The sequence below is a fragment of the Enterococcus sp. LX10 genome (genome assembly GCF_023539285.1).
GTDB lineage: Bacteria > Bacillota > Bacilli > Lactobacillales > Enterococcaceae > Enterococcus > Enterococcus faecalis.
In genome coordinates this window covers 1,379,216-1,840,588 of the sequence record NZ_CP092784.1, presented here as the reverse complement: position 1 = coordinate 1,840,588, position 461,373 = coordinate 1,379,216, and the positions used below count along the sequence as shown (strand labels likewise).

Genomic DNA, 461,373 nt, shown 5'->3' with positions numbered 1-461,373 from the left:
TCGCATTTAGGCGTGTATCGTCGGAGTATTCTAGAAGAAATTGGCGGCTTTCGAAAAGGTTACGAAGGTTCTCAAGACTACGATTTAGTCTTAAGATTTACTGAAAAAACGACAAAAGAACGCATCAAACATATTCCAAAAGTTCTTTACTATTGGCGGATGCTACCGACCTCAACAGCAGTGGACCAGGGTTCCAAAGGTTATGCTTTTGAAGCGGGACTAAGAGCCGTGCAAGATGCGCTTGTTCGTCGAAGAATTAATGGCCATGCAACGCATGGGGCGGCGAATGGCTTATATGATGTTTATTATGACATTGAATCTGAAAAGTTAGTCTCAATTATTATTCCAACTAAAAATGGCTATAAAGACGTACAACGTTGTGTTTCATCGATTATTGAAAAAACAACCTACCAAAATTACGAGATTATTATGGCTGACAATGGAAGTACAGATCCAAAAATGCACGAATTATATGCAGAATTTGAAAAACAATTGCCTGACCGCTTTTTCGTTGAATCAATCGATATTCCATTCAATTTCTCAACTATTAACAATCGTGCAGCGAAAAAAGCGCACGGAGAGTATTTGTTATTTTTAAATAATGATACCGAAGTGATTACAGAGAATTGGTTAACTTTGATGGTTTCATTTGCTCAGCAAGAACGGATTGGCTGTGTAGGTGCGAAATTATTGTATCCAAATAATACGGTTCAACATGCAGGTGTTATTTTAGGATTAGGTGGCGTCGCTGGGCATGGCCATTATGGGTATCCCCATGGTGACTTAGGCTATTTTGGCCGGTTAGCTATTAATGTCAATTATTCAGCAGTAACTGCCGCATGCTTACTTATGAAAAAAGCAGATTTTGATGCAGTTGGTGGTTTTGAAGAAGCGTTTACCGTAGCTTTCAATGATGTTGATTTATGCCTGAAAGTCCAAGCTTTAGGACGTGACAATGTTTGGCTTCATGAAGCAGAGCTTTATCATTTTGAATCTCAAACTCGTGGATATGATGATAAAGGCAAAAAGAAAAAACGTTTTGAACAAGAAAAAGTGATGATGGAAGAAAAATGGGGACCTTTAATTGAAAATGATCCATTTTATAATCCTAATCTGACAAGGGATATTCCCAACTTTTCATTACGAATTGACTAGATGCAATTGCGGATGACGAAATGGAGCGAAAAGATGGAACAACAACTAACTACAAGAAAAGAAAAACAACCATTAAGCAACCAAGCTGAGCAGAGCGCTCGCTTGGTTGATCATTTGTTACGCTGGCGCTATCTGCTAGCGGCAGTCATTTTTATTTTACTGGTCGCCTTTAAAGTCCATGGTAGTTCATTAAACATGTGGGATGCGTATGTTTCTGAATATGCGGATGGCCAAAAAAGTTCATTAATTGCTGGTGAACCAAGAGGTGTTCGTTCGGATGAATGGCTCGTTCAAACCCCATTTAGTCTGTCGCAAACACAAACGGGTTTGAAAACACATAATGATGTGATTACGTTAAATGGTCAAGACATGGTGGTAGGCTATAATTCGCCAGCGTGGAATTTGGCCACGTTAGCGAAACCTTTTACGTGGGGCTACGTGCTACTAGGTAAAGAATATGGCTTATCTTGGTATTGGAATCTTAAATTAATTGGTTTGATTTTATTCTCTTTTGAAATTGGTTTGATCGTCACACGGCGGAATAAATATTTAGCTTTGTTAGCAAGTGTTTGGATTCCGTTTTCTTCGGCCCTTCAATGGTGGTTTGTCTCGCCAGTTGGAGATTTAGTATTTTTTGGCTTAGGTTTTTTAGTAGGAATTTATAATTATTTCTATTATCATAGTAGTGTTCGACGTCGTGTCATTTGTGCGATAACGGCTGTTATTATGGCCTCAGGATTTGTTTTAGTTATTTATCCTGCGTTACAAGTACCACTTGGTTATTTGATTTTATTATTTTTAATTTTATTCTTTTTAGAATTTCGTAAAAAAATTAAGTTGGATAAGTGGGATGGAGTCCTGATAGGTGGGGCACTCTTGATGACGGCGATTATTGTTGGCGGATCGCTATATGGCTCATTGGATTCCTTAAAAGCAGTAATGGATACCGCTTATCCAGGAAAACGGGTAAGTTTAGGTGGCGATATGCCTAAACGCGACATTTTGTTATTTTTAACAAATTGGAAAATGCCGTTTCAAGATGTTCCATATTCAAATAATTCGGAAATCAGTAGTTTTTATCAATTATTTTTTGTTATTTTGCCACTCTCACCATTTATTTTTTATAAAAAAATCAAAGAAAACATTTACGGTTTTGTCTTATTCGTGTATTGTTTATTTAACTTAGTTTGGATGAGCGTTCAATTTCCAACAATTTTTGCTAAGTTGACACTGTGGTCTTATGTGCCAGAACAACGGGCGATGTTATCCTTTGGGTTTGCCGCTGTGTTGTTGAGTTTATGGTTCATCGATTATTTATGGAATCGTCAAGCAAAAATTCCAATGATGGCCTGGTTAGGGGCGCTAGGATTAAATGTTGTTCTGTATTTCTTTGTTTTATATACGGGCAATTTACGGTTATATGTTACACGAATGGACATCATTGGTGTCTTGGTTGTCGCTACCGTTTTAATTGTTGCTTTATTTAAACGTTGGCGCACGTTATTTGTCCTTGTCTTATTAGGAATCATTATGGTTTCTGGAGCCTTTGTTAATCCAATTTCTCGAGGCGTTTCTGCTGTCTATGGAAAAAAATTAGCGGTAGAAGTGGAAGAAATTAACAAAAAAGACCCCAACCAATTGTGGGTGGGCGAACGCTTGATGTATGGCTATTTGCCAATGTTAGGTGTGCATACCTTTAACGGTGTCGCTTTTACACCTGACTTAGAGGCTTGGAAACCATTAGATCCAAAAGGAAAAGACACATTTATTTATAATCGCTATGCGCACATCAATGTTGAAGTAGGAAATCAGACTCCTGTTTTAGAGTTGATGCAAAAAGATGCGATTATTGCTCGTTTATCTCCAGAAAAATTAAAAGAATATGGGATTAAATATGCGGTCGTTTATAAACCATTAGAACCGTTAGACACACCAACGATTCATTTTGAAAAATTATATGGACCTGATCAGAACGGGGCATATATTTATCGAATAAACGACTAGTGATTCATTCATGGAATGAGGTTTGAATATGGGAAAAGTATTGAATAGAATCGGTCGACTTATTTTATTAGTTACAATGATCGGCTCGTATACGATGTGGGTCGTAGGAATTGATGCGCCAGTCACAAAATATATGTATGCCAATAGTTCAATTTTATTATTAACAGCAGTAATACTTGTATTGCTATTAAATTGTACGAAATTAAAATTTATTGACTGGCTGACCGTAGCGTTGGCACTAGCCACCTGGCTCTTGTTTCACTTTACGGAATCAATCCGTCATAGCACAATGCAAACAGATACAATGATTCCTTTAATTATTTTGTTGGTCCTTTGTTTTAAAGTTTGTGTCTTTGATCGTTTGGATCAAACACTTTTATTAATTGTCTCTTTAGTTGCTTTGAGTGCGACTTTGTATCGGATGTCCGTGGAGTTGCCTCAGTTGATTCCAGCAGACGAAATTTTTAAAGAATCAAATAAACTAGAAAGTATTTGGATTAATACCAATACGATTGGTGCCACGTTGATGTTTTCAACAATGATGGCCAGTAGTTTGATCAAAGCATATAGAAATAAGGTTTTTAACCTGCTGCTTTTACCTGTATACATTGGTGGTGTTTTAGGTACATGGGTCAGTCAATCAAAAACCTCGTTTGCCATTTTAGTTGGTTTTATTCTGGTGGATAATCTTTTACCCAAACGTTTCTTGCAACGTTCGAAAGTTTGGCTGTTTGGTTTTGTCGGAGTAGCTACATTGGGACCGTCGTTATTTTACTTATGTGCGGAAACAGATACTGTTGATTTATTTACAGGAAGAGAACGAATTTGGCATGAGTTTTTTGCTAAATGGTTATCTGATCCTCAACATATTAAAGTCGGTATGGAGCCTTTTGTGGCCTCATGGAAACCGCTGGGGACACATAATGCTTTTCTATTTACGTTAAGTAATTTTGGTGTCATCGGCTATCTGATTTTATTTGGTTTTTTAGTCAGTATGATTTTATTGATTGGTTTCCGCAAAAAAACATTGGATCGTTTGCAAGTTAGTTTACTTTTAGGCTTCCTTTTAATCTGGATTCATTCATTTATGGAAGATATTTTATTAGCGCCTCATTGGATGCCGATTGTTTATAGTTTCCTTGGGCTAGCCTTCTACTTCCGGCCAGAGAAAAAACGAGGAAGACATGAAAGACCAACGACGCCTAAAAGAAGAAAACGAATGAAACAAACAAGTCCTGTTAGCAATGAAGAGCGCCCGATAGCACCTGTTGACGAAGAGGGCTGGGACCAACCGGAAGAATTAAGTCGTGTCCAAAGACATCGCAGATAATTTTCATCCTATAGAACTTTCTTGTCCGCTGACATTATGGTAATATAGGGGTTGCATGTTATTACAAATAATGTAATTACTGGAAGTGAAGAGAGGAAGTTTTTAATGACATCAAAAAGTGAATGGAGTAATGCAAGACGGATTGTAATTATTTTAGCAGACGTTTTGCTCTATAATTTATCAATCATCTTAGGGTTTATGGTGAAATTTGGCCGAGAAATTCCTTCATTTAACTTTGTGGCTTATGAAAAATCAGCAATTTACATTTCAATCTTTTTTATCTTTTTGAATTTGTTGTTAGGTGCGTATATTTTTTATAATCGCAAAATTAGTGACATCATTTTTGTCACGGTGATTGGTCAAATTTTAATGACTTTAACGATTATGATTGTGACATTTGCCGGACGTTGGTTTACGTTCCCGCGTTCTGTTTTAGGATATTCCTTTATAATCGGAATTATTGTTCTAAGTCTTTGGCGAATTCTTGTTTATTATCTTTACTTAAAGGTCAGCAATGAGCGAAAAGTTGTTTTACTAGGTAAAGAAAATCAAGTTATGCGGTCAATTCAAAACTTTATGTCTGATAAAAATAACAAGCATAAAGTAACGAGCGTTGTTGTCAGCAATTACTATGAAAACTTAAAAAAAATTATCGATGAAATCGATATTGTTTATATTTCAAGTAATGTTGATGAGAACGAAAAAGTAAAATTGTATCAATTAATTGTCAAACACAAGAAAAAAATCTTTTTAGATACAAGTTTTGAAAATCTAATTATGTTAAAACCGAACATGATGAACTTTGAAGATGAAAGTATTATCGAAGTCTCAAATTTTGAAATCCAACCAGAAGAGAATTTTATTAAACGTTTATTCGATATTTTAGTCTCTGTTTGCCTATTTGTGATTACCTCCCCCTTAATGCTTATTGCAGCAATTTTAGTCAAAGCAACCTCACCGGGACCAGTGATTTACAAACAAACACGGATTACATTAGATCAACGTGAGTTCTCGATTTTAAAATTTAGAACGATGTCGGCAACAGCGGAAGCAAAATCAGGTCCAGTCTTATCTACAAGTAACGACAGTCGCGTCACTACAGTTGGTAAATACTTGCGCGCTTTACGTATTGATGAGTTGCCACAACTAATCAACGTTATTCGCGGAGATATGTCTATTGTCGGACCACGTCCTGAACGACCATTCTTTGTTAATCAATTTAATCAGGAAAACCCGAATTACTATTTACGTCACAATGTACGTGCGGGGATTACCGGCTATGCCCAAGTTTATGGGAAATATGCTTCTGACTACAATAGTAAATTGAACTTTGATTTACTGTACATCAAGAATTATTCATTACTATTGGATATGAAAATTCTGCTTCAAACCATCAAAATTCTCTTTGATAAAGTATCATCAAGAGGATTGGATGAGTCTGAAGAACGTGAAACGATTACTTGCTCTTATTTAAAAGAACGAAATATAAAGTTATTGAAATGAGGATTTTATTGTGGAGACTGTGCCTATAAGTATTCTAATGTCAATTTACAAAAATGAAAAACCAGAGTATTTAATTGACACAATGGAGAGTATTTTAAGACAAACTATTCAACCTGAAGAAATTTTTTTAGTAAAAGATGGCCCTTTAACGTTAGAACTAGATGAAGTTATTGATGAATATAAACGAAAATTAGGCAATCAACTAAGTCTTTATTCGTTATCAGAAAATAAAGGATTAGGTATAGCGTTGGCAGAGGGAGTTTTAAATTGCCGAAATGAGTTAATTGCAAGAATGGACACAGACGATATTATGGTAGAGGACAGATTGGAAGTTCAGTATAAACTATTTAAAGAAAACCCAAGTTTAGCGATTGTTGGTGGTAATATTATAGAATTTGAGGGGAATGTTACCAATATTTTGGGAAGACGTATAGTACCAGAAAGTAACGAGGAAATTCGCCGCTTTTCGAAAAGAAGAAATCCATTTAATCATATGACAGTTATGTATAAAAAAGAGGATATTATTCAGGTTGGTAACTATAAACCTTTGAAGGGGTTTGAAGATTATTATCTTTGGATAAGGCTGTTGAAACAAGATAAAAAAGCGGCAAATATAAATAAGATTTTGGTTTATGCTAGAGGTGGAAAAGATATGTATTCTAGGCGTGGCGGGATTAAATACCTAGTTCCAGGATTAAAAGCGCGTAAAGTAATATATCAGGAAGGATTAGGATCTTTTTCTGATTTTATATTTGTTTCTGCAGTACATTTAATTATTAGTTTACTTCCTAATGGTATACGTGGAGTGATTTATCAAAAAAAGTTGAGAAATAAATAATATTCAAGGAGAGAATAATGAAAAAAATTTTATTACTGTTGTTACTTCCTATTTGTTTTTGGAGCCAAACGGTTTTTGCTTCAGATAAGCTTCAGGATTCATTACCTACAGAAAATCATAAAATGGGAGATTTTATTTATTCAACGTCAAGTTTATCTAATCAAATTTTATTTAGAGCAATGAACCAATTATCGCCAGTTGATGTAAATGCTGGCGATAAAAACACTCCAGGTCAAGATTTTATTGATGTTTCATACTGGAATGGATACATATCTACTACTCAATACTCTATGATGAAAAACCAATATGGTATTAAAGGTGTTGTAGTGAAGTTAACAGAAGGCACGTACTATATAAATCCATATGCAGAAAGTCAAATTAGAAATGCCCAAAGTGCAGGCCTAGTAGTTTCTGTGTATCATTTTAGTAGATATACGACTTCTGAGGAAGCAATTCAAGAAGCAAATTATTTCGTAAATTATATGAAAAAATTGAAACTTAACTCAAGTACTATTGCAGTTAACGATGCTGAAGCAACGGAATTATTGCAGGGGAATGTAACTGAAAATAGTAAATCTTTTATAAATCAAGTTAAAGCACATGGATACAATTATTCACTTTTATATACAGGAAAAAATTGGTTAAATAGTGGTTATATTGATCCTAACCAATTTGGATATAAAAATATTTGGGTTGCTCAGTATCCCTTCTATCCCGCTGCAGATTCAATTTGGAATCAAGAATATGGATCTTGGCAATGGAGTTCTCAGTTTTATTTTCCAGGTATTGCTCATCCTTTTGATATTTCTATGAGCTTTACTGACTATTTTGTGAAATCGCTGAGCGGTTATGATATCATTACAGAAGAGAAATCATTAAATAAGGACGGAAATATTTTATCTACTCCTTTTGATGAATATGGTAATAAACCATGGGGAACAGAAGGTTATCAAAAATTAGGAGCTGTAACTCAGTTTTTAAACAAAGACATAAAAGTTAAAAAAGAAGTGGTAACGACATCTAACAATAAGTATTATCAGTTTGAAGCTGATGGAAATAATTATTGGACTGACTACAGAAATATCAAATTATTTGATCAAGTCGTTTCAGAAAAGCCAATAGACGCAGATGGGACTATCCAATATTTCGAGTATTCAGAGTATGGAAGCGTCCCATGGGGAACACGAGGTTATAAGCGAGTAGGTCTCCTAAAAGAATATGAAGGTCAGACAGTGAAAATAACCAAAGAAGTGACAACTTCAGGGAACAATACGTACTATGAATTTGAATTGAACGGTCAGAAGTATTATGGAGATGTTCGCAACTTTAAGTTGAAACAGTACGATCAAGTCGTTTCAGAAAAGCCAATAGACGCAGATGGGACTATCCAATATTTCGAGTATTCAGAGTATGGAAGCGTCCCATGGGGAACACGAGGTTATAAGCGAGTGGGTCTTTTAAAAGAATATGAAGGTCAGACAGTGAAAATAACCAAAGAAGTGACAACTTCAGGGAACAATACGTACTATGAATTTGAATTGAACGGTCAGAAGTATTATGGAGATGTTCGCAACTTTAAGTTGAAACAGTACGATCAAGTCGTTTCAGAAAAGCCAATAGACGCAGATGGGACTATCCAATATTTCGAGTATTCAGAGTATGGAAGCGTCCCATGGGGAACACGAGGTTATAAGCGAGTGGGTCTTTTAAAAGAATATGAAGGTCAGACAGTGAAAATAACCAAAGAAGTGACAACTTCAGGGAACAATACGTACTATGAATTTGAATTGAACGGTCAGAAGTATTATGGAGATGTTCGCAACTTTAAGTTGAAACAGTACGATCAAGTCGTTTCAGAAAAGCCAATAGACGCAGATGGGACTATCCAATATTTCGAGTATTCAGAGTATGGAAGCGTCCCATGGGGAACACGAGGTTATAAGCGAGTGGGTCTTTTAAAAGAATATGAAGGTCAGACAGTGAAAATAACCAAAGAAGTGACAACTTCAGGGAACAATACGTACTATGAATTTGAATTGAACGGTCAGAAGTATTATGGAGATGTTCGCAACTTTAAGTTGAAACAGTACGATCAAGTCGTTTCAGAAAAGCCAATAGACGCAGATGGGACTATCCAATATTTCGAGTATTCAGAGTATGGAAGCGTCCCATGGGGAACACGAGGTTATAAGCGAGTGGGTCTTTTAAAAGAATATGAAGGTCAGACAGTGAAAATAACCAAAGAAGTGACAACTTCAGGGAACAATACGTACTATGAATTTGAATTGAACGGTCAGAAGTATTATGGAGATGTTCGCAACTTTAAGTTGAAACAGTACGATCAAGTCGTTTCAGAAAAGCCAATAGACGTAGATGGGACTATCCAATATTTCGAGTATTCAGAGTATGGAAGCGTCCCATGGGGAACACGAGGTTATAAGCGAGTAGGTCTTCTAAAAGAATATGAAGGTCAGACAGTGAAAATAACCAAAGAAGTGACAACTTCAGGGAACAATACGTACTATGAATTTGAATTGAACGGTCAGAAGTATTATGGAGATGTTCGCAACTTTAAGTTGAAACAGTACGATCAAGTCGTTTCAGAAAAGCCAATAGACGCAGATGGGACTATCCAATATTTCGAGTATTCAGAGTATGGAAGCGTCCCATGGGGAACACGAGGTTATAAGCGAGTGGGTCTTTTAAAAGAATATGAAGGTCAGACAGTGAAAATAACCAAAGAAGTGACAACTTCAGGGAACAATACGTACTATGAATTTGAATTGAACGGTCAGAAGTATTATGGAGATGTTCGCAACTTTAAGTTGAAACAGTACGATCAAGTCGTTTCAGAAAAGCCAATGGACGCAGATGGGACTATCCAATATTTCGAGTATTCAGAGTATGGAAGCGTCCCATGGGGAACCCGAGGTTATAAGCGAGTGGGTCTTTTAAAAGAATATGAAGGTCAGACAGTGAAAATAACCAAAGAAGTGACAACTTCAGGGAACAATACGTACTATGAATTTGAATTGAACGGTCAGAAGTATTATGGAGATGTTCGCAACTTTAAGTTGAAACAATAGTAAAAAAGGTGTACGTAAAAGTTTATGTACACCTTTTTAATTAAAATCGTTATTTTTTTGACTTTCTAGCATAGAAAAGTGTATTATAAAATGTATTAGTTTAAAAGAAATGAGTTAGGAGATAAGATGAAATTAGTCAGTGTAGTCATACCCGTATACAATGTAGAAAAATATGTAGAAAAATGTTTAGACTCAGTTATTAATCAAACCTATCAAAATTTAGAAATTATCATTGTTAATGATGGTTCTACCGATAATTCTTTAAGTATTTGTCAAAAAAAGAAACTATCAGATTCCAGAATAAAATTAATTAACAAGGAGAATGGAGGACTCTCTTCTGCTAGAAACGCTGGGATTGAATATGCACAAGGTGAATTTATCTGTTTTATCGATAGTGATGACTGGATTGAGCTGGATTATATTGAAGTGTTATTGAACGGCATGGAAAATACGAATGTGGATATATCGGTTATTCAGATTATTAAAGTAAAGAATTTTAATAAAATTGCCTTTCAAAGTGAAAGCCAAACTAAGTGGGACATATTCGAACGAGAAACTGCAATGAGAGAACTATTCTCGAGTAATTTAATTGGTTATTCGGCAAATAATAAGTTATATAGAATTAGTTTGTTTAAAAGCATAAGATACCCAGAAGGGATGTTAATGGAAGATAAAGGAACTACGTATCGTTTAATTGATAGTTCAACCAAAGTTGCTGTTAATGGTTCTACTAAGTATCACTACTATTTACGAGATAATAGTATTTTAAGAACAGATTTTAATCAAAAAAATTTTGATTCTTTTATTATCCATGAAGAAATTTTAAATTTTATGGATGAACATTATCCTAGTATAAGTCCTAAAGTAAAGTCTAGATATGTCTATGAAGCAATTAGAATGATGATGAGAATGATTGAAAGTAATTATACCTCAAAATTAGATTATACTAAATGTATGGATATTGTAGAAAAATATCAAAGTGAAGTACTAAATGATAATAAGATATCTGTTAAGCTTAAATTAATCACAAAACTATTAGTTAAGTTTCCTAGTTTACCAAGTCGCATCTCTAAGAATAAATTAATCGCTAAAATATTTAAAAAAATGGAAGGAATTAACCGATGATAATAAAGATAAAAAAATTTCTTTCACGCTATATTTATCCTGTGTTTTTTTTAATGTTGCCTATTCAAAATAAAAAAATATTTTTTTCTAGTTTTGGTGGGAGAAACTATTCAGGTAATCCGCGAAGAATATCTGAAGAGCTTTATAAATTGAATCCTAAACTAAAGTATATATGGTGCATTAATAAAGATGTTTCTGTTCAAAACCTGCCACCATATATAAAACGTGTTGACAATAATTCGCTTTTGGCTACTTTTCATCTATATACAAGTAAAGTTTGGATTGATGACTCAAGAAAAACAATTTTTTTTAAAAAACGTAAAAATCAGATTTACTTTCAAACATGGCATGGAACTCCCTTGAAAAAAATAGAGTTTGATGCCGTGGATAAACTCCCAAATAGTTATTTAAACTATGCTCTAAAAGATTCAGAAAGCTTAGACTATCTACTTTCTGGTAATAAGTATAGTAGTGATATCTATGCTTCTGCTTTTAGAATAGATGAAAATAAAATTGCTAATGTTGGAACGCCGAGAAATGATCAATTATGCCTAAAAATTGATAAAGAAGTTTCGTTGTTTGAAAAAGAAACTATTAAGTTGCTATTTGCACCAACTTTTAGAAATAATAAAGCTGATAATGGTCAAAAGCAACTAGATATTTTAGGTATTCCGTACCTAGTTAAATATTTTGAATCACTCAATAAAAAAGTAGAAGTTTATTTGAAATTTCATCCTAATGTAAATCAAAGCCTAATTAAGCAGGTAGAAATACGAGATTTGATAAAAAAATATTCAGTTCACTTAATCGATAATAATGTAAGTTCAGAAGATACGTTTCTTGATATGGATTTACTGATTACCGACTACTCGTCTATTTTCTTTGATTTTGCATTATTAAATAAGCCAATTATTCTTTTAAACTATGATGAAGATGAGTATAAGAAGGAAAGAGGATTTTATATTGATTTAGATTATTTACCTTTGCCGAAAGCAAAAAGTTACCAAGAAATTTTGGCTATTTTCGAACATGATAGAGAAACGTTGATAGAAGGTCCTAAAATGTTACTGAAAAAAATAGGTAATTTTGAAACTGGAAAAGCAACAAATTTTGTCACTGAAAAAATATTAGAAAATATTGAGAGATGATAGAAAAATATGAAAAAATTCATTAGTGATGTTTTGTTTAATGCAACTTACCAAGTATTATTAATTATACTGCCAATTATAACAATGCCTATACTTAGTCGTCGGCTGGGAACAGAAGGATTAGGGATATACAGTTATGTATTCTCTATAGCCCAGTTTTTAATGATCTTGATATCAGTTGGGATGAATCCCCTTAGAATTAGAAGAATAGCACAAAATAAATTTAATAAAGATGACTTAAATAAAGAATTTTGGAATCTTTTTATCATGCAAGCATTAATTGGATTAGTGATCACAACTATATATTTTTTCGCAATTTTTTTATTTAAAATTGAGTATAAAGAATTATATTATATACAATTAATTTTTTTAATAGGTACAACCTTTGATATTGCTTGGTTTTTTCAAGGTATTGAACAATTTGCTCAGGTAGTTATTAGAAACGTGATCATAAAATTGTTATCAGTATTGTTGATTATCTTGTTAGTGAAAAACGATAAAGATTTACCTTTGTATGTTTTAATTACATCTGCATCTACTGTAGTTGGAAGTTTAATTTTTTGGCTGAGTCTAAAAAATAAAATTTCTAAACCTAACTTTTCTATGCCTATTTTTAAATCTTTATGGAAACCTAGTTTGATTATCCTTTTGCCACAAGTGTTTATGCAAGTTTATACGACTTTGGATAAAACGGTAGTGGGATCTTTAACTACCAATACAGAGCTTTCTTACTATGATCAGTCTCAAAAAATTGCAAGAATTCTACTAACATTACTCTCATCTTTAACTATTGTTATGTTACCTAAAATGACTGGAGCTATCAAAAATGGGGATAATGATAAGGTATATATGTATACTAAAAAGGCATTTAATTATACGTTGACTTTTTCATTAATTTTGTTTTCTATTATTTTTGCTAATACGAAAGAGTTTGTTGTATGGTTTTTTGGACCTAAATTTGTTCCTATGACCGCAAATATGATGATTGTCTCATTTATTATTATATTAAATCCGATTGGAGGGATTTTCTCTAATCAGTTTGCTTTGGCTATGGAAAAAGACAAAGAATATGGAATCCCATTAATAATTGGTTCAATTGTTAGTTTACTTGGTAATTATATTCTTGTTCCAATTTATAATGCATTAGGTGCGACTATTGTACTAGTTTTTGTAGAACTCATCGTTTGCATATTAAGAATAGTATTGATTAAAGATTTTATTAATTTACAATTTTTAATTACCAAACAGATACTTATTGAATTGGGCTTAACAATAGCAATTACAATTACTGGGCTTCTATTACCTTCAATTTTTGCTAATTCTTTTTTTAACATTGCATATAAATCAATGGTCATGTTATTATTGTTTGGTATCATATTATTTACGACTAAAAGTGAAGTTGTGTTAGATGTAAAAAAAATACTAAAAGGAACTAAAAATTAATGAAAAAACATGTTTACTTAATCATGGCGCATGATAATTTCGATATGTTAAGCTTATTGTTAAAAGAGTTAGATGATATTAGAAATGATATTGTAATTCATATTGATAAAAAATCTAGTAATGTTAATATAGCTGATTTAAAAAAACATTGTCAGTATTCGGAAGTTTCTTTTATTGAAAGTATTTCTGTAACATGGGGGGCTTATTCACAAATTGAATGTGAACTGGCATTACTTAAAGCTGCTGTGAAAAGAAATTATAATTATTATCATTTGATTTCTGGGCTTGATTTTCCTCTTAAAAGTCAAGATTATATTCATGAATTTTTTGATAAAAATGATGGAAAAGAATATATACAATTTCAGCAGCCAAAAATTAAACAAAGAAATTTAGAGCGTGTTATGTATTACTACCCATTTCAAGAAAAAGTTGGTAAGAAAAAAAATTTTTTATGGTTTTTAGGTAAACTGTATAAAATTATTCAAAAATTTTTAAATAGTAATAGAATAAAATCAGATGAATATACATTTCAAATGGGGGCAAATTGGTTTAGCATAACTAACGATTTGGCCAAATATGTGTTAGAGCAGGAAAAGTTTATTAATGATTATTTTAAAGATACGATTAACGGAGATGAATTATTTCTACAAACGATTGTTTATAACTCTAAATTTTTAGAAAAAGTAAATACACCCAATTTTGATAATTCTTGTCATTCAAATATGCGTTATGTAGTATGGGAAAATGATACACCAAAATATTTTTGTGACAGCGATTATGATATGCTGATTAACAGAGAAGAATTATTTGCTAGAAAATTTAATGTATCATGTTCTGGTCAGTTAGTAAATAAATTAAAAAATGCGAAAGAGAGGAGATATAAATGAGAAAGATAATAACATATGGTACCTTCGATTTGTTACATTATGGACATATTAATCTTTTAAGAAGAGCGAAAGAAAGAGGAGACTATTTAATCGTTGGACTATCTACAGATGAATTCAATTGGGATGAAAAAGGAAAGAAAACCTATTTTTCTTTTGATAAGAGGAAAAAATTATTAGAAGCTATCAGATATGTAGATTTAGTTATTCCGGAAAATAGCTGGCAACAAAAGATTCAAGATATTAAAGAATTTCATGTCGCTGAATTTGTGATAGGTGATGATTGGTCAGGGAAATTTGACTTTATCGCTAATGAAACGAATGCGGAGGTTATTTATTTACCAAGAACACCTGAAATATCAACAACTCAGATAAAAAAAGATTTAGAAAATAAAACATTTTAAGTTTTTAGGTATCATAATATTTGTATTTAAAGCGTAAATTTGTATGAGGAAGTGGATAACTAGATGCTAAAACCAAATAGCACACTGAAGAATATAAAAGGAATATATATCTTATATTTTGAGCTGATATTAATTTTTCGTACAATCGGTCCATTAATATTAATGCCCAACTTGTTGGATAAACTATTCTTTGTATCATCTGGTCTTATAGGATTAACAATTATTTTTATTGATGCAATTGATTCTATTAAAAAGAGTAATCAAAAAAAATTTGACATATGGCTCATATTATTTATTGCTATTATGTTGATATCTAGTTTAGTCAATATAAAGTATGGATTGGCTGGTAATTTAAAATTAATTATGTGGCAAGCTATATACTTTTTTGTAATATTTCAATATGGCAAAGATTATGGTAAAAAAGATAAGATTTTTGATTATTTTTTTGTTATATTAATAATCTTCTGGTTCTTTTCTGCTATTATTTCTTTATGGATGTTTTTTACGCAATTTGGCGTTAAAATTCCTATGGATAACCGTTATTATCCATTACGTATGGGATTTCTAGGAAATAGACTTTTCGGAGTGTTTCCAGACCCCAATTTTGGAGCTACTATATCCGTTGTTGTAATTTTACTTTCTGTTTATTATATTAAAACAAATTCTAATAGAACGTTTACTTTATTTAATAGCCTTAATATTTTGTTACAGTTAATGTTTATATCGCTATCAGGGTCTAGAACTGCATTAATTGTGTTATTAACAGTAACTGCTGTAGGTATGTTTTTTGTTAGCTATCATAGCAAAAAGATAGATTCTCAGAAATTATTTTTACGTTGGATTCTATCTATAATTAGTTCGCTCCTCACTATTGCGGTCTTGTACTTGATAATTGATGCTCTTAAAACAGGTTTATCATATATTCCAAGCCTTTTGCAAATGAAAGAAGCCTCGCTTCCTACGATTGATACTAAGAATAATTTGAATAAAGTAAACTTAGACAGACCAGATGTTTCTAATGGCGGTGATATATCTAATTTACGATTTTCTCTTTGGAGTAGTGCTGTTGAGATATTTAAATCAAGTTGGTTAGTAGGAGCTTCAGCTGCTAATTATATTCCATATGCACATGATGTTTTACCAGATTCATTTATAGGGCAAAATACATTAACAACACATAATTTTGTGTTCTTAATCATGGCTTCTACAGGAGCTTCTGGATTATTAGTTTTCTTTATATTCTTTGTAAATAAAATATACATTTCTTTAAAATATTTATTTGGTAAAAGTAGTTTGATGCAAGATATGAATTTTTACGTAATACTTAGTGTTTTAGCTATTACAATATCAGCATTGTTTATTACCGAGCTAGTGTTAGTGAGTACAATTGGTGCTGTTGTGATTTGGTTCTTTTTAGGTAAAATTACATCTTTAGAAAATAAAAAATAAAGATTTTTTGTCAAAATAATGTTGGCAAAGAGAAATTATAGAATAGAGTCACGCCCAGAGAAGAAATTTTTCTGGGCTTTTTTCATTTGATTCGTATTGCGTGTGTGTACTTGATAGACGACAATTGGCAATTTGAAATTATAAAAGTTACAAAACATAGGAATTTTATTTAAACTGTTGCTTCCTCAATTGCAGATATGTTTTGAATTTTGTGACTTCATTAAGAAACAATCGAGTGTTGCTCGTAGTCCCATAGCGAATGATAATTAAATGATTTGTGCAATGTTAAAGTAAGTAGAGTATGTTGATTTTCCTATATAAATTGTGCATTTAGTTTACAAGTAAAAAAAATAAATATTTACTTATATTAATTTTTCAACAAAACTATTAAAAAGTAGATATGCCTAGTTATTTATGAATTTCCTTTGCGAACAATAATTACTAGAAAGCATCAGGATATTAAATTTTAACTTATTAATATAAATTTTCGATTTATTAATGGAAATATATCAAGTTTTAAAACTTGATGTTTCATGATAATCTTGTATTGCAAACAATAAGTGTTTAGGTTATCATTTGTTATGTTAATATAGAGTTAATAACTATTTAAGGGGTTAATTAAATGAAATCATTTCTAATCACAGGCGGCGCCGGATTTATCGGCTCGACCTTAGCAAATTATTATAGTAAAGACAATCAAGTTGTGGTCATTGATGATTTATCAATGGGCCAAACTGAAAATTTAAACGCATCTGAAAACATCACGTTCATTGAAGGTAGCGTGACTGATCAACAATTAATGGAAAAAGTACTGCGAGAGTATCAGTTCGATTACATTTTTCACTTAGCCGCGATTGCTAGCGTAGCAGATTCAGTAGCGCGTCCAGTGGAAACACACCAAGTGAATTTTGAGAGTGTGTTACAATTACTGGAATTAATTCGGAAATACCAGAAAGATTTAAAACGTTTGGTGTTTGCTTCTTCTGCAGCGGTTTATGGTGATGAACCAACTTTACCAAAACAGGAAGAATCAGTAATTCGTCCATTAACACCTTATGCGGTGGATAAATTTGCTTCTGAAAAATATGTGTTAAACTATTGTCATTTATATGATGTTCCAACAAGCGCTGTTCGCTTCTTTAACGTTTATGGGCCAAACCAAAATCCTAATTCACCTTATTCTGGCGTTATTTCGATTGTGATGGACTCCTACAAACGCTTATTAGCCAATCAAGAAGTGACATTCAATATCTTTGGTGATGGAAAGCAATCTCGTGATTTTGTCTTTGTTGAGGACGTGGTTCAAGCGTTGAATCTTGTCGCTCATTCTGACCAATCACTTGGGGAAGTATATAATGTCGGAACAGGGAAAGCAACCGATTTAAATGAGTTAATTTCTTCTCTAAATGATATTATGAAAGTCACTTTACCAGTTGAATACAAAGAAGCGCGAGCAGGTGACATCAAAGATTCCTTAGCGGATATATCTAAATTACGTGCCATTGGTTATGAACCAAAATATAGTATCCAATCTGGTTTAGATAAATATGTTAAGTATGAATTAAAAGAGTAAATATCCACCCGCATAGCGGGTGGCTTTTTAATAGCCCTAGAAGGGCTCGCTACCTGCCGCTCCCTTTCTTTAAGGGAGCTTTTTTAATAGACCGCCAACCGCTACCTTTCTATTCTTAACTAGTTGTTACTTACTAAATGGATCTCTATACTCTCTTTTGTTTATACTATCCCTTACTCGATCTTCTGCTTCTTGTTCTCGTATATACTTAGCTATCGTTTTTTGGTTCAGACCTACAGTGCTCACATAATAGCCTTTTGACCAAAATGATCGATTCCCATAATTATATTTTAAATTCGCATGACGTTCATGAATGATTACTGCACTTCTTCCTTTTAAGAAACCCATGAATCCTGATACACTCAACTTCGGCGGGATTCTTACCAACATATGGATATGGTCAGGCATTACATGAGCTTCAATGATTTCGACTTCTTTCATTTCACACAATTTTCTCAGTATTTTTCCAATATCCTGCCTTAACTGACCATAGATTACTTTTCTTCTATATTTTGGTGTAAATACAAGATGGTACTTACAATTCCAACGAGTATGTGCTAAACTTTTATCGTCGTTCGACATACAAAAACTCCTTTCGATTAGATAACGGTTGGTAGCCTTTATCTATTATATCGAAAGGAGTTTTTATCGCTAAAGCTCTGAGCTCCACGCGCAGTACGCGTGGTTTTTTTGTCGAAATCTCTTTAGAGATTTCAACTGACTAAAGTCATTAATAAATAAAACTTCTTGAGAGCTGATAGTTCTCAAGAAGTTTTCAGGTAATTTATACGAAGTAGTCATAGATAAAAAAAGTTTAATGTGGTATGCTAAAATTTGTATGCAAGTATTAAATTTGGGGGATTTAACCTGTGAAAAAGAAAATTTTAATTTCTATACCCGCGTATAATGAAGCAAATAATATACGTCCTCTATATAAAAAATTAAATGAAACTTTAGAAGAAAAAAGAGATGAAGTTGATTTTGAAATATTATTTATTAATGATGGAAGCAAAGATAACACTGTGAGTGAAGTTTTATCATTAATTGAACAAACGGATAATGTTTCTTTAATTGATTTGTCTAGAAATTATGGAAAAGAGATAGCAATGAGTGCGGGATTTGATTATTCTACACATGATGCTGTTATTACAATGGATGCTGATTTGCAACATCCGCCAGTTACAATTATTGATATGATTGATCTTTGGCAGCAAGGCTATGAAGATGTCTATGCTAAAAGAAACCAACGCAAAGGGGAGTCATGGTTTAAAAAAACATCCTCTAAATGGTTTTATAAAGTATTAGGAAAACTAGCCAACACGCCTGTTTTACCAGATGCAGGAGATTACCGGTTACTTGATCGTAAGGTAGTAGAGGCGCTGAAGCAAATGAGAGAATCCCAACGTTATACGAAGGGGTTATATAATTGGGTAGGCTTCAAAAAGGTTGCGATTGAATTTGATGCGGATGAGAGACTACACGGTGAAACAAAATGGAGTTTTGGCGCATTATTGAAATTGGCAATTGAAGGAATTACTTCTTATACAACGGCTCCTTTAAAGATTTCAATGTATTTTGGCTTTTTAGTTTCTTTTGTTGCGTTTATTTACATGATATATGTATTAATTAAAACATTGATATTTGGGGCGGATACTTCAGGCTTCCCATCGCTGATGATTATGATGTTGTTTTTGGGTGGATGTCAATTGATTTCTGTAGGTATTTTAGGAGAGTATGTAGGACGTATTTTTTTGGAAACAAAAGACCGTCCATTATATTTTGTAGAAGATACACATTGTTCAAAAAATAGAAATAAGAATGGGGAAAATAGATGAAAATATTTAATAATAAAAAGACATTTTGGTGTTTAATTCTATTGGTCTATATAAGTTTTGTAATATTGAATTTTCTTACTCCCTTATTGGCAGATGACTTTAATTATATTTTCAAAACGGGGAATATATTTACTGTCTTTCATGACGAATATCTTCATTATTTGAGTACTAATGGACGTTCAGTTGCACATTTAATTGTAAGAACTTTGTTATTAATGCCAAAGTTTATTTTTAATATTGTAAATCCTATAGTTTTTCTTATAGTAAGTGGAATTATTTATAAGCTAACTAATTTTTCAAAACAGAAATTTAACACTATTCGTCTACTATTTATAGTGATGTTGATTGTTTTGTTTGTACCAAGATTCGGTGAAACAATTCTTTGGGAAACTGGTAGTATAAATTATTTGTGGACTTTTGGTATTATGCTAACATTTATTAGTATTTATCACTGGAAAATTATAAAAAATGTTTCACCTGTTATGAAATATGCTTCTTTTTTTATGTTTATATTTGGTCTTATAGCAGGCTGGTGTAATGAGAATACATCGGGTGGATTAATACTTTTGACTATTTCATATATTTTTATAGAGTGGAAAATAAATAATAAAAAAGTGTTAAATTGGATGAAATTTGGTTTATTAGGTGAATTTATTGGATTTCTTATTATGTTATCTTCTCCAGGGAATAAAATGCGCAGTACATTTTTTGAACGTTCTTCTTGGCCCGTTTTAAAAAAAGTTCTTGTGGGAATAGGAGATGTCTCGAATGCTCTGGTAGAACATTCGCTGATTTTATTTGTTCTAACAATTATTATGATTACTATTTGTATTACATTTTATAAAAATAGATATAATTATTTACTAGCTCTTGTTTATTTATTTGTTGGTACTGCAACTTGTTATTCATTAGCGTTGTCTCCTGCGGGGTTTGTTTGGGGAAGATCTTATTTTGGTGGAATTATGTATATCATAATAGCCTTGAACATGGTTATTCCAGACTTTAACTTAACAGGGATTGATAAAAAAATAGTAGACGCTACTTATTCAATTATATATTTATATGTAATGTTACTTACGGTATGGGCATTCTTGCCTGCTATTCCAGATATTTATCATTCCTATACAGAACAGAATAAAAGATATAGTTTTATCATATCTGAGAGAGAGAAAGGTAACAAAAATCCTGAAGTCCCATCGTTTGATATAAAAACAAGCACTTCTTATCCTGCTTATTCAACTAGGTTGTCTCATATGGGTGAAGATACTAATGCAAATCACCCCGTAGCAGATTATTTTCATGTGAATACAGTTAAAGCTATTCCCATGAAAGAATGGGAAGAAAAATATGGTAAATGGTAAGTATGTAAGTATTTAAAAGAAAAGCTTGAGACTTGGAACCGACCCAAGCAACTGAAAAAATAAAAAAGAACCACTTATTGAATTCAAAATCAAATGAATCCAATAGGTGGTTCTTTTTAACGGAAAAGCACGAATTTTATCCGATTGATATTAAAAAACGAGTATATGGATTAAAAAAGAGAACACTCCTGTAAAAATGATTACGAAAGAATTAGGTGTTAAAATTAAAACACAAAACGAAACGTGATGGCGTTGGTATCGTAATGGTCAGAATCATTAGTTATTAAGTCAACAAGTTAGGAAATAGCATGCTTATGAAAAGGTTCAGGAAATAAATCTGAAGAACAATAGCTTAAAATGAAAATAAATACCTAAAAACGCATATGGAAATGCTAAAAAGATACAAAGCGTTGGAAAGGATGTAGAACCAGAAATATTTGTAGAATTAGTTAATATAATGAAAGTGAAATTAACCATTACTGCACGGATTAATCAAGAATACCAAGTGAATAAAAACACTATACAAAAAAATATGCAGAAATATTATTGAAGTTCACGTGTGAAAATGAATAAATGCAGTAAAGCGAAATAAACTTAGGTGGTTGTCGAAAACAAGTTAAACAGATAATTTCGTTAGATGACCTTTAAAGAAATTGATAACGGATATTGCTTATCCGTCTTTTGGTCAAAAATAATTGAATTTATCTTCTATTATGGATTTGTACAATGGTTAAATTATTGCTTATACAACTGGGGATAAGCAAGGTGCTTTATTTGTTCTAGATGCAATTAATCAACTGTTTCAAACAACAGACTGCCTGTTGCATAGTGGTTAAGAGTTTGTTTATACTATTTTCGACTACAAATCACAGATAAACTATTAAAATTCAGCAGTCTAGGAAAGTGCTTTTTTTGTTATTCAGATCTTTATACCAGTTCATTTTTTCCTAGGCTCTTTTTCTCTGTTTTTCCTATATTTGAACCCACCTCACTCCAATGGTACAATAAACAAGATTGGAGTGAGAGCATGACAGATATTATTGCACATCGAGGAAGTAAAGGCACCCATCCTGAAAATACGTGTATTGCTTTCAGAGAGGCTGTTCGTATTGGTGCTGAAGGAATTGAATTAGACGTTCACCTATCTAAAGATGGTTATTTAATCGTTATGCATGATGAAACGGTGGATCGTACGACAGATGGTCATGGTGAAATCCAACAGTTAACATTAAACGAATTAAAACAACTAGACGCTGGAAGCTGGTTTCAGAAAAATCCTTCTGTTCAATGTGTTCCAACATTGGAAGATGTTTTAAATTGTCTTGTAGAAGAACAATTCAATGTTTTTTTGAATATTGAACTTAAAACGGATATTATCCATTATGAAGGAATTGAGAAAAAAGTCGTCCAACAAATGAATCAAAAAAACTGGCCGTTTCGTTATTTATATTCCAGTTTTTATTTTCCAAGTTTAGTTAAATTAAAAAAAGCTGATCCTAAGACAGAAATTGCCTTTATTTATGAATCTGCAGAGGATTTAAGTCAAGCGGGACCGGCATTCGCGCTTGTCGATAGTTTACATCCAAAAATGTCTTGGGTGTTGGCTCATGAAAAAGAACTTATCACAATTGGCAAACCGCTGCGGCCGTGGACTGTTAATCGGATGGAAGAAATGGAAAATTGTTTTCAGCTAAAATTGGCAGGTGTTCATACAGATTTTCCTGAAGAAGCAAAATTTGCTCGTCAAAATTGGCAAGAAGAAGGAGAAACATAATTGGAGAAAGTATTAGTTATTGTAGGACCCACCGCGGTGGGGAAAACAGCATTAAGTATTGCTTTAGCAAAAAATTTTAATGGTGAAATTATTAGCGGTGACTCCATGCAAGTTTATCGCTCGTTAGACATTGGCACCGCTAAAGTCACAGAAACAGAAAAAGAAGGGATTCCTCACTATTTAATTGATTGCCGTGAAGTCAGCGAGACTTATTCTGCTGCTGATTTTCAGAGAGAGGGTCGTCAAAAAATCAAAGAAATTACTGAAAAAGGGAAACTGCCAATTATCGTTGGAGGAACAGGTTTGTATATTCAATCACTTCTTTATGATTTTCAACTAGGAAGTCGTGAGATAGATGACTCGCCTGAAATTAGAGAAACGTACAATTTATTTGCGGAAGAAAAAGGGAATCAAGCCTTATGGCAGTTATTAAAACAAAAGGATCCTCTAGCGGCTAACAGCATCCATTTTAATAATCGCAAAAAAGTGATTCGTGCGTTAGAGGTCTTTGATAAAACCGGTTATAGTATTTTGACCCCGAAGGAAAAACCAGCTCGTCTCTATGATTATTATTTATTAGGTTTGGAAACAGATCGCGCTTTATTGTATGAGCGTATTAATCAGCGGGTGGATCAAATGATGACAAAAGGACTGTTGGAAGAAGCAAAACAGATGTTTCAGCAACCACATGCACAAGCAGCTCAAGGCATTGGCTATAAAGAATTTTTTCCGTATTTTTCCGGTGAACAATCATTAGAGATGGCGGTTGAAACAGTCAAACAGCAATCACGGCGATATGCCAAACGTCAATTGACTTGGTTTAGAAATCGAATGGCTGCGCATTGGTGGGATTTGGTTCAACAGCCAACAGATTTGCCCAAGTTGGAAAAAGAAGTAGCGGAATGGCTACAACAGAAGGAGAGTGAGTAGGCGATGACCACTCATGAAAAAGTTATTTTAGTAGGAGTTGAGACGGAAAAAAATTATCAGACATTTTCTGCATCAATGGAGGAACTGGCGAATTTAACGGAAACTGCTAATGGAGAAGTGGTGTTTGTTTTAACGCAAAAACGACCACAAGTTGATCGACAAACCGTAATCGGTAAAGGGAAATTGGAAGAATTAATTCAATTAACAGATGCCTATGAAACGGATCTTGTGATTTTTAATCACGAGCTCACACCGCGTCAAAATCAACTGTTATCTGAAGCGTTAGCTGTACGAGTAATTGATCGTGTACAATTAATTTTGGATATCTTTGCTTTGCGTGCGCGCTCCAAAGAAGGAAAGTTACAAGTTGAATTAGCACAATTGGATTATTTATTGCCTCGCTTGGCTGGTCAAGGAAAACAGTTGTCCCGACTTGGAGGAGGTATTGGGACACGCGGGCCTGGTGAAACAAAATTAGAGTCGGACCGCCGACACATTCGGAATAAAATCTTAGGCATCCGTCGTGAGTTAAAAGAAGTCACTGCTCATCGTGAACGAAGCCGCAAAAAAAGACAAAATTCAGAACTATTTCAAATTGGCTTGATTGGTTATACCAATGCTGGCAAATCAACCATTCTCAACATGTTGACAACAGCAGGAACTTATTCAGAGGATCAATTGTTTGCAACGTTAGATCCTTTAACCAAAAAATGGCAATTGCCTCAAGGCATGGAAGTTACTCTGACAGATACGGTCGGCTTCATTCAAGATTTACCAACACAACTGATTGAAGCCTTTCAGTCGACATTGGAGGAAAGTCGGACGATGGATTTACTGCTCCATGTAGTGGATGCAAGTGCGCCAGATCGGTTACAACATGAACGCACAGTTCAAACATTGATGAAAGAATTAGCGTTGGAAAATATTCCGTGCTTGACGGTTTATAATAAAAGAGATCAAGTGGACAGTAAAGAATTTGTCCCAACCTTATTTCCCAATGTATTGATCTCAACTAAAATTTCTGAAGATAAAGAACGACTGGTTCAAGCTATCCGTGCCCAAATGATGGAATTACTCGAGCCTTATCAATTAGAAATTAGCCCAACTGATGGACAACTATTAAGTGAACTTCGCCGGATGACACTAATGGTTTCAGAAGAATATGCTGAAAATGAAAATCGGTATATCGTGAAAGGATTTGCGAAAAAAGAGTCTAAATGGTTGGCTGAATCCGAAAAAGAATAAAAAATGGTAAGTTGATTAGAAATGATTTGTAAAAACAAATCATTTCTATTTTTTTGATTAGTAGTAGAAAATCAGCCGTGAAAAGATGGAAAAGTCCATATTTATCAGGTTTTTTGTTTTATGTTAGAAAATCTAACATAAGTTCTTGACAATTTGTCATTCTATTGTTATTCTAAGAAATAACTAAGAGAGGAGGATGGAGATGAGAGAAAAAGAGTTACGCCGTTCCATGTCAGTTTTTCCAATTGGTACAGTTATGAAACTAACGGATTTGACCGCTCGACAAATTCGCTACTATGAAGAACAGGGATTGATTCATCCAGAACGTAGTGAGGGCAACCGACGCATGTATTCTTTAAATGATATTGATGTTTTGTTAGAAATTAAAGATTATTTATCTGATGGATTGAACATGGCAGGGATTAAGCGTGTGTATGAAATGAAATTAGAGGAACAAAAAAACACCGCCGAGGCAACTCGTCCATTAACCGATGCAGATGTTCGTCAGATTTTATACGACGAAATTCTTTCGCAAGGAGGACTTACTCAGCAAAATCCGTTCCAATCGAATGTACCAAGGCTTTAACGTTTCAGCAGCCAATAAAAATGAAGGATGGGGATCAGACCGATGACAAGAAAAGCCAAAACGGCAGAAGAGATTAAACATATTGCAGAAGAAGAAAACGTACGTTTTTTACGACTAATGTTTACCGACATTATGGGAACAATTAAAAATGTTGAAGTTCCTGTGAGTCAGCTAGATAAAGTATTAGATAATAAAATGATGTTTGATGGGTCATCCATTGAAGGATTCGTTCGTATCGAAGAAAGTGACATGTATTTATACCCTGATCTATCTACATGGATGATTTTTCCGTGGGAAAGCGACCATGGAAAAGTTGCGCGCTTAATTTGCGATATTTACAATCCTGATGGTACCCCTTTTGCTGGAGATCCCCGCGGTAATTTAAAACGCGCCTTAGCAGATATGAAAGAATTAGGCTTTACTTCTTTTAACTTAGGACCAGAACCAGAATTTTTCCTATTTAAATTAGATGAGAATGGTGAAATTACCACTGATTTGAATGATAAAGGTGGCTATTTTGATTTTGCGCCAACCGATTTAGGTGAAAATTGTCGCCGTGATATTGTTTTAGAGTTAGAAAGTTTAGGCTTTGAAGTGGAAGCTTCGCATCATGAAGTAGCACCTGGTCAACATGAAATTGACTTTAAATATGCGGATGTAGTTGATGCTTGCGACAATATTCAAACGTTCAAATTAGTTGTGAAAACTATTGCGCGCAAACATGGCTTGCATGCAACATTTATGCCAAAACCTTTGTTTGGAATTAATGGTTCTGGTATGCACTGCAATATGTCATTATTTAATGAAGAAGGTAATGTTTTTTATGACGAGTCAGGAGAGATGGGCTTAAGCCAAACTGCGTATCATTTCTTAGGTGGTTTATTAAAACATGCCCGTGCCTATACTGCGGTATGTAACCCAACAGTGAACTCTTATAAACGCTTGGTACCAGGTTATGAAGCACCTGTTTATGTAGCTTGGAGCGGCAGAAATCGTTCGCCACTCATTCGAGTTCCTGAATCTCGTGGTTTATCGACTCGTTTAGAGTTACGTTCTGTCGATCCTTCAGCGAATCCGTATTTAACAATGGCAGTCTTATTACAAGCAGGTTTGGATGGTATTCGTAATGAACTTACGCCACCGCCAGCAGTTGATCGTAACATTTATGTGATGAATGAGGAAGAACGTCAACATGCACAAATTGAAGATTTGCCATCAACCTTACACAATGCCATCAAAGAATTACGTAAAGATCAAGTAATGATTGATGCATTAGGTCGTCACATTTTTGCCAATTTTGTAGAAGCGAAACGAATGGAATGGGCAGCCTTCCGTCAAACCGTTTCTGAATGGGAAAGAGAACAATATTTGGAGTTGTACTAAAAGCCGTTACTTTTAATAATCTTAATGTTTAGAAAGAGGGAGATAAGTCGAAACGCTTATCTCCCTCTTTCATTCTTTAGTTTGTGAACGAATAGATAATTTCTATTTCACAAAATAAAGTAATTTTAATTCAGTGAAATAGTTTGTTTATAGGGGATAAAGTGGTTTTTTCTCAATTTCTCTTTTATTTTTAAGCAAAAAAATTGACAAAATCTTTCATAATTTGTGAAATTCCGCTATAATAAACAAGAATATGCGTGCAACTATTCTATTTTTTAGATATAAAGGATGAGAAAAACATGCGGAAAATGAAAACAATGGATGGGAATGCTGCAGCAGCTTATATTTCCTACGCCTTTACAGAATTAGCAGCCATTTATCCAATAACACCAAGTTCAACAATGGCTGAGCTTGTTGATCAGTGGTCGGCCGAAGGTAAGAAAAATATCTTTGGTCAACCTGTGAAAGTAGTCGAAATGCAATCGGAAGCTGGTGCTGCCGGGGTGGTCCATGGCTCTTTAAAAACAGGCGCGCTTACCACGACCTATACGGCTTCACAAGGGTTACTTTTAATGATTCCTAATATGTACAAAATAGCTGGAGAACTATTACCATCTGTTTTTCATGTGGCGAGCCGAGCTTTAACTACGAATGCTTTAAATATTTTTGGTGATCAAGGAGACGTAATGGCCGCACGCCAAACAGGCTTTGCTATGTTGTCAGAAAGCAGTGTACAAGAAGTGATGGATTTGGCACCAGTGGCTCACTTGGCTTCGATTGAAGCGAGTGTTCCATTTATGAACTTTTTTGATGGCTTTAGAACAAGTCATGAAATTCAAAAAGTGGCAGTTCTTGACTATGAAGAATTAGCACCCTTAGTAAATCAAGAGAAATTAGCCGAATTTCGTCGTCGAAGCATGAACCCGAATCACCCTTCCGTTAGTGGAATGAACCAAAATCCAGATATTCACTTTCAACAACGAGAAACAATAAATCCTTATTATGAAAAATTACCTGGTATTGTTCAAAAATATATGACAGAAATAAACCGGTTACGGGGAACCAATTATGATTTGGTGACGTATTATGGCGCAGAAGATGCAGAAGAAGTGATCGTTACAATGGGTTCAGTTGCGCAAACAATTGAACAGACTGTTGATTATTTACAAGAAAAGGGAAGAAAAGTTGGCTTCCTTAATGTCCATCTTTATCGACCATTTCCAGTTGAAACATTTCTCGAAAAAATACCACAATCAGTTAAAGCAATTGCTGTTTTGGATCGGACGAAAGAGCCCGGTTCTGGTGGCGAACCGTTATTATTGGATGTCCAAAGTGCGATGTATGAAGCGGACATTCGCCCAACAATTATTGGTGGGCGCTATGGTTTAGGTTCTAAAGATGTACTGCCAAATCAAATTGTTGCGGTTTTTGATGAATTAATGAAAGAACGTTCTGCCATGAAGAAGCGTTTTACAATTGGGATTGATGATGATTTAACTTATACTTCATTAGAAGTTGGCAAACCACTTGATTTGACGAATCCGAAAACCTATCAAGCTAAATTTTGGGGCTTTGGTTCTGATGGCACAGTAGGGGCGAACAAGTCAGCAATTAAGATTATCGGTGATCATACAGACAAGTTTGCGCAAGGCTTTTTCTATTATGATTCAAAAAAATCAGGCGGGTTGACCGTTTCTCATTTACGTTTTGGCGAGACGCCTATTCGTTCAACGTACCTCATTGAACATTCTGATTTTGTAGCCTGTCATACAGCCGCTTATTTGCATACCTATGATTTAGTAAAAGGGTTAAAAAAAGGCGGTACTTTCCTCTTAAATACCATTTGGAATGATGAACAACTAGCACGATTTTTACCAAATCAATTAAAACGGTATCTAGCTGAAAATGAGATTCAGTTTTATACAATCAATGCAGTAAAATTAGCTAGTGAAGTCGGACTAGGCGGGCGAATTAATACCGCAATGGAAACAGCTTTCTTCAAATTAGCGGAAATCATGCCTTTTGAGCAAGTGTTACCAATTTTAAAAGAAGAAGCACTGAAAAGTTATGGTCATAAGTCCATGAAAGTTGTCGAAAAAAATATTCAAGCAATCGATAAGACCGTTGAATTGTTGCATCAGGTACCTGTTCCAGAAGAGTGGAGAACGCTTGAAGTTCAACCGCGAAAACGTTCAGAAAATGTTAGTGATTTTGTTCATGAAATTGTTGAACCGATTAATCGTCAAGAAGGCAATGCGTTATCTGTTGCGACACTAGCGAAAAATGGGATGACAGATGGGCGGATGCCTTTGGGAACTGCGGCAGTTGAAAAACGTGGGGTGGCATTAGAAGTACCTGAATGGATTAGCGATCGGTGTACCATGTGTAATGAGTGTGCCTTTGTATGTCCCCATGCGGCGATACGACCATTCTTAGCCGATGAAGAAGAAATGACTGAAGCTCCAGAAGGATTCATTGTGCGTGATCTACGTGGTGCCGACGGCTTGAAGTATCGTATCCAAGTCTCAGTCAAAGATTGTACTGGCTGTGGTCTTTGTGTTGAAGCCTGTCCAGCTAAAGGCAAAGCTTTAGTAATGAAACCTTATGAAGAAGAAAAAGAGCAGGCTATGAACTGGGCGTTTGCTATGACGTTACGTCAAAAGGAAAACCCAGCAAAACCGAATACTGTTTTAGGTTCACAATTTAATAAACCTTTATTAGAGTTTTCTGGTGCTTGTTCTGGTTGCGGCGAAACGCCTTATGTTAAATTATTGACGCAAATGTTTGGTGACCGAATGCTGATTGCTAATGCCACAGGTTGCTCATCGATTTGGGGTGCTGCAGCGGGTGTGACACCTTACACTACGAATGAACAAGGACAAGGTCCAGCCTGGTCAAATTCTCTTTTAGAGGATAATGCCGAGTTTGGTTACGGCATGTTGTTAGCAACGCAAGCGCGTCGCGAACGTTTAGCTAGTAAAATGACCAAAGCTTTTTCTGTAGCCAGTGACTCATTGCGTCTATTGATGGAAGATTGGATAGCACATCTGTCCGAAAGTGAAGGTACGCAACAACGTGCAGCTAAATTACGTGCAGCTTTGCTTGAAGAAAAAACGAATCAACCTTTATTGGAAGCAATTTATGACGATCAAGATCTTTTTGTCAAACCAAGTCAGTGGATGATTGGTGGGGACGGCTGGGCCTACGATATTGGCTACGGCGGGATTGACCACGTGTTAGCCAGTGGCGCGGATGTAAATATGTTAGTTCTAGATAATGAAGTCTATTCCAACACAGGTGGCCAAACTTCCAAAGCAACTCCTGCATCAGCGATTGCGAAATTTGCTGCCAGTGGGAAATATGCTTCTAAAAAAGATTTAGGGATGATGGCAATGACTTATGAAAATGTCTATGTCGCTCAAATTGCCTCAGGTGCAAACCAAATGCAGACGATTAAAGCTTTTGAAGAAGCAGAAAAATTCCCTGGACCATCGATTATTATTGCTTATACACCATGTATTACACATGGTTTAGCAGGTGGGATGAGTCAAACGTTGAAAGAAGCGAAAGATGCAGTTCATTCAGGTTACTGGTCTTTATATCGCTATAATCCATTATTGCGAGAAAAGGGCAAAGAACCAATGACATTGGATTTCAAAAAACCAGATTTTTCATTAATGAAAGAGTTTATGCGCCAACAAGTTCGCTTTGCATCCTTAGAATCTAGTCAACCAGATACAGCGGAATTGTTATTTAATAAAACAATTAATGATGCTAAGAGACGGTTCTATAATTATGCTCGTTTAGCTGGTCAAGAAGAAAAAATTCGAGCAAAACTTGAAAAACAAAGTGAACCAGAAATAACTGCGCCAGAGAACGAGAAGCCACGAGTGAAAAAGGAACGCGTAGTTGATCCGGAAGCGGAAGCAAGAAGGGCTGCCCGCCGCGCAGAACGAGCAGCCAAGAGAAAACAACGTGAGCAAGATTAAATAGAAATCAAAAAAACGTGTCTGAGCTTTTTGCTTGGACACGTTTTTTAGTTAGAAATGCGATTTTTTGATGAAAAATTTCAAGTTATTTGAAAAAGTTCCTAAATTTTTTTGATGTTTCCGCTTGCGTTCTGTGATGAAAGAAAATAATGTGGTATACTTGTTAGGAAATCTTGAGAGAGAAGTGAGGGGTATGATGTCGTTTCAATTGAATCAATTATTAGATTTGAATTATTGGCAGCAAGTCATCTCAACGGATTTCTTATCTAAGGATTTTGTTATCAATATCATAGATATCCTAGTCGTATGGTACCTCGTTTACAAATTAATCATGCTTGTTCGTGGAACAAAAGCAGTTCAACTATTAAAAGGTGTCGCTGTTTTTATCATTATCCGCATTCTAAGTGAGATAATTGGTCTACATACATTATCTTGGTTAATGAATCAAGTCATCATGTATGGTGTAATCGCCGCGGTTGTTATTTTTCAACCAGAAGTGCGAAGAGGGCTGGAACATCTAGGGAGAAGTTCGTTTTTCCGCCCGAATAAAGGTGCGCAACAAGAAGATGAGCGTATTATTCAGGCCTTTGACAAAGCCATTCAGTACATGTCAAAACGGAAAATTGGTGCTTTGATAACCATTGAGCGCAATACTGGTTTAGATGAATACATTGAGACAGGTATTGATTTGGATGCCGATATTACTGGTGAATTACTGATTAATATTTTCATTCCAAATACACCACTACATGATGGTGCAGTGATTATCAAAAATGAAAAAATTGCTGTTGCTAGTGCGTATTTACCGCTATCAGAAAGCAATTTAATTCCAAAAGAATTTGGAACGCGCCATAGAGCCGCAGTCGGTATCAGTGAAGTCAGTGACGCCATTACGATTGTTGTTTCTGAAGAAACTGGTGACGTTAGTTTGACGTTGAACAATGAATTAATTCCTGGCCTAACGCAAGAAGAGTATTTAACAATTTTGCGTAAGGAGTTAATTTCGGAATCATCGGAAGATAAAAAAAGTGCTTTACAGCATTTTATCGATGATGTAACAAAGGGGGTTAAACGCAAATGAGAAAAGCCTCCCAAAAAAGCTGGTTTAATGGTTTGCTTTCATTGCTGTTTGCATTGTTGTTATTTTTTAATGCCAATGCAACAGGCAATAATCCCTCCAATTCAGGTTCAAGCCAAACGTATAGTGAAACACTGAATAATATTCCGGTCCAAGTCCAATACGATAAAGACAAATATTATGTCTCTGGATTTGAAGAGAGTGTAAATGTTCATTTACGTAGTGCGAACCGCATTCAATTAAACATGGAATCAAATGCTGACACACGAAATTTCCAAGTGGTCGCAGACTTAACCAAATTGCCATTAGGAACTTCGGAAGTGCCTTTGACAGTTCGGGGACTAAGTTCAGCTGTTACAGCTGAAATTGAACCGAAAACAGTGACTGTAACGATTGAAAAGAGAGTAACAAAAAAATTCGATGTAGAAGCACAACTTTCTGATAACATTGAAAAAGAAGGGTACAAAGTAAAAAATATTTCTGTAGATCCAAAAACCGTAGAAGTAACAACTGGAGAAGAAACAGCGAAAGCAATTGACAAAGTGATTGCGCCAGTCTCAAGTGCCAAACAAACAATTGATACGATTAAACAAACGGTAAATGTTCAAGCGCTAGATGCTAAAGGTCAAGTCCTAAGTATCGAAAATCCAGCACCACAAGTCAAAGTAACAGTAGGCTTAACTGCGCCAACAAAAGATGTACCACTGAATGTTAGTATGACAGGTACGCCACCTGCTGGGATCGCTCATTACAATTATAGTTTATCAACGTACCAAGTTAGGGTCAGTGGTCCGCAATCAATTTTAGATACGCTAGAATCAATTGAGGTACCGGTAGATATTTCTGATATTCGCAAAGAAACAAAACAATCAGTGACTATTCCCGTTAATGGAGAATACGTAGTTACACCAGATGAGGTTGACGTTTCTTTGAGCCCCGTGTACAATCAACAACAGTCATCAAATACAAATGAAACTTCAGGGGAACCTGCAAGTTCAACAACGGCTGGCTCAGGTAGCCAAGCAGTACAACCAAGTACATCCAGTCAAGTAGAATCAAATACTTCTGAAACAACAAGTGAGGGATCAACAGTAGAAAGTACAACTGCTGGTTCAACTGAAAATACAGAGAATCAAGTGACTAAGGAGAATCAAAATGGGTAAATATTTTGGAACAGATGGTGTAAGAGGAATTGCAAATAAGGAGTTAACACCGGAATTAGCTTTTAAATTAGGGCGTTACGGTGGTTATGTGTTGAGTCAACATGAAGATAGTTCAAGAAAACCTCGTGTTCTCGTAGGCCGCGATACACGTATTTCAGGTGAGATGTTGGAACAAGCATTGATTGCTGGATTATTATCAGTCGGAATTGAAGTTTTCCAATTAGGGGTGATTTCAACACCTGGTGTAGCATATCTAACTCGTTTACAAAAAGCATCCGCTGGCGTAATGATTTCAGCTTCACATAATCCTGCGGAAGACAATGGGATTAAGTTTTTTGGGGCAGATGGCTTCAAATTAGTAGACGATCAAGAAGCAGAAATTGAAGCATTGTTAGACGCAGAAGAAGACACCTTACCAAGACCTTCTGCAGAAGGCTTAGGCTCGTTAGATGAATTTCCAGAAGGCTTACTAAAATATTCGCAATTTTTAGTTCAAAGTATTCCTGGCGATTTAGCAGATATGACTGTTTGTTTAGATGCTGCCAACGGAGCAACCGCAACAGCAGTCAATCGTGTCTTCGCGGATTTAGAGACAGATTTCTATACAATGGGAACAAGTCCTAATGGCTTGAATATCAATGATGGTGTGGGTTCCACTCATCCTGAAGCTTTGGCAGAAATGGTTGTTGAAAAAGGTGCAGATGCTGGTTTGGCTTTCGATGGCGACGGCGATAGAATTATTGCGGTCGATGAATTAGGACGAATTATCGATGGTGATAAAATCATGTATATTTGTGCCAAGTATTTAGCTGAGAAAAAACGTTTGAAAAAAGATACAATCGTTACAACAGTGATGAGTAATCTAGGTTTCCATAAAGCTGTAGAAGAAATTGGCTTAAAAGATGTGGTAACGCAAGTGGGTGATCGTTATGTGGTAGAAGAAATGCGTAAAAATGATTACAATTTTGGTGGCGAACAATCTGGTCACATGATCTTTTTAGATTACAACACAACAGGTGATGGCATGCTTTCAGGGATTCAATTGTTGAATGTTATGAAGCAAACGGGCAAAAAATTATCTGAATTAGCGGATGAAGTGACGATTTATCCACAAAAATTAGTCAATATTCGTGTCACAGATAAAAATGGTGCAATGGAAGTTCCAGCAATCAAAGCAGTTGTCGAACAAGCAGAAGCAGAAATGAATGGCGAAGGTCGTATTTTAGTTCGTCCTTCTGGAACAGAACCATTGTTACGTGTGATGGCCGAAGCGCCAACACAAGAAAAAGTTGATTATTACGTTGATAAAATTGCTGAAGTAGTACGTGCAGAAATCGGCGTTGAATAAGAACCAATTAGAAACCAGACACTTAATGCTAGCTTGCGTTAAGTGTCTGGTTTCTTTGTTGGAAATCAAAAAAAGAAAATAGCTAATAAGCTCCGTCTATCATTGACATAGAGCGGTTAAAAGGGTACTATTTTAGAAGTAAGATGCACCGTGTATCTTCTTTTTTTATTCGATAAAATCAAGAAGGGAGCGGCTGTAAATCAATGGAGTTATAGAATGGAGGAGCGAAATGAAAGAAAAAATGTCCGTCAAGACAATTGTAGCAATTGGAATTGGCTCTGCAGTTTTTGTTATTTTAGGTCGATTCGTTGTGATTCCAACTGGGATTCCTAATACGAACTTAGAAACGTCGTATCCATTTCTTGCTTTAATGTCAGTTGTTTTTGGACCAGTAGCTGGAGGGCTAATTGGTTTGATTGGTCACACATTAAAAGATTTTACCACGTATGGTAGCGCTTGGTGGAGCTGGATTATTTGTTCAGGAATTATTGGTATTATTTTTGGCTTCGCTGGTCGTAAAATGGATCTTCAACATGGTGAATTTACAACAAATGACATGGTGCGTTTCAATATTTTCCAAGCCTTTGGCAATATCGTCGTTTGGGGCTTAATCGCGCCTAGCTTGGATATTTTGATTTATAGTGAACCCGCAAGTAAAGTGTTTACACAAGGAGTATTCGCGACTGTTTCAAATATTGTCGCTGTGGGGATTATTGGAACATTGTTGATGAAAGCTTATGCATCAACAAGAACAAAGAAAGGCAGTTTATCAAAAGATTAAGAAACTGTCGAAATAATTTAAATGGTTAAGGGTCTGCCCTAGTAATTACTTTGCTAATGCTCAGACCCTTTCTTTTATGGAGAAACTGAGGTGAGGCCGAATGAAAAAACCAATCATTACTTTTAATAATTTTTCCTTTCAATATCATAGCCAATCTGAACCGACATTAAAGGGGATTCAATTAACCATCTATGAAGGAGAAAAGGTTTTAATCGTTGGGCCTAGTGGTAGTGGTAAATCAACATTGGCGCAATGTATCAACGGGTTAATTCCCAATATTTATGAAGGTGAGATTCAAGGAACAGCTACGGTTGCTGGTAAAAATATCCAAGAAACAAGTCTATTTGATTTGTCTTTTGATGTAGGAACTGTTTTGCAAGATACCGATGGGCAGTTTATCGGTTTAACGGTTGCTGAGGATATTGCTTTTGCTTTAGAAAACGATGCAGTTGTACAAGCAGAAATGAAAAAGGCGGTCCACAAATGGTCCGAGATTGTTGAGCTGAATCAGTTATTGCAACACCGTCCACAAGATTTGTCAGGTGGTCAAAAACAACGTGTATCTATGGCGGGCGTTCTAATTAACCAATCAAAAATTTTACTTTTTGATGAACCTTTGGCTAATCTTGACCCACGAGCGGGACAAGAAACAATGACTTTGATTGACACCATTCAACAAGAAACAAAAGCGACTGTTTTAATAATAGAACATCGCTTAGAGGACGTTCTTTGCGAATCAGTTGATCGAATTATTGTCATGAATGAGGGCGCAATTATTTCTGATACAACGCCAGATGAATTGTTACGTCAAGATACGTTGACCCAACAAGGGATTCGTGAACCTTTGTACGTTACAGCCATGAAATATGCTGGGATTGATTTAACACAAGTTAGTCATTTAGACAAATTAGCCGAAGTATCAGGCGAAACAGTTTTGTCCAAAATGACACAGTGGTCTGTCCAACCTAGTTCAGTTAGTGCAGTCAAAGGAGCTGAACTGTTACGTTTGGAACAAGTGTCCTATCAATATGATCGTCACGGTGAAAAAGTGTTAGATGACTTCTCAGTAACTATTCATCATGGAGAAATGATCAGCATTGTAGGAAAAAATGGTGCCGGGAAGTCTACACTTTCTAAAATAATTTGCGGGTTCATCACGCCTCAATCGGGCAAAATTTTATGGGAAGGCCAGGATTTTTCCAATTATTCAATCAAAGAACGTGCAGATAAAATTGGTTATGTGATGCAAAATCCCAATCAAATGATTTCTAAAAAAATGATTTTTGAAGAAGTAGCTTTAGGATTAGTTTTACGAGATGTGCCACAAGCAGAAATTGAGGAACGTGTGACGAATATTTTACATATTTGTGGGCTGTATCCCTTCCGGAACTGGCCGATTTCTGCATTGAGTTTTGGGCAGAAAAAACGGGTAACTATTGCATCAATCTTAGTTTTAGAACCTGAATTATTAATTTTAGATGAACCAACAGCTGGGCAAGATTTTAAACATTATACAGAAATGATGACATTTTTAGAAGAATTGAACCGCTTAGGTGTGACTATTTTAATGATCACTCACGATATGCACTTAATGTTGGAATATACAACACGTGCGTTAGTAGTTTGTGATGGACGTTTACTAGCAGATGCGACTCCAGTTGCTGTTTTAACAGATGAAAAATTAATTCAAGCAGCTTCTTTAAAAGAAACGAGCTTGTTTACCTTTGCTAAAGCGTTAGGCTTGGAAAATCCCTTGCTATTTACGGAAAAATTTGTTGCTTACGATCGTGAGGTGCGTTTTGGATGAGTGAACGACAAATGTTAGGCTATCATCCTGATTCAACCTGGATTCATCGCTTAAACGGCACAAGCAAATTAGTCTTTTTAATCGTTGTCTCTGTGGCTTGTATGACCACGTATGATACTCGTTATCTGTTAGGAATGTCTGTGGTTTCGCTTGTTTTGTTAAAATTATCAAATATTAAATGGCATCAAATATCTTTTGTTATTAAATTTATTGCTATTTTTTCTTTGTTAAATATCTTAACGGTTTACCTTTTTGCACCTGAATATGGGGTTGATTTATATCAATCACGTACCGTGATTTGGGAAGGAATCGGACGGTTTACTTTGACACAAGAAGAATTATTTTATGAATTTAATTTAGTTTTAAAATATTTCTGTACGATTCCGTTGGCATTAATCTTTTTATTAACAACAAATCCTAGTGAATTTGCCTCCAGCTTGAATCGAATTGGTGTGAGTTATCGGATTAGTTATGCAGTAGCGCTGGCTATTCGTTATATTCCCGATATCCAAGAAGATTTTTTTAATATTTCTTTAGCACAACAAGCGCGAGGTTATGAGATGTCTAAAAAGGGACGGTTAGGCCAACGAATCAAAGGCGTAGCACAAATCGTTTTACCCTTAATCCTATCTAGTTTAGATCGAATTGAAACTGTGAGTACCGCTATGGAATTAAGGCGTTTTGGTCAAAAGAAAAATCGAACGTGGTATGCGCAACAACCTTTTCATCTGCGTGATTTTTCGGTAATGATACTTGCCTTGTGCTTATTAGGAATCAGTTTCTGGTTGTTCCATGTGAATGGTGGACGGTTTTATAATCCATTCCAATAAATAACAAATTGATAAGGTTCTATAAATAGAACGGATATTTTTTTATTATTAAGAATCTAGTACTTTCTCTTACTATGAGTGTACTAGATTCTTTTTTTACAACTTTAAAGAACTAGACCAATTTTAGTTTTTTAGATTTTTGTTGACAAGCACCTACTTTTAATTGTATTATTGTTTATGTTTCTACGGAATATATTTGCAAAGGAGGTATATAGACCAATATTGGATAGCGCCAGACCTGAACGTTCAGGTGACGAGGAGAGAGCTTATCGAAGATTCGGCGGGTGGCTCTAGGGACTGCACTCTACAGATAACAAAGAAAAACTAATTGTGAAGTTAGAACAAAGCGGTTATCACGCAGGTAGAAACATATAATGGGATTTGCTAGTTAAACAGGACCTAGTAAATACAGAATTTCAATTGGAAAGTAGGAATTAGCATTATGTGTGGAATTGTCGGAATGATTGGGAAAGAAAATGTCACGGAAAGTTTGATTCAAGGATTAACAAAATTGGAATATAGAGGTTATGATTCTGCTGGGATTTGTGTGAATGATCAAAGCCAACAGCCCCATGTAGTTAAGGCAGTTGGGGGCATTGCCGATTTAGCAGCAAAATTAACGCCAGAAATCGATGGAACAGTTGGTATTGGTCATACTCGTTGGGCCACTCATGGCGAACCAACTGTCGCCAATGCACATCCCCATGTTTCAAGCGATCAACGCTTTGCATTAGTGCATAATGGTGTCATTGAAAACTTTGAAGAATTAAAAGAACAATTTTTAAGTGGTGCTCACTTAATTGGTGATACAGATACTGAAATCGTCGTTCAATTAATTGCTCATTTTGCTGAAAATGGTTTTTCAACAAAAGATGCTTTTAAAGCGGCTTTAGCCGAAATTAAAGGTTCATACGCTTTTGCTTTAATGGATAAAATGGACCCCAATACTATCTACGTAGCGAAAAATAAAAGCCCGTTACTTATCGGTCTAGGTGAAGGCTTTAATGTTATTTGTAGTGACGCGATGGCGATGATTAAAGAAACCAATCAATTTGTTGAGATTGTTGATGGTGAAATTGTAACTGTTACAGCGGACAAAGTAGTAATCGAAACGCCAGAAGGACAAGTAATCAACCGAGAACCTTTTGAAGCGCAATTAGATTTAAATGACATTGAAAAAGGAACATATCCGTTTTATATGCTCAAAGAAATTGATGAACAACCTGCAGTGATGCGCAAAATTGTTCAAGCGTATACTCAAGGTGAAAAAGTGACTTTAGATGAGGCGTTACTTGAAAAAATTAATCAATGTGATCGAATTTACATTATTGCTTGTGGAACAAGTTATAATGCAGGTTGGGTCGGAAAATCTTTAATTGAAACGATTGCCAGTATTCCTGTGGAAGTTCATTTATCAAGCGAATTTGGCTACAACATGCCTATTTTATCTGAAAAACCGTTCTTCATTTTCTTAAGTCAAAGTGGTGAAACGGCAGATAGTCGCCAAGTACTGGTACAGGTTAATGAATTAGGGCATCCATCACTTACATTAACAAATGTTGCTGGCTCAACATTATCACGTGAAGCGGACGATACCATGTTATTACACGCAGGACCAGAAATTGCTGTCGCTTCCACCAAAGCTTATACTGCTCAAATCGCTGTCTTAGCTATTTTAGCAAAAGCAATTGGCGAAGAACGCCAAACATTAGCAGCCGTCTCATTTGATGTGGCTCACGAATTGAGCGTGGTAGCAGCTGTCATGGAAACCTTGATTGATGAAAAACAACAAATGAAAGCCTTAGTGGAAGATTATCTGACGTATACTCGAAATGCCTTCTATATCGGGCGAGGAGTCGACTATTATGTGTCGATGGAAGCGGCCTTGAAGTTGAAAGAAATTTCCTACATTCAAGCAGAAGGCTTTGCGGCAGGTGAATTGAAGCATGGAACGATTGCCTTAATTGAAGAAGGAACACCTGTGATTGGGATTGTGACAGATGCCAAAGTCGCAGCGCATACAAGAGGCAATTTAAAGGAAGTTGAAAGTCGTGGAGCAAGAAATATTGTGATTGCCTTGGAATCCTTGGCAAAACCACAGGACCAACTGATTATTCCAGATGTTCATCCGTTACTTTCTGCCTTAGTTAGCATTGTTCCAGGCCAATTATTAGCGTATTATGCAACCTTACAAAGAGGCTACGATGTTGATAAACCAAGGAACTTAGCCAAAAGTGTAACTGTTGAGTAAATCAAGAACCTGAGAGAGATGTTTAACGGGTTCTCATAAGTTTTAATATCTGAGGTCGGGACAGAAGCGATTAACTCCGAGAAACGCGTAGTGTTGCTTCTGTTCCCGCCGTTTATAAGTTTTTGAGCGTGGAGCAAAAATCCAGAGTGATTTTTGTCCCACGCTCAAATATTTTTTATAAAAGAAAGATATTCAGTCAAAAATGAAAGATTCCAAAGAAATTCTTTTTTTCCGTTGAAAACTGTTTGCATTTTAGCAAAATTAGATATAATTAATAAGAACCGAAAAATAAGAATTAGCCAGTGAGGTAACTTTGTTTGAAAGAAAGCAAAAAGTAGGTTAAGCTGAAAAGTGCTAATTTATTTAACAAAAAAAGATTGTGAGTTGTTTGATATGGATCAGTTTAGTACATTAACTGAACAAGAATTTACTACCTTTGCAATGACACATCCTGCAGGTAACTTTTTAGAAACACCCGAAATGAAACATTTATTGGAACGACGTGGCTGGCATTGTGAATACGTTGGCGTCAAACGAGAAGGTCAACTAATTGCTGCGTGTATCCTAAGCAAGAAAAAAGTCAAAATTGGTTATGCTTTCGACATTGACGGCGGGATTTTGATGGATTATACAGATAAAAAATGTGTAGAAGCCTTTTTCACAGGCTTAAAAAAATATGTGAAAAAAAATGATGGCCTTTATTTAACCTTTACTCCAAATAAACAAATTTGTTTACGTGATTTTAATGGCAGTGAAGTTGAAAAGGTCAATCAAGAAACATTTGACTATTTCACATCAATTGGTTTTGAACACCAAGGGTTTGATGTGCACAATTTTGATGGCGCGCCACGTTGGCTGTTTGTCAAAGATATGACTGGATTAACAGAAGAAGAGCTTTGGAAATCTTATGGAAAAGATGCTAAATATGACATCAAGAAAACATGGGAATATGGAGTAACAACCCGAGAACTTCGTTACGAAGAGCTACCTCTCTTTAAGAAATTAACGGAAGAAACAAGTGCACGGCGTAATTTTGAAGATAAGGATTTAGCTTATTACCAAGCTGTTTATGAAGAGTTTGGCGAACGAGCGAAATTTATGGTGGCGGAACTAAACTTTGCTACTTATTTAGAAAATCTTCATGAGAAATTACGCAAATTACAAGAGACGCTCAACGAAGTCAATGAAGCGTTAATTGCCAATCCTAAAAGCCGTAAAAAAAATAACCAGAAACGTGAATTTGAAGATGAAGTTCGTACCGTGCGCAAACGGATTGACGAAGCTAAAGAAATGAAAACATCAGATGAACCTGAAATTTTAGCAGGCGCCTTATTCATTGTTCATCCACAAGAAGTGGTTTACTTGTTTAGTGGTACGTATGAAAAATATAAACAATACTATGCACCGTATTTAATTCAACATAAAATGTTAACTTACACAGTAGAAAATAACATTCCCAAATATAATTTTTATGGCGTTGACGGTGTCTTTGATGGAAGTGATGGGGTTCTTAAATTCAAACAATCCTTTGGCGGTCATGTCGAAGAATTAATGGGCAATTTCCAATGGAAAGCCAAACCAATGAAATATGCCTTATATCACGCATTAAAAACAATTAAAGAAAAAGTCTAAAATTAAAACCTAATCCTTAAAAAGGAATGGCAAAGTGAGGCGTTTAAATGGAAAATCAAGTCGAGGTTATGACGTATACAAAGTTAAAAGAAATTATGCAGGCGTTAGAAGCAAACGAAGCGATTACAGAAGATACAAAGGTCTTTATTGATACAGGCTGGGATAGCGTGCAAGAAGTAGCCCCAGATGCGGTCAGTATTGAAAAAGTTGCTAAATTTACAGTAGCAGATGTTTTAACAAACGAAAGTTTTGCTGGGTATAGTTTAGAAGAAAAGGCGGAGAAGATGAACGCTGAGGGCGACCTAGAAACGGCAATTATTATTCGTAATCTTTACTAAAAAAGTCCGTTTGAATAGTTAAAATCGAGGTCGGGACAGAAGTGTATAGCTCCGAGCAACGCGTAGTGTTGGTTCTGTTCCCGCTGTTTATCAGGTTTTGAGCCTGGAGCAAAAATCCAAAGGGATTTTTGTCCCAGGCTCATCTGCTTTAAATAAGAAATAAAGGAGGTTAGATATGAGTACCATTCATGAATTTCCCAAAAACTATGAACGTTTTATTGCGCAAGGAGAAGAAGCACTTGTAGAACATAATCAGATCGCCGCTTTAGAAAATTTTCAACAAGCCTATCAGCTACAACAAACGCCGCCAGTAAATCAAAAAATTGTCCAATTATTGTTGGAAATGGGCGAAGCTGACGAAGCACTAGCATTGGCAGAAGCGTTCCAAGAGTCTTATTTTGAGAACCTTGAAACAGCGGCAATTTATATGCAAATTTATAGTCAGAGCCGTCGCTTTATTGAAGGATATATTTTATTGAAGCAACTACTTCAAACTAAAAAAATAACGCTAGCACAACAAAAAACGTTAGAACAGCAATTAATGCAAGTGGAAGAGGCGTATCAACAATTAGAAACGCAGCAAATTCAAGCAATTAAAAGGAACTTGTTAGTAAGCGATCAATTGCCCGTTTATCAACAATTAGCGAACATTAAAACCAGTTTATATTTGCCTAAACCAGTATTTGTGGAAGTCGCAAAAGATTTAGTTATGAACCAAGCACTTAGTTATTTTGCTCGGGAATGGTTCATTGAAGAATTAGCACTGTTGCAATTTTCAGAACCACTGACCTTTCTTTGGTATGACAATCAGCCTCAGACAGTCTTACTAGAAGGAAAAACTGGACCGTTAAATACGCCGATCTATTCCGAAATTTGTACTGAACTTAGGAATCGTTTAGAAAATGATGATCCAATTATGCTACAGCATTTGGAAGAAGAAATTCGATTGCATCTTGCCTATTTGTATCCATTAGCAGAGACTGTTATTTCAAATCCAACTATCTGGGTCTTGGGTTATTTGGCAACCTACTATCCTGAATATATTGAAAAAGAATTGACTGAAGCAAAAGGCCATCAAATCGCTGCTGTTCAAAATGTTCAACAGGCGATACGAACGGCATTTACACAAATAATGCTTTAAAAAATGGCACGTCCTAAAAGCGAGGACGTGCCATTTTTTCGGTTTCAGAAATTTGCTGAATCTGCTCTAATTGCTTTTCTTGACTGATTATTGCGGATAATAGAAAAAAGCAAGACAGAAATAAGTAAAAAGAATTCCTTGAATCAAGCAAATCACAACGAACAATGGCGTTGCTCCTGGAAAAGAATCAGAAATCCGTGTAATTAAAAATTCAACTAACCACAAAATCATTGAAAATAAAAATAATTTTTTCTGACGAGTTCTCATAGTCCGCAACAACCTTTCTGGTGATTTTCACTTCTCTATCATAACATAGAAAACGAGCTGTTTTTTCTCAAAAATTTTGTTACTTCATAAGAAAAATGGGAAATAAACAAGTTTCAGGAAGTACTAGCTTTACCCGAAAAGAATACTTAATCCATCTTAATCAAACCATACAGTCACGTTTATTGCAAAAGAAGTGTTTTTGGATGGAACAAATTATTTCATAAACACAAATATTTCTTTGTTGTTTGTATAAATGTCATAAAAGTGATTACTTACTACTTTTTGATTTTTAGACATATCCGTATCGATCAGTGGTGCCATCTCTACTCCTAAATTCGATGAAGTATTGAACCAAACGTAATTAGGGAAGTATAGACCGTCATTTGGTGGCACAATTTTTGAAAGAATTGGGTAGTTTCGACTTGTATTAGCATAAACAGTTGAATTTTTGAAAAACGTATTTAAATAAACTTTTTTTCGTTCGTTTGTTACAACATTTTTTAAATCATCTGTTAAAACAGCTGCTTGGCGATTGAATGCTTCTTTTTGATAGTTTAATGTGGAAGAATACACCAAAACAAACGATAAAATATAATAAGAAAACAAGCTGGCCACAAGTAACGAAGTTAGATAAATTGCTTTCACTTGTCGATTGTTAAATAAACTTAACATGCTGATTGTAACGAAAACAGCAAATCCGTAAATATAGCGAGGCGCATCACCTGCGATATTTCTTGAATAGACAATAAAAATACCAAAACTTAAGAGAGAAGCAAGTCCTAAATACAAGATACAATAAAGGAAACTTAAGCCCAAGCTGATTTTGCTATTTGATAGATGACTAATAAAAAATAAAACAAGCAGTAGGAGCAGTAATAAAAGCCATAAACGATTACTTTGGTTCAATAGCTCTGAAAAATAATGGTAACTATTTTGATAAGCCACACTGGGAATATCGTGCAAACTTGGTAAGGCCTGACTGCCTCCAATGTTGTTTGTTGCGGAAGGTACAAATTTTAACTCGATAAGGTAGCTGACTATAGAAAGTAGATAAGCGATAGCAGCAAGTGCGACTTTTTTACAAAGAGCAATGAAATTTTCCCCAGCAAGTAACTGCTTGAAAGTAAGGAATAAGACGATAACTATATAAATTCCTGACGAGGCTTGGTAAGTATTAAACATAACAAACAGTGAAAAGAAAGAAACCAAGAAAAACGTAAAAGAATTACACAGCCACCAATAAAAAGGAAGAAACGAACAAAAAATACTCAATGCCATATAGGGACTATCAAACCTGAAACTAAGACATTGGAGGAACCAAGGATTGAGGCCAATTAAAGTAGCTACTAAAGAGGAACCCCAGCTAATTTTTTGGTCATTGATGATATAAATAGCTAGTATGCTTGTGAGAGATAAGATAAGACCTGTCAGAATCGGTGTGGTCAAGCCCAGATCTGTCAAATGACGACTTCCTTGAACAAACCATGAGAGAAATTCACTGCCCCAACGTGCGTAAGTCGTACCAAAATCTGTCATTCCAGCGACTTGGCGAGCATTATCATCTAAGTAAGGGAAATTGATAATGCCGATGGATAAAATTGCCACTTGATAAATTAAAATGATCAATAGAAGATAGGCTTTATTTTCAATACACCAATTTTTTAAATCAAATTTTTTTGATTCTGTAGGTAATTGTTTCATCATTGTACTCCACTCCAATAATTATTTAACAATTAAAATATACCATAACGAGTGGAATGAAGAAATTGCTTTTGTTATTTTCTCATCTTGACAGAACACTAAGGATAGGCAAAACAAAAAATCCCAACTCTTTATTAAAGAGTTGGGATTTTACCAAAAAGCCACCTGCCGGGCTTGAACCGGCGACCCCCACCTTACCATGGTGGTGCTCTACCAACTGAGCTAAGGCGGCACTTTCAAAGGCTAAACTAACTCGAGGATTGCAACGAAGTGAAACCCATAGAGTTCACTTTCAAAGGTTACACTGCGACGAGTAATCGTCAAAGTTCCTTTTGAAAAATCGTACAAATCTCGTGCACAAGAAATAGAATAACGTATAGACGAAAGTTTGTCAATTGCTCTTTCGTAAAAAAAGAAAAATGATTTTTTTCTGAGAAAAACTGTTGACAATCTCTTTTTTCTCTAGTAAAGTGTAAATCAACATCACAGATAACTATTCATTCGTTGAAGAGAAGAGTAAATTTTGATGACCTTCAAAAGAGAGTCCTGATTGGTGAAAAGGGACAAGGTTCAGAAAAGTTGAAGATGGCCTCTGAGAATAAATTGCTGATAAGTAAGCAATTTCGGCTAAGCACCCGTTACCATGTGCACCAAGTTAATAAAGACTTGGATAAGAGATGAGATATAAAGAATCAGTTATATTTCGAAAAAAGGTGGTACCGCGAATCATTCGCCCTTTACTAGCAAAATGCTAGTGAAGGGCTTTTTGCTGTGAATCACTACGTCTGGCGCGAAGCGACAGAGTAGATGATGAACAGTACAAGGTGACCGAAGGGCAAGTTGTGTCATTTGCACGAAAGTGTTCCTACGATTCTCGCCAAGGCTGTGATTCTCGTCACAGTCAAATCCTGTTGAGCACTACGACTGGCGCGAAGCGACAGAGTAGATGATGTCTGCGGTTACTCGACGCAGTATGGCCTTTGTAAGTGATGAACAGTACAAGATGTTCGAAGAGAACATTAACTCTAGTCTGTTTGATTTTGAAAATAAACGAAAATCAGTTTAGAATGAATAGAAATAAAAAAGCAGTGATATAGTAAGTACAAGACTTTATTTGTCTAACAGAGAGCCTAGGTAGCTGAGAATAGGTGACAAAGACGTTTTGGAAAATGGCTATTGAGCAAGCGCTCCGAGTGTTAAACACAAGGCGGCGACGGGGGCTCCCGTTATCGAGCTAGGGTATCGAACATATTGTTCCGTACTTGAAAAGGGAATTTGTGTGAGCAAATTCTGAACATGAGGTGGTAACACGCAAAAAAGCGTCCTCAACGATACAACTCGAGTTGTGTCGTTGAGGATGCTTTTTTCTTTTTTATGAAAAAATGCAGGTTGGTAAGAATGAAGGGGGATAAAGAATGATTGAACTAAAAAATATCAGTGTGACATTTCAACAAAAAAAACAAGAAATTCAGGCTGTCCAAGATGTTTCTTTGACAATTGATAAAGGGGATATCTACGGAATCGTTGGGTATTCCGGTGCTGGAAAAAGTACGTTAGTACGGGTAATTAATTTATTGCAACGACCAACAGCGGGCACCGTTATTATTAACAAAGAAAATATTTTAACTTTTTCTAAAAAGGAATTACGACAACAACGAAAAAAGATTGGAATGATTTTTCAACATTTTAATTTGATGAAAGAGCGGACCATATTTAGTAATATCGATTTTTCATTAAAATATTCTGGGCTAAGTAAAACTGAGCGGCGTCAAAAAATCAGCCACTTATTAGAGCTAGTTGGACTAAGTGAAAAACGGGACGCTTACCCCAGTCAACTATCAGGAGGGCAAAAACAGCGGGTTGCGATTGCCCGCGCTTTAGCAAATGATCCTGAAATTTTACTTTGTGATGAAGCGACGAGTGCGTTAGATCCAAAAACAACAGGACAGATTTTAGCTTTGTTAAAAAAGTTAAATCAAGAACTGAACTTGACGATTGTCTTAATCACCCATGAAATGCAAGTGGTTAAAGAAATTTGTAATAAAGTTGCGGTGATGGAAAATGGCTGCGTTGTCGAATCAAACGATATTGTTTCGATTTTTAGTCAACCCCAACAACCTTTAACCAAAGATTTTATTCGGACAGCAACTCATATTGATCAAGCATTAACCACGATTCTTGAACATCCTAAATTAGCTAATTTAGATAAAAATCAAGAATTAATTGAATTTTCTTATGTGGGAGATCAAACGAACGAGCCATTAATTGCACAATTGTATAGCCAATATCAGGTGTATACGAATATCCTATATGGCAATGTCGAAATTGTTCAAAACGTTCCTATTGGCCATTTAATTGTGGTGCTTTCTGGTGATGAGGCCCAGCGTCAACAAGCCCTTACTTATTTAGCGAAACAAGGCGTGCGAACCAATGTTTTGAAAACCTATCAGCAAACGAAGCAAAAGCAGAATTTACAGGTGATTTAAAAAAGGAGTGAACTGAGAATGTATCAATTATTTGAGAAATATTTTCCGAATGTTGTCCAATTAAAACAAGAGTTTCTTCAAAGTACATGGGAAACAGTATACATGGTTTTTTGGACAGCCTTGATTGCTGGCGTGTTAGGAGTCTTATTGGGTGTCGTGCTTGTCAGTACTGGCCCCAGTGGTGTTTTGAAAAATCCACCCCTGTATAGTATCTTAGAAAAAATTATTAATGTTTGCCGTTCTATTCCTTTCATCATTATGCTCGCACTGATTCAACCATTAACACGAATTTTGGCAGGAACAACAATTGGTACAACCGCAGCGTTAGTCCCATTAGTTATTGGCGTAATCCCGTTCTTCGCGCGCCAAATTGAAAATGCGTTATTAGAAGTGGATCCTGGCGTTATCGAAGCGGCAGAAGCTATGGGGACGAGTCCCTTAGGGATTATTTTTCGGGTTTATCTAATTGAAGGGTTACCAAGTATTATTCGTGTTTCAGCAGTGACAATTATTAATTTAATTGGATTAACAGCCATGGCAGGAGCTATTGGGGCAGGTGGTCTGGGCAACTTAGCGATTACTCGAGGCTACAATCGGTTTCAAACCGATGTGACATTTATGGCCACGTTAATTATTTTAATTATGGTATTTATCAGTCAAGCCATTAGTAATCAATTAATCAAAAAAACATCACATTAGAAAAAGGAGAAATGACAAATGAAAAAATTGAGTAAATTAATTGGACTTATTGGGGTATTAGCTTTTACGATTGCAGGTTGTGCATCGGGGTCTGCGAAGGATACTAAGACAGAAACCGTTAAACTAGGGGTTGTAGGAACAAAAAATGATGAATGGGAATCGGTCAAAGACCGTTTGAAAAAGAAAAATATTGATCTACAATTGGTAGAATTTACAGACTATACGCAACCAAATGCAGCATTAGCAGAAAAAGAAATTGATTTAAATGCCTTTCAGCATCAAATCTTTTTAGACAATTACAATAAAGAGCATGGGACGAAATTAGTATCAATTGGCAATACAGTCAATGCACCATTGGGAATTTACGCTAATAAATTGAAAGATATCACGAAAATTAAAGACGGCGGAGAAATTGCTATTCCTAATGACCCAACGAATGGCGGGCGGGCGTTAATTTTATTACAAACTGCGGGACTGATAAAAGTTGATCCTGCGAAACAGCAACTACCGACTGTCAGTGATATTACTGAAAATAAACGCCAATTGAAAATAACTGAATTAGATGCTACGCAAACAGCGCGTGCTTTACAAGATGTCGATGCTTCAGTGATTAATAGCGGCATGGCTGTCGATGCTGGGTATACACCAGATAAAGATGCTATTTTCTTAGAACCGGTAAACGAAAAAGCGAAACCTTATGTGAACATTGTCGTGGCTCGAGAAGAAGATCAAGAGAATAAACTTTATCAAAAAGTTGTAGAAGAATATCAACAAGAAGAAACGAAAAAGGTCATTGCAGAAACATCAAAGGGCGCCAATGTTCCAGCCTGGGAAACATTTGGTAAAAAATAAAGGAGGTATTTATAATGAGTATAACAACGATTCAAACAATCCAAGAAGCTATTGCTACGGAAAAGGAATGGATAATCCATTTAAGACGTCATTTTCATCAATACCCTGAAGCAAGTTTAAAAGAATATGAAACGATTAAACGAATTAAAGAAGAACTACTAGCCTTAGCTATTCCTTTTGTAGAAGTAGGGGAAACGGGTGTTTTAGCAACCATTGAAGGAGGTCTTGGCGCTGGCAAAACGATTTTGTTACGTTCAGATATTGATGCGTTGGAATTGCCAGATGCAACAGGCGCTGCCTATGCTTCTAAAAATCCAGGACTCAATCATGCTTGTGGACACGATGGTCATGCGGCAGCATTGCTAGGTGCAGCTAAAGTGCTCAAAAAACATCAGGATACCTTTTCAGGAACGGTTAAACTGGCCTTCCAGCCAGCTGAAGAAATTGGTGCAGGCGCTCGACAATTTGTGGAAGGAAATTATTTAGAAGCAATCGACCAAGTGTTTGGGATTCATTTAGATTCCAGTGTGCCAGTCGGAAGATTAGTTGCTACCAAAGGCGCCACCAACGCCTCTTGTGATATTTTTAAAATTGAAGTCAGTGGTCAAAGTAGTCACGTCGCCCAACCACAGAATGGCCGGGATGCTGTTTTAGCAGCGGCCAGTATCGTTGTGGAATTACAAAAAATTGTAGCGCGCGAGATTGATCCTTTAGATTCTGTCGTAGTAGGAATTGGCGTTTTACAAGCAGGAACACGCTATAATATTGTAGCAAACCATGCAACCATTGAAGGCACTGTTCGAACATTTAGTCAGGAAACGCGCCAATTTGTTTTACAACGAGTCGAAGAAATTGCCCATGAAATTGCCCAGTCTCATCGCACAGAAATTGCTGATTTTTCTGTTTATGCGGCAGCGAATCCATTAATTAATGAAGAACAAGCAACCAACCGTGCACAGCAGGTAGCCAGTGAGATTGTTGGTTTTGAAAATGTTGTGACCGATCATCCTAAAAGTTTAGGGGCGGATGATTTTGCTGATTACTTAGCGGTAATTCCTGGTATCTATGGACGGGTCGGTTCACGAAACCCTGAAAATCCTGCTACTCATTTTGGACACCATCATGAACAATTTGATATTGATGAACGTGCCTTACTTTTAGCAGCAGAGTACCACGTACGCTATGCATTAAACTATTTATCAGAATAATAGGGATAGGGAGCCGACAAAATGATGGTTTGTGGGCTCCTTTCGTTATAAACTAACGTGGCTTGCTTTCTTGTCATTCTATGGTAGAATACAAGCATAAGAAAGGTGATTCACATGTTTTTTGTTTTAACTGATAAATTAACAAGAAAAGTAGCTCCCGATAGTTTAAGAACAGATGAAGCACTGTTGTGGAGCCGAGCAATTAATTTCTTCATCGCTTGATAGGACATTTTGTGACTAGAAAAGCTAGTCTTATTTGAGTGTACGTACAAGCGGTTGTCGGGATTTCTGTCAGGATGGACGACGTGCAGACGTGGTTCTTTTTTTGTTGTCCCAAAATAATCAGTTAACAAGAAAGAAGTGACGAAAATGAGTATTTTAACTATTGAACATTTAACGCATCGATTTGGCGAAAAGGTCTTGTATGAAGAGGCTTCATTGCAAGTGAATAAAGGGGATCATTTAGGCTTAACTGGCCAAAATGGGGTCGGCAAATCCACCTTAATTAAAATTTTAACGGGGGAAGTATTGCCAGACGAAGGAACGATTCAGTGGCAAAAAAATTGTAAGATTGGGTACTTGGATCAGCACGTTTCTGTAGAACAATCACTAACGATGGTTGATTTTTTGAAACAAGCCTTTCAAGAACTTTTTGATAAAGAGGCGAAACTGGCAAAACTTTATGAAGAATACAGTCAAACGGCTTCGGAAAAACTTTTAGAACAAGCAGGCAAATTACAAACAGATTTAGATGAAAGTAATTTTTATCAAATCGACACGATTATTCAGGATTTAACCAATGGGTTAGGACTACAAGCAATTGGTTTGGATAAAAAGTTAGGGGAGCTAAGCGGTGGTCAACGTTCAAAAGTGATTTTAGCAAAATTATTGTTAGAGGCCCCTGATGTGTTACTTTTAGATGAACCCACCAACTATTTAGATGATACACATATTCAATGGCTTATTCGCTATCTGAATAATTTTGAAGGAAGCTTTCTATTAGTCTCCCATGATTATCAATTTTTAAATGAAGTGACGAATTGCATCGCAGACATTGAGTTTGGCAAATTAACCAAATATACTGGAAATGTAGAAAAATCTTTTGCACAAAAAGAGCAGAATAAACAAACCTATTTGAAACAGTATCAGGCCCAACAAGAAAAAATTGAAAAAATGGAAGCCTATATTCGTAAATACAAAGCTGGAAATCGAGCAACGATGGCTAAAAGTCGACAAAAACAATTGGACCGGTTGGAACGATTGACTCCGCCAGGTTCCTTGACTAAGCCAGCGATTGAATTTCCTTATCAAGGGTTAGTTGCAACGCAAGCACTAACGACCCAGAAGTTAGTTGTCGGCTATCGGGAACCTTTGTTAGAACCGTTAGATTTAATGGTTCATGTCGGTGAAAAAGTCGCATTGAAAGGCTTTAATGGGATTGGCAAATCAACATTAATTAAAACGTTGACGAAAGTGATTCCTTCATTAGATGGAGAATTTCATTATCCGCTGAATACAAAAATTGCTTATTTTACCCAAGACTTGGCGTGGCCTAATGAGCAGTTAACGCCGCTAGACTATTTATCAGATCGTTTTCCAGATACAACGATTAAAGAGCGAAGAAGTCATTTGGCTAGAGCAGGTTTACCAGATAAGTTAGCAATGCAGTCGTTAGCCCTGTTAAGTGGTGGTGAGCAAACAAAAGTAAAACTAGCGGAACTAATGATGCAAACAAGTAATTTGTTATTTTTAGATGAGCCAACCAATCATATTGATGAAGCGGCCAAAAAAAGTTTACAAGAAGCAATTCACGTTTACCCAGGAACGGTTTTTCTGGTTTCCCATGAAGCAGATTTTTATGAGAAAATTGTGGATCGAGTAATTGATATTGAGGAATTAGTTAAATAAAGAAGAAAGAACCAAGTTGAGGGGGAGTCAACTTGGTTCTTTCTTCTTTATTATTTATTTACTCATTAAGCCATCATGGATTTTTGTTAAATTCCAGTTCATCATGCTGTAGTACGTATCGCCTTCTGTTCCTTCTTTGGCAAGAGAGTCTGTGAAAAGTGTATCGTAAATTGGTCGTTTCACTTCTTTTGAGACCCGTTCCATACTACGTTTATCGACACTGGTTTCAACAAATAACACAGGTGCTTTTGATTTCTTAATGGTATCAATAATCGTGGTCATTTGTTCAGGTGTTCCTTGACTTTCTGTGTTAATTTCCCAAATATAAGCGGCATTTAAATCATAAGCTTTGGAGAAATATTTAAAGGCACCTTCACTTGTAACTAATAATTTTTTATCATCAGGAATATCAGCAAATTTAGCTTTGGCTTCCTCATGTAATTTGCTAAGTTTTTCGGTATAATTTTTCGCGTTTTCTGTATAGAAATCTTTATTTTTTGGATCTTTTTCTACTAACACGTCACGAATGTTTTCTACATATTTAATGCCATTTTCAATGTCTAACCAAGCATGTGGATCTTCTGTTTGTTCTTGACCGGCACTTGTTAAATATTGTGGCGTAACATTTTTGCTTGTAGAAAAGTAATCTTTATTCTCAACTTTTTTGGCCGTTTTCATTAATTTGTTAAACCAGCCATTTCCGCCTGTTTCTAAGTTCAAGCCGTTAAAGAATAAAATGTCCGCTTCAGAAGCTTTCGCAATGTCTTCTGGTAACGGTTCATATTCGTGAGGGTCTGTCCCGATTGGCACAATACTATGCAGCTCAATTTTGTCTTGCCCAACATTTTTCACTAAATCGGATAAGATCGAGTTCGTTGTCACAATTGCTAATTTTTCTTTCTTTTCAGCGGCTTGATTCCCGCAAGCAGCTAACGTTAACCCTGCTAAAAGTGTTAAAAAAAATAAACTAAATTTTTTCATTCGTTGATTCCTCCATTTCTTTCTGACGGTTTACAAATACTAGGCCTTTCTTTGGTGAGAAAAAGAAAGCCAATAAAAAGAATAAGGCGGCGGTTAAAACAATCGTCGCACCAGAAGCTAAGTTATAAGAATAACTAAAGAATAGGCCAATCACTGAACTTAAAATCCCAAAAGTAGAGGCTAAGCCAATCATTGTCGGTAAGTGATTTGTTAATAGATAAGCTGTTGCCGCTGGCGTAATCAGCATGGCAATGACTAAAATAGTTCCGACGGTTTGCAAAGAAGAAACAGCGACTAATGTTAGTAAAAACATCAATGCATAGTGGAAAAATTGAATATTTAAACCATAGGCCTGAGCCATTGTGGGATCAAAAGAAGTGAGTTGCAACTCTTTATAAAACAATGCCACAAAAATCAAAACAATCACGCCGACGACACAAGTAATTAAAATATCGGTATCTGCGACCGCTAATACATTTCCAAACAGAATATGATATAAATCGGTGGAACTTTTTGCAAAAGAGATAAAAATAATCCCTAAAGCAAAAAAAGAACTAAAGACAACACCAATGGCAGTATCATTTTTTAGTGGACTTTTTTGGGTAATAAAGCCGATCGATAATGCAGCTAGTAAGCCAAAAATAGAAGCGCCAAAAATATAATTGAAACCAAACATATAAGAAACAGCGACCCCTGGTAAAACAGCATGGGAAATCGCATCACCCATCAAAGACATCCCACGTAAAATAATGAATGAACCAATTACCCCTGAAATGAGTCCGACAATTACAGACGTCAAAAGGGCATTTTGTAAAAATTGATAACGGAATAAACCATCAATAAATGCAGCAATCATTTTGCAACCCCCTGTATTAATAAATCACCTAACAAATCACCGTATGCTTCTTGGAGCGTTTCTGCAGTAAACGTTTGTTCAACAGGACCCGCAGCAATTAGCCGGTTTTTCAAAACGATTAATTCATCAAAATAGTGGGATACTTTGTGCAAATCATGGTGAACAATGATAATCATTTTACCTTGACTTTTTAATGATTTGAGAATATCCATAATCACTTTTTCACTAGACATATCAATGCCGACGAAAGGTTCATCTAAAAAAATCACCTCAGCACCTTGGGCCAAAACACGGGCGATAAACACACGTTGTAATTGGCCACCAGAAAGTTCGCCAATCTGGCGTTGCGCATAGTCTTCTAATTGCACCATTTTTAATGCAGCCATGGCTGCTTGCTTTTCTTTCTTTCCTGGGCGTTTTAATAGTCCCAAGTTTGGATAGGTTCCTAGCAAGACCGTTTCAAAAACGCTAATTGGGAAACTAAGATCCAAGGCGCTACGTTGTTCTACATAGGCAATGGTTGTTTTTTGTTGGTCAATCGCTTGATTATTTAACAAAACATCACGTTCCTTTGTTTTAATCAAGCCTAATAACCCTTTAATAAATGTTGACTTTCCAGCACCATTTGGTCCGATAATTCCAGTAATTTTACCGGAGGGAATAGTAACGTGGATATTATTTAAAGCGGTCCGTCCTTGATATTGAACGGTTAACGCTTGAACAGCTAAGTTAAAGCTTTTTCTCATGAAATTCCTCCTTTTTAGGTTTGCCTTAAAATCAGTATAAGGGATAGTTTAAGAAAATGCAAATAATTTTTAGGCGCACCTAAATACAAGCGCTTTTTTCACAAAGAAAACCGTTTCTTTCAATAAATTAAGGAGGATCCCATGATTTTTATGACAAAAAATGGTAGAATATGAATGAAAACGACTATTATTTTATATTGACGGAGGATATCATGACCGAAAACTATCAAGATGACACCTTACGCATCTTCAGTTTAAATGCAAATCGACCACTTGCTGAAAAAATCGCAGCATCAGTAGGAACAGAATTAGGAAAAAGCACCGTGCGCCAATTTAGTGATGGCGAAATTCAAATTAATATTGAAGAAAGTATTCGTGGCGATCATGTCTACATCATCCAAGCAACGAATGCCCCTGTAAATGATCATTTGATGGAACTGCTTATTTTAATTGATGCATTAAAACGTGCTAGCGCAAAAACAATTAATGTTATTTTGCCTTACTATGGTTATGCTCGCCAAGACCGCACAGCGAAACCAAGAGAACCCATTACTGCGAAATTAGTTGCTAATATGTTGGTAGAGGCAGGCGCAACACGTTTGTTGACATTAGACTTGCATACTGTTCAAGTCCAAGGATTTTTTGATATCCCAGTAGATAATTTATTTACAATGCCTTTGTTTGCTCATTATTATCGTCAACAAGCATTAGTAGGGGAAGAAATTGTGATTGTTTCGCCTAAAAACAGTGGCGTTCAACGTGCACGTAGTTTATCGGAGTACTTAGATGCGACCTTAGCAATTGTCGACCATGAAGAGATTGATGGGGTGCGTCAAGAAGGTTACGTTATTGGGAATGTCGCTGGGAAAAAATGTATTCTTGTTGATGACATTTTGAATACTGGTCAAACGTTAGCCACAGCGGCGGAAGTTTTAATGAAAAATGGTGCGCAAGAAGTGTATGCTTGCGCCTCGCATGGTTTGTTATCAGAAGGCGCAAAAGCAACCTTAGAAAATGCGCCAATTAAGGAAATTAGTATTACTGACTCTGTTTATACGACAGCAGACCGCCAACCAGCAACCTTGAATATTATTTCTTGCGCTGAGTTAATGGGGGAAGCGTTACTTCGTATTCATGAAAATAAACCAATGAGTCCATTATTCCGTTTAGAACCAAAAGGAGAATAAGTGATTCCTTAAACTAGAAATAGGTCTAACAACTTTAACAGTGTTGGACCTATTTTTCTTATCTCTTTTATAAATAGAAGAGAAAGTATTCTGATTTTGTGTTTTAAGCTTTTTATGCTAGAATAACGCCAGAACATAAGGAAAGGGACGAGTCATTTGGAACCCATTTATTTAGATCATGCGGCAACAACACCGCTTCATCCAACGGTCATTCAAGCGATGACTGAAAATATGCAAACGACTTTTGGCAATCCATCAAGTATTCATCAGTTTGGACGAAAGGCACACGGTCTTCTGGAAGAAGTGCGTCAAACGATTGCCGAGAGCTTACAAGCCAAACCCCACGAAATTATTTTTAATAGTGGTGGCACAGAAGGGGATAACACAGCCATCTTGGCAGTTGCTTTTTCTCGTCAAAAGGAAGGAAAACATATTATTACTACGGCAATTGAACATCCCGCTGTATTACGAACGATGGAATACTTAGAAACGTTAGGCTTTGAAGTGACTTACTTGCCTGTGAATGAAAATGGTCAGATTTCAATGGATCAATTCAAAAAGTCTTTACGCGAAGAAACGATCTTGGTTTCAATGATGTATGGCAATAATGAAATTGGAAATCGATTACCAATTGCTGAAGTTGGTGCAATTCTTAAAAATCATTCGGCGATTTTTCATACAGATGCCGTCCAAGCTTATGGAAGTGAAGTCATTTTACCTCATGAATTAGGGATCGACTTATTAAGTATTTCCGCTCATAAAATCAATGGTCCAAAAGGCGTAGGTTTTTTATTTAAAAGCGATGCAATCCAATTACCACCTCTTTTACATGGTGGGGAACAAGAAGAAAAACGACGTGCGGGCACGGAAAACTTAGCTGGAATTATTGGCATGGGTACTGCCGTTTCATTACTAACTTCTACAGAAAAGCAAGCAAGAAAAACAGCTTATCAAAGTTTTCAAACGATTATTTTAAAAGCGTTAGAAGAAGCCAATATTGATTTTTCAATTAATGGTGAACCAACCAATCGTTTAGCGCATGTCTTAAATCTTCATTTAAAAGGAATTCCCAGTGATTTGCTCTTAATGCATTTGGACTTAAGAGGTATTGCGATTTCAACAGGCTCGGCTTGTACAGCGGGAACTGTGGATCCTTCGCACGTGTTGACAGCGATGTATGGAGAAAATTCCTCAGCTATTAAAGAATCAATCCGGATTAGTTTTGGCTACGGGAACACACCAGAAGAAATTGCGACTTTTTCTGAAGTACTAGTTGCAGTGATTCAACAATTGAAAAAATAATCTGATTGCGGCAGCTACAGGTTTTCGCTATAATGAAGATAACAATGAAAATAACGAGGTGGAACCCATGGCATTTACAACAACGGCTGCTGTTGAAGGCTCAACAGTTTTTTACAAAGTACATCCTAGTGCAAAACGCTATACATTAAAAGATAACGGCTTTACTGAAACAAAATCAGGGAACTTTCAATTGATTCGTTCCTTAGATCCAACGCCTCAGAGAAATGAAGGCTTCAAATTGAAAATTACGATCACTGCTGATCTAAAAGAGTTGAAAATGTCCATTACAACGGCAAATGGTTTAAAACCAATGAATATTTTCAAGAATGAACAACATGAAATGAGTAAAGAAAAATACTTTTTCTTAATGGATGGCTTAATTAGTCGTGGTGTATTAGAGAAAGTAGAATAATTTAGAGAAACCTGAAGAAACAAGTGAAAGTAGCTTGTTCCTTCAGGTTTTCTGTTTATTTGAAAGCAATAGCTTGTTCGCTGTGCCTTTGTTCCAAGTATTTTCTCATTATACGCCCGGCTTGCTTTACTTATTTCAAAAAAATAGTATAATGAAAAGCACTGAAAAGTTACGACCTTCAAATCGTGGATGATTTCAGAATCTAATTGAAATGATGGTGATAAAATGGCAGATAACAGCAAAACGCGTGTCGTGGTAGGCATGAGTGGCGGTGTCGATTCATCTGTCACAGCGTTGCTTTTAAAAGAGCAAGGCTATGATGTAATTGGGATCTTTATGAAAAATTGGGATGATACAGACGAAAATGGTGTCTGTACCGCAACTGAGGATTATAAAGATGTCGCAAAAGTAGCGGATCAAATTGGGATTCCGTATTATTCGGTCAATTTTGAAAAAGAATATTGGGACCGTGTGTTTGAATATTTTTTAGCAGAATATCGGTTAGGACGGACACCAAATCCAGATGTCATGTGTAATAAAGAAATTAAATTTAAAGCATTCCTAGATTATGCTATGCAACTAGGCGCTGACTATGTTGCAACTGGCCACTATGCGCAAGTAGAAACGGATGAAAATGGCGTAGTGCATATGTTACGTGGAATTGACAATAATAAAGACCAAACCTATTTTTTAAGCCAATTATCACAAGCCCAATTGGCAAAAACAATGTTTCCATTGGGGGGTATGGAAAAATCAGAAGTTCGTGCAATTGCTGAACGTGCTGGATTAGCCACAGCCAAGAAAAAAGACTCAACGGGCGTTTGTTTTATTGGTGAAAAGAATTTCAAAGAATTTTTGAGTAATTATTTACCAGCTAAAAAAGGCAACATGGTGACAGAAGATGGCGAAATCAAAGGACAACATGATGGTCTGATGTATTATACTATCGGTCAACGCCAAGGCTTAGGAATTGGTGGCGGCGGTAAAACACAAGAACCATGGTTTGTGATTGGGAAAGATTTAACTACCAATACATTATATGTGGGACAAGGATTTCACCATGAAAAACTATATGCAACACATTTAGAAGCTAGTGAGGTTCATTTTACTGTTGATACGCCAATGCCAAAAGAGTTTGACTGTACGGCTAAATTCCGTTATCGTCAAGCAGATATTCCAGTGCATGTTTCCTTATCTGAAGATGGCACAAAAGCAACCGTTACGTTTAAGGAACCAGCGCGCGCAGTCACTCCAGGTCAAGCTGTTGTTTTTTATGATGGGATGGAATGCTTAGGGGGCGGCTTAATTGATCGCGCCTACCAAGATGAAAAAGAACTACAATACGTCTAAAAAGTTTCACGAGTTGTGAAACAAAAAGGATGAAGTTAACCAAAAGAAAAGCGGATATGCTGGTCATAAAACCAGTAAATATCCGCTTTTCTTTTTTGTTTTATATGCCTATTTTTTTTAAAATAAGAAAAAGAGAAAAATTAAAAATTCAAATTGTGGATAACTTTTCTGTGTATAACTTAGTCATCATTTTTCTCTTTTTTTAATTCGGCGGTGCTTCGACGAACCCATAGAAGGTTAATGAGAACCAGACAAGAAGTGGAAATAAAGACCCCACGATAACCGAAAGCGGCAGATACGCTTGAACCAATCATAGGACCAATCACATTTCCTGTCGCTTGGAAAGATTGATTGTAACTGAAAATACGACCTGCAGCGTCACTTGGGGAATAACGAGTGATCAACGTTTGAACAGCTGGTAGTAAACAGGCATCGGAAATCCCAACTAAGAAACGAAGCATGGCAAGCTGCCAGACATTTTGAACAAAGGCCATTGGTAGATAAACGAAAATGGCTAAAATTAAGCCAATTGTCAAGATGCGTTCACTGCCAATACGATCGCCTAACCGGCCGAAACGAGGGGCGGCTATTAACGTTGCAATCCCTGGAATAGAAGCAATGACTCCGCTGATTAAGGTGACATTTCCGTGACCGCCCAACAATTGTTGAATATATAAACTGATGATGGGACTAATTGAATTATTGGAAGCTTGAATGATTAATGTCGTAATAAACATTCCAAGAATCACGTGGGGATGTTCTAGTTTTTTTAAAATTTGTTTCCCAGATGCGGCTTGATTTTTTTCAATTGGCACAAACTCTTCATGGACAAAGACGAGACTCAAAACAAAAACGAGTAATAAAATCGTACCAGTAATAAAAAAGGTTGGCCGATAACCGAAAATAGACGCAGTGACACCGCCCAAAAGAGGACCAAGCAACGTGCCGGTAACAGAACCAGTGGCTAAAGTACCAAGCACTTGGCCGCTTTTTTCCTTAGGTGTGCCTGTAGCAACTAACGCAGTCGCATTACTGATATAACCAGAAAAAACACCTTGTAATAAGCGTAAGCCAATCAATTGATAAACACTTGTGACTGCGCCCATTAAACTAATGACGATAGCCATCCCTAATGAAGCGCGTAATAACATTAACTTGCGTCCTTTTCGGTCGGCTAAACGGCCCCACCAAGGAGAAACAATGGTCGTGACTAAAAAAGTGGAGGAGAACGTGATTCCGCTCCAAAAATTCAATTGTTGGTGGGTAAAAGTACCTAATGTGTTGATATAAAGAGGCATGAATGGCATCACTAAGCTAAAGCCAATACCAGCCATAAATGTGCCAAACCATAAAACAAGCAGATTTTTTTCCCAAGGTTGTCTTGGACGGAAAATTTTACTTTTAATTAATTCATACATTCTATTTCCTCACTTTCTAGTAAAGAAATTCAAATTTGGCTTTGGCGAGTCGTTGATCATTCAATGCTTTATGCAATTCATTCGCAAAAAAGCCTTCTTTTAAATTTAGTGGATTTTTTGTAGCGTATACATATAACGTATAGGTGTGCACACCAGAGCGAGGACTTAACCCCAGATAACGTTCGGTTAACTCAGGTAACGTTTCAGTGGCAAGCGCAGGAATCATCTGTTTCCCCAAAGGAGAAGCAAGACTATTTTTTCCTTGAATGGTAGGCTTGAGTGCTGTTCGACTAAAGTCTTCAGGAATCTCATTGGTTACAGGAACATTGGCAGCTAACCAATGAATAAAAGGGAAACCGATTAGAGGAATCGTGTCATAATCAATTAATTCCCAGGATAAATAGCGGGCTTCTTTAGGAATGGCCGCTAAAGAAATAGGAAAAGATAAAATAGGACGTTCGTGTAATAAAAATTCTGCACTGGTTCGTTTGCCATAACGATCGGCCAAATGAGAACGGTTGGTAATATGCATGCCAAACAGCCTTCTTTCAAAAATGATGTTTACAAATTATTATTATAAACTATAATTTATAGTTTAAAAAGAGTCAATAGATATGATAAACTAATACTTGTCCAAAATTTAAGAATTGGAGGCGTCAGAAAGATGGCAAAAAAACGGAATTTAACGAAAGCCAAAATCCTTGAAAGTGCCCGCAACCTAGCGGAAGAATTGGGCGTTCAACAATTAACCTTTCAAAATTTAGCCGTTGATTTAGGCATCAAGTATCCTTCACTCTATAATCACTTTAAAAATATTGCTGAAGTAAAAAATGCTCTAGTGGACTTGTTAATTCAAGAATTAAATGATGCATTGCGACGAGCCTTAGTGGGTAAGAGTGGCGCAGAAGCAATTCGGATATATGCTGAAACGTACCAACAATTTGCTTTTGAAAATTCTGCAGTCTATGAATTACTTATCAGTGTGCCGAAAACGCAAAACCAACAATTAATTGAAGGCATCCATGAAACCAATCAAATTATCTTACAACTTTTAGCTTTTTATCCATTTAATAATGAAGAACGACTGCATAAAAGCCGAGAATTACGTAGCTTAATCCATGGCTATATTACCTTACGTTTTTTAGGTTATTTTCAACGCGAAGAAGCCACGCCGGAAGAAAGTTATCGTCGCATGATTGAAGATTTTATTGCTTCTTTAGAAGTAGCAGGATAAAATAAATTTCAAAAATTTCTCAGTCCGAAACCAAATCCTTGCAACTTTTTCAGAAAGTGACTATGATACCTACAGTAGCAAAAAAAGGAGCGGTTCAATGTATCAAGTAATTACAATGTATGGCGACAATGAACCTTGGTGGTTTTTTGATGATTGGCAAGAGGACATTGTTCAAGAAAAAACCTTCGATAACTTGACCGATGCAGAGACATATTATGTGGAAGTTTGGCAAAAACTTTCTCAGAATTATACATACGTCAACACAAAGCCTAATTATTTAACGGCTTTCTGGAATGATGGGGAAGAACGCTGGTGTGAAGAATGCGATGAAGATTTACAACAATACTTCGGTTTAGCATTACTAGAAAATCATCATGCAGTTACTTTTGAAAATAAAGCTGAGTTTACCACAATATCCAATCATTTTGGCAAAACAAAATTCTGCAAACGGAAAGTTATTTGAAACGCATGAGTTTAAAGAAAAACCTCAGGGAATTTTCTTTAAACTCTTTTTCTATTCTCGGAATTTAGAGAAAATCGAGCTAATATTTGGTATAATACGAAAAGATAGCACTCAAAAAGGAGCGAAACTAGTGGTTGCAAAACAATTAATTATTGCCGAAAAACCTAGCGTAGCAAAAGATTTAAGCCGCGTTTTAGGAGCAAATCAAAAAAATAAGAATTATTATGAAGGACCCAACGTGATTGTCACCTGGGCTTTAGGCCATCTCTTAGGACTAAAAATGCCAGAAGATTTAAACAAAGAATGGCAAACGTGGCAAATGGAAACTTTACCGATGATTCCTAAGAATTTAGGGATTAAACCGTTACCGAAAACGGGACATCAATTAAAAGCGATTAAACAATTAGCTAATCGTAAAGATGTTTCTGAAGCCGTGATTGCCACCGATGCTGGTCGTGAAGGTGAATTAGTGGCCCGCTGGATTTTAGAATATGTCCGTTTTAACAAACCAGTCAAACGCTTATGGATTTCATCTCAAACAGACAAAGCCATTAAAGACGGGTTTAAGAAAATTCGCCCAGCGAAAGACTACGATAATTTGTATTACTCTGCCTTGGCGCGCGCAAAAGCTGACTGGTTAGTTGGGCTAAACGTCACACGGGCCTTGACAGTGAAATATCAAGATAACTTATCCGCAGGTCGTGTTCAAACACCAACTTTAGCAATGGTACGCCAACAAGAAAAAACGATTGAACAATTTAAGCCTCAAACTTATTTTACTATCTCGTTATCTGTTGAATCAGAAAAAGCAAAGATGACCCAAAAAAATCCATACGCTTTAAAAGAACGGCAGGAAGCAGAACAATTAGTCAAAGAACTCTCAAAACAAAAGGGCTTAGTTACCGATATCCAAGAAAAAGTTAAAACAGAAAATGCGCCGTTACCATATGATTTAACCGAAATCCAGCGTGAAGCCAATCAGCGATTCCAATTTTCTGCAAAGAAAACGTTGTCTCTTGTACAAAGTTTATACGAAACCCATAAAATTGTTTCCTATCCTCGAACTGACAGCAAATATCTAACGACGGATATGAAAGGAACGATGAAAGAACGACTTCAAGCCATTGCTGATTTTTCACCAGAAGTGAAAGGCTACCTTAAAAATGGGGCCGTTGTTAAACAACAAAAAGTTTTCCAAAATGCAAAAGTCACAGATCACCATGGGTTGATTCCAACTGAACAACGTCCTCGTTATGAAAAGCTAAGTAATGATGAACAAAAAATCTATCAAATGATTGTTCAACGATTCTTAGGTTTGTTTGCTGAGCCAAATCAAACCAAACAAACAAAAGTTACAGTCGCTTTTGGAAAAGAAACATTTGTCTTTCATCAAAATAAAGTAGTTGTTGCTGGCTGGAAAACAACAGCCGAACAGCCGCTATCCACTGTCCAATGGCAAAAAGGCATGACCGTTGCGCCAAACTTTACCATTAACAAAGAATTAACGTCGCCGCCAAAACCATTAACCGAAGGAACGTTGTTAGGAAAAATGGAGAAACACTGTTTAGGCACACCGGCAACGCGAGCTGAAATCATTGAAAAACTGATTAAATCAGAATTGATGGAACGAACCAATAGCGGTTTAAGTGTCTCTGCCAAAGGAAAGCAACTATTAGACTTGGTGAATCCATCACTTGTGACACCTGAACTAACGGAAAAATGGGAAAAATCGCTCGAAGCAATCGCTTCGGGTCAACAAAAGAGTCAACTTTTCTTAAAGGATATTGAAGAGGATACGAAAAAATTAGTCCGTGAAATTAAACAAAGCGAGAAAAAATATCAAGATTTTTCCATTACGCAAAAAAAATGTCCAGATTGTGGCTCAAACTTACGGGAAAAAAATACAAAAGATGGGAAGATTTACGTTTGTACAAACCAAGAATGTTCTTATCGTCGGCGAAAAGATCCTAAAGTATCCAATCACCGTTGCCCACAATGCCATAAAAAAATGGTCATCATAGAAGGAAAAAATGGTCGTTCTTTCAAATGTAAATTCTGTTCGATTACTGAAAAAATTCCCGATAAAAAAGAACGAAAACAAAAAATGACTAAACATGAAGAACGTCGTTTGATGAAAAAATATTCACAACCAGACGAACCAGAAGAAAGTGCTTTAGCACAGGCCTTAAAAGCCGCTATGAACCAAGAGTAGCGATTTGACGAATGTTGGCTCTAAATAATCAAGTCATCCTTGTTGGTCTTTAGTAAACTTTCAAATAGAAAGAGAGGGACACGGATGCTCGCAAATTTAAATCAAGCAATGGATTATATTGAAGAACATTTAACGGAAGAAGTATCCTTCGATGAATTGGCGAAAAAGACAGGGATTTCTGTTTACCATTTTAAACGAACTTTTTCGTTTATTGCGGGGATGAGTCTGGCTGAGTATATTAAAAAGAGACGTTTGGCGGAAGCAAATTTAGCATTACTTGCTGGTGAAAAAGTGACAGATGTAGCTTTTAAATATGGTTATCAAAGTATTGAAGGATTCTCAAGAGCCTTTCGCGATTGGTCAGGACAAGCCCCTTCTGAAGTAATGAAAACACAAATCCAAAAAACGTTCCCTAAATTCTCTTTCTATATTGATATTAAAGGAGGACAATCAATGGATGTTAAATTGATTGAAAAACCAGCGTTTCAAATAGTCGGAGTTAGTCAGAAGGTTCCCTTGCAGTATCAAGGGGAAAATCAAGCAATCATGGAATTAGCACAGCGCATTACACCACAACAACGAGCGGAAATGCATACATTTGATGATGTATATCCTCATCAAGTAGTAAATGCTTCTTTTGACTTTCAAGAGGGACGAACAACAGAAGGTGGAGAAATGACACACATGATTGGCTTTGCCACTTTGCAAGAAAATATCTATGAAGATTTGGAGCAACTAAGCGTACCTGCTCATACATGGGCGGTTTTTCCTAATGAAGGTCCTTTCCCACAAACATTACAAGAAACCTGGGCAAGGATATTCTCTGAATGGTTGCCTTCATCTGGTTACCAAGTCGTTGCAGCACCAGAAATTTCGTTTACGCAATATCAAGGACCAGCAGAAGCTAAGTACAGTGAAATCTGGCTCGCTGTTACAGCTACTAAATAAAGAAAACCCACCATTGAAAAATGGTGGGTTTTTCCGCCAAGAAGGAGAAAGTTTGGTATAATAAACGTGAAGAAAAAAATCAGACCTTCTAAACTGAAATCTAGCTATGGATAAGTGATGCGACTACGGAATCATAGAGAAAAAATAATTCTCCGAGGTTTTAGAGTCATGTTGTTTAGAATGGTACCAAAACCTGCCAGATTTCAGAGCGGATGAGCTGCCTGTTTTAGAGTCATGTTGTTAAAAAACAAACTATCACCTCAAGCAATCCGTAATTTTCATCACAAGATTAGAATTTTTATCATCAAAGACGAGCTGCTTCAATTTTCGAAAACTAATCAAGTGATAAGTCAAAATGTTGATAGATTGAGATTAGTTCTTCCTTTTTTTAGGAAGGGCTTTTTTTATTGATAGAAGAAAGGGAAGAAATCTTGGTAGCACCTAAAAAAATTGTGAGAAATGCTTCTGTATTGTTTGGTTTCTGCATCAGAAAGTTGTATACTTAGATTGGAATTATTCTATATTACATGCATTTTCACACTTTTTGGAAAAGTTCACTTGAATTTTCTTTTAGTTTCGTAGATAAAAGGAGTCATCGCTAATGGAAATGAACAATTCAGGTAAGCTTGTTTCTTTGTGTGGAGGCAAATCAGGGAGGAAATAATATGTTTGATATTGTAACATTGGCGAGAATCCAATTTGCGATGACAACAGTTTTCCACTTTTTCTTCGTACCGTTTTCAATAGGATTAGCACTTGTTGTAGCAATTATGGAAACAATGTACGTTGTGAAAAAAGAGGAACGTTATCGTAAAATGGCCAAGTTTTGGGGAAATATATTCCTATTAAGCTTCGCTGTTGGGGTTGTAACCGGGATTATTCAAGAATTTCAGTTTGGGATGAACTGGTCTGATTACTCTCGATTCGTCGGAGATATTTTTGGTGCACCGTTGGCGGTAGAAGCGCTCTTAGCTTTCTTCTTAGAGTCAACATTCTTAGGTTTATGGATCTTTACTTGGGATAAAATGAATCCGAAAGTTCACGTAACCTTTATCTGGTTAGTCGTATTCGGTTCAATGATGTCTGCTTTCTGGATTTTAGTTGCCAATAGTTTTATGCAACATCCAGTAGGTTATGTCATCAATAATGGCCGTGCTGAAATGGTGGACTTTGTAGCTGTCATCAGCAATCCAAAAGTTTGGTATGAATTTTCACACGTTATCATGGGCGCCTTTACATTGGGCGGCATGGCAGTAGCTGGTATGGCTGCTTTCCAATTGTTGAAAAAACGGGATATTTCATTCCACAAAGCATCTATGCGCATTGGCTTATGGGTTACTTTGTTCGGTTCAATCGGCGTTTTATTAGCTGGCGACTTGCAAATGAAAGCTCTAATTGAAGGACAACCAATGAAATTTGCGGCGATGGAGGGGGCCTATGAAGACTCTGATGATCCTGCTGCTTGGACATTGATTGCTTGGGCAGATGAACGAGAACATAAACAAGTTTTTGGTATCGATATTCCATATATGCTAAGTATTTTATCGTATAACAAATTATCAGGTTCGGTTGATGGAATGGATACAGTCAACAAGCGTTTGGTAGAAAAATATGGGGATGATAAAAATTATTATCCACCAGTTAACACTTTATTCTGGAGCTTCCGTATCATGGCTGGTTTTGGTGCCTTAATGTTATTGGTTGCTGCCTTAGGACTATTCTTTACAAGGAAGAAAAAACCATCTCTGTACGAGAAGAAATGGATGCTGTGGATTGTTGCTTTATGTACGTTCGCGCCATTCCTTGCGAATACAACAGGTTGGTTAGTCACTGAATTAGGTCGTTATCCGTGGACTGTCTATGGACTATTTACGATTGAACAAAGTGTTTCACCAAATGTATCGGTTGCTTCATTAATTACGTCAAATGTCATTTATTTCTTATTATTTGCTGGTTTAGGTAGTGTCATGGTTTACTTGGTTATTTTAGAATTACGTAAAGGACCAGACTATGAAGCGAAAAAATTAGCGAAAGAAAATGAACCAGCGTTGGATCCATTTGATAAGGGGGTATTTGGCGAATGAGTACACTACAATTATTATGGTTTGTCCTTATCGGCGTCTTGTTCTCAGGTTTCTTCTTCTTAGAAGGATTTGACTTTGGTGTTGGAATGGCCGTTCAAACGTTGGCACACAATGACGACGAAAAAGATCAAGTCGTTGCAACAATTGGACCTGTTTGGGATGGAAATGAAGTTTGGCTATTAACAGCGGGCGGCGCAATGTTTGCCTCTTTCCCATATTGGTATGCTTCATTATTTAGTGGCTACTATTTAATTCTATTTACGATTTTATTTGGCTTAATTATTCGCGGAGTTTCCTTTGAATTCCGCCACAAAATGCCGGAAGGTAAACGTCGTCGGATGTGGAACTGGACGCTATCAATTGGTAGTTTCCTTGTACCGTTCTTCTTTGGTATTTTGTTTATCAGCTTAGTCCAAGGAATGCCTTTAGATGCAAACGGCAATATGCATGCGCAATTTACGGATTATTTTAATCTGTTTTCAATTGTTGGTGGAGTAGCCTTAACATTACTTTGCTACTTACACGGCATGAACTATATTGCTTTAAAAACAGAAGGCCCAATTCGCGAACGTGCTCGAAATTATGCAGAAATCTTATACGGCGTTTTATATGTCGGTTTAGTTGTTTTTGCAGTGTTGATGTACTTCAAAACGGACTTTTATGAAAAGAACTTTGCGGTCACTTTAATTTTAACGTTAGCAATTGTGGTCTTAACGGTCATTGCCAATGTTGGGGTGTTTAAACGCAAAGAGATGTTAGCTTTTCTAGCGAGTGGTTTAACATTAGTTGTACTAGTTGCTCTCTTGTTCAGTGGCTTGTTCCCACGTGTTATGATTGGTAGTGAAGGTTTTGATTTGTTGATTAAAGATGCAACAAGTACACCATATACACTAAAAATTATGACGTGGATTTCTTTAAGCATTTTACCATTCGTCTTAGCTTATACTGCTTGGTCCTATTATATTTTCAGAAAACGTATTTCACAGACAGCCGTACCAGAGGGGTATTAAAACTATGATTGATAAAGACATCTTACAGATGCCTAAAATCAAAAAAATTCTTGTCTTGCTTGCAGGTTTTTCTTTCCTGCAAGCAGTCTTTATAATTGGGCAAGCTTTTTTTCTTTCAAAAGCCATTGTCGGCCTTTGGAGTGGCGGGCATCTTAACCAACAACTACAGAGTATTTTACTCTTTTTTATTTTTTATCTTGGTCGACATGTTATTACGTATTTTCGTGAGAGAATGCTCGATACATTTAGTTATGAACGCTCAAAAGAATTACGCGAACAATTGTTAACCAAAATTTTCCGTTTGGGGCCAAATGTTGTTCAAAAAAATGGGACTGGAAATATGGTTACCATGGCTTTAGAAGGCATCAGTCAAACCGAAAATTATTTACAATTGATTTTGACAAAAATGATGAATATGATGATTATTCCTTGGATTATTTTGGCCTTTGTTTTTACACAAAATATTCGTTCAGGCGTAACATTGCTGATTGTTTTTCCGATTATTATTATTTTTATGATTGTGTTAGGTTATGCAGCACAAAGTAAAGCGGACAAGCAATATGCGGCGTTTCAAATGCTCTCCAATCATTTTATTGATTCCTTGCGAGGAATTGACACGCTGAAACTGTTTGGGTTGAGTAAAAAATATGCTGGGAGTATTTACCATACAAGTGAACGATTCAGAAAAGCGACCATGAGTACGTTGAAAATTGCTATTTTATCAACCTTTGCGTTAGACTTTTTTACGACATTATCGGTAGCTGTTGTGGCAGTTTTCCTTGGATTAAGTTTATTAAACGGCACGATTTTATTATTTCCTGCCTTGGTTACTTTAATTTTAGCACCCGAGTTCTTTTTACCGATTCGTGATTTTTCAAGTGATTATCACGCAACCTTAGATGGAAAAAACTCTTTTCAAGCGATCCAAGCGGTATTAGCATTGCCAGAAGCAGAACAGACCGATGTGCTCACGTTAGATGATTGGCATCAAGAAAGTCAGTTGTCAGTCACAGCGTTAAATTTTTCCTATGAAGATGCAACGCAAGAAGCAATTCAATCGTTGCAATTCTCTGTTGATGGTCGTAAAAAGATTGGAATTATCGGGGCGAGTGGTTCTGGTAAGTCAACGTTAATTAATTTATTAAGTGGCTTTTTATTACCAACAGAAGAAATGAGTCAATTGGCAATAAATGGCCAAACGATTCCACATTTTTTACAAAAAGACTGGCAAAAGCAAATCCTTTATATTCCGCAAGCGCCATATATTTTCCAGGATACTTTGGCAAACAATATTCGCTTTTATACACCTGAAGCAACAGATGAGGCGATTCAGCAAGCGATTCAGTTAGTTGGCTTAGACGAGCTGGTTAAAGATCTTCCCGAAGGAATTCATACCTTGATTGGGGAAAGCGGTCGAATGTTAAGTGGGGGACAAGCGCAACGAGTAGCGTTGGCCCGCGCCTTTGTTGATCAAAAACGCCACGTCTTGCTGTTTGATGAGCCGACAGCGCATTTGGATATTGAAACAGAAGTTGAAATGAAAGAGCGCATGTTGCCATTAATGAACAATCATCTTGTCTTCTTTGCGACACATCGTCTGCATTGGATGGAAGAAATGGATTACATTTTAGTGATGGAAAAAGGTCAATTAGTGGAACAAGGAACGCTAGCAGAGTTGATTGAAAAAGATGGCTACTATGTTCAATTAATGAAGCAAATGAGAGGAGGACGCCAATGATGGAAAAACAGCCGACAACGAAAGACGTTTGGAAAAACGATCAATGGGTTCGTCCTTTCTTAAAACGCTATAAAAAAACCTTGTATTTTGCCTTACTTTTAGGCTTCTTGACGTTCTTTAGCGCAGGGGCATTAATGTTTACGTCTGGTTACTTAATCAGTCGTGCGGCTTCCTTACCAGAGAATATTTTATTAATTTATATTCCCATTGTTTTAACAAGAGCATTTGGGATTGGCCGTCCTGTTTTTCGTTATGTGGAGCGTCTAACGAGTCATAACTGGGTGTTAAAAATGACCTCTGATCTGCGCTTAAAACTTTATAATGTGCTAGAAAAAGATGCGATTTTCTTTAAGACAAAATATCGCACTGGGGATATCTTAGGTTTGCTTTCAGAGGATATTAATCATATCCAAAACTTGTATTTACGAACGATTTTCCCAACCGTTATTGCTTGGATTTTGTATATCTTTTTAGTGATTGCATTAGGTTTCTTTTCTTGGTGGTTTGCTTTATGTATGTTACTGATGTTAGGAGTGGTTGTTTTTCTATTGCCACTCGTTTCAGTTCTAGTGAATGGTGCGCGTCAAGAAAAACATAAATATGCCAAAAATGAGTTATATCAAACACTAACCGACAATATTCTAGGTGTGTCTGATTGGGTATTTAGTCAACGAGGCTCTGAATTCGTTGCTCGTTATGAGACAGATGAAGCAAACGTTCGTGCATTAGATGAAAAAATGAAGCAATTTAACCGTGGCCGAGACTTTGTTTTACAACTTCTGTTTGGTGTGATTGCGATTGCTGTCTTAGCTTGGACTAGTGTGCGGTTTCCAGGTAATCATGGGGGCGCAGCCAATTGGATTGGTGCCTTTGTTTTAACCGTTTTTCCGTTAATTGATGCCTTTGCTCCGCTACCTGCTGCAGCACAGGAAACAACGATTTATAAGGATTCCATTCGTCGTTTTAATGAGCTTCCTGAAGGGGAAGATGACTCAACAGAAGCGCCTGTTCAGCCAAATGGTACCAGTTTATCGATAGAACATTTGTCTTTTGCATATGAAAATCAAGAGAAAAAGGTATTAAATGACTTATCGTTAACAATTCCTGAAAAACAAAAATTAGCGATTTTAGGGCGCAGTGGTTCCGGAAAGAGTACGTTGGCTTCGCTCATTCGTGGTGATTTACGGCCTACTTCGGGAGAAATCCTTTTAGGAAACATCCCAACTGAGGCATTTGGAGAGACGATGACTGAATATATTGGGGTTATGCACCAAGCACCGTACCTATTTCGAACAACCATTTTAAATAATATTCGGATTGGTAGAGAAGAAGCGAGCGAAGCAGAAGTTTGGGCGGTTTTAGAAAAAGTTGGCTTAAAAGAAATGGTTGCCCAATTACCAGAAGGTTTACAAACAATGGTGGATGAAGCAGGTTTGCGTTTTTCTGGTGGCGAACGACATCGCTTGGCACTAGCGCGGATTCTTTTGCAAGATACACCGATTGTGTTATTAGACGAACCAACTACTGGTTTAGATCCAATTACAGAACAGCAATTGCTGGAAACCTTTTTTGAGGCATTAAAAGATAAAACCGTCATCTGGATTACCCACCATTTGCAAGGCGTAACTTTGATGGATCAAGTGATCTTTATTGAAGATGGCCAATTAGAGATGAGTGGTACACCAGAAGAATTACTTGCAACCAATGCGCATTATCAAAAACTTTACCGAATTGATCGTGGCATTAGTTCTTTCGAGGAATAAAAAAACGACTGGTTGTTGATTAAAGCAAACAATCAGTCGTTTTTCTATTTCAATTAATGGCAATTCTTCCATAAAACGTTTAAAATGAACGATGTAATAAGAGCTCAGTTAAGGAAAGTAAGGTTTCTTTTGCTGTGCCATCAGGCAATTGTTGAATATCAGTGATTGCTTTGTTGGTTACTTTTTTAGCAAAAGCTTGTGCTTCTGTAACGCCATGATAGTCGTTGACTAGCGCCGCAACTTCAGCTGCTTCTTCTAAGGTAATGGCGCGTCCTTTATCCAAATAAGGGCTGAATACGTCAGGTGCTGCTTGGTAAGCGAAGAGAAGGGGTAACGTATAAACACCTTGTGACAAGTCTTCTAAAGCGGGCTTTTTCAAGGTTTCCGTGTCAGCAGTATAATCTAAAATATCGTCATAGACTTGAAAAGCAATGCCAATATGACGGCCAATTCGTTTAGCTAAACGTTGGACTTCTTTTGAACTATGACCGAAATAGGCCCCTTCAAGACAGCTTAGTGAAAAAAGTTCGGCTGTTTTGCCGTTGACACTTCTTAAATAAGCAGGAATCGACATGCGGCGGTCAAATCGATGACTCATTTGATCGAGTTCACCAAGTAATAACCGTTTCATTCCTTGTGCATTGATTTTCATAAATTCAGAGCCATTCATGGCATCTGCAATCAAAGTAAAGAATTCAGTGAATAGTAAATCACCTGTGTAAACAGCCACGTCTTTACCATATTGTGATTGAATAGTCACAGCGCCTCTGCGCAATGGAGAATCGTCAATAATGTCATCGTGAATCAACGTAGCCATATGTAGGATTTCCAAAGATGCAGCTATTTTTAATAATTGTTGTTTCTCTTGTTTTTCTTCATCACCCAGTTGAGCAAAAAGAAAGAAAAAAGCGGGGCGTAATAATTTGCCGCCAGAACGAGCCAAAGTTACTAAGGCTTCTTCAATGTCTTCGTTGCGTGTATGCAACGTTTGTTCAATTAATTCACATGTTTCCGTTAAAGAACGTTCAACGTCAGGAAACGACTTCCAAAATGTGTTCATAAATATACTACGATCCTTTCAGTGGTTCAATACTATTTGATTGTATACGAATTGGCGACAGAAATACAGTAATTAAGTTTTAAAAGTAACAAAGTTTGTAAAAAAGTAGCGGAGGGATAGTTTGAATCGAGAAGTATTTTTTGAATTAGTAGAATTAAAAGCAAAAACGGCTAGTGTTTTGCCATTTTTGTTAGGAATTTGTTTTAGTTGGTACCAATATGGGCGGCTCCATGTCGGCTATGTTTTAATTTTTTTCATTGCGATGTTTATTTTTAATATGGCGGTCGATATTTTAGATAATTATAATGATTACCATCATGCCACAGAAGTTCATGATTATAAGGAAAAAACGAATATTATCGGTCGAGAAAATTTATCTTTGCCATTAATACGCAAAATGATTTTTTGGATGATTCTCGTTTCTGCTTTAATGGGGATTGGGTTGTCATTTATTGTCGGCTGGCCGTTATTAATTATGGGTCTTTATTGCTACTTAATTGGTATTTTTTATTCATCAGGACCGAAACCTTTGTCCAGTCTACCATTAGGGGAAGTTTTCTCAGGATTTACAATGGGGTTCATGATTACCCTTATTTGTGTCTACATTAATACGTTTGAAGTTTTCAATTGGTCAGCAGCTAATTTATGGGGTATTTTCTTAGTCGCCTTACCTAACACTTGTTACATTGCTAACTTAATGTTAGCAAATAATATCTGTGACTTAGAGGAAGATGAAAATAACAAGAGATATACATTAGTTCATTACCTTGGCAAAGCAAGTTCTTTGAAATTATTCGTCGGATTAAATACAATAGCAATGTTAGCCATTTTGTTAGCTGTCGGTTTAGGATTAACCCCGCCAACAATGTTACTCATGCTTTTAACTTTACCTTTTGTACGGAAACAAACCCAAGCCTTACTGAAGGAACAAGTGAAGAGTAAAACATTTGTTTGTGCTGTGAAAATCTTAGCTGTGGGAGCAACTGCACAAGTGCTATTTTTTGCCATAGGTTTGTGGTGGCTGTAAATTTTTTATAGAGTGGAAGGGAATCAAAATGAATAAGAAACATGTTGTTATTTTAGGTGCTGGTTACGCAGGCTTAAAAACATTACGCGAATTACAAAAAGGCGCCAAAGACGTCGAAATTACTTTAGTGGATCGTAACAACTATCACTACGAAGCAACGGATTTACATGAAGTTGCTGCTGGAACACAACCAGCTGAAAAAATCACATACAATATTATGGATGTTGTCAATGAAAAAATGACCACCTTTATCCAAGGAACAGTTAAAACAATTGATGCTGCAACACAAACAGTTGCTTTAGAAGGTGGCCAAACAATCAATTATGATTACTTAGTTGTTTCTCTTGGGTTTGAATCAGAATCATTTGGTATCCCTGGTGTGCAAGAACATGCTCTACAAATGGTAGATGTGAAAACGGCTTTAAACGTGTATGAACATATCCAAGAACAAATGCGTCAATACAAAGCGACTCAAAACGAAGAATTCTTAAAAATTGTTGTCTGCGGAGCAGGCTTTACAGGGATTGAATTATTAGGTTCTCTTGTTGAAAACAAACCAAAATTTGCTGAAATCGCAGGTGTCTCAGCAGATCAAATCCAAATTTATTGTGTCGAAGCAGTTACTCGCCTATTGCCGATGTTTAACGAAAAACTTGCGAACTATGGTGTGCAATTATTAAAAGATTCAGCTATTCATTTATTATTAGGTAAACCGATTAAAGAAATCAAACCAGGCGCAGTTGTTTATCAAGATAACGAAGCAGGCGACTTGGCAGAACTTTCTGCCAAAACAATTATTTGGACAACGGGTGTTAGTGGAAGCCACGTTGTAGGCGATTCTGGCTTTGAAGCTCGTCGTGGTCGTGTCATGGTTCAACCAGATTTAACAGATGCGAACCATAGCAACGTCTATATTATTGGTGACTGCTCAGCAGTTATGGATACAGAAACTAATCGACCTTACCCAACAACAGCACAAATCGCCTTGAAGATGGGCGCTCATGCTGCTAAAAATATTCAAGCACAATTGAAAGGGGAAGCAACTAAACCTTTCAGCTTTAAATCACAAGGTTCTGTTTGTTCTATCGGAAATACACGTGCCTTAGGAATCGTTGGTAAAACAGACATTAAAGGATATCCAGCTTCATTCATGAAAAAAATTATCATGAACAAAGCGCTCTTTGAAACAGGTGGTACCAAAGAAATGATGGCTAAAGGTCGTTTCGACTTATACCATTAAGAATCAGCAAAATAAGAAATAATGGAACAGTGGTTGAGAGACCATTGTTCCATTTTTCTTAAATGAAAGTTTTTAAAAAATTTCCATGATTTTTCAAGTAAAATGAGGTGGGCACTTTTGTTCGATTCCATTTTTATGTATAATGAGAAGTGATGGAAAGAGGGAAGTTAAATGGCACAAAAAAGAGCAACAAATAAGAAAAAAAGTACGACAAAGAAAAAGACCAAAAAACAACAGCAACAACAAGAACGTTTAAATTATATGTTTCTTGGCCTGATTTTTATTTTATTCGGTGTCTTTGGACTCTTTCGCTTAGGGTTTTTAGGCACGTTATTAGCGAATTGTTTACGCTTAGTTGTAGGTAATACCTTTCCATTTGCAGCGATTTTACTAATCCTGTATGGCTTATTAGTCATGATTTATGGGAAAGATTTTCCGTTAAAAAGAGGGCGCCCTATTTTTGGGGCTGTTCTGATTTATATTAGTGTTTTGTTATTTTTCCATGCCTTTATGTTTCGAAATGTTAGTGGCAGTCAACCAGATATTTTAGGTAACACTTGGGAATTTTTGCAAAGCGATTTAAAAGCCAACCAAGTGACGCAAAACGTAGGGGGTGGTATGATTGGCGCGCTGCTTTATCAAGGAACGTACTTTTTGGTGGCACAATTTGGTAGCTATTTAATTGCTACATTGCTACTGTTAGCGGGTATTTTCTTGATGAGTATGTGGGATTTTCAGCAAATTGTTGATCATTTCCAAAGTATTCAAGATCGCCTAAGTCATGTTTCGGCAAAATCACAGGCGCGACAAGAAGAAAAAGAGGCGAAGCGAGCAGCGAAGAAAGAAGCCAAAGCTGCAGAACGCCAAGCAAAAATTGAAGCCGCTGCCCAACAAAAATTACAAGAGCGGGAACGCATGGAACAAGCGGCAGCCGAGCGCTTAACAAAAACACCAGTTGAAACCCACCAACCAATGGTGGAAGAACCGGCTGCACCAACGCCTGTTCAAATTGATTCGTTTCAACAGCAAAATCAGGCGATGCCTGTACCACCAATCGCAGCAACAAAACCGCAACGAGAGCAGGAAGAAGAGGCGTCAGATGAAGCTGGTGTTCTCGAATTTGAAATTTCTGAAGAAGCGGAAGATCGTGATTATCAACTACCACCAACTGATTTGTTAGATACAATTCAAGCAACGGATCAAAGTGGTGAATATGAAAAAATCGAAAAAAATATTGGCGTCTTAGAACAAACCTTCAAGAGCTTTGGTGTTGATGCTAAAGTAGTCAAAGCTAGTTTAGGACCATCTGTCACAAAATTTGAAGTTCAACCCGCTGTTGGGGTAAAAGTTAGCAAAATTGTTAACTTGACGGATGACATTGCTTTAGCGCTTGCGGCCAAAGACGTTCGTATGGAGGCCCCAATCCCTGGCAAATCACTAATCGGGATTGAAGTTCCTAATAGTGCAATTAGTACAGTATCCTTTAGAGATATTGTTGAGGCACAACCAAGTCATCCAGATAAACTACTAGAAGTACCTTTAGGTCGAGATATTTCAGGGATGGTTCAAACTGCGGATCTATCAAAAATGCCGCATTTATTAATTGCAGGATCGACAGGGAGTGGGAAATCGGTTGCTATCAATGGCATCATCACAGGTATTTTGATGCAAGCGAAACCCCATGAAGTAAAATTAATGATGATTGACCCGAAAATGGTGGAATTGAATGTGTATAACGGGATTCCTCATTTATTAACGCCAGTGGTTACTAATCCGAGAAAAGCGGCCCAAGCCCTACAAAAAGTAGTTCAAGAAATGGAATTTCGTTATGAAAAATTTGCAGCAACAGGCGTCCGAAATATTACTGGTTACAATCAACTAATTCAACAGAAAAATGCGGAAGATGGCGAAAATCGTCCGATTCTACCATTTATTGTTGTCATTGTTGATGAGTTAGCTGATTTAATGATGGTGGCAAGTAACGAAGTAGAAGATGCGATTATCCGCTTAGCCCAAATGGCACGGGCAGCGGGTATTCATATGATTTTAGCGACACAACGGCCAAGTGTGGATGTCATTACAGGAATCATCAAAGCAAATGTCCCTTCTCGAATGGCTTTTGCGGTCTCAAGTGGGACAGACTCGCGTACCATTATTGATACCAACGGGGCGGAGAAACTATTAGGTCGAGGCGATATGCTCTTCTTACCAATGGGAGAAAATAAACCAATTCGTATCCAAGGGGCCTTTATCTCTGATCAAGAAGTCGAACGAGTGGTTGCGTTTGTAACGGACCAACAAGAAGCTGAATATCAAGAAAGCATGATGCCAACAGATGAACCGACCACTTCAGGCGGTGGCGAAGCTCCTCAAGATGAGTTGTTTGAAGAAGCGAAAAACTTGGTGGTTGAAATGCAAACAGCTAGTATTTCATTGCTACAAAGACGTTTTAGAATTGGCTATAATCGTGCGGCTCGCTTAGTGGATGAATTGGAAGCACACGGAGTTATTGGACCATCAGAAGGTAGCAAACCAAGAAAAGTCTTTCTACAAGCGGAATCAGAAGAGGCAGCAACTGAAACGCCAGAACAATAAACAAAAAGAACAAAAATAGATAAATTTATCTATTTTTGTTCTTTTTTTATAATTTCAGCAAAGCATCATGTTATAATTATCATTTTCTGGTAAAATAGAAAGGAATAGTGCGGTTGGGAGGGAGCGTATCATGAGAAGAAAGAGCGTGCTTTATTTAGAAGTAGCAGATCAGATTAAAGAAGATATTTTGAGTGGCAAGTATCCAGTAGGAACGTTTTTACCAACAGAAACAGAATTGGAAGAGATGTTTAACGTTAGTAAAATTACGATTCGGCGGGCAATCGAAATGTTAGCAACGGAAGAATTTGTTGAGAAAAAAAGTGGCCGGGGCACAACTGTTTTAAGCAATCGGCCCTATAATAAACTATCAAAAGCAGGGACGTTCACTGAATTTTTGAATGAATCAGGTCAGAAAGTAACTAAAAAAGTTTTACAAGTTGAAAACTTGACGTTGTCAAAAGAGATGACGGCTTATCAATTTTTAGGAGAAGAAGTGGTTCACCTTTCACGGTTATATCTAATCGATGAACAACCCTATATTTATTTTAATTACTATTTGCCAGCTGCCATGAAAGACGTATCATTGACTGAATACAAGGAAGAATCCTTGTATCGTTTGATGGATCGCCATGCCATTGAAATTTATAAATTTGAAGACCGTTTTGAAGTTGCAACTTTGACAGAAGCAGAGCAAAAGATGTTGCAAACAACTGAAACAACGGGCTTAAAAAGAATTCGGCGTTCGTTAAGCCCAACAGGTCGTTGCGTAGAATATTCAGAAGCTATTTATAATACGAAGATTCATCCTTATGTGATTGAATATGAAGCATAACTTTTAAAAGAATAACAGTGCACTTACAGTAATGTAAGTTCATTGTTATTCTTTTCTATTGTCGTTTTTTTTCGTTTTCGATACACTAAATGAGTGAGAAGAATAGGAGTGGAAAATATGTTAGAAGTACAAAATTTAAAAAAAGTTTACGGAAACGAAATTAAATATGAAGCCTTAAAAGGGATTAATTTAACTGTCCAAGATGGTGAATTTATTGGTATTATGGGACCTTCTGGAAGTGGGAAAAGTACACTTTTAAATTTATTGGCAACAATCGATAGTCCAACAGACGGTGAAATACTTTTAAATGGAAAAAATCCAAACAATTTGAATCAAGAACAAATTGCTAAATTCCGTCGTACAGAATTAGGATTTGTTTTTCAAAGCTTTAATTTAATGCCAACATTAACCGTTGAAGAAAATATTGTTTTGCCATTGACGCTTGATGGAGAAAAAGTCTCTGTAATGAAACGACAATTAGCAGAATTAAGTGAGCGTTTAGGTATCAATCATCTGTTGAAAAAACGAATTGCAGAAATTTCTGGTGGACAAGCACAACGGGTCGCCGTTGCGCGGGCAATGATTCATCATCCACAATTATTATTGGCTGATGAACCAACAGGAAACTTAGATACGAAATCATCTAAGGATGTGATGGGTTTGTTACAACAATTAAACGAAGAAGAAGCGGCGACTATTTTAATGGTGACCCATGATCCGCTAGCCGCAAGTTATTGCAAGCGCATCGTCTTTATTAAAGATGGTGAATTAATTGATGAAATTGTCCAAAATGGCAATCAAAAAGAGTTCTACGATTTAATCATGATGAAACTGGCTGAGATTGAAGGTGTCGATAATGAATTTTAATCAGTTTGTTATAAGAAACACGATTCGAAATAAGCATTTATACTTGGCTTATTTCCTAAGTACAATGTTTTCTGTGATGATCTTTTTTACGTTCACTGGTTTTGTCTTTCACCCAGCCTTAGCTAATGGTTTAAATCCTAAAGCACAAATGGGAATGACGGCTGCGGCTATTATAATCTATGGTTTCTCTTTCTTATTTGTTTTATACTCGATGGATGTCTTTATCCAATCTCGAAAAAAAGAGTTTGGAACCTTGATGATTCAAGGGATGAGTCCAAAACAGTTAAAGAAAATGATTTTTATTGAAAACTTAGTGATTGGTTTCTTTGCTACAATTTTTGGTAGCATTTTAGGTGTTGGATTTTCACAGTTTATTTTATGGATTAGCAATTTATTGATGCATCTAGGTTTAGGTTTTTATTTGCCAGTGATGCCGTTTATCATTACTGTCATTTCATTTGCGGTATTGTTTTTAGTAATTTCTTTCTTTATTCAATTCCGCTTGCCAAAAGCGACACTTCAAGAGCTATTAAAAGCAGGAGAAATGGGTAAAGGTGAAATCAAAAGCTCTAAAGTTAAATCTTTCTTAGCCGTGTTACTTTTAATTGTCGGTTACGGAATTGCTTTAGTTGCTAAGGGACAGTTAGTTTTAATGGTGATGTTCCCAGTAATTTTCTTAGTTATTTTAGGGACAAAATTCTTATTTGACCAATTGAGTGTTTCTGTCATTGAACGTTTAAAACGGAAACCAAAAATCTTTTGGAAAAAAACCAATATGGTCGTTTTATCAGATTTGGCTTTCCGTATGAAAGATAATGCGCGTTCGTTCTTCTTGGTTTCGGTGATTTCAACGGTCGCTTTTGCTGCCATTGGAACGTTATACGGCGTGAACGAGATGATTTTTAAAGGAATAAGTTCTGTACCGTACGAACTGACATTGTCTGATTCGACCAACCCAGAAAATCAAGAAATGAAACAATTTGCGACAAAAACATTCCAAGAAAAAAATATTCAGTTTGATCAGATTGATTACACAATGTACAAAACAAGTGCCGGTATCCAATTGATTAAAACATCTGAATATAATAAACTTGCAAAATTTATAGATGAACCAACTTTAACAGGTGAGAAAGTAGTTAATTTATCACAAAAAGATGCTCCTTCTGCTGCATCAGTAGATGTCAAATCTGTTCAATTGGGAAATGATCAAGTTTTAAACATTGATAAAACAGAAGAAACCAATGTATTACCGACTTTTGGCGGTGTGGTTGTTATCCCAGATAGTACCTCAACTGATGGAATCAAAGCGGAAACAGAAACAATTTGGCAGCCCAAAGCAGGAACCAATCGTGAAGAATTGATAAAAGCAGAAAATATCATTGGTGACAAGTATCCCATGTTAGTAGGAACAGCTGCAATGTCGGCAGCCATTACGCAACATTATACGCCAGTTCTATTTGTCGGACTATTTATCGGTATCGTGTTCTTTGTCTCTGCGGGTAGTTTCTTATACTTCCGTTTATACAGTGATATGAATACAGACGTTGAAAAATTCAAGATGATTTACAAACTTGGTTTGACGAAAAAAGAATTGAAGAAAATGATTTACCAACAAGTAGGTATTTTATTCTTTACCCCAATTGTTGTTTCATTTATTCATGGAGCTGTTGCTTTGAAAGCAATGTATGCTGTCTTAGATCAGCCAATGCAATTAGCTGGCTGGGAAGTTTTAGGTGTTTTCTTATTGATTCAGGTCGTTTACTATTTAATTGCCAGAACGTTCTACTTCAAAAAAGTTTATCACTTAGTGAAAGATTAATTATAAAAAATCGTTAAGTATACACGCTTAACGATTTTTTTTGATGCTCTTCGTGATATTGCATTCAAAGTGAGAATACGTTATAGTTATGAAGCGAATGTAATAGCAGAAATGAGGAAAAGAAATGCAGAAAGAATCCATTTATGGACTGACGAGAGAACAGCTTGTGGACTGGTTTTTAGCCCATGGCGAGAAGAAATTTCGCGCAACACAAGTGTGGGAATGGTTGTATACAAAACGTGTTGCTTCATTTAGTGAAATGTCGAACATTTCTAAATCGCTGATGACTTTATTAGAAGAGAATTTTTCATTAAATCCATTAAAACAAGTCATTGTGCAAGAAGCGCAGGATGGTACTGTGAAGTATTTATTTGAATTACCAGATAAAAATATGATTGAAACAGTCTTAATGCGTCAAGAATATGGATTATCTGTTTGTGTGACCACTCAAGTTGGCTGCAATATTGGGTGTACATTTTGTGCTAGCGGGCTATTAAAAAAACAAAGAGATTTAACTGCTGGCGAGATTGTCGCCCAAATTATGTGGGTACAACATTATTTCGATGAACGTGGGTTGGATGAACGTGTTAGCCATGTCGTTGTGATGGGAATTGGTGAACCATTTGATAATTATGCCAATGTCATGAACTTTTTACGAACGATTAATGATGATAAAGGGTTGGCTATTGGTGCCCGCCATATTACAGTTTCAACAAGTGGTTTAGTGCCAAAAATTCGTGAATTTGCAGACAGTGGACTACAAGTAAACTTAGCAATCTCATTACATGCTCCTAACAATGAAGTCCGTACATCAATTATGCGGATTAATCGTAGTTTTCCAATTGAAAAATTAATGGCAGCAATTGATGAATACATTGAAAAAACCAACCGGCGTGTTACATTTGAATATATTATGTTGAGTCAAGTGAACGACCGACCAGAACATGCTCAACAATTAGCAGATTTACTACGGAATAAGAAAAAACTTTCTTATGTTAATCTGATTCCGTATAACCCAGTGAGTGAACACGATCAATATAGCCGAAGCTCTAAAGAAGCGGTATTAAAATTTTATGATGTACTCAAAAAGAATGGCATCAATTGTGTTATTCGTAAAGAGCACGGAACAGATATTGATGCGGCTTGCGGACAATTACGCAGCAAACAAATGAAAAAAGAAAAAGTCAAAAACCAATAACGTAGTTAAAATCGGATCAGAAAGTTTTCTTTTTGATTCGATTTTTCATTTATTTAATGAAAAATCGTCGGTTTCTCAGTTCTTGTTTATAAACAAAAGATGAATGCTCTAAAACTTTTATGACAAATTTTCTTTTTGTGGTTTTCAAACTTGAAATTCTAAAAGAAATAGCTATACTGAAAAGAGATCGTTACAGAATTTTTCATGAAAACAGCTATTATTTTCGTTATCTTTTCAAGAAAGTGAAAATTTTGTTACGCTTGTTTAGTTTAAATGAAATGAGGGAGTCTATGGAGAAAAAGCAATTAAAAAGAGAGATCACAACGTTTGGCGCGTTATCCACGGTAATGGGTACGGTGATTGGCGCTGGTGTTTTCTTTAAAGCTGCGAGTGTCGTTGGACACGCACAGTCAGCTAGTTTAGCTATCTTTGCTTGGGTGTTAGGTGGTGCCTTAACCATTTGTGCAGGATTAACCAGCGCCGAACTTGCTACAGCAATCCCTGAAACAGGTGGCGCCGTGAAGTATATTGAATATACATATGGTAAATTAGCTGGTTTTCTTTTAGGTTGGGCACAAAGTATCATTTATTATCCTGCCAATATTTCGGCGTTATCCATTATTTTTAGTACACAACTAATCAATTTGTTTCATTTATCGGCAAATTTATTGATTCCAATTGCCATTCTTGCGGGAACCAGTATCACGATAATTAATTTATTAGGAACAAAAATTGCTTCTTTGGTCCAATCAACGACATTGGTAGTAAAACTGATTCCAATTGCCTTGATTTCTTTAGTGGGGTTATTTACTCCAGGACAAGTAGCTGTTTCGCTTTTTCCCATTGAAACAACAGCGAATACTGGCTTTTTAGTTGCTTTTAGTGGTGCCTTAGTTGCCACCATGTTTGCTTATGATGGCTGGCTAGGTGTGGGTAACGTGGCTGGTGAAATGAAGCGACCAGAAAGAGACTTGCCTAAAGCCATTATTTTTGGTTTGTTATTGATTACTTTAATTTATGCCTTAATTAATTTTGTGTTTCTAAAAACATTACCAATTGAGCAAATCGCTGGGAATTTGAATGCAGCTTCGGATGCTTCTGTGGCTATTTTTGGACCAATTGGCGGCAAAATCGTAACTATTGGGATTTTAATCTCTGTATATGGTGCGTTAAACGGCTACACAATGACAGGGATTCGGATTCCTTATGCCTTAGCCTTAGATAATCTGATGCCTTTTAGTCGTCAGTTTCAAAAGTTGTCTAAACGTTTTGTTGTTCCTTACGTTGCTGGAATTTTTCAGTTAGCCGTGGCCATTATTATGATGTTTTTCGGGACCTTCGATTTATTGACGGATATGTTAGTTTTTGTTATGTGGCTGTTTAATCTATTAATTTTCTTAGCCGTTTTTATTTTAAGAAAACGAGAACCTGAATTAAAACGACCGTATAAAGTTCCTGGCTATCCAATTATTCCAATTATCGCAAGTCTAGGTGGTATCTTCATCTTGGTTACAACAAGTATTACACAGCCTATTCTTGCATTGATTGGTATAGGGATTACGCTTCTAGGAATTCCAGTTTATTTAGTTAATAAACAAAAAACGAAGCCAAAAACGTAAACGATCCAATCTGATTCTGATAGTTTTTCTCAAAAATTTTGTGATTCAGAGAAATTTTTGAAAACTAAATGCAAGATTTTTTTAGTATAATATTAAGTGTCTAGGAGTTCCACTATTTTGGGGAAGATAGATGGACAGCGCAAACTTCAAAAAAAGAACCTTCATCTTTATTGGTGAAGGTTCTTTTTTTTTGCTGAAATCATAAAATAAATGCGTAGTTTATTAGTGAGAGGAGGAAATGAATGACTGAAAATGTAAAAAAATTAGCCCATCAATTAATTGAATGGGGCGTTCTTCATGGAGCGCAAGACGTTTATTTTTTACCTAATGATACTGAAATAGCCATCTCTTTTCGGACAGGGATGCAACGGACACCTTACACACAAGTTTCCGCAGAAATAGGCGAAAAGTTAATTTTCCACTTTAAATTTATCGGCGGCATGGATGTCGGAGAAAGACGAAAAGCACAATTAGGCGCGACAACTTATCTAATTGGCGAGACGAAGCAACGCTTGCGTTTATCATCTGTGGGAGATTTTCAGAATCGAGAGAGCTTAGTGATTCGTTTTTTGCACCGATTTGGTGAACAAGCTGAACATTTTTTCTTTCCGCACCAGCTGAATGAAATTGAAGCATCTTGTCAGAAACGAGGACTTTATTTATTCAGTGGGCCAGTTGGTTCTGGGAAAACAACAACCATGTATCGTGTGGCTAAACAAAGAAGTGGCGAACAACAAGTGATAGCAATTGAGGATCCTGTTGAAATTGAGGAAAAGCAGTTTTTACAGTTGCAAACAAATGAAAAAATTCAGTTAACGTACGAAGCCTTGATCAAAGTTTGCTTGCGCCATCATCCTGATATTTTGATTATTGGTGAAATTCGTGATGGCGAGACGGCTCAAGCAGTTATTCGAGCCGCCTTAACGGGTCATACTATTTTTGCGACAATTCACGCCCGTAACTTATTGGGGGTGCAACGGCGTTTGATAGAATTAGGTGGCCCAGAGCATGAATTGGCTGAATGCTTGCAAGGTATCATTTACCAACAGATTTTGACAACCACGATTAATAAGGAACAAGTAGCGGGAATTCTTTATGATTATTTCTTCTTTAAGGAAGCTGTTATAAAGAGTAGTTGGCAAAAGAATCTAAGAAAGGCGTGGGCGTATGGGTTTATTACAGAAAAAACGTATTTTCAAGCCATCGAATAAACTAACAAAAAAACAACAGCAGCTTTTTTTGAAACTATTAGCGGATTTACTTGCCAATGGTTTTAATATACAAGAAAGTTTTTCCTTCATGAAAAAATCAAACGCATTACCTCAGCACAGTATAACTTTTTTAGTTGAAGGTTTTTCCTCAGGCATTGCCTTACAAGCTTTAGTCGAAGAATTAGGATTTTCAACAATGGTCTCGGCTCAATTATCGTTTGCTATCGCACACGGGGATTTGGTAGGGACACTACAAGCGATTTCCGAACATTTTTTTCAAACGGAAAAATATCGGCAACAGTTCTTTAAAATAATTAGTTATCCGCTGCTCCTGATTGTTTTTTTGATTCTCGTCATTATTGGTATTCGGCAATTTTTATTGCCCCAATTAATGGTAAATGATACCAATAGTTATTCTAAAAATATTGGGATTCTTCTGATTGTGTACAGTCCGTACATTCTGGTTACCTTAGTTTTTGTCCTCTCATTTAGTTTCTTTATTTTAAGCCGTTATTTGAAGCATCAGTCTGCTATTCAGCGAGCGTTCATTTATCTGAAATTGCCAATTATCCGTGGCCTTTATCGGGAATACGTCAGTGCTTTTTTTGCACTAGAATGGGGGAAGTTGCTCGCACAAGGATTAGAAATGAAAGAAGTCATCGATTTGATGCGCCATACAACCAATTACCCCTTAATGAAAGAATTAGCTGGAGCAATTAGTGAAGGTCTGCTAGTTGGTGAAACCTTACATAGACAATTAGCTGCTTATCCTTTTTTTACAAAAGCATTGGGTTTAATGATTCAACAAGGAGAAGTAAAAGGAAAATTAGGCAAGGAGTTGATGGTTTATAGTAATGTCTGTTTCCAAGGTTTTTTCAAAAAAATTGAACGAGTCATTACTCTTGTTCAACCATTTATTTTTATCATAATTGCTTGTTTAATTATCGGTGTTTATGGGGCAATGTTGCTGCCTATTTATGGCAATATGGAAGGAGTTTTATAATGAAAAAGAAACAAAAATACGCAGGGTTTACATTATTAGAAATGTTGATTGTCTTATTGATTATTTCCGTATTGATTTTACTTTTTGTCCCTAACTTAGCGAAACATAAAGAAACAGTTGATAAAAAAGGCAATGAAGCAATCGTAAAAATTGTGGAATCACAAATCGAGCTCTATACACTAGAAAAAAATAGGACGCCTTCCTTAAATGAATTAGTCAACGAAGGCTACATTACTAAAGAACAGTTAGATAAATATACAGCAGAAAAGCAATGAACAAGTCAGCAGGATTCACATTAATGGAAACACTTGCTAGTTTGACGATTGTTTGCTTTATGACTATGCTCCCAACACTCGCTATTCACCGCTGGCAAGAAACGTTAAAAATTGAACAGTTTCTTGCTACGGTAGAAAAACAACTTCGTTTTGCGCAACAGCAAGCAATTGTTTTAGAGGAAACACAAGAAGTTTGGTTTTTTGAAGAACAACAAAGCTTTTCATTTCCTGATAAATTGAACCAATCAGCTGGAAGGACTTCGCTAGCTGTACCTGAAAAAATGACAGTGAGTGGTCCAAACAAGCTCAGTTTTCTTCATTCGTCAGGGAACAATGGCCGTTTAGTGAAATATATTTTTACTTGGACTGAAAAGAAACAGCAACTTATTTTACAATTTCAGATGGGGAGTGGCAAATATACGAAGAAAATTAACTATTTATAGTGGTTTTATTTTATTAGAGAGTCTCGTTAGTTTTAGTGTTGTATGTGTGGTAGCAGGGATATTCTCCCTGACTATTACACAATTAATTCAGCAAAATTATCAACGGGAGCAACAATTAACGCGTACTCGTCTAGGATACGAAGCAATTTTATTTTTAGAGCAGACGGGTGATTTACGTTTCAAAGAGCGGATATATCAAGGAGAAACTTACCGATTTTCTTTGATGGAGAACGAGGGAAGAAGGATACTAAAAGTCACAGATTCAAGAGGAGCGATTTTGATTGGTGAATAAAAAATATGCGGGTTTTACGATGTTAGAGTGTTTAGTGGCACTAGTCGTTTTAAGTTGTATGTGTCAATTGTTTCAGTTGATGATTCAACAAAGTTTTATCGGAAATCAATATTTGAAAAACAATGATTCGAAATCCTGGCATATTTTTTTAATTCAATTAGAAAAAGAATGTCAAAAGCTCGTTTTCCAAACAGGCTCTGCTCAAGAGATTTCTTTCCTCGACTCAGAAACAAACAAGACTATTTCAATTCAAATCAAAGAAGATAAAATTATTAAGCGAGTCAATGGTAAAGGCTATCAACCGCTGTTAATTGGTATCAAAAATGGCCAGTTTAAAAATGAAGGACAATCGTTTACTTTGGAAGTTACTTTTACTTCTGGAAAAACATTTGATAGTTTTTTTCCGATAAAGGGAGAATTTTAATGAGGCAAAAATATTCAGGAAACTTATTGTTCACGGCCATGGCCTTTGTTTATTTGATGAGTTTTCTCGCCCTTCAGTTACTAGAAGAACGTCAGTTAACACAAAAATTTACGCAAGCTACCCAGGAATACTATGCAGGGAAAAGTATCCTTCATTTATTTCTTGCAGATGTTAAACAAAATAGACGAAAGTTAAAAACAGAAGAAAAGCTCATGTACGAGCAAGTAACCCTCGATTATACATATAAAAATGAACAATTAAGAATAACTGTTTTATTAAACAAATCTGGTCGAAAATACCAATATCAAGAGAGAGTTTCTCATCAAAAAAAAGCGGAAACAATGCTGGAATAGCGTTGTTTTTCTACAAATTATTAGATTTTAGAAGAAAGACAGTAAAGGCATTGATTATTCTTTCTTTTTTCGTTAAAATAAAACAGGTATGGAAGTTGTTACATTTTGAATAGAATAGAGGTGCTAATTTGTTCCCAGAAAAAATTGAAGAGGCTTTCGAGCCAATGGAACAAGCAATCCAGTTATTGCAACAGTCATTGGATACTTCTTTTTTAGATGCGTATATTGAAAATGGTGAAAATATTTTAGATGATTTTCAAGTACGAGTACTTGACGGAGTACCTAATCCAGAGACAGTGAAACAATTAGAAACGCTGTATCATACGATTAAAAAAATTGATTTAGCTCCTGAAGATGTGCGACGCTTGTCCCAATTACTTTTGTTAAAAGGAACGAGAAAAGAGCAGCTTCAAGCAAATCATCAATTGACACCAGACGGTATTGGTTTTTTGTTTGTTTATTTAGTAGAACAATTAACAAATAAATCAGAGCCATTAAAAATTTTAGATCCTGCTTCAGGAATGGGAAATTTACTGTTAACGGTTCTGCTGAACCTTGAAACAGCTGGTTACAAAGTTTCTGGTTATGGTGTGGATATCGATGAAACACTTTTGGCAGTATCTTCTGTGAACAATGCTTGGTCACAAGCCAATATTCAGTTGTTCCATCAAGACGGATTGCAAGATTTGTTATTGGATCCAGTTGATTTAGCATTAAGTGACTTGCCGATTGGCTATTATCCAAATGATGAGCGAGCAAAGGGATTTGCTGCTGCTGCTGAGGAAGGCCATAGTTATGCGCATCATTTATTAATGGAGCAAGCTATGAAATACGTGAAGCCAGCAGGGTTTGGCTTATTCTTAATCCCGACCAATATTTTAGAGACTGAGCAAAGTGAATTCTTTAAAAATTGGTTGACAAAAAATGTCTATTTACAAGGAATGATACAGTTACCTGATGAATTGTTTAAGTCAGAACGATCACGTAAAAGTATCTTGCTTGTTCAAAACAAGGGTGCAGATGCTGAGCAAGTGAAGGAAGTTTTGTTAGCAAAACTTGCCTCTTTGAAAGATATCAATAAAGTAACGGAGTTCTTTAAACAATTTGAAGCTTGGAAAGCTTCAAATTTAAAATAAAATAGTAACGAAGAGGAGAAAATTATGTCTAAAACAATTGCAATTAATGCAGGTAGTTCAAGTTTAAAATGGCAATTATACCAAATGCCAAATGAAGAAGTGATCGCTAAAGGAATCGTTGAACGTATTGGCTTAAAAGATTCTATCTTCACAATTAAATATGGTGAAGGACAAAAATATGAAGTAATTGTTGATATTGATAACCATGAAGTGGCAGTAAAAATGTTACTAGACCAATTAATCGACTTAAACATTTTAGGTTCTTATGATGAAATTACTGGTGTTGGTCACCGTGTAGTTGCTGGTGGAGAAGAATTTAAAGATTCTGTTGTTATTACAGACGAAGTATTAGAAAAAATTGAAGCTTTATCTGAATTAGCACCTTTACACAACCCAGCGAATGCAATGGGAATTAAAGCATTTAAACATATCTTACCAGAAATCATTAGCGTGGCAGTCTTTGATACGTCGTTCCACACAACAATGCCAGAACACAACTATTTATATAGTGTACCGCGTGAATATTATGAAAAATTTGCTGCACGTAAATATGGGGCACATGGAACAAGTCATCGTTATGTCTCTCAACGTGCTGCAGAAATGTTAGGACGTCCAATTGAAGACTTGAAAATTATCACTTGTCACTTAGGAAATGGTGCTTCAATCACTGCAGTTGATGGTGGTAAATCAGTCGATACATCAATGGGCTTCACTCCTCTTGCTGGCGTTACAATGGGGACTCGTTCAGGGGATGTTGATGCGTCACTATTGCCTTATTTAATGACAAAACTTGGCTTGACTGATGTACAAGACATGGTTGATATTTTAAACAAAAAATCTGGTTTATTAGGTTTAACAAATGGTTTATCAAGCGACATGCGCGATATTCAATCAAACCTAGATAAACCTGAAGTTCAAACAGCATACAACATTTTTATCGATCGTATTCGTAAATACATTGGTAGCTATGTCACTGTTATGAATGGCGTTGATGCGATTGTCTTTACTGCTGGAATCGGTGAAAATGCAGTTGGCGTTCGTAAAGATATTATTGATGGCATGACTTGGTTTGGTTGTGAAATCGATGATGACAAAAATAATGTACACGGTGAAGAAGCAGTTATCTCAACTGATGATTCAAAAATCAAGCTTCTATTAGTACCAACTGACGAAGAGTTAATGATTGCCCGTGACGTAGAACGTCTAAAATAATTAAACGAACACATCTTGTGAGATGCTCTCACAAGGTGTGCTTAATAGGTAAATAAGAAAAAACTGAGCCAACTATCAAAAGTGATAGTTGGCTCAGTTTCTTTTTATTTTTCTTCATTTTTTGGTAATTTGTTGTCTAAATCCGTCCGTACAACGAGAACATCGCAGCTAGCGTTACGGATAACTGATTCAGAGACAGAGCCAATAAATAAACGCTCAACGGCATTTAATCCAGTTGCTCCTAACATAATTAAATCAATGTTGTATTCTTTTGGTAATTCTTTGGCAATAATGTTCTTAGGAGAACCATAGGCTAGAACGCTAGAGACTTTTGTTTGTCCCATATCCACCGCTTGTTGTTGGTAGGTGTCTAAGGTTTCTTTTGCCATTGACATTGCTTCTTCTGCTAGCGCACCATCAAAAGAGGACACTGATTGGAAAGAGCGCGTATCAACAACATGTGCTAATAGTAATTCAGCATCGTTTCGTTTAGCGACGTTGACCGCTTTTTTAAAGGCTAAGTCTGCTTCGTCAGAACCATCGATTGCTATCATAATTTTTTGATATTGTTGTAACATAATAACCGCTCCTTTCAGCGTAAAAAAAATCATTAATTGTTTCTATAATAATTGTAAAACAAATAAAGAAAAAAAGAAACTGAAACCGCTTCTTTTTTTCTGAATATTGGCATTTTTTTGTAAAAAAAGAGGTCGGGATAGAAGCGTTTAACTCCGAGAACCAAGTAGGTACTGTTTAACATCTATTTGCTTTGCAAATAGTGTTTCTCAGCAATAAGAAGGGATTTCCGAAAATTGTTCTTTAATTTTTGGAGACCAAGTAGGTATTGTTCATCATCGAAACACTACGTTCTTCGTGATTCTCAACAATTCCGGCTTATTTCCGAAGGACCTTCAACTCTTAGAGCTTTAGCTCTTAGAAGTTGTTGCTTCTGTTCCCGCCGTTTATCAGTTTTTGAGCGTGGAGCAAAAATCCAAAGTGATTTTTGTCCCACGCTCTTTAAATTCATCGTCTTTTATGACATTTTTTTTGCAAAAGTTAAACTAAACAACGTTGAAAGTAATAAAACAAAAAAGATAAAACCAATTGACAATAACGGGCGATTAAAAATAGCCGCTAGAACACCTAGAATGGCGATAATCAAGTAATAACGCCCAAAACGTTCGATAAACTGTTGACTTTCTGTTGCAGTTTCTTTTTTTAAGAGTGGTAAAAAAGCTGCACTTTTCTTCATCAAATAATAACTGGCTACGCCTGTGACAAAGGCGAGTAATAGTACGAGTATACGAATCATCTTGTCCTCCAAAAAAAAACAACTTGCCAGAGCAAATTGTTTAGAAATCTTCATAAAAATGGTAAAATCCGTCGATGCCGGTAATCGTCCTAGAGTATTGAACCCGCAAGATAAGCAGGTGGGTTCCTCGATCGCAGTATTGAACTACCAAAAGAAAAGGCATGTTACCAACTTTGATACAAGCAGGATCCCTAGATATCAATAAAAATGTTCGGTCAACACAGTGAAAGGACAACGCGTACATCACAGATTTACCATCTTTATAATAGCATACTCTCTCAAAATCGGCAACGAGATTGTTTCTTTTTTTGAAAGCGTATTATTTTGTTATTTTTTCTGTTTCCATTCTTGGATACGCTTGAGTTGCTGATGTAAGGCTTGTTCATATTTACCAATATCAATCGGCTCGTAATAACGTGCCTCTTTTAATTTGTCAGGTAAGTATTGCTGATTGACCCAACCGTTTTCAAAATTATGTGGGTATTGATAACCAATACCACGGTTTAATTCTTTGGCTCCAGCATAGTGGGCATCACGCAAATGATCAGGAACCTCTCCCACAGAGCCTTGTCGAATATCTGCCAAAGCAGCATCAATCGCTGTGACTGCAGAATTTGATTTTGGCGATAAACATAAATCAATGACGACACTAGCTAGAGGAATCCTAGCTTCTGGAAACCCTAGCTTTTCGGCGGCTTGAACAGCGGTGACTGTCCGAGCGGCGGCCGCAGGATTCCCAAGACCGATATCCTCGTAAGCAATGACCATTAAACGACGACAAATAATCGGTAAATCACCTGCTTCAACTAAGCGACCCAAATAATGAAGTGCAGCATCTACATCGCTTCCTCGGATCGACTTTTGGAAAGCGGAAATCACGTCATAATGGGCATCGCCATCTTTATCATGGGTTATGGCTTTTCGTTGCACGCACTCTTCAATAATCGGTAAGGTGATCTTAATTTCGCCTTGTTCATTTTTGGGTGTTGATTTAACAGCTAATTCTAGTCCATTTAGCGCACTACGTAAGTCACCGTTCGTGGCGCGTGTCAAATGTTGTAATGCTTTTTCTTCTAAGTGGACGGGATAATCGCCTAAGCCACGTGTGCTATCGGTTAAGGCTTCTTGAATCGCTTGCTGAATGTCTGTTTCTGTTAAAGGCTTTACTTCAAAAATTTGCGTGCGACTACGAATCGCAGGATTAATTGTGATATATGGATTTTCGGTAGTGGCTCCAATCATAATAATTCGTCCGTTTTCTAAATGAGGGAGCAAAAAATCTTGTTTTGTTTTATCTAATCGGTGAATTTCATCAAGCAGTAAAATCACTGTGCCACTCATTTTGGCTTCTTCAGCAACGATTTGTAAATCTTTTTTAGTGTCTGTGGCCGCGTTCAACATGCGAAAGGCATAATTTGTTGAACCAGCGATTGCGCTGGCAATACTGGTTTTTCCAGTGCCAGGCGGCCCATAAAGAATCATCGATGAAAGCATTTTGGCTTCGACCATCCGACGAATAATTTTACCAGGGCCGACTAAATGTTGTTGACCAACCACTTCGTCTAAGTGACGAGGTCGCATTCGATAGGCTAAAGGTTGTTGCATAAAAGGACCTCCTTTTTCATAATCATCTTATTATAACATAAAGAACGTACATTCGCTTTTTGGTGGTTTTTTGGGTTTTAGATGGATATAGCGGAAGGTTTCGTGTATGATAGGGAGTGGTGAAAGAAATGAAAGAAACGATAAATATCTTTAACACAAAAACAACTGAAGAAGTGGCACAATATTTGTTAGGGATGTATTTAGAGAACGAAACAGCAACAGGCGTTTTAGGTGGGTACATTGTGGATGCAGAAGCTTATTTAGGTCCTGATGATGAGGCGGCCCATAGCTTTGGCTTGAGAAAAACGCCACGCTTACAAGCCATGTATGACAAACCAGGCACGATTTATTTATATACTATGCACACGCATTTAATTTTAAATATGGTGACACAAGAACAAGGCAAACCACAAGGGGTGATGATCCGTGCGATTGAACCTGTTGAAGGTGTTGACAAAATGATTGAAAATCGCCAAGGACGTCAAGGCGTGGAATTGACCAATGGACCAGGTAAATTAGTTGCAGCCTTAGGAATTGATAAGCAATTATATGGGCAGTCGATTTTTTCTAGTTCGTTACGGCTCGTGCCAGAAAAACGAAAATTTCCGAAAAAAATTGAGGCACTACCACGAATTGGGATTCCCAATAAAGGTCGTTGGACAGAGTTGCCTTTAAGATACGTCGTGGCTGGCAATCCATATATTTCTAAACAAAAAAGAACAGCAGTAGACCAAATAGATTTTGGCTGGAAGGATGAAGAAAATGAAAAAAGCAACAATGCTCACATACTTAGAGGAACAACTTGAAAAACACTTAGCAGATTACGAAGTAGGCCTTGATTGGGATCGCAAAAACCATACCATCGAAGTCATTGTTCGTTTATATGCAGAAAACAATGAACAAGTGGCGATTGATGATGTTGACGGTACGCTTTCAGAAGAAGAATTCATTGAATTTGAAGATGGCTTGTTATTTTATAATCCGCAAAAGTCAGTCGTTGATGATGAAGAGTATTTAGTCACAATTCCTTATGAAGGAAAAAAAGGGCTACGCAAAGCAGTTTTAGACGGATTCATTCACTATTTAAAAGTGGTTTTAGATGAAGGGCAAAGTGATTTGTTAGACTTTTTATCAGATGAAACAGCGGAAGTTTTTGAATTGCATTGGGAGCCAGCAGATTTTGAAGCGATGATTAAAAAAGTGGCAGAAACAGAAAAAGAACAATGGATTGCGTATCCAAGTTATTAATTTAGAGGTGAGAACATGAAGTGGACAGAAGTAAAAGTAGAAACGGCTAGCGAAGCAGTTGAAGCAATTTCAAACATTATGATGGAAGCTGGCGCAAGTGGTGTGGCCATTGAAGATGCGTTGGACATTGAAAATTTTGAAAGTGATCTGTATGGGGAAATTTTAGATAAAGAGCAATTCACCCACATTAAAGAAGGGGCGATTGTGATGGCTTATTTTCCTGAAACAACCTTCTTACCAGAAATTTTACCATTTATGAAAGAAAATATTTTACGCTTGCCTGAGTACGGCTTATCCATTGGTAAAAACGAAATGACAATTAGTGAAGTAGCAGAAAGCGACTGGGCAACTGCTTGGAAAAAATATTATCATCCTGTCCGTGTCACACGATTCTTAACGATTGTGCCAAGTTGGGAAGCCTATCACGCACAAGATGAAGCAGAAAAAATTATCACATTGGATCCGGGCATGGCTTTCGGTACAGGCACGCATCCAACGACTCGTTTAACCTTGCAAGCTTTAGAAACTGTTTTACGTGGTGGCGAAACAGTTCTAGATGTAGGAACGGGTTCTGGTGTTTTGAGTATTGCAAGTCGCTATTTAGGGGCTAAAGACGTCTACGCATATGATTTAGATGAAGTAGCAGTTGCAGCGGCAAAAGAAAATATGGATTTAAATCCCGTTGCGGCCGATGTTCATGTGTCAGCCAATGATTTACTAAAAGGGATTGACCATTCTGCTGATGTAATCGTCGCAAATATTTTGGCAGATATTATTGTGTTAATGATTGAAGATGCTTGGCGTTTGCTAAAACAAGACGGTACCTTCATTATTTCTGGAATTATTGAAGATAAAAAAGCAATGGTTTTAGAAGCACTAACGAAAGTCGGGTTTGTGGTGGACCAACTCTTTAATCAAGGCGATTGGTATGCGATTATCTTGAAGAAACCAGAGGAAGAGTAAAATGCAACGGTATTTCATGAAAGAAGATTATCAAGAAAAAGATTTGTATAAAGTCGCAGATGAAAACTATCATCATATTGTGCGAGTTATGCGAATGACGCCGAATGATCGTTGTTATTTAGTATTTCAAAATAAAACTGCCATTTTAGCTGAGATTGTGGAAATTGATTCAACATCTGTTTACTTTAAAGAAATTAGTAAAGAAGAAATGGACAAAGAATTGCCAATTGAAGTGACGATTGCGTGTGGGTTACCAAAAGGGGACAAGTTAGAATGGATTGTTCAAAAAGGCACGGAGCTAGGTGGCAATCAGTTTATCGGCTTTCCTGCGAAAACTTCCGTTGTCAAATGGGACCACAAAAAAAGAGCAGCCAAAGAAAAAAGATTACAAAAAATTGCCACAGAAGCGGCGGAGCAATCGCATCGGCAGCAGACACCAAGTGTTTTTTTGGTGGAAAAAACACAAGAAATCATTGCGCAATTTGACTCATATGACACAGTCTTGGTTGCGTATGAAGAATCAGCAAAACAAGGAGAAAAAAGTCAATTAGCACAAGTATTATCCACTTGCCAGCCAGGCGCACGTTTGTGTGTGCTCTTTGGACCTGAAGGTGGCTTTGCACCGCAAGAAATTGAACAATTTCTGCAGGCTGGGGCGAAACTTTGCGGGTTGGGTCCGAGAATTTTACGAGCAGAAACAGCACCGTTGTATCTTTTAAGTGCGGTTAGCTACCAAATGGAACTTTTAAATTAAACGAAAGCCCGCCTGTAAAATTCTTGTAAGCATTCTCTTTGAATAAACAGAGAGTAAAAAAGCGACAGTGATTGAAATTTAAGGGAAATTTAGTATAATAGAGTTGTTGAAAGTGCTACTGTTTCAAGTGGTACTTTTCTTTTTTATTAAAATAGATAAAACGTGAACGAAGTGTTCTTTATCCAAAGGTCACCTTCATAGAGGAGTGAATACCATGCCAAAAGAAGAAATACTGACAGGCCCAGCGGTCATCAAAATTGTAAGTACCTATATGGGACCAGAACATGTTGAGTTGGTTCAAAAAGCATTAACTTATGCTGAAAAAGCACACGAAGGTCAAGTCCGACAATCAGGTGAACCTTACATCATCCATCCGATTCAAGTGGCAGGCATTCTGGCTGAATTACATATGGATCCCCATACTGTAGCAACAGGATTTTTACATGATGTTGTCGAAGATACGGACGTAACACTGGACGATTTAAAAGAAGAATTTGGCGAAGACATCGCAATGTTAGTCGATGGCGTAACGAAACTAGGAAAAATTAAATATAAATCTCATGAAGAACAATTAGCTGAAAATCATCGGAAAATGTTATTGGCAATGGCGCAAGATTTACGGGTTATTATGGTGAAACTAGCCGATCGTTTGCACAATATGCGCACATTAAAACATTTACGTGAAGATAAGCAACGACGGATTGCACAAGAAACTTTAGAAATTTATGCGCCTTTAGCACATCGCTTAGGGATTAGTCGAATTAAATGGGAATTAGAAGATACGGCCTTACGTTATATTAACCCCAACCAATACTATCGAATTGTTAATTTGATGCAAAGCAAACGCGATGAACGTGAAGCTTATGTGGCAGAAGCAGTCGAAGATATTCGTTTAGCTACGGAAGATTTAGAAATTTACGCAGAAATATATGGTCGACCAAAACATATTTATTCAATCTATCGTAAAATGAAGGACCAAAAGAAACAGTTTAATGAAATCTATGACTTATTAGCGATTCGTGTTATTGTCGATTCCATTAAAGATTGCTATGCCGTGTTAGGGGCGATTCATACACGTTGGACACCAATGCCAGGTCGCTTTAAAGATTATATTGCTATGCCAAAAGCGAATATGTATCAATCTATCCATACGACAGTTATTGGGCCAAAAGGGAATCCAGTAGAGGTCCAAATTCGGACCCATGAGATGCACCAAATCGCCGAATTTGGGGTGGCGGCTCACTGGGCCTATAAAGAAGGCAAAGCGGAAAAAATTGAAACAGATGAACTGACGAAGCAAGTCGATTGGTTCCATGAAATTATTGAATTACAAGATGAAAGCTATGATGCTTCTGAATTTATGCAAGGTGTGAAAGAAGACATTTTTAGCGACAAAGTCTATGTCTTTACGCCAAGTGGAGATGTAACCGAACTGCCAAAAGGCTCCGGACCACTAGATTTTGCCTACAGCATTCATACTGAAATTGGGAATAAAACAACCGGTGCGAAGGTCAACGGCAAAATGGTACAGTTAGACTATGTCCTAAAAAATGGGGATATTATTGAAGTCTTAACATCACCGAATTCTTTCGGACCTAGTCGCGACTGGCTGAAAATGGTTAAAACAAGTAAAGCCAAAAATAAAATCAAACGTTTCTTTAAAGAACAAGACCGTGAAGATAACATTATTAAAGGGCATGATGCTGTCATTAAATACATGACAGAAATCGGCTTTACACCGAAAGAATTTTTAACGAAGAATAAAATGGCGGAAGTGCTAGATAAATTTAAATTTCAAACGGAAGATGATTTATTTGCGGCAGTAGGTTATGGCGAAGTAAGTGCGCAAGTAGTGTGCAATCGTTTAACAGAAAAAGAACGCCGCGAACAAGAGTTGGAACGCCAACGTCAAGAAGCAGAAGAGTTGTTAAATCAGCCAGCTAAAAAAGAATCAGAAAAAATGAAAGTTCGTCATGAAGGCGGCATCGTGATTCAAGGGGTGGACAACCTATTGATTCGTTTAAGCCGCTGTTGTAATCCAGTGCCTGGTGATGAAATCGTTGGTTACATTACCAAAGGACGGGGCGTTTCAATTCATCGTGCGGACTGTCCTAACGTACAACATCAAGAAGAACTAGCACAACGTCTAATTGAAGTTGAGTGGGAAGATACCGAGCACAGTCGCAAAGAATACGCTGCCGATTTGGAGATTTACGGCTATGATCGTAGTGGCTTACTTAGTGATGTTTTACAAGTCATTAGTTCGATGACAAAAAATTTAGTCGGCGTTGAAGCTCGTCCATCCAAAGATAAGATGGCCCAGATTCATGTCACTGTGAAAATTCAAAACCTTTCTCATTTAAAAACCATCGTTGACAAAATTAAAAGTGTACCAGATGTTTATAGTGTTCGTCGAACCAATGGGTAAGTGTTAAAAGTGAGGCAAAAAAGATGAAAGTAGTTATTCAAAGAGTCAGTCAAGCACAAGTTGCGATAGAAGAGCAGATAGTGGGACAAATCAAACAAGGCTTCATGGTGCTGGTGGGCATTCATCAAGAAGACACGCCAGAAGATGTGGCTTATGTTGTTGGCAAAATCAGTAAATTACGTGTTTTTGAAGATGACGAAGGAAAAATGAATCGCAGCATTCAAGAGATTGAAGGATCAATTCTGAGTATCTCTCAATTTACCCTCTATGCAAAAACTAAAAAAGGCAATCGTCCCAGTTTTATTGAAGCGGCTCGTCCAGATGTGGCGATTCCTTTGTATGAATTATTTAATCAACAATTAGAAGCAGAAGGAATAGCGGTAGCCACAGGAGAATTTGGCGCGGATATGCAAGTATCGTTGACCAATGATGGTCCAGTGACCATTGTGATTGATACACGAGAAAAATAATTGATTTTCCTGTCGGAACCCCTTGACTTTCTAAGAGAACTTTAGTAGTTTATAGATAATATTAAAAATCTACGAAGGAACGAGTAAGTTTCATCTGTCTGCGAAGAGAGAGTTGCCGTGGCTGAGAGCAACTTCAACAGTGAAAGTGAAAGACATTCTGGAGATGGACGGAAGAAAAGCCGTCCCGTTACGAGCGTTAATCGTTGAGGAAAGAGTAAAATCTTTCAAAACTAGGTGGTACCGTGTAAAAGAGACTTTTACGCCCTTGTATGTTCAACATACAAGGGCTTTTTTCATTTTTAGAAAAAAGAAAATGGCGCACACATTTTTGTGGAATGATAGAAGGAGAGAAAGACAATGAGTTATCAAAAACCAAAAGGAACAAACGATATTTTGCCAGGAACTTCTGAAAAATGGCAATTTGTGGAAGAAACAGCTCGTTTGATTTTTAAAGATTATCAATACCAAGAAATCAGAACCCCGATTTTTGAACATTATGAAGTGATATCTCGCAGTGTTGGCGATACTACAGATATTGTTTCAAAAGAAATGTATGATTTTTATGATAAAGGAGACCGTCACGTGACGCTACGTCCTGAGGGGACAGCGCCAATTGTTCGGGCCTTCGTTGAAAATAAATTATATGGTCCGGAATATACGAAACCATATAAAACCTATTACATGGGGCCAATGTTCCGCTATGAACGCCCACAAGCTGGTCGTTTGCGTCAATTCCATCAAATTGGTGTGGAAGCATTTGGTAGTGAAAACCCAGCATTGGATGTTGAAATTATGGCTATGGCTTTGGACTTCTTCAAACAATTAGGCATCCAACAAATCAAATTAGTTATTAATTCCTTGGGGGATAAAGAAACACGTGCTACGTACCGTCAAGCATTAATCGATTATTTAGAGCCCCATATGGCAGAATTAAGCGAGGATTCACAACGTCGCTTACACGAAAATCCATTGCGGGTGTTAGACAGCAAAGATAAAAAAGACAAGGTGATTGTCGCAGAAGCACCCTCCATTTTAGATTATTTAAATGAACCATCTAAAGCACATTTTGAAGCAGTAACTGATATGTTAGATTTACTAGAAATTCCTTATGAAATTGATAGTAATATGGTTCGCGGACTGGATTATTACACACACACAATTTTTGAGATTATGAGTGAAGCGCCTAAAATGGGTGCGCAATCAACTATTTGTGCAGGAGGCCGATACAATGGTTTAGTTGAAGAATTAGGCGGCCCAGACACACCAGGTTTTGGTTTTGGTATGGGCATTGAGCGAGTGTTGTTAACAATGGAAGCTGAAGAAGTTGTGATTCCAGCGTTATCTGAATTAGACGCATATGTGGTTGGCATTGGTTCAGAAACAAACGTCGCAGCTTTGCAACTTGTTCAAAGCATTCGTAACTTTGGTTTCTCAGCTGATCGTGATTACATGAATCGCAAACCAAAAGCGCAATTTAAAACGGCCGATAAATTACAAGCAAAATTAGTTTTAACAATCGGTGAAAATGAATTGAATGAAGGCATTGTCAACGTAAAATCAATGGCAACACGCGAAGAAAAATCCTTCCCGTTAAGTGCTATTCATGATTCATTTGATGAAGTGTATGACGAAATGATGACAAAAATGATTGAAGAATAAAAAGGAGAGATTGAGAAATGGCAAAACGCACAACCTATTGCGGCAATGTATCTGCCGAATTTATTGAAAAAGAAGTTGTATTAAAAGGATGGGTTCAAAAACGTCGTGACTTAGGAGGCGTTATCTTTATTGATTTACGTGACCGTGAAGGAATCGTCCAAGTGGTCTTTAACCCAGAAAAGTCAAAAGAAGCATGGGAAATTGCTGATAAATGTCGTAGTGAATACGTCATCGAAGTTAAAGGTCAAGTCGTTTATCGTGATAAAGAAGCGATTAATCCAAAAATGAAAACTGGCGAGTTTGAAGTGATGGCGACTGACATTACGATTTTAAATACTGCGAAAACAACGCCATTTACCATTGAAGATGACAATAACGTTAATGACGAATTGCGCATGAAATATCGTTATTTAGATTTACGTCGTCCATCAATGACAAACAACATTAAATTACGTCACCAAGTAACGAAAACAATCCGTCACTATTTAGATAATCATGACTTTTTAGACATTGAAACTCCTTATTTAGGCAAATCAACACCAGAAGGCGCTCGCGATTATTTGGTTCCTTCTCGTGTCCATGCCGGTCATTTTTATGCTTTACCACAATCACCACAACTCTTTAAACAATTATTAATGGGGGCAGGCTTCGATCGCTATTACCAAATCGTTCGCTGTTTCCGTGATGAAGATTTACGAGGCGACCGTCAGCCAGAATTTACACAAATCGATATCGAAACGACCTTTTTAACACCAGAAGAAATTCAAACATATACAGAAAATATGTTGGCTGAAGTGATGAAAGAGACAAAAGGAATTGAGATTTCTGTTCCGTTTCCACGAATGAGCTATGACGAAGCAATGGCACGCTATGGTAGCGATAAACCCGACACTCGTTTTGCTATGGAATTAATTGATGTTGCAGATGTAGTGAAAGACGTAGACTTCAAAGTTTTCCAAGCAGCGTTGGAAAATGGTGGACATGTGAAGGCTTTGAATGCAAAAGGCGCCGCAGATAAGTATTCTCGTAAAGATATGGATAACTTAGGTAAGTATGTGAGTCAATTTGGTGCAAAAGGCTTAGCTTGGTTAAAAGTTGAAGAAGATGGCTTAAAAGGACCGATTGCTAAATTCTTAACAGAAGTTAGTGATGAATTAATTGCTGCTACCAATGCAGAAGTCGGTGATATTTTAATGTTTGGTGCCGATAAACCTGAAATCGTAGCCGCTGCTTTAGGTGCGGTACGTACACGTTTAGGTAAAGAATTAGGTTTAATTGATGAATCGAAATTCAATTTCTTGTGGATTGTGGATTGGCCGTTGTTTGAATATGATGAAGAAGCTGGTCGCTATGTTTCTGCTCATCATCCATTTACACAACCAAAAGCAGAGGATGTGGCCCGCTTAGCAACAGACCCAGCCTCTGTGTATGCTGAAGCTTACGATGTTGTCTTAAACGGCTACGAATTAGGTGGCGGCTCATTACGGATCCATACACGAGAATTACAAGAAAAAATGTTTGAAACGTTAGGTTTTACAAAAGAAGAAGCACAAGACCAATTTGGTTTCTTGCTAGACGCATTAGATTACGGCTTCCCGCCACATGGAGGGATTGCTTTAGGGCTAGACCGCTTAGCAATGCTATTGGCTGGGGAAGAAAATATTCGTGAAGTGATTGCCTTCCCTAAAAACGGGAAAGCAATTGACCCAATGAACAACGCACCAAGTTTAGTTTCTCCATTACAATTGTTTGAATTAAACATTGATGTAACAGCCATTGACGAATAAGTGTTAAATCCAAAGAAAGAGTGACTTCATTGACGGATGAGGTCACTCTTTTTTTGGAAAGGAAAAAGATAACGAAAGACTTAAAAAGTGGCTGAGCTAAAAATCTGCCAATTGGCTGTTTTTTCTTTTTAGAAAACTTTGTATGATAACTGAGTGTATAAAGGAGCGAAACAAATGACAAAAATAATTTTAACAATTGGCGGTTCCGATCCTTTTTCAGGTGGCGGGATTCAAACAGATTTAAAAACGTTTGAAAATCATCAAGTCTTTGGCTTATCAACTTTAACTTGCCTTGCTACAGCCCCCAAGAATCATTTTCAGATTCATGACCTTGAGACTTTTTTGGTGAAAGAGCAACTCGCTTCCATACCTGCCGGGAGTTTAGACGGCATCAAGATTGGCTTGATTCACAGTGAAGAAAGTATGTTACAAATTGCAACCTTTTTGAAAAAGCACGCAGGTCTGCCGGTGGTGTTGGATCCTGTCTTGGCTTTTAAAGAAACGACTTCAGTTTATGAAAAAAGATACATGCAGTTATTGATTGAAAAACTTTTTCCATTCGCAACGATTATAACGCCTAATTTAAAAGAAGCAGAATTACTCATTGGCAGAAAATTAACAACCGTTGAAGAAGTCCAACAAGCGGCGGAAGAGTTAAACTCTTTAGGAGCGGCAACGGTGGTGATTAAAGGTGGTAATCGTTGGCTTGGCCAAGAAGCACGTGACTTTTTTTATGATGGACAACAACATATTCAATTGGTCAAAGAAAAAGTAATGGCCCACACCATTGATGGCGCTGGTTGTTCCTTTGCCTCTGCAATTGGTGCGAATTTAGTTAAAGGATATCCGTTAATTGAAGCAGTTGATTTAGCAAAAACATACGTTCATGAAGCCATTGTTTCTGGGGTCCAGCTAAATGCAGCTTTTGGAAGTGTGTGGCATGAAGGATTACTAGCAGGAGGTGTGGCGGATAATGACAAGAAAAATTAGTCTATATGCAGTAATTACCGCTTTAACAGTGGCTGTGTCAATGGTCTTTATTATCCCCGTCCCAGCAACAAATGGCTTTGTTACATTGGCGGATGCAGGGATTTACATTGCTAGTTTACTTTTTGGTCCGATTGGTGGCTTGACAGTCGGAGCTTTAAGCGGTGGTTTAATTGATTTATTGTCAGGCTATCCACAATGGTTCGTTTTTTCGTTATTGATTCATGGCGGACAAGGGTGGTTAGCAGGTCACTTCTTTAATAAAAGTAAAAAGATGCAAACGCTAGGATTACTTTTAGCCAGTCTCCTCATGATTAGCGGGTATGCTTTAGCGACTAGCTGGCTTTACGGCGTGGGTGCGGGGATTGCCTCTTTACCAGGGAATATCATTCAATCCTTATTTGGGGTGATTGTAGCATTGCCCCTTAGTCAAACATTAAAACGTGTGTTACCAAAAAATGGTCGTTTAGAAGAAAGAAGGATGAACAAATGACTATCGATGAAAAAATGTTAAAAGAACAGTTAGTGACAATTACAGAAGAAGTCATTACAGCAGGAAATTTACAAAAAGGGGACCTATTTGTTTTAGGTTGTACCACCAGTGAGGTAGTAGGTGGCGTCATTGGTAAAAATTCCAGTGCCGAAGTAGGACAATGGATTGTCTCAACCTTAATTGAACAATTAGACAAAAAAGGCATCTCTTTGGCTGTCCAAGGATGCGAACATATTAATCGTGCTTTAGCGATGGAACGTCGTGTGGCTGAAGAAAAAGGCTTTGAAATTGTCTCTGTAGTACCGCAATTACATGCTGGCGGTTCTTGTTCAGTGGCTGCCTTTGAAAAATTTGATGAACCTGTGGAAGTGGAGCATATTGTTGCTCAAGCAGGGATTGACATTGGCGATACATCTATCGGTATGCATGTAAAACATGTGCAAGTTCCTCTTCGCTTGAGCATTCGAACGTTAGGTGCGGCCCATGTTACAGCATTATATTCTCGTCCTAAATATATTGGTGGACCAAGAGCCCATTATGAAACAACCCAAGAACGAAATCGTTAAGATTTCGTTCTTTTTTCATTTCTATAAACATTTGATGAATCTTCCGTAATTATTATAGGAATCTCTTTTTTTCTCTCGGTAAACCACGTATAATATGAAAAGAAATGTAATTTATTGAAAACCTGAAACGAGGCTATTATTTATGAAAAAAATTTATGACGGACTGCCAGTTCATGACTATACAACAAAATTTTCCGTGTCGATTGTCTATGCTATTCTTGCATCAATTGCCATGAACTTTTTCTATCAACCAGGAAATATTTATTCCAGTGGCTTAACAGGCTTGGCACAAATTTTAACAACCCTCTCAACAAAAATTGTCGGTTTTAATGTGCCTGTCTCCATTACATTGTATCTGTTAAATGTGCCGTTATTCTTTATTGCGTGGAAGAAAATAGGTAAGAAGTTTACAATTTTTACTTTCATTACCGTGACTTTAACTTCATTATTTATGCATATTGTTCCGCAAACGGTGATGACTCAAGATCCAATTATCTGTGCTATTTTTGGTGGGGCGATTTCTGGATCAGGAATTGGTTTTGTTTTAAAAAACGGGGTTTCTTCTGGGGGCTTAGATATTCTAAGCATTACCATTCGGAAAAAAACGGGGCGTTCCGTTGGCTCGATTTCCATTTATTTTAACGCACTAATTGTCTTCGTTGCAGGTTATTTATTTGGCTGGCAGTACATGTTCTACAGTGCGTTATCAATTTTTGTAAGTGGAAAGGTCACAGATGCTGTTTATACTAAGCAAAAGAAAATGCAAGTTATGATTGTCACTAAAAACCCAGATCGAGTCGTGGATGAGATTCAAAAGAAAATGCGCCGTGGTATTACAATTATTCATGAAGCGGAAGGGGCATATCGCCACGACCGCCAAACTGTTTTGCTAACTATTGTGACACGCTTTGAGTTGCCAAGTTTAGAAGCAGCCATGAAAGAAAGCGATCCGAATGCCTTTGTCAGCATCTCAGATAATGTCAAAATTTTAGGACGTTTTTACGAAGAAGATTACAAATAAAAGGATATGAAGCAACGAGAGAATGGCTGTGTCTATTCTTTCGTTGCTTTTTTTGAAAAATAAGTAAAAAAATGCTTTGTGTGAGGACCTGAAATTCCCATTTAAACAAGAAGTTAATTGAAAGACGTTCGTGAATTCCTTTGCTTTTGGTTTAATTAAATCTAATTATTCGGAAATAAGTAGCTATTGTTTCTCGCAAACGAATGCTTTGTTTGGATTTGAAAGAAAACGATGAAAAAAGAATCATTTTTATTGAAAAGACCCAAAAAAACTGGTACACTAAGTGTGTAATTGATAAGTACTTTTAATACTGTTATGAATAAATAGTAGGAAAAACGAACATCAATTCTATTTTTTTAAAGTTCATAGGTCGTTTTCAGTCTTACTTGGACATATTTCGACCCACAAAAGGAGCGCATCATGTTAAAAGAATTTAAAATGATTGAAGCAGTTGCTCCAGATATGCTCGATGTATTACAAGAAAGATTCCAAATTCTTCGCAATATTTATTGGATGCAACCTATTGGACGTAGAAGTTTATCAGAAACGATGGGAATTACAGAGCGAGTCTTGCGTACAGAAACAGATGTTTTAAAGCAACTCAACCTGATTGAATCTTCAAAAAGCGGGATGACATTAACAGAACGCGGTTTGGAAGTCTACCAAGGTTTAGAATTAGTCATGAATCAATTGCTTGGTATGCACCAAATCGAAAAAGAAATGACACAGTACTTTGGCATTCAACGTTGTATCGTTGTTGCAGGAGATAGTGATATCCAAAAGAAAGTTCTTTCGGACTTTGGAGATGTCTTAACCAATACGCTGAATTTACTCTTGCCAAATGGTGAGAATACAATTGCGGTTATGGGTGGGACAACAATGGCCATGGTGGCCGAAAATATGGGATCACTAGAAACTGAAAAACGTCATAATTTGTTTGTTCCAGCCAGAGGAGGGATTGGTGAAGCAGTTTCTGTCCAAGCCAATTCAATTAGTGCTGTAATGGCCAACAAAACGGGTGGTAACTACCGGGCGTTATATGTCCCAGAACAATTGAGTCGTGAAACGTATAATAGTTTATTACAAGAACCCTCGATTCAAGAAGTTCTTACGTTAATTAGTCATGCCAACTGTGTGGTGCACAGTATTGGTCGAGCGTTGCACATGGCGGCACGCCGAAAAATGTCTGATGACGAAATGGTTATGCTCAAACAAAAAAATGCCGTGGCAGAATCGTTTGGTTATTTCTTTGATGAAGAAGGAAAAGTGGTCTATAAAATTCCACGAATTGGCCTTCAATTAAAAAACTTACAAGAAATTCCCTATGTCGTCGCAATTGCGGGCGGCAAAACGAAAGCCAAAGCCATTCGCGCATATATGAAAAATGCACCAAAACAAACGTGGCTCATCACAGATGAAGCTGCCGCAAACGAGATTTTAAAAGGGGTAACCCTTTAAAATAAAAAATTTTTGATTTTCATAAGGAGGAAATCTTTAATGACAGTTAAAGTAGGTATTAATGGATTTGGACGTATCGGACGCTTAGCTTTCCGTCGTATCCAAGATGTAGAAGGAATCGAAGTAGTTGCAATCAACGACTTAACAGATGCTAAAATGTTAGCACACTTGTTAAAATATGACACAACTCAAGGCCGTTTCAACGGTACAGTTGAAGTTCACGAAGGTTCATTCAACGTTAACGGCAAAGAAATCAAAGTTTTAGCTAACCGTAACCCTGAAGAATTACCATGGGGCGAATTAGGCGTAGACATCGTTTTAGAATGTACTGGTTTCTTTACTTCTAAAGAAGCTGCTGAAAAACATTTAACTGCTGGTGCAAAACGTGTAGTTATTTCAGCTCCTGGTGGTAACGATGTACCAACAATCGTTTACAACACAAACCATGAAACATTAACTGGAGAAGAAACTGTAATTTCAGGCGCTTCTTGTACTACAAACTGCTTAGCTCCAATGGCTAAAGCTTTACATGACAACTTTGGTGTTGTTGAAGGTTTAATGACAACTATCCACGCTTACACAGGTGACCAAATGACATTAGACGGACCACATCCTAAAGGCGACTTCCGTCGTGCGCGCGCTGCTGCTGCAAACATCGTACCTAACTCAACTGGTGCTGCTAAAGCAATCGGCTTAGTAATCCCAGAATTGAACGGTAAATTAGATGGCGCTGCTCAACGTGTTCCTGTAGCTACTGGTTCATTAACTGAATTAGTTACTGTATTAGACAAAGAAGTTACTGTTGATGAAGTGAATGCAGTAATGGAAAAAGCTGCTAACGAATCTTATGGTTATAACACAGACGAAATCGTTTCTTCTGATATCGTAGGTATGACTTACGGTTCATTATTCGATGCAACTCAAACAAAAGTTATGACAGTTGGCGACAAACAATTAGTTAAAACTGTTGCTTGGTATGACAACGAAATGTCATACACTGCTCAATTAGTTCGTACTTTAGAATACTTCGCTAACTTATAAGATTTATTCTTATCATTAGTGAAATTTGAACAATTGTGAAATAATAAGCGGGGAAGCAACGCGCTTCTCCGCTTTCTTTTTTTAAAAAAGAAAAATCCTAAAATTGACAATACAGGAGGTCTACTCATGGCTAAAAAGACAATTAAAGATGTAGATTTAAAAGACAAAAAAGTCCTTGTCCGTGTTGACTTTAACGTTCCGTTAAAAGATGGCGTGATCACAAACGATAATCGTATCGTAGCGGCTTTACCAACAATCAAATACGTGATTGAAAATGGCGGAAAAGCAATTCTTTTCTCTCATTTAGGTCGTGTAAAAACAGAAGAAGACAAAGCTGGCAAATCATTAAAACCAGTGGCTGAACGTTTAAGCGAATTACTTGGTCAACCAGTTACTTTTGTTCCAGAAACACGTGGTAAAGAATTAGAAGACGCTGTTAACAATATGAAAGACGGCGACGTTTTAGTATTTGAAAACACTCGTTTTGAAGATGTTGACGGCAAAAAAGAAAGCGGCAATGACGCTGAATTGGGTAAATACTGGGCTTCTTTAGGCGATGTATTTGTCAATGATGCTTTTGGTACTGCACACCGTGCACATGCCTCAAACGTTGGAATTGCTTCAACTGGTATCCCAACAGTTGCTGGTTTCTTAATGGAAAAAGAAATTAAATTCATCGGCGAAGCTGTTGAAAATCCAAAACGTCCATTCGTAGCAATCTTGGGTGGCGCAAAAGTTTCTGACAAAATCGCTGTCATTGAAAACCTAATTGAAAAAGCCGACAAAATTTTAATCGGTGGCGGTATGGCTTACACATTCATGAAAGCACAAGGCTATAGTGTTGGTTTATCTTTACTTGAAGAAGATAAAGTGGACTTAGCAAAAAGCTTAATGGAAAAAGCTGGCGACAAATTAGTTTTACCGGTTGATACAGTTGTCTCTAAAGAGTTCAGCAATGACGCTCCTTTCCACACGGTTCCTTCAACTGAAATCCCAGATGATGAAGAAGGCTTGGATATCGGTGAAAAAACAATTGAATTATTCGCTAACGAATTACAAGGTGCGAAAACAGTTGTTTGGAATGGTCCAATGGGCGTATTTGAAATGAGTAACTTTGCCAAAGGAACAATTGGTGTTTGTGAAGCGATTGCTAATTTAGAAGACGCAACAACAATCATCGGTGGCGGGGACTCTGCTGCTGCAGCAATTCAATTAGGCTACGAAAACAAATTCTCTCACATCTCAACAGGTGGCGGAGCAAGTTTAGAATTATTAGAAGGCAAAACTTTACCAGGTTTAGCTTCTATTAACGATAAATAATCAGTTTAAAAGACAATATTTTTAAAAAAAGAAAAGGATGTGCTTTTCATGCGCAAACCAATTATCGCTGGTAACTGGAAAATGAACAAAACTTTAAGCGAAGCACAAAGCTTTGCAGAAGCAGTCAAAAATGCTGTTCCATCAAACGATGTTGTTGACGCTGTGATTGGATCTCCAGCATTATTCTTAGCTCCTTTAGCTTGGAACCTAAAAGATTCTGAAGTGAAATTAGCTGCACAAAACTGCTACTGGGAAAACGCTGGTGCCTTCACTGGTGAAAACTCACCAGCTGCAATTGCAGATTTAGGTGTGAACTATGTGATTATCGGACACTCTGAACGTCGCGAATATTTCCACGAAACAGATGAAGATATCAATAAAAAAGCCAAAGCAATCTTTGCAAATGGTATGACACCAATCTTCTGTTGTGGTGAAACTTTAGAAACGTATGAAGCTGGTAAAACAGCGGAATGGATCGAAGGTCAAATCACTAACGGCTTAGTTGGTTTATCAAACGAACAAGTTGCTTCAATGGTTATCGCTTACGAACCAATCTGGGCAATCGGAACTGGTAAATCTGCAGATGCTAATATTGCAGATGAAATCTGTGGTGTTGTTCGTTCAACAGTTGAAAAATTATACGGCAAAGAAGTTTCTGAAGCTGTTCGTATTCAATACGGTGGTTCTGTTAAACCAGAAAACATCGCTGAATATATGGCAAAAGAAAACGTTGACGGTGCTTTAGTCGGCGGCGCAAGCTTAGAAGCAGATTCATTCTTAGCTTTATTAGATGCTGTAAAATAAGAAATCACTAACGGTAACGTTTTCTCAATGACTTTTGCAAAAAAATGTTTGCATAGTTTGCGAGAATTAACTACAATCATACATGAGGGAATCCCCTTAGTATAAATACAAACTCAAAGGAGAGACAAAACATGTCAATTATTACTGATATTTACGCACGCGAAGTCTTAGACTCACGCGGTAACCCAACAATCGAAGTAGAAGTTTACACTGAAAGCGGAGCTTTCGGCCGTGGAATGGTTCCTTCAGGAGCTTCAACTGGTGAATACGAAGCAGTTGAATTACGTGATGGCGACAAAGCTCGTTACTTAGGTAAAGGTGTTACTAAAGCTGTAGATAACGTAAACAACATCATTGCTGAAGCAATCATCGGTTACGATGTACGCGATCAAATGGCTATCGATAAAGCAATGATCGATTTAGATGGAACTCCTAACAAAGGTAAATTAGGTGCTAACGCTATTCTTGGTGTGTCTATCGCCGTAGCTCGTGCTGCTGCTGATTACCTAGAAGTGCCTTTATATCATTACTTAGGCGGATTCAATACAAAAGTATTACCAACTCCAATGATGAACATCATCAACGGTGGATCACATGCTGACAACAGTATTGACTTCCAAGAATTCATGATCATGCCTGTAGGTGCGCCTACATTCAAAGAAGCTTTACGTATGGGTGCAGAAGTATTCCACGCATTAGCTTCAATCTTAAAAGGTCGCGGCTTAGCTACTTCAGTAGGTGACGAAGGTGGTTTCGCTCCTAACTTAGGTTCAAACGAAGAAGGTTTCGAAGTAATCATCGAAGCTATCGAAAAAGCTGGCTATGTTCCTGGTAAAGACGTTGTTCTTGCTATGGATGCTGCTTCTTCAGAATTCTACGATAAAGAAAAAGGCGTTTACGTTTTAGCTGACTCAGGCGAAGGCGAAAAAACAACTGAAGAAATGATCGCGTTCTACGAAGAATTAGTTTCTAAATACCCAATCATTTCAATCGAAGACGGCTTAGACGAAAACGACTGGGACGGATTCAAAAAATTAACTGAAGTATTAGGCGACAAAGTTCAATTAGTTGGTGACGATTTATTCGTAACAAACACAACTAAATTAGCTGAAGGTATCGAAAAAGGTATCGCTAACTCAATCCTAATCAAAGTTAACCAAATCGGTACTTTAACTGAAACATTTGAAGCAATCGAAATGGCTAAAGAAGCTGGCTACACTGCAGTTGTATCTCACCGTTCTGGTGAAACAGAAGATTCAACAATCTCTGATATCGCTGTTGCAACAAACGCTGGCCAAATCAAAACTGGTTCATTAAGCCGTACTGACCGTATTGCTAAATACAACCAATTATTACGTATTGAAGATCAATTAGGCGATGTAGCTGAATACAAAGGCTTAAAATCTTTCTACAACTTAAAAAACAAATAATTCATTTAATGAATAACGCTTAAAGGGACAATTGGTTAATGAATCAATTCTCCTTATACTCGGACGTAAAAACACGCCTTTCTGCAAAGAAAGGCGTGTTTTTTTATATTTATAAAAATATTGAAAAAAATAGATTGGAAATAATTTCAACCGTACATTGCTCTATAATCACTTGTTTAAAAATAACAAAACATTAACAAAATAACATTATATAAAAAATTAATAAAACAAAATAATTGTTATTTTATAATTTTAGTATTGACTGGTTTCAGATAACGCTGTACGCTTAAAGAAATAGTATATAATTTCACAAAAAAATGAAAACACAAATTTAACTTGGAGGATGTTGAGTAGTGAGCAACGGGAAAAAGATTTTTATTAGTCATAGTTCAAAGGATCAAGAATATGTGGATGCGTTTATCCAATTGTTGAAAAAGTTTGGGTTTCGAACACAGGATATTTTTTATAGTTCCACTATTGAAACAGGTGTACAGCCAGGAGAATTAATTTTTGACACGATTAAAAGGGAGCTAACCAATCAACCTGTCATGCTGTATTTTTTATCTGATCATTATTATCAGAGTATTCCATGTTTAAACGAAATGGGTGCTTCTTGGATGCTATCAGATAAACACTATCCAATTGCGTTAAATAATTTTTCTATGAAAGATATGAAAGGTGTTATTAGCAGTGAGCGTTTGGCGATTGCGTTTAATGATAAGACAAGTACTAATGAAATCAACTGCTTATTAAAAAAGTTATCTCATGACACGGATGTACAAGCTGAGCCAGATTTTGAACTAAACGTTGAGAAAAATATTCAGCCATTCCAAAATAAACTGACACAACTGATTCGGCAAGCAAGTTATTTAAAACCTGATGAAAAGGGATATTTTGAAACGACTCTTAGCACTCATCGTCCTGTGTATGGCACAGCAAAAGGGGTGTATGACTGTTTTAAATTACCTAGCTTAATTGAGCCTAAAAGTTTAGGTTTAGACACGCTATCAGAGGATGAAAGCCATTGGCTATTCTTTTTTCTTACGTGGGGAACTTTTCAAGAAGGCGAAAAAGTGCGGTTTAAATTGAAAAAGGATAAGGCGTATAACAATCGGGAATTTAGTGATATTGGGAAATGTAAAAATATTTACGTCTCTTATTTAGAGAAGGTAGAGTAATTGGAGGAGGTAATAAATGAAAATGAATTGGCGTCAGTTGGTTGGTACATATCGTATTTCTGATAATGGCAAACAATATCAAAATGACTGGTTAAATAAGCAAGTTGATTTAGCCCCAGAACTTCGTAAATCTTTTGATAGTGACTATCGTAGAGTAATTAAAAGTGATGCATTTAGACGTTTACAAGACAAAACACAAGTTTTTCCTTTAGAACGTAATGATTTTGTAAGAACGCGTTTAACGCATAGCTTAGAAGTGGCAATGCATAGCAGGGATATACTTAGATTAGTTATTTCACAGTTGAACGAACGAAACATTGAGGTTATGGAATTATCAGAATGCTATCGGTTGTTAGAAACAGCTGCATTAATCCATGATATTGGCAATCCCCCTTTTGGACATTTTGGGGAAGAAGCCATTCGTATTTGGTTTGAAAAAAATGGTCCTTTGTATGCTTGTTGGTCTGATTTTTCGGAGCAACAACAAAATGATTTTCTTAACTTTGAAGGAAACGCTCAAACCATCCGACTTTTAACAAAACTACATCATGATAATGGGACTTCTAAAGCAGGAATGAAACTAACAGCCACGACATTAGATACAGTTATCAAATATACGGCATCTTCAGATCAATTAAATAAGCAACAGCTTTTGTCTAAAAAAGTTGGCTATTTTTACTCGGAAAAACAAGTCTTTAACGCCATTAAATTTGCGACAGGAACACAAAATAAGCGACACCCATTAGTCTTTTTGTTAGAAGCTTCAGATGATATCGCCTATACTTTTTCAGATATCGAAGATGCCTATAATTATGGTTTATACAGCTATCAAGATTTAAAGCAGTTTGTTGATGCGCAAACAGGAACAAAAAAATTTTTAATGTTAGAAAAAGATAAAACAGAAGAAGCTACCTTACAAGAATTTTTGAGAAAGACACAAAGGGCTGTTTGTCAAAGCGTAGCGAAAAATTTTGCTAATCATTATGACTTAATTATGAGAGGTATCTATCATAATGAAATTATCATTGAAGATTGTGATGAAGTGAAATGCTTTCAGGCATTAAAAAACTTTTCTAGAGCCTATGTTTTTCAAACAAAAACAATTTTGGATCAAGAGGTATTGGGCTTCAATATCATCAATCGTTTACTAGATGAATTTGTTCCAGTCGTACTAAAATACGAAAAAGTTTCCATGAATAAGTATGAGGAGCGAATCTTTAATAATATTTCGGAAAGCGCGAAAGCGTTGTATAGAAGAGAAGCAAAGAACGCTACAGAAGCAGAAAAAGACTATTATCGTTTGAAAATGGCGGTGGACTTTGTATGTAATATGACGGATGGATATGCCAAAAAAGTTTATGATACATTATTCACTTAAAATTTGAGAAAAAGCTTCTCAGCGGTTGCCGCCGCTGAAGAAAACTAGTTCATTGCACAGGCTGATCGTTTCAGTAAAAATTTTAAAGATGCTAGTAATTTCACTGAAAATCGGGTACACTAAAATTAGCTAGTGTAACTAGCAAAAAAGGCAACTGGAATAGATAGGTTGTGCTGTCTATGAAGGGCTTTGTTTGTCAGGTGGTGCTGACATGCAAAGTGCCTTTTTTCTTTTTCTCAACATTTTAAGGACAAAAAACGATTGCAACATGTCACAATCGCTAACCTCGGAGAAAAAGGAATTTTTCTCCAATGGCCATTTCGATAACCTGTTGTGTGTTTCGAAACATTCAGAACGGTGGTGCGTTCTTTCAGTGCCTAATTATCCAATTCGTTTCTTGTTCCTCTATTTACAGTATACTGAATGAAAGCCTATTCTGCAATGATAGAATCAGGTTCCTGTGATTAAATAACATAAAAAATGGGCTCCTTTATATAAAGAAAAATAACAAAAGAAATTTTGAATATTGACGTTTTTTTTAGGTACGTTATGATAAATGAGAGGTGATTTTATGTTAAAAACGCAAATTGTTGATTATTTACGCAATCAAACAGCTTTTTTTGAACCATCTTTAGTCAGTGAAATTTTCACAGCAAGCAATATTGCAACGACATTTTCTATCAAACGAAATACAGCTAGTCACTATTTAAATCAGTTAAACGAAGAAGGAATTCTAGTTAAGATCAATACACGACCAGTTTACTTTTTTCATAAAGAAGCGTTTCAGCAACAAAACTATCTTTTAAAAAGAACTGTTTATCAAAGTTTCCAAGAAATGATCGATGAACAGCCTGTTTTTGATCGCAAAAGTGATTTTTTTCAGTCGGTCATTGGTTATCGCGGTAGTTTAGCCCAGACCATCGAACAATTAAAAATGGCAGCGCTTTATCCAGGCGGTGGATTGCCTGTCTTAATTACAGGTGAAAGTGGTACGGGTAAAAGTTTTTTAGCATCCTTATATTATCAGTTTTGTCTTTCAAAAGAACTACTTGACGATTCAGCACCTTTTGTAACAGTTAATTGTGCGCAATATGCCAACAATCCAGAGCTTTTAACTAGTCAATTATTTGGACATCTTAAAGGCGCTTTTACGGGAGCAGATTCCGATAAAATTGGGGCCTTTCAAAGTGCAGAAGGGGGCGTTTTATTTTTAGATGAAGTTCATCGTTTGAGTCCTGAAGGGCAGGAAAAATTGTTTACATTTTTAGATCAGGGTATTATTTATCGAATGGGTGAAACCAATCGGCCCATTCCTGTTACGTGTCGGTTGTGCTTTGCCACAACTGAAGAAATTTCTAGCACCTTTTTAACGACATTTTTAAGACGAATTCCTATTCAAATTAAAATCCCAAGTCTTGCTGAACGCACTCAAGCGGAAAGAAAACAATTAATTATGCGAGCATTTTATGAGGAACAGCAAGCTATTCAAAAAGCAGTTACTATCACGCCACAAGTTATCCAACTTTTAGAAAACCACCATTATGTAGGCAATGTAGGTGAATTAAGAAATAATATAAAAATTATTACTGCACGCAGCTTTGCCGCCAATCTTGATAAACGTGTTATTCCAATCACTTTGCACGATCTACCGAAAGAATTTCTGGATCAATCAATCAAACTAGCTCCTGATGAAAATGAATTGCCTATTCGTTTAGATGAGCAAACAAATCTGGTTAGTTTGTTAGAGGAAACAGAGCTTGCGCAAAGAAGAATTATCCAGAGTTATGAACGAATCCTTCGTCTTTATGTCTCTCACCATCATCATCTTTCCACTGCTAATAACGACATCTCGAAAGAAATTGAACGCTTATTCGATGATTTATTATTTGAAAAGAAGCGAGAGAAAAATCACGAAATGCTATTGTTTATTACGCAAAATATCCGTCAATTATTGGAAACGATTGAATCGTCTTATCAAATTCGGTTTAATGGCAGTTTAGTCTATGCATTAAGCACCTATCTGTTTCAACGAAGATGTATTGATTGGTTTCCAGAAAAAGAACCTACAACAGTCATTGACGAACTTTTAACAGAAGTTCAAACCAAATTAGCAACTAGTTATGGCTACGCTGAACAACTGTTAACTTTAGTGAAACGTTCATTAGATATTGAACTATCCCAGATGGATCGAATTATTGTCACCATTTATCTTCACTATTCGGGTTCAGTAAAGGAAAGTCACTATCCGAAAGCGGTGATTGTTGCCCACGGATATGCCACAGCAAGTAGTATTGCGAATGTTGCAAATCGGCTGTTAGATGTGCCAATTTTTCAATCGTTTGACATGCCGTTAGATGTTACTCCCAAAAAAATTTCCGAACACTTAATTCACTATATGGAACGTCAAGAAACGAGGAATGGTTTAGTAATTCTTTTTGATATGGGTTCATTGAAAGAAATTTATCAGTATTTTCCGGCAGAAGAAGAAGGTCCTTTTTTATTAATGAATAATGTGACAACAAGCTTGGCTCTGTCTATAGGAGAAGCCATTAAAGACGAAGTTTCTTTTGAAGAATTGCCCCAAAAAGCGTTAACGGTTCATCCAAATGAATGGGAAATCATATTACCTGAAAATAAAACGGAACGTGTCATTTTAACAACGTGTAGTACCGGAATTGGCACAGCCGTTAAAATTAGAGATTTACTTGGAAAAAGTTTACCTGCGGAAGCACAATTAAAGATTATTCCTTGTGAATATAATCAATTACGTAATGCAGAGTCGATCAAAGAAAGTTTTCCAGAATATGAGATTGTCGGCATCATCGGTACAAACAACCCGTCTTCAAATGACCTCCCGTATATCTCTTTAGAAGAGTTGATTGCAGGAAAAGGAATTACGACCCTTTTAGAATGGACAAAGAGAGAATTAACTAAAGATATGCTGTCCTATGTAAATCATGAGTTGATTCGTAACTTTTCATTAGATCGGGTCATTCAATCAGTGACGATTTTAGATACAGAAAAAATTATTCGACAAGTAGAAGTCTTTTTAATTCAATTAGAAGAGCGGTGGCAACAAACAATTCAAAATGATCGTAAATTAGCGGTATATGTCCATGTCAGTTGTTTAATTGAACGATTAATCCGGAATGAACCTATTGAAAATTATAATGGCGCTGAACAACTAAAGCAGTGTCAAAGAACGGTCTTGCAAGAGTTAAAAGAGGCGTTTAGTGTCATTGAAAAAGTTTATAGTGTCAATATACCTGAATCGGAGCTTTTTTATGTCTATGATGTGTTGTTTGGAAAAACGGAGTTTAACAACGCAGAAAGCGATTTTTAAAATAAAAAGGAGGGAGTGCCACTTTTTTGGCACTCTTTTTGCTATATAAAGAAGTAAGTGAGGTGAAGAAAATGGAACGTAAAATTATTCTGGCAACACATGGTAATTTCGCTGCAGGGATTCAGACATCATTAGCTTTAATTTGTGGTGAAACAAAGAATGTGGAATGTCTTTGCGCTTATATGGAACAACCTTATGATTTAGCTAAGACAGTCAAAGACATTTTAAAGAACAATCAACAAAATGAATTAATTGTGATTACAGACCTATTTGGCGGAAGCGTGAATAACGAATTCTTTAATTATGTGGGGAAACAAGCAATGCATTTAATTTCAGGATTAAATTTAGCAACGTTAATTGAAATATATACCCAAATAAATACTGTTGATTCATTAGTTGATTTAGTAAAACGTGCCGTTGAAAACGGACAAGAAAGTCTTTGTTATTGTAACGAGTTATCTAGTAAAGAAATTTTAGAAGAAGAATTTTAGGAGGAAATGAAATGATTAAATTGTTAAGAGTCGATCATCGCTTGTTACATGGTCAAGTGGCTTTTTCATGGACCCAAGGCTTAGGCGCCGATTGTATTTTAATCGCAAATGATGACGTACCTAAAAATGATATTCGAAAAACAACCATTAAGCTAGCTAAGCCAGCAGGAGTAAAACTGGTCATTAAAACGATTGAAGATGCGATTGCCGCACTAAAAAGTGGTGTTACAGAAAAATACAAACTTTTTATTGTAGTTGAGAGTGTGGAAGATGCTTATCGATTGGCTACTGCTTATCCAGAAATAAAAGAAATTAACTTAGGAGGGATGAAAGTAAGGGAAAATACTCGAAACATTTCTAAAGCAATTAATATTACGCCGGATGAAGAAAAAATGGTTAAAGAATTGGTCGCAAATGGTTGTGAAGTTGAAATTCGACAAGTCCCAAATGACAAAAAAGTAGCAGTATTAAATGTCTTGTAGAAAGGAGAAATACAAATGATAGGACAAGCGATTCTTTTAGGTTGCATCGCTTTTATTGCGCAGTCGGAATATGCTTTAGGAACCTCGTTGCTTTCAAGACCAATTGTAACCGGTTTATTTGTCGGAATTGTATTAGGTGATGTCAAAACGGGCGTAATCATGGGCGCGACCTTAGAGTTAGCTTTCATCGGTTCTTTTTCAGTGGGCGCATCAATCCCACCTGATGTAGTGACTGGTGGGATTCTTGGTACAGCGTTTGCTATTACTGCTGGCGCAGGAACAGAAACAGCCTTAGTCTTAGGCTTGCCAATCGCAACGTTAACGTTGATTCTTAAAAATATTTATTTGGGTTTGCTCATCCCAATCATGAGTCAAAAAGCTGATCAGTATGCTGAAGAAGGAGCATATAAAGGGGTGGAGCGCATGCATTTACTCGCAGGCTTTGGCTTATCGTTCATGCTAGCGCTCATTGTAACTATTTCATTTGCCGTGGGCAGCAACACCATTAAAGGCTTACTTGATCTGATCCCTGAATTTATTCAACATGGGTTGTCTGTTGCAACGGGGATTATTCCAGCGCTAGGATTTGCGATGCTTGCACGCTTACTGATTAACAAACAAGTGGCGCCATATTTCTTTTTAGGTTTTGTCTTAATGGCCTACTTTAAGTTACCTGTAACAGGAGTAGCAATTTTGGGTGCCATTACAGCAGTAATTGTTGTGAATATCATGAATTATGCCAAAGGAAAGAATGAAACAATACAAACAACAAGTGGGGAGGCAATTGATGATGACGAAGACTTCTAAAACTAAGACAGAAAACTTAATTACAAAAAAAGAACTTAATCAAGTCTTTTGGCGTTCATTTCAAATGGAATTTTCATGGAATTATGAACGTCAGATGAATATGGCTTATGTCTATGCCATGATCCCTATTTTAAAGAAATTATATCCTCAAAAAGAAGAGATGGCGGCAGCTTTAAAACGGCATCTTGCTTTCTTTAATACTACGCCGCATATCGTGACGTTTATTTTAGGAATTAATGCTGCAATGGAAGAAGAAAATGTTCTGGATGAAAATTTTGAAGTTGGAACAATCGATAGTATTAAAACCTCGTTAATGGGACCTTTAGCTGGTTTAGGTGATTCCTTTTTCTGGGGAACCTTACGCTTGATTGCAACAGGTGTTGGAACTTCGTTAGCTTTACAAGGGAATGTGTTAGGGCCAATTCTATTTTTACTCATTTTTAACGTCCCCCATGTGATTGTTCGTTATTTACTGAATCGTTGGGGCTATAAATTAGGAACTGGTTTTCTCAAAAAGATTCAAGCAAATGGCATGATGGAAAGTCTCACATTAGGCGCTTCAATAATTGGCTTGATGGTAGTAGGTGCTATGACCGCCTCCATGATTGATTTAACTATCCCGATTACAATCAGCGGAAGTGGGAAAAATGCAGTCACGGTTCAAAATATCTTTGACGATATCATGCCTAAATTATTACCGCTTGCATCTTTTGGTTTTGTTTTTTATTTATTGAAAAAAGAAGTAAAACCTTTAGCGATTTTAGGTGGCATGGCAATTGTCGGAATTCTTGGCTCATTAATTGGTCTATTTTAGGAGGCAAAATATGAAAACGATGCTGGATTATATAAATGAGGAGCAAGCAGCTCTAACTCAGATTCTTAACCAATTTCAATTAAATGATACAGACGTTTCAAAGGTCACGCACTGTCTAATTTTAGCAACTGGCTCGTCACATAACGCTTGTCAGGCGGCTAAAGTTTACCTTGAAGAAGTGGCGCCTATTTATGTGGAAATCCAAGAGCCGTTCAATTTTGCTCATTATGGCAAAGTGGATGATCGGTTTGATCTGGTCGTAGCGGTTTCGCAAAGTGGTAAAAGTGCTTCAACAATTGATGCCATTGCAAAAATTAAAAACCAAACGTCTGTAAAAACAGTGGCCTTGACAAGTGATGTCACCAGCCCGATTACGGAGGTTGTGGATGAAGTCCTGGATTTAAAAATGGGGCTTGAAACAGTTGGTTTTGTCACAAAAGGCTATACGGCAACACTTTTAAATTTATTTCTATTTGGTTTGAAACTGGGCTATCAAAAGCATCAATTAACAAAAGTAGAGGTTGAAGAAGAATTAGCAAAACTTGCCAAAGCAATTCAGGAAATCGATTCGGTGATTTATAAAACCGAACAATTTTGGCAAAAAACGAAAAAAGAATTAACAGAGGGGACACGATTTATCGCAATTGGTTATGGGCCTAATATCGGTACGGCAAAAGAGTTTGAGACGAAGTTTACAGAAACAGTTCGCTTACCTTCCCAAGGATTTGAAGTCGAAGCCTATATGCATGGGCCTTATCTTGAAGCGGATACTACACATCTTTTGTTTTTTATTGAAAATCAAAGTCCTATTCAAGCACGTAGCCAAGCCTTGAAAAACTATCTAGCCAGTTATGTTGGCCAATGTTACACAATTACAACGCGTTCAACGAGAGCATCAAATACGTTAGAGTTAGCAAGTGATGTCGAAGAAAAAATTAGTCCTTTATTATTAGTTATTCCATTTCAATATTTGGCGTATCAAGTAGCTACAAGTAAAGGAATTGATTTATCTCAACGGATTTTTGATGATTTTGATTGTGTCCTAAAAAGTAAAATAGCAAAGAAAGAGGGAAATCAGCCATGTTAAAATTTAATGAAGAACAACAAATCAAAGACATACGAGGTGCCTTAGCCTTGCGTTCAGATGTTGAAAAAGTTGTTGATCAAGTTTGGACGAAAGGATTTGATGCGGTCTATTATTTAGGAATCGGCGGTACTTATGCTTCAGCCATGCAAGCAGTTACTTATGCGAATGGAAAAAGTAATTTACCAATCTATGTTCAACATGCTGCTGAGTATTACACAACAGGCAATAAACGTTTAACAGAAAAATCATTCGTCATCTTGTCTTCCGTTACTGGGACAACACAAGAAGTGGTGCAAGCCGTTCAAGAAATCAAAAAGGTCGGCGCAACGCTATTTGGTTTTATTGATGCAAAAGATAGTCTTTTAGCAGATTTATGTGATTATGTGGTGACTTATCCAGCCCCAGGAACTGAGCAAATCAAGTTCTTTATGGTAGCTGATCGTTTAATGCAAAAAAACAACGAATTTACAGATTACGAAAATTATTACCAAGAATTGGAAGAATATTTGCCTACAGGTTTAGCTGAAGCCGAAAAAAGTGCCGATGCGTTTGGCTTAGCTTTTGCGGAAAAACATCGTCATGATAGCATTCACTATTTTATTGGCGCAGGAAACCAATGGGGAGCGGTCTATTCTTATGCAATGTGCTATTGGGAAGAGCAAAGTTGGCTTCGTTCAAAATCAATTCATGCAGCAGAGTTCTTACATGGAACGCTAGAAATTGTAGATGAAACTACGCCAGTAACGTTGTTTATTGGAGAAGACGAGCAGCGACCATTGGCAGAACGAGTAGCAAAATTATTGCCGAAAATCTGTGCCAATTATACAATTATTGATTCGAAAGCGTATGAACTTCCAGGAATTAGTGAAAAATATCGTGGTCGAGTTGTTTCATTTCTCCTAATGCATGCGGTAACGCAACGAATTGATGCGCATGTAGAAAAATTAAATTGTCACCCATTAGAGATTCGTCGTTATTATCGTCAATTTGATTACTAAGACAAAATAGCCTCTTTTTCCAGTAAGCCTGTGGTAGACTGAAGAGAGAATACTTCAGAAAGTAGGAAAACCAATGACAAAACCGAAAATCTATACAATGACCTTTGCCAGTGTTTACCCGCTATACATCCAAAAAGTAGAACGTAAAAATCGAACGCAAGCGGAGGTTGACGAAATTATTTACTGGTTAACTGGTTATGATGAAAAAGGCTTGCAGCAACAATTGGCTCAAAAAGTAACGATGGAAACATTTTTTGAAGAAGCACCCAATTTTAATGAAAACGCCCAATTGATCAAAGGCGTAATTTGTGGCTATCGCGTGGAAGAAATTGAAGATCCTTTAATGCAAAAAATCCGTTACCTAGATAAATTAATCGACGAATTGGCCAAGGGAAAAGCGATGGAAAAAATTTTAAGAACATGAAGAGGTCGGGACAGAAGTGTTTAACTCCGAGAACCAAGTAGGTACTGTTTAACATCTATTTGCTTTGCAAATAGTGTTTCTCAGCAATAAGAAGGAATTTCCGAAAGATGCTTTTCGTCTTTCGAGGAATTTCGGCTTATTTCCGAAGGAGTTGCTTCTGTTCCCGCCGTTTATCAGTTTTTGAGCGTGGGACAAAAATTCAAAGTGATTTTTGTCCCACGCTCTTCATGTTCTCTTGTACACGGAATTTAACTATTTCCTGTATTAACGAAAGAGGTAACTCTTGCATGTAGGGAAATTGAATGGCACCTTTCGAGGTTTTAAAAGGGCGTAATTCTTTGCTGAAACGTTGGATGGCTGATGGCGTAGGATAGAAACCTAAATGTTGCTTGGCCGCCGCAAAATGCACTAAATTGCCATTTAAGTAAAAGGTCGGCATTCCATAAGCGATTTTTTCAGTAGTCTCCTGAGGAACAACCGCTAAAATTGCTTGGTAGATTTCTGTTAACTGTGTTTGATGTTGGGATTGCTGGCGTATATAGTTTGCAATGATGGTCATCTAAAAACACCTCCGTTTGTTTCAGTATACTATGTAAAAAATAAAAGGCGAAGAGGATACAAAAAAACCGTCTAGTATTTTTTCTTTACTAAACGGCTTTTAGCTTAAATAACTACCTAAAGGGTCTTGCATGGAAATGTTTGTCACTCCTTAGTTTAATTGTTTTAAGTGTGCAATTGCTTCTTCAATTGTGTGACCAGTTGCTGTTTTACTTTCATTTTTTGCATCAAAAACAATGAAAATATTTTTGTCTGTGTCTAATTGAATACGGTATTGAATGTTTTTTACTTTGTAAGTCATAGTTATTCTCCTTTCATAAAGTACTCTAAAAAGGCGACGATAACTGATAACGAAATTCCATTGTTACTATACCACTGGAAAATTATTTTTGCAACAAATAACATTTTTTCTTTACTATTCCTTAGACTTCTTTGTTAGCTACTTCTTTACATTCTTTTTCAAGAAGCATAAAATAAATACATTACTAGTTTTTGAATAGGAGATCGATGTGAAAAAGAGAGTTGAGAAAATTAAACGATGGCCCTACCGCTATCTTCTGTATGGAATCGGGTTCATCATATTAATTATTTTTAGTAATTTATATCTGCAATGGTGTCAGAATAACTTGTCTGTTGATTTAGCCTTCAAGTTTGCTTTTTCGTGGCATACGGAAAAGTTTTTCTTAGGTTGTTTTGTGCTAAGTGTTTTTTTACTTTTTTTATGTAGTTTGGCAGGTTCATTAGGAGTTGGCGCTCTTTTATATAGTGTCATAATAGGTGTTTTAGGATTTGCGGACTATCAAAAGATGTTTTATCGTGTCGAACCTATTTACCCAGACGACTTAAAAATGATTACAGAAGTTAGTTTATTAAAAGAAATGGTTGGTTTATGGCCGTTTATTTTTGTGGTAGCGTTATGTTGTGTAGCACTTTTTTTCTTAGGAAAAGCCTTTTATAAAAGTTTCTTTTTATCGAAGAAAAAACAAACGATTCGTGTGTTAAGTCTTGTTCTTTCGATTAGTCTATTTTCATATATTGGTGATTTTAACAATCCGCAAAATTTGTTACGTAAAGCCTATAATAAAACCGCGTTATGGATTCCTTACAGCCAAAAAATGAATTACTACAATACGGGATTTATTGGTGGTTTTCTATATAATTTAAAAGTAGAGGCTATGGACCAACCAAAGGGTTATTCAAAAGAAGCTATTTCAGAAATTACTCAGAAATATCAAAAGTTGGCCGAGGCGAAAACAGTGCCGAGCAATGAGCAACCCAATATTGTGTTTGTCATGAGTGAAAGTTTTTCAAATCCAGATCATCTGAAAGGCTTGTCCATTATTGGTAATCCTTTAGCTGATTATCAGCAAATCGCTGATAAAACTTACAGCGGCCAGATGCTTTCACAAAACTACGGGGGCGGAACTGCGAATATTGAATTTGAAGCCTTAACAAGTTTTTCGATGGAATTAATGAATGCCCAAATGACTACACCTTATACAATGATGATTCCTAAGATGACGGAATTGCCTTCCATTGTTTCATTACTTAAGGAACAAAAGTACCAAACAACGGCTATTCATCCGTACAATACATCTATGTATAAACGAAAAGATGTGTATAAAATTTTAGGTTTTGATCAATTTATCAATGAAAAAACAATGAACTATACAGATAAACTAGAAAATAATCCTTACATTTCAGATCAAGCAGCATATCAGGAAGTGACGACACTGCTTAAAGAAAAAGAGCAACCGCAATTCATTCATTTAGTTACTATGCAAACACATATGCCCTATGAAAACAAATACACAACCTCCAATTATTTTTCTCAAGGAAACGGCAATCAAGTCGCGCTCAATAATTATTTGCAAGATATTGCCTACAGTAGCGAAGCTTTGAAAAATTTCCTACAAGAAATCGAAAAAATGCCCAAACGCACATTAGTCGTTTTTTGGGGAGATCACTTACCAAGTATTTATGATGAAAACATTCAAGCGTTGAATGAAGGGGCAGCCCTTCACCAGACAGAATTTCTAATGTATGATACGGCGGACCAGTTAACAGAAAAAAATCAGCATCAAGCAACCATTAGTCCATTTTATTTTGCTCCCTCACTTTTCCAACAAAGTGGCTTACCGCAATCGGGATTTTACGCTATGCTAAATGAGGTACAAGAACAATTGCCTGCTTTTGAAAAGGGGAATTATTATCTCGGTGGGGAATGGAAAAAAACAGTAGAAATGAATAAAAAGCAAGAACAACTATATGAGGAATACCGACTGATTCAATATGACATTGTTTCAGGGAAGCAATATAGTTTAGAAAATCAATTTTTTAGCTAAGAAAAACACACGAAACATTCGTGTGTTTTTTGATTTTTATTTTAAAGTTTTACGATAAACAATGACATAATAGCTGAAAGCTAACAGACAAGCAAAACTTAAAAAGTAAAGCGGCAAGACCCAAATGGTACCATTGTGAAAGTAACTAATCAAATAGGTAAAGAAACTAACAAACAAGTAATAGACAAAACTAAAAATCCCACTGGCAGTACCAATTACAGATTCATAGCCTTTTAAGGCCATACTTAAGGCATTGGGCAAAGTAATATTAATCCCTAAGAAAAAGAGAAAAATAAACAAAATAAGACCAATGATTGTTTCAAATTGTGTCATTATTAATAAACAGCAAGCCGCAAAGATACTTAGCAGCAAACCAGCAAAGGCAATTTTTTCCGCTGACCAATATCCCAGCAACCAATTGATAAGAACCGCAGCAAGAATACTAGACACAGCTAAAACTAAACCAAGAAAGCCATATTGGACACTGCTAAAGCCAAAGTGATTGATGAAAATAAACGGGGCTTCTGCATAGTAGCTAAATAATAAACCATTAATGCCACCAATCAATAAGCCGTAGCACCAAACTTTCGAGTCGAAGGAAAGGCGTTTCGCCACAGACCAAAAAGGCGCTTTCGTTAAGGTATTTCCTAAGTGAAAGGTTTCTGGTAAACGATAAAAACTATAGAAAAGTAATAGAACAGCCATGACAATTAAGGTGCTAAAGACATGCTGATAGCCAAAATAGGTTTGAACAAGTCCGCCGACTAAGGGTCCGATGGCAGGAGATAGCGATAGGGCAGCGCTTGTTTGAGCAAAAATTTTCCCTCTTTGAAGATCGTTAAAGCTTTCCCGCATCATCGATTGGGTAATAACAGAACCAACGCTTGCACCAAATGCTTGAATTAAACGGAAGAATAACAGCCAAGGAAATGTCGGACTCAAAAAAAGGCCAATATTTCCAATTAAATAGCATAAAATTCCTAATAACATAGCTGGGCGACGTCCAATCGTATCGGATAGAATTCCCCAGAATAAAACGCCAACGGCAAAGGCAACAAAATAAATACTCATGGTTAATTGTGCCACGCTATCGTGAATGTTAAAAGCAGAACTAAGCGCTGGCAAAATAGGTGTGAAAATCGACTCGCTGATTTGTGGAAATCCCACAAGCAAAATAATAATTAGTAATGATGGGACGGTGTTTCGGGTGTTTTTCATGATTTTTCTCCTTAAAAGTTTAATCTAATCAAAAACACCCATTGTCTTTTACAACCGCCAAATTTAAAATAAGTAAAATAATGTCACCAACTTTCCTTAAAATTTTTTATTATACAAAGTCTAAATGAAGAAGCGCTTCTTCTTGACTAAATTCATAAGTGTAGCGACCGGATAAACCGGCAAGCTCACCTGATGCTTGAAATAGTTCACCTGGGCAGTCTAAAAGACCCTGTGTAAACGTCCCTTTTTCGCAAGCAGTAAAGGTGCCTTTTTTTCCTAAATAAGTTCCTTCGAAATGTAGGAAACCGACCACTTGAGCCATAGCTTCAAGCCCATCTGCCATTGAAGAGCCTTGATAAGTCATTAAGTATTCCACAGAAGCTGTCCCAGATAAGGCGCCTGACAATTGATAAGTAGCGCTCGCTTGATTCACTGGGAAATTTTCATTAAGATTGTCAATCGGTTGTTCTTGCCAACTAGATACAGTAAATGCTGCTTGCTCCATTGCTGTCCCTTCTTTCTTATTAATAAGAATAGGGTAGCGGGAAGCGCATTATTTGTCAACAATCCACCACTTTAACTCTTCATTTTTTTTACAAAAGAATGTAACGCTAAGCGGTTGATGTGATAAGCAGTTCCTTGTTTTTGAATAAAGCCGCGCTCTCGAAATTGTTTGAAGGTATAAATAAGATGGCGATAACTAACCCCTAAGTATTCGGCAATCTCAGTATGTTTTTCTTTATAAACATCTTCGTGATTAGCGGCAACCAATAGCAATTCCGCTAGCCGATAACTTAGTTCATAGGTCTGATTCGTTGTAAAGTGGTCCACCCGTTGGAGCATTTTTTTCCCTAGATAATGGCTGAGTTGCTGCATAAAAAGTACCTTGTTTTTTAAAACAGTTTCTGCGTAAGCTAAAGGTACAGCCAAACAACAGGTTTCACCTAAGGCGATAACGTCCTTGGTTATCGTTTCCGCTTGAACTAATGTTAAATCGCCAATTAAATCACCTGTCGTTAAAAACTGAACAATGGATTGGCGGCCATTGCGTTCTGTTTTTAAAATTTTCGCTTTTCCTTTGATTAAATAAAAAAGATAATTTAATGGCTCTGCTTGGTGATGAATGAATTCTTGATTTTCAAAATCGATAATAAAACTGTGTTTTAAATCAGTTTCATTAAAAAAAGGCGTATTTTTAGCTAATTCTTGTTTCGGTGATCGTTGGTAGGCTGTTTTAAGCATTTTTTTCTCCTTATAATAGGAGATATCTCCTATTTGTTTCTTCTATTGTAGCACATAATAGACGTATCAAGAGTAGAGGAGTTTTTATAATGTGGAAGAAAAAAATTGTGCTATCGTTTCTTTTTTATTTAATTAGTGCATTGGGCATCAGTTTGACAATTCAAGCAGGCATTGGAGTTAGTAGTTTTAATGCATTTAATGTGACCTTCGCAACACTTACTCATTTAAAAGTCGGAACTGTTACCACAGCTATCAATTTCGCTTTTTTAGGCACGTGTTGGTTGTTAGATCAGCAGCGTAAAATTCAGGACTATTTGATTATTTTGGTGGCGTTAATTGGCTTTGGTTTTGTCATTAATTTTTTCTTATATCAATTATTTGGTTCGCTTGTTTTTCAAAATTATTTGGTTAAAATTGTTCTATTTATTTTAGGGACAATCATAGCAGGAATCGGGACAGGACAGGTAGTTGCGCTAGGTGTTTTGCAATTTCCCATTGAAAAATTTTGTACACTTATTTCTGAAAGAACGCGCTATAGTTTTCAGTTTTATCGTTATTTAGTTGATATTTTTTGTGTCAGTTTAGCACTAGGATTGTCCATTAGTTATCATTTGCCGATTTTTGTTCGTGAAGGAACCGTGATTAGTCTTTTCTTACTTTCTTGGGTTATTAGTTGGTCGAGAAAGCGGGGACAACAGCGTATTTTACGAATACAAATCAAGAAACTGGAATCCGAATGAAAGGATTTCAGTTTTTTTCAAATGAGCAGAACTTTTATTTGAAAAAAAGAGTGGAAAACGGTATACTAATTAAGTAATTATTCATAACATTGGTTCTCCAATCAATGTTAAATAGTTTTTTCATGAGGGAGTAACTGACAGTATTTATGCTGTGACAACATCACCAACTCCGAAAGCAATTTCTGGTGTTGTCTTAAACGGTGAGACTTATGTATGTTCGACGAAGTAGCATACACAAGTCTATTTTTTTTCATTTATTTTTGATGAAATGTAAAATAGTACTTGGAGGATGCTGCAAAAAATAGAGGAGGAAGAACATGTCAGAAGAAAAGAAAACACAATTGTCTGAAGCGTTTTACGCACAAGACGACACAGTTGTTTTGGAGAAAATGAACACAACAACTGATGGATTAAGTGCACAGGAGGCTCAAAAGCGTTTAGAAACGTACGGGGAAAATGTGCTAGATGAAGGGAAGAAAAAATCACTTGCCGTGAAATTCTTTGAGCAATTCAAAGATTTTATGATTATTGTTTTATTAGCGGCAGCGGTCATTTCAGCCGTCTTTTCCCATGATGTGGTAGACTCGATTATCATCTTAGTGGTTGTTATCTTGAACGCCATCTTTGGGGTCATTCAAGAAGCCAAAGCGGAACAAGCCATTGAAGCATTAAAAGAAATGTCTTCACCAAATGCGAATGTTCGCCGTGATGGACACGTCATTACTGTTAAAAGTGATGAATTAGTACCAGGCGACATTGTTTTATTAGAAGCAGGGGATGTCGTTCCAGCTGATTTACGTTTATTGGAAGCGAATAGCTTAAAAATTGAAGAAGCAGCGTTAACCGGTGAATCTGTTCCAGTTGAAAAAGAAGTAACCATCTTAGAGGGAACCGATATTGGTATCGGTGACCGAATCAATATGGCTTATTCCAATAGTAATGTGACGTATGGACGTGGTCTTGGCGTTGTGGTTGGCACAGGAATGAATACAGAAGTCGGTAAAATTGCTGGCATGCTAGCAAGCGAACAAGAAACGGAAACGCCTTTAAAACAAAACTTAAACCAATTGGGTAAAATGTTAACAATTGCCATTTTAGTCATTGCAGCGGTGATGTTTGTGGTAGGAATGATGAATGGTCGTTCATGGATTGACATGTTATTAACGTCAATTTCGTTAGCTGTAGCGGCAATTCCAGAAGGATTACCAGCGATTGTCACGATTATTTTGGCTTTAGGGACTCAAAAAATGGCCAAGAAAAATGCGATTGTCCGTAAGTTACCAGCCGTTGAAACATTAGGAAGTACAGATATTATCTGTTCAGATAAAACAGGTACGTTAACCTTAAATCAAATGACCGTTGAAGCGTTGTATACAGATGGTCAAGTTTTATCTGCTTCCACAGAAATTCCTGCTGATAATATGGCTTTAAAAATCATGAACTTTACGAATGATACAAAAATCGCTCAAGATGGTTCATTAATTGGTGACCCAACAGAAACTGCCTTAGTACAATTTGGTTTAGATCATGCGTTTAACGTAACCGAAAAAGTAGCAGCTGAACCTCGTGTGGCAGAGATTCCTTTTGACTCTGATCGTAAATTAATGACTACTGTTCATGAATTAAAAACAGGTGGCTTCCTAGTTTCTGTCAAAGGTGCACCAGATGAATTATTGAAACGTTGTACGGAAATCTTATCAAATGGAGAAACAAGTCCATTAGATGAAACAAAACGTCAAGAAATTTTAAAAACCAACACTTCATTAGCGAAACAAGCCTTACGTGTTTTAGGAATGGCTTATAAATATGTTGAGACGATTCCAGCCGAAATGAGTTCTGAACTTGTGGAAAAAGATTTAACATTTGCTGGTTTAGTCGGTATGATTGACCCAGAAAGAAAAGAAGCTGCAGATGCTGTAAAAGTCGCGAAAGAAGCGGGTATTCGTCCAATTATGATTACGGGTGACCACCGTGATACAGCAGAAGCAATTGCGGCACGTTTAGGCATCATCAAAGAAGGCGACGACGATGCAGTCATTACAGGCGCTGAATTAAATGAATTGTCAGATGAAAAATTCGCACAAGTCGTGGGACGCTACTCTGTCTATGCTCGTGTTTCACCAGAACACAAGGTTCGGATTGTTAAAGCGTGGCAACAAGAAGGAAAAGTGGTTGCGATGACTGGTGATGGCGTAAATGATGCCCCAGCCTTAAAAGCTGCTGACATCGGGATTGGTATGGGAATTACCGGAACAGAAGTATCAAAAGGTGCTTCAGATATGGTCCTTGCCGATGATAACTTTTCAACAATTATTGTAGCGGTAGAAGAAGGACGTAAAGTCTTCTCAAATATCCAAAAAACGATTCAATATTTACTTTCAGCTAACTTAGGGGAAGTATTAACCTTGTTTATTGCAACAATGCTCAATTGGGATACCTTGTTACCTGTTCACTTATTGTGGATTAACTTAGTAACGGATACTTTCCCAGCGATTGCGTTAGGTGTGGAACCAGCAGAACGTGATGTGATGAGCCATGAACCTCGTGGTAAAAAATCGAACTTCTTCTCTGGCGGCGTTTTAAGCAGTGTTGTTTACCAAGGGATTACGCAAGGGGCATTGACTTTGATTGTGTATAAAATGTCAATTATGTTCCCAGCACATACCGCGGCTAACACAAACTTATCGGCGCAAGCGTTGTATGATTTACAACACGGCGATGCTTTAACCATGGCCTTCGCTACTTTGGGATTAATTCAATTGTTCCATGCCTTTAATGTGAAGTCGATTTATCAATCAATTTTCAAAGTTGGCTTATTCCGCAACAAATCATTTAACTATGGGATTCTTGTTTCGTTCTTGCTATTAGCTGCAACGATTGTTATTCCAGGATTTAATGATTTATTCAGCGTCACACATTTAGATGCATATCAATGGGCAATTGTAGCAGGTACTTCTTTTGCTATCATCCCAATTGTGGAAATTGTGAAGTTCTTCCAACGTAAAGCAGGTAAAGGTGCTTAATAAATAAGTAAAGAAAATTGGCTGGTACTTAAACCAGTCAATTTTTCTTTATGTAAGGAGTGAAAGGGCTTGAAACGGAAAATTATTTTCGAAACACAACGACTTATTGTCAGAGAATGGCAGATGGAAGATGAAGTGGAATTGAAAAAATTTTTGCAAGATGAAAATGTGATGTATGCCTATGAACACGCTTTTTCTGATGAAGAGGTTGCAAACTGGCTAAAGTGGAACTTACAGTCCTATCAAGAATGCGGCTACGGCTTATGGGCGTTAGAGAAGAAGCGAACAGGCGAAGTTATCGGCGAGTGTGGCCTCACCAATCAATTAGTAAAAGGCAAGAGCTATCCAGAAATTGGTTATCATTTATGTGGAAAAGAATGGCACAAAGGGTATGCGATTGAAGCTGCCGCAGCGACAAAGCAATACGCATTCGATGTATTAAATTTTCCAGAAGTTATTTCAACGATTCGTGATACGAACTTAGCCTCTATGAATGTCGCTATTCGAAACCAGATGCTTGTTAGGGATCGATACATTAAAACATACCGTGGCAAAACGATGCCTCACTATGTTTTCTCTGTTAAAAATCAAAAGAATAAAGACTGAAAAAGTGCCACTTGTCAGATGGAATAGAAAAAGTGTAAAATGGAGTGAAAGAGAAAAGGGAAAAGAGGGATGGTTATGAGACCAAATTTAGGATTTTACGTTCAAACAATCAATGATATCGTTAAAACAACAGAAGATATTGGCGAAGTCATGAATCCATATTACGAAGAAGTTCGTCAAGCGATTGATAAGAATAAAGTGAATGATTTAACAGCCGAACGAATTGCAGAAATTCAAGCAAAATTTAAAGAAGGTACTGAAAAATATGAATTAATGCTCAAAAAAGTCGGAACATTAAAACCGACGCCACAAGTACTTGGCATTCATAAAAAATTTCAACATGCTTATACAGAATATGTAGCAGGATGCAATGAAATGATTTTAGCAACAGATCCAGAAACAGGTATTGATGCAGATTTATTTAATGCTTCAGAGGAAAAGCAGGATCAAGCAACGGATGAATTAACCTTTGCCATTACACGGATGAGCAACATTCTTTTGAAAAAATAAAAAACTAATAAAAATAACTAACGAATTTAATATTTTTTTCATGTCTTTTTTATGGACAAAAGAGAAAGTGTATTGTATTATTAATTCATACCAACAACAACCTTTTTATTTTTCATTTTACTCTTATTGAGTAAATACTCCTTTTCCATCGGCAAAACTGCCGGTGGTTTTTTTGTTATTTTTTTATTTAATAATAAAACAACCTTTGATTTTATAAAAATCAAAGGTTGTTTTAGCTTGTTAATTTTCAACATTTCGCACATAATCATCAAAGTATTGAATTAACTCTTTCTTGATTTGTTGATAATCTGCTTCAGAATAGTTCTTTTCTTCTAGTGTGCCATTAAAAAATGGCAAATTTAGTTCTTCTTTTAAACGTTCAATCACTTCTTCTTGCTTCATAAGGACCCCTTCTCAACGAATTGTTCTCTTCTATTATAGAACATTGTAGTCATCCGTCAATTGCTCAAAGGCAATTTTCATTTCCTCTAGACGTTCATTCAATTGATGGGTTTCATCTTCTTCATTGAAAAAATGTTGTTTTAATTCAAAATAAAAATTTTCGAAGGCTTGGAAAAAAGGCTCAGACTTGTTGTTTTCAAGAGCAGGAACACTTGTGTAGAGAACACGAGCGCTATGGTAGTAAGTGCAAACCTCGTTAATATTTAATAAAATACGCGCTTCTTCTGGGCGTGGTCGACTTGTAACTAAGTCATGTAAAGATAAACTTTTTGTATGGGTTTCAGATAAATAAAATAAAAATAGTTCCAATTGCTCTTTTGTTGCAGACATGAAAACTCCTCCTCAAACAGTAGTAACATTTATTATAAATGAAAATGAAAGTGCTTGAAAAGCAATGCGCTCAGCAAAAATAATTATTTTAAGTGAAAACTATAGTTGTTGCTTTAGCATTCTTTTTAATCATGATAAACTGAGAGAAGTATAGTAGGTCCTGACAGAGGAGGAAACAAATGAAAATTGTGATTATTGGTGCATCATTCGCAGGTATTTCCGCAGCAATTGCTTCAAGGAAAAAATATCCCCAAGCAGAAATTTCTTTAATTGACAAACAAGCAACAGTGGGGTATTTATCTGGTGGCTTAAGTGCGTATTTTAATCATACCATCAATGAATTACACGAAGCACGTTACATAACGGAAGAGGAATTACGTCGTCAAAAGATTCAGTTGCTTTTAAATAGAGAAGTCGTGGCAATGGATGTTGAGAACCAATTGATTGCTTGGGCACGAAAGGAAGAGCAACAGTGGTATTCTTATGATAAATTGATTTTAGCGACAGGCGCGAGCCAGTTTTCCACGCAAATTCGTGGTAGTCAAACAGAAAAACTACTCAAATATAAATTTTTATCAGGTGCTTTAGCGGCTGTTCCATTACTGGAAGAAAGCCAGACAGTAGCCGTCATTGGTGCAGGACCCATTGGAATGGAAGCTATTGATTTTCTTGTGAAAATGAAGAAAACGGTCCATGTCTTTGAAAGTTTAGAAAATCTATTGCCTAAATATTTTGATAAAGAAATGGTTGCAGATGTTCAAAAATCTTTGGAAAAACAAGCAGTAATTTTCCATTTTGAAGAAACGGTCCTAGGAATTGAAGAAACAGCAAATAGTATTGTTCTTGAAACAAGCGAACAGAAAATTTCTTGTGACAGTGGGATTTTTGCTTTAAACTTACATCCTCAATTAGCCTATTTGGATAAAAAAATTCAACGGAATCTGGATCAGACAATCGCGGTGGATGCTTATTTACAAACTTCAGTGCCGAATGTTTTTGCCATCGGAGATTGCATTTCAGTTATGAATGAACCAGTCGCGGAAACTTTTTATGCTCCGTTAGTGAACAATGCGGTACGAACTGGCTTGGTAGTCGCCAACAATTTAGAAGAAAAAACACACCGATTCATTGGCTCTTTGCGAACAATGGGAACAAAAGTGGGGGACTATTACCTTGCTAGTACAGGTCTAACCGAAACGGAAGGTTTATTTTTTCCGCAAACACTTGTTTCCGTAATTGTTAGACAGCCAGCGCCGCCTCTACAACATGGGACAGAAATTTTAGGCAAATTAATCTATGATAAAGTGACGCAACGGGTCCTTGGGGCACAGCTTTGTTCAAAAAACAATTGTTTAGAAAAAATAAATACTTTAGCATTAAGTATCCAAACAGGTCAGACACTGACAGACCTATTACAAAAAGATTATTTTTATCAACCTTCCTTAACCAATATTTATGATATTACAAATTTGATGGGTGCTTCGGCTTATTGGAGAGAGAACGATGAAAGTTGAGACATTATTAGAAAAGAAAGCGATGCGACAATTATTAACGGTGCAACAAACCATCTTAGCAGGCGGTACCTGCTCAGTCTCTGATTTAACAGCATTTTTAGCGGTCACAAAAGCCTCCTTTGAAAAAGACTTAGAGGATTTACATTATTTTTTGAAACCTTTTGGACAGGATTGTCAGCTTACTTATGATGGCCAACAGCTATCAATCACCTTATCGGATTTTTTTTCGTTGAATCATTTAATTGAAGCATTTGTAAAAGAGTCTCTTAAATTTCAACTTTTAGATTATTTATATCGTAATAAAGAATTTTCTATTGTTCAATTAACGACTAAATTTATGATTAGTGAGTCTTCTTTATTTCGAAAGATTAAAGAACTCAATCAATTGTTAGCCGCCTTTGATTTGCAAATAAAAAATGGACAACTACAGGGAGAAGAATTGCAGATTCGTTACTTTTACTTTCAGTTGTATTGGTATATTACTCCCTATGAAACACACCAGAAAAAAACGATGTCCCCGTTAAATAAACGGATAATTGAAGGGATTGAGACTGGCTTAGGTTTTACTTTTAATGAACATAATGCGTTAAAAGTTAGCCTTTGGTTGAGTATTACGAAAAAGCGCCTAGCGGTCACTTCAAAAAAATATCAACAATTGAGAAAGAAAATGATTGATTTTAAAGAAGATCCGTTATTTAAGCAAGTTCGACAATTGTTTTTCCGTTTTTCTAGTCGCTATTCATTAGAATTAGACGAAGGAGAAAGCATGATTCATTTTGTTTTTCTAATCACAATGTCGGTCTTACCAGAATCAGCCTTTGATGAATATTCCTTAATTCGGGGACGTCGTTCCGCTGTTTCTTTAGCTGATACGTTTATCTTGGAAAATGTGGTCTTGTATTATCGGCCCCATAAATTTGAACCTACTCTTGAGAAAACCATGGCTTACTATTTTTCACAAATTCATGGAAAACTGTATTTTTTTAAAGGAGAATTGGAAGTCTTTGATAGGGCCCATATCTGGGAAAAAGAACAGCAATTATCTAGTCGGGAATTAGCTTCTTTTTCAACAACGTTATTAGAAAAAGCTTTAGCTTGTTTTGATGAAACGTATCAACCAGGAGATAGTTTGCATGAACTTTCTCTGGTCAAATATTTAAGCGTGTTGGCATTAATTGAATTTAAAATGATTGGTGAAATAAAAATTGGGATTCACTTAGCAATGGATGCTCTTTATCAAGCGGCGTTAACACAAGTATTAATGCTCAGTCTTAAAAATATGAATGGCACGCTGGTGGAGAGGTATCAGCCTGAGCAAACATATGATTTAATTGTAACTAATTATCAGCAAACGAGCTATCAAGGAACACCGGAAGTCTATGTTTTGTCAGAATTAAGTTCGACCTATGATGTGCAACAATTAAAAAAGAAAATACGTACCTTGCGGGAGAAATAAACAAAAGGTTGGTGTGACGGAAATTGTCTGATCCTCGCACCAGCCTTTTTACAACTAAAAGTCGAAAATTAGGCTTTTTTAAACAAAAATGTTTCTTTTTATTGAAAAATTAGAGATAATAAAAATATTATTGAAAGCGTTGTCTTTGTTGGTTTTAGTAGAAATCCTTTCAATTTTTTTAAAATAAAAAAAGTTTTTGACATGTTTAGTTATTCTTTTGTTTGTAAGATAGGGACATAAAGAAAACGATTTCAAAAACGTTTAGGAGGAATTATCATGGCAGAAGAAAAATACATTATGGCGATTGATCAAGGAACGACTAGTTCTCGTGCAATTATTTTTGATAAAAAAGGAAACAAAATTGGTAGTTCACAAAAGGAATTTACTCAATATTTCCCTAATGCAGGTTGGGTGGAACATAATGCCAATGAAATTTGGAATTCTGTTCAATCCGTTATTGCAGGTTCTTTAATTGAGTCAGGAGTGAAACCTACAGATATTGCTGGAATTGGGATTACAAACCAACGGGAAACAACCGTTGTTTGGGACAAAGCAACTGGGTTACCCATTTATAACGCAATTGTTTGGCAATCACGCCAAACGACACCTATTGCCGATCAACTAAAAGAAGATGGCTACAGCGAAATGATTCATGAAAAAACTGGGTTAATCATTGATGCTTATTTCTCAGCAACGAAGGTTCGTTGGATCTTAGATCATGTAGAAGGTGCACAAGAACGTGCAGAAAACGGCGAATTGATGTTTGGAACAATTGATACTTGGCTCGTTTGGAAATTAACGGGAGATACTCATGTCACTGATTATTCAAATGCAAGTCGGACGATGTTGTTTAATATCCATGATTTAGATTGGGATCAAGAAATTTTGGATCTTTTAAATATCCCACGAGTGATGTTACCGAAAGTCGTTTCGAACTCTGAAGTGTATGGACTAACAAAAAATTACCATTTTTACGGAAGTGAAGTTCCTATCGCTGGGATGGCTGGTGACCAACAAGCCGCCTTATTTGGTCAAATGGCCTTTGAACCTGGGATGGTTAAAAATACCTATGGAACAGGCTCATTTATTGTCATGAACACTGGCGAAGAACCTCAACTTTCTAAAAATAATCTGCTTACCACTATTGGCTATGGCATTAACGGCAAAGTATATTATGCCTTGGAAGGAAGTATCTTCGTGGCTGGTTCAGCGATTCAATGGTTACGAGATGGCTTAAAAATGTTGCAAACGGCTGCGGAATCTGAAGCAGTAGCCAAAGCATCAACAGGGCACAATGAAGTTTATGTGGTTCCTGCATTCACTGGTTTGGGTGCACCATATTGGGATTCACAAGCGCGTGGGGCTGTCTTTGGATTGACACGCGGTACCACGAGAGAAGATTTTGTCAAAGCGACACTTCAAGCAGTTGCGTATCAAGTTCGTGACATTATTGACACGATGAAAGAAGATACAGGCATAGATATTCCCGTCTTAAAAGTAGACGGTGGAGCAGCAAACAATGATTTCTTGATGCAATTCCAAGCAGATATTTTAAACACTGCTGTTCAAAGAGCCCATAACTTAGAAACAACGGCCTTAGGCGCAGCTTTCTTGGCGGGCTTAGCGGTTGGCTTCTGGAAAGACTTAGAAGAAATCAAAGCATTCCAAGAAGAAGGACAACAATTTGAACCCATTATGGCGGAAGAAGAACGAGAAGATTTATATGAAGGTTGGCAACAAGCAGTAGCAGCTACCCAACAATTCAAACGTAAAAATAAGTAAATGGAAAAGGGGAATTTTCTATGACTTTCTCAATAGAAACACGCCGACAATCAATCGACGCTTTAAAAACACAACACTTAGATGTCTTAATTATTGGTGGTGGCATTACTGGCGCAGGCGTTGCCCTGCAAGCCAGTGCCGCTAAAATGAAGACAGGGTTAATTGAAATGCAGGATTTCGCAGAGGGCACCTCTTCACGATCAACCAAATTAGTTCATGGTGGTATCCGCTATTTGAAAACGTTTGACGTGGAGGTGGTGGCAGATACAGTGAAAGAACGAGCCGTCGTTCAATCCATTGCGCCACACATCCCTAAAGCGGACCCCATGTTATTGCCGATTTATGATGAGCCAAATGCAACATTTAATCTATTTTCTGTCAAAATAGCAATGGATTTATATGATCAGTTAGCTGATGTAACAGGTACCAAGTACGCCAACTATCTGTTAACAAAAGACGAGGTTTTGGCACGTGAGCCACAACTAAAAAGTGAAGGTCTACAAGGTGGCGGTGTTTATTTAGATTACCGAAATAATGATGCTCGTTTAGTTATTGAAAATATTAAACAAGCAGTAGCTGACGGGGCACATGCTGTGAGTCGGGTTCAAGCGGTGGGCTTTTTATACAATGATGAAGGGAAAATTACTGGCATTCAAGCAAAGGACCTACTAACTGACGAACAGTTTGAGATTCACGCAGATGTTGTGATTAATACTACTGGTCCTTGGTCAGATAAATTAAGAGGCTTAGACAAAAATGATTCATTTACACCACAAATGCGTCCAACCAAAGGGGTCCACTTAGTTGTCGACAAAAGCCGTTTAAATGTTCCTCAACCAACGTATTTTGATACAGGTAAACAAGATGGCCGCATGGTCTTCGTTGTTCCAAGAGAAGAAAAAACATATTTTGGGACGACGGATACAGATTACCATGGAGATTTTCAACATCCAACAGTAGAACAAAGTGATGTGGATTACCTATTGGAAGTAGTAAATAATCGTTATCCAGAGGTGCAATTAACAATTGATGATATTGAAGCCAGCTGGGCTGGCTTACGACCTTTAATTTCTGCTAACGGTGGCTCAGATTATAACGGGGGAAACAATGGCAAACTTTCAGATAAAAGTATTGATGAAGTCATTGATGTCGTTGACAGATACAAAAAAAACCAAACAGATAAACGAGAAATTGAAGAAGTCCTAAACCATCTAGAAGACAGTTTGGTGGAAAATAAAGTCAATCCTTCAGCTGTCTCTCGAGGCAGCTCATTGGAAAGATCAGCGGATGGCTTGCTCACTTTGGCTGGTGGGAAATTAACAGATTATCGTAAAATGGCAGAAGGTGCGATGAAAATGATTCAAACCATCTTAGCAGAAGAATACCAAAAAGAATTCACCTTAATTGATTCTAAAAACTATCCAGTTTCAGGCGGAAAATTGAACCCTGCAACGGTAGACGAAGAATTAGAAGCGTTGGCAAAACATGGCGTATCTAAAGGGTTAAGTGAAAAAGATGCACTATACTTAGCTCATTTATATGGCTCCAACGTGCCAACTGTTTTTGAAATGATTGATGATGCCAAAGTAATTCCTGGTTTAACCTTAACAGAAACTATCTCTTTAAACTATGCGATGGAAGAAGAAATGGCTTTAACACCCGTCGACTTTTTATTGCGACGGACCAACCACTTATTGTTTATGCGTGATCGTTTGGACCAAGTGAAAGCGGGAGTCATTGAAGAAATGGCACAGCATTATCAGTGGACAGCGGAAGAAAGAGCACGACACATTGAAACATTAGAAAAAGTAATTGAAGAATCAGATTTAAAAAATTTGAAAGTAGGGTGAAGAAAAAATGGGAACTTCGATGATGACACAATTATTCGGTGAATTTTTCGGAACGATGATTTTAGTTTTACTAGGGGATGGCGTCTGTGCCGCAGTTAACTTGAAGAAAAGCAAAGCCTTTGCTTCTGGTTGGGTCGTTATTGCTTTAGGTTGGGGCGCTGCTGTTACATTAGCTGTTTACATGTCTGGGTATATGAGTCCAGCGCATTTAAATCCTGCTGTAACAGTTGCGATGGCAATTACTGGAAACTTTGAATGGGGCATGGTTTTACCTTATATCGTAGCTCAAGTCCTAGGCGGTTTTATTGGTGGTTTAGTTGTCTGGTTAGCTTATTTACCCCATTGGAACATTACAGAAGACAAAGGTGCTATTTTAGGAACCTTCGCCACTGGTCCAGCTGTCCGTAACTATCCAGCCAATGTTTTAACAGAAATTATCGGCACATTTGTCTTGGTTTTTGGCTTACTAGCCTTTTCTCAAAACGACTTAGCGGCTGGCATTAATCCAATGCTTGTTGGGATTTTGGTCTTAGGACTAGGTCTATCATTAGGCGGACCTACAGGTTATGCAATTAACCCTGCACGTGATTTAGGACCTCGTTTAGCGCACCAAATTATTCCTGTGAAAACAAAAGGTGATTCTGATTGGGCTTATTCTTGGGTGCCAATTGTGGGACCTATCTTAGGTGCTTCATTAGCTGCAGTAATTTATTTATTCACTATTTAATAGAAAAAACGAATAACTAACTGAATAGAAAAAAAGAACGAACCCAGAAATCTACACTAATTTTTGGGTTCGTTCTTTTTTATTGTAAATCGAAAATAGCGATACTTATTTTACTGAAAATTAATTCCCAATCTTCCCGGGTTAACTCTTCTTCTAAAATATAAATTCGTTCAATTTTTTTAGGCAAATTAAATATAGGATAATCAGTAATTACAATGTCGCAAGTAAAAAAATTCGTTCGTTCAAAAATAATGTCCTCACTAAACGCTTGTTTAATTTTCATCATGATAAAACTCGCAATGTAAAAATCGCGAGAATACGACACGCCAATTTTTATTTTAGTACGTGGGCTATAATGTTTATAGATTCTTAGTAGTAATTCGCATATCCAATTAGGATTTTCTTGGTCTTTAAATTCTAATTGATAAGGGAAGTTACCTGAAAAACTTTGATAAAAATCATAAATTTCCTTCTGTAAAGTCTTTTGGCTAGCACTGTTTTTATTGACTAAGAAATCTAGAATTGCTGTATTTGGTTGTTTAGAAATAAACAGTTGATTGTAAACAACATTTTTAAACAAAATAAGTAAAAAGTAATGACGATCAACTTCGCGCATTTCTGAAATCTGAAAAACTTGGCAAAAATCGGTTAGTAAGGCATCTACGTAGTAATATTCGGGACAAGAAATTTCAATTAAAGAAGCCAGTAAATATTCAGCTTGTTTTGCTGAATCAAAATTATCAATTGCGATTGGTGCAATGATATTGATGACTTCTTTTTGTGTTTTTGAAAAATCTGATTGACAACAAAAGATAGTTTGAGTAGGTTCCGAATAAAGTGATAAATAAGGGTGCTTTTCAAATTCTTTTTGGAGTTCTACTTCACAAGTATAGGGGAAGCGGTATTTCGCAATGTGTAAGAGTAAATTTAATTTTAATCGGGAAGCAAACTCTAACCGTTCAAGTATTTCTGGTTTAATGTGTTGCGTCAGTATATCTTCAAAATAAGTAGACGTATACTTTGGTAAGGCTAAAGTATTTAAGAATATAGTCCAATAAACATCTAGGAATGCATAGATAACTTGAAACTCAGTACCTTTTATCACTTTGCTAGCTGAAGGTGAAAAATGTACCGAAATACCGTAAAGAGCTAGTAACTTATTAATATTATTGAGTCTTTTATAAATATAAGAAGAACTAAAATTTGTTTCTTGACTGACTTTCCAGACAGAATTGTTTTCTTTTTTGATAATTGCTTGGAAAAGAATAAAGTCAGTAGAATTTAAACAATAATAGTTAAACAATAAGAAATAATGAGAAAGAAAATCATTTTCAGACGTATGTAACGAAATTTTTCCATGATTTATTTGGATTTTTAAGGTACTTTCATTAATTTCGGCTAAGTCTTCTTGGATTTCATGAAGATAGATTGATAAATTTTTATTGGACAAATCGAATGTTTTTGCAACGCTAGACAAATTAAGATTGGTTTGTTTAGCCAAATATAAAAAAACAGCCAACTTTTTTTGTGTTTTTTTTGACAGTAGATATTTTTTTATAGCATCCTGGGTTTTTATAGGACTCACTCCTTAAAAATAATTTCTCTTTTATTATAAAAGTTATTAAATAAAAAAGTAATAAAAATGCTTAATACTTGTAGTACTAAGACAAAGGTCTGTCATTTAATAACCAGGCGCTCACTAAATTTTTTTAATAGGTGAGTAACCTAATGTATAGAAATTGATAACACTGGAGATTAATACCGTAAGAATGGTTCTGTATATTTGTAAAATAAAAACGAGCCTGGGAAAAAATCCAAAGTGATTTTTTTCCCAGGCTTAAAAACTGATAAGCGGTGGGGACAGAAGTGCTTACGACGAAGATTGCTCTATGATTACTCGACGCAATTAGGACTTTGAGAGGCAAGGATCGAATCACATCAATCTCTACATGAAAATTACTAAGAATTGAGTTATTTCACTGCAAAAAAGGAACAGTTGAAAGCAATGTATTTACATGGGGAAAGAATGGGCCTGCCCAAATTAAAGAACACTAGGCTTTTTCAATTCTAGTATGTTTCATGCGAATTTTTGGAAATTCCTTCTTATTTGTTTTTTTCATGGAATCAGTTGTCTCTGTTGAGCCTTTTAGAAATCTGTCCTGACCTCGTTACGATGAGCAAAGAGAGCGGGTTCTTTTTTTATCAAATAATTTTCCAAAGTGACATGATCAACTAAAGAATCAATCACCCCTTCTTTAGAAACTGAAAATCCTGCAGCCTGAATTGCTATTTGAATGGCTGCTTCAGTCGGATAACCTTTCGAAAGATAGGAGGCGAGCGCGCTGATAAAGCTGTCACTGGCACCAGTACTATCCACAGCTATATTTTCTGTTGCAGGGAAATAGTGGCACACTTGGGGTGTTTTTAATAACACGCCTTTTTTTCCTAAAGTAACAATGACATTTTTTACGCCCATTTCTAAGAAGTACGCCGCTTTCTCTTCTAATGTACCAGTATCTGGTTGAAGTTCCAATAATTCATCTTCATTGGGAATGAAAAAATCAACCTTTTCTAGTATATTCACTGGAATATGATGAATAGCAGCTGGTTTTAAAATAATCGGTACCCCTGAATGTTGGGCGATTTCACAAGCTTTCTCAACAGCAGACAAAGGAATTTCTGTTTGAATGAGACAAAAACTGGCATCCATAAATAGGTGTTTTTGCTGTGCGATTTTTTTAGGCGTAAGCGCTGTGTTTGCACCAGGTAAGATTGAAATCATGGAGTCGCCGCTTGTCTCAACATAAATATAAGCTTGACCAGTCTCAGTATCTTGAATACGTGTGATACCATCTGTCGTAACGTGGTATTTTTCTAATTCTTTATATAAGTAATTCGCATCTGTGTCTGAGCCTAAACAACCAATTAGGGTGGCCTGATGGCCCAGTTTGGTTAAGCCAACAGCTTGATTTAATCCTTTTCCGCCGGGGAATTTAGCATAGCTAGACAGAAAATTTGTTTTGCCGTTATGTGGTAAATTTGTTGAATACAGATAATTATCAACGTTTAAACTACCCACTACAATCATTTTGCTATGTGGATTAACACTAGACACGCCTAATGTATTTTTGTGATCTAGCACCAATTTTTCAGCCTCATTAATCAAGGCTGTTTTTTCTTTGCGTTTGTTAAGCAATAACAAGGCTAACTGGCTGCCAAACGTCTCTGTATCTAACAAGACGGAAGAAATATGATCAGGTAAAAATGAACGATCAATTTTTCGCTTAATTGCGAGTAAAGAGTAATTATCGGGGGTTCGTAAACCGCTCTGCTTTAAAAGCTGTTCCAAAAAAACAGCCTGGGTATAGTCATCGGTAAGGATACCCGTAATCCCATCTGTGATAAGCTGATTACTGAAATCAGCAGGGATAGTAGTTAAAATATTTTCTTTACTAAAGGGTAAATTGACATCAAACAAGGCTTTTTTATAGCCTGCAATAATTGCTTCTTTATATTTTGGGTTAGTGACGAAATAACTAATTTTTTTATGGTTATTCTGTAATAATTCTTGGGTTAAAACATAACTAGCTTCTTCATAAAGCCCCGCTAGAGAAGGCAATTCGTTAGTTGAGTGATTGACGAAATAGTAAGGGATCGTTAATTCTTCTATAAATTTCGCGTATTGTTTACTGTTTTCATTGATTGGGTCCCAAATAATGCCACTGGCTTGTTTTAAAGTTGGCGAGGTAATATTTTTCAGTTCTTGTTCTAAACTACCGTGACTATTTAAAATCAAGCAGCTATAGCCATTTTCTTGAGCTTTATCAATAAAGCTCGTAACCCAAGCCTCAAAAGTTTCATGGCTATTTAATAATAACACGAAGGTTTTTGTAGTACTATTTGTGACGAGATTTGCTGAGTAAGGTGTGTAGTTGTAATCTCGAACAATTTTTAAGACACGCTCACGGGTTTCTTTACTAATAGTTTGATCTTTATTATTTATAATTTTGGATACAGTTGAAGCGGAAACGCCAGCCAATTTTGCAATATCTTTAATATTCATCATTTTCGTCCTTTCACTGAACTCTTTTTTATAGTAAGCATTCTAAAAGCAGAAAGTCAAGAAAAAGCCTAATTATTTATTATTTAGAAATTCTGCTTGACTTTTAATGAAAGCGCTGTTAATCTCAAATTAAGAAAACGTTTCCGGAAATGTTTTTCCTAAATGTGAATGGAGGAAGAAAAATGGATACAAAGAAAAGACCGATCATTATTGATACGGACCCAGGAATTGATGATGCTGTAGCTTTAGCGATTGCACTGAATCATCCTAACCTAGAAGTTCGCTTAATAACGACGGTTGCAGGGAATGTAGATGTAGAAAAAACAACAAATAATGCTTTGAAACTTGTCGATTTTTTTGGGAAAAAGGTTCCTGTAGCCAAGGGGTGTAATTGTCCGTTACTTATTCAATTGGAAGATTCTGCTGAGATTCATGGGGAGACTGGCATGGATGGCTTTGAGTTTCCGCAACCTATCTCTACGTGTTTAGATATTCATGCAGTGGAAGCTATGCGAAAAGAAATTTTGTCTAGTGATGTTCCTTTGACCATTGTTCCAATTGCTGCATTAACGAATATTGCTTTGTTACTGACCCTCTATCCAGAAGTCAAAGAAAATATTGCAGAAATCGTCATGATGGGTGGCTCATTAGCAAGGGGAAATACAAATACAAGTGCCGAATTTAATACGTATGTCGATCCACACGCTGCACAAATTGTTTTCCAATCAGGTGTCCCGCTAACAATGGTAGGATTAGATGTTACAAGTCAAGCTGTGTTAACGAATCATGAAGTAACAGCCATCAGAGCGCTTGGCAGAGTGGGGGAAATGTTTTATGGTCTTTTCCGTCATTATAGAGGCGGCAGTTTAACTACAGGTTTGAAAATGCATGATGTCTGCGCGATTGCCTATTTAACTTCACCAGAATTATTTGAGACAACTGAAACGTTCATTGAAGTTGCTTTGGAAGGTCCAGCTGCGGGAGCTACTGTTGCAGATTTAAAAATGAAGTATCATAAAAACACGAATGCCGTTGCCTGTATAGATGTAAATGTTGAAGCTTTTCAAAAATGGGTTGTCGAAAAAATGAAAGCGGTTAATTAACTGAAGGAGGATAAGTATGATTGAAAGTTTATTGGTATTGGTCGTTTTAGTTGCTGTAGCCTATTTGATTGTAAAAAATTATCATCCCGCACTCAGTTTAATTATTGGTGCGCTTGTTCTACTTGCCTGTGCATGGATGTTAGGACATCCTATTTATCCTGCAGGAGAAGGAACCGGTTTTGGATTATTTGATATTTTCTTGAAGTTTAAAGATACAATTATTGCACAAGTGAGTTCAGCAGGAATTGTAATTATGATTCTTTTTGGTTATTCAGGCTATATGAATGCAATCGGGGCCAATCAGATGGCTGTCAACTTTTTGGTGAAACCATTAATGAAGATTAAACGTAAATCGTTATTTGTCCCTGTGGTCTTTTTAATTGGAAATTTAATGTCACTAGTAGTTCCTAGTGCATCAAGCTTAGCGATTATTTTAATGTCTATATTATATCCGATGCTAGCCAGCATGGGGATTTCATCATTAACTGCTGCAGGTGTGATTGCAATGACGGCAACTATCATGCCAACACCTTTAGGCGCGGATAACGTAATCGCCGCAAATACCCTTGGTTATGATGTGTTAAATTATGTTGTATGGAATGCCAAAATTTCGCTGCCATCGTTATTAATCATTGCGGTTGCACAGTACTTCTGGCAAAAATACTGCGATAAAAAAGAAGGTGAGGCTGCCTATGTCTCATTAAATGAAGAAGGCTTAAGCAAACAAAAAGAATTTGATGTTCCTAAATTTTATGCAATATTGCCAATATTACCGCTATTATTAATTGTTGGAGTGGGAATCGCAGGAATGTTTGTCAAAGGAATAACGATGGATATTTTTGTTCTTACATTTATTTCTTTCTTCATTGCGGTATTGGTTGAGACGCTTCGCTTGAAATCTTTTAAAAAGGTTCAAGATACGGCTGTCGAGATGTTTAAAGGAATGGGGCAAGGGTTTAGTCAAGTCGTGATGCTTGTCGTAGGCGGTTCATTATTCACGTCTGCGATTCAAACGTTAGGAATTATTGATAGTATTATGGCATCTGTCGAAGCGTCAAGTTCAGCAGGAATCGTTACGACCTTAATTTTCAGCGGTGCAACGACCCTTTTTGGAATTTTAAGCGGTGGTGGACTGGCAATGTTTTATGCGGTTATCGAACTAATCCCTGGGATTGCCGAAAAAGCTGGGATTGATGGTATTTTAATTTCCTTGCCAATGCAGATGATCGCGAATTTAACTAGAACGATTTCTCCTGTAGCAGCAGTTGTCATGATTGTCGCATCAACAGTAGGAGTTAGTCCCATCAGAATTTTAAAACGGACGAGTGTACCGACCATCATTGGCATTATTAGTGTGATTGTCTTGTCGATTCTATTGTTACCTTATTAAGAGAATACACAATGAAAATTAGAGTGGCTGATGAGAAAGAGTTACCGATGATTCTTCAATTTTTAACAGAAGTAAAGGCATACATGGACGTTGTGGGCATTACACAGTGGACAAAGGACTATCCTTCTCAAGGAGATATCCAAGAAGACATTACAAAAAAACGATTGTATTTGTTAGTGCACGAAGAAATGATTTTTTCAATGGCAACGTTCTGTATGGAGCAGGAACAAGACTTTGTTTGGCTAAAGCGCTTTGCAACTTCGCCTAATTATATTGCCAAGGGTTATGGCAGTTTATTGTTCCATGAATTGGAGAAACGGGCAGTCTGGGAAGGAAGACGTAAAATGTATGCTCAAACTAATCATACAAACCATAGAATGATTCGATTTTTCGAAAGTAAAGGGTTCACAAAAATTCATGAATCTTTACAAATGAATCGCTTAGACTTTGGCTCTTTTTATCTATACGTTAAAGAATTAGAGAAACAATCCATCGTTTAAAATAAGAAAACAGGAGTCAGATGCAAAAATTATTTAGCATCTGACTCCTGTTATTTTCCAAGGAAATAGTCAACTTAATTATACAAATAAAACACAAACACATTCGGGAACGGCAACATCTTTTTGAATCATTTCTAATAAGCCAGTTTCTTGGTTCCGACGATAAAGTGTTAAATTATCAGAGTCTTGATTAGCGACAACAACGAAATCTTCAGAAGGATCTAAATCGAAATCTCTTGGAATATCGCCTTCTGTTGAAATTAATTGAATTCGTTCAATCGCTTCGCCGTTTTCTGAAACAGCATAGACAGCAATCGAGTTATGGCCACGGTTTGAAGCATAAAGGAAACGGCCATCAGAAGAAATACGAATTGCAGCACCACCATTAAACGCATCATAATCAGCAGGTAAAGTAGAAACTTTTTGTAATTCAGTGAAAGAACCATCTGTTTCATCATATGAAAGAACTGAGACAGTGCTATCTAATTCACCAAATAGATAAGCCAATGATTTTGTTGGGTGGAACACTAAATGACGTGGACCAGTCCCTGGCTCAGTCACGAATTGAGCGATTTCAGAAAGCTTTCCATCTAAGCTAACATTATACGTATACACACGATCGGTTCCTAGATCACAGACGACTAAGCGTTGATCAGGTGTTAAATCTGTGTAATGAACATGGGCATTGTTTTGGTTTTCATGAGGACCAGTTGGCTCTGTATGAATCACTTTGTCAGCATCTTCCAAAGAACCATCTTCTAAGATACGATACACGTGAACGATACCTTGGTGATAATTTGCTGCATAGACAAGTTGTCGGTTTTCGTCAACAGCTACATAACATGGTGGCGCACCTTCCTCAGTTACTTTATTCAATAAGTTAAAATGGTCCATTTCTGGTTGATAAGCGGCAGTGCCACCTTCACCGTCAACACTAGTGACGCTAAAAAGTTCGCCCTTTTGACTCAGAGCAAGATAGGTAGGACTCGTTTCTTCTAACAAAAGTGTCGCTTCTGTTAAACGACCTTGTGTCGTATCTAATGCAATTTTATAAATGCCTTGGCTGGCTCTTCGAGTATAGGTACCTAGTAAAATTTGTTCTAACATCACAATTCCTCCAATTTGTTTCAACACAATCACTTTTTATGAAAGTGCTTTTATATAATGTAGTATACCATAAGAAGTCTAAGAACAATAAAACTTTCTATCTGAGATGTTCGCATTTTAAAGTGGTTTGTGCTATTATGATGAGAGACTGTGATGACAGTCATTTTTTGATTTTTAGAGGGGTGACGAACATGTACGACAATACGGATAATAACGGGACCGTTCGTTGTTCATTTTGTGGGAAAACACAAGAAGAAGTAAAAAAAATTGTTGCTGGTCCGGGTGTCTATATTTGTAATGAATGTATTGATCTATGTAAAGAGATTATTGATGAAGAATTTTATGATGAAGCAGTCCGAGAATTAACGGATGTGCCAAAACCCCAAGAAATTTTAAATGTTTTAAATGAATATGTTATTGGACAAGAACGTGCAAAACGCACACTTTCTGTTGCTGTTTACAATCACTATAAACGTGTGAATCAATCAGAAACAGCTGCAACTCAAGATGACGTTGAATTGCAAAAAAGTAACATTTGTTTAATTGGACCAACAGGTTCAGGTAAAACTTTCTTGGCTCAAACGTTAGCAAAAACATTAAATGTACCTTTTGCGATCGCTGATGCGACCAGTTTAACAGAAGCAGGTTATGTAGGGGAAGATGTTGAAAATATCCTTTTAAAATTGCTACAATCTGCTGACTATAATGTTGAACGTGCGGAAAAGGGCATTATCTATATTGATGAGATTGATAAAATTGCCCGTAAGAGTGAAAATGTTTCGATTACTCGAGATGTTTCAGGTGAGGGTGTTCAACAAGCCTTACTAAAAATTCTTGAAGGAACAGTTGCAAGTGTACCACCACAAGGGGGCCGCAAACATCCACATCAAGAATTTATCCAAATTGACACAACGAATGTTCTCTTCATCGTTGGTGGAGCATTTGATGGAATTGAAACTATTGTTAAAAACCGCTTAGGCGAAAAAACTATTGGTTTTGGTAAAACTAATTCTGCTTTAAATGAAGAAGAAAGCATCATGCAACATATTATTCCAGAAGATTTATTGAAATTTGGTTTAATTCCAGAATTTATTGGACGCTTACCTGTAATGGCTGCGCTTGATAAATTAACGAATGATGATTTAGTTCGAATTTTAACAGAACCGAAGAATGCCTTGGTGAAACAATATCAAAAATTATTGTCTCTTGATGACACTAAATTAGAATTTGAACCAGAAGCATTAAAAGCCATCGCAGCCAAAGCTATTGAACGTAATACTGGCGCACGCGGACTTCGTTCAATCATTGAAGAAATTATGATGGACGTAATGTTTGATGTTCCTTCAGATGAAAGTATTGAAAAAGTTATCATTACTAAAATGGCAGCTGAAGGTAACGGTAAACCAACAATTATTTATAACAAAAAAGATAAAGAAGCTGTATAAGATTGAAGCTGAAAACAGCTCTTTCGGCGGATCTCCGAAAGAGCTGTTTTTGTTAAGCTTTTGAATGAAAGACTGAATAGAAGAACGGAGGAAAACAATGAACGTACATAATGCAGAAATCGTGATTAGTGCGGTATCCCCTAAACAATATCCTGAATCTCAGTTACCGGAGATTGCTTTAGCTGGACGTTCGAACGTTGGGAAATCATCTTTTATTAATACCTTGATTAATCGTAAAAATTTAGCAAGAACTTCAGGCAAACCTGGTAAAACGCAAACGCTAAACTTTTATTTAATTGAGGATGCCTTACATTTTGTGGATGTTCCTGGCTATGGTTATGCCAAAGTTTCTAAAACAGAACGTGCGAAGTGGGGAAAAATGATTGAAACGTATATCACGCAACGTGAGCAATTACGTGCAGTCGTTTCTTTAATTGATTTACGTCATCCGCCGACCCAAGATGATATCCAAATGTATGAATTTTTGAAATACTATGATTTGCCAGTTATTATTGTGGCAACTAAGGCAGACAAAATTCCGCGGGGCAAATGGAACAAACACGAGAGTGTCATCAAAAAAGCCTTGAATTTTGATAAACAAGATGACTTTATTATTTTCTCTTCTGAAACAAAAGAAGGAAAAGAAGCAGCTTGGACAGCAATTGAAAAGTTTCTATAGAAAAAAACAAGCAAAATTACTCTTTTGCTTGTTTTTTTGCTTCTTCTTTTTTTGCTTCTTGTCGTTGTTTTGCCAGTTCTTCAAGAGGGACTTCTTTCTTTAATGGATCAACGGCGAAAGAATCGAAGAGTTTATCTAAGTCATTGGAACGTTCAAATTTTAATCCCATTTACTATGCCTCCATTCCTTTTTTTATAGTGTAGCACGTTTTTTTTCATTTGGATAGCAACAGAAATGTAAGAATTCGTAATAGGTGCACCTGGTGTGATTTCTCGTAACTAGGACTTGCCAAACATGAAAAAACAAGCTATTCTTTAGTAAGAATTAGTTAGAAAGAAGGCACTTTATGAAAAATCCGTTAATCGGCGGTGTTCGTTTTTATCAACGATTTATTTCTCCAGGATTGCCTGCACGTTGTCGCTATTACCCAACGTGTTCACAATATATGATTGATGCAATTCATACACATGGAAGTGTCAAAGGAACAACGATGGGAGTAGCACGGATTTTACGATGTCATCCTTTTGTTAAAGGCGGCATTGACTATGTTCCATTGAAATTTCGCTTGACGAAAAATCCTGATGAGACCTATCATGGACCGTATACGTATCGAAGAAATAAGAAAACAGAAGTAGAAAAGGATGGATAAATATGGCAATTTTAGCATTTGATCTTGGCGGTTCTTCCGTGAAATACGGCGTTTGGACAGGCAAAGAATTAACAAATCAAGGGAGCTTTCCAACACCTGGCTCTTGGGAAGAAATGAAAGCGCATTTATATTCGGTTTATGCAGACAAAAGAAATGAGTCGATTAGTGGTGTTGCTTTTAGTTCACCTGGAGTAGTTGACGAAAAAAGTCAACAGATTTTAGGGATTTCCGCCATTCCATATATTCATCATTTTAACATTTATGAAGAATTAGAAGCGTTGTTTGGGTTACCAGTGACTATCGAAAATGATGCGAATTGTGCTGGTTTAGCTGAGATATATGAAGGCGCGGCGAAAGGGAAAAAAGAAGTGCTTTTTGTCGTTATTGGGACAGGAATTGGCGGAGCGATTTTTCGAAATGGCGAATTGTACAAAGGTGCTCATTTATATGGAGGCGAGTTTGGACTGAACTTTTTAAGTAATGGCCAAACATTCAGTGAAATTGGCACAGCTGTCAAAATGGCTCAGCGTTATTGTGAACGAATTGGAGTCGAAAAACAGGCGGTGACAGGAGAAGAAGTTTTTGAACTGGCACAACGAGGGGATGAGGTTGCTCGCGAAGAAGTCAATAATTTTTATGATTATTTAACACAAGGATTATTCGGATTACAGTTTTCTTATGATCCTGAAATGATTGTACTTGGAGGCGGTGTTTCTGCTAAAGAAGGCTTATTAGCAGAGATTAATCGCCGGATGCTAACGCATTTACAGACCTTTGAATTAAAAGATTTTGTTCCAGAAATCGTGACCTGCCATTATCAAAATGATGCCAACTTGATTGGCGCAGCCGCCAACTTTCAAGCAAAAACGAATTGGGAACTATAAAGAAACAGCCGATTGTTGTTCTCTTCAATCGGCTGTTTCTTTATTTATTTGCCTTGTCGTCAGTGTTTTCTTCTGCAGCAATCCGCGCTTGAACTTGTTGGCGTAGAGCTTCTAGTTCTTTTTCCTTCTTTTCTAATTCAGCTAAATCTTCAGAAATTTCATGGGCTTCTTCTGCTGGCTTAGGTTGTAAAAAGACGTTTAAACCAATCGCTATAAAGGTCCCAATGAATGTATCCAACACACGTTCCATTGCGTATTGAAAGGAATCGCTTTGCGGAATACTTAAAGAAATCATTAAAAGTGTCGCAGTTGCAGAAATGATTCCAGCATTGTTATTAATCCCATCAGAAACAACGATGACGATAATGACTAAAAGTGGTAGTAGCAGTAATTCTACTAAGTGTTGATTAGGAAAATAATCTTGTGCTAATACATAAAGCAAAGCTAAAAAGCCACCCAATGTGTTTCCAATAATGCGCGATTTTCCAAAAGACAAACTGGTATTTAAATCTTGTCTTAGCGAAAAAACAGCTGCTAAACAGGCAATCATAGGTGAGCCACGATGGAAAAATTGAAATAAAAGAATACACAGCATGACAGCAATTGCTGTTTTTAACGTTCGCATGCCTAAACGAAATCGACCCACTATCATAAATATTCGCTCCTAAATAACTTTTCTCTTTAATGATAACCGAAATAGAGGTAAAATTACTAGAGAAAAGTGAAGAATTATTATTTTTTAAGGGGAGTATGCATGAAAATTGGTTTACGAACAGTCAAGACAGCCATTAGCGCTGCATTAGCAATGATTATTGCGGAAAAACTGGGATTACTTTATGCCCCTTCGGCAGGGATTATTTCGGTTTTAAGTGTTACTAGCACGAAAAAAACATCTGTCATGACAGGGATTTATCGTTTGTTATCCTTAGCTTTAGCAACTATTTTAGCGTATATTTGTTTTACTTTTTTAGGTTTTACAGCGATTGCTTTTGGTATTTTTTTGTTATTATTTATTCCAGCAGCTGTGTATTTTCAATTATCTGATGGGATTGTTGTGAGTTCCGTTTTGGTAACTCATTATTTAGTCGAAAAAAATCTTTCTTGGGCGATTATTGGAAATGAGTTTTTATTAATGAGTATTGGTGTGGGACTAGCGTTATTAGCTAATTCTTATATGCCTGATACAGAAAAACGTTTAAGAGAAGACCAAGAAGTCATTGAAACAATGTTTCGTAAAATTTTAAGGGAAATGGCGCTACATTTAAACAACGCTGCAGGAGAGCGAAATTTGGTCATGTATTGTGCAGATTTAAAAACCTTTATTCGCACAGGCGAGACGTGGGCCAAAAATCATGCCGAGAATCAATTGCTGTCTACCAATACGTACTATTTAGAGTACTTTGCGATGAGAAAAATGCAAAGTAATATTCTAAAAAACATGTTGGAATTATTAGAAGATATTACTGTTGATGCGCAACAAGTTCGCTATATTCAACAATTGTTGGAATATACGGCAGAAACATTTGCAGAGAATAATGATGGACAAGAAATTATGAATCGAATTAAGAACGTTTATGAAACCTATCGCACAAAACCATTGCCGCAAACAAGAAATGAATTTGAAAATCGGGCGCGGCTCTTTCAGTTTTTACAATTATTTCAGTCGTTCATCCAAATCAAAGCGGACTTTGCCAAATTACAACTAGATAAATAAACAGAAAAAGAAACCTTTTTAAACAGAGGTTTCTTTTTTGTTCTCTTAAAAATTCAGGCAAGTTCTTTAGTATTCATTGAGAATGTGTTAAACTAATGAGAAAGAAAAATAAAAGGAATGACCGCAATGGATAATGCTCAAGTGAAGAGAAAACATTTCCGTTTTCCAGCTTATGATGATGAACAGGGCGTAAAATTACCAACAGATAATGAACGTAACTTATTTCAAGATGATCTGATTGGTAAAGCAATGTCTGGTAGCAGAAGAACTGCAACATCTGCCGAAGATACTAGACAAAGCACACCATCCGTCCAACAACCAACAACGAATCAATCAACTACAAATAAACAAACACAACAATTAACGGCAGCACAACAAGAGCAATTAGCACGTCATCGTTCTAATTTGCCAGACTATACAAAACATGCTAGTAAAGCAACGAAAAATAAACAAGCAACGAAAAAAAATAATAGCCTTTTTGGGACACCAAAAGGAAATGGCTGGACACAAACGTATAAAAAAAAAGAAGTCGTAGCGAAACCAAGTAGACCTGCCGCATCACCATTAGTGCAAAAAACGACACCTTCTTATTTTGTTCCTAAATATATCCCGGCTTCTGTGATTCCTGAGGAACAGGAACCTAGTTTTACTGAAGAAGAGTTGCTAAAAGCAATGAAAAAAGATCGTCGTTCATATGTCATTCTTGATGATGAACCAACGGCTTTTCAAGTGAAAGATACGGAAGAAGATCCAACGGTGCGGAAATTTAATATTCCAACCTCAGAACCTGAGATTCCTTTAACTAGACGACAATATCAACAAATCAAACCAGACTTAGAACGTTTTGGCGAAGATGCGTTAGATTTACGTTCGCGTTCCCGTTTGAATGCCGCAAAGAAAAATGCTAAAAGTCAAACTGCTTATGGGAAAAAATTAGCTAAAGCGAATGCTCAAGTGGAGCCGGAAGCACCTGTGACAGAAGAGAAGAAAAAGGGCATCTTGGATAAACCATTAAGTGGGATGCTAGAAGATTCAAGTTCTGTATTAGAAAACAGTAAATATTTTAGTTAAGAGATGAAACTTGCATGTGGATTTGAAACATGTAAGTTTTTTATTCTGTTTTAATAGTTGATTATTTTTTTGTTTTATACGATAATGAATCTCGTATGATTGAAATTTTTTTAAAAAAGGTATGTTTTATATAGTGACAGAGAAGAGGATTATAATGGGAAATCAAGAGAACAAATTATACCATTTTGTCGGAATTAAAGGTTCTGGCATGAGCTCATTAGCGTTGGTCTTACACCAAAAAGGCTACAACGTTCAAGGATCAGACGTAGAAGAGTATTTCTTTACACAACGGGATCTTGAAAAATCAGGTGTCCCTATTTTACCATTTAATGCAGATAATATTGATAAAGACATGATTGTTATTGCTGGAAATGCTTTTCCAGATACCCATGAGGAAATCGCCCGTGCCATCGAATTAGGCGCAGAAGTAATTCGTTACCACGATTTCATTGCTCGTTTTATCGAACCCTATACAAGCATTGCTGTAACAGGGTCACATGGGAAAACAAGCACGACTGGTTTGCTAGCACATGTATTAAGTGGTATCAATCCAACTAGTTATTTAATAGGGGATGGCACTGGCCACGGCGAACCAGATGCTGATTTCTTTGCATTTGAAGCGTGTGAGTATCGTCGTCATTTCTTGGCTTATTCACCAGATTATGCGATTATGACGAATATCGATTTTGATCATCCAGATTACTACAAGAGCATTGAGGATGTTTTTTCAGCGTTCCAAACAATGGCTCATCAAGTCAAAAAAGGAATTTTTGCTTATGGTGATGATAAGTATCTTCGTCAGTTAGAATCAGAAGTGCCAGTTTATTATTATGGCGTCAGTGAAGAGGATGATATCCAAGCACGAAATATTCAACGAACAACGGAAGGCTCATCTTTTGATGTTTATCACAAGGATGATTTTGTAGGTCATTTTGTCTTACCAGCATTTGGCCATCACAATATCATGAATGCGCTAGGTGTGATTGCTGTGGCTTATTTTGAAAAACTTGATATGCAAAAAGTCGCAGAAGAAATGCTAAGTTTTAAAGGTGTAAAACGTCGTTTTAGCGAGAAAAAAGTCAGTGACATGATTATTGTTGATGATTATGCGCACCATCCAGCTGAAATTAAAGCAACGATTGATGGCGCTCGTCAAAAATATCCTGACAAAGAAATTATTGCTGTCTTCCAGCCACATACATTTACACGAACAATTGCGTTAATGGATGAATTTGCTGAAGCACTGGATTTGGCAGATGAAGTATTCTTATGTAATATTTTTGGCTCTGCGCGTGAAACACAAGGCGAGGTACGCATTGAAGATTTAGGCGAAAAAATTCAAAAAGGTGGACAAGTAATTACCGAAGATAATGTGTCGCCTTTACTAGATTTTGAAAATGCAGTGGTGGTCTTTATGGGTGCTGGCGACGTTCAGAAATTTGAACAAGCTTACGAAACATTACTAAGTAACACAACTAGAAACGTTTTATAAGAGAACATAAATAAAATCGGGACAGGGGTATCTGGCTTCAAAAAATAAGAAGCTGCTCCTGTTCCGTTGTTTGTTTTTAAAATCTAGCATGGCAGATAAGTTGGTTTTGTTTAAACATCCTTTAAAGACTACTTTTTAACTTGCCTTTTAAGTACATTTTGGTACAATTATCTTATCAATAACGGAGGTGTACTAATTTGAATATCGGAAAACCGAGAAAATTAGGCAAAACCATCGAAGATATCGAAGAGGGAGATTCGTTGTCCTTGACAGAGTCAATTGAAGACAAGGACTTATTACTTTACTTGGGCTTGACCAATGATGCGAATCCTTTATATATCCAACATGATTATGCCCAAAAAACAGAATATGAAAAACCAATCGTACCATCAATTATGCTGATGGGAATTATCACTAGTGCGATTTCAAAACATTTGCCAGGACCAGGTTCCCATGTTGTGAATTTCTCTGTGAACTTTGTGGAACCCGTTTTTCATTACGAAACATTGACTTTCCAATTAGAAGTAATCAAAGTCGACAAAATGAAAGATGTGATTACCATTTCAGTTGAGGCTGTTAATGAGCAAGAAAATCGCGTGTTAGATGCAGTGGTGATGGTTCAACCACCCCAAGTGACGATTGATGAATTAACAGAGAAAGAAGGGACTTTAACTTATGAATAATCAAGAGTATATCCAAACTGGCACAGGTTTGAATAAATTTTATGCCAAAATTTACGGATTTTTAGCGTTAGGAATTGGTATTAGCGCAATCATGGCTTATGCAATGACAACTGTCTTTTTACCTGTTCTAGCTACTTTATTCCAATCAAGCTTAGCTTTTTGGATGATTTGGCTTGTTGAAATTGGCTTAGTTTTATATCTAGGCGCAAAAGCACAGAAGAATCCAACCATTGCGATTGCAGGATTTGTTGCGTATGCATTATTAAATGGTGTCACTTTATCCGTGACGTTATTAATGTATACTGGTGGAACAGTGGCCGGCGCATTTTTAAGTGCAGCAGCTACCTTTGGCGCGATGTCATTAGTAGGTGTCTTTACGAAGAAAGACCTATCAGCAGTTGGTCATGCCGCTTATAGTGCCTTAATCGGAATTATCATTGCGATGTTGCTAAATATGTTCCTTTTACACAGTAGTGCTGTAGAATTCTTTATTTCCATTTTAATGGTCCTAATTTTCTCAGGGATTACTGCTTATGATAACCAACGTATACGCCAAGTCTATGCGCAAACAGGTGATCAAGCAGGTACTGGGATGGCCGTTTTCTTCGCATTACAATTATACCTTGACTTCATCAACTTATTCTTAGCTTTCTTAAGAATTTTTGGTAAAAACAACTAACATGAACGTAAAAGAGGTCGGGACAGAAGCGTTTAACTCCGAGAAATAAGAAGGAATTTCCGAAAATTGTTCTTTAATTTTTGGATAATTCCGGCTTATTTCCGAAGGAGTTGCTTCTGTTCCCGCCGTTTATCAGTTTTTGAGCGTGGAGCAAAAATCCAAAGTGATTTTTGTCCCACGCTCTTTTTTTAACCCATTCCAATAGCGAAATTCAACAGTTTATCGGAGTATGTTGGATTTTCTAAATCGGTTTTCATTGTTTCGTTCAGTAGACTGAGCTGATCGGTAATGATGCCATCGACGCCATAAAAAATCATTCGCGTCATAACATCTTCATCATTTGCTGTCCAAGCATAAACCTTTTTCCCATCATGATGAGCGGCATTTACAAAGTTACGATTCATTGTACTGTATTCCATAGTAAAAAAGTCAACTGGCATTTTAGGTGGTCCCACAATGTTAAAAGGAATAACGTAGCCTACATAAAAGCGTGGTTCTTCTTTCTTTAAGGCCATCGCCGTATCATAGGTTAAGGTATGAAGGATATGACCGTTTTCTAAAATATTTTCACGGTATTGTTTGACAAAGCGCTGCACTAAATCAGGGCTATCTTGAGGCGTGGTTTTGATTTCAATTAATAAACGTTGTTTTAATTGATTGGCTTTGGCTAAATAATCATCGAAAGAAACCATTTTAGCAGTTTGACCATTTTCTGTGACATTCATATTCGTTAATTCTTTAAGTGTTAATTGATTCGGTCGTTTATTAACGCCCGTTAACGCCCGTAAATTAAAATCGTGCATGACAATAAATTGATGGTCTTTGGTTTCTTGAATATCCATTTCAACATAATCAGGTTTTGCCTTATTGGTCTCGATTAAAGAGTCTAAGGTGTTTTGAACGCCATTGTTACCATTGACACCACGATGGGAGATGGTAACCGGTTTTCGGTCAGGTGTATGACTTAGGTAATTCGTATTATAGGTGCCTACACCAATTCCGAAGATGATTGCAATCAAACAAAAAAGAACGACTCTGAAGGTGGTCCATTCTACCCGAACCTCTGATTTCGGGGTGAACCATTCTGGCGTGTCAGGCAAAATCCCTTCATCCTCCATATCATCAACAATAATGTAAAAAATAGCAACACTAGACAACACCAAGTTTAAAAGCATCATAACCTGAAGGAGTGTCATAGCGATGACAGCGCTAGGTAAAGACCACTCAGGTTTAAACGTTTCAACGGCGGTTTGACCTAAAAATATCAAGAAATAGCCAGCCGTAAAAATCCCTAAAACAGTTCCTCCAATGATAATAAATTGCCCTAAAATCTGGAAAAAGCGTCGCTTTGTAATTTGCCAACTACGTTTCAAAGACTCACGAAAACCAACATCACGTAAAATCAACTCTGGAAGGGCAAAAGCAAGTCGAATCGCTAAATATAAGATAATCAGTTCTAACAATACGAAACCAATAATAATAATGACGCGATTTGCAAAAATAAAATCTAAGATAAAGGCTGGAATCTTAACTCTTGTTAATAAATAAGAGCGGAAGGTTAACCCACTTAATGGTAAAATCAAAAAGAAATATGCCAGGAAAAACAGAAAGGTAATTCCTCGAACTTTTTTGATCTGAAGCAAGGTGCCGTGCAATAATTGCGTTAGAGTAATTGGTTGCTTTTTCTTAATAAAATAAACACTAAGCAATAAAAAGGTAAATTCAAAAAAGAGCGCCAGTAAAATTAATAGCCCAATTAGTAGAAAAGTCAAAAGGACATAGGGATGTTGCGTAGCAATTGCCCCTAAGTTATCGTAGGAAATATAATCAATCCCACCTTCTTTGAGTACCAATTTGGACAAACTTGTCAATAAAGGCAATAGAACGAATAACATAAATCCGTGCATCAAGAGCACGTCGCGAAAATACGCCGTTGTTCCTTTAAGAAAATCTAGCGTATTCACAATACTATTTTTAAAATAACTAAACATCAAAAGTCCCCCAGTTTCTACCAAAATTCCATAATAAAAGGACTAAATCAAACTGACACAGGCAGAGTTTTGATTTAGTCCGTTCGCTTTTTTATTTATTTTACATTCCCAGTAAGCTAGTTAAAAATGTACCGCCATAAATTAACGCAAGACTATATAAATAGATAGAAGCAGGTTTTGCTAATAAAATAATCAGAGTAAATTTTTTCACAGACATTTTTGTTAAACCGGCCATTAAACAAAGCGCATCATCCGGTGCAATCGGGAAGAAAATTGCTAAAGCAAACAATCGTTCAAAACGTTTTTCATTGTCTAACCAACCGATATACTTGTTATATGTTTTATCACTGACAAGGCTCATAATGAATGGTTTCCCATAATTACGACCTAATAAGAAAATGATAATAGAGCCAAGTGCAATACCAACGTAATTATAGACGAAGCCCATTGTTGGCCCGAAAATCAAGACCCCTGCAGCACAGCTAACACCACCAGGAATAATCGGAATAACCACTTGAATAATCTGAATTAACATGAAAATAATCGGACCGAGAATGACAGATTGCCCTACTAGTCCTCTTAGTGCATTGATGTCCTTGAAGACACCTAATCGGATAAAATAGATGGTTGCAATTATGGTTGCAACAATGCCCAAAATGGAAATAATATTAACAATTTTTCTAGATAGGGTAACACTCACATTTCTCATCTCCTTTAGTTATACTCATCGTACTTTTAGTATATAACTTTTTATCAATAAAAAACATCGTTTGTTCTTTCTGCAAACGAACAAAGTTGTAAGATACGCATCATTTGATAAGTTTATTATACAAAAAAAGAGACAGAAAAGACATCCTACTTAAGACCCATTCTGCACTGATCTTTCGAAAGAGAGTTGAAGAAACGAAAGTGGCACATCTTTTAGTAATATTATAGAGGGGCAAAGAGTGAAATTAAATTTGCATCTACGTCTTTAATGATTGCGTATCGTTGGCCCCAAGGTGCATTCCAAGGTTCTTTAAAAACAATGTAACCAGCTTGGCTCATTTTTTTCACGGTGCTATCAACTTCTGCGGCCGTTTCACAAAGAAAAGCAAGTTCGATTTTATCGCCTTGCTGACTAGGCGCAAACCCATAGACGCCAGTAATCATTTGTAGTGAATTTAAAGAAATCCTGACGCCATTGTTTTGTAATTCTGTGTAATCGGGCGAAGCTTCTCCCAGCACGTTAAAACCTAGTGTTTGGTAAAAAGAGAGTGCTTGTGTCATATCGTTGACGATAATACCGACCATATCTAACTTCATCCTCATAACCTCCGATCTATGATAAAATAAGTGTAAGGGATTTTTTGGTAAAAACCAAACGATTTATAGCGAAAGTGCTTAAAAAAATTAGAATGTAACAGTTTACAACGAAGAATAAGAAGACTATAATTATGTTAACTAGTTTTAGGTATACCTAAAAGTGAAATGTGTGAACAAGATAGATTGAGGGATGTTGGATGAAAGAAAAGAAAACGGAAAAAATGCTTAATTATGCAAATGGACCTAGTTTAGAAGAGATAAATAATACCGTCGAGGTACCTAAAAATGCTAGCTTTTGGCGAACTTTGTTAGCCTATAGCGGACCTGGCGCTTTAGTAGCTGTTGGTTATATGGATCCAGGAAATTGGATTACGTCAATTGCTGGCGGAGCGGAATATAAGTACACGTTACTTAGTGTGATTTTGCTTTCTAGTTTAGTTGCCATGTTACTACAAAGTATGGCTGCGCGCTTAGGAATTGTGACAGGAATGGATTTAGCCCAAGCGACTAGAGAGCATACAAGTAAACGAACGGGCGTTGCCTTGTGGGTGGTGACGGAGTTAGCCATAATGGCTACAGATATCGCTGAGGTAATTGGTGGTGCCGTTGCTTTGCAATTATTATTTGGTTTTCCATTATTAATTGGTGTGTTGATAACAACGTTTGATGTTTTATTACTTTTGCTACTGACAAAGTTAGGCTTTCGCAAAATCGAAGCAATTGTTTCTTGTTTAATTGCAGTCATCTTTTTTGTTTTTGCTTATGAAGTGGCATTAGCAGATCCAAATGTTGGTGAAGTATTACGAGGTTTTATTCCAGACACAAAAATAGCGACAGATAAATCCATGTTATTTTTAGCCTTGGGAATCGTTGGAGCGACAGTCATGCCTCATAACTTATATTTGCATTCTTCCATTGCGCAAGCTCGGAAATTTGATCGTAACGATGATGCTGAGAAAGCCAAAGCAATTCGTTTCACTACTTGGGATTCAAATATTCAATTAACTGTTGCTTTCGTCGTAAATTGTTTGTTGCTAATCCTAGGGGGAGCATTATTTTATGGAACCAACAGTGAATTAGGTAAATTCGTTGATTTATTTGATGCTCTGAAAAATCCAGATATTGTTGGTAATATTGCTAGCCCAGTGTTAAGTATTCTTTTTGCAATTGCTTTACTGGCTTCGGGTCAAAATTCAACGATTACAGGTACGCTGTCAGGACAAATTGTAATGGAAGGCTTTATCCATTTAAAAATGCCGTTGTGGGCACGACGAGTGTTAACTCGTTTGTTAGCAATTGTGCCAGTCATTATCTGTGTCATTATTTATGGCGGTAGCGAAACGGCTGTTGAAGACTTGTTACTTTATACGCAAGTTTTCCTAAGTATTGCTTTGCCAGTGTCGATTATTCCTTTAACGATGTATACAAGTGATAAAAAATTAATGGGCCAATTTGCGAATCCAGCGTGGGTGAAATTTTTAGCTTGGATTATTGCAATTGCCTTGACGTTATTGAATTTATTTTTAATTTATGGCACATTAACTGGTTTAACGAATTAATAAAAACAAAGGCTGACTGGAAAAGTTGGCCTTTGTTTTTTCATAGAATTTGCGCGTAAGAAATGGTAAAATAGGAAAGATGAAATACAAGGAAGAGAGGCTTTCACGTGACAGATTATTTAAATGTAGGAAAAATTGTGAACACACAAGGAATCAAAGGAGAAGTTCGGGTCATTTCGAAAACGGATTTTCCAGAAGAACGTTATCGAAAAGGGGCAACGTTACTGCTATTTCAAGAGAAAAAAGCACCAATTGAATTGGTCGTGAAGTCCCACCGCAAGCATAAGAATTTTGACATTTTAAGCTTTGAAGGACATCTAAATATCAATGATGTTGAAAAATATCGTGACGGTATTTTAAAAGTTGCAAAAGACAATCTCGCTGAATTGGCAGAGGACGAATTTTATTATCACCAAATCATTGGTGCCACTGTTTATGATGAAACTGGTAGTGAACTGGGAAAAATTAAAGAAATTTTATCTCCTGGTGCGAATGATGTGTGGGTCGTCCAACGACCAAAGAAAAAAGATTTGCTTTTACCGTATATTGAAGGCGTTGTTACAAAAGTCGATGTCAAAAATCAACGGATTGATGTGGACATTCCAGAAGGATTGATTGACGATGAGAATTGATGTATTAACTCTTTTTCCTAGAATGTTTGAAGGACCAATGGGGGAATCAATTATTGGGAAAGCTCGGGAAAAGCAGTTATTAGAATTGAATGTCTCTAATTTTCGCGATTTTTCAGATAACAAACACCAAACGGTCGATGATTATCCGTATGGCGGTGGCGCGGGGATGCTTTTAAAAGTACAACCGATCTATGATAATCTAAAAGCAATTGAAGAAGAGACAAACCAGCAGCCAAAACGGGTCATCTTATTAGATCCAGCAGGAAAACCGTTTAATCAAAAAATGGCCGAGGAATTTTCACAAGAAGAACATTTAGTTTTTATTTGTGGACATTATGAAGGCTATGATGAGCGAATTCGCACGATGGTTACAGATGAAGTTTCATTGGGGGATTACGTTTTAACAGGGGGCGAATTAGGCGCAATGGTCATGATTGATGCGACAGTCCGTTTATTACCTGATGTCTTAGGTAACAATCTTTCTGCACAAACGGATTCACATTCCACTGGCCTATTAGAACATCCACAATATACCAGACCTGCTATTTTCAACGATATGGAAGTCCCTGCTGTGCTAACGAATGGGAACCATAAATTAATTGCAGAATGGCAACTAAAAGAATCATTACGACGGACCTTTTTGCGTCGACCAGACATGTTGGAATCAGTAGAAATGACGCCTGAAATGTTGAAGTTATTAGAAGAAATTAAACAAGAAGAACAAAAATAAGGGAACTTTCAAGAAAATTCTCTTTACAGCTTATTTTGTCTGTGGTAAACTGATTTGGTGAGTGCAATGCGCTCTAACTATTACAATATTCCGCTGTGGCAGAAGTGACCATAAGAATATTTGGGAATAAGGAGAAGGATAAAATGAATCCATTAATTCAAGAATTAACACAAGAACAATTACGTACGGATATTCCTGCGTTCCGCCCTGGTGACACTGTTCGCGTTCATGCGAAAGTAGTCGAAGGTACTCGTGAACGTATCCAGTTATTCGAAGGTGTTGTAATTAAACGCCGTGGTGCTGGAATCAGCGAAACTTACACAGTACGTAAAGTTTCAAATGGTGTTGGTGTGGAACGTACATTCCCATTACACACACCACGTGTTGCTCAAATTGAAGTGGTTCGCTACGGTAAAGTACGTCGTGCAAAACTTTACTACTTACGCGCATTACACGGAAAAGCAGCTCGTATCAAAGAAATCCGTCGTTAATCTTTACTATTCGACAAACGAACACCCTCTTGCTCAGCAAGAGGGTGTTTTTGTGTGTAATTAAGTAGAAAATCAACATTGACTAAGACCAGAAATACTTCCTTTAGTGCTCCGAGTTGCTCTAATATAAGACACCAAATTGATAACCATTTGCTTGATAAAACTCTATTAATTGTGGCAATGCTTGTTTTGTTAATTCCTTATCTACTGAATCATGCATTAAGACTACTCTAATATTATAATCCGGATAAACCTCAAGTGAATGTTGATGGAAAGCGAGCATTTCTGCGACTGTAGTAGGCTGTCTGTCTAACGGCTCCGCATCCCCAACCATCGCATTCCAGTCAATCCAATGGATGCCAAGTTGTTTGAATAATTCATCAGATTTTTCTGTACCTCCCCATGACATATGACCTCCTGGGTATCGCCAGAGAGTTGTTTGAAATGTTTCGCCCAATATTTTTTTAAGAGAGTTCTCCATGGTTGCTATTTCTGCTTGTATTTCTTCAGTGTTGACAATCCCGTTTGGATATAACGTTGCATAATCATGAGTTGAACTATGAAAGCCTATTGAATGCCCTTCTGCGACTTCGCGTTTCACTATGTTTTGATTTTCGGAAGTTAGGGTATTTCCTACAAGAAAAAAAGTTGCGTGGACGTTATACTTTTTTAATGTATCTAGGACTTGTGGGGTTATTTGATTATTAACGCCATCATCAAAGGTTAAGAATACTAATTTTTCACCTTTGTAAGGTTCTTCTCCAGTTATATATTTTCTGATTTTGTCTGCTGAATAAGCATATTTTTTTGATGAAATAGTCATGTATGTTGATTCCTTTTCTAACTTGGTCGGGGAATCTTTTTTTGCAGTTGAATTTTTAGTCGATGTCTGCGTAGTATCATCATTTTTACTTGTTATCTTGGGTTGAGTTAATAGGAACGTTTGAATGAAAACAAGAACAATGAGGATTAACGCACTAAATAATACATACCCGTTTATTTTGAATTTTCTTTTCTTATGTCGCATACTTTCACTCCTCTTTGGTTAATGAAAAAGTTAAAAAATACACCTCCACGTTATACAAAATTGAACGTCCTATTAGTTATAGACGAATTTGAGGACCAAAAAGTTTCAATTTTTTCAATTTAGTTAGTTGTTTATTTAATAAAAAATAAAAGGTTGCTAGAGGATGAAAGGAGTATAATTTATTTATCTAGAAGAGTAATCGGAATGAGAAAGGGCTGTGGAAATGGATTATCAACAGGTGTTGAAAAATGAAATTAAACAATATTTAGTGAGTAAAAACTGTGAGAAGACGTATTATCATTGTATGGAAGTTGGAGAGTATGCCTATCAACTCGGTGAAAAATATTTAACTAGTCCAGAAAAAGTAAGTATTGCAGGATATTTACACGATATCTCTGCGATTTATCCAAATAATCAGAGAATTAATGTCGCACAAAAATATGGGATTGAATTAAACGAAGCAGAAATGGCCTTTCCAATGATAATTCATCAAAAAATTTCTAAGTCTATTGCGAAAATGGATTTTGGTATTGAAGACAATGAAATTTTATCAGCGATTGAATGCCATACAACATTGAAGAAAAACTATTCGGACATAGATTTAGTTTTGTTTGTCGCTGATAAAATAAAGTGGGATCAAGAAGGGAAGCCACCATACTTAGATGGTTTATTACAAGCTTTAAATTGTTCTTTAGAAAATGCCGCATATTTCTATATTGATTATATTTTGAAACACGATATTAAAGTTGTGCATCCTTGGTTATGGGATGCTTACAATCAACTTAAATTAACAATTAAATAACAAATAAACATAGCCGTTTTTAGTCGAGTTTTACTGGTGAGAAAAGGGGAAAAGTAGTACAGTATTCTTGTCAGAAAGAAGGGATTACCAATGAAAAAAATAATCTTGATAGGTCTTTTATTGAGTATTTTATCAGGATGTTCTTCCAATAAAAGTGGTGATAGCACTGCAAGCAAATCAAGCAAGCCGACAGCAACATCAGAAATGAAAGCACCTGCTACCGTTAACAACAGCCAAGCAAGTCAAATGAGCACGGAGTCAAAATCTAGTACGACTCAAAGTAATTCTTCTGCTTCTACTAAAACTGAAAATCAGTTGTGGTCTGCGCAAAAAAAGGCACAGCTACAACAATTTATGGCTGATTGGGGGCAACGGATGAACCAAACGTATAAAGAATATACACTAGGAAATTCAATCAATTTTAATGGTGTTCAAGCGCCTGATGGTCTAGTAGGAAATGTTACTATGCAGCCAGCGATTGGTCAGCATCCCATTTATTTAGAATGGTCTGAAAATGGACAAGTGAAGGATGGATATGCGTTAGTTGCTGTTTACTCTGATGCAGAAACGCAACCAGAAATGCAAAAGCACTTGTATTTATTCACCATCGTTAACAATCAGCCCTTAGTTTTAGTGACGATGCAAAATCAAGGAAATCCTTATGACTATCTATATTTTGGAGCAACAGATAATGCAGAGTTGAGGGCTGGCTTTGAAAAAATTGTAGGTGCCCCGTCAATTACTAAAGAACAAATCCCAAATATTTCAGTCAATCCGTGGTCTTCAAAAGAGGAAGCGATTGATTTTTACGAAGGAATGTATAAAAACACGACAAACGAAATTTCAACTCAAATTGACTGGCATAACTATCAGCGGGCAAATTGGCGCGAGGTAGAAACAAAAGGCGATACTATGACATTACATTTTGCCAACGTGGGCGGTGCTGGGGGCTCATACACACAATTCACGAAAGTTGGTACGAATACTGTTGTTGTATCATTTGATGGCAATGCTGCTTATCCAGATAACCCAAGTAGCGTTTTACTCGTGCAAAACAGTGATTATAAAGTTTTAAGGACTTTGAATCAGTAATAGGGGAAATACATCGTTTACTTAAACATAGGCAAAGGCGGGTTGCTTACCTTTTTATAAGTAACCTGCCTTGGCCTATGTGCTATTTTTTTTGATAGAGGTGCTCAGGGTAGGGGATGTTTTTCTGGAAAATTTTTATGCTAGATCTCTGTTTGACTAGGCTCAAATAGATCTAAATCAATCGTTGAAGTGATATCTGTTTATATAAAGATAGGCTAAATCGTCAATTTTTTACAAATCGTCGTTCATGTTAAAATAAATGGAGAAATGTTTTAGTATTCATAGTAAGTATTTTATCGTAGAATAAAAGATATACTAACAATGGAGCGATGAAAATGCTAAAAGAAGAAAGATTAAATGCGATAGTCTCTCTAGTAGATCAAAAAGGGGCAATCAAAGTTACTGAAATTATGGAACGATTAAATGTTTCAGATATGACTGTTCGTAGAGATTTGACAGAATTAGAAGCAGCGGGGCGTTTAAAACGAGTACATGGAGGAGCTAGCAGTTTAAATACATATCGTCCACATGAACTGTCTCATGCTGATAAACAAATTATTAATAGTGTTGAAAAAAAAGAAATTGTCCAAAAAGCATTAAGTTTAATTCACGAAGAAGAAACTATCTTTCTAGGACCAGGAACAACTATTGAACTTTTAGCCGAGGCAATGGAATTTAAACATTTAAGAGTAGTAACAAACTGTTTGCCTGTGTTTGAAACGTTAAGTAAAAAAAAGAATGCGTTAACCATTTATTTAATTGGTGGAGAAATGCGACTTTTAACTAAATCTTTTTTTGGTGAAATCGCTAATAAAGCATTAGAAGAAATGCATTTTCATAAAGCATTTTTTAGTTGCAATGCGTTAAAAGATAATAAAATTATGACAGCGACTATTGAAGAAGGACAAACACAAGCAATTGCATTAGATAACTCAATAGAAAAATATTTGTTAATGGATACTTCTAAAGTAGAGAAACAGGATTTTTATTCTTTTTATCAATTAGAAGAAGTGACAGCGGTAGTTACAAATAAAGATAAATTTGACACATCTAAAGTATTGGAAAAAGTTGTCAGGGTGATTTACTAAAAAGAAGAGGTGCAGATGCACCTCTTCTTTTTAGTTTCCCTTATTGAGCTTTTTGAGCATAAATAATATTTCGCTTCTTCATTTGTTTTGCATACCAAATGAAAATCAGTAGATAGGCGACTAGCGCCAGACATGCGTATAAAATAAATTCGAGTTGACCTTGTGATGCATTGCCGACTAAGTATCCTAAGAATTTTTCCATTGGCCCTTCCATGGTAGTATGTGAAATTAAAGTATTATTATTTAGACCCGCTGGGAAAGCGCCAACTTTTTTTGCGGTTTCGGTAACGAACGGTGCAATTAGGGTACCAGACCATAAGAACAAAGGTAATTCGATTGCTCCAATGATAATCATTCGGATGAGTTTACCTCTTGTTACTACTAGTAGAGCAGGGGTTACACCCATTGCAATAATTCCGCCAAGTGGTAAAAGTTTGTTGCCAGGTAGGACAATGGCTTCTAATAGCATAATTGGAGCCAATACGTTAGCTGCTGCCCAGATTTCAGCACGACCAGCTAAGAAAGGCCAATCTAAACCAATATTAAGTGTACGCCCTTTTAATTTATTCGAAGCAAAATCAGTGATACCTTGTGATAAAGGCTCAACTGCAGCGATAAACCAAGTTCCAATTAAAGAGAATAGTTCCAAACAGACTGCAGCCGTAAAGGATAGAGAAAAAATTTGCGTGGGTGTTTGGCCAGCTAAAAGACCCACAAAAATCCCTAAGTAAATTCCGATGGCAAATTTTGATCCCCAAAAGCCAATTTTACTATTCAATTTGGCAGCGTCAAAATCGTATTTATCTAACCAAGGGAAAAGCTTATCAAAAATTTTATCAAAAACCATAATGATTGGGTTCATCATATAGTTCATATGCGTGGTAGTCATAGGATTGGTATCTGGGGCGTTAAGTAAATCGTTAAACGTTGGTTTCATTAAGTCAGAATTGATAATTTTTAAAACACCTATGAAAATAACTAAGATTGTTGCAATTATTAAGTTTGCGCCACAAAAAATAGCAAATAAACCAACAATCGATAGATGCCAAATGTCGAAAATATCCACATCTAATGTGTTTGTTTTATTTAGAATTAACATAATGACATTGACAATCACCATAATTAAAAGAAAGTAAAGCGTGTAAGGAGATCCCCAAGTGATGGTGGCTAAAGGTGCCCAACCAACATCAGTAATATTTAAAGAAATTCCTGTACGTTCTACGAAAGAGGCCATTGCATCTGAGAAAGCAGTAGTTAAAATTCCTATAATAGCACTGATACCAGTTAAAGCAATTCCTAGTTTAAGACCACCTTCTAATGCGCGAGTGGGTTTTACCTTAAAACAAAGGGCAATCAGTGTTAAAACAATAGTCATTAAAGGAGCAGCACCTAAATCAATTAAAGGTTTAAAAATTGTATTTGCTAGGTCAATAATCGTATTCATTTATTTTCTCCTTCATAAGCTAAGATAACAAAATTTTTATCTTAGTTTTGTTATTGTTGACAGTGAAGCGTAAGTAATTAGTCTGAAAAGGAAATCATTTGTTTAAAGAGTGAATGATACTTTCCATTTGTTGATAAACAGGTTCAGCCATTGCTGGAATTCGATAAAGAATTGCGCCTGCATCAACTACAGGAATCGTGATTGGGAAACCCAAATCTGTTTTGGCGATTTGGGCGAAAATATCATAATGGGATAGCATCTCTTGATTAATATCTTTAATCATTACGGCATCGCAAGAAACTTGGTAGCCTCTTTTAGATAATTCTGTTTCTAATGCAGATTTGATTTGATGGCTAGAGTTTACCCCAGCCCCACATGCAGCTAAAATTTTGATCATGTTAAATCTCTCCTTTAAAATTTTTTTGTAAAAAATGATAAACTTCTTCTTTATCTTCACATTGAAAAAAAGCCAATAGTGATGAACGGTCTGTCGTGTTAATAAAATCCATGATAGTTGCTAAAAGACCCGTTTGTTCAATACCGTTTTCATTTAAAATCATGAAAAGAAAGGAAACAGAGAGCGTTTCATTTGGGATAATCATGTTATGAAATGATAAGGGTTGATTCAATTTAATCGGGATAATTCTTGTCGTCCGTACAAAGGTACTTTCGGTATGCGGAATGGCGATATTCGGTAGTTCAGGATCAATCGGTGTTAAACTTAAACCAGTCGGATAGTTATGTTCTCGTTCCAATAAATTAGTTAGAAAATCAGGTGTAACTAATTTCTTTTTTAACAAGTCTAAATAAACTTCTTCAAAAACTTCTTCTTGTGTTTTTTTGTTTGAAATATAGGTAGTATCTAATGAAAAAATCGATGTTTTAATAACCATAGAACCCCTCGTTTCTTTAATATATTATTATTTATTTACAAGTATAATATAAAACGCTTTCAAAAAGATGTCAACACAATATTAAACAATAATAAACAAAAAAGAAAATAAATGTTGAATAAAGTTCGATATTGTTTTATTATGTTTTCGAGAAGGGGATTTGAGTTTAAAGAAAGGGACAGAATTTTAATAGTAGATACACGAGGTAAGGAGGAAAACAAAATGCGTGTCATACTTGGTTCAGATTTAGATGGAATAAAATTAAAAGCAGAAATGAAACAATACTTATTGCAAGAAAAAGTTGAGGTAATCGATAAAAGTGAAAGTGCTTCGGAAGACTTTATAGAAGCAACGCTTGCTGTTGCTCATGAAGTTTTAAAGGATACTGAAAGTTTAGGAATCGTTTTTGATGGTTATGGGGCAGGTAGTTTTATGACTGCTGCTAAAATTAAAGGAATGATTGTCGCCGAGTTGTCAGATGAGCGTTCTGCATATATGGCGCGAGAACACAACAATGCTCGGATGATCACGGTGGGCGCAAAAATTGTTGGAACGGAACTAGCCAAAAACATAATAAAAGAATTCTTAACAGGTCATTATGCAGGCGGGCGTCATCAAATACGTGTAGATATGTTAAATAAAATGGCTTAACAAATAATAGAAAGGAAGCGTTTTTATGAAAATTGCCATTGGTTGTGATCATATTGTGACGGATACCAAAATAGCAGTTTCTGATTTTTTGAAAGCAAAGGGATATGAAATTTTAGATGTAGGCACGTATGATTTTACTCGAACTCACTATCCTATTTTCGGAAAAAAAGTGGGAGAAGCCGTAATGAGCAATCAGGCTGATTTGGGTATATGTATTTGCGGAACAGGTGTTGGAATTAACAATGCGGTTAACAAAGTGCCGGGTATCCGTTCTGCTTTAGTTCGCGATATGACTACAGCGTTGTATGCGAAAGAGGAATTGAACGCAAATGTTATTGGTTTCGGTGGGAAAATAACAGGAGAATTCTTGATCTGTGATATCGCTGCTGCTTTTATTGAAGCACACTATCATCCAACAGAAGACAACGAACAACTAATTGAAAAAATTAATCAAGTTGAAAAACAACATCCAGAACAACAAGATGCGCACTTTTTCGATGAATTTTTAGATAAATGGCAACGAGGAGTCTATCACGATTAGTACGTAATCAATGAGGGTTATTTGAGAAAAGCGGTCTTAAATAATAATCATTGGTATTTGAGTTGAATTCCCCTTCATTAATTTTTATTGCTGTTTTAACGTAGCACTGTAAAGAGCATTATCAAGAAAAAGAAGTAACAAAGGAACAAATTGAAGGCTATACAGGTAACCATAAAAAGTACACGAGAAAAGAACTCGTGTACTTTTTATGGTTTCGCTGCTTGTTTTATTTTAGTAATTATTTTTCTATAAAAATAGTCCCAGAATTATTAAAATAATCCCGATAACTAAACTGCCGATGCCAGAAGCCATGCCATATTTTTTACTTAGATGTATATCAGTAGTATTTTTAGGAATCAAGTTTGAGAAAAAATAAAATTTTTTTACCAAGATTAGATATGCAACAAGTAAAAGTAATAGTCCTAAGAGAAGATAACTAAGATTTTCAGCTAATAAATCTAGATGAGCTAATAACAATATCCCTAAAAAGAGGCCTACCAATCCATATTTCATCGTTTTTTCTTTTGCTGACATATAAATATCCCTACTTTACTTTTTAATTTATTAAGAGCATAAAACCATAGATTCGATATAAGTTCATTTTGTTATATCTAAAAGAGGATGACCTGGAATGACCTATATAATTAGAAAATTGGAGTGATATATAGTTATTTTACCATAGGTTAAATGAGTTGATTAACTCCGAATAATGTACAACTATGTACACCTATTGTGGGTGGAATGTGTGTTGGGACTTTGCTAACCTAATAGTTGAAAAAATGAATCAATTCAAAAGAAACTTTTTTGGGAAATTGCTATATTATTTATTTTTTTAAGCGTAATCAACTAAATGTTTTTATGGATAAAGAAAGTCATTGTTCCTTGTCATCAAGCTACAACAGCCAAATTCATTAGAACTTTTTTAGTGAATGACTTTAATTTTAGAAAGGTACTGTTGTTAAACATTCATGCTATCAAAGGAGTGTGAGTCGAACGAAGCAAGTATTTTCATTTTATAAAAGTTGTATTATGGACTCTTAAAAAGAGGTGATTTAAAAAATTTTGAAGTGGAAATGTTAAGAAAGGAGAGAGGAAATGACTTATTTAGTTCTGGTCAGTCATGGCGATTTTGCTAGAGGTTTAAAAAATTCATTAGGGATGTTTGCTAGCGATGAGATAGAGACAGTCAGAGTGTTTGGCTTACAACCTGGTGAATCTACCGATAATTTTAGTAAACGGTTTCTTTATGAGGTTGAAAAATTACCGCAGGAAACGAGGCTAATCGTTTTGGCTGATATTGTAGGCGGGAGTCCACTTGCTACTATTTGTAAAGTATTAGATAAGCAAAAAATGCTAGAAAATTCTCTGATTGTTGGAGGAGTGAATTTTCCAATGGCTTTAAATGCGCTTCTATTGAAAGAAACTAGTGAATTATCTGACTTAAAAAAAATGATAGTAGCAGATGCTTGTCATGGCATTAGAGAGTTAACTATAACTGAAGACGATGTAACTGAAGAGGATATCTAAAGGAGAAGATGAACATGTCAATTTCTTTTGTTCGAATCGATGATCGAATGATTCATGGCTTAATTACTTTACGTTGGACTAAAGAAATGCCTTGTGATGGCATTATAGCTGTGAATGACAAAGCAGCAAGTAACCCTATTTTAAAGGAAGCATATAAAGCAGCTGCACAAGATAAAAAAACCTTTATTTGGACAATGGCGCATTTTTTTGATGTAAAGGATAAAGTATTAGCGTCTAAGTCAAAATACTTTTTGATTACAAAGAGCCCTTTGGATATGAAAAAAATTTTGGTAGATTGGCATTTTGTTCCAAGTGAAGTAAAAATGATTAATGTTGGACCAGGGAATGATCGCGAAGGGACAATTAAATTGGGGGATAACCAATCCTTTACAGCAGAAGAAGCAGCGGCTTTTGAAGAAATTGAAAAGGCTGGTTACAAAGTGGATTTTGCCTTGTTACCTGATCAACGAATTGGTTCTTGGGCGCATTTTAAAGCTAAATTTGGTTACTGATTCTAGAAGTTTTGAAAAGAGGAGAGTAGTATTATGACAATCAACTGGATACAAGCGGCTATTTTAGGCTTATTTGCTTGTCTGTGTTCAAATTCTTGTATGGCTGGACAAGCGGTGGGAAATTATACGATTGGGCGTCCTTTAGTCGGCGGATTAGTTTGTGGCATTATTTTAGGAGATTTAAAATTAGGAATCGCTTGTGGCGTAGCGATGCAATTAGTGTACATTGCTTTAGTCACACCTGGAGGAACAGTGTCTGCTGACGTGCGGGCAATTTCATATATCGGGATTCCTTTGGCGATGGTGGCGATTTCGACCAAAGGGTTAGATCCACTTGGCGGCTCTGCAGCCGACCTGGCTAAATCGGTCGGCACATTAGTTGGAACGATCGGAACGGTATTATTTTATTCTGTTGCCGCGTTAAATTTAGTTTGGCAATCGTTTGGTTGGAAAGATATAAAAAAAGGCAAGCTTGATCATTTATATGCCATTAATTTTGGTTGGCCGTGGATTTCTCATCTACTTTTTTCCTTTTTGCCAACCGTGATTTTAACCTATTTTGGGGCTACGGCTGTTACAGCAATGAGAGATGCATTACCTATGGATGGTCTTGCAATGAAAACGCTTTTTACTGTAGGTGGCATGCTTCCGTGTGTGGGAATTGCAATTTTGTTACGTCAAATTGTTAATAAGAACATTGATTTTGTCCCTTTTTTTGTAGGGTTCACATTAGCTGCTTCATTAAAACTTAATTTAGTCTCAATAACGATTATTGCGCTTCTTTTTGCTGTAATTTTTTATAAAATTGCTTTAATTAAAAACAATACTAAACTGGTTGATTCAACAGGAAGTCTGACGAATGATGACGAAGAGGAGGACATATGAGATGGAAGAGTTGAAAGCCAATAAATTAGACCAAAAAACGTTAAAGCATTCTTTTCATTTATGGTTTTGGGGAGCGTTAACTTGTTTTTCACAACAGCATATGCAAACGTTCGGCTATCTTTCTTCAATGCTTCCTATTATCAAAAAACTTTATCCGAAACATGAAGACCAAGTGAAAGCCATTCAAGCATATACAGCTTTTTTTAACACAAATCCAATGCTTGGAACGGTCATTGTTGGTGTGACTGCTAGTATGGAAGAGGCTAGAGCAAGTAAGAATGAAATTGATGGAGAAACCATTAATGATATGAGGGCAGGATTAATGGGGCCAATTGCAGGGATTGGTGATTCATTAGTTGATGGTACCTTGATTCCTATCTTGTTAGGAATTTCCTTAGGAATGTCTACGGGCGGTTCGCCAATTGGTGCCATATTTTATATTATTGTTTGGACGTTAATTTCCTATTTTGGCCAACGCTTTTTGTATTTTAGAGGCTATCATTTTGGCGATAAAGCAGTAAGTTTCTTAGTTGGAAAAGAAGGAGCCGCCGTTAGAGTTGCTATCGGAGTTATCGGTAGTATGGTTGTTGGTGGGGTCCTTGCATCTTGGGTAAACGTAACTACTTCTCTTAAATTAATAGGTGCTGACGGAAAAGTTTTCCTTAAACTGCAAGATAAAATTGACAGTATTTATCCAGGATTATTAACGATACTTGTTACCTTGTTTTGTTGGTGGTTGATGTCGAAAAAACATGTTTCCGCTATTTGGACCATGCTTATTTTAGTTGTTATTTCTCTCGTTGGCGTTTTATTAGGTGTTTTCAATCCAGGATTAACTTACTGAATAATCACCAAAAAGGGCTCTAAGTGTTAGAGCAAACTGGCTTATATGTATATAAAAAGTTCTATGGAGGCATGTATGTTAAAATTATTATTAAGTGAAAAAATAAGTGAAAAAGCAATTAAGCTTTTAAAGGATGCAGGATTTTTAGTTAAAATTTCTCCTTCAACTGATGAAGAGGTCATGGAAAAAGAAATTAGAGACGTAGATGCGGTATTAGTCCGAACTACTCCTATAACTAAAAAGATAATGGATAGCGGAAAAAAGTTACAAATTATTGCACGACATGGCACAGGTATAGATAATATTGATGTTGTAGAAGCAACAAAAAAAGGTATTTTAGTAACAAATGTTGACGGGGCAAATGCGTATTCTGTGGCTGAATATGTTGTGGCTTCAATGCTGACCTTAAGTAGAAAGTTATATAAATCTAATCATTTATTTACGGAAGGGCGTCTATCAGTGAAAGGGTCATCCCTACCAGCATTGGCCAGTCGATATGATTTGAATGGGAGTGAAATTCGAGGAAAGAAGCTAGCTATACTTGGTCTTGGCAAAGTCGGAATTATTTTAGCTAGCTTAGCAGAAAAGATGGGTGTCCAAGTTGTTGCATATGATCCATATCTTACAAAATCGCCAGTACCGTTAATTCCTAATTTAACAGAAATTTATAAAACAGCAGACTTTATTTCAATCAATATGCCTCTTACTAGCCAAACTAAGAATATGATAACAAAAAAAGAACTTCAAAACATGAAAAAAAGTACATTTATTATTAATGCAGGTCGTGGTGGCATTATTAATGAACAAGATTTAGCTGATGCACTTAACGAAGAGCTTATTGCAGGAGCAGCAGTAGATGTTTTTTTGCCAGAACCTCCTGAAAAAAACAATCCACTACTTACAGCAAAAAATAGTTTATTGACTTGTCATATTGCTGGAACTACTATAGAGGCAATTGAATCATTAGGTATAGAGGCTGCAAACAGCATTATTGATTATTTTAATGGTCAAATGCCGAAATTTCCTGTAAACCCTGAAATCGCTAAGGAGTTACGTGCATAAAAACTAAGAAGCTCATTATTGCTATTTAGATTTTCTGATTAGTTTCCAATGCTTTTACTATTCCAATTCTATTTTACTAGTTAGGCAAGATCTGCTAGATTTAGAAACGATACTTTAAAAAAATACTTTTTGAATTTTTAAAGTAATACAAAAGTTTGCTACAAGACTAATTATGATTTTAACTTCCGCTTACACGATAAGCTATGGCTGGATGTATTAGTATGATCAATAATAAAATAGTCCAAGATGTCTTTCCTATCTAAAAATTAATTAGACTACTGGAAAAGCTGATAAATTGAATTATTGTTCTCTAAGACACAGAAAAAATCTTGTGATTAAAATAAAAATATATAAAATAGAAGAAATTTAGAGACTAGCTTCTATTTTATATATTTTTTTGTTTTAGAAATTTAGTGGTTTATTAGAATTTTAGGAAAAATTTTACGAAAAGTGTTGCAAAAATGGCTCCTAAAAACGGTGCAGTTCCGGGAACAATCAACCCATATTGCCAATCATTATTGGTTTTATTTTTGATTGGTAAAAGTTGATAGGCGATACGAGGGCCTAAATCACGTGCTTGATTCATTGCAAATCCTGTAGTACCACCTAGCCCCATGCCGATTGCCCAAACAAGCAAGCCAACAGCAATGGGTAGTTGTGTTTCGTAGGAATGTGCAATCGCTAAAATAGATGTTAAAAAAATGAATGTTGCAAAAGTTTCAACAAAATAGTTTCTTGGTAAATTTCGTTGGTTCGGATTTGTAGAAAAAATATTACGAATAGCGATTGGATCGACACTATCGGCGGATAGCTTGAAATGATCAGCATACATAATATAAACAATAACGGCGCCACAAATGCCGCCTAACATTTCAGCGATGACATAGGGAATGAAGTAAGACCATGGAATCATTCCTAAAATAGCTTGAGCGAGGGCCATTGCTGGATTAATACAGACTCCGCCAAAGACGAACAGAACAACAGAGATTCCAAAAGCCCAAGTAGTGATTGCAAACATGTGACCAGAACCAGCGTATTTTGTTCGTTTTAGGACATCGTCGCAGTGAACACCTACCCCAAATACGATCATTAATGCAGTTCCCATAAATTCTGATAAGATATGATGAAACATAAGATAAAGCTCCTTTAATCAATAGTTTTATTATTTAATGTTTGGACGAGGCGATAGACTTCCTCAATTGTAAAATTATATTGTTTAGCAATTCGTTCACAATCTTGGTATTCAATAGACTCTTTCAATAGGCCATGATAATGATTTTTTTTAATATGGACCTTACCAAAAGGTGTTTCCAAGATTTTGAAAGAACGGTCCATCACACTACGTTCCATTGTTTGAAAACGCACACCAATTGTAGAAGTATGTTTAAAGAGTAGTTCTGTAAAATATTCTTTTTCCTCTGTTGTTGTTAAAACCGTTAATAGAATGGCACTTCGGTTTTTTTTCATATGAATGGGCGTGAAAAAAACATCTAGAGCACCATGTTCCAATAATAGATCCATTACGTAACCTAACTGTTCAGGTGTTTGATTGTCTATATTTGTTTCAATTTTTAAGACTTGGTCATGGTGTTCTGTCCTCTTTTTTTTACTATGTGTTTCAGTAAAGATTGATCCTCTGAGGGCATTGAACTTGCCTGTTTCCCGTTTGCCAAATCCGTAACCTATTTTTTCAACTAATCGTTGTTCTGGTGCGACAAATAGAGGACTAAGTTCTTTAAAAATAGCTAAGCCAGTCGGTGTGACAAGTTCAGTTTTTATCTCAAAGTCTTGTTGAATGATTAAATTCGTTTCTTTACGTAATTCCATCACCGCAGGAACTGGTATTGGCATGACTCCATGGGCAATTGTGATAGTACCACTTCCATCTGTAATTGGCGTTGAATAGACTTGTTCAATTTCTAACTGTTCCCATAGGATAAAAAAGCCAACGATGTCAACAATTGAATCAATTGCTCCGACTTCATGAAAATGAATAGTGTCAATTGTTTGTTGATGAACAGCAGCTTCAGCTTTTGCAATGTCATAGAAAACATTTTTACTATGTTTTTTTACAAAATTGGACAAGTCGCTTTTTTCAATTAATGTATAAATATCTTTTAAATTTCTAGAATGGCTATGATGATGTGCATGTTCTTTCGTTTCATGATGTTCATTTTCGTGGTGAGGAGAGAGACTGTGTTTTATACCGTAATCCTTTTTTCCATGTTGTAGGAGAACATCGAAATCTGTTCCGTAAATACAACTTTTAGCAATTCGTTGGGCTTGAATGGTGAACCCATCGATGGGAAGTTTTTTTAATTCGATTAACAGTTTGCTTAAATCCCCGCCTAAGTCAAGCAACAATCCATTTAACATATCACCACTAAGACCAGAAAATGGTTCTAAAAATAAGCTTTTCATAGTGAAGACTCCTTTATTTGATTAATCATACTTGCATTATAAGCGGCACCAAACCCGTTATCTATGTTGACTACACTAACGCCAGAGGAACAACTATTTAGCATTCCTAAAAGAGCAGTCAGCCCTTGAAAATTGCTGCCGTAGCCTATGCTAGTAGGGACGGCAATCACTGGCACGCTAACTAGTCCGCCGAGCACGGATACCAGTGCGCCTTCCATGCCTGCAATCACAATAACCACCGAAGCCTGTTGAATCTCATCTAGGTGAGCGAACAAACGATGAATGCCAGAAACGCCTACATCATAGATACGTTTTATTTGATTCCCGAAAGTTTCTGCAGTGATTGCTGCTTCTTCAGCAACGGACATGTCTGACGTTCCAGCAGTAACTATCGCAATATAGTTTTTTGTTGTAGTATCCATTTGGTTGATAACGAAACAACGTGCAAGTTCATAGTAGGTTCCATGAGGAAAGTTCGACTCTAAAGGTTGGGCTTTTTGTTGTGAAACGCGAGTAACTAGGATTGTATTGTTTTCTTTTCTTAAGCTATTGATAATTTTGATGAGTTGCTCAATTGTTTTTCCTTCCCCATAAACGACTTCTGGATACCCAGTTCTTTCTTTACGCTGCGTATCAATTTTTGCAAAGTCTAATTCGCAAAAGCCATTTAATTTGTTTGTTGCTTCTTCTAAAGATAATTTTCCCTCTTTAAAAGCTCCTAAAATTTCTTTCGGTTGCATAATACAACGCTCCTTATTCCTGATTTCTCAAGGATCATTATTCTACAATGACAGACAAGCCATCTCGAATCACAGTCACTTTTGCATTTAGACCTTCTCTTTCAAATGCTCGCTCTAACGCTTCATCAAACGTTTTTGCTATTTCCATATGCATCGAAGTGATAAGCTCAGGATCAACAAGATCTGAAACAAAAATTATATGATGATGAACTAAAATTCGCGCTAAAATTTGCGAAGTCCATTGATCTGGCACGGTTTCTAATCGTGGTGTATGGATGGCTGCTTCTAAAAATTCGTTTGGATTTTTAACATTGGCAATATTTTCATAAAAACCTTCACCACCGTGACCATCACGACACCCAGCGACCATAATAATGACACCGCCGTCTTTATTGGTTGCTTCTGCAGCGGTCATCCCTTTAACTGCTTGATAAATATTTTGATCAAGTGGAAATCCGCCATTCGTTGAAACCGCAATGTCGCAAGGTATTTTTTTGACACGGGCAATTTCTTTTACAAAGTTACAACCAACTTTATGCGCTTCAACCATATCGCCTGCAAAGGAACCAATAATTTTTTTGTCACCATCTAAAACGACATTAACAATAAAAGCTAGATTCGCTTTAGCGGCAGCGTAGACCATGTCATTATGAATCGGATTATCCGTTAAATTTCCTGTCCGTGAGTTGGAGGAATCAATAAATTCTCCAGAATGGTTAGCCATGATGGTTTTATAAGAAGCAATTCCAGGTAAAACAGATTTACGTCCACCAGAAAATCCTGCAAAAAAGTGTGATTCAATAAATCCTTCGGCCAGCAGTAAATCTGCTTCTGCTGCAATGCGATTAATGATACAATCGCCCCCTGAAGGTAGTTGACCGATTTTGACCATTGAGGAATCATCAGTAGAGATATGCATAACGATTTCTTCATTCTCTACGATCTCTTTACCATATTTACTAATCAGTTCTTCTCGTGTAGAGGGGCGATGAAAGCCTGTAGCAACTAAAATCCGGATTCTAGCTGTTTTGTTCACTGAACGAATTCTACGCAAAATAATTGGGGTGATAATATGTGAAGGAACGGGACGTGTGTGATCGGAACTAATAAGGACAATGTCTTTTTTATCCTTAGCTAATTCTTCTAATGGAAGGCTTCCAATAGGATTGTCCAGCGATTTTTCGACTGTTTCTTTCTCAGTATATGGATTTGAAAAATGTTCAGCTTTTGATTCGAGAAGCCCAATAAAATTTTTATCGGGAATTCTTGCAGTAATCATTTTCTTGTCATAAGGTAGGTTAATTTCTACCATAGCAATCATCTCCTAAGTAATATTTTACGAGACTAAGTATAATGAAATTTAGAAATCACACAGTCCTTATTGTGGGTAACATTTGCTAACAAAAGGTTGGTGAGAGTGTTTATAATAGTTAACGAATCAAACAGAAACTTAGTCAAAGGAGTGACAATTATGGAGTCAGATTATCTTACAGCTTTCTTAGATAGAAAGAAGACGCCGATTATCAAAAAAAAACGCCATACTTATCTCGCTTATCATGGATTGGAGGAAGCGTACACCTATGTATTAAAGAAAGGGGTCGTTAAAACGAGTATTATTTTAAAGGATGGACGAGAATTTAATCTGTCCTATATTGTGTCTCCTGACATTATTTCATTGTTACGTGATGAAGTATCAAATTATACATCTGCTCCTTTTAATATCCGCATTGAGTCGGAAGAGGCTAGCTTTTATCGGATACCAAGGACTGTATTTTGGGAATATGTTAGAGAAGATGCTGTTCTTCAAGATTATGTACGGGATTACTACCGAGCAAAATTATCGGAGAGTATTAGTTCCTTACAGAATATGACAATGAATGGTAAGAAAGGGGCTGTTTGTACTTTTATTTACCAATTAATTGATTTGTTTGGTGTACAGACAGAGGAAGGAATATTAATTGATTTTCAAGTAACTAATGAGGATATTGCGGGATTTTGCGGGATTTCAACGAGAAATAGCGTAAACCGAATTATCCATGATTTAAAAGAGGAAAAAGTCATCGATATCAAAAAACAAAAAATTGTGATTTACGATCAAAGTTATTTAGCTGATTATATTGATCGATAAGATAGGAGTCTGACGAACATGCATATTCCAGAAAATTATTTAAGCCCACAAACTTGCGCAGTGATGGGCGCGATTATGGTACCTGTCTGGTACCGCGCTGTAAAAAAAGTTGACGTTCAAATTAAATTAAAAAAAGATACAGGGACCATGTTAGGGATTTCCTCCTCCTTGTCATTTTTAATAATGATGTTTAATTTGCCAGTACCTGGTGGAACAACTGCGCACGCTGTTGGGGCTGTTCTCATCGCATTATTGATGGGACCTTGGGCCGCGACGCTGTCTGTTTCGGTGGCTTTACTATTACAGGCTTGTTTATTTGGTGATGGTGGTATATTGGCTTTTGGTGCAAACGCCTTTTCTATGGCGTTTGTGATGCCATTCGTGGGATATGGAGTTTATAAGCTAGTTACGCGTGTAAAAAAATTTGAAACAATGGGTCTTTTCTTAGCTGGGTATCTTGGTGTAAATGTTGCGGCACTTTCTACTTCTGTATTATTAGGTATCCAACCCTTACTATTCCATGAAGCGAATGGTACCCCACTTTATAACCCATATGGTCTTTCTATAACTATACCAGCAATGATGAGTGTCCATCTGTTAGTAATAGGAATTGTTGAAGGTCTCTTCACCGTGTGTGTCTATAATTTTGTAAAAAGTGTGTCAAAAGATGCAATTTTTATCGAAGAAAAGAAGAAAAGGACTCCGTTGTTGCGATTAAAGAGACTGTTATTGGTCATGGTAATTTTATGTCCATTAGGTTTGATTGATCATGCCACCGCTTGGGGTGAATGGGATTTATCTGAATTAGTCAAGAATTTAAAACAGAATCATTTGCCTGCGGTACAACCAAAAGGTATGGTGAATGGTTTTTCATTTCATGCACTTTTCAGTGATTACTTTATTCCAGGACTGCCATTAGCACTTGGGTATATTTTAAGTGGCGTAACAGCCATAATCGTTTTTTTACTCATTTTTCGTTTATTTAATGGAAGAAGGCAAAGTTGATGCCTGAATGGATGAAAGAATCTTCCACGTCCTTTGAACCTAATAAAAAAGAAACCTTTATGCTTAAAAATCGAAAAGGAATCCTTTTTTTATTAAATAAATTTCAGGTGAGTGGGAAACGCAATAAGACTATTCTCAGCGATATACACCCAGCAATTCAACTGATCAGTACTTTTTTACTAATTGTTTTAATCAGTACTACACAAAAAGTTCTTGTTTTGTGGCTCTTAGGCATCTACCTAGGCATGTTACTTTTAGTTGAAAAACCAACTATTCTACGAAACATTGTCAAAAAAGCTAGTATCCTCATTTTGATGCCGCTGATTATCTATTTACCGATCTTTTTTTTAGGTCAATTTAGTTTATTATTTATTGTTCATTTGTTTTTTTTAGCCATAGCGATTAGTCAATATATGGAAACAACCAACATGAATCAATTTATAGCAGCATTAAAAATCTTTCATTTTCCGAATATAATACTTTTACAATTAGATATTACGATTAAATATATCTTTTTCTTTGGAAATTTCTTAAACCAACTGCTTTCCGCTGTAGAAGCTAGAGCAGTTGGTGGGAATATCCAGTTGAGTACGGGTAGTAATTTAATCAGTCTTATTTCTATAAAATCTTTTACGTATGGGGAAAAGTTGGACATGGTGATGGAAGCAAGAGGATATACTGGTCAATATTATCGAGTAAAGCAACCATTAAAAACGAAAGATTTTTTGGTTAGTATTGCCTATCTTTTATTTTTCGGGGGGTTGCTTTATTTAGGGAGGAACTAATATGTATCGAGTAAATCATTTGGTTTATCGCTATCAAACGAAGCCTGTTTTTTCGCCTTGTAATTTGGAAATAGCCAGAGGAGAATATCTGGTTTTGATGGGAGATAACGGCAGTGGAAAATCCACTTTTTTAAATTTGCTCGCAGGTTTTTTAAAACCTTCCGAGGGAACGATTTATTTTATGGAACAATCATTAACGGCCTGGAAAAAAGACCCTATTCATAAAAAGAAGTATTATGCTCATTTGGGTATATTATTTCAAGAGACGGACACACAATTATTTAATGCGACAGTTTATGACGAATTGGCATTTGGCCCTAGACAGCTCCAACTATCCGAGCATGAAACAGCAAAAAGAATTAATGATTGTTTGAATTTATTAAAAATTACCCATTTAAGCAATCAAGTGCCTTATCAATTATCGGGAGGAGAAAAGAAAAAAGTGGCTTTTGCTAGTCTGTTAGTAATGAATCCAGACGTGTATTTATTAGATGAGCCGTTTGCTGGGTTGACAAAAGAATCGGAAAAATTATTTAAAAAGATAATAAAAAATCTGCATCAACTTGGTAAAACAATTATCCTTTCCACCCATGACTATTTGAGTATTTGCGAGGAAGCTGATTCCATTTTATTGTTTGATTCGGCTGTGACAAGGTACTCAAAGGAAGAGATAGAAGCCAATGCTAACTTGTTACAACATTTAAAACGGTATTAAGTGTACAAATATTGACAATAATTGATACTATGAATCGTGATTTTTTCTAATGTGGAGATGTCTATAATTAATTATGTAAAAGAAAATCAATAGGAGATGGTTTAAATGTCTGTCATGAAAACGAAAGAACAAAATTTAGTTCGCGAATTACAAAAAATGGATAAGTTGGCTGTTGCATATTCAGGTGGAATTGATAGCTCTTACTTGCTAAAAAAAGCTTTGGACACTTTAGGTGCTGAAAATGTACTTGCGATTGTTGTAAATTCAGAATTATTTTCTGATGATGAGTTTGATAAAGCGGTCGATTTAGCTAATGGGTTGGGAGCAAATGTGTTAGGCCTTGAAATGAGCGAATTAGCGGATGATAGAATTGTTGCAAATAACCCTAATAGCTGGTTCTACAGTAAAAAATTATTATATAAAACTATTCGTTCGGCTATTCAGAAAGAGGGATTTGATGTTCTGGCCGATGGGATGATTATGGATGATAATACTGACTTTCGTCCTGGATTAAGAGCAAGAGATCAAGAAGGGGTCATCAGTCCGCTACAACAAGCTAAATTATATAAAATTGAAATACGTCAACTTGCTAAAGACGCAGGTATTTCCAATTGGAGTAAAGTTGCCTCATGTAGTATTGCTTCAAGAATTCCTTATGGCATTAAGTTAACACGCTCAGCTATTGATCAAATATTTGCTAGTGAAAAATATTTACGGGAAATAGGTTTTCCAATTGTCCGTGTCAGAGCACATCATGATTTAGCACGGATTGAAATTCCAGAAGACAAACTTTCTCTGTTATTAGAAAACAGAGAAAAAATTGCAGATTATCTTAAAAAACAAGGATTTAATTATGTAACTTTTGACTTAGAAGGATTTAAATCTGGCCGAATGAATGATATCCTCACAGAAACTGAAAAAAAAGTTTTTTGTGAATGTTAGACAGATAAGTTTATAAAATTGAGTCGGTGTAACGGAGTCAGGACAGGGGTATTCTGTTATAAAAACCAAGTTTTCTGCTCGATTAGATCGGTTGTTTTCATTGATTACTCTGCCAGTAGATTATCAACTTTTAAGCCTAGGAAAAATTCCCTTTGGATTTTTCCTAGGCTTTTTGTCTATTTAATCATTTGATATTTGCTAAAAAGAAATTAGCTGTAGAATTTTTTAAGATTACCAGTGATTGTTCAATTTGAGGAAAATAAATGGATTGTTTGGACTGGTTGATTAGTCGATTATTTTGGGGATTCGTGAGTGAAAGTATTTGCTGTGAATAGTTAAGTAACTCAGTGTTTAGTGTGTCCGGCTTAACTGGTGCTAATTTTTTTAAGTAGTGTTGTGTTTTCATAAGTTCTAAAAGAAGCTCTTCCATAGCAGTTTGCATTTCCAACAGTTGATCATTTAGTTGTTTTTGTTGCATTAAGCTTTCAGCAGAGGCATCGTTACTATAAATAGGAGATTCAAGAACAATTTCTTGAATAGAATAGTTTACTCTACGTTGTACCCGATAAGCTAGTACCCAAGCATCACTAGGCAACGTGGTCTCTTCATTGATTAACGCTAGCAAAATAGAGCTGATCGTTTTTGACCAACTATTGATATTTTTACGTAATACTTGACTATGCCATGTTGGGAAAATAAAAAACATAACAAAAGCAATAAGCGCACCAATAATTACATCAAAAACTCTTGTATAGCCTGCAGAACTACCACCTAATGTGAAAGTTAACCAAGTGGTCACACTTAGCATTAGAAATGCTTGACTTAATTTACGGACGGTTTCATACAATATAACTAGCAAACAAGACAATAACATTGGCCATAAAGGATTTAGGTTTGTTAAGTTAGCAATTAATTGAGACAAAAAGATGCCTAAACAACCACCTAAAATAGAACCAATAGTTCTTGAAGTGATTTTGCCGAGTGTACCATGATACCCTGGCATAACCATCAAACAACCAGAAATAACTACCCAGAATTCGTGATTAGCTAAAGGCAAAGGGTACATGTAATTAAGAATAAGCGAACAAAAATGACAAACTAAACCTGTTAAAGCTAAACGAATTGCGAATCTAGCAGAGCTGCCTTTGTAAGAATGAAGAATCTCTTTGGCTTCTGCAAGTCCTTCTTTTGTGGGTAAGAAAGATTTAAATGAGATTTTTTTAAAGGATTGTTTGTTTTGTATCAAAAGGATTGCTGATTTTATTTCGGTGTTTGCTAAAGCAAATTCTTGAAGAGGAAAGGTTAATTGTTCTCCTTTTAAAAAGAGTAGAATTGCTTTTAAAGCAGGAAGATTTTCAGCTGCATTGGTTGAATCTAACGAGCCTGCAATTGCATCTGCTTGTGAAACCAAGGGATAAATCCATGGTGTTTTTTGATGATTGACCCATGGCATTGTTTCAACAGATTCGCGTACTTTTATTCTGAAATGGACATAGCGTGCGGGTTTTCCTTGTGCTAATAAATATAATTGTTCATATAAATCGGCTACTAATTTTCGTGCTTCATTATTTTGCGGCTTAGAATAAAGACAATAGATTAAACAAAGGATGGACATACCTAAAATTATTGCACCCAGACCTTCAAAAGATTGACCAATAGACAAATTGCCTTTTAATTGCGCACCAGCTAGTAAAGAAATGGTCCCAAAGAGACATCGAATATACAGACCAATACTAAAGTTTCTCACAATCCCTGAAAAATACAAACCAAGGACGAATAATAAAATAATGAATATACTTGACGACTGTAAAAGTATCCCCAGACTGGCACCAATAAAAATCATTAAAATACCATTTATGGCACTTCTTTGTGGAGAGCCATGTCGTGGTAAGACACAAATTACAGTGCCCAAAAAGCTACCAACATTTACTAAAACAAAAGCGAAAGGAAAGACTATTGTTAGAACAGCACCAACAGCATTTGCAATAATGATACTAAGAACAAGGGCAAACCAGTTCTGTCTTGTATCAAAAGTTAGTATAGGGCGACTATACGCCCAAGACGATTCTAAGAAGACCTCAAAAAATTTTTTGATAGATAATTTCACAAAACATTCCTTCTTTAAAAATTTATTAAAAGCTAAAAAATTATTCCTCTGCTAGTATACACCTCTAATTTTTTTTTTCAAATTTGCTCTTTTTAAGAAAACTCACAATTATAAGCCAACATTAAGTTTAGCCATATATTTTTGTTGAATAAATTCTGTAAGCTCATGCCAACTTTCTTCATTTTCAATGGAATCTAAGTAGAAAATATCTTGATTAGAAGTAGCTTTTTCGAAGGAATCTGTGATGATGATATCCGCATTTGTGAAGTCTTCGGTAATAGAGATTGCGTTTGTATTATATAAGGAGGATAACCGTGTTTTAATAAAATAATTTGCATAAAAATCTTTGATAATTTGTAAATAGATTCTCACTTGTACTTTTTTTTCGGACACAGACAATGTGTAAAGCAGTTGACTGAGTAACTCTAAATGCGTTTCTTGGTGAACTAATTTTTCCACCGTTCCTTTTATTCGATTAAAGTATGCCACATCTGACGGAGTACAAATTTCTGGCTGCGGTAAATAAAGTGTTAAAAAAGTATAATAATTGCCCTCCGTTAAAAAGTACCAAGCATTAAAAATAGAAAGATAGTAAACGTATTGATAATCATGCTGATTTGTCAGTAAGTAGGCTACTTGCTTAAATAATTTTTTTGATAAGACACAATAAGGATGGTTAGATTCTATAAATAATTTTTCTATTTGTTTCGTTTGCTTTTCCGAAAAGATATAAGGGATAAAAATGCGAGATAAAAAATTAAAGTATAAAATTTCAGTTTTTCTTGTTTCGCATTGAATGTCAGCGAAGGAGTGTTCAAGAAAAAATAAAGTCACATGACTGTATTGATTGATCAGAATAAAAAAAGAATGCAGGTTTTTAGAGTGCGGCATCTTTAAGAAGTTTTGTGCACTTGTTCTAGTTTTAAATATCGCATATAAAATATAAAACGCTCTTTTCTTCATTCGGACATTTTTATAGGATCGTTCAAGAAGTTCATCAGGTAGACTTTTTTTTATTTCTTCAAGACTTATTTTAGAAAAAGGCCAAGCCAATTCTTGAAAGGAATCTTGTAGGAAAATGAAAGAAAACACTCGAATCGATAATTCATTGCCAGTTAATTGATAAATACCCTTAATACTAACGATTACTATATCAAAAATTTTAAAAAAGTTATTCAGTTGTTTCGTGATTTTTACCAGATAATGTTCAGAAATATATAAAACTTTAATTAATTCGTTTTTATCAATGGAAGAATGTGTGACTAATTGTACGCAATAATTAAATTGTACATTGTTTTTTAAAAGATTGAGTTTTAACATGTAGGCGTATTCGACCGCGCTTTTTCGGTACGCTGGATTTACACAAACAATGCCATTATTGTTAGAGACAATAAAATGTTGGATTTGATAAGTATCCTCGAATTCTTGATTTATTTTTATCAGATTTTCCTTGACCGTTCTTTTTGAAATTTTTAAATTGGAAGAAATTTCATTTAACGACGTATGAGCTCGCTTGACTATATAAAATAAAATTTCTAGCTCATTCGTTAGGTAGGATGGAAACATGTTATGGACCTCCAAAAGTAAAATTTAGGTTCATTGTAGTCTACTTTCTTTAAATTTTTGTATTGATATGTTAACACAAGCGCAATAAGAAGCGGCCATCACAATTAATGTACAGCCTTATACATTAATTGTGTGTGGCAAAGCAATTTCAATGTTGATAAGCTAGCAGTAGTTAGAATAATTATTATTTAGTTTCTAATTCCAAAAAAGGTCAAGGTGAGTAAGCAATGAAAAAAATCAACGAACAATTAAAAATTAAAATGCCAACCTACAAAAGAAAAAAAAGCATTGCTTATTTCTTTTACTCTTGTCTACTATTGGTAACGATTTCTTGTTTTTTGAGCTTGCACTTTCAAGAATGCGAGGCAGCTTCGCTCTATCAAGCGGGAGGGATAGCCATTGATTTGAGAACTGATTTACCTTATGGAATGGAGATAAGCCATGACGGAGGTGGTGGTCCAGATGGATCATTTGGAGGGAAATTACACGTAAAATTATATGGAACAGTGGACACTTCTCAAACAGAAGCATTGAAGTTTCTTTCTTTTGGTACTGTTGGAATGCAATATGGACTGATGTTTCATTTGCCAGAAAATATAAGTGCAGATAATTTTAAAGCGGCTTATGACAAGGCTTATGCGGATAATCCAGAAAATTTTTATTCAATTAGTGGAGAAAAAAACACACAGATACCAATTGTTAACACAAAAGGAATGCGGACGTTTAACGGTTCTTCAGAAGATGGTTCACCAGGATGGGGTGATCCTGATCAAGATTATAGCGGAATTGATACTGAGCATCAGGTGATGTTTTGTGAACGTGGGGACACTATTAATTTTTCTTTTACTAAACTTTATGAAATTTGGAAAAATGAACCTGACAAATCGGCCATAAAATTTGAACTTCATTTTGATTTAGATGTAGCTACTTTAATGAAGGATGGCGATTCAAAGGATTATTCCCTCAATAAAAATTTAACGAAACATCGCTTACCAGTATCAAATGTTTTGTCGGATGGCACTGAAAGTGATCAATTTTCGTTGTCGGCAGATTTTTTTGGTCGAACTTACGAATCAGATACAACGAATACGGTTAATCATAATTGGATATTGCTTAGTCCGGATATGTGGTTACGTGCGACAAGTTTAGCGGCAGCAGCAAATCATGATCCAAGTAATTTGAATCATCAAATTATCACTGGAATCACCGGAAAAGTGGCTACTTGGTCTTCTTATATCTCGCCATGGGACAGCGGCGATAAAGACAATCCATTATCCAATTACAATACCCAAGATGCCTCTAAATATCCTGAAATACCTGAAAGCAAAACGATGTTACCAGGGGATTTTTTATCACCAAAGTTTACGATGAACCAAAGACAAGACAATCCGCTTAATTGGACAGATGGGTATGTTGCTCAACGGTTTGCGCGCGTAGTTAATTTTCATACTCACACAGTTGATCCTAAGGCCAATGTGAATGTCACTTCACAACAACAAAACGGGTTAACAACTTATTTGTTTAGTGGCAAAGATGGTTGTGGGCTGCCGTTAGTCAACCCGCCAGGAACGGATTCTTCAGAGCCCACAGATAAAACATATATGCGCGTCACAACAGATCCATACCAAGTGCCAAGTTTAGAAAAGGCAGCTTTTGTTAAAGGTCAAACAACATTTCACCCGCAACAAAAGATACCAGTAGAACTAACCGTTAAGGCTCCGACAACTAGAAAAGTTCAGATTGAAGAAAAAATTTCAGGTGCTGCTCAAACTGATTTTCATAAAATTGGGGAGCAGGATTTAAAAAATTTACCAGTCACAGATGATTGCGTTAGTTTTAACTGTTTAGCAGATGCTTTACCAACTTCAGGAGATTACACATTAACATTTAAAATTCTTGATGTTGATGATACATCTAAAAGCTACTCAAATGAGAAAAGTTTAGCTGTGCACATTGATCAAGCGCAAATTAAAGTTAAATCTCAAGATACGGTTTATCAATATACTCAATGGCAACCAGAAAGTGAAGTGACTAGCCTACAAACACCAGACGGTAAAAAAGGTGATTTTCGAGACGTAAGTGTCACCATATATAAAATGGACGGAGAGCAAAAGGTTCCAGTAGATACGGTGGATACAAAAGTGGTTGGTAAATATGAAATTGATTATAAATACCTAGGATTAGAGGCGCAGACTACGCTAGAAGTCATTCCCTCTTCAGCTCATATTGGTGCACATAACGGCAGCTTTTCTGTGGGAACGCCCTTCGATCCAAAGCGTCTTTTTGATAGTGCAACAGATAATGATGGGCAGTCTATTCCTTATAACAAGATAACGATTCGCTATACGCCTGATCAGGTAAACGATGAAGTAGCGGGCGTCTATAGAATTACTTATGATATCTCTAAAATAGTAGGTTTTAGTAAAAGTATTACCGTTGATTGGACCTACTATTACTCTAATCGTCTAGACTTTTATCACTTATCTGAACAACTAATGCCTTTTGAGAACGTAAAATTTAATGGCCAAGATCAAACACAGACATTAAAAAGTTGTGAGATGAACATTGAAGATACGGGGGACCCTAATCGGACAACTGGCTGGCAGCTTGAAGTAGCCTATAATTTAAATGATCAGAAAACACAAGCGTGGAAAGACGCAGGGCTTGATCTCACGCTAAATCCAAAGTCAGTCGATTATGTAACAACTGAGCAAAATATCATGGTTAACGATGAGCAACAATTAGTAGTTGGCGTAAGTAACCAATCTATCAAAAATAAAAAAGTTTTGACGAAATTACAATTATTGCCCACATTAACTATTTCAAAAGTCACACCTGCTGATAAATATGAAGCTCAGTTAATTTGGAACTTAGAAGCAACACCGTAAGGGAAGAGGGAATAGCTGTGAAATGGTTTATCTATGATTTATTGTTTGTTGCCTTTATTCTCGGTTTGCCAATTCAAGCACAAGCTGAAGACAAGACAACTGACGCACAAGCTGACACAAAAGTCATGGTAATAGTGAAAGAGAGTGAGGATATTGTTCCGCATCCCAATGAGCTTATACCGCAGACTAACGATATGCCAACTTCACGAGGACAACCTAATTTTTTACCAAAAACAAACGAGATTACGTCTCAAGAGACGCTTTTAGGAATCGTGGTACTCGGAAGTACATTAATCATTGGACTTTATAAAGAAAAGAGGAAAAATAATGAATAAAAAAATAATTGGTTTAACTGTCACTTTAGGAACGGGGATTTTTTTAATTGGACAACAAACTGTGAATGCAGCTGATAATGCCACTACTACAGCGAATGTGTCGGTTTTGGGTGGCGGATTAACCATTACACCATTAGCACAAATTAACTTTGGGACGGTGACAAAAGACGGCCAAGATCATACGCAACCAGATCAAAGCAAGTCGCAACTTATCATTAATGATAATCGTGGGACAACGAATACAGGTTGGTATCTGACAGCGAATTTAGAAGATAAAGGAAAAGGTGTCACTGGATTAGACGGAATGACACTTCATTTAGACACTAAAAAACCTGACGGATCTTCTGAAAAAGGTACCTTTACGGGCGTTGATTTAACCACAGATGCTTCAACCATTATTTCGCTAGATAAAAGTGATATCCGTTTATCAGACACTGTCACGACAGCCGATTTAAATGCAACGTTAAATATACCTAAAAGTATTGCTGCAAATACCTACTCTGGGACCATCGTCTGGAATGCCATCGATGGAGCACCCGCCTAAGAATTTAACATAAAACGATGTAAGAAAACGAGGCAGATAAATTGAAAAGAATTTTAAAGATACTTTTTATATTGACTATTCTCTGTTCAGGTGGAGCGATGCGTGCCTGGGCAGAGCCGTCTAATACCAATAGTTCAGCAACAATTGACAATGCGAATGCGTATACAGTCACACCCGTTTTCGGAGCAACTCAAAATAACAAAACCAGTAATTTTTTTGATATGACATTAACTCCGAAACAAAAAGATACATTCAAATTAACGATAACCAATACTACGCCGAACCCTCAAAAATTTAAAGTTCAGGTAAATACAGCAACAACAAATAGTAATGGGATAGTTGACTATACAAAAAGTAGCTTTGAAAAAGATCCATCGATGAGTTTGGTACTTAGTGATTTGATTAGTCCCAATAGGAAGGACATTAGTGTTCCTGGTAAACAATCACAAACGATTGATTTTCAAATAACGATGCCAGAAAAGTTATTTTCAGGAATTTTATTAGGTGGAGTGACGATTCGACCTGTAGAGATAGCTGGGGACCAAAGCAAGGGTGGGATTCAAAATGTTTATATGCATACGATTGCTATTCGGGTGAATGAAACAGCAGAGACCATACCTGCAAAATTGGAAAGTGGTTCTGTTAAAATTGGGCAAATTAACCGCCACAATACTGTTTCGATGGAAATTAAAAATCCACAGCGGAAGTTATTGTCAAAAGTCGAAGGAGATTTTTTTGTTAAAGAAAAAGGAACAAACAAAATGATCATTCACGAAAAGAAAAATAATCTTAGTTTTGCACCAAACACAAGGTTTGATCTGCCTATTTTACTGAAAGATTCGTTTAAACCTGGAGACTATACCTATACCATTAAGTTGAAAAACCATGAGGGGAGCTGGACGTTCTCAAAAGATTTCACGATAAACAAGAAGCAAGCTGATCAGTATAATAAGCGTTCTGTTGATCATAAAGCCAAAAACCTTCACTGGCTTAAGTACCTCATGGCCTTTTTAATTCTAGTTATTTTAGGTACCGTCTGCTATATCTTGGGAAAAAAGAAGGGAAAAATGAGGTTGTAAAACCTGCCTTTAAAATAGTTGACAATTATGCAGAAAAAATCATGCCAGTATGAATTATCTATGACATAAGGGAAGAAGGGCTGTCTAGCAAGGATAAACTGTCAAATTAGCGTTAATTTACGCAAGTCATTGGTGTTCCTTATTTTGGAAAGTAGTATTATACTATTATTGTTCAATGATTCACAATAGAAACAAGGAGGAAAGAACCATGTATAAAGCAATTGTCGCAGCAAAAGGAAAAACAACAAAAATTGTTGAAAAAGAATCGCGTCCATTGAAAGATAATGAAGCGCGGTTGAAAATGGAAGTCTGTGGTGTCTGTCATACGGATTTACACGTTAAGAATGCAGATTTTGGCGATGTTAGCGGTTGTACCTTAGGTCACGAAGGAATTGGGATTGTGACGGAGGTTGGAAAAGACGTTACTAGTTTAAAAATTGGTGATCGTGCATCTGTTGCATGGTTTTATGAAGGCTGCGGGCATTGCGAATATTGTACTTCTGGTCGAGAAACGCTTTGTCGTTCAGTAAAAAATGCTGGATATACAGTTGATGGTGCCATGGCCGAAGAATGCATCGTCACAGACGGTTATGCAGTGAAAGTGCCAGAAAATTTAGCATCAGAGCCAGCTTCCTCTATTACTTGTGCAGGGGTAACAACCTACAAAGCGATAAAAGAATCTGGGATTCGTCCAGGTCAATGGCTAATGATTTCAGGATTAGGTGGGCTAGGTAATCTAGCTTTACAATATGCCAAGCATGTCTTTAATGCCAAAGTGGTAGCTGTTGATGTGAATGATGATCAGTTAGCTTTTGCGAAAGAAATGGGTGCGGATCTTTTAATTAGTTCAGTTAAAGATCCTGATTTTGCTGCACAACTTCAAAAAGAAATTGGTGGTGTCCATGCAGCAGTAGTCACTGCGGTAGCTAAATCAGCATTTAATGGCGCAGTCGATGCAGTCCGTGCGGGAGGAACGGTTGTCGCCGTTGGATTGCCTGTTGAGACAATGGATTTATCTATTCCACGTCTTGTTCTTGATGGCATTCACGTAGTCGGATCGTTAGTTGGAACCCGTCAAGATTTAAGCGAAGCTTTCCAATTCGGTGCAGAAGGAAAAGTTGTTCCTGTTTGTCAAACACGCCAACCAGAAGAAATTAATGCTATTTTTGAAGAAATGGAACAAGGAAAAATTCGCGGGCGAATGGTCATTGATTTTCGCAGTTAATTTAGTTTTTTAGTGATTCGTTGATTTAATCTGAAAACCATGAAAGGATGGATGGAATGTTTGCGAATCTTACTCTCCGTGAGAGACGACTGCTTAAACAAGCACAAGTGGGAGCCACAATTAGCTTTATTCTTTTGTTTGTACCAATTCTGACAATCAGTCTTTTGCATACTAGTGACTCATTAGCAAAATGGCTAGGTATAGTTGGGGTAATTATGGTTTTACCATTGTTGTATTTTGCGTGGCAGATTTTAAAGATAGCCTATAAAGATCAAAAAGATAATCCAACACCTCCTTTGTGGGTTCCAAAAGTTTATGGAATTGGGCTTTCGATCAATCCCTATCACCGGTTTGGAAAGTTAATTTTTATATTGCTAGCGGTACTGATAGTTGGCATCATCATTAGTTTGCTTTTCACACCAGCAAGTCAAATCAATCACTAAAAACAATTATTAAACACCCTCTTGCTGAGCAGGAGGGTGTTGATTATTTTTAAATAGACTAAAGTTGAGTAACAGGTATTAGATTTTTGAAAAAGTCTTTCTTTTTCTGATGTAAATATTTTCGCAATAAAATCATCATTATAAGTGAATTAACAGGTTTATCAAGGGTTAATACTTGTTAATGGTGGCTGCTATAATTAACCGTTGACAAACACAAAAAAACCATCATACGATAATTATGTTATTAAAAAAGTGAAAAATTGGTAGTCAATAAATGAAAACGCATTCATCGGGAAATTGTGATTCTGTACTAAAATTTTTATATAAGATGAAAATAGATTGTTTTCATTTAATAATTTATTGAAAGGATGTGTTTATGAAGGGGTTACTGAAACTGACTTTCTAACAGTCTCAGTAAACTAAGAAAATCGTTATGACTTTTCATCTGGATAAAACTTTGTTGGGTTTTGGATTTTGCGAGTAATTGTGTCGGAACTATTCTATGGGGAGCAATTTTAAGGAGGAAAAAATGAACAAAGAGTATCAGGGTAAAAAAATTTACGGTAAAAAGCACTGGTTGACATTTTTATTAGTGAGTTCGTCTGTATTGGCGTTCCATTCGTTTGTTACGATGGATTCTCAAGTGGTTGATGCGCAAGAGCAAACAGCAAAAGAAGACGTAGCTGATTCAGCAACGTCAGTCGGAGCAATTGTGTCGATTGAAAAAGCGGAGAAAAACTTTGTCATTACGTATGCTTCTGGAAAAAAAGCACAAATTAGTATTTTAAACGACCATCTTTTTCGCTATCATCTAGATCCAACTGGTAAATTTGAAGAATATCCAACGCCAAATGATCCAAAGCATGTTGCGAAAATTACGGCTAAAACAATGGCCGACTATGGCACACAAGCCTTTGAGCAAACGAACGTCACAGATTCAGGAAACCAATTTACTCTAGAAAATAATGGTTTAAAAATTATATTCGAAAAAGAAAGCGCTTTAATGAAGGTTCTAGACAAGAAAAAGAATCAAGTCATTTTAGAAGAAACCGCTCCGCTATTCTTTAAAAATGATAAAGCTACACAAACGTTAAAACAAAGTAGTCAAGAAAATTATTTTGGCGGAGGAACTCAAAATGGTCGATTTACGCACAAAGGAACAGCTATCCAGATTGTCAATACGAACAATTGGGTAGATGGCGGAGTAGCATCGCCTAACCCATTTTATTGGTCAACTGCAGGGTATGGCGTTGTTCGAAATACATGGAAACCTGGCAACTATGATTTTGGAAGTCATGATCCACAAACAACCACAACAACGCACGAAGGAACAGATTTTGATGCTTTTTATTTCTTTAATGATTCCTCAGCAGGTATTTTAAAAGATTACTATGAATTAACCGGGAAACCAGCTTTGATGCCAGAATACGGGTTCTATGAAGCACATTTAAACGCGTATAATCGGGACTATTGGGTGAAAGTAGCAGAAGGAACCGCGGGAGCAGTTAAGTTTGAAGATGGTAATTTTTACAAAGAATACCAACCAGGCGATCTAGGAAACTTAAATGGCAAGCTAGAATCTTTAAATGGAGAAAAAGAGAATTATCAATTTTCTGCACGCGCAGTTATTGATCGATATAAGAAAAACGATATGCCGTTAGGGTGGTTCTTGCCAAATGACGGCTACGGTGCTGGCTATGGCCAAACAGATTCATTGGACGGCGATGTACAAAACTTAAAAGAATTTACAGAGTATGCTCAAGCCAATGGTGTTGAAGTGGGGCTGTGGACCCAATCTAATCTCCATCCAGCGGATCCTAAAAATCCTAAAAAAGGAGAACGGGATATTGCGAAAGAAGTTAGTGTCGCTGGTGTTAAAGCCCTCAAAACTGACGTGGCGTGGGTCGGGTATGGGTATTCCTTTGGCTTAAATGGTGTAGAAGATGCTGCAAATGTTTTTGTAAAAGAAACAGACGGCGCAGTTCGTCCGATGATTGTTTCATTAGATGGTTGGGCCGGAACCCAACGGCACGCTGGTATTTGGACAGGCGATCAAACGGGTGGTCAATGGGAATATATTCGCTTCCATATCCCAACATATATCGGGACTTCATTGTCTGGCCAACCAAATGTTGGTTCAGATATGGATGGAATTTTTGGTGGAAAAAATAAAGAGGTCAACATACGTGATTTCCAATGGAAAACTTTTACACCAGTACAGCTAAATATGGACGGCTGGGGCTCCAATCCGAAAACGCCATTTGCTTTTGATCAAGAAGCCACAGATTTGAACCGAGCGTATCTAAAATTAAAATCAATGATGATGCCTTATAACTACAGTATTGCCAAGGAATCAGTTGATGGACTACCAATGGTACGGGCTATGGCTTTAGAATTTCCTAATGAAGGAACAGCATATACAAAAGATTCTCAATACCAATATATGTGGGGACCCAATTTACTCGTTGCCCCAATTTATAATGGCAATCAAGATGAGGCAGGAAATTCAATCCGTGATGGAATCTATTTACCAGATGAAAAACAAGTCTGGGTTGACTTATTTACAGGCGAAAAATATCAAGGTGGCCGTGTCTTAAATGGAGTAAAAACACCGCTCTGGAAGGTGCCCGTTTTCGTCAAAGATGGCAGTATTATCCCAATGACGAATCCAAACAACAATCCAAAGGAAATCCAACGGGATCAACGATCTTTCTTGATTTATCCAAATGGCGCCACTTCTTTTAATATGTATGAAGATGACGGAATTTCAACTAGTTATGAAGCTGGGCAATCAGCTACGACTAAAATAAATAGTCAAGGCCCTAAATCAAACGAAAAAGGGGATCTGACCGTTACTATCGAACCGACAAAAGGAAGTTACAAAGGCTTTGTTGATGAACGAAGCACCACGCTTGATTTGCTAGCTTCAGAAGCACCCGAAAGTGTAACAGCAATGGTGGGGGGAACAGAAGTAACCTTGAAAGAAGCAGCTAATAAAGAAGAATTTTTAGCTGGCACAAATCTATATTATTTTGATAAAGAATTCCAAGTGAATCAGTATCTTTCTGAAGCTTCAGGAGAAAAACTGAACCAATCAGCGTTATCAGTAAAACTAGCGAAACAATCTGTGACCGCCAAAGATGTTCAAATAACTGTCAAAGGTTTCATTAATAAAGGAACGGTTGATGGAGGAAATACAACGGTCGATGACCAGTTAACTATTCCGGCAAATGTCGCAATCAATGAAGAAAAAACAACGCCATCTTCTTTGACTCTTCAATGGGATCAAGTAACTGAGGCAACAAGCTATGAAGTAGAGCGTGACGGGACTGTTTTCGGAAATATTCAAACGAATACAGCAACATTTGATGGATTTTCCTTCCTAAGCGAACATACTTTTCGAGTTCGAGCTGTTGGAAAAAATGGGGTCTCTGAATGGAGTGAACCGATTAAAGGGAAAACACAAGATGATCCCTATAAAGAAACAATTAATCAAGTCAAAGCAACAAGTAATTTACCAGAACAACCAGGCGCAGAATTGAAGAAATTAACGGATAAAGATTTAAGTACAGGTTGGCATACGAACTGGTCAACCGGCATCGCTAATCCAAGTGATGGGAATTTCTTGACTTTAAAATTTGATCTTGGTGCGGAGTATCAAATGGATAAAATTGAATACTTGCCAAGAGACAATGCCGGCAACGGAAATATTTTGCAGCTCCAGTATCGGACGTCGAAAGATGGAGCTAATTGGACAGAGTTTTCAGAACCTATTAACTGGAAGCAAGATGCTTTGACAAAAACCATTGAAACGAAGGACCAAGCGTATCGTTTTGTTGAAATGAAGGTATTAAAATCGGTGGGTAATTTTGGCTCTGGTCGTGAGATGCTCTTTTACAAACAACCAGGAACAGAAGGAATCTTACATGGAGACATTACTAACGATAGAACGATTGATGAAAATGATGCAATGAGTTATCGAAACTATACAGGCTTAGAATCGGTGGACAGTGATTTTAATGGCTATGTTGAAAAAGGCGATTTAAATAAAAATGGGGTAATTGATGCTTATGATATCAGTTATGTTTTACGACAATTAGATGGTGGGATTGAAATACCTGATGTCGAAGAAATTGCGGGCGGTTTATCTCTTGCTGTGGTTAATGAAAATGGCAAGGCTACCTATCTTCCTGGCGATACATTAACCTTTACACTTAAAGGTCAAGACTTAAAAAACATTAATGCGTTAAGCACAAAAATGTCCTTTGATTCTAGCAAATTTGAACTTGTCGGTCAGCCTGCAACCACGAATAATACAAAACAAATGGAAAATTATTCTAAATATCGGAAACATTCAAATGATGTGGAGAATCTATATTTAGTTCTTAGTAATCAAGGAAATAAACAATTGTTAAATGGTTCAATGGACTTAGTTACCTTTAAAGTTAAAGTAAAAGAAACAACTCGCGTAAAACGTGCGACAACTGTTGAGCAGTCATTACAATTTGATATGAGTCAAGGCTTATTAGTGGGCCAAGGATTCCAACAAGCCACACTTTCAGATTTTTCTGTAACAGTGAAGCCAACAGAGCTAGTAGATAAAGAGTTATTACAAGCGCTAATTACGCTAAATCAAGCACGTGTCGAAAAAGAATATACACCTGAAACTTGGGCAATCTTTAAACCAATCTTAGATGAGGCAGTAGCTGTTCTAGCCAATGAGCAAGCCACACAGACAGACGTTTCTGCTGCTGTGGAAAATCTAGAAAAGGCTGTAGAACAGTTGGAAAAAATGCCTGATGTAGCGAATAAAGCTGATTTAGAAAAAGCAATTCAAGAGGGGCTAACAAAGAAACCAAGTGATGGGCAAGAATTCACCGAAGAAACTAAAAAAGTTCTCGAAGAGTCATTAGCAGCAGCTCAAAAAGTATTTGCTCAAGAAAAAGTTACCCAAGAAGAAATAGACCAAGCGACTAAAACATTGCGTGAAGCAATTGCACAATTAAAAGAACAACCCGTCGCCGTTGATAAGGAAACCTTAAAAGAGAAAATCGCTCAAGCCCGAGGAAGAAAGCCGGAAGAAGGATACCAATTTACAAAAGAAACAGAAAAACAATTGCAAGAAGCAATTCAAGCAGCTGAAGCAATCGTAGCGAAAGAAACGGCGACAAAAGAAGAAGTCTCAGCGGCTCTAAACGCATTGGAAACTGCAATGGCTCAATTAAAAGAAGTACCACTTGTAAATAAAGACCAATTACAAGAAGTTGTCAAACGAGCGCAGCAAGTCACTCCAAGTGAAGGGCACCAATTTACTGCCTCCTCGTTACAAGATTTACAAAAAGCGCTTTTAGCAGCTAAAAACACATTGGAAAACCCAGCAGCTAATCAAAAAATGATTGATGAAGCGGTTGCTGAATTAACCAGTGCCATCGATGGGTTACAAGAAGAAGCGTTAGTTACAGATAAAAAAGCCTTAGAGGCAATGATAGCCAAAGCAAAAGCAATCAAACCATCTGCCGGAAAAGAATTTACCAGCGAGTCTAAAGCGCGCTTAACTGAAGCAATTGACCAAGCGGAAGGGATTTTAGCTGATAAAAATGCTCGGCAAGAACAAATTGATACTGCTGAAAAAAATGTAAAAACTGCTTTGGATAGTTTAGAGGAACAAGTCCTTCAAGCGGATAAAACAAAGTTGAGAGAACTGCTTCAAAAAGCAGAAACATTGAAACCTAAAGCAGGAAAACAATTTACAAAAGCATCGCAAGAAGCTTTAGCTGAAGCAATTAAACAAGCAAAAGCACTTGTTGAGGACCCAAATGCGACGCAAGAAGCTGTGGATAAATGTTTAAGTATTTTATCACAAGCCATTGAAGCAATGGCAGAAGAGCCAATCAGTAGCAACTCTACAGGCAACAATGGAAATCATGGCACGGTTAGCGGGACTGGTAGCGTAACCAGTCCAGGAAAGGGCACAGCAGCAGGTGGAACGACAACGAAAACCACCACTTCTGGTACTTTGCCAAAAGCAAATGAAGTTGTTTCGCCAATCTGGTCAATCAGTGGTTTTCTATTGATAGTAAGTATTGGTTTAGGAAAATTATTCTTCAAAAATAAAAAAGACCAAAATTAGCGTATCATTAATTTACAAGGCGCATTTGTACAAAAACAGTGTGCAAATGCGCAAGTAAGTAATAGGAGAGGATTTTTACGAATGAAAAGAAAGAAAATCAAGAATCAACTACTTGTTTTAACAAGTATTCTCGTTCTTCTAAGTTTGGAAGTCGCTCCAGTTGTTACGTTGGCTGCAGAATTACCAAGTAGCTCGCTACAAATAGCTCTGTCCTCAGCGACGACAATTACTTCGGAAGAAAAAGTAACCGATACAACCGAAACAACTGTTGCTACATCGACAACGTCCACTAGTAGTTCGTCATCTGAATCAAGTAGTTCTACCGATACGACTACCGAATCAACGAGTCAGTCAACGACAGAAACGACAACCACAAATACTAGTTCTGAAACAAAAAAAGAACCTACAGAGCCAACGGTATCATCAGAAATCACGCAGCCTGTTGAACAATCGCAACCACCACAAGTTCCTGTGACCAAGCAAGAACCTGAAGAACCTATTCAAGTTCCTGAAGCCACCAATAACGTTGTTGAAGAAAATCAGGCTGTATCGTTAAATCCGTCCCTCAAAGTAGATGAAATAGCTTCTTCAAATTTAAAAGGCTACGAACTTCCACTGTTGTCGTCTTTTGGCGAAAAGAAACGGGCAGTTGTGGTGGCTGAAGCATTAAGACACGTTGGGAAAACAAAAAAAGAATTTAATTTGACGGAGCAAGCATTGACCAGTAGTTTCCTTGCCCAAAAAATTTACCAACAATTATTTAAAATAGACATTGGCAGTACGCCACAAGAACAAATGACATTTGGTAAAGCTCGTTCTATAGAGGAGGCAGAACCTGGTGATCTGATTTTTTGGCAAACAGCTGAAGGAAAAACGCTTCAAAATGGTGTTTATCTTGGCCAAGGAAAATATTTAATTGCCGCAGCGGAAGCGGATTCTAAAGAGAAACCAGAAGTAATTGGTCAGTTAGAGAATATCTATACTGCCAAACAACAACCAGACTCAAAAGAGGAAATACGCTTGGTAGTGACTAATCCTTTTAAGGAGTTCACATTAACGGAGTATGGCAAAGAAGTTTTAGCAACATATGGTGCGTCATTTGAAATGCAGAAGTCAGAACAAACCACAGCGTTTATTAAAAAAATTGGTGAGACAGCCAGAGAACTTGGTGAAAAATACGATGTTTTTGCATCAGTGATGATAGCTCAGGCTATTTTAGAAAGTGGCTCTGGCGAAAGTCAACTAGCCAAAGAACCTTATTATAATCTCTTTGGCGTGAAAGGTTCGTTCCAAGGAAATAGTGTTAGCTTTTCAACAAAAGAGGCTGATCAGAGGGGCCAACTTTATACAATTTCCGCTGGGTTTCGCGATTACGGTGGCTATAATGACTCACTGCAAGATTATGTTCAATTATTCCGACAAGGGATTGACGGAAATCAAGATTTTTATAAACCAGCGTGGCGTTCGGAAGCCAAAAACTACCTTCAAGCAACACGTTTTTTAACAGGTAAATATGCAACAGACAAGCAATACGATAATAAATTAAATTCGTTAATTGCGGTTTATAACTTAACGCAATTTGATTTACCAAAAACAGTGGACGGTTTGATTATCCAATCTAAAAATGAGCTGTCGGAAGCGGAACAGCAACAAATGCATTTTCCAGTCTATGATGGGATCAATTATAATCGGAGTGGTAGCTATCCCGTGGGCCAATGTACGTGGTATGTCTATAATCGTTTCAAACAGTTGGGCACTTCTATGGATGAATTTATGGGAAATGGCAGTGACTGGGGAAGAAAAGGACGTGCATTAGGCTATCAAGTTAGTTCATTGCCTAAAGCTGGTCGTGCGATTAGTTTCCAACCAGGAGTTGCTGGCGCAGATAATCAATATGGACATGTTGCTTTTGTTGAAGCGGTCACTTCTGATGGAATCATTATTTCTGAAAGCAATGTCATCAATGATCAAACGATTTCGTATCGTGTCTTACCTAATGTAATTGCTTATAGTAGTGGCGTGACCTACATTGGCGCTTAATCGACTCATTCAACAGGAAGAAGTGTGGATGTTTAAGTAAAAAATTAGCACAATGATCCATGTGTGAACTAACAAATTAAAGTAACCAGAATCGACCAATGAATTGATTTTGTCATGTATAAAATGACAAGAACAGTTTGGCGGTTGATTCTTTGTTTTTCATCAACGAAGAGACAATAGTCCTCATGATTCGTTAGTAAAAGATGAATAGTCCAAAGTACTCTTTCTTGATGCTTTGTTATTTTATGTTTTTGTTTGCAGGAAACTACTGAAATCGCTATACTAAATTTATGTGAATATACTAACAGACAATCAATTTTTTATCTCTTTTATTGGTGTATAAATTGATTGAACATTATAATCATTTGTCTTTTGTTGTGTAATTTTATATCTTCTTGAGAAAGGGATGAGTGAACAAATGGCTATTTATATATTAGAAGACCAAATTATTCAAGCAAAAGCGTTAGAAGCATTGGTAACAAATATCCTACATTCAAGAAATATTTATAATGAAACAATCCATTTATTTTCACGTTCAGATGAATTATTACAAGTGGCACACCAGGACGCCCAACTAAATATCTTTTTCCTAGATATTCAAATGAACAATCATATCCAGGCAGGATTTGAGGTTGCCAAAGAAATCAGAAAAACAGACAGTGAAAGTCTGATTGTATTTATTTCTACTCACACAGAATTAGTTTTAACTTCCTACAAATATATGGTTTCAGCTCTTCAATTTATTCAAAAGAACGTGGATTTTCTAGATTTCCAAAAAGAGGTCGAAACATGTGTCGATGCATATATTCAACAAAAAGAAAATATAAAGACAAAAAGTGAATATATTATCATTAACTTAAAAGCGTCTTCTATAAAAATGGATATTAATGATATTTATTTCTTTCAAACGGAATACGATCATCGTGTGTCAATGGTTGGTAAAAATTTTAAAAGAGAATTTTATGGAACGTTATCAAAAATTGAACAACTGCATCCAGATTTGATTAGAGTCCATCAATCAATCATCATTAATAAAAAATATGCGTCAAAATTAAATTATAAAACGCATCTTTTAACTATGAGAGACGGAACGGAAGTACCAGTCTCAAGAAGATATTATACTCAGGTTAAGGCGCTGTTTCTTACTTAGGGAGGGATAATGACTAATTAAGGAATTATCTATCTATTAGTCGCTATATTCGTTATAATTTAGTGCAATACTTGAAGAGGAGGGCGATATGCTAATCGATTGGATTCTAAAAAATATTATGGATATGGATCAGGAAGATCAATCAGGAAAAACACAATGGACAAAGTATTATCTAACCGTTTATTTTTCTGGCTTATTTAATTTTCTGATGATTCTGATTTTATCAGTTTTATTTGGGACGTTAAGCGAAACCTTTATTGTATACGTCGTACTGATTTTTTTACGGCCTGTCGCAGGTGGCTGGCATGCAAAAACCAAATGGCTCTGTCGTCTAGAAAGCATTGTTATCTATGTTGCCATACCATTTGTATTGAAAAATTCTTCTGTGAGCTTACCGTTTATTTATAAAATTCTATTGATGTGCCTCTTAGTCGTATTATTTTATTGGTATGCGCCACAAGGAACAGCAATTGAACCTGTTCAGCCATCTGATTTAAACGTGCTCAAAAAGCAAAGCCTTATAAGGGTGTGTTTACTTATTTTATGTAGTCTGTTTGTCAAAGAAAAGATTGCTTCAGTAATACTCTACGGTCTCGTCATCCAAGGTCTGATGATACTCCCTGTAACAAAAAATTTAATTGAAGGAAGTGTTTTTATGAAATTTGGTAAAAAAATAATTAAAAATGTTATTGAAAAAAGAGTTGCAAAAGTCAGTGATGGTGTGGGAACTAAGCCTAGATTAAATCAAAATTCGCCCAATATATTTGGACAATGGATGGGACAAACTGAAAAACCTAAAAAGAATATTGAAAAATGATTTTGTCGTTATTAGCTACTAACGTTTTGCTGGCATCTAGCTTTATCGTTTTTGTCTTTTTACGAGTAACATTGATCAAGATTGAATGTAAAATACCGTTACTTTCATTGCTTATTGTCATTAATCTTTGTTCGTTTGCGGCATTAATGTTGGGCTACTCTTGGTTGATTTATGCGCTGACAGTCGTTGTTTTTACAGGATTTTTACTCATTCACAAAAAGAGGTTCTCAATTTTTAAAGCGATATTTTTATCCGTTTTTACATTGCTTATGGTTTCGTTTATCAATTACACGGAGCAAACGATTTTAAGTGTTTTTTTTCAACAGATTTATCAAAATAAATTATTATGGATTGCCTCAAATGTTCTTCTGTTGCTTATAAATATCTGGATTGCTTTAAAAATTCCCAATAGTGTTTTTTTAAGATTAAATCGTGTGTTAGAAAATAGCCGAATTTTTTTTGGTTGTTTACTTTTATTGTTGATTCTGTTGTTACTTTTTGTGTTTTTGATTTCGCCAGAGATTTCACCTGACTTTATGCGAGGATTTGTCACGGTAAATAGTTCTAAATTGGAGTTATTAATAAGTGTAGGTTTATTTTTAATTCTGATTGGCTTAGTCATTGAAGCTTATTTGGAAGAACAACGTATCAACACTCAATTATTGAATAATTTAACGATTTATACTGAAAAAATAGAATCCATTAACGAAGAGCTAGCGATGTTTCGTCATGATTATAAAAATTTATTGTATAGTTTACAAATTGCTATTTCATACGAAGATATTCTGGAAATCAAAAGAATTTATGAAGAAACGATTGCACCAACCAAAAAAATTATTGATAATGAAGAATTTGAACTTATGAAGTTAAATCGTTTGAAAAATATGGAACTTAAGGCACTCATAAGTATGAAAATTCATACCGCAAAGCAAGCAAAACTAAAAGTGATTGTTGATGTGCCAGAAGTATTTATTCTTGATACATCAATCGACTTAGTGGTTGTGATTCGTTTGTTGGCTATTCTGTTAGATAACGCGATTGAAAACAGTGCAAAATCAGAATTGAAAATGTTCGCTATCTCAATTTTCAATAAAAATGAAACACAAGAGTTTGTGATAACAAATAGTGTCCAAGCCGAATTTGATTTTAGGGTTATGAAGAAAACCAAATTTAGCTCTAAAAGTAACCCTGAAGAGCACGGTTGGGGATTGTTATATGTAAAAGAAATTGTTGATTTTTCAGATCAATTTGATTTGCAAACGTCCTTCAATGAAGGAGCGGTCACTCAACATTTAATTATTGAAAAAAATCATAATAGTAAAAAAGTTGTTAACGAATGAATTTGTTAACAACTTTTTTGCTATGGTATTGAGATATGAGGGGCAATACAGGGAAAAATGTCGGCTAATTAAGGAATTTAGATAGTGCCGGTTAGGTAGTTATCTATAATGAAAATAGCAACAAAATATTCACGCAGGGAAAGGGGCGGTCGTTTAACGGGAAAGATTAGGGAAGATAAAGCAATACTTTTGTTGGGAAAAGAAATAAAAGGAAACTGGGGAAGGAGTTAATCGTTTGATGAAGGGAAATAAAATTTTATACATTTTAGGTACAGGCATCTTTGTTGGAAGTTCATGTCTATTTTCTTCACTTTTTGTAGCAGCAGAAGAACAAGTTTATTCAGAAAGTGAAGTTTCAACAGTTTTATCGAAGTTGGAAAAGGAGGCAATTTCTGAGGCAGCTGCTGAACAATATACGGTTGTAGATCGAAAAGAAGATGCGTGGGGGATGAAGCATCTTAAGTTAGAAAAGCAAACGGAAGGCGTTACTGTTGATTCAGATAATGTGATTATTCATTTAGATAAAAACGGTGCAGTAACAAGTGTTACAGGAAATCCAGTTGATCAAGTAGTGAAAATTCAATCGGTTGATGCAATCGGTGAAGAAGGAGTTAAAAAAATTATTGCTTCTGATAATCCGGAAAATAAAGATCTTGTCTTTTTAGCTATTGACAAACGTGTAAATAATGAAGGGCAATTATTTTATAAAGTCAGAGTAACTTCTTCGCCAACTGGTGACCCCATATCATTGGTTTATAAAGTAAATGCTACAGATGGAACAATTATGGAAAAACAAGATTTAACGGAACATGTCGGTAGTGAAGTAACGTTAAAAAACTCTTTTCAAGTAGCGTTTAATGTGCCAGTTGAAAAAAACAATACGGGAATTGCTTTACACGGAACGGATAACACAGGGGTTTACCATGCAGTAGTTGATGGCAAAAATAATTATTCTATTATTCAAGCACCATCACTAGCGACATTAAATCAGAATGCTGTTGACGCCTATACGCATGGAAAATTTGTGAAAACATATTATGAAGATCATTTCCAACGACACAGTATTGATGATCGAGGGATGCCCATCTTGTCAGTTGTTGATGAACAACATCCAGATGCTTATGACAATGCTTTTTGGGATGGAAAAGCAATGCGTTATGGTGAAACAAGTACACCGACAGGAAAAACGTATGCTTCCTCTTTAGATGTAGTTGGTCATGAAATGACACATGGTGTGACGGAACATACTGCCGGTTTAGAATATTTAGGACAATCAGGTGCGTTGAATGAATCTTATTCTGATTTGATGGGTTATATTATTTCGGGTGCATCTAATCCAGAAATTGGTGCGGATACTCAGAGTGTTGACCGAAAAACAGGTATTCGAAATTTACAAACGCCAAGTAAACACGGACAACCAGAAACCATGGCTCAATACGACGATCGAGCACGGTATAAAGGAACGCCTTATTATGATCAAGGCGGTGTTCATTATAATAGTGGAATTATTAATCGGATTGGTTACACCATTATCCAGAACTTAGGCATTGAAAAAGCACAGACTATTTTCTACAGCTCGTTAGTAAATTACTTAACACCTAAAGCACAATTCAGTGATGCTCGTGATGCGATGCTTGCTGCTGCAAAAGTTCAATATGGCGATGAAGCAGCTTCAGTGGTGTCAGCAGCCTTTAACTCTGCTGGAATCGGAGCTAAAGAGGATATTCAAGTAAACCAACCAAGTGAATCTGTTCTGGTCAATGAATGAAAAAAATTCCCCAATTAAATAAAAATGGATAAGGAGTGGCATAATCTTATGAAAAAGTTCTCCATACGAAAAATTAGTGCTGGTTTTTTGTTTCTGATTTTAGTAACTTTGATAGCCGGTTTTAGCCTCTCTGCAAATGCAGAAGAGTATATCGTTCCTGCCGAAAGTCATTCACGACAAAAAAGATCGTTACTGGACCCTGAAGACAGAAGACAAGAAGTGGCAGATACAACCGAAGCGCCTTTTGCGTCAATCGGAAGAATCATTTCCCCTGCCAGTAAACCAGGCTATATTTCTTTAGGAACAGGCTTTGTTGTTGGAACTAATACAATTGTCACCAATAATCATGTGGCTGAAAGTTTTAAGAATGCCAAAGTATTAAATCCGAATGCCAAAGATGATGCTTGGTTTTATCCAGGTCGAGATGGCAGTGCGACACCATTTGGCAAATTCAAAGTGATTGATGTAACTTTTTCCCCGAATGCGGATATTGCGGTCGTGACTGTCGGCAAACAAAACGATCGTCCAGATGGCCCAGAGTTGGGAGAAATTTTAACGCCATTTGTTTTGAAAAAGTTTGAATCTTCAGATACCCATGTCACAATATCAGGCTATCCAGGTGAGAAAAACCACACACAATGGTCTCATGAAAATGATTTGTTTACATCTAACTTTACAGACTTAGAAAATCCATTACTATTTTATGATATCGATACAACAGGTGGTCAATCTGGTTCACCAATCTATAATGATCAGTTTGAAGTAGTTGGTGTTCATTCCAATGGTGGCATTAAGCAAACAGGAAACCATGGTCAAAGACTAAATGAAGTGAATTATAACTTTATTGTCAATCGAGTGAATGAAGAAGAAAATAAACGTTTATCCGCTGTGCCAGCAGCGTAAAGAACCATAAAAATACTCGGAATTTCCAGAATCACGGGAAATCTCGAGTATTTTTGTTTTTTAAGATAGTGTAAGTTACGATAAAAGCACCTTGTAATTATCGGTTAAAAGCATATAATAGTGCTGAAAAGAAGGCAAATAATCCGATTAAGTTAGTATTTCTAAACCATCATAACTCGTAATGATTTCATGCTTTTGAGATAAAGCCGCCATCTCCGCATAAGACAAGCCGCCATTGTGAGAAAAATGGTTGGCAACGTAAATCGTTTTATCTGTGACGAGTTTTCTTTCTTTTAATTCTGCAATTAATTTTAAATTTTCTTCCCAATTCATATGACTATTGCCAGTTTCGTTTGTTTGACTAGTACAATCTAAAGAAACAATACTAAGAAGTAAGTGGCTCTTTTCAAGATATTCAAACATTTCTGACGTAAAGTAACCTGTATCATGGGTGGATAAAAAAGCATCTTTACCATCGTCTATAACGAAAATAAAACAATCTTCACTGAAATTTCCATGTTGTGCAGGAAGGGGATAAATCGTATAGTTCGCAATAGTAAAACACTTGTAGGGCTGAATAACCTGATAATGTAATCGGGTATTGTCTTGACGACCTTCTAAATCAAAGGCGCGCTGATAAAACGTCTTAACTGCTTCATTTCCATAAACAGTTAAACGATTGGGAACATCTAATGCATAACCAGACATTCGATAAGCCAAATCCTCGCCGTAAAAATGATCGGAATGCCAATGAGAGATTAGTAAAGAGTCAAATTCTGCAAAACACAAGTCATACTGCAACAAGTGTAAATAAGAATCCCCTGGAAAATCAATCAGCAGGACATCATCAATAATTAATTGAGTTTGTGTACGAATTTCTCGTCCTTTTTTCTCTCGAGCGTACTTACATAATTTACAATTACAAAAAATTCCTGGAATCCGTTCTGCTGCACCCGTACCTAAATAGTTGATTTTCATTGGGAGTACCTAACCTTTCTTTGACATTCTTCATACTTAGTAGATAACGCTGAACCTTAAAGTAAATGGGCATGGAAACTGAAACATTTGTTGTGTCCATCTTACCTTTTTTAGAAAAGAATTGAAATGGAATTTCTTAAGTAAATTTGCGTAAAATAGAAAAAGCTAGACGCCTTTTTTGATAAGCTGAATTTACTGCGAATGCTCGTACTATTTCCGAAAAAAAGTTTTACCAAAGGCACTTTCATATTCATCTACTATTAGTTATAAAAAAATAACAAGATGGACATAGCTTATTAGAGCAAAAATAACTACGCTATTGATAAAGAGTGAGGCGTGTTTTGAACAGGTTGCGTGGGCAAATGAATTTGAATAAAAGGGATGACAAAAGATGACTATTGAAAAATTAGAATATTTTTATACCATTGCAAAATATAATAGTATTTCCAAAGCAGCCTCTGAACTCCATGTTAGTAAATCAACCTTAAGTGCGTCATTAAAAGATTTGGAAAGTGAATTGGGCCATTTACTTTTTGACCGTAACGGGAATTCTTTGACGTTAAATTCCTATGGTGATAAAATCGTCCAATCTGTATATATCATTTTAAACGAGGCCAAGAAAATGAAACTTAATCTGCATGAAATAATTGAGAATCCAGTGATGCGTTTAGGTTTTGGAAATACGTCCTTGATGTATAAAGTGACAGAAAATGAGGATCAACTGAATCGTTTTTGGGAATGTTACCATGGTTCATCGTTTGAGTTATTGAATAAATTGGAGAATCATGAGTTGGATTTTGTGATTACTTCTGCAGATGTGAATAGTCCAGTTTTAAAGAAAGAACAATTAATTGAACTAAAAATGTATCTTTGTGTTTCAAGAGAAATTAAACAAGAAATTGAGGAAGAAGGCTTCATCTGTTTGACCAACTATCCATTTCTATTTTTGCCTCATCACTTAGATCATTTAGAAGCTACCAAGAGTGTGCTAGAAATGTTGCAATTAACAAGTCCGCTTGTTTGTTGCTACGATACGTTGATGCTTACTCGTCTCATTGAAAAAAGTAAAGGAGTTTATGCGGTGATCTCTCTTCGGAAAGAACAACTGCAGGAAATTGATTCTAAACTCTTCTTTTTACCGATTGAACGAAAACAAAAATTTTATTTATACCGAAATGTTTCCAGTTCGGTTTTTGTCCAACCTAGTCAAATCAAGGCAACTTTACAAAAGTTGCTAGAGACTTAGCCATTAAAATTACTTTGGAATAGTTAACAAAAATAGCATTATTCGCTTAGATTTACTTCTGCTGCGGATAAGGCTATTTTTGTTGTTCATTGTTTAAAAGAAATGCTCAATTATGGGACTGTTCGATATTTCTGAACGGAATGTTCAATTATTTAATAACTTAAGAATCGATAAATCGTATCTATTACGGTTCAATTTAAAGGGGTTCTGGTGTATAGTTTGGCTATCTAAAGATTTACTTTTTTAAGTATAAAATAACTAAATGGCAAGGAATATAAAGAACTGTTGATACGTGAGTACTTGCGATAACCATGTCGTTAGAAGTTTAAGTGTCATTGTTGCTTTTCCTGTTTTATGTAGTTGCTAGAAAGGACTGTTTTTATGATCGATAGAAAAAAAGTTATTTTGTATACTTGTTGCATGAGTTTGTTTGTAGTGACCATGGATGTTACGGTTGTCAATGTGGCGTTACCATCCATTCAAAGTGATTTTCACACGAATCTGTCTACATTACAGTGGGTAACAGATGGGTACACTTTAATGGTAGCATCCTTATTATTGTTATCTGGGTCTACAGCAGACCGAATTGGCCGTAAACGAGTCCTTCAATTGGGCTTAGCCTGTTTTGGTTTAGCGTCTTTCCTATGTGGGATTTCGCAAACCCCAGGGCAATTGATTGCGTTTCGCATGTTGCAAGGGATTGGTGGTTCTATGTTAAATCCGGTAGCAATGTCTATTATTACACAGGTATTTACCGAAAAGTTAGAACGAGCGAAAGCAATTGGCTTGTGGGGCTCTGTTACAGGGATTTCCTTAGGAATGGGCCCGATTATTGGCGGACTGATTGTTTCTTATTTTAGCTGGAGGTATGTCTTTTTTGTCAATGTACCGATCATTGCTGCGGCAATCATCCTTACACAAAAGTTTGTACCTGAGTCAAAAGTAGAGAAGACGGTGAAAAATGATTTTGTTGGTCAAGCATTGATGATTCTTTTTCTATTTAGTTCTATCTATTCCATTATCGGACTACCTAGAAAAGGGCTTTTCGCGCCAGATATTTTAAGTACTGGGATAATCGGCTGCTTAGCCATTGTTATTTTCTTTATTTATGAATATAACATTGACAATCCGTTAATCAATCCGCGCTTCTTTTTATCTATTCCCTTTACATCGGCTTCTTTTTTAGCTATTTTTGGCTTTATCATATATAACGGTTATTTATTTTTAAACACGCTATATTTGCAAGAAATGAGAGGCTTCAGCCCGTTGGAAGCTGGCTTATCAACCATTCCTTTGGCTTTTGTTAGTTTTCTTGTTGCCCCGAGAGCCGGCGAAATGGTAGGGAGAATAGGGACGAAACGTCCTATTATGCTTTGTGGTATTTCAATGTTGGCTGTTAGCTTTTTACAATTATTTGTAACTAAAACAACGCCTATGATTATTTTATTTGTTATTTATATCTTTTTAGGCATTGGGTTTGGGATGTTAAATTCACCGATTACCATTACAGCGATTGAAGGAATGCCATTTTCTCAGTCAGGAACGGCAGCAGCCATTGCGGTGACATGTAAGCAAATTGGCAATTCTTTAGGGGTGGCGCTACCAAGTCTTTTAATTACAAAGCCTATTACTAGTTCCCTTACTCGAACACCTTTTACAAACGTATGGCTTTTATTTGGATGTTGCGCCATTGCGATTATCTTTTTAAGTTATTTATCCAATTCTCCGCTAGCGAAAAAGTCATTGCGCAGAGTTAGGTTTTATTTTTAACAAATCAAGATTTTTTTGAAGGGAAAGGAAGAAAAACTTAGATGAAAAAAATAAATAACCGATTAGGACTCTTTTTATTTTTTGTTTTACTCTTTTGGGCAAAAACGATTCTGGCGTATTACCTAGATTTCTCATTGGGCGTTAAGGGCAGTCTCCAACGAGAAATTTTGTGGTTCAATCCAGTTGCTACTACGCTGTTATTATTTGGCTTTAGTTTGTATTTTAAAAAGCATAAAACATTTATGCTTAGCTTAACTCTTTTAAATGTTTTAAATACATTAATTTTATATTTGAATATTATTTTTTATCGTGAATTCACTGACTTTATTACCATCCAATCTGTTTTTGGCTTTTCAAAAGTTTCAGAAGGGATTTCTGGTGATTTACTTGCTTTAATGAGAGTCCACGATGTCTTTTATTGGCTAGATACTTTAGTGCTGCTCGTTTTGGTATTTTACTCTTTTAAACAGCGACGGAATCATCAAGTCTTCATGACTAAACCTATCAACAGAAGATTGGCGATCTCAATTAGTTGTTTAAGTGTCTTGCTCTTTTCGGTTAACTTATTTTTAAGCGAAACCGATCGTCCTCAATTGCTTCAAAGAATTTTTGACCGTAATTATATTGTAAAATATCTTGGCTTGGATGCATTCACAGCCATCGATGGTGTCAAAACAGCCATGTCAAATGAGGTAAGAGCAGAAGCTAGTTCAAACGAATTACCTGAAATCATGAAATTTACCAAGCAAAATAATTTACCGCTTAATCCGCAGTATGCCGGGATTGCCAAAGGAAAAAATGTATTTGTGATTCATTTAGAAAGTTTTCAACAATTTTTGATTAATATGAAAGTCCAAGGTCAAGAGGTTACACCGTTTTTAAATCAGCTCTATCAAAACAAAGCGACAATCAGTTTTGATAATTTCTTTCATGAAGTAGGGCAAGGAAAAACGAGTGATGCGGAGAACATGTTAGAAACAGGAACATTCGGGCTCCCGCAAGGCTCTCTTTTTACACAATTAGGATCAGACAATACTTTCGAAGCGGCTCCCGCAGTTTTAGGACAAAAAGGCTATACAACCGCTGTTTTCCATGGAAATGTGGGGAGTTTTTGGAATCGAGACCATGTGTATAAAAACTTAGGATATCAATACTTTTTTGATCGATCATATTTTTCAAAAGATGACAAAATGCTAGGTTACGGTATTTTAGATAAACAATTGTTGCGTGAATCAGCTAGTGAGCTTGAGCATTTACAGCAGCCATTCTATGCGAAGTTTTTAACTGTGACCAATCATACCCCTTATTATACGGATGACCAAAACTTCCCGTTTCCTAAATTGAACACAGGCAATTCGATTGTGGATGATTATGTTCGAACAGCGCACTATTTGGATCAATCGCTAGAACAATTTTTCCATTACTTGCAAACAACAAGTTTATACAATCATTCTATTTTTGTTATTTATGGTGACCACTTCGGTATTTCAGATGCGAACAACAAGGACTTATGTAAAGCCTTCAACCGCGATCCAAAAACGTGGACAAACTATGACAATGCGCAATTGCAAAGAGTACCTTTGATGTTTTACATGCCAGGCTATACGCAAGGGAAAATCATGCACGAATATGGTGGGGAAATTGACGTTTTACCGACACTGTACCATCTTTTAGGTGTCGATGATAAAAATTATATCCATTTTGGCACGGACCTTTTATCTCCTCAATATAAACAAGTGGTTCCTTTTAGAAATGGCGATTTTGTAACGCCTCAATTTTCTTATCTAGGTGGGGAAATCTACAATAATCAAGGAAAAAAATTAGACCAAGTTCCAGCAGATTTAAAAGCGGAAGTCACGAAAGATAACGATTGGGTGAAAAAATCGTTAAGTTTATCTGACAAATTAAATCAGGAAAACCTTTTACGTTTTTATAAACCACAAGGATTCCAAGAAGTGCAACCAAAGGACTACAACTATGATGTGGCTTTTGAAAAAAACAAAGTCTTAGAAGTAGAAAAACAAAAAAATGCACAATCAACTAGCTTGTTTAGTCAAAATGGCAATCAAACGACAGTCCAAAATTATCCGACTACGCCATAGATCATTTAAGAAGGATAACTTTTGTAAGGGAAAAAGGATCTTGTATGAAGTGAAGGACAAAAATCATTTTAGATTTTTGTCCTTCGCTTTTATAATAGTTTTTTTAGAGACAATGGTAAATACTGTAAAAGTCACAAAAATGAACCTATTAATAGATAGTTTTAATATACTCAAAGTATTGCTGGTATTTGCGAGAAAAATTATCCATCTCTAATAAATGAAAAATTTGAAAGGCCTCATTAACTTTTTTTGTACCCGCAAGTTGTGCTCCTTTGGCATAGCAAAGCAATCCTTCTAAGAATAAAGCCATTGTTTTTCCGTATAAATCTCGAATTTCTAACATTGCTCGAAACTGTTTCAAATAACTTAGCCCTTCGTTGAGATACTTGTTGTTTACACAGAGAAGGATGGTATTGATGAGTATTTTGCTATATGGAGAATTGTAGCCATCAGAAGCAGAATAAAGATTTCTTTTTTTGAGCAATCGATTGACAATAATTAACAAGGTTTCGATAGGAATTTCGTCCATAATCGTAATGAACATCGTGACTTCCCTACTAGTCCAATTTTCTAAGTTCATCAAGTTTTGAACAATATTAGCTATATTTTCGGCGACGACATTGCCACCCAAACGATAAATAAACAGGTTAATTAATTGAATCGTAATTTCTTCTTCGTGTGGCAGTTTTCCAGTTAAAATCGCTGTTTTATAGTCCTCGAGACTTTTCATATTTCCTGCATGATAAAGTTCGGTAATCTCAAACCAAGTCTGATCTTTTAAAGCTTTCTGATAGTCATTGTGAATATACATAAATTCTTCTAATCGAACATTCAAATTTTTTATGATCTCCATAAATATATCGATGGTAGGGGTACTAATGTTTCGTTCAATTCGGCTGTAATAGCTCAGTGTCACAACTCCTTGGCAAACATCTTTTTGAGTTAACCCTTTGTCTTTTCGAATTTTTCTGATTGTTTGACCATACACGCCAGTTTTCCTCCTTGGTCTCTGAAAGTTTCTTTCTGTTTCCCTATTATACCATCATAGAAAGGTCTTTCTCTAATGAAAATGACTTATAGTACATCTTTTTTTAAAAGGAAAAACATCTTGTGTTATGCTCCAATTCAGGCTAATTATCTTTTAGATGGTTAAGGTCATTTTTTGAAAATTTTAAAAAGGATGGGATAGGATGAAAAAAAGTATTTTATCAACAATAGCAGTACTGGGAGTGACTTTGGGAGATGGAGCAATCAATTCGTATGCCGCTGAAGCGAACCCAACAGCTGAATTGACAAGTGAAGCATCTTTGACAATTCAACCAGGAATCTTAAATTTAGATGCAGTTTCTAACTTTAATTTTGGAGAGCTAACGATTCAAGATGTTGCGGAATCTGATCAAACATTGACTGGAACACCAGAGATAACGAAAGTATCTGATTATCGAGGGCCAAACGAATCCGGCTGGATGTTGTCGTTAAAACTATCAGATATTAAAAATGAAAATAACGTAAAATTACAATCTGCGAAATTGAATTTAGCAACCACACGGGCAAAAGGTGATGCGACAGTTACTGCTACGACAACAATTGATGCTGGCACGACTGAGCCAACACTTGTCGCTAGTGCAAACGGAACAACTGGATTGGCAGCGAATGAATTTGATTTATCAAACACGACGTTAACTTTTCCAAAACAAAATATTAATAGTGGCCGCTACAGTGGGACGGTTACTTGGGTGTTAACAAACGCTTATACCCCTGAATAAAGCAAACTGGACAAAAAAATTTAGTAATTTGTCTGTAAGTTAAATGGCTCAACAACAGAGTTGAAATTTTGGCTGTTAGGAGGAGAGAGCATGACGGTTAAAAGTAACACTACTTTTTTGTTATTTTTTTTCACATTATGTAGCATATTTTTTAGCATAAATAGTAAAGTACTGTCTGTAGAGGCGGAAACGACCGCTTTTACTGTGACACCCGAGTATCCTGAAAATCAAGTATCAGAAGCTACATATTTTGATTTATATCTTCAGGAAAATAAACAAACGTTGACTCTTCTAGTTACAAATACATCTGAACAAACATTGCAAGTAAAAGCGAGTGCTTTAAACAGTTATACAACATCTACGGGTATAATTGCTTATCAAAGCCGTGAAACTGCAGAAATGTATCAGGGGCAGTCATTTACTCAATTTGTTGAACCAAAACAACAAATAATAAGTCTGAAGCCTTCTGAAAGTAAAAAAGTTTCGTTTCAGTTAGACAGTCAACGACAAAAAATTACTGGTGAAGTGCTAGGTGCTTTTGCTTTTGAAACAATTACTTCCCCAAACCAAGAAAAAGCAATGCATTCAATGATTCAGGCAAAATATCTAACCCAAATCGGTGTCAGGTTACGCACCGATTTGGGTTCACTGCCTGAGCCTAATTTACTTTTTGACAAAACTGAGCCAGTCATAAAAAATGATACTGTAGTTATCAAAAGTACCTTGATAAACAACCAGCCTACCGCATTTGGTAAGGTAAACGTTGAGACAACTGTCTATGATAAAACAAATAAAAAAATAATTGGTACGAAAAAAGCAGACAACTATCAAATTGCTCCTAACTCCTTGATTCCAATTTTAACAGAGTTAAAGGAAGAAACCTTAAAATCTGGAACATATAATGTTCATATCGCAATTCATTCCTCAAAAGGCAACTGGGTGTTCGATGACTCGTTTACTGTTTCTGCTGCTCAAGCGAAAGCAATTAATCAAAAAACAGTCTTTTTCACCAAACAGAAAGATGAATCTATTATATTTTCAATTTTAGTTGGAATGCTGATTGTGTTTTTACTAGCAATTCTGGGCTTACTTTGGAAATATTACCAATTAAAAAATAAAAAGAGGGTGAATCAAGAATGAAGCCCAGCAAATTAGGCGGCTTGTTTTTTTTACTTTCCTATTTACTACTTTTCTTTGGTGGCCTATTTTTCTTTCCCGGTGAAGGGTTAGCAGCAATCATTGAACCAGCGTTTGAGACATTGCCAATTGATCAAACGATGATTTCGACGGTAGGAAAAGCGGGAAGTCCAAGTGGATCTGAAAATCACCGCTATGTTCAGATTAATGATACAACACCGAGTTCTAGTGGGGCAGTTTGGTTTAATAACCCAGTGAGTTTTACAAATGATTTTAAAATTGAGATGGCTTTTTATATTGAAAATGTAACAAATGATAGTGATGGATTAACATTTGTTATGCAAAGTAATGGTACGACAGCAATAGCCGAAGAAGCTGGTCCAACGATTGGAGTATGGGCAAACACAGGAGATTCTACACCACTAAGTAAGGGGGCAATTCCTAACAGTTTGGCGATTGAATTTGACACCTTCTATAACAATAATAGTAACCTTATTGCAAACGATGGCATGATGGATCGTGATACAAGTTCCAAAGGTCATCATATTGCCTGGGCTTATCCGGGGGCAGAAACTTCCTATACAAAAGATGGTATTTTTAAGATTGACAAAGTCCTTCATCACCGAAATGAAAAAGGAGTGACAGATTTATCTGATAGTAAGTGGCATAAATTTATCGTGGAATTTAAACGAGAAGCGGGAACATTTACCTATTCTGTTCCTGATTATGCCTTAAATATTACGATTCCTGTGGATACGGAGTTTAAAAATAACTTAGGCTTAAATGAAAATAAACGTGTTTATTTTGGATTTACTGGAGCAAACGGGGGCTATGCACAAGCAAAAGCTATTTCATTTACAAATGTGGAAGGGCTGGTAGATTTGCAATTACGTACGGGTGTTGCACAATCAGCGGATAACCAATTGCTAGCAGACACTGGGATTCCTCAAAACGAAGTTCATTCTGTCGACAGAAGTCAAGAAATCACGTATATGACAGCGATTGATTATTTACAAACAAGTGATTTACTTCGTTTACAAGCCGGGACGAGGATCCAAATGACACTCCCTGATAACTTTGAAGTGCTAGAGAATAAGGTTTACTTCGGGAGTGCTCAAGAAATTGGGACAGGCGCTCAACCAACGGGAGGACAAGCACTCCCTTTTACAAGAGAAAAAGACAAAATAGTCATTACATTACCGGCACTTGAAAGAGGCACGTTGTATGGTCTTTATTTCAAAGTGAAAAATAAGCTCGTTCAAATAAATAGCCTGCTGGATTTAACTGTTCCTGTTTCTAGTACTTTTTCCGGGAATACTTTTTCTAAACCAGTGACTACCGGGGATCCAGCTGCCCATTATTACAAGCTAACAGGGAAATGGATGCCGACAATTACAACTGGTCATTCTTCTGCAACGGAGGCAGCTCAGTCTCCTCAAATTGTAAGACAAAAACGTAAGGCCTACCTTCCTGTTCAAATTGAAGATGAAAATTCTACGTCCACTAAACTATTTATGAGTCCTATTGTTTCAGAAGAAGAATTAGCTACGACTACTTTTATTGAAAAAGCACATCTTTCGAGAGAAAATTTAACGGAGAATTTTGAAACAACTATTGAATACGAAACTTCACAGCTTCAACCTGAAAAAATGTATTACGTAGGTATGTATACAGTAGATGCTGAAGGAAATCAATCAGAAACCAAAATTCAAGCCATTGATTTCAAAGGAATTATAGAATTAACAACAGTTCCTACTGCTTTTGTTGGAAACACTTTGACAATCAACGAATTAGTTCAAACGAAGCGTGAAGATGGTTATTTCTATATGAAAATAGAAAATTTACCAGAGAATGATTCGTTGACAATTACAAATACAAGTAGTTACTCTTGGGAATTAAGCGGACAACTAGCAACTATCGTTGAACAACTAGAAAGCTGGGGACAAGAGGTCTCTCTTTGTTTTTTTGAAAAGAATACTCAAACATTACTTTTTCAATTAACCAAAGATGAACAGTTAATTCTAAAGCAAGAAGTAGAAGGTAAGGATGTAACTAAAAGTTTAAATGATTATGATCTCTATTTTCGTTTTAAAGCTGATCCTTTAAAGGTTGTACCAGGACGGTATTCAGGAAATGTTAGATGGCGGTTATCAGAAGTTAAGCCTTGAAAATGAGAATATTTTTAAAGATTATTAAACAAAAAACTGACTACTTAACTGAGTAGTCAGTTTTTTATTGGTAATATTTTTTTTAATATTAAAACAAATAAGAAAATCTAGAAGCAATACTTTTATCCGAAGTAAAAAAATAGTAGTGGCAGTATTAAGTAGGTTTTGTTTTGCTTAATATATCCCTAAATTTGAGGTCTATTATTTATTTTTGTTTCCTCATAAATATTTTTTAATAGCAATAAAATATATTTTTTTTATAATTTAATTATGTTTGTTAAAGCGTATGATTTGCATAAATATTTTTTCGGTCCTATTCTGGTTATGAACTTAGCTATAAAAAGATGAAAGAGGAGAGTGGTTTTGATGAGAAAAACTCAGAAGATTGTGCCAATTGTGACAGCTTCAAACGAAAATTATGCTCCTTATTTGAATGTAATGATGACAACTGTTTTAGAAAATTGTCATGGGGAGAGACCTGTTCATTTTTATGTGATTGATGATGGGCTGTCGCTATCTAGCAAAAAAGCACTCCGAGAAACGGTTAGTAGTAATTCACAAAGTGCGACTGTTGAATTTCTAACAGCAGACAAAGAAGTCTATCAAAATTTTTTAGTGAGTGACCATATTACAACGACCGCTTACTTACGCATTTCTTTACCGTCACTTTTACAAAAATATAGCTATAAAAAGGTTCTTTATTTAGATGCAGATACGCTTGTTTTAGATGATATTGCCCAATTGTATGATACGCCATTAGTGAACCAAACGATTGGCGCAGTTATTGATCCTGGTCAAGCATATGCCTTGAAACGTTTGGGCATCCATTCATCCGATTATTATTTTAATTCAGGAGTCATGATGATTGATATTGACCGATGGAACGAGAAAGCAATCACCCAAAAAACAATTCAGTATCTAGAAGAAAATGGGGACCGCATAGTTTATCATGATCAAGATGCTTTAAACGCCGTTCTTTATGAAGATTGGCTAGCTTTAGAACCAAGATGGAATATGCAGACGTCTTTAGTTTTTAATCGTCATGAAGCGCCTAATGAGGCTTACCAAAAATTATATGCAGCGGGAAATCAAGAGCCAGCGATTATTCATTTTACTGGTCACGATAAACCCTGGAATACGTTAGAAAATCATCCTTATACAGCTCTTTATCTAAACAAGTTAAAGAAAGTAGGTGCAAGAAATGGAAAATAGAAAAGAACTAGCAATCGTCTCCTGTTGCAATACCAACTTTGTACCGCATCTTGCTGCTATGTTTGTTTCAATTTTAGAAAATAGTCCTTCAGCGGCAGCTGTTCATTTTTATGTGATTGATGACAATATCAATTTTGAAAGCAAGCAACTATTGTACTTTACGATTAAACATACCCAACTCAATGCAGAGTTAACATTTTTAAAAATTAACCCACATTTTTTCAAAAATGTTGTAACCAGTGAGCGAATACCCAAAACAGCCTACTATAGGATTGCTATTCCAGAGTTATTTAGAGGAAGCCAGATCGACCGACTTTTATATATGGATTGTGACATGATTGCATTAGATGATGTCGCAAAATTATGGACAGTAGATTTAGGTGAAAATATCATCGCTGCTGTGGAAGATGCAGGATTCCATCAACGTTTGGAAAAAATGGCGATTCCTGCAGAATCTATGTGTTATTTTAACTCAGGCTTGTTGCTAATCGATGTAAAAAAATGGTTGGATTTAGATGTAACTACTAAAGTTTTAAGATTTATTGAACAAAATCCCGATAAATTACGTTTCCATGATCAAGATGCATTGAATGCGGTTTTACACGACCGTTGGACCTTGTTACATCCTAAGTGGAATGCCCAAGGTTATATTCTGTCAAAAGCGAAAAAACATCCGACTATTTATGGAGAAAGACAATATGAAGAAACGAGAAGAGCACCATCCATTATCCACTTTACTGGCCATGTCAAACCTTGGACGAAAGAATTTCAGTGGTATACCAAGCGTTATTATGATCAATATGCGAACAGGACTGCCTTTCGTTGTGCAAAAACATTTAGTAAATATCTTTCTTATGCCAAAAATAGTAAAGCTGTTGAACATGTTTGATAACCCTTGTTATTTAGAATAATAGAGGTACACCTCAATTAATTACTACAGAAAAGTGGAGACGTAAAGAAGACTAATTTGCGCTAGGCATTGTGCGTTTACTCGAAATATTTTTTAGAAGGAGAGATTTATAATGCCCAAGTACTACTTTATTGGTGGGGAACAAGTGAGGGAGACAGAAGAAAAAGATTTTAATTGGTTAGTGATTGACACTAGTGAAACCCAGGTAATTGAAAGAATAATTAAAGAGTATAATTTTCCTAAAGATATTTTTGTGGGTACGTCGTATCCAGAAGAAGTTTCTCGGTTTGAAGCTCTTTCGGGAACGACGTTGAAACAACCGATTTCGCTAGTGCTTATGAACCTTTTGAAAGAGGGCGAGAACATTGAGGAACGTTTAGCACCTATTTCCTTTATTTCTTCAGAAAACCTTTTAATTACATGCACTAACGAGAACAATCATTTTTTTGATCGTTTATTAGAAAAATATGATTGCAAAATAGATACGTTTGAAAAACTAATAACGTATGCGATTTTAGATATCTACTCACATTATGTAGAAGAGTTAAAGGAAAAGAAACAACGGATCGATCGTCTAGATAAAAAAGCACGTATGACTACAGAAAATGAAGAATTGTACAAACAAGCCGATTTAGAAAGAGAAATTGTTTACATTGATCATACGTTAAGAGATCAAAAAAGCACGTTAGAATTACTCTGGCAATCTTCCCAGTTTGTTCAACGATTATCCGATAAAAAACTACTTTACGACGTTCAATTAAGACAACGACAAACCGAAAAAATGATTTCGATTTATAGAGACCTTTTAGAAAGTATTGGCAATCTTTTTAGCGGCATGATGGATAACCAATTAAATCATTTAATGAAATATCTTGATTCAGCGGCCTTAATTATTTCAATTCCAGCGATGATTGCTGGTGTTTGGGGTATGAATACTGGCGGCCTACCAGGTAAAAGTTCTGGTTTAGGGTTTTTATTAGTCGTCCTAGGTGCGCTCATTATCTCAGTAGCCTTTGGTTATCATCTTTACAAAAAAGATTATTCAAAATAAAGAGGCATTAAAATTTATTATATAGGAGGATGAATCATGTTTAGACACCAAAAAGAATTACAGTTTGAGGCGAAACCAGACAAACCAAATCCGTTAATTGCAAAGTATCTTCAAGAATTAATTGGTGGACAGTACGGTGAAATGAGTGTAGCAATGCAGTATTTATTCCAAGGATGGAGTTGTCGCGGAGAAGAAAAGTATAAAGATATGTTAATGGATATCGCTACTGAAGAGTTGGGCCACGTTGAAATGCTTGCGACAATGGTCGCTCGTCTACTTGAAGGAGCACCAGTGGAAGATCAAGAAGAAGCAATGAAAAAAGATCCAACAATTGGGGCAATTATTTCTGGGATGAATCCCCAGCATGCGATTGTTGCTGGTTTAGGGCCACGTCCCGTAGATAGTGTTGGAAATCCTTGGAGTGGTGGGTACATTATTGCTAGTGGAAATATGTTAGCTGATTTTCGTGCTAATTTAAATGCAGAATCACAAGGACGCTTACAAGTTGCTCGAATTTACGAAATGATTGATGACCGTGGAGTGAAAGATTTACTTTCTGTCCTTTTAGCTAGAGATAGCTATCATCAAAATTTATGGGCAAGCGCAGTGAAGGAACTGGAAACAAAAGAGGGCTCTATCTTAGTTCCAAGCACTTTTCCTAGAGAAGAAGAACGTTTGGATATTGCCTATGATTTCTATAACTTTTCTGAAGGAGATGCAAGCAGTCAAGGCTCATGGGCTAGTGGTAAAGCATTAGATGGAGAAGGAGAATATCAATGGTTAAAAGAACCAAAAATTGAAGGGAAAGCTCCTAACTTAAAGCCTGTTACACCTAAAATGTATGGTACACCGAAGTTAAAAAAATAAAGAATATCTATCTGTATATGAAAAATGAGCAAAAAAAGATTCTCTTTTAGAGGATCTTTTTTTATTAACTGGTATCATATTTAAGGATGGTTTTTTATAAAAAAATGATTTATTTAGTAAAAAAATATTACAATAAAGAAAAATAAAAAAATGTAAACGTTATCATTTCAAGGTTATAGCGGTATGAAGATATTTATTAATACTTTTTATTGACAAAATAAAAAAAACCACCGTACTATTGGTTTGTGGTTATAACCAGTTAAGGTAAAGGAGAAAGTTATGGAAAATGCCTTTAAAAACAAAGCTTTGTATCATCAACTTGTCGATTTGCTGCAGGAACGAATCGAAACATGCATGATTCCTCATGACAAGTTGCCCTCTGAACGTGAATTGACTGCACAATATGGAGTGAGTCGGACGACGGTCCGGTTAGCGCTACAAGAACTAGAAAATAGAGGTTCCATCTATCGTCGTCATGGCAAAGGAACATTTGTTTCAGATATAAAAAAAGAGGCCGCTGATTTAGCTGGCGCATATAGTTTTACAGAACAAATGAAAGGGCTGGGTCGAAAACCACATACCCGTATATTATCTTTCGAAAAAATAGAAGCGGATAAATTTATTTGTCAGCATTTGAATCTGTCGTTAGGAGAGGCAGTTTTTAAATTAAGTCGGTTGCGGATTGCTGATAACGAGCCATTAATGGTTGAAGACACATACTTGCCTGTGAAATTTTTCTTATCACTTACGGATCAATTACTACGTAGCAAGCCATTATATGATCTATTTTCGGAAGATTTTAAGCAAACCATTCGTTTAGCTGATGAAGAATTATACGCTAGTATTGCGTCAAAAGAAGATGCCAAATTATTGATGATTCCAGAAGGAGCGCCAGTCCTTCATTTAGCACGCCAGACATATAACATGAAAAATGAAATTATTGAATTTACGTTGAGTGTGGCGCGAGCAGATCAATTTCATTATCAGATACGCCATATTCGGAATAGTTAGGAGAGTTAAGTATGTTTACAGCAGAAAAAGAAGAACTAGAACAACTAGGAGCGGAAATCACAACACGTGAAATTCGTCAGCAACCTGAGCTTTGGCAAGAAACCGTGACACTTTATCATGAAAATCAAACAGCTTTGGAAAACTTTTTAAAAGAAGTCCAAGCCAAAGCGCAAGGAAAACGCACAAGAGTAATTTTTACAGGAGCAGGGACTTCGCAATATGTCGGTGATACGGTTGTACCTTATCTCCGAGCACACAGCGACACACAAGCCTTTTCATTCGAAAGTATTGGAACAACGGATATTGTGGCCAAACCAGAAGATTATCTGATTAAAGACGAACCAACATTGCTAGTTTCGTTTGCAAGAAGTGGAAATAGTCCTGAAAGTTTAGCGGCAGTTGAAGTAGCTAATCAAGTGGTTGAAACAATTCATCATTTAGCGATTACTTGTGCCGAAGAAGGACAACTGGCACAAATAAGCCAAAAAGAAGAAAACAGCTTTTTATTCTTAATGCCAGCACGTTCCAATGATGGTGGTTTTGCGATGACTGGTAGCTTTTCTTGCATGACCTTGGGTACATTACTACTCTTTGATCAAACAGCCTTTGAGCAAAAACAAGATTATGTAACCGCTCTAATTAAATTAGGTGAAGAAGTGCTATCCCGTGAAGAAGAATTAAATGAAATTGTTAACCTTGATTTTGAACGAATTGTTTATGTTGGTTCTGGAAGTTTAGCTGGTTTGACAAGAGAAGCGCAATTAAAAATCTTAGAACTAACAGCCGGCAAAGTTGCCACAATTTTTGACTCTTCTATGGGCTTCCGTCATGGACCAAAATCATTTATTAATGAAAAAACAATAATGTTTGGTTTTGTTAATAATACACCATACACAAGAGATTATGACTTGGATATCTTAGAAGAAGTTCACGGTGACGAAATTGCGGCGGGTGTTTTTGCGATTGCTCAACCCGGCAAACGTAATTTCTCAGGTTCAACTATTGAATATTCCGCAGAAACTGCTCTATTACCTGATGGCTATTTAGCATTAGCAGATATTATGGTAGCCCAAACAGTCGCACTTTTAACATCTATTAAAGTTGGAAATAAACCGGATACCCCTTCACCGACAGGTACAGTGAATCGTGTGGTTAAAGGCGTAACGATTTATGACTATAAATAATACAACATTTGGAGGAGGAACTATGCTTACGTTAACAGCTGGAAAAAAAGCGGCAATGGATCGTTTGTCAACCCAAGAAGGAATCATTAGCGCATTAGCCATTGATCAACGAGGTGCCTTGAAAAAAATGATCAAAGCGCTAGATGTAGAGCCAACTGATGCACAAATTGAAACGTTTAAAGAATTAGTCTCGAAAGAATTGACACCTTATGCGTCCGCTATTTTATTGGATCCAGAATATGGATTGCCTGCTGCAAAAGCACGCGATACCGAGGCTGGATTGTTACTCGCTTATGAAAAAACGGGCTATGATGCAACAACTCCGGGACGATTGCCTGATTTACTAGCAGATTGGTCTGTTTTACGCTTGAAAGAAGAAGGCGCAGATGCGATTAAATTTTTACTCTACTATGATGTGGATGAGGATCCAGAAATCAATCATCAAAAACATGTATTTATTGAACGCTTAGGGAGTGAATGTGCAGAAGAAGACCTACCATTTTACTTAGAATTAGTTTCTTACGATGCACAAATAGCAGATGCAACTTCGTTAGAATATGCAAAAGTTAAACCGCATAAAGTGAATGAAATGATGAAAGAATTTTCTAAACCCCAATATAAAGTAGATGTATTGAAAGTGGAAGTTCCAGTTAATATGAATTTTGTAGAAGGTTTTGCGCCAGCTGAAACAGCGTATACAAAAGAGGAAGCGGCGAATTATTTCTTAGAACAAAGTCAAGCCACTGATTTACCATTTATCTTTTTAAGTGCCGGTGTCTCAACAGAACTATTCCAAGAAACACTACGTTTCGCTAAAGAAGCTGGTTCAACATTTAATGGTGTTTTATGTGGCCGTGCTACGTGGAAAAATGGCGTGAAACCTTTCGTTGAAGCAGGAGAAACTGCGGCTTGTGATTGGTTAAAAACAGAAGGCCGAGAAAACATTGAAAGTTTAAATGAAGTCATCGCGGCAACCGCCAGCTCTTGGCATGCAAAAGTTCAAGTAAACGAAGGGTAATTGGGAGGCATAGCTGTGATAGTAACAGTAACAATGAATCCGTCAATTGATATCTCCTACCTATTAGATCATCTAAAGCTTGATACCGTTAATCGGACCAGTCAGGTGACCAAAACCCCTGGTGGCAAAGGATTAAATGTCACTCGTGTCATTCATGATTTAGGTGGAGATGTTATCGCTACCGGCGTTCTTGGTGGTTTTCATGGGGCGTTTATTGCAAACGAGTTAAAGAAAGCAAACATCCCCCAAGCATTTACGTCAATCAAAGAAGAAACGCGTGATTCGATTGCGATTTTGCACGAAGGGAATCAAACTGAAATTTTAGAAGCTGGACCGACTGTTTCACCAGAAGAAATCAGTAACTTCCTTGAAAATTTCGATCAATTAATTAAGCAAGCAGAAATTGTCACAATTTCTGGCAGTTTAGCGAAAGGATTACCATCAAATTTTTATCAAGAATTAGTTCAAAAAGCTCACGCACAAGAGGTTAAAGTGCTACTAGATACTTCTGGTGATAGTTTAAGGCAAGTTCTTCAAGGACCATGGAAACCGTATTTAATTAAACCTAATTTAGAGGAACTAGAAGGATTGCTAGAGCAAGATTTTTCAGAAAATCCATTAGCAGCTGTACAAACAGCTTTAACAAAACCAATGTTTGCTGGAATTGAATGGATTGTCGTATCTTTAGGAAAAGATGGTGCAATTGCCAAACATCACGATCAGTTCTATCGTGTAAAAATTCCAACGATTCAAGCTAAAAATCCTGTTGGTTCAGGAGATGCAACCATTGCTGGTCTTGCATATGGACTAGCCAAGGATGCCCCAGCTGCCGAACTGCTAAAATGGGGCATGGCGGCTGGAATGGCTAATGCCCAAGAAAGAATGACTGGGCATGTAGACGTAGAGAACGTGAACAAACATCTTATGAACATCCAAGTAGTCGAAATTGCTAAATAAAGAGCTTTCTTTATTTAGCAATTATCCAGGAATTGAAAGCGTTTACTAGAAAGGGTGGCAATGTGGACAGATTTGAAATTAAAGAGGAGTTTCTTTTAAATGATCAACCATTTAAAATTTTATCAGGCGCCATTCATTATTTTCGTGTAGATCCCTCAGATTGGCATCATTCACTTTATAACTTGAAAGCTTTAGGCTTCAATACAGTTGAGACATATGTGCCATGGAATTTACATGAACCGCAAAAAGGAACATTTCATTTTGAGGGAATATTAGATTTGGAGCGCTTTTTAAAATTAGCACAAGAACTTGGACTATATGCGATTGTGCGGCCGTCTCCTTATATTTGTGCAGAATGGGAGTTTGGCGGTTTTCCAGCCTGGCTATTAAATGAACCAGGACGAATGCGTTCGAATAATCCAACCTATCTGAAGCATGTCGCGGAATATTATGATGTTTTAATGGAAAAAATTGTTCCGCATCAACTTGCTAACGGTGGCAATATTTTAATGATTCAAATCGAAAACGAATATGGTTCATTTGGCGAAGAAAAAGCGTATTTACGGGCGATTCGCGATTTGATGATTGCACGTGGCGTGACAGCACCATTTTTTACTTCTGACGGGCCATGGCGCGCAACATTGCGGGCAGGTAGCATGATTGAAGATGATATTTTAGTAACCGGAAATTTTGGCTCAAAAGCCAAAGAAAATTTCGGTATGATGCAAGCCTTTTTTGAAGAACATGGTAAAAAATGGCCGCTAATGTGTATGGAATTTTGGGATGGCTGGTTTAACCGTTGGAAAGAGCCAATTATTAAACGAGATCCGCAAGAATTGGCTGAATCAGTTAGAGAAGCATTAGCATTAGGCAGTATCAACTTATATATGTTTCATGGCGGCACCAATTTTGGGTTTATGAATGGCTGCTCCGCACGAGGAACCATTGATTTACCACAAATCACTTCCTATGATTATGATGCGCCACTTGATGAACAAGGGAACCCAACCGAAAAGTATTTTGCGTTACAAAAAATGCTTCACGAAGAGTATCCTGCGTTACCACAAGCTGAGCCATTAGTAAAAGATTCTTTTGCGCAAACAGCAATTCCTTTAACCAACAAAGTGAGTTTGTTTGCGACCTTAGAAACGATTAGTCAGCCAGTAATCAGCGTTTATCCGCAAACCATGGAACAATTAGGACAAAATACAGGCTATCTTCTTTACCGAACAAGCATTGAAAAAGATGCTGCAGAAGAAAAGCTAAGAGTGATTGACGGTCGTGATCGTCTGCAATTATTTGTCAATCAGATACATCAAGCAACGCAATATCAAACGGAAATCGGCGAAGATATTTACGTTATACTGTCGCAAGAGAATAATCAAATCGATGTTTTAATGGAAAATATGGGTCGTGTCAATTACGGGCACAAATTATTTGCAGATACTCAGAAAAAAGGGATTCGAACGGGTGTCATGGCAGATTTACATTTTATGACGCAATGGCAACAATATTGTTTACCTATGACAAGCTGTGAACAGGTAGACTATTCAAGAGAATGGCAACCGGATCAACCAAGCTTTTACCAGTATCATCTGGAGTTAGCAGAAGTGAAAGATACATTTATTGATGTTTCTAAATTCGGCAAAGGAATTGTTTTTGTTAACCAAACCAATCTTGGTCGTTTCTGGAATGTTGGTCCGACGCTTTCCTTATATATTCCCAAAGGATTATTAAAAGAAGGGCAAAATGAGATCGTCATTTTTGAAACGGAAGGAACGTACCAACCAGAAATTCAGTTAGTAAAAGAACCACTATATAAAGAAATGAAAGAGGGATTACAATGAGTATTATTGGCGTAAGAATTGATGGACGTTTGATTCATGGACAAGTAGCAAATTTATGGGCGACAAAATTGAATATTTCCAGAATTATGGTCGTTGATGATGAGGTTGCAGGGAATGCCATTGAAAAAAGTGGTTTGAAATTAGCAACACCAGCTGGCGTGAAACTAAGCGTGTTACCAATTGAAAAAGCTGCTCAAAATATTTTAGCAGGAAAATACGACTCACAACGTTTATTAATTGTGGTACGGAAACCAGATCGTTTATTAAAACTAGTAGAACTTGGGGTGCCGATTAAAGAAATCAATGTTGGGAACATGTCTCAAACAAACGAAACACGGTCGATTACTAAGTCAATCAATGTGGTCGATCAAGATATTGAGGTTTTTAAAGAGTTAAATGCTAAAGGTGTCCATCTGATTGCTCAAATGGTGCCAAGTGACAAAGCGGAAGACTTTATGAGTTTGATAACAAAATAGGAGGGAACAAAAAATGAATATCTTATGGTGGCAGATCTTATTATTAACATTATACGCAGGATACCAAATTTTAGATGAATTACAAATTTATTCTTCATTAAGTGCGCCAGTGTTTGCAGGTCTTTTTGCAGGATTAGTGATGGGGGATATTAAAGCAGGACTTATTATTGGTGGAAGCATGCAATTAACTGTATTAGGAGTTGGGACTTTCGGGGGTGCCTCCAAAATTGATGCTAACTCAGGTACGATTCTTGCCACAGCATTTTCTGTGTCTTTAGGAATGAACCCTGAACAAGCAATCGCTGCTATTGCAGTACCAGTTGCTAGTTTAATGATTCAATTAGACATTTTGGCTCGTTTTGCGAATACCTACTTTGCACATCGGATTGATAAAATGGTCGAAGATATGAACTACAAAGGAATTGAACGTAACTTCTTAATGGGTGCCTTACCTTGGTCTCTTTCTCGAATGATTCCAGTCTTCTTAGCACTTGCTTTTGGTGGTGGTTTAGTACAAAAAGTTGTATCTGTCCTAAATGGCGATTTGAAATGGTTAGGTGATGGCTTGTCTGTTGCTGGGGCGGTCTTACCAGCGGTCGGTTTTGCAATTTTACTACGTTACTTACCAGTGAAAAAACATTTCCCTTATTTAATTCTTGGTTTCACTGTAACTGCTTTACTAGGAACAATCTTTACAAACATGCAACTTTTAGGAACATCTGTTGCGAGCGTTGTGAAAGACTTCAGTGGTGTATTTAACGCACTACCAATGTTAGCAGTCGCTTTAATTGGTTTCGCTTTAGCCGCAATTAGCTACAAAAATGGTCAAATGATTCCGAGTGGGCCAGCAGCAAAAAAAGAACATGCAGCGAATGATTCAGACGAAGGAGAGATTGAAGATGACGAAATCTAATTATAAATTGACGAAAGAAGATTTTAAACAAATTAATCGCAGAAGCTTGTTTACTTTCCAATTAGGTTGGAACTACGAAAGAATGCAAGGATCAGGTTACTTGTATACGATTTTGCCACAATTGCGTAAAATTTATGGGGATGATACGCCTGAATTAAAAGAAGTGATGAAAACACACACGCAATTTTTCAATACTTCAAACTTCTTTAATACGATTATTACAGGGATCGATTTGGCCATTGAAGAAAAAGAAGGCATTGCTGGAAAACAAACAGTTTCAGGTTTGAAAACTGGTTTAATGGGACCGTTTGCAGCAATTGGGGATTCAATTTTCGCAGCTTTAATTCCAACTATTTTTGGGGCGCTAGCTGCCAACATGGCGATTAATGGTAACCCAACTGGTATCTTTATCTGGATTGTTGCTCAAATTGCCGTGATGGTCTTCCGTTGGAAACAATTGGAATTTGCGTATCGCGAAGGAATTTCTTTGGTAACAACTATGCAACACCGCTTAACTGCCTTAACAGATGCTGCAACTTTACTAGGGGTCTTCATGGTTGGCGCTTTAGTGGCAACAATGGTTAATGTCAAACTATCATGGGCACCAAGTATTGGGGATGTAACACTTAACATGCAAAATAACTTGGATATGATTTTACCACGTCTACTTCCTGCAGGAATTGTCGGTGGCGTTTATTGGATGCTAGGTAAAAAGAATATGACGTCTACTAAAGCCATTTTTATCGTATTAATTGTCTGTGTCGCATTGTCTGCGTTAGGTGTTATTTCAAAATAAGTAAGACAGGAGAAAATCGATGAGTGAACATTTAGTTTTAGTAAGTCATGGCCGTTTTTGCGAGGAATTGAAAAAAAGTGCGGAGATGATTATGGGACCGCAAGAAACAATTTCCACTGTTGCTTTATTACCAGAAGAAGGTGAAGCTGACTTTTTAGAAAAATTTGAAGCGATTACGGAATCGTTAGAAGATTTTGTTGTCTTTGCTGATCTATTAGGGGGGACACCTTGTAATATTTTATCTAAAAAAATTATGCAAGGTGCTTCGTTTGACTTATATACTGGGATGAATTTACCGATGGTTATCAGCTATGTAAATGCAAGTTTATTAGCGATTGAAGGTGACTATGTTAAGGAATCAGCAGAAAGTATTGTGAAAGTCAACGAATTGCTGCTAAATGTTGCAGTAGATGACGAGGATGAATAATTCTGACTTGTTGTCGTAAGTAATCAAAGTTTTTAAGAGAATGATTTAGAGATGGACGTTCCAAAAATAAAAGAATTTATTTTTGGAACGCCCCTTTAATTGCTAATAATGAAAGCGTGTTCAAAAAATGTTAGGGGGCTGATTTATCAGATGAAACATGGAAAAATAAAACGATTTAGTACATTGACACTATTGGCAAGCGCAACGATTTTAGTACCATTAAGTACGTCTGCAGAAGAAACAACAAACAGCAGCACTGAAACAAGCTCATCAATGGTGGAACCTGCCGCAACCGAAGAAAAATTGTGGCAATCTGATTTTCCAGGAGGGAAAATTGGTGAGTGGCAAGATGTGATTGGTAAAACAAATCGAGAATTAGCAGGAGAGTCATTGGCGATTTCACGAGATGCAGCAGCAGGTAATAATGCCGTATCTTTAAATTTAGATTCCCCTAAATTAGCTGATGGTGAAGTAGAAACAAAGTTTAAATACACTGCTGGAAGCGGTCGAACGGGTGTGATTATACGTGGTAATACCAAAGATAGCTGGGTTTTTGTAGGCTATAACGCGAATGGCAAATGGTTAGTTGAAAGCCCTAATTCGTGGAATGATTCGATTTCTGGGCCAACGTTAAATGAAGATACGAATTATTTGTTGAAAGTACGTTATGTTGGTGAAAAAATTACTATCTGGCTTAACACCACGTTGATTTACGAAGGAGAACCTGTTTTGTCCAACGGAGACAAAATTCCAACAGAAGCCGGACATGTGGGTGTCCGTTTGTGGTACGACAAAAAAATTGTCAATTATGACTATTTTAAAAATGGCCCCGTAGATAGCATTCCAGAAATTGTGCCAGAAGTGACACAAATTGCGCCAGTCAAAGTTTTTACAAAAATTGGTGTCGCACCAAAATTACCGAAACAAGTAAAAGTGACCTATAATACTGGTAAAGAAGCCAATGAAGCAGTCCGTTGGGATGAAATCGATCCTGATGCATACAAAGAACCAGGGACTTTTGAAGTCGACGGTACTTTGGAAAATACAAATATCAAAGCAAAAGCCAGCGTTGTTGTTGCTAAAGACAATGAAGCTGAAAAAGGCGACAAAATCTCTTCTGCAGATTTAACAGCCGTGGTTGATCCACAATTTCCACGAATTATTCGCTACGAAGAACCTCAGAGTAATCAAGTGATTTTTAATGGCCAACACGAGAAAATTGACCAAGTAATGATTGATGGCAAAGCATATAAAGCAACTGCTGAAAAACAGAAGAGTGAAGCAAATCAAGCCGTTTATAACGTAGCTGTCCCAGAAATTGGTCTGCGTTTCACAACGACATTGACTGTTTCAGAAGGCCAAGAATTAGCTATGAAACTCTCAGATATTCGTGAAGAAGGAACCAAAATACACACAATTTCAATTCCAAATCAAGGCTTGATTTCTGTCAATAGTACAGATGAAGGGGCGACTTTTGCTGGCGTTGTGATGAATACTGGGACAAATGCAAATAACGGAAATAAAAATGGTGATACTATCCAAGATTTAACTACAACTAGTCAAGAAGAAACGAAAAAATATATGTACGGTTTCTTAAATACAGCAAATTATGCTGCAAGTTTTTGGACGAACGCCTATGGAGACGGCTCTGTCGATGGTAGTGACAACAATCGAATCCATAAACAAACAAAAGAAGCGGCGACTGGTTTTGTAACAACCTTGTCAAGTGGGGCATGGACCTATCGACCATTTGATGCACCGGAAGATTACACAACTGGGGAAACGCCAGAAGTGAAAGTTAAATTCTCAAAAGATAGCAATGACGACAAGCGGGTGGATTGGCAAGATGCGGCAATTGGGTTCCGTTCAATTATGAATAACCCAATGGGCGCGGAAAAAGTCCCTGAATTAGTCAACCAACGGATTCCTTTTAACTTTGCTAGTCAGGCGACAAACCCATTCTTAGTAACGTTAGACGAATCAAAACGCATTTACAATTTAACAGATGGATTAGGACAAATGAATTTACTAAAAGGGTATCAAAATGAAGGACATGATTCTGCGCATCCAGATTACGGTGCTATTGGTCAGCGACCTGGCGGGGAACAAGCGTTGAATCAATTAATTGATGAAGGCCATAAATTAAATGCCGTTTTCGGTGTGCATATTAATGACACCGAGTCTTACCCAGAAGCAAAAAGATTTAATGAGGAATTAGTTGATCCAACGAAGCGTGGCTGGGATTGGTTAGATCCGTCTTATTTTATTAAACAAAGACCCGATGCATTGAGTGGTCGTCGCTATGAGCGCTTTAAAGAATTAAAACAAAAAGCACCGAATCTAGATTATATTTATGTTGATGTTTGGGGCAACCAAGGCGAATCAGGTTGGGCAAGTCGTCAACTAAGTAAAGAAATTAATTCACTCGGTTGGTTTACAACCAATGAATTTCCGAATGCTTTAGAGTATGACTCGGTTTGGAACCATTGGTCTGCAGAAAAAGATTACGGCGGTACAACAACGAAAGGCTTTAACAGTACAATCGTTCGTTTTATTCGGAATCACCAAAAAGACACTTGGATTATTTCCGACAACCCTTTGTTAGGTGGAGCTGAATTTGAAGCCTATGAAGGTTGGGTGGGTAAAACCAATTTTAATACCTATCGCCAAAAAACTTTTGCCATTAATGTCCCAACTAAGTTCTTACAACATTACCAAATTACGAACTGGGAAACTACAACAGCAGAAGATGGTCAAATCTATGGCACGATTAAATTAGCGAACGGTGCTGAAAAAGTGACCGTTACTCAAGCAGATGCTAATTCGCCAAGAAGCATTACGTTAAATGAGACAGAAGTTCTAAAAGGTGATGCGTATCTACTGCCTTGGAATGTCAATGGTCAAGACAAACTATATCACTGGAATCCAAAAGGCGGTACCAGCACTTGGTCATTGGATAAGAAAATGCAAGGAAAAACGAATTTACATTTATATGAATTAACAGATCAAGGGCGTATTGACAAAGGCGCAATTGCCACTACAAATAACCAAGTGACCATCCAAGCCGAGGCTAATACACCGTATGTCATTGCTGAACCTGACAGTATTGAACCGATGACATTTGGAACAGGAACACCATTTAAAGATCCTGGATTTAATGAAGCCAATACCTTGAAAAATAACTGGAAAGTTTTCCGAGGTGATGGAGAGGTTAAAAAAGATGCTAACGGTGATTATGTCTTTAGTTCAGAAAAAGAAAGAACCGAAATCAAACAAGACATCAATCTTCCTAAACCAGGAAAATATAGTTTGTATCTAAACACAGAAACACATGATCGCAAAGCCACAGTAACTGTTAAAATTGGTGGTAAAAAATATACGCGGACAGTGAATAATTCGGTTGCCCAAAACTACATTCAGGCAGATATTAACCATACAAGCAGGAAAAATCCGCAGTATATGCAAAATATGCGAATTGATTTTGAAATCCCAGATAATGCCAAAAAAGGCTCGGTGACGTTAGCGGTTGATAAAGGCAATTCCGTTACAAAATTTGATGATTTACGAATTGTTGAGCGTCAAACGGATATCATGAACCCAGACAAACAAACAGTTATTAAGCAAGATTTTGAAGACACACAAGCAGTTGGGTTATATCCGTTTGTTAAAGGCTCAGCTGGTGGTGTAGAAGATCCACGGATTCATTTATCAGAAAGAAATGAACCTTACACACAATATGGTTGGAATGGAAACCTTGTTTCAGATGTATTAGAAGGCAACTGGTCCTTGAAAGCCCATAAACAAGGAGCAGGATTGATGCTTCAAACAATTCCGCAAAATATTAAATTTGAACCGAACAAGAAATATACGGTCCAATTTGATTATCAAACTGATGGTGAAAATGTCTTTACTGCTGGGACCATTAATGGGGAGTTGAAAAATAACAATGACTTTAAGCCAGTCGGTGAGTTGACTTCGACAGCAGCAGATGGTCAAACCAAGCATTATGAAGCAGAAATAATTGGGGATGCTTCAGGAAACACTACGTTTGGTATTTTTACAACAGGTGCCGATAAAGATTTCATTATGGATAACTTTACGGTCACAGTGGAATCGAAAAAATAAATTTAGTCTATCTAGAAGAGGTCGGGACAGAAGTGTTTAACTCCGAGAACCAAGTAGGTACTGTTTAACATCTATTTGCTTTGCAAATAGTGTTTCTCAGCAATAAGAAGGAATTTCCGGAAATTGTTCTATAATTTTTGGAGACCAAGTCCTTCAATTCTTAGTGATTTATCACTTAGAGATTGATGAGATCGGAGCTCTGCGAAGTAGGTATTGTTCATCATCGAATCACTACGTTCTTCGTGATTCTCAACAATTTCAGTTTATTGTTTTCTCGCCAAAGGCTCGTCACAGTTTTATCCTTGTAAGTTCCGAAGGACCTTCACCAAGTAGGTACGATGATTTCATCTGTTCATGCTTCACAGTGAAACATCGCAACTCTTAGAGCTTTAGCTCTTTTGAAGGCTGTACTGTGACGAGACGCATGTCGAGAAAACACCTTAGAAGTTGTTGAGATCGGAGCAACGCGTAGTGTTGCTTCTGTTCCCGCCGTTTATCAGTTTTTGAGCGTGAAGCAAAAATCCAAAGTGATTTTTGTCCCACGCTCTACTTCTTTTATGAAAAGAAGCAAGGTCTAGTGCCTCATTTTTATACTGCAGAATAAACAGACACATTTTTTAAAGTGTCAGGCTTCTTTGTGTATTTCATCAAGAACGAATGGACAAACTTGCCTTTTGCCACAAATCGTTTACAATTACAATGATAGGCATAATTTATTTAGAGGTGAAGTGATTGAAGAAATACAATGTTGATTGGAATTACTGGGTTGTCCGCTTTTTATTTGTAATGGCGCTGATTGTTGGCTATTTATTAATCACGAATTATCAGCACTTTGTCCATAGTGTTTCGGGTTTGTTGGGCATCTTATCCCCATTCATTACTGGGTTCGTGATTGCTTATTTATTGAGTGGAAGTCAGAAAAAAATCGAGGGATTACTAGAAAGAGTTCCTTTACCAGTCGTTAAAAAAGCGAAACACGGCTTGAGTGTACTCCTTTTGTACCTGATTATTTTGTTTATTTTTGTCTTGACATTAAACTATATCGTTCCGCTACTCATTAGTAATTTAGTAGATTTAGCAAACTCTTTACCCACTTTTTATGATCACATGGTTCAGTTTGTGATGAGTTTAGAAGATAAAGGGATTTTAAAAACAGCCGCGATTGAAAAATATTTAAATAGTGTCCTTAAAGATTTGTCGCCGGAACGTTTTTTAAATCAATGGACACAAGCGTTGTTTTCATTAGGAACGTTGACTAAAAATGTTTCTTCATTCTTTTTAAATGCATTTTTGACGTTGATTATCTCAATCTATGCGCTGGTATTTAAGCAATCTATTTTGACATTTGTTGAAAAGGCCGCCCACAAATTGCTGTCTGAAAAAGTGTACAAGCAAACACAAACTTGGTTAAATACAACGAATAAAATTTTCTATAAATTTATCAGTTGCCAATTTCTTGATGCTTGTATTATTGGCGTTTCATCAACGATTTTGTTAAGTATTTTGAATGTGAAATTTGCTGTGACTTTGGGGATTTTATTAGGTATTTGTAATATGATTCCTTATTTTGGTTCGATTTTTGCGTCAATTGTTGCTGGTGTGATTACGCTTTTCACAGGTGGTGTTACTCAAGCCATTACGGTGTTACTAGTTTTATTAATTTTACAACAAATTGACGGCAATATTATTGGTCCTCGAATTATGGGAGATGCCCTAAATGTCAATCCGATTTTAATTATTGTTTCAATTACGATTGGGGGAGCGTACTTCGGCGTCTTAGGGATGTTTTTAGCAGTTCCTGTTGCTGCAATCATTAAAATTATTGTCTCGGAGTGGCTAAATGAATCAAAAGAAAATGATAAGATTGTAGATTCTATTGAATCCTAAAGTAAAACTTTTCGTCTAGCGTTGACGAAAAGTTTTTTAGTGGGAAAGAAAGTTTCATTATTTGGAATTTTTGATATGCTATACTTGAAGTAAATAGAAAATCAAAATTGAGGTGAATAAATGCAGCTTTTAAAAAAATATGGCGGCTATTTTTTAGTTTTAGGGGTCTTACTTGATTTTTTTACACCTTATTATGTCGGATTCAAAGATCAAGGTTACAATCAATTGACAGAAGTAATTAGCTTATTAGGTGATGTGAATAGTCCAGTTAGGGAAAACTTTAATCGGTTAACTATCATTGCGGGAATGTTGATGTTAGCAAGTTTACCTAGGATATATGCTATTTTTTCCAGAAAAACGAAAAAAGGTGCTTGGTTAGTAGTGGCAATGATTGGCGCTTATGGTTTATTTGATTGTATTTTCAGTGGGCTCTTCAGCGTAGACACTTCAAGCGCTGGCACAGTTGCTGCCGCGCTTCATAACGGAGGATCAGCAGTCGGTTATACAGGCTTTTTGTTGTTATCAGGCGTCTTAACCATTATCTATAGTAAATACGGTTCGCAAAAAAATAAAAACCTTTTTGGCTTTTTGTTTATTTTATGTATGCTTGCAGCCGGCTTATATGGCTTAGCAAGGATTCCACACCTACAACAGGTAAAACCATTTAATTATTTAGGCTTATGGCAAAGAGTGAGTTCATTTTGTAATTATCTACCAATGCTGGCACTGTGTTTACAAACTAAAACCAATGACAAATTTGATTGAACATTTGTCATTGGTTTTTTACTAGTTAAAATTGTCTGGTAATAACTTAATTATTGGCTACGGTGACTTCACCAGTAACAGTGGCACCATCTTTTTCTAAGTCAGCAGAATCTTTGTATTCTTGTTTATCAAAAGTAATATTGCCATTAACTTTGGTACCATTTAAAGTAAAGCCATTTGCTTTCACCTCAATATCACCTTTGACAGTCCCGTGAACGATGTTGAAATTTTCAGAAGAAACGATTAGCTTAGGAACCATGATTTCATATTCAGCAGTTACTTTTTTATTATCATCTTGAGAATAAAGCGCTAATTTACGATAGACATCGTTGGAATCTTTCCCCTTATCATGGAAAGTACCAGCAACTGTTACCTCTTTATCAAAAGTGACATTGTCAGTAGCTGCGACAATCCAATTTCCTTTATCACTTAACGCCATTTCGAGTTCTTCAGGCTTGGCACTAATTGAAGCACCAGAGACTACTTCTGTACTTGAATTAGCTGTTTCTTTGCTACTAGAACTACTATCTGTTTTTTTATCAGATGAACAAGCACTAAGCAGCACAAGAGCAGCAGTTGCCGTCAAAACAGTGGTGAGTACTTTAGACATTTTCATGAAAATCCCTCCAAAAAAATTTATTTATTTCTTCCTTTATCATAACTGATTCAAAGGGAAATGAGTAATCATACACTCAAAGATTGAGAAGTTTGGCCAACGGGAAATTAGGCTTATTCTCTCAAGAAGGTTCAGGAAATATTCAAAGTAATCATTTCTTTTTCAAATGTTCCTTTTCTGTAGTAAGCTAGTAATAGACAGAATTTAAGGAGGAGATTTTGATGCCTTGGAATATGAATGATTATCCTACATCAATGAAAAATTTAGCACCTTTGATTCGGAAAAAAGCGATAGATATTGGCAATGCGTTGCTTGCGGATGGCTACCCTGATGATCGTGCCATTCCAATTGCGATTAGTCAAGCGGAGAAATGGTATCAAGAGGCAAGTGCAGCAGACAAAAAGGCCTTCGAACATGAAGCAAATCCTACGAAACGAGATTTGCATAAACAGGATAAACATGCTGGAAAATTATTAACGGCGGCTGTCAACGTTAAATATAAAGACGACCAATGGTTGGTGATTTCAGACAGCGCTGAAAAAGCAAGCAATACATTTACCCACAAACAAGAGGCGGTTGAACGAGCTCAAGAAATTGCTCGGAATAAACAAACAAAGCTGAAAATCTATAAGCAAGATGGTACGTTACAAGAAACCAAAGAGTATACTGAATAATTTTTCGAAACCTTGATATTCCGTTGCAATTGAAGAAACGGCTATCAAGGTTTTTTGGCGAGGGAGAAATGGACAAGTAAGAAAAAATAACAAAAGTTAAGAATGAGAATAAGGCTTGCTTTTCTAGTTTTTGGTGGGTACAATTACACTAATTAAGATAAAAAATCAAAATAATTGAGGTGCTACGACAATGGAAAAAGCCAATCTTGATTGGAATAATTTAGGATTTTCTTACATTAAAACGCCCTTTCGTTATATTAGTTATTGGCGAGATGGCAAGTGGGAAGAAGGCACGCTAACAGATAACAATCAGTTAACGATTAGTGAAGGTTCGCCTGCTCTACATTATGGCCAACAATGTTTTGAAGGATTAAAAGCGTATCAATGTGCAGATGGTTCTGTCAATTTGTTTCGTCCAGATGAAAATGCCAAACGGTTACAAAAAAGTTGTGCGCGTCTACTGATGCCACAAGTACCAGTAGAAACCTTTGTTTCTGCATGCCAAGAAGTGGTGAAAGCCAACCTTGCTTATTTACCGCCGTATGGAACGGGCGGTACGTTGTATCTTCGCCCTTATATGATTGGTGTCGGCGATAATATTGGTGTAGCACCTGCCAAAGAATACATTTTTTCTATTTTTTGTGTGCCAGTTGGTTCGTATTTTAAAAATGGTTTAGCACCAACCAACTTTATCGTTTCTGAATATGATCGAGCGGCGGGCCGAGGAACTGGGGCCGCTAAAGTGGGGGGCAATTATGCAGCTAGTCTTTTACCAGGTGCAGAAGCACATGAGAAAGAATTTAGTGATTGCATTTATTTAGATCCGTATACGCATACGAAAATTGAAGAAGTTGGTGCAGCTAATTTCTTTGGCATAACCAAAGATGGTACTTTTATTACGCCGAAATCAGCGTCTATTTTACCAAGTATTACTAAATATTCATTATTGATGCTAGCAAAAGAACGTTTAGGGATGACGGCGCTTGAAGGAGACGTTTACATTGATCGATTAGCGGACTTCTCCGAAGCGGGTGCTTGTGGCACGGCGGCGATTATTTCTCCTATCGGTGGGATTCAAAATGGCACAGATTTCCATGTATTTTATAGTGAAACAGAAGTTGGACCAGTGACCAAACAACTATATGATGAATTGGTTGGCATACAGTTTGGTGACAAAGAAGCGCCAGAAGGCTGGATAGTAAAAGTTTAAAGAGATAAAAAAGAGAGAATTCACGTTCTCTTTTTTTGTGTAGAATATTCAGAATTTTCTATAAAAAGATTGACTTTAATACTATTTAAAGGAATAATGGAAGATACAAGATTTAAAAAAGGAGGGAAAGCTATTGCTTATTAAATCAGCAGAATCAGAAGAAATGACGATTTTTTTTGATAAAGAAAACCAACCAAATGCACAAGTTCAAATGGGCATTATTACATTACAGCCTGGTGAAAAACGGCCTTTAGCTGGATATGCTCGCCATGAACAAGATGAATATTCTTATGTGATTTCTGGCGAAGCACATACGATTTTAGAAGATGGTCAAGACTTAGTTGGAAAAGCTGGACAAGCCCAATTAATTGAAGCTGGTGAGGGGCACATTAATTATAATGATGGGTTGGAGCCGGCGGTCGTTGTCTGGATGCTTGTGGAAAGAACAGAATAAAATGGGAAGCTGTCTTTCTGTAAGTAAGAGTATAAAAAAATGAAGAGTTATAGGAGAAAGAAGATGAAAAAGTATTTAAAAATCACAATGGTTTGTATTTTATTGGTAGGATTTTTAGCTGGGTGTACCAATAAAAATGAAAATAAAAAGAAACAGAAAAATACCAAAGAAGCCGTTCAACTGATGTCACCCTCGGAATTAACAACGCTCAACACCTCTGTATTATTGGATTTTCCAGATGCTATTGTCCAAACTGCAGCGTTTGAAGGGTTATATAGTTTAGATGAACAAGACCAATTGGTACCAGCTGTAGCAAAAGCATTGCCGACGATTTCAGAAGATGGAAAAACCTACACGATTTCTTTGAGAAAAGAAGCGGTTTGGAGTAACGATGATCCTGTCACGGCACATGATTTTGAATATGCTTGGAAAAAAATGATTGATCCTAAAAACGGCTTTGTTTATAGCTTCCTCATCGTTGAAACAATTGAAAATGGGGCAGAAATCTCAGCGGGGAAATTAGCTCCCAATGAACTTGGTGTCACAGCTGTGGATGATTATACATTAAAGGTGACGCTCAAAGAGCCAAAACCGTACTTTACGTCCTTATTAGCTTTTCCTACATTTTTCCCGCAAAATCAAAAAGTAGTCGAACAATTTGGTGCGGACTATGGAACTGCTAGTGATAAAGTCGTCTATAATGGCCCGTTCGTGGTAAAAGATTGGCAGCAAACAAAGATGGACCGGCAACTAGCAAAAAATAATCGCTATTGGGATCGCCAGAACGTGCGCTCAGACATTATCAATTATACGGTTATCAAAGAAACATCTACTGCATTGAATCTTTTTGAAGATGGACAATTAGATGTGGCTACACTAAGTGGTGAACTGGCGCAACAGAATAAAAATAATACGTTGTATCATTCGTACCCAACAGCAACAATGAACTATTTGCGCTTAAATCAAAAACGGAAAGGGCAAGCAACGCCGCTTGCAAACGAAAACTTGCGTAAAGCGTTGGCTTTAGGCATAGATAAAGAAAATCTAGTCAATAATATTATTGCAGATGGTTCTAAAGCTTTACATGGTGCGATTACGGAAGGTTTTGTGGCGAATCCCACAACGGGCCTCGATTTTCGTCAAGAAGCAGGTAATTTAATGGTTTATAACAAAGAAAAAGCGCAAAGTTATTGGAAAAAAGCACAAGCAGAATTAGGAGAAAAGGTTAACGTTGAATTGATGGTAACAGATGATGGTTCTTACAAAAAAATTGGTGAAAGTTTGCAAGGCTCGCTACAAGAACTGTTTCCTGGTTTGACAATAGAGCTAACCGTATTGCCAACGGAAGCTGCATTGAACTTTGGGCGAGAAAGCGACTATGATTTATTCTTAATTTACTGGACACCAGACTATCAAGATCCTATTTCTACCCTGATGACTTTATACAAGGGCAATGATCGCAATTATCAGAACCCTGTCTATGACAAATTATTAGATGAAGCAACCACAACCTATGCCTTAGAGCCAGAAAAAAGATGGGGGAAACTGATTGCAGCTGAAAAAGAAGTGATTGAAACGACTGCTGGTATGATTCCACTTAGCCAAAATGAACAAACAGTCCTGCAAAATGATAAAGTCAAAGGCTTGAATTTTCATACCTTTGGCGCTCCATTAACGTTAAAAAATGTTTATAAGGAAAAATAAAAAGAGAGCCTGGGCTGAAAATCGCTTTTGATTTTCGGCCCAGGCTTAAATCCTGCTTTTTAACCCAAAATTTGTCACCATTTATCCTTTTTGGGTTTTATCTCGAACGCTTCTGTTCTAATAGTTCAGAATCAGGTGCAGTGTGTGACTGTGCATATTTTTTCATATATGTCGGTAAGGCTTGACTAATCTTCGTTGGTAAAACAACATAGTCGGTTTTGGCCAAATCATCTCCAATGAGACTGTGTAAGTAAACGGCGCCAGCAATGGTTTCAATTGTCGGCTTAAACTGAGCCAAAAACCCAGCAATGATGCCAGCCAAGGTATCCCCAGTTCCGCCAGTAGCCATCCCAGGGTTGCCGCCTGTATTTTGAAAAGGTTCTCCTGCGTGGAAAATTGTGGTGCGATGACTTTTTAAAACAATCGTACTGCCTAATTTTGCTTGTTGGCGCTGGTTATTTGCCAGTGTTTGTTGCTCGATAGGTAAGTGACTCAAACGTTGCCATTCCATTTGATGAGGTGTGAAAACAACTTTTTCAGGATAGGTAAGGGAAAAATTGCCTTGGCTAAACAGGGTAATCGCTGAGCCATCGATAATTAACCATTGTTGTTTTTGATGTTGGGCGAGTACCATCTTTAATATTTGTTGTGCAGTAGCATCTAAGCCTAAACCTGAACCAATTAAAATAACCTCCGCTTGCTCTACGACGTCCGTCAGAAGGACTGTTTCTTCAAAGCCCACGACCATGGCTTCTGGGCATCTTGCATGTAAAGGCCCGTGATTTTTAACATCAGTAATCACAGTGGTGAGACCAGCGCCACTATTGATACACGCTTCGGTACTCATGATGATGGCTCCGCCATATTGACGGTTTCCTCCGATTAATACGACACGCCCAAAATTGCTTTTATAAGAGTCGGAAGGGCGTTGAGTGATGACTTCCTCTAAAATGTCCTTGCTTAAATAGCGCATTCTATCACTCCTTTTCTTGGGATTTCTTTGTTCTCAGTATACTACAAGAGCACTGAAAAAATCAGTTTATTTAATGTTAAAAGTTACTCTATTGAAGGCAATGAGGTGTATAATAAGGACCAGATAACTGAGTTAGGAGAGTGAAACAGATGGAAGAGAAAAAAACATTTTATATGAGTGGCTACGTAGGAATTGCGAGCTTATTAGTTATTTTAATTGCGGGAATTGGTTTATTTATTTATGGAGCGAGTCATACCAATGGTGTTCTTGTTGTTTTAGGTATTATTTTGTTAATTGGCGCTATTTTATTTTTAAGTTCCTTAACTATTGTTAGTCCTAACCAGGCGAAAGCGATTTTATTTTTTGGTCGCTACTTAGGTACGATTAAAGAAAATGGGTTGTTTATTACCATTCCATTTACGCAAAAAATGAACATTTCTTTGAAAGTACGAAATTTCAATAGTTCTCTATTAAAAGTCAATGACTCTGACGGGAATCCAATCGAAATCTCTGCGGTCATCGTTTTTCGGGTAGTCGATACAGCTAAGGCGTTATTTAATGTCGATTATTATCAAGACTTTGTGGAAATTCAAAGCGAAACGGCAATCCGGCATGTAGCAACACAATATCCTTATGACACTTTTTCAGATAATGATGTAACTCTGCGAGGAAATACCGAACAAATTTCCGAGGAGTTAACCAAAGAATTGCAAGAACGCTTAGCAGTGGCTGGTGTAGAGGTTATCGAAACACGGTTGAATCATTTAGCTTATGCAACTGAAATTGCTAGCTCCATGTTGCAAAGACAGCAAGCAAAAGCAATCTTAGCGGCTCGACAAACAATTGTTGAAGGTGCGGTAAGCATGACACAAATGGCCTTAGAACAGATCGAAGAAGGGCAAGAAATTAATTTTACCGACGAACGAAAAGTACAACTTATTAATAATTTACTAGTCTCAATCATTACTGATAAGGGCACACAACCAGTTATTAATACAGGCGACGTTTCTTCTTAAAGAGGAAACAACACTAAAAATATCAAAAAAAGAGTCATCGAAAGATGACTCTTTTTTTTGTTAAATACGAACATTATATAATTTTAATCTATAATATTTCGGTTTTTCTTTGACATCTCTTTTTCTCATTGTTAGAATAACAGTGAAAAAAGGCGGAAGGAGTTATTACATTCATGAAACCATTAGTCGCTGTGATTATGGGAAGTACCTCAGACTGGGCAACGATGAAAGCTGCTTGTCTTGTGTTGGAAGAGTTGGTAATTCCTTATGAAAAACGAGTGATATCAGCACATAGGACCCCTGATTTGATGTTTCGTTTTGCAGAGGAATCACGAACAAAAGGATTGAAGGTTATTATTGCTGGCGCTGGTGGAGCGGCCCATTTACCAGGGATGGTAGCTGCAAAGACAACCTTACCTGTCATTGGTGTTCCAGTTAAAACACGAACATTAAACGGTATTGATTCACTGTTGTCTATTGTGCAGATGCCAGGGGGAGTTCCTGTAGCAACAACTGCGATTGGCTCAGCAGGTGCTACCAATGCTGGGTTATTAGCTGCAGAAATACTAAGTATTGATGATTTACAGTTAGCAGAAAGAATCCAAGCAAGACGACAATCATTGGAAAAAGCGGTTATGGAAAGTGGGGAACAACTTGAATAAACCTTTAAAAGTCGGAGCAACTATTGGCATTATAGGTGGGGGACAGTTAGGGCGAATGCTAGTCATGAGTGGTAAAAAAATGGGTTTCCAAATGATTGTGTTGGACCCGACGCCTGATAGTCCAGCTGGTCAAGTAGCTGACCGGCAAATTGTGGCAGCCTTTAATCAGCCCTCTGCTTTAACTGAACTAGCAGAGTTATGCGATGTGATCACCTATGAATTTGAAAATATTGAAGTGGCCTCCCTAGAAAAGGCCATTCCACTAGAAAAGTTGCCACAAGGAACAGAATTGTTAAAAATTACTCAAAATCGATTGCTTGAAAAAACGTTTCTTCAATCGATTGGCTGTAAGATTGCCCCTTTTGCGGAAGTAAAAAGCCAGAAAGAGCTGCCACAAGCAATAGAAAAGATTGGTTTTCCATGTGTCTTAAAAACTATTCAAGGTGGATACGATGGAAAAGGACAAGTCGTCTTAAAATGCGAAGAGGATTTCTCCCAAGCGACTAAATTATTAGCTAACGCCACTTGTGAATTAGAAAAGTGGGTGCCTTTCACTAAAGAACTTTCAATCATCGTTGCAGGGAATAAGCATGGTTACCAAAGCTTTCCTGTATCTGAAAACATTCATCGAAAGAATATCTTGCATGAATCAATTGTGCCCGCTCGAATTTCTGAGAATGTGCAACAAAAAGCAGCGGAATTGGCGCAACACATTGCTGAGGAATTAAATTTATCTGGGGTTTTAGCTATCGAACTGTTTTTAACGGATTCAGAAGAGTTGTACGTCAATGAATTAGCGCCACGGCCTCATAACTCAGGTCATTACTCTATTGAAGCTTGCTCATTTAGTCAATTTGATGCGCATATTCGAGGGATTAGCAATTGGGGCATTGGGTTACCCCAGTTACTTCAACCAGTGGTTATGGTGAATCTCTTAGGCGAACACTTAGAAAAAAGCTACCAGTTATGCACGTCAAAACCCACTTGGCAAGTCCATTACTATGGGAAAGCCGAATCAAAAGTTGGCAGAAAAATGGGCCACGTCACCATTACAACACCTTGCTTATCAGAAACGTTAAAGGAAATTGAGACTGTTGGTATTTGGAACGTAACTTAATAAATGCTTGCTCCAAGCAAGTTTTTTATTTTTATATTCGAAAAAAACGAACGATTATTGTTTTTTTATAACTAATGTAAGTTTTTGTCTGATGTAAATCAGCTGACTTAGAAAGAATAGGGTTCATGAAGCTAACGAGAAGAGGGAAAGAATGGAAAAGAAAGCACTTGTGTATACAGGAAAAGCGAAGAAGTTGTATCAAACAGAAAATGCAGCGGTTCTTTTTGTGGAATATCTTGATCAAGCAACAGCTTTAAACGGTCAAAAAAAAGACAAAGTTCTTGGAAAAGGCGCTTTAAATAATCAAATCACTAGTCTAATTTTTGAACATTTACAGCAACAGAAGATTCCCAATCATTTTATCAAAAAAGTATCTGAACACGAACAATTAATTCAGGCCGTAGAAATGATTCCTTTGGAAGTTGTCGTACGTAATTATGCGGCAGGAAGTTTTTCAAAGCGTTTAGCGATTGAAGAGGGCACTAAATTAGTGACGCCCATTATTGAATTTTATTACAAAGAAGATCGTCTGGATGATCCTTTTATTAACGAAGACCATATTCAATTTCTAAAAGTAGCCACTCCTGCTGAAATTGTGGAGATCAAAACATTGGCTTTACAAATTAATCAGGCGCTTAGTCAACTCTTTCAACGCCTCAATATTTGTTTGATCGATTTTAAAATCGAGATTGGTCGGACGAAGGCCAATCAATTGTTACTGGCAGATGAAATTTCTCCAGACACCTGTCGTTTATGGGATTTAAACACAAACGAACATCTGGATAAAGATGTTTATCGCCGTGAATTAGGAGAAATAGTTCCTGTATATGAAGAAGTTTTACAACGTTTACTAACAGCTAATTGAGGAGGAAGCGCGTATGTATTTTGTCAAAGTCTATGTTACGTATAAAGAATCAATTTTGGATCCCCAAGGTGAAGCGGTTAAGGAAGCAGTCCATCGGCTTGGTTTTACAGAAGTAGCCGAAATCCGTGTCGGTAAGTATTTTGAAATGCACGTCCAGCAGACAGAAGCAATTGAAGAGAAAATTGAACAAATTTGTGATCAACTATTAGCCAATGTAAATATGGAATCCTATCGTTTTGAAATTTTATCTTTGGAGGAAATTTAAATGAAATTGGCAGTGATTGTTTTTCCAGGATCTAATTGTGATGCAGACTTATTGTGGGCTGTCAAAGAGGTGATGGGCGTCGATGCAGAATTTGTCCGACACGATGCCACTTCTTTAGCAAAATTTGATGGCGTGTTATTGCCTGGTGGTTTTTCTTATGGCGATTACTTGCGTTGTGGTGCAATTGCTCGGTTTTCGCCAATTATCAATGAGGTGATTCGCTTTGCTACAGAAGGCAAAATGGTCTTTGGTACTTGTAATGGTTTTCAAATTTTAACAGAAATTGGCTTGCTTCCTGGTACGTTGCTAAGAAATGATTCGCTTCGTTTTATTTGTAAAAGTGTCCCATTGAAAGTGAATACGCACACAAAGTTTACAAGCGAGTATCCTGAAAATGTTTCGATACATTTACCAGTAGCGCATGGCGAAGGGAATTACTATTGTGATGAAAAAACGTTGAAAGAGCTGAAAGAAAAGAACCAAATTGTTTTTACGTATCAAGAAAAGGTGAACGGTAGTCTTGCGAACATTGCTGGTATTTGTAATGAACAGGGCAATGTTCTAGGAATGATGCCTCATCCGGAACGAGCGATGGAAGAATTGTTAGGTTCAACAGATGGACGCAGCTTTTTTGCTTCAATCATTAAAAATTTTGGAAAGGAATTAAGCCAATGATGAATGAACCAACACCAAAAGAAATCAAGGAGACACGGTTGTATGCAGAATGGGGACTAACAGATGAAGAATATCATCAGATTGAGACCATTTTGCAAAGAGAACCTAATTATACAGAAACTGGCTTATTCTCCGTGATGTGGAGTGAACATTGCTCTTACAAAAATTCCAAGCCCGTTTTAAAAAAGTTTCCGACGGAAGGGCCACAAGTGCTTCAAGGCCCTGGTGAAGGAGCTGGGATTGTCGATATTGGTGACGGATTAGCTGTTGTTTTTAAAGCAGAGAGCCATAATCATCCTTCTGCAGTAGAACCTTACGAAGGAGCAGCTACAGGCGTTGGTGGAATTATTCGCGATATTTTCAGTATGGGGGCGCGGCCGATTGCTTTACTGGATTCGTTAAGATTTGGCGAACTGACGGATGCACGAACACGTTATTTGTTTCAAGAAGTTGTGGCGGGGATTAGCGGTTATGGAAATTGTATTGGTATTCCAACCGTTGGCGGCGAAATTGCTTTTGAGCCATGTTATCAAGGAAACCCACTTGTTAATGCTATGTGTGTGGGATTGATTCGTCATGATGAGATTCAAAAAGGCCAAGCAAAAGGCGTCGGAAATAGCATTCTTTATGTAGGTGCGAAAACAGGACGAGATGGAATTCATGGTGCGACCTTTGCTTCAGAAGAATTTAGTGAAGGTGAAGAACAGCAACGATCTGCGGTACAAGTAGGTGATCCGTTTATGGAAAAATTATTATTGGAAGCTTGTCTTGATTTAATCAAAAATCATCAAGATATTTTAATCGGCATCCAAGATATGGGGGCGGCTGGCTTGGTTTCTTCAAGTGCTGAAATGGCATCAAAAGCAGGTTCAGGCTTGATTCTAGAGCTAGATAAAGTTCCGCAGAGAGAGACGCAGATGAGCCCCTATGAAATGCTCTTGTCTGAGTCCCAAGAACGGATGTTAATCTGTGTGGAAAAAGGAGCAGAACAGCAAGTTTGTGAATTGTTTCAAACGTATGACTTAGAAGCGGTAGCGATTGGATCCGTAACAGATGATGGACAGTATCGTGTCTTTCACAGTGGCAAAATAGTCGCAGATGTACCAGTAGATGCTTTGGCAGAAGAAGCCCCTGTCTACCAGAAAGCCTATCAAGAACCAGAGCGGATGCGTGCTTTTAAAAAATTAGCGCCCTTCATTCCAGAAATTACGAATAGTACGGAATTATTAAAACGCCTATTGCAACAGCCAACGATTGCATCGAAAAAATCAGTTTACGAAACCTATGATAGTCAAGTACAAACGAATACAGTGGTGCAACCAGGAAGTAATGCAGCTGTTTTAAGAGTGCGGGGCACCAATAAAGCCTTAGCGATGACAACAGATTGTAATAGCCGTTATTTGTATTTAAATCCTGAAATTGGTGGGCAAATTGCGGTTGCAGAAGCAGCCCGTAATATTGTAGCAAGTGGAGCACAACCTTTGGCTATCACTGATTGTTTGAATTATGGTTCCCCTGATAAACCAGAAAGTTTTTGGGAATTATGGACGTCGGCGGATGGAATCGCCGCAGCCTGCCGTCAGCTAGGAACACCCGTGATTTCAGGGAACGTCTCTCTTTACAATGAAACAGATGGTCAAGCCATTTACCCTACGCCGATGATTGGCATGGTGGGCGTGATTGAAGATGTTTCACAAATTACCACACAAGCGTTTAAACAAGTGGATGACTTAATTTATCTCATCGGTGAAACCCACGCAGATTTTAACGGCTCAGAAATTCAAAAAATGCAACTGGGGCGAATTGAAGGGCAATTACGCTCATTTGATTTAAAAGAGGAAAAAGCAAACCAAGAATTAGTTTTAAAAGCAATTCAAGCAGGCCTAGTTGCTAGCGCGCATGATTGCGCTGAAGGCGGCGTTGCCGTTGCTTTAGCCGAGTCGGCTTTTGCCAACGAACTGGGGTTACAGGTGACACTGCCATTAAAAAAAGAATATCTATTTGCGGAGACGCAATCCCGTTTTATTCTTTCAGTTAGTCCCCAGCATCAAGAAGCATTTGAAACACTAATTGAAAAAAAAGCCCAACACATTGGGAAAGTGACTGAAACTGGTTTGGTCATCCATGCGTTAGATGATGTGATCAATTGTTCAACAAAAGAAGCCAAGGCCTTATGGGAGGATGCGATTCCATGTCTTATGAAGCAAAAAGCTTAAATGAAGAGTGTGGTATTTTTGGTATTTGGGGTCATCCTGATGCGGCACAAGTGACCTATTTTGGCTTACACAGCTTGCAGCATCGAGGCCAAGAAGGCGCGGGAATTGTGGCGAACAATTCTGGGAAATTAGATGGCCACCGTGATTTAGGTTTATTAGCAGAAGTATTCCAAAAGCAAGAACAACTGAATGCGTTAGAAGGAACGGCGGCTATTGGTCATGTACGCTATGCAACCGCTGGTACGGGTAGCGTGGATAATATTCAGCCATTTTTATTTAAATTTTATGATAGTCAAATTGGGTTAGCACACAATGGCAATTTGACAAATGCCAAGCGTTTACGAAAACAACTAGAAAGAGAAGGCGCTATTTTTCATTCCAATTCAGACACTGAAATTTTAATGCACTTGATTCGAAAAAGCACTGCTGCCTCGTTTCTCGATAAACTAAAAGAGAGCTTGAATTTGGTTAAGGGGGGCTTTGCTTATCTTTTATTAACAGAAACGATGATGATTGCTGCACTCGATCCCAACGGCTTTCGCCCTCTCTCCATCGGACAAATGAACAATGGGGCGTACGTTGTGGCATCCGAAACGTGTGCATTAGAAACAGTTGGGGCTCGCTTTATTCAAGATGTGGCGCCTGGTGAAGTAGTCATCATTTCTGATGAAGGCTTGAAAATAGAGGTTTTCACTACGGAAGTCCAACCGGCGATTTGCGCAATGGAATATATTTATTTTGCACGACCAGATTCAAATATTGCTGGAGTTAATGTGCATACAGCTCGTAAAAGAATGGGGAAGAACTTGGCAATCGAAAGTCCAGTCGCAGCTGATATGGTAGTTGGGGTACCGAACTCGTCATTGTCTGCAGCTAGCGGCTATGCAGAAGAAGCACAGATACCTTACGAACTAGGTTTAGTAAAAAATCAATATGTCGCTCGAACATTCATCCAGCCGACACAAGAATTAAGAGAACAAGGTGTCCGTATGAAACTATCGGCAGTTCGTGGCGTGGTCAAAGGAAAAAAAGTCGTTTTAGTAGATGATTCGATTGTTCGCGGGACCACTATTCGACGCATTATTCATTTATTAAAAGAAGCAGAAGCGCAAGAAGTTCATGTCAGAATTGCTTCACCACCATTAAAATATCCGTGTTTTTATGGCATTGATATACAGACGCGGGACGAACTAATTGCGGCAAACTATTCAATTGAAGAGATCAAAGAGCAGATTGGCGCAGATTCGCTGGCTTTTTTGAGTGAAGCAGGGCTGATTGATGGGATTCAATTAAATTATGATGCTCCTTATTCTGGGCTGTGTATGGCTTACTTTAATGGAGACTATCCAACGCCTTTGTATGATTATGAAGAACAATATCAAGCATCCTTGAAAAAAGAAACTAGGAGGAATTGACATGGAAAATGCCTATTCAAAAGCTGGCGTAAATGTTGAGGCGGGATACGAAGTAGTGGAACGAATTCAAAAGCATAGCCAAAAGACACAACGGACGGGAACGTTGGGCATGCTTGGTGGTTTTGGTGGTTGTTTTGATTTAAGTAGTTACAAGCTTAAAGAACCAGTTTTGGTATCAGGAACGGATGGCGTAGGCACAAAGTTACTCTTGGCAATTGAAGAACAGAAACACGAGACAATCGGAATTGATTGTGTAGCAATGTGTGTCAATGATGTCGTCGCACAAGGCGCCGAACCGTTATATTTTTTAGATTATTTAGCGTTAGGGACCGTTAATCCAGCTAAAGTTGAAGCAATTGTTGCGGGTGTTGCGGCTGGCTGTTGTGAGGCGAATGCAGCCTTAATTGGGGGCGAAACAGCTGAAATGCCTGATATGTATGAAGTAGATGCTTATGACGTAGCTGGTTTTGCCGTGGGTATTGCTGAGAAAAGTCAACTCTTGACTCCAAGTAACGTAAAAGAAGGCGATTTCTTGATTGGTCTTCCTTCAAGTGGTCTTCATTCTAATGGTTACTCGTTAGTAAGAAATGTTTTTTTTAAGAAACATTCGTTTAAAACAACGGACAAGCTTCCAGAATTGGGACCCAAAACGTTAGGGGAAGAATTATTAACACCAACAAAAATTTACGTGAAGGAATTATTACCATTGTTAAAAGCAGGACTCGTGCATGGTGCTGCGCATATTACTGGCGGCGGGTTTTTAGAAAATCTACCAAGAATGTTTCCTTCTTCATTAGCTGCAGAGATTCAATTAAATAGTTGGCCAGTGCTACCAATTTTTAAATTGATTCAAAAATACGGTGAAATTCCATCTGAAGAAATGTATGAAATTTTCAATATGGGCTTAGGGATGATTTTAGCGGTGAGTCCAGAGCATGTTGAAAAAGTTCAGGAGCTTTTACCAGAAGCTTTTGAAATTGGTCGTTTGGTACCTAGGAAAACGAAAGCCGTTATTTTTAAGGAAGCCTTATGAAGATAGCTGTTTTTGCATCTGGCAATGGTAGCAATTTTGAGGCGATTGCTGCAGCTTTTTCCCAAAAAAAAATCGCAGGGCAGTTGAGCTTAGTCTTTTGTGACCAGCCTGAAGCCTATGTATTGACCCGTGCCCAAAAACGCAAGATTCCCGTTGTTTGCTTTTCGCCATCTGATTTTCCATCTCGTGGGCAGTATGAAGAACAAGTATTGAAACATTTAAAAGAGCATCAGATCGATTTAATCGTGTTAGCTGGTTATTTGAGAATTATCGGCAAGACTTTACTGGAGGCTTATCCAAAGAGAATCGTCAATATTCATCCTTCGCTGTTACCTAGTTTTCCAGGTCTTCACGGAATTGAAGAGGCATTTCATTATGGAGTGAAAATAACAGGAATCACTATCCATTATGTTGACTCTGGGGTTGATACAGGACCGATTATTTTCCAAACAACCACCAAGATTGATACTGAAGATACATTGGACACATTAGCAGAGAAAATTCATGCTCTTGAGCACGAATGGTACCCAAAAATAATTTCACAAATTGTAAAGGAGACAATGAAATGACCAAAAGAGCATTGATTAGCGTTTCAGACAAAACAGGAGTGACAACATTTGCAGCAGGCTTAGTTGCAAATGGCTTTGAAATTATCTCCACTGGGGGAACAAGGTCTGTCTTAGAAGAAGCGGGGGTACCGACACTTGCTATTGACGACATCACTGGCTTTCCAGAAATGTTAGATGGCCGTGTCAAAACGTTACATCCGAATATCCATGGCGGACTTTTGGCAAAAAGGGGAAACCAAGCGCATCAAAAAGCACTGACTGAACAAGGCATTCACTTTATTGACCTTGTAGTAGTGAATCTTTATCCATTTAAAGAAACAATTTTAAAACCAGCGATTTCTGAAGCAGAAGCGATTGAAATGATTGATATTGGCGGTCCTAGCATGTTACGTTCAGCGGCAAAAAATTATCAAGACGTAACAGCAGTGGTTGATCCTAGTGATTATGAACAGGTATTAAGTGAAATTAGCAGCACTGGAACTAGCCAGTTAACCACTAGAAAAAGATTGGCAGCAAAAGTCTTTCGTCATACCGCTGCTTATGACGCGCTTATCGCTGACTATTTAACGACGCAAGTGGGTGAAACTGAACCAGAGAAACAGACGCTTACTTATGAACGTAAGCAAACATTGCGTTATGGCGAAAATAGCCATCAACAAGCCACCTTTTATCAATCCGTTGTACCTGTATCATTATCCATTGCTTCCGCTCGACAACTTCATGGCAAAGAACTGTCATATAACAATATTCGAGATGCTGATGCAGCGCTCCGGATTGCTAGCGAGTTTACAGAACCTACGGTCGTCGCTGTTAAACATATGAACCCATGTGGAATTGGAACAGGAAAAACGATTTTGGCAGCCTATCGTCAGGCATTTGAAGCAGATCCAGTTTCAATTTTTGGTGGCATTGTTGTTTTGAATCGTCCAGTGGATCAAGCGACTGCGGCTGAAATGCATCAAATCTTTTTAGAGATAATTATTGCGCCTAGTTTTGAGGAAGAAGCTCTGGCACTGTTATCTCAGAAAAAGAATCTTCGTTTGTTAACGTTAGATTTTCATGCTCAAGAAAAAAAAGCGGCGGAATTAGTTTCTGTTATGGGCGGGTTATTAATTCAAGAACAAGATACAGTTGTTGAAAATGAACAAGCATGGCAAGTAGTTACAGAGCGCCAACCCACACCAGCTGAAAGAGACGCATTGAACTTTGCTTGGAAAGCAGTCAAGCATGTAAAATCAAATGCTATTGTTTTAGCCAATGAAAGTCAAACAGTGGGAATTGGCGCTGGTCAAATGAATCGAATTGGGTCAGTAAAAATTGCAGTTGATCAAGCCCAAGCAGCTGGAAAATTACAAGGGGCCGTCTTAGCAAGTGATGCCTTTTTCCCCATGGCAGATAGCGTGGAATATGCTGCACAACATGGCATTCAAGCAATTATTCAGCCAGGTGGGAGCATTAAAGACCAAGCATCAATCGATCTAGCGAATCATTATGGCATTGCGATGATTTTTACTGGGACTCGTCATTTCAAACATTAATTTTTAAAGGAGAAACCGATGAATATATTAGTGATTGGGCGTGGTGGTCGTGAACATGCAATCGCCAAAAAATTACAGCAAGAAAACAAAGTCAAGATTGTTTATTGTGCACCAGGTAATCCTGGTATGAGTGGTGATAATATTCGGACTGTACCTATCAGTGAAGAGCAGCAAACGGAACTAATTCAATTTGCGAAGGATAATCAGATTGATTGGACATTCGTCGGACCGGAAACGCCATTAATTGAAGGAATTGTAGATGCCTTTCAAGCAGCGGGATTACTAATTTTTGGCCCGACAAAAGCAGCTGCAATAATTGAAGGTTCAAAAAGTTTTGCGAAAGATTTTATGCAAAAATACCAGATTCCAACGGCGGAATATCGGGTCTTTCGACGTTTGGCACCTGCCTTAGAATATATTGAACAGCAAGGAGTACCAATTGTTATTAAGGCAGATGGTTTGGCAGCTGGAAAAGGAGTAGTAGTTGCCGAAACAAAAGCAGCCGCAAAACGGGCGCTAGTTGCGATGATGGAGGACCAACAATTTGGAGCAAGCGGTCAAACGGTCGTAATCGAAGAATTTTTGCAAGGAGAAGAATTTTCCTTAATGGCCTTTGTTTCTAATGAGAAGGTATATCCGATGGTGATTGCTCAAGATCATAAGCGGATTTTCGATGGGGATGCTGGGCCGAATACAGGGGGGATGGGTGCTTACACACCAGTGCCTCAGATCCCAGAAGAAGCGGTTCAGCAAGCCATTAGCCAAGTCCTGAAACCGACTGCTAAAGGAATGGTGGCTGAAAAACGTCCGTTTCAAGGGATTTTATATGCTGGTTTAATCCAAACAGCAACTGGCCCCAAGGTTATTGAATTTAATGCTCGATTTGGGGATCCAGAAACACAAGTTGTGTTGGCACGTTTAGAGAGTCCCCTTTCAGAAATAATTTCTTCATTGCTGGCGAAAGAGCAACCAACGATTGCATGGAATGAGTTAGCGAGTGTTGGTGTTGTTGTAGCAGCAGAAGGCTATCCTAATCAATACAAGACAAATCTACCATTGCCCGAAATGTCTGGTGAAACCATCTATTATGCAGGGGTAACTCGTTCAGAACAGGCTTTGGTTTCGGCTGGCGGACGAATCTTTTTAGCAGAAGCAACTGCTTCGACTCTTGAAGAAGCCCACAAAAAAGTTTATCAAACATTGGATAATTACTCATTTCCTGGAATGTACTATCGAAAAGATATAGGCGTGAAAGGCTTGATTTAGGATTTTTAAAACAGAGGCAAGGACATTTAATTGGATGTTTCCTTGTCTTTTTTTTATTGCAAATTCAGATAGGGAGGCATAAACTGATAGTATATCCATCATTAAACTAGAGGAGAAAGCTAAATTAATGAGAGAAAAGCAGATTGAAAAAGTTAGTCAGGGATTGTTTATTGTTACAAGTATTTTAGCAGTCAGTTTACTATTATTAAGTGCGGTGGTCTATCCTGATTTACCAGCTCATGTGCCCATTCATGTGAATTTTTGGGGCGAGGGTAATTCATTTGGCCCAAGATCTAGTATATTTATGTGGCCAGCGGTCCTGTTTGGCTTGAGTATTTATCAACGAAGTTATCAATCAGTACAACCATATGGCAGATGGCTGAAGGTATTATTAATTATTGTTAATCTTGGCGCTTTGTTTAGTATTCTGCGTCTATTTATTAATTTGTTGGTTTGAAAGGATCGAAAGGTGAGAAAATGAGAAAGTTAATTTTGGTTTTTGTGGGATGTGTCATGGTCTTTTGTTTATGGCCTAATCAAGCGGTGGCTGTAGCTGGAGGCTATGGCGGTGGACGTGTAGAAAGTCCTAGCGGGGGCAATCCCTCGAATGGTTTTTCGTCAGGCAGTAATGGATCAAGAAGTTATGTTCATCATCATGAGACCGGATCCAGCAACACAACGCCACTGGAAGGCTTAATTTCAACAGTGTTTTTTGTTCTTTTTGGGGGCGCGATGATTTGGCAAAGACGCCGTAGAAATCAACCAGTCGATGAAGGTGCTTTTCAAGAAATGTGGGCAGCATTACCTGGAACATCAAAAGAAAAAAAGGCACTCTTAAAAGAAATACAACAAACGTTTTTAGAAATACAACAAGCGTGGGATCAAGAAAATTTGTCTGTAGTCAAAGATAACTATACAGAAAAACTTTATCAAAAACATCTTGCAGTATTACAAGCAAATCAACAAGCGGGCATCAGAAATCATGTAAAAAAAGTGAAAGTAGCGCCAGCTTCGAATTATCATCATATTAGTGAAACCAGTTTTTCACTGATGCTTCATTTTTCTTGTATTGACTACGAGGAAGATACTCAAAGCGGTCGTGTTTTATCGGGATACAAGCATCAAAAACAATATTTTTCACAACTTTGGTATTTTGATTACAATCCATCTCTTGGAAAATGGCAAGCAGACTTCATTCAACCTAAAGGATAGTGCTAAAAAGCGCTTGGGGTTTAAATCCCAAGCGCTTTTTTATTCTTCGATGCGTTTTACAAGCTGTATTTTTTTATTTAATACGTAAATCAGGATACCGCCGACGGTCATTGAAAGAAGTTCACCAAGTCCAACGGTCAACCATGTGTACCAAAAAGGTAACTGATAAAAGAACGTTAAGGGTCCGGCGACAGTGAACATGGACAAAGCAAAAAGAATGGCCGTTAGCATCAGTTTAATCAATAAATTTTGCTGATTTTTTGTCGCCAAATAGGCAATCCATAAGACTGCGCACGTGCCAGCGCTACCGATGACTATATCGATGATACCAAGAGGCGAAGCGGTGTTGGCAATTGCAACACCTAGTGTAATGGACCAGATATATCGCTTGTTAAAAACGCCTAAATAATTAAATAATTCGGCAAGACGAAGCTGTATCGGACCAAAACTAAGCGGAGCGAGAAGTACAGTGACAACGACATACAAAGCGGTAACCAGCGCCATTTTAGCCAACGCCGTAGCTGACCACGTACTGGTTTGTGGATTTGATGAATGATTCATTTAAGATTCTCCTTTATAAAACAACGACGTGTTTTAGTGATAACCATAACCAAAGGAAGGGCAGTAAAGCCAACTGAAGTGTTATGGTGTGAGTTGCCTCACTGTGTTACATGTTACTGAAGAACAGACACTCTGTAAAGTCTTTTTATTTCATGGTCCAACCACCATCGATGGTCATAACTGTGCCATGGATATAATCAGCGTCATCACTAGCTAGAAATAATGAAAGTTTTGCTACTTCTTGTGGCTGCGCCCAACGGCCCGCGGGTGTTTCACGTGCTACCCAAGTAGCCATTTCGCCTTCTCCTGCAAAATCAGCTGCGTTCATGGGTGTTTGGATGGCACCTGGCGCAATCGCATTTGCTCGAATGCCTAATTTGGCATAATCGTAGGAAAGTTGTTTTGTATACCCGATGATTGCGTGTTTGGAGGCAGTGTACGCTGCGCCGCCGCCCCCAGCTACTAAGCCAGCGATAGATGCCATATTAACGATTACTCCTTTTTTTTGTTGGAGGAAATAAGGTAATAGAGCATTGGTCACTAAAAAGACACTTTTTAAATTGGTTGCTAAAATTTGATCCCATAAAGCTTCCGAAGTTTCTAGAGAAGGACGATAATCATCTAAAATACCTGCCGTATTTAATAAAATATCAATTTGGCCGTTGTTTTTCACAATTTGTTTCATCGTGGCTTGCACAAATGAGGGAGAAGACACATCACCGACAAAATAAGTAAATGGCTTAGTAGAATCTGGATTAACCAGTGCGGCTGTCTGTTTTAACCCCGTTTCGTCTAGGTCGATGCCAATAACTTCAGCTCCCTGTTCAGCAAAGGCAATTGCTTGTGCTTGGCCAATCCCTGAAGCTGCACCGGTTACAAGCACCCGTTTTGTTTCAAATTCTTTTGGCATAAGAAAAACTCCTTTAAACATTTAAAAATTAAGGTCTGGAAGAACGAGCAATCGCCGTAATCTGCCAGACCTTATGTGTGTAGTTATGCTTCAACAATCACCCAATCTTCTGCTAAGACATCACAAGGTGTTGGTGAAAACATGCTGTAGCCTTCATCAGAAGTTTTGATTAAAAAATACGGGGTAACTTGTAAAAATTCACCTTCGGAGGTGCCAATTTCATCACGTAATTCAATAAAAAGTTCAAAACCGCTCCAGCCTTTACGTACGGCTTTTTTTCCTGCTTTAATCTGTGGCAATACTTCTTCAAATGTCATTTGCTTGTGCTCCTTTTTCGTTAAATGGTAGTTCGTGATAGCTCGTTGCGCCTTTTTCAATTGTCAACTGACCGTTAAGTAGATCCGTCATTTCAGCTATAAATGTTTCTGTTGCTTGTTCATCTACTAAACAAATTAACTGAATAGACTCTGTGTAAATAGTTTCTTTAAGCGTGTAGGGACTATGTTCTAAAAAGGCTTGGGTTTTTCCTAATAAAGGATAGGCGATCGTAATCAATAGTTCTTGTTGCAATTTGCCAATGACTAAACCAATTTCATCTAAAGTGTGGGAAAGAGCATGACTATATGCTCGGATTAAACCACCAGCGCCTAATTTTATTCCGCCAAAATAACGAGTGACAACAGCCACTACGTTGATTAACTCTTTTTTCTTTAAGACTTCTAGCATTGGAACACCAGCAGTGCCACTAGGTTCGCCGTCATCGCTGCTCCGCTGAATGTCATTTTTTTCGCCGATCACAAAAGCACTACAATTATGATTGGCTTTCCAATGTTCTTTTTTTATTGCGGCGATAAAGGCTTTTGCTTCTTCTTCTGATGTTACGCGCTTTACAGAACAGATAAACCGCGATTTCTTGATTTCAATCTCGCTGAAACCATCTTGTTTGACTGTAATATAGCTTTCTAACATATGGGCATCCTTTTCTCTCGTAATAAAGTCAGTATAAAAAAGAATCAACTGAATAGCAACTTTTTCTCTCATCTTTTTTGTGAGATTTTTTGGAAAAAAACGTTATAATAAGGTATGATAGAGAAAAGGGAGGCGCTGGAAATGGTACATACACGACAGAAAAAATATGATACAATTACTCATTATTTGAAAACGAATGGCGGTTCCCAAGTTACCTTGACCTTTACCCAGTTTGATGAATTGTTATTCCCTCATTCTGGTTTACCAAAAACTGCTAAGACAGATGTCGATTGGTGGGCGAACGATTATAAGCATCCAGAAAAAGGCGCTTATGGTTGGTTGAATGCGAGTTATCAAGTAGTTCAAGTGAATTTGGAAAAAGAATATGTGGTATTTAATAAATTGCTGAAGTCAGCATGGTACGTTTAAACCAGGATTGTATCCGCTTTAAAAAACAAGAATGATTGACAAAAATTAACTTTACACTATAATATTTTTAATAGATAATGTTGAAAATTGAAAAAGGCAATGGTAAAAGGGGCTGTTAAAATGTCAAAAAAAACAATTATGTTAGTTTGCTCCGCTGGAATGAGTACTAGTTTACTTGTTACAAAAATGCAAAAAGCAGCATTTAATCAAGGCTTAGATGCCCATATATTTGCGGCTTCTGCATCGGAAGCAGAAACAAATTTAGAAAATAATCCAGTCGATGTGTTATTGTTAGGTCCACAAGTTCGTTATATGAAGAGTGATTTTGAAAAGCGTCTATCACCAAAAGGTATCCCAACAGATGTCATTAGCATGTCTGATTACGGCTTAATGAACGGCGAAAAAGTCTTGGAACAAGCCTTGGGTTTGTTAGCACAAGCAGATAAAAAAGAGTAAAAACAAGTTGTTTTTTCGAGAATCTTCGAAAAAGCAACTTGTCTTTTTTTTCGCAAAAAAGCTAGAGAAATGCGTATTTTATAATTGAGGTGGTTAACATGGAAGACTTGCATGGACGTAAAATAATTCTTGAAGAAACAGAACGTTCAATACAGACAAAACTGGTTTATTTATCAACAATGTTAGAGCGTTCACCCCTAACAATTCAATGTCAGCGGTGCGGGGAAGTCGTATCCAAAAAAGAAAACAGACTGGCGACAAATGTATACTACTGTCATGCGTGCATTCAATTAGGCCGTGTGACTTCTTGTCAAAAATTTTGTCATTTACCAGAAAGGCCCAATAGCCCAAGAACTGTCTTTTTTGAGTGGTCTGGACAATTAACAAAGGGACAGCAAGCGATCTCGGTTGAACTTTGTGAGACAGCAAAAGCAAGAGAGAATCGCTTAGTGTGGGCAGTTACAGGTGCAGGCAAAACAGAAATGTTATTTGCTGTTTTGCACCAAACCTTACAAGAAGGGGGGCGGATTGCGCTGGCTTCGCCGCGTGTCGATGTTTGCTTAGAACTGTTTCCCAGAATCCAAGCGGTTTTTCCTCACGAAGCAATTGCTTTACTTCATGGAAACAGTCAAGAGCCGTATTGTTATACGAAACTAGTGATTTGCACCACGCATCAATTATTGAAATTCCATCAAGCATTTGATTTACTTATCGTTGATGAAGTCGACTCTTTTCCTTTTGTTAATAACGAGCATCTTTATTATGGAGTGCGTAACGCACGAAAAAAAAGAAGTAGTTTGGTGTACTTAACAGCAACCCCTACGAAAGAATTGCGGAAGCTTTTACAGCAAAAGAAGTTAGCGGCCAGTATTTTGCCAGCAAGATATCATCGTAGGCCATTACCTGTGCCACGCCGATTTTGGGTTCAGTCGTGGCAACGTCTTTCTAGCAAAAATATTAAAATCATTGCACATCATTTGAAACGTTTATTGGTGCGTAATTCAGTTTTACTATTTTGCCCAAGTATTTCATTAATTCACCAATTGCATGCATTAATAGCTGAGCGATTTTCCGACAAAAAAGTTGTCGCCGTTTATGGTAGCGATGAGCTTCGTCTAGAAAAAGTTCAAGCAATGCGTCAGCAGAAAACGGATATTTTGATCACTACAACCATTTTAGAACGTGGTGTGACTTTTGATGCAGTCTCAGTTATTGTTTATGGTGCCAATCATCGAGTCTTCACTTCTTCAACACTTGTCCAAATTGCGGGCCGAGTCGATCGAAGACAAGAATTCAATTACGGCGAAGTTTTATTTTTACATGATGGGGAAACAAGAGACATGAAAGAGGCAATTCGGCAAATAAAGCAAATGAATCGCTTGGCTAGCAAACGAGGGATGTTAGATGGATTGTAAAAATTGCGCAAGCCCCATTCGTTTGGAGATAACATTAAAAATGCTCTTATGTTTTAAAAAATGGGCGAGGCCTTCACTTTGCCAGCACTGCCAAGCAAAGTTCCAGAAACTGCCAATGATAGGCACTTGTTTTGGCTGTAGTCGCGTCAGCCAAGAGCGCTATTGTTTTGATTGTCAAAGGTGGCAGCTGCTTTATCCAGAGTATTCTTTTCATAATGCAGCGTTGTTTCATTATGATGAAGGAATGCAAGAGTGGATGGAACGCTATAAATTTCAAGGAGACTATCGCTTAAGAATGTGTTTTAACGAGGAAATCAACTTTTACTTTCAGCAACAATCTGCGGACTATATTATTCCGGTGCCCTTATCCGAAAAGCGAATGCAAGAACGAGGCTTCAACCAAGTAATTGGCTTACTAGAAGCGGCTGATGTTCCGTACAGCCCTTTTTTAATTAGAAAAGAGGAAAATGTTCCGCAATCTAAGAAAACTAGAAAGGAAAGGATGCAGTTGCAACAACCATTTGCCATCCAAAAAGAAAATCAAAAAAAATTAAAAAATTGTTCTATTATTTTGGTAGATGACATCTATACCACTGGACGAACTCTTTTCCACGCAGCTGCTGTTATCAATGACTGTTATCCTAAAAGTTTGAATACGTTTACTCTCGCGCGGTAAAAAGAAAAGAATTCATAAATTTGATGACTATTTTGTTGGCAAAACCCAGATTATTCGATATAATGAAATTAAGAAGAAGGGAATTAAAGAGTGGTCCTTTAATCTTTTCTTTACTGGTAGATGAAAGGGGTAATTGTTATGTTTAGATATAATGTACGTGGAGAAAATATCGAGGTAACCGAAGCGATTCGAGACTATGTTGAGAAAAAAGTCGGTAAATTAGAAAGATATTTCAGCGATTCACCTGAAGCAACGGTTCACGTGAATTTGAAAGTGTACACTGAAAAAACAGCCAAAGTCGAGGTTACTATTCCTCTTCCTTATCTAGTTTTACGAGCTGAAGAAACGTCACCTGATTTATACGCAAGTATTGATTTGGTTGTCGATAAATTAGAACGACAAATTCGTAAATTTAAAACAAAAATCAACAGAAAATCTCGTGAAACAGGACGTAACAATACAAAAGCCGCTGTCTTCTTAGTTGGTGAAGAAACAGAAGAAACACCTTCAGAATTAGACATCGTTCGTACAAAACGTCTATCATTAAAACCGATGGACAGTGAAGAAGCTGTTTTACAAATGAACATGTTAGGACACAACTTCTTTATTTTTGAAGATGCTGAAACAAATGGAACAAGCATTGTTTACCGTCGTAAAGATGGCAAATATGGCTTGATTGAAACAGACTAAAGCTTAAAATAAGAGCTGAAATGCCTTCGTGCATTTCAGCTCTTTAAACATCTTTAAAGCACGGAGTAAAGAAAAAATAAAGAAATACATAAAATAACTTTAAAAGTTCCTCTTTTAAAGGAAAATGTCTGTAAAATAGAGAGAAATGGTTTTCTTTCTCGTCAAGTAATGATAAAATAAAACGGATAGATTGTGCTTCTTGTACAAAAAGGATACAAAAATAAAAAGAGGTAATTGAAAGGAACACAGATACCAATGGCAAATTTTTTGAAAAAAATGATTGAAAACGATAAAAAAGAATTAAGACGATTAGAAAAAATCGCCGATAAAATTGATGCACATGCAAGTGCAATGGAACAACTAAGCGATGAACAATTACGTGAAAAAACAGATGAATTTAAAGCCCGTTATCAAAAAGGGGAAACCTTAGACGAACTATTACCAGAAGCGTTTGCGGTTGTCCGCGAAGCTGCTAAACGAGTACTAGGTTTATTCCCGTACCGTGTCCAATTAATGGGTGGGATTGTGCTTCATGACGGGAACATTCCTGAAATGAGAACAGGTGAAGGGAAAACCTTGACTGCCACAATGCCTGTATACTTGAATGCACTATCTGGCGAAGGAGTACACGTTGTTACAGTTAATGAATACTTAGCAACCCGTGACTCTAACGAAATGGGAGAATTATATAATTTCTTAGGCTTAAGCGTTGGCTTAAACATTAACTCTAAATCTTCTGATGAAAAACGTGAAGCGTATAACTGTGATATCACTTATAGTACAAATAACGAATTAGGATTTGACTATTTGCGTGATAACATGGTTGTTTATCGCAGCCAAATGGTTCAACGTCCATTAAACTATGCAATTGTCGATGAAGTGGATTCAATCTTAATTGACGAAGCAAGAACCCCATTAATTATTTCTGGACAAGCTGAAAAATCGACAGCACTCTATACGCGTGCCGATAATTTTGTCAAACGCTTAAAAGAAGATGAAGATTACAAAATTGATATTCAGTCTAAAACAATTGGTTTAACAGAAGCAGGGATTGAAAAAGCTGAAGAAACTTTTGGATTGGATAACCTTTACGATATTGAAAATACAGCATTAACGCACCATTTAGATCAAGCGTTACGGGCAAACTATATCATGTTATTAGACATTGATTACGTGGTTCAAGACAATAAAGTCTTAATTGTTGACCAATTTACTGGTCGTATCATGGATGGTCGTCGTTATTCTGATGGCTTACATCAAGCGATTGAAGCAAAAGAAGGCGTCGAAATTGAAGATGAAACAAAAACAATGGCGACGATTACGTTCCAAAACTACTTCCGGATGTACAAAAAACTAGCCGGGATGACTGGTACTGCTAAAACAGAAGAAGAAGAATTCCGTGAAATTTACAATATTCAAGTCATTCAAATCCCAACCAATCGTCCAATTATCCGTGACGATCGTCCAGATTTACTTTATCCAACCTTAGAAAGTAAATTTAATGCAGTGGTGGAAGATATTAAAGAACGTTACCACAAAGGACAACCAGTGTTGGTGGGGACTGTTGCGGTAGAAACGTCAGAATTACTTTCTGATAAATTAAACGCAGCTAAAATTCCTCATGAAGTATTAAATGCGAAAAATCACTTTAAAGAAGCCGAAATCATTATGAATGCCGGTCAAAAAGGCGCAGTTACAATTGCAACAAATATGGCTGGTCGTGGAACGGATATTAAACTTGGTTTAGGTGTACTTGAACTAGGTGGTCTAGCAGTTATCGGGACAGAACGTCATGAGTCACGTCGTATTGATAATCAGTTGCGTGGACGTGCAGGACGCCAAGGGGATCCAGGGGTTTCACAATTTTATTTATCTTTAGAAGATGACTTAATGAAACGCTTTGGTTCAGAACGAATTAAAACATTCTTAGAACGAATGAATGTGCAAGAAGAAGATGCAGTTATTCAAAGTAAAATGTTTACTCGCCAAGTAGAATCTGCTCAAAAACGTGTGGAAGGAAATAACTATGACACACGTAAAAATGTTTTACAATACGATGACGTGATGCGCGAGCAACGTGAAGTTATTTATGCACAACGACAAGAAGTAATTATGGAAGAAAATGACTTGTCTGATGTATTGATGGGCATGGTAAAACGGACGATTGGCCGAGTGGTGGATAGCCATACACAATTAGAAAAAGAAGAATGGAATTTAGATGGGATTGTCGATTTTGCAGCCTCAACACTTGTCCATGAAGATACGATTTCTAAAAAAGATTTAGAAAATAAATCAGCTGAAGAAATCAAAGACTACTTAGTGGCACGTGCGCAAGAAGTATTTGAAGAAAAATCTCAACAATTGAATGGTCAAGAACAACTGCTAGAATTTGAAAAAGTTGTCATCTTGCGTGTCGTCGATACTAAATGGACAGATCACATTGATGCAATGGATCAATTACGCCAATCTGTCGGCTTACGTGCGTACGGTCAAAACAACCCATTAGTAGAATATCAAACAGAAGGTTATTCTATGTATAACAATATGGTGGGTTCAATCGAATATGAAGTAACACGTTTATTCATGAAATCGGAAATTCGCCAAAATGTCCAACGTGAGCAAGTAGCTCAAGGACAAGCGGAACATCCAGAAACAGAACAAGATGCAGCTGCACAAAGCAACACAAGTGCGAAGCGTCAACCTGTGCGTGTAGATAAAAAAGTGGGCCGTAATGATTTATGCCCATGCGGAAGTGGCAAAAAATTCAAAAATTGTCATGGAAGAAACGCTTAATTAAAGAAAAAACGCAGGGTGGGGCAATTTGTCCCGCCTTTGCTCTTTTTACAATAAAAAGAAAGAAGGAATCATTTTGGAAAACCCAGAAATTCGTACATTATTAGACGAAATGACACAAAAAATTACTAGCTTCAGGAGGTCTCTTTGACTTAGACCAGTTAGAAGAAGACATTGCCGAGGCGGAAAATCGGATGGGAGAACCTGGTTTTTGGGACAACACAGAAACGGCTCAAAAGCTAATTAACGAAACCAATAGTTTGAAAGAAAAATATCAACAATTTCATCAGCTCTCTGAGGAACTGGACGAATTAACGGTGATGTTTGAATTACAACAAGAAGAATATGATGCAGAGATTCAAGAAGAATTGGAAGAAAGAATTCATCTCTTGCAAGAACGTTTAACAACGTATGAGCTATCCTTACTACTAAATGAGCCATATGATCATAATAACGCCCTAATTGAATTACACCCTGGTGCCGGTGGTACTGAATCACAAGATTGGGGAAGTATGCTTTTACGAATGTATACACGTTGGGCAGAAAGTCACGGTTTCCAAGTTGAAACGTTGGATTACCAAGCTGGAGATGAAGCAGGGATTAAAAGTGTCACCTTATTAATCAAAGGTTACAATGCTTATGGCTACCTAAAATCTGAAAAAGGTGTCCATCGTCTTGTACGGATTTCGCCCTTTGATTCCGCTAAACGCCGTCATACTTCGTTTTGTTCAGTTGATGTAATGCCGGAACTAGACGATACAATAGAAATTGCGATCAATCCAGATGACTTAAAAATTGATACCTATCGAGCAAGTGGTGCCGGTGGTCAGCATATTAATAAAACAGAATCGGCTGTTCGAATCACACATATTCCAACAGGTACCGTTGTCGCAAGCCAAGCACAACGTTCTCAATTAAAAAACCGTGAGCAAGCAATGAGTATGTTAAAAGCCAAATTATATCAATTGGAAATGGAAAAGAAAGCCCAAGAAGCAGCAAGTTTACGTGGTGAACAAATGGAGATTGGCTGGGGCTCACAAATCCGTTCTTACGTGTTCCATCCGTATTCAATGGTCAAAGACCATCGGACAAATTACGAAACTGGCAATGTGCAAGCTGTGATGGATGGAGACCTTGATGGTTTCATTGATGCCTACTTAAAACAGCGCTTAAGTTAAGCTCTTCATTAAATTGAAATAAAAATGTAACTTAATGCAAGAAGTTTGCAATATTGACATGTTATAATGAGTAGGATTGAAGAAAAAAGAGATGGAGAGAACGCCATGATTGAAATGAAAGATGTAATGAAGAAATATTCGAATGGTACAACAGCGATTCGAAATATTTCAGTAGAGATTGACCAAGGCGAGTTCGTCTATGTGGTTGGTCCCTCAGGTGCAGGGAAATCAACCTTTATTAGATTAATGTATCGTGAAGAAAAAGCAACAAAAGGTAATTTGACAGTTGCAGGTCATGATTTAATGAAAATAAAAAATAAAGAAGTTCCTTATTTACGTCGTGAAATCGGCATCGTTTTCCAAGACTATAAACTATTACCAAAGAAAACTGTGTATGAGAACGTGGCCTATGCGATGCAAGTTATCGGACGACGTCCTCGCGAAATCAAAAAACGCGTGATGGAAGTTTTAGATTTAGTCGGTCTAAAACATAAGGTACGTGTTTTTCCAAGCGAACTTTCTGGTGGGGAACAGCAACGGGTATCCATTGCACGAGCAATCGTAAATACACCGAAAGTTTTAATTGCCGATGAACCAACTGGAAACTTAGATCCAGAGAATTCATGGGAAATCATGAAATTGTTGGACCGGATTAACGCACAAGGAACAACAGTCGTGATGGCAACGCATAATAGTACAATTGTAAATACGATTCGTCACCGTGTTATTGCCATTGAAAATGGTCGCATTATCCGTGACCAAGTGGAAGGAGAATACGGCTACGATGATTAGAACATTCTTTTCTCATTTATTTGAAAGTATCAAAAGTTTAAAACGGAACGGTTGGATGACTGTTGCCTCAGCAAGTGCGGTTACAATTACATTAGTTTTAGTTGGTATTTTTATGGGCGTTATTTTTAATGCAACGAAACTTGCTGATGATATCGAAAAAAACGTGACAGTGTCTGTCTTTGTCGATATTGGTACAAAACAAAATGAAATGAAAACATTAGAAAAACAACTTAAAGGATTAGACAATGTTGAAGATATTTCTTATTCAAACAAAGATCAACAATTGAAAAAAATCCAAGAACAAATGGGGGATGCCTGGAATCTTTTCGAAGGCGACAGTAACCCATTATATGATGTGTATTATGTCCGTGCGAAAACACCAGAAGACACGAAAGATATTGCGAAACAAGCAGCTAAATTCCCAAGTGTTTTTAAAGCCGATTACGGTGGTGTAAATTCAGACAAAATCTTTAAAATCGCTCAAACCGTTCGAACTTGGGGCTTAGCAGCTGCTGCATTACTTTTATTCGTTGCAGTGTTCTTAATTTCCAACACTATTCGGATTACGATTTTATCTCGTCAAAAAGAAATCCAAATTATGCGTCTTGTAGGAGCCAAAAACAGTTTCATTCGTTGGCCGTTCTTCTTAGAAGGTGCTTGGATTGGGTTGATTGGCGCAATCGTGCCAGTCATTATTATGACGTTAGGCTACCATCAAGTTTATAACATGTTTAACCCGCAGTTATTGCGTTCGAATTATTCATTAATTCGTCCAGAAGATTTTATCTGGAAAGTTAATCTATTAATGATTGCAACAGGAATGATTATTGGATCACTAGGTTCAGTTATTTCAATGCGTCGTTTCTTGAAAATTTAAACGAAAAAAAGCTCTCCATTTTGGAGAGCTTTTTTTGTTTTAGTTTTAAAATACTTGTTATTTAATTTAAGAGTTTTCTCAGTTGTACCAACAAATTGATAACTTATAATTTTCAAGTCCTACATATAATGGTAAAATAGAATGGATTGAAATTAATTGGAGGAATAATGAATCGATGAAAAAAAGATTGCTATTATTTATTGGTTTGGCAAGTATACTTACTTTGACAGGATGTGCAAAATGGATTGATCGTGGTGAATCGATCACAGCGGTAGGCTCATCAGCTTTACAACCATTAGTAGAGACAGCGAGTGAGGAATATCAAAGCCAAAATCCGGGAAGATTTATTAATGTCCAAGGTGGCGGAAGCGGAACAGGTCTGAGTCAAGTCCAATCTGGCGCGGTAGACATTGGTAATTCTGATTTATTTGCAGAAGAGAAAAAGGGCATCAAAGCGGAAGACTTAATTGATCATAAAGTTGCTGTTGTTGGGATTACACCAATCGTTAACAAAAATGTCGGTGTCAAAGATATCTCAATGGAAAATTTAAAGAAAATCTTTTTAGGTGAAGTAACAAACTGGAAAGAACTTGGCGGAAAAGATCAAAAAATTGTTATTTTGAATAGAGCGGCCGGTAGTGGTACGCGTGCGACTTTTGAAAAGTGGGTCTTGGGAGATAAAACAGCCATTCGTGCGCAAGAACAAGATTCCAGTGGCATGGTTCGTTCCATTGTTTCTGATACACCAGGAGCGATTAGTTATACCGCATTTTCATATGTTACTGATGAAGTAGCTACGTTAAGTATTGATGGTGTTCAGCCAACAGATGAAAATGTAATGAACAATAAATGGATTATTTGGTCTTATGAACACATGTACACTCGTAAAAATCCAAGTGATTTAACCAAAGAGTTTTTAGACTTTATGTTGTCAGATGATATCCAAGAACGTGTGATTGGTCAATTAGGGTATATTCCTGTTTCGAAAATGGAAATTGAACGGGATTGGCAAGGAAATGTCATTAAATAATTCTCTTAACACAAAATTTACAAACTTGACATAAAATTTACATGTTATTAAAAACAAATTGATGTAAAAAAGGTACACTATTTTTATCTGTAAAAGTTGGATTGTTTGAGGAGGAAATATTCTTGGAAGATGTACAGAAAAAATTATTAACAAAATCGAAAAGAGCCAAGATGGAGCAACGAGGGAAATTTATTAGTTTCCTATGTATTGCCTTAATTGTAGCAGTGGTTGTTTCAATTTTCTATTTTGTTGCAAGTAAAGGACTTGCTACATTCTTTAAAGATAAGATTAACGTGTTTGATTTCTTATTTGGAACAAACTGGAACCCAAGTGATATCGGCGCAGACGGTAAACCCATGGTTGGGGCTTTACCAATGATTGCGGGTTCCTTTATTGTAACGTTTTTGTCAGCGATTGTTGCGACGCCATTTGCGATTGGAGCGGCTGTTTTTATGACAGAAATTTCACCTAAAAAAGGAGCGAAATTTTTACAACCAGTTATTGAATTACTTGTAGGGATTCCCTCTGTTGTTTATGGATTTATTGGTTTATCTGTCATTGTTCCTTTTGTCCGTTCAATCTTTGGCGGAACTGGCTTCGGTATTTTAGCTGGTACATTTGTACTATTTGTTATGATTTTACCAACGGTCACTACAATGACCGTGGATGCGCTAAAAGCTGTGCCTAGACATTATCGTGAAGCGTCGTTGGCGCTTGGTGCTACGCGTTGGCAAACGATTTATAAAGTTGTCTTGCGGGCAGCTGTGCCTGGTATTTTAACTGCGGTTGTCTTTGGTATGGCTCGTGCGTTTGGTGAAGCCTTAGCAATCCAAATGGTAATCGGAAATGCAGCTGTGATGCCAACTAGTTTGACAACACCAGCTTCGACACTAACAAGTATTTTGACAATGGGGATTGGGAATACAATTATGGGAACAGTTGAAAACAACGTTCTTTGGTCTTTAGCCTTGATTCTATTGTTGATGTCTTTACTATTCAACATTGTTATCCGAATTATCGGTAAGAGAGGAGCCTTAAAATAATGAATGCAAAAAAAGCAGATAAAATCGCAACAGGTATCTTATATGCCGTATCTGGCGTCATTGTTTTAATTTTGGCGGCCTTACTGATTTACATTTTAGCTAGAGGAATTCCACATATTTCGTGGGAATTTTTAACACAACCATCCAGAGCCTATCAAGTTGGTGGTGGGATTGGTATTCAGCTTTTCAATTCACTATATTTACTATTGATTACAATGATTATTAGTATTCCAATTTCATTAGGTGCTGGAATTTACTTATCGGAATATGCGAAAAAGAATTGGTTAACTGATTTAATTCGTACCTCGATTGAAATTTTAAGTTCATTGCCTTCCGTTGTTGTGGGGCTGTTCGGCTTCTTGATTTTCGTTGTACAAATCGGATATGGCTTTTCAATCTTATCAGGTGCGTTAGCATTAACATTTTTTAACTTACCATTATTGACTAGAAATGTTGAGGAATCTTTGAAAGCCATTCATTATACACAGCGTGAAGCGGGGTTAGCCTTAGGTCTTTCACGTTGGGAAACAGTTAAAAAAGTTATTTTGCCAGAAGCGTTACCAGGAATTTTGACAGGGGTTATTTTGAGTTCTGGTCGGATTTTCGGTGAAGCCGCTGCGCTAATTTATACAGCAGGACAAAGCGCACCTGCCTTAGATTTCAGTAATTGGAATCCGTTGAGCGTTTCAAGTCCAATTAGTATTTTCCGTCAAGCGGAAACGTTGGCTGTGCATATTTGGAAAATTAATACTGAAGGTACGATGCCAGATGGCGCTGCGGTCTCAGCAGGTGCCTCCGCTGTGTTAATTTTAGTAGTTTTACTTTTCAATTTCGGCGCTCGTTTTATCGGCAACCGTCTTTATAAGAGAATGACATCAGCTTAATGTTAGGGGAATTAGCATGAAAGAATACAATTTAAATGATACCCATTTACTTCAACTAGATAGCCAAAAAGACCCAATTGCGTTACACACGGAAGACTTACATGTCTTTTACGGGGACAATGAGGCTATCAAAGGTGTTGATTTACAATTTGAAAAGAACAAAATAACCGCCTTAATTGGACCTTCTGGTTGCGGTAAATCCACGTATTTACGTTCGCTAAATCGTATGAACGATGGCATTGCCAATACACGTGTTACTGGAAAAATCATGTATAAAGATGTCGATGTCAATACGAAAGAAGTGGACGTCTACGAAATGAGAAAACGCATTGGCATGGTTTTTCAGCGGCCCAATCCATTTAGTAAATCTATCTATGAAAATATCACATTCGCATTGAAACAACATGGTGAAAAGGATAAGAAAAAATTAGATGAAATCGTTGAAACAAGTTTGAAGCAAGCCGCACTTTGGGATCAAGTGAAAGATAACTTAAACAAAAGCGCCTTAGCTCTGTCTGGTGGGCAACAACAACGTTTGTGTATCGCTCGGGCAATTGCGATGAAACCAGATATTCTATTGTTAGATGAACCGGCAAGCGCGTTAGATCCGATTTCAACAGGAACGGTTGAAGAAACGTTAGTGAATTTAAAAGATGATTACACGATCATCATTGTGACACATAACATGCAACAAGCGGCGCGGATTAGTGACTATACAGCTTTCTTCTATATGGGCAAAGTCATTGAATACGACCATACAAGAAAAATCTTTACACGACCAAAAATTCAAGCAACGGAAGACTACGTTTCAGGACATTTTGGTTAGGAGGAGCAAGATGGGCAAAGAAATTATTTCATCAAAAGATTTACATTTATATTACGGGAAAAAAGAAGCATTGAAAGGCATTGATTTAACTTTTAATCAAGGAGAATTAACTGCCATGATTGGTCCTTCTGGTTGCGGGAAATCAACGTATTTACGTTGCTTGAATCGTATGAATGATTTAATCCCAGACGTAACTATTACTGGAAGTGTTGTCTATAAAGGAAAAGATATTTATGGACCGAAAACAGATAACGTTGAATTACGTAAAGAAATTGGCATGGTTTTCCAACAGCCTAATCCATTTCCATTTTCAGTTTATGAAAATGTGATTTATGGCTTGCGCCTAAAAGGAGTCAAAGACAAGCAAGTCTTAGATGAAGCAGTTGAAACCAGTTTGAAAGCTGCTGCCGTTTGGGAGGATGTCAAAGATAAACTTCACAAAAGTGCACTTTCACTTTCTGGTGGACAACAACAGCGGGTTTGTATCGCTCGTGTGTTAGCTGTGGAACCAGATATTATTTTATTAGATGAACCAACTAGCGCCTTGGACCCAGTTTCTAGTGGTAAAATTGAAAACATGCTGTTAACATTAAAAGAGAAATATACCATGATTATGGTGACACATAATATGTCACAAGCATCACGGATTTCTGATAAAACGGCCTTCTTTTTACAAGGTGATTTAATTGAATTTAATGACACGAAAAAAGTATTTTTAAATCCAAAAGAAAAACAAACAGAAGATTACATTTCTGGTAAATTTGGTTAAAAGGGGGAAAAAGAATGTTACGGACACAATTTGAAGAAGAACTATTGAATCTGCACAATCAATTTTATGAAATGGGTATGATGGTTAGTAGTGCCGTCCATAAATCCGTGAAGGCATATATTAATCATGATAAAAAATTAGCTCAAGAAGTGATTGATCGCGATATTGAAATCAATGATATGGAAGTCAAACTTGAGAAAAAGAGTTTTGAAATGATTGCGTTACAACAACCAGTGACAACAGACTTACGTATGATTATCACTGTTATGAAAGCTAGTTCGGATTTAGAAAGAATGGCGGACCATGCCGTTTCAATTGCTAAATCAACGATTCGCTTAAAAGGAGAAACACGTATTCCTGAAATTGAAAAAGAAATTTCAGATATGTCTGATTATGTGAAAAAAATGGTGGATAATGTTTTAATCGCCTATGTTAAAACGGATCAAAAAGATGCACGAATGATTGCACAAATGGATGATCGTACTAATGAATATTTCGATAGTATTTACAAACATGCCGTAGAAGCAATGAAAGCTAATCCAGAAACGGTTATTAGCGGAACTGATTATCTACATGTGGCACAATACTTGGAAAGAATTGGCGACTATGTCACAAATATTTGTGAGTGGATTGTTTACTTGGCAACTGGTAAAATTACCGAATTGAATAGTAATCGTGACGAACAATTTTAAGATAAATAAATAAAAAAAACTAGGAGACGGCCTTTTTTAGACCAATTCCTAGTTTTTTTAACGTAAAATGAACTGATTTTATAAAACTAGTCCTTACTAATGAGAAGAAATCGTTCTTAAGTCCTATGACAAATGATCAAAAACAAGGCATAATAATGCATGTAAGGAAAACACTATTGAGTGAAAAATTTGCTAAGGAGGCAATATCCATGAAAGAAAGAGAACGCGTATTAGAATTAGTGAAAAAAGGTATTCTAACGTCAGAAGAAGCGTTAATTTTATTAGAAAATATGGCAACTGAAAAAGATGAAAAACAAATCGAAAAAGCTGCTGAAAAAGTCGATACACAAAATATTGGAACAACAAATAAAGAAGATCAAGTCGCAGATTTAATGGATGCATTAGAAAAAGGCGAATCAGAAGGACCTACTGTTGATTCGTTTGAAGAAAATACACAGGACAGTGCAGAAAAAGATCGTGAAAACTTAGAAAGAATTCTTGATGAGTTAGCAACAAAAGCCAATCGTGCTTCGGCTGAATTGGACGAAGTCAACGCAGAAATTGCCGGCATCAAAGAAGAAATTAAAGAAGTCGCAGAAGAAATTGGAACATTAGATACAAAAGAAGAATTAGATGCATTAACAGAAGATGAACAAGTCCAACGAAAAGACTTGCACGTTTTACTTGCACAATTAGAAGAAAAATTAGCGACTCAAAGTACTGAAAAAACAGCACTGGAAGAAGAACTAAAAAACATTCGCAAAGAACAATGGAAGGGTCAATGGAATGATACAAAAGAAAAAGTTTCTTCTCAATTCTCTGAAGAGTGGAAAGATCAAGCCACAGACACCTTTAACCAAGTCGGCGGCAAAGTTGCCGAAGTTGGCGGCCAAGTGGGAGAATTCTTGAAAAAAACATTTAATTCTTTCAGTGATACCATGAATGATAATGTGGAATGGAAAGACATTAAAATGAAAGTTCCTGGTGTGGCAACAACTAAGTTTGAACATGAGTTTAATTATCCAAATCCACAAGCAAGTTTAATTGATGTCAAGGTAGCAAATGGTACCGTGGTTTTCAAAACTTGGGATCAAGAAGATGTGAAAGTCGAAGCAAAAATCAAATTATATGGTAAAATGGCAGGAGATTCACCAATGGAAGCTTTCTTAGAACGAAGTGACATTGATGTGGATGACGAAACAATTTCTTTCCAAGTGCCAAACAAACGGGTGAAAGCAGATTTAACGTTCTATTTACCAAAACGCACTTACGATCATGTATCTGTTAAATTATTAAACGGAAATGTCTTAGTAGAAGAGTTAACAGCGAAAGATGTTTACACAAAATCAACGAATGGGACGATTACGTTTAAAAAAATTGATGCAACTATGTTAGAAATTGAAGGCGTGAATGGTGAAATTAAAGTCCTAGAAGGAACAATTTTAGATAACATTATTGAAACAGTCAATGGTGATGTGTCTATTTCCGCGGCACCAGAAAGTCTAAGTGTTTCTCTGATTAATGGAGATATCCGCATTACAGCTAAAGAAAAAACGCTTCGCCGTGTTGAAGCAAGCTCTGCAAATGGGAATATCAAGTTGGCCTTGCCAAATGACTTAGGCGTTGAAGGGCAAGTGAAAACTAATTTAGGTAGTATTAACAGCCGTTTAACAGATATTGAAGTTGTTCGTGAAAAGAAAGATCGCGGCAATCAACAATTACATTTTAGACGTGTACTGGAAGAATCAATGGCTCAAATTAATGCTTCTACAACAACGGGAAGTATTTTCCTAAAAGATACGGATAAATAATTAATAATTTTAAGCTAGATGGGCTGACGAATCAGCCTTTCTAGTGTAAAATTTAGTAGACGAGGTGAAAACATATGAAAAGAAAACTAACAAAATCTCCGAATAACGTGGTTTTAACAGGAAGCTTAGCTGGGATTGCTGATTGGCTAGGAATTGACCCAACAATTATTCGTGTCGTTTATGTCTTGCTCAGCTTTTTCTCAGCAGGATTTCCAGGCATTCTCTTATACATTGCCTTAGCAGTCTTGATCCCTTCTGGAAGAACAGGAAGCGATCGCGGCTACGGCCATCAAAATCCTTATAATAGAAATGTTCGCAATGAAAATCCTTATGCTGCCAATAAAAAGCAACGTAAAGAAGCGGAAAAAATTGATGATGACGAATGGAGTGACTTTTAATGACATATTTTCAGCGATTGGTTGTTAATACACTGACATTCATTTCTTTATCAGTTGTTTTTCCTGGCATGATTCATGTGAGAGGCATAATGCCTGCAATTATTGCCGCCTTTGTTCTCTCAATCCTAAATATGTTGGTGAAACCAGTCTTAACAATCTTGTCGCTCCCATTTACTTTATTAACGTTTGGTCTATTTAGCTTTGTTGTCAATGCAGCGATTTTACAAATGACCTCGTTTTTTGTGGGGGAAATGAACTTTGGCTTCTCAAGTTTTTGGGCAGCGGTGCTAATGGCTGTAATTATGTCAATTGTCAATACGATCGTTACGGATCACAATTTATCTAAATATGAATAAAAAAGCCTGAAGAACGTAGCATAAAATGCGTTCTTCAGGCTTTTTCGCTGGTTAAATTTTCTAGGTGACATTCTGGATGGCGGCTGATATAGCCATATAAAATGTTTAAAAAATCAACTTGTTGCTTCGAGTAATGCTCAATTGTTTTCGGTGGTTTTTTGGGCATGATTTTTTTTGCTAGTTCAAGCGGTGAATATTTTTGAAACGTTTGTTTAGTTACAACACGTGTTGCTACCACCAAGCCTTGGTAAATTAAATAGTATTTGATTTTTTTCTGACAAGGTAACCACATCAGTTGCCAATCTCGTTGGTTAGCTTGACTAATTCGTTGATTTTGGTTTGCAAAGCGCGTCAAAAAGAGCCAATCTTCTTTGAGTTTTGCTGCTTTTTCGAAGGCTTGTTTTTCAGCAGCTTCTTGCATTTGTTGAGCAATTCGTTTGATTGGTTCTCGTCCTTGATTATGGAAAAAGTCGAACAATTCTTGTTGAAATAGTTCGGTCGGAATGGCACTCTCTTTTTGAAAGGTTTGATGCCAATAGTTGGTTGGGACGAGATCGTAGATACTATCCAAAATTATTTTTAAACGGTTTAATTTTCGACGAATCGAATAAGGACCAAAACAGTTCTCTTTAGTGGGCATATTTAAGAGTTTAATCTCTAATTGCCGCTCATTAACGGCTACTGATACATAAGAATATTGTTCATAAGCATTCATTTGGCGATTATAGCGCGGCCGGTACTGTTGAATCAGTTGACATTCTAGGAGGAGCGCATCCAATTCTGTGTCAGTATGGAGAACATCGAAGTCTATAATTTGTTTGACTAAGCGCATCGTCTTTCGAGAATGTTGATTACTATTAATAAAATAGCTTGACACGCGATTTTTCAATTTTTTGGCTTTGCCCACATAAATAATTGTGTCGGTTGCGTCTTTCATTAAATAAACACCAGGCGTTAACGGTAATTGATGGGCTTTTTCCTTTAAATATTCTTTCATAAGTTTCCTCTTTTCTTAAAAGGATCGGCTTCAAGTATACAAAGTTTTCTGAAATAGTCAAGTAACAGAAATAGCATAGATAATTTCACTGAAAAATAGTTTCATTTTTTTGAAATATGATAATTCTAGGAATTATCTAGTGAATAGCTAGAAACTTGTATTTTTAAATGATAAAATATAACAAGTAGCAGAAAGGACTGACATTCGATATGACAGAAGTGGTAAAGATTTATCAACTGGTAGAAAATCTTTCTTTAGAAGTAGTCTACGGAGATGAAGAAAGCTTAAATAGAACAATTAAAACTGGTGAAATTTCCCGGCCAGGCTTAGAATTAACTGGGTATTTTAATTATTATTCCCATGATCGTTTACAATTATTTGGGAGCAAAGAAATTACCTTTGCGGAACGAATGATGCCTGAAGAGCGTTTATTAGTGATGCGCCGTTTATGTGCGAAAGATACTCCAGCCTTTATAGTATCCAGAGGACTAGAAATCCCCGAAGAATTGATTACAGCAGCAAAAGAAAATGGGGTTTCTGTGTTACGTTCACCGATTTCAACTTCCCGTTTATTAGGGGAACTATCCAGTTATTTAGATGGTCGCTTAGCTGTTCGGACAAGTGTCCATGGGGTTTTAGTTGATGTTTATGGACTTGGTGTTTTGATTCAAGGAGATAGCGGTATTGGTAAAAGTGAAACAGCTTTAGAGCTTATTAAACGTGGCCATCGGCTAATCGCAGACGATCGTGTCGATGTTTATCAGCAAGATGAATTAACCGTGGTGGGAGAGCCACCAAAAATTTTGCAGCATTTAATTGAAATTCGTGGTATCGGGATTATTGACGTCATGAACCTGTTTGGAGCTAGTGCGGTCCGCGGCTTTATGCAAGTTCAATTGGTCGTTTATTTAGAGGCATGGGAAAAAGACAAGAAATATGATCGCCTCGGTAGTGATGATGCAATGGTTGAAATAGCTAACGTTGATGTCCCTCAGATTCGCATTCCTGTTAAGACTGGCCGAAATGTGGCCATTATCATTGAAGTAGCAGCAATGAACTTCCGCGCGAAAACAATGGGCTATGATGCAACAAAAACGTTTGAAGAGCGCTTAACCCGTTTAATTGAAGAAAATTCAGGAGAATAGAAGGAGAAGATGTGATGATGTTAGCTCAAGTGAATTCAATTGCATTTCGCCTTTTCGGTATTCCCGTCTATTGGTATGCAATTATTATTGTTTCAGGGATTGCTTTAGCTGTTTGGCTAAGTAGTCGTGAAGCCGTTCGTGTTGGTTTAAAAGAAGATGATGTCTTTGACTTTATGCTCTGGGGATTACCAGCAGCAATTGTTGGCGCGCGCTTGTATTACGTCGCTTTTCAATGGCAGGATTACGTAGACAATCCGATTGAAATTTTCTTTACTCGAAATGGTGGCTTAGCGATTTATGGTGGTCTTATTGGTGGGGGACTGGCGCTGTTTTTCTTTACGCGTCATCGTTTCATTTCTACATGGACTTTTTTAGATATTGCCGCACCAAGTGTGATTTTAGCGCAAGCAATTGGTCGCTGGGGCAACTTTATGAATCATGAAGCCTATGGGCCAGCGACCACCAGACAATTTTTAGAAAATCTCCATTTACCAACGTTTATCATTGATAACATGAATATCAACGGAACGTATCATCAGCCAACATTTTTATATGAATCTGTCTGGAATGTTTTAGGCTTTATCGTTTTATTGTTATTACGCAAAAAGCCACACTTTTTAAAAGAAGGCGAAGTCTTTTTAGGTTATATAATATGGTATTCTTTCGGCCGTTTCTTCATCGAAGGCTTACGGATGGACAGTTTGTATGCGTTTAGTAACATTCGTGTCTCACAATTGTTGTCTTTAGTGATGTTCGTGGCAGCAATTGTTATTGTGATTGTTCGTAGAAGGAATCCCAATTTGAAATTTTACAATCGGGAGAAACAAAAGAAAAAAATAACAACTTCTTAATCCAACTTGATCGAAGAATATGGTAAACTAGAGAAGTAACGTTGTTTAGCGAAAGGAGAGTTTCACCGATGAAACAAAAAGTCGCTGTTTTAGGTCCAGGTTCCTGGGGGACAGCTTTAGCTCAAGTATTAGCCGAAAATGGACACGAGGTCTGTATTTGGGGAAATAAACCAGAGCAAATCGATGAAATAAATACAAAACACACCAACAAACATTATTTACCAGAATTAATCTTACCTACTTCAATTCAGGCAACCACTGATTTAGCCACTGCTTTAGTAGATGTTGATGCGGTACTGTTTGTGGTACCAACTAAAGCCATTCGTTCAGTAGCACAAGAAGTGGCCCAACATTTAAAAACAAAACCAATTATTATTCATGCAAGTAAAGGGCTCGAGCAAGGTACACATAAGCGGATTTCAGAAGTGATAGCAGAAGAGATTCCAGCAGAAAAACGGCAAGGGATTGTGGTTTTATCTGGTCCAAGCCATGCAGAAGAAGTCGCTGTTCATGACATCACAACCATTACAGCAGCAAGCGAAAATTTAGCAGACGCTGTGTATGTGCAAGAGTTGTTTATGAATGATTACTTTAGAATTTATACGAACGATGATGTGATTGGTGTAGAAACAGGGGCGGCCTTAAAAAATATTATTGCTTTGGGCGCCGGAGCGATTCATGGCTTAGGCTTTGGTGATAATGCCAAAGCGGCAATTATGACTCGTGGTTTAGCAGAAATTAGTCGTTTAGGGGTTGCGATGGGAGCAAACCCATTAACATTTATTGGTTTAAGTGGTGTTGGGGATTTAATTGTTACTTGTACAAGTGTCCATTCTCGAAATTGGCGTGCGGGTAATTTATTAGGAAAAGGCCATAAGTTAGATGAAGTCTTAGAAAACATGGGCATGATTGTGGAAGGTGTTTCAACAACTAAAGCAGCCTATGAATTGGCACAACAACTAGAAGTCGAAATGCCAATCACAGAAACAATCTACAATGTCTTGTACAATGACGAAGATGTACAACAAGCAGCAAAAGAAATCATGTTGCGCGATGGCAAAACCGAAAACGAATTTACACTTGATTTTTAGGAGGAAAAAAGATGAAAGTTAAAAAGGCAGTTATTCCAGCAGCTGGGTTAGGAACACGTTTCTTGCCGGCTACTAAAGCGATGGCAAAAGAAATGTTACCGATTGTTGATAAACCAACGATTCAATTTATTGTAGAAGAAGCACTAGCTTCAGGAATCGAAGATATTTTAATTGTGACAGGTAAAGCCAAACGTCCGATTGAAGATCATTTCGATTCAAATGTTGAATTAGAAAATAATTTAAAAGAAAAAAATAAAACCGATTTATTGAAATTAGTCGAAGAAACAACGGATGTTAATTTACATTTTATTCGTCAATCCCATCCGAAAGGCTTAGGACACGCTGTTTTACAAGCGAAAGCATTTGTTGGCAATGAACCTTTTGTCGTGATGTTAGGCGACGATTTAATGGAAGATAAAGTGCCATTAACGAAACAATTAATGGATGATTACGAACAAACACATGCTTCGACAATTGCGGTAATGAAAGTACCCCATGAAGATACTTCAAAATATGGTATTATCAATCCAGAAAAAGAAATCGAAAAAGGACTATACAATGTCGAGAACTTTGTTGAAAAACCAAAACCTGAGGAAGCACCAAGTGATTTAGCGATTATCGGCCGTTATTTATTAACCCCTGAAATTTTTGATGTACTTGAAAATCAAAAACCAGGCGCTGGTAACGAAATTCAGTTAACTGATGCGATTGACACTTTAAATAAAACACAACGCGTTTTTGCTCGTGAGTTTAAAGGAGAACGTTACGACGTTGGCGATAAATTTGGGTTTATGAAAACAAGCATTGAATATGGTTTGACTCATCCAGAAGTAAAAGATAATTTACGAGAATACATTATTAATTTAGGTGCTCAATTAGCGAAAAAAGAGCAACCAAAAGAAAAATAAATAAAAATAAGCGTAAAATTTCAATTCGTTAGAAGGAAATTTTACGCTTATTTTCTTAAAGAAAAGGGCATGAGAATTTTATAAAATAAATTGTCATTCTTAGCTTTATGAGTTGTGAAAAATATAAGTTGGTGTTATCCTAAGATTATAAATAAAATTTCAGAGGGGAGTAATGATATGTCAGGTGGGGAAATTGCTGCCTTAATTGCAGCGGTAGCATTTGTTGTTTTAGTCATCTTTTTAGTACTTGTGTTATATAAAGTTTCTCAAGTTGTTTCAAAAATTGAAGATACAATTGATGAAACAAATACAACAATCAAAGTCGTGACTAGCGATGTGAATGTATTGAGTCGCCAAGTGGAAGGCTTGCTTGTTAAAAGTAATGAACTATTGACAGATGTGAATCAAAAAGTAGCAACGATTGATCCGTTGTTTACGGCCGTTGCTGATTTAAGCGAAAGTGTCTCTGAATTGAACACCTCAAGTAAACATTTGATTACGAAGGTAGGAACCGTAGGGAAAGGCACAGCGAAAGCTGGTTTAGTGAGTAAAGTAGGCGGTTCTGCTTTTAGAGCAATGCGTTCAAAAAATAAAAAAACAAATAACTAATTGGAGGAGATTTTTATGGCTAAAAAAGGCGGATTTTTCTTAGGAGCAGTAATTGGTGGAACAGCAGCAGCCGTTGCCGCATTATTACTTGCACCAAAATCAGGTAAAGAATTACGTGATGATTTATCAAATCAAACAGATGATTTAAAAAACAAAGCGCAAGATTACACAGATTATGCTGTTCAAAAAGGAACAGAATTAACAGAAATCGCAAAACAAAAAGCCGGCGTTTTATCAAATCAAGCCTCTGATTTGGCAGGTTCTGTCAAAGAAAAAACAAAAGATTCATTAGATAAGGCACAAGGTGTTTCTGGCGACATGCTTGATAACTTTAAAAAACAAACAGGTGATTTATCTGATCAATTTAAAAAAGCAGCTGACGATGCTCAAGATCACGCGGAAGATTTAGGTGAAATCGCCGAAGATGCAGCAGAAGATATCTATATTGACGTTAAAGATTCTGCGGCAGCGGCCAAAGAAACTGTTTCTGCTGGTGTCGGTGAAGCAAAAGAAGCCACCAAAGATGTTCCTGAAAAAGCTGCAGAAGCAAAAGAAGATGTTAAAGATGCAGCGAAAGACGTAAAAAAAGAATTTAAAGGGTAATAAGCGTTTAGTTCATGAAAGCTAGCAACATATCGCGCTGCTTTTGTTCAGCGGCTTGCCTTAAAATTTAGAAATGAGGCCATCAGTCCGGTTGACTGATAGCCTCATTTTATTTTTATGCTATTGAATAATTTGCAATTCTTTAGTTGTCTTAGTGAATGGTTCGGAACCTGTTTTGGTTACGTGTAAACAATCTTCAATACGAACGCCTACTTTTCCAGGAATGTAAATACCGGGCTCAATAGAGAAACACATACCTTCTTCAATGACTAAATCATTGCCATGAACCAGCGATGGGTATTCATGGACAGTGGTTCCAATGCCATGGCCTAAGCGATGGTTAAAGTATTCACCATAACCAGCTTTTGTGATTACACCTCGAGCAATATCATCTAATTCGCCTGCTGTAACACCAGGTTTCACCGCTTCAGTTGCTGCTAATTGTGCTTCTAAAACAATTCCATAAATTTCTTTTTGGAAATCAGAAGGTTCCAAGTAGCTGACTGTTCGTGTGGCATCACTACAATAGCCATTATGAACGACACCTAAATCAAATAGCACTAAGTCATGGGGCTCAATTTTTGTTTCGCCAGGTACCCCGTGAGGACTAGCTCCGTTTTTTCCTGTTAAGACTAACGTATCAAAACTCATTGAGCGAATACCTTGACGTTTTAATTGATACTCGATTTCTGCAACAATTTCTTGTTCCGCAACGCCTGCTTGAATTGCTTTGAAGCCAATCTCAAAAGCGACATCCGCCCAACTACCAGCTTCTAGTAAACGTTGAATTTCAGGTTCTGTTTTAATTAATTGAAGTTTTTCAATTAAAGGCGTAACATCATGCGAAAAATCGCTAGCTGGGAAATAGGTTTTCAATTGATCGAAACGAGCTAAAGAAAGAGCTTGTTTTTCTAAAGCAAAGCGTGGCGTGCCTTGTGTTCGTTTATTTAACAATGCCGCAATTTTTTCCCAAGGATTTTCGCTATCTAAATAACCATAAACGGGATAAGTCCAACTACTATTTTCGGCATCTTCGACTTCTAATGCAGGTGTAAATAAAAATGATTGGTCGTCCGCAGCGATAAACAAAGCTAACACGCGTTCATGAGGTTCGCTTTCGTAACCGGAAAAGTAAGCGATATGACCAGGATCACTAATATAAGTGAAGTCAATCTTTTCTTGGTGCATCCAATTTTTTAAATCGGCAATTTTTTCTTGATTCATAAAACATCCTTCTTTCTTTTATTCTGAAGTGAATCACAGTACTATCATAACATGAAATGACAAAAAGTTCCTTTTGAAATGGAAAGTAAATTTTCATGAAAAAACGATAAAACGGTTGCAAAAATAGAAGAATTTTGATATTCTAGGCTAGGAAAGAAATGTAAACAGTGTTTTCAGAAAATGAGAACAAATTCATATTTATAGGAGAAGAAACATGGAAAAACAAACAATTACAATTTATGATGTTGCTAGAGAGGCAAATGTATCTATGGCTACTGTTTCTCGTGTTGTCAATGGTAATCCCAATGTAAAACCAGCAACGCGTAAAAAAGTCTTAGAAGTGATTGATCGCTTAGATTACCGTCCTAACGCAGTCGCACGTGGTTTAGCAAGTAAAAAAACGACAACAGTGGGTGTCATTATTCCAGATGTTAGTAATGCATTTTTTGCTTCATTAGCACGTGGCATTGACGACGTGGCTACAATGTATAAATATAATATCATTTTAGCTAATTCAGATGGAGACGATCAAAAAGAAGTTACTGTATTAAACAATTTACTTGCAAAGCAAGTAGATGGGATTATCTTTATGGGTCATCGCATTACAGATGATATTCGTGGTGAATTTTCACGTTCAAAAACACCTGTTGTCTTAGCAGGTTCAATTGATCCAGACGAACAAGTTGGTAGCGTTAATATTGATTACACAGAAGCAACGAAAGATGCAACAGCGACTTTAGCGAAAAATGGGAACAAAAAAATTGCTTTTGTTAGTGGTGCATTAATCGATCCAATTAATGGTCAAAACCGAATGAAAGGCTACAAAGAAGCTTTAGCGGAAAATGGCTTGTCTTATAATGAAGGCTTAGTTTTTGAATCTGAATATAAATTTAAAGCAGGCATTAATTTGGCTGAGCGTGTCCGTAATAGTGGGGCAACTGCTGCCTTTGTTACAGATGATGAGCTAGCGATTGGTTTATTAGATGGGATGCTAGATGCTGGTGTGAAAGTTCCAGAAGAATTTGAAATCATTACAAGCAATAACTCATTGCTTACAGAAGTCTCTCGTCCACGTCTATCAAGTATTACACAACCTTTATATGATATCGGTGCCGTGTCAATGCGCTTATTAACAAAACTAATGAACAAAGAAGAAATTGAAGAAAAAACAGTTGTTTTACCTTATGGAATTGATCAAAAAGGTTCAACAAAATAAGAGAAAATTCTACTAGAAATGCAAAAAAGTACAAGAAGAAATCATGAAAATGATTTCTTCTTGTACTTTTTTGCATTCTGCTATTAATACACAGTAAGATTGAAAATTAAAATAAGATTAAGTTGATTAGAAAATCAGTCGGTAAAGCATTACTTATGGTATCTTTAGATTAAAAAAAGAGGTGTTTCTGTGAAGGTAAAAGAATTAACTGTCGAGTATGGTAATAGAACAATTATAAAAAATTTATCTATGCAAGCTGAATTTGGTGAAATAATTGGCTTAGTTGCTCCTAATGGAACTGGAAAAACCACGTTCTTTAAAGCTATATCTGGTTTAATCCCTAGAAAAAATGGAAATATTAGTTTAAATAAGATTGATTACAATAGTAGAAGTGCAACGTATTTAAAAGAACTATTTTTTATTGAAAGTAGTAAAAATTTATATGATTATTTGACGCCAAAAGAACATCTTGAATATATTAAAGCCGCTTGGAAAAGTAATAGCGATATAGAGCATATTTTTGAACAATTAAAGATGAAAGAATATCAAAATAGAACAATAAAAAAATTATCTCTCGGAATGAAACAACATGTATTATTAGCGATGTACCTAGCAAGTGATGCAACAATACTTTTGTTAGACGAACCTTTTAATGGCTTGGATCCTACTAGTGTTAGTTTATTCATAATGTGCTTAAAAGAAATAGTTTCTAAAGATAAAATAGTTATTTTATCTTCTCATGATTTGTATAATGTTGAACACACATGTACACGTATTTTATTTATGAAAAATAAAAAGTTGGTTGAGAATGATCAACGTAACCTTTCTTTACGTGAACAATATGATAACTTATATTTAAGAGGAGAAAAGAGAAATGCTTAAGATAGAAACGATAAAAATATTGAAAGAGAAGAGTCTGTGGTTTGTGTTTGTAGCCTTTATTTTAATGTTAATTTATCCGTTACTAGCTCAACCCCAACAACTTTCTTTTAAAGAAATGCAATATGAAAACCGAATCAAAAATAACGAACAAGCGAAAGAAAAAATGAAAAATGAACCTGCAGCAAAAGAAACTTTAAATGAGATAGAAGATGAAAGTGAGCAATTAAGGAAAGCAATTAATGCCATCAAAATTGGTGATGAATGGGCTTTATTAGAAGCTGAGAAAAAATTGGAAGAAAGTAATTTAAACGCAATGTTAAAAGGAACGTTGTACAGTATACCAATTATTGAGCAACAAAAAAGAGTCAAAGAATTGCAATATTTATCTGAAAACAGGATCAAACAAGTGGATTCTTCTGAAGTTGCTAAAATGCCTGCTTTGAATTACCTAGTTTTTCTTTTATCGATGGATTTTCCATATACATTATTATTAATTATCCCTAGTTTAATGATTATAGCGCTCGCAACTTTAGAAAAAAGAAAAAATACTGTTTCTTTATGGAACGGCCTTCCCTTAAAACTATGGAAAAAATATTCTATTAAAATAAGTAGTATTTTGTTTACAGTCGGATTGGTTTCTTATCTGTCAATCTTTCTTTCTGTAATCAGTGCATTTTTCAAAAATTGTCTGGGAAACCCTGATTATCCAGTCGCGATTATTGAAAAGGGACAAAGTGTTACAATCATTTCTCTTTCTAACTATTTGTCGAGAAGCCTAATTATGTTTGGTATGCTGTTATTAGCATTGACAGTATTCAGTTTCTTGCTTTCGCTGTTTACTGGAAATTTGATTGTTCATAGCTTGCTAATTGTTGGTGTGGTATTATCTTCAGGAGTTAGCCTGATTTCCAATAAATTTTTCTTTACAGCTTATATGAATTTTCCTAAAATTATTAATGGAGGAAATGGGTATGAGCCGATGGATGAGATAGGTCTCACATTTGATTTTTCTTTAAAGATGATAGTTGTCTATGTATTAATAAGTTTAATAGTATCTGCTATTGTTTTGAGAAACAGAAAGGGATTATTTTAGTTAAAATAGGTTGATTGCTGCATATTATTTCATTAAATGTAGGAGCTATTTTTGAATAGCTAGAGCTAGTATCGATGGTAACGAATAAGAGAAACAATAAAAGTAGAGACGTAATTCATCAATTGATGGATTACGTCTCTACTTTTTTACATAATTTTGGTTACAAGCTTAACTTACCAAATTCTTTAGTTGTTCTTTTTATTATCGTTGTTTTTATTGTTATTGTTGTTGTTATTATTTGTAGTGGCACGTGGAGCAAGATTTCCCCAGTAAGAAGCGTAATTGCTGTCTGTTCCACCGATTCCAAATTTATAGGTACTTTGTGGTGCACCATCTTTGGCATAGTATGAAGTCGTTGTTTTGCCAGGTGTATTGAACTTGGCACCATTATAGGTAATTGAGCCAGGTTTTTCACCAGTAAATTCAGAAACTTTTGATTTAATAACACTTGGGTCTAATTCAAATTTTTGACCAATGCCAAACAATTCTGGATTCGCATAGTACAGCGCGTTGGCTAAGTTCGCCATATAATTCCCATTATTGTCGCCGCTGGTCATCGTCATTGGCGCTGGTAGATCATGTCCTGCCCAAGAACTTAGTGTCACAGTTGGGGTAGAGACAATCAGCCATGAATCTTTATAGTCATCAGTTGTCCCAGTTTTTCCGACCCAATCAGCACTAGCTAAATGAGGATTCAAGCCAGCTAACGTTGGTTTGAATTTTGTTGTATTCGCAGAATCCACCACTGAACGTAACAAGTCATTCATAATAGAAGCGGTCGCCGGTGAATAAACTTGCGTTCCTTCATCTTTGTGTTCGTAGACCACATGTCCGCTATTGTCTGTAATTTTTTCAATCATGTAGGCTTTTTGATATTTGCCTTTGTTAGCAAGTGCTTGGAAACCGTTTGTTTGAGTTACAACATTTGTTTCTACTGGACCCAATGGCGCAGATTCGTAAGCCCAAGCATCTGAAGCTGGATAGTTCATTTTACTTAAGTAGTGATTGTAAGAAAAATTATCATCACCTTTTTTCTTTTTCAATTCTTCATTTACATGATACACAGGGATGTTAAAAGACCAGTTTAACGCATTTCGAACGGTTACAAATTGATTTAAATCCACAGTTGTTGAGTTAGCAAAAGGAGTACCATCTGAATAAGTAGTCGTGTAGTTGGCCAAACGACTTTCAGAACCAATGATTCCTTGATCAATTGCAGGACCATAGACAGAAATTGGTTTAATCGTAGAACCAACTTGACGATCGGCATTAAAGGCATGGTTGTTTTGATTAATATCGAAGTTTCTGCCGCCGATAAAACCGAGGATACGACCAGTAGCGTTATCCATTAAAATATTCCCAGTTTCAATCATTGTATTCCCATTGACATCTGCAGTTCCATCATCAAGCAAATAACCATAATTTGCGACAGCGGTTTGCATCGTGTTATAAATGTTCTGATCAATGGTCGATTGGATTGTATAGCCTTGCGACTGGATTTCGCGACGTGCTTGTTCTTCATATTGATCTAAACCAACTTGATCTAAATCATCACGATTAACTTTAGCTTTTTTCATATCTAAATCCATGACAATCTCAACTGCTTTATCTAACACCGTATAGTATAGATAGCCTTCTGTATTGACATTGGCCTGTTCAGTTGGTAAAAAGTCTTTTTTCAAGTCGTAAGCTTTGGCTTCTTCATATTCCTTTTGCGAAATAGCTTTTTCTCGGTACATACTGAAAAGAACAAAATCTTTTCTCTTCATTCCTAAAGACAAATCGTCTTTCAAGGCACCAGTGTTAGTATAGGGCGTGTAAACAATGGGACTTTGGGGAAGTCCTGCGATAAAGGCCGCTTGAGGAAGATTCAAGTCCTTGGCACTTTTACCAAAGAGTCCTTTGGCTGCTTCTTCCACGCCTGCAATATTTTCACCTTTGTTATTACGACCAAAAGGGGAGACATTTAGATAAGTTGTCACGATTTCGTCCTTAGAAAAGTATTTTTCAATGCGTAAAGCTAATAAAATTTCGTTGGCTTTCCGTTTAAAGGTCGTTTCATCAGTTAAAATCTGTTGCTTGACTAATTGCTGAGTCAATGTTGAACCACCAGAAGAACCGCCGATACCTGTCGCATCAGAAATCAACGCTCGAACTAGCGCTTTTGGTACCACCCCATGATGTTCTTCAAAATATTCATCTTCTGTTGAAATAATGGCTTTTTTTAGCAATGGAGACATTTGATCGCCATTAATTCGTGTCCGAATTAAATCTGATTTGATGTTAGCAATCGGGGTACCGTCTGCGTAAGTCATTTTTGACACTTCGGTAATATCACTGATTTCTTTTTGCAATTCTTCCTTCGTTGGGGGCTGTGTATCTTCAACTAGAAAAGCAAAATAGCCCATTCCGATACCTAAGCCAAGAGAGCCACCTAAGACAATCAGAATAACCCCAAAAACCACTAATGACTGAAAAACGCGAATAATGACATTTAAAATAAGTAAAAAGACATTGCCGCCAGAAGAGGTCGTTGGTTTTTGCTTATTGTTACTTGAATTATTTTTCAAAAGCTTCACCTCAATAAAATGATACATTCTGTGTTATTATAGCAAAAAAAAGCTTCTATGAATAGTTTCTACACCAATTGCCATTTTTTGTTGAAAAAACTTAAGAGAAAATAGGTAAATCTCATTTTTTGACTTTTCAAGTGTGACAGAATCGGTTACTATGAATAGGGGAATTTGATCTATTATTATGTTTTACTATAGGAGGAAAATCATGAATTCAGCTTTTTTTGAAGAATTAAAAGCCCGTGGGTTGGTCTACCAAGTCACAGATGAAGAAGCCTTACAAAAACAATTAAATGAAGAATCTGTTAAATTATATATCGGCTTTGATCCAACGGCAGACAGTTTACACATCGGGCATCTACTGCCAATTCTTATGTTACGTCGTTTCCAACAAAATGGTCATGTGCCCATTGCTTTAGTTGGTGGCGGAACAGGCATGATTGGTGATCCATCATTCAAAGATGCAGAACGTAGTTTAAACACACTTGATACAGTGAAAGCTTGGTCTGAAAGTATTAAGGGCCAGTTGTCACGTTTTATCGATTTTGAAGATGAAAAAAATCCAGCGATTCTAGCAAATAACTATGATTGGCTTGGAGAACTTTCGTTAATTGATTTCTTACGTGATGTTGGAAAAAACTTTACAATTAACTATATGATGAGTAAAGAAAGCGTGAAACGCCGAATCGAAACAGGAATTTCTTATACTGAATTTGCGTATCAATTATTACAAGCGTATGATTTCTTGAAATTGTACGAAACAGAAGGTTGTTTATTGCAATTAGGCGGCAGTGATCAATGGGGAAACATTACTTCAGGGATTGAATTATTACGCCGAGAACAAGAAGTTCAAGGATTTGGCTTAACTATGCCTTTAATTACAAAAGCGGATGGTACCAAATTTGGTAAAACAGAAGGAAACGCAGTTTGGCTAGATGCGGAAAAAACTTCGCCATATGAATTTTATCAATTCTGGATTAACACAGATGATCGTGATGTCGTGAAATTCTTGAAATATTTTACTTTCTTAACATTGGATGAAATTGCAACAATTGAAGAAGAATTTACAGCGAACCCAGGTCAACGTGCTGCGCAAAAAGCGTTAGCCAAAGAAGTGACTACTTTAGTCCACGGTGAAGCAGCCTATCATCAAGCGGTTAAAATTTCAGAAGCTTTATTCAGCGGGGATATCCAAAGCTTAACAGCAGAAGAAATTAAACAAGGCTTTAAAGATGTACCAACGTACGAGGTGCAACCAGAGGATCAATTAAGTTTAGTTGACTTATTAGTTACCTCAAAAATAGAACCATCCAAACGTCAAGCCCGTGAAGATGTACAAAATGGAGCGATTTACGTCAATGGAGAACGTCGACAAGATTTAGCAGCTGAATTGACAGAAACTGATAAAATCGAAGGACAATTTACTGTGATTCGTCGCGGGAAGAAAAAATATTTCTTGTTAAAATACTAAAAAAATGAAAGCTTGGGACGAAGGTCGTTTAGACAACAGGTTCCAAGCTTTCGCTTTTAAAAAAGATAAATTGGGATTAATTCTGTTACAAAAAACTCTTTTTTACTATTGGGCATATTCAATTACAGATAACTTGTGCTATGCTAGAATAAAAAGTGCAGTCGCTATAAGGAGTAGGTTATGAAATCAATTGTCGAAAAGTTAAACTTAACGAAGTATCAGCACCCAGTTATTTTAAATAGACCACAGGCAGAGTATCTATCTGAATTTGCTTCAGCCGCGCAGCAATTACCCTCAGAACCAGTTGAGCTGATTTTTGCATTTGTGAAAACGATGGCGGAATTTCAAGAGATTGTTTCAATGGTGATTGAAGGTCAACATTTAGTAGAAAATGGGTTGTTATATGTGGCTTATCCGAAAAAAGGCAATAAAATCTATCCAACCTTTGTCCACCGAGATGAAATTTTTCCAACATTACAAGTAAATGAGGCAGATGGGTATATTAAAGGCTCAACCTTAAAATTTAATCGCATGGTTAGTTTAGATGAGACTTTTACGGTTGTCGGCATGAAGAATGTTCTTAAAAAGCCAGCGAAGAATCAGACCAGTTCTGCTGTTGGGGATTATGTTCAATATTTACCAGAAATTGAAGCGTTGGTACAAACAGAACCAGCTGCTGCAGCGACATTCGCTGCATTAACGCCTGGTTATCAAAAAGAGTGGGCGCGGTATGTATTTAGTGCAAAGCGAGCGGAGACACGGAAAAAGCGGCAAACTGAAATGTTAGTCATTTTAAAAGAAGGCTATAAAACCAAAGCGCTTTATCAGCAAAGGAAGAAATAATGGCGCAGTCAATTGAAACAGTTACAGCATATATCGAAACAGTTGAACCAAACTGGCGAATTGCTTATCAGCAAGTATTAGATGTTGTTTCGCAAAATTTGCCAGCAGGATTTGAATTAACAATGCAATATGGCATGCCAACCTTTGTTGTACCGCTTTCAGTATTTCCAGAAGGCTATCTCAACCGTAGTGATGAACCGTTACCATTTATCAGTTTAGGCGCTACTAAAAGGCAAGTAGCTTTATATCACATGGGATTAATGGGAAATGAAGCCGTCCGAAGTTGGTTTCAAGAAGCCTATCAGGAACAAGTGTCAACAAAGCTAAACATGGGGAAAAGTTGTCTTCGCTTCACTAATCCTAAGCGAATACCCTATGAACTAATTGGCGAATTAGTAACAAAAATCACGCTTGAAGAATGGCTGCAACAGTATCAACACTACCAAAAGAAAAAGAAGAATTATTAGGAGGAACCACATGTTATTAGGATCACACGTTAGTATGAGTGGCAAGAAAATGCTATTAGGCTCTGCCGAGGAAGCGGCTAGTTATGGCTCAACAACCTTTATGATTTATACAGGTGCGCCACAAAACACGCGCCGGAAACCGATTGAAGAAATGAATATTGAAGCTGGGCAAGCGTTTATGAAGGAACACAATTTGAGTAATATCGTCGTTCATGCCCCGTATATTATTAATTTAGGCAATACAATCAAAACGGAAAATTTCGGTTTTGCCGTAGACTTTTTGCGACAAGAAATTGAGCGAGCACAAGCGTTGGGAGCAACGCAAATCACGTTACACCCAGGTGCGCATGTTGGCGCAGGTTCAGAAGCCGGCATCAAACAAATTGTTAAAGGTCTAAATGAAGTCTTGTGGAAAGAGCAAATCCCTCAAATCGCTTTAGAAACAATGGCTGGTAAAGGAACCGAAATCGGCCGTACGTTTGATGAACTAGCTGCAATTATTGACGGAGTTACGCTAAATGATAAACTTTCTGTCACTCTGGATACTTGCCACATTAATGATGCAGGTTATAATGTAAAAGATGATTTTGATGGCGTATTAGTTGAATTTGATAAAATTATCGGATTGGATCGTTTAAAAGTTATTCATGTGAATGATTCTAAAAATCCTATGGGTTCACATAAAGATCGTCATGCCAATATTGGTTTTGGCACTATTGGTTTTGAAGCTTTAAACGGTGTGGTTCACCATGAAAAATTAACTGCTTTACCAAAAATTTTAGAAACACCTTATGTCGGAGAAGACAAAAAAAATAAAAAGGCCCCTTACGGCTTTGAAATTGCGATGTTAAAAAATCAAACATTTGATCCAGAATTATTAGAAAAAATTCAAGGACAAAACTAAAGCAACAATCGCTCTTAAAGGTCCTATTGACATTTAAGAGCGTATATTTTTGAATTTTAATCACTATTTTGCAAAAAAATCAGACTTTTTTCATTATTTAAGAGAAATCCCGCAAAAAGAACTTTTCTTTTTTTGCTATTTCTAGTAAAATAATTCATTGAGAGCAAAACTATACGGAGAGGAGAGAGTTTCAATGGCAACAGGTTGGGTAGTATTAATCGCAGTAATCGCTTTATTAGTAGGCGCTGCAGGGGGCTTTTTCCTTGCACGCAAATATATGCAAGATTATTTCAAAAAAAATCCTCCCGTTAATGAGGATATGTTACGCATGATGATGGCATCAATGGGTCAAAAACCGTCAGAGAAAAAGGTTAGACAAATGATGCAACAAATGAAAAACCAAGGAAAATAGTAAAGGTTATTCAGGTAATCATGAATAAGTGTAAAAACGGGCTGATTTTCAGTCCGTTTTTTTGTTGTTTTGCGGGAGAATAGGATAATCTAGGAGGAAAAGAGCGAAACGTTTAATCAAAAACAACAATAACGAAGAAACCTTCTAGCTCGAAAGTAGTCTTCGTAGAACAACAAAGTAAAGGAGGGACAACTGAATGTCCATATTCAAAAAATTAGGCTGGTTTTTTAAGCAAGAGAAAAAAAGTTATATTATTGGGGTTTTCTCATTAATGATGGTCGCTCTTGTTCAATTAGTCCCGCCCAAAGTTATTGGCGTCGTTGTAGATGAAATCGTTAACAAAGAAATTCGCTTAACGAAAATTATCGTATGGGTTGCACTCTTGATTGGTGCTGGGCTTGCCCAATATCTTTTTCGCTATATTTGGCGGATGCATATTTGGGGGAGTGCCGCTCGTTTGGAAAAAGAGCTACGGACTCAATTATTTCATCATTTCACAAAAATGGATAGCATCTTTTATCAGAAATATCGGACAGGTGACTTGATGGCGCATGCAACCAATGATTTAAATGCCATTCAAAATGTGGCTGGAGCTGGGATTTTAACATTTGCTGACTCTGTGATTACGGGAGGAACAACGATTATCGCAATGGTTCTATTTGTCGATTGGCGCTTAACATTAATTGCTTTATTACCGCTGCCTTTATTAGCGGTCACCTCACGAGTTCTAGGTTCTAAGTTGCATGATGCCTTTCGAGATTCACAAGCTGCTTTTTCAGCGATTAATGATAAAACACAAGAAAGTATTACTGGAATTAAAGTCATTAAAACATTTGGGCAAGAACAAGAAGATCTTGCTGATTTTACAGAGAAAATTGATGATGCTATCGTCAAAAATAAACGAACGAACTTTTTAGATGCACTATTTGATCCGTTTATTACGCTGATTATTGGTGTTTCTTATGTTTTGACAATTATTATTGGTGGTCGTTTCATCATGGAAGGAACGATTAGTTTAGGTCAGTTGGTCTCTTTCATTGCCTATATTGGGATGCTAGTTTGGCCAATGTTTGCGATTGGGCGCTTATTTAATGTGTTAGAACGTGGGAATGCTAGTTACGATCGTGTGAACGAATTATTACATGAAAAAACGCATATTATCGAACGAAAAGATGCCATCAAAACAATGGCGCAAGGGACAATTTCAATGAAGATTGATTCTTTTTCTTATCCAAAAGAAGAGACGGTGGCGTTGGAAAATATCCAATTTTCGTTGCAAGAAGGAGAAACCTTGGGGATTGTTGGCAAAACAGGCGCTGGTAAAACCACTATTTTGAAATTGTTGATGCGTGAATATGACCAATACCAAGGAACGATTTTCTTTGGAAAACATAACATTAAAAATTACACATTAGATGCATTGATGGGTGCAATGGGGTACGTGCCACAGGACCATTTTCTCTTTTCCATGACGGTACGAGATAACATTCGTTTTGCTAAACCACACTTGGAACAAGCAGCAGTTGAACAAGCGGCAGCATTAGCATTTATTAACCAAGAAATTAAAGCATTCCCTGAAGGCTATGACACAATGGTTGGGGAACGTGGCGTTTCGCTTTCTGGCGGACAAAAACAACGGATTTCTATTGCACGGGCCTTGATTGTTGAACCAGAATTGTTAATTTTAGACGATGCCTTATCTGCAGTCGATGCGAAGACTGAAGAGGCGATTTTATCAAATCTAAAAGAAACGCGCCAAGAAAAAACCACTATTATTACAGCGCATCGTTTAAGTAGTGTCATGCATGCAAAAGAAATCTTAGTGTTGGATGAAGGGAAAATTATTGAACGGGGGACGCATCAAGAGTTACTGGCTCAGAAGGGTTGGTATCAGCGGATGTGGGAAAAACAGCAATTAGAAGCGAAAATTGAAGGGAGTGAGAGTTAATGGAAGAAAAGTATCAATCCGAATGGTCCAGAGAGTTACCGCTGAAAGAACAATTAACGATTGTTCAGCGTTTGTTTCGTTTTGCCAAACCGTTTCGACGCATGTTTTACACAGCTATTCTCTTTGCATTTGGCTTATCAATTATCAATATTCTTTTGCCTAGAGTCATTCAAGTTTTTATGGATAATTATTTAACGCCTAAAACTGCTACAATGCAAGTGATTCTAACTTTTGCTGCTATTTATTTTTTTGGTGTCATTGTCAAAAGTATTGTTTGGTTTTTCCAATGGTATTTGTATTCGATGGCTTCTTTAAAAACGTATCAATATATACGAGTGAAATTATTTGAAAAATTACACACTTTAGGTATGCGTTATTTTGATCAAACACCAGCGGGTTCGACGGTGTCTCGTGTTACAAATGACACAGAAACATTGTTTGAATTCTGGTATGTATTCCTAATGGTGATTACAGGAATTTTTGCCGTAATCTCGTCATTTTTTGCAATGTTTCAACTCAGTCCAAAAATTTCATTTTATTGTCTAATTTTCTTGCCAATTTTATTAGTTGTAATTTGGTATTACCAAAAATTTAGTTCAAAATTATATCGCAGTATGCGGGAAAAATTAAGTCAATTAAACACCAAACTAAATGAATACATCTCTGGTATGCAAATCATTCAACAATTTCGCCAAGAAAAGCGTTTGGAAAAAGAATTTGAGGAAACCAATGATGATTATTTAAAAACACGAGTAGCAATGATTCGTATGAATTCATTATTATTAAGTCCCATCATTAATTTGTTGTATACATTGGCGATTGCATTGGCCTTAACTATGTTTGGCATCGATGCTTTACATTCACCTGTTGAAGCGGGGATGATTTATGCTTTTGTAACGTATGTCCAAGCTTTTTTTAATCCGATGACACAAATGATGGACTTCCTAAGTATCTTTACAGATGGGATTGTCGCAGGTAGCCGTATTTTAAAAATTATGGATACGGAAGAATTAACGCCGCAACAATCAGTAGGAGCGAATGGGGAAATTATTCGCGGGAAAATTGAATTTCGCAATGTTACTTTTTCTTATGACGGCAAAAACGAAGTATTGAAAAATATTAGCTTTGTCGCAAATCCCGGGGAAACCGTCGCTTTAGTCGGTCATACAGGAAGTGGTAAAAGTTCAATTATTAATGTACTCATGCGTTTCTATGAATTTTATGAAGGGCAGATTTTAATTGATGATCGTGACATTCGTGATTTTCCCATGACAGAATTACGAGAAAAGATGGGCTTGGTATTACAGGACGCTTTCATGTTTTATGGAGATATTGCTGGAAATATCCGTTTACTGAATCCCAATATTACAGATGAACAAATTAAACAGGCAGCGGAATTTGTTCAGGCGGATAAATTTATTCACACGTTACCCAATACCTATCATGCGAAAGTCATTGAACGAGGAGCGAGTTATTCTAGCGGACAACGTCAATTAATTTCGTTTGCACGAACGATTGTGACTGATCCCAAAATTTTAGTTTTAGATGAAGCAACCGCTAATATTGATACAGAAACAGAAGGATTGATTCAAGAAGGATTAGCCAAAATGCGTCAAGGGAGAACGACAATTGCGATTGCGCATCGCCTTTCGACGATTCGTGACGCAAACTTGATTTTAGTTTTAGACAAAGGGCAGATTGTAGAACGAGGAACGCACGAAACGTTACTGGCAGAAGGTGGCCTTTATGCGGATATGTATCAGTTACAAAGTACGGAAGTTTAACGTAACAACTGAAAGAGTTAAATAACCTAAACAAAGGCATTTAGTGTTAGGAAATTCCTAATTCTAGGTGTCTTTGTAGCTCTTTAAATTGCAAAAAAGAATAGAAATGGTATGATATGAAGAGAGAAAAACAAACGAGGAAGTTAGGTGGAACTGTGAAGCCAGTTATAGTCAAAAATGTGCGAATAGGTGAAGGGAATCCCAAAATTGTGGTGCCCATTGTTGCTCCAACAGCCGAGGATATTTTGGCCGAAGCAACGGCGAGCCAAACACTAGATTGTGATTTGGTAGAATGGCGTTTAGACTATTATGAAAATGTCGCTGATTTTTCCGATGTATGTAATCTTTCACAACAAGTAATGGAACGGTTGGGGCAAAAACCGTTATTGTTAACTTTTCGTACACAAAAAGAAGGCGGCGAAATGGCTTTTTCCGAGGAAAATTATTTTGCTTTGTATCATGAATTAGTGAAAAAGGGTGCGTTGGATTTATTAGATATTGAATTATTTGCGAATCCGCTGGCGGCAGATACGTTAATTCACGAAGCTAAAAAGGCGGGGATTAAAATTGTTCTCTGTAATCACGACTTTCAGAAAACACCGTCGCAAGAGGAGATTGTCGCGCGGTTACGCCAAATGCAAATGCGTCAGGCGGATATTTGTAAAATAGCTGTGATGCCACAAGATGCGACAGATGTACTTACGTTACTTTCAGCAACCAATGAAATGTACACCCATTATGCATCCGTCCCAATCGTTACTATGTCAATGGGACATTTAGGGATGATTAGTCGCGTAACAGGTCAACTGTTCGGATCGGCACTAACTTTTGGCTCAGCCCAGCAAGCGTCTGCACCAGGCCAACTATCCGTACAAGTATTAAGAAATTATTTAAAAACATTCGAACAAAACAAGTGATTCAGAAGGTGAAAAAAGTGGCAAAGAAAAAAACACAACAAAAAACGAATGCGATGCGCATGGTAGAACAACATAAAGTACCATATAAAGAATATGAATTCGCTTGGAGTGAAGATCATTTAAGTGCAGAAAGTGTCGCTGAAAGTTTAGGTATTGAAAAAGGACGAATTTTTAAAACCTTGGTTACAGTAGGTAATAAAACAGGTCCAGTGGTGGCTGTCATTCCTGGTAATCAAGAATTAGATTTGAAAAAATTAGCGAAAGCTAGTGGCAACAAAAAGGTAGAAATGCTTCACTTAAAAGATTTAGAAGCAACCACAGGCTATATTCGTGGTGGCTGTTCACCAATTGGGATGAAAAAACAATTTCCCACCTATTTGGCTGAAGAAGCTCAACAATATTCTGCAATTATTGTTTCTGCAGGCAAACGTGGCATGCAAATTGAATTAGCGCCTGAAGCAATCCTTTCGCTAACCAATGGGCAATTTGCGGAAATAACAACAAAAGAATAAGTGTCTATAAGAAGAAGTCGAGACAGAACCGTTTATCTGTTTTTAAACGTGGAGCAAAAATCTCTAGTGTTTTTTGCTCCACGTGTTTAATTATCAAATTAATAAAGGAAAAGCATTAAGTAAACAGTGCTACTTTTTATTGGGATAAAATTTTTGTAATGCTTGCCGTGCGAGCATATCGGCCGCTTTGTTTTGACTTTCAGGTAGCCATTTGATTAAGAGCAATGGGAAATTCTTTTCTAGTTGTTGATATTCTGCTAAATAAGGCTGGTACTTTTCATTTTTAGCATAGTTTTTTTCAATTGTTTGAACAACAATTTTACTATCTGAGTGGAGAAGAACGGTTTGTTGATTGTCTTCATTGGTAATCGCTTGTTTTAAAGCTTCAATCAGCACTTTAAATTCAGCTTCGTGATTACTAACAATACCTAAAGGCACATGCAATTGTTGCCGCGATTGGTCGGTGAGGTAAACGATACCGCCGCCAGATTCACCTGGATTGCCTTTAGTTGCAGCATCTACATAAATTCTTAACATAAAATTACTCCTAATTTCTTTTTGTTCTTAAAAAAAGTATGTTACTATTATAACATATTTAAATTTAGCGGCGTTGATCCAGAAGTAGTGAGGGCACTTTATGAAAAAACAGAAATTTTATTGGCAGCCAGAATTAGCATCAACAATTATTTACTGGTCTTGCACATTTTGTATATTATTTATTAGTTTAATTTTAGCATTGGAAAATAATGGTCCTTACTTGATTAGTAATCTGGTGATGGTTCCATTTTTTGTGTTTGCTTATCTAGGAATTGCGCGGTCTATTAACCTGACAGAAACATCTTTAATTGTTAGAGATGTTTTATGGTTTCGTAAAAAAGCACTTCCGCTTTCTCAGATAGAAAAAGTAACCTACAATGAAAAAAGCATCGAAATTTTTTCCTCAGAATTTAAGGAAGGCTCAAAAGTCTTTTTAATGAAAAAGAAAACGATTCCGTTATTTCTTGAGGCACTTAAGGTAAAAAAGCCTGAATTGAAGGTAGCAGAAGATCATTCTTTGGGCCTTCATAAAAAAGAAGAAAAAAACAAGAGTGAGTCATAAGTCGAAACGACTGGTGACCCACTCTCAAAATCTTAAAATAATCAGCTGAAACAAACGCTACGTTTACTTACTTTTTGGAGCAAAGCGTTGTTGGTTCAGCTTTTTTAGTTATCTATTTTTTTGACATGTGCTGCTTGTAGCCCACGATTGCCTTCCATTATCTCGAACTCTACAGATTGATTCTCATCAAGTGATTTGAATCCGTCACCTTCTATAGCAGTGAAGTGGACAAAAATCTCATCTTCTTCGTTGTAAACGATAAAACCATAACCTTTTCTGTTATCGAACCATTTGACAATTCCTTTTTGCATCCAATTCACGCTCCTTTTAGATTTGTAAAGACACTTTCATTATACGAGAAAAGGCTACCAAACGTCAATGGTTGGGTTGTTTAAAAAAGGTTATTCTAGCCATTCTATTCAATACAAGCTATAATTTAAAAGAAACAATGTGTCACAAAGACGATAAAGAATTGAAAAGGGGTCCGTTATGAAGACAGATATTAACATTGCACAAGCAGCAACATTAAAACCTATTCAAGAGATTGCCGAAACAATCGGTCTTTCAGAAGATTCGCTCGAACTTTATGGAAAATACAAAGCGAAAATAGATTTTCCAACGCTTCAATCCTTAGAAGCGAAGCCAGAAGGTAAATTAATCCTCGTTACGTCGATTAATCCAACACCAGCAGGAGAAGGAAAATCAACCGTGACCATTGGTTTAGGAGATGCATTAAATCAAATCAATAAAAAAACAGTTATTGCCCTAAGAGAACCATCATTAGGTCCTGTGATGGGGATTAAAGGTGGCGCAACAGGTGGCGGTTACGCACAAGTATTACCAATGGAAGAAATCAATTTGCATTTTACTGGTGATATGCATGCGATTACGACAGCCAATAATGCCTTAGCTGCGTTACTAGATAATCATTTACAGCAAGGAAATGAATTAAAGATTGATTCTCGGCGGGTGATTTGGAAACGGGCAGTGGATCTAAATGATCGTGCGCTCAGACAGGTCGTTGTTGGTTTAGGCGGTCCTTTCCAAGGTGTACCAAGAGAAGACGGTTTCGATATTACTGTGGCGAGCGAAATTATGGCGATTCTTTGTTTAGCGCAAAATTTAACGGACTTAAAAGAACGCTTAAGTCGGATTATTGTCGCCTATAATGACCAAAGAGAGCCGGTGACGGTTAAAGATTTAAACGTGGCAGGTGCCCTGACTTTATTATTAAAAGACGCCTTAAAACCTAATTTAGTTCAAACGATTGAAGGAACTCCAGCTTTTGTTCACGGTGGTCCTTTTGCCAATATCGCTCATGGATGTAACAGTATTTTAGCGACAAAAACGGCTTTGCATCTAGGGGATTATGTCGTAACAGAAGCAGGTTTTGGTGGCGACTTAGGTGGCGAAAAATTTTTAGATATTAAAGTACCTTCTTTAGGAAAAGCACCAGATGCCGTTGTGATTGTGGCAACGATTCGCGCGCTGAAAATGCATGGCGGTTTGGCGAAAGATCAGTTAGCAGAAGAAAATTTACCAGCGTTACAAAAAGGCTTTGCCAACTTAGAAAAACATATTCAAAACATGCAACGTTATGATGTACCAGTAGTTGTTGCAATTAATGAGTTTACACAGGATACAGAGAAGGAAATTCAACTGTTGAAAGAAGCCTGCCAAACGTTAGGCGTGCCCGTCGAGTTAACAAGTGTTTGGGCGCAAGGTGGCGCAGGTGGCACGAATCTAGCGAAAACAGTAGTAGCAGAGATTGAAGCCAATACAAAACAGTTTCAACCTTTATATAACCCTCGCCAAACAATTGAAGAAAAAATTCAAGCCATTGTACAAACGATTTACGGCGGGGAACAGGCGATTTTTTCTCCGAAAGCACAAAAACAAATCGCAGATTTTACAAAAAATGGTTGGGATCAATTACCAATTTGCATGGCGAAGACACAGTATTCACTTTCTGACGATCCTCAAAAACTAGGACGGCCAGAAGGATTTACGATTACGATTCGTGAGCTAGTTCCAAAAATCGGTGCAGGGTTTATCGTGGCGTTAACGGGTGACATTTTAACGATGCCTGGCTTGCCGAAAGTTCCTGCTGCGTTAAATATGGATGTGGACGAAACGGGTCAAGCGAGCGGTCTCTTTTAAAGCCGCTCTTTCCTGAGACCTATTTTTAGTATATACTTGAAAGTAGCTCAATAAAAAATAATGACGGAAATTTATTGCGTAGTTTACTATAAGGAGCAACGACTATGGGGGAACGAGCAGATACATTTTTAGCACACTTTAATCGCATTGAAAAGTGGATGAGAGAGAGACTGAACAATCCTGTCAACATGGGATTCAGTGAAATGACAAGACGTCTTTCCCGAAAAGAAAAAGGACAGATTGCTCAATTTGAAGAGGATTTGCTTCAAATGGCTCAGTTAAGAAATGCCATCGTTCATGAGCGAATTGCTGATGATTTTGTAATTGCAGAGCCAAACGAATGGGCAGTTCAACGAATTGAAACGATTGAACAAGCTTTAACAAAACCAGAAAAAGTAGTGCCTAAATTTGCGAAACGTGTTACAGCTTTTGAAATCACCACTTCTTTAGAAACGTTATTAACGATTATTGCAAAAAAACAATATTCCCAATTTCCGATTTATGAAAAAGGTGTATTTAAAGGATTAATCACGGTTCGAGGGATTGGTGTATGGTTTGCCATTGAGAGCACCAAAGGCGAAGTTCACATTGCCAACCGAACGGTGCGAGAATTGTTGGCATCAAATTATAAACGCAGCAACTATCAATTTGTTTCAATTGAAGCAACCGTTTTTGAAGTTGAACAAATGTTTCGGGAGCAGCCACGCTTAGAAGCTGTGCTTATTAGTAAAAGTGGCCATCCTAATGGTGAGTTAGTAGGCATTGTTCGACCAAGAGATTTAGCAAGTATTCATAGAGAAAAGGAATGACGCGATTGTTAGTAGTATATTTTTTAATCAGTGCCTTATTAGTAGGGCTTGACCAATGGAGCAAATATTTGACGGTCCAAAACATTTCTTTGGGTGAAACAAAAGAATTCATTCCTGGATTTTTGTCGCTGACCCATTTAAGAAATACCGGAGCCGCTTGGAGCTTATTAGAAGGAAAGATGATATTCTTTTATGTCATCACAGTAATTGTTAGTGTCGTGATTATTTATTTATTAATTAAGAATTATAAAAAAAGTATCTGGTATTCTGTAGGTTTATCTTTTGTCTTAGCAGGTGCCATTGGAAATTTTATTGATCGTGTACGTTTAGGCTACGTGGTGGACATGCTCCAAACGGATTTTATGAATTTTCCTATTTTTAATGTTGCAGATAGTACGTTAGTGGTCGGCGTTATTTGTATATTTATTTATTTGATTTTAGATGAAAAAGCAGCAAAGGAAGGCAAAAATGGAACAAATTAACGTAACGATTCAAACAGAAAAAGGCCGGATTGATAAAGTATTAAGTGAACATTTACCCAATCATTCTCGCTCGCAAATTCAACAATGGTTAAAAGAAAAACACGTAACAGTTAACGGTGAAACGGTCCGCGCAAATTACAAAGTTACAGCAGGCGATGAAATTGTGGTAACAATTCCTGAACCAGAAGTTCTAGATATGGTAGCAGAGGATATTCCTTTGACCATTGTTTATGAAGACAATGATGTGATTGTCGTCAACAAACCTCAAGGCATGGTTGTTCATCCTTCGGCAGGGCACCCCAATGGTACATTAGTGAACGCGTTACTTCATCATGCGGATCACTTATCGGCGATAAATGATGTGGTGCGACCGGGAATTGTTCATCGAATTGATAAAGATACTTCGGGGCTATTGATGGTGGCTAAAAATGATCAAGCCCATGAATCATTAGCGAAACAGCTAAAAGAAAAAACATCGTTACGTAAATACGTTGCCTTGGTCCACGGTGTTATTCCTCACGATAAGGGAGAAATAAATGCACCTATTGGTCGTTCCAAGGTTGACCGCAAAATGCAAGCGGTCATTGAAGGCGGTAAAGAAGCAGTCACGCACTTTACTGTTTTAGAGCGTTTTGATGCATTTACCTTAGTTGAATTACAACTAGAAACAGGCCGGACACATCAAATCCGTGTTCACATGAAATATATCGGTTATCCATTAGCTGGAGATCCGTTATATGGACCGAAAAAAACATTGCCTGGCAATGGGCAATTTTTACATGCGAAGTTATTAGGCTTTACACATCCTACTACAGGTGAACAATTAGTTTTTGAAGCACCTTTACCAGAAGTTTTTGAAAAAACTTTACACCAATTAAGAAATAATCATTGATTTTTTTCTGAAGAAGAGGTAAACTCTTTTTTAAGAAGAAAAATAACTAAATAACTGTAACCTTTAAGTTTAGTCCCGTGAGGCTAAGAAGGAATCATGCAAAAGAACACTAGGTGCGCTTAGTTAGTAAGTTGTGTGGGCTACATGGTACCCTTGTACCTTTTTAAACTGTAACCAACATCCTCCTATCCTCATACGGGTAGGAGGATTTTTTGTTGGAAAAAATAACAGGACAATTTCAATAAAAACCCACTTATTTTTCAGCTGCTCAATTGAAGGAAGAATCGCTGACCCCAAGACAGCGAGGGCGTAGATAAAAAAGAAATGAGGAGGAAATTATTATGCCAAAGAAAGAAGTTGTTGACGCAGTCACAATGAAACGAGCGCTTACTCGAATCTCGTATGAAATTATTGAAAGAAACAAAGGAATTCAAGACATTGTTTTAGTAGGAATTAAAACGCGTGGGATATACATTGCACAACGTCTAGCCGAACGCTTAAAACAATTGGAAGATATTGACGTGCCAGTTGGTGAATTAGATATTACTTTGTATCGTGATGATGTGAAAGATATGGAGGAACCTGAATTACATTCTTCTGACGTACCAGTCTCAATTGAAGGTAAAGAAGTTATTTTAGTGGATGATGTCTTGTACACTGGCCGGACCATTCGTGCTGCGATGGACGCTGTTATGGATTTAGGCCGTCCGAGAAAAATCTCTTTAGCAGTCTTAGTAGATCGTGGGCATCGGGAATTACCGATTCGTGCCGATTATGTAGGAAAAAATATTCCAACATCAAAAACTGAGGAAATTATTGTGGAAATGGAAGAGCGTGACGGCGCAGATCGTATTATGATCAGTAAAGGAAACGAATAAAAAGGAGTGAACAACGTTGTCAGAAAAAGAATTTCGAAATGAGGATGCAGTCTTAGATATTAAAGACAGACCGCAAGCTTTTCACTGGGTTGGCCTAAGTTTACAACATTTATTTACGATGTTTGGCGCAACGGTTTTAGTACCAATCTTAGTGGGAATTGACCCAGGGATTGCGTTAGTCAGTTCAGGATTAGGAACAATGGTCTATCTGATTACTACAAAAGGAAAAATCCCCGCCTATCTTGGCAGTAGCTTTGCTTTTATTGCAGCGATGCAGATGTTAATGAAGAGTGATGGTTATCCAGCCATTGCTCAAGGTGCTATGACAACCGGCTTGGTATACCTAATCGTTTCATTAATCATTAAAAAAATTGGTTCCGACTGGTTGGATAAAATTTTACCGCCTATCGTTGTAGGACCTGTCGTGATGGTTATCGGTTTAGGCTTGGCAGCTAATGCCGCAAATAACGCAATGTATAACAACAACGTTTATGATTTTAAATATATTGCCGTAGCCTTAATTACTTTAGGCTTAACCATTTTTTACAACATGTTTTTCAAAGGCTTCCTAGGATTAATTCCAATTCTTTTAGGAATTGTCAGTGGGTACCTAGTCGCTTTAGCTTTCGGAATTATTGACTTAACCCCTATTAAAGAAGCTGCTTGGTTTGCTTTACCGAATTTTGAAGTACCTTTTGTTCAATATGAACCGAAATTGTATTTAAATGCCATTACAACAATGGCACCAATTGCCTTTGTAACAATGACAGAACATATTGGTCATTTAATGGTCTTGAATAAATTAACCAAGCGCAACTTTTTCCAAGACCCAGGCTTATCTAAAACTTTAATGGGAGATGGCTTAGCGCAAATTGTAGCAGGTTTTGTTGGTGGACCGCCAGTTACAAGTTATGGTGAAAATATCGGCGTGTTGGCAATTACAAGAGTACACAGTGTCTTCGTGATTGGTGGAGCCGCGGTGTTCGCTGTAGCTTTAGGCTTTGTTGGAAAATTAAGTGCCTTGATTCTAAGTATCCCAGGACCAGTTATTTCAGGAATTAGTTTCGTCTTGTTCGGTGTGATTGCCGCAAGTGGTTTGAAAATCTTAATCGATAATAAGATTAATTTTGATAAGAAAAAGAATTTATTGATTGCTTCAGTAATTTTAGTCATCGGCATTGGTGGCTTAGTCTTCAAAGTAGGAACTTTTGAATTGTCTTCAATGGCATTAGCAACTGTCTTAGGAATTGTTTTGAATTTAATTTTACCGGAAAACGCACGTAGCGAAGAACAGTAGGAGGACTGGACGAATGATTATTACATCTGAACGAATTAGTTTAAAACATCTTTTAACTGCTGAGGCTTTAACCGACCGTGAAGTCATGGGGTTAATCCGTCGCGCAGGAGAATTTAAACAGGGGGCAAAATGGCACCCAGAAGAACGTCAATATTTTGCAACAAACTTGTTTTTTGAAAATAGTACTCGAACACATAAAAGTTTTGAGGTAGCTGAGAAAAAATTAGGCTTAGAAGTGATTGAGTTTGAAGCGAGTAGAAGTTCTGTTCAAAAAGGAGAAACGTTATACGACACAGTACTAACGATGTCGGCAATTGGTGTAGATGTAGCAGTCATTCGTCATGGTAAAGAAAATTATTACGATGAATTGATTCAAAGTAAAACGATTCAATGTTCTATTATTAACGGTGGGGACGGGAGTGGACAACACCCTACACAATGTTTATTGGATCTGATGACCATTTATGAAGAATTTGGTGGATTTGAAGGCTTGAAAGTGGCGATTGTGGGAGATATTACACATTCTCGCGTTGCTAAATCAAATATGCAGTTATTAAACCGTTTAGGCGCTGAAATTTATTTTTCAGGTCCAGAAGAGTGGTACGATCATCAGTTTGATGTCTATGGACAATATGTGCCGCTAGATGAAATTGTTGAAAAAGTCGATGTGATGATGTTGCTTCGCGTGCAACACGAACGTCATGATGGTAAGGAAAGTTTTTCAAAAGAAGGCTATCATTTGGAATATGGGTTAACCAACGAACGGGCAACTCGTTTACAGAAACACGCAATTATTATGCATCCAGCGCCAGTCAATCGGGATGTTGAACTGGCAGATGAATTAGTGGAAAGTCTGCAATCAAGAATCGTCGCGCAAATGAGTAACGGAGTCTTTATGCGCATGGCAATTTTGGAAGCAATTTTACATGGAAAGGCCTAGGTGGAGAAATGAAGACGTTAATTAAGAATGGAAAAATCATCAAAAAAGAGAATCAATTGATTGAGGCAGCACTTTGGCTAGAAAATGGTGTGATTCACGCAATCGGAGAATCGTTTGACGAAGCAGATTTTGAGCAAGTGTTTGATGCGAAAGGGCAACTAATCACGCCAGGCTTGGTGGATGTGCATGTTCACTTTAGAGAACCAGGCTTTACGTATAAAGAAACGATTAAAACGGGTAGTAAAGCTGCTGCTCGCGGTGGTTTTACTACGGTTTGCGCAATGCCCAATTTGAATCCAGTACCAGATACGGCTGAAAAATTAAGTGAGGTTTACGACTTAATTCAAAAAGATGCAGTCGTGAAAGTTTTACAATATGCCCCCATTACAGAAGAGCTACGGAGTGAAGTTTTAACCAATCAGAAGGCCTTAAAAGAAGCGGGCGCCTTTGCATTTACAAATGATGGTGTTGGTGTCCAAACGGCAGGAACGATGTACTTAGCCATGAAAGAAGCGGCTGCATTAAATATGGCACTTGTTGCGCACACGGAAGATGAATCTTTATTATTTGGTGGTGTGATGCATGAAGGAGAAGTTTCTAAGAAATTAGGCCTACCAGGGATTTTAAGTGCAACGGAAGCTTCACAAATTGCACGGGATATTACTTTAGCAAAAGAAACAGGCGTTCATTATCATGTTTGTCATGTTTCAACAGAAGAAAGCGTGCGCGTTATTCGAGATGCTAAAAAAGCAGGGATTCACGTAACAGCCGAAGTTTCGCCGCACCATTTAATTTTAGTCGATGAGGATATTCCTGCTGACGAAGGGTTTTGGAAAATGAACCCACCATTACGTGGTTTAGCAGATCGACAAGCATTGATTGACGGCTTGTTAGATGGCACGATTGACTGTATTGCTACCGACCATGCGCCCCATGGTTTAGAAGAAAAACAACAATCATTTTTAAACGCACCTTTTGGCATTGTCGGTAGTGAAACGGCCTTCCAATTGATTTATACGAACTTTGTCGAAACAGGCATTTTCACATTAGAACAAGTAATTGATTGGATGGCAGTGAAACCGGCAGAAATTTTCGGATTTAACGCAGGAACACTAACAATTGGTGCACCAGCAGATATTGCAGTTTTTGACTTAGCAACAGCTGCACCAATTGATGCAGAAGCATTTGAATCAATGGCTGTCAATACACCATTTACAGGGTGGACAGTCAAAGGAAAGACACTTATGACATTTGTTGACGGAGCATTAGCTTGGTCGGAGGAGGCGCAGTAGGTTTGAAAAGGTTATTGATTTTAGAAGACGGAACAGTATTTGAAGGAAAAGCGTTTGGTGCAGAAGGCAATGTAGTAGGAGAAGTTGTTTTTACTACTGGCATGACAGGTTACCAAGAAGCAATTACTGACCAAAGTTTTAATGGACAAATGATTACTTTTACGTATCCATTAGTTGGAAATTACGGGGTCAACCGAGATGATTATGAATCCATTGCACCAACCTGTAAAGGTGTCATTGTTAAAGAGCATGCGCGGGTTGCTTCAAATTGGCGTCAACAAATGACCTTGGATGAATTTTTAAAGCGCAAAGGGATTCCGGGAATTTCAGGAATTGATACGCGTGCGCTGACTCGTAAGTTACGATCAGCTGGAACAATGAAAGGGAGCATCATTGATGCCGTGGATGATTTGCCGCATGCATTTGATCAACTAAAAGCGACGGTCATGCCGAAAAATCAAGTGGCACAAGTCTCCACCACTAAACCTTATCCGAGTCCAGGTATTGGGCGTAATGTAGTCGTCATTGATTTCGGGTTGAAACATAGTATTTTGCGAGAATTATCAAAACGGCAATGCAACTTAACCGTGTTGCCTTATAATACAACGGCCGAAGAGATTTTAGAATTAAGTCCCGATGGTGTCATGTTGACAAATGGGCCTGGAGATCCCAAAGATGTACCTGAAGCTATTGAAATGATTCAAGCAATCCAAGGAAAAGTTCCAATTTTCGGCATCTGCTTAGGTCATCAGTTATTTTCATTAGCGAATGGTGCGGATACGTATAAGATGAAGTTTGGACATCGCGGTTTGAATCATCCTGTACGAGAAATTGCAACAGGACGCATTGATTTCACTTCACAAAATCACGGATATGCCGTGGACGAAGCAACAATTGATCCAGAAAAATTACTTGTGACCCACGTGGAAGTCAATGATGGAACAGTTGAAGGCGTGCGTCATCGAGATTATCCAGCTTTTACTGTGCAATATCACCCAGATGCGGCTCCAGGACCGCACGATGGTCTTCATTTATTTGACGAATTTATGGAATTAATGGATGCATGGAAGGAGCAAAACTAATGCCAAAACGAACGGACATCAAGAAAATCATGGTGATTGGTTCAGGACCAATCATTATTGGACAAGCAGCAGAATTTGACTATGCAGGCACACAAGCCTGTTTAGCGCTAAAAGAAGAAGGGTATGAAGTTGTCTTAGTAAACTCAAATCCAGCGACTATCATGACCGATAAGGAAATCGCGGATCATGTTTATATCGAACCGATTACTTTAGAATTTGTTTCAAGAATTTTGCGAAAAGAACGTCCTGATGCTCTTCTACCAACATTAGGTGGTCAAACTGGATTAAATATGGCGATGGAATTATCGGAATCAGGAATTTTAGATGAGCTAAATGTAGAATTGCTAGGAACAAAGCTCAGTGCGATTGACCAAGCGGAAGACCGTGATTTATTTAAACAATTGATGGAAGAATTAGAACAACCGATTCCAGAAAGTGAAATTGTCAATACGGTGGAACAAGCCGTGGCTTTTGCCAAACGAATTGGTTATCCAATTATCGTTCGTCCCGCATTTACCTTAGGTGGAACAGGCGGCGGCATGTGCGATACGGAAGAAGAACTCCGCCAAATTGCTGAAAATGGTCTGAAATTATCACCAGTTACACAATGTTTAATTGAAAAAAGTATTGCTGGTTTTAAAGAAATTGAATATGAAGTGATGCGTGATTCGGCTGATAATGCGATTGTGGTTTGTAACATGGAAAACTTTGATCCTGTCGGCATTCACACTGGGGATTCGATTGTTTTTGCTCCGAGTCAAACCTTATCAGATTATGAATACCAAATGTTGCGAGATGCGTCTTTGAAAATTATTCGTGCATTAAAAATTGAAGGTGGCTGTAATGTTCAATTAGCTTTGGATCCACATAGCTTTAATTATTATGTGATTGAAGTGAATCCTCGTGTTTCTCGTTCATCTGCACTTGCTAGCAAAGCCACAGGGTATCCCATTGCGAAGTTAGCTGCAAAAATTGCTGTTGGTTTAACATTAGATGAAATGAAAAATCCAGTTACTGGAACCACTTATGCCGAATTTGAACCCGCTTTGGACTATGTTGTTTCCAAAATTCCTCGCTGGCCTTTTGACAAATTTGAAAAAGGTGCTCGAGAACTAGGAACACAAATGAAAGCAACCGGGGAAGTCATGGCAATTGGCCGCAATATTGAAGAATCCTTATTAAAAGCAGTTCGTTCTTTAGAAATTGGTGCTTATCACAACGAGTTAGCAGAACTAAGTCATGTCAGTGATTTAGAATTAACGAAGAAAATGGTCCATGCGCAAGATGATCGATTGTTCTACTTATCAGAAGCCATTCGTAGAGGATATAGCATCGAAGAATTACAAAGTTTAACGAAAATTGATTTATTCTTCTTGGATAAACTTTTACACATTATCGAAATTGAAACGGCCCTTGAAAGTCACGTGGACAACGTAGCTGTCTTGAAAGAAGCCAAACAAAATGGCTTTTCTGATCGAAAAATTGCAGCACTTTGGGGACAAACAGAACAAGCCATCGCTGACTTCCGCAGAGCCAATCAAATTGTGCCTGTCTATAAAATGGTGGATACGTGTGCTGCAGAGTTTGAATCACACACGCCTTATTTTTATAGCACGTATGAAGTAGAAAACGAAAGCAATGTTTCGAAAAAGCCTTCTGTACTAGTATTAGGTTCTGGTCCCATTCGCATTGGTCAAGGGGTCGAGTTTGATTATGCAACGGTTCATTCTGTCAAAGCGATCCAAGCGGCTGGTTATGAAGCAATTATTATGAATAGTAATCCTGAAACAGTTTCAACAGATTTCTCTGTTTCTGATAAATTATACTTTGAGCCATTAACTTTAGAAGACGTCATGAATGTGATTGATTTAGAAAATCCGATTGGCGTGATCGTCCAATTTGGTGGACAAACAGCGATTAATTTAGCTGAGCCGCTCACAAAACAAGGCGTTAAAATTCTTGGAACAACGATTGAAGATTTAGATCGTGCGGAAAATCGTGATTTATTTGAACAAGCTTTGCAAGAGTTAGCGATTCCTCAACCACCAGGAGATACGGCCACAAGTGCAGAAGAAGCAGTCGTGATTGCTGATCGTATCGGCTATCCCGTTTTAGTGCGTCCAAGTTATGTTTTAGGTGGTCGTGCAATGGAAATTGTCGAAAATCAAAAGGATTTGGAAGATTATATGCGACACGCAGTCAAAGCTTCTCCAGAACATCCTGTCTTGGTTGATAGCTATTTATTGGGACAGGAATGTGAAGTTGATGCCATTTGTGATGGTGAAACAGTACTAATTCCAGGGATTATGGAACATATTGAACGAGCTGGCGTTCATTCTGGTGATTCAATGGCGGTTTATCCACCGCAGTATCTTTCTCAAGAAATTCAAGCAACGATTGCCGATTATACAAAAAAACTGGCACTTGGTTTAAACTGTGTAGGCATGATGAATATTCAATTTGTTATTCATGAAAATCGTGTTTATGTGATTGAAGTGAATCCTCGTGCGAGTCGAACAGTTCCTTTCTTAAGTAAAATCACAGGGATTCCGATGGCCCAAGTTGCTACAAAAGCGATTCTTGGTGAGAAACTGACTGACCTAGGATATCAAGATGGATTATATCCTGAAAGTAAACAAGTTCATGTGAAAGCCCCTGTATTCTCCTTTACGAAACTACAAAAAGTAGATACGTACTTAGGGCCTGAAATGAAATCAACTGGGGAAGTTATGGGTAGTGATTATTATTTAGAAAAAGCCTTGTATAAAGCCTTTGAAGCATCTGGCTTGCATTTGCCAAGTTATGGGGCTGTACTTTTCACCATTGCTGATGAAACAAAAGAAGAGGCTTTAGAAATTGCTAAGCGTTTTTCAGCAATTGGCTATAGTTTAGTCGCAACGGAAGGAACCGCTGACTTTTTAGCGAAGCATCAGTTGCCTGTTAAGAAAGTGACAAAAATTTCTAATCCTGAAGGGGAAACCGTGCTGGATGTCATTCGTAATGGGAATGCACAAGTGGTAATCAATACCATGGATAAAAATCGTTCCAGTGCCAACCAAGATGGGTTTTCAATCCGTCGGGAAGCAGTCGAACATGGGATTCCATTGTTTACCTCACTTGACACAGCAAATGCAATTTTAAAAGTTTTAGAATCAAGAGCCTTTACGACAGAAGCCATTTAAGCAAAAATCTGGAACAATCGTCTGAGGAGGACTGTTCCAGATTCTTTTGCGAAGAAATAGAAAATCATTTATAGGGGAATCAGAGAATAAAGGAGTGAAGGATACTGATGCAGAGAAAGCAAGAAATGATGACCATTGTAGCTCAAAAACAGTTAGCGCCACGGATTTATCAGTTAGACTTACAAGGTGAGTTAGTGAAAGAGATGACACGACCTGGACAGTTTGTGCATATCAAGGTTCCGCGTGCAGATTTACTTTTGCGGCGACCGATTAGCATCAACCAAATTGATCATTCGAACGAAACCTGTCGTTTGATTTATCGAGTCGAAGGCGCTGGAACGGAAGTGTTTGCCACCATGAAGGCTGGTGAACAATTAGATATTTTAGGTCCTTTAGGAAACGGCTTTGATATAACTACCGTAGCAGCTGGTCAGACTGCTTTTATCGTTGGTGGAGGAATCGGGATTCCCCCATTGTATGAATTATCAAAACAACTCAATGAAAAAGGCGTGAAAGTGATTCATTTTCTTGGTTATGCATCAAAAGAGGTTGCTTATTACCAACAAGAATTTATGGCATTAGGAGAAACACATTTTGCCACAGATGACGGCTCGTTTGGCGCTCATGGCAACGTGGGCCGTTTATTGTCAGAAGCGTTAGCAAAAGGACGGATCCCTGATGCAGTTTATGCTTGTGGTGCGAATGGTATGTTAAAAGCGATTGATTCTTTATTTCCAACACATCCACACGTTTACCTTTCTTTAGAAGAACGGATGGCCTGTGGAATTGGGGCTTGCTATGCCTGCGTTTGCCATAAAAAAGGAGACACTACTGGAGCAAAAAGTGTCAAGGTCTGTGATGAAGGTCCGATTTTTAAAGCAAGTGAGGTTATCTTATAATGAAAAATCCTTTAGCTGTTTCAATTCCAGGTTTAACATTAAAAAATCCAATTATTCCCGCCAGTGGTTGCTTTGGGTTCGGGGAAGAATATGCTAACTATTATGACCTTGATCAATTAGGTTCAGTTATGATTAAGGCAACAACCCCCCAAGCACGATATGGAAATCCCACACCACGTGTAGCTGAAACACCTAGTGGTATGCTAAATGCCATTGGATTGCAGAATCCAGGCTTAGACGTGGTTATGCAAGAAAAATTACCAAAATTAGAAAAATACCCTAACTTACCGATTATTGCAAATGTTGCAGGTGCTTGCGAAGAGGATTATGTGGCTGTTTGCGCAAAAATTGGGCAAGCGCCTAACGTCAAAGCAATTGAACTGAATATTTCCTGTCCCAATGTGAAACATGGCGGCATAGCTTTTGGTACAGATCCAGAGGTTGCTTTTCAATTAACACAAGCAGTCAAAAAAGTCGCCTCTGTTCCGATTTATGTTAAACTATCACCAAACGTAACGGACATTGTGCCAATCGCCCAAGCAATTGAAGCAGGGGGCGCAGACGGTTTTTCTATGATTAATACATTGCTAGGGATGCGCATTGATTTAAAAACGAGAAAACCTATTTTAGCCAATCAAACTGGTGGACTATCTGGCCCAGCCATTAAACCTGTTGCCATTCGCTTAATCCGACAAGTCGCCAGTGTTTCTCAGTTGCCGATTATTGGAATGGGTGGTGTTCAAACAGTGGACGATGTCTTGGAAATGTTCATGGCAGGTGCTAGCGCTGTCGGGGTTGGTACGGCCAACTTTACAGATCCATACATTTGTCCGAAGTTGATTGACGGATTACCTAAGCGAATGGAAGAGTTAGGTATTGAATCGTTGGAACAATTAATTAAAGAAGTGAGAGAGGAGCAGCAAAATGCACGATAGACCAATTATTGCGTTAGATTTTCCCACGCAAAAAGAAGTGGCTGTTTTTTTAGAAAAATTTCCTAAGGAAGAAGCCTTGTTTGTTAAAGTGGGGATGGAACTTTTTTACGCAGAAGGACCAGCGATTGTTCGCTGGCTTAAAGAACAAGGGCACGATGTTTTCTTGGATTTAAAATTACATGATATTCCGAATACTGTGGAAAAAGCGATGACAAATTTAGCAAAATTAGGCGTTGCCATTACCAATGTCCATGCAGCAGGGGGCGTTCGAATGATGCAAGCAGCTAAGGAAGGTCTAATCAAAGGGACTCAGCCAGGCGCTAAGGTTCCTGAGTTAATTGCTGTAACCCAGTTGACTTCTACTAGTGAAGAAGAGATGCACCATGATCAATTAATTAACGTTTCTTTAGAGACAAGTGTCATTCATTATGCTAAATGTGCGGAAAAAGCGGGTCTGGATGGCGTGGTTTGTTCAGCATTAGAAGCACGTGGTATTCAAGAAGCAACCAAGCAGACGTTTATTTGTTTAACACCTGGTATTCGTCCAGCAGGAAGTGCAGTAGGTGACCAACAACGGGTCGTTACGCCGCAACATGCTCGCGAAATCGGGTCCACATATATCGTTGTTGGCCGACCTATTACCCAAGCAGAAAATCCTTATGAAGCCTATCAAGAAATCAAAAAAGACTGGAGCGGAAAGTAACATGACAAAAGTAGCAAAAAAAATTGCCAAAGATTTATTAGAGGTTGAAGCGGTATTTTTAAACCCTAATGAGCCGTTTACCTGGGCTAGTGGCATAAAAAGCCCGATTTATTGTGATAACCGTATCACAATGAGTTATCCTGCTGTGCGTAAAGAAATTGCAGAAGGCTTAGCGGCAAAAATTAAAGAGACTTTCCCAGAAGTCGAAGTGATTGCTGGGACAGCTACCGCAGGGATTCCACATGCGGCATGGGTAGCCGATATTTTAGGATTACCAATGGTTTATATCCGCAGTAAAGCCAAAGATCACGGCAAAGGGAATCAAATTGAAGGCCGAATTTCTGAAGGACAAAAAATGGTAGTTATCGAAGATTTAATTTCAACCGGCGGTAGCGTGTTAGAAGCGGCAGAAGCGGCGGAACGTGAAGGAGCAACGGTTTTAGGCGTTGCGGCAATCTTCACTTATGAGTTACCCAAAGGAACGGCAAATTTTGCAGATAAACAGATGACGTTACTAACGTTAACCAATTATTCAACTTTAATTGATGCTGCATTAGAAGCAAACTATATCGAAGAAAAAGATGTTACCTTATTACAAGAATGGAAAAAAGATCCTGAAAACTGGGGCAAATAACCGTTGAACTAAAGATGGTTCTTGTCGTCTGATTTTTAGTGTCATTTTCAGTAACCAGATTTAACGGTAGGAGAACTTAGGTCATTTGCCGAGGAGCGTAATGATCTAAGTTCTTTTGTTTGACGTAGAAAAGATGTTAGGATAGAGTTTTAACATGAGTTTTACCTGATTACTATGTGGAAATGAAGGAAGAGTGTATGAAAAAAATAAAAAATATGGACGTTGAATGGAGCTATACAGGCAACGATGGACCGGAACATTGGCATACGCTATGTGACTGGTTTGCAGAAGGTGCTAAGTTTGCTTATCAATCGCCAATTGCTTTAGAAAAAGAAAGTGCTGAGACAGTAAATTCTCAGATTACGTTTCATTATAAAAAAGAAGAATTCACTGAAAAAGAATTCAAAAATACGTTTCATTTTGTACCACCAAATACGGAAAGTTACGTAATGTTTGAAAATGTTGCGTATCATTTAACCGATATCCATTTTCATATGCCTAGCGAACATTTGCTATCGGGAAAGCAGTATCCGCTAGAATTCCATTTGGTTCATATGAACGATGCTGGCGAAAATTTAGTTGTCGGTTGCCTGTTTACCATCACAGAGGAAGAAAATCGTTTTTCAGAAGCGAATCATCCGATGGACTGGGAAAACGGCACGCACCAACAATGGTTTAATCCGTCAATCTTTTTACCAGAGGAGCGTCTACACTACCATTATGTAGGCTCGTTAACAACACCGCCAACTAAGGGTCCAGTGAAATGGTTTGTATTTGATACCATTCAAAAAATGGATCAAGCCTTTTTAAATAAGATCAAGGAAGGCATGTTGGCCTTTAACAATCGGCCCCTTCAGCCGTTGAATGGGCGTAAGATTTATTTTTCAAATGATTAGTGTGTGGAGGAAAAAGTGTTGAATATTCAACAAATGAAGTATGTTGCTGCCATAGCTAACAATGGGAGTTTTCGGGAAGCAGCCAAAAAACTATTTATTACACAACCTAGCTTGTCAAATAGTATTCGAGAATTAGAAGAAGAACTAGGGATTTCCCTCTTTTTACGTACTAATAAAGGCGCTTTTTTAACAGAAGAAGGAATGGTTTTTTTAGAACAAGCAGAGAAAGTCTTAGTTCAAATGGAGTTATTGGAAAATCGCTATCGCGAGACAGTGACCAGCGAACGATTCTCCATCTCTTCGCAACATTACGATTTTTTAGGTGAAGTAATTGCCAAAGTTCTTAAAAAGTATGGGGATCAATATAAAGATTTTCGTGTCTTTGAAACCACAACCTTAAAAGTAATTGAAGACGTCAAAGGATTTCACAGTGAGTTGGGGATTATTTATTTAAATGAACAAAATAGTGTCAGTATTGAACGGTATTTAGAACAAGCTAATCTAGCCTACGAGGTAATTAGTACCTTTAATACACACATTTTTTTAGGTAATCATCATCCTTTAGCCAAGCAAAAAGAAATTCATTTAGAGGAATTAGTTCCCTATCCACAAGTCCGCTTTAATCAAGAAGGAAGCAATTTTTCCTATTTTTCTGAAGATTTAGTTGAAATTCCTGAACAGGAATCGGTCATTCATACTACGGATCGTGGAACCTTGATGAATTTGTTGGTAGAAACCAATGCTTATGCTTCTGGTTCAGGTGTCGTAACGGGTTTTACGAAGAAAGAAATTCGGTTAGTGCCATTGGCGCCTGCTTTGGAAAATCGTATTTGTTTACTCTTTCCCAAAAATCGGGAAATCAGTCCGATTGGTCGCTACTTTATCAAAGAACTAAAAGCGTTGTTTAAAAAAGAGGTAGATACCAAAACATTTATCACTAAGGAATAAAAAGAAGAGGTCGGGACAGAAGTGTTTAACTCCGAGAAATAAGAAGGAATTTCCGAAAATTGTTCTTTAATTTTTGGAGAATTTCGGCTTATTTCCGAAGGAGTTGCTTCTGTTCCCGCCGTTTATTAGTTTTTGAGCGTGGAGCAAAAATCCAAAGTGATTTTTGTCCCACGCTCTTCTTTTTTGGCTCATTTTGAAACAGTAGAAATGGTTTCTCTTTCAATTAATGTGACAGGCACTTGAATGTCTTCTAAGATTTGAAGATCTTGTTGCATCGTTTGTAATAACACTTCGCCAGCTAGTTTTCCCATTTCTTTAAAGTCTTGCGCCATGGTTGTTAATGGCGGTTCGACAAATGCTGCTGCTTGAATATCGTCAAAACCAATAATCGATAATTCTTTTGGCACATGAATACCTAGGTTTTTACAGTTTCGTAAACAATGTAACGCGCTGAAGTCATTATCACAGACCACGGCTGTGAGTTGGTGCGCCTCAAAATACTGTTTAAAGTTGTGTTCATCTAAGAGATTGGTTTCTGTGATTGCTGTATGGAACGCCAGATTGGCTTCTTTTAAAGCTTGGAGATAACCTAAATAACGTTGCCGAACGGATTGTAGGGCTGGACTTCCAGAAAGGATATATCCAATTTTCGTATGTCCTAAGCCAATTAAGCGTTCGGTTGCTGTTTTACCACCAGCAAAGTTGTCTGATTGAATGGTTGTAAAAGGTAAATCATGGATCTTTTTATCCAAGACAACGACTGGAAAATTCATCAAAGCCAACTCAAACAATAAGTCGAGGTAGTCATTACTAGTAGCAGCATAATAGACAAGCCCGGCAAACTCATTCACAATGTCCACAGCATTTTTCTCTCTCAAAAAATTAGGCGAGGTCATAAAGACTTCTAAACCAGCTGCTTGAATAGTAGGGGCCAAACCGCTATAGAAATTTCCTACTGATAAATCGTCTGCAAAAGGCAATAAAAAAAGAACTTTATTTAAAGAAGTATGGAGAGGATGCTTTGGTGCTTGAACAAAACTTCCTTTTCCTTGGTGACGTTGGATTATGCCTTGCGTTTCCAATTCAGTTAGCGCTCGTTTGGACGTAATTCTACTGACGTTAAACTGAGCCGATAATTCTTTTTCGGTAGGCACTTGTGCTCCAACAGGCAATCGCCCTGAATCAATTTCATTTTGTAAATAATCAATAATTTGTTGATATAATGGTTGCTTCATTCATTTCACCTCACAATAAGATATATCTTATTTATAGTTTACCATAAATTAATTGGTTTTAAAATGAAAAAAATGATCGAAATCACTAGACAAAGTGAAATGTAAACGCTATAATTCAATTGTGAAATGATATATCAAATTTAAGAGGTGACGAGAATGGTTTATACAGAAGTTCCAAAATCCGTAGCAACATTTATGGAGACAATTACAGAAAAATGCGGTGAAGCACATCAAGATTGGGCAAAAAATTTTCAGGCGGCCTTTGCCAATACTTTACTAACAACAGTGAAACGTCAAGAAGATGGTACTACCTTTTTATTAACAGGCGATATTCCAGCAATGTGGTTGAGAGACTCAACAGCACAAGTTCGTCCCTATTTAGTGATTGCGAAAGAAGACGAAGACCTTGCTCAAATGATTGCTGGTTTGGTTAAGCGCCAGTTTCGTTATATTTGCATTGATCCTTATGCCAATGCGTTTAATGAAACAGATAATCATGCAGGCCATCAAACTGATAAGACAGAAATGAATGGCTGGATTTGGGAACGGAAATATGAAATTGATTCATTATGTTACCCGGTCCAATTAGCCTATTTACTTTATAAAAATACTGGGATGACCGAACAATTTAATTCAGATTTTGTGGAAGGCGTCAAAAAAATTCTCAACGTTTTTACAACAGAACAAGATCACGCACAGTCACCTTATTTATTTGAACGAGATACGTGGCGTCAAGAAGATACGTTGGTTGAAGCAGGGAAAGGAACGCCAGTCGGCAAAACAGGGATGACATGGTCAGGCTTCCGTCCTAGTGATGATGCCTGCCAATATGGTTACTTAGTTCCTTCTAACATGTTTGCAGTTGTAATTTTAGGCTATATTCAAGAAATTTTCTCTGACGTTTTAGAAGATGCTACGATTGTGGCGATTGCTAAAAAATTACAAGAAGAGATTGAAGAAGGCATCCAAACATTTGGACGAACAAAAAATCAAAATAACGAAACGATTTACGCGTATGAAGTGGATGGCTTAGGCAATGCAAGCGTGATGGATGACAGTAATGTTCCCAATTTAGTAGCAGCCCCTTATCTGGGTTATTGTTCAACAGAGGATGAACAATATTTAACAACGCGTCAAACCTTATTAAGTAAAGAAAATCCTTACTTCTATGAAGGCAAATACGCGAAAGGGATTGGTAGCTCACATACACCAGAAAATTACGTGTGGCCGATTGCTTTAGCAATGGAAGGAATGACAACCAAAGATAAAGCAGAAAAAGAACGAATTTTAGATTTATTAGTTGCCACAGATGCGGGGACTCATTTGATGCATGAAGGTTTTGACGTAGATAATCCTGAAAATTATACAAGAGAATGGTTTTCATGGGCTAATATGATGTTTTGTGAATTAGTTATGGATTATTTTGACATCCGAGTGGAAAAATAGGAGGAAAAGTGATGACAAAGAAAAAAGTCTATATTGTTTCCCATAGTCATTGGGATCGTGAATGGTATCTTCCTTATGAAGAACATCATATGCGCTTAATTGAATTAGTGGATAATGTATTAGATTTAATTGAAAATGATCCAGAGTTTAACAGTTTCCATTTAGATGGACAAACGATTATCTTAGACGACTATTTACAAGTTCGCCCAGAGAAAAAAGAAGCCGTGAAAAAAGCTGTCCAAGCAGGCAAACTAAAAATCGGACCATTTTATATTTTACAAGATGACTTTTTAATTAGCTCTGAATCCAATGTTCGAAACATGCTGATTGGGCATTTAGAAAGTCAAAAATGGGGAGCACCAGTTCAATTAGGTTACTTCCCGGATACATTTGGGAATATGGGTCAAACACCTCAAATGATGCAATTAGCAAATCTGCCTGCGGCTGCCTTTGGACGCGGGGTGAAACCGATTGGCTTTGATAATCAAGTCTTAGAAAGCGACTATAGCTCACAATATTCTGAAATGTGGTGGGAAGGTCCTGACCAAACGAAAATTTTCGGCTTGCTTTTTGCGAACTGGTATAGTAACGGGAACGAAATTCCTTCAGAAAAAGAAGCGGCAATCGCTTTTTGGAAACAAAAATTGGCTGATGTGGAACGTTACGCTTCCACAAACCATTTATTGATGATGAATGGGGTCGACCACCAACCGGTACAAAGAGATATTACTAAGGCCATCGCTTTAGCCAATGAACTATTCCCAGAATATGAATTTATTCATTCCAATTTCGATGACTATTTGAAAGCTGTTCAAGAGGAGTTACCAGAAGATTTAGGAACAGTAACAGGCGAATTAACGAGTCAAGAAACGGATGGCTGGTACACATTAGCCAATACTTCTTCTGCTCGCGTCTATTTAAAACAGTGGAACACAAAAGTCCAACGCCAATTAGAAAATATCGCAGAACCTTTAGCAGCAATGGCTTACGAAGTAACTGGCGACTACCCACATGACCAATTTGATTATGCTTGGAAAACATTGCTTCAAAACCATCCGCACGATAGTATTTGTGGCTGTTCTGTCGACGAGGTTCACCGAGGCATGATGACTCGCTTTGAAAATGCCAATGATGTCGGGCATTTCTTAGCAGATGAAGCAACACGACAATTAACAGAAGCAATTGATACAAGTGTTTTCCCAGAAAAAGCGCACCCGTTTGTTTTATTTAATACTAGTGGCTATCAGAAAACGGAGGTTGTCACTGTGGAAGTGGAGATTGAACGATTGCCATTTTATACAGGAAAACCTGAAGATCTTTATCATGAATTAAAACAAAAAGCCACCCCAGATTATCATGTGATTGATCCAACAGGACAAGCCGTTGCAAGCCGTATTGTCAAAGAAGATGTTCGTTTTGGTTACGATTTACCTAAAGATGCCTTCCGTCAACCGTACATGGCTAAATACTTAACGGTCGAATTATCTGTCAAAGAAATGGCGCCATTCTCTTGGGATAGCTTTGCATTGATTCAAGGAGAAACGAAAGCTTTTGAAGGAAGTCTTTTGGCTCAACCAGCAACAAATGAAATGGAAAACGAATTTATTCAAGTGAAAATTGAAAACAATGGTAGCTTAACCATTGCTGACAAAAAAACAGGAGAAACATTTTCAAAATTGTTAACATTTGAAGATACTGGCGATATTGGGAATGAATATATCTTTTTCAAACCGACCGAAGACCAAGGAATTACAACTGAAAATGTAACGGCTGAAATCACGAATAAAGAAAATTCCCCTGTAAAAGCAAGTTATCAAATTAAACAAACCGTCATGTTACCAGTTGCAGCAGATGAACGATTAGAAGAAGAACAAAAGGCTGTTCGTGAGTTTAGAGAACGCCAAGCACAACGTTCAACGACGCTTCGCCCGTTCGAAATAACGACAGTGGTTACAATGATCAAAGAAAGTAACCAATTGTTCTTTGAAACAACCATTAATAATCAAATCAAAGATCATCGTTTACGCGTGCTTTTCCCAACTGGCATGGTCACAGAAACACACGAAGCGGATAGTATTTATGAAGTCGTGACACGACCAAATCAAGTAAGCGATACATGGGAAAATCCAACAAACCCGCAGCACCAACAAGCGTTTGTGAATGTTCATGACCAAAACAAAGGCGTGACTATCTTCAATGAAGGCTTAAATGAGTATGAAGTCTTGGCAGATGGAACCATTGCGGTCACATTAATTCGTTGTGTTGGCGAACTAGGTGATTGGGGCTATTTTGCAACACCAGAAGCACAATGCCAAGGAGAATATACCTTTAAATATGGTTTGTCATTGCATGGAAAACCAGAAGAACGCTTTGCTACGTATCAACAAGCCTATAGTGCACAAATTCCTTTTACTGCAGCTACTACTGCGCGTCATGAAGGTAAACTAGCACCGAACCATGTCTACTTGACAACGGCAGAAGGACCAATTGGTTGGACAGCCGTTAAACGTCAAGAGCAAACGAATCATTTAGTCGTTCGTGGCTTTAATCTAACAGCGCAAAATATTCCTTGTGAACTTCACAAAGAGACACAACCAGCGACTTGTTTAACAAATGTATTAGAAGAACCGTTGACACCGGCGATAGAAGTTGATGCACCATTACGTCCGTTTGAAATTCGGACATGGCGTTTCGAAAAATAAATAAATAGGAGAACTTTGTTGAAAAGGACAAAGTTCTCCTATTTTCTTCTCTGTCGTTTTTTTGAGATATTTATAATAAAAATCTAGCGAAACAATGAGAAAATCATTCATTTTACGGTCAATTTGTGCTACTATAACGTCAACTGAAGGAGTGAAGCTAAATGGATTTAACCAATCGTTTTAATCGTCAAGTAAATAAAATTGCTGTTTCTTTAATTCGTCAATTTGACGAACAAGTTTCAGGAATTGAAGGTATTTTAAAATTAACGCTAGGAGAGCCGGATTTTAACACACCTGAGCATGTCAAAAAAGCAGCCAAAGAAGCAATTGATGCGAATTTTTCTCATTATACAGGGATGTCTGGTTTATTAGATGTCCGTGAAGCAGCCGCTTATTTTATGAAAGAAAAGTACCATTTGACTTACCAGCCTGCGACAGAAATTTTAGTAACAGTTGGAGCAACAGAAGCGATTTCAGCTTCGTTATTAGCAATTTTAGAACAAGGTGACAAAGTGCTATTGCCAGCACCTATTTACCCAGGGTATGAACCAATTATTACATTGGCGGGGGCGGAACCGGTATATTTGGATACACGAGACAACGATTTTGTCTTGACCCCTGAAATGATTGAAGCGGCAATGGCCGAGCATGGGGAACAAGTCAAAGCAATTATTTTAAATTATCCTAGCAACCCAACTGGTGTCACCTATAACCGCCAAGAGTTGCAAGCAATTGCTGATGTTCTAAAAAAATACGACATTTTTGTGATTAGCGATGAAATTTATAGTGAGTTAACTTATGATGAGAGTCATGTTTCGATTGCTGAAATGTTACGTGACCAAACGATTTTAATTAACGGTTTGTCGAAATCACATGCCATGACAGGCTGGCGGATTGGCTTTATTTTTGCACCAGCGATTTTAACAGCGGAGATCATTAAAGTTCATCAGTATTTAGTTACTGCGGCTGCAACAGTGTCTCAAAAAGCGGCTGTTCGTGCCTTAATCGAAGGAATGCATGATGCTGAAATTATGAAAGAAGAGTATCGGAAACGGCGCGATTTTGTTTATGAACAGATGACTCAATTGGGGTTTGAGGTTGCACGTCCAAATGGCGCCTTTTATATTTTTGCTAAGATACCTACTGGTTATGAACAAGATTCTATGAAATTTTGTATTGATTTAGCGCAAAAAGAAGCAGTAGCGTTGATTCCAGGTATTTCTTTTGGCCCAGAAGCAGAAGGATACGTCCGAATTAGTTATGCGTCCGATATGGATAAATTAACAACGGCCATGGAACGAATTGCACATTACATGGCGACACAACGCGTAACACACTAACCTTTATAGATTCTTTACACACCTTTACCTTTTATTTACATTTAATTGAAACAGAATTAACAGAGTCTTGGTAGACTAAACTTGTAACTAATTGAAAAGGAAGTGCAAAGATGAAAAAACGTGTAATTGCAGCAACTATGCTGAGTCTAGGGTTATTATTAACTGGGTGCGGAGCTCAAGGAGGCACAACTGAAAAATCCAGCGAAGCGGATAGTAACAAACCAGTTAAAATTGTCGCTGTTGGTTCCACCGCTTTACAACCGTTAGTAGATGCTGCGAAAGATCAATTTACACAAGAACATCCCAATTATACAGTTTCTGTCCAAGGTGGCGGCAGCGGAACAGGACTTTCGCAAGTTGCAGATGGCGCAGTGACCATTGGAAATTCCGATGTGTTTGCCGAAGAGAAAGATGGCGTGGATGCCTCTAAATTAGTTGATCATCGGGTAGCCGTGGTTGGTATGGGACCAGTGGTCAACAAAGAAGTCGGCGTGAAGAATTTAACGAAGCAACAATTGATTGATGTCTTTACTGGCAAAGTCAAAAACTGGAAAGAAGTGGGCGGCAAAGATCAAGAAATCGTCGTAATAAACCGCGCAAACGGAAGTGGCACCCGAGCAACATTTGAAAAATGGGGCTTAGATGGAGCTAAACCAGTTCAATCACAAGAACAAGATTCTTCGGGAACAGTTCGTAAAATTGTTGAACAAACACCAGGAGCAATCAGCTATTTAGCTTTTTCTTATATGGATGATTCCACTGTTGCCTTAAGCATTGATGGTGTTGAACCAAAAGAAGAACACGTGAAAGACAATTCATGGAAAATCTGGTCTTATGAACATATGTATACAAAAGGGGAGCCTAATAAAGATGTAAAAGCCTTCTTAGACTATATGGTCACCGATGATGTTCAAAAAACAATTGTCAAAGACTTAGGTTATTTAGCCATCACAGATATGCAAGTAGAACGTGATGTAAATGGAAAAGTAACTGAAAAATAAACAAAAAACTCAGCCAATAAACAGGATTGGCTGAGTTTTTTTAGGCTTCTTTTTTTGTTAAAGGCAAGGTGATTGTAAAAGTGGTCCCTAACCCTAAGTGACTATCAATGGCGATTTTACCGCCTAATAATTCTGTGTAATTTTGGACAATAGCTAGACCTAGACCGGTGCCACCAGAATGACGGCTACGTGCTTTATCGACGCGATAGAACCGTTCAAAGATCCGTTCTTGGTCTTTTTGACTAATGCCAATGCCAGTATCTTGAACAGATAAACGTAATTGCTGATTTTCAATAGCATAAGAAATAGTAATCTGACCATTTTCTTGGGAATACTGAATGGCATTTTCAATTAGATTCTTCACGATTGGATAAAACAATTCGTATTTGGTGAAAAATTGGCTCTCTGACAGACCATGAACGACTGTTTTCAGCTGTTTTGCTGCCAATTGTTGCTGATAAGAACCGAGAATTTCTGTAATAAATTTTTCTAAAGTAATTTCTTGTTCTGCATAAGGAATTGTTGCGCTGCCCCGAGAAAGTTCTAAAATTTCTTGAATTAATTGTTGCAGACGCTGGGCATCTTTTTGCATGATGTGCAAAAATTGATCAAGGACTTCCGGATCTTCTTTGGCGCCATCTATGAGTGTCTCGGTAAAGCCCAAAAGAGAAGTGACAGGCGTTTTTAATTCATGAGACACGTTTGATACAAAATCTTTTTGCATTTTTTCTAGTTGGCGAACGCGCGTTAAATCATAGGCAATTCCTAATACTTGATAATCATTGGCGCTTTGATCATCCAAGTAACGAAGAGAGAGATCTAATCGTAAAGGTGTTGGTCCTTGTGTCACAGTAATTTCTTGATGTAAACTGTTTTTTTCAGCGACGACTTGATGGATTAAATGAATCAAATCGGCGTCTTGAATCACTTCAAGATAATTGCTTTGCATATTTTTAGCAGAGAGTCCTAACATTTCCTGCATTTTAGGGTTCAACAGACGAAGCCGTCCTTGCGTATCAATGATAAAGACACCAATCATCAGCTCATCTAAAAGTTCGTGAAATTGCTCATCCGCAGACGTATACGCTTTATACGTTTGACTTACTTGTTGACTCAGTAGGTTAATAGTTTCGTAAAGTTCATTCCATTCAGAAGATTGCTGGATAATGGATCGATTTTCATCTGGATGTTTAAGCATTCGTTTCAGAATCGGTAAGACAGTCACTAGCGGTTGATTTTTTTGCCGTAACAGTAAAAAGATAAACAAGGTAATTAGTAGGAACAAGATACCAAATGTAAAGATAATATAGCGACGAAAAGATTGGATATTTTTAGAAAATAGCGCGGTTTGTTCCGAAATCCGAATAATGCCAACGATTTCTCCTGATTTTAAAACAGGCGTGGCAACGTACAGAAGTTCTTTATTTAACGTTGTACTCTTTCGTAAAGCTGAACCATAGGTAGCTCCTGATAGAACCGCAGCGATTTCAGGCCGTTTTTTGTGCGACTCTAGCGGTTCATTTTGGCTGCTGTCAAAAAAGACGGTACCATTTTTTTGCAACAAAGTTACCCGTTCTTCTGCATCATCTAACGCATGGGTGACAAGGAGTTGTTGTTGGTTTGTCAGTTGCCCTTTTTCGAAAACGGAAGGGGGCAACTGGTCTGTTAAAAGGGTATTTTTTCTTCTTAAATAGGTTTCTTGCTGAGCAACCATTTCTTTTTGAAAGAAAAAATTGGTCGCTGCAATACTCCCGACAAATAATAAAAGCATGACTGCCGCAACTAAAAAATATTCAATCCGCAGTCTCTTTTTCATCGTTTTGGCTCCTGAAAACGGTAGCCGAAGCCACGGACAGTTACTAAGTAAACGGGCCGTTTGGGATCGGGCTCGATTTTATCACGTAAATGACTAATGTGGACATCGACGATGCGACTTTGTCCAGCGAAGTCATATTGCCAAATTCGCTCCAACAAGGTTTCCCGATTAATGACCCGATCTTTGCGTTTCATGAAGTAAACGAGTAATTCAAATTCTTTTGGTGTTAGCTCGATGGGCTGATTGCGCACAAAGACTTCATAATTTTGTTCATCCACACGAATCTCGCCAATCACAAGCGGAGCTTTAGGTGTGTCCTCTTGAAGCGGTTCGGTCGTGGTAGGTTTTAAACGACGAAAAATAGCTTTCATACGTGCTAAGACTTCTCTGGGACTAAAAGGTTTTGTTAAATAATCATCTGCCCCAATTTCTAAGCCGATGATTTTATCTACTTGTTCATCTTTGGCAGTTAAAATCAAAATAGGCGTGTCAATTTTTTCTCGACGAAGTGCTTTGGTAATTTCTAAGCCATCCATACCAGGAAGCATTACATCTAAAATTATAAAATCATATTGATTAGACAAAGCTAATTCGAAGCCGTTTTTACCATCTTCGGAAGTAGTCACCTGATAGCCTTCTTTTTCCAAATTAAAGGTTAACAAAGTTAAAATCGATGGTTCATCATCGACGACAAGAACTTTTTTCATTTACATAACTCCTTCAAGAAATTTCTGAAAATAAGTGTATATTTCACTATTGTTAGTTTAACATATTTTTAGAGGAAGAACGTACTTTAAAGTAAGCGAGAATGCTACTTTTGAGAAAAGTCAACTCATGGTATAATAGAGAAATGAAATGAGGAGAAGCGAATGATTGGTATTAGTAGTTGCTTAGGTGGGATTTGTTGCCGTTACGATGGAAAATCTCAAGAACAAGAAGCGTTAAAACAACTTGTAACTAATGGAAAAGCAATAATGATTTGTCCCGAAGTTTTAGGGGAGTTGCCCATTCCACGTCCGCCAGCAGAAATCATTGGCGGGGATGGCTTTGATGTTTGGGCGAATACTGCTTATGTATATACGGATAACGGGGAAGATGTGACTGAGGCATTTAAAGCAGGGGCACAACGCGCGTATCAAAAATTAAAAGCCCAACAAATTACAACCTTGATTTTGAAAGAAAAAAGTCCCAGCTGTGGCAGCCAGCTGATTTATGATGGACAATTTTCTGGCATTAAAAAAGCTGGAGTTGGAGTCGCAACTGCTTATTTTATTCAACAAGGAATGACCGTTTATTCTGAAGAAACATGGCAACTTGCTGACATTTCTTTTTAAAAGGTAAAAACTTAGTAAAAAAAGATTGACTATTCCCTATGAAATCGGTAACCTATAAGGGATTGAAGATGGGAGCACGGCTCATGGAAATGGAAAAAACAAACCGCATGAATGCGTTATTTGAATTTTATTCGACATTATTAACGGAAAAGCAGATGAATTATATGGAGCTTTACTATGCTGATGACTTTTCTTTAGGAGAAATTGCGGAAGAATATGAGGTTAGTCGCCAAGCGGTTTATGATAACATTAAACGAACCGAAAAAATTTTAGAAGAATACGAAAAAAAGTTACATCTTTATTCAAACTATGTTGTACGGAAAGAATATCTTGAACAGCTACAGCAGTATGTTCAAGAAACTTATCCCAAAGATAGTGAAATCAAAAAATATATTGAACAAATTCAAGAAATAGAGGAATGAAACTATGGCTTTTGAGAGTTTAACAAACCGCCTACAACAGGCAATGAGTAAAATCCGTCGTAAGGGAAAAGTTTCCGAAGCCGACGTAAAAGAAATGATGCGAGAAATCCGTTTGGCTTTATTAGAAGCCGACGTTAATTTACAAGTGGTCAAAGATTTCACAAAACGTGTCAGAGAACGGGCAGTAGGAGTCGAAGTATTAGAAAGCTTATCACCCGCCCAACAAATTGTAAAAATTGTTGATGAAGAATTAACGAAAACGTTAGGTTCAGAAACGGTTGAACTGAATAAATCTCCAAAAATCCCGACAGTGATTATGATGACAGGGTTACAAGGGGCTGGTAAAACAACTTTTACTGGTAAATTAGCCAAACACTTAATGAAAACTGAAAACGCTCGTCCGCTTTTAATCGCTGGTGACGTTTATCGTCCAGCAGCGATTGATCAGTTGAAGGTTTTAGGTCAACAATTAGAAGTTCCCGTTTTTGATATGGGAACCGATGCTAATCCAGTGGAAATTGTTCGTCAAGGGTTAGCATTAGCAAAAGAAAAGAAAAATGATTATGTCTTAATTGATACGGCCGGCCGTTTACACATTGACGAAGCTTTAATGGACGAATTGAAACAAATTAAAGAGTTGGCTAATCCCAATGAAATTCTGTTAGTTGTTGATGCGATGACGGGGCAAGATGCTGTCAACGTTGCAGATAGTTTTAATGAACAGCTTGGAATTACTGGGGTTGTTATTACCAAAATGGACGGCGATACTCGTGGGGGGGCTGCGCTGTCAATTCGGGCAGTAACGGGCGCTCCGATTAAATTTGTCGGTTCTGGTGAAAAATTAACCGATTTAGAAATTTTCCATCCCGATCGTATGTCGAGTCGTATCCTAGGTATGGGGGACATGTTGACGCTAATTGAAAAAGCGCAACAAGATTACGATGAGAAAAAAGCAGAAGAACTTGCTCAAAAAATGAAAGAAAACAGTTTTGACTTTAACGATTTCATTGAGCAATTGGATCAAGTTATGGGCATGGGACCGATTGAAGACTTATTAAAAATGATCCCTGGAATGAGTAACATGCCTGGTATTGAAAATGTCAAAGTCGATCCAAAAGATGTGGCACGGAAACGGGCGATGGTTTTATCAATGACCCCTGCAGAACGTGAAAATCCTGATCTATTAAATCCTAGTCGCCGTCGCAGAATTGCAGCTGGTTCAGGAAATAGTGTGGTTGAAGTCAATCGTATGATTAAACAATTTAAAGAATCCAAAAAAATGATGCAACAAATGTCCAAAGGGGATATGAACATTCCTGGTATGGATCAAATGCTAGGTGGCGGTGTTAAAGGCAAGTTAGGTAAAATGGCCATGAATCGTATGATGAAGAAAAACAAAAAAAAGAAAAAGAAAAAAAGATAAACAGGCTTTAGTTAATTATCATAAGAAACAGAAAGTGCGCCATCAGTCTCTTCGACTGATGGCGCACTTTCTGTTTAAGCGTAGTTTTGGATAATTGCGTTTAACGCTTCGGCAAAACCAGCGCCGTGTTGTTCATAATATGACGTAAATCGTTCATCGCCAACATACATAAGGCCTAACCCTTTGTGTGCTTCTGGCGAATAGCTTGACCAAGAGTACATTAACCAATCTTTGTGTAATTGGAAAATTTCTTGCGCAAGTTGGCTAGTCAACTTGGGTGATTTTTGATACATGGCTAACTTAGAAAATAAATCTTTTTCCACGTTCTGCATTGCTTGCATGTCTTTTTCCGTCAAGTTTAAATATTTTTTGTTGGCTTGTTCAATCGTTTCGTTGCCATATTTTTCCCGAATCTCTTTACCATATTTTTCTTCGTTTTCTTGAACTCGTTGTTGTTTGAATGCTTCGAATTTTTGCTGATCTGACATGTTTATCTCTCCTTTGTAATGGTGTAAGGTTTGTTGAACAGAGGCTAAAAGACGATCAATTTCATTGCGCTTTTCCAATAGTTTTTGTTGATGCTCGTATAAAGCCTGTTCAACATTAAAGTCAGGTTGCTCCAAAATTTCTTTAATTTCATCTAGTTTCAGATCCAATTCACGGTAAAAAAGAATTTGTTGCAAACGATTCACCTCGGCTTGCCCGTAAATTCGATAACCAGAAGAATTAATTCTGGCTGGTTGAAGAAGACCAATTTCATCATAATATCGTAACGTCCGTGCACTGACGCCAGATAGTGAAGCCATTTTTTTAATTGTATATTCCATCATTCATTCCTCCTGACAAAATCTATCATAAACCTTTACGTAACGAGAAGGTCAAGCAAAAAAAATAAAAAAAGTGAGACAACCTGTAAAAAGTTGCCTTACTTTTTCTCGATTGATTCAATTAGGCAGTTAAGCGATTAAAGAAATCCACGTAAGCATCTACAATTGATTGTAAGAAGCCAACAGTGCCATCAATAATTTTACCATCTTCACCAATTAAGTTCGTAATACCGCCAATATAGGCTTCAGGTTGTTGTAAAGTTGGAACATTTAAGAAGACTAATGATTGTCTTAAATGATGGTTCGCACCAAATCCGCTAATTGCACCTGGTGAAACACTCACCACAAGTCCGGGTTTTTTATCCCAAACGCTTTCGCCATACGGACGTGAACCGACATCCAATGCATTTTTTAAAACAGCTGGTACTGAACGGTTATATTCTGGTGTTACAAACATCACACCATCTACTTGTTTGACTTCTTCACGGAATGTTGTCCAAGCTTCGGTGGGGGTTCCTTCATCATCCAAATCTTGATTGTATAATTCTAAATCACCAATGTTAATAAAAACAGGTTCGAAATCAGCGGGAAATAAGTCCGCCATTGTTTTTGCTACCAATTTGTTAAATGAATCTTTTCTTAAACTCCCTACAAAAATACCAATTTTTTTTGTCATGTAAATCCCTCCATTTTTCTTTTACTTACTTTATGATAGTACTTTTTCAAAAAAAGCGCAAACGTTTTATCCTTGTACATTGTTGAACTTCGTAACTTCACGTATAATAGCTAGTAAAAGGATGAGTAAAGGAGCAACTGCTTGAATAAAAAAATAAATTGGCGCCGACAATTAACACCGTCGGAGAAACAAACATTGACTGAATTAAGAAACAAGGAAATGATTAAACAAGGAACTTTTTATAAATTGGAACAAACATTTCCTGAGGAATCAGCTTATACTTATTATGGTTTATACAGGAAGGGACAAGCCATTCAAGCGTATATCGTAGGGTATTGTTTTGATGGGGAAACCTTGGAAGCGACGATTGTTGCGCCAAATGTAGGGCCATTTTTTGAAGAACTTGTTCAAGAACTCGAAAAGCAAGCAGCTTTGTGGGGAATGAAAGAAGTCTTTCTCGTGATGGACGACAAGCAATCTGTTGGCCTGAATTATTTTAATAGACAAGGAATTGTGCCAGCTTTTTCAGAACAGTATCTGGTTTTTCAAAGAGAAACTTACTCACAGGAGTTGGCGAAGCTGACACTTCTCCGACCACAAGCGGCTGATTTGCATTCCTTGGCTAGGTTACTAGAAGGTACGCCTTTACCGGAGGACCTTCAACGAACACTTATTTATAAAGAAAACAATCAACTTTTAGCCACGCTACGTTTGGATCATTTTGAAAACGAATGGGGGATTTATGGCTTTGTTGTGACAAAAACGCAACGAGGTCGCGGTCTTGGCCGTCAAGTGTTACAGTCTGCGCTCCGAATGATTTTAGAAAATTCAGCCTCAGCGACTATTTTTTTAGAAGTTGAAACAGAAAATCAAGCAGCGCTTCATCTCTATCAAACAGAAGGCTTTCAAGTGAGAAACCAGTACAACTATTATCAAATTTTGTAAAAATTCTTCATTATTTCGTTTGGTTTCCTGCAAATTGGCTAAAAAAATTGAAAAAAAGTAAAGGTGTCAAGAAAAAACTCTTTACAGGTTGTTGTTAATCTGTTAAACTAACTCTTGTGATTAAGTTAATGGAGGTGTATTTAATAATGGCAGTTAAAATTCGTTTAAAACGTATGGGTTCTAAAAAGAGTCCTTTTTACCGTATTGTAGTAGCTGATTCTCGTTCTCCTCGTGATGGACGTTTCATCGAAACTGTAGGTACTTACAACCCTTTGAAAGACCCTGCAGAAGTAGTTTTAAAAGAAGATTTAGTTTTAGATTGGTTATCTAAAGGTGCGCAACCTTCTGATACAGTTCGTAACATCCTTTCAAAAGAAGGCGTTATGAAAAAACATCATGAAGCTAAAAACGTTAAGAAATAAGGTGATTGAATATGGCAGATGTGAAAGAGTTAATTTTAACTATTGTCCGTCCGTTAGTCAGTCAACCTGAAGCAGTCTCATTAGAAATTGAGGAATCAACTGATTTCCTCGAGTATAATTTGACTGTGGCCAAAGAAGATATTGGACGTATCATTGGTAAACAAGGGCGTGTTGCAAAAGCAATTCGGACAATTGTTTATAGTGTACGTATCGATGGTCCGAAAAAGGTCCGTTTAAATATTCTTGATGGTAAATAAGCAGCAACAAGGAGGTAGCCTAGCTATCTTCTTTTTTTATACATAACCAAAAAGTTTTCATTGCTAGAGACAGACCTTTCTTGCTAAAATAGATGTATCCAGAATAAAGGAGCGATTTGTATGGCAAAACGAATTATCATTATGAACTTTGATATTGAAAGTAAATCGTACCAAGCATTTTCCGAAATAAAAAAGATGCAGGCAGAAAGACAGCTTAAAGGTGAGCAAATGGCGGTTGTTACACATGTTAATGATGGCCAGCATCAATTTAAAATCAATGATTTTATCGATTTTACAGGCAACAATCATACATCAAAAGATAGTATGATTGGGATGTTAGTAGGCATATTAGGTGGTCCTCTGGGCATTCTTTTTGGCTGGTTTGCTGGAAGTATGTATGGTGCAAGCAAAGACGCCAAAGAAATTCAAGAAGCACAAACGGTTTTTGAACATGTGATTCAAAAGATTGATGAAGGACAAACGGGATTATTATTAATTGCAGAAGAAGAAGACAACCGTCCGCTCAACCAATTGGTTATGTTTGACTTAGGTGGCGAAATCACGCGGCTTGATTTAGAGGAAGTCCAACAAGAAATTAACGATGCGAACGAAGTTGCAAATGAAGCGAAACAATCGTGGCAAGCAAAAAAAGAACAACATAAAGAAGCGACATCGAAAGAAGAATAAGGATTAAAGACTGTTTTCTGAATAAAGGGAAACAGTCTTTTAAAATACTAAGAAATCACGGTTTTTTATGGTAGTTTGCTAATTTTTTGTTATTTTATCGTAAAATGCGGTAAACTAAGAAGAAAACTTTGAGAAAATAGATAAATTATTATTTGCTAAAGGAGCAAACTTCTTCTAAAATAAAAAGGAAGTTTAAAAGAAAGTATGGTAGCAGATGGAAATACAATTTTTAGGAACAGGCGCTGGTGTGCCAGCAAAACATCGCAATGTCACAGGTATTGCGTTGAAATTATTAGATGAACGAAATGCAGTTTGGCTCTTCGATTGTGGGGAAGGGACGCAATTGCAAATTTTAAAAAGTAGTATTCGCCCAAGAAAAATTGAAAAGATTTTTATTACACATTTACATGGGGATCATATTTTTGGTTTACCTGGTTTGTTAAGTAGTCGTTCTTTTCAGGGCGGGACAGAACCTTTAGAAATCTATGGACCAGTTGGGATTGCTGATTTTGTTAAAACTTCTTTACGGGTCTCACAATCGCGGTTGTCCTATCCACTGAAATTTATTGAATTAACAAAAGAAAATGACGTTATTTTTAAAGATAAACAATTCACTGTTCGCTGTAATATCTTGGACCATGGCATCACGAGCTTTGGCTATCGAATTGAGGAAGCAGCGCATGAAGGAGAATTACAAGTAGAGAAACTTCAAGCTTTAGGGATTCCTTCTGGGCCATTGTATGGCAAACTCAAACGTGGTGAAACGATCGTTTTTGATGGACAGGAAATTAATGGACAAGCGTTTGTGGGAGAGCGTAAACCTGGTCGAATCGTGACGATTTTAGGAGACACTCGCAAAACTAAAAATAGCGTAACCTTAGCACGACGAGCGGATGTTTTAGTCCATGAAAGTACGTTTAATAAACACGAAGCAAAAATGGCAAAAGCCTACTTCCACTCAACCAGTCAACAAGCAGCTGAAGTTGCAAAAGAAGCGCAAGTAAAACAACTTATCTTAACGCATATTAGTGCCCGTTATTTAACCAAAGAGGCCTATCAGCTTCAAGAAGAAGCCCAAGAAATTTTCCCCAATACAAAAATCGTGAAAGATATGGATATCATTGAGATTCCATTTGCCAATGAAGGAGGAGCTTAGATGGATTTAACAAATAAAGTCGTTGTCGTAACTGGAGGTTCAGCTGGTTTAGGTGAACAAATTTGTTATGAAGCAGCTAAACAAGGGGCGGTCGTCGTTGTCTGTGCCCGCAGAATTAATTTGATTGGTAAAGTTCGCGAGCAGTGTGCCGCTTTAAGCGGACGAGAAGCATTTTCTTATCAATTAGATATTGCCGATCCAGAAAGCGTTGAACGTGTGGTTGAAGCTATTTCAGCAGAAGTTGGTTCTATAGATGTTTTAGTCAATAATGCTGGTTTTGGCTTGTTTGAAAATTTTGTTGAGATTGACTTGGCTGTTGCACGCCAAATGTTTGATGTCAACGTTCTAGGAATGATGACGTTTACTCAAAAAGTAGCTATTAAAATGATTGAAGCTGGGCAAGGACATATTATCAACGTTGCTTCAATGGCTGGGAAGATGGCTACAGCTAAATCAACCGTTTATTCTGCAACGAAATTTGCTGTGTTAGGTTTTTCAAATGCTTTACGTTTAGAATTGAAACCGTTGGGTGTAGCAGTAACGACTGTCAATCCAGGACCAATCCAAACAGAATTCTTTGATAAAGCGGACCCGACAGGCACTTATCTAGCTGCGGTGGATAAAATTGTTTTGGACCCTACGAAATTAGCGAAAGAAGTGGTTGGGAGTATGGGGACTTCTCGACGTGAGATTAATCGTCCGTTTGTCATGGAAGCAGCTGCCCGCTTTTATACATTGTTTCCACATTTAGGAGATTTCATAGCGGGAAATATTTTAAATAAAAAATAAAGGAGTCGATCAAGTCATGAAAAATCAATGGCGTGTTATTTTGGGCCTTGTGTTGGTCTTAATTGTTGTTATTTTTGCTGTTTTAAATAATCAAGCTGTTCCAGTAAACTTTGGTTTTACTAAAATTAGTGGACCGTTAATCTTAATTATTTTAGGTTCTGCAATTATTGGCGCACTAGTTGGGTTACTAACCTCCACAACCACCATTTGGAACCAACGTAAGGAATTAAAAGCTGTACAAAAAGAGTTGGATATTTATAAAAATGATATGGATAAATTAGTCAAAGAAGAAACGGAAAAAGTTCAACGTTCTTTTGATAATCAATTGGCTGATTTGCAAGCCAAACAAGCGGCAGCACCACAAGTCGCAGAACCAGTGGTCAACGAACAAACATCAAACACAGAAGTAGACGCAACGCCTGTGTCAGGTAGTCGTATTGATCGTTATGTGAAACCTCGTGTGAATGAAGAGGAACAAAAATAAGGAAGAGACTTTATCGCTAAGTTTCTTTTAAAATAAAACTGTGATATCTGCTATTTATCTAACAGATATCACAGTTTTTTTCTCAGATTTAAAAAAATGCTTTCTTTAGTTTTTGGAAAAATTTTGCTATAATTACTTGGTTAGGAGTGACGTCGTGAAAAAATCAAACTATCAATGGCAGTTACAGACAAAGACAGAATTACCTGTAGAATTTATAGAACAATTAAAAAAAGAACAAATTAATCCATTAATTGGCCAACTTTTATGGCACCGCAATATCCGGACAGAAGAAGCATTACGTAAGTTTCTACATCCGACTATCGAAGATATTTATGATCCGTTCTTAATGCATGATATGGAGAAAGCGGTAGCCCGCATCCAGCAAGCCGTCGAAGCGGGTGAACAAATCCTTGTCTATGGGGATTATGATGCAGATGGCATCACTAGTACCACGGTTATGAAAGAAGCAATCGAATTAGTCGGTGGCATGGTTCAGTACTTTCTACCGAATCGTTTTGTTCATGGATATGGACCTAATAAAGACGTATTTGCTGAACAAATTGAACAAGGAGTCCAATTAATTGTAACCGTTGATAATGGTGTAGCCGGACATGAAGCAATTAACTACGCTATGGCACAAGGAGTAGATGTAATCGTTACTGACCATCATGAATTGCCTGAACAATTACCAGGAGCCTATGCGATTGTCCACCCTAGACATCCGCAAGGAGACTATCCTTTTGGAGATTTAGCTGGTGTCGGCGTGGCTTTCAAAGTCGCTACTGCGTTACTTGGTGAATTGCCAATTGAGTTATTAGATTTGGTAGCAATTGGGACAATTGCTGACTTGGTTTCATTAACCGATGAAAATAGAACGTTTGTCAAAATGGGCCTGCAAATGATTCAAACTGGTGATCGAATTGGTTTAGACGTTTTACTACAAGAAGCAGGTGTAAAAAAGGAAGCTGTTTCAGAAGAATCAATTGGCTTTACCATTGGACCTCGTTTAAACGCGTTAGGTCGATTAGGGGAAGCCGCACCAGGTGTTGAATTAATGACTACATTTGATGAAGAACAAGCGCTGGAAATCGCTAAATATATTGATCAACAAAACAATGAACGAAAAGACATTGTAACGACGATTGCCAAAGAAGCCCTGGATTTAATCGACCCGAATGCGCCGGTCCATATTTTAGCGAAACAAGGCTGGCATGAAGGTGTCTTAGGGATTGTCGCGGGCCGCATTATGCAAGAAACGGGGAAACCAACCATTATTTTAGCAATAGATGAATCTGGTAAAACCGCAAAAGGCTCTGGACGTAGCATTAGCGCATTGAATCTCTATGAGGCGTTGAACGAAGTGCGTGAGCAATTCACTCATTTTGGTGGGCATCATATGGCAGCGGGAATGACTTTACCTGTTGAAAATATTCCTTTTGTTCAGGAACATTTGGCACACTTTATTGAAAAAAATCAAATTGATATGGCTAATGGACAAGAGTTACTCATTAGTGAGAGCTTAGCGGTTTCGCAGGCAACGACTGCTTTTATTGATCAATTGCGTATTTTGGCGCCTTTTGGGACTGATAATACTGTTCCAACTTTTGTATTTAAGGAAATCACGCCTACGCAAATTCGTCAAATTGGTGCAGATAATGCACATCTCAAATTTCAAATGAATCAAGAAGGGGCACAATTGGATGCAATTGCTTTTCAAATGGGGCCTCAAGCGGATGAACTAGCACAAGGAACCGCCGATGTGGCAGGCCAACTTTCCATCAATGAATGGAATGGTCGTAAGAAACCACAATTAATGGTGACTGATTTTGCTGTATCGGGAAGACAATTATTTGATTTTCGTGGCAAAAATAATCAAACGAAACCAATTCCTTCAGAAGCAACAGCTTATCTTTTGTTTGATGAAAAAAATCAAAAATTCATTTCAGATCCAACCGCTAATATTATTGTTTGGTCAAACCAAGAAGAATTGGTGGAAGTTGTTTCTCAAAATCAAATCGAACAACTGGTTTTTGTCGACTGTCCTGTGGAAGCAATCACGGTTAAAGAAATTGTTGAAGCGACTGAGATACAACGTATATACATGATGTTTATTTCACCAGAAGAAGCTTATTTAAACGGTATTGCTTCACGTGAACAATTTGCAACATTGTATAAATTTATTTTGCAGCAAAAAGAAGTAAATCTACGTTCCCAGCTATCGAAGGTGGCAAATTACTTAAATATCCAAGAAAAATTATTAATTTTCATGATACAGGTGTTTTTTGACTTAGGATTTGTTACAATAGAAAGCGGTGTTTTAAACAGTATTGAGAAACCCGACAATCGACCATTGACTGAAAGTCAAGTGTACCAACAACGATTGAAAAAAATAAAAACAGAAGAATTTCTACTTTACAGTGATTGTCAAACAATACAACAATGGCTGTGGAATGAGGAGGACAAATAAAAATGGATTTAAGAGATTACATTGCAAGCATTCCAGATTATCCTGAGAAAGGGATCGTGTTCCGTGACATTTCTCCATTAATGGCTAATGGGGATGCCTACCGTGAAGCAACGAAACAAATCGTGGATTACGCCAAAGAAAAAAGAATTGATATGGTTGTAGGACCAGAAGCTCGTGGCTTTATTGTCGGCTGTCCAGTGGCTTATGAACTAGGGGTTGGCTTTGCTCCGGTTCGTAAAAAAGGAAAACTTCCTCGTGAAACCATCGAAGTGACTTATGACTTAGAATATGGTTCAGATACATTAACGTTGCACAAAGATGCCATCACACCAGGTCAACGTGTTTTGATTTGTGATGACTTGCTAGCAACTGGTGGTACAATTAAAGCAACCATCGAATTAGTCGAACAATTAGGTGGTATTGTAGTTGGTTGTGCGTTCCTAATTGAATTAATGGATTTACATGGCCGCGATAAAATTGATGGCTACGATATTGTTACCTTAATGGAATACTAATCTAATTTAATTAGAAAGAGCGAAGGATTTAATCCTTCGCTCTTTCTTTGACATATTTATAAAAACGGAGCATAGCTTGGGGGGAACACACCGTTTTATTATTTATTAAGGGAACTTACGATAAACGTATCTTGCTTGCTGTTGTTTACGTGTACGTGTATAACGCTTCTCATCCCATGACATAAACCAAAGAATAAATAACGGCGTCACGATCATAAAAGCAAGACGTAATCCTAATGTTCCCAAAAAAATACCTATAACCAATACAAAAAATAAAAATCCAACACGACGAATTGCTTCCATGTGTATCACCTCTTCATTTGATTCGAACGAGTGTTCGTATTGTTATTATACGAATGTATGTTCGTTTTGTAAAGTCTTTTCTACTAATTTATGTTAAAATAATTCGAAAAGAAGAATAATCCTTTATAATAAAGAGATTTAGGGCAATAAAAGAACACGATGCTTTGAGCATCGTGTTCTTATTGTGCTGTGATTACGTATAAAAGAGAACAGAAAAATACATGAGAATCGCTGCAAGCATGACGAACAAGTGCCAAACCACATGCATAAACCGCACATTTTTCAATGAATAGAAGGCTGCACCTAATGTGTAAGACACACCCCCTGCGACCAATAACGCTGTTCCTGTAAATCCAAGAGATTCATATAACGGACGAGCAGCGATGATACAGAGCCAACCTAAAACAATATAAATAATCGTTGAAATGTTTTTCACTGTTTCTTGTTTATGCAACGTGAGGGATTTATAGACAATACCGACGATGGCGATTAACCAGACTAAACTGAACAAGGTCCAACCTAACCAACCGCCAATACTAATTAAGCAAAACGGCGTATAGCTGCCAGCAATCAATAAGAAAATAGAACTATGATCGAAGACCTGAAAGACCTTTTTGGCTCTTGTAAAAATTAAACTATGAAATAACGTTGAAGATAAAAAAAGTAGAATCAACATGGAGCCATAAATAGCATAAGATACCACGTGAATCGGTGAGCCTAAACGAGCTCCTTTAACAAGTAAAATGACTAAGCCAGCAATACTTAAACCTGCGCCTATGCCATGTGTAACTGCATTTAAGACTTCGTTCACGATTAGGTATTTTTTTGAGAAATGCGTTTTTTCCAATAAATTCACTTCCTTTATTTTAATTTGATGAAAAATTCGGCAGTGTCTGTTATACTATAACTAGATAATTAACCGTTTAATGGTATTCTACCATGAAAACAGGTTCCTTTTAAAGAAAGAGTGATAAATTTATGACAAACGTTAAAATCGTAACGGATTCTTCATGTACGATGGAAAAAAGTCTTAGAGATGAATTAAATATCCATATGATGCCTTTATCAATTATGGTTGATGGCGTTGTTTATCCAGATGATGATCATTTGCCAGGCGAAAAATTTATGGACATGATGGCTAATGCGAAGGCCTTACCAAAAACCAGTCAACCACCAATTGGTGAATTTGTAGAATTATATGATCGCTTAGGTGAAGATGGCAGTGAAGTAATTTCGATTCACATGACAAAAGGCTTAAGTGGAACGGTTGAAGCGGCCCGTCAAGCTAGCAACTTATCATCAAGTAAAGTAACGGTGATTGATAGCGATTTTACAGACCAAGGTTTGTCTTTCCAAGTCATTCAAGCAGCAAAATTGGCACAAGCGGGAGCGGGTGTTCCAGAAATTTTAGCTGAAATTGAACGCGTCAAACAAAATACTAAATTATACATTGGCATTTCAACATTGGATAATTTGGTTAAAGGTGGACGAATCAGCCGTACAACAGGATTATTATCAAACATTTTTAATATGAAAGTTGTCATGGACTTTGAAAATACGGAATTGATTCCTGTAGCGAAAGGCCGCGGCGTTAAAACGTTTAATAAATGGTTTGACGAATTGAAATCAGAATTAAGTAAGATTCCAAATGTTCGACAAATTGGCATTTCTCATGCGGATGGGCTAGAACTAGCAAATGGATTCAAAGAAGGATTACAAGCAATCTTTAAAGACATGGATATTCCCGTATTACATACGAATCCAGTCATTGCAACCCATACAGGAAAAAATGCCTTTGCTATTATGTACTATACAGACTAAGAAATAACGAGGTTGGGTCTCACTCTTAAATGAGTAGACGCAACCTCTTTCTAACAAGAAAAGGAAAATTTCTTGTTAGTTTATTTAAAAGGAAGTGACGAAGATGAAAAAACAAACACAGCATATTTTGCTGACCGTCTTAACACCTATCCTCATTGCGCTAGGTGTTTTTACATTGTTAAGTGTGGCCATCCCCAAAGCAAAGCCACTATTAAAGCAAGAGAAAGTGGCCACAACTTTTCAAAAAAATCAAAAAGAAGTCATTCATTATACAGCTATCGGTGATTCTTTAACTGAAGGAATTGGCGATTTGACGAATAGTGGAGGTTTTGTTCCTATTGTGGCAGATGATTTAAAAGAACACTACAACTTGAACGGTGTTCAAACAGACAATTTTGGGAAAAATGGGGATCGTAGTGACCAAATTTTAAAACGAATCAAAGAAAAACCTGAAATTCAAAAGGGCCTTGCCTCTGCGGACGTGATTACGCTAACGGTTGGTGGAAATGACTTAATGAAAGTAATTAGTAGTAATATTTTCGACTTGAAAGTCAGCTCGTTCAATCGTCCACAAAAAGCCTATCAACGCCGAGTAAGACGACTACTTGAAGAAATCCGAGAGTACAACAAGAAGGCCCCTATTTATGTCTTAGGAATTTACAATCCCTTCTACTTAAACTTTTCCGAAATTACAGAAATGCAAGAAATCGTTGATAACTGGAATCAAGCAACCGAAGAAATGGTTCAAGAGCAAAAACGAGCCTATTTCATTCCTATCAATGATTTACTCTATAAAGGTCGTGGCGATGAAGTTGGCGTAACTGGTGGCGACTCAGAAACTACAGGAAGTAGTGCTAGCAAAGAGGATTTAAACAATTTGTTATATGAAGAAGATCGCTTCCATCCGAATAATCTTGGCTACCAAATTATGGCCGGAGCTGTCCGGGATGAAATGGTCAAGACAGAGAAAGAATGGATAACCAAATCAGAAGGTAGTGAATAAAATGAATGAAGAAAAGCCAAAAACAAGTAAATCAATTAAAAAGACACAACCAACCAATCCTAAACGAAATCCCTGGAAAATCGCTTTTCTTGTTCTAGTGGGTTTAGTCATTGGTAGTGTAGCTTTCGTGACATTTCGAGCAACACAAGTTCGCGAACCAGATTTAAAGAAAATACCAGCAATTGTTGAAAAAGAAGGCGAGCCAGTCGTCACAATTCAGTCAAAAAAACAACAAGTGAACAAACTGATTGACTTTTATTTAGCCGACTTTCAAAAAGGTTCGGAGATCAAATATAAATTTTATTTAGAAAATGATGCTTTATTAAATGGAACATTTCAGGTGTTAGGGCATGACATTCCTTTTTACTTATATTTTGATCCTTACGTGATGGCGAATGGCAATGTACAATTAAAAGCAAAAAGTTTATCTATAGGAACGTTAGGCTTGCCAATTAAAGAAGTATTGAAATTTGCTAAACGTTCTTACAAACTACCTAAATGGGTTGAAATCAATCCAGATGATCAAACTGTTTTATTACGTTTAGATCAGTTTAGAATGCAAAATGGTCTATTTGTTCGAGCAGAAAAGATTAATTTAGTTGACGATGACATTCGGATGAATATATACTTGCCAAAAGAGAAATAAAAAAGGAGTGTTAGAGATGGAAGAAAAAGCAATTTTTGCAGGCGGCTGTTTCTGGTGTATGGTGCAGCCTTTTGATACACAACCAGGGATTATCTCAGTTGTTTCGGGTTATACAGGTGGGCACGTGCCTAATCCAACATATGAACAGGTTCTAACACACACAACAGGCCATACGGAAGCAGTAGAAATCACTTTTGATCCGGCGATTATTTCTTATGAACAATTAGTGGATATTTATTGGCAACAAACGGATCCTACTGATGCTTTCGGTCAGTTTCAAGACCGCGGCGATAATTATCGGCCAGTTATTTTTTATCGTTCTCAAGAACAAAAAGAAATTGCTGAGAAAAGTAAAGAACGTCTAGCTAATAGTGGCCGTTTTACAGAACCAATTGTTACCACCATCGAACCAGCAGCACCATTTTATCCTGCTGAAGAATACCATCAAGACTTTTATAAAAAAGACGCTTTGCGTTATGGATTGTCCCATCAACGTAGAAGTGAATTTATTGAAGAAAAATGGAGTGACTAATTTACATGAGACGAAGCTTTTACCATTACTTAATGACATTAAAAGGTCCGGCTAAAGATCCTGAAACTGATTTTGCCAATGAAGCGGCCAAAGATATTCAGTTTCCAAAACAAACCGAGGATTATCATGAACTTTCTTCTTATTTAGAAATGAATGCTGACTATTTAAGCAACATGGACATCTTTGATGAGTTATGGGAAAAGTACCTTGAAAACAATAAATAAATCCAGAGGAAAAGCAAACAAAGCTTTTCCTCTTTTTTCATTCATGTTATAGTAAACAAAAGTAGTGACGAATTTGTTAGAAATGAGATGAAATCTATGAAGAACAAACGAACTGTTCCTTTTTATCAATATATTATTTCGCTCCTCTGTGTCGCATTTTTAGCTGGAGGAAGTAGTTATATTTATTTTGATCATCGTGTTAAAAAGATGAGTCAAGAAGGGGCAATTACCAATGCTGATTTAAGCAAAGTGCAGGATTTATATAATGAAATTAGTACCAATTATGTAGGTGAAGTAGATAAAAATGAATTAGTTGAAGGCGCCTTAAAAGGCATGTCTGAAGCTATTGGAGACCCATACTCAACTTATCTAAATGAATCTGCTGCCAATGATTTAAACGAAAGCTTATCTGGCGATTTTGAAGGAATTGGTGCCACTATGACAATGAAAGATGGCGAACCAGTTGTAGCAGAGGCCCCTGTAGCAGATTCCCCAGCTGAAAAAGCGGGAATCAAAGAAGGCGATATTATTGAAAAAGTTGATGGTACAGCTACAAAAGGGATGAAACTAGCAGAAGTCGTCTCAAAAGTCCGAGGTAAAAAAGGAACTTCCGTTGAATTGACTATCCAAAGAGAGGGAGAAACTAAAAATATCTCAATCAAACGTGGGAAAATTCCCGTTAAAACAGTGACAGGTGAGTTAGACAAAAAAGATGCACAAATTGGCTCGATTAAAATTACGTCCTTTGGTAAAAAAACATATCAAGAATTGAAAGAAACAATCACGAATTTACGAGCCAAAGGAGCTAAATCCTTTGTAATTGATGTACGCCAAAATCCTGGTGGACTGCTAGATCAAGCAGAGCGAATGGCCAGTATGTTTTTAAAAAATGGCGAAACAATTGTTCAATTTGAAGACAAAAAAGGACGTACGATGAAAGAAGTTGCTTCCAAAGAATTAGACGACGGCTTTAAAGTAAAAGAACCTGTTGCAGTTATCATTGATGGCAATAGTGCCAGTGCATCCGAAATTTTTGCTGCAGCACTGCATGAATCTGCGAATGTCCCACTAATTGGAACGAAAACATTTGGCAAAGGAACGGTCCAAACGGTGAAGGATTTAAATGACCAAACCGAAATAAAATTGACTGTTTTAAAATGGTTAACACCAAAAGGCGAATGGATCAACGAAAAAGGAATTGAACCAACCATCAAAGCTGATTACCCCGAGTATGCCTATTTAAAATTGATTCCTCGCGATAAAACGCTAAAAGAAGGGGATCAATCTGAAGATATTCAGAACTTAAATGCTATTTTAGCTGTATTAGCGTATCCTGTTGATGAAAACAATGCAAACTACACCGCAGAAACAAAAGCAGCGGTTAGCGATTTTCAACAGAAAAATGGCTTGCCTGTAACTGGAGAAATCGACAATGAAACAGCCACAAAAATTGAAGCCACTTTAGGTAAATTAATTCTTGAAAATGACGCTGCCTACGATACAGCAGTCAAAGAAATTCAAAAAAACTAGAAAAAAGGTGGCACTAAGTTGAAGAAGAAACGTGATTATGTTGGGTATTTAATGTACTTTCTGAAAATTTTAGTACCAGCAATCGTAGCCGTTTTTATTTTAAGAGGATTTTTCCTGATTCCTGTTCGGGTGGATGGCCATTCCATGCAAAAAACCTTGAATCAAGGAGATATGATTGTGATGGAAAAATTCTCCGCCATTAAACGGTTTGATGTGGTGGTCTTTAAAACAGACACAGGATCGATTCTGATTAAACGTGTGATTGGTTTACCAGGAGAAGCTGTGCGTTACGAAAACGATCAATTATATGTCAATAATCAGCCAATCGCTGAACCCTATTTAACTAAAAACAGAAAAAAAGATCATGAAACGATGCCTTATACTACGAATTTTGATTCAAAAGAATTGTTAATGCAAGAAAAGTTACCTAAAGATAGCTATTTTGTGCTTGGTGATAATCGCCGTATGTCCAAAGACAGCCGTTCTTTTGGTGCAATACATGCAGATCAAATCTTAGGGAAAGCACAATTTGTTTATTACCCACTCACTCATATGAAGATCATTCCTAAATAAGTAAGACCATTAGTTCGTTTATTTAAATAACGACTAGTGGTCTTTTCTAATCTGAAAAATTGTTCTCTTAGCTGAAAAATGTTAAGGTTAAAGTAATGATAGATGTAGGAGGTCATGCAAATGATTAGAAAAACTATTTTAGCAAGCTCTATCTTAGGCGTTGGGTTGCTAATTGGTGCATGTGGGAATCAAACCCAAACGCAAATGAATTCAACCAATACCAGTGAATCATCACAGCCTAAAGTAACCGAATCAAGTCGCAAGTCATCTGAAAGTGCGTCTAATAACGAAGGTGTATCAAGCGATTCTAGTAAATCCACAAGTTCCACTACAGAATCAGAAATCTTAAAAGGTCTGGCGGAAGAAAAAACGCTAAAAGAAAAAATTCCGTCCTTAAATCAAACAACGATTAAGCAAGTCACTGATAATGAGTATAAACGCATTCTTGTGATGGAAGAAAAGGCTACAGAAACAACCTATAAAAGTATTTTGATCAAAAAACAAAATCGCTTAAAAATTGTCAACGAAACAACCGATGAATTGTTGTACAATGGAACCCTATAAGAAGGAACGGATTCAATCAACTCAAAAGTATCGCCATTGTTTTCAAAGAAAAATTTCTTTGGAAACAATGGTTTTTTTGTTGACAAAAGAATTTCTAAGATATATAGTTAGTTACATAAGTAGTTAACCGTTTAAGCGAGGTGTAAAAATGGAATTTAATTTTTCGGGGGAAAAGCCTTTATTTCAGCAAGTAGCCGATCAGATTGCCGAAGGAATTTTTAATGGCGCTTACTTAGAAGGCGAACAAATTCCCTCAACCACAGAAATATCAAAAAGTTACCAAATCAATCCAGCCACCGTTTTAAAAGGAATGAATTTATTAGTAGAACGACAGCTGATTGAAAAGAAACGGGGGATTGGCATGTTTGTTTTACCAGGCGCTCAAGAGAGAGTAAGAAGGGCACGGAAAGAAGAATTTTTAAATAAAGAAGTATTAGAAGTTGTCGCAGAAGCTAAAAAATTAGGGATTACAGCCGAACAATTAAAACAACTAATTGAAAGAGGGTATGACGCATGAGTTTGCGGGTGGAATCAGTAAGCAAAAAATATCATCAAAAAAAGGCATTAGATAATATTTCAATTACTTTTGAAAAAGAAACGATTTATGGGCTTTTAGGCAGGAATGGGGCTGGTAAAAGTACGTTATTAAATATCATTAATAATCGAAGTTTTGCCACTTCAGGTTCCGTTCAATTGGCGGGAGAAACAGTGACCGATAATGAGACTGCTTTGAATCATATTTACTTAATGAGTGAAGATAATTTATTTCCTCCTCAGTTAAAAATTAAAGATATTTTTAAAACGACTGAAGGTTTTTATGGATCATTTGACTGGTCTTTGGCCGAACAAATGTTAAGCGATTTTGGTTTAGATAGTAAAAAGGCATTCAAAAAATTATCAACTGGTTATCGGAGTATTGCTAAACTAATAGTGGCGCTATCCGTCCCCTGTGAGTATATTTTTTTAGATGAGCCGGTCTTAGGTTTAGACGCCAATCATCGGGAATTATTTTATACTTATTTAATTGAGACATACCAAGAACGTCCCCGTACGTTTGTGATTTCTACCCATTTGATTGAAGAAATTGCGAATTTATTAGAAGATATTATCATCATTGATCAAGGAAAATTGATTCGCGCAGAATCTATTGAAACAATTTTGAAAAACGGTCGCATTGTTTCTGGGCCGAAAGAACAAGTAGAGCGCTATACTCAGTCATTGGAAATCTTAGGCATGGACACTTTAGGTGGGGCAGTTACGGCTTACGTGTACGGCGACTTGCCAACTGAAAAAGCAGAGGTTCAAATTGCGCCGCTAAATTTACAAACATATTTTGTGCAATTAACCAATAGAAAGAAGGAAAAGTAAAATGAAATTTAAAACAGCTTTGCGGTATCGTGTAATTTATCAAGTCCGTTCCTTAGCAATTTATTTTGGCTTTTATGCTTTGTTCGGCATTCTTTTTCCTCTTATTGGGTTGCTCTTTTCTAACGACGTGAATACTGTCAGCTCTGATGCAGTAATTCCTTGTCTGGTTTTTATGGGGATACTATCATTTTTTGGGATGAACACAGATTTTAAACTGTTTATTCAAAACGGGCTTTCCCGCTGGACAATTTTTTTGGTGAATTTTGTAAGTAATGCTATTTTATCTTTGGTTGGATCCTTGGCTGTACTTGTACTGATTAAAGTATTTAGCGGCAATTTCATTTCTCATTTTCAATTATCAATGAAATTAATTGATGTCTATGCTCAAGGAAACTTTTTCATGTCGTGGTTGCTCTTTTTTATCTTACTAATGCTTAGCGGCTCACTTGGCTTGTTAGCAGGTGTCTTTAATGATCGGATAGATGGCGTAAAAAAACTCATTGTTTTATTGCTGTTATTAATGATTCCTATTTTACTGGGCACGATTGCACAATTAGGGGGGACACCAATGCGCCTGAGAATGCTCCACGTCTTGCAAGCAATGGTTGGTTATCAATCCACTGGTTTTACTGTCCTGCCACTTCTTCTGACAATCAGTTGCTTTGTTGGCATTAATCTTGGTTTGGCCTATTTATTGAATAAACATCGTGAAATTAAACGCGTAAATGCATAACTAATTAATAAGAACATGTTCAATGAGGTGAATTTGGAACATGTTCTTATTGTTTTAATTGAGAGATACATCGGAAGTACCATGACAAAGGAAAGGGCTTCCGTCAAAATAGAAAGAGAAGAAAGGAGTATGAAAAGAGTAAAAAAACTTTGTAAATAAGTAAACGACAAAGAATGAAAAATGGAGGGGTAACATGGCGGTAATTGAAGCAAAAAATATCAAAAAAAGTTATGGAAAGAACGAAACAAAATTTGATGCGTTAAAAGGTGTTGATTTAAAAGTTGAAAAAGGTGAATCTGTGGCCATAATTGGTAAAAGTGGCTCTGGGAAATCAACATTTATGCACATTTTGGCATTGTTAGATCAACCAACTTCAGGAGATATTTATTTAAATGGTAAAAATGTTACTAGTATTAGAAAGAAAGTGCTGAATAAAACGAGAAATGAAGAATTTGGTTTTGTTTTTCAACAATTCTTTATGAATGCCAAGGATACAGTTTTAAATAATGTTCTTTTACCATTAAAAATTGGTGGTATTTCCGGTAGCAAGAGGAAAAAGATGGCTTTAGATGCGTTAAAAGCAGTCGGTTTGGAAGATAAAGTTCAAAACAAAGCGAATAATTTATCTGGTGGCCAAAAACAACGGGTATGTATAGCGCGTGCTTTAGTTAATAATCCGCAAATTATTTTTGCAGATGAACCTACAGGGAATTTAGATTCTGCCACTGGGAAGAAAATTGAAGAATTGTTATTTGATTTAAATAAAAATAAAGGAATTACCTTAATTATTGTGACACATGATCCAGATTTAGCAGCACGTTGTGATCAGCAAGTTCATGTTCGAGACGGCTTGATTGTAGGAGGAGATGAGTAAATGAAATTTAGAGATATTTTAAAATCAGCTAGTACCAATTTAATGCGTAATAAAGGTCGAACCGTATTGACCATTATTGCAATCTTTATTGGAGCATTTACCATAGCTTTAACTACAGGAGTCAATATTGGTGTAAATGATTATATTGACAAACAAGTCGGCAGTGTCGGTGGTGCAAATCAGCTATTTATTCAGCCAAAAATGGAGATGAATGTTGGTAACGGAACAGAACCAAGTAAATATAATCCAGAGAAAAAAACCAGTACGATTCAACAACAAAGTATGCTTGCTGAAAAAGATATTGAGAAGATTAAAAAAATCTCGGATGTTACATCAGTGGAACCAATGAAATCCGTTGCTATCGATTATATAAAAGGAGCAGATAAGCATAAATATGTATTTTCAGCAACTTCTGCGCTAGATGAGATGACCATTGATTTAGCGGCTGGCCGTAAAGTTTCGCAAACGAGCCAGGACTTCGAAATTAATTTGTCACCAGAATATGTAAAGGCGCTCGGCTATACATCTAGTAAAGCTGCCGTGGGAGAAACAGTTCAATTAGGTATCTCAAGTTCCTTGAAAGGACAAGAGCAAGTTATTGAAGCAAAAATTGTTGGCGTTAGAAATACCAGTGTCATTCAAAATGGGCTCTCGCTGATGAATAAAGCATTGATTGATAAAGTTGTCTCAATCAATCAAGCAGATCTTCCAGAACATTTAAAAAATCAATACGCGATGATTATTGCTGAAGTTAAAAAAGACAGCACGCCAGAGCAGATTAAGGACATCAAAAAAGATTTAGATAAAGCTGGCTATTTAGCGACTACTGTCGAAGATGAAATTGGTATGATTCGTAATATAATCAATGCAATCACTGGTGTTTTAACCATGTTTGGTGCAATTGCCTTGTTAGCTGCAAGCTTTGGCATTATTAACACGCTGTATATGTCTGTCCAAGAAAGAACGCGAGAAATTGGTTTAATGAAAGCCATGGGTCTTAGCAATGGGAAAGTCTTTACAATTTTTAGTGTTGAGGCGGCTTTAATTGGCTTTTTTGGCTCAATATTAGGCATTTTAGGAGCTGTTGGGGTTGGAAATTTAGTTAATCGTTTGGCAACGGATTCTTTTTTAAAGGCTTTAACAGGATTTAAATTAATTCAATTTTCATTGCCATCTTCACTAACGATTATCTTAGTTATTATGTTTATTGCTTTTTTAGCAGGAACTTTACCAGCTCGAAGAGCAGCAAAATTAGATCCAATTGAATCTTTACGTTATGAATAATAGACTAAAAACAGCTACTTTCTCTCAATTTAACTAAAGCATATTCTTATATAAAAAGAAGGCAATAGGCGTATACTAAAAGTGTGAAAAATGAAACAAATGAGAGGAAGTTGGTTTATGAAAGCTGTTGTGATTAATCAGTACGGAAGTAAAGAGGTACTTGAAGAAGCAGAAGTAACACTGCCAGAATTATCGGAACATCAAGTGTTGGTAAAAGAATACGCGACATCAATTAATCCGATTGATTGGAAATTGCGTGAAGGATATTTAAAACAGATGTTTGATTGGTCCTTTCCGATTATTCTTGGTTGGGATGTCGCTGGTGTGATTACAGAGGTGGGGAGTCAAGTAACGGATTGGCAAGTTGGCGATAAAGTTTTTGCTCGTCCTGAAACTACTCGTTTTGGTACCTATGCAGAAGTAACGATTGTGGATGATCATTTATTAGCAAAAATCCCTGAAACAATTAGCTTTGAAGAAGCGGCTGCCGTTCCGTTGGCTGGTTTAACCGCTTGGCAAGCATTGTTTGATCATGGTCACCTTAAAGAAGGAGAAACTGTTTTAATTCATGCTGGTGCAGGTGGGGTCGGTACTTATGCGATTCAACTAGCAAAAGAAGCGGGCGCACATGTCATCACGACCGCTAGCGCAAAAAATCATGCCTTACTGAAAAAAATTGGTGCAGATGAAGTGATTGATTATCATACAACGAATTTTGCAGAGGTATTAACTGATGTTGATTTGGTTTTTGATACAATGGGTGGTGAGGTTCAAAAAAATAGTTTTGACGTCTTAAAACCAAACACAGGTCGTCTTGTTTCAATTGTGGGCATTGAAGATAAACAATTGGCAGCCGAAAAAAATATTTCTGCTGAAAGTATTTGGCTTCAACCAAATGGAGAACAATTACAAAAAATTGCTGATTTGATGGCAGCTGGAAAAGTGAAATCAATTATTGGTGAAGTTTTCCCTTTTTCTAGACAAGGGATTTATGATGCACATGCACTCAGTGAAACGCACCATGCAGTTGGCAAAATAGTTGTTCAAATGGCAAAATAAAAGAAGCTCAGACAGTGAATTATCTTAAAATAGAAAAAGTGAGCCTGGGACAAAAATCCAAAGAGATTTTTGTCCCAGGCTCAAAACCTGATAAACGGCGGGAACAGAACCAACTCCTTCGGAAATAAGCCGAAATTCTCCAAAAATTAAAGAGCAATTTTCGGAAATTTCTTCTTATTTCTCGGAGCTAAACGGTTCTGTCCCGACCTCACTTTTTTGTTAAGAGGACAGATGTGCCAACCAAGTTTGTGTTTCCTTAATTTCTTGATAAGTTAATTGATGACTTTGTGTCCAAACCTCTTGTACGGTTGCTCCATGATTCTGAAATAATTGAATCACACGCATACTCTCAGGAAGTGGGACAATCGGGTCATGCTCTCCTAGAGATAATAAAACAGAAGTGTCGGTCAAGTCTGGTTGATTGGTCAATTCAACAGGAAACATGGGATGATAGAGGACAGCTTGATGGTAGCTGTCGGGATGAGTAAGCAATAATTGAATAGCGATATTGGCCCCATTTGAATAGCCAATAAAAATAATTTTATCCAATGAAAATTGATGTTCGTTAGCGGCTTGTTGAATAAACTTATGAAGCGCCTCGCCGCGTTTTTCTAGATCTTCTAAGTCATAATGACCTTCCGCTAGGCGCTTAAAATAACGATTCATTCCATTTTCTGAAACATCACCACGAATACTTAGCACAGTAGCTTGTTTATTTAGTTCTTGAGCAATTGGTAGGAGAGATGTTTCATCACCACCTGTACCGTGAAGTAGCACAAAGACAGGTGCTTCAGGATGTCCTTTTTTTAAAATTGAATGCATGTTTTTTTCCTCCTTAGGCTCGTTTTGTATTGAAAGGCTTGATAACACTCTCAATATACTCACGACGGTTTTCTAAAAATGGCGCAAGAGATAACTTTTCTCCTAATGTTTCGTAAGGTTCATCCCCCATAAACCCTGGTTCATCGGTGGCTAATTCGACTAAAATATGCCCAATGCGAACATACAATGATTCAAAATAATAACGATCGACATAGCCAGAGTTTTGTAAGCCTAAATGATCAAAGCGCGTTTGCCAAGTCCCAAGTGATTTGCGATCCGCTAAGCGGAATGCAACGTGATGTACTTCACCATATCCTTGTTGCGCTTGTGAGCTAGTATCATCGTCTACCAAAACGACTTGGGCACCATTGCCACCTTGGCCAACTTCAAGTAAATAGCGATTGCCTTCTTGTGCCACTACGTGAAAGCCTAGAATTTCTTCAAAGACTTCTTTGAATTCATGAAAATAGGAAATAGCTATTTCGACAGGTCCTAAGCCATAGATCGCAAATTCTGTTGGAACAGGTCCTTTTTTCCAAGGGGTGCCCGCTGTAACACCCTGATTTAATTCATCAGAGATTAATTGATACGCTTGATCATCAAAATCCCAAAAGCGAAGGACCTTTTTCCCAAATTCTTCAGAAATACCTGTGTGTTTGACAGCAAATTCATTGAAGCGATTTTCATAATAAGTCAAAGCTGCATCTGAAGGAACCCGGAACCCTGTTCTTGAAATTGTATTGGTTCCTTTTAATCCTTTAGGGTTATTGGGAAAATCGAAAAAGGTCATGGTTGTACCTGGTGTACCCAAATCATCGGCAAAATAGGTGTGGTAAGTATAGATATCATCTTGATTCACTGTTTTTTTGACTAAACGCATCCCTAAAACGTCTGTAAAGAAGTGATAGTTTTTTTCTGCATTACTTGTCATAGCTGTAACGTGGTGGATTCCTAATAATTGATCTTCTTTTTTCATCATTATTTCCTCATTTCGTTTCATTTGTTATTTTTCGTAAAGTTTTTTGAAGAAGAGTTAATTCTTCAGAAGAGAGTTGTTCAAATGCTTCTGCAATTCGCTTTGCATGCGTCGGGAAAATTTCTTTAATTAATGTTTTTCCAGCTTCTGTTAATTCAACGTAAGTAATGCGTCGGTCTTTTTCACTGGGGGTGCGCGTTACATAGCCTTTTTTATGTAATTGGTCAATAACATAAGTGGTGCTACTGCTGGCAATTAAAATTTTCTCCTTAATTTTTTGGATGGTCTGAGGACCTTTATGGAGTAACAGCTCTAATACTGAAAATTCTGTAATGTTTAAGTCATAACAAGCGACATCTTGCTTGGCAAGTTGCTCTAGTCGATGGCTGGTTCTTAATAAACCGATATAGGCTTTTAAAGCTTCTTGCTGTTGGCTCATTGTTTCACCTCTTTTTTTATTTCGAATTCGAGATAAATATAACTTACTTTTGGTAAGTAATCAATTAATATGCTTAAAAAGACAGCCAGCAAAAAATGTGAATTTTTGCTGGCTGTCTTTTTTGTTTATTTTAGAAGATCGTTGGAACTAAGCCGCCATCGATTCTTAAGGCTTCTCCTGAGAAGGAAGAAGAATCTGGGCTGGCCACAAAGGTAACAAAACGACCAATTTCTTCTGGTCGAATGAGCCGTTGGATTTGTGAACGAGAACGATGATTTTTCATGAAATCTTTTTCCCAATCCTCTTTGGGAATGTCTGAATCAGCGTACATATCTTCCAACATTTTTTCTACACCTTCGGTAAGGGTTGAGCCAGGCATAACCGTGTTAACGGTGACATGTGTGCCGACAGTTAAGTTGGATAAACTTTTAGCTAAGGAAAGATTCATCGTTTTTGTCATGCTATATTGGGGCATTTCGCCAGAAGGCATCACCGCTTCTTCGCTAGCGATGAAAATAATGCGACCAAAATCTTGTGCAAGCATTTTAGGTAGATAAGCTTTTGCTAATGCATTGCCTGACAACACGTTCACAGTAAAAAATTTTTCCCAAGTGGCGTCATCGATGTCCCAGTATTCCATTGGTTCAAAAATCCCCATATTATTCACTAAAATGTCGACTTTAGGGAATTTTTCAAGTAAAGTAGTTCGTTGACTTTCAATGGAAATATCGGCAGTTCCTGCTTGAGGATGAGTGTCTGGAAACATTGTTTGTATTTCTTCAACAACTTTGATTACTTCGGCTTCATTGCGCCCATTGATAATGACATCGGTCCCTTCACGAGCCATTTCAATCGCAATTGCTTTGCCAATTCCTTTGGTTGAACCAGTAATTAATGCTAATTTATTCGTTAAGTGTAAATCCATTTAAATCCCTCCAACGTTTGTCTATATGTCTATATCTAGTGTAGGTCTTTTTCTGGACTTTTAAAAGGAAAAAGTTTTTTCGGCCCGCGGGAAACAAGCCCCAATAACTACTTAACAGCTGAATTTTCACTTTTTGGGCGTAAAACGAGTAATTATTGTCAGTAAAAAAGCGTCACTTTTTTGATAGAATAACTAGAGACGAAATTGGCTAAGACCAATTTTGTAAAATTGTACATAAAAAAGAAGAGTGGGAATGCTATGAAGAAACAATATTACTGGAATATACCCGATAACTTACTAAACTCGTTAAAACAGCGGAAAAAGTTATACAGCTTTTATAAAAATGAACAAAATAAGGCAAGAGAATTAGTAGAGAATTGTCAGTCGGTTCTTTTTCCTGAATTAGTCGCTTCGCTGAATAAAATAGATGAGCGGATTAAATTATTGATATTCTATCAAAATTTAGAAGATTGTGAGCTTTCAGAAGAAGAAATTATTACTGTGATTGAGCGAGAATATTTTGTGACTTTTTATGAAACAATTGAAGAACCGACCACTGAAATTATTAGTAGTCATTCTATGTATTATTTATTGCAACAGCCGACTAAAGAAATGCTTTGGGATTTAGACTTTAGTAACATGTTAAAACAAGGTCAGTTAGTTGATTTAATGGATTATCAAAAATTGACCAAATGTTATCAAAAGCTGCAGAATCAAGCTAAAAATTTGATTGAAAAATTAAATAAAGAAACATTTTACACATTCTATAGTCAACTTTTATTGATTGATTGCCAATGCAAATTATTAATAGAAGAGGCGCTTCTAAAAGAAGAATCATTGATGACGGTCGATGAATGCTTAACAGCCATTAAGCAAGAAATTCGAAAAATTCATTTTGAACAATTTAAATACCAACATTATTTATTTGAAGATTTATCTTTGCGGTACCAAGTTTAACGAAAGTGACAAAAAGAATGGTTGAATCTAACAAGAATGTTCGTTGTTTTCTGTTATATAAAAAGATATGATAGTTTCTGTAGAAAAAATAAAGGAGACGATTCATGAACGCAAATCGCTTAAAGTTATTGATGATGGGGTTAATGGTTCTTGACCATATTAGTTATTTTGTTCCGCCAGAATGGGCACTGATTTTTCATGTAATTACTCGTTGTGTCGGCGTGTTTTTTGGTTACATGGCTGTAGAAGGTTTCAACTATACACGGAATGTTTATCGTTACAATGGTCGTTTGTATATTTGGGCAGCAATCATGTTTGTTGGAAATACGCTTCTAAATCATTTAGTGAATAATCCAGCTGTCGCAGTTCACAACAATATTTTCTTCACCTTAGCCCTTGGGGTCAGTATGTTAATTGTGACAAAAGCGATGCTAGAGATGCCAAAAATCAGTTTAAAGATTGTTTTATTGATTAGTATATTAGCCATTTTAGGAATAGGAGCAATGTTTGCTGAAGGTGGCATTGTGATGTTACCTTTTATGTTGATTACGTATTTAGCCAGAAAGAGACTTGTCTTACGGAACTGTTTATATGGTGCATTAGCGCTCTTTTTCTTAGTTACAAGTTTTCAATGGTTGGGAGATTGGCCAACGACAATTGAAATGTTAGCTTATAATTCTGATTTTATGTTTATCACTGTGTTACCATTTATATCGCTTTACAATGGTGAGAGAGGGAGCAAAGCACCATTTTTCAAATATTTATTTTACGGATTCTATCCGCTTCATTTATGGCTGATTGCATTGATAGCCAATTACGTTCATTAAACCTTTTTATATTAAAAAAATAAAAACAGCGACTCACAAAAATGTGAGTCGCTGTTTTTTTAGATGGGTAAGATACTGATTCCTAAAAGAAGAGTGACAAGTAGAAAAACAAAAAGCACAATTCGCTTATCATGAACCAGTAAGGCAATGTATTCTCGGATTAGAGCAGTTGGTAAAAAATATAAGGCAGTTGGCGCCCCGACACCTTCAGCTTTTAAGCCGACACGATGGGCATACATAGCTCCTCGTAAGACATGATAGTTATTTGTTGAAAAAATAACAGAGGGTTGTTTAGAATCAGACGGCATCTTTTGCCAATCCGCCTGAATGATTGCTTTAGAAAACAACATATTTTCATAAGTGGTTGTGGATTGGTCCTCCATCAAAATTGCTTCCGCAGGAATATTTTGTGAAAGCAAATATTTTTTCATTGCGAAAGCTTCGGCCACAGGTTCGTCAGGACCTTGACCACCGCTGACTACAAATTTAGCGGTGGGATTTTTTTCATAATATTCAATCCCTTTATCTAACCGACTCTTCAAAAGTGGAGGCACTTCCTCGCTACGAATTCCCGAACCTAAAACAATGATATAATCAACCGCTTTTTTTAAAGGAATCATTTGGTACATCCATGAATACAAGACGTAAGCAGCAAATAGAAAGGTCAGCAAAAGATCCATTAACAATAGAAAAAGTAAGAACAGAAAAAGCACATAAGGTATCTGCGCTGTGCCAACTGATAATAAATATAGAAAGGCGGGTAAAGCAATTAATAAGTTCAGTCCTAAGCCCGCCGACAATTTAGCCGTGACACTTTTGCCTTCTTTCGTTTGCATTGTACGTGAGTTAAAAATAAAGTAAAGGCAAATGCCGATAAACACAGCGGGAATTAATAGATAACCAATAGCCAAGGTAATTAAGTCGCCATTCTTAAAATGTAAATAAATTTTGTCTAGTCCGATAAATAGTAAGGTGACTAATGACAATAAGGTGCCAGAAGCCAGAGTGATACCGCCGAGGATACTGCGGTTATTAATTTTTAATATACCAAATCCTAGTAGGGCGATAAACAAAAAGAATAGTAGTAGTGCCATTTAATTCCTCCTAAAAATAAGTATCTAAAGTATAACATGCTTTAGGATCGGACATAAATAAACAGCTGTGCCGAAGCATAAGTTTTCCTTTCATTCTTAGAAAAGAAGTTTTTTCATGAAAAGTAAATTAGATAACAATTGTTTAGATAAAGAAAAGCTTGATTTACTAAGCTTTTCCTTCTCTATAAAAAATATTAATAAGGGCATAAAAATTAACAATTTGTATGCGCTTACATACTGAGGTAGATTTAAAGTGTAAAGAAGAAAAAATGAGGTGAGAAAATGATCACTGTTTCAATTGCAGGAGGTTCACAACCAGAGATTTTACAGCTAGTTAAAAAAGCGCTAAAAGAAGCCGAGCAACCGTTGCAGTTTATTGTATTTGATACAAATGAAAATCTTGATACTGAAAATCTCTGGAAATATGTTCATTGCTCAGATGAGGCCGCGGTAGCACAGGAAGCTGTCAGTCTAGTTGCAATCGGTCAAGCACAAATTTTATTGAAAGGAATTATTCAGACCCACACATTACTGAAAGAAATGTTGAAAAGCGAGCATCAATTAAAAAATAAACCGATTCTTTCCCATGTAGCAATGGTGGAGCTGCCTGCGGGAAAAACCTTCTTGTTAACCGATTGTGCGATGAATATCGCCCCCACTCAAGCGACCCTCATTGAAATTGTTGCAAATGCTAAAGAAGTCGCCCAAAAATTGGGACTGCACCACCCGAAAATTGCTTTGTTAAGCGCAGCGGAAAATTTCAATCCTAAAATGCCTTCGTCTGTTTTAGCAAAAGAAGTCACGGCACATTTTAATGATCAACAAGAGGCTACGGTTTTTGGGCCACTTTCGCTTGATTTAGCGACCTCTGAAGAAGCGGTTGCGCATAAACGTTACAGCGGTCCTATCATGGGGGATGCAGATATTTTAGTGGTCCCAACTATTGATGTTGGAAATTGTTTATACAAATCATTAACCTTGTTTGGGCACGCCAAGGTGGGAGGAACGATTGTTGGCACAAAAGTCCCAGTCGTTTTAACATCTAGAAGCGATTCGACAGAAAGCAAATTCCATTCATTAAGATTTGCCATGAGACAAGTTTAAAAAAAGGAGCAGAAAACAATGGAAACAGTATTGGTTATTAATCCTGGCTCGACCTCCACGAAGTTAGCGCTTTTTGCTAATCATGATTGCTTGGCAGAAGAAACGCTTAGACATAGCGTCCAAGAATTGGCACCTTTTGAAAATGTTGTCAGTCAAACAGCATTTCGAAAACAAATGATCGCGGAATTTTTAGAAACACATAACATCACACAATTAGCCGCTGTCGTAGGGCGTGGTGGTTTGCTTAAGCCTATTCCTGGCGGTACGTATCTTGTCGATCAACAAATGCTAGAAGACTTGCGGACAGAACGCTTTAATACCCATGCTTCAAATTTAGGGGCGATTTTAGCTAATGAGTTTGCAGAAAAATATCACGTACCAGCCTTTATTGTCGATCCTGTTGTTGTAGATGAGCTACAGCCATTAGCCAGGATTTCTGGATTAAAAGGCATTCAGCGGCGTAGCGTTGGTCACGCCTTAAATCAAAAAGCGGTCGCTCGAAAAATCGCTGAGGATTTAGGAAAAACATATGAGCAAAGCAATTTTATCGTTGTTCATTTAGGTGGGGGTATTAGCTTGGGGGCGCATCAAAAAGGCCGCATGGTGGATGTGGTAAATGGGCTTGATGGTGAAGGTCCTTATACGCCTGAACGCAGTGGCGCCTTACCGCTCGTTGAATTTGCGCAATGGATACTTGAACAGGAGTTGACGATTAGCCAAGTGAAAAAGCTAATTGCGGGTAATAGCGGTCTTAAATCATACCTAGGTGAAACAGATTTACGGCATATCCAAGCACAAATAGCTGCAGGTGATCAAACAGCAAATTACTATTTAAAAGGAATGTGTTACCAAATCGCAAAAAGTATTGGCGAGATGGCCGTGGTTCTTGAAGGCACAATTGATGCAATTATTTTAACAGGGGGCGCAGCCTATTCGCAAACCGTTGTTCAAGAAATTAGTCAAAAAGTCACTTGGATTGCACCAATTAAGGTTTACCCAGGTGAAATGGAGATGGCTGCTTTATATGAAGGCGTCAATCGAGTATTAACAGGGGAAGAACAAGCTTTAAATTATAGTGAAGCAAAAATTGAGCAGGAGTGATCAAAATGGCGGAACAAACAGATTTACTGATTTTAGGTGGCGGAACAGGAGGCTATGTAGCAGCAATTCGAGCTGCACAAAAAGGGCTAAACGTCACAATTGTTGAAAAATACAAATTAGGTGGCACTTGTTTGCACAAAGGCTGTATCCCTACAAAAGCTTTATTAAGAAGCGCAGAGGTTTTTGATACCTTAAAACAAGCGGCTTCTTTTGGGATTGAAACAGAGGCATCGTCCATTGATTTTTCTAAAATACAACAACGGAAAGAAGGAATTATTGAGCAGTTACACAAAGGTGTTGAAGGCTTATGCAAGAAAAATAAAATCAAAATTTTAGCAGGCGAAGGTGCGATTTTAGGTCCCTCTATTTTTTCACCAGTCTCTGGCGCAGTGGCAGTTACGTTTAATGATCCAACACGGGAAGAAGAAATTATTGTTCCTAAAAATGTCATTATTGCGACAGGCTCTAGTCCTAAAACATTACCTAATTTGCCATTAGATGAAGAATTTATCTTATCTTCTGATGGGATGCTTGAATTAGAAGAATTACCAGAATCAATTGCAATTATTGGTGGTGGCGTTATTGGCGTCGAGTGGGCTTCTTTATTAAATAGTTTAGGTGTCAACGTAACTATCATTGAATTTTTGGATCGTTTACTTATAAATGAGAGTGCAACAATTTCTAAAGAATTAAAGAAACGTTTAGAGCAACGAGGAATTAACATTCTATTAGGTAGCAAAGTCCAAGAAGCGAAAGTTACTGGACAAAAGGTTCAAGTAGAAGTTGCAGGACAAGAAACCCTCACCGTTGACAAAGTCATGGTAGCAATTGGACGTCAGCCCAATATCAATAAGTTAGGGTTACAGAATACCTCAGTGAAATATACTGACAAAGGCATTGAAGTAAATGAATTTTATCAAACCACAGAAGGACATATTTATGCGATCGGTGATTGTATCGATACACTCCAACTAGCACATGTGGCTATGAAAGAAGGAGAGTTAGTTGTTCAGCATCTTTTAGGCGAGACAGTTGAACCTTTAAATTATACAAACGTGCCTCGAGGTGTTTATACAAATCCTGAAATAGCAAGTGTCGGCTATACTAGAGAAACTTTACCAGCAGATAAAGAAGTAGTGATTGGTACCTTTAATTTTAATGGTAATGGTAAATCACTTGTTTATGGAGAAACAGATGGCTTTATAGAAGTAATTCGTGATAAGAATACCGATGATTTATTAGGGGTTTCTATGATTGGCCCACATGTCACGGATTTAATTGCCGAAGCAAGTACTGCCATGTATTTAGATGCCGCGCCCATTGAAATTGGCGAAGCAATCCATGCGCATCCAACAATGACAGAAGTATTGCAAGAAGCAGCCTTAGATACTTATGGCTTAGCGATTCACAAATAGAGAAAGGTTGATGAAAATGAAAGCGCTCAAAAAATCGGGTTTATCAAAAGAAGAATTGATTCAGGCATATCGTCAAGTACTAAGAGGACGTCGTTTAGACGAACGGTTGTGGCAATTAACAAGGATTGGTAAGACCTCTTTCAATATTTCTGGTCAAGGGGCAGAAGTTGCACAAGTAGCGATGGCGATGGCTTTTGATCCTCAAAAAGATTATTTTTTACCGTATTATCGTGATATGACCGCGTGCTTGGTTTGGGGCATGACCTCCAAAGATATTTTAATGGGTTCTTTTGGAAAAGAGGCGGATCCTTCTTCCCATGGTCGTCAAATGCCGAATCATTATGGTTCAAAAGAGCATAATATTGTTTCCTTCTCTTCAACAGTAAGTACACAAATGCCATTAGCAACAGGTGTTGGTTATGCAGCGCAACTTCAAAAAGCTGATTTTGTTGCATTGACCACCACTGGGGAAGGCTCTGCCAATCAAGGAGAAGTCCAAGAAGCTATGAACTTTGCAGGCGTAAAAAAATTACCAGTCATTTTTGTTGTTGAAAATAATGAATATGCGATTTCTGTCCCAATTGAAGAACAGTATGCCAATAAACGAATGGCCGATCGCGCGAAAGCTTATGGCTTTGAAGGTGTAACCGTTGATGGTAGTGATTTTACTGAAGTCTATCTAGCATTTAAAGAAGCAGTAAAAGCGGCTCGCGGGAAAAAAGGACCAAAATTGATTGAATTAATGGTTTCTCGCTTGACTTCTCATTCCGCTGACGATGATCAATCTGTTTATCGTTCAAAAGAAGAACTTGAAGAAATGAAAAAGAACGATGCAGTGAAGCTTTTTGAAAAACAATTATTAGAAGAGGGCTATTTAACAGACGAAGACATTGCCAAAATTGATGAAGAAATTCGTGCAGAAATCAATCAAGCAACGGATGAAGCAGAAGCAATGCCAGATCCTGTACCGACATCAATTTTAGAAGAAGTGTATGCAAAATAAGAGAAGAGGAGAAGAAATATAATGGCTGAGATGACTTATTTAGAAGCAATTAACTTAGGAATTTCTGAAGAAATGGCTCGTGATGAAAAAGTAGTTATTTTTGGGGAAGATGTCGGCGGCGACAAAGGCGGCGTGTTCGGTGTAACAAAGGGCTTGGCTGCTAAATACGGTGACGAGCGTTGTTTTAATACACCGTTAACAGAAGGCTTAATTGGTGGTTTAGCTGTCGGCTTAGGTTTAATGGGCTATCGCGCAATTGGTGAATTTCAATTTGCGGATTACATTTTGCCTGCAACCAATCAATTGTTATCAGAGGCTCGGACAATGCGCTATAGAACAAAAGGCGATTGGACTGCGCCAATCGTTTATCGGACCCCTTATGGCGGCGGTGTTCGTGGTGGGCTGTATCATTCTCAGTCTACAGAAAAAGTTTTTTGTGGACAACCAGGATTAAGAGTGGTGACCCCCTCTAATCCTTATGATGCAAAAGGGATGATTAAAGCAGCAATTCGTTCCGATGATCCAGTCATTTTTTACGAACATAAGCGTTTATATCGTTTACTAAAAGATGAAGTGCCTGCAGATGATTATATCGTACCAATTGACAAAGCCAATGTCGTTAGAACGGGTAGTGATTTAACCGTGATTAGTTACGGCATGACCTTGCAATTAGCTTTAGCTGCGGCGGAAAAACTAGCCGCTGAAGGTATTGATGCCGAAATCGTCGATGTTCGCTCATTATATCCTTTAGATCGCGAAACATTAGTGGCTGCAGCTAAGAAAACGGGGAAGGTTTTACTCGTAACAGAAGACAATAAAGAAGGCAGTGTGATGAGTGAAATTGCAGCAATGATTTCAGAAGATGCTCTCTTTGATTTAGATGCACCGATTCAACGACTTGCAGGACCTGATTGTCCAAGCATGCCTTATGCATTACCTTTAGAAAGAGAATTTTTAATCAATGAAGAGCAAGTATTAGCAGCAATGAAAGAATTAGCAGAATTTTAATTGAAGCAAGGAGGAAAAAATAAATGGCCACAAAAGAAATCAAAATGCCTCATCTAGGCGAAAGTGTCACAGAGGCAGCCATTGTTCAATGGTTAGTTAAACCAGGGGATTCGGTGAAACGCTATGATCCTTTAATGGAAGTCGTTTCTGATAAAGTCACCACGGAAGTCCCATCAGATTTTGATGGTGTAGTAAAAGAATTTCTGATTTCTCTAGATACAGATGTGCCCATCGGAACAGCGGTGATGACGTTAGAGACAGAAGAAACAACAGAAGAAACAGAAGTAGCTACTTTAGCACCAGTGAAAGAAGCAAGTGCGGAACAAGCACATGAACATGAAACGGCTGAAACAACAAGCACTGCGACGTCCCATCAAAAAAATAATGGTCGTTATTCCCCAGCAGTCCTTAAAATTGCCCAAGAAAAAAAGATTGATTTAACACAAGTTACAGGGACAGGTCGTGATGGTCGAATTACTAGAAAAGATGTCACAAACTTTACACCAACACAGGCAAGAACACCTGAGAAAACAGTGAGTCCAGGAACTAGCCCTTCAATTTCAGAGGAGCCAGTTGCTTCGCAAAATGAGAGCGCCGCAACAGCTAGTCCAACTGAAACAACCACAGATAAAATTGTCTCTGCAGATCCTGTACGTAAAGCGATTGCTAAAAAAATGGTACAAAGTGTCAACGAAATCCCTCACGCTTGGTTAATGGTGGAAGCGGATGTGACCAACTTAGTCCAACTTAGAAATTCATTAAAAGATGAATTTAAACAACAAGAGGGACTGTCTCTAAGCTTCTTCCCATTTTTTGCCAAAGCAGTCATTCAAGCGTTAAAGAAAAATCCAAAAATCAATACATCTTGGGATGATGGCTCAATTATTTATCATAAAGATGTTAATTTATCCATAGCTGTAACGACAGACGAGCATCTTTACGTGCCAGTGATTCAACAAGCGGATAACTATTCGATTGCAGGGCTAGCTAAAGAAATCAATCGTTTGGCACAAGAAGTCCGACAAGGAACGCTGGCAAGCAAAGAAATGCAAGGAGGGACCTTTACCCTTAATAATACTGGGACACTAGGTTCCGTCCAATCGATGGGAATTATTAACCATCCACAAGCTGCGATATTACAAGTAGAGTCAATTAATAAACGCCTTGTGCCAACCGCAGATGGAGGCTTTAAAGTGGCAGATATGGTTAACTTATGTCTTTCTATTGATCATCGAATTTTAGATGGACAACAAGCAGGTAAGTTCTTGCGAGATGTTAAAGATAATTTAGCGAAATATAATGCGGATACGGATGTATATTAAAAATCGTTCCTTACTTTAGTTAAATAAAAAGCGCCTCAAAGAAATAAACGCTCTTCTTTGAGGCCGCTCTTTATCTAACAGAAAGTTCAATCATTCTCAAACTTATTCTAAAAAAACAAAAATAATCAATAGGAGTGTTGAAAATGCCCACTGATAAACTGGATGCTCAATTAACCCCAAGAATATTTTTTAACAAAGTGTTAGCTGGAACAGCTTCCGGCACCATTATCGCCTTAATTCCCAATGCTGTATTAGGAGCCATTTTAAAATATTTTGCAGAATACAAGATTATCGAAATGATTATTCATGCGGCGCAAATTTTCCAACTAGCCACCCCTTTAATTATTGGTGGACTGATTGCTTTTCAATTTGGCTTAACGCCACAGAAAATGATGATTGCTGGCGGTGCAGCATTTGCTGGCTCTGGCGTGATTAAATTTAATTCAGAAGTGAAAGGCTTTATTGGTGCAGGCACTGGTGACATCATTAATATTATGATTACGGCTTCTGTTGCAGTCTTACTTTTATTAGTCATCGATAAAAAATTCGGTTCAGTGGAAATCATTGCTTTACCGATCGTTGTTGGAGTAGGTGCAGGTTTGTTTGGCATGTTGATTTATCCATATGTGACACAAATTACGGTCGCCATTGGTAAAGTGATTAACAATTTTACTGATTTCCAGCCAATTATCATGAGTATTTTAATTGCTTGTTCATTTGCTGCACTGATTATTTCACCAATCACTACTGTGGCAATCGGTTTGGCGATTCAGTTGAATGGCTTGTCTGCAGGTGCTGCTGCAATGGGAATTGCAGCCACAACTGTTGTTCTTGTGATTAATTCTTGGAATGTCAACCAATCGGGAGTGACACTGGCTGTCTCTTTGGGCGGCATGAAAATGATGATGCCTAACTTATTTAAATACCCAATTATTTTAATTCCTTGTTTATTTACAGCGACTATTTCAGCAATTCCTGTGGTTCTATTCAACATTTCAGGAACCCCACAATCGGCTGGATTTGGCTTGGTTGGACTCGTGGGACCACTTGCTTCATTGGATGCGGGCTTAGGGATTTTACCCTTACTCTTTTCTTGGTTTGTTGTTCCAATTGTCGCGGGTTTATTCTCAAAATTCTTATTTGAAAAAGTGTTGAAACTTTATGATAGTAAAGTCGTCTTTGCTTATCAAGGCTAGATTATCCATTAATTTTCTTTAATGATTTGGATAAAATCTCTAACATCTTCTGTCAGACTAAAATCGCGGCGCAAAGCAATGCCGATGGGGAAATAGTCAAACTTATCTTTTAAAGGAATCCATTTCAGTCCCTGACTTTTTCCCACTTCATAATATTCAATCGGCAGCAAACAAATCGAATTATTTTTTTGTAAACTATAAAGAAGTACTTGTAAATCATCGTTATGCAAAATGATATTCGGCTCATAACCGAAGCTCCGAGTCCGATCTAATAGTAGGCGACCAATCATAAAATTATCACTTAACGATGAAAATCGTTGATCTTTCAAATCTTTAAAAGTTAATTTTTCATATTGGGAGAGAGGATTTGATTCTGGTACCACGACATAAACATGGTAGCCTTTGGTAGTCGTTTCTAAAGGTTCAATATGAATAATTTCAGGTAAGGTATTTGGAAAAGAAATTAGTCCCATATCAATTTCTTTATTTGCTAACATCGTTTGTAATTTTGGCGAGCCATCTTGCTGTAATATTAAATTCACATGTGGATGGGTTGTTAAAAATCGTGAAATTTCTTTCATAAATTGTACAGCAAATAAAGTAGTTAAGCCTAAACGTAATTGCTTTTTGACTGGTTTCTGGTTCATTTCACGAATATCTGTTACCAATTGATCGAATTGAAAAACAACTTCTTGGCCATGTTCATATAAATAAACACCAGTATCGGTCAATTGAAACGGTTGATCAGAATGATCAAACAACGCTGTGCCTAACTCAGATTCCATTTTTTTCAATGCTAAAGAAAGTGTTGGTTGGGTGACAAATAAATTGCGAGCGGCCGCCGATAAACTGCGGGTATTAACAATTTCAATGAAGTACTTTAAAAGCTGAATATTCATCAGAAACTCCCTTTCTTTTTAAAAGCGCTTACACAAATGTGCTTGGATAAAAAATAACAAATAGATCACTTATAATATAACATATGTTTTGCCTTTTTATTGCTATAAAAGTAAGAGATAGAGATTTTCTTAGCAGATTTTTACCTAAAAATAAAAAATTGAACGGAGGAAAAGAAATGAAGATTATTATCGCAGGTGCTGGCGCTATGGGCAGTCGTTTTGGACTAATGTTACATCAAGCAGGAAATGACGTTATTTTTGTTGATGGTTGGCCAGAACATATTGAAGCAATAAGAAAAAACGGGTTAGTTGCTGATTTTAATGGCGAAGTGGTGACCGCTAAAATTCCTATCTATCCTCAGACAGAAGTAGCAAGCATCGATTTTACAGCAGACTTAGTTATCCTATTTACAAAAGCAATGCAACTGGAAGGAATGCTTGAAGCATTAGAACATTTCCTTAATAAAAATACGAAAGTTTTATGCTTGTTAAATGGAATTGGGCACGAAGATATTATCAAAAAATACGTGCCTTACGAAAATATTTTATTAGGAAACACAATGTGGACCGCTGGGTTAGAAGGACCGGGCAAAGTAAAATTATTTGGTAATGGTTCGATTGATTTACAAAATTTAGGGGCGCAAAGTGAACAAGCAGCAGAAGCAGTCATTAAGGTATTAAATAACGCTGGCTTAAATGCACGTTATTCTGAGAATATTTTATCATCCATTTATAAGAAGGCCTGTGTGAATGGAACAATGAATGGTTTATGTACTTTGTTGGATTGTAATATGGCAGACTTTGGCGAAACAGAGCAAGCAGATCAAATTGTTCAACAAATAGTTAATGAATTTTTAGCAGTCGCTGAAGTGGAACGAGTTACGTTAGATAAACAAGCAGTTCTTCAACAAATCCGCTCGTGTTATAATCGAGAAACAATTGGTTTGCACCATCCATCGATGTATCAGGACTTAATAGCCAATCATCGTTTAACCGAAATTGATTATATCAATGGAGCAATTGTTCGCAAAGGGAAAGCTTATGGGATTGCTACACCGTACTGTCAGTTTTTAACAGAGTTAATTCATTGTAAAGAAAATTTACTTCATGCTAAATAACAAGTAAAAACAGAAATACTCTTGAGTCGGTCTTGAGAAGAGCTTGACCTACTTCTTTCTATACTTTGCCAGTGTATAAGTCTGAGACAAAATCCAAAGTGAGTTTGTTTCAGCTTTTTTGTTTTTTAAAGAACACTGCAGAAAATAAATCAAATCCGTGAAAAATATGTTAAACTAGAGAAGGTGTTTTTTCGCAAGAATCTACGCGGGACACAGGACTCGTTGAAGAATTGAATCAAAGAAACAATGTGTTAAAGAAGGGATTTGAACAGATTATGACCATTCAATGGTTTCCCGGCCATATGGCCAAAGCAAGAAGAGAAGTTTCTGAAAAAATCAAATATGTCGATATTGTATTTGAACTAGTTGATGCGCGGTTACCGCTTTCTTCTCGTAACCCAATGATGGACCAAATTGTCCAACAAAAACCACGATTAGTCCTTTTAAATAAAGGGGACTTAGCAGATAATGACCAAAATAAAAAATGGCAACATTACTTTCAAAAGAAAGGGTACCAAACCCTAGTTATCAATGCCCAACAAAATAAAGGAATCAATAAAATTGTGCCAGCAGCCAAGGAAGCGTTAAAAGAAAAATTGGCTCGTGAACAGGCGAAAGGTTTGAAACCGCGTGCGATTCGCGCAATGTGTATTGGGATCCCCAATGTTGGTAAGTCAACCTTAATGAACCGTTTAGTCGGAAAAAAAATTGCGCAAACTGGGAACAAGCCAGGCGTGACAAAAGGACAACAATGGTTACGCTCTGGTTCACAATTGGAATTACTGGATACACCAGGAATTCTCTGGCCAAAATTTGAAGATGAAGAAATTGGAAAAAAATTAGCTTTAACTGGCGCTATAAAAGATCAATTATTGCATCTAGATGATTTGGCGATTTATGGATTAGAATTTTTTGCACGTTTTTATCCGCAACGTTTGACGGAACGATATGGTTTAACAGAGGAAGAGCTATTTTTACCTGCCCCAGAACAGTTGATGTTAATTAGCCAAAAACGTGGTTTTAGAGATGATTATAATCGAGCCAGCGAAATGATTATTTTAGAAATTCGCAGTGGAAAATTAGGTACGTATACTTTGGACCGCTGGGAAGAACTAGGAGACGAATAACATGGCAAAAGAGTCGATTCAGGCAATCAAAGAAGCGTTGTTAACTGTCACTGATGCAACCGATGAACGATTAGCAAGCTGGCGAGAAGATGAACGTTCAGGAGTGCAACAAGCGATCAAACAATGGGAACGTCGCCAGTTAGCCAAAGAACAAGAGTGGCAACTTTTTAAAGAAATGAGTCAATTTGAGGAAGCGGCCTATAAAAAAGGCCATCGTTTAATTGCGGGAATTGATGAAGTAGGCCGCGGACCATTAGCTGGTCCTGTTGTGACAGCTGCAGTTATTTTACCGAAAGATTGTCAATTATTAGGCTTAAATGATTCAAAAAAACTATCTGCTAAAAAACGGGAAACGTTATATAACCAGATTCAAGAACAGGCTGTCGCTATCGGGTTAGGTATCGCTGATCAAGGAGTCATTGATCAAATTAATATTTATCAAGCAACTAGACAAGCGATGAAAATGGCAATTGACGATTTAGCTTTTACACCAGATTATTTATTAATTGATGCAATGCAGTTAGACGTTCCCCAACCACAAGAAAGTTTGATTAAAGGGGATGCACGGTCCATTTCAATTGCAGCAGCCAGTATTATTGCAAAAGTAACAAGAGATCGATTAATGGAAGAATATGATGAATTATATCCTGGATACGGATTTAAAAACAATGCAGGCTATGGAACAAAAGAACATCTTCTCGGGTTAGAAAAATACGGTGTAACACCCATTCATCGACGTACTTTTGCGCCAATAAAAGATATGATTTAAAAATAAAACACTTTTTTTACGTATTCTTATTTTAAGAAGATGTGAAAGAGGTGTTTTTTGTTGGAAATTTTACAACGACAATTATTATTCAAATTAGCGGTATGCCAAGGAATTGGCAATTTAGGTATCTTAAAAGTGTTACAAGAAGCTATCGCACAAAAGCGTGTTGATTTTTCCAGTACAGAAATTATTAGAATTGCTGAAATCAAGAAATATCGTGAATTATTTGAACAATCTTGGTTACACCATACGATTCATAGTGAAGCGTTATATATACGACAATGCCAACACCAATTTATGACAATTTTAGATGCCGTCTATCCTAAATTATTACGAGAAATTTATAATCCACCAGCAATTCTTTTTTATAGAGGAAATTTACAATTGTTAAGCAGAAGGAAAATTGGCATCGTCGGCGCTCGCTATGCCACTTCGTATGGGTTAAGAGTGACTGAAGCTCTGGTTCCTAAAATAGTCAAAGAAGGGTTCACAATCGTCAGCGGTCTTGCCAAAGGTATCGATAGTCGTAGCCATGAGATGGCCATCCAGAGCGGGGGTCAGACAATTGGAATTTTAGGCACTGGATTAGATGTATATTATCCGTATGAAAAGAAAGAATTACAGCAAACTATGAAGCAGAATCAGCTTGTTTTAACAGAATATGTGAATGGAAGTGGGCCGAAAAAATATCATTTTCCTGCACGTAATCGCATTATTGCTGGATTATCTTTAGGGGTCTGCGTGATGGAAGCTCGTAAGAATAGTGGCTCTTTAATTACTGCACAAGCGGCGATGGATTACGGGCGCGAGGTATTTGCCGTACCGGGAAGTATTTTCCAGTCTTTTTCAACAGGCTGCCATGAATTGATTCAGGACGGCGCTAAATGTGTTCAGACAATTGATGATATTTGTGAAGAATTGTGACTTTTACTAATTGTGAATTGACAACCTACGTTCACTTCGGTACTATTTAATCAGATTTTAATCTTTTGGTTGGCAGTTAGGAGTGTCTAAATGGAAACGGTTGTTAGGAAAAGATGGTTGTTTGGTATGCAGCTACTGGGCTTTTTGGTTTTGGATCAAATTCCTTTGATGATGGTCTCAGTTGTTCAAGTTTCTACAGAAAACTTTTGGTTTCGCTTTGTTAGTGGATTAGTGGCTGTTGGACTTGGTGCCTATTTCGTCTATCTATTTGTTGCTTTTTTGAAAAAGAAAAAGCTCATAACTTGGACTTTTTTAGGAATCAAAGAAACCTTGCCAGTGGTCTTGTTAGGTTTGGTGATAATCTTTTGTGTGGGAATACTTGGTGATTTCTTATTACGTCTGGAAGGACTAGAGACGACCTCTAACCAACAAAGTGTTGAAGAAATTGTTCAAGCCATTCCTAAAGGGCTTATACTTATTTTTGCAGGTGTGATTGGACCAATTTTTGAAGAGGGAATTTTTCGTGTCGGGATTCAAGCGTTTTTCAAGCCAGCTTCAAAAATAGGAATACTCGTTTCTTCTATTTTATTTGCACTTGTGCACACACCCACAGATATAGGTAGTTTTATTATTTATTGGGGCATGGGTTTAGCGTTAAGTTGGGTCTATCTACGCACGGGTCGCTTTGAAGCTGCTGTCTTGACTCATTTTATTTGGAATGTTTTGGGTATTTTAATGCTTTAGGATAAAATCTATAAATCATAGGCATTTTTTATTTATAAATTCGGACAGTCAAACATAAATGACAGAAATGTTAGAAAGCCTAGTCTTGACAAACCTATTCTATATAGCATATGATGTATTACGATTTGTGCGTTTTTTACATATATTATATAGTAGGAAAGCGAACGCGAAAGGAGCTAATTGAATGGCCTATAAGTATCTCGTGATTGTAGAATCACCTGCCAAAGCCAAAACAATTGAAAAATATCTAGGAAGAAACTACAAGGTGGTTGCCAGTGTTGGTCACATTCGCGATTTACCAAAAAGTAAAATGGGGATTGATATTGAAAATAATTATGAACCTCATTATATTTCGATTCGCGGAAAAGGCGATGTCATCAAAAGTTTAAAAGCTGCTGCAAAAAAAGCGGAAAAAGTCTATCTCGCAGCCGATCCGGACCGAGAAGGTGAAGCAATTGCTTGGCATTTAGCTTATCTTCTTGGCCTTGATTTAAAAGATAAAAACCGCGTGGTATTCAACGAGATCACTAAAGAAGCGGTAAAAGCGGCATTTAAAGAACCTAGAACCATCAACGTTGATTTAGTTGATGCACAACAAGCAAGGCGCATTTTAGACCGTTTAGTTGGATACTCGATTAGTCCTATTTTATGGCGTAAAGTCAAAAAAGGCTTGAGTGCTGGTCGTGTGCAATCTGTTGCTTTAAAAATGATTATTGATCGAGAAAATGAAATTCGAGAATTTAAACCTGAAGAATATTGGAGCATTGATGGGAATTTCCAAAAAGGTCGCAAGAAATTCAAAGCAAATTTCTGGGGCGTAGATGGTAAAAAGAAAAAATTACCAAATGCAGAAGCGGTGAAAGAAATCACTTCTCGGATTGACGGTAAAGATTACGATGTTACAAAAGTTGAGAAAAAAGAACGGAAACGTAATCCTGCGTTACCTTTTACAACCAGTAGTTTACAACAAGAAGCGGCACGTAAATTAAATTTCCGTACCCGTAAAACCATGATGGTTGCGCAACAATTGTATGAGGGAATTGCTTTAGGGAAACAAGGCACTGTGGGGCTGATTACCTACATGCGTACAGACTCAACCAGAATTGCCGATTCCGCCAAAGCAGAAGCTGCTGAATTCATTGAAAAGACCTACGGAGATGAGTTCTCAGCACATGGCGGCCGCAAAGCAAAAAATACGCAAGGTGCACAAGATGCCCATGAAGCGGTTCGTCCGTCAAGCGTTTTAAGAACACCTGATGAAATGAAGAAGTATTTAGATAAAGATCAATTAAAATTATATACTCTTATTTGGTCGCGCTTTGTTGCTAGTCAAATGACACCAGCGATTTTAGATACCATGAAGGTCACGCTTCAACAAAACGGCGTAACGTTTATTGCCAATGGCTCTAAAGTGAAATTTAAAGGGTTTATGCAAGTATATGTTGAAGGACGCGATGATGGTAAAGAAGACAAGGAAAATATTTTACCTGAATTAGTGGAAGGTGACGTTGTTAAATCGGTCGATATCGAACCGAAACAACACTTTACTCAACCACCGGCTCGTTTTAGTGAAGCCACGTTAATCCGGACTTTAGAAGAAAATGGTGTGGGCCGACCATCAACATATGCGCCAACATTAGAAACCATTCAACGGCGTTATTACGTGAAGCTAACGAATAAACGGTTTGAACCAACGGAATTAGGTGAAATTGTGAATTCCCTAGTTTCAGAGTTTTTCCCACAAATTGTCGATACACATTTTACAGCGACAATGGAAACGGACTTAGATAAAGTCGGTGAAGGTCAAGAAAAATGGGTTGAAGTTGTCGATCGTTTCTACAAGCCCTTCGAAAAAGAATTAACAAATGCCGAAGAAAAGATTGAAAAAATCCAAATTAAAGATGAACCAGCAGGTTTTGACTGCGAACTATGTGGACATCCAATGGTGATTAAGCTGGGTCGCTACGGGAAATTTTATGCATGTAGTAATTTCCCAGATTGTCGGAATACAAAAGCGATTGTCAAAGAAATTGGCGTGACTTGTCCTGTGTGTCACGAAGGACAAGTTATTGAACGGAAATCAAAGAAAAATCGGATTTTCTATGGCTGTAGTCGGTACCCAGAGTGTGACTTCACTTCTTGGGACAAACCAGTTGGCCGACCATGTCCAAAATGTGGGCAATATTTAGTAGAGAAAAAAGTTAAAGGCGGCAAACAAGTCGTTTGTATCAATGGCGATTATGAAGAAAACGTCCAAAAATAAGAAAAATTGAGACCGAAGAATTTACTTCGGTCTTCTCTTTTAGTAAAATGAATTGAGTTTGTAAGAGACAGCTCTTAACTTCTTGACATAGAAAGGAATTTTTATACATGACAAAAAAAGTCACAATTATTGGTGCCGGTTTAGCCGGAAGTGAAGCGGCATGGCAAGTGGCCAATGCTGGCGTACCAGTTGATTTATATGAAATGCGCCCTGTCAAAAAGACACCAGCGCATCAAACAGAAAATTTTGCAGAGTTAGTTTGTTCTAATTCATTACGTGGAAATAGTTTAACCAATGCGGTAGGTGTTTTGAAAGAAGAAATGCGCCGTTTAAATTCAATTATTATTGGTAGTGCGGATCAAACCGCTGTACCAGCTGGCGGCGCCTTAGCAGTTGACCGTGATTCTTTTTCTGAAACAATCACTGAAAAAATTAAAAGTCATCCATTAATTACAATCAAAAATGAAGAGATTACCGATATTCCAGAAGGGATTGTAATTATTGCAACGGGTCCCTTAACTTCTGAAAGCTTATCACAAAAAATTCAAGAATTTAATGGTTCTGAAGGCTTTTATTTTTACGATGCAGCAGCACCAATTATTGATAAATCAACAATTGACATGGATAAAGTTTATTTAAAATCTCGTTACAACAAGGGCGAAGCGGCTTACTTAAACTGTCCGATGACTGAAGAAGAATTCAATGCGTTTCATGAAGCGCTAGTCAATGCAGAAGTGGTTCCTTTACGCACGTTTGAAAAAGAGAAGTTTTTCGAAGGCTGTATGCCCATTGAAGTAATGGCGCAACGTGGCATTAAAACCATGTTGTTTGGCCCGATGAAACCTGTCGGACTAGAAGACCCTAAAACAGGTAAACGCCCTTATGCTGTAATTCAATTACGTCAAGACAATGCTGCAGCTTCTTTATACAATATTGTTGGTTTCCAAACACATTTAAAATGGGGCGAACAAAAACGAGTATTCCGTATGATTCCGGGATTAGAAAATGCTGAATTTGTTCGCTATGGCGTCATGCATCGTAATAGTTTTATGAATTCTCCAGAGTTGCTAAAACCAACCTACCAATCAAAAAAACGTGACGATCTGTTTTTTGCTGGACAAATGACTGGTGTTGAAGGATATGTTGAAAGCGCGGCAAGTGGTTTACTTGCAGGTATTAACGCAGCTCGTCTTGCCAAAGGGGAAGAGCCGATTGAATTCCCTCGCGAAACGACTTTAGGAAGTATGGCTTATTATATTACACATGCAGAAGGCAAACATTTCCAACCAATGAATGCAAACTTTGGGCTTTTCCCAGAGTTACCTGAACGAATTCGTGACAAAAAAGAACGCTATGAAGCAATTGCTAATCGGGCCTTAGATGTCCAAGCTCAAGTTATCCAATCTTTAGACTAAATTAGAAAAAATATGAGAAAAGACTGAGCATCATTGCTAAGAAATGCGATGATATTCAGTCTTTTAATTTTTAGAAAAAAATAACAAAAGCTAAAGAATAGTTAAAATTGTGAACATATTTAGAAATATTGATTAAATTCTGACAACTTAATTGTCTTTTGAAAAAGGTTATGCTAAAGTTACTTTGTAATCGAATGAGGAGGGCTATCACATGGAAGAAAAGAATTGGCCTGAGTTATTTGCTCGTTATCTTATTGTCGAAAGAGGCTATTCAGAAAAAACAAAAAAAGCATATCAAGAAGATATACAACATTTTTTTTCGTTTTTAAAGACTTCAGGTAGTGACAATTATTTGACTGTGGAACATTTGGATGTTCGGGCTTATTTGAGCGAATTATACGATCAGGAATATAGCCGCAATTCGATTAGTCGAAAAATTGCCAGTCTGCGTTCTTTTTATCAATTCTTATTAAAAAATGAAGCAATCCAAGAAAATCCTTTTTCCTATGTTCATATGAAAAAGAAACAGTTACGGTTGCCCCGTTTTTTTTATGAAAAAGAAATGGATGCATTATTTGAGAGCGCACAAGGTGAGCAACCTCTTGATTTGAGAAATCAAGCGTTGCTAGAAGTTCTGTATGGGACTGGCATTCGGGTCAGTGAATGTGCGAACTTAACGGTGGACGCAGTTGACTTTCAAGCTTCTGTTTTATTGGTTCACGGAAAAGGAAATAAAGACCGCTATGTGCCTTTTGGTTCATTTGCACAAGACGCCTTAAAGGATTACTTAGAGAATGGCCGCGCGCTATTAATGACAAAATATCAAAAAAAACATCCGTATGTCTTTGTTAATCATCATGGTGAACAAATCACGCCAACAGGGATTGAATATGTCTTAAACCAACTAATTAAAAAAAGTTCATTAAATGCGGAAATTCATCCCCACATGTTACGCCATACATTTGCGACACATTTATTAAATAATGGCGCCGATATGCGGACAGTTCAAGAATTATTAGGACATGCTAATTTATCAACAACTCAGATATATGCGCATGTGACAAAAGAAAGTTTACAAAAAAATTATCGAACGTTTCATCCTCGTGCATAATGGAGGGAAACGTCTAGGAGGAACAATAATGGTTGAATCACAATTTCACTCTACAACAATTTGTGCAGTCGAAAAAGATGGAAAATTTGCAATGGCTGGTGACGGCCAAGTAACAATGGGCGAATCTGTCGTTATGAAAGGTACAGCCAAAAAAGTGCGCCGTATTTACAATGATGAAGTCGTTGTCGGTTTTGCAGGAAGTGTGGCAGATGCCTTTACATTAGAAGAAAAGTTTGAAGGAAAATTAAATGAATACAACGGAAACTTAACGAGAGCTGCGGTTGAGTTAGCCCAAGAGTGGCGGACACAACAGTCTATGCAAAAATTAGAAGCTATGCTGATTGTGATGAATAAGGAAGAAATGCTCTTAGTTTCAGGAACTGGGGAAGTCATCACACCAGACGATGGTATTTTAGCAATTGGTTCTGGCGGTAATTTTGCTTTGTCCGCTGCAAGAGCCATGAAAAACTTTGGCGATAAAGAAATGCCAGCGAAAGAGATTGCTAAAAATGCCTTAAATATTGCTGCAGATATCTGTGTATTTACGAATCATAATATCATTGTAGAAGAATTATAAGCGAGGGAAAATCCATGAATGAATTAAACAAAACACCAAAAGAAATAGTCAAAGAACTAGATCAATATATTGTTGGACAGCAAGCTGCCAAAAAATCAGTGGCGGTAGCTTTACGTAACCGCTATCGTCGCTTGCAATTAGAAGAAAATATGCAACAAGATATTACGCCTAAAAACTTACTAATGATTGGACCAACAGGTGTTGGTAAAACTGAGATTGCTCGTCGTCTCGCAAAAATTGTCAATGCGCCTTTTGTAAAAGTTGAAGCAACCAAATTTACAGAAGTCGGCTATGTTGGTCGGGATGTCGAATCAATGGTTCGGGATTTAGTAGAAAATGCGATCCAAATTGTTGAAAAACAACAATACAGTCGCGTGTATGCGCAAGCGTTGAAAAAAGCCAATCAACGTTTAGTCAAAGTATTAGTGCCTGGAATTAAAAAAGAACAAAAACAGGCTGGTGGTAATCAATTTGAACAAATGATGAACATGTTTAACATGGCTCAGCAACAGCAAGAAGCACAAGAAGAAGTAACGGAAGATATTCGAGCGAATCGCCGAACAATTTTGGAACAGCTGGAAAAAGGTCTATTAGATAATCGTGAAGTAACAATTGAAATTGAAGAACCGAAGAAAACGATGCCAGCTATGAACAATGGCCTAGAACAAATGGGCATCGACTTAAATGAAACGTTAGGCGCTCTGTCACCAAAGAAAAAAATCGAACGTACTGTAACGGTGAAAGAAGCACAAGACTTATTAGTGAAAGAAGAATCAGCAAAAATTGTCAATGACGCTGATATTCATAGTGAAGCGATTCGTTTAGCTGAATCAAGCGGAATTATTTTTATCGATGAGATTGATAAAATCACCTCTAAAAGCCAACAAAATTCGGGCGAAGTCTCTCGTGAAGGAGTACAAAGAGACATTTTACCGATTGTTGAAGGCTCCCAAGTTAACACGAAGTATGGTCCTTTACAAACGGATCACATTTTATTTATCGCTTCAGGTGCTTTCCACTTGTCAAAACCAAGTGACTTGATTCCAGAATTACAAGGTCGCTTCCCAATTCGAGTTGAATTAGATGATTTAACGGCTGATGACTTCGTAAGTATCTTAACCGAGCCAAACAATGCTTTAATTAAACAATATGTAGCATTAATTGGCACAGAAAATGTTTCAGTTATCTTTACAAAAGAAGCAATTGAACGGTTAGCACACATCGCTTATGATGTAAACCGTGATACAGATAATATTGGGGCGCGTCGTTTACACACAATTTTAGAGCGTTTATTAGAAGATTTATTATATGAAGCACCAGATATGCAAATGGGTGAAATTACGATTACCGAAGCATATGTCAATGAAAAATTGAATGACATTGTTCAAAATGAAGATTTAAGTCGTTACATCTTATAAAAAAGGCTGGAGGAGAAAAGATGGCTACATTATTAGAAAAAACACGTCAAGTGAACGAGCTTTTGCAAAAAAACAATCTGTTTGACGTACAAGCAGAACTTCCGTACAACAAAATGGCAATGATTTTAGGGGATATTTTAGAAAGTAATGCGTATATTATTAGCAGTTCAGGGGATTTGTTGGGGTATACTGAAAAATTAGATGTTAATAATACCCGTATCAAAAATATGTTTAAAGAGAAAAAATTTCCTCAAGGATACACCGAGGCCGTGGATATGCTCAAAGTAACCGAAGCCAATATTCCAATAGATAGTGATTTAACTGCATTTCCTTTTGAATCACGAGAGCTATATCCGTTTGGTTTAACCACTATTGTACCTTTGTACGGTGCTGGCAAACGCTTGGGTACGATTATTTTAGCGCGTGTTGAAAAATCCTTTAACGAGGATGATTTAGTGTTAGCTGAATATAGTGCGACCGTTGTCGGCATGCAAATTTTGTATCATCAATCCAGAACAATTGAAGCAGAAGTTCGCAGTGCGACTGCCGTGCAAATGGCCATCAACACTCTTTCCTATAGTGAATTAAAAGCCGTCCACGCCATTTTTGAAGCCTTAGATGGCGAAGAAGGTCGTTTAACTGCTTCAAGTATTGCAGATGAAATAGGCATTACTCGTTCCGTAATTGTGAATGCCTTAAGAAAATTAGAATCAGCTGGCATTATTGAATCACGTTCTCTTGGTATGAAAGGGACTTATTTAAAAGTGTTAAATCAACAATTTATTAAAGAGTTGGAAAAATAAGCAATTGCTCGTATCAACTAGGAGGACAACGCAATGACTGTACAAATTGAAAATGAATTTCTAATCGCAACATTTGCTGAAGAAGGAGCAGAATTAGTAAGTTTACAATCAAAAGAAACCGGCATTGAATATATTTGGCAAGGAAATCCTGAATTTTGGGCCCGCCATGCGCCCGTACTTTTTCCGATTGTCGGTCGTCTAAAAGAAGATACGTATATGTACCAAAATCAAGCGTATCATTTAACTCAACATGGTTTTGCTCGTGATCAAGTATTTGATGTGATCGAAAAAGGCGCAGAAGAAGTTTCTTTTTCACTAAAATCAACAAAAGAAACCAAGAAAAAGTATCCTTTTGATTTTGAACTAGTGATTACTTATACATTAGAACATCAAGAATTGACTGTAAACTACCAAGTAGAAAACACAGGGAAAGAAGAGATGTATTTTGGGATTGGTGGTCATCCAGCCTTTAATGTACCCTTAGAATCTTCACTAACGTTTGAAGATTATTATCTAAGTTTTTCACCTAAAAAATCACGGACACAAATTCCCTTAGCAGGCCCGTTTATTGATTTAGCGAATAAAACGCTAGCCCAAACGAATACCAGCTTTGACTTAACGCATCAATTATTTGAAAATGATGCAATGATTTTTGAAACAAAAGGTCAAACAGCAATTACGATTGCCACAGACGAAAGTGACCATCAAGTCACATTAAGTTATCCAGAAATGCCTTTTGTAGGGATTTGGTCACCGACACCGAAAGAAGCGCCTTTTGTCTGTATCGAACCTTGGTGCGGGATTGCTGATGCTGTCGACGCAACTGGCCAACTTGCTGAAAAATTTGGCATCAATAAGTTACCAGCTAACGAACTATTTAAAACACAGTATATGATTAGTGTAAAATAAAGAAAAAGGCTGTGAACAAATAATGTTCACAGCCTTTTTCTTTATTTTTTTGCACGTAAGCCAAAAGAGAGGCGACTTTCTGTTCCATTTTTAATTCGCTGAATGTTTTCACGATGACGGACAAAGATAAAAGTAGTCAAAGCAATCGCAATCACGGTTAATAACCAGTTAAATGTTGGTAAAATAGCTGGGACAGTGAAAGGCAAAATAATAGTAGAAAGTGTAATTAGTACAGCGCTAATCATACTTGTTAAACTCACCATACTGGTTAGATACAGACAAATCACAAAAATAAGAGCAGAATAAATAAAAAATGTGGGGCTGTATGCTAATAACATGCCAGCGCTAGTGGCTACGGCTTTACCACCTTTGAAATTGGCAAAAATAGGGAAGGTATGCCCTAAAACAGCTGCTACCCCAAAGAAAAGCGGGTTCACGCCTTGTAAACCAAACAAATAGGGTAATGAAGTGGCTAACGTTCCTTTCAAGATATCCATTAATAATACCGTATTTCCGGCAGGTTTCCCTAAGACACGAAATGTATTGGTTGTTCCTGTATTCCCACTCCCAAATTGGCGTATATCTTTTTTAAAGAAAAGTTTGCCAATCCAAACACCTGAGGGAATCGAACCTAATAAATAGGCAACAAGTAACAAAATGACGATTTTCATCAAGTTAACCTCTTTCTTATTCAAACTAGGATTTATTTTATCATGAATAGAAAAACGGAACAACGTCTAATAACTAAAACAAGAAAAGTTTTTCTTTTGCTTGAGGAAGCGTTGACAAATGGTTGATAACCGTTATAATAAATGTGTGTCATTAGACAAAGACGTCTAATCACTGGTTTGAAAATTAGTTATCAACGAAGATACAATATATATGTACTTATGAAGTGTCAGGGAAAGAGGTGCGAATCCTCTACAGACCTACCTACTGTATGGTGGATGAAACCAATAAGACCACAGATTATTCTGGAAGGATTGGGAGTAAGAAGAAGCTAAGTCAGGATACCGGCTTGATAAGTCTAATCATTCTTTTGTAGGAAAAAGAAGGGGCTTTGAAGATAACTGGCTGAGTATATCATTAGCATAGTTAAGTGACTGCTTTTTTTCTATTGGAGAAAAAAGTGGTTTTTTTGTATTGTTTTGACGTTGAGACAAAGGAGGTTCATTTCAAAAAATTTTCCCCAAAATAAAATAGACGAATGCGAGGATGAAAAAATGAAAAAATTTACTTTAACAATGATGACTTTAGGTTTAGTAGCAACACTTGGATTAGCAGGGTGTGGTAAACAGGAAAAGAAAGCAACTACCTCTTCTGAAAAAACAGAAGTAACGTTACCAACCAAAGACCGTAGCGGCAAAGAAATTACTTTACCCAAAGAAGCAACCAAAATTATTTCTCTAGTGCCATCAACAACAGAAGTGATTGAAGACTTAGGTAAAACCGATCAATTAATCGCAGTTGATACTCAAAGTAGCACAATGATGACTGATTTAAAAAAATTACCACAAATGGATATGATGGCTGTCGATGCCGAAAAATTGATTGCCTTGAAACCACAAATTGTTTATGTGAATGACATCAATTTAGCTAGCTCAGAAAGTGTTTGGAAACAAGTGGAAGATGCTGGAATTACAGTCGTTAATATCCCCACTAGTACAAGTATCAAAGCAATCAAAGAAGACGTCCAATTCATCGCGGATAGCTTATCTGAACATGAAAAAGGACAAAAGTTAATCAAAACAATGGATCAAGAAATCGACGAAGTAGCCAAAATTGGTAAAACCATTAAAAAACCAAAAACTGTTTTGTTTGAAGTGGCTGCCTTACCAGACATTTATAGTTTTGGTAATGGGACATTTTTAAATGAAATGATTGAAACAATTGGGGCAAAAAATGTTTTGGCAAATGAAAAAGGCTGGTTACCAGTGACAGAAGAAGCGGCCATTGCTGCAAAACCAGAAATCATTTTAACCAATGTTAACTATATGAAAGATCCCGCCAAAGAAATTTTAGCTCGTAAAAACTGGGAAAGCGTTCCAGCAGTTCAAAACAAAGAAGTTTTCGAAATTGATAATATGTCTAGCTCTTTACCAAATAACCACATTACCAAAGCATTAAAACAAATGGCAAAAGCTGTTTATCCAGAGGAATATAAGGATTTAAAAGATGAGTAAAAAAACGTGTCTCATACTGATGCTCTTGATCAGTATGAGCATGCTCTTTTTGGGTATTAAAATTGGAAGTGTTCAGATTTCGTTTACGGATTTGCTTCAAATTTTAGTGAAAAAGACGGTTTCAGAAGACGGGATTTTAGAGGGAATCATCTGGAATGTTCGGTTACCGCGTGTCGTGATGGCCTATCTCGTGGGCGCAGGCTTAGCAGTAAGTGGCACGGTGATGCAATCGCTCTTAGGTAATCCTTTAGCTTCTTCGTATACTTTGGGCGTATCAGCGGGAGCATCCTTAGGCGCTGCGTTAATCATGGTAACTGGAGTAACTGCTTCGATCTTAGGGGCATTTTTATTGCCTTTAACTGGTTTTATCTTTGGCTTAGCAACGGTCTTTTTAGTTTTGTTATTTACGCAAACAATGGATAGTCAAATGTCCAATCAAACAGTTGTTTTAGTGGGGATGATTATGACCTTGTTTGTCGGTGCTATTTTGACGTTGATTACAGCACTTTTCCAAGATTATTTGAAACAATTAGTCTTTTGGCAAATGGGTAGTTTTTCTGGCAGTAATTGGCAAAAAATTGCTATTTATTGTCCAATCTTGCTTGTCAGTAGTCTGTTTCTTTGGTTTGATGCCAACGCATTGGATGTTCTTGGCTTAGGAGAAGAACATGCGATGTTAGCGGGAGTAGAAGTCAAAACAGCAAAACTACGCATTATTCTTTTGGCTAGTTTACTAGCAGGAAGTGCGGTTTCATTTGTCGGTGTGATTGGTTTTGTTGATTTAATAGCAGCACATATTGTCCGTCGCTATCTAGGGGCGACTCATCGCTGGCTGATTCCCGGTTCAGCAATCTTAGGTGGGACCATCATGGTAATAGGGGACACAATTGCTCGCACGATTTTATCACCAAGAGAAATTCCCATCGGGGCCGTAACAGCCTTGATTGGAGCGCCATTCTTCTTGTATATTTACTTTAAAAAAAGGGGCGTTGCTGCATGATTGAATTAAAAGAAACAGCTGTAACGCTCCAACAAACCCCCATTTTAAAAGATATTTCCCTCGTTTTTCCGACAGGTAGTAAAACTTGTATTTTAGGTCCAAATGGTTGCGGTAAAACGACACTTTTAAAAACGATTGCCGGACTTGTCCCTTATAGTGGTTCTGTTTTAATTGATGGTCAAGAAGTTCATGGACAAAAGCGGAAGGAATTGGCAACGAAAGTAGCGATGATGAGTCAATTCACGACAGTTGCTTTTGATTATACGGTTTACGAAACAGTTTTGATGGGGGCGTATCGACAACAAGCACAACGTTTTTTACCTATTGTTTCTAAACAAGAAAAAGAACGAGTCCTTTATTATTTAGAACGCACGGGTTTATTGCCTTTAAAAGATAAAGTTGTCAATCAGCTTTCAGGAGGACAACAACAACGAGTATTTTTGGCTAAATTATTTGTACAAGATCCAGAAATTATTTTATTGGATGAACCCAATAATCATTTGGATATTCGGTATCAACAAGAATTGATTCAGCAGTTAAATGAGTGGAGTGCGCAAGAAGGGAAAACGTTAATCGGGGTGTTTCATGATATCCGTTTAGCGTTAACGCTAAGTGAAAAAATTGTGTTTATGAAGCAAGGGAAAGTGGCCGCGCAAGGTGATTTTCAAACGTTGGCTTCAAAAGAATTTTTACAAACGATTTTTGAAACAGATATTGTTTCCTATTTTCAGAAACAACATAAAGTTTGGGAAACTATTCAATAACTTTGACAAGTTTTTTGGAAACAGGTAAGATAAAGGCAAAGAATCAGAAACACAATGGCGTGTTTTAACAAATCGGCAAAGGAGCCCAAGACTAAGTACGTGATGGTACTTGCTTTGGGCTCCTTTTTTATGGAGGTAGCGATGAAACGAATCATTTTAATGGGAGCTATCGGTTGTGGCAAAACCACGTTATGTCAAGCTCTGCAAGGCAAAGAATTAATTTATGATAAAACACAGGCGGTGGAATTTCATACAGAAATGATTGATACACCGGGCGAGTTTATTTTGCATCGGCAATATTATAATGCATTAAACGTCACAGCGGCAGAAGCAGATGTGATCGGTTTGGTTCAAAGTGCTGTAGAAACACAACAAGTTTTTTCACCAGGATTTGGTAGTATTTTCCCGAAAGAAATCATTGGTATTTTAACCAAGATTGATTTAGCACAAGATTCTCAGCAGTTAGAGATTGTTCGGCAACAATTAAAAAGTGCGGGTGCAACAAGAATTTTTGAAATTTCTTCTGTTGAAAAAATTGGCTTGCAAGAATTAGTAGATTATTTAGAGGAGGATGAAGCAGAATGAAAATTTATACAAAAACTGGCGATAAGGGAATGACGAAATTAGTCGGCAGCTCAACCGTCGCTAAGGATTCTGATCGAGTTGAAAGTTATGGAACAATTGATGAATTGAATTCTTGGGTCGGCTATATTATCAGCCAACTTCCACAAGAAAATCAAGAAATTAAAGAAGAACTAGAAGCTTTACAACATTTACTTTTTGATGCGGGAACAGATTTGTCAACACCGATTGAAGCACAACGACCATTTAAATTACAAAAGGAAAGTGTCCATTGGCTAGAACAGCGGATTGATTTCTACACTGCACAATCACCAGATATTGATCGTTTTATTTTACCTGGCGGAACCTCAGCAGCCAGTATGGTTCATGTGGCTCGGACGATTGCACGGCGCGCAGAACGCATCATTGTTCGTTTAAATTGGACAGCCAAAATTAACGAAGAGGTATTAATTTTTACCAATCGTTTATCAGATTATTTTTATGCGTTGGCTCGCTATTTAAATGTTCAAGCACAACGACCTGATGTTTTTTATGAACGAAGCGAAAAGGTTTTCCATAAAATTAAAGAGGATGGATTGTAAACAGTTGCTTTTCTAAAAAACTTATGGTAAATTTCAGATAGATTAAACGAATATTTTATGAAAAATATGAATGGAAGCCAGTGAGAATCTGGCACGGTCCCGCCACTGTGAAGAAGCAAGGTTGCTTTTAAGTCAGGTCTTTTCATTTTTTCATTATTGGGCATGCTGTTTCGAGGCAAAACAGGATGTTTCTTAACAACGCTTGTGTTGAAAATCCAGCCCAAGATATTTGTATTAATCCAATTAATGGCACGAGGAAGTGCTTTTGGGAATTTTGGGCTGGTCTTTCAATGTTGAAGGAGATTTCAGGTACAATGACGTACTGCTATATTCCCTTTTTTTATTGACAATTAATTAAAGGCGTTGTACTCTATGGATAAGGTTTCGTGTACAATGGCGTATACATAAGGAAGCAAAGACGCTTCAGACAGATGATTTTTCGTTTGTTTGAAGTGTCTTTTTGTATTTTATTAAGGAGGAATTTAGATGAAAACAATTCATTTCCCTACCGAACTATGGGTAGGAGAAGGCGCATTAGCCAATTTGGAAACACTTCATGATAAACGTGTTTTCATTGTCACAGATCCATTCATGGTTGACTCTGGATTTGTGAATGAAGTGACAAAGCATTTAACAAAAAGTGAATGGCAAATTTTTAGTGACATCATCCCCGATCCACCAATTGATAAAATCGCTGCGGGAATTAAGCAGTTAGCAACATTTCAAGGAGATACGATATTAGCTTTAGGTGGGGGATCCGCTATTGATGCGGCCAAAGCAATGAAATTTTTTGGCAAACGTACTTTGCAAACTCAGATTGCTGAGTTTATTGCGGTTCCTACAACTAGTGGAACTGGTTCAGAAGTTACGAATTTTTCAGTGATTACGGTTGCAGAAACTGGCACGAAAATCCCGCTTGTAACGGATGAAATTCAACCAGAAATTGCGATTTTAGATACAAATTTAGTGATGAGTGTGCCACCAAAAATCACAGCGGATACAGGAATGGACGTCTTAACGCATGTTATTGAAGCGTATGTTTCAACAGAAGCAAATCCGATTTCAGATGCGTTGTGCGAAAAAGTCGTTCGCCTGGTATTCGACAATTTAGAAATAGCCTTTAATGAGGGTAGCAACCAACAAGCTCGTGAAAATATGCATTTAGCTTCATGTATGGCAGGGATGGCGTTTAATGTTACTTCGTTAGGCTTGAATCACGGTATTGCTCATGCGGCCGGTGCGCGTTTACATGTGCCACATGGACGAATGAATGCAATGCTCTTACCTGAAGTCATTGCATATAACAGTGGCTTAGCGAATGGCAAAGTCACCAACGAACCAACAGCCAAACGTTATGCGCAGTTAGCAAATTGTCTAAATGATACACAGACAACCAATGCACGGATTGGTGTTCAACAATTTATTCGACAAATCAAGCAACTCCGTCACAAATTAAACATGCCTGCCACTTTTAGTGATTATGGTTTACCAAAAGAAGAAGTCCAAGCTGCGATCCCAAAAATAGCTGAAGGCGCATTGATGGATGGCTGCACCAAAACAAATCCTGTCCAACCAACAGCAGCAGAAGTGACAAAAATTTTAAATTCTATCTTATAAGCGATTGACAGGATGAAATCGATAACATATAATGTGGGTAGCACAACGGCGTGCTTCAAAATTTAAGAGCAAAGAAGCTCCTTAGTAGAAAGCGAAAGTGGAACCTTTACGTTTTTTATTGAGGATTTTTTATTTGCTAAATTAAAGGAGCGAGTCTGGTTGGAAGAAAAACAACGAATGATTCAAGAATATGTTCCTGGGAAACAAGTAACGTTAGCGCACATCATTGCTAGTCCTAATAAAGAAATTTATACAAAATTAGGATTGCCAGAAGGCACCAGCAATGCACTAGGTATTTTGACAATCACTCCGAGCGAAGCGGCAATTATCGCTGTTGATATTGCGACTAAAAGCGGAGATATCCAAATCGGTTTTATTGATCGTTTTTCTGGATCGGTGGTCATTTCTGGTGACGTAAGCTCAGTGGAAGCGGCCTTACAAGCGGTGATTGAAGGTTTACAACAGATTTTAAACTTTTCTGTAACTTGTAAAATTACCAGAACATAGCGTTGAAAGGACAAGGGCGTGAAGAAAATGGATGGACGAATTGTAATAGTCGATGATGAACCTATTACGAGACTCGATATTCGTGATATTGTGATAGAAGCAGGGTACGAAGTAGTCGGTGAAGCGGCCGATGGTTTTGAAGCAATTGAAGTATGTAAAAAAACACAACCTGACCTAGTATTAATGGACATTCAAATGCCAATTTTAGATGGTCTAAAAGCAGGTAAAAAAATTGTTCAAGACCAACTAGCCAGTAGTATTGTCTTTTTATCTGCATACAGTGACGTACAAAATACGGACAAGGCTAAAAAATTAGGCGCATTGGGTTATTTAGTTAAACCTCTAGATGAAAAATCATTAATACCTACAATTGAAATGAGCATTGAACGAGGCAAACAAACGCAGCTGTTACTAAGTCAAATCGATAAATTAAGTTTAAAATTAGAAGAACGTAAAATTATTGAAAAAGCCAAAGGTATTCTTGTAAAAGAAAATCATATATCGGAAGAAGAAGCCTACCAAATGTTGCGTACGTTAAGTATGAACAAACGCGCACGTATGAGTGAAATTGCAGAATTGATTGTAATGGATGATGAATAAATGAAACGATTAGAGCAATTATGTCACCAATATACCAATCTTTCAGAATCAGACATTAAAGAATTACAACGTACAGCACGTTATCTTTCTTCGACGACACTCTATCAAAGTGCAGATGTTTTTATTGATGTGTATAAGGAAATGTCACAGCAAGCACTAGTCGTTTATCATAAGCCGCCTGCGAAGACAACTTCTTTATATAGCGGAGATGTCGTCGGGATGGAAGCTTTATTAAAAAATGAACCTGGTGTTCTGCGTACCATGCAAACTAGCTTAAATAGCATTGGTTTGTTAGCAGTGACTCAGGAAAATCGTTTGATTAAGCAAAATATCTATCCCATTCGCAATGAACATCGAACGATTGGTGTCATTATTGTCGAGATTGCGGCAGATGAAGAGATTCAAGCGGACTTACAAAAAGAGGAGTTAAATAACTGCCAGTTAGCAAAAGTAGCGAAATCAACTAGTCAAGTCGACGCATTATTTATTGATCAATTGGCAGAAGCCGTTTTGATTTTTGATGCGGCGGGTCACTTATTAATTACCAATCACAATGCACAAGAGCTTTATCGCAAACTTGGTTATCGGGATAATATCATTGGAATGAGCTATGACAATTTGTCCATCGATTATACAACTTTTGAATATGTGTTGTATCAAATGAAATATAAAATGAGTAATCAACCAATTGAAAGCAAAACGACCTACCTTAATTATTATTTTAAGGTTCGAAAAGTGTGGTTGGCATCAGAAGAACAACTGATTATGATTATTCAAGACAATACAGAATTTAAAGAAAAAGAAGCGGAAATTATTTCCAAATCTGTTGCGATTCGTGAAATTCATCATCGTGTTAAAAATAACTTGCAATCGGTGGTTTCCTTATTGCGTATTCAAGAACGGCGAACGCAAAGCCCCGAAGCAAAGAAAGTCCTTCATGAAAGTGTCAATCGAATTATGGCGATTGCAGCCACCCATGAATTGCTGTCAAAACAAGTCAAAGATGACGTTGCTTTACGGCAAACATTGGAAGCAGTGATGTATAATTTTAGACATCTTTTTCAAGGCGCACAACCCATTGAGATGATGATGGATGTTGATCCAGCCATTATGGTTTCTAGCGAACAAATGGTTACCATTTCCCTTGTTGTCAACGAACTATTACAAAACATTTTTGATCACGCATTTGAGCCACAAACAAGTGGCGTTGTTAAACTTAGTGGAACATTAGATAATAAAATGATTACCATTACTGTTACAGATAATGGTAAAGGCTATGACGTTCATCAAAGTAACGAGACCAGTTTAGGTTTGATGATTGTCAAAAGCTACGTAAAAGATAAATTAAAAGGAAAAATTACAATTGAATCCAATAAACAGGGAACTAAAACCTGTTTCTATTTCGAACAGAACACCAGTGATGTTGTTCATTGATTAAGCAAAGGCGCTTAAAGAAAAGTAGAAAGAAATTTTCTAACGATTCTTTAAGTGCCTTTTTGTATGCAAAAGGAGGCGAGTCAGGCGATGTCGAAGGAAACACTTTTAACCGTAGGGATTGATTTAGGGACGTCTACAACCCAATTAGTCTTGTCAGAATTAACTGTTGAAAATTTTGCCTCTGCGTTTACAGTACCACGTATCAGCATTTCTGATAAAAAAGTCATTTACCGAAGTGACATTATCTTTACACCCTTACTTAACCAATCAGAAATTGATGCAGAACCTATCAAAGCGTTTGTAGCGGAGCAATATCGCCAAGCAGGCATTCATAAACAAGATATTCAAATGGGTGCGGTAATTATCACAGGTGAAACTGCTCGAAAAAGCAATGCCAACAATGTGCTACGAGCACTTAGTGGCTACGCAGGTGATTTTGTCGTTGCTACGGCTGGTCCCGATTTAGAAAGTATCATTGCCGGAAAAGGAGCTGGCGCTCAAACCTATTCTGAGACGAAACGCCGACCGGTGGTTAATTTAGATATTGGTGGTGGAACGACAAATTTAGCTGTCTTTAAAGATGGTGAAGTGATTGACACGGCTTGTTTTGACATTGGCGGACGCTTAATTAAATTAGATCAACAACAAAAAATCACCTATATAGCTTCGAAAATTCAAGAAATTATAAATAAAAAAGGGCTAACCTTGCACCTTGGTGACCAAGCCACCGAACAAAACTTACTGCCAATTATTTCGGAATTAGTTGCCGTGTTAGAAAATAGCATTGGCTTGGGGACACAAAGTCCGTTCTACCAGTTATTAGTAACCAACCATCCACTACGAAAAGGTGAAGAATTACCAATTGTAACATTTTCTGGTGGTGTGGCTGATTGCTTAAATACGACAAGTACGAATCTCTTTAAATATGGGGACATCGGCTTACTTTTAGGGAAATACTTGAGAAAGTCACTGATTTTTTCGGAAAAAGAAGTCTTAGAAAGCGCAGAAACAATCCGAGCAACGGTCGTCGGAGCAGGTTCACACACTGCTGAAATTAGCGGAAGCACGATCGCTTACCGTGAGCAAATTTTGCCGGTAAAAAATATCCCAATTCTAAAATTAGCGCAAGAGGATGAAACCCTTACTGTGACAGAACTAGGCCAGCGAATCCAAGAAAAACTCAATTGGCATCGTATTGAAGAAACACCCCAGATTGCCCTAGCAATTAGAGGCATGAGCAATCCAACATTTGCTGATATTCAACGCTATGGTCAAGGGATTGTGGAAGGATTAGCTAGTTTAGTTGCTGAACAAATTCCCATTATTGTTATGGTAGATGAAGACATGGCGAAAGCTTTAGGGCATGCCTTAAGTGCCCATCTGCCAAAAGACTATCCGTTTATCTGTCTTGACTCTGTCAAAGTAGAAAACGGTGATTATGTAGATATCGGCTTACCAGTGGCAGAAGGGGCCGTCCTTCCAGTCATTGTTAAGACCTTAGTATTTAATTAAAAAGGAGCGACACAAAGATGATTTTAAAAACCAAACTATTTGGCAAAGTCTATCAATTTACATCCGTTAAAGAAGTCTTAGCCAAAGCCAATGAAGAAAAGTCTGGCGACAAGTTAGCTGGCGTAGCTGCTAATTCAGCCGAAGAACGCGTGGCAGCGAAAGTCGTTTTATCGGAATTGTCCTTAAATGACTTGTTTAACAATCCCGTTGTTGATTATGACGAAGACGAAGTGACACGCATTATTATTGACCAAGTCAATATGCGAATTTTTGAAAGTATTAAACATTGGACAGTCGCAGAATTACGCGAATTTATCTTATCTTCGGAAACAACCGATTTTGATATCAAACGAATTTCCCGTGGACTCACTTCTGAAATGATTGCTGCTGTCTGTAAATTAATGTCCAACATGGATCTAATTGTTGGCGCAAAAAAAATCAATATTGAAAAAACCGCCAACACAACGATTGGCCGTCCCGGAACTTTTTCAAATCGTTTACAGCCGAACCATCCAACCGATAATGTCGATGGCATTATGGCTTCAGTTATGGAAGGTCTTTCTTATGGCGCCGGTGATGCTTTAATTGGTTTGAATCCTGTTGATGATTCTACAGAAAGTGTTAAACGAATCTTAAACAAATTTGAAGAGTTCCGTAGCGAATGGGAAATTCCAACACAAACTTGCGTGCTTGCTCACGTAACGACACAAATGGAAGCCATGCGTCAAGGCGCGCCAACTGGCTTAGTCTTTCAATCCATCGCTGGTTCAGAAAAAGGGAACACAGCATTTGGTTTAAATGCAGAAATTTTAGCTGAAGCACAAGATTTAGCACTTCACAGTGGTCAAGCAGCTGGTCCTAATGTGATGTATTTTGAAACAGGTCAAGGCTCAGAACTTTCTTCTGAAGCGAACTTTGGCGCAGACCAAGTCACAATGGAAGCGCGTTGTTATGGCTTAGCCAAAAAATTTGATCCGTATATTGTAAATACCGTTGTTGGCTTTATTGGACCAGAATATCTTTACGATTCAAAACAAGTCATCCGCGCTGGTTTAGAAGATCATTTCATGGGCAAATTAACTGGAATTTCAATGGGCTGTGATGTCTGCTACACCAACCATATGAAAGCTGATCAAAATGATATGGAAAACTTAGCAATGTTATTAGCAACAGCTGGTTGTACGTATATCATGGGGATTCCTCATGGCGATGATGTCATGTTAAATTATCAAACAACTGGGTTCCATGAAACTGCGACGATTCGTGAAACATTAGGCTTACGTCCAATTAAAGAATTTGAAGAATGGATGGAAAAAATGGGCTTAATGGAAAACGGAAAATTAACAAGTCGCGCTGGCGATGCATCTGTATTTATTAAATAAACGAGGTGAGAATACAAATGAACGAAAAAGAATTAAAAGAAATGATTGCCGGAATTTTAACAGAAATGGTCGCTGACAATCAAGCGGTTTCGACTGCCACTGTGACTGCTGAAGAAAAACCAGTCACAACACACGTCACTGAAACGACAGAAATTGAAGAAGGCCTAATTCCTGACATTACTGAAGTAGATTTACGTAAACAATTACTATTGAAAAATGCCGTAGATCCTGAAGCACTATTAAAAATGAAAGCTTTCTCGCCAGCTCGTTTAGGCGTTGGTCGTGTAGGGACGCGTTATATGACTAGTTCAACATTACGTTTCCGAGCGGACCATGCGGCAGCACAAGATGCGGTCTTTTCAGACGTAAGTGAAGACTTGGTAAAAGAAATGAATTTTATTTCTACAAAAACAATCTGTAACAGTAAAGATGAATATTTAACACGTCCAGATTATGGTCGTCAATTTGATGAAGAAAATAGTGAAATCATTCGAAAAAATACGACACCAAAAGCCAAAATCCAAATGGTCGTAGGGGATGGCCTTAGTTCAGCAGCTATCGAAGCGAATATTAAAGAAGTCCTACCAGCAATTAAACAAGGATTAAACATGTACAACTTAGATTTCGACAATGTTGTTTTTGTTAAATATTGTCGCGTGCCAGCAATGGATAAAATTGGTGAAATCACTGACGCTGATGTTGTTTGTTTGCTAGTTGGCGAACGTCCTGGTTTAGTAACAGCTGAATCTATGAGTGCCTACATTGCTTACAAACCAACTGTCGGTATGCCAGAAGCACGGCGGACAGTTATTTCAAATATTCACAAAGGTGGGACACCGGCTGTTGAAGCAGGCGCCTACATTGCCGAAATTATTAAAAAAATGTTAGACAAGAAAAAATCTGGTATTGATTTAAAAGAAGCTGAATAAAGGAGGATTTCTCATGAAAAATGATCGTCTAGGTGCAAATGTCCTAAGTATGAAAGTCATTCCCAATGTCGATCCGGCATTAGCAAAAGAATTATCATTGAAACCAGAACATCGCTCATTAGGAATTGTTACTTCCGATTGTGATGATGTCACTTATGTTGCATTAGATGAAGCAACTAAAGCCGCCGATGTTACTGTAGTTTACGGTAAAAGTATGTATGCTGGCGCAGCAAATGCTTCAACCAAATTAGCCGGTGAAGTGATTGGCATTATTGCTGGTCCGAGTCCTGCCGAAATCAATAGTGGCTTGAGTGTCATTACGCAAGTCATTGAAGAAGAAGCCAGCTTCTATAGTGCTAACGAAGATGACAGTATTGTTTATTTTGCGCATGTAGTGTCAAGAACGGGTAGCTTTTTATCTGAACAAGCGAATATTCCTGAAGGTGAAGCGATTGCTTATCTGATTGCTCCACCGCTAGAAGCAATGGTTGGCTTAGATGCAGCAATGAAAGCTGCCGATGTTCAAATGGGTGTCTTTTATGGCCCACCTTCTGAAACGAACTTTGGCGGCGCCTTATTGACAGGTAGTCAATCTGCATGTAAAGCTGCTTGCAGTGCGTTTGAACAAGTCATTCAAAATATCGCTGACAATCCGTTGAGTTATTAAGGATGTGACCTGAATGAAAGCATTAGGAATGGTCGAAGTCAAAGGGTTTTTAGGTGCCATTAGTGTGGCCGATGCGGCATTAAAAGCCGCCGACGTTACTTTGTTAAAAGCTGAAATTATTAATGGCGGTTTAACAACTGTGGAACTGATTGGTGACGTTGCCGCGGTTCAAGCTGCCGTTGAAGTAGGCACGGAAGTAGCTAAAGAATTAAATTGTTTAATTGCTCATCATGTGATCTCACGGGTTGATGCTCAAACGGAAGTGATTTTATCAGATCCAGAACCCAAGTCAGCACCTGAACCGATGGAACAAATAGAAGTAATTGAAGAAGAGATTGAAACACCAGACTTGGAAGAACACACTGGCACACGCCAAAAATTAGAAACACAACGCGTGGTTGATTTACGCAAACAAGCCTACAAAATGAACCTAAGTAGTTTAAAGAAAAGTGAGATTAAATTTGCCAATAAAGAAGCTTTAATTCAAGCAATCATGGCTGAAATAGAAAGAAGTGAAGACGAGTGGAATTAGTAGATAAAGACTTACGTTCCATCCAAGAAACAAGAAATTTAATCAGAAAAGCCAAAGAGGCACAGCAAGTATTAGCAACATTTTCGCAAAAACAAATCGATGCGATTGTCCAAGCAGTTTCAGAGGCTACGTTTAACCAACGAGAAAAGTTAGCGAAAATGGCCAATGAAGAAACAGGATTTGGTATCTATGAAGATAAAATCATCAAAAATGCTTTCGCTTCAAAAGTAGTATATGACGAAATGAAGGACAAACCTACAGTTGGTGTGATCAATGATGATGCTGCCAAAAAAGTCACTGAAATTGCTGTCCCAGTTGGTGTAATTGCAGGATTAATTCCTTCTACCAACCCGACATCAACAGTCATTTACAAAGCATTAATTTCATTAAAAGCTGCCAACAGCATTGTTTTTTCACCACATCCCAATGCGTTGAAATCGATTATTGAAACAGTAGAAATTATCCAAAAAGCGGCTATTGCTGCAGGGGCACCAGAAGGTTGTGTCTCGGTCATCAAAACGCCAACTATGCAAGCGACCAACGAATTAATGAAAAATAAAGAAACAAATTTAATTTTAGCTACTGGTGGAAACGCAATGGTTAAAGCAGCGTACTCTTCTGGAACACCAGCAATCGGTGTTGGGCCTGGTAATGGACCAGCCTACATCGAACGAAGCGCAAATGTTCCTCATGCAGTGAAACAGATAATGGATTCAAAAACTTTCGATAACGGTACAATTTGTGCATCGGAACAATCAATTATTGTTGAAACTGTCAACCGTGAAGCGGTCAAAGAAGAGTTAATTAAGCAGGGCGCGTATTTCTTAAGTCCAGCCGAAGCCGACAAATTAGCTAAATTTATTTTACGACCAAACGGTACAATGAACCCGCAAATCGTAGGACGTTCCGTTCAACATATTGCTTCATTAGTTGGTTTATCTATTCCAAAAGATCGCCGCTTAATTGTTGCCGAAGAAACACATGTAGGCTTGAAATATCCATTTTCAAGAGAAAAATTGGCGCCGATTATTGCTTTCTATACAGTTGAAAACTGGGAAGCAGCTTGCGCGTTATCAATTGAAATTTTGAAAGGTGAAGGTGCGGGTCATACGATGGGCATTCACACAGAAAACAAAGAAGTCATTCGTGAATTTGGCTTAAGAAAACCCGTCTCTCGTTTGCTTGTTAACACCTCTGGTACACTTGGCGGAATTGGTGCTTCAACTAACTTAGTGCCAGCATTAACACTTGGCTGTGGCGCAGTTGGTGGCAGCTCAACTTCTGATAATATTGGAGTTGAAAATCTGTTCAATTTACGTCGTGTTGCTTATGGCGTGCGTGATTTAGAAGAGATTCGTCAAGAATTTGGTCAAACATCAACCACATCTGTGGCTACTTCTTGCGAAACAACCAATCAAGAAGAACTAGTAAATGCCGTGGTGGCTCAAGTTTTAGCTCGCTTAAACTAACAAGAAACGAGCGAGTAAGAGTAAAACAAATGAATTATTGGATTTAGGGTTTGGGACCTAAGTCAAATTGCTAATTGTCCCAAATTTTTAAAAATAAAACATACATCTTAGGAGGAAATTATAATGTCAAGTACAAATGCTTTAGGAATGATCGAAACTCGTGGTTTAGTAGGTGCTGTTGAAGCAGCCGATGCAATGGTGAAAGCGGCAAACGTTACTTTAATTGGAAAAGAACAAGTCGGTGGCGGTTTAGTTACAGTAATGGTTCGCGGTGACGTTGGTGCTGTAAAAGCAGCAACAGATGCTGGTGCTGCCGCAGCAGAACGTGTTGGCGAATTATTATCTGTCCATGTAATTCCACGTCCACATACAGAAGTAGACGCTATTTTACCTCACGCAACAACTGAATTATAATTTTGATTTTTTGGGGCAGAGGTAGGTTCATTACTTCTGTCCTAAACTTTCATTGAGGAGGGGTGTTATGACAGTTATTACAGAAGATATGCTTCGCAACAAAAGGCTTAAAAAAGAACTAGAAGATGGCACGGATTTTGTGTTTCCTGTAGGCAGTTTTCTGACGCCAGCCGCCAAAAGCTATCTACGCGAGCATCGGATTAATAGCAGCTTCTCTTCAACAAACCCATTGCTTTCTGAGGTTCATTCAGTGAAGGCCTCCTCACAAAAACAAAAACAAGAACATTTATCAAAAGAAACAATTTATGAGATTCGGCACTTAAGCCATCTATTGTATTTGCCTTTCTTAACGAATGAAGCGTTATCAACAGAAGGTTGGTTATATTTCGAACAACAACAACTGTGGTTAGAGAAATTTATTTTAGAACAGTCGCTTGTAATGGAGCCAGTCATTTTGGAATCAAAGGTAACTATTCTAACTAACCAACAGAGACAATGGCGCTATTCCTCAAAAGAAATTCAATTACAACTAGATAAAATTATTCTCCAGTTAAAAGGAGAATCACAACTGTTCGGCCTTTTTCAATCTTGGGCTGCAGAATTAATTAGCACCATGGCTGAAATATCACGAAACTAGGAGATGAACAAATTGGATTCAATGAATGAAATTGTTGAAGAAGTTGTTAAACGAATTCAGCAACAACAACAAAATACTTTTGAAGTTGAAGCTTCTGGCCGACATGTTCATTTGTCTCGTCAAGAGATTGATGCATTATTTGGACCAGGATATCAACTAACAAAAGTGAAAGATTTATCACAACCTGGACAGTTCGTTTGTAAAGAACGAATTACGGTTGCTGGACCTAAAGGACTTTTTCAAAATGTGGTTATTTTAGGCCCTGAACGTAGCGAATCACAAGTTGAAGTTTCTATGACGGATACACGTATTTTAGGAATTAACGCCCCAGTTAGAGAGAGTGGCAAGACAGAAGGGACACCAGGTGTCACGCTGATGAACGGATCAGCAGTTGTGACATTAAGTCACGGCTTAATTGTTGCCAAACGTCATATTCACATGACACCCGAAGACGCCTTGAAAAATAAAGTAAGCAATAGCCAAATTGTGCAAGTCAAAGTGGAAGGCACACGTCCGTTAATCTTTGATGATGTAGTTGTGCGAATCAGTCCGCGATTTGCAACGTACATGCATATTGACTACGATGAAGCCAACGCTTGCGGCTTAACCAAAGGAGCTCGTGGCTATATTCTTAAGTAAAAGGAGGAAGGACAATGAACGTTTCTGAAATGGAAAATTTGATTCAACAGATTACTGATCGAATTTGTCAACAATTGCTGTCGTCGTCTTATTCAGTGGCTTTAGCAGAAGCAAAAGAAGCATTTCCTGAAGAAATGTTTGTTCGTTTTCCTGATGTAAATTGGGTAACCAAGGAGCAGAAGCTAGCACGAGGCTTGGTTGTAAAGAGGCTAACGATTTCCCAAGTAAATGCGATTGCGCATTTACAGGAAACGGATGAATTAGTCAAAAACATCTTAGCATTCTTATTTGAAGGTAAGCCGGTATTGGTTTTAACCCCAATACCTTCAGTGATTAAAAATTCACGATTGAAGTATCGTTTGAAACAAACGATTCAGGAAAACGTGGACATGTGCCAACAGTTTGGGCTGATTTTTTATCATGATTCAGAAAATTATGCTATGTTTCAGGCGGCCTGTCAAAAACAATTTCGTTCTTTGGCGGAGACCAAACGAACCTACATTACTGAAAAACAATTGATAAGAATGACAGAAGCAGGTGTTTCTTTAAGTAAAAATGCCTATTTAACCCCGTTAGCGAAAGATTATGCTAGGAAACATCAATTGCTGACGTAAGGAGGAAAAACGATGCTTTTAGGAAAAGTGACTGGTAGCCTTTGGTCAACAAGAAAAGATGAAAAATTAAATGGCTGGAAATTTATGATGGTTGATATTTTGAATCAAGAGGACGAAAAGCAAGGATTTTTAATTGCTGCTGACAACGCTGGAGCTGGTGTCGGGGACAAAGTGTTAATTAGTCAAGGCAATGCTGCCCGTATTTCGGCAGAAGATCCGAATGTCCCAATTGATGCAATGATTGTTGGTGTCATTGATTCTACAGAGGAAGAATAGGGAGGACGAGACATGAGCATTAATGAAATTATTATGTATATTATGGTTCTTTTCATGATTATTGGAGGAATCGATAAATGTATTGGCAACAAACTAGGTTTAGGGGAGCAATTTGAGGAAGGGATTATGGCTATGGGTTCTCTAGCGCTTTCTATGGTAGGGATTATCACTTTAGCGCCTGTCTTAGCCAATCTTTTAAGTCCGATTGTCGTTCCTGTCTATGAATTACTAGGTGCTGATCCAGCAATGTTTGCCACAACCTTATTGGCTAATGATATGGGCGGCTTTGCGTTAGCACAACAATTAGCCAATGATCCACAAGCTGGTTTATTTGCGGGGGCAATCTTAGGTGCAATGATGGGACCAACGTTAGTCTTTACAATTCCAGTAGCGCTGGGCATTATCCAAAAAGACGACCAACAATTCTTAGCAACGGGTGTTTTGAGCGGGATTATTACAATTCCTTTTGGTTTATTAGCAGGTGGTTTAACAGCTGGCATGCCATTGTCATTGATTGTTCCTAACTTAATTCCAATTATTATTGTTGCCGCTTTAATTATTTTAGGTTTGTGGTTAGCGCCAAATGGCATGATTAAAGGCTTCCAAATTTTTGGTCAAGGCGTAGTGATTGTCGCTATCTTTGGTTTAGTTGTGGGGGCGATTCAACTATTATTAGGAATTACAGTGATTCCTGGTATTGCACCAGTTACTGAAGGTATTGAAGTCGTTGGCGGGATTGCTTTAACTTTAGCTGGCGCTTTCTGTTTAGTAGCTGTGATTACGAAAGTCTTTAATAAACCATTGATGAAACTAGGAAAAGTTTTAGGAATGAATGAAGTAGCGGCTGCAGGAATGGTTGCTACATTAGCTAACAATATTCCCATGTTCCAAATGTTAAAAGACATGGATAATCGAGGAAAAATTATTAATATCGCTTTTGCTGTTTCGGCTTCTTTCGTTTTAGGTGATCACCTTGGTTTTACTGCAGGCGTAGCAAAAGAAATGATTTTTCCAATGATTGTTGGAAAATTAGTTGGAGGGATTACCGCCATTTTTGTGGCTATCTTTATGGCAAATCGAATGCTAGGGAAACCCGAAACAGAAGTGAAATAATGAGGTGTAAATATGACAGAATTAAATCGTGAAATGATTGAAACGCTTGTTCGACAAATTGTTACAGAAAAATTAATGCCGACTAAACAAGTGGATCCCAGTGGAATTATGTCCATCAAATTACCCGAAATTGACGTAACAGAAGACGATCGCTTAGATACAGGCAACCCAGCGGACATTGTCTACACAAAAGATCTGTTTTCTTTAGAAGAAAGCCCGCGCCTTGGTTGCGGTTTAATGGTGATGAAAGATACCACCTTCGACTGGACGCTAGAATACGATGAAATTGATTATATTATTTCAGGACAATTAGATATACTGATTGACGGACGTAAAATTTCTGCAACAGCCGGCGAAATTATTTTAATCCCGAAAAGTAGCAAAATTCAATTTTCAGTGACGGGTGATGCCCGCTTTGTCTACGTGACCTATCCAGCAGATTGGCAAAGCCAATAATTATTTTGTCGGTATTCAGAGAATAATTTTGCCAAAACCCTTTACTCAGCGTTATAATAAATAAGAACGAAAAAAAGGGGTTGAGTGAATGACATTTGAGAATCCAAGTCAAAATCAAATTTTTGATATTTTAAAACAAGCAAAAAATATTGCGGTGGTTGGTTTGAGTAACAAGCCCGACCGCACGAGTTACAAAATTGCGGAAATTTTACAGCAACATGGCTATCGTGTGTTACCTGTCAATCCAGTTTTAAAAGGCGAAACGGTGCTTGGCGAAACGGTTTATGGGACATTAACAGAGATTCCTGAAAAGATTGATATTGTTGACGTCTTTCGGCGGAGTGAATTTTTGCCAGAAGTGGCCGCAGAAACATTGAAAACAGAAGCGCCTGTCTTTTGGGCCCAACTAGGTTTGGAAAACGAAGAGGCAGCGAACTTGTTATTAAATGAAGGTCGGCAAGTTATTATGAACCGTTGTATTAAAATTGAATTGGCAAAAATGGCAGATGCTGAATAAACACGTGTAATTTTATAAAGAAAGAGCGTCCTGAACGGAAAGCTCTTTTTTTTTTGACCCAGATAGAGTATTATTGTAATGATGGTTTTAGAAGGAGCGAACGGAAAACGCAAGAAACCGGCTCACTCTTCTTCTAATTCTTTAAGAAATAGTTAATGTACGCTTATTAACTAAACGAGAATCTAAGTATAAGGAGTTTTTTCTTTGGCTAAAAAAATTAACAATGAGTACAATGATGCCTCTATCCAAGTCCTAGAAGGATTGGAAGCAGTGAGGAAAAGACCTGGTATGTATATCGGTTCAACCGATAGCCGTGGACTCCATCACTTAGTCTATGAAATTGTCGATAACGCAGTCGATGAAGCGTTATCTGGCTACGGGAATGAAATCAACGTAACCATCCAAAAAGATAATAGTATTTGTGTTGCAGACTCTGGCCGCGGAATGCCAACAGGGATGCATGCTTCTGGTATCCCAACAGTAGAAGTCATTTTTACTGTCTTACATGCGGGTGGTAAGTTTGGCCAAGGTGGCTATAAAACTTCAGGCGGACTCCATGGGGTGGGTGCCAGTGTTGTTAATGCCTTATCTAAGTGGTTAGAAGTTCATATTGTTCGTGATGGCGTAGAATACATGGAACGATTTGAGGACGGCGGTAAACCAGTTGGTACCTTAAAAAAAATCGGCAAAACAAAAAAACGCAACGGTACCTCTGTTACTTTTTTACCTGACGACACTATTTTCTCTACGACAAATTTTTCTTACGAAATTTTAGCAGAACGTTTGAGAGAATCAGCTTTCTTATTAAAAGGCGTCAAAATTACTTTAACAGATGAACGTGGGGAAGAACCCAAAGAAGAAGTCTTTCACTACGAAGAAGGCATTAAAGAATTTGTTGCCTATCTAAATGAAGAAAAAGATACATTAACACCCGTTGTTTATTTTTCAGGAGCCAAAGAAGGTATTGAAGTTGAATTAGCCTATCAATACAACGATGGCTATTCTGAAAATGTTTTATCTTTCGTTAACAATGTCCGCACAAAAGATGGAGGTACCCACGAAGTCGGTATGAAAACGTCAATGACAAAGGCGTACAATGAATATGCACGTAAAGTAGGACTATTAAAAGAAAAAGATAAAAATTTAGAAGGTAGCGACTTCCGTGAAGGCTTAGCAGCCGTCCTTTCTATTCGAGTACCAGAAAACTTACTACAGTTCGAGGGCCAAACCAAAGGGAAATTAGGTACACCTTTAGCAAGAACCGTTGTCGATAACGTCGTAGGCGAACAAATGGGCTTCTATTTACAAGAAAACAGTGAAATGAGTCAATCATTAATTCGGAAAGCGATTAAAGCCCGTGAAGCCCGTGAAGCGGCTCGCAAAGCCCGTGAAGAAAGCCGGAACGGTAAAAAACGGAAAAAAGGCGAATCGTTACTTTCTGGAAAATTAACACCGGCTCAATCTAGAAATCCTAAGAAAAATGAACTATATCTTGTCGAAGGAGACTCGGCCGGTGGCTCAGCAAAACAAGGACGCGACCGGAAATTTCAAGCCATTTTACCGCTACGAGGAAAAGTCATTAATACGGAAAAAGCGAAAATGCAAGACATCTTGAAAAACGAAGAAATCAATACTATGATCTATACAATTGGCGCAGGCGTCGGTCCTGAATTTTCAATTGAAGATTGTAATTATGATAAAATCATCATCATGACCGATGCGGATACCGATGGTGCCCATATTCAAGTGTTGCTATTAACGTTCTTCTATCGTTATATGAAACCATTAATTGAAGCCGGCAAAGTCTATATTGCCTTACCACCTCTTTATAAAGTCTCTAAAGGAACTGGAAAAAAATCAGTCATTGAGTATGCTTGGACCGATGGTGAATTGGCAGAAGTGATTGATAAAGTTGGTAAAGGCTATATGCTCCAACGCTATAAAGGTTTGGGTGAAATGAATGCAGAACAACTTTGGGAAACAACGATGGATCCTGAAACTAGAACCTTAATTCGTGTTCGGATTGATGATGCAGCTCAAGCAGAACGCCGTGTGACCACATTAATGGGCGACAAAGTCGAACCTCGTCGAAAATGGATTGAACAACATGTTCAATTTACATTGGAAGAAGATGGCAGTATTTTAGATCGTTCAGAAGAAGACACTTCTGCACCAACAGGAGAAAGTCTTTTAGATGCGGAAAAAACAAAAGAAGCAGAACAAACCGATGACACTGAAATCAGTTTGTTTGACATAGAGTAGGGAGTGACAATTTTGGAAAAACGCCAAGAAGTTCAAGAATTAACCCTTGAAGAAGTAATGGGCGATCGTTTTGGAAGATATTCCAAATACATCATTCAAGAACGGGCCCTACCAGATATTCGAGATGGGCTAAAACCAGTACAACGCCGCATTCTCTTTTCAATGAATAAAGATGGCAATACCTTTGATAAAGGCTTTCGTAAATCAGCAAAATCTGTCGGAAACATTATGGGGAATTATCATCCCCATGGCGACAGTAGTATTTATGAAGCGATGGTCCGTCTAAGTCAAGACTGGAAATTACGGGAAGTACTAATTGAAATGCACGGAAACAACGGAAGTATGGATGGCGACCCGCCAGCGGCGATGCGTTATACAGAAGCTCGTTTATCACAGTTAAGTGGTGAGTTGTTAAAAGATATCGACAAAAATACCGTCGATTTCGTCTGGAATTTTGACGATACAGAAAAAGAACCCACTGTTTTACCAGCCAAATATCCTAATTTATTGGTAAATGGCTCAACGGGGATTTCAGCAGGTTATGCAACAGAAATTCCTACACATAATTTAGCGGAAATTATTGATGGGACCGTGTATTTAATTGATCATCCTAATGCAAGTTTAGAGAAATTAATGGAATACATTCCAGGACCAGATTTTCCAACAGGTGGGATCTTACAAGGAAAAGCAGAAATTAAAAAAGCCTACGAAACCGGCCGTGGTAAAGTAATTTTACGTGCGAAGACAAAGATTGAGCCCTTAAAAGGCGGCAAACAACAAATTGTCATTTCTGAAATTCCTTATGAAGTCAATAAAGCAACGCTAGTGAAGAAGATGGATGAAATCCGTTTAAATAAAAAAGTAGACGGCATTGCCGAAGTTCGTGACGAAAGTGACAGAACTGGCTTGCAAATTGTTGTTGAACTAAAAAAAGATGTCAATGCAGAAGGTATTTTAAATTATCTATTTAAAAATACTGAATTACAGATTAACTATAATTTTAATATGGTTGCGATTGACAACATGACCCCGCAACAAGTGGGCCTTAAACGGATTTTAGAAAGTTACATTACGCACCGCAAATCAGTTATCATTAATCGTTGTCAATTTGAGTTGGACAAAGCTCGCAAACGTGAGCACATTGTTGCTGGTTTAATTAAAGCATTGTCTATCTTAGATAAAGTGATTGCAACAATCCGTGGCAGTAAAGATAAAAAAGATGCGAAGAAGAACTTAGTATCCGACTATGCGTTTACTGAAGAACAAGCTGAAGCAATCGTTACTTTACAGCTATACCGTTTAACCAATACGGATATTACTGATTTACAAGAAGAAGCAAAAACTTTAGAGCAACAAATTGCTGAGTTATTGAACATTTTAAACAATGAAAAAGAACTATTCTCAGTCATGAAAAAAGAACTTCGCGAAGTTAAAAAGCAATATGGCAATCCTCGCTTAACTCAAATTGAAGAGGAAATCCAAGAAATCAAGATTGAAACAGCCGTGTTAGTTGCACAGGAAGACGTGGTCGTAACCGTGACGCACGAAGGCTATATCAAACGGAGTAGTATTCGTTCTTATACAGCATCAAAACCAGAAGAAATCGGCATGAAAGAAGGCGACTTTTTACTATATGCTGGCGAAGTCAATACATTAGATCATCTTTTACTAGTAACAAATAAAGGAAATATGATCTATCGCCCCGTCCATGAGTTGCCAGATTTACGCTGGAAAGAAATTGGCGAACATATTTCTCAAACCATTTTAAATCTTGCTATCGATGAATCGATTATTGCTGTATATCCTTATAAAGAGTTAAGTCCGACAAAAACCTTTGTTTTCATTACAAAAGCTGGCATGATTAAACAAACCAAAATGGCTGATTTTGAGCCTTGGCGCACTTATAAGAGCCGCCCGACATCTTGTATGAAATTAAAATCAGACCAAGATGAAATTACCAATGTTTATTTAACAAATGATCAAGACTTATTGGATGTTTTCCTCGTTAGCAATCGCGGTTTTGGCTTACGTTATCCATTATATGAAGTACCAGTCGTGGGTAGTAAAGCGGCTGGAGTTAAATCAATGAACCTCAAAGAAGACGATTATGTCGTTAATGGTTTACTGGTTCATTCTGAAGGGGATACACCAATTGTCATCGTTACCCAACGTGGCGGTGTTAAACGTATGTTAGCCCAAGAATTAACACAATTAGGACGAGCAAAACGTGGATTAATGGTCTTACGGGAATTGAAGAAAAATCCACATCGTGTTGTCTTTATGTCTGAAAGTACCGATTTAGATTTATTAGTTACTACGCAAAAAGGCACACAAGAAGTTATTCAGTCGAAAAACTATCCAATCAGTGAACGAACATCCAACGGTTCCTTTGTCATCGATGAACAAAAAGATGGCCAAGTAATGGAAGTCCACGAGATGCATTCTGCAGTGATTGAAGAAGAGCAAACAAACTAAACTGTGTTATAAATATCTCGACAGCAGCCATCTGTATTAATACAGATGGCTGCTGTTTTTAATACAGAAGTACATTTTTCACAAGTGATAACAACTATAAATCGTTCTTATTTTCACAAGTATAAATGTTTATATATCAGCGTTTAGAATCTTCGCTCCCCATTTATTTATTAAGAAAGTGCAATAAATAATAAAAAAACGCTTGCATCTAAAAGGTTATGTGTTATACTAATCACATAAAGCTGTTACATACAATCAAGTAGCAGTTAACTAAGGAGGCAAACACTTCATGAAACAATGGGAAGGCTTTAAAGGCGACAAATGGAGAACAAGCGTTGACACTCGTGATTTTATTCAAAACAACTACACAGAGTACAAAGGCGACGACAGTTTCTTAGAACCAATCGCTCCAAGCACTGACAAATTATGGACAAAACTACAAGAATTATTTGAAATCCAACATGAAAAAAATGGCGTTTATGACATGGATAGCGATATCCCAGCAACTATTACGTCACATGAACCTGGTTACTTAATTAAAGAAGAAGAAAAAATTGTCGGTTTACAAACAGATGTACCATTAAAACAAGCATTTATGCCATTCGGTGGTATTAAAATGGCGAACAATGCCTTAGTTTCAAATGGTTATGAAACTAACGAAGAAATGACAAAAATCTTCACAGAATACAGAAAAACACATAACCAAGGTGTTTTTGATGCCTACACAGCTGAAATGCGTTTAGCACGTAAAAACAAAATCATTACTGGTCTTCCAGATGCTTATGGCCGTGGCCGTATTATCGGTGACTATCGTCGTATCGCATTATATGGTATCGACTACTTAATGGAACAAAAGAAAAAAGATCATGATAACACTGGTAACAAAGAAATGACAGACGATGTTATTCGCTTACGTGAAGAAATTTCTGAACAATACCGTGCGTTAAATGACTTAAAACAAATGGCTGCTTCTTATGGTTTCGATATTTCTCGTCCTGCTGCAAATGCGCAAGAAGCAATCCAATGGTTATACTTTGGTTACCTAGGTGCCATTAAATCTCAAAATGGTGCGGCAATGTCAATTGGTCGTATCTCAGCATTCTTAGACATCTATATCCAACGTGACTTAGAAGCTGGTTTAATCACTGAATTTGAAGCACAAGAAATGATTGACCATTTAATCATGAAATTACGTATGGTTAAATTTGCACGGACACCAGAATACAACCAATTATTCTCTGGTTATCCAATTTGGGCAACATTATCTATTGCTGGTATGGGTATTGACGGTCGTTCATTAGTTACCAAAAATGACTTCCGTATCTTACACACCTTAACAAACATGGGACCATCTCCAGAACCGAACTTAACTGTATTGTATTCTTCTCACTTACCAGAAGGCTTCAGAACATATGCAGCTAAAATCGCGAAAGAAAGCTCATCTATCCAATTTGAAAACGATGACTTATTACGTGAAAACTGGGGTTCTGACGACTGCGCAATCGCATGTTGTGTTTCTGCAACAGTTATGGGTAAAGATATGCAATTCTTCGGCGCTCGTGCGAACTTAGCGAAAGCTGTTCTTTATGCAATTAACGGCGGGGTCGATGAAAAAACTAAAATGCAAGTAGCACCAAAATATCGTCCAATGACTGGTGACAAATTAGATTACCACGAATTCATGGAACGCTATAAAGACATCTTAGACTGGTTAGCTGAATTGTACGTTAACACATTAAACATTATTCATTACATGCATGATAAATATGCATATGAAGCACCACAATTAGCTTTAATGGATACTGATTTACAACGGACATTCGCAACTGGTATTGCCGGAATCTCTCATGCGACTGATAGTATCATGGCAATTAAACACGGTGAAGTAGAAGTAATCCGTGACGAAGATGGTATGGCAATTGATTATGTACCAACAAAAGAATTCCCAACATACGGAAATGATAACGAAGAAGCCGATGCAATGGCTAACTGGATTTTAGATTACTTTATGACACAAATTAAACGTCAACACACATACCGTAACTCTAAACCAACGACTTCATTATTAACAATCACTTCAAACGTTGTTTATGGTAAAGCAACAGGGAACACGCCTGACGGACGTCGTGCCGGCAAACCTCTTGCACCAGGTGCGAACCCAAGTTATCAAGACGGTAAATTCTTAGGTGAGAAAAATGGCTTGTTAGCTTCATTAAACTCAACAGCTCGTTTAGAATATACAATCGCTTTAGATGGTATTTCTAATACACAAACCATCAACCCTAATGGTTTAGGTAAAGACGACGACACAAGAATTAACAACTTACGTAACGTATTAGATGGCTACTTCGATAAAGGTGGTTACCACTTAAACGTAAACGTATTTACAAACGAATTATTATTAGATGCACAAGCACATCCAGAAAAATATCCAAACTTAACTATCCGTGTATCTGGATATGCCGTGAAATTCCGTGACTTAACTCCTGAACAACAAGCAGACGTTATTTCAAGAACTTCACACGACAGACTATAAAAAACATTTACATTATTTAACTGAAAGGGTGACATTTAACGTGTCATCCTTTTCGTTTGAAAGAAGAGGGATCATTATGACAACACCAGTTACAGGTAGAATTCATTCAACAGAAAATTTTGGTACCGTTGATGGCCCAGGTGTCCGTTTTATTGTATTTACACAAGGGTGTCGCATGAGATGTCAATTCTGTCATAATCCAGATACTTGGAAAATTGGTTCCGGTGGTCGTGTGGTGACGACTGACGAAGTATTAGAGGAAGCATTACGTTTTCGCTCTTATTGGGGCGAAAAGGGTGGTATCACTGTCAGTGGTGGTGAGCCGCTATTGCAAATGGACTTTTTAATCGATTTATTTAAAAAAGCCAAAGCACAAGGCATTCATACCACCTTAGATACGTGTGGCAAACCTTTTACTCGGGAAGAACCCTTCATTAGTCAATTTGATGAATTGATGAAGTACACAGATTTACTCTTATTCGACATCAAACATATTGATAACGAGCAGCATAAACTGTTAACAACGCAATCAAATGATAATATTTTAGAGATGGCTACCTATTTATCTGAAATTGACAAACCTGTTTGGATTCGCCACGTATTGGTGCCTCAACGTAGTGATTACGACGAATATTTAATCCGTCTGGATGCCTTCATAAAAACATTAAACAATGTAGATAAAGTTGAAGTGCTTCCTTACCATACGATGGGCAAGTACAAATGGGAAGAACTAGGTATTCCTTATCCATTAGAAGGAATTGAGCCTCCTAAAAATGACCGTGTTGAAAATGCGAAAAAACTACTACATGTCGAGGACTATCAAGGTTATCTAGCACGTTAACAGACGAAAAAATAGAAAAGAAGACAATTTTTTTGTTGTTTCTTTTCTATTTTTTGTTATCATTAAGAGTGAATCAAAACCAAGGAGTGTGTATTATGTCAAAAATTTTAGTTTTTGGACACCAAAATCCTGATACAGATGCTATCGGAGCAGCAATTAGTTTTGCTTACTTACAAAAAGAATTAGGAAAAGAGACAGAAGCTGTCGCTTTAGGAACACCAAGTGAAGAAACTCAATATGCCTTAGATTACTTCAATATTGAAGCACCACGTGTTGTCACTGAAGCAGCTAGCGAAACAAACCAAGTCATGTTAGTGGATCATAACGAATTCCAACAAAGCATTTCAGATATCGCTGAAGTAAACATTTTAGCAGTAGTGGATCATCACCGGATTGCCAACTTCGAAACAGCAGATCCATTGTATTATCGTGCAGAACCAGTAGGGTGTACCAGTACAATCATCTATAAAATGTTTAAAGAAAATAACGTGACAATTCCAGCTCAAATTGCTGGTATGATGGTCTCAGCGATTATTTCTGATACATTATTATTTAAATCACCAACTTGCACACAAGAAGACATCGATGCAGCGCACGCCCTAGCTGATATTGCTGAAATCAATTTAGAAGGCTATGGTCTTGACTTATTAAAAGCAGGAACAAATTTAAGCGATAAATCAGCTGAAGTTCTTTTAGATTTAGATGCTAAGAGCTTCCCAATGAACGGCAAAACAGTTCGCGTTGCCCAAGTAAATACCGTCGACTTAGCAGAAGTTTTAGATCGTCAAGCTGAATTAGAAGCAGCTATGGCCGCAGAAAATGCAGCCAATAATTATGACTTGTTTGTCTTAATTATTACGAATATCCTAGACAGTGATTCTGAATTATTAGCGATTGGTGCGGAACAAGCCAAAATTGAAGCAGCATTCAATGTAACATTAGTTAACAATCGTGCGTTCTTACCAGGCGTTGTTTCTCGTAAAAAACAAGTAGTACCACAATTAACAGAAGTCTTTAACTAAAACCGTAAGCGCCTAAGCAACGCGATAAATTCCTTGTTGCTTAGGCGCTTCAATAGTAAAGGGGCGTTAACATGAATGATTTAGCAATTTACTATCATTCTCCGCAACAAACGAAACAATACAATCATTTGCTCAACCAATCACTTTTTTTCCCTCTTGTTACTTTTATGTATGAACATCGGGAAGAAAGAATCATTTTAAGACAATTAAAAGCGGCCTTTGCAACAGAAGGCAAGTTAGAACAATTTTTATCAGAAATGATTGATTGTCAGTTAATCATTCGGGAAAATCGTCAATATCGTTTGAATTTTCCTATTTATACGGCAGCTGAAGTTGCGAGTTTGACCTTGGCTGAAGACGAACTTCCTAAGTTTAAAGGAACTGTAACAGAGCAATTATTTTGGCTAGCTGAATCTTTTTGGCCACAAGTGTTTCCAGAAGAGGAAGACTATTTTTTTGGCGTGAGCGGTGGCCCCTCATTCTATCAAAAACAAAGATTGGCCTCGGCACAACTATCTATGATTACGCTTGAAAAAGAAAAGACAGAGGTTCCAACAATGCCTCGTTATTTTGATTACTTGGGCAAAGAGCAATCCTTGCCAGAAGCCTTCAGTGCTTTATATGACTTGCTAGGAGACGTAAATCCTGAATACTATCTTTCACAAGCGAGAAGAGTTATTAAACAAGCTCTGCGAGGCCGCAAAGTCAGTACTGTGCCTAATATTTTTCAAGAAAGTTTGCACTTGACCCAAGTGATTACGATTGACCAGGACCACTTAAAACTCCTTTTACCAGTAGCAACGGAACAAGCCGAGCCTTTAGAAGCACAGTCGGATATTCTAGCATTTTATTATGAAAAAATTGCTAACCGATCGGCCATCGAACGCTTAGTTTTTATGCAACAATTGATTGAGCAACTAGGTACGAACTCTCTAAGTTATCTTAGAATAAATTAAAGTTACGATAATTTTATTATGTAAACTAAAAATCAATGACAAGAAATGACGCCGCTTCTTAGTGAGAAATGGCGTCATTTCTTTTGCGAACTTTTTTCGTCCAAAAACCACCGGAAATGAACTTAGGCTCATAGGAAATGATAAATGCTCTCGGCTCTAATTGATTGATTAATTTGTACAATGTACGTTCGTTTTTTCTTGGGGAAAGGATTTCTAAAACCATTCGTTCTCCTTCGCGTCCGTAGGCGACACTTTGCGTAACACCATAGCCGTGTTCACGAAGTGTTTCTGGTAAATGAAATTGTTCAGTAGTAGAAGGGAGGATAACCGATACCATAATATAACCCAAGGCCAAATAGTCTTCGATTTTAATTCCTACACTAATGCCAACAGCGTAACCAAGCGCATAAACAAGTAAATTTAAAGGATTGTCTAACCGATTCAGAACCATACTTAGCCCTAAGACATAAATTGTTATTTCAGCCATACTAACCAGCGGTGCAATAACCCGATAACCTTTCATCGTTAACATAAAACGAATAGTATTTAAGGTAATATACGCAAAATTAATGATAAAAATCATAGCTAACATTTTCAAATCAACAACCATAAAATAAGTACCTCTTTTCAAAATCTTTACATCCAGCCCTCATTATAGTACAGAAAAACTGAGAATCAAAGGCGAAACACTTATAGAAATGAATTCTTTTTTGAATACTCGCTCATATTATTCGCCTAATTTAACTGTTATTTGATATAATCTTAGTATGAAGTAAGAAGGAGGTAAGCGATGAAAATTTTTGTTTGGATTTTGTTATTTTTATTAGTAATTAACGTTATTGCTGCCTTAATTACTGTTTTTAGAAAACCTCGTAGTATTTCCAGCGTTTTAGCATGGATGATGACGTTGATTTTCTTGCCTGGTATCGGCTTTATTATTTACTTATTCTGTGGGCGAGGTATCGATGGACAAGAAGTTTTTAAATTGTCTGATGATGAAAAACAAATGGTTCAACGAATTAAAGAAAAAGTGGACGTTGATAACAAAAAAGCAGGGCGCGATAAACGTTATGATTTACTTTATGATGCGAAAGTTTTAAATCGTTATTTCCGGAATATGGACGCATCACCGTTGGCCAAAAGAAATAGTTTGCAATTATTCACAGATGGCCAAGAAAAATTCCAAGCATTATTTGAAGATATTCGTGCAGCGAAAGAAACCGTTCATGTGGAGTATTATGCGTTTTTTAATGACACAATTGGCAATCAATTTTTAGATGTATTAATCGAAAAGTTGCATGAAGGCGTGGAAGTTTACTTAATTTACGATCCTTGGGGTTCACCCGGCGCAAATAAAAAGTTTTTTGCTCGTTACGTTGACGCTGGAGGAAAAGTAGCTCCCTTTATTACTTCTCGCGATATGATCCGTAAAACACGTCTAAATTATCACTTGCATCGAAAAATTGTTGTCATCGATGGGAAAATTGGCTGGACCGGCGGGTTCAATGTTGGGGATCAATATTTGAATGTCACCGAAAAATTTGGTTACTGGCGAGATACCCATATTCGTTTGGTCGGGACGGCCGTATTTTCATTGCAAGAGATATTTATCATGGATTGGAATGCTTCAGTCAAATATCCTGAAGAACGTATGACGTATCATGAAAAATATTTTAAATTACCAGAAGATCATGAAGTGGAGCATTTGTCCTTACAAGTTGTTTCAGATGGTCCTGATTCAGAAGAAGAAATTTTGAAAAGCGGGTTTGTTCGGATGATTTTTTCTGCAGAAAAGAGTGTCTGGATTCAAACACCGTATTTAATCCCTGACGATAGTATGATTAATGCGTTGTTAGTGGCGGTTCGTTCAGGTGTCGACGTGCGAATTATGATTCCTTGTATGCCTGACCATCCCTTTATTTACCGCGCAACACAATATTACGCGAATTACTTACACAAACGCGGCATTAAAATTTATATTTATGATAGTGGGTTTATTCATGCAAAAACAATGGTGATTGATGATGAATTAGCTATGGTTGGCACAACAAACCAAGATATTCGCAGTTATTCATTGAATTTTGAGGTAAGTACGTTTATTTACAATCCCGACATTGCGTGGATGTTAGCGCAAGTCTTTGAAGAAGATATAGAAAAAAGTGTCTTACTAACCGACGAGATAATTAAAAAACAAGGGTACTGGCTACGCTTCAAGCAAAACTTTTCACGCTTGTTGTCACCAGTCTTGTAATCAATAAATCAGCAGTGAATGTAGTAAACTACTATTTTCACTGCTGATTTTAGTAACAAAACACTGAGGTGGTCTACCTAATTCATTGATAATCCCTCTAAATAATGGTAAATTAAAAATAAATTCAATCAGCTATTCTATCGTGAGAAACATAGTTATTACGTAGATCAGATCAAAGGGACATTCACGACGAGCAAATATTGAGTGTGTTTGCTGAAACGTGCATGTGTGATTTGATCTTTTTTATTGAGCTGTTATTTTATAGATAAGGAGTGGTCACCATGGACTACCAAGCAATAGCAAAAGAAATTTTGAAAGACGTAGGTGGCAAAGACAATATCGTGGATGTCACACATTGTTATACACGATTGCGTTTCGTATTGAAAGACACGAAACAAGTGAACAAAGAAACCTTACTACAAACAGAAGGTGTCATTTCTGTTGTTGAAAGTGGCGGTCAGTATCAAGTGGTTTTAGGCAATAAAGTCGCGCATGTCTATAATGTTTTAGAACCTTTGTTGGCTCAGCAACTTACGACCAAAACATCCATAAAAGAAAAAAATTCATTAGGCAATCGAATTTTAAATACTGTTGCCGCGATTTTCACGCCTGTCGTACCAGCAATTGCCGCTTCAGGCATGTTAAAAGGAATTCTAGCCATTGCTGTGATGGTCGCAAACAATTTTTACCAGGTCGATTTAAAACCTTTGAATACGTATATTATTTTAAGCGCCGCTTCCGATGCACTTTTTTATTTTATGCCAGTTATTTTAGGTTATTCAGCTGCTAAGGTTTTCAAAACAAACGAATATATCGCTATGGTAATTGGTGCCACCTTATGTTATCCGACCATCGTTTCATTAATGACTGAAGAATCAGCGGTTACCTTGTTTGGATTACATGTGACCAAAGCCAATTATGTTTCCACGGTAATTCCTATTATTCTTGCAATTTTTATTTTAGCTTATGTGCAACGCTTTTTGGAAAAAGTGATTCCAGAAGTTCTAAAAATTATTATGGTTCCTACGCTATCATTACTTTTAATGATTCCAGCCACTTTATTATTATTTGGACCGATAGGGATTTATTTAGGTGACGGCGTAAATTGGTTGTATTATTATATAATGAATTTGAGTCCCATCTTGTTAGGCGGTTTTATCGGTGGAATTTGGTGTGTCTTAGTCATTTTTGGGGCTCACCGCGGACTTGTACCAATTGGGATTAATGATGTCGCTCGAACAGGTCGGCAAAATTTGCTAGCTTTTGCTGGTGCAGCGAACTTTTCTCAAGCGGGCGCCGCATTTGGCGTGTTTGTCCGCACAAAAAATAAAGGCTTGAAAGCCGTTGCTGCCTCTGCAACAGTGACTGCATTATTTGGTATCACAGAACCAGCCATTTATGGTGCAAACTTGCGGCTAAAAAAACCGATGATTTATGCGGTGGCTAGCGGAGCAGCAGGTGGGGCCTTAATGGGCTGGGGCGGCTCCTATGGGACAGCCTTCGCTAACCAAGGACTCTTGACCATCCCAGTTTACGCAGAAGCAGGAACCAAAGCCTTTATTTGTTATTTATTAGGTTGTGGTATTGCTTTTTTTGGTGCATTTCTATTAACGATTTTTCTAGGCTTTAATGATTTACCGCTTGACGATTCACGTCAAGAACCCGTATTAAAGACCGAGGCAACGACAGTCAAAGAAAAGCAACGGATTCAAGCACCTCTTCAAGGACAACTCGTATCTTTAGACCAAATCAACGATGAAGTCTTTGCTTCTCAACAAATGGGAAAAACACTAGCTATTTATCCGATAGAGGAACAAATTGTTTCTCCAGGAAATGGTCAGGTGACGGCTTTATATCCAACTCATCATGCAATTGGCTTAAAGTTAGACAATGGTGCTGAAATCCTCCTTCACATTGGAATCAATACCGTCGAATTAAAAGGGCAGGGATTTGAAACGTTCGTAAAAGTAGGAGAAAGGGTCAGACTAGGACAGAAACTGCTCTCTTTTGATAAACAAATCATCCAAGCTGCTGGTTATGATCCAACCGTCTTAGTCATCGTAACAAATACTGCGGAAATGGCTATAATTGAGACAACCAAACAAACAGAGATTACACCACAAACAAATTTATTTTTCATGCAAGTAAAGGAGCAAAACTAATGGTTAAACAATTTAAGAACGATTTTTTATGGGGCGCTTCTTCCTCCGCTTTTCAAATTGAGGGAGCTTGGAATGAGGACGGCAAAGGCCTAACAGTTGCTGATTACAATTCTTTTAAAAAGTCAGCTGTACAAGCAGATACGAAAGTCGCCAGCGATTTTTACCATCGTTTCAAAGAGGACATTGCGTTAATGAAAGAATTAGGCTTAAAAACCTATCGTTTTTCTCTTTCATGGGCACGAATCATTCCAACAGGTGATGGCGAAATCAATCAAGCCGGCATCGATTTTTATAATGCCGTCATTGATACACTTTTAGAAAACGATATTTTGCCGTTTGTCACACTGTATCATTTTGATTTACCTTTTGCGTTGGTGGAAAAATACAATGGTTGGGCGGATCGTCGCTGCGTTTCCGCATTTCAACACTATGCGCAAGTTTGTTATCAAGCGTTTGGTGATCGAGTCAAAAATTGGCAGGTTACAAACGAACAAAACTTAATGATTCGTGTCGATGAACGAATGAATATGTACGATGTTGCACCAGAAAATGCTGAAAAAATTCGTGCACAAATGGATTACCATATGTTTGTTGCCCATGCGCTAGCGACGAATGATTGTCACCAATTGGTCGCTGGGGGAAAAGTCGGTCCCTCTGTTTCCTCAACGATGACTTATCCTAGTTCCAATAAGCCTGAAGATGTTTGGGCGGCTCGTATGAATGATAACTTTAAAACGAATTACGCTCTAGAAATGTATTGTTTTGGCGAATACCCTGGTTACTATCAAGAGTATTTGACCAAATGCGGCATTTATCCCGAAACACAGCCAGAAGATCAAGCAATTTTGAAAGCCGCTAAACCAGATTTTATCGCTCTTAATTATTATCGAACGTTAGTCGCTAGCTATTTACCGACAGATGAGCAACACCCATTGGGTACGAAAGAAAAGGACATTGATTTTGATCTATACGGTTATTTTAAAATCGAAAAAAATCAACATTTAAAAACCTCTAAGTATGGTGCCCAAATTGATCCAACTGGTCTACGTTTAGTTTTAAATGATTATTATCGTCAATACCGTTTGCCGTTAATCATTACAGAAAACGGTTTAGGCACACCCGATCACCTAACAGAGGACGGAAAAGTTCATGATGACTATCGAATTGCGTATTTGCATGATCATATTGCTGCTTGTCATGCGGCTATTTCTGACGGTGTTGAGTTGTTTGGCTATTGCCCTTGGTCGGTCATGGATATTTTAAGTTCTCATCAAGGATTCAAAAAACGCTACGGTTTTATTTACGTCAATCGTGAAGACCATGAGTTAAAAGATTTACGACGCATTAAAAAAGATAGTTTTTATTGGTACCAATCAGTGATTAAAAATAATGGGTTACCAGAAGAATAGTGACCAAAAAGGATCATCCATTGCATAAGTGGGTGATCCTTTTGTTTTCAAGTTCTCTCATTCCGTGTTAGGCTTACTAATAAACCCGTTAAAGGTGGTGAGAGAGATGAATAATTACGATTTATGGAAATGGGTTGCAGGTAAACGAACCGAAAAAAATCAAAATGAAACCTATAGCGCCAAAAATTGGTGGTATGTTTTACTAATGCTCGGTGTATTTGTAGGGATCATGTTGTTGTATTATTTAATCTCTGTGCTTTGGAATTAAGGGAAAATGATAAAACAGACAAAAAGATGTTGTAATTTCGAATAAAAATTGTTACTATAAGGGTAAGAAGAAAACGATTGCAACAAGGGGTTGCAAGAAAAGAGTATGTCACTGGTTCGACCAGGCAGAACTCAACAGACAACTGTTATAAATCTTTACATGGGTTAAGGATGACAGTTTGTTTGTTGAGTTTTTTTCGCGGTTTTTTATAGGAAGAAGGGGTTATATGAAAGTCAAACAAATACTAAATAACAATGTAGCGATTTTAACAAAAGGAACCAATGAGGTAATCGTCTATTCTAAAGGAATTGCTTTTCGAAAAAAAGTAGGCCAATCAGTTTCTAAAGAAGAAGTAGACAAAGTCTTTGTGTTAGACTCGGCAGATGTTTTAGAGCATTTTAGTTATTTGTTAGCGAATACAGAAGAATCATTATTTGAAATTGTTCGTAGCATTATTTTACGAGCGGAGGAGCTTTTTCAAAAAAAAGCAACTGATTACCTGTATTTAACGCTTTTAGATCATATTGATTACGCCCTGAAACGTGGTAAGAAAGGCCAATATATTTCCAATCCTCTTCTTTGGGAAGTACGGCGCTATTATCCGAAGTCCTATCAATTAGGAGTAGAAGTGGTGGAACGATTAAACAAAGAATACAACGTTTCATTTCCAGAAGACGAAGCTGCTTCAATTGCGTTACATTTGGTAAATATCCAAGAAGCTGTACAAAATAGCCAAGAGAATGAAAAAGTCACAGAAATTATGAAAGATATTGTGTCCATCGTTCAATACCATTTTGGTGCGCCAATGAATCATGAATCCATTAATTACACGCGTTTCATGCAGCATTTACAATACTTCGTCCAACGGATTTTAACCAATGATACGTATAGTGAAAACGATTCTGAGTTATATCAACAAATTTCACAGCTCTACCCAGAAGCTTATGGTGCGGTGAAAAAAATCGAATTGTATGTCATTGGCACTTTTGGAAAACTGATTTCTGAAGATGAAAAAACATACTTAATGATGCACATTCATCGCATGACTGAACGAACAGAAAAGCGAAAAGAAAGCGATGTGTAGAAAATGAAATATGAAACATTTTTAAAAGAATTAATTGTCTTAGTTGGTGGACCAGAAAATATTGATAGTGTTGCACACTGTGTCACGCGCTTGAGATTTCAATTAAAAGATCGTAGTAAAGCCCAAACAGCCGAAATCCAAGAAATGAAACAAGTGATTGACGTTATCGACAATAATGTGGCTTATCAAGTCGTTGTCGGAACACAGGTGAAAGATATTTATCAAGAATTATTACCTATGTTAGGAATAGGAGAAACAACTACAGACGCACCAAAGAAAAAGACTAATCCATTCAAAGCAATTGTGGATGTCGTGAGTGAAACAATGACACCTTTAATCGAACCAATTTTTGTTGCCGGGATTTTGGCAGGCTTTTTATCATTATTTAAATTACTTGGAATTATCCAAGAAGATAGCTCCACGTTCATTGTGTTAAACACGATTAGTACTGCTGCTTTTCAATTTTTACCAGTGTTTATTGCAGCATCGGCAGCTAAACGTCTCAAAGCGAGTCCCTATTTAGCCGTTTTGTTAGCGGTTACGTTATTGTCTGATTCAATTGACGGTGTAAAAGGTCTAAGTATTTTTGGGTTAGGTTTACCACAAATTACGTATTCAAATAGTTTTGTGCCAATCTTTTTAGGTGTTTGGTTTATGGGGATTTTAACTGAGCGCTTTAAAAAATGGATACCTGATGCCTTGCAATATTTTTTAAATCCATTACTAATTATGCTGATTACCTTACCAGTGACATTATTAATTTTTGGACCATTAGGTACATGGATTGGTGATGCGTTGTTCTTCGTTTGTGATATTTTACAAAATACAGTTGGTTCATGGGCTGTCACAGCCTTATATGCCGCTTGCCAACCATTCTTAATTTTACTGGGTGCTGGTAATTTCGTTATGCCAGTTATTATGCAAATGTTAAGCGAGCAAGGTTATGATAGTATCTTTTTACATGCTTCAACAATTTCAGATATTGCTGTTGCGGGAGCCATGTTTGGTTACTTCCTGCGTGCTCGTCAAGCAAAACAACGTGAATTATTTGGCTCAGTTAGTTTTACTGCATTGATGGGAGTGACGGAACCTGCTGTCTATGGTGTATTCGTAAAATTCCGCCGGCCGTTTATCGCTGTAATGATTGGCGGTGGTTTAGGAGGACTAATTGCTGGACTGTTGAAAGTCAAAACTTATGGCTATGTGTGGGGCCTAACTAGTTTGCCTTCTTATTTAGGCAAAACAAATGATACGAAGAACTTTATGGCTATGCTAATCGCAGTAATTGTCGGTTTTGTCGGTGCAGCGGTTGCTTCGTTTATCCTAGGGATTCCATCAGAAGAAAAAGAACTACCTAAAGAAACAACGACTAACAAAACAACACAAAAAGAACGACTACTGACCAAAAATCCTGTTTTTGCAGCAATTAAAGGAACCGTCATCCCTCTAAGTGAAGTAGAAGATGCGGCTTTTTCAACAGAAGCATTAGGTAAAGGCGTTGGTATCGTTCCAACTGATACCGAAGTGGTTGCCCCTTTTTCTGGCGAAGTTGTTTCTGTTTTCCCGACAAAGCATGCCATCGGACTTAAAAATGCAGATGGTGTCGAATTGTTGATTCATATCGGTATTGATACTGTTTCTTTAAATGGTAAAGGGTTCACTGTCCATGTGACAGAAGGCGAGCATGTTCAACAAGGACAATCATTAGTCACCGTTGATTTTGATTACATTCGCCAACAGGGACTTTCAGATACTGTTATTTGTGTAATTACCAATACAAATGAATTTTTAGATGTTATCGGAACTACAGGAGAATGTGCTTCGTATGATCAAGAAATGCTAAATATTGTATTATAAAAAGGAGACACCGATCATGAAAAACAAAAAATTTTTATGGGGCGGCAGTATCGCCGCTCATCAATTAGAAGGCGCTTATCAAGAAGGCGGCAAAGGCTTAGCAATCATGGATCTGGTTACAGTGGGTGCTGTAGATCAGCCACGAGAAATCACCCAAACCATTGAGGCAGACAAATATTATCCTTCACACACTGGCATTGATTTTTACCATCGCTATCAGGAAGATATCGCCTTATTTGCGGAAATGGGTTTTACCTCACTTCGTATTTCTATTGATTGGTCACGAATTTTTCCAAAAGGAGATGAAACCGAACCGAATGAAGAAGGTTTGTTTTTCTATCATCAAATCATTGATGAATTACTCAGTCAGGGAATCGAACCAATTGTCACTTTGTATCATTTTGAAATGCCAGTTCATTTAGTCAAACAATATGGTTCATGGAAAAATCGGAAAGTTATTGATTATTATTTGCATTACTGTCAGACTGTTTTTGAATCGTTTAAAGAGAAGGTTACTTATTGGTCTACGTTTAACGAAATGAATCACCTCGATCCGACCTCAAACGCTTCTGAACCTTTCACCTATATTTTGACAGGTTTAGAATACGGTAAAATCCAAAATCGGCCACAAGTGTTAGCCGAAATCGGCTATAATATGACACTGGCCGGAGTAAAAGCTGTTCAATTAGGTCATAAAATTAATCCTGATTTCCAAATTGGTTGTGTTTTTGGTTTGACACCCGCTTATGCCAAAGATTGCCATCCAACGAATGCGTTAAATTCATTAAAACAAACAACTCGTGATTTTTATCAGATAGATGCAATGTGCAATGGGACTTTTCCACTTTATAAACAAAAGGAATACGAGAAACTCGGACTCCACATTACTATTTCGCCCGAAGATCAGGAAGCATTTTCCGAAGGTAAAATTGATTGGATTGGTTTAAACTATTATGCTAGCGAAGTTGCGAAATTTGAAGGAGATGACGACGCTGAAAGTTCTCTATGGGGTGGCACTCAAAATCCTCACTTGGAAGTTTCTAAATGGGGTTGGGCAATAGATCCTATGGGTATTCGTTATTTATTAAATATGCTTTACCAACGGTATGGGTTGCCAATTATGATAACGGAAAATGGCTTAGGGGCTGTTGATGTTTTTGAAGACGGCACTGTGCATGACACCTATCGTATTCACTATTTGCAACAACATATTGAGCAAGTCCAAAAAGCCATGACAGAAGATTTTATTGAGGTAATTGGTTATTTAACTTGGGCACCGATTGATTTAGTCAGTGCCACAACAGGTGAAATGAAAAAACGTTATGGCTTTATTTACGTGGATAAACATGACGATGGTACAGGAACATTAGACCGTTATCGGAAAGATTCTTTTTATTGGTATCAACAATTAATTAGAGATTATCCGCAAGGTTGTTAAAAAGAAGAAACAAATTATTTTAAATCTAAATACACCTAACTAAACAAAAGAACAGCAAGAAGTGATGAATACTTCTTGCTGTTCTTTTTCTTAAGAAAAAACCAATAATTTTCGGTTGTATTTGTCTATCCGTTTGTAGTATGATTGAGTCAGTTTTAAAGGAAACATGCCAAGTATGGAAGACCATACTTGACACGCACTGACTAATTAAACATGGGGAACGTTGCCATAAGTTGATGTTCCAGTCAATAATGCAAGTAAATCAAACATAGCATGTACCTCCTTTAATTGATAATCAAAGTATAACATCTTTTAAGGAATTTACATAATAATACAAGTGGAGGTCTGTTCGTGAAGGTAGCAGGAGACAAAATAAAACAAGCGAGAAAACTTAAAAAAATCACACAATCAGAGCTGGCTAACGGCATCTGTACGCAAGCAACAATTAGTAATATTGAAAACCGTAATCTATGTGACAGTTTAGATATTTTCTCATCTATTTGCCTCCGATTAGATTTAGAAGTAGAAGAATGCATGATGATTTCTGAAGAAAAGAAAATTGAAAATCTACTAAACAAAGTCGAGGATTTATCTTTACGGTTATTTCACTTAGAGGCCTACAAATTATTACAAGAAGTGCCTGAAGGTCTTATCTTATCTAATAATGAACTAACGACTAAATTGTTATATTATAAGGGAATTACTTGTTTATTAGGAAAAAAAGATAAAGCAGAGGCCTTGTTTTACCTATACCGGGGCGCGGAAATTGACCGTAAAGTCAATATTTACAACATTTTAAGCCTGAATGCGCTAGGTACGCTATACGAACTGGAAAAAGATATGAGAAAAGCGCAAGTGTATTACGAAAAATCATTACAAGAATTGGAACAATTTAAATTAGAATGTTCCTTGGAGCGTTGTAGAATTTATTATAATTCTGCTAAATTCTACTCGGAAATAAAAGATTACCAAAAAAGTGTCATTTTAAGCGAAAAAGGGATTCAGATTTGTCGTGACAAACACTCCATTTATTTGCTAGATTATCTTTTATATGAAAAAGCCTTTAACAAACAAATGCTCGGGGAAGACACAGCCGATGACTATCGTCAAGCCTATTATTTTACACAATTTTTTGGCAATACAGAAGTCCTGCAATATATTGAGAAAGATATGAAAGCTTTTAATATTTCCTATTAATTTAATCAAAAAGCCGCTAAAAGCTGAAAACTCAGTTTTTACCGGCTTTTTGAAAAGTCTAGGCAAGTTACTTTTAAAAATCAGCAGTCACGGTTACGATAAGCAAGACGAAGTATTTAGGAGGATTTAAAAATGAAAAGAGTAATGTGGTTTAGACGTGATTTACGATTACAAGATAATAAAGCATTAGCACACGCGTTACAAAATTCTGCAGCTGATGAATTGATTTTATTATTCCAAATGAATCCTCAACAATTTATTCAAGAAAGTGCTAATCATAAAGCTTTTTTTGCAAGTTTAGCCTCGTTTAAAGAACGAATCGATCAAGAGGCACATTTACAAATCATGGTCGGCGAACCGTTAGATTTATTTTCACGTTTGAAACGCAAATTACCCGATTGGCAGGCCATTTATTTTAATGAAGATACTTGTGGCTTTGGGGCAAAGCGGGACCAGCAAGCTATGCGCTTTTTTGAAGAAAATAATATTCAGTCTTTCTCTTTTCAAGATGCCTATTTGCATGGCTCTGAAGAAATTAAGAAGAACGATGGCAGCAAGTACCAAGTGTTTACGCCCTATTACAATAAATGGAAAGAGGCGCCTAAAGAAACACCGATTCCTGTTTCCTATACAGCTGAAAAAATTTTTAGTGCGTGTCTTTTTCCAGAAGAGGAAGCAGCTTATCGTGAACAGATTGCGAGGATTCCTTTAAAACACTATAGTGTCGGCGAAAAAACAGCCAGAAGGTGCTTAAATACTTTTATTGATCAAAAACTTCAATCCTATGAAAATAAGCATGATTTTCCTTATCAGGATCAAACGAGTCATCTGTCTACTTTTTTAAGAACGGGAGAACTTTCGATTCGCACCATTTGGCAAGAGCTTGCATCTGCGCCTTCTAGCTTAAGTAAAGAAACCTTCAAAAAAGAATTAGCTTGGCGCGACTTTTACAATATGATCTATAGTACGTTTCCACAACAAAAAGAGGAAGCTATTCAAGAAAAATTTCGTTATATTCAATGGGCAAATGACCCAGAAATGTTTGTCAAGTGGCAAAAAGGGGAGACGGGGTACCCTATAATTGATGCCGCCATGCGACAACTGAATCAAACTGGTTGGATGCACAACCGCTTAAGAATGATAACTGCCTCTTTTTTAGTTAAAAATTTGCACATCGATTGGCGTTGGGGTGAAAAATACTTTCAAAAAATGTTGATTGATTATGATGCCGCCAATAATATCGGTGGCTGGCAATGGGCTGCTTCAACGGGAACGGACGCTGTCCCGTATTTTCGGATTTTTAATCCAATTATCCAGTCAAAAAAATTTGATAATGACGGCCAGTTTATCAAAAAATATATTCCAGAACTTATTCAAGTGCCACAAAAGTATATTCATCAACCAAATCTAATGAACGAAGCTTTACAAACGCAATATCATGTACATTTAGGAGAAAATTATCCAAAACCCATTGTCGATTATGCATCAAGTAAAAAACAAACATTGTTTCTATATGAAGCGAGCAAAGAAATTCATCAAGAAATGAACAATCCAAGGTTTCAATAAACAGTAAACCCAACTAGCTTAGCAAACAACTGTAAGGTTAGTTGGGTGAATTGATTAGTCGAAAGGAGAAGTGGCAATTTATCGGCTAAAGTTTTTTATTTTATTCTAGTTTACATAATATACATTATACGAAGTAGAGTAAAAAGCATTGAAAATCAAACAAAACCAGTCTTTAGTTATCTAGACTGGTTTTGTCATTTACGTTATAAAAATTATGTTTGTTAATTAAATTTTCTTTGATTGTTTGCTGCAGTTTTTTATTCAAAAAAGACCTAGCATAATTTAGGCAGCAAGTTATACAAAGCATTAATTCATGGTTATTGATTGATTGCAACAGTCGTGTCTTCTGTCGATAGACCTGTCATAGAGGTGCTATCGGAAAAAATTTTTTCAACTTCTTGTTCTGATAAAATATTTTCTTTCTTAGGCATTGAAATCATCGCTTTTTTGGCTTTTTGTGTAATGCTAATTTTACTAGATAATGATTCAAGTCCCATGTCAACGTTCTTGTCTTGTTGCGGTTTCACATTAATCAACATATTTGTTTTATTTTCTTTTGTATTAACGGAAACTTTGGCAGAAACATCTTTGACTTTTTCGAAAGGATCTTGTTCTTTACCTTTCTCAGATGTTTCTGTCGTAATTTTGATTAACTTTTGTAATTCTTTTTTTGTAAACGTATGGGTAATGGTATCCCCTTTTTTCTCGAACGTATCCTTGTCTAATCCTTCTAAAAACTCTTTGTATGCCTTAGCAGACTGTTTTCGTTCTTTTTCCGATTCTTGATACTCTTTGATTGTATCTTGCCATTCTTTCGTACTTTCCTCGTTCATGGCTAAAAGATCAATGTATTTTCCTTTTAGTTTTTCTGTATCTAACTGAGAACTATCGATAGCACCGTCAGTCATTGAGTCTGCGACAGCGACAATATATTCCATCATATCTGTTGCTAAATAGAGTTTTGGCTCTTTGCCCTCGTTATCTAATGATCCAACCAATGAAATCGGTACATCCATGCCCATCGCTTTTAATTTCATCTCTAAGTTGAATGCTTTTTCTTTTTTAGCATCTACTTGAATCTTCCCAGAAAGCGATGCGTCTTTGATTTGCGTGATGAGCATCCCAATCATAGGATTCGTTTGTGCACCATCTTCTTGTGAAAATTTCATGTCACTAATTGACATAGAGAAATCCCAAACCCCAGATTCTTGTGCGTTTTGATTGCCGATCCCTTGAATGAACTCATCTTTCGCGCTTTTGCCACAGCCTGTCAGTAACAAAGCTGAACAGAAAACGCCTGCGATAATCCCCACTTTTCTTTTTAACACACTTTTTCCCCCTCATTATATAAAAAATTAATTCCCTTTTATTAAGAATAGCAAACATTGCTTATAAATAGCAATGTTTAATTTTAGATTTCCTCTCTTTTAATAAGTGGGATTGATTTAATCTTTTAGGTTTGAATCATTAAGCTGTATTATTTTTAAAATAAAATTGCTTTTCGCCAAAAAATACTGGGAAAAGTTCTGCTAAACTGCCAGCTAAAGGACCTTCTCGCAATTCTTTTTCAGTGACCCAAAACAAGGGTTGTTCCGTTTCTTCTGGTAGTTCAGCCGCTGTTTCTGCAATGAATAATGTGGCTAATTCCCGCGCACCCGAACAATCATTCAGCCATTCTGCAACACCTACTAATTGTGGCTTCAGCACTAATCCTGTTTCTTCAAGGAGTTCGCGAACCATGGCTGTTTCCATGCCCTCGTTTTTTTCAACATGCCCGCCAGGGAACGTCCAACCAGGCCAATCCTTTTTTTGTCGTTCTTGCACAAGGATTTCATTTTTCTGATTTCTAATCATACATAATGTTGTTAATTCTACTTCAAAATTCCGATTCATTTGGCACCTCATCATTTTTTCCTTTGTTAAGGTTACGATACAGAAAAACAGAGAAAGATTCAACTAAGAATTTTCTCTGTTTTATCATCTAACTCTTTAATAAGTCGTATTGCGATTGATATAAATGATGATATAACGCATGTTTTGCCATTAGTTGATCATGAGATCCTTCTTCCACAATACGACCACCATCAATATAGAAAATTTTATCGCTATTTTTGATGGTAGAAAGTCGATGAGCAATAATAAACGATGTCCGTCCTTTCAGAAGTTGTTGTAGTCCTTCTTGTAACAATTCTTCTGTTTTTGTATCAATACTGGAGGTTGCTTCGTCTAAAATTAAAATTTTGGGATCTGCCAGTAAAGCACGAGCAAATGAAATTAATTGGCGTTGTCCTGCCGAGAGTGTACTCCCCCGTTCTTCCACAACTGTTTCATAGCCATCTTTTAAATCCTTGATAAAGTCGTGCGCACGAACAATTTTTGCGGCTTGGATAACTTCTTCCTCTGTGGCTGCTAAATTTCCGTACCGAATGTTTTCAATAATTGTTCCTGAAAAAATAAACGTATCTTGAAGCATTACCCCCATTTGTTTCCTTAACGAACGGAGTGTCACATCGCGAACATCATAACCATCAATTTTAACGGCCCCTTCATTCACATCATAAAAACGACTTAACAAATTGATGATTGTTGTTTTACCCGCACCTGTTGGCCCAACCAAGGCGATTGTTTGTCCTGGCTCAATATGAAAACTAACATCGGTCAAAATATTTTTCCCTTCTTCATAACGGAAATAAACATGCTGAAAGTCAACGGTTCCTTTAATTGGCGGCAACGCAATAGCATGCGGCGCATCTTGAATTTCTGGAACAACATCCATCGTTTCAAAAATCCTTTCCAAATAAGCAGTTGCAGTAATCAGAGAATTGTAGAAGTTACCAATATTGATGACTGGATTCCAAAAGTTATTGATATAACCGATAAAAGCAATTAGCGTCCCAGTAGTAACGGACACACCTAATTGACGGATTCCTACGAAATAGATAAAACAAGTCGTAATGACGGATATATTTTGCACTGCTGGCCATAATAAATACTGGACACGCACAGCTTTCATAAAGGATTGACGATATTCTTCGCTTACCTCGTTAAAAATCTGGAAATTTTCATCTTCTCGTGCAAAAGATTGTGTAATTTTAATTCCTGAAATACTTTCATGAATATAGGCATTTAAGTTTGATTGTTTATTGCTAAGCTCTTGGTAAGCTTTCCGTTGTTTCCCTTGAATAAATAGAACCATCACGAACAACATAGGCAATAGCAGTAAACTGTATAAGGTTAATTTCACATCAATAAATAACATGAAAATTAAGGTAATAATCACATTAAATAAATCAGAAATTAAATTGATCAATCCGTTACTTAATAAATCACTTAACGTATTGATGTAATTGACCACCCGAATTAAGATTTTCCCATGCGGCCGACTGTCAAAGTAAGAAAATGGTAATTTTTGTAGATGCTCAAAAATTGAAAAACGCATATCTTTTAAAATATCTTGTCCAATTTCTGTGATGGCATATATCCGATAGCGCATACACCAACCAATAATCACCAAGGAAAATAGGAAAATAGCTCCTAGTATCAAGAGTAACGAGAGATTCTTTTGTGGAATTACTTGGTCAATCGCAATTTTAGTAAAGTAAGGGCCTAACATACTTGCCAGATTAGCTAATATGATGACAAATAATGTTTTAAAAACAGCTTTTTTGTAAGGCTTAATATAGGCGCCTAATCGTTTATAGTGGGACCAATTAAATTCTTTTTCTAAAGTCTCATCTACATCAAACGTATTTCTAGCCACGCGACTCACCTTCCTTTGTCAGACCTAATTGTTTTTGATATACGTCAAAATATTTGCCTCTTTGTTCGACTAATTCGCTATGCGTACCGCTTTCTACCACACGGCCTTTTTCCATCATCAAAATTAAATTGGCCTCTCTCACAGAAGAAATTCGGTGGGCAATAATAAATGTCGTTTTCTTTTCCGTCAAACGACCTAGTTCTTTTTGAATTTTTGATTCTGTTTCCATATCAACAGCGGAAGTTGTGTCATCTAAAATTAAAATAGCTGGATCTTTGGTTAAGGCACGGGCCAGTGAAATCCGCTGTTTTTGGCCACCAGATAGGCCAACGCCGCGTTCACCAACAATTGTTGCATAACCTTCGGGCATTCTGGAAATAAAGCTATGGGCATCAGCAATTTCAGCCATCATTTGCACTTGTTCCAAGTTAGCCAGTGTATTACCAAAAGCAATGTTATCTTCTATCGTATTGGAAAAAAGAAAGACATCTTGCATAACCATGGAGATATTTTCTCGCAATTTACGAACAGAATAGCTTTTAGCATCTTTTCCATCAATATAAACAGTGCCTTTTGTTGGATCATAGAACCGAGCGATTAAGTTAACTAAAGTGGTTTTGCCTGAACCAGTTTCCCCTAAAATACCAATTGTTTCACCAGGTTTTGCTGAAAATGAAACATCCGATAAAATGGGGGTTTCTGGATCATCTGAAAAATGAAAGGACACGTGATCAAACGTCACATAACCTTGGATTGGTTCTGCTTCTTTTTCCCGAGCAATGGGAATCTTCGGTTTCGTTGCTAATAACTGACGAATTTTAATGGACGATGCCGTAAAGCGTTGCACATCATTGATCAACCAGCCACTCATTCGCATCGGCATGTTCAACATCCAGAGAAAGCCGTTAAAGGCAACTAAATCACCAATTGTCATCCGACCTTGAATTACAAAGAGGCCACCAAGAACTAAGGCAATAACATTTAAACTACCTGCAAAACCGTCTAACCACGGTAAATATTTTTTTGAGACATCTGCAGAAGCCATATTCCATTTTTTATAGTCTTCATTGTGCTTGTTAAACTTTTCAATTTCATAAGGTTCTTGAGAAAAAGCTTTAACCACCCGATTTCCACCAATATTTTCTTCGACCATCGAATTTAGCCGAGAAAAACTTTCCCGGATCTCAAAAAATACCGGATGCGATTCCTTCGACATTTTTTGTGTTAACAGAAAAATCAAAGGTGTAATTAAAATTAATGCTAGCATCAATTGCCAATTGATCGTCCCCATCACAATCACGGCTGCGATGAACCATAAAATACATTCTAAGAGGTTATAAGTGACCCAAGAAACAAAATGGCGGATAGCGTCTGTATCCCCTGTCATTCGCGCCATAATATCGCCAACACGTGTATGATTAAAGAAATCAAAATCTAATTCTTGAAGTTTGACATACATATCTTTTCTTAAGTCAAATAACGCAGATTGTCCAACCGATTCAAACAAGACTTGATAACTATAACGAACAACTGTCCGAATAACGGTCACCCCAATCATAATCCCAAGAATTGGGACAAGCTCTTCAGTTTTCCCCTGATTGATTACTTGGTCTACAATTCTGCCAGATAACAATGGAATAATAACAATTAAAATAGCGTTAATAACGACAAAAATAACAGCTAGCAGTAACTTATTCTTATTTTTTTTAGCATATTGCCAAATCCATTCAAAACTATTCATTTTCTCCCCTACTCTCTCTTGTTTTTATGGACGTGTATAAGATTACTTTTTTTTTATAGGAAAAGAAATGGGCATTCTTGTATATTTTGATGTACAATATAGTATAGAAAGCGGATACAAGTAGGAGTGATTTTTTATGAACTACACAAATAGTCGAACGTTTAATCCTGAAATTTTATATGCCTTCGATCCTTGGAACGAAGAGACCCACCCTTATAATTGTCATCATCATGAATTTCTGGAAATATCTATTCTTTTAGAAGGTGAATCTGAATATATTGTTCAAGGGCAACAGTACCATGCCACTGCTGGTACGGTGTTTCTTTTTAATCCGCGAACGGAACATGGTGAGCAACAAAAAGCAGGAACTTACTCACATCAACTACACATTGGCATTTCAAATCTCTATTTAGAAGGCTTAGCGCGAAACGTATTTCCAAATAAATCAGCTTTATTAGATTTAAGTCATTTACATGGTGCTTTTTTAGAAAAAGCTTGGCAAATTGTTCATGAATTAAACCATCAAGAAGTTGAATCAGCGTTACAAATTAAAGCTTTAGTTATTGAACTATTGGTCTATATTTTAAGAAGCTTAGCAGTTGATCAAGAAAATAAAATTGAAACTCGGCTATCGAAAACGGAAAAAAGAAAACGAAATTTAGTCAATCATACGATTTATTATCTGGAAACGCACCATGACGAAGAAATTACTTTGGAACAGTTAGCAGAAATGTTATATGTTACCCCGACTTATTTGTCGAAAACCTTTAAAGCGGCCACAGGCGTTGGGCCAATCAATTATTTAATTCAAATCCGCTTAAACCATGCGAAAGAATTGCTGAAAAATGATTCCTTAAGTGTCAAAGAAGTGGCAAAAACGGTTGGTTACGAAGATGCCTATCATTTCAGTAAATTATTCAAAAAATATTATGGAAAATCCCCTTCACAATTTTAAGATAAAAAAACAAGGAATCGTCGGCTTCATTGCGTCCGTTTCCTTGTTTTTGCTTTACGTTGACTCTTTTAACTGTTTCGTCATTGTATAATCGGTATGACGTTCATTTCCCATATAAAAATCATGTTCATCTGTTTTGACGAAGCCTAATGATTGATAAAATTTTTGCGCTGAATGATTATGTTCCCAAACACCTAACCAAACCGTCTCTTTTTCTGCTTCTTCTGCTAATTCAATTGCTTTCGTAATCAAATGTTTGCCTAAGCCTAAACGCTTAAAAGATTTACGAATATAAATGCGCTCAACTTGTAACGCTTGTGGATGTTGATAGGTAATCTGAGCATCACCGTGATTTAATTTCACATAACCTGCAAGTTCATTATTATAAAAAGCAAAGAAATATTGCGAATCTTTATGTAAGATTTCGCTTTCTAAAACTGCTGGACTAAATTTCCTCTCATAATGTGCCTGTAAATCCTCTTCGTTTTCGCCATTTCCATAAGTATCTGCAAAAGTCTCTTGGCAAATGGCCTCTAATTCTGGTACGTCTGCGACGGTACACTCTCTAATAAATACTGACATACTAAAACTCCTTTGTAGATTAAATCAACTGTTTAATTAAAATTAAACAAGGATTCCAAGCGTCCCATAATGTCGGAAAAACCTCAAGGCGCTTAAAACCCAATGATTCGTAAAAACGAATAGTATGATATTAACCTGTCTAGCGAATGACGTCAATCTTTTTGCTTTGTTTACATAACAAAATTATTGTATACACGATCCTTTTTATTAAATAATAGCATAAGTAGTTTAAAAATGTAAGCTAGTCATTTATTCTTTATTATTTCCTTAAACCGACTCCTTTTTTCACTTAATCTGCCCTTCCTTTATTTTTTTCTGTTAAACTAAACGTATTAAGTCTATGAGGAGCGTGCGTATATGGATTATCTGAACACCTATAAGCGGTTGCTAGCATTGGCAGATGCAGGTCTTTTTTACGGGAAAGATGCTTTTGATCAAGAACGTTACCAAGAACTACGGGAACTTACGTTACAACTTATTAGCGCAACCGGACACGAAGCGACTGTCTTGCCCGACTTAGAAAAAATCTTAACTAAAGAGGAAGGTTATCCAACACCGAAAGTAGATGTTCGCGGTTTGATAAAAAAAGAGAATCGTTTTTTATTAGTTGAAGATTTACGGACCAAAGAATGGTCATTACCTGGTGGCTATGCCGAAATTGGCTACTCCCCTAAAGAAAATATTGAAAAAGAAGTATTGGAAGAAACTGGCTTAGTTGTTACAGCAAAAGAATTGCTTGCTGTTTATGATACAGATAAACGAAAAGACATTCCTCAACTATTTCAGTACTATAAAATGATCTTTTCTTGTGAGATTTTAGAAAATCATCCCTTTGAAAAAAACATTGAAACCTCGAATTGTGCTTATTTTTCTTTAGATAATCTCCCCCCTCTTTCTATCAAACGAACAACTAAAGAGCAATTAATGGCATTAATGAACCAAACAACTGGAGCGCTTAGTGACTAACAAAAAGGATGAAGAACTTCTGTTCTTCATCCTTTTTCTATTATTAATTACATATTTTCTAAAGCGGCTTGGGCTAATAAGTTTAAGTAGTTCCAAGGGCGATCAAAATGTGGTTGGAAGAAGAAATCAGAAATCGCTAAATCTTCGACAGTCATTTTATTTTGGACCGCTAATGATAAAGTATTGGCAGATTGTGTGATATCATATTTAGACATCAATTGACCACCAACAATGCGTTGTGTTCCTTTTTCATAAACTAATTCCATCAGAACTTTTTCAGTTGTTGGCATAAACTCTGGACGATAGTTATCTTCGAAAACAGTTGCTTCGACATCTAGTCCGTTTAATTTGGCACTTTCTTTTGTCACACCTGTTGAACCAATTTTCCAACCGAATAAATATAAGCCAGAAGTTCCCTGTGTGCCACGATAAGCCAATTTTTGTTCAGTCAAATTACGACCTACTAGCATACCTTGACGAACAGCATTCGTTGCTAATGGGATATAATTTTTTGTTTGACTTGGGTTGTAGTGAACAACTGCACTATCACCCGCAGCAAAAATATCAGGATTGCTTGTTTGCATATACTCATTGACTTCGATTGCACCATTTGGTAACATGTCAACTTTATCTTTTAATAATTCTGTATTTGGACGGAAACCAACACACATAATCACCATATCTGCTTCGAATTCTTGACTTGGTGTAATGACTTTTGCTACTTTTCCTTGCTCATCTGCTACGAATTGTTGGACATTTTCACCTAAAGCTAAATTAACGCCACGATCAACTAATTCTTTTTCTAGAACATCTGTGAATGGCTTATCTAAATATTTATTTAAAATGCGGTCTAACCCGTCAACTAAAGTAACTTGTTTACCTGATTCTACAAAAGCTTCTACTAATTCAATACCAATATAACCGCCACCAACGACAACGACACGTTTGGCATCTTTCGCTTTTTCGATGATCACGTTGGCTTGTGAATAGTTCTTACATAATAAAATATTTTCAGCATCAATTCCTGGAATTGGTGGAATAATTGGCCAAGAACCAGTTGTCATTACTAATTTATCATAAGAAACGGTCTCTGTTGCACCCGTTTGTAAGTTTTTCGCTATAACAGTTTTGTCGTCCACGTTGATTTCTTCAACATTGTGTTCCATCTTCACTGTTGCTCCTAAAGAAGCCAGTTCTTCTGGATTTGAATAAAATAAATCAGCAGCATTTTTAACTACGCCTCCAACGTACAAGGCAATTCCGCAAGATAGGAAGGAAATATTGTCATTTCTTTCATATACAGTGACTTCCGCCTCCGGGTGATTTGCTAAAATACTTTTAACTGCTGAAGTTCCAGCATGGGTACATCCTACGACTACGACTTTCATGTTGTAAATCCCTTCTTTCACAATCTTTGTTTTGCAGAGGTGACGTCTCCCTCTGTCTGTTTAAAATATATCAGAGGAATCAAGCTTATTCGAGTTCTATGCTTGTGAATCGCATATAAAAAAATTCACAAACTGTTGCTAATTCTTAATAATAGCTAGTTAATTTTTTGTTTTTAAGAATTTAAAAGTCAATAACCACACAAAAAAACAAGCATAAGAGTGAAAACTCTTACGCTTGTGAAATTTGCCTAGACAAGTGACTTATCTTTTGATAAATTTTTAACAGTATGTAATTTTTTACACATTCTCCTGTTGTGCTTGTTGGCAATCTGGACATAATCCATATAATTCTAAACGATGTTCATTAATTTCGAAGCCTGTTAATTTACTAGCGGCCATTTCAACGTCCTCTAACCCTGGATAATGAAAATCAACGATTTTACCACATTTTTGACAAATCACGTGATAATGTTTCTTCGAACTAAAATCAAAACGACTAGATGCATCGCCATAACTCATTTCTTGAACGAAACCGATTTCAGTAAATAAACGTAGATTGTTGTAAACCGTTGCTACACTCATATTTGGAAAATGATCTTCTAGTGCGCGATAAATTTCATCAGCTGTTGGGTGTGTATGATTTTCGATTAAATATTCCAAGATAGCATAACGTTGCGGAGTAATTCGGATATTGGCTTCTTTTAATTCAGCAAGTGCATTTTTAACCAATACGTTGTCCATCTTTGTATCCCTCCCCTGTCTATCTTTCTTAAATAATACTATTTCTTATTACGATTGACAAGAATTATTGTAGGATTCTCGTGGAAAAAACGAGCATTTTACTAAACTAAGAGAAATGCTCGTTTTTTGGCGTGTTTTTTATTCTGGAAATTCGTAAAGAGCTGTCGAAAGATAACGTTCACCGTTATCCGGAACCAACGCTAAGACACGTTTGCCTGCGCCTAATTCGACTGCCAAATCAATGGCAGCTTTAATTGCTGCCCCTGCTGAAATCCCCACAAGGATGCCTTCTTTTGGCCCCATTAAACGAGCAGTTTCTAACGCGTCTTCACTAGAAACGGCGGCAACTTTTTGATAAACGGTGGTGTCTAAAACGTCTGGGACAAAGCCAGCACCTATTCCTTGGATTTTATGTGGACCTGGTTCGCCACCTTCTAAAACAGGCGACTCCGTTGGTTCTACTGCAACAATTTCAATATCTGGAAAAATCCGCTTCAATTCATGGCCAACTCCTGTAACGGTTCCCCCAGTGCCAACACCAGAAACAAACGCATCTAAGCCACGTTTACCAAAGACATCAACAATTTCTTTTCCTGTTTTTTGTTCATGTACCATTGGATTAGCTGGATTATTAAATTGCAAAGGCATGAAGTACCCGTGTTCTTCTGCTAATGCTGTAGCTTTTGCAATTGCCCCTTTCATTCCTTCGGCACCAGGGGTTAATAATAAATCAGCCCCATATGCTTGCATTAATTTGCGGCGTTCAATACTCATAGTATCTGGCATCACAATCTTAACTGGATATCCCAACGCAGCACCTACCATTGCTAACCCAATGCCTGTATTACCACTAGTCGGCTCAATAATCGTTTGTCCAGGTTTTAGGCGACCATCTGCTTCGGCTTGTTGAATCATGCTTAAAGCAATTCGATCTTTCACACTGCCACCAGGATTAAAGAACTCTAGTTTAACAAAAACATCTGCAGCTCCTTCTGGTACCATCCGTTTTAATTTCACAACTGGGCTTTGACCAATTAACTCTGTTACTGATTTTACATAACCTTTAGTCACAATCCTACATCCTCCAATTTTACAAACAATATAATAATTCTTTCTCTAAGCATAGCTCAAAAAAACGATTTCTACCAGAAAAACGAATTTTAGTTTGTGAAAAATTAAATAAAAAAACGGATTATACTCATCAAATAATTGCTGCTGGCCCTACCTATTTTCACGATAAAAGACCTTACAAAAACTACTGCTTTTGTAAGGTCTTTCTTCAACTAAATAATTGCAAAATTAACCGATTTGGATGGTTTGACCCACCGATAAAACAGAATCCAATGTTAATCCATTTAGTGACATTAAATTATCAACTGTCGTTCCAAAACGTGCAGCAATGTCCCACAATGTATCGCCGTTTGCGACAGTGTAACTTTGACTAGCTACAGTTTCTGCTGTTGCTGTTGCAGAAGCCGCTGTATCGATTGTTGTATCAACGGTTCCCGTTGTATCTGAATAACTAGTGGTTTGAGCGACTGGTGCTCCCCAATCATATTGAGTTAAATTATATGCTTCAATTAACCAATTCAATTTTTCGGCATAGCCTGGATCAGTTGCATAACTTCCAGCTAAAGCGGCTGTTGCATCGCGATAACTGCTAGTATTACTCTTCCAAACGCCTGAATAATGGTATGTATCCCCAAAAGCAGTGGAACGAATAACATTGGCATGATCTTGGAACGATTCCGCATAAGAATTATAACTTCTAAATGCTGCTGTGACGGTCACCCATTGTCCGTCTAAATATTCTTTTGTTGGCATATAAACAGATTGTCCATTATAACTTCCTTTTACACCAAACAAGTTATAGTTCGGTGCAGATGCTAACCCAGAACTACCATAACTACTTTCTAGCAACGCTTGAGCAATCATGACGGAAGCATACATATCATTGCTATTGGCAACGGCTGCTGCTGAATTTCCGATTTCATTAATAAATGCTTGCTGGCTCGATTCTGCTTGGGCAGGTACCGCAGCACCAACCACAGGTGCTAAAATCATTGAAGTCCCCGCAACGGCGGTAGCACGTTTATAAGCTTTTTGCTTTTTAAGAGCTTTTTGAATATGTTTACTACTTCTTGTTAACTGTTCGCTCATTCATTTTTCCTCCTCACTGTCTCACTTTTCTATTTTACCGTTAATTTCCTATTGAAACAAGAAATAAACGTATTAAATTTTGAGTTTTAAAATTTCTGTAATGTAATTGAAATCTTGTTTGTATTTAATTAACCCTCTTCACACTTGTGAAAACAACCACTTCTTCTTTTCATTTTGATGAGATTTTTGTTATTTATCCTCTTACTTTTCTTTATTTATTGTGATAAACTTTTTAATGGACTTGTCACTTTTTGAACAAACTTTATAAGAGAAGTCTGTTTTTTTAGTCAAAACAACTATTACCGAGTAGTTGTTGTATTACAAAATGAATTACATAGAAATGTAGGTGGTTAGATGAAGAAACAACAATCGGGTTTAACAAATCAAGTGACGTTTTTATTAGCGTTAACTTGCGGGGTCGTGGTCGCCAATATGTATTATATTCAACCAATTGGCACCCAAATTGCTCAGGCCTTTCAAGTCAGTATTGGTTCTATTGGTTTTGTTACTATGCTGACCCAATTAGGGTATGCGCTAGGCTTACTTTTTCTTGTTCCATTAGGCGATGTCGTTGATCGCCGCAAATTAATCATTCGAGTAGCCGCACTCTCCTCGCTGTCTCTAAGTGCTGCGTTTTTTGCACCAAGTTTTCTCCTGTTTGCACTCTCTTCTTTTTTTATTGGGTTGCTCTCTATTGTCGCCCAAATTATTATTCCTTATGCAGCGGTCATGGCGGGGCCAGCGAACCGTGGTAAAGTAACAGGTCGAATGCTTGGCGGACTATTGACAGGGATTTTATTGTCTCGAACGATTTCGGGTTTCATTGCTAGTGCAGCTTCTTGGCGAACAGTGTACCTAATCGCCGTAATATTCGTGTTAGCATTGGTCGTTCTACTCCAATTAAAATTACCCAAAACAGTGATACATACTCAAACTTCAAATCGATTAACTTATTTAGGTTCTTTGAAAAGTCTTCCTAAACTAATCAAATCGCAACCTTTGTTAAGAGAAGCAACTGTCAATGGCTTTTTTATGTTTGCAACCTTTTCAATCTTTTGGTCTACATTAATTTTCTTTGTTAGTAGTCCAGCTTATTATTGGGGACCGAAAGAAGTCGGTATTCTAGCAATTTTTGGTTTATCGGGAGCTTTCGTAGCACCCATCATTGGTCGTCTATCCGATTATTATCCAGAACGGAAGATTGTTTTGATTGGCCTGTTGATGCAGTTCGGTAGTTTTATCTTACTTTTTCTAGGTGGAACACATGTGGTCTTACTAATCTTAGCAATTATTGTTTTAGATATCGGTACCCAATTTGGGCAAGTAGCCAATCAAACACGCGTCCAAAATTTGGGAGAAGAAGCCAGCAATCGTAACAATACCGTCTTTATGTTTTTCTATTTCATCGGCGGTTCACTGGGTTCATTGATTGGTACATTAATGTGGCAAAACTATGGTTGGTCTGGTGTTACTTTAACTGGTATTGGGTTCCAATTGTTCGCATTATTTTTCCACTTTATGCTCTTTGCTCCCAAAAAGAAATGAAGCAAAAAAACCTGAATGCTATCACAAGCATTCAGGTTTTTTAATGTTTATTTATAGTGATTTATAGGTATTAACCACATTTTCAGGAGTAAAGCCGAATTTTTCAAGAACTAGACCGCCAGGTGCAGAAGCGCCGAAGTGATCAATTGTAATTGTTTTGCCTTCCGTTCCTACATAGCGTTCCCAACCAAAGCTTGCTGCAGCTTCAATTGCCACACGTTTTGTCACAGCTTTAGGTAACACACTTTCTTTATATTCAGCAGATTGTTTTTCAAACAAATCAAAACTTGGCATTGACACGACAGATACATCGATGCCTTCTTCCGCTAATTTCGCTTGTGCTTCCACTGCTAGATTTACTTCAGAACCAGTCGCAATTAAAATCCCTGCTGGTTGTTCACCTTTTTGTGGTGACAATACATAAGCACCTTTTTGAACAGAAGCAGAAGCGTGTTCTAACGTTCCTTCTAAAACAGGTAAGTTTTGACGACTTAGAACTAAAATAGTTGGTGTTTCCGTAGAAGTCATAGCAATTTTCCAAGCAGCAACAGTTTCATTGCCGTCTGCTGGACGAATCACATGAACATTTGGAATGCAACGAACACTTGCTAATTGCTCAATTGGTTCGTGTGTTGGCCCATCTTCACCCACCGCAACAGAGTCATGCGTTAAGACGTAAGTTACAGGAACTTTTTGTAAAGCGGCTAAACGGATTGCTGGACGCAAGTAGTCAGTAAAGACGAAGAATGTCCCGCCATAAACATGGCTACCACCGTGTAATTGAATCCCGTTCATTGCTGCAGCCATTGCAAATTCGCGAACACCAAACCAAATATTACGGCCTTCGTATTGACCAGGTTCGAAATCTTTTTCTGCAGCAACCATTGTATTATTTGAGGCAGATAAATCGGCTGAACCGCCCCAGAAACTTGGAACAACTTTTGAAATAGCTTGAATCGTTTCTTTACTTGTTACACGACTTGCAGCACTTGTTCCTAGTTCATATTTAGGTAATTCTTGTTCCCAACCTTCAGGTAATTGGTTGGCAAAAGCTTCTTTAAATTGTTTGGCTAATTCTGGATGCGCATGTTCATAGTTCTTAAACATCTCATTCCAAGCCTCTTCAGCTTTTTGGCCTTCGTCAATCATCGTTTCTTTAAAACGAGCAGCGACTTCCTCTGGCACAGTAAAGTTAGGATATTCCCAACCATAAACAGCTTTAGCCGCTGTAATGCCCTCTTCACCAATTGGCGCGCCATGAACGGAAGAAGTTCCTTCTTTTGGTGCTCCGTAACCGATGACTGTTTTAACTTCAATCAATGTTGGTTTATCTGTTTCAGCTTTAGCCGCTTCAATCGCAGCCTCTATTTCATCTAAATCATTGCCGTCTTTAACTAAAATATGTTGCCATCCGTATGCTTCATAACGAGCCCCAACATTTTCAGTAAAGGCTTTAGAAGTTGGTCCATCTAATGAGATGTCATTTGAATCGTACAAGACAATTAATTTACCTAATTTCATATGACCAGCCATTGAACTTGCTTCTTGAGAAACACCTTCCATTAAATCGCCGTCACCACAAATTGCGTACGTGTAATGATCCATAATAGGGAAACTATCACGATTATAAGTTGCAGCTAAATGCGCTTCAGCCATTGCCATACCAACAGCCATAGCAATCCCTTGTCCTAGAGGTCCCGTTGTTGCTTCAACACCATCTGTGTGGTGCACTTCTGGATGCCCTGGTGTTTTACTATCCCATTGACGGAAATTTTTCAAATCGTCAATTGTTACGTTGTATCCTGATAGATGTAATAAGCTGTACAACATTGCAGAGCCGTGGCCTGCTGAAAGTACAAAACGATCACGATCAACCCAGTTTCTAGAAGTTGTTGGGTTCACCTTTAAATGTTTTGTCCAAAGTGCATACGCCATTGGGGCAGCACCCATTGGTAAACCAGGATGTCCTGAGTTCGCTTTTTGTACGGCTTCAATACTTAATGTCCGGATTGTATTAACGCCCAATTGATCTGTCTTGTCAAACAAAAAAATCATCTCCTAATTTAGGTTTTTTTTACCTTTATTCATAGTGTAGCTTATTTCGACAATGAAAGCAATTACTTTCTGTTGTGAAGTCCTTTTTCACGTTGAATTTGTTTTAGTTTTTCAGGAGTCACATCGGTCCCTTCTTGATCCACGACCTTCATTCCTTCGATATGGTGACGCATCCCTCCACGAAATGCTTCTAAATACTCTTTACGTAATTCTTGTTGTTCGACTTTTTCTTTCGCACTAAGTTCTTCCACTTTTGCTTTATTCGCTAATTCATTTATACGGGCAATTTTTTCTTTCGATAACATCAAAACCCCTCCTTACTCTCACTGTCTATATTATAAGAACTGCCTTAAAAAAACAACTATATTCTGATATTTATAAAACACGAACGCTTGTTTGATTTCGTTCGCATTTTATGGTACACTAATTTTATCAATTGAAAGAAGGTGCGGGTTTTGGCGAAACGTACAGAAACAAGACAATTAGAAGTACTTAAATATATATACGAACAAGTCGAATTAAAGGGTTATCCGCCAACCGTTCGCGAAATTGGGAAGGCTGTTGATTTATCCTCAACTTCTACCGTTCACGGACATTTAGCTCGTCTTGAAAAAAAGGGTCTAATCTTACGTGACCCAACAAAACCGCGAGCAATCGAATTAACACCAGAAGGCTTGGAAAAGATCGGAATTCAACCGACAACTATTCCGATGTTAGGTGTCGTAACTGCTGGTGAACCAATTTTAGCGGTGGAAGAAGCATCAGATTTCTTCCCGTTACCTCCTGATTTACGTACAGAAGAAAATGCTTTATTTATGTTGACGATTCGAGGAGAAAGTATGATTAACGCAGGTATTCTAGATGGCGACCAAGTGATTGTTCGTAAGCAATCGAATGCCAATAATGGCGACATCGTAATCGCAATGACCGATGAAGATGAAGCAACCTGTAAACGATTCTTCCGAGAAGTAAATCATATCCGCTTGCAGCCTGAAAATGATGCATTAGCGCCTATTCTTTTAGATAACGTTACAATTTTAGGTAAAGTTGTTGGTTTATATCGGAATCATATTTAATAAAAAAAAGGAAGTCACTCCGTTGAGCGGCTTCCTTTTTTGCTTGTTAACAAGTAAATAGCCTTTTGAGCTTCCTCGATAACCTCTGCTTCAGTTTCTACAGAAAGTAGATAATTTAAAGCTTCTAAACTTTGCTCGGGTTCTCTTTTTGCGAGCTGACCTAACGACCAAGCAGCTGTTCCGCGAATGACAGGACGCTGATCATTTAAACAGAGAATAATTTGTGGGATAGCTTCACGGCCGCCCAAATTCGCTAACGCAATTAAAGCATTTCGTTGCAATGGTTTTTTGCCACGCCAAGAGCCTGCTAAGTGTCCGAATTGCTGTTTAAACTCTTTATTGGAAATAGTTAATAACGGTGCCAATTTGGGATAGACTTCTTCAATCTTTGGTTCCATCTCTTCATGAAAATGAAAATCTTTTCCTTTATTATAAGGGCAAACCAGCTGACAAATGTCGCAACCATAAATGACGTTACGCATTTTTTTCCGATACTCTTCAGGCATCATGCCTTTTGTTTGCGTTTGATAAGACAAACATTTTTGAGCATTCATTCGACCGTCCCCTAACAAAGCCCCTGTAGGACACCCTGTGATACAACGAGTACAATCACCGCAACCATTTGGAACAGGTTCATCTGGTTCAAATTGAATGTTGGTGGTCACCTCACCTAAATATACAAAGGAACCAAATTCTTCGGTAATCAGTAGACCATTTTTACCAATGAATCCTAAACCCGCCCGCTGAGCAACAGCGGTGTCAACATATTCGCCAGTATCTACTTGCGGCCGAAAGCGCCAGTGTTCTTTTTCTGCTTCAGTGGCAGCTTGCTCTTCAATAAAAGCAATTAATTTTTGCAACCGATCCTGCAAAATGTGATGATAGTCAATTCCCCAAGAGGCTCGCGCAAATTGTCCACGCTTTTCATCTCTAGGCATTTTTTCCTGAGCTTTGGTGGGATAAGCTAAAGCAATGGAGATAATACTTTTAGGATGCTCAAACGTTTTTTCTGGGTAAATTCGTTCTTCCACATTTTGATGTTCAAACCCCGAGTTATATCCTCGCTCTCGTTGTTCATGCAGAGAATCTTCTAATTCAATAAATGGTTCAGCATGAGTAAAGCCGATTTTATCGATGCCTAAACGTTGACTCTCTTGAATAATTTTTTCTTTCAATGTTGGCATTGCTCATGCCTCCCTTCATTTTATTATTTATCGTTTCGATGATACGTTTCATAGTCATGTGCATAGAGATTTTTCTCGTCCACGACGCCGGGAACAGTGGCAACTTTTTCCCAAACAGACCAGTCGATTTCTGGAAAGAAGGTGTCGCCTTCAAACGTTTCATGAATCATCGTCCGATATAAGACATCGCATGCGGGAATCAGTTCTTTAAAAACGACAGAACCTCCACCAATAACGGTCACACCTTCATAGTTGTCAGCATACGCAAGAATTTCCTCTACGGAATGCATAACCAAAACGCCTTCAGCTCGGTAATCCGGATTACTGGTTAGGACAATCGTTGTTCGATTTGGTAACGGACGACATCCCATACCTTCGAAAGTTGCACGTCCTAAAACCAATGTATTATGAATTGTTTTTTCCTTGAAAAATTTCAAGTCGTTGGGTAAATGCCAAGGCAATTTGCCTTCTTTACCAATCACTCCTTGTTCATCTTGGGCCCAAATGGCTGCTAACATAGCTTCTCTCTCCTTTTTTATACGGCAATCGGCGCTTTAATCGTTGGATGTGGGTCATAGCCTTCTACTTTAATATCTTCCATATCAAAATCAAAAACAGAAGCCTTGTCTGGATTCAAAACGAGTGTTGGGAAAGAACGAACTTCTCGTGATAATTGTTCTTGCATTTGTTCCACATGATTTTGATATAAGTGGGCATCTCCTAGCGTGTGTACAAACTCCCCCACTTCTAAACCTGTTTCATGCGCAATCAGATGTGTCAATAAAGCATAGCTTGCAATGTTAAAAGGAACACCTAAAAAAACATCGGCACTGCGCTGATAAAGTTGACAGCTTAATTTTCCTTCATTTACATAAAATTGAAACATAGTGTGACAAGGCGGCAACGCCATTGAAGGCACATCTTCTGGATTCCAAGCGGAAACAATTAAACGGCGAGAATCAGGATTGGTTTTAATCATTTCAATCACATTAGCTAATTGATCAATAAAGCTACCATCTTTGGTTTCCCAGTGACGCCATTGCGCACCATAAATATTCCCTAATTCACCATATTTTTCTGCAAATTCTTCATCGTTTAAAATGGCGTCACAGAATTTTTGATGTTCTTCTTTGTATTGTTCTGCAAACGCTGGATCTTGTAAGACACGATGCCCAAAATCCGTCATGTCTGGTCCTTGATAATCTGCGCTTTTTACATAGCGTTCGAACGCCCATTCATCCCAAATATGATTATTTCGCTCTAACAAATAACGAATATTCGTGTCGCCTTTTAAAAACCACAATAACTCACTTTTAATCAAGCCAAACGGTACTCGTTTGGTTGTTAGTAAGGGAAATCCTTTGGCCAAATCAAAACGCATTTGATAGCCAAATAAACTATACGTCCCAGTTCCTGTACGGTCTTCTTTAAAATGACCTTCTTCTAAAATCTTTTTTCCTAGCGCTAAGTATGCTTCTTCCATCTTATTCCCTCCGTCTCTTAATCCGCGTATTCACTCAAGTATTCCCAACGATTCATTTTTTCTTCTAACAATTGTTCCGTTGCAGTTACTGCTTCTTGCAATTCTTGTAAACGAACAAAATCATCACCCTGATGATTCATTTCTTCAGTTAATGTTTCTAATTTCGTTTCTAATTGTGTGATATCTTCTTCAATTGTTGCCCACTCTTTTTGTTCCATATAAGTCAGCTTTGTTTTTTCTTTCTTTTCTGTCGATGCTTCTTTTACTGGTTTATTGAGCGGTTTTTCTTTGACCTTTTCTTGTTCTTTTTGGTTCGCCAAATATTCACTCATCGTGCCATAAAATGATAGGATCTGACCATTTCCTTGAAAAACTAACAATTTATCCATTGTTTTATCCAAGAAATAACGGTCATGAGAAACCGCAATTACCGCTCCTTTAAACGTTTGAATATAATCTTCTAAAATGGTCAACGTATCAATGTCTAAATCGTTGGTTGGCTCATCCAATAATAACACGTTAGGCTGACTAATTAATAATTTTAAGAGATATAACCGGCGTTTTTCTCCACCAGACAGTTTGCCAATCAGTGTGCCATGCATAAAACGAGGAAATAAAAAGCGCTCTAACATTTCAGCGACCCCAACGCTGCTTCCATCACTGCGTTTCACTTCTTCTGCTGCTTCTTGCAAATAAGCAATCATCCGTTGATTAGGATCCATTTCTTCGTTTTGCTGGGTATAATAGCCAATTCGGACGGTTTCACCGATACTATATAGGCCACTCTCTAAAGGAATGCGGCCAGCTAAAATATTTAATAACGTGGATTTGCCTGCACCGTTTTTACCAGTAATGCCAATTCGATCGTTTGCTTGAATGAGTAAATTAAAGTCTTTCAAAAGCTGTTTGTGATCAATGGCATAATTTCCTTCCTTGATTTCCAGAACTTTTTTCCCTAAACGCTGCGTGGCAAAGTCTGCTTCTAAGGTGCCATTGGTTTGTACCTGATGCAAGTTTTCTTTTAAATCCTGAAACCGATCAATTCTTGCTTGCTGTTTCGTTCCTCGTGCTTGAACGCCCGCTCGCATCCACGCTAGTTCTTGTTTGAAGAGCCGTTTTCTTTTTTCTTCTTGCTCTACAGCGACACGTTCACGTTCGGCTTTTTCCATTACATACGTTTCATAGTTTCCTTTGTATTCATACAGTTTTCCAAAAGAAAGTTCGAAAATCCGATTGGTTACTCGATCTAAAAAGTAGCGGTCATGGGTCACCATTAAAACCGCACCACGATAGTTATTTAAAAAGTTTTCTAGCCATTCAATCGTTTCATAATCCAGATGGTTCGTTGGTTCATCCAATAACAGTAAATCAGGCGCTTCAATTAAGACTTGCGCCAAGCTTACTCGTTTTAACTGCCCACCAGAAAGCTCACCTATTTTCTTTTCCAATGTGGGAATGCCTAATTTTTGTAAAATAATTTTTGCATTGGTATCTGCTGTCCAAGCATCTTGTTTATTCATGGCTTCTTCTGCTTGCGTGTAACGTCTTTGAACCCCTTCGTCTAAACCATTCTCACTTAAAGCAGCTAACGCTAATTCATAATTTTTGACCGCTTTTATGATTGGGCTGTCTCCCTGAAACACGGCTTCTGCAATCGTAATATTCTCGTCAAATGTTTGATTCTGGGAAAGGTACCCAATTTGATAATCACTTGGCTGCTGAATCGCAGCAAAATCACCATCACCGCTATCTACGCCAGCAATAATATTTAATAAACTGGTTTTCCCTGTGCCGTTAATCCCAATTAAACCAATGCGATCTTTTTCATGAATCAAAAAAGAAAGATGATCAAATAGTGTTTTTTCCCCATATGTTTTGGTTAAATCTGTTACTTTTAATTCTTTCACCGACACTACCAACTCCTTCTATTTTGGTCTTGCTTATTGTATCAAAAATTGGATTATAAAAAAAGTGCATGAGATAAAAATCGTCTTGGTTTCATCTCATACACTATTACTTATTCTTTATTAAAATTTTTAACAAATCGTTTAAGCGGAACGTTATTCACTTCGCCGCTAATCGAATAACTCTCTAATAAATTGACATTTTTTCGTAACTCGTTCGCTTCGATAATTGAAATGCGTTCAGATTGTTCATAATGATCAATCATCCGTCGTTCTTCTTGGAAGCCTAATAATAGGTCTTTGACATAGTCTGTCTCCGTATGAACAATATACGAATCAATAAATTCGCCTTTTTCAAACTTATGGGCTAAATCCAAGCGTCCGTCAATGAAGAAATCAATTAAATCATCATCATAGACACCGCGCAAATTATCTAAACTCTTCAGAATAACTTGAGAATTTCTTAGAAAAACTTGGCGAATATTTTCTAGTTCTTCATTTCGTAATTCTTTTTCTTCTTCAGAAGCTTCACCACGATTGAAAAATAACTTAGGATGTAAAAGAATCGAAATGATTTGTCGAGCAAATAATAACCAAAAGCCTACAATCGATAATAATTGTTTGGCAATCGACCGTTGCATCCGTGTAATCAAGCGTTGATACATACGATAACTTCTGACACTAATTTCTCCTTGTTTCAGACTTTCTTCTAAGCCGTCTCGTTCAATGGACACAATTAACGTCCGCAACTCTTGCACTTCTTGTTTTCGTTCCGCACTTAGCTGCTCGGTATACAATTCTTTTAAACGATCTTGATAATTTTCAATGACCGCATTCATTTCACCACGAGGATTCTCTTCATTTTGCTGTTTTAAGACATCAATGACATCACGTAATAAATCAATTTCGACTGACTCTTCATTTTCCACTTCCGTCTCTGAATCAGTTAAAAATGGTAAAACTAGAATCCCACCAATCAGAGTCACCAAAATAACACAAGCCGTAATGAATAGTAATAACGGTCGTTCTTTAAAATGCTCGCCGTTAATCGCTGTTGGCAAAATAAAGATGGTGGCTAAACTCACTGTTCCTTTAACACCGCCAAAAGTTAAAATCAGCATTTCATTCATTGCGTTTTTAACTTTCTTAAGACCATGTTGAAGCGTGTAAACACTGAAAATGGCTAAGAAACGAATCAAAAAGACAACGGCGCTAATAATTAGAACAACCATTAGTAGGAACCAGTTTGAATATTGTTGGTCAATCCAAATTGGCGAAAACACTTGAGAAAGTTCAATTCCTAAGAATAAGAAAACTAAGGCATTTAAGGTGAACTCAATCATACTCCAAATACTTTCGCCAACATTTGACAGCTCTGCTTCAAAAAGCGAAACTTTTTTCAAACTAGACGCTTGCATAATTCCAGCAATCACAGCAGCAATAATTCCAGAAACGCCAATCAACTCTGAAATTAAATAAGCAATAAATGGCAAGAGTAATTCAATCAACAAGTAGCCTGTAACATCTTTTGCCACTGCAGTTTCAAGTAAATGAACAATTTGCTGTTTTAATAGAACTAACACGATTCCGACTACCGCTCCACCAATACTGGAAATAACCAAGGTCCCTGCCGCTTCCACCGGCGAAAATGACCCCGTTAATAAAGCCGCTAATGCAAATTGAAAGGCTGTAACGCCTGATGCATCATTAATGAGTCCTTCACCAGATAAAATGTTCATCGAACGTTCAGGAATGTCAATTCGACCTGATAACGAACCTACCGCCACCGCATCCGTTGGTCCTAGAGCCGCTCCAAAAGCGAAGCAAGCGGCTAATGGTAAAGTAGGCAAAATCATATGCAGGGTCCAGCCGACTCCGACTAAAGTGATTAACACACCAAAAAAGGCCAAGAAAAGAATCATCCCGAAATTTTTCATCATTGCTTTCAGATTGATTAGCTCCCCTTCTCTAAATAAAAGCGGTGCAATAATCATTACTAAAAACACTTCAGGCTCAAATTCAATTTCCTGCCCCATTTTAGTTAAACCAATTAGAACGCCTACAATAATTTGCACAATTGGCAGCGGAATGACGGGAACAATCCGGTTGAATATGTTTGAGAAGGTAATAGACAGTGCAAAAACAATGATTAGAAAGGTAAATTCCATCCTATCATTCCCTTCTATATTAAATTTTTATTGACTTACCGATCAAAACATTTAAGTAATTTTTTCTTTTTAAGAATAATTTTCTTTTCAACTTCTTCTAACTCAGAACTGCGTTCGCAAAGTTCCAATTGAGCGCGTCGTGCTTCTAAACGAAGAAGTTCTCCTTTAATTAATTCAATTTTTTTGTAGCGTAAGAAATTTTTCTTTTGCATACGTTCTGCAAAGTGTTGTCGTTTTTCTTCAGGGATTGCTTGATATTTCTTTTTCAAGTCAGCGACACACTTTTCAAATTCTTCACTCACCGAAACAACTTCCTTCCAAAATTTAATCTGACTAATTATAACAAATTTTACCAAAAGTACAAGCAAAATTGCTTTCTTTTTTTCAAAAGAAATTCAGACAAAACTTAACGCGGAAAAAGCTGATTTCTAGGAGCTGAACATGGTTAATCTTCATTAACAATAATATCAATTTCTGCCTCTTCATTCATCCGTGTTGAAAGAAAAAGAACCATTTCTTCTAGTGGCGCAGAAAAGCGTAAAACCACCCCTCTTCTGCCTTTTTTTAAATACCCTAAACGAATACCGTTCGGTTTTTGAACAAGGACAATCTTTTCGATATCTTTAAAGGCCGTGCCCCGATTGTCAAAAGGATGCGTAATAATACAATTCTCCGCAAAACCTCTTGCATCGTAAAGAAAACTGAAGATAATCAAAATATATAACACACTTCGAATCATTTCAATTTTATCTCCTGCCGAAAATGCATTGGCCAGAATCATTAAACTAAAAAAAGCAACTAGATATTTTGTTGTAGGATGTTTTGCAGCCGGAATTACAATACTTTTACGTACGAAGTAAAAGTAACCATACATAACGACGACAAATAAAAATAGCAATAACGTAAATCCATCGATAATCACAAACGACTCCTTTATTTCTTTTTCTTTTGAATATCTGTTAATATATCATTTATTTCTTTAATTTCTTTTTTTGATTCATTAATCTTTTTGATAACCGCCTCACGGTTTTTTCCAGGCGGTAAGTCAATTGATTCTTGGTAGTAGTTTGCTAAAGCTTGAACTTTTTTCATTTTTTCGCTTTGCAACAAGGCTATATTTCTTTTCATTTAACCGCCTCCTCTTCCTTAGTATACATTACTTCGTAAGGAATTGCTTAATTTGCAAGATATTTTCTAATAAAAAGGAGTAATTTTACATTTTCTTATAAACAAAAAGTGTTCGACTGAGTAACACCAGCGAACGATAAAATAATAGAATAAAAGATGAGACAGAAGTAGTTTACTTTTGTCTCATCTTTTATTATTGAGCTGAAATCGCTAAACCAATTGCTTTTTCCCCTAGGTGGGTCCCGATAACTGGACCAAAATGACCGATTTCAATTTCTGCATTTGGGTATAGCTTTTGTAATTTTGCTTGTTCTTTTTCAGCAACGATGCGGTTATTAGCATGAATCACATACAGTTTAACTGGTGCTTCAATCCCTGCGTTTCGTTCACCAATAATCTTTTCTGCACGAGCAAAAGCTTTCTTTGTTGAACGGATTTTTTCAAATAATACAATCTTTCCATCTTCAAAAGTCAAGATAGGTTTAATCTTCAATAGTCCAGCAATCAAGGCTGCGCCATTCGTTAAGCGACCGCCACGAACTAAGTTGTTCAGATCTTCTACAATTAGATATGCATACGTATTGTCACGAATTAAATCTAATTTGGCAAAAATTTCTTCTAAGCTGGCTTTTTCTTCTGTTAAATCTAAAGCAGCTTCTACCATGTGTCCCATTGGCATACTTGTAATTTTTGAGTCATATGGATACAAAGCAACGCCTGGGATTTCATCAGTAAGTCCGTGCAATGTATGAACAAAACCAGAGATTCCTGAAGAAAGATGAATGCTGATGATGGTGTCGTACCCTTGTTCAGCGATTGATTTGTAAAGCTCTAACACTTCTCCTAAAGCAGGTTGTGAAGTCGTCGGAAATTCTTTACTATTATTTAGCAATGCATAATATTCATCTGCTTCAATGTCAATGCCTTCGTTGTATATTTTTCCATCTAAAATGACTGGGATGGGAATTACAAAAAGATTCGGATGATCTTTAATGCGCTCGGGTAAATAAGCTGTACTATCTGTCACAATAGCAATTTTCATTTTGTAACCTCGTTTCACTAATTTTCCACGTTGTTTCTAATATAGCATAAAAAAGGATATTTTAAAATGCTTTCCTTATTCGTTCAGGAATTTTTCGATGGCGTCAGCATTTTTTTGTTCATCTACTTCTAAAATACTGCCTGCATAAGAGGATTCACCAAAATTCCAAGAATCTGGTACCGGAACCGATAATGACTCAACCCCTGCTTTTCCTTTAATCAGCAATGATGGTCCGTTCGTTAACATGAAACTAACAGGCACATCTGTCGACATATAGCCGACTAATTTCCCAAGTGATTCTGGGGTTCTTAATAAAGTCATTGGGTTTTTCATTTGGCTCATTACAGCTGACATAACTTGTTGTTGGCGACGAACCCGACCAAAGTCGCCTTCTTCATCCATCCTAAAGCGAGCGTATTGAAGTAAGACATGTCCATCCATGACCTGTTGCCCTTTTTCAATATCAACACCATCTAAATTCAGTGATTTTTCTGCATCGATTTTGACACCTTTTGGAAACATAGAGTCAACAATTTTTTCAAATGATTGGAAATCTACCTTAGCATAATATTTCGTATCTAAATTAAAGTTTTGTTTTAACGTTTCACGAACCAATTCAGCACCGCCATAAGCGTATGCGGCATTAATTTTATTCGGCCCGACACCAGGAATGTCCACGAATGTATCACGCATAAATGAAATTAATTTCGGTTTTTTTGATGGTCCATTTAGTTGGAGAACCATTATTGTGTCGGCTCGTCCAGCATCTTCCCCACGTGTATCGCTGCCAAGAATTAAAATATTCTTAGCCCCGTTGCTACTTTTGACGCCATTAAATGTTTCTACTTTTTCTTGAGGCAACGAGTCATCATGTTCTGCTGCAGATTTTCCTTTTAAAAACATGACTGTACTATAGGCAAATAACAGAATCAATAGGATCACTAGCCATTTGAAAAAGCGTTTTGTTTTTGATTTTTTACGTTTCTTTTTTGGTTTCTTGTCTTTTTTTCCGCGGGGTGGTTGGTCAGAACCGTTGCCACCACCTGAATCTGTTTGATGTCGCCTCTCACTTCTGCGACTGTCCTCAGTATAGCTGTCTTCGTAAACTGGCTCTTGAAGGCTTTCAGCTAGTTCTTCTGGTTCTTCTTCTCTATGTTCACCCATTGATTTTCGGGGATTAAAGGTCTTTTTATGCTCTGCTGGTCTCGATTTTTCATGAATATGTTTATAACGATCTACACGACTCATCGTGTCACTCCTTTACCTCTGTGTTTTATCACCTTTATTAGGATACCTCATTTCGCAGGAAATTCCTATTACAAATATGTAATTTAATAAAAAATGAAACTCACTTTATCTAATAAGTAAGCTTCATTTTCATTTTTAACTCTTTAAAGTGTGCACAAAACATAGATCGGGTAATCCCCTAAAATTTTTATTTCTGCGCCAATCAGTTCCAGTTCTGTTAAAGCTGCTTCAATTAGTTTTTCTGGTTGATCATTCACTAAGTCCATTAAAAAGAAGTACTCTCCGAGCTTTGTTTTCAACGGCCGCGATTCTATTTTGCTAAGATTAATCCCTCGCCAACTAAACACGCTTAATGCTTTGTGTAAAGAGCCAGGAACATTACTTGGCATCGTAATCGCCAGCGTTATTTTTTTCTCAGATAGCGGGAAAGAAATCGCTAAATTTTCAGAACCAAGAACCCAAAATCGGGTTTGATTTACCGATAAATCTTGTATATTTTTTTCAACAATGGTCAAATCATACATTTCCGCAGAAAGTTTTGGTGCAATAGCTGCAAAAGACAATTCTGGATGTTCTGCAATGTATTTGGCGGCGTAAGCTGTTGAAGGCGTTGCTTCTAAAATCGCTTCTGGAAAGTTTTTCTCTAGAAACATCTGCGATTGAGCTAATGCTTGCGGATGTGATAAAATTTTCTGACTTTGTTGCCAGATCGCTTGATTCTCTTTTGCCACCATTAATTGTTGTTGAATCGGTAAAACTAACTCTGCTTGGACAGGTAACTGCGCTTGATGATACAAATAATCTATCGATGCGTTAACAGTTCCTTCAATCGTGTTTTCTATTGGAATAATGCTGCATGCCACTTCTTGCTGTTCAATTGCTTTCAAGCAAGCTGGAATCGATGCGTACGGCATCAACGTAGCTTCAGGAAAAGCAGCCAACGTTGCACTGTACGTAAAGGAACCAATCGGACCTAAATAACCAACTTTCATCGTTTCTCTACTCCTTTAATTGTTGCAGAATTTCATTGATAATTTCTTCTGGCGAGCGATTGGTCGTATCAATTGTCATCTTCGCACATTCTTCATAAAAACTTTTACGAGACTCAAACAAAGTAATGATTTCTTTTGAAGAACGTTCTATAGCTAAGGGCCGTTGGTTTTCAGTATCTTCTGTGATTCTTTTTAACAGCTCTTCTGGTGTCGCATGTAAATAAATCACTTGCTGAAAAGATTTTAATAAGCTACGATTTTCTGGTCCGACAACAATCCCGCCCCCAGTTGAAAGGACGGCTGTATTTTTTGACAGCTCCTTTAAAAGTTGGGTTTCCTGTTCTCGGAAAGCTGCTTCACCATATTTTTCGAAATAGTCAGGAATTGAGCGTCTTATTTTTTCAATTAACGCTGTATCTAAATCAAGATGAGGCATCTTCAGTTTATTGGCCAAACTTTGACCAATAGTTGTTTTACCCGCACCCATGAAACCAATTAAAACAATGCTTTCCATAGCTCGTTATCCTCCTTCATTAACAACTTAAACGTTCTAAGTCGTCAAAAAATGTTGGATAAGAAACTGAAACTGCTTCAGCCTTATCTAATTCAACAGTGCCTTCTTTTACAAGTAATGCAGCAATTTGTAACATCATCCCGATACGATGATCCCCATAACTGGTAACTCTTCCACCATGTAAAGAAGTTGGTCCATGTATAATTAAGCCATCATCAGTAGGCGTGATGTCGGCGCCTAAAATTGTTAATTCTTTCGCTACTGCATCAATCCGATTGGTTTCTTTGACTTTCAATTCTTCTGCATCTCGAATGATTGTCGTGCCAGTAGCCTGAGTAGCTAACAAAGCAATAATCGGTAACTCATCAATTAAACGTGGGATAATAGCGCCACCAATCTCTGTAGCTGTTAATTGACTCGTTTTTACAAGTAAATCGCCAGAATGATTGGCCTCATCTTCATTTAAAATAGTGACGGAACCGCCCATGTTTTTAATCACATCTAAAATACCTGTCCGCGTTTGATTTAAGCCAACATTTTTCAGAAGTATCTCGCTATCTGGGACTACTAAACCCGCAACTAAAAAGAAAGCCGCAGAAGAGATATCGCCAGGAACTACCACGTTTTGACCTGTTAATTGTTGTGGTCCAGTTAACATAATTTTTTTATCATCTACTTCAAGCGTCCCACCAAATTGTCGAATCATCTCTTCTGTATGATCACGTGTCTTTTCTTTCTCAACCACTACAGAAGTGCCCTCGGCTTGCAAAGCGGCGAATAAAATAGCCGATTTCACTTGAGCACTCGCAACAGGCATTGTGTAGTCAATAGGTTGCAAATTTTGAGTCCCGCGAATAGAAATTGGCGGAAACTCCGTTTGTTGAACCCCTTGACATTCCGCTCCCATTTGGTTTAAAGGAAGCATCACACGATTCATCGGTCGTTTAGCAATAGACGCATCACCAGCTAGGCGCGTTTCAAAGGGACAGCCAGCTAAAATGCCTAGCATTAGACGAATTGTTGTCCCTGAATTTCCAACATCAATTGTATTCTTCGCCTTTTTTAAGCCTGCAAATCCTTGCCCCTCAACGGTGATTGTCGTCCCGTCATCTTCAATGTTCACACCTAAAGAACGAAACGCCGCTAAGGTACTTAAACAATCTTCGCCTCTTAGAAAATTTGTAATCGTCGTTTTTCCAGAAGAAATCGCTCCAAACATAATACTTCTATGGGAAATCGATTTATCGCTAGGAACCATCAGAGTCCCTTGTAAATGTTTCACATTTGTACGTAGTTGCACCCTCATCACCTCTTATTTTTCGTAACATGTATAGTTCGTTTTTTTAGATAAAATTTGTTTTGCAGCTTGGCAGTCTGGTTGATTTTTAAAAGACAATTGAAGAATCCCATAGATTTCTTCTCTCGTTTCTAAAATTTTAATATTTGTAAGAGAAAGGTCCGCTTCGCCTAAAATTTGCGTAATTTCAGCAATGATTCCTGGTTGATCTGGTACATCAACAAACAGATCATAGAAAGCTGGGATTGCGCCTTCTTTATGAATAGGCAATTGAGCACGTGTTTCTTTGGCTTTATCAAAAAAATTACGAATAGCTGGGGCGTTTTTTTCCGTTAACCATTGGCAAACAGTAGTCATCTCTTTTTGCCAATTTTCTAGTAAGTCCAATAATACTAAGCGATTGCTTAATAAAATATCCGTCCACATCGTTGCATCAGAGGAAGCAATTCGAGTAATATCTCTAAATCCTCCAGCCGCTAGCTGCTGTGCTCTAGGGTAAGTGGTATTCAGTTGCTGACTTTCGTTCACTAAAGCTGCGGCAACAATATGTGGCAAGTGACTTAGAGCACCAGTAATTTCATCATGTTCCTGTGCAGGCATCGTAATAAACTTCGCATGCGTTCCTTTTAGTAACGTTTGTAACTCCTGAATCTGTTTGCTTTTTTCGCCATGGTCATCGGTAAAAATATAGTAGGCATTTTCAAACAAACGTTCATCAGCGGCTGTTACGCCGGATTTATGTGAACCAGCCATTGGATGACCACCAATAAAATTTTTCATGTTAAGCTTTGTTGCTAACTGATTAATTTCCACCTTGGTACTACCCACATCTGTGATCAGAGCAGTTTCTAGTGATAATTGGTTTAATTCTTCTAGTTGTACTAAAGTTGCTTTAACTGGGGAACAAAGAAAAATAATCTCTGCTCGTCTTGCCCCACTTGTTAAAGATTCAGCTATCTCATCAATTAGACCCGTTTTCTTAGCAAATTCAGTTGACTCCGCTTGATTATCAAAACCGATAATCTCACTGTTTGGATGCCCTTTTTTGATACACAAAGCCAGTGAACTCCCGATTAGCCCTAATCCTACGATTAAAATACGTTTCTTCATTTTTTCCCTCCATATACTTGCGACTTTCTTCCATTAAAAGTTTTGAGTATATAGACGATAACGTTTCACTGCTTCTTTCATTTGTTCAAATGAGTCACTATCAAATTTTTCGAGCATAGCCTTCGCTACTTCCGTTGCAACAACGGCTTCACAAACAACGCTAGCGGCCGGTACTGCCGTGCTATCAGAGCGCTCAACGCTGGCCTTATAAGGCTCTTTTGTATCAATATTTACGCTTTGCAATGGTTTATAAAGGGTTGGAATAGGTTTCATGACACCACGAACGATGATTGGCATTCCGTTGGTCATTCCTCCTTCAAAACCGCCTAAATTGTTGGAAGTTCTGGTATAACCTGTACTTTCGTCCCAAACAATCTCGTCCATCACTTGGCTACCAGGGCGTTGTGCCATTTCAAATCCAATGCCAAACTCAGCACCTTTAAAAGCATTGATGCTTACAACAGCCTGCGCAATTTTGGCATCTAGTTTACGATCCCATTGAACATAGCTCCCTAAGCCAGCTGGAACGCCACCCACAAGTACTTCTACTACCCCACCAATTGTATCGCCATTTTTCTTGGTTTGGTCAATTAGTTCTTTCATTTTTTCTTCTACGGAAGGATCTAATACGCGAACGGCAGATTGTTCAGATCGTTCTTGAATTTCACGAATCGTTAAATTTTCAGGAATCGTAGCTTCAATCCCACCTAATACCGCGACATGCCCAGCAACTTGGATATCCAATTCAGCTAAGAGTTTTTTAGCAACCGCACCAATCGCCACACGCATTGTTGTTTCTCGTGCCGAAGACCGTTCTAAAACATTCCGTAAATCATCATGTTGATATTTCATTCCACCGACTAAATCAGCATGTCCTGGACGTGGTTTGCTGACGCGGCGGATTTTCTTTTGTTTTTCAGGAACTGGCTCTACTGACATCACGGAGGTCCAATTTTTCCAGTCTTTGTTTTCGACAATCAACGTTACTGGTGAGCCAAGTGTTTTACCATGCCGAATACCCGAAGTAATACGTACTTGGTCTTTTTCAATTTTCATCCGTCCCCCACGACCGTAACCGCCTTGACGTCTTGCTAATTCTCGGTTAATCTCTTCGCTACTTAAAGGCAAGCCGGCTGGTAAGCCTTCAATAATAGCAGTTAATTCAGGTCCATGTGATTCGCCTGCTGTAATAAAGCGCATCTTAAATTCCTCCTTCTCTATTTAAAAATGCTCGAATTTCTTCCGTTGGTAAAGAGACAATTTTCGCTTGACCAATTTTTTCTAAGACAATGATTTTAATCTGTCCCCCACGTGTTTTTTTATCATGTGTAATTGCTTGATAGAGACGTTCTTCTGGCCAACGATCTGTCGTTACTGGTAAATGGAACTTTTCTAGCATGGTGACCAACTCTTGGGTAGTCCCAAGTGGGGAAAGCCCTCGTTGTTCTGCGACTTGAGTTATTTGAATCA

427 protein-coding genes, 1 tRNA gene, 1 other RNA gene, 3 pseudogenes, 2 riboswitches and 2 other annotated features (2 of these 436 only partly in view) are annotated in these 461,373 nt (G+C 37.2%); of the genes and pseudogenes, 336 read left to right on the top strand and 96 right to left on the bottom strand.

Translation table 11 applies throughout. From position 1 onward, the window contains the following. The 13 genes from MKZ30_RS08715 to MKZ30_RS08655 all read left to right on the top strand — a co-directional run. Positions 1-1,155 carry the 3' portion of a glycosyltransferase family 2 protein gene (locus tag MKZ30_RS08715; RefSeq protein ID WP_126300965.1) on the top strand. Its footprint begins 987 nt before the window's first position, so only the last 1,155 of its 2,142 coding nucleotides appear in the window; its start codon lies off the left edge, out of view; it ends in the stop codon at positions 1,153-1,155. Next, entirely contained in the window at positions 1,156-3,159 is a 2,004-nt protein-coding gene (locus MKZ30_RS08710) for a DUF7657 domain-containing protein (RefSeq protein ID WP_161633690.1), read from the top strand. 28 nt (positions 3,160-3,187) lie between these two features. After that, on the top strand, positions 3,188-4,489 hold the full coding sequence (locus tag MKZ30_RS08705) for an EpaQ family protein (protein ID WP_033600743.1): 1,302 nt from the start codon (positions 3,188-3,190) through the stop codon (positions 4,487-4,489). 105 nt (positions 4,490-4,594) lie between these two features. Further along, on the top strand, positions 4,595-5,992 hold the full coding sequence (locus MKZ30_RS08700; RefSeq protein WP_033600742.1) for a sugar transferase: 1,398 nt from the start codon (positions 4,595-4,597) through the stop codon (positions 5,990-5,992). Positions 5,993-6,002: 10 nt separating this feature from the next. Continuing rightward, positions 6,003-6,830 carry a glycosyltransferase gene (locus tag MKZ30_RS08695; protein WP_033600741.1) on the top strand — a complete coding sequence of 276 codons (828 nt, stop codon included), beginning with the start codon at positions 6,003-6,005 and terminating at the stop codon, positions 6,828-6,830. Positions 6,831-6,847: 17 nt separating this feature from the next. Further along, positions 6,848-9,916, top strand: coding sequence for a GW dipeptide domain-containing protein (locus tag MKZ30_RS08690; protein WP_249958754.1), 3,069 nt, complete (start codon positions 6,848-6,850; stop codon positions 9,914-9,916). Between the two features lie 126 nt (positions 9,917-10,042). Continuing rightward, positions 10,043-11,041 carry a glycosyltransferase family 2 protein gene (locus tag MKZ30_RS08685; RefSeq protein ID WP_033600855.1) on the top strand — a complete coding sequence of 333 codons (999 nt, stop codon included), beginning with the start codon at positions 10,043-10,045 and terminating at the stop codon, positions 11,039-11,041. After that, positions 11,038-12,189: a CDP-glycerol glycerophosphotransferase family protein gene (locus MKZ30_RS08680; RefSeq protein ID WP_033600856.1), complete on the top strand. Its 1,152-nt coding sequence runs from the start codon at positions 11,038-11,040 to the stop codon at positions 12,187-12,189. Before MKZ30_RS08685 ends, MKZ30_RS08680 begins: the two co-directional genes overlap by 4 nt. 9 nt (positions 12,190-12,198) lie before the next feature. Next, positions 12,199-13,632: an oligosaccharide flippase family protein gene (locus MKZ30_RS08675; RefSeq protein ID WP_033600857.1), complete on the top strand. Its 1,434-nt coding sequence runs from the start codon at positions 12,199-12,201 to the stop codon at positions 13,630-13,632. Beyond that, entirely contained in the window at positions 13,632-14,519 is an 888-nt protein-coding gene (locus MKZ30_RS08670; protein WP_033600858.1) for a beta-1,6-N-acetylglucosaminyltransferase, read from the top strand. The genes MKZ30_RS08675 and MKZ30_RS08670 overlap by 1 nt, the downstream gene beginning before the upstream one ends. After that, positions 14,516-14,920: a glycerol-3-phosphate cytidylyltransferase gene (tagD, locus tag MKZ30_RS08665; protein ID WP_002364272.1), complete on the top strand. Its 405-nt coding sequence runs from the start codon at positions 14,516-14,518 to the stop codon at positions 14,918-14,920. The genes MKZ30_RS08670 and tagD overlap by 4 nt, the downstream gene beginning before the upstream one ends. A 63-nt stretch (positions 14,921-14,983) precedes the next feature. After that, complete coding sequence (locus tag MKZ30_RS08660) at positions 14,984-16,369, top strand: O-antigen ligase family protein (RefSeq protein WP_033600859.1); 1,386 nt, start codon at positions 14,984-14,986, stop codon at positions 16,367-16,369. A gap of 622 nt (positions 16,370-16,991) precedes the next feature. Beyond that, positions 16,992-17,942, top strand: a complete 951-nt coding sequence (locus MKZ30_RS08655; RefSeq protein WP_033600860.1) for a GDP-mannose 4,6-dehydratase — start codon at positions 16,992-16,994, stop codon at positions 17,940-17,942. A 126-nt stretch (positions 17,943-18,068) separates the two neighbouring features. Here MKZ30_RS08655 and tnpA read toward each other — a convergent pair whose 3' ends face one another. Beyond that, positions 18,069-18,524: an IS200/IS605 family transposase gene (tnpA, locus tag MKZ30_RS08650; protein ID WP_033600862.1), complete on the bottom strand. Its 456-nt coding sequence runs from the start codon at positions 18,522-18,524 to the stop codon at positions 18,069-18,071. 287 nt (positions 18,525-18,811) lie between these two features. Here tnpA and MKZ30_RS08645 point away from each other — a divergent pair, with 287 nt between their 5' ends. The 18 genes from MKZ30_RS08645 (at position 18,812) to MKZ30_RS08560 (ending at position 43,414) form a co-directional block, all read left to right on the top strand. Continuing rightward, on the top strand, positions 18,812-19,777 hold the full coding sequence (locus MKZ30_RS08645; RefSeq protein WP_033600863.1) for a glycosyltransferase family 2 protein: 966 nt from the start codon (positions 18,812-18,814) through the stop codon (positions 19,775-19,777). Continuing rightward, positions 19,774-21,138, top strand: a complete 1,365-nt coding sequence (locus MKZ30_RS08640; protein WP_002359921.1) for a DUF3329 domain-containing protein — start codon at positions 19,774-19,776, stop codon at positions 21,136-21,138. The genes MKZ30_RS08645 and MKZ30_RS08640 overlap by 4 nt, the downstream gene beginning before the upstream one ends. Positions 21,139-22,165: 1,027 nt before the next feature. Then, on the top strand, positions 22,166-22,912 hold the full coding sequence (locus MKZ30_RS08635; protein ID WP_033600864.1) for a glycerophosphodiester phosphodiesterase: 747 nt from the start codon (positions 22,166-22,168) through the stop codon (positions 22,910-22,912). Further along, entirely contained in the window at positions 22,913-23,842 is a 930-nt protein-coding gene (gene miaA / locus MKZ30_RS08630; RefSeq protein WP_010816631.1) for a tRNA (adenosine(37)-N6)-dimethylallyltransferase MiaA, read from the top strand. 3 nt (positions 23,843-23,845) lie between these two features. Continuing rightward, complete coding sequence (hflX, locus tag MKZ30_RS08625) at positions 23,846-25,087, top strand: GTPase HflX (RefSeq protein ID WP_033600865.1); 1,242 nt, start codon at positions 23,846-23,848, stop codon at positions 25,085-25,087. Between the two features lie 202 nt (positions 25,088-25,289). Further along, positions 25,290-25,673 carry a MerR family transcriptional regulator gene (locus tag MKZ30_RS08620; RefSeq protein WP_002388239.1) on the top strand — a complete coding sequence of 128 codons (384 nt, stop codon included), beginning with the start codon at positions 25,290-25,292 and terminating at the stop codon, positions 25,671-25,673. A 42-nt stretch (positions 25,674-25,715) separates the two neighbouring features. Then, positions 25,716-27,056, top strand: coding sequence for a type I glutamate--ammonia ligase (gene glnA, locus MKZ30_RS08615; RefSeq protein WP_002356929.1), 1,341 nt, complete (start codon positions 25,716-25,718; stop codon positions 27,054-27,056). A gap of 257 nt (positions 27,057-27,313) precedes the next feature. Then, positions 27,314-31,045, top strand: a complete 3,732-nt coding sequence (gene nifJ / locus MKZ30_RS08610; RefSeq protein ID WP_002419728.1) for a pyruvate:ferredoxin (flavodoxin) oxidoreductase — start codon at positions 27,314-27,316, stop codon at positions 31,043-31,045. A 196-nt stretch (positions 31,046-31,241) separates the two neighbouring features. Beyond that, positions 31,242-32,126 carry a diadenylate cyclase CdaA gene (cdaA, locus tag MKZ30_RS08605; RefSeq protein WP_002389035.1) on the top strand — a complete coding sequence of 295 codons (885 nt, stop codon included), beginning with the start codon at positions 31,242-31,244 and terminating at the stop codon, positions 32,124-32,126. Beyond that, positions 32,123-33,286 (top strand): CdaR family protein, encoded by a 1,164-nt coding sequence (locus MKZ30_RS08600; protein ID WP_002362088.1) that lies wholly within the window; start codon positions 32,123-32,125, stop codon positions 33,284-33,286. The genes cdaA and MKZ30_RS08600 overlap by 4 nt, the downstream gene beginning before the upstream one ends. Next, positions 33,279-34,634 carry a phosphoglucosamine mutase gene (gene glmM, locus MKZ30_RS08595; RefSeq protein WP_002356936.1) on the top strand — a complete coding sequence of 452 codons (1,356 nt, stop codon included), beginning with the start codon at positions 33,279-33,281 and terminating at the stop codon, positions 34,632-34,634. Before MKZ30_RS08600 ends, glmM begins: the two co-directional genes overlap by 8 nt. Positions 34,635-34,863: 229 nt before the next feature. After that, the gene (locus MKZ30_RS08590; RefSeq protein ID WP_002356937.1) at positions 34,864-35,415 is read left to right on the top strand and encodes an ECF-type riboflavin transporter substrate-binding protein; all 552 of its coding nucleotides are present in this window, start codon (positions 34,864-34,866) and stop codon (positions 35,413-35,415) included. A gap of 100 nt (positions 35,416-35,515) precedes the next feature. Continuing rightward, the gene (locus tag MKZ30_RS08585; RefSeq protein ID WP_002419727.1) at positions 35,516-37,222 is read left to right on the top strand and encodes an ABC transporter ATP-binding protein; all 1,707 of its coding nucleotides are present in this window, start codon (positions 35,516-35,518) and stop codon (positions 37,220-37,222) included. Then, positions 37,219-38,052, top strand: a complete 834-nt coding sequence (locus MKZ30_RS08580; protein WP_002356939.1) for an energy-coupling factor transporter transmembrane component T family protein — start codon at positions 37,219-37,221, stop codon at positions 38,050-38,052. Before MKZ30_RS08585 ends, MKZ30_RS08580 begins: the two co-directional genes overlap by 4 nt. Before the next feature lie 442 nt (positions 38,053-38,494). Further along, positions 38,495-40,303, top strand: a complete 1,809-nt coding sequence (glmS, locus tag MKZ30_RS08575; protein ID WP_033600867.1) for a glutamine--fructose-6-phosphate transaminase (isomerizing) — start codon at positions 38,495-38,497, stop codon at positions 40,301-40,303. Between the two features lie 393 nt (positions 40,304-40,696). Then, positions 40,697-41,935 carry an aminoacyltransferase gene (locus MKZ30_RS08570; protein ID WP_033600882.1) on the top strand — a complete coding sequence of 413 codons (1,239 nt, stop codon included), beginning with the start codon at positions 40,697-40,699 and terminating at the stop codon, positions 41,933-41,935. A gap of 47 nt (positions 41,936-41,982) precedes the next feature. Beyond that, positions 41,983-42,273: a hypothetical protein gene (locus tag MKZ30_RS08565; protein ID WP_249958753.1), complete on the top strand. Its 291-nt coding sequence runs from the start codon at positions 41,983-41,985 to the stop codon at positions 42,271-42,273. A 175-nt stretch (positions 42,274-42,448) separates the two neighbouring features. Further along, positions 42,449-43,414, top strand: a complete 966-nt coding sequence (locus MKZ30_RS08560) for a hypothetical protein (protein ID WP_002419721.1) — start codon at positions 42,449-42,451, stop codon at positions 43,412-43,414. 87 nt (positions 43,415-43,501) lie between these two features. Here the strand turns inward: MKZ30_RS08560 and MKZ30_RS08555 are convergent, their stop codons facing one another. The 3 genes from MKZ30_RS08555 to MKZ30_RS08545 form a co-directional block, all read right to left on the bottom strand. Continuing rightward, positions 43,502-43,681, bottom strand: a complete 180-nt coding sequence (locus tag MKZ30_RS08555; protein WP_002383739.1) for a hypothetical protein — start codon at positions 43,679-43,681, stop codon at positions 43,502-43,504. Between the two features lie 213 nt (positions 43,682-43,894). Next, complete coding sequence (locus tag MKZ30_RS08550) at positions 43,895-45,385, bottom strand: glucosyltransferase domain-containing protein (RefSeq protein WP_033600869.1); 1,491 nt, start codon at positions 45,383-45,385, stop codon at positions 43,895-43,897. A 156-nt stretch (positions 45,386-45,541) separates the two neighbouring features. Then, positions 45,542-45,614 (bottom strand) — tRNA-Thr (locus MKZ30_RS08545). A 263-nt stretch (positions 45,615-45,877) separates the two neighbouring features. Continuing rightward, positions 45,878-46,123: a binding site (T-box leader), on the top strand. A gap of 338 nt (positions 46,124-46,461) precedes the next feature. Next, positions 46,462-46,712, top strand: a binding site (T-box leader). An 85-nt stretch (positions 46,713-46,797) separates the two neighbouring features. On the opposite strand from MKZ30_RS08545, the gene MKZ30_RS08540 reads away from it, so the two are divergent. The 5 genes from MKZ30_RS08540 (at position 46,798) to MKZ30_RS08520 (ending at position 52,535) form a co-directional block, all read left to right on the top strand. Continuing rightward, on the top strand, positions 46,798-47,868 hold the full coding sequence (locus tag MKZ30_RS08540) for a methionine ABC transporter ATP-binding protein (protein WP_033600874.1): 1,071 nt from the start codon (positions 46,798-46,800) through the stop codon (positions 47,866-47,868). An 18-nt stretch (positions 47,869-47,886) separates the two neighbouring features. Beyond that, the gene (locus MKZ30_RS08535; RefSeq protein WP_002381703.1) at positions 47,887-48,567 is read left to right on the top strand and encodes a methionine ABC transporter permease; all 681 of its coding nucleotides are present in this window, start codon (positions 47,887-47,889) and stop codon (positions 48,565-48,567) included. Between the two features lie 18 nt (positions 48,568-48,585). After that, positions 48,586-49,419: a MetQ/NlpA family ABC transporter substrate-binding protein gene (locus tag MKZ30_RS08530; protein ID WP_010715331.1), complete on the top strand. Its 834-nt coding sequence runs from the start codon at positions 48,586-48,588 to the stop codon at positions 49,417-49,419. Positions 49,420-49,433: 14 nt separating this feature from the next. Continuing rightward, on the top strand, positions 49,434-50,627 hold the full coding sequence (locus MKZ30_RS08525; RefSeq protein WP_033600875.1) for an amidohydrolase: 1,194 nt from the start codon (positions 49,434-49,436) through the stop codon (positions 50,625-50,627). A gap of 369 nt (positions 50,628-50,996) precedes the next feature. After that, complete coding sequence (locus MKZ30_RS08520) at positions 50,997-52,535, top strand: ABC-F family ATP-binding cassette domain-containing protein (protein WP_033600877.1); 1,539 nt, start codon at positions 50,997-50,999, stop codon at positions 52,533-52,535. 54 nt (positions 52,536-52,589) lie between these two features. Here MKZ30_RS08520 and efaA read toward each other — a convergent pair whose 3' ends face one another. The 3 genes from efaA to MKZ30_RS08505 are packed head-to-tail and all read right to left on the bottom strand — an operon-like array spanning position 52,590 to position 55,118. After that, positions 52,590-53,516 carry an Mn/Fe ABC transporter substrate-binding lipoprotein EfaA gene (gene efaA, locus MKZ30_RS08515; protein ID WP_002356954.1) on the bottom strand — a complete coding sequence of 309 codons (927 nt, stop codon included), beginning with the start codon at positions 53,514-53,516 and terminating at the stop codon, positions 52,590-52,592. Next, positions 53,503-54,372 (bottom strand): metal ABC transporter permease, encoded by an 870-nt coding sequence (locus MKZ30_RS08510; protein ID WP_002377030.1) that lies wholly within the window; start codon positions 54,370-54,372, stop codon positions 53,503-53,505. Before MKZ30_RS08510 ends, efaA begins: the two co-directional genes overlap by 14 nt. Next, the gene (locus MKZ30_RS08505) at positions 54,369-55,118 is read right to left on the bottom strand and encodes a metal ABC transporter ATP-binding protein (protein ID WP_002425953.1); all 750 of its coding nucleotides are present in this window, start codon (positions 55,116-55,118) and stop codon (positions 54,369-54,371) included. Before MKZ30_RS08505 ends, MKZ30_RS08510 begins: the two co-directional genes overlap by 4 nt. A gap of 212 nt (positions 55,119-55,330) precedes the next feature. Here MKZ30_RS08505 and MKZ30_RS08500 point away from each other — a divergent pair, with 212 nt between their 5' ends. The 4 genes from MKZ30_RS08500 (at position 55,331) to mnmA (ending at position 59,369) form a co-directional block, all read left to right on the top strand. Then, positions 55,331-56,305, top strand: coding sequence for a ribose-phosphate diphosphokinase (locus MKZ30_RS08500; protein WP_002362076.1), 975 nt, complete (start codon positions 55,331-55,333; stop codon positions 56,303-56,305). A 156-nt stretch (positions 56,306-56,461) separates the two neighbouring features. Continuing rightward, entirely contained in the window at positions 56,462-57,607 is a 1,146-nt protein-coding gene (locus MKZ30_RS08495; RefSeq protein WP_002366913.1) for a cysteine desulfurase family protein, read from the top strand. A gap of 67 nt (positions 57,608-57,674) precedes the next feature. After that, a complete protein-coding gene (locus tag MKZ30_RS08490) occupies positions 57,675-58,019 on the top strand; it encodes a DUF1831 domain-containing protein (RefSeq protein WP_002356959.1) in 345 nt (114 codons plus the stop codon). 225 nt (positions 58,020-58,244) lie between these two features. After that, a complete protein-coding gene (mnmA, locus tag MKZ30_RS08485) occupies positions 58,245-59,369 on the top strand; it encodes a tRNA 2-thiouridine(34) synthase MnmA (RefSeq protein WP_002362075.1) in 1,125 nt (374 codons plus the stop codon). Positions 59,370-59,548: 179 nt separating this feature from the next. Here mnmA and MKZ30_RS08480 read toward each other — a convergent pair whose 3' ends face one another. Together MKZ30_RS08480 and MKZ30_RS08475 are read right to left on the bottom strand one after the other, a co-directional pair. Then, the gene (locus MKZ30_RS08480) at positions 59,549-60,787 is read right to left on the bottom strand and encodes a multidrug efflux MFS transporter (protein ID WP_002356962.1); all 1,239 of its coding nucleotides are present in this window, start codon (positions 60,785-60,787) and stop codon (positions 59,549-59,551) included. A gap of 16 nt (positions 60,788-60,803) precedes the next feature. Beyond that, a complete protein-coding gene (locus MKZ30_RS08475; RefSeq protein ID WP_002419713.1) occupies positions 60,804-61,319 on the bottom strand; it encodes a YbhB/YbcL family Raf kinase inhibitor-like protein in 516 nt (171 codons plus the stop codon). Positions 61,320-61,451: 132 nt separating this feature from the next. On the opposite strand from MKZ30_RS08475, the gene MKZ30_RS08470 reads away from it, so the two are divergent. The 8 genes from MKZ30_RS08470 to cydC all read left to right on the top strand — a co-directional run bounded on the left by MKZ30_RS08470 (position 61,452) and on the right by cydC (position 72,239). Beyond that, entirely contained in the window at positions 61,452-62,021 is a 570-nt protein-coding gene (locus MKZ30_RS08470; RefSeq protein ID WP_002356965.1) for a TetR/AcrR family transcriptional regulator, read from the top strand. A gap of 97 nt (positions 62,022-62,118) precedes the next feature. Next, entirely contained in the window at positions 62,119-62,484 is a 366-nt protein-coding gene (locus tag MKZ30_RS08465) for a DUF1033 family protein (protein ID WP_002356966.1), read from the top strand. Positions 62,485-62,614: 130 nt separating this feature from the next. Beyond that, entirely contained in the window at positions 62,615-64,696 is a 2,082-nt protein-coding gene (locus MKZ30_RS08460; RefSeq protein ID WP_033600878.1) for a DNA topoisomerase III, read from the top strand. Positions 64,697-64,780: 84 nt separating this feature from the next. Then, positions 64,781-65,644, top strand: coding sequence for an AraC family transcriptional regulator (locus MKZ30_RS08455; RefSeq protein ID WP_002419711.1), 864 nt, complete (start codon positions 64,781-64,783; stop codon positions 65,642-65,644). Positions 65,645-66,309: 665 nt separating this feature from the next. Beyond that, entirely contained in the window at positions 66,310-67,728 is a 1,419-nt protein-coding gene (locus MKZ30_RS08450; RefSeq protein WP_002356974.1) for a cytochrome ubiquinol oxidase subunit I, read from the top strand. Continuing rightward, positions 67,725-68,738 carry a cytochrome d ubiquinol oxidase subunit II gene (gene cydB / locus MKZ30_RS08445; RefSeq protein ID WP_002419710.1) on the top strand — a complete coding sequence of 338 codons (1,014 nt, stop codon included), beginning with the start codon at positions 67,725-67,727 and terminating at the stop codon, positions 68,736-68,738. The genes MKZ30_RS08450 and cydB overlap by 4 nt, the downstream gene beginning before the upstream one ends. 4 nt (positions 68,739-68,742) lie before the next feature. Beyond that, positions 68,743-70,476 carry a thiol reductant ABC exporter subunit CydD gene (gene cydD / locus MKZ30_RS08440; RefSeq protein WP_033600879.1) on the top strand — a complete coding sequence of 578 codons (1,734 nt, stop codon included), beginning with the start codon at positions 68,743-68,745 and terminating at the stop codon, positions 70,474-70,476. Continuing rightward, entirely contained in the window at positions 70,473-72,239 is a 1,767-nt protein-coding gene (gene cydC / locus MKZ30_RS08435) for a thiol reductant ABC exporter subunit CydC (protein WP_002364246.1), read from the top strand. Before cydD ends, cydC begins: the two co-directional genes overlap by 4 nt. Positions 72,240-72,318: 79 nt before the next feature. On the opposite strand, the gene MKZ30_RS08430 is transcribed toward cydC, so the two are convergent. Continuing rightward, entirely contained in the window at positions 72,319-73,299 is a 981-nt protein-coding gene (locus MKZ30_RS08430) for a polyprenyl synthetase family protein (protein ID WP_002360015.1), read from the bottom strand. Between the two features lie 121 nt (positions 73,300-73,420). Between MKZ30_RS08430 and MKZ30_RS08425 the strand changes: the two genes are divergently transcribed. The 17 genes from MKZ30_RS08425 to MKZ30_RS08345 all read left to right on the top strand — a co-directional run bounded on the left by MKZ30_RS08425 (position 73,421) and on the right by MKZ30_RS08345 (position 90,845). Continuing rightward, complete coding sequence (locus MKZ30_RS08425) at positions 73,421-74,326, top strand: prenyltransferase (RefSeq protein ID WP_010816626.1); 906 nt, start codon at positions 73,421-73,423, stop codon at positions 74,324-74,326. A 28-nt stretch (positions 74,327-74,354) separates the two neighbouring features. Beyond that, positions 74,355-75,566, top strand: coding sequence for an NAD(P)/FAD-dependent oxidoreductase (locus MKZ30_RS08420; protein ID WP_002425950.1), 1,212 nt, complete (start codon positions 74,355-74,357; stop codon positions 75,564-75,566). 171 nt (positions 75,567-75,737) lie between these two features. Beyond that, positions 75,738-78,161, top strand: a complete 2,424-nt coding sequence (locus tag MKZ30_RS08415) for a DNA translocase FtsK (protein WP_033600638.1) — start codon at positions 75,738-75,740, stop codon at positions 78,159-78,161. 130 nt (positions 78,162-78,291) lie between these two features. Beyond that, the gene (locus tag MKZ30_RS08410; RefSeq protein WP_002419703.1) at positions 78,292-78,993 is read left to right on the top strand and encodes a GntR family transcriptional regulator; all 702 of its coding nucleotides are present in this window, start codon (positions 78,292-78,294) and stop codon (positions 78,991-78,993) included. A gap of 117 nt (positions 78,994-79,110) precedes the next feature. Then, entirely contained in the window at positions 79,111-79,860 is a 750-nt protein-coding gene (locus tag MKZ30_RS08405; RefSeq protein ID WP_002419702.1) for an ABC transporter ATP-binding protein, read from the top strand. Then, positions 79,850-81,679, top strand: coding sequence for an ABC transporter permease (locus MKZ30_RS08400; protein WP_002419701.1), 1,830 nt, complete (start codon positions 79,850-79,852; stop codon positions 81,677-81,679). The genes MKZ30_RS08405 and MKZ30_RS08400 overlap by 11 nt, the downstream gene beginning before the upstream one ends. 124 nt (positions 81,680-81,803) lie before the next feature. Next, on the top strand, positions 81,804-82,877 hold the full coding sequence (gene rlmN, locus MKZ30_RS08395) for a dual-specificity RNA methyltransferase RlmN (RefSeq protein ID WP_002356987.1): 1,074 nt from the start codon (positions 81,804-81,806) through the stop codon (positions 82,875-82,877). Positions 82,878-83,167: 290 nt separating this feature from the next. Further along, complete coding sequence (locus MKZ30_RS08390) at positions 83,168-84,496, top strand: APC family permease (RefSeq protein WP_010816624.1); 1,329 nt, start codon at positions 83,168-83,170, stop codon at positions 84,494-84,496. Between the two features lie 242 nt (positions 84,497-84,738). After that, positions 84,739-85,707 carry a competence type IV pilus ATPase ComGA gene (comGA, locus tag MKZ30_RS08385; protein WP_002374519.1) on the top strand — a complete coding sequence of 323 codons (969 nt, stop codon included), beginning with the start codon at positions 84,739-84,741 and terminating at the stop codon, positions 85,705-85,707. Beyond that, positions 85,664-86,710 carry a competence type IV pilus assembly protein ComGB gene (gene comGB / locus MKZ30_RS08380; RefSeq protein WP_249958752.1) on the top strand — a complete coding sequence of 349 codons (1,047 nt, stop codon included), beginning with the start codon at positions 85,664-85,666 and terminating at the stop codon, positions 86,708-86,710. The genes comGA and comGB overlap by 44 nt, the downstream gene beginning before the upstream one ends. Then, on the top strand, positions 86,710-86,985 hold the full coding sequence (gene comGC / locus MKZ30_RS08375) for a competence type IV pilus major pilin ComGC (protein ID WP_002366896.1): 276 nt from the start codon (positions 86,710-86,712) through the stop codon (positions 86,983-86,985). The genes comGB and comGC overlap by 1 nt, the downstream gene beginning before the upstream one ends. After that, on the top strand, positions 86,982-87,428 hold the full coding sequence (gene comGD / locus MKZ30_RS08370) for a competence type IV pilus minor pilin ComGD (protein ID WP_002419697.1): 447 nt from the start codon (positions 86,982-86,984) through the stop codon (positions 87,426-87,428). The genes comGC and comGD overlap by 4 nt, the downstream gene beginning before the upstream one ends. Next, on the top strand, positions 87,394-87,720 hold the full coding sequence (locus tag MKZ30_RS08365) for a type II secretion system protein (RefSeq protein WP_002419696.1): 327 nt from the start codon (positions 87,394-87,396) through the stop codon (positions 87,718-87,720). Before comGD ends, MKZ30_RS08365 begins: the two co-directional genes overlap by 35 nt. After that, positions 87,710-88,144 carry a competence type IV pilus minor pilin ComGF gene (gene comGF / locus MKZ30_RS08360; protein WP_002357060.1) on the top strand — a complete coding sequence of 145 codons (435 nt, stop codon included), beginning with the start codon at positions 87,710-87,712 and terminating at the stop codon, positions 88,142-88,144. Before MKZ30_RS08365 ends, comGF begins: the two co-directional genes overlap by 11 nt. Beyond that, positions 88,144-88,497, top strand: coding sequence for a competence type IV pilus minor pilin ComGG (gene comGG / locus MKZ30_RS08355; protein ID WP_002362054.1), 354 nt, complete (start codon positions 88,144-88,146; stop codon positions 88,495-88,497). The genes comGF and comGG overlap by 1 nt, the downstream gene beginning before the upstream one ends. 128 nt (positions 88,498-88,625) lie before the next feature. Continuing rightward, positions 88,626-89,633, top strand: coding sequence for a class I SAM-dependent methyltransferase (locus MKZ30_RS08350; RefSeq protein ID WP_033600640.1), 1,008 nt, complete (start codon positions 88,626-88,628; stop codon positions 89,631-89,633). 24 nt (positions 89,634-89,657) lie between these two features. Next, positions 89,658-90,845, top strand: coding sequence for an acetate/propionate family kinase (locus tag MKZ30_RS08345; protein ID WP_002357064.1), 1,188 nt, complete (start codon positions 89,658-89,660; stop codon positions 90,843-90,845). A gap of 104 nt (positions 90,846-90,949) precedes the next feature. Here MKZ30_RS08345 and MKZ30_RS08340 read toward each other — a convergent pair whose 3' ends face one another. The 4 genes from MKZ30_RS08340 to MKZ30_RS08325 form a co-directional block, all read right to left on the bottom strand. Continuing rightward, entirely contained in the window at positions 90,950-91,423 is a 474-nt protein-coding gene (locus MKZ30_RS08340) for a universal stress protein (RefSeq protein WP_002357065.1), read from the bottom strand. A gap of 455 nt (positions 91,424-91,878) precedes the next feature. Then, a complete protein-coding gene (locus MKZ30_RS08335; protein WP_025189222.1) occupies positions 91,879-92,211 on the bottom strand; it encodes a hypothetical protein in 333 nt (110 codons plus the stop codon). A gap of 7 nt (positions 92,212-92,218) precedes the next feature. Next, a non-coding RNA gene (gene ssrS, locus MKZ30_RS08330) (6S RNA) lies at positions 92,219-92,412 on the bottom strand. A 72-nt stretch (positions 92,413-92,484) separates the two neighbouring features. Next, positions 92,485-93,762 (bottom strand): replication-associated recombination protein A, encoded by a 1,278-nt coding sequence (locus tag MKZ30_RS08325; RefSeq protein WP_033600641.1) that lies wholly within the window; start codon positions 93,760-93,762, stop codon positions 92,485-92,487. Between the two features lie 128 nt (positions 93,763-93,890). Here MKZ30_RS08325 and MKZ30_RS08320 point away from each other — a divergent pair, with 128 nt between their 5' ends. The 29 genes from MKZ30_RS08320 to MKZ30_RS08180 all read left to right on the top strand — a co-directional run bounded on the left by MKZ30_RS08320 (position 93,891) and on the right by MKZ30_RS08180 (position 123,193). After that, the gene (locus MKZ30_RS08320) at positions 93,891-94,568 is read left to right on the top strand and encodes a DNA-3-methyladenine glycosylase (RefSeq protein WP_010715314.1); all 678 of its coding nucleotides are present in this window, start codon (positions 93,891-93,893) and stop codon (positions 94,566-94,568) included. Beyond that, positions 94,525-95,010, top strand: a complete 486-nt coding sequence (locus tag MKZ30_RS08315) for a DUF3013 family protein (RefSeq protein ID WP_010713278.1) — start codon at positions 94,525-94,527, stop codon at positions 95,008-95,010. The genes MKZ30_RS08320 and MKZ30_RS08315 overlap by 44 nt, the downstream gene beginning before the upstream one ends. Before the next feature lie 15 nt (positions 95,011-95,025). Next, positions 95,026-95,973 (top strand): 50S ribosomal protein L11 methyltransferase, encoded by a 948-nt coding sequence (gene prmA / locus MKZ30_RS08310; RefSeq protein ID WP_033600642.1) that lies wholly within the window; start codon positions 95,026-95,028, stop codon positions 95,971-95,973. A 1-nt stretch (position 95,974) separates the two neighbouring features. Continuing rightward, entirely contained in the window at positions 95,975-96,727 is a 753-nt protein-coding gene (locus MKZ30_RS08305) for a 16S rRNA (uracil(1498)-N(3))-methyltransferase (RefSeq protein WP_010715313.1), read from the top strand. 214 nt (positions 96,728-96,941) lie between these two features. Continuing rightward, on the top strand, positions 96,942-99,155 hold the full coding sequence (locus tag MKZ30_RS08300) for a RelA/SpoT family protein (RefSeq protein WP_002357079.1): 2,214 nt from the start codon (positions 96,942-96,944) through the stop codon (positions 99,153-99,155). Between the two features lie 23 nt (positions 99,156-99,178). After that, positions 99,179-99,625, top strand: a complete 447-nt coding sequence (gene dtd / locus MKZ30_RS08295) for a D-aminoacyl-tRNA deacylase (RefSeq protein ID WP_002357080.1) — start codon at positions 99,179-99,181, stop codon at positions 99,623-99,625. A 139-nt stretch (positions 99,626-99,764) separates the two neighbouring features. After that, positions 99,765-99,986 carry a hypothetical protein gene (locus MKZ30_RS08290; protein ID WP_002383130.1) on the top strand — a complete coding sequence of 74 codons (222 nt, stop codon included), beginning with the start codon at positions 99,765-99,767 and terminating at the stop codon, positions 99,984-99,986. Then, positions 99,983-101,284 carry a histidine--tRNA ligase gene (gene hisS / locus MKZ30_RS08285; protein WP_002419687.1) on the top strand — a complete coding sequence of 434 codons (1,302 nt, stop codon included), beginning with the start codon at positions 99,983-99,985 and terminating at the stop codon, positions 101,282-101,284. The genes MKZ30_RS08290 and hisS overlap by 4 nt, the downstream gene beginning before the upstream one ends. A 17-nt stretch (positions 101,285-101,301) precedes the next feature. Continuing rightward, positions 101,302-103,071 (top strand): aspartate--tRNA ligase, encoded by a 1,770-nt coding sequence (gene aspS, locus MKZ30_RS08280; protein WP_002360034.1) that lies wholly within the window; start codon positions 101,302-101,304, stop codon positions 103,069-103,071. A gap of 153 nt (positions 103,072-103,224) precedes the next feature. Next, positions 103,225-104,061: a bifunctional hydroxymethylpyrimidine kinase/phosphomethylpyrimidine kinase gene (locus MKZ30_RS08275; protein WP_050444139.1), complete on the top strand. Its 837-nt coding sequence runs from the start codon at positions 103,225-103,227 to the stop codon at positions 104,059-104,061. Further along, entirely contained in the window at positions 104,045-104,551 is a 507-nt protein-coding gene (locus MKZ30_RS08270) for an ECF transporter S component (protein ID WP_002395212.1), read from the top strand. The genes MKZ30_RS08275 and MKZ30_RS08270 overlap by 17 nt, the downstream gene beginning before the upstream one ends. After that, positions 104,548-105,117 (top strand): TIGR01440 family protein, encoded by a 570-nt coding sequence (locus MKZ30_RS08265; protein ID WP_002365825.1) that lies wholly within the window; start codon positions 104,548-104,550, stop codon positions 105,115-105,117. The genes MKZ30_RS08270 and MKZ30_RS08265 overlap by 4 nt, the downstream gene beginning before the upstream one ends. A 142-nt stretch (positions 105,118-105,259) precedes the next feature. Continuing rightward, on the top strand, positions 105,260-106,138 hold the full coding sequence (locus MKZ30_RS08260; RefSeq protein ID WP_002357090.1) for a YitT family protein: 879 nt from the start codon (positions 105,260-105,262) through the stop codon (positions 106,136-106,138). Positions 106,139-106,558: 420 nt separating this feature from the next. Next, positions 106,559-107,596 (top strand): sugar-binding transcriptional regulator, encoded by a 1,038-nt coding sequence (locus tag MKZ30_RS08255; protein ID WP_033600644.1) that lies wholly within the window; start codon positions 106,559-106,561, stop codon positions 107,594-107,596. A gap of 39 nt (positions 107,597-107,635) precedes the next feature. Then, entirely contained in the window at positions 107,636-108,637 is a 1,002-nt protein-coding gene (gap, locus tag MKZ30_RS08250) for a type I glyceraldehyde-3-phosphate dehydrogenase (RefSeq protein ID WP_002357093.1), read from the top strand. 126 nt (positions 108,638-108,763) lie between these two features. Further along, on the top strand, positions 108,764-109,957 hold the full coding sequence (locus MKZ30_RS08245) for a phosphoglycerate kinase (RefSeq protein ID WP_002357094.1): 1,194 nt from the start codon (positions 108,764-108,766) through the stop codon (positions 109,955-109,957). 48 nt (positions 109,958-110,005) lie between these two features. Continuing rightward, entirely contained in the window at positions 110,006-110,761 is a 756-nt protein-coding gene (gene tpiA, locus MKZ30_RS08240; protein ID WP_002362045.1) for a triose-phosphate isomerase, read from the top strand. 131 nt (positions 110,762-110,892) lie between these two features. Then, complete coding sequence (eno, locus tag MKZ30_RS08235) at positions 110,893-112,191, top strand: phosphopyruvate hydratase (RefSeq protein ID WP_002357098.1); 1,299 nt, start codon at positions 110,893-110,895, stop codon at positions 112,189-112,191. A 353-nt stretch (positions 112,192-112,544) separates the two neighbouring features. Then, on the top strand, positions 112,545-113,369 hold the full coding sequence (gene tcpF / locus MKZ30_RS08230) for an NAD(+) hydrolase TcpF (RefSeq protein WP_002360036.1): 825 nt from the start codon (positions 112,545-112,547) through the stop codon (positions 113,367-113,369). 16 nt (positions 113,370-113,385) lie between these two features. Continuing rightward, entirely contained in the window at positions 113,386-114,747 is a 1,362-nt protein-coding gene (locus tag MKZ30_RS08225; RefSeq protein ID WP_002419683.1) for a deoxyguanosinetriphosphate triphosphohydrolase, read from the top strand. Positions 114,748-114,958: 211 nt separating this feature from the next. Then, the gene (locus tag MKZ30_RS08220; protein ID WP_002357102.1) at positions 114,959-115,174 is read left to right on the top strand and encodes a hypothetical protein; all 216 of its coding nucleotides are present in this window, start codon (positions 114,959-114,961) and stop codon (positions 115,172-115,174) included. A gap of 144 nt (positions 115,175-115,318) precedes the next feature. Next, complete coding sequence (locus MKZ30_RS08215; RefSeq protein WP_010816613.1) at positions 115,319-118,090, top strand: sigma-54-dependent transcriptional regulator; 2,772 nt, start codon at positions 115,319-115,321, stop codon at positions 118,088-118,090. 71 nt (positions 118,091-118,161) lie between these two features. Continuing rightward, entirely contained in the window at positions 118,162-118,581 is a 420-nt protein-coding gene (locus MKZ30_RS08210) for a PTS sugar transporter subunit IIA (protein WP_002389037.1), read from the top strand. A gap of 11 nt (positions 118,582-118,592) precedes the next feature. Further along, positions 118,593-119,063 (top strand): PTS sugar transporter subunit IIB, encoded by a 471-nt coding sequence (locus MKZ30_RS08205; protein WP_002369184.1) that lies wholly within the window; start codon positions 118,593-118,595, stop codon positions 119,061-119,063. A gap of 15 nt (positions 119,064-119,078) precedes the next feature. Beyond that, positions 119,079-119,870 carry a PTS mannose/fructose/sorbose/N-acetylgalactosamine transporter subunit IIC gene (locus tag MKZ30_RS08200; protein ID WP_002419681.1) on the top strand — a complete coding sequence of 264 codons (792 nt, stop codon included), beginning with the start codon at positions 119,079-119,081 and terminating at the stop codon, positions 119,868-119,870. Continuing rightward, positions 119,851-120,684 (top strand): PTS system mannose/fructose/sorbose family transporter subunit IID, encoded by an 834-nt coding sequence (locus tag MKZ30_RS08195; RefSeq protein WP_002383120.1) that lies wholly within the window; start codon positions 119,851-119,853, stop codon positions 120,682-120,684. The genes MKZ30_RS08200 and MKZ30_RS08195 overlap by 20 nt, the downstream gene beginning before the upstream one ends. Before the next feature lie 10 nt (positions 120,685-120,694). Further along, positions 120,695-121,771 carry an SIS domain-containing protein gene (locus MKZ30_RS08190; RefSeq protein ID WP_002419679.1) on the top strand — a complete coding sequence of 359 codons (1,077 nt, stop codon included), beginning with the start codon at positions 120,695-120,697 and terminating at the stop codon, positions 121,769-121,771. Further along, positions 121,765-122,769, top strand: coding sequence for an SIS domain-containing protein (locus MKZ30_RS08185; protein WP_002369188.1), 1,005 nt, complete (start codon positions 121,765-121,767; stop codon positions 122,767-122,769). Before MKZ30_RS08190 ends, MKZ30_RS08185 begins: the two co-directional genes overlap by 7 nt. A gap of 73 nt (positions 122,770-122,842) precedes the next feature. Continuing rightward, a complete protein-coding gene (locus MKZ30_RS08180; RefSeq protein WP_002419678.1) occupies positions 122,843-123,193 on the top strand; it encodes a DUF2200 domain-containing protein in 351 nt (116 codons plus the stop codon). A 199-nt stretch (positions 123,194-123,392) separates the two neighbouring features. Here the strand turns inward: MKZ30_RS08180 and MKZ30_RS08175 are convergent, their stop codons facing one another. Both MKZ30_RS08175 and MKZ30_RS08170 read right to left on the bottom strand, forming a co-directional pair. After that, positions 123,393-123,752, bottom strand: coding sequence for an iron chaperone (locus MKZ30_RS08175; protein WP_010816612.1), 360 nt, complete (start codon positions 123,750-123,752; stop codon positions 123,393-123,395). A gap of 150 nt (positions 123,753-123,902) precedes the next feature. Next, positions 123,903-124,052, bottom strand: coding sequence for a hypothetical protein (locus tag MKZ30_RS08170; protein WP_002357118.1), 150 nt, complete (start codon positions 124,050-124,052; stop codon positions 123,903-123,905). Between the two features lie 208 nt (positions 124,053-124,260). Here MKZ30_RS08170 and MKZ30_RS08165 point away from each other — a divergent pair, with 208 nt between their 5' ends. Further along, positions 124,261-126,096 carry an LTA synthase family protein gene (locus MKZ30_RS08165; RefSeq protein ID WP_010816611.1) on the top strand — a complete coding sequence of 612 codons (1,836 nt, stop codon included), beginning with the start codon at positions 124,261-124,263 and terminating at the stop codon, positions 126,094-126,096. 36 nt (positions 126,097-126,132) lie between these two features. On the opposite strand, the gene MKZ30_RS08160 is transcribed toward MKZ30_RS08165, so the two are convergent. The 3 genes from MKZ30_RS08160 to yeiL all read right to left on the bottom strand — a co-directional run bounded on the left by MKZ30_RS08160 (position 126,133) and on the right by yeiL (position 128,556). Continuing rightward, entirely contained in the window at positions 126,133-127,314 is a 1,182-nt protein-coding gene (locus tag MKZ30_RS08160) for a multidrug effflux MFS transporter (RefSeq protein WP_002365813.1), read from the bottom strand. Between the two features lie 109 nt (positions 127,315-127,423). After that, positions 127,424-127,819, bottom strand: coding sequence for a DUF3224 domain-containing protein (locus MKZ30_RS08155; RefSeq protein ID WP_002419936.1), 396 nt, complete (start codon positions 127,817-127,819; stop codon positions 127,424-127,426). Between the two features lie 71 nt (positions 127,820-127,890). Beyond that, positions 127,891-128,556 (bottom strand): transcriptional regulator YeiL, encoded by a 666-nt coding sequence (gene yeiL, locus MKZ30_RS08150; protein WP_002419935.1) that lies wholly within the window; start codon positions 128,554-128,556, stop codon positions 127,891-127,893. An 89-nt stretch (positions 128,557-128,645) separates the two neighbouring features. Here yeiL and MKZ30_RS08145 point away from each other — a divergent pair, with 89 nt between their 5' ends. The 4 genes from MKZ30_RS08145 to MKZ30_RS08130 all read left to right on the top strand — a co-directional run bounded on the left by MKZ30_RS08145 (position 128,646) and on the right by MKZ30_RS08130 (position 133,435). After that, positions 128,646-129,296, top strand: coding sequence for a YczE/YyaS/YitT family protein (locus MKZ30_RS08145; protein WP_002385840.1), 651 nt, complete (start codon positions 128,646-128,648; stop codon positions 129,294-129,296). A 317-nt stretch (positions 129,297-129,613) separates the two neighbouring features. Further along, entirely contained in the window at positions 129,614-132,319 is a 2,706-nt protein-coding gene (locus tag MKZ30_RS08140; RefSeq protein ID WP_002419934.1) for a cation-translocating P-type ATPase, read from the top strand. A 69-nt stretch (positions 132,320-132,388) separates the two neighbouring features. Continuing rightward, positions 132,389-132,925 (top strand): GNAT family N-acetyltransferase, encoded by a 537-nt coding sequence (locus MKZ30_RS08135; protein ID WP_002425928.1) that lies wholly within the window; start codon positions 132,389-132,391, stop codon positions 132,923-132,925. Between the two features lie 69 nt (positions 132,926-132,994). Next, a complete protein-coding gene (locus MKZ30_RS08130; RefSeq protein ID WP_002385841.1) occupies positions 132,995-133,435 on the top strand; it encodes a hypothetical protein in 441 nt (146 codons plus the stop codon). Positions 133,436-133,675: 240 nt separating this feature from the next. Here the strand turns inward: MKZ30_RS08130 and MKZ30_RS08125 are convergent, their stop codons facing one another. Together MKZ30_RS08125 and MKZ30_RS08120 are read right to left on the bottom strand one after the other, a co-directional pair. Further along, on the bottom strand, positions 133,676-133,837 hold the full coding sequence (locus MKZ30_RS08125) for a hypothetical protein (RefSeq protein WP_002357133.1): 162 nt from the start codon (positions 133,835-133,837) through the stop codon (positions 133,676-133,678). Positions 133,838-133,870: 33 nt separating this feature from the next. After that, on the bottom strand, positions 133,871-134,227 hold the full coding sequence (locus MKZ30_RS08120; protein WP_002419931.1) for a hypothetical protein: 357 nt from the start codon (positions 134,225-134,227) through the stop codon (positions 133,871-133,873). Positions 134,228-134,406: 179 nt separating this feature from the next. On the opposite strand from MKZ30_RS08120, the gene MKZ30_RS08115 reads away from it, so the two are divergent. The 5 genes from MKZ30_RS08115 to MKZ30_RS08095 all read left to right on the top strand — a co-directional run bounded on the left by MKZ30_RS08115 (position 134,407) and on the right by MKZ30_RS08095 (position 141,556). Next, the gene (locus MKZ30_RS08115) at positions 134,407-135,741 is read left to right on the top strand and encodes an FAD-dependent oxidoreductase (RefSeq protein WP_010816610.1); all 1,335 of its coding nucleotides are present in this window, start codon (positions 134,407-134,409) and stop codon (positions 135,739-135,741) included. Then, positions 135,731-137,197 carry an AcpB/EbpR/MafR family transcriptional regulator gene (locus tag MKZ30_RS08110; RefSeq protein WP_002385844.1) on the top strand — a complete coding sequence of 489 codons (1,467 nt, stop codon included), beginning with the start codon at positions 135,731-135,733 and terminating at the stop codon, positions 137,195-137,197. The genes MKZ30_RS08115 and MKZ30_RS08110 overlap by 11 nt, the downstream gene beginning before the upstream one ends. Before the next feature lie 276 nt (positions 137,198-137,473). After that, positions 137,474-138,979 carry a glycerol kinase GlpK gene (gene glpK, locus MKZ30_RS08105; RefSeq protein WP_002357138.1) on the top strand — a complete coding sequence of 502 codons (1,506 nt, stop codon included), beginning with the start codon at positions 137,474-137,476 and terminating at the stop codon, positions 138,977-138,979. Between the two features lie 20 nt (positions 138,980-138,999). Further along, positions 139,000-140,829, top strand: a complete 1,830-nt coding sequence (gene glpO / locus MKZ30_RS08100) for a type 1 glycerol-3-phosphate oxidase (RefSeq protein WP_033601026.1) — start codon at positions 139,000-139,002, stop codon at positions 140,827-140,829. Between the two features lie 7 nt (positions 140,830-140,836). Beyond that, on the top strand, positions 140,837-141,556 hold the full coding sequence (locus tag MKZ30_RS08095; RefSeq protein ID WP_002357140.1) for an MIP/aquaporin family protein: 720 nt from the start codon (positions 140,837-140,839) through the stop codon (positions 141,554-141,556). Positions 141,557-141,635: 79 nt separating this feature from the next. Here MKZ30_RS08095 and MKZ30_RS08090 read toward each other — a convergent pair whose 3' ends face one another. Beyond that, the gene (locus MKZ30_RS08090; protein ID WP_033601027.1) at positions 141,636-143,141 is read right to left on the bottom strand and encodes a helix-turn-helix domain-containing protein; all 1,506 of its coding nucleotides are present in this window, start codon (positions 143,139-143,141) and stop codon (positions 141,636-141,638) included. Positions 143,142-143,702: 561 nt separating this feature from the next. After that, complete coding sequence (locus MKZ30_RS08085) at positions 143,703-145,622, bottom strand: PfkB family carbohydrate kinase (protein WP_033601028.1); 1,920 nt, start codon at positions 145,620-145,622, stop codon at positions 143,703-143,705. A gap of 146 nt (positions 145,623-145,768) precedes the next feature. Here MKZ30_RS08085 and rihC point away from each other — a divergent pair, with 146 nt between their 5' ends. From rihC to MKZ30_RS08070, 3 genes are read left to right on the top strand one after another with little or no spacing between them, the layout of a single operon-like run. Further along, positions 145,769-146,722 (top strand): ribonucleoside hydrolase RihC, encoded by a 954-nt coding sequence (gene rihC, locus MKZ30_RS08080; RefSeq protein ID WP_002383111.1) that lies wholly within the window; start codon positions 145,769-145,771, stop codon positions 146,720-146,722. A 16-nt stretch (positions 146,723-146,738) separates the two neighbouring features. Then, positions 146,739-148,112, top strand: a complete 1,374-nt coding sequence (dcuC, locus tag MKZ30_RS08075; protein WP_002419926.1) for a C4-dicarboxylate transporter DcuC — start codon at positions 146,739-146,741, stop codon at positions 148,110-148,112. An 11-nt stretch (positions 148,113-148,123) separates the two neighbouring features. Continuing rightward, positions 148,124-148,612, top strand: coding sequence for a GNAT family N-acetyltransferase (locus MKZ30_RS08070; protein ID WP_002407510.1), 489 nt, complete (start codon positions 148,124-148,126; stop codon positions 148,610-148,612). Between the two features lie 78 nt (positions 148,613-148,690). Here MKZ30_RS08070 and MKZ30_RS08065 read toward each other — a convergent pair whose 3' ends face one another. Next, positions 148,691-149,719: a lactonase family protein gene (locus MKZ30_RS08065; protein ID WP_002366856.1), complete on the bottom strand. Its 1,029-nt coding sequence runs from the start codon at positions 149,717-149,719 to the stop codon at positions 148,691-148,693. Between the two features lie 191 nt (positions 149,720-149,910). Between MKZ30_RS08065 and clpX the strand changes: the two genes are divergently transcribed. Continuing rightward, a complete protein-coding gene (gene clpX, locus MKZ30_RS08060) occupies positions 149,911-151,164 on the top strand; it encodes an ATP-dependent Clp protease ATP-binding subunit ClpX (RefSeq protein ID WP_033601029.1) in 1,254 nt (417 codons plus the stop codon). 97 nt (positions 151,165-151,261) lie between these two features. Further along, positions 151,262-151,843 (top strand): ribosome biogenesis GTP-binding protein YihA/YsxC, encoded by a 582-nt coding sequence (gene yihA / locus MKZ30_RS08055; RefSeq protein ID WP_002357155.1) that lies wholly within the window; start codon positions 151,262-151,264, stop codon positions 151,841-151,843. Positions 151,844-151,859: 16 nt separating this feature from the next. On the opposite strand, the gene MKZ30_RS08050 is transcribed toward yihA, so the two are convergent. Next, on the bottom strand, positions 151,860-152,012 hold the full coding sequence (locus MKZ30_RS08050) for an SPJ_0845 family protein (protein WP_002362024.1): 153 nt from the start codon (positions 152,010-152,012) through the stop codon (positions 151,860-151,862). Positions 152,013-152,189: 177 nt separating this feature from the next. On the opposite strand from MKZ30_RS08050, the gene yidD reads away from it, so the two are divergent. Both yidD and MKZ30_RS08040 read left to right on the top strand, forming a co-directional pair. Beyond that, entirely contained in the window at positions 152,190-152,492 is a 303-nt protein-coding gene (gene yidD / locus MKZ30_RS08045; protein WP_002357157.1) for a membrane protein insertion efficiency factor YidD, read from the top strand. Between the two features lie 2 nt (positions 152,493-152,494). Continuing rightward, positions 152,495-153,376 carry an ROK family protein gene (locus MKZ30_RS08040; protein ID WP_002365792.1) on the top strand — a complete coding sequence of 294 codons (882 nt, stop codon included), beginning with the start codon at positions 152,495-152,497 and terminating at the stop codon, positions 153,374-153,376. A 40-nt stretch (positions 153,377-153,416) separates the two neighbouring features. Here MKZ30_RS08040 and MKZ30_RS08035 read toward each other — a convergent pair whose 3' ends face one another. After that, positions 153,417-154,028 (bottom strand): FUSC family protein, encoded by a 612-nt coding sequence (locus MKZ30_RS08035; protein WP_002365791.1) that lies wholly within the window; start codon positions 154,026-154,028, stop codon positions 153,417-153,419. A gap of 102 nt (positions 154,029-154,130) precedes the next feature. Here MKZ30_RS08035 and MKZ30_RS08030 point away from each other — a divergent pair, with 102 nt between their 5' ends. The 5 genes from MKZ30_RS08030 to MKZ30_RS08010 all read left to right on the top strand — a co-directional run bounded on the left by MKZ30_RS08030 (position 154,131) and on the right by MKZ30_RS08010 (position 159,015). Beyond that, the gene (locus MKZ30_RS08030) at positions 154,131-155,090 is read left to right on the top strand and encodes an aromatic acid exporter family protein (protein ID WP_002419923.1); all 960 of its coding nucleotides are present in this window, start codon (positions 154,131-154,133) and stop codon (positions 155,088-155,090) included. Positions 155,091-155,207: 117 nt separating this feature from the next. Then, positions 155,208-156,161, top strand: a complete 954-nt coding sequence (locus MKZ30_RS08025; protein WP_002360064.1) for a hypothetical protein — start codon at positions 155,208-155,210, stop codon at positions 156,159-156,161. A 154-nt stretch (positions 156,162-156,315) separates the two neighbouring features. After that, a complete protein-coding gene (gene murC, locus MKZ30_RS08020) occupies positions 156,316-157,653 on the top strand; it encodes a UDP-N-acetylmuramate--L-alanine ligase (protein WP_002357163.1) in 1,338 nt (445 codons plus the stop codon). Positions 157,654-157,850: 197 nt separating this feature from the next. Continuing rightward, positions 157,851-158,336, top strand: coding sequence for a MaoC/PaaZ C-terminal domain-containing protein (locus MKZ30_RS08015; protein WP_002357164.1), 486 nt, complete (start codon positions 157,851-157,853; stop codon positions 158,334-158,336). Further along, a complete protein-coding gene (locus tag MKZ30_RS08010) occupies positions 158,329-159,015 on the top strand; it encodes a Bax inhibitor-1/YccA family protein (protein ID WP_002364139.1) in 687 nt (228 codons plus the stop codon). Before MKZ30_RS08015 ends, MKZ30_RS08010 begins: the two co-directional genes overlap by 8 nt. Before the next feature lie 188 nt (positions 159,016-159,203). On the opposite strand, the gene MKZ30_RS08005 is transcribed toward MKZ30_RS08010, so the two are convergent. From MKZ30_RS08005 to MKZ30_RS07995, 3 genes are all read right to left on the bottom strand, one after another. Then, a complete protein-coding gene (locus MKZ30_RS08005; protein ID WP_002364138.1) occupies positions 159,204-161,006 on the bottom strand; it encodes a glycerophosphoryl diester phosphodiesterase membrane domain-containing protein in 1,803 nt (600 codons plus the stop codon). A gap of 100 nt (positions 161,007-161,106) precedes the next feature. Further along, positions 161,107-161,715, bottom strand: coding sequence for a TVP38/TMEM64 family protein (locus tag MKZ30_RS08000; RefSeq protein WP_002383106.1), 609 nt, complete (start codon positions 161,713-161,715; stop codon positions 161,107-161,109). 221 nt (positions 161,716-161,936) lie between these two features. Next, positions 161,937-162,311, bottom strand: coding sequence for a VOC family protein (locus MKZ30_RS07995; protein ID WP_002419919.1), 375 nt, complete (start codon positions 162,309-162,311; stop codon positions 161,937-161,939). 197 nt (positions 162,312-162,508) lie between these two features. Here MKZ30_RS07995 and MKZ30_RS07990 point away from each other — a divergent pair, with 197 nt between their 5' ends. The 4 genes from MKZ30_RS07990 (at position 162,509) to rplS (ending at position 165,723) form a co-directional block, all read left to right on the top strand. Further along, positions 162,509-163,870, top strand: a complete 1,362-nt coding sequence (locus MKZ30_RS07990) for an Nramp family divalent metal transporter (protein WP_002360069.1) — start codon at positions 162,509-162,511, stop codon at positions 163,868-163,870. 107 nt (positions 163,871-163,977) lie between these two features. After that, positions 163,978-164,502, top strand: a complete 525-nt coding sequence (rimM, locus tag MKZ30_RS07985) for a ribosome maturation factor RimM (RefSeq protein ID WP_033601030.1) — start codon at positions 163,978-163,980, stop codon at positions 164,500-164,502. After that, positions 164,492-165,232: a tRNA (guanosine(37)-N1)-methyltransferase TrmD gene (gene trmD, locus MKZ30_RS07980; RefSeq protein ID WP_002381776.1), complete on the top strand. Its 741-nt coding sequence runs from the start codon at positions 164,492-164,494 to the stop codon at positions 165,230-165,232. The genes rimM and trmD overlap by 11 nt, the downstream gene beginning before the upstream one ends. 143 nt (positions 165,233-165,375) lie before the next feature. Beyond that, positions 165,376-165,723 (top strand): 50S ribosomal protein L19, encoded by a 348-nt coding sequence (gene rplS, locus MKZ30_RS07975; protein ID WP_002357176.1) that lies wholly within the window; start codon positions 165,376-165,378, stop codon positions 165,721-165,723. A 121-nt stretch (positions 165,724-165,844) separates the two neighbouring features. On the opposite strand, the gene MKZ30_RS07970 is transcribed toward rplS, so the two are convergent. Continuing rightward, positions 165,845-166,750, bottom strand: coding sequence for a polysaccharide deacetylase family protein (locus MKZ30_RS07970; protein ID WP_002419918.1), 906 nt, complete (start codon positions 166,748-166,750; stop codon positions 165,845-165,847). A gap of 223 nt (positions 166,751-166,973) precedes the next feature. On the opposite strand from MKZ30_RS07970, the gene yqeK reads away from it, so the two are divergent. The 3 genes from yqeK (at position 166,974) to MKZ30_RS07955 (ending at position 169,732) form a co-directional block, all read left to right on the top strand. After that, the gene (yqeK, locus tag MKZ30_RS07965) at positions 166,974-167,552 is read left to right on the top strand and encodes a bis(5'-nucleosyl)-tetraphosphatase (symmetrical) YqeK (protein ID WP_002419916.1); all 579 of its coding nucleotides are present in this window, start codon (positions 166,974-166,976) and stop codon (positions 167,550-167,552) included. A gap of 90 nt (positions 167,553-167,642) precedes the next feature. Further along, the gene (locus MKZ30_RS07960) at positions 167,643-168,644 is read left to right on the top strand and encodes a DUF4767 domain-containing protein (protein WP_002419915.1); all 1,002 of its coding nucleotides are present in this window, start codon (positions 167,643-167,645) and stop codon (positions 168,642-168,644) included. Between the two features lie 335 nt (positions 168,645-168,979). Then, a complete protein-coding gene (locus MKZ30_RS07955) occupies positions 168,980-169,732 on the top strand; it encodes a DeoR/GlpR family DNA-binding transcription regulator (RefSeq protein WP_002374588.1) in 753 nt (250 codons plus the stop codon). 40 nt (positions 169,733-169,772) lie between these two features. Here MKZ30_RS07955 and MKZ30_RS07950 read toward each other — a convergent pair whose 3' ends face one another. The 3 genes from MKZ30_RS07950 to MKZ30_RS07940 form a co-directional block, all read right to left on the bottom strand. Then, positions 169,773-171,176, bottom strand: a complete 1,404-nt coding sequence (locus tag MKZ30_RS07950) for a PTS galactitol transporter subunit IIC (protein ID WP_002357183.1) — start codon at positions 171,174-171,176, stop codon at positions 169,773-169,775. 94 nt (positions 171,177-171,270) lie between these two features. After that, a complete protein-coding gene (locus MKZ30_RS07945) occupies positions 171,271-171,573 on the bottom strand; it encodes a PTS sugar transporter subunit IIB (RefSeq protein ID WP_002357185.1) in 303 nt (100 codons plus the stop codon). A 1-nt stretch (position 171,574) separates the two neighbouring features. Continuing rightward, on the bottom strand, positions 171,575-172,069 hold the full coding sequence (locus MKZ30_RS07940; RefSeq protein WP_033601031.1) for a PTS sugar transporter subunit IIA: 495 nt from the start codon (positions 172,067-172,069) through the stop codon (positions 171,575-171,577). A gap of 222 nt (positions 172,070-172,291) precedes the next feature. On the opposite strand from MKZ30_RS07940, the gene lacA reads away from it, so the two are divergent. Continuing rightward, positions 172,292-172,720, top strand: coding sequence for a galactose-6-phosphate isomerase subunit LacA (gene lacA / locus MKZ30_RS07935; protein ID WP_002357188.1), 429 nt, complete (start codon positions 172,292-172,294; stop codon positions 172,718-172,720). Between the two features lie 25 nt (positions 172,721-172,745). After that, entirely contained in the window at positions 172,746-173,261 is a 516-nt protein-coding gene (gene lacB / locus MKZ30_RS07930; protein ID WP_002374591.1) for a galactose-6-phosphate isomerase subunit LacB, read from the top strand. A 246-nt stretch (positions 173,262-173,507) separates the two neighbouring features. Here the strand turns inward: lacB and MKZ30_RS07925 are convergent, their stop codons facing one another. After that, positions 173,508-173,795 carry a hypothetical protein gene (locus MKZ30_RS07925; protein WP_002371945.1) on the bottom strand — a complete coding sequence of 96 codons (288 nt, stop codon included), beginning with the start codon at positions 173,793-173,795 and terminating at the stop codon, positions 173,508-173,510. Positions 173,796-174,356: 561 nt separating this feature from the next. On the opposite strand from MKZ30_RS07925, the gene MKZ30_RS07920 reads away from it, so the two are divergent. The 5 genes from MKZ30_RS07920 to MKZ30_RS07900 all read left to right on the top strand — a co-directional run bounded on the left by MKZ30_RS07920 (position 174,357) and on the right by MKZ30_RS07900 (position 178,091). Continuing rightward, positions 174,357-174,788, top strand: a complete 432-nt coding sequence (locus MKZ30_RS07920) for a PTS sugar transporter subunit IIA (RefSeq protein WP_002419913.1) — start codon at positions 174,357-174,359, stop codon at positions 174,786-174,788. A gap of 14 nt (positions 174,789-174,802) precedes the next feature. After that, the gene (locus MKZ30_RS07915; RefSeq protein WP_002357192.1) at positions 174,803-175,300 is read left to right on the top strand and encodes a PTS sugar transporter subunit IIB; all 498 of its coding nucleotides are present in this window, start codon (positions 174,803-174,805) and stop codon (positions 175,298-175,300) included. 33 nt (positions 175,301-175,333) lie between these two features. Next, positions 175,334-176,185 carry a PTS mannose/fructose/sorbose/N-acetylgalactosamine transporter subunit IIC gene (locus MKZ30_RS07910; RefSeq protein WP_002357194.1) on the top strand — a complete coding sequence of 284 codons (852 nt, stop codon included), beginning with the start codon at positions 175,334-175,336 and terminating at the stop codon, positions 176,183-176,185. After that, positions 176,160-177,029, top strand: a complete 870-nt coding sequence (locus MKZ30_RS07905; RefSeq protein WP_002382434.1) for a PTS system mannose/fructose/sorbose family transporter subunit IID — start codon at positions 176,160-176,162, stop codon at positions 177,027-177,029. The genes MKZ30_RS07910 and MKZ30_RS07905 overlap by 26 nt, the downstream gene beginning before the upstream one ends. A 75-nt stretch (positions 177,030-177,104) precedes the next feature. Next, positions 177,105-178,091, top strand: coding sequence for a hydroxyacid dehydrogenase (locus MKZ30_RS07900; protein ID WP_224615772.1), 987 nt, complete (start codon positions 177,105-177,107; stop codon positions 178,089-178,091). 421 nt (positions 178,092-178,512) lie between these two features. On the opposite strand, the gene larD is transcribed toward MKZ30_RS07900, so the two are convergent. Genes larD through larA form a run of 4 tightly spaced genes read right to left on the bottom strand, consistent with a single transcriptional unit; the run spans position 178,513 to position 182,564 of the window. After that, positions 178,513-179,223: a D/L-lactic acid transporter LarD gene (gene larD, locus MKZ30_RS07895; protein WP_002357197.1), complete on the bottom strand. Its 711-nt coding sequence runs from the start codon at positions 179,221-179,223 to the stop codon at positions 178,513-178,515. A 14-nt stretch (positions 179,224-179,237) separates the two neighbouring features. Beyond that, positions 179,238-180,512 carry a nickel pincer cofactor biosynthesis protein LarC gene (gene larC, locus MKZ30_RS07890; protein WP_033601032.1) on the bottom strand — a complete coding sequence of 425 codons (1,275 nt, stop codon included), beginning with the start codon at positions 180,510-180,512 and terminating at the stop codon, positions 179,238-179,240. Further along, positions 180,509-181,252 carry a nickel pincer cofactor biosynthesis protein LarB gene (gene larB / locus MKZ30_RS07885; protein WP_033601033.1) on the bottom strand — a complete coding sequence of 248 codons (744 nt, stop codon included), beginning with the start codon at positions 181,250-181,252 and terminating at the stop codon, positions 180,509-180,511. The genes larC and larB overlap by 4 nt, the downstream gene beginning before the upstream one ends. Positions 181,253-181,289: 37 nt before the next feature. After that, positions 181,290-182,564 (bottom strand): nickel-dependent lactate racemase, encoded by a 1,275-nt coding sequence (gene larA, locus MKZ30_RS07880; RefSeq protein WP_033601034.1) that lies wholly within the window; start codon positions 182,562-182,564, stop codon positions 181,290-181,292. Between the two features lie 159 nt (positions 182,565-182,723). Between larA and MKZ30_RS07875 the strand changes: the two genes are divergently transcribed. The 5 genes from MKZ30_RS07875 to larE all read left to right on the top strand — a co-directional run bounded on the left by MKZ30_RS07875 (position 182,724) and on the right by larE (position 186,827). Further along, positions 182,724-183,380 (top strand): Crp/Fnr family transcriptional regulator, encoded by a 657-nt coding sequence (locus tag MKZ30_RS07875; protein WP_002361998.1) that lies wholly within the window; start codon positions 182,724-182,726, stop codon positions 183,378-183,380. Between the two features lie 18 nt (positions 183,381-183,398). Next, complete coding sequence (cbiM, locus tag MKZ30_RS07870; protein ID WP_002408836.1) at positions 183,399-184,385, top strand: cobalt transporter CbiM; 987 nt, start codon at positions 183,399-183,401, stop codon at positions 184,383-184,385. After that, the gene (locus MKZ30_RS07865; protein ID WP_033601035.1) at positions 184,385-185,170 is read left to right on the top strand and encodes an energy-coupling factor transporter transmembrane component T family protein; all 786 of its coding nucleotides are present in this window, start codon (positions 184,385-184,387) and stop codon (positions 185,168-185,170) included. The genes cbiM and MKZ30_RS07865 overlap by 1 nt, the downstream gene beginning before the upstream one ends. A 1-nt stretch (position 185,171) precedes the next feature. Further along, positions 185,172-185,885 carry an ABC transporter ATP-binding protein gene (locus tag MKZ30_RS07860; RefSeq protein WP_002361995.1) on the top strand — a complete coding sequence of 238 codons (714 nt, stop codon included), beginning with the start codon at positions 185,172-185,174 and terminating at the stop codon, positions 185,883-185,885. 105 nt (positions 185,886-185,990) lie between these two features. Next, positions 185,991-186,827, top strand: a complete 837-nt coding sequence (gene larE / locus MKZ30_RS07855) for an ATP-dependent sacrificial sulfur transferase LarE (protein ID WP_002408838.1) — start codon at positions 185,991-185,993, stop codon at positions 186,825-186,827. Positions 186,828-187,011: 184 nt separating this feature from the next. On the opposite strand, the gene MKZ30_RS07850 is transcribed toward larE, so the two are convergent. Beyond that, on the bottom strand, positions 187,012-188,934 hold the full coding sequence (locus MKZ30_RS07850; protein ID WP_002419902.1) for an FUSC family protein: 1,923 nt from the start codon (positions 188,932-188,934) through the stop codon (positions 187,012-187,014). Between the two features lie 108 nt (positions 188,935-189,042). Further along, positions 189,043-190,500, bottom strand: coding sequence for a helix-turn-helix domain-containing protein (locus MKZ30_RS07845; protein WP_033601036.1), 1,458 nt, complete (start codon positions 190,498-190,500; stop codon positions 189,043-189,045). A gap of 227 nt (positions 190,501-190,727) precedes the next feature. Between MKZ30_RS07845 and MKZ30_RS07840 the strand changes: the two genes are divergently transcribed. The 13 genes from MKZ30_RS07840 (at position 190,728) to sprE (ending at position 211,162) form a co-directional block, all read left to right on the top strand. Then, complete coding sequence (locus MKZ30_RS07840; protein ID WP_033601037.1) at positions 190,728-193,388, top strand: bacterial Ig-like domain-containing protein; 2,661 nt, start codon at positions 190,728-190,730, stop codon at positions 193,386-193,388. Then, positions 193,364-193,723 carry a hypothetical protein gene (locus MKZ30_RS07835; protein WP_033601038.1) on the top strand — a complete coding sequence of 120 codons (360 nt, stop codon included), beginning with the start codon at positions 193,364-193,366 and terminating at the stop codon, positions 193,721-193,723. The genes MKZ30_RS07840 and MKZ30_RS07835 overlap by 25 nt, the downstream gene beginning before the upstream one ends. Next, on the top strand, positions 193,716-194,267 hold the full coding sequence (locus MKZ30_RS07830) for a WxL domain-containing protein (protein WP_002398386.1): 552 nt from the start codon (positions 193,716-193,718) through the stop codon (positions 194,265-194,267). Before MKZ30_RS07835 ends, MKZ30_RS07830 begins: the two co-directional genes overlap by 8 nt. 98 nt (positions 194,268-194,365) lie before the next feature. After that, complete coding sequence (locus MKZ30_RS07825) at positions 194,366-195,346, top strand: WxLIP family cell surface protein (RefSeq protein ID WP_033601050.1); 981 nt, start codon at positions 194,366-194,368, stop codon at positions 195,344-195,346. 208 nt (positions 195,347-195,554) lie between these two features. After that, positions 195,555-196,571: an alcohol dehydrogenase AdhP gene (gene adhP / locus MKZ30_RS07820; protein ID WP_033601039.1), complete on the top strand. Its 1,017-nt coding sequence runs from the start codon at positions 195,555-195,557 to the stop codon at positions 196,569-196,571. Positions 196,572-196,618: 47 nt separating this feature from the next. Beyond that, positions 196,619-197,014: a hypothetical protein gene (locus tag MKZ30_RS07815; protein WP_002408845.1), complete on the top strand. Its 396-nt coding sequence runs from the start codon at positions 196,619-196,621 to the stop codon at positions 197,012-197,014. 502 nt (positions 197,015-197,516) lie between these two features. Beyond that, positions 197,517-203,144, top strand: a complete 5,628-nt coding sequence (locus MKZ30_RS07810) for a TIM-barrel domain-containing protein (RefSeq protein ID WP_249958751.1) — start codon at positions 197,517-197,519, stop codon at positions 203,142-203,144. 81 nt (positions 203,145-203,225) lie between these two features. Beyond that, positions 203,226-205,184 carry an amidase domain-containing protein gene (locus tag MKZ30_RS07805; protein WP_033601041.1) on the top strand — a complete coding sequence of 653 codons (1,959 nt, stop codon included), beginning with the start codon at positions 203,226-203,228 and terminating at the stop codon, positions 205,182-205,184. Between the two features lie 418 nt (positions 205,185-205,602). After that, positions 205,603-206,334: a response regulator transcription factor FsrA gene (gene fsrA / locus MKZ30_RS07800; RefSeq protein WP_073340375.1), complete on the top strand. Its 732-nt coding sequence runs from the start codon at positions 205,603-205,605 to the stop codon at positions 206,332-206,334. A gap of 88 nt (positions 206,335-206,422) precedes the next feature. After that, positions 206,423-207,151 (top strand): quorum-sensing system protein FsrB, encoded by a 729-nt coding sequence (fsrB, locus tag MKZ30_RS07795; protein ID WP_016626960.1) that lies wholly within the window; start codon positions 206,423-206,425, stop codon positions 207,149-207,151. After that, positions 207,148-208,491, top strand: coding sequence for a sensor histidine kinase FsrC (fsrC, locus tag MKZ30_RS07790; RefSeq protein WP_033601042.1), 1,344 nt, complete (start codon positions 207,148-207,150; stop codon positions 208,489-208,491). Before fsrB ends, fsrC begins: the two co-directional genes overlap by 4 nt. A 235-nt stretch (positions 208,492-208,726) precedes the next feature. Beyond that, a complete protein-coding gene (gelE, locus tag MKZ30_RS07785) occupies positions 208,727-210,259 on the top strand; it encodes a gelatinase GelE (protein WP_080120424.1) in 1,533 nt (510 codons plus the stop codon). A 48-nt stretch (positions 210,260-210,307) separates the two neighbouring features. Next, positions 210,308-211,162: a serine proteinase SprE gene (gene sprE / locus MKZ30_RS07780; RefSeq protein ID WP_080279991.1), complete on the top strand. Its 855-nt coding sequence runs from the start codon at positions 210,308-210,310 to the stop codon at positions 211,160-211,162. Between the two features lie 147 nt (positions 211,163-211,309). Here the strand turns inward: sprE and MKZ30_RS07775 are convergent, their stop codons facing one another. Then, entirely contained in the window at positions 211,310-212,140 is an 831-nt protein-coding gene (locus MKZ30_RS07775; protein WP_002419889.1) for an MBL fold metallo-hydrolase, read from the bottom strand. 391 nt (positions 212,141-212,531) lie between these two features. On the opposite strand from MKZ30_RS07775, the gene MKZ30_RS07770 reads away from it, so the two are divergent. The 3 genes from MKZ30_RS07770 to MKZ30_RS07760 all read left to right on the top strand — a co-directional run bounded on the left by MKZ30_RS07770 (position 212,532) and on the right by MKZ30_RS07760 (position 217,258). Beyond that, entirely contained in the window at positions 212,532-213,386 is an 855-nt protein-coding gene (locus MKZ30_RS07770; RefSeq protein ID WP_033601045.1) for a LysR family transcriptional regulator, read from the top strand. A 381-nt stretch (positions 213,387-213,767) separates the two neighbouring features. Next, positions 213,768-215,156 (top strand): MFS transporter, encoded by a 1,389-nt coding sequence (locus MKZ30_RS07765; RefSeq protein ID WP_256891523.1) that lies wholly within the window; start codon positions 213,768-213,770, stop codon positions 215,154-215,156. A gap of 41 nt (positions 215,157-215,197) precedes the next feature. Further along, on the top strand, positions 215,198-217,258 hold the full coding sequence (locus tag MKZ30_RS07760) for an LTA synthase family protein (protein WP_002381784.1): 2,061 nt from the start codon (positions 215,198-215,200) through the stop codon (positions 217,256-217,258). Between the two features lie 148 nt (positions 217,259-217,406). On the opposite strand, the gene MKZ30_RS07755 is transcribed toward MKZ30_RS07760, so the two are convergent. Continuing rightward, entirely contained in the window at positions 217,407-218,246 is an 840-nt protein-coding gene (locus MKZ30_RS07755; RefSeq protein ID WP_033601046.1) for a helix-turn-helix domain-containing protein, read from the bottom strand. Positions 218,247-218,448: 202 nt separating this feature from the next. On the opposite strand from MKZ30_RS07755, the gene MKZ30_RS07750 reads away from it, so the two are divergent. From MKZ30_RS07750 to MKZ30_RS07660, 19 genes are all read left to right on the top strand, one after another. Beyond that, positions 218,449-219,024: a WxL domain-containing protein gene (locus tag MKZ30_RS07750; protein WP_002381796.1), complete on the top strand. Its 576-nt coding sequence runs from the start codon at positions 218,449-218,451 to the stop codon at positions 219,022-219,024. Positions 219,025-219,114: 90 nt separating this feature from the next. Beyond that, positions 219,115-220,164 (top strand): WxLIP family cell surface protein, encoded by a 1,050-nt coding sequence (locus MKZ30_RS07745; protein ID WP_033601047.1) that lies wholly within the window; start codon positions 219,115-219,117, stop codon positions 220,162-220,164. Further along, positions 220,161-222,329, top strand: coding sequence for an L-type lectin-domain containing protein (locus MKZ30_RS07740; protein WP_050444153.1), 2,169 nt, complete (start codon positions 220,161-220,163; stop codon positions 222,327-222,329). The genes MKZ30_RS07745 and MKZ30_RS07740 overlap by 4 nt, the downstream gene beginning before the upstream one ends. Before the next feature lie 366 nt (positions 222,330-222,695). After that, entirely contained in the window at positions 222,696-223,541 is an 846-nt protein-coding gene (locus MKZ30_RS07735; protein WP_010777702.1) for a glycosyltransferase family 8 protein, read from the top strand. Continuing rightward, positions 223,531-224,430, top strand: coding sequence for a glycosyltransferase family 8 protein (locus MKZ30_RS07730; protein WP_010777701.1), 900 nt, complete (start codon positions 223,531-223,533; stop codon positions 224,428-224,430). Before MKZ30_RS07735 ends, MKZ30_RS07730 begins: the two co-directional genes overlap by 11 nt. A gap of 133 nt (positions 224,431-224,563) precedes the next feature. Next, entirely contained in the window at positions 224,564-225,502 is a 939-nt protein-coding gene (locus tag MKZ30_RS07725) for a magnesium transporter CorA family protein (protein WP_010777700.1), read from the top strand. Positions 225,503-225,538: 36 nt separating this feature from the next. Beyond that, positions 225,539-226,369, top strand: a complete 831-nt coding sequence (locus MKZ30_RS07720) for a manganese catalase (RefSeq protein ID WP_033601048.1) — start codon at positions 225,539-225,541, stop codon at positions 226,367-226,369. Between the two features lie 279 nt (positions 226,370-226,648). Then, entirely contained in the window at positions 226,649-227,380 is a 732-nt protein-coding gene (locus tag MKZ30_RS07715; protein ID WP_010777698.1) for a GntR family transcriptional regulator, read from the top strand. An 11-nt stretch (positions 227,381-227,391) separates the two neighbouring features. Further along, positions 227,392-228,564: an AgaS family sugar isomerase gene (locus tag MKZ30_RS07710; protein WP_033600631.1), complete on the top strand. Its 1,173-nt coding sequence runs from the start codon at positions 227,392-227,394 to the stop codon at positions 228,562-228,564. Between the two features lie 22 nt (positions 228,565-228,586). Then, positions 228,587-229,582: a tagatose-bisphosphate aldolase gene (lacD, locus tag MKZ30_RS07705; protein WP_002357245.1), complete on the top strand. Its 996-nt coding sequence runs from the start codon at positions 228,587-228,589 to the stop codon at positions 229,580-229,582. A gap of 15 nt (positions 229,583-229,597) precedes the next feature. Further along, positions 229,598-230,539 (top strand): hexose kinase, encoded by a 942-nt coding sequence (locus MKZ30_RS07700; RefSeq protein WP_080279952.1) that lies wholly within the window; start codon positions 229,598-229,600, stop codon positions 230,537-230,539. Between the two features lie 62 nt (positions 230,540-230,601). Continuing rightward, complete coding sequence (locus MKZ30_RS07695) at positions 230,602-232,386, top strand: glycoside hydrolase family 35 protein (RefSeq protein WP_033600633.1); 1,785 nt, start codon at positions 230,602-230,604, stop codon at positions 232,384-232,386. Continuing rightward, on the top strand, positions 232,383-232,862 hold the full coding sequence (locus MKZ30_RS07690; protein ID WP_002408868.1) for a PTS sugar transporter subunit IIB: 480 nt from the start codon (positions 232,383-232,385) through the stop codon (positions 232,860-232,862). Before MKZ30_RS07695 ends, MKZ30_RS07690 begins: the two co-directional genes overlap by 4 nt. A gap of 13 nt (positions 232,863-232,875) precedes the next feature. After that, a complete protein-coding gene (locus tag MKZ30_RS07685; RefSeq protein ID WP_002357253.1) occupies positions 232,876-233,775 on the top strand; it encodes a PTS mannose/fructose/sorbose/N-acetylgalactosamine transporter subunit IIC in 900 nt (299 codons plus the stop codon). Beyond that, a complete protein-coding gene (locus MKZ30_RS07680; RefSeq protein ID WP_002357254.1) occupies positions 233,762-234,571 on the top strand; it encodes a PTS system mannose/fructose/sorbose family transporter subunit IID in 810 nt (269 codons plus the stop codon). Before MKZ30_RS07685 ends, MKZ30_RS07680 begins: the two co-directional genes overlap by 14 nt. Before the next feature lie 19 nt (positions 234,572-234,590). Next, positions 234,591-234,998, top strand: a complete 408-nt coding sequence (locus MKZ30_RS07675; protein WP_002361967.1) for a PTS sugar transporter subunit IIA — start codon at positions 234,591-234,593, stop codon at positions 234,996-234,998. A gap of 150 nt (positions 234,999-235,148) precedes the next feature. Further along, entirely contained in the window at positions 235,149-239,123 is a 3,975-nt protein-coding gene (locus tag MKZ30_RS07670; RefSeq protein ID WP_033600634.1) for an endo-alpha-N-acetylgalactosaminidase family protein, read from the top strand. A 732-nt stretch (positions 239,124-239,855) separates the two neighbouring features. Then, positions 239,856-241,010: an AI-2E family transporter gene (locus tag MKZ30_RS07665; protein WP_002386882.1), complete on the top strand. Its 1,155-nt coding sequence runs from the start codon at positions 239,856-239,858 to the stop codon at positions 241,008-241,010. A 120-nt stretch (positions 241,011-241,130) separates the two neighbouring features. Continuing rightward, positions 241,131-241,775 (top strand): DUF998 domain-containing protein, encoded by a 645-nt coding sequence (locus MKZ30_RS07660; protein ID WP_033601021.1) that lies wholly within the window; start codon positions 241,131-241,133, stop codon positions 241,773-241,775. Between the two features lie 46 nt (positions 241,776-241,821). On the opposite strand, the gene MKZ30_RS07655 is transcribed toward MKZ30_RS07660, so the two are convergent. After that, on the bottom strand, positions 241,822-242,391 hold the full coding sequence (locus tag MKZ30_RS07655) for a hypothetical protein (RefSeq protein ID WP_010821671.1): 570 nt from the start codon (positions 242,389-242,391) through the stop codon (positions 241,822-241,824). 221 nt (positions 242,392-242,612) lie between these two features. On the opposite strand from MKZ30_RS07655, the gene MKZ30_RS07650 reads away from it, so the two are divergent. The 4 genes from MKZ30_RS07650 (at position 242,613) to MKZ30_RS07635 (ending at position 246,433) form a co-directional block, all read left to right on the top strand. Next, entirely contained in the window at positions 242,613-243,065 is a 453-nt protein-coding gene (locus tag MKZ30_RS07650; protein WP_002408875.1) for a DUF2188 domain-containing protein, read from the top strand. Between the two features lie 190 nt (positions 243,066-243,255). After that, a complete protein-coding gene (locus tag MKZ30_RS07645; RefSeq protein WP_002408876.1) occupies positions 243,256-244,275 on the top strand; it encodes a branched-chain amino acid aminotransferase in 1,020 nt (339 codons plus the stop codon). 133 nt (positions 244,276-244,408) lie between these two features. Next, entirely contained in the window at positions 244,409-244,729 is a 321-nt protein-coding gene (locus tag MKZ30_RS07640; RefSeq protein WP_002357264.1) for a cupin domain-containing protein, read from the top strand. A gap of 63 nt (positions 244,730-244,792) precedes the next feature. Then, entirely contained in the window at positions 244,793-246,433 is a 1,641-nt protein-coding gene (locus MKZ30_RS07635) for a peptide ABC transporter substrate-binding protein (RefSeq protein WP_249958750.1), read from the top strand. A 97-nt stretch (positions 246,434-246,530) separates the two neighbouring features. Here MKZ30_RS07635 and MKZ30_RS07630 read toward each other — a convergent pair whose 3' ends face one another. Then, positions 246,531-247,406, bottom strand: a complete 876-nt coding sequence (locus tag MKZ30_RS07630) for an NAD(P)H-hydrate dehydratase (RefSeq protein ID WP_033601019.1) — start codon at positions 247,404-247,406, stop codon at positions 246,531-246,533. A 149-nt stretch (positions 247,407-247,555) separates the two neighbouring features. On the opposite strand from MKZ30_RS07630, the gene MKZ30_RS07625 reads away from it, so the two are divergent. The 14 genes from MKZ30_RS07625 (at position 247,556) to MKZ30_RS07560 (ending at position 261,255) form a co-directional block, all read left to right on the top strand. After that, entirely contained in the window at positions 247,556-248,422 is an 867-nt protein-coding gene (locus tag MKZ30_RS07625) for an SPFH domain-containing protein (protein WP_002366818.1), read from the top strand. Between the two features lie 173 nt (positions 248,423-248,595). Continuing rightward, positions 248,596-249,084, top strand: a complete 489-nt coding sequence (purE, locus tag MKZ30_RS07620; RefSeq protein WP_033601017.1) for a 5-(carboxyamino)imidazole ribonucleotide mutase — start codon at positions 248,596-248,598, stop codon at positions 249,082-249,084. Beyond that, complete coding sequence (purK, locus tag MKZ30_RS07615) at positions 249,077-250,201, top strand: 5-(carboxyamino)imidazole ribonucleotide synthase (protein ID WP_033601016.1); 1,125 nt, start codon at positions 249,077-249,079, stop codon at positions 250,199-250,201. Before purE ends, purK begins: the two co-directional genes overlap by 8 nt. Positions 250,202-250,352: 151 nt before the next feature. Next, a complete protein-coding gene (purC, locus tag MKZ30_RS07610; RefSeq protein ID WP_002408881.1) occupies positions 250,353-251,066 on the top strand; it encodes a phosphoribosylaminoimidazolesuccinocarboxamide synthase in 714 nt (237 codons plus the stop codon). A gap of 13 nt (positions 251,067-251,079) precedes the next feature. Next, entirely contained in the window at positions 251,080-251,331 is a 252-nt protein-coding gene (gene purS / locus MKZ30_RS07605; RefSeq protein WP_002357271.1) for a phosphoribosylformylglycinamidine synthase subunit PurS, read from the top strand. After that, entirely contained in the window at positions 251,332-252,006 is a 675-nt protein-coding gene (gene purQ, locus MKZ30_RS07600; RefSeq protein ID WP_002361952.1) for a phosphoribosylformylglycinamidine synthase subunit PurQ, read from the top strand. Further along, positions 252,003-254,222: a phosphoribosylformylglycinamidine synthase subunit PurL gene (gene purL, locus MKZ30_RS07595; RefSeq protein WP_129226038.1), complete on the top strand. Its 2,220-nt coding sequence runs from the start codon at positions 252,003-252,005 to the stop codon at positions 254,220-254,222. Before purQ ends, purL begins: the two co-directional genes overlap by 4 nt. Next, the gene (gene purF, locus MKZ30_RS07590; RefSeq protein ID WP_016615173.1) at positions 254,198-255,637 is read left to right on the top strand and encodes an amidophosphoribosyltransferase; all 1,440 of its coding nucleotides are present in this window, start codon (positions 254,198-254,200) and stop codon (positions 255,635-255,637) included. The genes purL and purF overlap by 25 nt, the downstream gene beginning before the upstream one ends. Before the next feature lies 1 nt (position 255,638). After that, positions 255,639-256,670 carry a phosphoribosylformylglycinamidine cyclo-ligase gene (gene purM / locus MKZ30_RS07585; RefSeq protein WP_033601015.1) on the top strand — a complete coding sequence of 344 codons (1,032 nt, stop codon included), beginning with the start codon at positions 255,639-255,641 and terminating at the stop codon, positions 256,668-256,670. Further along, positions 256,667-257,239, top strand: coding sequence for a phosphoribosylglycinamide formyltransferase (gene purN / locus MKZ30_RS07580; protein WP_002360141.1), 573 nt, complete (start codon positions 256,667-256,669; stop codon positions 257,237-257,239). Before purM ends, purN begins: the two co-directional genes overlap by 4 nt. After that, positions 257,191-258,777: a bifunctional phosphoribosylaminoimidazolecarboxamide formyltransferase/IMP cyclohydrolase gene (purH, locus tag MKZ30_RS07575; RefSeq protein ID WP_373412741.1), complete on the top strand. Its 1,587-nt coding sequence runs from the start codon at positions 257,191-257,193 to the stop codon at positions 258,775-258,777. Before purN ends, purH begins: the two co-directional genes overlap by 49 nt. An 18-nt stretch (positions 258,778-258,795) precedes the next feature. Continuing rightward, a complete protein-coding gene (gene purD / locus MKZ30_RS07570; protein WP_033601014.1) occupies positions 258,796-260,043 on the top strand; it encodes a phosphoribosylamine--glycine ligase in 1,248 nt (415 codons plus the stop codon). A 127-nt stretch (positions 260,044-260,170) separates the two neighbouring features. Further along, positions 260,171-260,500: a DUF1648 domain-containing protein gene (locus MKZ30_RS07565; protein WP_002420116.1), complete on the top strand. Its 330-nt coding sequence runs from the start codon at positions 260,171-260,173 to the stop codon at positions 260,498-260,500. 20 nt (positions 260,501-260,520) lie between these two features. Then, positions 260,521-261,255 (top strand): TIM44-like domain-containing protein, encoded by a 735-nt coding sequence (locus tag MKZ30_RS07560; RefSeq protein WP_080279988.1) that lies wholly within the window; start codon positions 260,521-260,523, stop codon positions 261,253-261,255. Positions 261,256-261,294: 39 nt separating this feature from the next. Here the strand turns inward: MKZ30_RS07560 and MKZ30_RS07555 are convergent, their stop codons facing one another. The 4 genes from MKZ30_RS07555 to MKZ30_RS07540 all read right to left on the bottom strand — a co-directional run bounded on the left by MKZ30_RS07555 (position 261,295) and on the right by MKZ30_RS07540 (position 263,767). Next, entirely contained in the window at positions 261,295-261,816 is a 522-nt protein-coding gene (locus tag MKZ30_RS07555) for a QueT transporter family protein (RefSeq protein WP_010715266.1), read from the bottom strand. 145 nt (positions 261,817-261,961) lie between these two features. Further along, positions 261,962-262,747, bottom strand: coding sequence for a 3-oxoacyl-ACP reductase (locus tag MKZ30_RS07550; RefSeq protein ID WP_002394932.1), 786 nt, complete (start codon positions 262,745-262,747; stop codon positions 261,962-261,964). A gap of 62 nt (positions 262,748-262,809) precedes the next feature. Beyond that, positions 262,810-263,043 (bottom strand): DUF2829 domain-containing protein, encoded by a 234-nt coding sequence (locus tag MKZ30_RS07545; protein WP_002357284.1) that lies wholly within the window; start codon positions 263,041-263,043, stop codon positions 262,810-262,812. Beyond that, a complete protein-coding gene (locus MKZ30_RS07540; RefSeq protein WP_002420118.1) occupies positions 263,033-263,767 on the bottom strand; it encodes a YigZ family protein in 735 nt (244 codons plus the stop codon). Before MKZ30_RS07540 ends, MKZ30_RS07545 begins: the two co-directional genes overlap by 11 nt. A gap of 42 nt (positions 263,768-263,809) precedes the next feature. Here MKZ30_RS07540 and MKZ30_RS07535 point away from each other — a divergent pair, with 42 nt between their 5' ends. The 18 genes from MKZ30_RS07535 (at position 263,810) to MKZ30_RS07450 (ending at position 280,810) form a co-directional block, all read left to right on the top strand. After that, entirely contained in the window at positions 263,810-264,124 is a 315-nt protein-coding gene (locus tag MKZ30_RS07535; protein ID WP_002366802.1) for a DUF7662 domain-containing protein, read from the top strand. 120 nt (positions 264,125-264,244) lie between these two features. Further along, a complete protein-coding gene (locus MKZ30_RS07530) occupies positions 264,245-264,580 on the top strand; it encodes a PTS sugar transporter subunit IIB (RefSeq protein WP_002360150.1) in 336 nt (111 codons plus the stop codon). A 98-nt stretch (positions 264,581-264,678) separates the two neighbouring features. After that, positions 264,679-265,995 (top strand): ATP-dependent helicase ComFA, encoded by a 1,317-nt coding sequence (locus MKZ30_RS07525; RefSeq protein ID WP_033601012.1) that lies wholly within the window; start codon positions 264,679-264,681, stop codon positions 265,993-265,995. Beyond that, a complete protein-coding gene (locus MKZ30_RS07520; RefSeq protein WP_033601011.1) occupies positions 265,985-266,671 on the top strand; it encodes a ComF family protein in 687 nt (228 codons plus the stop codon). Before MKZ30_RS07525 ends, MKZ30_RS07520 begins: the two co-directional genes overlap by 11 nt. A 138-nt stretch (positions 266,672-266,809) precedes the next feature. Beyond that, positions 266,810-267,361: a ribosome hibernation-promoting factor, HPF/YfiA family gene (gene hpf, locus MKZ30_RS07515; RefSeq protein WP_002357293.1), complete on the top strand. Its 552-nt coding sequence runs from the start codon at positions 266,810-266,812 to the stop codon at positions 267,359-267,361. Between the two features lie 255 nt (positions 267,362-267,616). Then, positions 267,617-270,154 (top strand): preprotein translocase subunit SecA, encoded by a 2,538-nt coding sequence (secA, locus tag MKZ30_RS07510; protein ID WP_002420121.1) that lies wholly within the window; start codon positions 267,617-267,619, stop codon positions 270,152-270,154. Positions 270,155-270,230: 76 nt separating this feature from the next. Beyond that, positions 270,231-271,332, top strand: a protein-coding gene (prfB, locus tag MKZ30_RS07505; protein WP_111997025.1) for a peptide chain release factor 2 whose coding sequence is annotated in 2 segments (ribosomal slippage) — positions 270,231-270,302 and positions 270,304-271,332 — 1,101 coding nt in all. Because the reading frame shifts where the segments join, the coding sequence is not laid out codon by codon here. Between the two features lie 105 nt (positions 271,333-271,437). Continuing rightward, complete coding sequence (ftsE, locus tag MKZ30_RS07500; RefSeq protein WP_002361935.1) at positions 271,438-272,124, top strand: cell division ATP-binding protein FtsE; 687 nt, start codon at positions 271,438-271,440, stop codon at positions 272,122-272,124. Next, the gene (gene ftsX / locus MKZ30_RS07495) at positions 272,117-273,001 is read left to right on the top strand and encodes a permease-like cell division protein FtsX (protein WP_002364071.1); all 885 of its coding nucleotides are present in this window, start codon (positions 272,117-272,119) and stop codon (positions 272,999-273,001) included. The genes ftsE and ftsX overlap by 8 nt, the downstream gene beginning before the upstream one ends. A gap of 175 nt (positions 273,002-273,176) precedes the next feature. Further along, complete coding sequence (locus MKZ30_RS07490; protein WP_002357298.1) at positions 273,177-274,031, top strand: phosphate ABC transporter substrate-binding protein PstS; 855 nt, start codon at positions 273,177-273,179, stop codon at positions 274,029-274,031. Between the two features lie 122 nt (positions 274,032-274,153). Continuing rightward, positions 274,154-275,074, top strand: a complete 921-nt coding sequence (gene pstC / locus MKZ30_RS07485; RefSeq protein WP_002357299.1) for a phosphate ABC transporter permease subunit PstC — start codon at positions 274,154-274,156, stop codon at positions 275,072-275,074. Then, positions 275,074-275,958 carry a phosphate ABC transporter permease PstA gene (gene pstA / locus MKZ30_RS07480; RefSeq protein WP_002357300.1) on the top strand — a complete coding sequence of 295 codons (885 nt, stop codon included), beginning with the start codon at positions 275,074-275,076 and terminating at the stop codon, positions 275,956-275,958. Before pstC ends, pstA begins: the two co-directional genes overlap by 1 nt. A gap of 16 nt (positions 275,959-275,974) precedes the next feature. After that, positions 275,975-276,784 carry a phosphate ABC transporter ATP-binding protein PstB gene (gene pstB, locus MKZ30_RS07475; protein ID WP_002420128.1) on the top strand — a complete coding sequence of 270 codons (810 nt, stop codon included), beginning with the start codon at positions 275,975-275,977 and terminating at the stop codon, positions 276,782-276,784. A 10-nt stretch (positions 276,785-276,794) separates the two neighbouring features. Continuing rightward, positions 276,795-277,553: a phosphate ABC transporter ATP-binding protein PstB gene (gene pstB, locus MKZ30_RS07470; protein ID WP_002357303.1), complete on the top strand. Its 759-nt coding sequence runs from the start codon at positions 276,795-276,797 to the stop codon at positions 277,551-277,553. Positions 277,554-277,567: 14 nt separating this feature from the next. Continuing rightward, positions 277,568-278,245 carry a phosphate signaling complex protein PhoU gene (gene phoU / locus MKZ30_RS07465; protein WP_002357304.1) on the top strand — a complete coding sequence of 226 codons (678 nt, stop codon included), beginning with the start codon at positions 277,568-277,570 and terminating at the stop codon, positions 278,243-278,245. 209 nt (positions 278,246-278,454) lie between these two features. After that, positions 278,455-280,056: a daptomycin-sensing surface protein LiaX gene (gene liaX, locus MKZ30_RS07460; RefSeq protein WP_002360155.1), complete on the top strand. Its 1,602-nt coding sequence runs from the start codon at positions 278,455-278,457 to the stop codon at positions 280,054-280,056. Between the two features lie 74 nt (positions 280,057-280,130). Next, positions 280,131-280,454 carry a PspC domain-containing protein gene (locus tag MKZ30_RS07455; RefSeq protein WP_002357306.1) on the top strand — a complete coding sequence of 108 codons (324 nt, stop codon included), beginning with the start codon at positions 280,131-280,133 and terminating at the stop codon, positions 280,452-280,454. Next, positions 280,454-280,810 (top strand): phage holin family protein, encoded by a 357-nt coding sequence (locus MKZ30_RS07450; protein ID WP_002357307.1) that lies wholly within the window; start codon positions 280,454-280,456, stop codon positions 280,808-280,810. Before MKZ30_RS07455 ends, MKZ30_RS07450 begins: the two co-directional genes overlap by 1 nt. 34 nt (positions 280,811-280,844) lie before the next feature. Here MKZ30_RS07450 and MKZ30_RS07445 read toward each other — a convergent pair whose 3' ends face one another. Then, complete coding sequence (locus MKZ30_RS07445) at positions 280,845-281,807, bottom strand: GIY-YIG nuclease family protein (RefSeq protein WP_033601010.1); 963 nt, start codon at positions 281,805-281,807, stop codon at positions 280,845-280,847. A 209-nt stretch (positions 281,808-282,016) separates the two neighbouring features. On the opposite strand from MKZ30_RS07445, the gene hprK reads away from it, so the two are divergent. From hprK to MKZ30_RS07415, 6 genes are all read left to right on the top strand, one after another. Further along, positions 282,017-282,952, top strand: a complete 936-nt coding sequence (hprK, locus tag MKZ30_RS07440; RefSeq protein ID WP_002357309.1) for an HPr(Ser) kinase/phosphatase — start codon at positions 282,017-282,019, stop codon at positions 282,950-282,952. Between the two features lie 17 nt (positions 282,953-282,969). Next, positions 282,970-283,803 carry a prolipoprotein diacylglyceryl transferase gene (gene lgt / locus MKZ30_RS07435; RefSeq protein WP_002408908.1) on the top strand — a complete coding sequence of 278 codons (834 nt, stop codon included), beginning with the start codon at positions 282,970-282,972 and terminating at the stop codon, positions 283,801-283,803. A 68-nt stretch (positions 283,804-283,871) separates the two neighbouring features. After that, a complete protein-coding gene (locus MKZ30_RS07430; RefSeq protein ID WP_002357312.1) occupies positions 283,872-284,894 on the top strand; it encodes an NAD(P)H-dependent glycerol-3-phosphate dehydrogenase in 1,023 nt (340 codons plus the stop codon). A gap of 11 nt (positions 284,895-284,905) precedes the next feature. Then, positions 284,906-285,802: a UTP--glucose-1-phosphate uridylyltransferase GalU gene (gene galU, locus MKZ30_RS07425; RefSeq protein WP_002357314.1), complete on the top strand. Its 897-nt coding sequence runs from the start codon at positions 284,906-284,908 to the stop codon at positions 285,800-285,802. A gap of 177 nt (positions 285,803-285,979) precedes the next feature. Continuing rightward, complete coding sequence (locus MKZ30_RS07420; RefSeq protein WP_002357316.1) at positions 285,980-286,411, top strand: DUF948 domain-containing protein; 432 nt, start codon at positions 285,980-285,982, stop codon at positions 286,409-286,411. A 15-nt stretch (positions 286,412-286,426) separates the two neighbouring features. Then, positions 286,427-287,014, top strand: a complete 588-nt coding sequence (locus MKZ30_RS07415; RefSeq protein WP_033601009.1) for a YtxH domain-containing protein — start codon at positions 286,427-286,429, stop codon at positions 287,012-287,014. Positions 287,015-287,134: 120 nt separating this feature from the next. Here MKZ30_RS07415 and MKZ30_RS07410 read toward each other — a convergent pair whose 3' ends face one another. After that, positions 287,135-288,238 (bottom strand): aminopeptidase P family protein, encoded by a 1,104-nt coding sequence (locus MKZ30_RS07410; RefSeq protein ID WP_002408910.1) that lies wholly within the window; start codon positions 288,236-288,238, stop codon positions 287,135-287,137. A 214-nt stretch (positions 288,239-288,452) separates the two neighbouring features. On the opposite strand from MKZ30_RS07410, the gene ccpA reads away from it, so the two are divergent. The 3 genes from ccpA to MKZ30_RS07395 all read left to right on the top strand — a co-directional run bounded on the left by ccpA (position 288,453) and on the right by MKZ30_RS07395 (position 291,429). Then, on the top strand, positions 288,453-289,454 hold the full coding sequence (gene ccpA / locus MKZ30_RS07405) for a catabolite control protein A (RefSeq protein WP_002357319.1): 1,002 nt from the start codon (positions 288,453-288,455) through the stop codon (positions 289,452-289,454). A gap of 189 nt (positions 289,455-289,643) precedes the next feature. After that, positions 289,644-290,336: an ABC transporter ATP-binding protein gene (locus MKZ30_RS07400; protein WP_033601008.1), complete on the top strand. Its 693-nt coding sequence runs from the start codon at positions 289,644-289,646 to the stop codon at positions 290,334-290,336. Further along, positions 290,329-291,429: an ABC transporter permease gene (locus tag MKZ30_RS07395; RefSeq protein ID WP_249958749.1), complete on the top strand. Its 1,101-nt coding sequence runs from the start codon at positions 290,329-290,331 to the stop codon at positions 291,427-291,429. Before MKZ30_RS07400 ends, MKZ30_RS07395 begins: the two co-directional genes overlap by 8 nt. 185 nt (positions 291,430-291,614) lie before the next feature. On the opposite strand, the gene MKZ30_RS07390 is transcribed toward MKZ30_RS07395, so the two are convergent. Then, positions 291,615-294,026, bottom strand: coding sequence for a transglycosylase domain-containing protein (locus MKZ30_RS07390; protein ID WP_033601006.1), 2,412 nt, complete (start codon positions 294,024-294,026; stop codon positions 291,615-291,617). Positions 294,027-294,210: 184 nt separating this feature from the next. On the opposite strand from MKZ30_RS07390, the gene tyrS reads away from it, so the two are divergent. The 10 genes from tyrS to ybaK all read left to right on the top strand — a co-directional run bounded on the left by tyrS (position 294,211) and on the right by ybaK (position 303,260). Beyond that, the gene (gene tyrS, locus MKZ30_RS07385; protein ID WP_002357324.1) at positions 294,211-295,473 is read left to right on the top strand and encodes a tyrosine--tRNA ligase; all 1,263 of its coding nucleotides are present in this window, start codon (positions 294,211-294,213) and stop codon (positions 295,471-295,473) included. Between the two features lie 4 nt (positions 295,474-295,477). Then, on the top strand, positions 295,478-295,657 hold the full coding sequence (locus tag MKZ30_RS13365; RefSeq protein ID WP_002365741.1) for a hypothetical protein: 180 nt from the start codon (positions 295,478-295,480) through the stop codon (positions 295,655-295,657). Continuing rightward, positions 295,654-296,316: a YdeI/OmpD-associated family protein gene (locus tag MKZ30_RS07380; protein ID WP_002408425.1), complete on the top strand. Its 663-nt coding sequence runs from the start codon at positions 295,654-295,656 to the stop codon at positions 296,314-296,316. Before MKZ30_RS13365 ends, MKZ30_RS07380 begins: the two co-directional genes overlap by 4 nt. Continuing rightward, on the top strand, positions 296,316-296,783 hold the full coding sequence (locus tag MKZ30_RS07375) for a DUF1801 domain-containing protein (RefSeq protein ID WP_010816559.1): 468 nt from the start codon (positions 296,316-296,318) through the stop codon (positions 296,781-296,783). The genes MKZ30_RS07380 and MKZ30_RS07375 overlap by 1 nt, the downstream gene beginning before the upstream one ends. Before the next feature lie 10 nt (positions 296,784-296,793). Then, entirely contained in the window at positions 296,794-297,687 is an 894-nt protein-coding gene (locus MKZ30_RS07370) for a deoxyribonuclease IV (RefSeq protein WP_010715252.1), read from the top strand. Between the two features lie 193 nt (positions 297,688-297,880). After that, positions 297,881-298,099: a YneF family protein gene (locus MKZ30_RS07365; RefSeq protein ID WP_002357397.1), complete on the top strand. Its 219-nt coding sequence runs from the start codon at positions 297,881-297,883 to the stop codon at positions 298,097-298,099. 196 nt (positions 298,100-298,295) lie between these two features. Further along, positions 298,296-300,047, top strand: coding sequence for an ABC transporter ATP-binding protein (locus MKZ30_RS07360; RefSeq protein WP_033601003.1), 1,752 nt, complete (start codon positions 298,296-298,298; stop codon positions 300,045-300,047). Continuing rightward, positions 300,047-301,831 (top strand): ABC transporter ATP-binding protein, encoded by a 1,785-nt coding sequence (locus MKZ30_RS07355; RefSeq protein ID WP_010816558.1) that lies wholly within the window; start codon positions 300,047-300,049, stop codon positions 301,829-301,831. Before MKZ30_RS07360 ends, MKZ30_RS07355 begins: the two co-directional genes overlap by 1 nt. Before the next feature lie 155 nt (positions 301,832-301,986). Then, positions 301,987-302,748 carry a type I 3-dehydroquinate dehydratase gene (gene aroD, locus MKZ30_RS07350; RefSeq protein ID WP_080120419.1) on the top strand — a complete coding sequence of 254 codons (762 nt, stop codon included), beginning with the start codon at positions 301,987-301,989 and terminating at the stop codon, positions 302,746-302,748. Continuing rightward, positions 302,745-303,260, top strand: a complete 516-nt coding sequence (ybaK, locus tag MKZ30_RS07345) for a Cys-tRNA(Pro) deacylase (RefSeq protein WP_002382387.1) — start codon at positions 302,745-302,747, stop codon at positions 303,258-303,260. The genes aroD and ybaK overlap by 4 nt, the downstream gene beginning before the upstream one ends. A 129-nt stretch (positions 303,261-303,389) precedes the next feature. Here the strand turns inward: ybaK and MKZ30_RS07340 are convergent, their stop codons facing one another. Then, positions 303,390-303,797, bottom strand: a complete 408-nt coding sequence (locus MKZ30_RS07340) for a ribonuclease HI family protein (protein WP_002379500.1) — start codon at positions 303,795-303,797, stop codon at positions 303,390-303,392. Positions 303,798-303,897: 100 nt separating this feature from the next. On the opposite strand from MKZ30_RS07340, the gene MKZ30_RS07335 reads away from it, so the two are divergent. Then, a complete protein-coding gene (locus MKZ30_RS07335; RefSeq protein ID WP_016614636.1) occupies positions 303,898-304,359 on the top strand; it encodes an EbsA family protein in 462 nt (153 codons plus the stop codon). A 104-nt stretch (positions 304,360-304,463) separates the two neighbouring features. Here MKZ30_RS07335 and MKZ30_RS07330 read toward each other — a convergent pair whose 3' ends face one another. Further along, entirely contained in the window at positions 304,464-304,670 is a 207-nt protein-coding gene (locus MKZ30_RS07330; protein ID WP_002357404.1) for a cold-shock protein, read from the bottom strand. A 178-nt stretch (positions 304,671-304,848) separates the two neighbouring features. Between MKZ30_RS07330 and MKZ30_RS07325 the strand changes: the two genes are divergently transcribed. The 16 genes from MKZ30_RS07325 (at position 304,849) to MKZ30_RS07250 (ending at position 322,388) form a co-directional block, all read left to right on the top strand. Further along, positions 304,849-306,519 carry a formate--tetrahydrofolate ligase gene (locus MKZ30_RS07325; RefSeq protein ID WP_010715249.1) on the top strand — a complete coding sequence of 557 codons (1,671 nt, stop codon included), beginning with the start codon at positions 304,849-304,851 and terminating at the stop codon, positions 306,517-306,519. A 104-nt stretch (positions 306,520-306,623) separates the two neighbouring features. After that, positions 306,624-307,328: a CBS domain-containing protein gene (locus tag MKZ30_RS07320; protein ID WP_002360173.1), complete on the top strand. Its 705-nt coding sequence runs from the start codon at positions 306,624-306,626 to the stop codon at positions 307,326-307,328. A gap of 5 nt (positions 307,329-307,333) precedes the next feature. Then, complete coding sequence (lspA, locus tag MKZ30_RS07315; RefSeq protein WP_002360174.1) at positions 307,334-307,810, top strand: signal peptidase II; 477 nt, start codon at positions 307,334-307,336, stop codon at positions 307,808-307,810. Beyond that, entirely contained in the window at positions 307,797-308,702 is a 906-nt protein-coding gene (locus MKZ30_RS07310; RefSeq protein WP_002371061.1) for an RluA family pseudouridine synthase, read from the top strand. The genes lspA and MKZ30_RS07310 overlap by 14 nt, the downstream gene beginning before the upstream one ends. Positions 308,703-309,040: 338 nt before the next feature. Further along, positions 309,041-309,580: a bifunctional pyr operon transcriptional regulator/uracil phosphoribosyltransferase PyrR gene (pyrR, locus tag MKZ30_RS07305; RefSeq protein ID WP_301280621.1), complete on the top strand. Its 540-nt coding sequence runs from the start codon at positions 309,041-309,043 to the stop codon at positions 309,578-309,580. A 16-nt stretch (positions 309,581-309,596) separates the two neighbouring features. Further along, complete coding sequence (locus MKZ30_RS07300) at positions 309,597-310,877, top strand: solute carrier family 23 protein (protein ID WP_002357410.1); 1,281 nt, start codon at positions 309,597-309,599, stop codon at positions 310,875-310,877. A gap of 13 nt (positions 310,878-310,890) precedes the next feature. Next, the gene (locus tag MKZ30_RS07295) at positions 310,891-311,817 is read left to right on the top strand and encodes an aspartate carbamoyltransferase catalytic subunit (protein ID WP_002357411.1); all 927 of its coding nucleotides are present in this window, start codon (positions 310,891-310,893) and stop codon (positions 311,815-311,817) included. Between the two features lie 8 nt (positions 311,818-311,825). Continuing rightward, the gene (gene pyrC / locus MKZ30_RS07290; protein ID WP_033601002.1) at positions 311,826-313,109 is read left to right on the top strand and encodes a dihydroorotase; all 1,284 of its coding nucleotides are present in this window, start codon (positions 311,826-311,828) and stop codon (positions 313,107-313,109) included. Between the two features lie 2 nt (positions 313,110-313,111). After that, on the top strand, positions 313,112-314,191 hold the full coding sequence (locus MKZ30_RS07285) for a carbamoyl phosphate synthase small subunit (protein WP_025188667.1): 1,080 nt from the start codon (positions 313,112-313,114) through the stop codon (positions 314,189-314,191). After that, entirely contained in the window at positions 314,191-317,373 is a 3,183-nt protein-coding gene (gene carB, locus MKZ30_RS07280; RefSeq protein WP_010706664.1) for a carbamoyl-phosphate synthase large subunit, read from the top strand. Before MKZ30_RS07285 ends, carB begins: the two co-directional genes overlap by 1 nt. Before the next feature lie 107 nt (positions 317,374-317,480). Next, complete coding sequence (locus tag MKZ30_RS07275) at positions 317,481-318,272, top strand: dihydroorotate dehydrogenase electron transfer subunit (protein ID WP_002365731.1); 792 nt, start codon at positions 317,481-317,483, stop codon at positions 318,270-318,272. Further along, the gene (locus MKZ30_RS07270; protein WP_080279986.1) at positions 318,269-319,207 is read left to right on the top strand and encodes a dihydroorotate dehydrogenase; all 939 of its coding nucleotides are present in this window, start codon (positions 318,269-318,271) and stop codon (positions 319,205-319,207) included. Before MKZ30_RS07275 ends, MKZ30_RS07270 begins: the two co-directional genes overlap by 4 nt. Further along, positions 319,197-319,910, top strand: a complete 714-nt coding sequence (gene pyrF / locus MKZ30_RS07265; protein ID WP_002365730.1) for an orotidine-5'-phosphate decarboxylase — start codon at positions 319,197-319,199, stop codon at positions 319,908-319,910. Before MKZ30_RS07270 ends, pyrF begins: the two co-directional genes overlap by 11 nt. Position 319,911: 1 nt before the next feature. Beyond that, on the top strand, positions 319,912-320,544 hold the full coding sequence (gene pyrE / locus MKZ30_RS07260) for an orotate phosphoribosyltransferase (protein ID WP_033601000.1): 633 nt from the start codon (positions 319,912-319,914) through the stop codon (positions 320,542-320,544). A gap of 182 nt (positions 320,545-320,726) precedes the next feature. Beyond that, positions 320,727-321,440, top strand: a complete 714-nt coding sequence (locus MKZ30_RS07255; RefSeq protein ID WP_002382382.1) for a carbonic anhydrase — start codon at positions 320,727-320,729, stop codon at positions 321,438-321,440. A gap of 18 nt (positions 321,441-321,458) precedes the next feature. Continuing rightward, positions 321,459-322,388 (top strand): LysR family transcriptional regulator, encoded by a 930-nt coding sequence (locus MKZ30_RS07250; RefSeq protein ID WP_249958748.1) that lies wholly within the window; start codon positions 321,459-321,461, stop codon positions 322,386-322,388. 188 nt (positions 322,389-322,576) lie between these two features. Here MKZ30_RS07250 and MKZ30_RS07245 read toward each other — a convergent pair whose 3' ends face one another. Further along, positions 322,577-323,623, bottom strand: a complete 1,047-nt coding sequence (locus MKZ30_RS07245; RefSeq protein ID WP_033601193.1) for a GntR family transcriptional regulator — start codon at positions 323,621-323,623, stop codon at positions 322,577-322,579. Positions 323,624-323,779: 156 nt separating this feature from the next. Between MKZ30_RS07245 and MKZ30_RS07240 the strand changes: the two genes are divergently transcribed. The 4 genes from MKZ30_RS07240 to MKZ30_RS07225 all read left to right on the top strand — a co-directional run bounded on the left by MKZ30_RS07240 (position 323,780) and on the right by MKZ30_RS07225 (position 330,112). Then, the gene (locus MKZ30_RS07240; RefSeq protein WP_002357422.1) at positions 323,780-325,069 is read left to right on the top strand and encodes a glycoside hydrolase family 125 protein; all 1,290 of its coding nucleotides are present in this window, start codon (positions 323,780-323,782) and stop codon (positions 325,067-325,069) included. Between the two features lie 11 nt (positions 325,070-325,080). After that, entirely contained in the window at positions 325,081-327,771 is a 2,691-nt protein-coding gene (locus MKZ30_RS07235; protein ID WP_033601192.1) for an alpha-mannosidase, read from the top strand. Between the two features lie 161 nt (positions 327,772-327,932). Next, positions 327,933-329,111, top strand: a complete 1,179-nt coding sequence (locus MKZ30_RS07230) for a pyridoxal phosphate-dependent aminotransferase (protein ID WP_002365726.1) — start codon at positions 327,933-327,935, stop codon at positions 329,109-329,111. A 110-nt stretch (positions 329,112-329,221) separates the two neighbouring features. Then, on the top strand, positions 329,222-330,112 hold the full coding sequence (locus tag MKZ30_RS07225; RefSeq protein WP_002374731.1) for a phosphate ABC transporter substrate-binding protein PstS family protein: 891 nt from the start codon (positions 329,222-329,224) through the stop codon (positions 330,110-330,112). A gap of 40 nt (positions 330,113-330,152) precedes the next feature. On the opposite strand, the gene pnpS is transcribed toward MKZ30_RS07225, so the two are convergent. Both pnpS and MKZ30_RS07215 read right to left on the bottom strand, forming a co-directional pair. Then, positions 330,153-331,928 (bottom strand): two-component system histidine kinase PnpS, encoded by a 1,776-nt coding sequence (gene pnpS, locus MKZ30_RS07220; protein WP_033601191.1) that lies wholly within the window; start codon positions 331,926-331,928, stop codon positions 330,153-330,155. Next, positions 331,925-332,635, bottom strand: coding sequence for a response regulator transcription factor (locus MKZ30_RS07215; protein WP_002360193.1), 711 nt, complete (start codon positions 332,633-332,635; stop codon positions 331,925-331,927). The genes pnpS and MKZ30_RS07215 overlap by 4 nt, the downstream gene beginning before the upstream one ends. Before the next feature lie 162 nt (positions 332,636-332,797). On the opposite strand from MKZ30_RS07215, the gene MKZ30_RS07210 reads away from it, so the two are divergent. The 3 genes from MKZ30_RS07210 (at position 332,798) to ffh (ending at position 335,107) form a co-directional block, all read left to right on the top strand. After that, the gene (locus MKZ30_RS07210; RefSeq protein WP_002364031.1) at positions 332,798-333,262 is read left to right on the top strand and encodes a 2-thiouracil desulfurase family protein; all 465 of its coding nucleotides are present in this window, start codon (positions 332,798-332,800) and stop codon (positions 333,260-333,262) included. 83 nt (positions 333,263-333,345) lie between these two features. Continuing rightward, positions 333,346-333,684 carry a putative DNA-binding protein gene (locus MKZ30_RS07205; protein WP_002357429.1) on the top strand — a complete coding sequence of 113 codons (339 nt, stop codon included), beginning with the start codon at positions 333,346-333,348 and terminating at the stop codon, positions 333,682-333,684. Positions 333,685-333,688: 4 nt separating this feature from the next. Continuing rightward, positions 333,689-335,107 carry a signal recognition particle protein gene (gene ffh / locus MKZ30_RS07200; RefSeq protein ID WP_002360194.1) on the top strand — a complete coding sequence of 473 codons (1,419 nt, stop codon included), beginning with the start codon at positions 333,689-333,691 and terminating at the stop codon, positions 335,105-335,107. A 74-nt stretch (positions 335,108-335,181) separates the two neighbouring features. Here ffh and MKZ30_RS07195 read toward each other — a convergent pair whose 3' ends face one another. Together MKZ30_RS07195 and MKZ30_RS07190 are read right to left on the bottom strand one after the other, a co-directional pair. Continuing rightward, a complete protein-coding gene (locus MKZ30_RS07195; protein WP_002377293.1) occupies positions 335,182-335,937 on the bottom strand; it encodes a MerR family transcriptional regulator in 756 nt (251 codons plus the stop codon). Between the two features lie 118 nt (positions 335,938-336,055). Then, positions 336,056-336,610 (bottom strand): NADPH-dependent FMN reductase, encoded by a 555-nt coding sequence (locus tag MKZ30_RS07190; RefSeq protein WP_002357432.1) that lies wholly within the window; start codon positions 336,608-336,610, stop codon positions 336,056-336,058. A gap of 141 nt (positions 336,611-336,751) precedes the next feature. Between MKZ30_RS07190 and MKZ30_RS07185 the strand changes: the two genes are divergently transcribed. The 9 genes from MKZ30_RS07185 to MKZ30_RS07145 all read left to right on the top strand — a co-directional run bounded on the left by MKZ30_RS07185 (position 336,752) and on the right by MKZ30_RS07145 (position 344,332). Then, positions 336,752-337,555, top strand: coding sequence for a GNAT family N-acetyltransferase (locus tag MKZ30_RS07185; protein WP_002408437.1), 804 nt, complete (start codon positions 336,752-336,754; stop codon positions 337,553-337,555). 146 nt (positions 337,556-337,701) lie between these two features. Further along, positions 337,702-337,977: a 30S ribosomal protein S16 gene (gene rpsP / locus MKZ30_RS07180; protein WP_002357434.1), complete on the top strand. Its 276-nt coding sequence runs from the start codon at positions 337,702-337,704 to the stop codon at positions 337,975-337,977. Between the two features lie 11 nt (positions 337,978-337,988). Beyond that, on the top strand, positions 337,989-338,234 hold the full coding sequence (locus MKZ30_RS07175; RefSeq protein ID WP_002357435.1) for a KH domain-containing protein: 246 nt from the start codon (positions 337,989-337,991) through the stop codon (positions 338,232-338,234). Positions 338,235-338,354: 120 nt separating this feature from the next. Beyond that, complete coding sequence (locus tag MKZ30_RS07170) at positions 338,355-338,921, top strand: hypothetical protein (RefSeq protein WP_002357436.1); 567 nt, start codon at positions 338,355-338,357, stop codon at positions 338,919-338,921. Between the two features lie 214 nt (positions 338,922-339,135). Further along, positions 339,136-340,077: a ribonuclease Z gene (gene rnz, locus MKZ30_RS07165; RefSeq protein WP_002360200.1), complete on the top strand. Its 942-nt coding sequence runs from the start codon at positions 339,136-339,138 to the stop codon at positions 340,075-340,077. Continuing rightward, complete coding sequence (locus tag MKZ30_RS07160; RefSeq protein WP_002377298.1) at positions 340,078-340,866, top strand: SDR family NAD(P)-dependent oxidoreductase; 789 nt, start codon at positions 340,078-340,080, stop codon at positions 340,864-340,866. A 16-nt stretch (positions 340,867-340,882) separates the two neighbouring features. Beyond that, the gene (locus tag MKZ30_RS07155; protein WP_002357439.1) at positions 340,883-341,350 is read left to right on the top strand and encodes a LapA family protein; all 468 of its coding nucleotides are present in this window, start codon (positions 340,883-340,885) and stop codon (positions 341,348-341,350) included. 154 nt (positions 341,351-341,504) lie between these two features. Further along, complete coding sequence (recJ, locus tag MKZ30_RS07150) at positions 341,505-343,817, top strand: single-stranded-DNA-specific exonuclease RecJ (protein ID WP_126300959.1); 2,313 nt, start codon at positions 341,505-341,507, stop codon at positions 343,815-343,817. Positions 343,818-343,819: 2 nt separating this feature from the next. Further along, the gene (locus tag MKZ30_RS07145; RefSeq protein WP_002357441.1) at positions 343,820-344,332 is read left to right on the top strand and encodes an adenine phosphoribosyltransferase; all 513 of its coding nucleotides are present in this window, start codon (positions 343,820-343,822) and stop codon (positions 344,330-344,332) included. Between the two features lie 105 nt (positions 344,333-344,437). On the opposite strand, the gene MKZ30_RS07140 is transcribed toward MKZ30_RS07145, so the two are convergent. Together MKZ30_RS07140 and trhA are read right to left on the bottom strand one after the other, a co-directional pair. After that, positions 344,438-344,635, bottom strand: a complete 198-nt coding sequence (locus MKZ30_RS07140) for a hypothetical protein (RefSeq protein ID WP_002360203.1) — start codon at positions 344,633-344,635, stop codon at positions 344,438-344,440. Between the two features lie 193 nt (positions 344,636-344,828). Next, the gene (trhA, locus tag MKZ30_RS07135; RefSeq protein ID WP_002357443.1) at positions 344,829-345,482 is read right to left on the bottom strand and encodes a PAQR family membrane homeostasis protein TrhA; all 654 of its coding nucleotides are present in this window, start codon (positions 345,480-345,482) and stop codon (positions 344,829-344,831) included. 131 nt (positions 345,483-345,613) lie between these two features. Here trhA and MKZ30_RS07130 point away from each other — a divergent pair, with 131 nt between their 5' ends. The 14 genes from MKZ30_RS07130 (at position 345,614) to MKZ30_RS07065 (ending at position 356,846) form a co-directional block, all read left to right on the top strand. Then, complete coding sequence (locus MKZ30_RS07130; protein ID WP_002357444.1) at positions 345,614-346,456, top strand: DegV family protein; 843 nt, start codon at positions 345,614-345,616, stop codon at positions 346,454-346,456. 103 nt (positions 346,457-346,559) lie between these two features. Next, complete coding sequence (locus MKZ30_RS07125; protein ID WP_002420157.1) at positions 346,560-347,459, top strand: SGNH/GDSL hydrolase family protein; 900 nt, start codon at positions 346,560-346,562, stop codon at positions 347,457-347,459. Next, positions 347,452-348,105 carry a YpmS family protein gene (locus tag MKZ30_RS07120; RefSeq protein ID WP_002377303.1) on the top strand — a complete coding sequence of 218 codons (654 nt, stop codon included), beginning with the start codon at positions 347,452-347,454 and terminating at the stop codon, positions 348,103-348,105. The genes MKZ30_RS07125 and MKZ30_RS07120 overlap by 8 nt, the downstream gene beginning before the upstream one ends. A 16-nt stretch (positions 348,106-348,121) precedes the next feature. Next, positions 348,122-348,637 carry a peptide-methionine (S)-S-oxide reductase MsrA gene (msrA, locus tag MKZ30_RS07115; protein ID WP_002357448.1) on the top strand — a complete coding sequence of 172 codons (516 nt, stop codon included), beginning with the start codon at positions 348,122-348,124 and terminating at the stop codon, positions 348,635-348,637. Positions 348,638-348,642: 5 nt separating this feature from the next. Further along, the gene (locus MKZ30_RS07110; RefSeq protein WP_002357449.1) at positions 348,643-348,861 is read left to right on the top strand and encodes a YozE family protein; all 219 of its coding nucleotides are present in this window, start codon (positions 348,643-348,645) and stop codon (positions 348,859-348,861) included. Between the two features lie 87 nt (positions 348,862-348,948). Next, positions 348,949-350,391, top strand: a complete 1,443-nt coding sequence (locus MKZ30_RS07105) for a S41 family peptidase (protein ID WP_025188430.1) — start codon at positions 348,949-348,951, stop codon at positions 350,389-350,391. Between the two features lie 18 nt (positions 350,392-350,409). Beyond that, a complete protein-coding gene (gene lepB / locus MKZ30_RS07100) occupies positions 350,410-350,964 on the top strand; it encodes a signal peptidase I (protein ID WP_002382369.1) in 555 nt (184 codons plus the stop codon). Positions 350,965-351,078: 114 nt separating this feature from the next. Then, positions 351,079-351,528: a hypothetical protein gene (locus MKZ30_RS07095; protein WP_002420159.1), complete on the top strand. Its 450-nt coding sequence runs from the start codon at positions 351,079-351,081 to the stop codon at positions 351,526-351,528. Between the two features lie 148 nt (positions 351,529-351,676). Beyond that, a complete protein-coding gene (locus MKZ30_RS07090) occupies positions 351,677-352,045 on the top strand; it encodes a GntR family transcriptional regulator (RefSeq protein WP_002408441.1) in 369 nt (122 codons plus the stop codon). Further along, positions 352,042-352,896, top strand: coding sequence for an ATP-binding cassette domain-containing protein (locus tag MKZ30_RS07085; protein ID WP_002408442.1), 855 nt, complete (start codon positions 352,042-352,044; stop codon positions 352,894-352,896). Before MKZ30_RS07090 ends, MKZ30_RS07085 begins: the two co-directional genes overlap by 4 nt. Position 352,897: 1 nt before the next feature. Then, complete coding sequence (locus MKZ30_RS07080) at positions 352,898-353,629, top strand: hypothetical protein (RefSeq protein ID WP_002408443.1); 732 nt, start codon at positions 352,898-352,900, stop codon at positions 353,627-353,629. Positions 353,630-353,822: 193 nt separating this feature from the next. Beyond that, on the top strand, positions 353,823-354,503 hold the full coding sequence (locus MKZ30_RS07075) for an ABC transporter ATP-binding protein (RefSeq protein WP_249958747.1): 681 nt from the start codon (positions 353,823-353,825) through the stop codon (positions 354,501-354,503). Beyond that, on the top strand, positions 354,504-355,787 hold the full coding sequence (locus MKZ30_RS07070; protein WP_010715236.1) for an ABC transporter permease: 1,284 nt from the start codon (positions 354,504-354,506) through the stop codon (positions 355,785-355,787). Positions 355,788-355,877: 90 nt separating this feature from the next. After that, the gene (locus MKZ30_RS07065; RefSeq protein ID WP_025192226.1) at positions 355,878-356,846 is read left to right on the top strand and encodes an NADP-dependent oxidoreductase; all 969 of its coding nucleotides are present in this window, start codon (positions 355,878-355,880) and stop codon (positions 356,844-356,846) included. Between the two features lie 219 nt (positions 356,847-357,065). Here the strand turns inward: MKZ30_RS07065 and MKZ30_RS07060 are convergent, their stop codons facing one another. The 4 genes from MKZ30_RS07060 to MKZ30_RS07045 form a co-directional block, all read right to left on the bottom strand. Continuing rightward, positions 357,066-357,668: an alpha/beta hydrolase gene (locus tag MKZ30_RS07060; RefSeq protein ID WP_010709448.1), complete on the bottom strand. Its 603-nt coding sequence runs from the start codon at positions 357,666-357,668 to the stop codon at positions 357,066-357,068. 13 nt (positions 357,669-357,681) lie between these two features. After that, complete coding sequence (locus MKZ30_RS07055) at positions 357,682-358,644, bottom strand: ring-cleaving dioxygenase (RefSeq protein ID WP_033601223.1); 963 nt, start codon at positions 358,642-358,644, stop codon at positions 357,682-357,684. A 10-nt stretch (positions 358,645-358,654) separates the two neighbouring features. Further along, a complete protein-coding gene (locus MKZ30_RS07050; protein WP_010715233.1) occupies positions 358,655-359,083 on the bottom strand; it encodes a MarR family winged helix-turn-helix transcriptional regulator in 429 nt (142 codons plus the stop codon). Between the two features lie 130 nt (positions 359,084-359,213). After that, positions 359,214-360,008: an SDR family NAD(P)-dependent oxidoreductase gene (locus MKZ30_RS07045; RefSeq protein ID WP_002360217.1), complete on the bottom strand. Its 795-nt coding sequence runs from the start codon at positions 360,006-360,008 to the stop codon at positions 359,214-359,216. A gap of 204 nt (positions 360,009-360,212) precedes the next feature. On the opposite strand from MKZ30_RS07045, the gene MKZ30_RS07040 reads away from it, so the two are divergent. After that, entirely contained in the window at positions 360,213-360,965 is a 753-nt protein-coding gene (locus tag MKZ30_RS07040; protein WP_002384475.1) for a DUF7006 family protein, read from the top strand. Positions 360,966-361,069: 104 nt separating this feature from the next. Beyond that, positions 361,070-361,792, top strand: coding sequence for a TraX family protein (locus tag MKZ30_RS07035; protein ID WP_002357468.1), 723 nt, complete (start codon positions 361,070-361,072; stop codon positions 361,790-361,792). Between the two features lie 59 nt (positions 361,793-361,851). Here MKZ30_RS07035 and MKZ30_RS07030 read toward each other — a convergent pair whose 3' ends face one another. Then, on the bottom strand, positions 361,852-362,886 hold the full coding sequence (locus MKZ30_RS07030; protein ID WP_033601224.1) for a YdcF family protein: 1,035 nt from the start codon (positions 362,884-362,886) through the stop codon (positions 361,852-361,854). Positions 362,887-363,168: 282 nt separating this feature from the next. Between MKZ30_RS07030 and ptb the strand changes: the two genes are divergently transcribed. From ptb to MKZ30_RS06995, 8 genes and pseudogenes are all read left to right on the top strand, one after another. Continuing rightward, entirely contained in the window at positions 363,169-363,990 is an 822-nt protein-coding gene (gene ptb / locus MKZ30_RS07025) for a branched-chain phosphotransacylase (RefSeq protein WP_010816543.1), read from the top strand. An 18-nt stretch (positions 363,991-364,008) separates the two neighbouring features. Further along, positions 364,009-365,091 (top strand): butyrate kinase, encoded by a 1,083-nt coding sequence (buk, locus tag MKZ30_RS07020; RefSeq protein WP_033601225.1) that lies wholly within the window; start codon positions 364,009-364,011, stop codon positions 365,089-365,091. Positions 365,092-365,096: 5 nt separating this feature from the next. Further along, a complete protein-coding gene (gene lpdA, locus MKZ30_RS07015; RefSeq protein WP_033601227.1) occupies positions 365,097-366,506 on the top strand; it encodes a dihydrolipoyl dehydrogenase in 1,410 nt (469 codons plus the stop codon). 10 nt (positions 366,507-366,516) lie between these two features. After that, positions 366,517-367,509: a thiamine pyrophosphate-dependent dehydrogenase E1 component subunit alpha gene (locus MKZ30_RS07010; protein ID WP_002420169.1), complete on the top strand. Its 993-nt coding sequence runs from the start codon at positions 366,517-366,519 to the stop codon at positions 367,507-367,509. 21 nt (positions 367,510-367,530) lie between these two features. After that, positions 367,531-368,517, top strand: a complete 987-nt coding sequence (locus tag MKZ30_RS07005) for an alpha-ketoacid dehydrogenase subunit beta (protein ID WP_002357475.1) — start codon at positions 367,531-367,533, stop codon at positions 368,515-368,517. Positions 368,518-368,540: 23 nt separating this feature from the next. Further along, a pseudogene (locus MKZ30_RS13400) lies at positions 368,541-368,711 on the top strand (biotin/lipoyl-containing protein); the annotation flags it as partial. 195 nt (positions 368,712-368,906) lie between these two features. Further along, positions 368,907-369,839, top strand: a pseudogene (locus MKZ30_RS07000) (dihydrolipoamide acetyltransferase family protein); the annotation flags it as partial. 143 nt (positions 369,840-369,982) lie between these two features. Then, positions 369,983-371,035: a PTS sugar transporter subunit IIC gene (locus MKZ30_RS06995; protein ID WP_002384478.1), complete on the top strand. Its 1,053-nt coding sequence runs from the start codon at positions 369,983-369,985 to the stop codon at positions 371,033-371,035. Between the two features lie 8 nt (positions 371,036-371,043). On the opposite strand, the gene MKZ30_RS06990 is transcribed toward MKZ30_RS06995, so the two are convergent. Further along, positions 371,044-371,934: a LysR family transcriptional regulator gene (locus MKZ30_RS06990; protein ID WP_002369350.1), complete on the bottom strand. Its 891-nt coding sequence runs from the start codon at positions 371,932-371,934 to the stop codon at positions 371,044-371,046. Between the two features lie 176 nt (positions 371,935-372,110). Between MKZ30_RS06990 and MKZ30_RS06985 the strand changes: the two genes are divergently transcribed. The 12 genes from MKZ30_RS06985 (at position 372,111) to MKZ30_RS06930 (ending at position 385,112) form a co-directional block, all read left to right on the top strand. Beyond that, positions 372,111-373,052, top strand: a complete 942-nt coding sequence (locus MKZ30_RS06985) for a 2-dehydropantoate 2-reductase (RefSeq protein ID WP_033601229.1) — start codon at positions 372,111-372,113, stop codon at positions 373,050-373,052. 275 nt (positions 373,053-373,327) lie between these two features. Continuing rightward, positions 373,328-374,179 carry a ribosome biogenesis GTPase YlqF gene (ylqF, locus tag MKZ30_RS06980; RefSeq protein ID WP_002357480.1) on the top strand — a complete coding sequence of 284 codons (852 nt, stop codon included), beginning with the start codon at positions 373,328-373,330 and terminating at the stop codon, positions 374,177-374,179. A 1-nt stretch (position 374,180) separates the two neighbouring features. Beyond that, positions 374,181-374,948, top strand: a complete 768-nt coding sequence (gene rnhB, locus MKZ30_RS06975; protein ID WP_016614614.1) for a ribonuclease HII — start codon at positions 374,181-374,183, stop codon at positions 374,946-374,948. A 60-nt stretch (positions 374,949-375,008) separates the two neighbouring features. Beyond that, a complete protein-coding gene (gene dprA / locus MKZ30_RS06970; protein WP_002393384.1) occupies positions 375,009-375,872 on the top strand; it encodes a DNA-processing protein DprA in 864 nt (287 codons plus the stop codon). Between the two features lie 90 nt (positions 375,873-375,962). Then, positions 375,963-376,616 (top strand): CPBP family intramembrane glutamic endopeptidase, encoded by a 654-nt coding sequence (locus MKZ30_RS06965; protein WP_002420171.1) that lies wholly within the window; start codon positions 375,963-375,965, stop codon positions 376,614-376,616. Positions 376,617-376,800: 184 nt separating this feature from the next. After that, complete coding sequence (gene topA / locus MKZ30_RS06960) at positions 376,801-378,879, top strand: type I DNA topoisomerase (protein WP_002357484.1); 2,079 nt, start codon at positions 376,801-376,803, stop codon at positions 378,877-378,879. 107 nt (positions 378,880-378,986) lie between these two features. Next, positions 378,987-380,294 (top strand): FADH(2)-oxidizing methylenetetrahydrofolate--tRNA-(uracil(54)-C(5))-methyltransferase TrmFO, encoded by a 1,308-nt coding sequence (gene trmFO / locus MKZ30_RS06955; RefSeq protein WP_002357486.1) that lies wholly within the window; start codon positions 378,987-378,989, stop codon positions 380,292-380,294. Positions 380,295-380,505: 211 nt separating this feature from the next. After that, on the top strand, positions 380,506-381,405 hold the full coding sequence (gene xerC / locus MKZ30_RS06950; protein WP_002398307.1) for a tyrosine recombinase XerC: 900 nt from the start codon (positions 380,506-380,508) through the stop codon (positions 381,403-381,405). Between the two features lie 28 nt (positions 381,406-381,433). Further along, positions 381,434-381,982 carry an HslVU peptidase proteolytic subunit gene (gene hslV, locus MKZ30_RS06945; RefSeq protein ID WP_002357489.1) on the top strand — a complete coding sequence of 183 codons (549 nt, stop codon included), beginning with the start codon at positions 381,434-381,436 and terminating at the stop codon, positions 381,980-381,982. 14 nt (positions 381,983-381,996) lie between these two features. Beyond that, entirely contained in the window at positions 381,997-383,400 is a 1,404-nt protein-coding gene (gene hslU / locus MKZ30_RS06940; protein WP_002408464.1) for an ATP-dependent protease ATPase subunit HslU, read from the top strand. A 20-nt stretch (positions 383,401-383,420) separates the two neighbouring features. Further along, positions 383,421-384,203: a GTP-sensing pleiotropic transcriptional regulator CodY gene (gene codY, locus MKZ30_RS06935; RefSeq protein WP_002408465.1), complete on the top strand. Its 783-nt coding sequence runs from the start codon at positions 383,421-383,423 to the stop codon at positions 384,201-384,203. Positions 384,204-384,236: 33 nt separating this feature from the next. Next, positions 384,237-385,112: an aldose 1-epimerase family protein gene (locus MKZ30_RS06930; protein ID WP_002408466.1), complete on the top strand. Its 876-nt coding sequence runs from the start codon at positions 384,237-384,239 to the stop codon at positions 385,110-385,112. Positions 385,113-385,153: 41 nt separating this feature from the next. Here the strand turns inward: MKZ30_RS06930 and plsY are convergent, their stop codons facing one another. Next, the gene (plsY, locus tag MKZ30_RS06925) at positions 385,154-385,783 is read right to left on the bottom strand and encodes a glycerol-3-phosphate 1-O-acyltransferase PlsY (protein ID WP_249958746.1); all 630 of its coding nucleotides are present in this window, start codon (positions 385,781-385,783) and stop codon (positions 385,154-385,156) included. A 205-nt stretch (positions 385,784-385,988) separates the two neighbouring features. Next, positions 385,989-386,148: riboswitch (cobalamin riboswitch) on the top strand. 187 nt (positions 386,149-386,335) lie between these two features. Here plsY and MKZ30_RS06920 point away from each other — a divergent pair. From MKZ30_RS06920 to MKZ30_RS06780, 29 genes are all read left to right on the top strand, one after another. Beyond that, a complete protein-coding gene (locus MKZ30_RS06920; RefSeq protein WP_010816538.1) occupies positions 386,336-387,295 on the top strand; it encodes an ABC transporter substrate-binding protein in 960 nt (319 codons plus the stop codon). Then, the gene (locus tag MKZ30_RS06915) at positions 387,288-388,295 is read left to right on the top strand and encodes a FecCD family ABC transporter permease (RefSeq protein WP_033601231.1); all 1,008 of its coding nucleotides are present in this window, start codon (positions 387,288-387,290) and stop codon (positions 388,293-388,295) included. The genes MKZ30_RS06920 and MKZ30_RS06915 overlap by 8 nt, the downstream gene beginning before the upstream one ends. Further along, positions 388,292-389,059 (top strand): ABC transporter ATP-binding protein, encoded by a 768-nt coding sequence (locus MKZ30_RS06910; protein ID WP_002365688.1) that lies wholly within the window; start codon positions 388,292-388,294, stop codon positions 389,057-389,059. The genes MKZ30_RS06915 and MKZ30_RS06910 overlap by 4 nt, the downstream gene beginning before the upstream one ends. A 141-nt stretch (positions 389,060-389,200) precedes the next feature. Next, entirely contained in the window at positions 389,201-389,644 is a 444-nt protein-coding gene (locus MKZ30_RS06905) for a EutP/PduV family microcompartment system protein (RefSeq protein WP_002363995.1), read from the top strand. Further along, positions 389,641-390,222, top strand: coding sequence for a cob(I)yrinic acid a,c-diamide adenosyltransferase (locus MKZ30_RS06900; protein ID WP_002408470.1), 582 nt, complete (start codon positions 389,641-389,643; stop codon positions 390,220-390,222). The genes MKZ30_RS06905 and MKZ30_RS06900 overlap by 4 nt, the downstream gene beginning before the upstream one ends. Before the next feature lie 44 nt (positions 390,223-390,266). Beyond that, positions 390,267-390,416, top strand: a riboswitch (adenosylcobalamin (AdoCbl) riboswitch). Between the two features lie 292 nt (positions 390,417-390,708). After that, positions 390,709-391,839: a 1-propanol dehydrogenase PduQ gene (locus MKZ30_RS06895; RefSeq protein WP_010819397.1), complete on the top strand. Its 1,131-nt coding sequence runs from the start codon at positions 390,709-390,711 to the stop codon at positions 391,837-391,839. 159 nt (positions 391,840-391,998) lie between these two features. Beyond that, the gene (gene eutS, locus MKZ30_RS06890; RefSeq protein ID WP_002345864.1) at positions 391,999-392,346 is read left to right on the top strand and encodes an ethanolamine utilization microcompartment protein EutS; all 348 of its coding nucleotides are present in this window, start codon (positions 391,999-392,001) and stop codon (positions 392,344-392,346) included. Between the two features lie 27 nt (positions 392,347-392,373). Then, complete coding sequence (locus tag MKZ30_RS06885; protein ID WP_002384488.1) at positions 392,374-392,946, top strand: ANTAR domain-containing response regulator; 573 nt, start codon at positions 392,374-392,376, stop codon at positions 392,944-392,946. Beyond that, a complete protein-coding gene (locus MKZ30_RS06880; protein ID WP_002357504.1) occupies positions 392,947-394,380 on the top strand; it encodes a GAF domain-containing sensor histidine kinase in 1,434 nt (477 codons plus the stop codon). It abuts the gene before it with no gap. Between the two features lie 66 nt (positions 394,381-394,446). Beyond that, complete coding sequence (gene eutA, locus MKZ30_RS06875; RefSeq protein WP_050444162.1) at positions 394,447-395,895, top strand: ethanolamine ammonia-lyase reactivating factor EutA; 1,449 nt, start codon at positions 394,447-394,449, stop codon at positions 395,893-395,895. Between the two features lie 17 nt (positions 395,896-395,912). After that, positions 395,913-397,277, top strand: coding sequence for an ethanolamine ammonia-lyase subunit EutB (locus MKZ30_RS06870; RefSeq protein ID WP_002357506.1), 1,365 nt, complete (start codon positions 395,913-395,915; stop codon positions 397,275-397,277). 17 nt (positions 397,278-397,294) lie between these two features. Then, positions 397,295-398,206, top strand: a complete 912-nt coding sequence (eutC, locus tag MKZ30_RS06865; RefSeq protein ID WP_033601235.1) for an ethanolamine ammonia-lyase subunit EutC — start codon at positions 397,295-397,297, stop codon at positions 398,204-398,206. Between the two features lie 13 nt (positions 398,207-398,219). Continuing rightward, the gene (eutL, locus tag MKZ30_RS06860) at positions 398,220-398,873 is read left to right on the top strand and encodes an ethanolamine utilization microcompartment protein EutL (RefSeq protein WP_010715225.1); all 654 of its coding nucleotides are present in this window, start codon (positions 398,220-398,222) and stop codon (positions 398,871-398,873) included. A 13-nt stretch (positions 398,874-398,886) separates the two neighbouring features. Continuing rightward, positions 398,887-399,405, top strand: coding sequence for a BMC domain-containing protein (locus tag MKZ30_RS06855; protein ID WP_002360254.1), 519 nt, complete (start codon positions 398,887-398,889; stop codon positions 399,403-399,405). Next, the gene (locus tag MKZ30_RS06850; protein WP_016614606.1) at positions 399,396-400,874 is read left to right on the top strand and encodes an acetaldehyde dehydrogenase (acetylating); all 1,479 of its coding nucleotides are present in this window, start codon (positions 399,396-399,398) and stop codon (positions 400,872-400,874) included. Before MKZ30_RS06855 ends, MKZ30_RS06850 begins: the two co-directional genes overlap by 10 nt. A 123-nt stretch (positions 400,875-400,997) precedes the next feature. Beyond that, the gene (locus tag MKZ30_RS06845; RefSeq protein WP_002357513.1) at positions 400,998-401,288 is read left to right on the top strand and encodes a BMC domain-containing protein; all 291 of its coding nucleotides are present in this window, start codon (positions 400,998-401,000) and stop codon (positions 401,286-401,288) included. A gap of 67 nt (positions 401,289-401,355) precedes the next feature. Next, the gene (locus MKZ30_RS06840; RefSeq protein WP_002420176.1) at positions 401,356-401,925 is read left to right on the top strand and encodes a hypothetical protein; all 570 of its coding nucleotides are present in this window, start codon (positions 401,356-401,358) and stop codon (positions 401,923-401,925) included. A 3-nt stretch (positions 401,926-401,928) separates the two neighbouring features. Further along, positions 401,929-402,564 (top strand): ethanolamine utilization phosphate acetyltransferase EutD, encoded by a 636-nt coding sequence (gene eutD / locus MKZ30_RS06835; protein WP_002357516.1) that lies wholly within the window; start codon positions 401,929-401,931, stop codon positions 402,562-402,564. 14 nt (positions 402,565-402,578) lie between these two features. After that, on the top strand, positions 402,579-403,178 hold the full coding sequence (locus tag MKZ30_RS06830; protein ID WP_033601237.1) for a TIGR02536 family ethanolamine utilization protein: 600 nt from the start codon (positions 402,579-402,581) through the stop codon (positions 403,176-403,178). Positions 403,179-403,190: 12 nt separating this feature from the next. After that, positions 403,191-403,454 carry a EutN/CcmL family microcompartment protein gene (locus MKZ30_RS06825; protein ID WP_002357519.1) on the top strand — a complete coding sequence of 88 codons (264 nt, stop codon included), beginning with the start codon at positions 403,191-403,193 and terminating at the stop codon, positions 403,452-403,454. A gap of 12 nt (positions 403,455-403,466) precedes the next feature. Beyond that, positions 403,467-404,567 carry an ethanolamine utilization protein EutH gene (gene eutH / locus MKZ30_RS06820; RefSeq protein ID WP_002379468.1) on the top strand — a complete coding sequence of 367 codons (1,101 nt, stop codon included), beginning with the start codon at positions 403,467-403,469 and terminating at the stop codon, positions 404,565-404,567. Positions 404,568-404,579: 12 nt separating this feature from the next. Then, complete coding sequence (locus MKZ30_RS06815; protein WP_002357522.1) at positions 404,580-405,023, top strand: EutQ-related cupin domain-containing protein; 444 nt, start codon at positions 404,580-404,582, stop codon at positions 405,021-405,023. Between the two features lie 88 nt (positions 405,024-405,111). After that, positions 405,112-405,540, top strand: coding sequence for a CoA-binding protein (locus MKZ30_RS06810; protein WP_002363980.1), 429 nt, complete (start codon positions 405,112-405,114; stop codon positions 405,538-405,540). A 204-nt stretch (positions 405,541-405,744) separates the two neighbouring features. Further along, complete coding sequence (gene parE, locus MKZ30_RS06805; protein ID WP_002381887.1) at positions 405,745-407,802, top strand: DNA topoisomerase IV subunit B; 2,058 nt, start codon at positions 405,745-405,747, stop codon at positions 407,800-407,802. 12 nt (positions 407,803-407,814) lie between these two features. Beyond that, positions 407,815-410,277, top strand: a complete 2,463-nt coding sequence (gene parC / locus MKZ30_RS06800) for a DNA topoisomerase IV subunit A (RefSeq protein WP_002357527.1) — start codon at positions 407,815-407,817, stop codon at positions 410,275-410,277. Positions 410,278-410,566: 289 nt separating this feature from the next. After that, a complete protein-coding gene (pflB, locus tag MKZ30_RS06795) occupies positions 410,567-412,813 on the top strand; it encodes a formate C-acetyltransferase (RefSeq protein WP_033601238.1) in 2,247 nt (748 codons plus the stop codon). A 76-nt stretch (positions 412,814-412,889) separates the two neighbouring features. Continuing rightward, positions 412,890-413,654, top strand: a complete 765-nt coding sequence (gene pflA / locus MKZ30_RS06790; RefSeq protein ID WP_002357530.1) for a pyruvate formate-lyase-activating protein — start codon at positions 412,890-412,892, stop codon at positions 413,652-413,654. 95 nt (positions 413,655-413,749) lie between these two features. Next, entirely contained in the window at positions 413,750-414,676 is a 927-nt protein-coding gene (locus MKZ30_RS06785) for a manganese-dependent inorganic pyrophosphatase (RefSeq protein WP_002360265.1), read from the top strand. A 71-nt stretch (positions 414,677-414,747) separates the two neighbouring features. Further along, positions 414,748-415,632, top strand: a complete 885-nt coding sequence (locus tag MKZ30_RS06780; RefSeq protein WP_010816531.1) for a DUF1803 domain-containing protein — start codon at positions 414,748-414,750, stop codon at positions 415,630-415,632. A gap of 58 nt (positions 415,633-415,690) precedes the next feature. Here MKZ30_RS06780 and MKZ30_RS06775 read toward each other — a convergent pair whose 3' ends face one another. Then, positions 415,691-416,242: a DUF2179 domain-containing protein gene (locus tag MKZ30_RS06775; protein WP_002361848.1), complete on the bottom strand. Its 552-nt coding sequence runs from the start codon at positions 416,240-416,242 to the stop codon at positions 415,691-415,693. 180 nt (positions 416,243-416,422) lie between these two features. Between MKZ30_RS06775 and cls the strand changes: the two genes are divergently transcribed. From cls to MKZ30_RS06730, 9 genes are all read left to right on the top strand, one after another. Beyond that, positions 416,423-417,883 (top strand): cardiolipin synthase, encoded by a 1,461-nt coding sequence (gene cls, locus MKZ30_RS06770; RefSeq protein ID WP_002371124.1) that lies wholly within the window; start codon positions 416,423-416,425, stop codon positions 417,881-417,883. Positions 417,884-418,164: 281 nt separating this feature from the next. Beyond that, positions 418,165-420,045, top strand: a complete 1,881-nt coding sequence (locus MKZ30_RS06765; RefSeq protein WP_033601241.1) for a beta-glucoside-specific PTS transporter subunit IIABC — start codon at positions 418,165-418,167, stop codon at positions 420,043-420,045. Further along, a complete protein-coding gene (locus MKZ30_RS06760; protein WP_002420180.1) occupies positions 420,045-421,454 on the top strand; it encodes a glycoside hydrolase family 1 protein in 1,410 nt (469 codons plus the stop codon). The genes MKZ30_RS06765 and MKZ30_RS06760 overlap by 1 nt, the downstream gene beginning before the upstream one ends. A 106-nt stretch (positions 421,455-421,560) precedes the next feature. Further along, positions 421,561-421,722 carry a hypothetical protein gene (locus MKZ30_RS06755; RefSeq protein WP_010715217.1) on the top strand — a complete coding sequence of 54 codons (162 nt, stop codon included), beginning with the start codon at positions 421,561-421,563 and terminating at the stop codon, positions 421,720-421,722. A 226-nt stretch (positions 421,723-421,948) separates the two neighbouring features. Next, positions 421,949-422,806 (top strand): PRD domain-containing protein, encoded by an 858-nt coding sequence (locus tag MKZ30_RS06750; RefSeq protein WP_002420182.1) that lies wholly within the window; start codon positions 421,949-421,951, stop codon positions 422,804-422,806. Positions 422,807-422,809: 3 nt separating this feature from the next. Next, complete coding sequence (locus MKZ30_RS06745; RefSeq protein WP_002420183.1) at positions 422,810-424,663, top strand: beta-glucoside-specific PTS transporter subunit IIABC; 1,854 nt, start codon at positions 422,810-422,812, stop codon at positions 424,661-424,663. 16 nt (positions 424,664-424,679) lie between these two features. Then, positions 424,680-426,101, top strand: a complete 1,422-nt coding sequence (locus MKZ30_RS06740; RefSeq protein WP_033601242.1) for a family 1 glycosylhydrolase — start codon at positions 424,680-424,682, stop codon at positions 426,099-426,101. Between the two features lie 351 nt (positions 426,102-426,452). Continuing rightward, complete coding sequence (locus tag MKZ30_RS06735; RefSeq protein WP_002381904.1) at positions 426,453-427,298, top strand: helix-turn-helix domain-containing protein; 846 nt, start codon at positions 426,453-426,455, stop codon at positions 427,296-427,298. A 132-nt stretch (positions 427,299-427,430) separates the two neighbouring features. Next, positions 427,431-428,864 carry a cryptochrome/photolyase family protein gene (locus MKZ30_RS06730; protein ID WP_033601243.1) on the top strand — a complete coding sequence of 478 codons (1,434 nt, stop codon included), beginning with the start codon at positions 427,431-427,433 and terminating at the stop codon, positions 428,862-428,864. 317 nt (positions 428,865-429,181) lie between these two features. Here MKZ30_RS06730 and MKZ30_RS06725 read toward each other — a convergent pair whose 3' ends face one another. The 4 genes from MKZ30_RS06725 to MKZ30_RS06710 all read right to left on the bottom strand — a co-directional run bounded on the left by MKZ30_RS06725 (position 429,182) and on the right by MKZ30_RS06710 (position 434,365). After that, entirely contained in the window at positions 429,182-430,192 is a 1,011-nt protein-coding gene (locus MKZ30_RS06725; RefSeq protein WP_033601244.1) for a hypothetical protein, read from the bottom strand. A gap of 139 nt (positions 430,193-430,331) precedes the next feature. Then, a complete protein-coding gene (locus tag MKZ30_RS06720) occupies positions 430,332-430,757 on the bottom strand; it encodes an 8-oxo-dGTP diphosphatase (RefSeq protein WP_002410186.1) in 426 nt (141 codons plus the stop codon). Positions 430,758-430,845: 88 nt separating this feature from the next. After that, positions 430,846-432,624, bottom strand: coding sequence for an ABC transporter ATP-binding protein (locus tag MKZ30_RS06715; protein WP_033601245.1), 1,779 nt, complete (start codon positions 432,622-432,624; stop codon positions 430,846-430,848). Further along, positions 432,617-434,365: an ABC transporter ATP-binding protein gene (locus tag MKZ30_RS06710; protein WP_010708179.1), complete on the bottom strand. Its 1,749-nt coding sequence runs from the start codon at positions 434,363-434,365 to the stop codon at positions 432,617-432,619. Before MKZ30_RS06710 ends, MKZ30_RS06715 begins: the two co-directional genes overlap by 8 nt. A 136-nt stretch (positions 434,366-434,501) precedes the next feature. On the opposite strand from MKZ30_RS06710, the gene MKZ30_RS06705 reads away from it, so the two are divergent. Then, a complete protein-coding gene (locus MKZ30_RS06705) occupies positions 434,502-435,320 on the top strand; it encodes a helix-turn-helix transcriptional regulator (RefSeq protein ID WP_002357554.1) in 819 nt (272 codons plus the stop codon). Between the two features lie 54 nt (positions 435,321-435,374). Here the strand turns inward: MKZ30_RS06705 and MKZ30_RS06700 are convergent, their stop codons facing one another. Together MKZ30_RS06700 and MKZ30_RS06695 are read right to left on the bottom strand one after the other, a co-directional pair. Next, positions 435,375-435,902, bottom strand: coding sequence for a GNAT family N-acetyltransferase (locus MKZ30_RS06700; protein ID WP_010715208.1), 528 nt, complete (start codon positions 435,900-435,902; stop codon positions 435,375-435,377). 19 nt (positions 435,903-435,921) lie between these two features. Beyond that, a pseudogene (locus tag MKZ30_RS06695) lies at positions 435,922-436,026 on the bottom strand (GNAT family N-acetyltransferase); the annotation flags it as partial. A gap of 233 nt (positions 436,027-436,259) precedes the next feature. Between MKZ30_RS06695 and MKZ30_RS06690 the strand changes: the two are divergent. Next, positions 436,260-436,868 (top strand): NUDIX hydrolase N-terminal domain-containing protein, encoded by a 609-nt coding sequence (locus tag MKZ30_RS06690; protein ID WP_010715206.1) that lies wholly within the window; start codon positions 436,260-436,262, stop codon positions 436,866-436,868. A 47-nt stretch (positions 436,869-436,915) separates the two neighbouring features. On the opposite strand, the gene MKZ30_RS06685 is transcribed toward MKZ30_RS06690, so the two are convergent. The 4 genes from MKZ30_RS06685 to MKZ30_RS06670 all read right to left on the bottom strand — a co-directional run bounded on the left by MKZ30_RS06685 (position 436,916) and on the right by MKZ30_RS06670 (position 441,157). Further along, positions 436,916-438,256, bottom strand: a complete 1,341-nt coding sequence (locus tag MKZ30_RS06685; RefSeq protein WP_002357559.1) for an NADH oxidase — start codon at positions 438,254-438,256, stop codon at positions 436,916-436,918. A gap of 297 nt (positions 438,257-438,553) precedes the next feature. Continuing rightward, a complete protein-coding gene (locus MKZ30_RS06680; RefSeq protein WP_002357560.1) occupies positions 438,554-438,997 on the bottom strand; it encodes a Fur family transcriptional regulator in 444 nt (147 codons plus the stop codon). A 138-nt stretch (positions 438,998-439,135) separates the two neighbouring features. After that, positions 439,136-440,068, bottom strand: coding sequence for a cysteine synthase A (cysK, locus tag MKZ30_RS06675; protein WP_002366697.1), 933 nt, complete (start codon positions 440,066-440,068; stop codon positions 439,136-439,138). A gap of 228 nt (positions 440,069-440,296) precedes the next feature. Further along, positions 440,297-441,157 (bottom strand): glucosaminidase domain-containing protein, encoded by an 861-nt coding sequence (locus MKZ30_RS06670; protein ID WP_002357562.1) that lies wholly within the window; start codon positions 441,155-441,157, stop codon positions 440,297-440,299. Between the two features lie 354 nt (positions 441,158-441,511). Between MKZ30_RS06670 and MKZ30_RS06665 the strand changes: the two genes are divergently transcribed. Further along, complete coding sequence (locus MKZ30_RS06665; protein WP_002357563.1) at positions 441,512-442,702, top strand: MFS transporter; 1,191 nt, start codon at positions 441,512-441,514, stop codon at positions 442,700-442,702. Positions 442,703-442,753: 51 nt separating this feature from the next. Here the strand turns inward: MKZ30_RS06665 and tkt are convergent, their stop codons facing one another. Next, the gene (tkt, locus tag MKZ30_RS06660) at positions 442,754-444,748 is read right to left on the bottom strand and encodes a transketolase (protein WP_033601246.1); all 1,995 of its coding nucleotides are present in this window, start codon (positions 444,746-444,748) and stop codon (positions 442,754-442,756) included. A 71-nt stretch (positions 444,749-444,819) separates the two neighbouring features. Then, a complete protein-coding gene (locus MKZ30_RS06655) occupies positions 444,820-445,062 on the bottom strand; it encodes a DUF896 family protein (protein ID WP_002384502.1) in 243 nt (80 codons plus the stop codon). Positions 445,063-445,212: 150 nt separating this feature from the next. Between MKZ30_RS06655 and lexA the strand changes: the two genes are divergently transcribed. Further along, complete coding sequence (gene lexA, locus MKZ30_RS06650) at positions 445,213-445,833, top strand: transcriptional repressor LexA (RefSeq protein WP_010715203.1); 621 nt, start codon at positions 445,213-445,215, stop codon at positions 445,831-445,833. Between the two features lie 14 nt (positions 445,834-445,847). On the opposite strand, the gene queG is transcribed toward lexA, so the two are convergent. The 16 genes from queG to aroB form a co-directional block, all read right to left on the bottom strand. Further along, positions 445,848-447,017, bottom strand: a complete 1,170-nt coding sequence (gene queG / locus MKZ30_RS06645) for a tRNA epoxyqueuosine(34) reductase QueG (protein ID WP_002369389.1) — start codon at positions 447,015-447,017, stop codon at positions 445,848-445,850. 23 nt (positions 447,018-447,040) lie between these two features. After that, complete coding sequence (dfr, locus tag MKZ30_RS06640) at positions 447,041-447,535, bottom strand: trimethoprim-sensitive dihydrofolate reductase (RefSeq protein WP_002384507.1); 495 nt, start codon at positions 447,533-447,535, stop codon at positions 447,041-447,043. A 17-nt stretch (positions 447,536-447,552) separates the two neighbouring features. After that, positions 447,553-448,500 carry a thymidylate synthase gene (locus tag MKZ30_RS06635; RefSeq protein WP_002369390.1) on the bottom strand — a complete coding sequence of 316 codons (948 nt, stop codon included), beginning with the start codon at positions 448,498-448,500 and terminating at the stop codon, positions 447,553-447,555. Between the two features lie 17 nt (positions 448,501-448,517). Further along, positions 448,518-450,407 (bottom strand): ABC-F family ATP-binding cassette domain-containing protein, encoded by a 1,890-nt coding sequence (locus MKZ30_RS06630; RefSeq protein WP_033601251.1) that lies wholly within the window; start codon positions 450,405-450,407, stop codon positions 448,518-448,520. Between the two features lie 110 nt (positions 450,408-450,517). Then, entirely contained in the window at positions 450,518-452,572 is a 2,055-nt protein-coding gene (locus tag MKZ30_RS06625; protein WP_002360309.1) for a cation:proton antiporter, read from the bottom strand. 35 nt (positions 452,573-452,607) lie between these two features. After that, a complete protein-coding gene (locus tag MKZ30_RS06620) occupies positions 452,608-452,940 on the bottom strand; it encodes an ACP phosphodiesterase (RefSeq protein WP_002357572.1) in 333 nt (110 codons plus the stop codon). Positions 452,941-453,017: 77 nt separating this feature from the next. Further along, complete coding sequence (locus tag MKZ30_RS06615; protein ID WP_002398295.1) at positions 453,018-453,494, bottom strand: hypothetical protein; 477 nt, start codon at positions 453,492-453,494, stop codon at positions 453,018-453,020. Positions 453,495-453,505: 11 nt separating this feature from the next. Further along, positions 453,506-453,700: a hypothetical protein gene (locus MKZ30_RS06610; protein WP_002357574.1), complete on the bottom strand. Its 195-nt coding sequence runs from the start codon at positions 453,698-453,700 to the stop codon at positions 453,506-453,508. Between the two features lie 193 nt (positions 453,701-453,893). Further along, complete coding sequence (locus MKZ30_RS06605; protein WP_002382324.1) at positions 453,894-454,742, bottom strand: DegV family protein; 849 nt, start codon at positions 454,740-454,742, stop codon at positions 453,894-453,896. 75 nt (positions 454,743-454,817) lie between these two features. Beyond that, the gene (locus tag MKZ30_RS06600; protein WP_002365661.1) at positions 454,818-455,990 is read right to left on the bottom strand and encodes an LCP family protein; all 1,173 of its coding nucleotides are present in this window, start codon (positions 455,988-455,990) and stop codon (positions 454,818-454,820) included. A 143-nt stretch (positions 455,991-456,133) separates the two neighbouring features. Further along, positions 456,134-456,982, bottom strand: a complete 849-nt coding sequence (gene pheA / locus MKZ30_RS06595) for a prephenate dehydratase (RefSeq protein ID WP_033601247.1) — start codon at positions 456,980-456,982, stop codon at positions 456,134-456,136. A gap of 7 nt (positions 456,983-456,989) precedes the next feature. Next, the gene (locus MKZ30_RS06590; protein WP_033601248.1) at positions 456,990-457,496 is read right to left on the bottom strand and encodes a shikimate kinase; all 507 of its coding nucleotides are present in this window, start codon (positions 457,494-457,496) and stop codon (positions 456,990-456,992) included. A 19-nt stretch (positions 457,497-457,515) separates the two neighbouring features. Next, entirely contained in the window at positions 457,516-458,802 is a 1,287-nt protein-coding gene (gene aroA / locus MKZ30_RS06585) for a 3-phosphoshikimate 1-carboxyvinyltransferase (RefSeq protein ID WP_033601249.1), read from the bottom strand. Between the two features lie 6 nt (positions 458,803-458,808). Continuing rightward, entirely contained in the window at positions 458,809-459,903 is a 1,095-nt protein-coding gene (locus MKZ30_RS06580) for a prephenate dehydrogenase (RefSeq protein ID WP_002420202.1), read from the bottom strand. Positions 459,904-459,936: 33 nt separating this feature from the next. Next, positions 459,937-461,103: a chorismate synthase gene (gene aroC, locus MKZ30_RS06575; RefSeq protein WP_002357582.1), complete on the bottom strand. Its 1,167-nt coding sequence runs from the start codon at positions 461,101-461,103 to the stop codon at positions 459,937-459,939. A 1-nt stretch (position 461,104) separates the two neighbouring features. Next, a protein-coding gene (gene aroB / locus MKZ30_RS06570; protein ID WP_010816522.1) for a 3-dehydroquinate synthase crosses the window boundary here: on the bottom strand, positions 461,105-461,373 show its 3' end. The gene runs 808 nt beyond the window's last position; the window shows 269 of its 1,077 coding nt (coding positions 809-1,077); the start codon falls outside the window, past its right edge — the gene reads right to left on this strand; the stop codon is at positions 461,105-461,107.

Excerpts from the sequence above, each read along its gene's own strand:
- MKZ30_RS08710 (WP_161633690.1), top strand. The coding sequence starts at position 1,156 with ATGCAATTGCGGATGACGAAATGGAGCGAAAAGATGGAACAACAACTA.
- MKZ30_RS08705 (WP_033600743.1), top strand. The coding sequence starts at position 3,188 with ATGGGAAAAGTATTGAATAGAATCGGTCGACTTATTTTATTAGTTACA.
- MKZ30_RS08700 (WP_033600742.1), top strand. The coding sequence starts at position 4,595 with ATGACATCAAAAAGTGAATGGAGTAATGCAAGACGGATTGTAATTATT.
- MKZ30_RS08690 (WP_249958754.1), top strand. The coding sequence starts at position 6,848 with ATGAAAAAAATTTTATTACTGTTGTTACTTCCTATTTGTTTTTGGAGC.
- MKZ30_RS08685 (WP_033600855.1), top strand. The coding sequence starts at position 10,043 with ATGAAATTAGTCAGTGTAGTCATACCCGTATACAATGTAGAAAAATAT.
- MKZ30_RS08680 (WP_033600856.1), top strand. The coding sequence starts at position 11,038 with ATGATAATAAAGATAAAAAAATTTCTTTCACGCTATATTTATCCTGTG.
- MKZ30_RS08675 (WP_033600857.1), top strand. The coding sequence starts at position 12,199 with ATGAAAAAATTCATTAGTGATGTTTTGTTTAATGCAACTTACCAAGTA.
- MKZ30_RS08670 (WP_033600858.1), top strand. The coding sequence starts at position 13,632 with ATGAAAAAACATGTTTACTTAATCATGGCGCATGATAATTTCGATATG.
- tagD (WP_002364272.1), top strand. The coding sequence starts at position 14,516 with ATGAGAAAGATAATAACATATGGTACCTTCGATTTGTTACATTATGGA.
- MKZ30_RS08660 (WP_033600859.1), top strand. The coding sequence starts at position 14,984 with ATGCTAAAACCAAATAGCACACTGAAGAATATAAAAGGAATATATATC.
- MKZ30_RS08655 (WP_033600860.1), top strand. The coding sequence starts at position 16,992 with ATGAAATCATTTCTAATCACAGGCGGCGCCGGATTTATCGGCTCGACC.
- tnpA (WP_033600862.1), bottom strand. The coding sequence starts at position 18,524 with ATGTCGAACGACGATAAAAGTTTAGCACATACTCGTTGGAATTGTAAG.
- MKZ30_RS08640 (WP_002359921.1), top strand. The coding sequence starts at position 19,774 with ATGAAAATATTTAATAATAAAAAGACATTTTGGTGTTTAATTCTATTG.
- MKZ30_RS08635 (WP_033600864.1), top strand. The coding sequence starts at position 22,166 with ATGACAGATATTATTGCACATCGAGGAAGTAAAGGCACCCATCCTGAA.
- hflX (WP_033600865.1), top strand. The coding sequence starts at position 23,846 with ATGACCACTCATGAAAAAGTTATTTTAGTAGGAGTTGAGACGGAAAAA.
- MKZ30_RS08620 (WP_002388239.1), top strand. The coding sequence starts at position 25,290 with ATGAGAGAAAAAGAGTTACGCCGTTCCATGTCAGTTTTTCCAATTGGT.
- glnA (WP_002356929.1), top strand. The coding sequence starts at position 25,716 with ATGACAAGAAAAGCCAAAACGGCAGAAGAGATTAAACATATTGCAGAA.
- cdaA (WP_002389035.1), top strand. The coding sequence starts at position 31,242 with ATGTCGTTTCAATTGAATCAATTATTAGATTTGAATTATTGGCAGCAA.
- MKZ30_RS08600 (WP_002362088.1), top strand. The coding sequence starts at position 32,123 with ATGAGAAAAGCCTCCCAAAAAAGCTGGTTTAATGGTTTGCTTTCATTG.
- glmM (WP_002356936.1), top strand. The coding sequence starts at position 33,279 with ATGGGTAAATATTTTGGAACAGATGGTGTAAGAGGAATTGCAAATAAG.
- MKZ30_RS08590 (WP_002356937.1), top strand. The coding sequence starts at position 34,864 with ATGAAAGAAAAAATGTCCGTCAAGACAATTGTAGCAATTGGAATTGGC.
- MKZ30_RS08585 (WP_002419727.1), top strand. The coding sequence starts at position 35,516 with ATGAAAAAACCAATCATTACTTTTAATAATTTTTCCTTTCAATATCAT.
- MKZ30_RS08580 (WP_002356939.1), top strand. The coding sequence starts at position 37,219 with ATGAGTGAACGACAAATGTTAGGCTATCATCCTGATTCAACCTGGATT.
- glmS (WP_033600867.1), top strand. The coding sequence starts at position 38,495 with ATGTGTGGAATTGTCGGAATGATTGGGAAAGAAAATGTCACGGAAAGT.
- MKZ30_RS08570 (WP_033600882.1), top strand. The coding sequence starts at position 40,697 with ATGGATCAGTTTAGTACATTAACTGAACAAGAATTTACTACCTTTGCA.
- MKZ30_RS08565 (WP_249958753.1), top strand. The coding sequence starts at position 41,983 with ATGGAAAATCAAGTCGAGGTTATGACGTATACAAAGTTAAAAGAAATT.
- MKZ30_RS08560 (WP_002419721.1), top strand. The coding sequence starts at position 42,449 with ATGAGTACCATTCATGAATTTCCCAAAAACTATGAACGTTTTATTGCG.
- MKZ30_RS08555 (WP_002383739.1), bottom strand. The coding sequence starts at position 43,681 with ATGAGAACTCGTCAGAAAAAATTATTTTTATTTTCAATGATTTTGTGG.
- MKZ30_RS08550 (WP_033600869.1), bottom strand. The coding sequence starts at position 45,385 with ATGATGAAACAATTACCTACAGAATCAAAAAAATTTGATTTAAAAAAT.
- MKZ30_RS08540 (WP_033600874.1), top strand. The coding sequence starts at position 46,798 with ATGATTGAACTAAAAAATATCAGTGTGACATTTCAACAAAAAAAACAA.
- MKZ30_RS08535 (WP_002381703.1), top strand. The coding sequence starts at position 47,887 with ATGTATCAATTATTTGAGAAATATTTTCCGAATGTTGTCCAATTAAAA.
- MKZ30_RS08530 (WP_010715331.1), top strand. The coding sequence starts at position 48,586 with ATGAAAAAATTGAGTAAATTAATTGGACTTATTGGGGTATTAGCTTTT.
- MKZ30_RS08525 (WP_033600875.1), top strand. The coding sequence starts at position 49,434 with ATGAGTATAACAACGATTCAAACAATCCAAGAAGCTATTGCTACGGAA.
- MKZ30_RS08520 (WP_033600877.1), top strand. The coding sequence starts at position 50,997 with ATGAGTATTTTAACTATTGAACATTTAACGCATCGATTTGGCGAAAAG.
- efaA (WP_002356954.1), bottom strand. The coding sequence starts at position 53,516 with ATGAAAAAATTTAGTTTATTTTTTTTAACACTTTTAGCAGGGTTAACG.
- MKZ30_RS08510 (WP_002377030.1), bottom strand. The coding sequence starts at position 54,372 with ATGATTGCTGCATTTATTGATGGTTTATTCCGTTATCAATTTTTACAA.
- MKZ30_RS08505 (WP_002425953.1), bottom strand. The coding sequence starts at position 55,118 with ATGAGAAAAAGCTTTAACTTAGCTGTTCAAGCGTTAACCGTTCAATAT.
- MKZ30_RS08500 (WP_002362076.1), top strand. The coding sequence starts at position 55,331 with ATGACCGAAAACTATCAAGATGACACCTTACGCATCTTCAGTTTAAAT.
- MKZ30_RS08490 (WP_002356959.1), top strand. The coding sequence starts at position 57,675 with ATGGCATTTACAACAACGGCTGCTGTTGAAGGCTCAACAGTTTTTTAC.
- mnmA (WP_002362075.1), top strand. The coding sequence starts at position 58,245 with ATGGCAGATAACAGCAAAACGCGTGTCGTGGTAGGCATGAGTGGCGGT.
- MKZ30_RS08480 (WP_002356962.1), bottom strand. The coding sequence starts at position 60,787 with ATGTATGAATTAATTAAAAGTAAAATTTTCCGTCCAAGACAACCTTGG.
- MKZ30_RS08475 (WP_002419713.1), bottom strand. The coding sequence starts at position 61,319 with ATGCATATTACCAACCGTTCTCATTTGGCCGATCGTTATGGCAAACGA.
- MKZ30_RS08470 (WP_002356965.1), top strand. The coding sequence starts at position 61,452 with ATGGCAAAAAAACGGAATTTAACGAAAGCCAAAATCCTTGAAAGTGCC.
- MKZ30_RS08465 (WP_002356966.1), top strand. The coding sequence starts at position 62,119 with ATGTATCAAGTAATTACAATGTATGGCGACAATGAACCTTGGTGGTTT.
- MKZ30_RS08455 (WP_002419711.1), top strand. The coding sequence starts at position 64,781 with ATGCTCGCAAATTTAAATCAAGCAATGGATTATATTGAAGAACATTTA.
- MKZ30_RS08450 (WP_002356974.1), top strand. The coding sequence starts at position 66,310 with ATGTTTGATATTGTAACATTGGCGAGAATCCAATTTGCGATGACAACA.
- cydB (WP_002419710.1), top strand. The coding sequence starts at position 67,725 with ATGAGTACACTACAATTATTATGGTTTGTCCTTATCGGCGTCTTGTTC.
- cydD (WP_033600879.1), top strand. The coding sequence starts at position 68,743 with ATGATTGATAAAGACATCTTACAGATGCCTAAAATCAAAAAAATTCTT.
- cydC (WP_002364246.1), top strand. The coding sequence starts at position 70,473 with ATGATGGAAAAACAGCCGACAACGAAAGACGTTTGGAAAAACGATCAA.
- MKZ30_RS08430 (WP_002360015.1), bottom strand. The coding sequence starts at position 73,299 with ATGAACACATTTTGGAAGTCGTTTCCTGACGTTGAACGTTCTTTAACG.
- MKZ30_RS08420 (WP_002425950.1), top strand. The coding sequence starts at position 74,355 with ATGAATAAGAAACATGTTGTTATTTTAGGTGCTGGTTACGCAGGCTTA.
- MKZ30_RS08415 (WP_033600638.1), top strand. The coding sequence starts at position 75,738 with ATGGCACAAAAAAGAGCAACAAATAAGAAAAAAAGTACGACAAAGAAA.
- MKZ30_RS08410 (WP_002419703.1), top strand. The coding sequence starts at position 78,292 with ATGAGAAGAAAGAGCGTGCTTTATTTAGAAGTAGCAGATCAGATTAAA.
- MKZ30_RS08405 (WP_002419702.1), top strand. The coding sequence starts at position 79,111 with ATGTTAGAAGTACAAAATTTAAAAAAAGTTTACGGAAACGAAATTAAA.
- MKZ30_RS08400 (WP_002419701.1), top strand. The coding sequence starts at position 79,850 with ATGAATTTTAATCAGTTTGTTATAAGAAACACGATTCGAAATAAGCAT.
- rlmN (WP_002356987.1), top strand. The coding sequence starts at position 81,804 with ATGCAGAAAGAATCCATTTATGGACTGACGAGAGAACAGCTTGTGGAC.
- MKZ30_RS08390 (WP_010816624.1), top strand. The coding sequence starts at position 83,168 with ATGGAGAAAAAGCAATTAAAAAGAGAGATCACAACGTTTGGCGCGTTA.
- comGA (WP_002374519.1), top strand. The coding sequence starts at position 84,739 with ATGACTGAAAATGTAAAAAAATTAGCCCATCAATTAATTGAATGGGGC.
- comGB (WP_249958752.1), top strand. The coding sequence starts at position 85,664 with ATGGGTTTATTACAGAAAAAACGTATTTTCAAGCCATCGAATAAACTA.
- comGC (WP_002366896.1), top strand. The coding sequence starts at position 86,710 with ATGAAAAAGAAACAAAAATACGCAGGGTTTACATTATTAGAAATGTTG.
- comGD (WP_002419697.1), top strand. The coding sequence starts at position 86,982 with ATGAACAAGTCAGCAGGATTCACATTAATGGAAACACTTGCTAGTTTG.
- comGG (WP_002362054.1), top strand. The coding sequence starts at position 88,144 with ATGAGGCAAAAATATTCAGGAAACTTATTGTTCACGGCCATGGCCTTT.
- MKZ30_RS08345 (WP_002357064.1), top strand. The coding sequence starts at position 89,658 with ATGTCTAAAACAATTGCAATTAATGCAGGTAGTTCAAGTTTAAAATGG.
- MKZ30_RS08340 (WP_002357065.1), bottom strand. The coding sequence starts at position 91,423 with ATGTTACAACAATATCAAAAAATTATGATAGCAATCGATGGTTCTGAC.
- MKZ30_RS08335 (WP_025189222.1), bottom strand. The coding sequence starts at position 92,211 with ATGAAGATTTCTAAACAATTTGCTCTGGCAAGTTGTTTTTTTTTGGAG.
- MKZ30_RS08325 (WP_033600641.1), bottom strand. The coding sequence starts at position 93,762 with ATGCAACAACCTTTAGCCTATCGAATGCGACCTCGTCACTTAGACGAA.
- MKZ30_RS08320 (WP_010715314.1), top strand. The coding sequence starts at position 93,891 with ATGAAAGAAACGATAAATATCTTTAACACAAAAACAACTGAAGAAGTG.
- MKZ30_RS08315 (WP_010713278.1), top strand. The coding sequence starts at position 94,525 with ATGAAAAAAGCAACAATGCTCACATACTTAGAGGAACAACTTGAAAAA.
- prmA (WP_033600642.1), top strand. The coding sequence starts at position 95,026 with ATGAAGTGGACAGAAGTAAAAGTAGAAACGGCTAGCGAAGCAGTTGAA.
- MKZ30_RS08305 (WP_010715313.1), top strand. The coding sequence starts at position 95,975 with ATGCAACGGTATTTCATGAAAGAAGATTATCAAGAAAAAGATTTGTAT.
- MKZ30_RS08300 (WP_002357079.1), top strand. The coding sequence starts at position 96,942 with ATGCCAAAAGAAGAAATACTGACAGGCCCAGCGGTCATCAAAATTGTA.
- dtd (WP_002357080.1), top strand. The coding sequence starts at position 99,179 with ATGAAAGTAGTTATTCAAAGAGTCAGTCAAGCACAAGTTGCGATAGAA.
- hisS (WP_002419687.1), top strand. The coding sequence starts at position 99,983 with ATGAGTTATCAAAAACCAAAAGGAACAAACGATATTTTGCCAGGAACT.
- aspS (WP_002360034.1), top strand. The coding sequence starts at position 101,302 with ATGGCAAAACGCACAACCTATTGCGGCAATGTATCTGCCGAATTTATT.
- MKZ30_RS08270 (WP_002395212.1), top strand. The coding sequence starts at position 104,045 with ATGACAAGAAAAATTAGTCTATATGCAGTAATTACCGCTTTAACAGTG.
- MKZ30_RS08265 (WP_002365825.1), top strand. The coding sequence starts at position 104,548 with ATGACTATCGATGAAAAAATGTTAAAAGAACAGTTAGTGACAATTACA.
- MKZ30_RS08260 (WP_002357090.1), top strand. The coding sequence starts at position 105,260 with ATGAAAAAAATTTATGACGGACTGCCAGTTCATGACTATACAACAAAA.
- MKZ30_RS08255 (WP_033600644.1), top strand. The coding sequence starts at position 106,559 with ATGTTAAAAGAATTTAAAATGATTGAAGCAGTTGCTCCAGATATGCTC.
- gap (WP_002357093.1), top strand. The coding sequence starts at position 107,636 with ATGACAGTTAAAGTAGGTATTAATGGATTTGGACGTATCGGACGCTTA.
- MKZ30_RS08245 (WP_002357094.1), top strand. The coding sequence starts at position 108,764 with ATGGCTAAAAAGACAATTAAAGATGTAGATTTAAAAGACAAAAAAGTC.
- tpiA (WP_002362045.1), top strand. The coding sequence starts at position 110,006 with ATGCGCAAACCAATTATCGCTGGTAACTGGAAAATGAACAAAACTTTA.
- eno (WP_002357098.1), top strand. The coding sequence starts at position 110,893 with ATGTCAATTATTACTGATATTTACGCACGCGAAGTCTTAGACTCACGC.
- MKZ30_RS08225 (WP_002419683.1), top strand. The coding sequence starts at position 113,386 with ATGAAAATGAATTGGCGTCAGTTGGTTGGTACATATCGTATTTCTGAT.
- MKZ30_RS08220 (WP_002357102.1), top strand. The coding sequence starts at position 114,959 with ATGCAAAGTGCCTTTTTTCTTTTTCTCAACATTTTAAGGACAAAAAAC.
- MKZ30_RS08215 (WP_010816613.1), top strand. The coding sequence starts at position 115,319 with ATGTTAAAAACGCAAATTGTTGATTATTTACGCAATCAAACAGCTTTT.
- MKZ30_RS08210 (WP_002389037.1), top strand. The coding sequence starts at position 118,162 with ATGGAACGTAAAATTATTCTGGCAACACATGGTAATTTCGCTGCAGGG.
- MKZ30_RS08205 (WP_002369184.1), top strand. The coding sequence starts at position 118,593 with ATGATTAAATTGTTAAGAGTCGATCATCGCTTGTTACATGGTCAAGTG.
- MKZ30_RS08200 (WP_002419681.1), top strand. The coding sequence starts at position 119,079 with ATGATAGGACAAGCGATTCTTTTAGGTTGCATCGCTTTTATTGCGCAG.
- MKZ30_RS08195 (WP_002383120.1), top strand. The coding sequence starts at position 119,851 with ATGATGACGAAGACTTCTAAAACTAAGACAGAAAACTTAATTACAAAA.
- MKZ30_RS08190 (WP_002419679.1), top strand. The coding sequence starts at position 120,695 with ATGAAAACGATGCTGGATTATATAAATGAGGAGCAAGCAGCTCTAACT.
- MKZ30_RS08185 (WP_002369188.1), top strand. The coding sequence starts at position 121,765 with ATGTTAAAATTTAATGAAGAACAACAAATCAAAGACATACGAGGTGCC.
- MKZ30_RS08180 (WP_002419678.1), top strand. The coding sequence starts at position 122,843 with ATGACAAAACCGAAAATCTATACAATGACCTTTGCCAGTGTTTACCCG.
- MKZ30_RS08175 (WP_010816612.1), bottom strand. The coding sequence starts at position 123,752 with ATGACCATCATTGCAAACTATATACGCCAGCAATCCCAACATCAAACA.
- MKZ30_RS08170 (WP_002357118.1), bottom strand. The coding sequence starts at position 124,052 with ATGACTTACAAAGTAAAAAACATTCAATACCGTATTCAATTAGACACA.
- MKZ30_RS08160 (WP_002365813.1), bottom strand. The coding sequence starts at position 127,314 with ATGAAAAACACCCGAAACACCGTCCCATCATTACTAATTATTATTTTG.
- MKZ30_RS08155 (WP_002419936.1), bottom strand. The coding sequence starts at position 127,819 with ATGGAGCAAGCAGCATTTACTGTATCTAGTTGGCAAGAACAACCGATT.
- yeiL (WP_002419935.1), bottom strand. The coding sequence starts at position 128,556 with ATGCTTAAAACAGCCTACCAACGATCACCGAAACAAGAATTAGCTAAA.
- MKZ30_RS08145 (WP_002385840.1), top strand. The coding sequence starts at position 128,646 with ATGTGGAAGAAAAAAATTGTGCTATCGTTTCTTTTTTATTTAATTAGT.
- MKZ30_RS08140 (WP_002419934.1), top strand. The coding sequence starts at position 129,614 with ATGTCAGAAGAAAAGAAAACACAATTGTCTGAAGCGTTTTACGCACAA.
- MKZ30_RS08130 (WP_002385841.1), top strand. The coding sequence starts at position 132,995 with ATGGTTATGAGACCAAATTTAGGATTTTACGTTCAAACAATCAATGAT.
- MKZ30_RS08125 (WP_002357133.1), bottom strand. The coding sequence starts at position 133,837 with ATGAAGCAAGAAGAAGTGATTGAACGTTTAAAAGAAGAACTAAATTTG.
- MKZ30_RS08120 (WP_002419931.1), bottom strand. The coding sequence starts at position 134,227 with ATGTCTGCAACAAAAGAGCAATTGGAACTATTTTTATTTTATTTATCT.
- MKZ30_RS08115 (WP_010816610.1), top strand. The coding sequence starts at position 134,407 with ATGAAAATTGTGATTATTGGTGCATCATTCGCAGGTATTTCCGCAGCA.
- MKZ30_RS08110 (WP_002385844.1), top strand. The coding sequence starts at position 135,731 with ATGAAAGTTGAGACATTATTAGAAAAGAAAGCGATGCGACAATTATTA.
- glpK (WP_002357138.1), top strand. The coding sequence starts at position 137,474 with ATGGCAGAAGAAAAATACATTATGGCGATTGATCAAGGAACGACTAGT.
- glpO (WP_033601026.1), top strand. The coding sequence starts at position 139,000 with ATGACTTTCTCAATAGAAACACGCCGACAATCAATCGACGCTTTAAAA.
- MKZ30_RS08095 (WP_002357140.1), top strand. The coding sequence starts at position 140,837 with ATGGGAACTTCGATGATGACACAATTATTCGGTGAATTTTTCGGAACG.
- MKZ30_RS08085 (WP_033601028.1), bottom strand. The coding sequence starts at position 145,622 with ATGATGAATATTAAAGATATTGCAAAATTGGCTGGCGTTTCCGCTTCA.
- rihC (WP_002383111.1), top strand. The coding sequence starts at position 145,769 with ATGTTTTTCCTAAATGTGAATGGAGGAAGAAAAATGGATACAAAGAAA.
- dcuC (WP_002419926.1), top strand. The coding sequence starts at position 146,739 with ATGATTGAAAGTTTATTGGTATTGGTCGTTTTAGTTGCTGTAGCCTAT.
- MKZ30_RS08070 (WP_002407510.1), top strand. The coding sequence starts at position 148,124 with ATGAAAATTAGAGTGGCTGATGAGAAAGAGTTACCGATGATTCTTCAA.
- MKZ30_RS08065 (WP_002366856.1), bottom strand. The coding sequence starts at position 149,719 with ATGTTAGAACAAATTTTACTAGGTACCTATACTCGAAGAGCCAGCCAA.
- clpX (WP_033601029.1), top strand. The coding sequence starts at position 149,911 with ATGTACGACAATACGGATAATAACGGGACCGTTCGTTGTTCATTTTGT.
- yihA (WP_002357155.1), top strand. The coding sequence starts at position 151,262 with ATGAACGTACATAATGCAGAAATCGTGATTAGTGCGGTATCCCCTAAA.
- MKZ30_RS08050 (WP_002362024.1), bottom strand. The coding sequence starts at position 152,012 with ATGGGATTAAAATTTGAACGTTCCAATGACTTAGATAAACTCTTCGAT.
- yidD (WP_002357157.1), top strand. The coding sequence starts at position 152,190 with ATGAAAAATCCGTTAATCGGCGGTGTTCGTTTTTATCAACGATTTATT.
- MKZ30_RS08040 (WP_002365792.1), top strand. The coding sequence starts at position 152,495 with ATGGCAATTTTAGCATTTGATCTTGGCGGTTCTTCCGTGAAATACGGC.
- MKZ30_RS08035 (WP_002365791.1), bottom strand. The coding sequence starts at position 154,028 with ATGATAGTGGGTCGATTTCGTTTAGGCATGCGAACGTTAAAAACAGCA.
- MKZ30_RS08030 (WP_002419923.1), top strand. The coding sequence starts at position 154,131 with ATGAAAATTGGTTTACGAACAGTCAAGACAGCCATTAGCGCTGCATTA.
- MKZ30_RS08025 (WP_002360064.1), top strand. The coding sequence starts at position 155,208 with ATGACCGCAATGGATAATGCTCAAGTGAAGAGAAAACATTTCCGTTTT.
- murC (WP_002357163.1), top strand. The coding sequence starts at position 156,316 with ATGGGAAATCAAGAGAACAAATTATACCATTTTGTCGGAATTAAAGGT.
- MKZ30_RS08010 (WP_002364139.1), top strand. The coding sequence starts at position 158,329 with ATGAATAATCAAGAGTATATCCAAACTGGCACAGGTTTGAATAAATTT.
- MKZ30_RS08005 (WP_002364138.1), bottom strand. The coding sequence starts at position 161,006 with ATGTTTAGTTATTTTAAAAATAGTATTGTGAATACGCTAGATTTTCTT.
- MKZ30_RS08000 (WP_002383106.1), bottom strand. The coding sequence starts at position 161,715 with ATGAGAAATGTGAGTGTTACCCTATCTAGAAAAATTGTTAATATTATT.
- MKZ30_RS07995 (WP_002419919.1), bottom strand. The coding sequence starts at position 162,311 with ATGAAGTTAGATATGGTCGGTATTATCGTCAACGATATGACACAAGCA.
- MKZ30_RS07990 (WP_002360069.1), top strand. The coding sequence starts at position 162,509 with ATGAAAGAAAAGAAAACGGAAAAAATGCTTAATTATGCAAATGGACCT.
- trmD (WP_002381776.1), top strand. The coding sequence starts at position 164,492 with ATGAGAATTGATGTATTAACTCTTTTTCCTAGAATGTTTGAAGGACCA.
- rplS (WP_002357176.1), top strand. The coding sequence starts at position 165,376 with ATGAATCCATTAATTCAAGAATTAACACAAGAACAATTACGTACGGAT.
- MKZ30_RS07970 (WP_002419918.1), bottom strand. The coding sequence starts at position 166,750 with ATGCGACATAAGAAAAGAAAATTCAAAATAAACGGGTATGTATTATTT.
- yqeK (WP_002419916.1), top strand. The coding sequence starts at position 166,974 with ATGGATTATCAACAGGTGTTGAAAAATGAAATTAAACAATATTTAGTG.
- MKZ30_RS07960 (WP_002419915.1), top strand. The coding sequence starts at position 167,643 with ATGAAAAAAATAATCTTGATAGGTCTTTTATTGAGTATTTTATCAGGA.
- MKZ30_RS07955 (WP_002374588.1), top strand. The coding sequence starts at position 168,980 with ATGCTAAAAGAAGAAAGATTAAATGCGATAGTCTCTCTAGTAGATCAA.
- MKZ30_RS07950 (WP_002357183.1), bottom strand. The coding sequence starts at position 171,176 with ATGAATACGATTATTGACCTAGCAAATACAATTTTTAAACCTTTAATT.
- MKZ30_RS07945 (WP_002357185.1), bottom strand. The coding sequence starts at position 171,573 with ATGATCAAAATTTTAGCTGCATGTGGGGCTGGGGTAAACTCTAGCCAT.
- MKZ30_RS07940 (WP_033601031.1), bottom strand. The coding sequence starts at position 172,069 with ATGGTTATTAAAACATCGATTTTTTCATTAGATACTACCTATATTTCA.
- lacA (WP_002357188.1), top strand. The coding sequence starts at position 172,292 with ATGCGTGTCATACTTGGTTCAGATTTAGATGGAATAAAATTAAAAGCA.
- lacB (WP_002374591.1), top strand. The coding sequence starts at position 172,746 with ATGAAAATTGCCATTGGTTGTGATCATATTGTGACGGATACCAAAATA.
- MKZ30_RS07925 (WP_002371945.1), bottom strand. The coding sequence starts at position 173,795 with ATGTCAGCAAAAGAAAAAACGATGAAATATGGATTGGTAGGCCTCTTT.
- MKZ30_RS07920 (WP_002419913.1), top strand. The coding sequence starts at position 174,357 with ATGACTTATTTAGTTCTGGTCAGTCATGGCGATTTTGCTAGAGGTTTA.
- MKZ30_RS07915 (WP_002357192.1), top strand. The coding sequence starts at position 174,803 with ATGTCAATTTCTTTTGTTCGAATCGATGATCGAATGATTCATGGCTTA.
- MKZ30_RS07910 (WP_002357194.1), top strand. The coding sequence starts at position 175,334 with ATGACAATCAACTGGATACAAGCGGCTATTTTAGGCTTATTTGCTTGT.
- MKZ30_RS07905 (WP_002382434.1), top strand. The coding sequence starts at position 176,160 with ATGATGACGAAGAGGAGGACATATGAGATGGAAGAGTTGAAAGCCAAT.
- MKZ30_RS07900 (WP_224615772.1), top strand. The coding sequence starts at position 177,105 with ATGTTAAAATTATTATTAAGTGAAAAAATAAGTGAAAAAGCAATTAAG.
- larD (WP_002357197.1), bottom strand. The coding sequence starts at position 179,223 with ATGTTTCATCATATCTTATCAGAATTTATGGGAACTGCATTAATGATC.
- larC (WP_033601032.1), bottom strand. The coding sequence starts at position 180,512 with ATGAAAAGCTTATTTTTAGAACCATTTTCTGGTCTTAGTGGTGATATG.
- larB (WP_033601033.1), bottom strand. The coding sequence starts at position 181,252 with ATGCAACCGAAAGAAATTTTAGGAGCTTTTAAAGAGGGAAAATTATCT.
- larA (WP_033601034.1), bottom strand. The coding sequence starts at position 182,564 with ATGGTAGAAATTAACCTACCTTATGACAAGAAAATGATTACTGCAAGA.
- MKZ30_RS07875 (WP_002361998.1), top strand. The coding sequence starts at position 182,724 with ATGGAGTCAGATTATCTTACAGCTTTCTTAGATAGAAAGAAGACGCCG.
- cbiM (WP_002408836.1), top strand. The coding sequence starts at position 183,399 with ATGCATATTCCAGAAAATTATTTAAGCCCACAAACTTGCGCAGTGATG.
- MKZ30_RS07865 (WP_033601035.1), top strand. The coding sequence starts at position 184,385 with ATGCCTGAATGGATGAAAGAATCTTCCACGTCCTTTGAACCTAATAAA.
- MKZ30_RS07860 (WP_002361995.1), top strand. The coding sequence starts at position 185,172 with ATGTATCGAGTAAATCATTTGGTTTATCGCTATCAAACGAAGCCTGTT.
- larE (WP_002408838.1), top strand. The coding sequence starts at position 185,991 with ATGTCTGTCATGAAAACGAAAGAACAAAATTTAGTTCGCGAATTACAA.
- MKZ30_RS07845 (WP_033601036.1), bottom strand. The coding sequence starts at position 190,500 with ATGTTTCCATCCTACCTAACGAATGAGCTAGAAATTTTATTTTATATA.
- MKZ30_RS07840 (WP_033601037.1), top strand. The coding sequence starts at position 190,728 with ATGAAAAAAATCAACGAACAATTAAAAATTAAAATGCCAACCTACAAA.
- MKZ30_RS07830 (WP_002398386.1), top strand. The coding sequence starts at position 193,716 with ATGAATAAAAAAATAATTGGTTTAACTGTCACTTTAGGAACGGGGATT.
- MKZ30_RS07825 (WP_033601050.1), top strand. The coding sequence starts at position 194,366 with ATGCGTGCCTGGGCAGAGCCGTCTAATACCAATAGTTCAGCAACAATT.
- adhP (WP_033601039.1), top strand. The coding sequence starts at position 195,555 with ATGTATAAAGCAATTGTCGCAGCAAAAGGAAAAACAACAAAAATTGTT.
- MKZ30_RS07815 (WP_002408845.1), top strand. The coding sequence starts at position 196,619 with ATGGATGGAATGTTTGCGAATCTTACTCTCCGTGAGAGACGACTGCTT.
- MKZ30_RS07810 (WP_249958751.1), top strand. The coding sequence starts at position 197,517 with ATGGGGAGCAATTTTAAGGAGGAAAAAATGAACAAAGAGTATCAGGGT.
- MKZ30_RS07805 (WP_033601041.1), top strand. The coding sequence starts at position 203,226 with ATGAAAAGAAAGAAAATCAAGAATCAACTACTTGTTTTAACAAGTATT.
- fsrA (WP_073340375.1), top strand. The coding sequence starts at position 205,603 with ATGGCTATTTATATATTAGAAGACCAAATTATTCAAGCAAAAGCGTTA.
- fsrB (WP_016626960.1), top strand. The coding sequence starts at position 206,423 with ATGCTAATCGATTGGATTCTAAAAAATATTATGGATATGGATCAGGAA.
- fsrC (WP_033601042.1), top strand. The coding sequence starts at position 207,148 with ATGATTTTGTCGTTATTAGCTACTAACGTTTTGCTGGCATCTAGCTTT.
- sprE (WP_080279991.1), top strand. The coding sequence starts at position 210,308 with ATGAAAAAGTTCTCCATACGAAAAATTAGTGCTGGTTTTTTGTTTCTG.
- MKZ30_RS07775 (WP_002419889.1), bottom strand. The coding sequence starts at position 212,140 with ATGAAAATCAACTATTTAGGTACGGGTGCAGCAGAACGGATTCCAGGA.
- MKZ30_RS07770 (WP_033601045.1), top strand. The coding sequence starts at position 212,532 with ATGACTATTGAAAAATTAGAATATTTTTATACCATTGCAAAATATAAT.
- MKZ30_RS07765 (WP_256891523.1), top strand. The coding sequence starts at position 213,768 with ATGATCGATAGAAAAAAAGTTATTTTGTATACTTGTTGCATGAGTTTG.
- MKZ30_RS07760 (WP_002381784.1), top strand. The coding sequence starts at position 215,198 with ATGAAAAAAATAAATAACCGATTAGGACTCTTTTTATTTTTTGTTTTA.
- MKZ30_RS07750 (WP_002381796.1), top strand. The coding sequence starts at position 218,449 with ATGAAAAAAAGTATTTTATCAACAATAGCAGTACTGGGAGTGACTTTG.
- MKZ30_RS07745 (WP_033601047.1), top strand. The coding sequence starts at position 219,115 with ATGACGGTTAAAAGTAACACTACTTTTTTGTTATTTTTTTTCACATTA.
- MKZ30_RS07740 (WP_050444153.1), top strand. The coding sequence starts at position 220,161 with ATGAAGCCCAGCAAATTAGGCGGCTTGTTTTTTTTACTTTCCTATTTA.
- MKZ30_RS07735 (WP_010777702.1), top strand. The coding sequence starts at position 222,696 with ATGAGAAAAACTCAGAAGATTGTGCCAATTGTGACAGCTTCAAACGAA.
- MKZ30_RS07730 (WP_010777701.1), top strand. The coding sequence starts at position 223,531 with ATGGAAAATAGAAAAGAACTAGCAATCGTCTCCTGTTGCAATACCAAC.
- MKZ30_RS07725 (WP_010777700.1), top strand. The coding sequence starts at position 224,564 with ATGCCCAAGTACTACTTTATTGGTGGGGAACAAGTGAGGGAGACAGAA.
- MKZ30_RS07720 (WP_033601048.1), top strand. The coding sequence starts at position 225,539 with ATGTTTAGACACCAAAAAGAATTACAGTTTGAGGCGAAACCAGACAAA.
- MKZ30_RS07715 (WP_010777698.1), top strand. The coding sequence starts at position 226,649 with ATGGAAAATGCCTTTAAAAACAAAGCTTTGTATCATCAACTTGTCGAT.
- MKZ30_RS07710 (WP_033600631.1), top strand. The coding sequence starts at position 227,392 with ATGTTTACAGCAGAAAAAGAAGAACTAGAACAACTAGGAGCGGAAATC.
- lacD (WP_002357245.1), top strand. The coding sequence starts at position 228,587 with ATGCTTACGTTAACAGCTGGAAAAAAAGCGGCAATGGATCGTTTGTCA.
- MKZ30_RS07690 (WP_002408868.1), top strand. The coding sequence starts at position 232,383 with ATGAGTATTATTGGCGTAAGAATTGATGGACGTTTGATTCATGGACAA.
- MKZ30_RS07685 (WP_002357253.1), top strand. The coding sequence starts at position 232,876 with ATGAATATCTTATGGTGGCAGATCTTATTATTAACATTATACGCAGGA.
- MKZ30_RS07680 (WP_002357254.1), top strand. The coding sequence starts at position 233,762 with ATGACGAAATCTAATTATAAATTGACGAAAGAAGATTTTAAACAAATT.
- MKZ30_RS07675 (WP_002361967.1), top strand. The coding sequence starts at position 234,591 with ATGAGTGAACATTTAGTTTTAGTAAGTCATGGCCGTTTTTGCGAGGAA.
- MKZ30_RS07670 (WP_033600634.1), top strand. The coding sequence starts at position 235,149 with ATGAAACATGGAAAAATAAAACGATTTAGTACATTGACACTATTGGCA.
- MKZ30_RS07660 (WP_033601021.1), top strand. The coding sequence starts at position 241,131 with ATGCAGCTTTTAAAAAAATATGGCGGCTATTTTTTAGTTTTAGGGGTC.
- MKZ30_RS07655 (WP_010821671.1), bottom strand. The coding sequence starts at position 242,391 with ATGAAAATGTCTAAAGTACTCACCACTGTTTTGACGGCAACTGCTGCT.
- MKZ30_RS07650 (WP_002408875.1), top strand. The coding sequence starts at position 242,613 with ATGCCTTGGAATATGAATGATTATCCTACATCAATGAAAAATTTAGCA.
- MKZ30_RS07645 (WP_002408876.1), top strand. The coding sequence starts at position 243,256 with ATGGAAAAAGCCAATCTTGATTGGAATAATTTAGGATTTTCTTACATT.
- MKZ30_RS07635 (WP_249958750.1), top strand. The coding sequence starts at position 244,793 with ATGAAAAAGTATTTAAAAATCACAATGGTTTGTATTTTATTGGTAGGA.
- MKZ30_RS07630 (WP_033601019.1), bottom strand. The coding sequence starts at position 247,406 with ATGCGCTATTTAAGCAAGGACATTTTAGAGGAAGTCATCACTCAACGC.
- MKZ30_RS07625 (WP_002366818.1), top strand. The coding sequence starts at position 247,556 with ATGGAAGAGAAAAAAACATTTTATATGAGTGGCTACGTAGGAATTGCG.
- purE (WP_033601017.1), top strand. The coding sequence starts at position 248,596 with ATGAAACCATTAGTCGCTGTGATTATGGGAAGTACCTCAGACTGGGCA.
- purC (WP_002408881.1), top strand. The coding sequence starts at position 250,353 with ATGGAAAAGAAAGCACTTGTGTATACAGGAAAAGCGAAGAAGTTGTAT.
- purS (WP_002357271.1), top strand. The coding sequence starts at position 251,080 with ATGTATTTTGTCAAAGTCTATGTTACGTATAAAGAATCAATTTTGGAT.
- purQ (WP_002361952.1), top strand. The coding sequence starts at position 251,332 with ATGAAATTGGCAGTGATTGTTTTTCCAGGATCTAATTGTGATGCAGAC.
- purL (WP_129226038.1), top strand. The coding sequence starts at position 252,003 with ATGATGAATGAACCAACACCAAAAGAAATCAAGGAGACACGGTTGTAT.
- purF (WP_016615173.1), top strand. The coding sequence starts at position 254,198 with ATGTCTTATGAAGCAAAAAGCTTAAATGAAGAGTGTGGTATTTTTGGT.
- purM (WP_033601015.1), top strand. The coding sequence starts at position 255,639 with ATGGAAAATGCCTATTCAAAAGCTGGCGTAAATGTTGAGGCGGGATAC.
- purN (WP_002360141.1), top strand. The coding sequence starts at position 256,667 with ATGAAGATAGCTGTTTTTGCATCTGGCAATGGTAGCAATTTTGAGGCG.
- purH (WP_373412741.1), top strand. The coding sequence starts at position 257,191 with ATGGTACCCAAAAATAATTTCACAAATTGTAAAGGAGACAATGAAATG.
- purD (WP_033601014.1), top strand. The coding sequence starts at position 258,796 with ATGAATATATTAGTGATTGGGCGTGGTGGTCGTGAACATGCAATCGCC.
- MKZ30_RS07565 (WP_002420116.1), top strand. The coding sequence starts at position 260,171 with ATGAGAGAAAAGCAGATTGAAAAAGTTAGTCAGGGATTGTTTATTGTT.
- MKZ30_RS07560 (WP_080279988.1), top strand. The coding sequence starts at position 260,521 with ATGAGAAAGTTAATTTTGGTTTTTGTGGGATGTGTCATGGTCTTTTGT.
- MKZ30_RS07555 (WP_010715266.1), bottom strand. The coding sequence starts at position 261,816 with ATGAATCATTCATCAAATCCACAAACCAGTACGTGGTCAGCTACGGCG.
- MKZ30_RS07550 (WP_002394932.1), bottom strand. The coding sequence starts at position 262,747 with ATGTTTAAAGGAGTTTTTCTTATGCCAAAAGAATTTGAAACAAAACGG.
- MKZ30_RS07545 (WP_002357284.1), bottom strand. The coding sequence starts at position 263,043 with ATGACATTTGAAGAAGTATTGCCACAGATTAAAGCAGGAAAAAAAGCC.
- MKZ30_RS07540 (WP_002420118.1), bottom strand. The coding sequence starts at position 263,767 with ATGAGAGAAAAAGTTGCTATTCAGTTGATTCTTTTTTATACTGACTTT.
- MKZ30_RS07535 (WP_002366802.1), top strand. The coding sequence starts at position 263,810 with ATGATAGAGAAAAGGGAGGCGCTGGAAATGGTACATACACGACAGAAA.
- MKZ30_RS07530 (WP_002360150.1), top strand. The coding sequence starts at position 264,245 with ATGTCAAAAAAAACAATTATGTTAGTTTGCTCCGCTGGAATGAGTACT.
- MKZ30_RS07525 (WP_033601012.1), top strand. The coding sequence starts at position 264,679 with ATGGAAGACTTGCATGGACGTAAAATAATTCTTGAAGAAACAGAACGT.
- MKZ30_RS07520 (WP_033601011.1), top strand. The coding sequence starts at position 265,985 with ATGGATTGTAAAAATTGCGCAAGCCCCATTCGTTTGGAGATAACATTA.
- hpf (WP_002357293.1), top strand. The coding sequence starts at position 266,810 with ATGTTTAGATATAATGTACGTGGAGAAAATATCGAGGTAACCGAAGCG.
- secA (WP_002420121.1), top strand. The coding sequence starts at position 267,617 with ATGGCAAATTTTTTGAAAAAAATGATTGAAAACGATAAAAAAGAATTA.
- ftsE (WP_002361935.1), top strand. The coding sequence starts at position 271,438 with ATGATTGAAATGAAAGATGTAATGAAGAAATATTCGAATGGTACAACA.
- ftsX (WP_002364071.1), top strand. The coding sequence starts at position 272,117 with ATGATTAGAACATTCTTTTCTCATTTATTTGAAAGTATCAAAAGTTTA.
- MKZ30_RS07490 (WP_002357298.1), top strand. The coding sequence starts at position 273,177 with ATGAAAAAAAGATTGCTATTATTTATTGGTTTGGCAAGTATACTTACT.
- pstA (WP_002357300.1), top strand. The coding sequence starts at position 275,074 with ATGAATGCAAAAAAAGCAGATAAAATCGCAACAGGTATCTTATATGCC.
- pstB (WP_002420128.1), top strand. The coding sequence starts at position 275,975 with ATGAAAGAATACAATTTAAATGATACCCATTTACTTCAACTAGATAGC.
- pstB (WP_002357303.1), top strand. The coding sequence starts at position 276,795 with ATGGGCAAAGAAATTATTTCATCAAAAGATTTACATTTATATTACGGG.
- phoU (WP_002357304.1), top strand. The coding sequence starts at position 277,568 with ATGTTACGGACACAATTTGAAGAAGAACTATTGAATCTGCACAATCAA.
- liaX (WP_002360155.1), top strand. The coding sequence starts at position 278,455 with ATGAAAGAAAGAGAACGCGTATTAGAATTAGTGAAAAAAGGTATTCTA.
- MKZ30_RS07455 (WP_002357306.1), top strand. The coding sequence starts at position 280,131 with ATGAAAAGAAAACTAACAAAATCTCCGAATAACGTGGTTTTAACAGGA.
- MKZ30_RS07450 (WP_002357307.1), top strand. The coding sequence starts at position 280,454 with ATGACATATTTTCAGCGATTGGTTGTTAATACACTGACATTCATTTCT.
- MKZ30_RS07445 (WP_033601010.1), bottom strand. The coding sequence starts at position 281,807 with ATGAAAGAATATTTAAAGGAAAAAGCCCATCAATTACCGTTAACGCCT.
- hprK (WP_002357309.1), top strand. The coding sequence starts at position 282,017 with ATGACAGAAGTGGTAAAGATTTATCAACTGGTAGAAAATCTTTCTTTA.
- lgt (WP_002408908.1), top strand. The coding sequence starts at position 282,970 with ATGTTAGCTCAAGTGAATTCAATTGCATTTCGCCTTTTCGGTATTCCC.
- MKZ30_RS07430 (WP_002357312.1), top strand. The coding sequence starts at position 283,872 with ATGAAACAAAAAGTCGCTGTTTTAGGTCCAGGTTCCTGGGGGACAGCT.
- galU (WP_002357314.1), top strand. The coding sequence starts at position 284,906 with ATGAAAGTTAAAAAGGCAGTTATTCCAGCAGCTGGGTTAGGAACACGT.
- MKZ30_RS07420 (WP_002357316.1), top strand. The coding sequence starts at position 285,980 with ATGTCAGGTGGGGAAATTGCTGCCTTAATTGCAGCGGTAGCATTTGTT.
- MKZ30_RS07415 (WP_033601009.1), top strand. The coding sequence starts at position 286,427 with ATGGCTAAAAAAGGCGGATTTTTCTTAGGAGCAGTAATTGGTGGAACA.
- MKZ30_RS07410 (WP_002408910.1), bottom strand. The coding sequence starts at position 288,238 with ATGAATCAAGAAAAAATTGCCGATTTAAAAAATTGGATGCACCAAGAA.
- ccpA (WP_002357319.1), top strand. The coding sequence starts at position 288,453 with ATGGAAAAACAAACAATTACAATTTATGATGTTGCTAGAGAGGCAAAT.
- MKZ30_RS07395 (WP_249958749.1), top strand. The coding sequence starts at position 290,329 with ATGCTTAAGATAGAAACGATAAAAATATTGAAAGAGAAGAGTCTGTGG.
- MKZ30_RS07390 (WP_033601006.1), bottom strand. The coding sequence starts at position 294,026 with ATGTATCATTTTATTGAGGTGAAGCTTTTGAAAAATAATTCAAGTAAC.
- tyrS (WP_002357324.1), top strand. The coding sequence starts at position 294,211 with ATGAATTCAGCTTTTTTTGAAGAATTAAAAGCCCGTGGGTTGGTCTAC.
- MKZ30_RS13365 (WP_002365741.1), top strand. The coding sequence starts at position 295,478 with ATGAAAGCTTGGGACGAAGGTCGTTTAGACAACAGGTTCCAAGCTTTC.
- MKZ30_RS07380 (WP_002408425.1), top strand. The coding sequence starts at position 295,654 with ATGAAATCAATTGTCGAAAAGTTAAACTTAACGAAGTATCAGCACCCA.
- MKZ30_RS07375 (WP_010816559.1), top strand. The coding sequence starts at position 296,316 with ATGGCGCAGTCAATTGAAACAGTTACAGCATATATCGAAACAGTTGAA.
- MKZ30_RS07370 (WP_010715252.1), top strand. The coding sequence starts at position 296,794 with ATGTTATTAGGATCACACGTTAGTATGAGTGGCAAGAAAATGCTATTA.
- MKZ30_RS07365 (WP_002357397.1), top strand. The coding sequence starts at position 297,881 with ATGGCAACAGGTTGGGTAGTATTAATCGCAGTAATCGCTTTATTAGTA.
- MKZ30_RS07360 (WP_033601003.1), top strand. The coding sequence starts at position 298,296 with ATGTCCATATTCAAAAAATTAGGCTGGTTTTTTAAGCAAGAGAAAAAA.
- MKZ30_RS07355 (WP_010816558.1), top strand. The coding sequence starts at position 300,047 with ATGGAAGAAAAGTATCAATCCGAATGGTCCAGAGAGTTACCGCTGAAA.
- MKZ30_RS07340 (WP_002379500.1), bottom strand. The coding sequence starts at position 303,797 with ATGTTAAGAATTTATGTAGATGCTGCAACTAAAGGCAATCCAGGTGAA.
- MKZ30_RS07335 (WP_016614636.1), top strand. The coding sequence starts at position 303,898 with ATGAAAAAACAGAAATTTTATTGGCAGCCAGAATTAGCATCAACAATT.
- MKZ30_RS07330 (WP_002357404.1), bottom strand. The coding sequence starts at position 304,670 with ATGCAAAAAGGAATTGTCAAATGGTTCGATAACAGAAAAGGTTATGGT.
- MKZ30_RS07325 (WP_010715249.1), top strand. The coding sequence starts at position 304,849 with ATGAAGACAGATATTAACATTGCACAAGCAGCAACATTAAAACCTATT.
- MKZ30_RS07320 (WP_002360173.1), top strand. The coding sequence starts at position 306,624 with ATGGGGGAACGAGCAGATACATTTTTAGCACACTTTAATCGCATTGAA.
- MKZ30_RS07310 (WP_002371061.1), top strand. The coding sequence starts at position 307,797 with ATGGAACAAATTAACGTAACGATTCAAACAGAAAAAGGCCGGATTGAT.
- MKZ30_RS07295 (WP_002357411.1), top strand. The coding sequence starts at position 310,891 with ATGATTATTACATCTGAACGAATTAGTTTAAAACATCTTTTAACTGCT.
- pyrC (WP_033601002.1), top strand. The coding sequence starts at position 311,826 with ATGAAGACGTTAATTAAGAATGGAAAAATCATCAAAAAAGAGAATCAA.
- carB (WP_010706664.1), top strand. The coding sequence starts at position 314,191 with ATGCCAAAACGAACGGACATCAAGAAAATCATGGTGATTGGTTCAGGA.
- MKZ30_RS07275 (WP_002365731.1), top strand. The coding sequence starts at position 317,481 with ATGCAGAGAAAGCAAGAAATGATGACCATTGTAGCTCAAAAACAGTTA.
- pyrF (WP_002365730.1), top strand. The coding sequence starts at position 319,197 with ATGCACGATAGACCAATTATTGCGTTAGATTTTCCCACGCAAAAAGAA.
- pyrE (WP_033601000.1), top strand. The coding sequence starts at position 319,912 with ATGACAAAAGTAGCAAAAAAAATTGCCAAAGATTTATTAGAGGTTGAA.
- MKZ30_RS07255 (WP_002382382.1), top strand. The coding sequence starts at position 320,727 with ATGAAGGAAGAGTGTATGAAAAAAATAAAAAATATGGACGTTGAATGG.
- MKZ30_RS07245 (WP_033601193.1), bottom strand. The coding sequence starts at position 323,623 with ATGAAGCAACCATTATATCAACAAATTATTGATTATTTACAAAATGAA.
- MKZ30_RS07240 (WP_002357422.1), top strand. The coding sequence starts at position 323,780 with ATGGTTTATACAGAAGTTCCAAAATCCGTAGCAACATTTATGGAGACA.
- MKZ30_RS07235 (WP_033601192.1), top strand. The coding sequence starts at position 325,081 with ATGACAAAGAAAAAAGTCTATATTGTTTCCCATAGTCATTGGGATCGT.
- MKZ30_RS07230 (WP_002365726.1), top strand. The coding sequence starts at position 327,933 with ATGGATTTAACCAATCGTTTTAATCGTCAAGTAAATAAAATTGCTGTT.
- MKZ30_RS07225 (WP_002374731.1), top strand. The coding sequence starts at position 329,222 with ATGAAAAAACGTGTAATTGCAGCAACTATGCTGAGTCTAGGGTTATTA.
- pnpS (WP_033601191.1), bottom strand. The coding sequence starts at position 331,928 with ATGAAAAAGAGACTGCGGATTGAATATTTTTTAGTTGCGGCAGTCATG.
- MKZ30_RS07215 (WP_002360193.1), bottom strand. The coding sequence starts at position 332,635 with ATGAAAAAAGTTCTTGTCGTCGATGATGAACCATCGATTTTAACTTTG.
- MKZ30_RS07210 (WP_002364031.1), top strand. The coding sequence starts at position 332,798 with ATGATTGGTATTAGTAGTTGCTTAGGTGGGATTTGTTGCCGTTACGAT.
- MKZ30_RS07205 (WP_002357429.1), top strand. The coding sequence starts at position 333,346 with ATGGAAATGGAAAAAACAAACCGCATGAATGCGTTATTTGAATTTTAT.
- ffh (WP_002360194.1), top strand. The coding sequence starts at position 333,689 with ATGGCTTTTGAGAGTTTAACAAACCGCCTACAACAGGCAATGAGTAAA.
- MKZ30_RS07195 (WP_002377293.1), bottom strand. The coding sequence starts at position 335,937 with ATGATGGAATATACAATTAAAAAAATGGCTTCACTATCTGGCGTCAGT.
- MKZ30_RS07190 (WP_002357432.1), bottom strand. The coding sequence starts at position 336,610 with ATGACAAAAAAAATTGGTATTTTTGTAGGGAGTTTAAGAAAAGATTCA.
- rpsP (WP_002357434.1), top strand. The coding sequence starts at position 337,702 with ATGGCAGTTAAAATTCGTTTAAAACGTATGGGTTCTAAAAAGAGTCCT.
- MKZ30_RS07175 (WP_002357435.1), top strand. The coding sequence starts at position 337,989 with ATGGCAGATGTGAAAGAGTTAATTTTAACTATTGTCCGTCCGTTAGTC.
- MKZ30_RS07170 (WP_002357436.1), top strand. The coding sequence starts at position 338,355 with ATGGCAAAACGAATTATCATTATGAACTTTGATATTGAAAGTAAATCG.
- rnz (WP_002360200.1), top strand. The coding sequence starts at position 339,136 with ATGGAAATACAATTTTTAGGAACAGGCGCTGGTGTGCCAGCAAAACAT.
- MKZ30_RS07160 (WP_002377298.1), top strand. The coding sequence starts at position 340,078 with ATGGATTTAACAAATAAAGTCGTTGTCGTAACTGGAGGTTCAGCTGGT.
- MKZ30_RS07155 (WP_002357439.1), top strand. The coding sequence starts at position 340,883 with ATGAAAAATCAATGGCGTGTTATTTTGGGCCTTGTGTTGGTCTTAATT.
- MKZ30_RS07145 (WP_002357441.1), top strand. The coding sequence starts at position 343,820 with ATGGATTTAAGAGATTACATTGCAAGCATTCCAGATTATCCTGAGAAA.
- MKZ30_RS07140 (WP_002360203.1), bottom strand. The coding sequence starts at position 344,635 with ATGGAAGCAATTCGTCGTGTTGGATTTTTATTTTTTGTATTGGTTATA.
- MKZ30_RS07130 (WP_002357444.1), top strand. The coding sequence starts at position 345,614 with ATGACAAACGTTAAAATCGTAACGGATTCTTCATGTACGATGGAAAAA.
- MKZ30_RS07125 (WP_002420157.1), top strand. The coding sequence starts at position 346,560 with ATGAAAAAACAAACACAGCATATTTTGCTGACCGTCTTAACACCTATC.
- msrA (WP_002357448.1), top strand. The coding sequence starts at position 348,122 with ATGGAAGAAAAAGCAATTTTTGCAGGCGGCTGTTTCTGGTGTATGGTG.
- MKZ30_RS07110 (WP_002357449.1), top strand. The coding sequence starts at position 348,643 with ATGAGACGAAGCTTTTACCATTACTTAATGACATTAAAAGGTCCGGCT.
- MKZ30_RS07105 (WP_025188430.1), top strand. The coding sequence starts at position 348,949 with ATGAAATCTATGAAGAACAAACGAACTGTTCCTTTTTATCAATATATT.
- MKZ30_RS07095 (WP_002420159.1), top strand. The coding sequence starts at position 351,079 with ATGCAAATGATTAGAAAAACTATTTTAGCAAGCTCTATCTTAGGCGTT.
- MKZ30_RS07090 (WP_002408441.1), top strand. The coding sequence starts at position 351,677 with ATGGAATTTAATTTTTCGGGGGAAAAGCCTTTATTTCAGCAAGTAGCC.
- MKZ30_RS07085 (WP_002408442.1), top strand. The coding sequence starts at position 352,042 with ATGAGTTTGCGGGTGGAATCAGTAAGCAAAAAATATCATCAAAAAAAG.
- MKZ30_RS07080 (WP_002408443.1), top strand. The coding sequence starts at position 352,898 with ATGAAATTTAAAACAGCTTTGCGGTATCGTGTAATTTATCAAGTCCGT.
- MKZ30_RS07075 (WP_249958747.1), top strand. The coding sequence starts at position 353,823 with ATGGCGGTAATTGAAGCAAAAAATATCAAAAAAAGTTATGGAAAGAAC.
- MKZ30_RS07070 (WP_010715236.1), top strand. The coding sequence starts at position 354,504 with ATGAAATTTAGAGATATTTTAAAATCAGCTAGTACCAATTTAATGCGT.
- MKZ30_RS07065 (WP_025192226.1), top strand. The coding sequence starts at position 355,878 with ATGAAACAAATGAGAGGAAGTTGGTTTATGAAAGCTGTTGTGATTAAT.
- MKZ30_RS07060 (WP_010709448.1), bottom strand. The coding sequence starts at position 357,668 with ATGCATTCAATTTTAAAAAAAGGACATCCTGAAGCACCTGTCTTTGTG.
- MKZ30_RS07055 (WP_033601223.1), bottom strand. The coding sequence starts at position 358,644 with ATGAAAAAAGAAGATCAATTATTAGGAATCCACCACGTTACAGCTATG.
- MKZ30_RS07050 (WP_010715233.1), bottom strand. The coding sequence starts at position 359,083 with ATGAGCCAACAGCAAGAAGCTTTAAAAGCCTATATCGGTTTATTAAGA.
- MKZ30_RS07045 (WP_002360217.1), bottom strand. The coding sequence starts at position 360,008 with ATGGATTTACACTTAACGAATAAATTAGCATTAATTACTGGTTCAACC.
- MKZ30_RS07035 (WP_002357468.1), top strand. The coding sequence starts at position 361,070 with ATGAACGCAAATCGCTTAAAGTTATTGATGATGGGGTTAATGGTTCTT.
- MKZ30_RS07030 (WP_033601224.1), bottom strand. The coding sequence starts at position 362,886 with ATGGCACTACTACTATTCTTTTTGTTTATCGCCCTACTAGGATTTGGT.
- ptb (WP_010816543.1), top strand. The coding sequence starts at position 363,169 with ATGATCACTGTTTCAATTGCAGGAGGTTCACAACCAGAGATTTTACAG.
- buk (WP_033601225.1), top strand. The coding sequence starts at position 364,009 with ATGGAAACAGTATTGGTTATTAATCCTGGCTCGACCTCCACGAAGTTA.
- lpdA (WP_033601227.1), top strand. The coding sequence starts at position 365,097 with ATGGCGGAACAAACAGATTTACTGATTTTAGGTGGCGGAACAGGAGGC.
- MKZ30_RS07010 (WP_002420169.1), top strand. The coding sequence starts at position 366,517 with ATGAAAATGAAAGCGCTCAAAAAATCGGGTTTATCAAAAGAAGAATTG.
- MKZ30_RS07005 (WP_002357475.1), top strand. The coding sequence starts at position 367,531 with ATGGCTGAGATGACTTATTTAGAAGCAATTAACTTAGGAATTTCTGAA.
- MKZ30_RS06995 (WP_002384478.1), top strand. The coding sequence starts at position 369,983 with ATGCCCACTGATAAACTGGATGCTCAATTAACCCCAAGAATATTTTTT.
- MKZ30_RS06990 (WP_002369350.1), bottom strand. The coding sequence starts at position 371,934 with ATGAATATTCAGCTTTTAAAGTACTTCATTGAAATTGTTAATACCCGC.
- MKZ30_RS06985 (WP_033601229.1), top strand. The coding sequence starts at position 372,111 with ATGAAGATTATTATCGCAGGTGCTGGCGCTATGGGCAGTCGTTTTGGA.
- ylqF (WP_002357480.1), top strand. The coding sequence starts at position 373,328 with ATGACCATTCAATGGTTTCCCGGCCATATGGCCAAAGCAAGAAGAGAA.
- rnhB (WP_016614614.1), top strand. The coding sequence starts at position 374,181 with ATGGCAAAAGAGTCGATTCAGGCAATCAAAGAAGCGTTGTTAACTGTC.
- MKZ30_RS06965 (WP_002420171.1), top strand. The coding sequence starts at position 375,963 with ATGGAAACGGTTGTTAGGAAAAGATGGTTGTTTGGTATGCAGCTACTG.
- topA (WP_002357484.1), top strand. The coding sequence starts at position 376,801 with ATGGCCTATAAGTATCTCGTGATTGTAGAATCACCTGCCAAAGCCAAA.
- trmFO (WP_002357486.1), top strand. The coding sequence starts at position 378,987 with ATGACAAAAAAAGTCACAATTATTGGTGCCGGTTTAGCCGGAAGTGAA.
- xerC (WP_002398307.1), top strand. The coding sequence starts at position 380,506 with ATGGAAGAAAAGAATTGGCCTGAGTTATTTGCTCGTTATCTTATTGTC.
- hslV (WP_002357489.1), top strand. The coding sequence starts at position 381,434 with ATGGTTGAATCACAATTTCACTCTACAACAATTTGTGCAGTCGAAAAA.
- hslU (WP_002408464.1), top strand. The coding sequence starts at position 381,997 with ATGAATGAATTAAACAAAACACCAAAAGAAATAGTCAAAGAACTAGAT.
- codY (WP_002408465.1), top strand. The coding sequence starts at position 383,421 with ATGGCTACATTATTAGAAAAAACACGTCAAGTGAACGAGCTTTTGCAA.
- MKZ30_RS06930 (WP_002408466.1), top strand. The coding sequence starts at position 384,237 with ATGACTGTACAAATTGAAAATGAATTTCTAATCGCAACATTTGCTGAA.
- plsY (WP_249958746.1), bottom strand. The coding sequence starts at position 385,783 with ATGAAAATCGTCATTTTGTTACTTGTTGCCTATTTATTAGGTTCGATT.
- MKZ30_RS06920 (WP_010816538.1), top strand. The coding sequence starts at position 386,336 with ATGAAAAAATTTACTTTAACAATGATGACTTTAGGTTTAGTAGCAACA.
- MKZ30_RS06915 (WP_033601231.1), top strand. The coding sequence starts at position 387,288 with ATGAGTAAAAAAACGTGTCTCATACTGATGCTCTTGATCAGTATGAGC.
- MKZ30_RS06910 (WP_002365688.1), top strand. The coding sequence starts at position 388,292 with ATGATTGAATTAAAAGAAACAGCTGTAACGCTCCAACAAACCCCCATT.
- MKZ30_RS06905 (WP_002363995.1), top strand. The coding sequence starts at position 389,201 with ATGAAACGAATCATTTTAATGGGAGCTATCGGTTGTGGCAAAACCACG.
- MKZ30_RS06900 (WP_002408470.1), top strand. The coding sequence starts at position 389,641 with ATGAAAATTTATACAAAAACTGGCGATAAGGGAATGACGAAATTAGTC.
- MKZ30_RS06895 (WP_010819397.1), top strand. The coding sequence starts at position 390,709 with ATGAAAACAATTCATTTCCCTACCGAACTATGGGTAGGAGAAGGCGCA.
- MKZ30_RS06885 (WP_002384488.1), top strand. The coding sequence starts at position 392,374 with ATGGATGGACGAATTGTAATAGTCGATGATGAACCTATTACGAGACTC.
- MKZ30_RS06880 (WP_002357504.1), top strand. The coding sequence starts at position 392,947 with ATGAAACGATTAGAGCAATTATGTCACCAATATACCAATCTTTCAGAA.
- eutA (WP_050444162.1), top strand. The coding sequence starts at position 394,447 with ATGCAAAAGGAGGCGAGTCAGGCGATGTCGAAGGAAACACTTTTAACC.
- MKZ30_RS06870 (WP_002357506.1), top strand. The coding sequence starts at position 395,913 with ATGATTTTAAAAACCAAACTATTTGGCAAAGTCTATCAATTTACATCC.
- eutC (WP_033601235.1), top strand. The coding sequence starts at position 397,295 with ATGAACGAAAAAGAATTAAAAGAAATGATTGCCGGAATTTTAACAGAA.
- eutL (WP_010715225.1), top strand. The coding sequence starts at position 398,220 with ATGAAAAATGATCGTCTAGGTGCAAATGTCCTAAGTATGAAAGTCATT.
- MKZ30_RS06855 (WP_002360254.1), top strand. The coding sequence starts at position 398,887 with ATGAAAGCATTAGGAATGGTCGAAGTCAAAGGGTTTTTAGGTGCCATT.
- MKZ30_RS06845 (WP_002357513.1), top strand. The coding sequence starts at position 400,998 with ATGTCAAGTACAAATGCTTTAGGAATGATCGAAACTCGTGGTTTAGTA.
- MKZ30_RS06840 (WP_002420176.1), top strand. The coding sequence starts at position 401,356 with ATGACAGTTATTACAGAAGATATGCTTCGCAACAAAAGGCTTAAAAAA.
- eutD (WP_002357516.1), top strand. The coding sequence starts at position 401,929 with ATGAACAAATTGGATTCAATGAATGAAATTGTTGAAGAAGTTGTTAAA.
- MKZ30_RS06830 (WP_033601237.1), top strand. The coding sequence starts at position 402,579 with ATGAACGTTTCTGAAATGGAAAATTTGATTCAACAGATTACTGATCGA.
- MKZ30_RS06825 (WP_002357519.1), top strand. The coding sequence starts at position 403,191 with ATGCTTTTAGGAAAAGTGACTGGTAGCCTTTGGTCAACAAGAAAAGAT.
- eutH (WP_002379468.1), top strand. The coding sequence starts at position 403,467 with ATGAGCATTAATGAAATTATTATGTATATTATGGTTCTTTTCATGATT.
- MKZ30_RS06815 (WP_002357522.1), top strand. The coding sequence starts at position 404,580 with ATGACAGAATTAAATCGTGAAATGATTGAAACGCTTGTTCGACAAATT.
- MKZ30_RS06810 (WP_002363980.1), top strand. The coding sequence starts at position 405,112 with ATGACATTTGAGAATCCAAGTCAAAATCAAATTTTTGATATTTTAAAA.
- pflB (WP_033601238.1), top strand. The coding sequence starts at position 410,567 with ATGAAACAATGGGAAGGCTTTAAAGGCGACAAATGGAGAACAAGCGTT.
- pflA (WP_002357530.1), top strand. The coding sequence starts at position 412,890 with ATGACAACACCAGTTACAGGTAGAATTCATTCAACAGAAAATTTTGGT.
- MKZ30_RS06785 (WP_002360265.1), top strand. The coding sequence starts at position 413,750 with ATGTCAAAAATTTTAGTTTTTGGACACCAAAATCCTGATACAGATGCT.
- MKZ30_RS06780 (WP_010816531.1), top strand. The coding sequence starts at position 414,748 with ATGAATGATTTAGCAATTTACTATCATTCTCCGCAACAAACGAAACAA.
- MKZ30_RS06775 (WP_002361848.1), bottom strand. The coding sequence starts at position 416,242 with ATGGTTGTTGATTTGAAAATGTTAGCTATGATTTTTATCATTAATTTT.
- cls (WP_002371124.1), top strand. The coding sequence starts at position 416,423 with ATGAAAATTTTTGTTTGGATTTTGTTATTTTTATTAGTAATTAACGTT.
- MKZ30_RS06765 (WP_033601241.1), top strand. The coding sequence starts at position 418,165 with ATGGACTACCAAGCAATAGCAAAAGAAATTTTGAAAGACGTAGGTGGC.
- MKZ30_RS06760 (WP_002420180.1), top strand. The coding sequence starts at position 420,045 with ATGGTTAAACAATTTAAGAACGATTTTTTATGGGGCGCTTCTTCCTCC.
- MKZ30_RS06755 (WP_010715217.1), top strand. The coding sequence starts at position 421,561 with ATGAATAATTACGATTTATGGAAATGGGTTGCAGGTAAACGAACCGAA.
- MKZ30_RS06750 (WP_002420182.1), top strand. The coding sequence starts at position 421,949 with ATGAAAGTCAAACAAATACTAAATAACAATGTAGCGATTTTAACAAAA.
- MKZ30_RS06745 (WP_002420183.1), top strand. The coding sequence starts at position 422,810 with ATGAAATATGAAACATTTTTAAAAGAATTAATTGTCTTAGTTGGTGGA.
- MKZ30_RS06740 (WP_033601242.1), top strand. The coding sequence starts at position 424,680 with ATGAAAAACAAAAAATTTTTATGGGGCGGCAGTATCGCCGCTCATCAA.
- MKZ30_RS06730 (WP_033601243.1), top strand. The coding sequence starts at position 427,431 with ATGAAAAGAGTAATGTGGTTTAGACGTGATTTACGATTACAAGATAAT.
- MKZ30_RS06720 (WP_002410186.1), bottom strand. The coding sequence starts at position 430,757 with ATGAATCGGAATTTTGAAGTAGAATTAACAACATTATGTATGATTAGA.
- MKZ30_RS06710 (WP_010708179.1), bottom strand. The coding sequence starts at position 434,365 with ATGAATAGTTTTGAATGGATTTGGCAATATGCTAAAAAAAATAAGAAT.
- MKZ30_RS06705 (WP_002357554.1), top strand. The coding sequence starts at position 434,502 with ATGAACTACACAAATAGTCGAACGTTTAATCCTGAAATTTTATATGCC.
- MKZ30_RS06700 (WP_010715208.1), bottom strand. The coding sequence starts at position 435,902 with ATGTCAGTATTTATTAGAGAGTGTACCGTCGCAGACGTACCAGAATTA.
- MKZ30_RS06690 (WP_010715206.1), top strand. The coding sequence starts at position 436,260 with ATGGATTATCTGAACACCTATAAGCGGTTGCTAGCATTGGCAGATGCA.
- MKZ30_RS06685 (WP_002357559.1), bottom strand. The coding sequence starts at position 438,256 with ATGAAAGTCGTAGTCGTAGGATGTACCCATGCTGGAACTTCAGCAGTT.
- MKZ30_RS06680 (WP_002357560.1), bottom strand. The coding sequence starts at position 438,997 with ATGGACAACGTATTGGTTAAAAATGCACTTGCTGAATTAAAAGAAGCC.
- MKZ30_RS06670 (WP_002357562.1), bottom strand. The coding sequence starts at position 441,157 with ATGAGCGAACAGTTAACAAGAAGTAGTAAACATATTCAAAAAGCTCTT.
- MKZ30_RS06665 (WP_002357563.1), top strand. The coding sequence starts at position 441,512 with ATGAAGAAACAACAATCGGGTTTAACAAATCAAGTGACGTTTTTATTA.
- MKZ30_RS06655 (WP_002384502.1), bottom strand. The coding sequence starts at position 445,062 with ATGTTATCGAAAGAAAAAATTGCCCGTATAAATGAATTAGCGAATAAA.
- queG (WP_002369389.1), bottom strand. The coding sequence starts at position 447,017 with ATGCCAACATTGAAAGAAAAAATTATTCAAGAGAGTCAACGTTTAGGC.
- dfr (WP_002384507.1), bottom strand. The coding sequence starts at position 447,535 with ATGTTAGCAGCCATTTGGGCCCAAGATGAACAAGGAGTGATTGGTAAA.
- MKZ30_RS06635 (WP_002369390.1), bottom strand. The coding sequence starts at position 448,500 with ATGGAAGAAGCATACTTAGCGCTAGGAAAAAAGATTTTAGAAGAAGGT.
- MKZ30_RS06625 (WP_002360309.1), bottom strand. The coding sequence starts at position 452,572 with ATGGAATTTACCTTTCTAATCATTGTTTTTGCACTGTCTATTACCTTC.
- MKZ30_RS06610 (WP_002357574.1), bottom strand. The coding sequence starts at position 453,700 with ATGAAAAGAAATATAGCCTTGTTGCAAAGCGAAAAAATGAAAAAAGTT.
- MKZ30_RS06605 (WP_002382324.1), bottom strand. The coding sequence starts at position 454,742 with ATGAAAATTGCTATTGTGACAGATAGTACAGCTTATTTACCCGAGCGC.
- MKZ30_RS06600 (WP_002365661.1), bottom strand. The coding sequence starts at position 455,990 with ATGAGTCGTGTAGATCGTTATAAACATATTCATGAAAAATCGAGACCA.
- pheA (WP_033601247.1), bottom strand. The coding sequence starts at position 456,982 with ATGAAAGTTGGTTATTTAGGTCCGATTGGTTCCTTTACGTACAGTGCA.
- MKZ30_RS06590 (WP_033601248.1), bottom strand. The coding sequence starts at position 457,496 with ATGGAAAGCATTGTTTTAATTGGTTTCATGGGTGCGGGTAAAACAACT.
- aroA (WP_033601249.1), bottom strand. The coding sequence starts at position 458,802 with ATGAGGGTGCAACTACGTACAAATGTGAAACATTTACAAGGGACTCTG.
- MKZ30_RS06580 (WP_002420202.1), bottom strand. The coding sequence starts at position 459,903 with ATGAAGAAACGTATTTTAATCGTAGGATTAGGGCTAATCGGGAGTTCA.
- aroC (WP_002357582.1), bottom strand. The coding sequence starts at position 461,103 with ATGCGCTTTATTACAGCAGGCGAATCACATGGACCTGAATTAACTGCT.